The organism is Paenibacillus sp. FSL P4-0338 (assembly GCF_038002365.1).
Lineage (GTDB): Bacteria > Bacillota > Bacilli > Paenibacillales > Paenibacillaceae > Paenibacillus_AQ.
In genome coordinates this window covers 3286481-3635000 of record NZ_JBBOCG010000001.1, presented here as the reverse complement: position 1 = coordinate 3635000, position 348520 = coordinate 3286481, and the positions used below count along the sequence as shown (strand labels likewise).

Genomic DNA, 348520 nt, shown 5'->3' with positions numbered 1-348520 from the left:
ATCGAACTCGGAGATAGCTGGTTCTCCCCGAAATAGCTTTAGGGCTAGCCTCGGTGAATGGAGTGGTGGAGGTAGAGCACTGATTGGGTGCGGGGCCCGCAAGGGTTACCAAGCTCAGTCAAACTCCGAATGCCATTAACTTCTTGCCGGGAGTCAGACAGTGAGTGCTAAGATCCATTGTCAAAAGGGAAACAGCCCAGACCATCAGCTAAGGTCCCCAAGTGTGTGTTAAGTGGGAAAGGATGTGGAGTTGCACAGACAACCAGGATGTTGGCTTAGAAGCAGCCACCATTGAAAGAGTGCGTAATAGCTCACTGGTCGAGTGACTCTGCGCCGAAAATGTAACGGGGCTAAACACACCACCGAAGCTATGGCTAGATGCTTTGCATCTGGGGTAGGGGAGCGTTGTATGTAGGTTGAAGGTGTACCGTAAGGAGCGCTGGACAGCATACAAGTGAGAATGCCGGTATGAGTAACGAAAAGATCAGTGAGAATCTGATCCGCCGAAAGCCCAAGGTTTCCTGAGGAAGGCTCGTCCGCTCAGGGTAAGTCGGGACCTAAGGCGAGGCCGAAAGGCGTAGTCGAAGGACAACAGTTTGAAATTACTGTACCACCGTAATCCGCTATGAGCGATGGGGTGACGCAGGAGGGTAGTGACGCGGACTGATGGATGTCCGTCTAAGCAGTGAGGCTGGTGTGTAGGCAAATCCGCACACTATTAAGGCCAGGCTGTGATGGGGAGCGAAAATTATAGTAGCGAAGGTCATGATCTCACACTGCCAAGAAAAGCCTCTAGTCAGGAGAAGGTGCCCGTACCGCAAACCGACACAGGTAGGCGAGAAGAGAATTCTAAGGCGCGCGGAAGAACTCTCGTTAAGGAACTCGGCAAAATGACCTCGTAACTTCGGGAGAAGAGGTGCCTCGGTAGGGTGAATAGCCCGAGGGGGCCGCAGTGAAAAGGCCCAAGCGACTGTTTAGCAAAAACACAGGTCTGTGCGAAGCCGTAAGGCGAAGTATACGGGCTGACGCCTGCCCGGTGCTGGAAGGTTAAGGGGAGTGGTTAGGGGTTAAACCCGAAGCTGTGAACCGAAGCCCCAGTAAACGGCGGCCGTAACTATAACGGTCCTAAGGTAGCGAAATTCCTTGTCAGGTAAATTCTGACCCGCACGAATGGCGTAACGACTTGGGCGCTGTCTCAACGAGAGATCCGGTGAAATTTTAATACCTGTGAAGATGCAGGTTACCCGCGACAAGACGGAAAGACCCCATGGAGCTTTACTGCAGCTTGATATTGAATTTGGGTACGATCTGTACAGGATAGGTGGGAGCCGTAGAGGCAGGAGCGCAAGCTTCTGCGGAGGCGCCGTTGGGATACCACCCTGATCGTATCTAGGTTCTAACCTAGTACCGTAACCCGGTACGGGGACCGTGTCAGGCGGGCAGTTTGACTGGGGCGGTCGCCTCCTAAAGAGTAACGGAGGCGTTCAAAGGTTCCCTCAGAATGGTTGGAAATCATTCGCAGAGTGCAAAGGCATAAGGGAGCTTGACTGCGAGACCTACAAGTCGAGCAGGGACGAAAGTCGGACTTAGTGATCCGGTGGTACCGCATGGAAGGGCCATCGCTCAACGGATAAAAGCTACCCTGGGGATAACAGGCTTATCTCCCCCAAGAGTCCACATCGACGGGGAGGTTTGGCACCTCGATGTCGGCTCATCGCATCCTGGGGCTGAAGTAGGTCCCAAGGGTTGGGCTGTTCGCCCATTAAAGCGGTACGCGAGCTGGGTTCAGAACGTCGTGAGACAGTTCGGTCCCTATCTGTCGTGGGCGCAGGAAATTTGAGAGGAGCTGTCCTTAGTACGAGAGGACCGGGATGGACGTACCGCTGGTGCATCAGTTGTTCCGCCAGGAGCATGGCTGAGTAGCTACGTACGGACGGGATAAGCGCTGAAAGCATCTAAGCGTGAAGCCCCCCTCAAGATGAGATTTCCCAGTATGTAAGACCCCTTGAAGACGACGAGGTAGATAGGTTGGAGGTGGAAGTGCAGCAATGCATGGAGCTGACCAATACTAATCGGTCGAGGGCTTATCCAAATTTCTAACACGCAGATTTGTTTCGGATTCAGTTTTCAGGAATCAAGTTCCTGAACGCAACGAAATTCATTCACACATTCGTGATGAACCGAATTTCTAGCGGCAGCGTCTGTTTCACAGACGCATGTTTGGTGGCGATAGCGGAGGGGTTCCACACGTACCCATCCCGAACACGACCGTTAAGCCCTCCAGCGCCGATGGTACTTGGACCGAAGGGTCCTGGGAGAGTAGGACGTTGCCAAGCACTCAAGACCACTGTTGATTATCAATGGTGGTTTTTTGTTTGTGTTTGTGTTTACCATTAAAGTCTATGATGGAGGTGCCAGCTTGATTATCTGGCTTAATGGTGCCTTTGGATCAGGGAAAACACATATAGCAAATGAACTCCAACGCAGAATTCCACATTCGTATGTATTTGATCCGGAAAATGCCCGTTTTTATATCAGGGACAATATTCCTGCCGAGATGTCAGAAGCTGATTTTCAGCACCATACGCTCTGGCGTGACTTTACCTGTTCGATGCTGACATACCTGGATTCAGGCTATAGCGGAACCATTATTGTACCTATGACACTAGTGAAAGAAGAGTATTTCATAGAGATTGTGGGCAGGCTGAGAAGTGAGGGACGGGATGTCCGTCATTTTAACTTGACTGCTTCCTCTGAGACCTTACACAGGAGATTGGAGAGCCGTGGTGAAGGGCCAGGACTCCTGGGCCGCTTTACAGATGGAGACATGTCTTAGGGGCTCAAGAGTAAACTCTTCGCATACGACGTAGATACTGAACATAAATCAGTTTCCGAGGTTGCAGAGATTATTATGGCCTTGGTGGAGAATCCAGTAAGTAATGAATAGAGCAATAATATTTCTATTGTATTATACTATTTTATTTGATATAATACTTTTTGTTGTCGAAAGATTGTTTGCTTATCTGGCTCGTTGGTCAAGGGGTTAAGACACCTCCCTTTCACGGAGGTAACATGGGTTCGAATCCCATACGAGTCACCACATTCATCTTTGAAAAATTAATGGTTGTATATCTCATGTAAATGTGTTATGATCATTAAGTTGCTTCTTCGATGGAGGCTTAGCTCAGCTGGGAGAGCATCTGCCTTACAAGCAGAGGGTCGGGGGTTCGAACCCCTCAGCCTCCACCATGCAGAGTTTGTAAGCCAGAAAAGAATATCTATTACTGACGCGGGGTGGAGCAGCCCGGTAGCTCGTCGGGCTCATAACCCGAAGGCCGCAGGTTCAAATCCTGCCCCCGCAATATTTGGAACCGTGGTGTAGTTGGCCTAACATGCCTGCCTGTCACGCAGGAGATCGCGGGTTCGAATCCCGTCGGTTCCGCCATTTTTATGGCGCAAGGGATGAGAAATCCCTGGGTTCGTTGAAGCATAGGCATCGTAAGGAATACTTCGCAATCTCGTAACGGAGTGAAGAGTATCCCGTCGGTTCCGCCATTTTTATTGAAGCAGTTGAATACATACCGTGTGCGGACGTGGCTCAGCGGTAGAGCATCGCCTTGCCAAGGCGAGGGTCGCGGGTTCGATTCCCGTCGTCCGCTCCATATTTTGCGCCCTTAGCTCAGCTGGATAGAGCGTTTGACTACGAATCAAAAGGCCGGGAGTTCGAATCTCTCAGGGCGCGCCATTATTATTTTATTGAATGTCTTCATCTGAAATTTAATTATCCATTGTGGATATATATGATATTAAGCCGGCGTGGCGGAATGGCAGACGCGCTCGACTCAAAATCGAGTGGGAAACCGTGGAGGTTCGAGTCCTCTCGCCGGTATTAAAAAAGGTTTATGACATTGTATTTCGTACAATGTCATAAACCTTTTTTTGTATTTTTATTGCACCGAAACTTATAATAACTGATTGAGCCTGCTTTCAGGCTCTTTCCCGTTTTGCACACGTTTTATATTATCTATAAAGAAATCGTATCTTTTTTTGTGGAATTTCCGGCCGTCAGGCATTCCTGCGGTATGGGGAGTAAGGACCACATTGCCCAGAGTGCGGAGCTCACTATCTAAGGGAAGCGGTTCGGATTCATACACATCCAGGCAGGCGCCGGAAATCCCACCTTTTTTTAATGCGTCAATCAAGTCTGTCTGATTAACAATCCCGCCGCGGGCCGTGTTGATGAACAGAGCGCTACTCTTCATTTTTTGAAATGCCGTCTGGTTGATCAGATGCTTGGTCTGCTCAGTCAAGGGAACATGTACACTTACGATGTCCGATGTGCTTAGAAGAGTATCGAGATCCGTCATTGTCACCGAATCGTCAGCCTGTACTACGGTCTTTCTTGCATAAGCCAGCACCTTCATATCAAAAGCGCTGCAAAACGCAGCGACTTTCTTTCCGATAGCACCCAGACCGATAATCCCAATGGTTTTGCCCTCTAGTTCACTCCCTGTGTACTCCAACTGATGTTCATTCATCCTGTTTTTCATGAAATGATCAAGAAACGGTATGTTTTTATAATAAGCCAGCATTAGTGCCATTACGTGCTCGGCCACGGCCTGTGCATTCACTCCTGCCGCATTAGCCACCCAAATGCCGAGCTCTGTACAGGCAGGGATATCGACATTATCATAGCCTGCACCTGTCTGTACCAATTTTAATTTTTTGGCACTGGCGAGCAGGCTAGGGTCCACTTGGATATGTTCAGGAATGAGGACCTGGCAATCTTCAATATGATGCAGCATATCTTGTCCGGGCGGGACAATGACAACGTTCCAGTCTTGCGGAAAATACCCGGTAATCTTTAATTGTGCAGTTTCGTTAAAATGACCAACGATGAGAATCTTCATGGCTAAACCACCTTTTCATAACGTGGGTTATTTGACCCCTTGTCTGTGTTAATGATAATTTTAGACATAAAGAATAATGTTGTAAAACGCAAATGTTTTGTGAACTATATTAATATTTTCTATATATTGAGGAGGTATTCGATGTATTTTCCTGGGATAGAGGCATTTTTAGCTATCGTAAGGACCGGGAGTATAAGTAAAGCGGCAGACATGCTGCACCTGTCACAAGCAACGGTAAGCTACCGGCTAAAGACTTTAGAGCAGGGGATGGGCGGCCTATTGGTGGAGCGAAGAAAAGGGGCAGCCAAAATCAGCCTGACCCCAAAAGGGGAGAACTTTTTTAGTATTGCGGAAAGATGGGAGGCGCTCTGGAGGGAAACTCAAATTTTAAAGGCGAATGGTTCGCAGTTAAGTCTGGCCATAAGCGCTGCCGAAAGTATAAGCCACTTCGTCTTGCCTCCGGTATATAGAATGCTTAATCAGCACACTCCGTCCATCCGATTGCAAATTCGTACGCAGCATACGCAGGAGGCTTTTGATAGTATTGAGCGGCGTGAGATGGATGTGGCGTTTGTGGTACGGGAAATTGTGTCGCCTAGCGTTACTGTTCAACCGTTTTTCACTGAAGAAATGGTGTTGTTGCGCTTGGCTGTAACAGGGCGGCAGGCTGGAGATACGGTAGAAATGGAAGAATTGGCGGCAGAGCATGAGGTCCTCGTCAATTGGAATCGGGAGTTTCAATTCAGACATGACCAGTGGTGGGACCCGCTGTGTCCGTCCCGTGTACATCTGGACTCAGCGGGACTCATCACTACTTTTTTGACGAATGCCAGACAATGGACGATTGTGCCTGCTTCGATTGGCGTCCATATGATGGGGATGGGAGAATTTGTTCTTCAGAAGCTGGCGCTGTCAGTGCCCCCCAGAGTAGGCTATAAGGTCACTCATAAGTTTCCAAACCAGGCGTTACACGAGCCCCTTCAGATTCTTGATAACTATCTGCGAGATACATTTGGAGTCCAATGACCTGGCCTGCTGTGTTATACAATCCCATTTTGTGATAATCTCTCCAGAAGTTGTCCGTATTCAGAAAAAGAAATACCCGGCCGCCTGCCTGATTGCCGATAAAGGGCTCCTGTTCAGGCTTCGACGCCCGGGCCAGCAGAAGGGTAGCGCCTGCTGATCCGGGAGGGGAGACTACGACCCATCTTTTCTCCTGCTCGGGTGATAGAGATCTTCAACTAATGTGATTTCTAGGCAATGGTACAGCTCTTATTATTTTACTATAAATGGACCTAATCTACACCAGCTCAACCACTACCATCTGGTGATTCTCCAGATAAGGAAGGGTATAGGTAATCTCGCTATCCTGGTTGAACGTGAACGGCAGCTCTGTCATGGCCGGGGCCAGGTAGACCCGGTGGACGGGTCCGGGAGACGGGAGCCGCAGGCTGACTGTAATATCATGGAGCGGTACGAGGTCCTCAATGACTTCAATCCGGCCCTTCAGGGAAGGGGCAGCATAGAGCAGATGATTCACATAACGCTGTTCTGCCTGCTGATACTGCAGGGTCGTTATGCCGCGGGCCGGCAGATTCGTACGCAGTGACGGCTGAGGCAGCAGCCGCGACAGGGCATGCAGCACCAGCTCCTTCAGAATAAGAGAGCCCGCTTCGGCGTACTCGCTGAATACTTTCCAGGCAATATAGATTCCGCCCCTGCTCTGGGCCATTCCCGGACCATTGTTCTCCATGGCGCCAGGTGTGTGCTGGTGGGAACAGAAGGTGAAGACGTCACGGTTAAAATAAGGGTTCTCCAGATGTCCGAGCGCCTCTCCTTGTCCTTCCTGCAATTCGATTAGCTGGCCTTCGCCGTACATGACAAAAGAAGCAGGCAATAGCGCACCTGGAGTGAAATAGGGCTTGAAATACGCGGGCTGGTACGGGTTCTCTCCAAGCCAGGTGATTCCCAGGTCCAGGGCAAATGCATCCCCGGCCAGATTTAATCCCGAGCATCCGGTAACCAGCACCTTGCCGCCGCCAGCTGTGAAGCTCTCTATGGCATCAGCCAGCTCAGGCCATACAGATACCTCATCCGGGAGAATCAGCACCTTGTACGCGCTAAAATCGCTGAATGTATCTACGATATCATACAGGTAATGCCCTTCGGTCAGCATCCGGACCACTCCGGCGTCAGCCAGATTATGCTCCCCTCTGCGTGCTTGCCCGCCGGGACAGGCCTCCCGTGCCGCTTCCAGCGATAAGACGGCAATGTCGGCCACAGCAGTGACCCCGCTGCACCATTCCTCCTTCGCCTCGACCTCGCTGTAGGCAGCGCCGATCAGGGTGTAAGTCGCTTCATCCATCAGGCCGGAGGGATGGAGCTGGTCACCGATGGAGCATCTGGCACCGTGGGCCAGGCTAAGCGCAGTCTCGAACCGCAGCGCGTTCGGATGCTTATAGCCGCCGAACTCCCCCCAGGAGGTATGGAATTTGCCGGTCATGCCGAGGAATTCCATGCCCAGCGTCTGGGCATAGCGTGCGGACAACGGGAAATGATCATAACCCCAGCCTCCGGTGGGCAGGGACTCCAGCTCCAGATGGCTGTTGACCTGCACGAGGTCACGGCGTCCCCGCTGCTGATGGCCGTTGTTATGATAGACAGGAAGGCCGGGCTTCACGGCATCCAGGGTCTCCCGAACACGGCGGGCATAATTCAGATAAGTCTGCTCACCGAGGGCGATGACGGCAGCTTCATCGCGGGGATCCTGGCCCGCAGCCCGCAGAGCGGTGACGCAATATTGGCAGCGGCATTTACGGCAACCAACGATATCCAGGAAGATGCCGTCGGCATCGTAGCGGGAAGCCGCCTCATGAATCTGGGCCAGCAGGATGTCCAGATAAGGCGTGTTCATACAGAATTCGTGGTAACCCGGTGTCATGAAATCCTTCACCCACCGGGTCCGGTCCTCGGCGTCGCGGATTAGCCATTCCGGGTGGCGGCGGGCCAGCTTCTCGTCCAGGCCGGCTGATAAATACACCGGTGTACGGACTCCGATCTCATGGGCAGCCTCAATCATTTCACCCAGCAAGTCGAAGGTGAGCTCGGGGTGCATCTCATTGGCTTCACTAGGATGATAGGCCCAGCCGTGATGGCATTTGGAGAACACGGTGACAGAGTCTACATGACCTGTACGCAGCATGGACTGGAACTGGGCTCTCGAGAAGTCCCGGCCAATGCCGGGAATGGCTTCTGAGGTATGGAAATCAAGATGAACCTGACGAAAACGCATGGATACTCAACCCCTTATGGAATGGAATGAAAAGAAGATTCCCAGTCACTGTACCTCTTTAATGCGGGATCTGCCAGTGTTAATATAGACTTGGAATAGCACAAAACCGACTTTGGAGGGGAGGAGGCATCATGCTATGCCTGGAGTTTCCAATTCCGCCGCTGCCGCAGTTTGTCACGGTGGGGCATGCCGTCTGGTCACCTGGCGACCGGCATTTCGCCCGCACCTTCGGTGTATATGATCTGCTGCTGGTCAAGCAGGGAACACTCTATATGATGGAAGCGGGCAAGGAATATGCGGTAGGGCCGGGGATGGTGCTGCTGCTTGAGGCTGGATTGAATCATGACGGATATCGTGCCTGTGAAGAGGATACGGAGATCTACTGGGTGCATTTCATTCATGCACCTGAACCGGCATATATCCGGCGCGGGGATATCCCTTGGTCTACACTACTGGCAAAGGGAACGGTGGAGGATGAGGAGCCTTCGGTGCAGCAGCGGCTGTATCTGCCGAAGTTCGCAGCCGTTGATCTGGAGGGGCTGGAGCCGATCCTGCAGGAGATGAACGAGCTTCATAACCGGCTTAGTGCAGAGAATGCCATGCGGCTTCATCTGCTGCTGGCCGGGCTGCTGGCGGCGCTTCAGGCGGAATGTGAGCGTACAGCTCAGCCGCCGGAGCCGGCGGTCCGGCTGGCCCGGGCGGCCGCAGCCTATCTGGCGGTGCATTGGCGGGAGCCGTTCCATCTGGCGGGGCTTGCAGAGGAGCTGCATTTCCAGGCTGATTATATTACCAGATGCATGAAGCAGCATATCGGCACCACGCCGCTGCAGTATGTGCTGCACCTGCGTCTGGAAGAAGCGAAGAAGCTGCTGGGCGGTACGGTACTGGGCATCTCGGAAGTTGCTGAACGGGTAGGCATTCAGGACCCCAATTATATGACCCGGCTGTTCAGCTCCAGATTCGGAGTGACCCCCGGAGCCTACCGGCAGCGGCTGCGCCAGCGGGATGAGGCTGCTGCCGTTACCGGTCCGGGGGAGGGCTGAGCACCGCCCGGGCAGCGGTCAGGAGCCCAGCATCCGCCCGCGGTATTGGCTGGGACTACAGTTAAATACCTTGCGGAACTGGCGGGAGTAATAATTCTGGTCATGGAAGCCGCTGTCCAACGCCACCTGCGAGATGCTCAGGCCCGGGCTGCGCAGCAGGGTGCAGGAATAATCCAGCCGCTTACGGATGACATAATCCATAGGAGTGGTCTGGTAGTTACGGGTGAAGACCCGCAGGAACTGGCGGGTGGACATATAGGCGCGGTCCGCCATTGATTGCAGCGTGATTGGCTGCAGGAAGTGTTCTTCGATGTAGGTAACGGTCTCCCCGATCCGCAGCGCCTTGTTATCCTCATGACTGCTGCTGTTCTGGTAATAGCGGGAGAGCATTCCTACCAAGGCTGTGAAGTAGGTACGGATCATCAGCCGGTAGCCCTCGGGCTGCTGGTCATGCTCCTCGAGAATCTCATCCAACAGCCGGGTAGCTTCCCGGAGCTGCCTGGCTTCCAGCGAGAGCATCCCCTTGAAATACATCTCCTTCCGGTAGAACGGCTCAATATAGAATAAGGCCTGGAAGCCGGGCAGGAGCCTCAGCTCGGACTGCTGGAGCAGCTGCTCCGGCTGGAACATTACGTTCACGTATTCAATTCCGTCAACATTCTTGTAGCCATGGGAAACGTTGCTGTGGATTAGAAACACCTGTCCGGCCTTGACCGGCACCTCTCTCCCTTCAATGATGTGTATGGCGTGTCCTGACAGAATAACGACAAGCTCCGAGAAATCATGGCTGTGGACGTAGTAATCATGGGTCAGCGGGCATTTCTGGATTCTGAAGGTAAAACCCGGCTCAAGGCCGATATCCCGCGCTAGGATTTTGGTAGTCATGGCCATATTATGCTAAAGAAGGTCGGGATCGTCAAGGCGCAAAGACGCGGGCGGCGCTACCATTAGGATGGCGGGTGTACCGGCCTGGCTGTGGCCGGGCAGGGAACCCTGGGCCAAGGTCAGGAGGGCAAAAAATGCGAAATATACTTAAGGATAGAATCACACGGAATAACAGAACCCCCCGGATACTGTTCCTCGGGGACAGCATTACAGCTGACGGACAATATATCCGGTTGATCCGGGAATGGCTGAACATGCACCGGCCGGAGTGGACCGCCGAGCTGATTCCATCCGGCGTACCCAGCGAGACGGTCTCGGGTCTGAGCGAGGCGGCGCATCCCTATCCGCGCCCTTGCGTGCATGAGCGGCTGGCCAGAGAGCTGGCGGAGGCTGCTCCTGATATGGTTATAGCCTGCTATGGCATGAATGACGGAATCTATCATCCCTTCTCGGAAGAGCGGTTCGCTGCTTATCAGGCGGGTATGCTGGCACTCAGCACCCGGGTCGGTGAAGCTGGAGCCGGGATCGTACTCATGACACCTCCGCCGTTCGATGCCCTGTCCATGAAGGGGGAGCTACAGCCCGCAGACGCGGCGGACTTCAGTTATCTGGCGCCATACAAGGACTACGATCAGGTGCTGGAGCATTATGCGGATTGGTTGCTATCCGGGGGCTGCCCTGCGGACAAAGTGATTGATCTGCGTACACCGGTGCTGGAGCTGATCCGGCATGAGCGCTCGCAGAACACCGCTTACAGATATGGAGACGGTATCCATCCGGACTCCCCGGGGCACCGGGTGATCGCACGGACGCTGCTCCGGGAATTGTCCGGCGGGGAGCCGGAACTGCAGATTGACAAGTATTTTGGCGCGGGATTATAGTAAGGACACCTTAAGAGCCGGGAGAGGGATCACATGAACGTACTGCAGACGATCCGTTCGCGTAAATACTTGCAGCGGATCCTACTCAGCTTTATGCTTGTTGTTGCCATTCTGGCTGTAGCTTCGCTGCTGATGAACTCGGGTGCCCGCAACAAGGTGCTCAGCCTCCAGAATGAAGCGGACCGCAAGCTGCTGACCCAGATCAATTACAATATCGAGAACATGAACGGGATTGTAAAAGATCTGGCGGTCTCCCTGTACAATGACGAGGAGATGCTGGCGCTGAAGTCCGGCGCTGATTACAGGCAGAGCATCCTCAAGATTGAGCGGCTGAATCATACGGTCGCAGCCTCTCCGTACCTGCATGCGGCCGTCTTTTATAATGGGGCCCAGCACCGGTTCTTCTCGTCGCTGAACCATGAGATTAACAATAGTCTTCTGTACAGCTCCTTGCAGAACTATATGGATTCCCGGGCAGATCTGCCGAAGCTCCAGCTCATTCCGCTCGACCTGGACGGCAAGGGCGGGGGGATTGATGTCTTTGCCTTCTTCCTGTATGACGGGGATACCTTGGGTTCAATCAATGACAATGTGCTGATCCTCACGGTAAAGCCGGGATGGATGCTCGATAATATGAAAGCGCTTAACCAAGTGGCGGAACGGCAGAATGATGTGTTATTCGTGACCGATACCGACGGTGAGGTGCTGATCGCAACCGGCGGGCAGGTTCCTGAAGGGCTTAACCTGAAGGGAGAGCTGCTGCCGCGGATCAGCGCTTCGGGCAGGCCGCTGGATTCCTTCAACTACAGTCATGACGGCAGGAAATATAAAGTGACTTATCTGAGCAAAGCCCTGAACAACTGGCAGATTATCAGCATGCAGGATTACGATGTGGTGCTGGGCAGCGTCCGGCAGATGAAATGGACGGAGATCGCGGTCACGCTGTCCGTCGTTCTGCTGGCCGTGCTGTTATCTGTGTTCTTCGCGGTGCGGCTGTATAAACCGGTAGGCCAGCTGCTGACTCTGGTTCCAGGGGATGTGCGGGCCGCGCCGCAGGCCAAGGATGAGCTGTCGCTCATTGCAGCCAATCTTACGGAGATGATCAGTAAGCTGAAGGGGCTGGAGCTGGAGCGGGCCTCGCAGTCCAATATTGCCAAGCTCTATCAGCTCCGCAGCCTGATCGCTTCAAGCCACAGTCTGGATGAGCAGTCCTTCCTGCAGCTTAGGGAGCAGCACGGCATCGATATTGCCTATCCGTCCCCTCTCCGGCTGGCGCTCGTGCAGATCGACAACCTGCAGGGGCTGGCGGCAGAGCCGGGGCTGCCGATGGAATCGCTGCTGTACTTCGCCATCTCCAACATCGGACAGGAATTATTGCGCCTTCAGGGCTCCTGTGAAGCTGCAGATATGAAGAGCGGGCATCTGGTCTTCATTGCCGGGAGTGCGGACGGGGAGCTGGCGAAGCTCGAGGAACGGTTCAGGGAGCTCCAGCAGACGATCGGCAACTATTATCATATTACTTTTACAGTCACGCTAAGCGAGGTCTTCACGGATTACCGCAGCATCACGGCGCATTATAATCTGGCGCAGCGCCACGCCAATTACCGGATGATCTACGGCAAAGGTGCTGTGCTTGAGCCGGAGATGCTCCGGGCGAATGAAGAGAATGAAGCGCTGCGCATTCCGCAGGAGCTGGAGCGGCAGCTGACGGAGGGACTGAAGGGCGGAGATCTGGCAGAGACCGAGCAGACGATCCGCAAGTGGAGGGCGCTGCTTGGCGGCTTCAGCTACGAGAATATGTATTCAGCGGTGCTTCATCTGGCCGTGACTCTGAGCCAGACGCTTGCCGAGATGAACAGCCGGAGTGTCAATCCGGTCTCGCTTAACCTGCAGGCGATCAACCGCCGGATTCTGGAGAAGGAGACGCTGGATGAGATGGAGACGGTCCTGCTGGAGGTGGTGCGGGAAGTTGCCGAGCAGCGCAGGAGCGGGCGCGAGGACAAGAACCGGCTGCTCGCGGACACGGTAAAGGAGATTATTGACAAGCATTACGCCGATCCTGACCTGAATGTGCAGCGGATTGCCGATATGCTCAAGATGAATCCGGTCTATCTGGGCCAGGTGTTCAAGGCGCAGGAAGGCACGAGCGTGGTGGATCAGATCAACGCCGCCCGGCTGGCCAGTGCCAAGAAGTACCTGGAGCAAGAGGATTTCACCGTAACAGAGATTATGGAGAAGGTCGGGTTCGGGAACGAGAGTTATTTTTACCGCCTGTTCAAGCGCTGCTATGGCACCACGCCGAAGGAGTACCGCCTGAAATCAGCCATTGACCGCAGCAGATGATTCCACTTTCCCAATATGTAAGGCAGGGTCCGCTACATGAGCACTGTTCATTTGGCGGGCTTTTTGCTGTGCCGTGCAGAAGTCTGCCCCCTCTAGACAGGAATCTGGTAACAATACAGCCCGGCTTTACAGCATTCTTGCAATTGTACAGTAACGCAGCGGCCTGATTCTGCGCTATGTTAGTCGTGCAAAGCCTGGGACACAGGCAAACAGCTGCAGCTAAGGAAGGAAAGGAAGGGGCTCAAGGTTATGTTGAATAAGGTTCCGCTGGCGGAACAGCAGGCAAGTTCAGGAGCGCCGCCGGCCACGCGCAGACAATCCTGGCTCCGAAGGGAGCTGGCCCATTTCAAAAGCAACCGGGAGCTGTTCCTGCTCTCGCTGCCGGGACTGCTGTACAAATTGATTTTCGCGTATATTCCGATGATTGGTCTGATTATCGCCTTCAAGAATTACCGGTATGATCTCGGGATCTTCGGCAGTAAATGGGTCGGGCTGGATAACTTCCGTTATTTGTTCACTACGGACACGGCGTGGCGGATTACAAGGAATACGGTCCTGTATAACACCGCTTATATTCTGATAGGCACCTCAGCGGCGCTGCTGCTGGCTATTCTGATGAATGAGATTAAGGCCAAGTGGAGCAAGTTCTATCAGACGGCCTTGTTTCTGCCCCATTTCCTGTCATGGGTGCTTGTGGGTTATGTGGCTTATGCCTTCTTGAACCACTCTGACGGCTTCATCAACCGCACGCTGGAATCCTTCGGGCTAAATCCGGTGAGCTGGTACCAGAATCCCGGACCCTGGCCGGTCATTCTGATTCTGGTTCAATTGTGGAAAGTGGTGGGGTTCAACACGCTGATTTATTTTGCCGGCATTATTGGCATTAACAGTGAATATTACGAGGCGGCGCGGATCGACGGGGCAACCAAGCGGCAAATGGCCTTCAAAATCACGATCCCGCTGATGGCCCCAATCATCATTATTATGCTGATTCTGTCGATCGGCAACATGTTCCGTGGGGATTTCGGCCTGCATTATTTCATCCCGAATAACTCCGGTTTTCTCTATGGCTCTACGGATATCATTGATACTTATGTGTACCGTGCGCTGCGTGAGGTCGGCAATGTGAGTATGTCTGCGGCTACCGGGTTCTATCAGTCGGTTGTCGGTCTGGTGCTGGTGCTGACAGCTAACGGAATTGTGCGCAAGGTCGATCCCGATAATTCCCTGTGGTAAGGAGGTGCCCGAAGCGTGGGCAAAAAATTTGAATTCTCGAAGCTGTTCATTAATCTGCTGTTTATCGTGCTGTCGCTGGTGGTGATTCTGCCATTCCTGCTGGTCATCGTTGTCTCGCTGACGGATGAGAAGTCATTGACCGAGAACGGGTACCAGTTCATTCCTTCATCCTTCAGTCTGGATGCCTACCGCTATCTGCTGGACGCTCCCGATATCCTGCTCCGGGCTTATGGCGTTACGTTCACGGTGACGATCATCGGCGCGCTGGCTGGACTGCTGCTGACCGCGATGACCGCCTACGTGATTTCAAGGCAGGATTACCGGTATAACCGGGCGACGACGTTCTATGTTTTTTTCACTATGCTGTTCAGCGGGGGTCTCGTTCCCTCCTACATTCTCATTACTCAGTACCTGCATCTGAAGGATAGCCTGCTGGCGCTGATTCTGCCGATTCTGCTGTCGCCGTTCAACATTATGGTCATGAAGGGCTTCATGTCCAAGATTCCGCTGGAGATCATTGAATCGGCCAAAATCGACGGGGCGCGGGAGTTCCGCATTTTCTTCCGGATTATTCTGCCGCTCTCGACGCCTGCCCTGGCTACGCTGGGTCTGCTGATATCCTTCACCTACTGGAACGAATGGTTCAACGCGATGCTGTACATTGACGATCCGAACAAGGTACCGCTGCAGCTGCTGCTGGTGCGGACACTCAACAGTATTGAGTTTCTCACGACGAACTCGGAATTTACCGGACAGCTTGGCATTGACCTGAGCAGCTTCCCAAACAGCTCCGCGCGGATGGCTATTGCCGTACTGGCCGGCGGACCGATGCTGGTCATCTTCCCGTTTTTTCAGCGGTTTTTCGTCAAAGGGCTTACGGTTGGCTCCCTAAAGGGTTAACATACAATTACATGTACTAAGTACAGGAGGTCACTCACATGAAAAAAGGGCTGGTTGGCGTATTGGCATCCGTAATGCTGCTTGCATCCGTGCTGTCAGGCTGCGGAGGGAACAATAACGGCGGCAATGGCAATGCTGCTACAGGTACGGAAGGAAGCGGAACGGGGGTTGCGCAGAGCGCGGCACCGGAATCCGGGAAGGACGGCGAGCTGAAGCCGGTCGAACTGACCTGGTATTATCCGCTGTCGCAGCTGCAGGCAGACCAGGATAAGGTGCAGGAGGAAGTGAATAAGATTACGAAGGCGAAGATCAACGCCACCGTGAAGCTGATGCCTGTAGCAATCGGGGACTATGTGCAGAAGATGAACACCGTGCTTGCGGCAGGCGAGAAGTTCGACATTCTCTGGACCGGTTATATGCTGAAGCCGGAGGAGCTGGTGCGCAAGGGAGCGATTCAGCCGATGGATAAGCTGCTTGACGAGTATGCGCCGGAGCTGAAGAAGGATGTGCCGCAGGTGATGTGGGATGGCCTCTCGGTGGACGGGGAGATCTACGGTATTCCGAACCAGCAGATCAACGGCTCCCGGTATGGCTTCATCATCCAGAAGCGCTTCGCTGACAAGTACAAACTTGATACCGCTTCCATCAAAAAAATAGCGGACATCGAGCCATTCCTGGCCCAGATTAAGCAGAACGAGAAGGATATCATTCCGTTTGGCGTATTCGGCACTTCCTTCATCAATCCGCAGTCGCATGATGACAAGTACTGGGTAGTTCCGGGTCTGGATGACCATTTCTATATTAAGACAGATGATCCCTCGTATACGCTCCAGCGGTACCCGGAAGAAGAACTGGACAATTTCCGGCTGGCCAGCAAGTGGTATAAGGATGGCTATATTTACAAGGATGCCGCTACCGAAAAAGCGAATGATTACCTCGCCAAAGGCCAGATTGCCGTCGATTTCAACGTGACGCTGAAGCCGGGCGTCGAGGCTGAGGTGAAGGCCAAAAACGGCGGCAATGACGTCATCACCGTTCCGCTCAGCGACTGGTTCTCCAACGGTTATTCGGCTACAACCAACCAATCGATCAGCCGTACGGCCCCTAATCCGGAGCGCGCGATGATGTTCCTGAATCTGGTGAATACCGACAAGGAGCTGTACAATCTGCTCTGTAACGGGATTGCCGGTGAGCATTATGATAAGGCAGACGGGGAGTACATTAAGGCCAAAGCGGATTCCCGCTACCTGCCGAATATGGACTGGGTGTTTGGCAGCGTATTCAACTCCTACCTGAAGGAAGGACAGCCGGAGAATGTGTGGGAAGAGACCAAGAAGATCAATTCCGGTTCCGAGGTAAATCCGGTCGGTGCCTTCAAGTTCAATTCCGAGCCGGTGAATACCGAAATCGCCAACCTGAATGCGGTGTGGGGGGAATATAAGCGGGGACTGGTGACCGGTACGCTTGATTTTGAAGAAACCTGGCCTGCGCTCTATGGCAAGCTGAAGGAAGCCGGCGAAGAGAAATACGTGGCGGAAGTTACCAAACAATTCGAACAATTCCTTAAGGATAAAGGTCTGAAGAAGTAAGGGTAAGGTGTAAGGACACAGAATAGATCTACACGGCTGAGGAAAACCGGAGAAACCTGCTGCTCATGGGGGGCTTCGCCAAACTGAAGTTGGCGCAAGCCCCTACATCCTACGTTGAAAGGAAGAGGAGCCTTGGTGAAAAAAAGTTTGCTTGCTGCCCTTGCAGCCAGTCTGCTGCTGATGCCGTTTCTGCCGTTTGAAGTCCCTGCCTATGCGGAGGGGGGAACGTCCGGGACGGCTTTTTATGTGGCTACGAATGGAAGCGATTCCAACTCTGGGACGCTGAATGCCCCATTCCAGAGTCTTGAGAAGGCGCGCGATACGATCCGTACGCTGAAGGCGGAGGATGGACTGCCGGACGGCGGAGTCACCGTGTATCTGCGGGAAGGAAGGTATGAGCGGACCTCCAGCTTCGAGCTGCGTGAACAGGACTCCGGCGAAGCTGACAAGCCCGTCACGTATACGGCTTATCCGGGAGAGGAGGTCACGCTGTCCGGCTCCCGCCAACTCGCCAAGTCAGCCTTCGTTCCGGTTACCGACACGGCCATTCTCAGCCGGATCATCAGCCCGGAGGCGCGAACGAAGGTGCTGGCCGCCGATCTGGGAGCGCTCGGCATTACCGATTACGGCGAGCTCAGCCGGCACGGGTATTATCTGGCCAATGATCTGAGCGAGGTGCCGCCGATGGAGCTGTACGTGGCCGGGCAGGGCATGACACTGGCCCGCTGGCCGAATGAAGGCACGGTCCAGATGGATGAGATTCTTGATCCTGGCCCGACCCGGAAGGACCCGAACGGCGAAGTGCATACGCGAGGCGGAACCTTCACCTACACGTATGACCGTCCCCAGTACTGGACGCAGGCTGACGACATCTGGCTGGACGGGATCTTCGGTTATAGCTGGGAATGGTCGTACAACAAGATTGCTTCCATTGATACGGCTGCCAAAAGCATCACTCTCCGCTACGGGGAGATGAGCGGGATCTTCAAAAACTGGTACCCGGATTTCCACTTTGCGCAGAATCTGCTGGAGGAGATCGACATGCCCGGCGAATATTATATTGACCGCCAGGCCGGGAAGCTGTATTTTCTGCCGAACGCGGAATTTACTGCCGGGAATCCGGATATTGAAGTCACGATGCTGAAGAGTCCAATGATCAACGCCTTGAACGCCTCGTACATCGACTTCTCAGAGCTGGTGCTGGAGAACGGCCGCGATTCCGCAGCGGTGTTCATGGGCGGCAAGCAAATGCGTATTCTGAACAGCGAGATCCGCAATTTCACCAACAGCGGGGTGCTGGTCAATACCCAGAGCCGGTTCTATTACAATAACTTCGAAGGGGCACCGGGAACGGATCACGCCGTTGTCAGCACGCATATTCATCATATCGGCGGCACCGCCGTCACGCTGACTGGGGGCAACAAAACGACGCTTGCCCCGGGGAACAACAGGGTGGAGAATTCGCATATTCACGATTTTGCCTACTATCACAAAGCCTATAATCCCGGAGTACTGCTGTCCGGCGTGGGCAACCGCATGTCGCACAATGAGCTGCATGACGCACCGCATCCCGGCGTGCTGATCTTCGGCAATGATCATAACGTGGAATACAACGAGATCTATGATGTATGCACGACCTTCTCGGATCTCGGCGCGATCTATATGAACGCGGGGGAACAGCCCCATGAGCGGGGAACGGTAATCCGCCGTAATTACTTCCATAACATCGGGGAGAGCAAAGCGGGTGTAGAGGGCGTATACCCGGACAATTTCACGATGGGTCTGACTATTGACGAGAATATCTTTTACAAGATGGGTAATTCCGCTATTAAAAATAACGGCGGCGCCCATATCCTGACCCGTAACAATATCTTCATTGACAGCAAAATTCCGTATGACTATGCGGATATGTTCCTGGGCGATGAGCCGGATGATCAGGTTCCGCTGAATTATATGCCGAAGTGGCAGGCCTTGTTCGCGGCGAATAATAATTTCACCGGAACGCCTTATCTGGCCAAATATCCCGAGCTGGCGGATTTCTTCACGGAGAACCGTTATTATCCTGACACCAATACGTTTCAGGGCAATGTTATCTACAACCCGTCGGTTCCGCGCAGTGTAACGACCAATGTGTACGGGGCTTATGACAAGTTCGGCCTGGTCCAGTATGCTAATAACTGGGTTACTGCGGGTGATCCGGGCTTCACCGACCTGGCGGGAGGCGATCTGTCGCTGCGGCCGGATGCGGATGTATATGATGTGATTCCCGGCTTCCCGGACATTCCGTTCGGCGAGATCGGCGTTAACGGTAAGGCAGGTACGACAGCCGGTGCGGACAGCTATCCCGTGCAGGGGGTCAGTGTCTATGACAGTGAAATTACCGTAGACCGCTGGAAAACGGTGAAGCTGCGGACGGCGGTTCTCCCCTGGAATGCGGATAATCCGGCCTTGACCTTCACTTCGGCTGATCCTGCTATCGCGGCAGTGGACGGGGCAGGAACCGTGACCGGCCGGACGGTAGGGACCACAGTAATCACGGTGGCTTCGGCGGAGAATCCGCTGCTGAGTGCGACGGTTACGGTTCATGTGGAGGCCGGCGATGGCGTGATGGACTTCACGGATTTCGAGTCCGGCGCGAACGGCTGGCTGCAGGATGCGAACCGCAGCATTGAGAAGATTGGCACGAACCGCTGGTATAAGATTCTGAACGGAGCCTCCGCCCTTAGCCCCAAATCCTTCTCAGACTATGAGCTGAGTTTCAAGGTGAAGACCCCGGCGGTGATGGGCGATAACGCGACTCTGTATATCTTCGACCGCCAGGCCGGAAGCGGCTCTACCCGGATCGGCTATAAGACCCGCGCGGACGGAAGCTCCGCCTGGCTGCTGTACAATTCTGCCTGGACGGTGCTAAAGGAAGTGAAGCTACCGGGGCATGACCTGCAGCCGGATACGGAATATGCGGTCGGCATGCTGGTGAAGGGCGGCGATATCAGCGTCTATCTGGACGGAGCGTTCCGCCTGAAGGGCAATGACCCGGGGCATAATGCGGAAGGGAAGGTTGGCTTCTATGTCAGCAATGTCAGCCAGATGCACTTCGATGACATTCAGTTCAGGGAGCTGACGACAACGCTGGCCGGGATTATTCCGGCAGAGAATAACGTGCGTCTGGCCGCAGGGGAGCAGCAGCAACTGCAAGTCTCCTTCGATCCTGCGGATACGCCGGATACTGGGGTGACCTGGCAGTCTGCTAACCCGGCTGTAGCAACAGTGAACAGTACGGGCGTTGTGAGCGCCGTATATGAAGGACAGACCGTGATCACGGTGGTCTCAACGGCCAATCCGCTGATTACAGCCGATATTGCCGTAACGGTTTCCAATATCATGCATGAGACAGACTTCGAGAACGGGGGCAACGGCTGGCCGGTGGACCCGAACCGCAGCATTGCCGCTGATTCGGACGGCAACCGCAGATATAAGCTGCTGAACGGTGCCACCGGACTGCTCGACCGCAGCTTCACCGCCTATCAGCTGGAGTTCAAGCTGAAGACGCCCGTCGTGATGCCGGATAACGGCATCCTATACATCTTCGACCGCCAGGACAGCAGTGGCTCTACCCGTATCGGGTACCGGACCCGCGCAGATGGATCTTCGGCCTGGATCTTGTATGACACGGCCTGGCAGAAGCTGACCGAGACTGTGCTGCCTGGACATGACCTGCAGCCGGATACGGAGTATGCGGTGAAGGTAACGGCGAAGGGCGGGGACATCGCCGTATTTGTAGACGGCGCACCAAGGCTCTCCGGCAGCGATCCGGGCCACCGCCCGTCCGGCAAGGTGGGCTTCTACACCACCGGCTTCGCCTATCTGCTGTTCGACGACATCACGTTCTCGGTGATGCCATAAGGGGAATGGGTGCTCTTCTGCGGACCGGTGCGATTAGAGATAAATCATGGATACGGCAAGAAGCCGCTCCCTTACGGGGCGGCTTCTTTGCCTTGCGCGGCCGTCTATCCGGCCAGCGCCGACCGGATCTGCCTCGTGTAGAACAGGCGGACAATGAAGAAGTAGATCACCTGAATGAAGAAGAACAGGCCCAGCACAAGCAGGGACTCCCTGAATATGGAGTATTGGAACATATGTGACAGTGCGGTAAGGGCAACGGCTCCATGCACAAGCGCGACAACGATCGGGGCGAAGAAGAGCAGGCTGATCTGGCGGTTCAATATCCGGCCCAGCTCTTTGTCACTCAGCCCCAGCTTGGAGATGGCCTTGAACTTCTGCTTATCCTCATCCAGATCGCTGTACAGCCGGAAATAGAGAAAGCTGCCGGCAGAGACAAAAAATACGATTCCGACAAAAAAACCGATGAACATCACGGGGCCAAAGCTGTCATTGGTCTTGGAGGTTAAATACTCGAGCGCATAAAAAATATACTGCTCATCATAGGGAAGCTCATTCGTCAGCTTTGCACCTGCCTTCTCTGCTCCCGGCTGTCCAATCGCACCGTGCCATGCATAATAACGGCTCACTTTGAGCGGCTGTCCAAGCTTGCGGGTCCACTCATCGGGGACGACGTAATAACCGCTGACTCCCCGTACGGCCCAAGATACGACAGCCTGATCCGCCTCGATGACGATTCCTGGCTGCAGCTCGACCGGCTGATTGAGCATGTCTTCCCCCTCGCGGGACAGGCCGAAATCTACAACGGCTGCTTTCCCTGCGGTAAGCCGGATGGGATTTAGCCCCAGCAGCCCGGCTACGCTGTTGTATTCGGATTGCTTCACCAGAACCAGTGTCTGGACGCTATCTGCAGCCTTATAATAGTTAAGCTTCAGACTCATTTTTTCGGCAGCAATCCCGGCTTTGCCCAGGCTTTGGTCAATTAGCTGTATATGGGACTGTGCCTTGCTGTCCCCGTCCAGGGACTGATAGGTGAACAGATAAGGGTTCTTCTGCGTAAGCGCTCCGTTTATCATCGACTGGAATCCGTACAGGGCTCCTATCGCGCTGAAGGATACGGTAGAGATGATGGCGACCAGGAAAAAGGAACGTGCGTTGTCCTTCATCCGGTAGGAAAGATCAGAGAGCAGCAGCATATTGGTTCTGCGCCAGAATAGCTGCTCACGCGCCTTCAGCTTACGGATCAGGTACACACTGAGCTGTGTGAATAGCAGATAGGTACCGATCGACACCATAATGACCACCGGCGCGAGCAACAACACCACACTCAGACCACTCGCCCGAAGGGACAGGAAGTAGCTGATTCCCAGCAGCGTTACCACCAGCAAAGACAGCAGAAGCGAGGCCTTCGGCTCCGGCTTGGGCTGACGGTTTGAATGGATGAGCGTGATCAGCTTGCCGCTGCGCAGCACCGTAGAGATGAACAGGGAGATCAGGACGAATAGTAGCAGGAAGGAGATCAGTGTCAGCACCATCGCCTTGAACGGGAAATAGAATTGCAGTGGCTCATTAAGCGCAAGCACATTCTCCCCGGCAAGCAGAATTCCTTTGGCAAAGATAAGGCCTAGTCCAATGCCGCTGACCGTCGCGCCTGACCCGACGATCATATTCTCCAGAAAGATCATCCGCCGCAGCTGCCGGACCGTCATGCCATGCATCATCATCAGCCCGAACTCCCGCTTGCGCGATTGCAGGAAGGCGCTCATGGAGTAGAGCACGAAGAAGAAGGAGAACACATAGATCACCCATTTGGAGACCGAAAGAGCAAGAGCCGCACTGGATTGAATATGTTCCCCGCTCAGTACCGGATGATAGGCGAAGATGGAGAAGGTGAAGAAGACCATTACCGTAAACATACTGCTGAGAAAATAGGCGGTGTACAGGCGTTTGTTCCGGGAGACGTTACGGAATGCGAACTGGCGGAACGTCATGGCTATACCCCCCTAACAGCGAAAGTGTATCAATAATTTTCTGGAAAAAGCTCTGGCGGTTATCCCCCTGGTGGATCTCTGTATAGAGCCTGCCGTCCTTAATGAATACCACGCGGTGACAATAGCTGGCGGCTACAGCGTCATGAGTAACAAGCATCATCGTTGTGGACTGCTGCCGGTTGAGCGTTTCCAGCAGATCCATCACATCTTTGGCTGCCTTGGAATCGAGATTTCCGGTAGGCTCATCGGCCAGCAGCAGCTTCGGAGCATGAATCATGGCTCTGGCGATCGCAGTCCGCTGAGCCTGTCCGCCGGAGATCTCATAGGTGCGTTTATTCATAATGGAGCCAATCCCCAGCTTCTCGGCAATGTCCCGGGCCTTTTGCTTCATTTCACTAACCCGGGTCCCATCCAGGGTCAGCGGCAGCACTATATTCTCTTCGACAGTCAGGGTATTCAGCAGATTGAAATCCTGAAAGACAAAGCCCAGCTCGCGGCGGCGGAAGACTGCCAGCTCATTTTTGTCCAGCTTGCCCGTGTCCTTATGATTGATCCTAATGCTTCCGGTAGTCGGAACGTCCACGGTGGCAATTATATTCAGGAGCGTTGTTTTTCCGCTGCCGGAGGGTCCCATAATCCCCACGAATTCTCCGGCTGCGATGGTTAAGTCAATGTCGGTCAAGGCCCGGTAGGCCACGTTTCCTTCATAGATTTTACTGACCTTTTGAACCTCCAGCATAAGGCTGTACTCCCCCTCACTTGTTCTGTAACCAATATACCGGAGACGGCAGCGTCTCAACTATCGATTTAGATGTCACTTTTATTACACGTCTGTAAGCTAAGTATCCGCCGTCAAAATAATCCGCACCACCGTTCCTTCACCAGCCGCCGATTCCAGCTCAAGCCGGTGCCCGAGACGGTCGGCGGACTCCTTCGTCAGATACAGTCCCATTCCTGTAGACTCCCGCAGCCCGCGCCCGTTGCTGCCGGTGAAGAAGGGGTCGAATACCCGTTTGAGATCAGACGCCTCAATACCAATGCCCCGGTCCTTAACCTCAATAACTGCCTCCGGTCCTCTTATATAGCAGGATATAGTGATTTTCCGGCCGGTCTCCGTATTAGCCGCCGCTGAATATTTGATGGCATTGTTCATAATTTGCGACAGCATGAAGAACAGCCATTTCTCATCGGTCTGGGCGGTAAGGCCGTGAGTTGGGGCTTGGACCTCGGGAAAGATATGGCTGCGGATGAACAGGCGTCTGTGATCATGGACCACCTCGTTCACCAGCTTCGGCAGGACGACAGGCCTGATGTGGAAATCCTTCTCAAAAGCCCGCAGCCTGGCCATATACAGAACGGTATGCAGTCCGCTGCGCATACGCTCCAGCTCCTCGCGGATGCTGGCAAACTCCGGCTCGTCCATATTCTGCACGGTCAGCTCGATGACTGACAAAGGCGTCTTCATCTGATGGACCCATTGGTCGATGAAAGTCAGATGCTGCTCCTGCTGCTGCTTCACCGCCGTCAGCTGCTGCTGATAGTAGCCGTATTGGGCATGCAGCAGCTGCTCCAGCGCTGTGGATACAGGGTGGTTCTCCAGCTTCTGAAAGGATTCGTCCAGCGTCTCCAGAGGTCTGCTGAGGCGAAGATAATAACGGCGCCTGCTGATATATTGGTAGATGAGATAGCAACTGAGGAAGAAGAAGCCAATAAAGACCGCATAGAGCGCGGTCGGCAGATCGCGGTAGCCGTCCAGCCAGTAAATGGACAGCATAGCACCGAATTGCACGATCTGCACAGCCAATAACAACATATGCTCACGGAGAAACAGCTTCATGGCTGGGCCCCTGACCAGCTGTTGTTCAGCCGGTATCCCGAACCCCTGACGGTAAGCACAGCATCCTCCATCCCCAGCTCCTGGAATTTCTTGCGGACCCGTGCGATATTCACGTTCAGCGTGTTCTCATCCACAAAAGCCTGCGGGTCCCATAGCTTCTCCAGCAGCGCTTCCCGGCTGGCAACCCTCGGGTAACGCTCCATCAGACTCTCAATGAGATCCGATTCCTTGCGGGTAAGAGGCACGACCGCCTGCCCGTACTGCAATTCAAGCCTTTCAGGATACAGAATCAGCCCTTCCTTCTCCAGCATCAGCTCCTCGCGCTTAGCCGCATATTCCCCGTAAGCGCGGCGGAGATGGCTGTGGATTTTGGCCAGTACAATCCCTGAGTGAAAGGGCTTCGTAATATAATCATCCCCGCCGTTCTCCAGCGCCATAATCTGGTCCATCTCCCCATCCCGCGCCGAAATGAACAGCACAGGACAAGTAGAGATCTTTCGGATCTGCCGGCACCAGTAATACCCGTCATAGCTGGGCAAATTCACATCCAGCAGCACCAGATCCGGCCTTACCTGTTCAAATTCTTGTAGCACCTGACGAAAGTCTTTGACCCTGCCCCCCTCATAACCATACTTCTCAATCGCTGACAGCAGCAGGTCTGCAATCTTCGGATCATCTTCCACGATCAGAATTTTGGACATCTCTAAGGCTCTCCTTATCTTGTTCAGTTAAGTACATATATAACACGGGTGAGGGAGTAAGGGAAGTTAGCGGGGAGGATGGTTGGAAGTCATAAAGAGTGGAAGTGCTATAACATTAGGCTCACTACCCGCAGCAGCAACTTTTATTTTAACCATTCTGTGCCTGGAGACAGACATAGAGGATCGTATACCATTTAGGTACCGGGAGTTAATGAGAGTATAACGGCCCGAGAGCTTTTTATGAAAGGAAACTATATGCTAAATCACCTGTTTTCACTTGCCAGACAACCTGTGCTCTGGCAACGAAGCGTTGAACCCTTTTGGAATGACGGGTATATCTCGAAGCAAATGCTGGAAGCTCATCTGAATCCGGACTGGGAAGCGGCGAGCCGCAGGCATAGCGATATTGACTGTTCAGTGAAGTGGCTTAGCCGTCTGATCCCGCCGGGAAGCCGTATTCTTGACCTTGGTTGTGGACCGGGGCTCTATACCAAGCGTCTCTTTGAACAGGGGTATAACGTAACGGGACTTGATTTCTCAAGACGTTCAATCGCCTATGTGTTCACGCAGAAGACGAATTGGAGTAAGCAGGCCAGTACCTCGTGGACGGTGCATCCAGACGGAGGTTTTTGGAATGCTGAACCGCATGTATGTCTCGAAGCGTCTTATTTCTTCGAGGGGCATACCGTGGAGGCCCGTCAGACCCTCATACTTGCCGATCATGAGCTGCATCATTATTTGATCTGGAACACGGTGTTTACACAGGAGACTCTTGCGGATGAAGTGTTGCCTTGGGGATTCCAACCGGACAGTGTTTACGATGATAGTTGCGGCAGTCCGTATACGGGGGGAGCAGACACGCTATGTTTTGTACTTAGGAAAGGATAATATGCATAGGAAAAGCAAGAAAAGAAGGGATATGCTCTTCTTTTCTTGCCTCGTCTAGTTACACGATATACGCCGAATGCTCTCTGTTACTCCCCTGATGCAGTAATCAGTTCATAGAGCTTATTCAAATTTGTCCTGAAATAGGTTGTGAAGTACCAAGCCCGGTATTTTTCAGGGATTTCGATCTCTTCAATACTCTGCTGATTCTGAACGGCTTCGGTCACGATGGCGATCATTCTGCTTATGTATCCCTTCACCGCATGAAGCTGTTGCAGGGAGCAGACCTCACCATGCCCTGGTACAATCGTCTCCACGTCCAGCGATTCAACCTGCTCCAGAATATACAGCCATTCCTGAGGATTGGCATTGGCTAGAACAGGGTGGTGGTTCGAGAGTACGAGGTCCCCGATAATGACAATTTTATCTTCCGGTAGGTACACAATAGCATCGCTCTGCGTGTGTCCTCCGCCATATGTAATGAGCTGCGCGCTGCGGTTGCTGCCATGAATGGTCATATGCCGGTCAAAAGTCACGCTCGGTACTGTATGAACCAGCTGCGGCAGCATGTTCACGAACTCACGGTCCGTTGCATTCTCCCAAGCCATTTCTTGCTTCAGCTTGCTATCTGTCTCCTGCTCGCCTTGCAATTCCGCTTCCCGGATCGCCTCTAGCATCTTCTCTCTGTTGTTCTGGTACTTGGCTACCCGGTCTCTGGCGAATGTATTCATCGTCTCACGGGTGCCTGATGTTGCAATCAGCTGAGCGTCAGGCACAAACACCTGATTGCCAGTAGTATGATCGCTGTGCCAGTGTGTGTTGATTACATAGGATACAGGGTTCCCTGTGAGATGCTCAGCAGCAGCCTTCAAATCCTGTGCTGCTTCCAGCGTCGCGAATGTGTCCACCACCAAAGTGAGTCCCCCCAGGTCAATAATGGCCGCGTTTGCGAGTGAGCCTGTGCCTGGAACCGCAACCGCTGCAACGGTGCTGTCTGCAATATATTGCAGCCGGAAATGCCTGGAGCCTTCAAATGATTCAATCCTGTTCAGCATAGTAATCTCTCCCTTCCAACATGGGAATATACTATACGCTACAAGAGTCCGCTAGACAATATTTTTTTCCATAAAGTAGGATGTGTAATGCTCCACCAATCTGGGATCAAAAGGTCAGATCGTTGTATTTTGTGTAGTCTCCCGCTCATACCAATACCCCGGAATTCCCCGCGCAAGACGCAGCAGCGCCTCCAGGAAGAAGTAATCGCCCCAGATCATGAAGTCATCCGGGGAGGCGTTGCCTCTGACCGAATAGGAGCCGTGCCGCAGAAATCCCTCTTCTGACGGGTGGCCTGCGGTGAAGTAGCGATTGATCAGCGAGTCCATGGATTTGTTCACGGCGTCACAGAAATAGTCCCGGTCGGGATCATTCTCCGGCAGATGCTCCAGCAGCTCTAAGAGACCGCATACGGTGATGGCAGAAGCGGAGCTGTCGCGCGGGGTGCCTTCCTGCTGCGGGGCATCGAAATCCCAATAGGCTACATGGTCGGCGGGGAGATGCTCCACGAAGTAGCGGGCCATTCTTTTGGAGGCTTCGAGGTAATGAGGCTCCTGGAAGCTGCGGTAGGCGAGAGCGAAGCCGTAGACACCCCAGGCCTGTCCCCTCGTCCAGGTGGAGCCGTCCTGATACCCTTGTGCCGTACCTCCACGAAGGGCATCCCCCGTCTGCTGGTCGAAATAAAAGGTATGGTAAGAAGAGTCATCGCCCCTCACCAGGAAGCGGCGGCTTGTCTCGGCGTGGATACGGGCAGCCCTGGCATAGACCGGGTCGCCGGTCTGTTCACTGGCCCAGCAGAGGAGCGGCAGATTCATCAGGCAGTCGATGATGATCCGTCCCCCGTTGTCTTTGTCGCCTTCGGGCCCCCAAGCCTGAAAGAGCTGCGGACAAGGACGCCAGCGCTTCATCAGCTGGTCCGCTGCCTGCAGGGCGAGCAGACGCGAGGCTTCATCCTTGTCTGCAATCCAGCGGGCCTTGGCCGAGAGAGAGTACAGGAAGCCGATATCGTGATGATCCAGTGCCTGCCCGTCCAGCATGCGCTGGTGGAAGGAATCGGTCGCCTGGATGGCGGCGGCATGAATCTCCGGGTCCCGGCTGTATTCATAGCTTAGCCATAAAATCCCAGGCCAGAAGCCCTCTGTCCAGTTGGTGTGGCCGGTCAGATGATATTTGCCGTCCCCCATACTTACAATCGGAAATCTCTCCCCAAATCGCTTCACATTAAGCCGCGTAGTCGTAAGTGTCTGCTCAATCGCCTGCTCCCAGTTCATACCCGCCATAACCTCCATAATATCGCTATAGTGTGCTTAACCCTATTATAAGCCGATCAAGCTGTAGGTTTGTTGCGCAAAACTATAGTTATATTGCGGATCTGCTATCAACGGAGCTGCCCGTAGACGCTCCAGCTGTTGACTAAATGACCGGCGGCGAACAGACAGGCCGAAACAATGAACAACCAGGACTGGAGCCAAACGCCAAGCAGCAGGAAATAGAGGGCCGGGAAGACGGCCATAGGAACGGGGATGCCCAGCCAGGGCTTGAACAGCGCCGTAAAAGCTCTCCCGCTCCGGAAATAGCGCACCCAGCCGCCGTAGTAAACCAGCAGGCAGAGTGCCATCAGTACAGCGGATACTCCCAGGGTCTGAGCAGAAATCAATCGGCCGAAAAGAATGGGTAGCATGAAGCAGGTAATCTGCCCTGCCCGCTCCAGGAGCGTGAAGACCAGCGGGGCGGAGTTCAAGGAGTCAGGAACACTCCGGGGCGGGAAGAATAGGAATATAAGATTCGGCAGTAATACGAGTAAAGAGATGATAAAACCCAGAGCATGTAGTCCCATCGCAGAAATCCGCCTTCCTCTGTGCAATGATAGTGGCCATACCTGACAAATACATAGCATATCTCTATAATTGCATTATATATCCTAGAGAGCCTGGAGCGGGAGGAAGACATGCAATTTCAACCTATATATGAAGATGGGGAATTAATAATGCCGAAGCTCGAGCTTGATCTGTCTGCGAACCCTTCGGTTGGTATTATCACAGATTTGAGGCGCAAGCAACTGTTAATGGAGCAATTGTCCCGGGATTCCGGCAATTATTTGTCATGGGCCGGGCAGAACGAATATATGCGGCTCACGGTAGAGGAGCTAATCTCGTTTCTGATCCGGATGTCGGGACGCGGGGAGCGGGCGGCTGTGTTAACTGATTATTTTGCGCTGAAGGAGGAACGTAAGGTCAGATTGATGCAGCTTAGCTCTTCGAAAAGGGTGTATGTGACCCTGCTGCGGGCTTTTTTCGCCCATCAGTCCACGCTCGTATTGGAGGAGCCGTTTTTCTATCTGGAGGAGCAGGACCGCCGCCAGCTGAAGCGGATACTGGATGATCTGTCGCAGCAGAAAAGGATACTCATTCTGACCTCGAATCTGGAGGATGCATTGATCTCCTGTGATGTCATCTACCGGCTGAGCGGGTCCGGGCTTCATCAGCTGGATATCCGCGATTCGGAAGAGGACAGGCAGGAGGCGCAGAAGCAGGATGAGGCCAACATCACCTTACAGAAGGTCTCGACCAAACGGGAGGATAAGGTGATTTTATTTGATCCGCCCGAGATTGATTTTATTGAAAGTGTGGAAGGCTCTATCCTGGTGCATGTCGGCGGTGAGCATTATGACTGTGCCTTGACCTTGACCCAGCTTGAAGCGCGGCTGCTGAACTTCGGCTTCTTCCGGTGCCACCGGTCTTACATCGTCAATTTGCAAAAGGTACGCGAGATCATTACCTGGACGAAGAACAGCTACAGTCTGCGGCTGAACACCGGCAAGGAGGCCGTGGTTCCGTTATCCCGCTCCAAATTGCCGGAACTTAAGGCGCTGCTTAAGCTGTAAAAGGTACCGTTCAGGCCGGAATGGGTACAATTCACCCGGTTTTGGTGGCTGAAAGGCTGGAATCCGGATAACGTTAAGCCATCAACAACTAAAGGATGTGGCGAGATGGCGGTTATTCAGGTAGAGCAGGTCCGCAAGACCTTCGGGGCTAGAGATGCGCTGACAGAGGTGTCCTTCAGTATTCCAAAAGGGGAGATTTTCGGGTTCCTCGGTCCGAGCGGTGCAGGCAAAACCACTTTAATCAAGATTCTGACTGCACAGCTGAAGCCGACTGGCGGAGCGGCCAAAGTATTCGATCAGCCGGCAGAGGCGATGCAGCAGTCGGCCCAGAAGATGCGTTTTGGCATTCTGACCGATAACAGCGGCCTGTACGAGCGGTTGTCCATAGAGGAGAATCTGGAGCTGTACCGGAAGCTGTATGATCTTCCCCGCTCTGCGGTGGATCAGGTGCTGCAGTTCGTTAATTTGAGCAGTGAGCGCAAGAAGAAAACAAACACGCTGTCCAAAGGGATGCGTCAGCGGGTGATGCTGGCCTGCGCCATTATCCATGAGCCGGAGCTGTTGTTCCTGGATGAGCCGACCTCGGCACTGGACCCTGTGAATTCAGCGCATATCTATAAAGGCTTACGTTATCTGAACGAGAAGGGCACGACCATCTTCATCACCACGCATGATATGGCGGAGGCGGAGCTGCTGTGTAACCGTGTGGCGATTCTCTATCAGGGACGTATCCAGACCATCGGCTCTCCACGGGAACTGAAGCGTCAGCACCGCGAGAACGTGATCCGGGTGGAGCTGACCAGCGGAGAGGCTCATGAGCTTCCGGTGGATGGGGACACGGCGGACCGGATCGCGGATTGGATGAAGCGGGGGCTCATTGAGCGGGTAGAGACGAAGGAACCGAGCCTGGGTGATATTTTTATCAAAATGACGGGAAGTGAGCTGCTATGAACATCTCCTATAAGCGGGCCAGCGCGATCTTTGTGAAGGATTACAAGGAATTCTCGCGCAATTATGCGCTGTCCATTATGCTGCTGTTTCCGATTCTGTTTGCGCTGCTGTTCAAAAGCGCAGGTACATCCTTGCCGGGAGCCGCCGGACTTCTGTTCAACAGTTCGTTTGTGCTGCTGACCTGCTTCGCTCAAGCCTGCCTGATTGCGGAAGAGAAGGAGCGTAACACGCTGCGGTCCCTTATGATGACTCCGGCTACTACAATGGATGTGCTCATGGGCAAAAGCAGTCTGGTCTTTGTCATGTCAGCGGTGGTTCTCACCATCTCTGCCTTGTTGTTTGGCTATGAGCCTGCAAATATAGGGGCATTTGTAGCCGCGATTGTTCTTTCCATTGTTCTCTACACGGCAGCCGGGACGATCTGCGGTCTCTATTCCAAAACCTTGCTGGATGCGTCCTTATCGATCATTCCTGTAGCCTTCATTTTCATGGGCGCACCGTCGGTAGCAATATTGGCGAAGGATTATCCAGTATTAGGAGTGCTGGACTACATGCCAAGCAGCCAATTAATACATTTGCTGAACCTGAGCCCTGCCGGTTATTCGGCGGCAGAGGTGTGGCCGCCTCTTCTGATCATTGCGGCGTGGACAGCCGTGCTGACGCTTGTGTCTGTGCTGCTGTACCAGAAGCGGCTCCGGGATGAATAGACTGGCGGTGCTGTGCGGATTGTGGCGCAGGCCGCGCCAAAGGCTGGATAGAACGCAAAGGAAGCCGCTCCGGGGAGGAGCGGCTTCTTGGTGTATAGGAATTGTGCTTGCACGCAGGCGTATGGCCCAAATGTATGCGGAAAACAGCATACATTGTGCTCGGATGCAGGCGCATAGCCCGAATGGTCATTTTATTCAGCTTGCTGTACAGCAAGCATCAGGCTTTTACACCATATTAGGAATCTCTACGGCAGGGTCTGTATCAGCTTCATAGTCTACGCCTTCGGTACGGAAGCCGAACAGATGGAAGAAGTCGTCCTGATAGCCTGCCAGATCCGCCAGCTCAGGCACATTATCGGTCTCCAGCTCATTCCAGCGTCTCATGACCTCGATCTGCACATCTTCGCGCATCTCCCAGTCGTCAATGCGGATCAGGTGGCTGCCGTCCGCAGCGGCTTCGCCGCCGTTATACAGATGGTCTGCGAACAGACGGTACATCTGCTGGATGCAGTTCTCGTGCAGCTCCTTCTCCTTCATGACTCTGTACAGGGCGGAGATATACAGCGGCACTACCGGGATCGCCGAGCTGGATTGGGTCACCAGTGCCTTATTCACAGATACGAAGGCCCGGCCCCCTGTGGCGGAGAGCTGATCGTTCAAGGCAATGGCGGTCTGCTCCAGATGGTTCTTCGCCTGGCCGATAGTTCCGTCCTTGTAGATAGGATGCGTAATCTTGGGTCCGATATAAGAGTACGCTACGGTAGTTGCTCCGTCAGCAAGCACACCGGCCTCCTGCATCTGGCTGATCCACATGCCCCAGTCTTCTCCGCCCATCACGGCTATGGTCTGGCGGACTTCATCCTCTGTAGCCGGTTCAATGGTAACGGTGGAGACTTCTCCGGTGTGGAAGTTCATCGTCTTGTTCGAGTAAGCTTCGCCTACCGGCTTAATAACCGAAGAGAACACCTCTCCGGTTACCGGATGGGTGCGGCGCGGGGAGGCCACGCTGTAGACGACCAGGTCAACGGTGCCGAATTCGGCCTTGATTAGTTCGATCGTTGTGGTCTTGACGGCGTCCGAGAAGGCATCGCCGACGATGCTGAAGGATTTCAGCCCCTGCTTGGCCGCTTCACGTTCAAAGGCAGCAGAATTGTACCAGCCTGCGGAGGCGGTGCGGGTGCCTTCAGCAGCCTTGTCGAAGAAGACGCCGATGGTGTTCGCGCCCGCGCCAAAGGCAGCGGCAATTCGCGAAGCCAGTCCATAACCTGTGGAAGCGCCGATGACCAGCACGTTCACCGGGCCGGTAAGCTTCTTTTGGGACCGTACATAATCGATCTGTTCCTGTATTTGTCCGGCACATCCCTCCGGGTGAGCTGTTGTGCAGATAAAGCCGCGTGTTTTTGGCTGAATAATCATCAAGGATATCCCCTTTGTTTTAGTTTTTAACTTTTTTCGTTAATATAGAGTATAGCAAATGATGGCATAGAAAGATAAGCCTTCAATATAATGAATAGCAATTTTGTAGGCCTGCCGCTAAGAAATTGCAACTTTTCCCAATCTGCAGCGTCAGTGGGTAGAGAGGCTACGGAGAATTTAGGGAGGGTCTGTAATGGGCAAAAGATTATCCGCACTTATACTGGCCGTGCTGCTCTTGGGCGGCTGCAGTGGAGGGGGTTCGGGCATGAATTACGCGGAGAGACAGGCTGCTGCAGCAGGGCTCGATTCGGGTCTGGCTGACAGCAGCAACCGGCTGGGCGTGAAGCTGTTCGGCCAGTTATGGAAGCAGGGGAGCGGGAACCTGACGATATCCCCGTACAGTGTCGCTACCGCTCTGGCCCTGGCTTATAACGGCAGTGCCGGAGAGACGGCAGAGGAACTCGGGAAGCTGCTGGGCTATGCGCCGGACGAACGGCAGAAGCTGAATACTGGCCATCAGTCATTAATGAAGCTCTTGAATCATGTAGGACCGGGCGTGGAGCTGAAGATCGCAAATTCGGTCTGGGGGATGAAGGGCCTGCCGCTGCGCAGGGAATATCTCAAGACCGGTGAGAACTTCTATGATGCGCAGATTAAGACTACGGACCTGGCGGCAGAGGAGTCTGTGAAGGAGATTAACGGTTGGGTAGCAGACCATACGGAGAACAAGATTCAGGAGATGCTCACGGAGCCGCCCGGACCGCTGGCTGTGGCTGTCCTTGTCAATGCGCTGTATTTCAAAGGCAACTGGACAGATGTGTTCGAGGAACAGGCTACGAAGCAGGCCGACTTTTATCCACTGGACGGACCGGCAGCGCAGGTAATGATGATGAAGCGGAGCGGTATGTTCGAGTATGCAGCTCATGAGGATTGGCAGGCGGTGAAGCTTCCCTACGGAGAGGGACAGCTGGAGATGGTAGTGGTCCTTCCGGGTGAGCAATCCTCTCTCTCGGAGCTTGTGGGTCAACTGGAGCAGGGAACTCTGCCGCTCGATGAGGATTTTTCCAGTACCCTGGGGACGCTGCTGCTGCCGAGATTCACGGCCAGCTATGGGACAGAGCTCTCCAAAGTGCTGCAGGCGCTGGGCGTGAAGCTTGCCTTTGATCCGAACCGGGGCGATTTCTCCCTTATGGCGGATCTGGACAGCCCGATTTTTGTGGAACAGGTCATCCACAAAACCTATATCGATGTGAACGAGCGGGGAACGGAGGCAGCGGCTTCCACTGTAATTGGTATGCTTACCGGAGCAGCAGCGCCCCCTGCAGATAAGCCCTTTGAAATGAATGTCAACCGGCCGTTCCTGTTCATGATCCGGGACACGCAGAGCGGAGCTGTGCTGTTCCTTGGGGCGATTGAGAATCCGCAGTGCACGGATTGAATTCAGGCTGGGATGAATTTCAAGCATTTACGCATAAATGATCCCTTCACAGGTCACAATAGGAAAAAACCAGAATGAAGGGATTAACGTGAATGCTTTTCGCCTGAAAAAACAACTGTGGCGGCGGTGGAGACGCTGGAAAAAAGCTCCCTGGGTAGGTGCGGCATGCCTCGTACTGACGTTGCTCGCCTGGCGCGGCATGCAGGTTCCGGAAGAGATCAGCACGCTGCTTAAATCTTCGTCATTCCTGAGCGGCAGCGCAGGGCAGAATCTGGAACCCGGAAGCAGCTTACCGGCTGTAGCCGCCCTATATAACCATACAGATGATGATGCCGAAGAGGATGCCGCCGTGTTGAACAGTCAAGAGCTGCTGAAGGCTGTGGGCAAGGAAGCCATCAGCAGAACAGTGCATCTCAAGACGCTCTATGTAGCCGGTGAAGAGGTACAGACCCTGCCGGGCAAGCAGACCCCGGCCCAGCTTAACGAGCTGATTGTCCGGCATGCGGGCTGGAGCGGCTGGATTAGCCGGGAAGGGGACCTGTGGCTGGAGCAGCGGGTCAATGACCTGTCGCCGCTGACCAAAAAAGAAGCCTACTTCGGGGTGGACGAGCAAGGCAACCTGACCTTGTTCCAAGGACCGCCCGAGGCGGAGCGGGTCATGAAGACCTTTTTCCAAATGGACATGGGCTCGATTAAATCCTCTTTACCCAAGGGGATCTGGGAGCAGCTTCATCAGGGCATCCGGGTGCAGGATCTGGAGGAGTACAACAGCGTACTCTCCACATTCAGCGACTATGCGCGGGATTCCTCTGAACAGGTGATGCATGCGGAGTGAGGGAGACTATGGTATTAGCAGCAGTAGCATGAAGACTCGTGGCGCACAAGTGGCCTGCGGGTCTTTGTTGTGTTTGGCATGGTTCATTTCCCCGGGGACAAAATTTTTGTCTCCCGGGGAATTTTTTTTGCTATAATGGGTGGAAGGAATACATATGTTCGCTTTAGGGCCGGAGGGATGGATGCAGTGGGCCTGCATCCGCAGGGTTATTCTGCCTTGGCGTCTATCCGAAAGTATCCGCCCGGGCATAGAGGAGAGAGAAGGATCTTGCGCATTTTGGGGATTGATCCGGGGCTGGCGATTGTCGGCTTTGGCTTCGTAGATAAGGTTGGCAACAAATTAACACCGGTCCAATACGGCTGTATCCAGACCGAGGCACATACCCCGGAAGAAGAGCGTCTGCTGCATGTCTATGAAGGCATGGTGCAACTGATTGATAAATATAAACCGGATGCGGTAGCGGTAGAGAAGCTGTTCTTCAGCCGCAATGTGACCACGGCCTTACCGGTGGCGCAGGCACGCGGGGTGCTGATTCTGGCAGCCGTACAGCGCGGGCTTCCGGTGGCAGAATACACCCCAATGATGGTGAAGCAGGCTGTAGTCGGTTACGGCAAGGCGGAGAAGAAGCAGGTGCAGGAGATGGTCAAGCTGCTCTTGAAGCTGACGGCTGTACCGAAGCCCGATGATGTGGCGGATGCGCTGGCGGTGGCGGTATGCCATGCCCATTCCGTGAGTCTTAATTCCAAATTAAATGAGGTATTGCGAAAATGATAGATTTTCTTAGAGGGCCGGTTGCGCATCTGGAGCCGGAATATGTTGTGCTGGATGTTCAGGGCGTGGGGTACCGGGTATTCTGCCCGAACCCGTATGCTTTTGCCAAGACTGAGGGTCCGGTGACTGTGTTCATTCATTATCAGACCCGCGAGGATGCTACGCTTCTGTTCGGATTCCCGTCGCGCGAGGAGCAGCGGCTGTTCCGCAAGCTTATTGAGGTATCGGGCATCGGCCCGCGTGTCGCGCTGGGCATTCTGACTGGCGGAACGCCGGATCAACTGATCGCGGCTATCTATCAGGAGAATATCACCTTCCTGACGAAGCTGCCGGGAATCGGCAAGAAGACGGCGCAACGGATGATTCTGGACCTGAAGGACAAGCTGGACGGCTTCGGCGGGGCAGCCTTACAGACGGGATTGTTCGCAGTAGCGGCTGAAGCGCAGAACAAGGCGGAGGCGCTCCCGTGGGAAGAAGCCAGAGATGCCCTGAAGGCGCTTGGTTACACCGATGCCGAGCTGGACCGGGTGCACTTGAAGATGAAGCAGGAAGGCACGGATACCGGACCGGTGGATGTGCTGATGAAGAAGGCGCTGGGGCTGCTGTATATCGCCAAATAGGTCCCAGAAGAACGGAGTGAGAAAGAATGGATGACCGGATTATATCGGCTAATCTGATGATGGACGAGCAGGCGGTGGAATTAAGTCTGCGCCCCCGTTATCTGGGTGAATATATCGGCCAGAACCAGGTGAAAGAGAACCTGAAAATATATATAGAAGCGGCCAAGATGCGCAGTGAAGCGCTGGATCATGTGCTGCTGTACGGGCCTCCGGGTCTCGGCAAAACGACGCTGGCCAATATTATTGCCAACGAACTTGGAGTCAATCTGCGGACCACCTCCGGCCCGGCAATTGAACGGCCCGGCGATCTGGCGGCGCTGCTGACGAACCTTCAGGAAGGCGATGTGCTGTTCATTGACGAGATTCACCGTCTGCACCGGACGGTGGAGGAGGTCATGTATCCGGCGATGGAGGATTTCGCGCTGGATATTATGATTGGCAAGGGGCCGAGCGCACGGTCGGTCCGGCTGGACCTGCCGCCCTTCACGCTAATTGGGGCAACGACACGCGCAGGACTGCTGTCTGCTCCGCTGCGTGACCGCTTCGGAGTGGTCAGCCGGCTAGAGTATTACACCATCGATGAACTGAGCTTCATTGTGGCCCGCAACGCCGAACTGCTGGGCATTGAGATTCTGGGCGATGCAGCGGAAGAGATTGCCCTGCGGGCCCGGGGGACGCCGCGGATTGCCAACCGTCTACTGAAGCGGGTACGCGATTACGCCCAGGTCCGGGGCGACGGAATCATCACCCCGGAGATTGCTGCCGAATCGCTGAAGATGCTCCAGGTGGACCCCCGGGGACTGGACAGTATCGACCATAAGATGCTGCAATCCATGATCAGCTCCTTCCGGGGCGGGCCTGTTGGGCTGGATACCATCGCCGCTACGATAGGCGAAGAGAGCCAGACCATTGAGGATGTATACGAGCCCTATCTGCTGCAGATAGGTTTCTTGCAGCGCACGCCGCGCGGTCGCATTGTTACGCCTGCGGCATATCATCATCTCGGCCTTCCGCTTCCACCGCAGCCTAACTGATTGCTGAGAATCCTGCCTATACCGCAACATCTTGCGTATGATCTAGGTACAAACTAAAGTTGATTATCACTAATACTTTATAGGAGGCCTACAATGAAACTTGCGAAGTGGACAACAACAGGAATCGGGCTGCTGGGCCGGGGGGCAATGGCTGCATTGCTTGCAGCAGGCAGTCTGCTCATTCCGGCAGATCACGCCCGCGCCGATTCCGGCGGGCCCATCCGGGTTGCACTGTATGCCGACATTGGCAGCAAATATAAATCTACCGTACCGCTGGTAACCCTGCAGTCTGAGCTGAGCTTCAGCCTGCTTCCGGCAGCCGGCGGCAGCCCGTTATTGTCGGTTCCGGCCCAGAACAAGGTCCGTGTTAGTCTGGACGGGTTCCGGGTGAAGGTGCTGGAGACGCCAAGCTGGCAGACCGCTGCGGATGCGGCGAAGAAGCTTCAGTCTTCTTCCAATAAGCCGCAGATCTTCATGATTGCGAGAGGCGGCGCCAAGGTATATCAGCTATATACCGGAGGCTATGCCAGTGAGAGTGCAGCCAATAACGGGCTGAACGCCGTCCTCAAAGCCGGTCTGGCGATTCCTGAGGGGCAGACCCCTGCGGTGGCCGGAACCAAGCATCTGACTGCGGGCTCCTACGCTACACTCGAGGAAGCCCAGGCGGTAGTCAGCAGCCTGACCACTGCCGGCTTAGATGCCTGGCCGGTATTCATATCCGGTGATGGCGGCAGTGCGCGTACCGAGGTATGGGCAGGCGAGGCGTCAAGTGACAGCGAGCTTGCGGCGGTCTCTGCTTCGGCAGCTGCGCTGCTTCCTCAGCTTGCTCTGACGCCTGTGGCTCCGGGTGCACCCGGAGTAATGATCCGCATGGACGCAGGGCTCGATTTCAACAGCGAAATCCAGGCCTTTCATTATCTGTTATCCGGAAGTGACACGAAGTTCATCTTGTCCGGCAATGAGAAGGGAATCATGCTTACGGAAAGGTCCAAGCGGATCTACCGCGGCGATATGGAGCTTGGCAATCTGAATGGTTCATTGTCTGTCATTAACGTGGTTCCGCTGGAGCAATATCTGTATGCCGTAGTGGGAGGAGAGGTATCCTCCGGCTGGCCGGAAGAAGCGCTGAAGGCCCAGGCTGTAGCGGCACGCAGTTACGCGCTGTCCCAAGGGAACCGCTTCGATGTTGCCAATGTGGTGGATACAACGCTCAGCCAGGTCTATAACGGAATCGGTGCAGAAGCACCCACAATCATCAAGGCGGTCGATGCAACGGCAGGCGAAGTGCTGCAGAGCGGCGGCAAGGTCGTAGAGGCAGTTTTCTCCTCGAACAGCGGCGGCGTTACGGCTGACCCTTCAGAAGTATGGAACAGTGGCGGCAACTATGCCAGTGTGCCCAGCGCAGAGGATATAGCTGCGGTGGGTTCGGCCAAGAAGTGGTATTATGTACTGCTGGACAGCGGCGTCTCCGGCTATGCCCGGGAAGATAACATCAAATTAACAGGCGATAAGACAGCCGCAGGGCTCCCCATTGCCACAGCCACAACCAAGGATGTGAATATCCGGCCGCTGCCTGTTGTTGACAGCAGTGCTGCTCCAGCAGGCAAGCTGAATCCGGGCCAGAACGCCGTAATGCTTAATCAGGTCTATGAATCCGGCAGCTACAGCTGGATCAAGGGTCCGTATTCTTCAGCTGAGCTGCTGAAGAGCCTGACCGGCAAGACCAGCGGTACTTTGCCCTCTTCCATAACCACTCTGGAGGTTACCCGGCGCGGGCCATCGGGGAGAGCGGTAGAGGTCAAGGCGAACGGCCAGATCCTGCAGGTGAAGTACCCGGATCTGTTCCGTTCCTCCTTCGGCGGATTGCCCAGCACCTTGTTTGATATTGTACCTGCCGGAAGTTATACTGTATTAGGCGCTGACGGCTCTACAGCTGCTATCGGCAGCGCAAGCTCTGCCGGAGTGCTGTCTGCCTCGGGCCAAGTAACGTCCAGCGGCAGCGGAACGGTTGTGATGGGCGCGGATCAGACCTCCAGAGTCGTGACCGGCAGTCCGGGCTTCTATTTCATCGGCTGGGGTTACGGGCACGGACTCGGCATGTCCCAATGGGGCGTGAAGGGAATGGCCGACAAAGGGTATGATTATAAGCAAATATTGCAACACTATTTCAATAACGTTACTATAATTAAGAATTAAGGAATGAAGATCCTATTATGAATGTTGAACTTTATGATTTCAATCTGCCGGAGGAGCTGATTGCCCAGACTCCGCTTGCCGACCGCAGTTCATCCAGACTGCTGCTGGTAGACAAGGAGAACGGCCAACTGGACCACGGTCATTTCACGGATATACTGGGGCAGTTCCGCCCGGGCGATACGCTTGTACTTAATGATACACGGGTTATTCCCGCCAGACTGTTCGGAGTCAAGGAAGATACCGGAGCCAAGGCGGAGGTCCTGCTGCTTAAGAATATGGAAGGGGACCGCTGGGAGGCGCTGGTGAAGCCCGGCAAGAAGCTGAAGACTGGAGCGGTCATCGTCTTCAGCGAAGAGCTTCGTGCCGTGATTGAAGATGAGGCGGATATGGGCGGGCGGACACTCCGCTTCATCTATGAGGGGATTTTTCAGGAGATTCTGGACAGGCTCGGCTCCATGCCGCTCCCTCCTTATATCAAGGAAACCCTGGATGACCGTGAGCGGTATCAGACCGTGTATGCCCGGCATGAAGGATCGGCGGCAGCGCCGACAGCCGGACTGCATTTCACCACAGAGCTGCTGGAGCAGATTGCAGCTATCGGTGTGAATATCGTCTATGTCACACTTCATGTCGGTCTCGGAACCTTCCGTCCGATGTCTGTCGAGACCGTGGAAGAGCATGTCATGCATGCTGAATATTTCGAGCTGTCCCAGGCAGCGGCGGATGCACTCAATGAAGCCAGAGCAAGAGGCGGAAGAATAATAGCTGTAGGCACAACCTCCTGCCGGACTCTGGAGACCGTAGGCAGACAATGCCAGGGCGGGCCGATTGAGGCATGCAGCGGCTGGACGGATATTTTTATCTATCCGGGTTATGAATTCACTGTCGTCAATGCACTGATCACCAATTTCCATCTGCCCAAGTCAACCTTGGTTATGCTGGTAAGCGCTTTGGCTGGACGGGAACTGATTCTCGCTGCGTATGAAGAAGCGATTAAGCAGCAGTACCGGTTCTTTAGCTTTGGCGATGCAATGTTCATTTATTAAGCAAGAGGAAGGGTTAAACCAATGGCAGCAATTACTTACGAACACATTAAGACCTGTAAACAATCCGGGGCACGGCTCGGAAGAGTCCACACCCCGCACGGAATTATTGAGACACCGACCTTCATGCCGGTAGGCACCCAGGCTACTGTCAAGACGATGAGTCCTGAAGAGCTTAAGCAGATGGAAGCACAGATCATTCTGAGCAACACGTACCATCTGTTCCTTCGTCCGGGTCATGAGATTATCGGCGAAGCGGGCGGCCTGCATAAGTTCATGAACTGGGACCGCCCGATCTTGACCGACAGCGGCGGCTTCCAGGTATTCTCCCTGAGCGACATGCGTAAGATCACGGAAGAAGGGGTTCATTTCCGCTCCCATCTGAACGGGGATAAGAAGTTTCTGTCTCCCGAAGTGGCTATGGAGATTCAGAATGCGCTCGGTTCAGATATTATGATGGCCTTCGATGAATGCCCGCCTTACCCGGCAGAATATGAGTATGTGAAAAAATCGCTCGAACGCACCACCCGCTGGGCCGAGCGTTGCCTCAAAAGCCATGCCCGTCCGAATGACCAGGGACTGTTCGCCATCGTACAGGGGGGCATGCATGAGGATCTCCGCCGCCAGAGCGCGGCTGATTTGACTTCCATGGATTTCCCGGGGTATGCTATTGGGGGACTCAGCGTCGGAGAGTCCAAGCAGCTTATGTATGAAGTGCTGGATTACACGGTTCCGCTGCTGCCACAAGGGAAACCACGCTATTTGATGGGCGTAGGTTCACCGGATGCGCTGCTGGAAGGGTCAATCCGCGGAATAGACATGTTCGACTGTGTTCTGCCTACCCGTATTGCCCGTAATGGAACAACGATGACCAGTCAGGGAAGACTCGTCGTGCGCAACGCGCAGTATGCCCGTGATTTTGGGCCGCTTGATCCGGAGTGTACCTGCTACACCTGCCGGAATTATTCCCGCGCTTATCTGCGTCATCTGATTAAGGCCGACGAAACCTTCGGCTTGCGGCTGACAACGTACCATAACTTACACTTCCTGCTGGAATTGATGCGTAAAGTGCGTGAAGCCATCATGGAAGATCGGCTGCTTGATTTTCGCGATGAGTTTTTTGCACAATACGGATTATATGATAATCTAAAAGGCTTCTAGAGAGTACGGAGTGTTCATGTTTATTCTTGAAAGGGGGGAAATGATATGTCACAGTTTTATATGGCAGCAGGTTCAGGCGGCGGAGGCAGTATTCTGGGTCTTGTAGGTCCTTTTGTACTGATGTTTGTCGTGTTCTACTTCCTGCTGATTCGTCCGCAGCAGAAGAAGACCAAGGCACGTAACGGAATGCTCAAATCGCTGAAAAAGGGCGATAAGGTAGTTACCATCGGCGGTCTGCACGGAACGATCATGGAGATTTCGGATGACATCGTTATTCTGCGGGTTAATGATGTGACCCGATTGACGTTTGACCGTGGTTCGATCAGTCACTCGGTTGTGGAAGTAGAAGACAAGATGTAAGGGTCTCTACCAAATTACATAAAAATCGGCGTTTCTCCTAGGAGAAACGCCGATTTTTTTAAAATATAAGTATTTTTATGTTTTACGCTATAAATTATCCTTCTATTTCTCGCTGAAACGGTACCGTCCTTTAAAAGGACGGCAAAGCCGTTTCCACTTGTATGCTCCTCATATGCGGAAATGATTGCACTACCTTGTGTTGGTGACCCGGCCCCGCAATCTCAAACCCTGTTCCCCGCTGCGCAGGGTAAGCTTGGCAAGCGGTACGGCAATAGCCGTGGACAGCACAGCCAGCAAGGTGCCGCCAATCATGTCGGTCAGCCAGTGAATGCCGAGATAGAAGATTCCAAAAACGATAATAACGGCTGAGATTGTACTAATCACCATCCAGCGGCGGTTGCCGGAACGGTAAGCGAGCAGAGCCATGGAAACGGAGATGGCGGTATGCAGGCTCGGGAAGCAGTTATTGAGGCCGGATAGCGGCCGGTATTCCTGTTCAAACTTCGGGAAAACGTCGAGCATGATGAACCGTACCCCGGCAGGCGCATAGGACCATACCTCGTTAACCGGAAAGTACAGATAGAACGGAATAGCGATAGCATAGGTTAAAATAATGGTGTAGCAGGTCGCATAGAGGATCACACGGTTTTTGTCCAGCAGATAGATCCCCAGTGAGGCCGCCAGCACGGCTTGCAGCATGAAGATATAGAAGAAGACAATCACCGGTGTCAGCCAGGGAGCGTAGAACAGCTCTTGAACCATCCTGACGAAATGCCCCTCCAGCCCGAAGATAAAACCTGTGTAATCTGCGGTCAGCCGCATCTTTTCTTCGATCTGCAGCTCATATTTATTCAGGGCAAGAATACTGAACATCCCTATAATAATGAGTGTGAATTTATAGGACCTCAGCAGCTCTCTTCCGATTTCAACTAAGGCCATCAGCGGATTGCGCCGTGCGCCGATCCAGATTAAGATCACAACAATGGCAACGGTATACACAACTACAAGATTCATGGATTGATACAGCAAAGCATTCGAAGCCTCCTTGATAATCGCTCATATGAAGTCAGACATAGGTAGTGTACCATATTTTCAAGGGAAGGTTTCAAATTTCGAAAATTATATTAATTAGGATTTCTGTAAATTAACCCCAAACACTCCTCCGAGTGCGCTAATGCCTGCGGCCGCCAGAACCCACAGGAAGTCCATTCCCCCCGGCGAACTGTCAAGCGCCAGAAATCCGATCAGCAGCACAGCCAGTCCGTATAACATGCCTGTGAGTGCTCCTTGGTACCAGCCTCTGCGGACGGCCCTGCTGCCTGCGGTCAAGCCTCCGAATGCGGCAGCGACGCCGTGCACAATGTAGGTGTACATAGTGAGGTCCTGTTCCTGCAGTCCGCTGCCCCAGAGCAGGAGGGAGAGGATGAACGCACCCAGCATCATCCACAGGAACGAGCGGATTAAACCCGATAATACCGGACTAGATATTTTCCATGAGAATAGACGCCTGATCAGAGACATGGTAAAACCCCCTAAAAGTTTGTTAACCGGATACTAATTATTGTATGGGGAGGCTTGCCCCAATAGTACAAGAATAGGCGGTATGACTTTTACCAGTAATTAAGCAGCAGCTTTCCGAATGTTCCCCTTACGGTCAGGTCAGAATAGGGGTACATTAATCCCCCTATATGGGGGAGTAGCGGAAGGGGAGCGAAGAGAATATGTTCCAGCATATTACGACCCATGTCTTTCTGACCGTGCTGATGTATATCTTCATTTTCCTGAGCATGCGCATCATGGGCAAACGTGAAATCGGCAAGCTGTCTGTATTTGACCTGACCATTTCCATCATGATTGCCGAGATCGGTGTCTTTGTGATTGAGGATATCGAGCGCCCCATCTATGATGGTGTTGTGCCTATGGCCACACTGGTGCTGATTCAGGTTATCGTCGCACAGCTCAGTCTGAAGAGCCGGAAGCTGCGCCTGATGGTGGATGGCAGACCCAGCATCCTGATTTCGGACGGGAAGATTCACCGGGGCGAGATGCGCAGGCAGCGGTATAATATTGATGATCTGCTGGTGCAGCTCCGCGGGCAGAATATTGTCAGTCCGGCAGATGTAGAGTTCGCTATCCTGGAGACAAGCGGGCAGTTAACGGTGATTGAGAAGAATGCCAAAGTCACCTCATCCAATCAGTCGGGCAACAGCAGCTCCGGCGCAGAGCGGAAGGAGAAGAACGGCGGTAGCCAGAAGGACTCCGGCGATGCTGAATCATCCGGCGGTGACTCTGCTTCCGTGAAGCTCCCGAAGCATAAGATCCGTTATGAAGGACTGCCGATTCCGCTGATTATGGACGGTAAGGTGCAGGACAGCAATCTGGAGATGATCGGCAAGAACCGGTTCTGGCTTAGAACCCAGATCCGGCAGAAGGGTGTCGCTGATTTCCGGGATGTGTTCCTGTGCTCCGTGGATCATAAAGGAGAGCTCTACATTGCCCCGATCAGTCCCGATAAGGGGAAGCAGACCTAACTGCGCCAGCGTCTGAAAAAGGGCACCCGTTCCAGGTCACGCCTGGAGATCAGCCCGGATAACAGGCAGATGCTTAGATAGATGGCCATGCCACAAATAGCAGCGGCCAGAAATTGTATCCACTGCGACTGTGAGATTGGAACAGACGTATAGACATACGACATCCCGGCGGCCATGATGACCGTAGCGGCCAGGATTTTCAGCGGGTCCGACCAGCGGAGGGACATTGCGGTCAGCCTGACTACACTGTAGCCGTGCAGAAGCGTGACAAGTAAGCTGTTAACCATAATGGCGATGATGGCGCCCAGAATGCCGTATTCGGGCCGGGAGGCCAGCAGGAGGATCAGCAGGATTTTGACAATAGCTCCTATCAGCGTATTAATCAGCGCCTTGCCCGGACGGTCCATGGCCTGGAGGGCCGCCTGCAGTGGGGCCTGGACATATAGAAACACAGCGAATGGGGCCATCATCCTAAGCATAGGGGCAGTATCCGCGGCATTGCCGTACATTAATGTGCAGAGAGGTACGGCAAGAATATACATAACCGCAGCAAATGGGGCACCGGTCACCATGGCGAGCCGCAGGGCTTGGTGCATTCTTTTATGAATCGTGGGCAGATCGTTGCGGGCGGCCGCCTCGGATAAGGAAGGAACGAGGGATACGGCCAGCGAGGAGCTGAGTACACCCGGCAGCAGCAGCAGCGGAATCACCATTCCCTGCAAGGAACCATATTGTGCGGTTGCGGCCGCAGCCGCGATTCCGGCAAGCGCGAGGCTGCGCACGGTAATGATGGATTCCAGAAGGTAAGAGAATGAGCCGATCAGTCGACCGGCCGTTACCGGTATTGAAATGCCGATTAGACGCTTAAAGACAGGTGTAGTTGTATGATCGGGCTCGTGTCCGGCACTGCCCTGTGTACCTTGATTAGTTACATCCACGGAAGGCGGGGGTTCAGACCTGTCTTTTTTGTCGTTAAAATAATATTGCCCCAGCAGGGCCAGCATTCCGGCGATCTCCCCCACAGTCACGCCAAGCATGGCACCCGCAGCCGCAAAGGCGATGCCCTTCGGCAGCAGCATCCAGGAGAACCACAGCATGAAGAAGATCCGGATGACCGATTCCAGCACGGAGGAGAAGGCCGAGGGAATCATGTTCTGCCTGCCTTGAAAGTATCCCCGGTAGATGGATGAGACGGCGACGATGGCGATCATGGGGGTCATGCTGACGAACGTATAATAGACACGCTGGTCCGTCAGAAGAACGCTGGATACCCAGGAGGCGGTGAACAGGGCGACGAAGGTGAACACAATGCCCAGCGACAGGCTGAGGGCAAGGCCGGTTTGCAGGATTTTGCGCGACTGCTCCGGGCGGTTCTCCCCTTCGGCTTCCGCCACCAGCTTGGCAATGGCCAGCGGGATTCCGCCCGTAATTACCGTAATTAGCACAATGAAAAACGGGTATCCGAGCTGATACAGACCCACCCCCTCAGCACCGATGATCCGGGGCAGGGCAATCCGGGGAATGAAGCCAAGCATCCGGTTAATGATACCGGCGAGCAGCAGGATGATCGTTCCTTGTATAAAGGTCTGTTTCCTCACAGGGCACTCCTTCTTCCTACATATGAGATGAAACTGCAGGTGAATTACCGCCATAATCAAGCCAGGCTTGTATAAGGATATGCCAGTACAGGCCTACTCCATGACAAGCATTCCATAGACAAGTTTTTTGACTGAAAGCAGGAAAGTATGAGCGCAGGGTCGAATACGTAGCACTGAGCATACGTAATTGAGGAATCTTTGGAGGTGCCTGCACGTGGAATCGGAACAATGGAGATATGACGAGCTTAGTGAAGATATCGAAGCCATGTGCATCAGCAAAGCGGAGGAATTCCGGCTCCTCGGCTATGAATATGTGACCGGTAAGGATATTTGGGATTGTATCAGCCGCAATTATGCCAAGGAGGGAAGACCTCCCCTGCACAGGCTGGTCAATGACATCTATTCGCTCAAGTCAGGCAGTTATATGACTTATCTGACCTTGGCGGCCTACCGGGGATTGAATTAACGGGGGGATTTGTCAAAAGGAACGATTTTCTTTTGCAAACGGGTACGCGAAGCAGTAAAGTAAGTACAGAGTGTTCAGACTTGTCCTATCAAACGGAGGTATCCTCGCTGTGCAGCAGAACCTGCCGTTTCTTTGTGTGAATCAAGACACCGTCATTCCTTATGAATTGACGGTCATTTCGCACGTAGCTATAATAGGAATATTGAAGTAATGAAAGGGGAACTAGCTAGAGCATGAAGAGAATGATGAGCTTTATCATTACCGTGGTCGTTCTAACCGGCGTCATGGTATTTACTACTCCCGGGCTGCTGGACAGAGTCCGTCTGGGTCTTGACCTTAAGGGCGGATTCGAAATTCTGTACCACGCCGAGCCAATGGATACGGGAGGAACTCTGACCCGCGCTTCGCTGCAGAAGACTGCAGAGAGCCTGGAGAAGCGGGCGAATGCACTCGGAACCAGCGAGCCTGAGGTGACCACCGAAGGTACAGACCGCATCCGTCTGAAGATCGCAGGTGTTACCGACGAAGCAGAGGTCCGCAAGAAAATGAAAGAACCCGCAGTTCTCACCTTCCGCAGTGCCAAGGAAGGGGATGCTCCCGGAGTATTCAGTAAGATTGAGCTTGTAGGCAGTGACTTCGTGGAAGGTGCGGCAGAGGTTCAACGCGACAGTCTGAACCGTCCCGAAATCAGCATCTCGATCAAAGACAAGAAGAAATTCGCAGAGATTACCGAGCGTCTGCTGGGTAAGGAACTTGCTATCTATCTGGATGAGAACCTGTTATCTGCGCCTCCGACGGTACGAGCTGTGCTGACCGATGGTAAGGCTTCGATCTCCGGGGGATATACACTGGATGAAGCCCGTGAGATTGCCGATACGATCAACCTCGGTGCGTTACCGCTGAAGCTGACAGAGAAATATTCCCAGAGCGTAGGGGCTACACTGGGTAAGCAATCCCTGGATGAGACTGTCAGAGCCGGTATTGTCGGTTCTGTAATTATTTTGATCTTCATGCTGCTTATGTACCGTCTTCCGGGCGTACTGGCCAGCTTCGCGCTGATCCTGCACACCTGGCTGCTGATTCTGGTATTTGTCCTGGCGGACTTTACGCTGACCCTTCCTGGGATCGCCGCGTTCATTCTCGGTATAGGGATGGCCGTCGATGCCAATATCATTACCAATGAACGGATCAGGGAAGAGATGCGCAGCGGGAAGGGCATTATGTCTTCCGTCAAAGCAGGGAACAAGACCTCCTTCCGTACAGTTATGGATGCGAATGTAACCACTATTATCGTAGCGGCTGTCATGTTCGCCTTCGGTACTGGTGCGGTCAAAGGCTTCGCACTGATTCTGATCGTGGAAATTGTACTAAGTATCGTAACAAACCTTTATTTTGCCCACTGGATGCTGACTGTGCTGGTTAAAGCCGGCGCACTCAAGAAGCCGAAGCAATTTGGGGTAAAGGAGAGTGACATCAGTGCGCTTTAAGAAAGAGCTTGACTTCGTACATTTAAGTAAATTTTTCTATATCTTCTCGATCGCCATTACTGTAGCTGGTCTGATCTTTCTGGCGACCTTCGGCCTGAATTACAGCGTTGACTTCAAGGCTGGTTCCAATGTGGACGTGTCGCTCTCGAAGAGTGTCACGCTGGCTGAGCTTCAGCCGGCTCTAAAGGATGCAGGCATTGGGCATGAGCCGACGATTACCATCGGCGACAAGCGGGTCAACATCCGTTATGATCAAGAGCTGAGTGATACACAGAGCGAGACCCTCAAGAAGTCAATCAACAAGATTGATGAGAAGGCGTCTTTTGAGATCAACACCGTAGATACCGAAATGGCCAAGGAGCTGGCCCGGAATGCGATTTATTCTGTGCTGCTTGCCAGTATCGGGATTATCATTTATGTTAGTATCCGGTTTGAATGGCGTTTCGCGTTGGCTTCCATTGTGGCGCTGCTCCATGACGCATTCATGGTAGTGGCGATCTTCTCGATCTTCCGTCTGGAGGTTGACATTACCTTCATTGTCGCGGTGCTGACCATTATCGGTTACTCGATTAACGATACGATCGTTATCTTTGACCGGATACGCGAGAATCTGCGCTTCGGTAAACAGAAGTCGTATGAGGACCTGAAGCACCTGGTTAACAAAAGTGTAATGCAGACACTCATGCGTTCTCTTTATACAGCCTTCACCGTATTTATCGCCGCGTTCTTCCTGCTGATTATGGGCGGCGAGTCGATCCGCATGTTCTCGCTGGCCATGGTTATCGGTCTGCTCTTCGGAGCCTATTCATCGATCTTCATCGCAAGTCCGCTCTGGCTGCTCCTGAAGAAGCGCCAGAAGCCGGCTAAGACCCCGGCCAAAGTCTAACACCCGCTTGTTCTGTAAGCCGCGTCTGTAGCGACGCGGCTTTTCGGAATCTTCGGGTTAGGGCGTCTTGCTTGATTTCATCATCATGAGTTTACCTGCTAGTGGTAAGGAGGGCCTCGTTATGAATGACAAACCATTACCCCGGAAACAAACTGTTGCCTGGACCGGAATCCTTAGTGATGTTCTGCTTGCTGTAGCCAAGGGAAGTATCGGTTATCTGTCAGGCAGCAAAGCATTGTTGGGGGATGCAATTTATTCGGGAGCAGATGCCGCTGCCAGACTGGCGGGGGTGATTCCGTGGAACCTGAAGCAGAGTCACAAGACTGCAGGCGCAGCCGAACGTGGCCGCACTGTACAAGGAAGCAAGGAGCCCATGGCGGCTATTCTTTTCTCTGTGCTGATTATTATGGGCGGGCTGCAGGTTGCTTTCTCGGCTATCCGTGATTTGACAAGGGGACATCTGTCGGCACCGGAGGAGTCAGCGCTTGTTGCTGTCCTGCTGTGCATTGTGTTCAAAGAGGCGGTATTTCAATACCAGTACCGTTATTTCAAAAAAAAGGGTGACGGCAGTCATGCAGCTTATGCCGATAGCCACCGGTTCAGCCTCTATACGTCTATAACTGTATTTATCGGAATTGCCCTGGCCATAACTGGAGGATACTTGAACTGGCATCCTCTGCTCTACATGGACCCCATTGCAGCTCTGCTGACCGGATGTCTGATTCTCCGCAAAGGCTATTCATTAATTGCTTCCTCTGTGTACAGCAAGAAGATTCAGGAGCTTCCTTCCGAGGAAGCAGCCAGCTTCATCGAGACGGTTCAGCGGGTACACGGAGTCATCCGGGTGGAGCAGCTCCGGGCGCTGGAGGAAGGCGACTATGTGAATCTGCATGTAAAGATTAGTGTGAATCCGCGGATCAGCGTGATGGAAGCACAGGATATTTCGGAATGTGCAAGGAAGCTGCTTCAGCACCGGTTCGTTCATGTTGGTGAGGTTCATATGGATGTTGTGCCGTATGATCCGGGTTATCCTTATAAAAGCAATCACGAGCTCGTGGACAACGATATTCCCACGCTGCTTCAGTAGTCTGCAAGGTGAGAGAAAGGTGAGCTGTATTGCTTCATTCAAAAACAAGCTGGCAATCTCCGGCAGCCGATTCCGAGCGTATTCAGGAACTGGCCCGGAGCCTTTCTATTTCTCCGCTCCTTTCTTCACTGCTGGTGCAAAGAGGTATGGATACCGCTGACAAGGCGCGCGTATTCATGGATTCAGGAGCGGAAGATAGACATGATCCATTCCTGCTCAAAGGAATGGCTGAAGCGGTGCCACGGATACAGAAGGCACTGCAGGAGGAAGAGCATATTCTGGTGTACGGTGATTATGACGCAGACGGGGTATCCAGCACAGCGCTGATGATCTACCTGCTGCGTCATCTCGGCGCCTCCTTTGACATTTATATTCCCCATCGGTCCAATGAAGGCTATGGACTGCATAATCATGCGCTGGACTGGGCGGTCCAGCAGGGTGTATCTCTCGTCATTACGGTTGATACTGGTATCAGTGCCTATCATCAGATTGCCTATGCCTCGGAGCTGGGCATTGATGTTATTGTCACGGACCATCATGAGCCGCCGGAGCTGCTGCCGGAGGCGTATGCCCTGATTAACCCGAAGCTGCCGGACTGCCCGTATCCGTTCAAGGGTCTGGCCGGAGTGGGGGTGGCTTACAAACTGGCTGAAGCGCTCCTGGGCAGCGAAGTGCCGGAGGAATGGTGTGAGATTGCCGCCATCGGCACCGTAGCTGACCTGATGCCGCTGCTGGGCGAGAACCGCAGTCTGGTGCGCAGAGGCCTCAGCAGCATGCGGAATTCATCCTTCCCGGGCATCCGAGCGCTGCTCTCGGTGAGCGGTATTGCGATGAACACCGTCAGTGCGGTGAATATCGCCTTCGGGATGGCTCCGCGTATTAATGCCAGCGGAAGACTGGATCATGCTGGCCGGGCGGTTACACTGCTGACCACGGAAGATTCGGCAGAAGCTGAGCAATTTGCCGGTGAGCTGGATCTGCTGAACAAGGAACGCCAGCTGGTTGTGGAGCGAATTGTCACTGAAGCCACCGCCAAGCTGGAGGAGAGAATCAGCCGGAGCGGACTGCCGGATATTATTGTGCTGGCGGACCAGGGCTGGAATGTCGGCGTAGTCGGCATTGTGGCCTCCAAGCTGCTGGAGCGGTATTACCGTCCGGTCATTATTCTGGACATTCATCCGGAGACCGGGATGTGCAAGGGCTCTGCCCGCTCTATTCCGGGCCTGGATATCTATGCAGCCTTATCCTCATGCGCCGGACTGATGGACCACTTCGGAGGACATCCGGCTGCGGCGGGGATGAGTCTGCCGCAGGATAAGCTGGAAGCCTTCGATGCGGCGCTGAACAGCTATGCTGCGTCTATTCTGAAACCGGAGGACTTCGTAGCTGTTACAGCTGCGGACGGCGAGGTCTCCATTGCCGATCTGACCCTCCAGGCTGCGCTGGAGCTGGAGCGGCTTGCCCCGTTTGGCATGGCCAATCCGCTGCCGAGATTCATTCTGCGCGAAGCGGTTGTGAAGGAGACCCGGAAGATGGGCCAGGAGGGCAAGCACCTGAAGCTTGTGCTCCAGCAGGACAAGCTGACGATTGAAGCTGTAGCCTTCGGCAAGGGTCCGCTGGCAGAGCTGCTTCCGGACGGAACAGTCGTGGATGTATTGGCAGAGCTGTCCGTCAATGAATGGAACGGCTCGCGCAAGCCCCAGCTGATGCTGCAGGATCTGGCGGTGCCGAAGGCGCAGCTGTTCGATCTGCGCGGCGCAGCTGATGCTGTCAAGCAGGCAGCGCATATTCAGGAGCTGCTCCGCACCTATAGCGGCAGCAATCCGGGCCGGAGTGCTGCGGTCTTCCAGAACAGCCGGACGACGCCGCTGCGTGATCTTAAGGGCATGTCCCTCTGGGTATACGATGAGTCTGCCGGGATCTCTGCTGTACATGAGCCGGAAGGCGCGCATGATGAAGAGGGACTGTCGCTGCTCTGTGTGCTGGATATGCCCGAGTCCCCGGAACAGCTGGAAGCGCTGTTCACTGCTTTTCCCCGGGCGGAGAACATTGCCCTGCTGCATTCGATCCGTGACGGGCGTGACCGGCTGCAGGTGCCGACCCGTGATCATTTCAAATCGTTATATAAATGGATCGCCGCAATCGCTGCATCTCCAACTCCTGAGCATGAAGTGCTGCTGCGGCTTAGCCGCCAGTCGGCGCTTGGTGTGCGTATGGTGAGCAGAATGCTGGATGTGTTCGATGAGCTTGACTTCATTGAGCGCAGCGGCGGCACAATCACCTTTGTCCCGCAGCCTGCCGCCAAGAGTCTGAGCTCATCAGAGCATTTCGTCAGACTGGGCAAGACGGCGGAGATGGAGCAGTATTTCATGGAAGGCAGCCGCAGTGAATTGCAGGAGTTTATGCTGTCACGGTCATTGGTTCAAGTAACTTCAGCGGGGTGATTCCCGCTTACTTTTAGGAGATGATGATGTTGGATTTCAAAGACAATATTCGCGTAATTCCGGATTTCCCCCAGGCGGGAATCAGCTTCAAAGATATTACTACACTGCTCAAGGACGGCGCTGCGTACCGTGCAGCCATCGATGAGCTTAAGGCTCTGGTGGCCCACCTGGAGATCGACGTCATTGCCGGACCGGAGGCGCGCGGCTTTGTAGTAGGCGCACCACTGGCTTACGCGCTCGGGGTAGGCTTCGTGCCTATCCGCAAAAGCGGCAAGCTCCCTTATGAGACAATCGAAGTAGGCTATGATCTGGAATACGGCAAGGATACCCTCGCTGTGCATACCGATGCGATCAAGCCCGGCCAGAAGGTGCTGATTGCGGATGATCTGCTGGCTACAGGCGGTACAATTGCTACTTCTGTTAACCTGGTAGAGCAGCTTGGCGGCCAGGTGGTCGGCGCTGCATTCCTGATCGAATTGACAGCCCTGTCCGGACGGGACAAGCTGACGGATATTGAAGTTGTTACCTTGTTGACTTACGAGGATTAATCCTTGTACCCGGCAACTTTTCCCGGGAAATATAAAGCGGACTGCTGTCGAATGAAGACAGCAGTCCGCTTTTTTTGAAATATAAGCATTTATATGTTGCACACGATAAATTATCCTTCTATTTCTCGCTGAAACGGTATCGTCCATTAAAAGGACGGCAAGGCCGTTTCCACTTGTTATAGGTTGAATTGGGTGGACAATAACAGTTGAGAGGTACTTAATGTGCCGATTTGTCAGCTTCCTGTTCATTGGACAGGCCCAGTACCTCGATCAGCTTGAAGAGCAGGGCAAGGACCATACCGACGATAGTCGCCAGTGCCATCCCTTTCAGCTCTACACCGCCGAGCTTCAGCGAGATGCCGCTGATGCCGACAACCAGGACGAGCGTAGCAAGAATCATGTTGGTGGCTTTGGAGAAATCGACTTTCTGTTCCACGAAGATACGCAGGCCTGACGCCGCAATAACCCCGAACAGCAGCAGGGATACACCGCCCATGACCGGCAGCGGAATGTTGGCAATAACCGAGGAGAACGTTCCGGAGAACGACAACACAATGGCGATTACAGCAGCTCCCGCGATAACATATACCGAGTACACCTTGGTCAGAGCCATTACGCCGATATTCTCACCATAAGTGGTATTAGGCGTAGATCCCAGGAACCCGGAGAGAACAGTTGATATCCCGTTACCCATCAATGAGCGGTCCAGTCCCGGGTCCTTGGTGAGGTCCTTGCCGACAATATTGCTGGTAACCAGCAAATGGCCGATATGCTCTACAATGACCACAAGTGATACAGGAATAATAGTCAGAATGACCTGCCAATTGAAGGATGGGGTGATGATCGTGGGATGCGAGAGGAAGCTTGCTTGAGAGATGGCACCGGTATTCACCTCACCCAAGATATAAGCGAGTACATAACCGGTAACAATACCGATGAGGATATGAATGATTTTGGGGAAGCCGCGGAACAGCACGGAGCCGAGCACGGTAACACCAAGCGTGACGAGCGACAGGGAAATCGCTTTGCCGTCAGGCGTCCAGTCGGCGGTGGCCACACCATCAGGAGCAATCAGTCCGGCCATCCGTGCGGCTACAGGCACAAGCTCCAGTCCGATCGTGGCAACTATCGCTCCCATGACTGCAGGAGGGAATACAATATCAATCCAGCCGGTACCAGCATAACGTACAATTAAGGCCACAAGAATGAATATAACACCAGTCACGATAAAAGCGCCCAGTGCAAGCGAATATCCGCGCTCATGATCGCCGGCATGCTCTTTCAGCACAAGCAGTACCGGAGAGATGAAGGCAAAGCTTGAACCCAAATAGGCGGGGATTTTGCCGCGGCAGATCAGAATGTATAGCAAGGTGCCGATACCGTTCATCAGCAGGATCATGCCGGGATCTACCCCGAACAGGTTGGGAACAAGCACGGTGCTGCCGAACATGGCGAACAGATGCTGAAGACTCAGGAGGAAGCCCGGGCCCCAAGGGAGTCTTTCGTTAATTTGAATTTCGCGTTGCAATGGAGTTCACTTCTCTTTCTGATCTAATTTGATTTGACAATTCTTATCTTTATAAAAAACCGCCTTTACTAGATTAAATAGAACAGCGGTTTTTTACAACAACATTTTTACCCGTGCCACAAAATTGTCTTTTCTTGACCCTTTCCCTGACAAGAATACCACGCTATGGCAAGTGTTGACGGAATCCCTCGTAAGCGTCATAATTATAGACAACTTTAACCTGAGCGTAATGCAGCCGGGAACGTATGGAACCTGCAAATTCTGCATGCTTGCAGGTTCATTTTATTATAGAAGGGAAACGGATACGACGAGAATGGGCATAGAGCAATTAACCGAAAAGGCTGGCGCCTATATAAAAGAAAAAGATCTTCTCCGCATCCGTGAAGCTTATGAATTCGCTGATCAGGCTCATCACGGGCAGGTCCGGAAGTCGGGGGAGCCATACATTCTGCATCCGCTAGCGGTCGCAGATATTGTCGTAAATATGCAAATGGATGTCATATCCATTATTGCTGCGCTGCTGCATGATGTTGTGGAAGATACGACGGTGTCCCTGGAGCAGATCCGCACGAAATTTGGCGATACCTGCGCAATGCTGGTGGACGGCCTGACCAAGCTGGAACGCATCCGCTTCCGCTCCAAGGAGGAGCAGCAGAACGAGAACTACCGCAAGATGTTCATCGCTATGGCCCAGGATATCCGTGTGATCGTGATTAAGCTGGCGGACCGTCTGCATAATATGCGTACGCTCAAATACCAGTCCGAAGAGAGTCAGCGCCGGATTTCTTATGAGACGCTGGAGATCTTTTGTCCCATTGCGGACCGGCTGGGGATCTCTGCGATCAAGTGGGAGATGGAGGATATTGCGCTCCGTTACCTGAATCCGCAGCAGTATTACCGGATTGCGAATCTTGTACACAAGAAACGGGCAGAACGCGAGCAGTTCATTGACAGTGTCATCGGCCGCATCCGTGCCAAGCTGGATGAAATGGGCATCGAAGGCGATCTCTCGGGACGCCCGAAGCATATCTACAGTGTCTATAACAAGATGAACACGAAGAACAAGCAGTTCAACGAAATCTATGATCTGCTGGCTATCCGCATTATCGTCGACAATATTAAGGATTGTTATGCCACTTTGGGTATTATTCATACGCTTTGGAAGCCGATGCCTGGCCGTTTCAAGGACTATATTGCTATGCCCAAGGCGAACATGTATCAGTCTTTGCATACAACCGTAGTTGGTCCGGGAGGAGAGCCGACGGAGGTCCAGATCCGCACCTGGGAGATGCACCGCACGGCCGAATTCGGGATCGCTGCCCACTGGGCGTATAAGGAAGGCAGCAGCAACAACGTCAATCCGGAGAACCGGATGCCGTTCTTCCGCGAGATTCTGGAGCTGCAGCATGAAGCCAAGGATGCCGAAGAGTTCGTGGAATCGCTCAAAATGGACTTTTTCTCCGATCTGGTCTTCGTATTCACGCCTAAGGGTGAGGTAGTAGAGCTGCCTGCCGGCTCGGTGCCGCTGGATTTCGCGTTCCGCATTCATACCGAGGTGGGGAACCGGACGATCGGCTCCAAGGTGAACGGGCGTATTGTTCCGCTTGACCATAAGCTGAAGACCGGAGATATCGTGGAGATTCTGACCTCGAAGAATTCATACGGTCCGAGCCGCGATTGGCTGAAGATTGCACAGTCCTCGCATGCGCGGAGCAAGATCAAGCAGTGGTTCAAGAAGGAGAAGCGCGAAGAGAACGTGGAGAAGGGCCGGGAGGCCATTGAACGTGAGCTGAAGCGTCTGAACGTGGAGGTCTCTGACTGGCTGACAGAGGACAAATTGTCGGAGGCTGCGAAGAAGTTCGCCTTCAATGATGTGGAGGATATGCTGTCGGCGGTCGGCTTTGGCGGGATTACCGCCGCTCAGATCGCTTCCAAGCTGACCGAGAAGCTGCGTAAGGACCAGGAGGAGGCCGCAGGCCATCTGGAGCTTACCTCCGAGATGAAGGCGATCAAATCCAGCGGAGAGAAGCGCAACCAGCCGACCAACGGGGTACGTGTCAAGGGGATTGATAATCTGCTTGTGCGCTTCGCGCGATGTTGTAATCCTGTGCCGGGCGACGATATTATCGGATACGTGACCCGTGGACGGGGCGTATCGGTACACCGTGAGGATTGTCCGAACATTCCGAACGAGATGGACGGGGAGGAAGCAGCCCGCGTGATCGAAGTAGAGTGGGAAGGCAGTATGGAGGCTAATTACAGCGTTGATATTGAGATTACCGGCCACGACCGCAACGGGCTGCTGAATGAAGTGCTGCAGGCAGTATCGGAGAGCAAAACCAATATTTCAGCGGTCACCGGGCGCTCCGACAAGAACAAAATGGCGATGATCCATATGACGATTCTGATCCGCAATACCGATCACCTGCAGTCTGTGGTCGACAAAGTGAAGCGGGTCAAGGATGTCTATACCGTTAACCGCATTATGCAATAGAGGTAGTAAGGCAAGGAGCTGAAGAATGAGATGAGAGTAGTTGTGCAGCGCTGCAAGAACTCCAGTGTGACGGTGGACGGAGCAGTGACCGGAGCGATTGGAGAGGGCTTGCTGCTGCTGGTCGGCGTAACCCATGAGGATACGGAGAAGGATGCCAAGTATTTGGCGGACAAGGTTGCCGGACTGCGGATTTTTGAGGATGCGGCCGGTAAAATGAACCATAGTGTGACGGAGGCCGGCGGGGCCATTCTGTCCGTCTCCCAGTTCACGCTGTACGGGGACTGCCGCAAGGGCAGACGCCCCAACTTCATGGCGGCAGCGGCTCCGGCTGAGGCAGAGCGCCTCTACGACTACTTCAATCAGGAGCTGCGTGCCGGAGGGCTGCAGGTAGAGACCGGCGTGTTCGGAGCGATGATGGATGTCGCCCTGACCAACTGGGGACCGGTTACGCTGCTGTTGGACAGCAAGGGTTAGGAATGGAGGCGGCAGACGCCGCCTTAACTGTAAATATAAGGCGTGCCCAGAAAGCGCGTATCTTCTAACCGGTGAAAGTCCGGTCACGGGAGGGGCCAAGCCCCCGTGTAGCTAGGATGCCTGCGTACGGCGAAATCCGTGCGTAGAAGCGCATCGACAAAAGTCCGGTCAGAGACAGGGCGAGCAACCCGCCAGGCCGTAACATGAAGTGAATCCTGCCGCGTCGTCATAAAGGCCCCGCAAGGGGGAAGAGAGGAAGTCGAACCTCGCTTATATGGGTGAAGACCATGGAAGCTGCAGAGAACTTGGAACGGCAGTGAAGAATCCTCCGGCGTATGGGGATCGGCATGGAAGGAAAGAAGACATAGTGAACTGGGGAGACCCTCCCCCACACGGGAGGATTTTTTTTTTAGAAACCCGTAAAAAGACGCTCTATAAGTCCAAAAGATGAAATGAACCGTCTGTGGGAAGGGAGTCCGAGGGGCTCATAGTACCGAGGAACCTAAGGACAACATAACCTTAGGGAGAGAAGGAGCCCTGCTTTGTTTATGCTTTTGGAGGAGGTACGAGTGAGTGAATGCCAGTAGGCTAACGACACCTAAGGAAAAAGTTCAAGAACTCCAAGAAAAGCTAGGTCATGCGGCCAAGGAGAACAACAAGCGTAAATTCCATGCACTGTACGACAAAGTCTACCGCTGGGATGTGCTGAGTGAAGCCTGGAAACGGGTGAAAGCGAACAAGGGGGCTGCCGGAGTAGATACGGTGACGCTCGCGGATATTGAGAAACAAGGAGAAGTGCAATTTCTCAAAGACTGCGAGCGAGCATTAAAGGATGGTAACTACCACCCACAGCCCGTACGGCGGCACTATATCCCAAAGAAAGACGGGAAACCAAGACCGCTGGGCATACCCAGCGTGCGCGACCGAGTGGTGCAGATGGCAACCAAACTCGTCATTGAACCGATCTTCGAAGCGGATTTCGAAGAAGTATCCTTCGGATTTCGCCCGAAGCGAAGTGCGAAAGGAGCACTGGATCGAATCCGGAAAGCCTGCAACCGCAAAGGAAATTGGGTAGTCGACGTCGACATCCAAGGTTACTTCGACAATATTAACCAGGAGAAACTGATGAAATTGGTACAAATGCGTATCAATGACAGACGAATCCTGAAGTTAATCCGGAAGTGGCTTCAGGCGGGAGTCATGGAAGAAGGAAACGTAAGACGTTCCGATTTAGGCACACCACAAGGTGGAGTGATCTCACCACTTTTGGCGAACATCTATCTGAACTATTTTGACCGACTGTGGGAAAAACACGGGAAAGGAGTAGGTGAACTCACGAGGTATGCAGACGATCTTGTGGTGGTCTGTAAAACTAAAAAGGACGCCGGACATGCGTATGAACTCATACGCAGAATCATGGAACGTCTGGAGCTGACGCTACACCCAACCAAAACCCGTATTGTCGGCTTATGGACAGGAGACGAAGGATTCGACTTCTTAGGAATGCACCACCGGAAAAAGAAGGCAGAAACATCCCAAGGCAAGGTGTATTACACCACGCAGCAGTGGCTAACGAAGAAGGCGGAGGAACGAATTCGAGGCGTGGTTAAAGAAAGATTAGCACCGCCCAGCATGCGTTCGAAATCGTTTGCGGAACACGTGGAATGGCTCAATCCCAAGATTCAAGGATGGAGAAACTACTATTACACAAAGTACAGCCAAAAGAGGTTAGCAAAACTGGATTGGTATATTCTGCAACGATTTACCCGGTGGTATGCGAAGAAGAGACAACGAGGAAGATGGATGAGATCCCGGTCAGAAGTTAGATATTTGACCATCCAATATGGACTAAAAACGCTATTGTAATCTGCATGCCGATGAATGACAAACATCGGAAAGCCGTATGAGGGAAAACCTCACGTACGGTTTGATGAGGAGGGGCTGGGTTGCACCAGCCCTTTACTCTAGAATTTATAGGTTTCACACGATAATTTATCCTTCTATTTCTCGCCGAAACGGTACCGTCCTTTAAAAGGACGGCAAAGCCGTTTCCACTTGATAAGATATATCACGGGACTCCACATGGTGGGGTCTTTTTGCTTCGAGTTAACCAGGGCCGGATAGCAGCAGCTCTGACTGGATAGACTATGAATGATGCATCATTATTCACAAGTGCGGGGAGCAAGCAGAATGAGACAAGCACCAAAAGCATGGATGTGGAACACGATTCAGGCCCATGTGGCCGGGTCGATGGCCGAAGCTTCAGCGACAGCCAAGGAAGCCGGAGACCCGAAGGAGCCGCAGGGGCTTCAGCGCAGAGGCCGCGGTCTTTTGCCGCGTACCTGACCGCAGAGAAGGCAGGCGCGGAGTGGTATTTTTTGAAAATATAAGAATGTATATGTTTCACGCTATAAATTATCCTTCTTTTTTCTCGCTGAAACGGCACCGTCCTTTTAAAGGACGGCAAAGCCGTTTCCACTTGGCGCGGTGGCAGTAGGTACGGAACAGAATTTACGGGAACTGCTTAGGCTTCGTTATAAAGCGTGGGAATGAGGGTAATAGATTGACGAGACGACAGCAGCTTAGAGAGGAGATATGGATCTCATGAGTAAAGTAGCTTTTCTGCTCGCCAATGACTTTGAAGATTCTGAAATGAAGGTTCCTTACGAAGAAGTTTTACAGGCAGGACATCTGGCAGAAATCATCGGTCTGAAGAAAAATGAGACCCTGCTCGGCAAACAAGGAAGCGCATCCTATGCCTCCGATAAAGCGGTCAGCGAGGTCACAGCCGAAGAGTATGATGCGATAGTCATTCCAGGCGGATCTTCGCCGGAGAATCTTCGTCTTGACCCGGATATTCTGCAATTCGTGAAGGATGCTGACCGTGCAGGCAAGCCGATTGCCGCCATCTGCCACGGCCCGCAGATTCTGATCAGCGCTGAACTGCTGCAAGGCCGCACCCTTACTGCCTACCCGCCGCTGAAGGATGATCTGATCAATGCCGGCGCGGAGTTCAAGGATGAAGAGGTCGTCATAGACGGCAATTACATTACTTCACGCACACCCAAGGATGAGCCCGCTTTTGTGCGTGAGCTGCTTAAGGTGTTGTAATACATGAAATACATGCATAACCCGTTTGGCATAATACAACTTTATGGGAGGGATTTACAATGACTAGAAGAATCCAGGCCTATTTCAGTACAGAAGATGCAGCGGAAGGTGCTAAGACTTCTTTGATTCCTTATGGTGTAGAGGGGATTGAGGTATCGGCTTTAACCGACCCTTTGGATAATGGAGTAAATAACCGGCGTAACATTCTGATCCCGCTGGGGTCTACCAATACTGCTTCAACAGGTGCCGGGGGCGTGTACGCTGCCGGAGGTGCAACGGGTATGGGGTCCGGTGCGGCCATTGTCCCGGCAGTTGTGACCGATGATGATCTGAAACGTACGGATGAAGTTCGCGCTGATGAAGTACGCAGTGAGGGCGAAGTTCACAGAGGCGATGAGCTGACAAGCAGTGACCTGGAGCACCTGCATTATGTCATGGATCTCAAGGTAGCCGAGAATCATTACAATGAGGTTGTAGAGGTTCTGCGCGGCAAGCAGGCCTATGTGGAGATTTTTGATTAAGAAGATTATGTTCAAGTTCAATCTATATCGTTTCTATTTCAGCTCCAGCCCTCCGTTATAGAGAGGCTGGAGCTGTTTTATATGCAGCATAAAAGGGAGGACGGCGGGATAGATGTAGACAGGAGCAGTGGGATGGTGTAACCTATGGATTAGCATGACAGCGGGGATTTAGACGGTTTGGTGAAACGCTTTCTTTTCTGTAATGCAACTGTAACACTACATTCATTATTCCTTAATATAGTGTGTTTATAATAGAAGCATGACCCCCTTTTTTATAATATATGATGATGGACCTGCAGCAATCGGCTGCAGGTCACTTTTTTGTTTTAAGGGTTGGAGCAAGTGTGAGTGCCAGCAGAATGAAGCGGACTGAGAAGCGCCTATTTGTCCAAAAATCGCTAATTTGAGGCAGACGCGGACTGACATTCCGTTATTAAGTTGATTTGAGCAGATAACAAGGCCTATGTAGGCGCATAACGGAATCTGAGTCCGTTTAAGCCGGGAATTATGAGTTTTTGCCCCAATAGCGGAATCTCATTCCACTTAGCGGAAGGAAAGCTGGTGGCAGCTTATTTTATTCAATCCTTGACTTTAGCGCAGTGGTTCAGTAGAATCTAACAGTATAGGTAAGTTTATATTGTTTTGATGACGGGACCAAGTAATCCGTAACCCACAACCCCAGAGAGGAATCCCGCAGATCATGGCTGTCGTCCAGGTAAGGAGGACCGCGCGCTGATCCGCACGGCTGTAAGGATTCTGTTGATGAACGGATGAATGACCTCCCCGAGAACGCACGGCGAACGCAGGCAGCAGGATTGCCTATAGTCAGTAGCCGATTGCGCGTAGGCGGGCGTTAACCGCTTAGAGCGGAGCTTATGCAGAGCAAGTTGCATTGAGCCCGGAATGTGGGTGGTACCACGGGTGAATTATTGGTTATGATAATCCCTCGTCCCTGTTGTAATTGAACAGGGATGAGGGATTTTTTGCTGTTTTTAGGGGTTATTTTCAGGAGGGATAGACTGTGGCTAAAGAAAGATTCGAGAAACCTACAGGTACGCAGGATGTACTTCCGGGTGCAGTAGAGAAATGGCAGGTAGTGGAGGCCAAGGCAAGAGAGCTGTGCCGCCGCTTCAATTACCGGGAGATTCGTACCCCGCTGTTCGAGCACACCGGGCTGTTCGAGCGCGGAGTCGGTGAAACAACGGATATTGTAGAAGGTGAGATGTATACCTTCAAGGACAAGGGCGACCGCGATCTGGCGCTTCGTCCCGAAGGGACAGCAGGCGTGGTACGCGCGTATGTTCAGAACAAGCTATACGGGGAGCCGGATGTCAGCAAGCTGTATTACATCGGACCGATGTTCCGTTATGAACGTCCGCAGGCCGGCAGATACCGCCAGTTCCATCAGTTCGGCATCGAAGCCTTCGGCGCGGTGGACCCGGCGATTGATGCTGAAGTCATCTCGCTCGGGTACCAGTTCTACATTGATCTGGGGCTGAAGGATGTGCGGGTAGAGCTGAATTCGGTCGGCAACGCGCCGAGCCGTGCGGCTTACCGCGAGAAGCTGCTGGATTTCCTGAGACCTATGAGAGAGAGCCTGTGCAGCGACTGCCAGCGCCGGATGGAGCGCAACCCGCTGCGTGTGCTGGACTGCAAGGTCGATCAGGACAAGTTCGGCGGAGCGCCTTCCATTCTGGACAGTCTGGATGAAGAGTGTACAGAGCATTTTGCGAAGGTGAAGGGGCACCTGGATGTGATGGGTGTGGAGTACAGCATCAACCCCCGCCTGGTGCGCGGTCTTGATTATTACACGCATACGGCGTTTGAGTATAAAGCGGCAGGCATTGGCTCCATCGATACGGTGGGCGGCGGCGGCCGGTACAACGGTCTGGTTGAGGAGATCGGCGGACCGGATCAGCCGGGTATCGGGTTCGGTATTGGCCTGGAGCGGATTCTGCTGATCCTGGAGAATCAGGGTGTCGAGCTGGAAGCGGCAAAGCCGCTGGATGTGTACTTCGTTGCACTTGGCGAAGCAGCAGATCTGGAGATCACGAAGCAGTTGTTCCGTCTGCGCAGCCTTGGATTCTCTGCGGAGCGCGATTACCTGGGACGCAAGATGAAGGCGCAGATGAAGTCGGCGGACCGCATGTCGGCCCGGTATACGGCGATTCTCGGTGAGGACGAGCTGAATAGCGGCGTCATCGCACTGAAGTCGATGGAGACCGGCGAGCAACGGACGGTGAAGCTGGACGAGCTGGCAGAGGCGCTGATTCAGAATTAGGCCAAAAGGCAAGCATATGTAATTTTAATCATGAAGGGGTAGGATAAAAGATGACCAGAAGCCATAACTGTGGACAATTAACGACAGCGAGCATCGGTGAGACAGTAACATTGAACGGTTGGGTGCAGACCCGCCGTGACCTTGGAGGCGTGTTGTTCATTGACCTGCGCGACCGCACAGGGATTGTACAGATTGTATTCAACCCTGACTATTCCGGAGAAGCGCTGCAGATTGCCGATAAGGTCCGCAGTGAATACGTGCTGTCCGTGACAGGTACTGTGGTTAAGCGCGATGAGGAGACTATTAACCGCAACTTGCCGACCGGTGAGATTGAAGTGCAGATTACAGACATCGAAGTGTTGAATGCAGCTAAGACACCTCCATTCTTCATCGAAGACGGAGTGGAAGTAGACGAATCCCTGCGTATGAAATACCGTTACCTGGATCTGCGCCGTCCGGAGATGCATAAGACGCTGCTGCTCCGTTCCAAAGCGGCGAAGATCTTCCGCGATTTCCTGGACAGCGAAGGCTTTATCGATGTAGAAACGCCGATCCTGACCAAAAGCTCTCCGGAAGGCGCACGTGACTATCTCGTGCCAAGCCGTGTGCATGAAGGGGAATTCTTCGCGCTTCCGCAGTCGCCGCAGATCTACAAGCAGCTGCTGATGGTAGGTGGCATCGAGCGCTATTACCAGATGGCCCGCTGCTTCCGCGATGAGGACCTGCGCGCTGACCGCCAGCCGGAATTCACGCAGTTCGATATTGAGACCTCATTCATGCCGCAGGATGAGCTGCTATCGATGATGGAGAAGCTCATGCAGCGTCTGCTGAAGGAGACGATCGGGGTTGAGGTATCCGCACCATTCCAGCGGTTGACGTATGCCGAAGCAATTGGCAAATATGGTTCTGACAAGCCGGACCTGCGGTTTGGCCTGGAGCTGGTAGAGATGAACGATATCGTTGCTGAGAGCGGTGTGAAGGTATTCGCTTCCGTGATTGAGAAGGGCGGAGAAGTGAAATGTCTGAACGCCAAGGGCTGCGGCACATGGACCCGCAAGGAGATTGACGATCTTGGACCCTACGCTGCCCGTTACGGCGCCAAGGGTCTGGCCTGGATTCAGGTCAAAGACGGCGAGTTCAAGGGACCGATTGTGAAGTTCTTCTCCGAGGAAGAAATCGCTGCCGTGAAGGAGCGCACAGGTGCCGAGGATGGCGACTTGCTGCTCTTCTCCGCTGATACCAAGAAGGTGGTAGCGGATGTACTTGGCGCCCTGCGTCTGAAGATCGGCCGTCAGCTTGGCCTGATCGATGACAGTGTGTTCAAATTCGCTTGGGTAACAGAATTCCCGCTGCTCGGCTACGATGAGGACCAGAAGCGTTATGTGGCTGAGCATCATCCGTTCACACGCCCGATGGATGAAGACTTGCATCTCTTCGATACCGATCCTGGCGCGATCCGTGCGCAGGCCTATGATATCGTACTTAACGGCTACGAGGTAGGCGGCGGTTCCCAGCGTATCTACAAGCGTGACGTTCAGGAGAAAATGTTCAATGCACTAGGCTTCTCGCAGGAGCTGGCTTATGAGAAATTCGGCTATCTGATGGATGCCTTTGAATACGGCACGCCTCCGCATGGCGGCATCGCGTTTGGCTTCGACCGTCTGATTATGCTGCTGGCAGGCCGCACGAATCTGCGTGAGACCATTGCCTTCCCTAAGACGGCAAGTGCAACGGACCTGCTGATGGATGCCCCATCCCCGGTGGATGCGGGACAACTGGAGCAGCTGCACATCAAGCTGGCACCGAAACCGGAGAAAGAAAAGAAATAAATCAACTATGGACTGACGGGGCGCACCAGGAGAGCAGAGTGACGTCCCGGAAGCCTTGCCCAAGGAGGCTGACATCATGCTGAATCAGTTCTCGCGTACGGAGCTGGCGATCGGGCCGGAGGGCCTGGAGATTATGAAGAACAGCACAGTGGCTGTGCTGGGGATCGGCGGAGTCGGCGCCATGGCGGCGGAAGCGCTGGCCCGGACCGGAATCGGCCGGATTATCCTGATTGATAAGGATTCGGTGGATATTACCAACATCAACCGCCAGCTTCATGCGCTGACCACGACCATCGGCCAGAACAAAACCGATCTGATGGTGGACCGTATCAAGCTGATCAACCCGGAATGCGAAGCAATTGCGCTGAATATGTTCTACACCGAAGAGACGTATGAGGAGCTGTTCAAATACAAGCTGGACTATGTGATTGACGCTTCGGATACGATTATCTATAAGATTCACCTGATCAAGGAATGTCTGGCCCGGAAGATCCCGCTGATCTCCAGCATGGGCGCGGCCAACAAGATGGACCCGACCCGCTTCCAGGTCGCCGACATCTCCAAGACCACCATGGACCCGATTGCCCGGGTAATCCGTACCAGACTGCGCAAGGAAGGCATCAAGAAGGGCGTGAAGGTAGTCTTCTCCACCGAGAAGCCTATGAAGCCACGCGCGGATGTGACGGAGCAGATTGTGCCTGCGAATGCGCCGGACCGGCGCAAGGCGAAGCAGCCTCCGGCCAGTACTTCTTTTGTACCCCCTGTAGTCGGCCTGATTATGGTCAGTGTAACGGTACGGGATTTGCTCGAAACGGGCGGCATTACATTTGAATGAATTCTATCAGTTAAAAGGGTGTGTAGCTGGTTTTCGGCTATATGCCCTTTTATTACGGTATGTATTGGGGCCCCCGCAAAGTACCTGAATAGGCTTCGGAGCTAAAGCCGCACTTTGTGGGGTTATTTTACGGTATGTTTTGTTGGGAGATACTTGACATCCTATGAGATGAACTTAAGTGGAGGTTGTTACATGAAATCGAATATTTGGCGGAATAGCGTGGGAATGGAGCCGGGCGATAACTGGAAGCAGGAATGGGCGGCCGGCATTCTGTCGTATTTCGCTTCGGTATATATTGTGATGGTTAACGCAGCGATCCTGGCAGATGCAGGCATGCCGCTGCGGGCCGGGATGGTCGCCACGCTGCTGACAGCGGTGACAGGCTGCCTGCTGATGGCTTTTGGCGGCAAAACGCCGATTATCGTCGTCCCGGGCATGGGGATCAATGCCTTTTTTACCTATACGCTCGTGCATTCCATGAAGCTGGACTGGCGCGAGGCGCTGGCGGTGGTGGTGGTGACCGGGGTGCTGTTTGCCATTGTGGCCTTCACCTCGCTCTACCGCATTCTCAGCGATGCGATTCCCCATAATCTGCAGCATGCGATCACCGTCGGCATCGGGCTGTTCCTGACCTTCATCGGCCTGCAAAAAAGCGGGATTGTCATTGCCCACGCCACCACCTTCGTCGCCATCGGGCATTTCAGCGATCCTGCGGTCATTACCTCGGTGGTGACGCTGCTGCTGGCGCTGGTGCTGTTCATCCGCGGCACGCGCGGCGGGCTGCTGATCAGTATGCTCGCGGGCACAGGGCTTGCCTATCTGCTGGGAGCCGCCCATGCGCCGAAGAATACCGAGCCGGGACATGTGTTCAGCGGTTACGGCAGCGTGTTCGCCAGTATGGACTGGAGCGGATTCGTCAGCCTTGTCTTCTGGATTGCCGTTTTCCTGCTGCTGCTGATTGTGGTGTTTGAGAATATCGGCCTGATCTCTTCCCAGACGCTGATGGCAGGACGTCCGGAACGCTTCAAAAGCAGTCTGCGGGCGCTCTCGCTCGCCAACATCGCGGCAGGTCTGTTCGGCAGCAGCCCGGTGGTCGCCGCTGCCGAATCCACCGCCGGGATTGCGGCAGGGGGCCGCTCCGGCTTAACTTCACTCGTCACCGGCCTGCTGTTCGGAGCGACCTTCCTGTTCATCCCGCTGCTGGCTTATGTGCCGGACAGCGCGATTGCGCCGATTCTGATCGTAATCGGCGGGCTGATGGTGCAGAGTGTGCGCGAGATGGATCTCGGCGACATGACGGAGCTGTTCCCTGCGTTCCTGGTCATGGTGATGATTCCCTTCACCTACAGCATCGTGGACGGCATGGCGTTCGGCTTCATCACCTATCCGCTGGTGAAGCTGGCTACCGGCAAGGGCAAGGAGGTTCCTCCTGCCTTGTACGGCATTGCCGGACTGTTCATTGCGAACTTCGTGCTGCATGCGCTGATGGGCTAACGGCAAAGGTGGAAGGGGGGGGAGCACTGCTTCCCCATTTCCGCTTATCCGCAGCCCCGGCAGCGGCTAGAAATATATGGCTTTCCCTATCCTGTTGTGATAAGATGGACTGCTCACATCACTTAAGGTGCATGCTTCCGAAGCGAGTTATGCTCGTAGTGATTCAGGAAGTGAATGCCCGCAAAACTTTTAGGAGGTAACTGAAATTGGAAGACAACTTTCAAAGTGCCTATCAAGAGGAAGAAGACAGGCTGAACCACGCGCTGACAGAGATTGACTCTACCCTTGAACGATTGCGCGGAACTCCGGTATACACAGGACACGATTATACGGAGCAAGTGCTGGAGGATTCAAGGGAGCAGAGGCGCAAAGATCTTGCCAAGCTTAGGCAGGAGCCTTATTTCGGACGGCTTGATTTTCAGGGCAATGATGAAGAGGAACGCAAGGCACTCTATATCGGCAAAATCGGCGTAGACCGCGAGCAGGTAAGCGACCGTCCGCTTGTCATTGATTGGCGGGCACCGGTGGCAAGCCTGTTTTATTCTTTTACCGGAGGAACGGAGGCCGCCTCATATGAAGCGCCGGAGGGGCTGATTGAAGGGCTGGTCTATCTCAAGCGCAACGTAGTGATCCGCAAGCAGATCCTGGAGCGGGTGGCGGATACGTATAACCGTGACAGCGACGCGCCGGCGGTATCGGATGAATTCCTGGTCTACCGGCTGGGGGAGAACAAGGATAACCGGCTGCGGGACATCGTCTCCACGATCCAGGAGGAGCAGGACAAGATTATCCGGGCGGCCAAGAACACGGCGCTGATCATCCAGGGGGTCGCGGGAAGCGGCAAGACCACCGTTGCGCTGCACCGGCTGGCGTTCTTATTGTATCAATACAAGGAGCAGGTCTCGGCGGAGAAAATGATTATTTTCGCCCCGAACCGCATGTTCCTGGACTATATTTCAGATGTGCTGCCGGAGCTGGGCGTCGGCAATATTGCCCAGAGCACGTTCCCGGACTGGGCGGCCGAGGTGCTGGGTGTGGACTTGCCGGAGCAGGATGCTTCGGAGGTCATGAGCCGCTGGTTCGAGACGGCGGGAGCAATGCCGGTCATCACGGAGGAGACCCCCGGGCGCTTCAAGGGCTCAACGGTGCTGATGGGCGTCATTGAATCCAGCGTCAAGCTGCTGGAGACCAGCGCTGTGCCGGAGGGGGATTTCAGCCCTTGGGACGGGGCAGTGCTGAGCCGCCAGGTGATTCTGCGCTGGCACAATGAGGAATACGCACCGTATCCTCCGGCGAAGCGCAAGGAGCGGGTGATGGCAAGGCTTCACCGCTGGATTGAGATGGAGCTGAAGAAGAGCCCTTCAGCGGCTGCGCTGAAGGAACGCAAGAAGAAGGGCACGGCACGTGAGAAGGCTTACAGTACCAAATGGCCGAAATACGAGCCGCTCGCCATCTACAAGCAGATCTTCCGGGCGGCGAAAGCACCGGAGGACTGGCCGGCGGGAGCGCCGGAAGAGATTCCGCCTGCCGTGCTGAAGGAGACCGTCAAGGAGCTGAAAAAGGGGATTCTGCGCGAAGAGGATCTTCCTCCGCTGTTGTATATCCATTATCTTCTGAACGGGAACGAGGGTACGGAGCGCTTTGACCATATCGTGATCGATGAAGCGCAGGATTTCTCCCCGTTCCAGATTGCTGTGTTGGATCTGTATGTGAAGGGACATTCCTTCACGATTCTGGGTGACCTGTCGCAGGGCATCCACGCCTACAAGGGAGTGCATGCGTGGAGAGAGATGCAGACGCTGTTCGCTGAACAACACACGGCATACCATGCACTTACCCGAAGCTACCGCTCAACGATGGAAATTATTGAGTTCGCTAACGGCATTCTGTCTGCGGGCGTGGGCAGTGAGCTGCTGGCCGTTCCGGTTTTCCGCAGCGGGAATCCTGTGCGGCTGATCTCCTATGAGGAGGATGTGCTGCCGGGAACGACTGCGGCTGCACCGGCAGACCAGCGGCTCAGCGCGGTCAAGAGCGCCCTGGCGCAGCTCTCCGGGCGTGAATACCGCACGGTGGCGGTATTGACCCGCAGCCTGCGGGAAGCCTCTGAGCTGTACGCTGAGCTCGCTGGTCAATTCGAGGATCTTCATCTGATTGACGGCAGCATCACGGAATACCGGGGCGGCTTGTCGATCCTGCCCGTCTACTTGTCCAAGGGGCTGGAGTTCGATGCCGTCATTCTGGCGGACGCCGACAGTGACCATTATGGAGCGGCGGCCTGGGATGCGAAGCTGATGTATGTGGGCTGTACGCGTGCCCTGCATGAGCTGTGGCTGCTGAGGGGCGGCGAATTACCGCCTTACGTTCAATTGAACGCAGAGGAGACCGTCTCCGGCTGGCCGGCGCTTGATGAGAGTAATTAAGATATTCAGTCTGCAAGAGGGATAATAGCACGGAGAAAAGAGGGGTGTCCCCCAATGCCAGATTAATGGCATTGGGGGACACCCCTTGTTTGTCTGTTATGGATAAGTTAAATGTATGCGAAAAATCGATTACAATCGATGAAAGGGTATTGGCTACTCCTGGTTAACGCTGTCTGTCGAACCGTACAGCTAAGTCTTATTTATGCCTTATTCTTCGCATCGAACTGGAACCGTTCCACCTGTCCCTGCATATCCGCAGCCATACCGGAGAGTGCCGCAGAGGAGGAAGTGATCTCCTCCATCGAAGCAAGCTGCTCCTCGGTAGCTGCGGTTACGCTCTGGAAGGAATCGAGCGCGGCCCGGGCAATTGTGGCCATCTCCTGGACGGAGGCGGCTACTTCGGAGCTGCTGGCCGACATTTGCTCCGTAATAGCCGAGACCTCATGGATCTGCTCGCCGACCTGCCGGGTGGACTGTTCGATCTGCTGGAAGGCCTCGCTCGCTTCCAGGGTAAGCGCCATGCCCTGCTCCACATCCTCTGCCACCTTATGCTTCATCACATCATACGCGCTGGCGATCAGGCTTACCATCTCGGAGATGGTCTCCTGAATCTGTCCGGCGCTGCTATTCGTGGCCTCCGATAGCTTGCGCACTTCACCGGCCACGACGGCGAAGCCCCGCCCGTGTTCTCCGGCCCGGGCCGCCTCGATGCCGGCATTCAGCGACAGGAGATTGGTCTGCTTGGCAATGGCGGAGATCGCCGTGCTGGTCTCAGCGACTCTGGCGCTTAAGCCGTTAAGCTCAGCGATCAGGCTGCCGGACTGCTGCACCGATTCTCGTATAGTTCTCATCTGTTCGCCGACCTGCTGCATTCTGGAGCTGCCGGTAGAGACATCCGTTTCCGTAAGTATAGCGGCACTCACAATTGCCTCTGAAGCGGAAGCGATTTTCTGAATGCCAGTGGACATCTCCTCCATCGTTGTAGCGACTTCGGCGGAAGCATAGGCCTGGGTCTCCACGCCCCGGGTGGATTCCTCCACCAGCTCCGTCACATACTCGACCGCCTTGCTGTTCTCAGCCGTGCTGGCTGTGAGCTGTTCACTGGCAGCGGCGAGCTGGCCGGAGGTCTCGGCAACCTCCTGCACCATGGTGCGCAGTGAAGAGACCATTTCATTATAATTGCCGGCAAGCTGACCGATCTCATCCCTGCGGCTGGTCTGGACGAATTCATCCAGATATCCTTCGCTTACCCGCTTGGCCGAACGGTTCAGGCGTTCTACGGGCCCGGTAATGCGGCGGATAATCAGGAAGGTAATCACTGCAGCAAGCAGCAGCGCAACCACGAGAACGATAGCAGCCTTGTACAGAATCGGGTAGACCGCCTTCGTGTATTCACTCTCTGGAAGCACTCCGGCCAGGGTGAAGCCGGTCAGCTCATTGGTAATGTAGTATCCGTCCATTTGCGTATCGGCTGCAGTATCCTTATAGGAGATTTTGCCCGCCGGACCTTGCTTGGTTCCTGCTGTCATTACGTCTGTGGCTTCCGAAGCAACCTCCATGGCAGGGTGGTAGATCACCTTGTTATTTCCATCCAGGATGAAGACATATCCGCTATCGCCCAGACTGACATTCTTCGCCAGCTCCATAAGCTCCTTCATGCTGATGCTGATTGTAACAGCACCCTTACCGTCCGGAAATGCCTTGGAGATCGGCAGAATATAGCTATTCGTTACTTTGGAGAAAATGGGATTGATCACCGATGTTGTCTCCGGGGTCTTAAGTGCATCTATGTACCAGTCGCGTATCCGGGGATCATAATTGTCCAGCTTGGAATCCGGCGCGAACATGTATTTCCCATCCTCGTTGCCTATCGCCACGATCTCTACCTCAGGATGCTCCAGCTTGAAGTTGTCGATCAGCTTGCGCAGCTGTGGAGAATTGTTCGTCAGCCCGGCGCTGCTCATCTCGTACGCCACCTCATTCACTGCGGCACTCTCCAGCAGGATCAGCTGCGACAGTGTTTTATCCAGGAGGTGGATGCTGGAGCGTGTGGTGTCTTCCATTTTGGAGCGCAGGGCCGATTCTGAGGTTTGTGTGGATATGGCTATCAGAGCCAGTGAGGGCAGCACAATAGCTGTAATGATAAGCAGCATCAGTTCAGTTCTGAGCTTCGTGATACGGAATAGGCGCTTTCGGTTTTTTTTCGGTGTTGGCATGGAAGTTCCTCCTGAATTTCTGAATGGATGGCGGTTAAAATTTATTTCCATATCTCGAAGTAACTAGATATTTTAATATATATTTCGACAGCGATCGACCAAATAATTAGTATTTCGTCAAAAAATTAACTCAAATTCTTCTCAATCTGTTCCTCATTCCAGGTAGTACGCGCGCCAGCTTTTCAGGTGGAGAACGATTATAACTATTCTTGAACTTGTAACCCCGGGCGGCCTGTGGCTTAATAATAAGTGTCCGGCCGGGCAAGATTACTTCTGGAAGGAGGCTGAAGATATGTTTTCAGAATACGAGGTGGTTTCCGTCTAAGACGGAGACCTGTTTAGGGGGAGGCCGCGAGGCCTCCTTATGTATAACGAGCGAACACGAGCAGATATGTAATTCCGGTTCCTACAATATATAGAATGACACTGACCAACCACTGACAGATTGCTGCTGATTCATAATGAATGTAGACGATAACCGTAGGGTTTAATATAATGAATTTAGGTGATTTACCAAATTTGAGGAGAAGAAAGGAGGCAGGTGGAATGATTATTCAGAACAGCACCGTGATCGGACTGAACGGAACACACCTGTTGAAGGAGGAAATTGAACGTGAGTTACGTCAATGGAAAGGATGTGCTCCCCCCGGGGCTGCTCGAAGAGCTGCAGGGTTACATACAGGGTGAGCTGTTATACATCCCGAAGAAAGCGGAAGAACGGGTAAGATGGGGCGAGAACAGCGGCTCCCGGCAAGAGATTGCTGCCCGCAACGAAGAGATCTTCTGTAGTCACAGCAGCGGCTGCTCGGTGAACGAGCTGCAGAAGAGATATCACTTATCCGAAGAAAGCATCCGCAAGATCATTTCAAAAATGCGGCAAACGCGGCTGGCGATGAACCGCTAGTCTGGAACGCATATGAGTTCTAATTATAGAACAAAGAGCATGGCTCGCGCCGGTGGCGGCGGGGTCATGCTCTTTTTAAGTCTATTTCTCGCTGAAACGGTACCGTCCTTGTAACAACGGCAAAGCCGTTTCCACTTGCGTTCGGGACAGGTATGGTATGATAGGAGAAGTGTATGTATTCTATCGAAATCTTAGATGATAGCAAGGAAGTGTAGGGATGGATTTATTCTCGCAGGGTGAAGACAACGGGAGCGGACGGCTGCTTGCAGACCGGATGCGGCCCGGTAATCTGGATGAATATATCGGACAGGAGCATATTGTAGGCAAGGGCAAGCTGCTGCGCAGAGCGATTGAAGCGGACCAGGTCTCTTCTATCCTGCTGTACGGGCCTCCAGGCTGCGGAAAAACCACTCTGGCCCATATCATATCGCATCACACCCAAGGTGAATTCGTGCGGCTGAATGCGGTGGAGGCTTCGGTGAAGGATGTGCGGGAGGTCATTGAACGCGCACAGAGCAATAAGGCGCTGTACGGCTCGAAGACGATTCTGTTCCTGGACGAGGTACACCGCTTCAACAGCTCCCGCCAGGATGCGCTGCTGCCGGCCGTGGAGAAGGGGACGATTACCTTCATTGGTGCGACAACAGAGAATCCGTTCCATTATGTGAACGGGGCCTTGATGAGCCGCTCGACGCTGTTTCAACTGGAGTCCCTGACCAGCGAGCACAGCCTGATCGCGATGAAGCGGGCGCTTGCTGACGATCAGCGGGGGCTCGGCTTCATGGATCTGAAGGCTGACGAAGACGCGCTGCTGCATATCGCCGCCATGGCGAATGGCGATATCCGCCGCGCTTTGAATGCTCTGGAGCTGGCGGCGATGACTACGGCGCCGGAGCGTGACGGCAGCGTGCATATTACGCTTGCAGTGGCGGAGGAGTCGATCCGCCGCCCGATTGTCAAAGCGGACGAATCGACGCAGTACGATGTGCTGTCCGCTTTTCACAAAAGCATCCGCGGCTCCAGTGACGCCGCCCTGTTCTGGTTCCTCTACGCGGTGGAGAAGCTCGGCATGGACCCGATGACCTTCATCCGCCGCCTGATCGCGGCCAGCAGTGAGGATATCGGCCTGGCGAACCCGCAGGCGATGGTGCAGGCGGTTAGTGCGCTGGATGCCTACCGCAATAACGGCTGGCCGGAGGCCAAGCTGAATATCGCGCAGGCGATTCTGTTCGCTGTAGAGAGTCCCAAATCTGACGGGGTAGTGACCGCTATCGCGAACGTCATGAACAGTCTGGAGGATCTGAAATCGGCTGAGGTGCCGCTGCATTTGCGGGATACGCACTATAAAGGCGCGTCCCAGCTGGGCCATGAGGGCTACCAGTACCCGCATAATTTTCCTGGCCACTATGTGAAGCAGGATTATCTGCCGAAGGCAATTTCCAATAAGGTCTTCTATCAGGCCACTGAGCAGGGCAACGAGGCCAAGATCCGCCATAACCAGCAGCTGCGGCGCGGGCAATAGGGCTTCGAGGAAAGCCCGCTCCGTCTGTTCCAGCCAACTGTACATTTTACAAACCGAGAGCAGCCATTCTCCCTAACCGGAGGAGGCTGCTCTTTTGACGTTGTAGGCTCCTTAGTAAATGGCGGGTTCGCTCGTTTGGGCTGCGTTTGCTGAATATTCAGGCTTCGCTGGATGATTTACCTTGCCGAATGTCGGCTGGAAGGTGGAGGTCAAAAATGAAAGGGATAAATCCCTCTGGTCCAGCCGAAGGTGGCTAGCTGAGCAATGAGGAGCACTAGTGCCCCTGAATTCTCCGAACTGGAGCTAAACGAGCGAATGAGGAGCACTAATGCCCCTCACTCCTGGTGGCCCTATATGTAGTCGAATGGAGAATCCGTTAGGCGGCGTCAACCTGTGCATTCTACCACCAATAGCTGACGCTGGAACGGTAAATATGATAGAAATGGAAATTTATTGACAAAAAAACCGGTATACTTAGAAAAATGTAATGTAAATATATAGAATTAATTTACTGTATGTGGTATATGTGTAGGTAGGGGTATTTTACCTTAATTTGTAATATGGAGGTGGTAAATGGAACGTACCTAAATACTATGTCTAATAATGGACACTGGGGAGGTATTTGTGCGTGCCTGAGTCTGGACGGACTGAAAAAGCAAGAAATCGAAGGGAGATGAGTAAGGATGAGTCAAAGTAAACGGAAGACCGGCTGTATCGCTTCACTAAGCCTGATGTTAGCCTGCACCATTGTATCAGGGACGGCTGTTCGCCCGTCTGTCACCGAAGCCGCCACCGCCGGAGTCAATTATGCAGAGGCACTGCAGAAATCGATCTATTTCTACGAGGCCCAGCGCTCAGGTGAGCTGCCGGCGGACAACCGCGTGGAATGGAGAGGCGACTCGGGGCTGCAGGATGGTGCCGATGTCGGCCATGATCTGACGGGAGGCTGGTATGACGCAGGGGATCATGTCAAATTCGGCTTTCCGATGGCGTATACTGCTACCATGCTGGCATGGTCAGTCTATGAATACAAGGATGGTTACGTGCAGTCCGGGCAGCTTGATGAGATTCTGGACAATATCCGCTGGGCCACAGACTATTTTGTGAAAGCGCATACTGCGCCGAATGAGCTGTGGGGACAGGTAGGTAACGGCACGGCGGACCATAACTGGTGGGGACCGGCGGAGGTCATGCCTATGGCGCGCCCGGCCTACAAGATTGATGCTGCACATCCCGGCTCGGATCTGGCTGGTGAGACTGCCGCCGCCCTTGCCTCAGCTTCCATTATTTTCAGGGATTCAGATCCCGCTTATGCGGACAAGCTCCTGCTGCATGCCAAGCAATTATACAATTTTGCCGATACGTACCGGGGGGCTTACTCCGATACCATCACTGACGCCAAGCAGTATTACAATTCGTGGAGCAGCTATGCCGATGAATTAAGCTGGGGCGGTGTCTGGCTATACCTGGCGACAGGTGAGCAGACCTATCTGGACAAGGCGATTGCCGCCAGTGATCTGTGGGGCACCAACCAGGCCGGTGACTGGGGTTACCAATGGACCCAATCCTGGGATGACAAGCATTACGGGGCACAGCTCCTGCTGTCCCGCATCACCGAGGACCCTAAGTTCATTCAGTCCACGGAACGCAATATGCAGTTCTGGACGACCGGGGTGAACGGCACCTCTGACCGGGTAACGTATACTCCAGGCGGGCTGGCCCATTTGGATCAATGGGGGGCGCTGCGGTATGCAGCCAACCATGCTTTCCTTGCTTTTGTCTATGCAGACTGGATTACTGATCCGGTGAAAAAGAATACCGCCCAGGCCTTCGCAGAGCGCCAGATTAACTATATGCTGGGCGACAATCCGCGTAATAGCAGTTATGTCATCGGCTTCGGCGCGAATGCACCTGAGCATCCTCATCACCGCACCTCACACGGCTCCTGGAGCGATAGCCAGACCACTCCGGCGGACCACCGGCATGTGCTCTACGGCGCACTTGTTGGCGGCCCCTCCAAGACCGATGCTTACACCGATGCGATTAGCGATTATGTCTCGAATGAAGTTGCAACCGATTACAATTCGGCCTTTACCGGCTCTCTGGCCCGGATGATGATGCTTCACGGGCAGGGGCAGAGCCCGCTTGCGAACTTCCCGCCGGCCGAAACGCGTGAGGATGAGATGTTCACGGAGGCTTCCGTGAATGCCAGCGGCAGCAATTTTGTGGAGATCCGCGCGGTCCTCAATAACCGTTCCGCATGGCCTGCCCGCTCCAGCAGCCAGCTGTCCTTCAACTACTATCTGGACATCAGCGAGGCTGTTGCTGCGGGATATGGTCCCGGCGATATCACGGTTAAGGCCGGAGGCTATAACCAGGGAGCCACCGTCTCACAGCTGCTGCCTTACGATGAAGCGAACCATATCTACTACACCAAAGTAGATTTCTCCGGCACCCCGATCTATCCGGGAGGACAGTCTGCTTACCGTAAGGAGGTTCAGTTCCGCATTGCCGGACCGCTGAACACCACCTTCTGGGATAACAGCAATGACTTCTCCTTCAAGGGAGTGGCCGCGAATGCTTCAGCGGCAACGAAGAACCCTTATATCCCGGTATACGATGCAGGTGTCAAAGTGTACGGGGAGCTGCCTTCCGGCGGCGGAACGCCAGGTGAACCGCAGGTTCCTGGACGTCCGTCCGGCCTCCAGGCTGAGCCCGGCAATGCCAGCGTAGCCTTGAGCTGGAACGCAGTCAGCGGTGCAACGTCGTATACCGTCAAGCGCTCTTTGGTGAGCGGCGGACCGTACACTACAGTGGGTACAGCTACTTCAGTAGTCTACAGCGACAGCGGACTAACGAACGGAGTGGACTATTATTATGTGGTAACCGCTTCGAACAGCGTAGGGGAGAGTACAGCGTCTGTACAGGTGACCGCCAAGCCGCACGAGATTACAGTGCCTGCCGGCGCTCTGCGTGTGCAGTACCGCACCAATGATACCAGTCCCGGGGATTCACAGATCCGCAGCCAGTTCCGGATTATCAATACAGGAACCGAGGCCATACCGCTCAGCGGTCTGAAGCTGCGTTACTATTACACTGTTGACGGGGACAAGCCGCAGGAATTCCACTGTGACTATGCAGCTGTCGGCAGCGGGAACCTGAACGGAAGCTTCGGGAAGCTTAGTGCACCTGTTACCCTGGCCGACTCTTATCTGGAGATTTCTTTTGCGGCAGGAGCAGGAAGCCTGGCGCCAGGGGCAGACAGCGGGGAGATTCAAGTGCGCTTCAACAAGTCCGATTGGACGGCCTACAATGAGAGCAATGACTATTCCTATGGAGGTACCCAGCAGACCTTCGCAGATTGGAATAAAGTCACCTTGTACCGTGCAGGAACACTTGTCTGGGGCCTCGAACCCTAAACCATACCAGAGAGGAAGTATGCCGAAATGATGAAGATGAAGCTAAGTTCATTCAAGAAACCGGCCTCTATAGTCATGTCTGCCGTTCTGACCCTTTCCCTCACCAGCGGAATCTTAAGCTTCAGTCCGGGAACCGCCAAGGCGGCATCGGTGGAGAAGACCAGATTCCTGCAACTGTATGACCAGCTGAAGGACCCGGCCAGCGGGTATTTCTCGGCTGAAGGCATCCCGTATCATGCGGTAGAGACCCTGCTCAGCGAGGCGCCTAACTATGGGCATATGACTACCTCCGAGGCCTATAGCTACTGGATGTGGCTTGAAGTGCTGTATGGCCATAACACCGGGGACTGGAGCAAGCTCGAATCAGCCTGGGACAATATGGAGAAATATATCATTCCGATTAATGAAGGCGATGGTGTGCAGGAGCAGCCGACCATGAGCAGCTATAACCCGAACAGCCCGGCCACTTACGCCTCGGAGCTTCCTCAGCCGGATCAGTATCCAAGCGCACTGAACGGCAAGTACACTCCGGGTAAGGACCCGCTCGATGCAGAGCTGAAGGCCACCTACGGCAATAACCAGACCTATCTGATGCACTGGCTGGTGGATGTGGACAACTGGTATGGCTTCGGCAACTTGTTGAATCCTAAGCATACCGCCAGCTATGTGAACACCTTCCAACGCGGCGTGCAGGAATCGGTGTGGGAGGCGGTCTCCCATCCTTCACAGGATAACAAGACCTTCGGCAAGCCGAATGAAGGCTTCATGAGCCTGTTCACCAAGGAAAATAGTGCGCCTTCCGCGCAGTGGCGTTACACGAACGCTACGGACGCCGATGCACGCGCTGTGCAGGCCATGTACTGGGCCAAGGATCTTGGCTATACCAATACGGTCTATCTGAACAAAGCCAAGAAAATGGGCGATTTCCTCCGTTACGGCATGTACGATAAGTACTTCCAGAAGGTCGGCAGTGCGGCTAATGGTTCGCCTCAGCCGGGAACCGGCAAGGATTCCAACCAGTACCTGATGGCCTGGTATACCTCCTGGGGCGGCGGTCTGGGCAGCGGCGGAGACTGGGCCTGGAGAATCGGCGCGAGCCATGCGCACCAAGGGTACCAGAATGTGGTTGCAGCCTATGCGCTGTCCACTGCAACCGCAGGGCTGGTTCCGTCCTCTGCCACAGCCGGAACGGATTGGAGCAAATCGCTGACCCGCCAATTGGAATTCTACAACTGGCTGCAATCCTCTGAAGGAGCGATTGCAGGCGGTGCCACTAATAGCTACGGCGGTTCTTACAGCGCTTATCCTGCCGGGGCCAGCACATTCTACGGCATGCTCTACGACGAGGCACCTGTCTATCAGGACCCGCCATCCAACAACTGGTTCGGGATGCAGTCCTGGAGTATGGAGCGCGTAGCAGAGCTGTATTACATCCTGGCTTCCAGCGGGGATACCACCTCGGATAATTTCAAAATGGCCAAACGGGTCATCGAGAACTGGATTGACTGGTCTTCAGATTATGCTTTTGTTGGCAGCCGTCCCGTATCGGATGCCGCCGGCTATTATCTGGATCAGCAGGGCAACCGGATTCTGGGCGGAGCCAACCCGCAGGTGGCTACCGTGTCTGCACCCGGCGAATTCTGGATTCCGGGCAATGTGGAATGGCACGGCCAGCCGGATACCTGGAACGGCTTCAGCTCTTTTAACGGCAACAGCAGCCTGAAGGCAGTGACCAAGGACCCGGGGCAGGATACCGGCGTACTGGGCAGCTATATCAAAGCGCTCACCTTCTTCGCCGCAGGGAACAAAGCAGAGCACGGCAACTACACTGCGCTTGGCGGAACAGCTTCACAGCTGGCTAAGTCCATGCTGGATACCGCCTGGGGCTACAATGACGGCCTTGGAATTACCACTCTGGAGAAGCGAGCCGATTATTTCCGGTTCTTCACCAAAGAGGTCTATTTCCCGGCAGGCTGGAGCGGTACCTTCGGCCAGGGCAATACCATTCCGGGGAACGCGACAGTTCCATCTGACCCGGCTAAGGGCGGCAATGGAGTGTATGCGAGCTACACCGATATTCTCCCGAAAATCAAAAATGATCCCAAGTGGAGTTATCTCGAAGGAAAATACAATACTTCCTACAATAAAACCACTAAGACCTGGGACAATGGCGCACCTGAGTTCACCTATCACCGCTTCTGGTCACAGGTGGATATGGCCACGGCCTATGCCGAGTATGACCGGCTGATTAATAACGGCAGCGGCCCTATGCCGACAGCTACCCCTACAACCACGCCAACGGCTACTCCAACAGCAACACCAACCGCTACACCGACAACAGTGCCAACAGCCACACCGACAGTCGCACCGACGGCTACACCGACAACAGTGCCAACAGCCACACCGACAGTAGCGCCAACGGCTACACCGACAACAGTGCCAACCGCTACACCGACAGTCGCGCCAACCGCTACGCCTGCCGTAGGGAATTTGGTCGTTCAATACCGTACAACGGATACGAACGCCACAGATCCGCAGTTCCGTCCGCAGTTGCGGATTGTCAATAACGGGACCACAGCGGTAGACCTCAGCAAAGTTAAGGTCCGGTATTACTACACGATTGACGGCGAGCGGGCACAGCAGTTCAATGTCGATTATGCGGCCCTCGGCGGAAGCAATGTGCTGGGCAGCTTCGTGAAGCTTGATTCTGCAGTGACAGGCGCAGACCATTATCTGGAAATATCCTTCAGCGCCGGCGCCGGCAGTCTGGCAGCAGGTGCGAATACCGGCGAGATTCAATTGCGCATTAACAAGACCGACTGGAGCAATTACAATGAGGCTGAAGATTACTCCTATGATGCAACCAAAACATCTTTCACCGACTGGAACCGGGTGCCTCTGTATCTGAACGGTGTACTGGTCTGGGGCGCTCAGCCGCAATAAGGCTGAAGCCCTGTGAGTCAGCCCAGGCGTGACTCTATATCCTGACCAATCAATGAAAAAGAACCTTCAACTCCACGATCTGTGGTTTTGAAGGTTCTTTTTTGGATGTACTAAGAAGCATCTATGCGAAAAACCGAATACATTGGATTCAGCACCAGCACTGTTCACCCGTTAGGATGTTGTCTTTAGGGGAGCTCTGGCTGAGAACGCAGTCAGGCCTGTGCCAGCGGCACAACCTTGTCGGCCGTCTCAATCGTTCCGCCGCCAAGGCAGGTCTCGCCCAGATAGAAGACCACGGCTTGTCCGGGCGTAATGGCTTTTTGCTGAACATCAAAGGCCACATGGACGGTTCCATCGGCCTGCTTCGTTAGCGTAACTCCCTGATCCGGCTGGCGGTAGCGGAACTTGGCCGTACATTTCAGCGGCTCATCGCCAAGGGTATCCGGATCGATCCAGTTCACCCCTGAGGCTATAAGACTGGTCGAATACAGGCTGATATGCTTCTCGCCTTGCACCACATACAGGGTGTTGCTTGCCAGATCCTTCTCGGCCACGAACCAGGGCTCGCCTGTCCCCGAGCCGCCGATACCCAGCCCCTGGCGCTGGCCCAGCGTGTAGTACATGAGGCCGTCATGCCGGCCCTTCACTTCGCCCGTAGCGATATCGACCATATTGCCTGACTGTGCAGGCAGGTATTGGCTGAGGAATTCGCGGAAATTGCGTTCGCCGATGAAGCAGACGCCGGTGCTGTCTTTTTTCTTCGCGGTATAGAGTCCGGCTTCCTCGGCAATCCTGCGTACCTCCGGCTTCGGCAGATGTCCGATCGGGAACATGGCCTTCGAGAGCTGGTACTGGTTCAGCGCATTGAGGAAGTACGTCTGGTCCTTGTTGTTGTCCACGCCGCGCAGCAGCTTGAATAGTCCGTCTTCTTCCACGACCCGGGCGTAATGCCCCGTAGCGACATAATCTGCGCCAAGCTGCAGCGCCTTGTTCAGGAATTCGCCGAACTTGATCTCGCGGTTGCACATCACATCCGGATTCGGGGTCCGGCCAGCCTTATATTCTTCAAGGAAATAGGAGAAGACTTTATCAAAGTATTCCTTCTCGAAATTAACGGTATAGTAAGGAATATCGATCTGCTCGCAGACGCGGCGCACATCCTCGGCGTCGGTCTCGGCCGTACATACGCCGAACTCGTCGGTATCATCCCAATTCTTCATGAAGATGCCGATGACGTCATATCCCTGCTGCTTCAGCAGCAGCGCTGTAACAGAGGAATCCACACCGCCTGACATCCCGACGACGACCCGGATATCCTGATTAGCTTTTGTCATCGTGATCACCATTTTCTGTACACAAAATACCGGCGTTCTCACTGAACACCCGGCTCATTGTGTATTATAACATACCTGTCTACCCCAAACGAGGACACATAGGCTATAAAATATAGCGAAAAACCGTCCGGAATTGACAATTTGTCCACCAGTGGCGAACAAAATCGCGAATTATTACCGTTTGCTGTTCCAAATGTGTCTATAGATATGATAACATAAGCTGAGAGCAGACATCGGAATACGTTGATATGACATATCGCATGTCCAGTCACGCTGAATAGCCACCACAGAACCAGTAACTATATGAAAGAGGTGCCCCTTTGAAAATATCAACCAAAGGACGTTACGGATTAACCATTATGATGGAGCTTGCCCTGAAATTCGGCGAAGGGCCTACATCACTTAAGAGCATCGCCGAGAAAAACGGACTGTCTGAGCATTACCTGGAGCAGCTCATCGCCCCGCTGCGCAATGCAGGCCTGGTGAAGAGCATCCGCGGAGCCTACGGCGGTTATATACTGGCCCGCGAGACCAGCACCATTACCGCCGGAGACATCATCCGCGTCCTGGAAGGCCCAATCTCCCCGGTAGACTTCACCGAAGAAGACGACCCGGCCAAGCGCGACCTCTGGCTGCGCATCCGCGACAGCATCGCGGACGTCCTGGACTCCACCACCCTCTCCGACCTGATTAACTTCAAGGAAGAGAGCCAGGCGGATAATTATATGTTTTATATTTGACAGGGGACTGAAACCTGTTGATTTCAAAGGGATTGTTGAAAGTGTTACCCGCAAAGTACCCGCATATAGAGCCCACATATTGGTTGTTAGAATAAACCAGCTCATTTGCATAAAGGCTTCAGCTCGTCCTTCTCAAGAAATTTGGGGAGGACTTTTTTGTTTGGAATTCTGAACAGCCCTGCTGACCATACTAGTCGGCAGGGCTGAATTATTATATATAGTTTACCTAAGCATTATTTAGTCAGGTCATCCACTTCATCAGTAAACGCGCTCAAGTATTGTTTGAAAATTCCTGTATCAAGTTTAGAATTTGTATCGTTTGCTTTCGGTGGGGTATCCTGAATTTGTTTGTACATCCGATCAATTTCCCCTGAGAGTTTTATCCATATTTTCTTTATCGAATCATATTTTGTATCCAGGCCTCTTATGTAGGCATCGTATTCTGCCTTTTTATTCATTGCTTTCCCTAATTGTTCGATTGTAAAATCTATATCCATATTTTCACCTGTACTACTTGTTCCACTACTAATATATGAGCTTATATCAACAAAGCCAACATTCCAAATGTCAGAAACGACAAAGTTTCTGATGTCGGTCAGCATACTTTTAGGAGATTGTTCACCTGTGGCAGAAGAAACATTGCCTGAGTCAGAAGTATCAGGCACGGGCTCTTTGAAGAGCTTTCTGATCTCATTAAATGCTGCTTTTTCCTTGTCGGATGAGGAGTAGCCCCAGCCAATTTTATCATCTTTAATGAGAATGACTAGTTCACTTTTAGGGTTTGATGGTTTCTCACCTTGAATTAAAATAAGCTTATCTTTTCCGCCTGTGGAATCGGTATAATCTTCCGACTCAATGACCGTTGCATTCTTAAGCTTGTTATCTTCTGGGGTTTCAGTTGATTGTGCCATTTGGAAAATCGCTTTAACATCTGGGTGGATTTTATCAGAAACAAATTTCTTTTTCGCTTCAATATCTGATCCATTTAAGAAAGTATTCACATATTCAAGTGCCAGGTTTTCCAAATCAGAAAGCTCTTTTTGCGGCTCGGGTGAGTTGGTTGGTGAAGCGGAAGGGATGGACGATGTTGCGGACTCTGTAGCGGTCGGAGATGCTCCTGTGTCCTCTGAACTATTATTTTTTGAGTTACTGCATCCTGAAAGAATTACTGTCGTTACGATGATGCAAAAAAAAAGTTGCTTTTTCAATTTCTTTCCCCCTAATTCTGATACATATATCAAAATCTACTTTATCAGAATTGGGGAATATTTACTATGGCATTATGTTCTCCCCGCAATGTCTATCAGTAACTGATTGAGCTTGCTTTCAGGGACGCAGGAACTATTTGGCTAGCGGGTCTATTTATTTTATCCCCCGCCCAGCAGCCGGTGAAGCCGTGCTGCCAGCTTTTGGCCGATATTGGCCTCAACGAGCGTAAGGTCCCACAATACCGCATGGGTTCGAGGGTCGGCAGCATCGGTTTTGACTGTAAGGGTCAGCTCCTGTTTGCCTTCAACTGAAACCTGAAAAGACAGCGGCTGATTCTCGCCTGGTGCGATATTCACATCCAGGGAGTAAAGCTCTTCTCCGTCGGCGCTGATCATGACGCTGCTGGTGCCGCTGCCCTTAGCAGGTATAGCATCGTTAGGGACGCCAAAATTCCCGGCTAACTCCTTATACTGTCCATCCAGGCGCAGGGAGAACTCGTGGAGTCCCGGATGATCAGGGCTATAAAGATTAACCGCCGGTTCAATCTGCTCCTGCGCTACAGTGAAGCTGCTAAGCGTTTCTTCCCACCGTATTTCTCCCTGCTCAATAGGGAGCTGGTCCAGCGCTCGGATCTCCCCGCGGCCATGATCCAGATAATAGTTGATACCGCTCACGGCGGAGTAGACGATTAACGTCAAGATAGCGACTGATGACAGGAGCTTGAGCACACCTCTTGGGGTTGTCCGGTCGCGGCGGATCAGCCGCTGGGCACCGTAGCCGACAGTCGCGCCGAGCGTATTAATGACGATATCGTTGATATCGAACGAACCCAAATGCGTTACCATCTGAATCAGCTCAACTCCCGTAATGGCTGCTAAGAAGACTAAGAAGAACGGCAGGAAACGGCAACGGATCAGCAGCGGGATGACGAGGCCGAACGGTACGAAGGCCAGATAGTTACCCAGATCGAAGACCCATAGATTCAAATAACCACCACCTGGAAAATGCAGCGGAATTCCGTCAAAGGTCAGTTGATACCTGAGGCCTGTCTCCGGCAGAGCTGTTGAGCGGTTGAAGCCGGCAAACAAGAAAAATAAAGTAAGGATCGTGTAGAGACCTAAACCGATCCAGATGGCGGTCCTCGTTTTGCCTTGGAACATGATGTTTGACCTCTCTTTATCCTTAGTTTAGTCTCCCTTGCAGGGATAATATAGGAAGTACTTTATACCGGGATAACCAGCCAATTTTTAATGTAGGAGCAAGCGGATTTGCTATACTCGCAATACAGCCGGTTACGATCTCGTATTTGGATTTAAATGTTCCAGGCGGTTATCATGCTTATTCTTTGGGGGCAGCTAATAACAGCACCAATATTCTGCTCAATACTGCCAGCATTACCGGCCCGTGACCTTTTCAGGCGTTTCGACTGGGTAAAAGGGCAAAAAACCTGTCAGCTGCCTTAATTGGCAGGAGGTTTTTTTATACTATATCAATCCATTCATCCTCTGTTCTCCTTGACCAGTGGCCTTTTTTACAGCATTCCATTGTACAAAATGCAGTTACTATCGTTCCAGTGCTTCGTTAAGGTCCGATAATGGTCATATTCACAAGTTAAAATTACTTTAACTAATCGCTTGCTGAGGGTTTGCCGCGCCCCGATTAGGGTGCAAGGGACCGGCTTAATTGTAATCTGTACAACTAAATCGCCGGATGTGCTACCGAATCTCTGTTTAGCTGTATTTCGTGCAATTAAAATGTCTCTATACCTGGATTTTCGCCCATCGTGGCAGATTTAGTTGTACAGAATACAGTTAGAACAGGAAAGTCTTCCGTTTTACTGTTTTTAGTTGTACAGAATACACTTATCTCTGATGGTTCGCTACAATCTGGATGCATTCTTTACTCCATCCAAATATGAGCTCCTCCGTCCGTTACACTGAGTCCTCTAACGATGAATGTCTCTTTCATTCAGCATGACCGCAGGCCCGAATAGAGCAGTTCGGGACCCTTGCTTGTAGGCTTCACTGCTCAATTTTTGATTTTACAATTTTGTTAGCGGTAACTTGTGCCGGAAATGAATCATCACTTGTTTGATAGAACACTTCAATCTCTTCACCTTTTTTATATTTAGAAGGTGAAACTTCATTTACCCAAATGGCTTGAGAGTACATATTAGTTTCTAGAACCTCCTTGTAATTCTTACTCAAATCTTCTTCTTTTAATTGAGCAATGACTAGAATCCTTTTATTGTCTACATCTACTGTGTGTACAGTTCCCTTAAAAACAGTGTCATCCTTACTGCAGGCAGTAACTACTAACAAGAACATAAAAATAAGAGCCCATTTAGAGATAGTTGTTTTTGGTAGCATGGACCCTCTCCTTTGAAGGATTAATCGGTTGATACAGTTGTAATCTCCGCTAGCGTTAATATGAATTTTACCGCCTTATGGGTTTAAGTTCCAGCTAAGAAACATGGTGAATTCCCTGTTTGTTCTAGAAATTCTTGCCCTTTAATTTCTCTTCCCGGTTCTAATTATCCCCTCAGTTGCATATACTGTTTCGAAACAAGAACATCTGTTCTATTTTACCATTGCTTAAAAATCTTAATCCTGGTTATAATACAAACAAATGTTCTTACTTGAGCCCGGAGGCGATTAATCATGAAGATGAGCATCGGCCAAACTATAGAGATGATATATCTGGACCAAGCGGGGAAGATTACGCAGCGGACCATTGAGGTGCGCGGGATTCGGGACGGCCGGATTCGTGCCACCTGTCTGAGCACCGGCCAGCCCCGCGTATTCCTGACCGCGGGCATCCTGTCATGGCATCCGGCACGGGGGCGGAGGTATGCCTAAGGACCGGATCATTCTGCTCTCTGACTGCCAGTCTTTCTATGCCAGCGTGGAGAAGGCCGCCCATCCCGAATATGCGGATCAGCCTGTCGCTGTGGGTGATCCGTCGCGGATGAACGGGATTGTCCTGGCCGCTTGCCCCCTTGCGAAATCCTATGGCGTAACTACCGCATCACGCGTGGGGGAAGCCCTGACGAAATGCCGGGAGCTCGTGGTTATCCGGCCGCGGATGGGGACATATATTCAGGTCTCGCTGCTGATCTCCGAGATCTACCAAGGGTATACCGATCTTGTAGAGGCGTTCAGCATCGATGAGCAGTTCCTGGATGTGACCGGCTCTCTGCGCGTGTTCGGAGGAGATCTTCCGGAGATGATTAACTCGATCCAGCAGCATGTTCTGTTATCTACCGGAGTGTGGACCCGGGTGGGCATCGGCCCGTCCAAAATCCTCGCCAAAATGGCCAATAACCTCGCCAAGAAGAAGGCGGGCGGAACCTTCCGGCTGGATTACGATAATCTGGAGACAGAGCTATGGCCGCGCCCGGTGCATGAAATGTTCATGGTGGCGGGCCGGATGACCAAGAATTTCTACCGTATGGGCATTACGACCATTGGAGATATTGCCCGGATGGAGCTGGGCGAGCTGAAGCGGAGAATGCGCAGCACTCTGGGCAAGCAGAGCGATATTCAAGCGGAATATTATTGGCAGACCGCACGCGGCATCGATCCCAGCCCGGTGGTGACCGGGATACGCCAGGAGATGAAGTCTGTCGGCCACGGAAAAGCGCTGCGCTGGAATCTGTATACCCGGCTGCCGGAGATAGAGGTGGTGCTGCTGGAGCTGGTGATCGAGGTCTGCCGGCGGGCGCGGAAGTACCGGTACATGGGAACGGTGGTGTCCGTTGCGGTAGTAGAGACAGATGGCAACACCTCGAATGCCTACAGCCGGCAGACGACACTGCCGGAGCCTTCGTCGTTAACCCATGAGGTGGCAGCAGCAGCCTACCGTCTGTTCGTGGATCATTGGAGCGGCCTGCCGATAAGCCGGTTGACTATCTCTATATCCCAGCTGACGGATGACAGTGTGATGCAGCTGACCTTGTTCGACGACCGGATGCGGAGCAGTAACAGAGAACGGGCGATCGATCAGATCAAGAACCGGTACGGAAGCGGGGCGCTGATCCGCGCGTCTTCTTTGCTGGAGTCTGGGGTTGCTCTGGAACGGGCGCAGCAGATTGGGGGGCATTATAAATGAGCAAGCTAGACGGAAACGAACGGTGGAAATCCAAAATGTTAATGACAGAGCATGTCCAGCAGTATGAACAGAAGCAGGGGACAGAGGGCAGGAAAATGATTACGGTAGAGGAGCGGACGATGGTGCGTGACCTTATCCTGCTGCCTTACCTGGATACGATGGTCAGTAAAAGCCTGAAGGAGCTTGAGCTGTCGAGCAGCATTCTCAAAAGGGCTTTCATGATCGCCGGCCAGGCGATTCAGCAGCGTATAATGGAGGATACCTACCAGCTGCAGAAAGAGCTGAAGCAGCATAATATCCGGGTGCTGGCAGATGAGCAAGAGGAGTTCCTGGTATACTACAAGATCTTTTGCCGGGGCTATCAGGAACGCTTCGGACTTACGCGGGATGTGATGCGCACCGAGATCAGCCTGCGGCTGACCAGGTACACAGCGGAGCTTGGAGCCGGTCTGAAAAACCAGCATTTGAGCAGTTAGTATCAGCTACAGCGCTTTGGTGAAGAAAATCTCCAGCGGCTCATTGTCCGGCAGCAGGCAGCCTGAGTCCCGGTAGCCCAGTTTCCGGTAGAAATGCTGGGCCTCTTCATTGGCCATCGAGGAGGTCATGACCTGCTTGTGGCCCATGGCCTGCATCGCCTGCTCCCAGTGCAGCACCGCCTGTCTGCCGAAGCCGGCACCCCGGTAAGGCTCATCAATCCACAGCAGATTCATAAAAGGGATCTGATCCCAGAAATAGCCGTAACGCAGCCAGCCAATGTCCAGCCCGCCCTCGCTCAGAATGTAAATCTCCTGCTGGTTTATTTTCGGGAGAAGAAGTGAGTTCAGGACATGATGGTCACGGCTTGCGAGGTAATCATAATCGGCTTCGGTTGCGGTTCTAATGTTCATGCGGCGGCTCTCCTGTCTGTCATTGTATAGGGTGTGAGGAACGTGTGTGAAGAACGATTTACAAAAGTATATCACCTCTGGTAGCCAGGTTCAGTGTAGCAAACGGCTATAAGCAAACAAGCCCCTTCCCGGGGCTTGTCTTTGTCTATCCTATAATAGTTCTCAGGCTTCGCCGCCAGCTTGTCCGCTATACAGAATGCGGTATCCCAGCGGCTCCAGCGTCATGCGGATTTTCTCCCCATCCTGCTCTACAGGCTCGCCGCTCAAGGCATCCTGCCAAGCTCCGCCGCCCAGTGATTGCGTCAGCGTCAGCCGTTCGGCAGAGTTGTTCATCCAGACCGCGAAGCGGGTGTGCTCATTCCAGCGTTCATACACCATACCCGGGCTGCCCGGATCACTCAGCAGGAAGCGGAACTGGCCGGTGCGCAGCACCTCGTGCTTTTTGCGCAGGGCAATGAGGCTCTGATAAAAGCGCAGCAGCTCCCGGTCCTGCCGGTCCTCTTCCCAGATCATGCATTTGCGGCAATCCGGGTCATCCCCGCCTGTAATTCCGATCTCATCTCCATAGAAAATACACGGCGTACCGGTGAACGTGAAGAGGAAGGTGATGGCCAGCTTCAGCCGCTGCTTGTCTCCGCCCAGCCGGGTGAGCACTCTCGGGGTATCATGGCTTGCCAGGAGATTGAACAGCACTTCATTCGCCTGCCGGGGATAGCGCATGAGCAGCCCGTAGATCTGCGCGGCGAAGGTGTCCACATCCATGTCGTTGTCCGCGCCGAAGAACTTCAGCAGCCGGTCAGAGAAGGGATAGTTCATCACCGAATCGAACTGATCGCCCTGCAGCCAGCTGAGGGAGTCGCTCCACACCTCGCCAATGATGAACGCTTCCGGGTTAATCTCTTTGACCGCCTTGCGGAAATCCCGCCAGAACACATGGTCTACCTCATTAGCGACATCCAGCCGCCAGCCGTCGATATGTACCTCCTTGAGCCAGAACTTGGTGATATCGAGCAGATAATCTCTGGCTTCCGGGTTGGCAGTGTTGAGCTTGGGCATTCCGCTGAAGAAGCCGAAGGTATCATAGTTGGCCTTGCCGTCTACCACCTGAACAGGATAATCATGGATATGGAACCAGCCTGCATATTTGGAGTCCGCTCCATGCTCCAGCACATCCTTGAACGGTGCGAACTCGGAGCTTGTATGATTGAAGACGGCATCGAAGACCACCTTAAGCCCTTTGGAATGGGCCAGGTCCACCAGTTGCTTGAGCTTATTGAGATCCCCGAAGTTTGCATCGACCGTTCCATAGTCAACGGTGTCATATTTATGGTTGCTGGGAGCCTGGAAGATCGGGGTCAGATACAGCGCCGTTACGCCAAGCTCCACAATATAATCCAGATGATCAATCATCCCCTGCAAATCACCGCCAAAATAGCTGTCGTAGGTGGGGTGTGCCCCCCATTCGAGCGTCCCTTCGGGGTCATTCGCCGGATCACCGTTAGCGAACCGGTCCGGCATGATCTGATAGAAGACCGCAGATTTCGCCCATTCGGGAACCTGCAGCAGGTCGGCCTCGTGGAGATAAGGCATTTCGTAGTAGCCTCCAGCAGGCGCAGGCAGCCCGTCTGTAAAGAAGCCGGATTCTAGCATCCATACCGTCTCCTGACCGGTTTCCAGCCGGAAGCCGTAGGAGAAACGTTTGAACTCGGGGAAGATCTCTGCTTCCCAGTAATCGAAGAAGCTGTCAGTAGCCACCTTGCGCATGTTCAGTTCCTGATGATGCTGCTCCCAGTCGTATTTGTCGCCAATCAGGGCAAAGACCCGGTCTACGTTGTTTTTTTTGCTGCGGATTCTTAAATGGAAGGTATCCTTGTCATACGCATACGCCCATCGTCCCTGCGTTGAATGATAGAGACATTCCAGCTCGATGGAGGAGGCGGATGAGGGGTGGGACACTGCTTGTCTGCTGAGAGCCATATGAAATTCCTCCTGGGATTTGTATTGTAGATGGATATTATGAGATATGAGCTTTAGTTAATACCCTGGGACCGGAGGTTTCAAACAGCAGATATTCGTCTTGAGAGTGGTTAAAATAGGGTGCCCTGCACCGGCTCCGGCCCAGCTCTGCGGATCAGCTCCGGGTAGTCACTCCGGACATCGCCTACGGCTGCGGAGACGGGATAGGCCAGCATTTGCTCCGCATCGTAAGGCCGCAGCAGCTTCATCAGGGCGGAAATATTCCGGTTGCTGCGCTCCAGCCACTGCGCTTCCCCGTCCGCATCCAGAATGACCGGCATCCGGTCATGGATGTCTTTCATGAGAGTGTTCGGGGCGGTGGTGATGATCGTGCAGGTGGAGATTCTGCCGCCGTCCGGACCGGTCCAGATATCATATAGAGCAGCCATGGAGAACAGCTTCCCGTCCCGCATCGTGATCCGCAGCGGCTGCTTGCCGCCTTCCTGGACCTTCCAGTCATAGAAGCCGTCTGCGGGAATAACACAGCGGCGTGATGCCACCAGCCCTTTGAACGAAGCCTTCTCCAGCAGAGTCTCACTGCGGGCATTGATTAGCTTGGCAGCGTTCTTGTCCTCCTTGGACCAGGAAGGGAGCAGTCCCCAGCGTAGTTCTCCGAGCTTATTCTGTATGCCGTCATGAATAACCGCAGCAATATACTGCATCGGAGCCGCGTTATACCTCGGTGCATATTGGATGAGCGGATGCTCCCGGATGAAGTACTTGGCGATCAGCTCCTCCAGCGTTACCGTGATCGTATATCTTCCGCACATGTTCTCTATGCCTCCCTGGATCGTTAATGGTTTACAGACCGGACAGCTTGTCTTAGCATTATATAAGATGAGACTGAGGATTGCGAAGGGGGACGGCGGGCAATGATTATCGTAAGCTCCTGCCTGGCAGGAATGAAGGTCAGATATAATGGAACGGATTGTCTGGAGCAGGGCATCCGGCAGTTGCTGGACAGCCGGCAGGCGGTTGCTGTATGTCCCGAGCTGCTGGGCGGCCTCTCTACCCCGAGAGAACCGGCAGAGATTATAGGCGGCAGCGGCAGAGATGTGCTGGAGGGGCAGGCCCGGGTGGTTGACAGAACAGGGAATGATGTAACAGCAATGTATGTAGAGGGTGCTTATGCTGCGCTGGAGCAGGTACGGAGCTTAGCTGCCACGCTTGTTGTCCTTAAGGAGAATAGCCCTTCCTGCGGCAGCTCCAGGATCTATAACGGAGAATTTGCCGGCATGAAAATCCCTGGAGAAGGCGTGACCACAGCTCTCCTGCGGCTGCATGGTATTGAAGTGATCTCCGAGGAGCAGCTCGCGGCGCGGTTGCCGGGAATAGAGGGCTGATCCGGGGTACTGGCCATGGACAAATGTTACAATATTGTGTTTATTAACAGGTGGTAAAACAGGCAGTTCAGCAGTATAATCTAGTAGTCCTGTAAGAAAATCCTGAATTTCAAGAAGCGGAGAATTTCGTTATGAAACCCATCTATTTGGACCACGCCGCCTCAACACCGGTTCATCCGGAGGTGGCAGCGGTTATGTATGATATGCTGTTGAACGAATACGGCAATGCGTCCAGTGTGCACCAGTTCGGACGGTCTGCCAAGAGAATTATAAATGGGGCGCGCGACAGAATCGCGGGCTTTTTGGGCTGTTCCCCTGAGGAGTGGGTCTTCACCAGCGGCGGCACGGAGAGCGATAATCTCGCGCTGTTCGGCGCAGCCTATGCTTCTGCTTCCAAGGGTAGACATATCATTACTACAGCGGCCGAGCATCATGCAGTGCTGCATACCTGCGCGGAGCTGGAAGGCCAGGGCTTCGAGGTCACCTATCTTCCTGTGGATTCTACCGGACGTGTCTCTCTGGAGGATGTGGAATCGGCTCTGCGCGAGGATACAGTACTGATTAGCATAATGTATGTGAATAATGAAGTGGGAACTGTACAGCCTATAGAAGAGATTGGCAGATTAGCGGCCGAACGGGGTGTGCTGGTGCATGTAGATGCTGTACAAGCTCTGGGAACATTGCCCCTGGTGCTCCGCGACCTGCCGGTCGACTATATGAGCTTCTCGGCCCACAAGATCGGAGGTCCGCAGGGAATTGGAGGCTTGTACGTCCGGCGGGGGGCGCCGCTTACGCCAATGCAGCATGGCGGACTTCAGGAGCGCGGCCGGCGGGCGGGCACGGAGAGTCTGGCTCATACCGCCGGGTTCGCCAAGGCCGTTGAGCTGGTTGTGCAAGGGCTGCCGGGTCATCATGAGCAGGCTTTGGAGCTCCGCAGCACGCTGCTGGAGGAGCTGGACAAGCAGGTCGGAGCAGAGAGCTATGTCGTCAACGGAAATGAACAACACAGAGTGCCTGGAATCCTGAATATCAGTTTTCCCGGAGCCGGGACAGATGTGCTACTGATGAACCTGGACATGGAACGGATTGCGGCGGCCAGCGGCTCAGCGTGCACCTCGGGTTCTCTGGAAATCTCGCATGTTCTCCGGGCGATGAAGCTTCCGGAAGAACTTTTGAACTCTGCGATTCGCTTTAGTACAGGTTTGGGTAATACTAATGAAGAAATGCAGGTTGTTGCCCAAAAAGTTGGAACCGTTTTGAGCCGGCTGCGTACTAGAGACTAGGCGTCCGTGCATTCTGGCAGCCGTGTAAGAGGTACTCCGGCCCATGGGAACCCGTAAGCAATACTAAGGTGAGGGGACTTGGAATACCATGAAGCTTCAAGATATGATTGGCCTCACTGTGTATGAAGTTGAAGAGGGTACTGAAGTCGGTGAAATAATCGATATCGGACTGGATTCAAACTGGAATATTACGGGTATTGAACTGGAGAGCAAATCTTTTTTCTCTAGTCATGTGAAAGTTGTGGCATGGGATAATATTGCCGCTTATGGCGAAGATGCTGTCATGATCCGCAATAAAGAGTCGATTATTAAGGTCGACGCTGACCATATATCCTACACTTTCCTCTTGGGAAAGAACAAATTGAAGGACAGGCAGGTGCTTACAGCATCGGGAACGGTGCTTGGGCGGATATCGGATGTTTATTTTGACCAAAAGTTGGGAAACACAATAGTAGCGCTGGAAATCAGTGACGGGCTTGTAACTGATTTGATCGAAGGCCGCAAATGGCTGCCTTGTTCTGGAGAGATGACTATCGGAGAGGATTCTGTACTGGTTCCCGCGATGAGTGAAGAACGGCTCCAAAACGCCATTAATATTGTTAACGGATAGGTGGAATGTATTATATGAAGTGTCCAAACTGCAACTCCAAGGATATCGGCAAGATCGGCTCCCACCAGTTCTATTGCTGGGGCTGTTTCATCGAACTAACGGTCAACGGCGAGAAAATGTCGGTGTATCAGGTTGAAGAGGATGGCACGCTCAGCTCGCTTGACGATCTGTTCTCGGGTGAAGAGGTTGCACAGGATTTCCCGCAAATCCACGCCTCCTCTTGAGCATTGCCTGATTCATAACCGGCCAACAGTTACATAGATTCGCCGTGCCCAAATACCGGGCGGCTCTTGAAGCCGCCCGGTATTTGGGCTTTTTTTGAATTGAGGCTTCCCGCTGGTGTGGATAAGGAGGGGAAGTTGAATGTATGTGAAAAAAAGAACATATTGAGTAGGCGAATGGATGTGTGGGCCGGATGTAATCGAAAAACCGATTACATTGGACTCGCGCGAGCGGCGTTTACAGGGAGCTCCGGACAAAGTTGTATCTTTGTTATACGGGCTAAGGAATTGGTATGTTGTCTCCGGGATACGGACCCTATACTGAAATCGACTGGCACGAGTCCAGAATTCAACAAGGTTCTACACGAGGGGGAATGTTCAGATGTACCGCAAAGGAATATCCAAGCTTCTGATTGCCGGATTGCTGCTGTCAGGAATTCAGCTTCCGGGAACTACAGGAATAGCGCAGGCAGATAGCGGGGAGGACGCAGCAGGGCTGTCTGCAAGTACAGGACAGGTAGATGCAGCCCGGGCGGCAGGGTTCACCGATATGAAGCAGCACTGGGCTGCGGCCGCAGTGAACAGGCTGTCAGCCGCAGGAATTCTGCAGGGGGACGAGGCAGGACAATTCAGACCGGGACAAGCGGTCTCACGGGCAGAGATGGCCGCCATGATCAACCGGGTGTTCCGTTACGCGGATTCAGGCAGCACTGTATTCAGTGATGTAAGCGCTTCTTCCTGGTATGGCAAGGATGTAAGCCGGGTGAATGCCGCAGGTGTTATTCAAGGCTACGCGGACGGCCGGTTCCAGCCGGGAGCGGCTGTCACCCGCCAGGAAGCTGTAACCATGCTGAGCCGGGCGTTCATGCTGGAGGCCGGCTCCCCGGGTGCGCTGGCTGCGCAGTCTGATGCGGCAGCGGTCAGCGGCTATGCCCGGGAAGCCGTGAGTGCGATGCTGGACGCCGGTTACCTGCGCGGCGATGCGGGCGGCAAGCTGAATCCGCAGGCACAGATGACCCGGGCCGAGCTGGCCGAGCTGCTGAGCCGGATGGTCGGGTGGATCAGCTCCGGCGAGGGAAGCCAGAAGCTTGGAACGGTGTCCGGCAATGTCATTGTCAACCGGGCGAATGTGCAGCTTGATGGCGGAACCGTCAGCGGCAATCTCTACGTCACAGCCGGGGCAGGAGAAGGGGAAGTTGCCTTCTCAGACATCAAGGTGCAGGGAACGGCACATATCTCAGGAGGAGGCGACCATTCCGTGGTATTCCGCCAATCCATTCTGGGACAGATCAAGCTGAACAAGCTTACCACTCTGGTACGAATGGTACTGGAGGAGGGCAGCACCGCAGCCCGGATCGATTTGCTTAAGCCGGCGAAGGTGGAGATCGGAGCGGGCTCCCGCGCAGAGGCTGTGGTCATCGGCGCAGGCGCTGCCGGATCAGAGATCGTGAGCCGGGGGCAGATCGGCCGGCTTGAGAACCAGGCGGACCGTGTGCTGCTGAACGGTCAGGCACTCAAGACCGGCGAGACGCTTAGGGACTTGTCCGGCACGGGAGCTACAGCGCAGGCAAGTGCTAAGGCTACCTCTGCCCCGGCCCAAGTGGGCGGCGGAAATGCAGGCGGTGACACACCAGCGCCAATCTCAACACCTTCACCTGTGGCGCCGGTGCCGACAGCAACGCCTGCTGCCACACCAATCCCCACGCCGGCCCCGACTCCTCCAACCCAGAACAATCCATGGGAGCTGGTCTGGAATGACGAATTCGACGGCCAGACCATTGATGAGGGCAAATGGAATGTACAGGATACCGGCACGGTGTACAATAACGAGCTGGAATATTACCACCCGGATAATGCTTCGCTGACGACAGAGAGCGGGCAGAGCGTACTGGAGCTGGAGGCCCGGAACCAGGCTTACGGCGGGAAGAATTATACTTCAGCCAAGCTGACCTCCAAGATGAAGGGCGACTGGACCTACGGCAAATTCACCGTGCGGGCCAAGCTGCCGGTTCAGCAGGGCATGTGGCCAGCCATCTGGATGATGCCAACCGATGATGAGACGCAGTATGGACCTTGGCCGGGAAGCGGCGAGATGGACATTATGGAATTGACAGGACCGGTTGCCGGCAAGGCAGAGGCGGATCTCTATCCAAGAACGGTCCATGGCTCGATTCACTACGACATTCCGCATGCGTCCCAGACCAAAACCTATGTACTGCCGGAAGGCCAGACCTTTGCAGATGATTATCACGACTTCACGCTGGAATGGCTTCCGGGCCTGATCCGGTATTATGTGGACGATAAAATGTATTTTGAGACGAGTGACTGGGGAACGATGGCCAAAGGCCAGCCGGATTACTATACGTACCCTGCTCCGTTTGACCGGCCGTTCTATATGATTCTGAATCTGGCTGTGGGCGGCGACTGGCCGGGCAATCCGAAGGCCGACTTCAAGTCGGATAAAATGTATGTAGACTACGTACGGGTCTACAAATACAAGAACCTGGATCAATGGCCGGATGTAACAGGAAAGCGGCCGGTAGATCCAGGACTGTCGACCCCGCAGCGTCCTGCCCTGGCAGACGGGAATCAGATCTACAACGGGGACTTCAAGGGTACTGTAGCAGCCCAGGGTCAGCCGGAATATTGGGAATTGATTGAGAATGAGGGCGGAAGCGGAACCGTCTCCGTCATTGCGGATCAGGATAAGGGCAAGGCGGTGAAGGTTGCTGTCCATGAGGCCGGAACCCAGAACTACTCCATTCAGCTTGCGCAGAAGCCGCTGCTGCTGGAGAGGGGCAAAGCCTACAAGGTAACCTTCGATGCCAAAGCGGACGCAGCCCGGCCGCTGATGAGCAAGCTGACCGAATTCGGCGGCGGATGGACGGCGTATTCCGGGGAGCGCAATTTCCAGCTTACACCGGACTGGCAGCCGTATGAGTACAGCTTTACGATGACGAAGGCTTCAGACAATAATGCCCGCTTTGAGTTCAACCTGGGTCTGAACAACATCTCCGCCTACTTCGCGAATGTAAGAGTGGTAGAGACCGAAGCGCCGCCGGTAGTACGCACTCCGCTTGCTGACGGCAACCTGATCTATAACGGAGGCTTCGATCTGGGAGAAGCACGGCTTGGATATTGGAGCTTTGCCGTTAAGCAGGGCTCGGAGGCAGCGGCGAAGGCCAGTGTAACCAATACACTTGCTCTGCCGATGATGAAGCGGGAGTTCCGGGCGGACGTGCAGAAGGCCGGAGGATCGCCGGAGGATGTGACGCTGACCCAGGCAGGAATTCCAGTGTCCGCAGCAGCCGTCTACCAGCTTGCCTTCGATGCGAGATCGGCCGAGGCGCAGCCGCTTGGCATTAAGCTGGCGGGCAGCGGTGGTCAGACGGTCTATCCTGACGGAACCACCTTCACTCTGACACCGGAGTGGAAGAGCTATACAGCAGAAATTGAGCTGTCCGGCGGGTCCGGCACGGAAGCTGCGTTATCGTTCCTTTTGGGCGCGGCTGCGGGACAGACCGAGATTGACAATGTGCGTCTGGTACGGATGACCGATCCGCCAGTGCTCATGAACTACCTGCATCTGCGGGGGGACCAGTTCTGGAGAGCCTCGGGAACCGGCCTGATTCCAAGCGGTGAAGGCGGCAAGGATATCACGGATATGGATAAGGGCGACTATGTGGAATACAAGGTGGTACTGCCTCAGGCAGGCAGTATTGTTCCGGTTACCCGCGTATCCAGTGTGCTCGCGGATTCCGAGCTTACGCTGTCAGTACTGGATGCCGGCAAGCAGAATGTGGTGACGGAATCTGTCTACAGCGCGGCAGTTGGCGATACCGGAGGCCTTCAGTCTTACCGGGCGATCGTTGGAGCACCGCTAGCACTGCCTGCGGGAAGCTATTACATCCGTCTTGGCGGCAGCGGCTACAATCTGGCCTGGCTGGATCTGTCCCGCGAGCTGGTGGTGAACGGCAGCTTCAAGGACGCTTCCACTGACAACTGGACGCTGTTCAAGAAGGACTGGGAACCGGATGATCCCGGGAAGAGCACTGTAATGAAGGCTGTGTATGGAGAACTGCAGGTTAGCCTCGGTGGAACTGGAACGGAGGCTTGGCATGCACAGGTGAAGCAAGCGGGCATCCCGGTAGAGCAGGGCAAGAAATATCTGCTGCGCTTCGATGCGGATGCTTCGTTGGCCCGGGATATTAAAGCGCTGGTTCAGCGTGACGGGACTGAGGATGGCAACTGGACTCCTTATCTGGAACAGGAGCTTAGACTCAGCCAAGACGGCGGACACTATGAATATCTGTTCACTGCCCCGGCAACCGATCACGCTGCGGTGCTTCAGTTCAGTCTCGGCAAGATCACCGAAGAGCTCGGAGCGCACACGGTCAATCTGAGCAATATCTCCTTGCTTCAGGTAAGCCCGGTGCTGGACGGTGAGGCTTACGGGGAGAATCTGATTCCAAACGGCGATTTCTCAGAGCCGCTTAAGGGCTGGAGTACCTACTCCTCCGACAACGGGGAGTTAGCCATTGACAATGTGGATGGCGCACTGCAGATCAAGGTGGGTTCCACGGGAACGAACACCTGGGACCGGCAGGTCTTTTATGAGGGAGCCGCTTACAACGAAGGCAATCATTACACACTTACCTTCAAGGCCAAGGCATCGGCTGAACGCAAAATGAATATCAGCATCGGCTGGCTGGATGTTGCGGACAATTACAAATGGCACGGATATACGAGCGAAATTGTTGATCTGGGCAGTGAATATCAGGAATATACCGTAGAATTCGATGTTGTCGGAGGCAGCACCTCCATCGGCCGCATTTCTTTCGAGCTGGGGGATATCAAGGATGGCGGCACCGGGCATCTGACGGTGGACGTGGATGATATTGTGCTAACGAATAACGGAACAGCAGCACCTTGAACATGCTTTGGATTTTGTTATTCAGGCTTACGATTTGGTATTTAGACTGGACTCAGACACTTCTATAATTATTACATGGAGGACGGGCAACCGTTCTCCATGCTTGCTTCAGAACTTCCCCCAATTCTTCAGCCCAATGCGTATACATAACAGGGAATGAGTATCGTCCAACAGAAAACAGGAAAAGAGGAGAACCATTCATGATGCTGAAATTCAATACCGCAAGAGCAGCGGCTGCTTCGCCTGAGGATATTCTAAGACAGGCATTCGCAGACCGGATAGACGAGGGCGGCCGGCTAAGCGCCGTCTTCACGGATTCCCAGTGCATCGGGGCTGCTGGCGTAGCGGGCCTTCCGCTCCGGCTGCCTGCCATTCAGGAGCTGCTGAAGCTCCCGGAAGTGGCAGCGCTGCTGCCGAAGGAGGCTGGCACTTCCGCGCTGTTCACCGTGAATGATACAGGTACGGCACTATCCCTGCATATCCGCCATGCGGGAAGACAGGAACAGACAATAGCTATACCGGAGGCGGCTGCAAGCGCGGCGCTGGTGCAGCTTCAGGCTGCGCCGGGCTGGGCGGGTGCCCTTAACGCTGAAGGCGAGCATGTCATTGACCTGCGCTCCCCTGTTCCGGGTCCGCACTTCGCGGTCAATCTGCTGCTGGGCAACCGTCTGGAGTTCCCTCATCCGCTTCAGACTACACCGAAGAGCGTGGTAGACCGTCTTGGCGGCGGCAGCTTCCGTTCCCATGCGGCTACCCAGGTGCTGGCGACCCGCTGGGATATGCGCCAGGAGGAGAATGGCTTCCCGGCCAACCGTCAATTCTATCTGTTCGAGGACGGGAAGCAGATCTTCTATTCCGCTGATCCGGGCGGAGAAGGCATTGAATCGGCGGTCTGCCGCCATTCACAGAATGTAACCATCATCACGTACCGCCTGTCCGGCGGACTTGAGATTACACGTACTATTTTCATTCTGCCGCATGCTGAAGGTCTGCCGCTGGCGACCGAGATGCAGCGGGTTACGATTACGAACCATGGAGAGAGCAGCCGCCAGCTTCGTCTGGTGTACACGGGCATGTTCGGCTCGGCAGCACCGGGCGCTCTGTTCGAGGATGTGCTGTACAGCAATGTTATTATGCAAGGCGGCGTATTGCAGGACGCTGATGGAGCCGTAGCTGCAATCAGCCCTGACTATTACCCGGAAGGCGGGCGCCATGATCTGCGCTTCCACACGATGATTATCCACGGGGAAGACGGACCAGTGCTGCCGCGCGAATATTGCGTCAGCTACAATGAGTTCGTCGGCACCGGCTCGCTCCACCGGCCATCCGGCGCATTGAAGCTGAGCAGCATTCTGCACCGCAAGGGGCCGGGCTTCTTCGCGGTAGCGGGGGAGATTCAGGTTGCTGCCGGAGCCTCGGCAGCAGTTGACCAGCTGACGGGCCTTGTCTCCGACAAGAGCGGTGCTTCCTGGAGCGATACAGTGCTGGAGGAAGAGGTGGGTGCGCTGATCGCCCGCTTCTCAAGCCGCAGCTCGGCCGAAGAAGCCTTGGCACAATCCCTGAAGTTCGTGCGGAATTACTCCAGGTTCCTGCAGGTATCCTCCGGGGACGCGGATTTCGACCAGTTTGTGAACCGTAACCTGCCTTTTCAGGTGCTCTACCAGAGTTTTGTCTCCCGCTCCTTCTGTCAGACCCAGAAAGGCTACCGGGAGATCGGCTTCCGTGAAATTCAGGATATGTATGCCTCGATGTATTATTTCGTCGGGATGGGCCGCAGCGGCCTCGTCAAGAGCCTGCTGAAAGAATGGACCAGCATGGTATTTGAGCTGGGGTATGCGTACCACAATTTCTTCTGGGCCGGCAAAGAGCCGGGCAAATGGTCCGATGATGCGCTATGGCTGATCCAGGCTGTCTACCGTTATGTCATGCTGACCGGGGATGCGGAGTTCCTGGATGAGTCTTGTCCGGTAGCAGGCACGGAGACCGAACGGCCTGTATTCGAGACCCTGAAGGCGATTATTGTCTATTCCGGACAGATCTCGATCGGACGCCACGGCCTGCCGCTGCTCGACTTCGCAGACTGGAACGACTGTCTGAAGCTCGATGACACCTACCTGAACGGCCCGGCCAAGGAAGCACTCTACCGGAAGCAGCTGGAGGCCGGCGGTGTCTTCGGGGATTCGCTGGAGAGTGATTATTCCGAGAGCGTCATGAACGCCTTCCTGCTGAAGGTGGCGGTTGATGAATTGTCCGCCCTGGCCGCCCGCAAAGGCGAGCAGGCGTATGCAGATGAGCTGACCGGCTTCGGAGCCAAGCTGCGCGAACGCATCCAGGAGCATGCCTGGAAGGGAGATTTCTTCGCCCGTGTGCTGTTCAACCGCTATCCTAACGAAGAATATACGTATCTCGGCGCTGCCGGGGACGGGATGTCTTCCGATCCGGCGAAGGACGGCTCGTACTTCCTGAATTCGTTCAGCTGGAGCATTCTGGCGGGTTGTGCGGATGAGGATCAGATTGCAGTGATGCTGGATACCATGAAGGCGCATCTGATGACGCCTTACGGCATGAAGCTGGTCTCGCCGGTAGCGCTGGGCCGGGTATCCACGCACACGGCATCGGATGAATACTTTCCGGGTGACCGCGAGAACGGCGGCGTATTCAAGCATGCCTGCATGATGGCTGCTGCGGCTATGTTCAAGGGGGCCAAGGAAGTATCCAGCCCGGATCTGGCGGCAGAGCTCTGCCGCTTGGGCTACTGGCTGCTGGACCGTATTATGCCGTTCAAGACGATGGCTGATCCGTTTGCCGTCTGCGGGAATCCGCGGTTCTGCACCCAATACAACAACAGCGAGACTGGTGAGAACATCGGTCCGATGCTTAGCGGCACCTCGACCTGGCTCACCCTCTCGCTGATGGAAGCGCTGGGTATTGAATATACGGAGCAGGGCATAGCACTGAGTCCGGTGCTGCGGGAAGAGCAGACGGAGCTTACCTATACCTTGAAGCTGGGCAGTTCCTCCTACAGGATTCAGGTCCGCAAGCCGGAGGGCTTCCACCGCATGCAGGACGGGGCAGCCCGCCTGACGCTGGACGGCCGGGTACTGGAGGACGGATTGGTACCGGCCATAGATGACGGCTTCGCCCATGAGGTAGAGCTTATCTTCGCGTAACTGACGGAATTACAGCGCCCGGTCACGGTATTCATGCGGGGTCATCCCCGCATATTCCTTAAAGAGCTTAATGAAATAATGGGCGTTGGAGTACCCGAGCTCCGAGGAAACTTCATAAATTTTGAGCGGCGTATGGATAAGCAGATACGCCGCTTTTTCCATCTTTACCTGACTGATATAGTCGCTGATCCGCTTGCCGGTCTCCAGCTTGTACATTTTGGAGAGATAGACCGGATGCATCTGGACATGGTCGGCGATGGCCTGTAGGGAGACATAGTGCAGATTACGGTTGATATACTCATGAACCTTGCGGATCAGCACGGTCCGGCTGTTCCGCCGTTCGGAATCCGTATGCTCTCTCAGCAGAAGGATAACCTCCATGGCCCATTCCCGCAGCTTGTCCGGCGTCTGAAAGGGAGCTTGCTCCAGCAGCGGATTGCCGGCAATCTCGCTCAGCAGCTTGTTATTCTTGTGGGCGAAGTAATAGAAGGCCGTCTCCAAGTGCAGACGGGCTTCCTGGATATGCTCCAGTGAACGCTCCGGACTGTGAACCAGCTCCGAGACGATAGCGTTCAGCTTGTCTTCAATGCCCTGCCAGTTGTTCGCTTCGAACATGTGGAACAGCAGCGGGGGCTCATACAGCGGCTGGAGAATCTCCACGGGCTGGGAGCTGCTGTTATCCGTGGTATCGAGATAGATGCCGGTCTCGCTGCCGATATGCTGGCGGATGGCTGAGATGGCGGATTGATAGAGAGTATAGACCTGATCCGGGAAGTCTCCCCAGCCGGTGGTCACCACGGACAGGCCGCCTCCCATCAGGGTACTGACATGATTCTGCAGCTGATAGGCAGCCTGGGCCACCTCATTTCCAGGATTGCCGCCGTGTTCCGAATCCTCCCTGGGCTGCAGCAGGAATACGAGATAATCATGCACATCCTTGCAGGACCAGATTAGAAACCGGTCTTGGAACAGCTCCTGGGCGATATTAATGATCGCATATTCAAACAGCAGCATGCTGTGCATATCCTGGCGCCGGAAGAATTCCTCGGGACGGACCACGGCCAGACAGACCGGCAGACCGGCCCTGAACGGCAGGTCGAACTGGTCCAGCCGCTCCTGGAGCTGCGGCCCGGGCAGCTTCCGTCCCTGCAGCAGCTCCCCGAGCAGGCGATCCCGCAGGATCGGCAGATGCTCGCGGAAGGTCTGCATCGTCCGCTGGTGAGAGGACCAGGCCTCCCAGTCACTGCGCAGCTTCTCCTGCAGCTTACCAATAACCGCGATCAGCTGGTCGTTCGCTATTGGCTTAAGCAGGTAGGCGCTGGCCTGCTCTTCAATAGCCTTGCGGGCATATTCAAACTCCGCATAGCCGGTCAGCATCACCACCCGGATATGCTTCCAGCGCTTACGGATGGCGGCAATCAGCTCGGTGCCGGACAACTCCGGCATATTGATATCTGTGACTACAATATCGATGGGATAACGCTGGAGCAGCTCCAGCGCCTCATACCCGGAATAAGCTTTGTGGACTTGTCCGAAGCCCATCTCCGCCCAGGGAATCGAAATGGACAGATCATCGACCACATAGGGTTCATCGTCAACCAATAGAATTTGGTGCATCAGGTTCCTCTTTCTTCTCCATACGGAGAGTTGTTATTAGACCGCCTTCCGGTGAAGGCGCAATCATCAGGCCGGAAGCCTCGCCGTAATGTAATTTGAGGCGTTGCTGGACATTCCATAGCCCGCAGCCTCCATCCTCACGCGTGGTTTCGTTGATACGTACCTGAAGTGCTGCAATAGCTTCCTCCGTCATACCGGCACCATTGTCCTCTACGGTAATGAGAATGGCTTCCCGGGTATGGCGGCCGGTGATCCGGATGGAGCCTGGGCCGATTTTTCGCTCAATGCCATGAATGATACTATTCTCTACTAGAGGCTGAATCAGCAGCCGCGGAATGTGCAGGTCCAGCAGCTCGCTCTCCATATCCACCTCGTAGCATATACGCTGCTTCCGCAGGTTCTGGATCTTCAGGTAAGTCTCCAGCAGCTTCAGCTCATCCTGAAGGGTGGTGAGGGAATGATCGACTCTGGTAATATAGCGGTAATATTCACCCAGACTGAGTGCCATGGCCTCGACAGACTCTGTATCTCCTATGGCGGCCTTGCTCTTGATGAAGAACAGGCAGTTGTACAGGAAATGCGGATTGATCTGTGATTGAAGCTGCTTCAGGTGGGCATCCTTGGCCCGGAGCTGCTCCAGATAGACCTGCTCGATCAGCGACTGAATCTTCTCGGCCATGTCATTGAATTCCTCATTAAGCAGCGTGAACTCGGGATTGGTCCGGGTATGGATACGGGTAGACCAGCGCCCTTCCTTCATCCGGTTCAGCGAACGCAGCAGCAGGCTCACCGGACGCTGCACTTGGCGGTAGAGCTGCAAGGAGAATAGCAGGCTCATCACCAGCAGGATGGCCGATCCTGTCAGGAAGGAAGAGCGGCTGCTGCGGATCGGCTGAAGAATCTCCTTCAGCGGTGAATAATGCACGACTTGCCAGTCGATGGCCGAGGAGGGCACCGAGCTGACCAGGAAGCTGCCCTGCTTAAGGTCGAAGATGTCGGAGGTACTCTTCCCGGCTGAGATATTCAGTGCCGCGGTGACCTGCTCCGCCATCTGCCGGTCCGAACTCCGCGAGAGGATGAAGCCGAATGACGGATGGTACAAGAAGGTGTCCCCCGTGTTCTGCGACTGGTAGGCATCGAACATCCGTTCAATATTGGAGACCGGCAAATACATGGACATCAGCAGCTGTGCCTCGCGCGGCCGGCTTGTTGCCTGAGCAGGGTCTGACAAGAGCAGCCGGAAGCCTGCCTCCGCGCCGGCCCTGTCCGACGAGATATACTCCCAGCCTGCCGGAAGCGGCTTGTGCAGGACAGAGACATCGAAGGACAGCGAAGAATCCGAGCCCAAGGTCTCCCCGCTGAAGGGCTTATACAAGACAATCCGGTTCTCCCACGTACTGGAGCTGGTCTGGAGGGACAGCTTCTCGAGCACCGTCATAATCGTCTGGGCGGGATCAATAAGATGGCCCAGCTGCGTAATCTGCTCATAATCGCGGATGGTGGGATCTCTCTGCAGGGCATACATGCTGCCCGCCAGCTGGTTGATGTTGTTATCCATCTGCTGGGTCAGGAATTCCAGATGATTGAGGTCGGTGGTTTTGATCTGACTGGTAATGACTCCGACATCCTTACGGTAGGACATTCCGTAGAACAAGAGTGTGGCAGCAATCAGCGAGAGCAGGATTGCCACCATTTTAACGAACAGGTTGGGACGCCATGCCACCATAAAGATCATCCTTTTCAAGACATTTGCTGTAATATGGAGAAGTGTATCATAAGATTATGAACTCTACGAAAAGAAGGTGGTTTCATGAAAGTCCGTTCCCCGCTATTGCTGCTGCTCCTGATCCTGTCAGGCTGCTCCTGGCACAGCACCGAATATAGTCAGCCGCCGGCTTCACCGCAGAGTACAGCCCCTCACTTCGATATTAAGGAAGGCAAATATGATCCTCCGGTAGACCTGTATACGGTCGGTTCCGTGAATCCCAATCTGAATTTCATCAAAGGGGAGAGCCTGGAGCACAACGTACATACGGCCTGGGCAGAGAAGCGGCTTGGCATCCGCATCCGTTATCTCTGGACGATCTCCGGCACCTCAGAGACCTACGCCAACAAGCTGAGGCTGGAGCTGGCCAAAGGCAATATGCCCGACATCGTAACGACCAGAGATGCCGATATTATCCAGGAGCTGATTGATTCAGGGCAATTCATGGAAGTCGGCGACCTGTTCGAGCAGCATGCGTCCGAGGTGTGGAAGAAGGCTGTTGCCGAGGATGCTTCGGCATGGAACCCCTTCGTGCGCGGCGCACACAGGTATGCCATTCCCATTATGGATTATGAATATAACTCCGATCCGCTGCTCTGGATCCGCCAGGATTGGCTGGACAAGCTGCATCTGAAAGTCCCGCAGACCCTGGATGAGCTGGAGCAGGTCATGGATGCCTTCGTCAACCGGGACCCGGACGGCAACGGGATCAAGGATACCTACGGCCTGTCGGCCGGATTCCGCAACGGCCCCAGCACCTGGATGGGAGACAGCAGCTGGGTGTTCGGCGCCTATGGTACGGTTCCTGAGCAGTGGAACCGCCGGAGTGACGGGACCCTGGAATACGGCTCCATCCAGCCCGGGGCAAGGAAGGCTGTCCAGCTCATGAAGCAATGGGTACAGCGCGGTTATCTGAGCGCTGACAGTGCCTGGTTGGATGAAGAGGGCGCGGCGAACCAGTTCATCTCTGGTAAGGCGGGTATCATTGCCGGACCCTATTGGATGCGCGGCTGGCCCCTGTCCTCTTTGACCAAGAGTGACACTCAGGCGCGTGTCCGGGCAATTGCTATCCCTTCGGGGCCGGGCGGCCTCACCATGAGAAGAGGAACCCTGCCTGTCAACGGTGCCATTCTGATCAATAAGAAGATGAAGCACCCTGAAATCTTTTTTACGTATCAGAATTATTTGTTCGATTCATACGCTACCTCGACCGGCGAGTTCGCCCATGGTCTTGCAGAGGGCTATGACTTTACCATGGCGGGCGGCCAGCCGAGCGCCCAATCTTCGGCGCTGCCGCTGGGCGGCATCCGCGTAGCCTCGTACACGCTAACCTTCGACGGGGCCCGGATTCCCTCCGGGGTCATCCGGGAGATCCCGAAGGACATTGCCCCTCTGCTGCTGGGCCAGAAGGAGGCTTCCCGCAAGGAGCAGTTCACGGGTCCTCCGACAGCGACGATGCAGCGCGACGGCGAGCTGCTGAAGAAGCTGGAGCAGAAAAGCTTCATCAAAATCATCTTCGCGGACAGCCCGCTTGAAGAATTCGACGAATTCGTGCACAAGTGGAACACCTACGGCGGACTTACCGAAACCATGGAGGTCAATGCCTGGGACCGCAGCAGCCGCTAGATGCCGCAGGGACAAGAAACCGCCTCTATAATAAGGCGGTTTCTTGTCGTAGATAAGCCTCAAGGCCTCTGCCTGTTTGCCTGGCGGCGGCTCCATCAAATCTGTTCCTCTTGAGCGGTATTCTTTCTATATATCGTACAGAAGGACGGCAGCAGCCGCCATACCAATGTGGCGATTGGAATAACAAATATTGAAGATGAGCCGCCATGATCCGCATAGACAAAAGGACCCCGGCGGATGCCGCTTGCGCATCGCCGGGGTCCATCACCTGCCTGCAAGTTAATTGCTTGTGTATTTCAGCCAATCGTAATAGGCGTATAGCGGGTTCGCTCCGTTATAGGAACCGAGCCAGGAATCCACACCCGTTCCGTTCCAGAGGTTCATCATGATTTTACCGGCCCGGGAGGGGATGTTGCTGGTTGCCGTATGCTTCAAGACCCCGTCTACATACCATTTAATATAACCCGGCTGCCAGTCGAAGGCGTACGTATGATAGCTCTGGGAAGCATCAAAGCCAAGATTGACAATCTGCTCATGACCGCCAACGCCATTGGTGTAATAGTTGAACTGGACCTTGGTGGTATCCTTGCCGAGGAATTCAATATCGATCTCATCCCAAGGCGTCCCGTCTGAAGGCCCGGTGTAGGTGAAGAAGGAGGAGACGATCCCGCTGTTCTTGGCCGGCTTCATACTGACCTCGTATTTGCCGTAGCTGTACTTGTTCACAGAGCGGTACTCCGCGCCGTCAAATTTATTATTGCTGGGACTGGTCAGGGCCAGACGAAGCTGTCCGCCACTGGTGAAAGAGATGTTATTCGCACGCCAGGTACAGTTGAACATGGAGCCATTCGAGTATCCGTCTGCTTTTTGCCAGGTTGCGGGGTTGAAGTAAGTCAGAGGCTCATTAAAGACGGTGGCCGCCGAAACGGACGGAGCTCCTGTCAGCAGACCAGCAAGCAGCAGGGTCATTCCTGCACCGAATAACTTGTGTAGCTTTCTCCTCATATACAATACCCTCCTCAATAATGTAAGCGCTTTACAATATGATTGTAGCGAACCTTGAGCCCGGCCACTATACCAACCTGCGAATTAAAATAACAAAAAACCAATTTTTTGCAGAGCGGAGTATTTCATTCCCCTCCCACACATACTAATAGGGCATGATGGTTAAGGGCTGTACAAGTTCAGGAGGGAGATTATGGAGGAGTGGTTCCGCAGTAAATGGCTCCGCTGGATGATCGGCGTGCTGCTCTCACTGATTATTCTATATTTCGTCTGGCTGCTCCGTCCGATGCTGAATGGGGTATTCCTGTTTCTAAAAGCGATCCTGGCCCCGTTCCTGGCCGCCATGATTATCTCCTATGTGCTGAATCCGGTGGTCACTATGCTCTCCCGGAGAAAAATGCCGCGCAGCGCAGCCGTCCTCCTGATCTATGCGGTGTTCCTGACCTCGCTTGCGGTGATCCTGATTAATCTGATCCCGATGTTCATGGAACAGCTGGAGGAGCTGAACGAGCATCTGCCGGAGATGACGCTGCACGCGCAGGGGCTGATGAAGGGCATGAATTCCAGACTGATTCCGCCCGGGGTGGAGGCGGGAATGAATAACTGGTTCTATCAGCTGGAGAACCGCCTAGCCGAAGGCATCTCCCACTTCCTTAATAATATCGCTTCAACCATTGGCCTGCTGTTCAACGCATTCATTGTGCCTTTTCTCGTGTTCTATATTCTGAAGGACTTCGAGGTGTTCGAACGGATGGTGGTATCCTGTCTGCCACGTTCGCGCCGCAAGTCGATTGTGATGCTGTTAAAAGACATTGATGAAGCGCTCGGCAACTATATCCGCGGGCAGTTTCTCGTCTGTATCATCATCGGCGTGCTCGCTTATATCGGTTACGCGATGATCGGCATGCCTTATGCGCTGCTGTTCGCCTGTGTTGTCGCGGTATTCAACATTATTCCGTATATGGGTCCTTTTCTGGGGGCGGCTCCGGCTATTGTAATGGCTTCGACCTTGTCATGGCGCCTTGTCCTGCTGGTGGCGGTGGTGAATACCTTATGCCAAATGCTGGAAAGTAACGTGATCTCTCCTCAGGTTGTAGGACGGAAGCTGCATCTGCATCCGCTGCTGATCATATTCGCACTGCTGGTCGGCGGAGAGATCGCCGGAATGATCGGATTGATTCTAGCCGTTCCTTTCTTCGCCGCTGCCAAGGTGGTTATTCAGCATATCATTGGCTATTATATCCGCAGAAGACCGGCTTGAGGCCACCGTAATTCACCCCATCACTTGCAGGAATAAGGGGAACTGCGGCTACTTCGGGTGAAAGGATTGACGGTACATGTATCTTTTGGTTATAATGTGGTGAATATTACGATAAGAAGAGTTATCATAGCAGTGCGATGAAGAGGAGTATTAATTCGTGAGACCGTTATTGCAGAGAGCCGGCACCCCAGGTGCGAGCCGGTTAACGGGCCGCAGTGAACTCACCTCCGAGTAATGGCGCGAGCCGCAGGTTCCTTAGGGAGACATGCGAGTGAACCGCCGTCGCCTCACCCCCGATACAGGGTGTCAAAGTGAGTGCCGGACAAAGAATGTCCGCCGCTAACTAGGGTGGTACCACGGGAATTCAAACCTCTCGTCCCTAGCGATTATACGCTAGGGATGGGAGGTTTTTTGCTGTAATAGGAAACTATAGTTTCCTGTTGCTGTGAAAAAGGTGTGTGAATTTGTGAATAAGAGTTCTTGGAAGGTTTCGTAGAATGGCTATTTTGCTGAATGTGACTGAAGTTCTGGTTAAAACCGAATACAATCGGCTGGTATAGCGGCACACGGCCTGAATGTATGTGAAAAACAGCATACATTGTGCTCGAAAGCAGGAACACCGCCTGAATGCATGTGAAAAACAGCATACATTGTCTTCGCACAAAGGTATACTTATTCATCTGTTAGGATGATTTTGTCCCGGTTAGCCCAGCGAATCATGGGCGGCTCTTGAGCTTTGCTGTTCCGCCGGGGGAACAGATGGTGTTTACCTAAGTTACAGAGTAATGGAACGGAAAGAAATTTTGGAGCCGGAGCAACGTTAGTGGCCGCCTTTAGATTCGGATTTCGACCGCGGAGAGCGGCTCTAATCATGAAATCTGAATCTAACAGCGGGTGGAGGCCCAAAACTTTTTTGTAGTGGAGACTAATCTCTTAACTTTTTAAGACAGCAGCAGTACTACCTAATACAGCAACACTCCAAGGAGGAGCACAAGATGAGCGATAATATTGGATACCGCGCCCAGACCATCGAGCCGAAATGGCAGAAATTCTGGGATGAGAACAAGACCTTTAAGACAAGTGAAGAATCTGGCAAGCCGAAGTTCTACGCCCTGGATATGTTCCCGTATCCTTCCGGCGCAGGACTGCACGTAGGCCACCCGGAAGGCTATACCGCCACCGACATCGTGTCCCGCTTCAAACGGATGCGCGGCTACAACGTGCTGCACCCGATGGGCTGGGATGCCTTCGGACTTCCGGCCGAGCAGTATGCAATGGATACCGGCCAGCATCCGCGTGATATCACCTTCAAGAACATTGACAATTTCCGCCGCCAGATCAAGTCGCTGGGCTTCTCCTACGACTGGGACCGCGAGATCAGCACGACAGATCCGGGGTACTACAAGTGGACGCAGTGGATTTTCATCCAGCTGTACAACCGCGGACTGGCTTATGTGGCCGAAGTATCGGTGAACTGGTGCGAGGCGCTGGGAACTGTTCTGGCGAACGAAGAAGTCATCGACGGCAAAAGCGAGCGCGGCGGCCATCCCGTCGTCCGCAGACCGATGCGCCAGTGGATTCTGAAGATTACCGAATACGCCGACCGCCTGCTGGAGGATCTGGAGGAGCTGGACTGGGAAGAGAGCATCAAGGATATGCAGCGCAACTGGATCGGCAAATCGACCGGTGCTGAGGTGACCTTTGCGATTGAGGGGCATGAGGCGGTGCTTGAAGTGTTCACTACCCGTCCCGATACCCTGTTCGGAGCAAGCTATTGCGTACTCGCACCCGAGCATAAGCTGGTGGATGCCATTACCACAGACGAGCAGAAGGCCGCCGTTGCTGAATACCGCGACAAGGCTTCCCGCAAGAGCGATCTGGAACGCACCGATCTGGCTAAGGAGAAAAGTGGTGTGTTCACCGGCGCGTATGCGATTAATCCGGTGAACGGCGCGCAGGTGCCGATCTGGATTGCCGACTACGTGCTGGCCGGCTACGGTACCGGAGCGATTATGGCCGTTCCGGGCCATGACGCCCGCGACTGGGAATTCGCCAAGCAGTTCGGCCTGAACATCATCGAAGTGGTGCAGGGCGGCAATATCGAAGAAGAAGCCTACTCCGGTGACGGTCCGCATGTCAATTCAGGATTCCTCGACGGTCTGTCCAATACTGAAGCGATGGCTCAGATGATCGCCTGGCTGGAAGAGAAGGGCAGCGGCAAGGGCAAAGTGACCTACCGCCTGCGCGACTGGCTGTTCAGCCGCCAGCGTTACTGGGGCGAGCCGATTCCGATTCTACACCTGGAAGACGGCACGATGAAGACTGTGCCTGTGGATCAGCTTCCGCTGCTCCTGCCTGATGTGGATGCTATCAAGCCATCGGGCACCGGTGAGTCCCCGCTGGCGAATGTGACGGAGTGGGTGGAGACGGTTGATCCTGAGACCGGCATGAAGGCCCGCCGCGAGACTAATACTATGCCTCAATGGGCCGGTAGCTGCTGGTACTACTTGCGCTATATCGATCCGCACAATGATCAGGAGCTGTGTTCACCGGAGAAGCAGAAGGAATGGCTGCCGGTTGACCTGTACATCGGCGGAGCCGAGCATGCGGTGCTTCACCTGCTGTATGCCCGCTTCTGGCATAAGGTACTCTATGATATCGGCGTAGTCGATACCAAGGAGCCGTTCCACAAGCTGGTCAATCAGGGAATGATCCTGGGGAACAACAACGAGAAGATGAGTAAATCGCGCGGCAATGTCATTAATCCGGATGAGATCGTTGAAGCCTACGGGGCAGATACCCTGCGCGTCTATGAGATGTTCATGGGGCCGCTGGAGGCCACCAAGCCTTGGAACGAAAAGGGCGTCGAAGGCATTCACCGCTTCCTCTCCCGCGTATGGCGCCTGTTCGTGAATGAAGACGGCAGCCTCAGCGCGAAGATTTCAGAGGGCGGGGGCACAGATGAATTCAAACGCACCTGGCACAAGACGCTGAAGAAGGTCACTGAGGATTTCGAGCTGCTGCGCTTCAATACGGCGATCAGCCAGCTGATGATTTTCATCAATGACGCTTACAAGCAGGAGAGCCTGTCCAAGGAAGCGGCGGAGCAGTTCGTGCAGATGCTGTCCCCGCTGGCACCGCATATTGCCGAAGAGCTGTGGCAGCTGTTGGGTCACGAAGGAAGCATCAGCTATGTTGCCTGGCCGGCCTATGATGAAGCCTTAACCGTAGATGCTGAGGTTGAGATCGTGGTACAGGTGAACGGTAAAATCGTCCAGCGCGCGCTGATTTCGGCGGAGATGGGCCAACAGGAGATGCAGGACCACGCTCTGGCCCTGCCGAATGTGAAGGCAGCCGTCGAAGGCAAAACCGTACGCAAAATCATTGCCGTTCCCGGCAAGCTGGTAAATATCGTAGTGGGTTAAGCGAAGAACGCAATTCTGCCCGCAGCAACGGAGGTATCCGTGCTGCGGGCTTTCTTGGTTTCGGGGCGGCGGACCCGGACGGAGGTGCGGGTACCGCTGGCTGCCGCGCAGGAAGTGGCGAGACAATGAATGGGCATTTCTAGCGGTCGGTGCGGCTCTGTGCAATGCTGCCAAGTCCGAACAGCTCGTCGAGCTTTTCCACATCCTCATCGTACTTGTCATGTGTTGTGGTAATCAGTCGTTCAAATACCCCCTCCAGACTGGTCTGTAAATGATTCAGGGCTTGCGCGGTAATGCCCCCGCGGACGGCAACCCGTTCCTGCAACTCCTGCGGGGTGAACGAGCCTTCGGTCAGCAGCTTACCCGTACCCAGTAGCATCTCACCCGCCAGCCGGGTAACCAGGGCTTCGTCGATGCCGGTTGCTTCTACAGCCGCTTCAATCCACCGCTCCAGGAAATAGCTCAGAAAGGCCGGACCGCAGCTGGAGAAATCCGAGGCGATCCGCGTATGACCCTCCGGAATTTCCTCAGGAACTCCAATGCAGGAGAATAACTGGAGCAGCAGCAGCCTGTCTTTTTTATTTAACCGGCTTCCAAAAATGCACAGCGAACTCCCGCCTCTGACGGAATGGGTGATGCTGGGAATGATTTTGGCGACCTTGGAGGGCAGGACCGATTCCAGATGGTAGAGCTGCACAGGGCTTGTAATAGATACAACAATCTGATCGCTGCGCAGATAAGGGGAGATCTCATCGGTTACCCTCTTGAACTGCAAAGGCTTGACGCACAGGAGCACAAGGTCGCTCTCTGAGGCGGCTTCGATGTTGCCGGAGCATATCGTAATTCCGGGATGAAGCTTCTTCAGCTCCATCAGCCTGCCCGGGCTGCGGTTGCTGGCCATCACATCACATGGATCAAGGGCTCCCGACCGAAGGAAGGTGTCGATCAGCAGACTTCCCATGCTGCCTGTTCCGATAAATCCCACTTTCATCCTGTGGTACCTCCTTTCTTATGCTGCTGGCTTGCTTACAGGAATACTCTTCGTTAAGTGTATGCAGGCCAGACTTGGACCAATGACAGGTTTTAATCGGATTTTTGAATAAAATTCCAGTTTGATGAGGGAGGACAACCTGATGGATAAAAGAATGATCATTTGCGCCATCACCGCTGCGCTGCTGGGCGGCAGTCTGGTGTGGGCCGCAGACCACAGAGCACAGGACGCCGGCATTGCCGGATGGTCAACGCTGAATGCCGGAATGGCGCAGGCGCTGGGAGTGGCGGACGAAGGTGAGGCAGGCAGTGCAGCCGCCGGGGGTGATGGCGGGAGTGTGGTAGCGGGTGGAAGTATGGCAAGTGGAGCGGCAGGCGGTGAGGAAGTTGGTCGCGGTACGGCGGGGAGTGTCGAGGTAACTGGTGGCGGTACGGCGGCGGGGGATGGGGCGGTTGGCGGGAATGTTGCAGGTGAGGCGGGTAGTGGAGTTGTTGGCGGTGTGGCCACCGGTGGTGGAACAGCAGGCGCTGGAGCGGCAAGTGCCGGGATAGCGGGTGCGGCGGACTCAGGAGCGGCGGGAAGCGGCGGTGCAAATGGAACGTCGGCTGCAACAGCTGGAGCCGCTCACATTGCAGCTCCGGCAGCGGCTGACGGCCGGATTAATGTGAACACTGCCGACATCAAGCTCCTCATGGATCTGCCGGGCATCGGAGAGAAGAAGGCGCAGGCGATTGTCGATTATCGCACCAGTAAGGGAGCGTTCCGCAGCGCGAACGAGCTAGGGAAGGTTAAGGGCATCGGCCCCAAGCTGCTGGAGAAGCTGAAACCGCTGGTAGCCTTTTAAGACCGCCGTCCTGATTGTCTACGAACAGCCTGTCTGCCGGGGCATAATAAGTTTCAACTGCACTCTGTACATTAGATTAGCCCTCAATCCGCCTGAAAACTAAATCTGCTGCACTTCGAACATTAGAATTTTGAAAATGTGGGTCTTTGGAGACTAAATGAGAGAATCCATTGTATGAAGTGCAGCAGAACGTTACTTAGGCGCTGAGAATGCATCTTCTACTGTATGAAGTGCAATCACCCCCCGCTCTACGGATGAGCAAATGCAGTGTAGAAGTGGCAGGACGGGAGATCTAAGCGAGAGATAGGCGAAATGTAGGCTGTTGCGGGCTATCAATATCCTAGTGAAAACGCAGCCAGGTATGCTACAATAATGAACAACTATTTAGAGAAAGTGGAGATTGCTGATGACTGTGGCTTACCGCAAGAACTGGGATACATACTTCATGGATATTGCCTGCATGGTCTCCACCCGTTCGCGCTGTCCCCGCCGCCATGTCGGCGCGGTGCTGGTGCAGGGGAAGAAGCTGCTGGGTACGGCCTATAACGGTGCGCCGATGGGGGTGCCGGACTGCTCGGAAGCAGGCTGTATGGTATCTGAGCAATACGAGCGTGAGATGATAGACGGTGTAGAGACAATGGTCAAAAAGCAGCGCTGTATCCGTACAATCCATGCCGAGCAGAATCTGCTGCTGTTCACAGACCGGAGCGACCGGGAAGGCAGTACGGTCTACGTTACGGATGAGCCGTGCTGGACCTGTGCCAATATGCTGGCTAACAGCGGAATCGTGGAGATTGTCTACCTTCGTCCTTACAAGAAAGACATGGAGAAGGTACAGGCGATGCTCACCTCCAAAGGAATCGTGTTCCGTCAATTGGAGAACTACGAGCCGCCTAAGGAAACGATGATTTCGATATCTGAATAACGGCGTACACCGGCGGAATTTCAATTATAGCTCCAGAGGAAGAACCTCTGTACACGCATTCGTATGCGTATGCAGGGGTTCTTTGGCGTCTAGAGCTAATTAGGAAGGAGAGATGATCATGAACAGGAGGCCTCTCTTAAGCTTCACGGTTTGCTGGGTGGCGGGAAGTGCCGCAGGTTGTATGTTCTCTGGCCGCAGTCTGCTATTCTGCCTCGCAGGGCTATTGTTGCTGCCTGTAGTCTGGGCGGTGAGCGGCGGAATACGCTGGAGGAAGGCTGCGGTGTTGGTGACAGCACTGATCCTGGCAGCCCTATACTGGGAATATAGTGAGGTACGCAATGTGAGTCTGCTGCCTGAGGTGCTGGGGCACCCGGTGAGCGAACTGAATGAAGCATATATAACAGCCGCAGGCGTTATCGCTTCTCCGGTGGAGCGGGACGGGGACCGGGTTGATTTTGTCGTGAAGCTGTCCGGGATCAGTCTGCATCAGCAAGGGGAACAGTCTGCCGCAGCGGGAGCAGTGGGGAGTGACCCTGAAGGTGAACGTGTAACTGTACAGATCAAGCTCCAGGAGGAAAGTGAGATAGCAGAGGCAGCCTTGTGGCAGCGGGGAGACCGGGTGGTCATTGAGGGGGAATTGATCCAGCCCCAGATAGCGCGCAACTTCGGCGGATTCGACTACCGTGCCTATCTGCTCACCCAAAAGATACACTGGCTGCTCAAAGGAACAGGTACCGCCAGTGTAAAGGTTAACCCTCAAGTCTCGTGGGAGCCATCCACTATTCTGCGCTGGAATGATAAGGCAAGATCAGTGCTCGGTGCAGAAATGAGCCGCTTATTTCAGGAGCCTCATGCGGGTTATATGAAGGGCCTTGTCATCGGCATCCAAAAGGAACTGGACCCGGAGACCTTCAGACAGTTCTCGCAGCTCGGGCTCACTCACATCCTGGCCATTTCGGGGATGCATGTAGCGGTGTACGTCGGAGTAATCCTGGTTCTGCTGCGCCGCTGCCGCTTAACCAGAGAAACCGCACTGACGGTGACTCTGCTGCTGGTTCCGGTCTATGTGCTGCTGTCCGGGGCCGGGCCGTCCGTGATCCGCGCCGGGATCATGAGCATGATTGCCCTGCTGGCGGCAAGACTGGGCATGCTCAAGGATGGGCTGAATATTCTGGCTGCATCCGCTCTGATGATGCTGGTCTGGAATCCTTATTTGCTGCTTAGTGTCAGCTTTCAGCTGTCTTTTCTGGTGACGGCAGGACTCATGGTGTATACACCGCTCGCTGCGCCCCTATTCAGGCGGTTACCGGGCTGGCTGGGCAGCAGCCTCTCGGTAACGATTATTGCTCAACTGGTCTCGTTTCCACTGACGATTTATTACTTCAACCAATTCTCGCTGTTGTCCGTTGCGGCCAATCTGCTGCTGGTTCCCTTCATCACCTTCTTGGTGCTGCCTTTGGGAACACTGGCGCTGCTCCTTGGGAGGGTTTGGAATGCAGCCGCACTCCTGACCGCGCAGCTTGCGGAGATACTGAATAATATCACTTTTGCGGCAGTGGAGTGGGTGAACGGGTTCACCGCCGGGATACTGATCTGGGCTTCGCCGTCAATCCTGTGGATCTGCCTCTACTACGGTCTGCTATACGGTTTGCTATACGCCTTGAAGCGGCAGACAGAGGCGAAGCTGGTTCCCCAGTTCATGGACGATGAGACCCGTCCGCTGGCGGAGCTGGAGAGGCCGGAACCGCGAGGTAACATCCGTGGCAGAGCTGGCCGCAATAACGTTCTGAATTCGGCAGGGGCTGCAAACAGCGGAAGAGCCGAGCTCACCTTTCAAGCCTATCCTCAATCAGGCCTATCACGCTGGAGCAATTCCGCAGCCATACTGTGCGCTATAGGCCTGAGCATTCTGCTCTACAAAGGCTATAACGCCGAGGTTATAAGCGATGGCTCCGGTTCCATCAGCTACCTGGATATAGGTCAGGGGGACAGCATCCTGATCACCACGCCGGGCGGAGCACATATCCTCGTGGACGGCGGCGGGACCGTGAGCTTCAGCAACCGGGAGGAATGGCGCATCCGCCGCAGCCCGTTCGAGGTTGGGGCGAAGACGCTGCTGCCGCTCCTGAAGCAACGGGGCATCCACCGGCTGGACGCGGTTATTCTGACGCATGGCGATCAGGACCATGCCGGAGGGCTCCAGGCGGTGCTGGAAGGGATGCCGGTATCGGCGCTGCTGTTCAACGGAACATTGGCTGACACGGAGCCGTATACCAAGCTGATGGCGACAGCGCTGGACGCGGGTGTCCGGCTGTATCCGGTGCAGCAGGGCAAGATGCTGGCCCTGGACGAGGCCACGCGGCTGGACTTCCTCTGGCCGGAGCCGCGAGCGGATGGACATACCCTGCCGGAGGAAGTGGAGGACCAGAACCACGAATCGGTGGTATTCCGGCTGGAGATGAACGGGCGGAGCTTTCTTTTCACAGGAGATATGGACCAGGCGGCAGAGGAAACAATCTTACATTCCGCAAATCAATCCGGTATTAAGCAAGGCAGTCTCATCGACGTCCTCAAAGTCTCCCACCACGGCAGCAAAACAGCCACCAGTGCAGACTGGCTGGCCTTCTGGAACCCCACAGCAGCTGTCATCTCAGCCGGTGTGAATAACCTTTACGGACATCCGCATGGGACCGTGCTGGAGCGACTGGCCGATATGGGAACAAGCATCTACCGGACGGATCAGCAGGGGGAGATTCAGCTCAGAGTGGACAAGGAGGGCATCACCATATGCTACAAGCTCACCCCCACCCCCGTCCCGCACTAAGACTCTGTACCTGTAATCGTATATAATAAAATCATATGAGGGGAGTTGATCGTATCCTTATTGTTCTGGCAGGACTCCTGCTGCTGCTGATCGGCCAGACGATCTACCTGCTGAATTACCGGAGACAGGTCAGTCAGATCAGCAGCCAGCTGTCTTTTATCATGGAGCATGAATCCCGTAAGCTGGTAGCTACCCAGTTGAAGCCGAGGGAGATCGGCAGGCTGGTGCGGGAGTGCAATAACCTGTTAAGCCGCCAGCGGGCGATGGGAGAACAGTTCAGCCGCAAGAATCAGGAGATGAATCTGGCGATTACCAGTCTGTCGCATGATATCCGGACGCCGCTTACATCGCTGGATGGTTACCTTCAATTGGCGCTGCGGACAGAGGCGGAGCAGGAGAAGGGGCGGTACGTAGCGCTTGCCCAGTCGAGAATACAGCAGATTATCAAGCTGGTGGATGAGCTGTTCCTTTATACCAAGCTGCAGAATCCCGAATACAGCCTGGAGCTGCAGCCGGTGGACGTTATGGAGGTGCTGAAGCGGAATCTGTTCACGTTCATTGATGATTTCACCCGGTCCGGGAATGAGCCTGAGCTTCAGCTGCCGGAGAATTCTCCCCGGGTGATGGGGGATATCCATGCGCTGGAACGAATCTTTACCAATATCGTCGGCAACTATTTCATCCACGGCAAAGGTCCGTTGACCCTAGAGGTTGAAGACAGGCAAGATATGCTGTGTATGCGCTTCACTAATCATCTTAAGGCAGGTAGAAGAGTGGATACGGAGCAGATATTTACCCGCTTTTACAAAGAAGATCCGGCGCGTACCCGGCATTCCTCAGGTCTTGGACTCTCGATTGTGAAAGCGCTGATGGAGAAAATGAACGGGCATGCAGAGGCCGGGTGTACAGCGGATACCTTCAGTATATTGATCGGATTCTCAAAAAGGGGGGAGGAGCATAGCCGTGAGTACCCATCTCAAGGATAACGGGCACCGCCGGATCATTCTCATCGTTGAGGATGACGAGCATATTAACGCAATTCTGTATGACGGGCTTACCGCCGCAGGGTACCAGTGCACCCAGTCCTATTCAGGCAGTGAAGGGATGCTGAATCTGGCGGAGCAGGAATATCATCTGATTGTCCTGGACCTGATGCTGCCCGGACTGTCCGGCGAGGCGTTCATGCACCGTTTGCGTGAGGAGCTGAAGTGCCGGATTCCGGTAATTGTTCTCTCGGCCAAGGATCAGCTGGATCATAAGCTGGATCTGTTCTCGCTGGGCGCTGATGATTATGTGACCAAGCCTTTTGAGCTGGAGGAGGTGATTGCCCGCATCCATGTCCATATCCAGCGGACGGCTGCCGGTGAGCCGCTGAAGGAGTTCAGGCATAAAAATCTGGTGCTGGACTGCACGGCCTACAGTGTCAGGATTCATGGAACTGAGCTTTCACTGACCCGCCAGGAATTCAGAATTGTCGAGCTGCTGGTCAGGAATCCCTCCCGCGTGTTCACGAAGCAGGATCTCTATGAGCTGGCCTGGGAGGAGATCTATCTGGGCGAGGACAAGACGATAACGGTACATGTCAGCAATATCCGCAATAAAATCAAGGCGCACGACAGCGAAGCCTATATTGATACGGTCTGGGGCATCGGCTTCCGGCTGAGTCCATGATGAACTTTGAACTTTCTTAACCTTTTGTTGGCGAACTATTAGTCTTCATCCTGTTAACTTAGGGTAAGGAGGTGGCAGATATGACAGATTGCATCATTGAACTATGCGGACTGACCAAGATGTACCACTCGAAAGCAGCAGTGCGGAATGCCAATCTCAAAATTTACAGAGGAGAGATTGTCGGCATCATCGGGAAGAACGGTGCGGGCAAATCTACCCTGCTCAAAATGATCAGCGGACAGGTGTATCCAACCTCGGGAGAGCTGCATTTCTTCAACCGTGCGGCGGCGGGGGGCCAGTCTTTTTTTGAGCGGATGGGGGTGCTGATTGAGCAGCCCGGGTTATATCCGAACGTCTCGGCCTATGAGAACCTGAAGCTGCTCGCCATCGCATATGGTCTAAGTGACAGGGATACCACGATAGAGAAATTACTGCGGCTCGTAGGACTGGACCCTAAGAATACCGCCAAAGTTAAAAGCTACTCCATGGGTATGAAGCAGCGGCTGGGAATCGCGGTGGCTCTGCTCGGAAGTCCCGATGTGCTGATTCTGGATGAGCCGATTAACGGGCTTGATCCGCAGGGGATTGTAGAGATTAGGGAGCTCATCCTGGAGCTGAACGCAGCGGGTCTGACGATTCTGATCTCCAGCCATATACTGGAGGAACTCTCCAAAATCGCCACCAAGTATGCCATCATCCATCAGGGAGAATTCGCCGAGGTGATCTCCAAGGAACAATTACAGCAGCGCTGTGAGGAACGGATCGAGATTAGCGTGGAGGAAGCGCGGGAGACTCTCCCGGTGCTGGAACGCGAGCTGAAGATTACACAATATAAAGTGGTGGACAGCCGCACGGTGTATGTATACGACGAGCATATCAGCATCCGGCAGATCGTCCAGGAACTGGCGCAGCATGGGATAATGGTAGATTCCATCTCAAGACATAAGCAGAGCCTGGAGCAATATTTCCTGGAACGCACGGAAAGTGCAGGTGAACGCCATGATTAACCTGTTGCGGATGGACCTGTACCGCTTCACGCGGAACAAGATTATGTACCTGCTGCTGCTCTTGTTCTGTGCCTTTCAGATCTTCGGCATCTATATGATGAAGCAATACGAGCAGCCGGTGGAGGGCCGTCCGATGCTCAGCAGCTTAACGGAGAGCGAATTCATCCAGCACACCATCTCCCAGCCGCCTTCATGGATGCTGATCTATATTGCGGTGTTCACGATCTACTTCTATATGAGCGAATGGAATTCCGGATTCCATAAGAATTATGTTTCCATGCGGCAGGCAAGAATCCACTCTGTCTTCTCCAAAATGGCGATTCTCGCCCTATTCATTACGATACTGTTCCTGACCCTGCTAATTGCAGACGGGATCGGCAGGAGGTTGTTTATGGGTCCGACGGATCTGGGAGAACTGGGCATGCTCATTACTCTGTTGGCCAGCCAATTCCTGCTGCACTGGGCGTTCTCCCTGCTTGTTCTATGCATTGTTATGATGACTAAGAACCTGCTCATCAGCTTGAGCGCCGGCTTCATTCTGGCCCTGAATGTGATCGGGATGGTACTTGGGGCGCTTGAGAATCAGTTCACGGGCACTCATCTGACGCAATATCTGCTGATCAACACGCTCGTACGTGTCAAGGATTTAGGCAGCACGGCTGACCTGATTCACACGTTCGGAGTGGCTATTGCGGCGATTCTATTCCTAAGTTATTTTGCTGTCCGCTACAAAATCAGGGAGGATCTGAACTAGGGAGTGGAGTAATCATCACTCGGCGGCACCTGGATCAAATTTTTCTGCATTCCCCGGGCAGCTCCCCGCCCTGAATCCAGGCCTCGACCAGCTTATTGAACAGCTCAGGCTTAGCCAGAGGGACTCCATGTCCCATCCGGGGAATCACCACGCCCATAGAGCGGGGGTTGGCGGCCACCAGATCCCGGGCGGATTGCTTCATGACAGATTTCTCACGTTCACCTACAGTAACCAGTATCTTGCCTGAGGCCTCGCTGAACCCGGCTGGAATGCGGAACGACATATTCTCTTCCAGCACCCGGATCAGCGTCATTAGCTCCATCTGCCGGCTCTCTTCAACATACCGTTCCAGGTACTCCTCGCCCAGATAGAGCGTCTTAGCCTGCAGCTTCGCGAACCATCTGTACTTAATCAGCGGAAAAGACAGTCTGACCGCCGGCCCGATCAGCCTGCTGGTGGAGGGAATCGGCCGCACTAACGCGCTGTTGATGATGGCATAATCGATCATCTCCGGTCTTATCCCCAGCATCTGAACCAACACCTGTGCACCCAGTGAGAATCCGGTAACAACAATCTTTCGTCCCTTAGCCCGCTCCTCTATGAGTAATACAAGTTCCTCCGCACTGCTGCAGATCGTGAATTCCTTATCCTCCCGGCTGAACCCGTGCCCCGGCAGATCCGGGACCAGACAATGATAACGGTCGAACGCCGCGACCTGCTTCTCCCACATCCAGCCGCTCACGCCGCCGCCATGCAGGAAGACCACCAGATAATCCCCATTCGGGTCTCCGTACTCCTGAATATGTATAGCCACTCCGCACACCTCTTTCCTGTAAAAAGATCATCCCTACTCCTACGTCCTAATACTCATATGGTCTCATAAGTAGAGTCGGTTACACCCTAACCGGGCACGCAACCCTCAGCAAGTGAACCAATTTTAGAGGCTGATATTGCACCCTTTGCCGACTTCTAATCCTACATTCAAGTAAGTAATTGTATTTCCTGCATTAGAAAACGCATAGCTGACCGTAAAAAGCGATTCTATTGTATTTCATACAGTAGAATGTTGTGTTTTGGGTGAAAATTGGCCCTTTTTCAAAATTCAATTGTACCGAATACAATAGATTCTATTTTGAAGGCTTTTTTACAATATTCCATTGTACAAAATGCAACTGCTATCGTTCCAGCGCCTACAGCATCCAATGACTGCTATGAGAATGAGACACTGGTTCGTTAAGAGCCGGTAATGGTCATATTCACAATAATAATTCTGACACTGTACTAGCTTGGATGCATCTAACAGAAAAAGCCCCGGCAGCTTGTCCAAGCTGCCGGGGCTTTACTCTACTATACAACAACCTAACATAAGTTGAATCAAAGAAAATAACGAAAAGCAAAAAGGATCAGAGGGGAATTTTGGAACTGTAAGAGCGGTAGCGTCCGCCTGAAAGCTTTCCGTACGTAGGAAAGCTCGCTATCTACAGCATATGCTAGGTTTGGATTTCTACCGCGAACGGCGGTCTAATCAAGGAAATTTGTATACAACAGCGGCCGGAAGTCCAAATATTCTCCGTAGTGACGACTGAGATGTGAGCCGGATTTTTAAATTCAGCTTATCTTAAAACTGGAAGTCCTCATCCCGCAAAGGCTCCACATTCATAGCCCGCACATAACCGTTCCCCTTCTTCGAGAAGAAGTCATGCTGCTTCGTGTGGGTCATGATCCCGTTCTGCACGATCGGGTTAATCTCTTCCTCATCGAACAGCGGGTCATGGCCAAGGTTCATCATGGCCTTGTTAGCGTTGTAGCGCAGGAAGGTCTTCACTTCCTCTACCAGACCTATCGGCGCGTAGATCTGCTCGGTGTATTGCTCCTCGTTCGCGTGGAGCAGACGCAGCAGGCCGACCAGGGTCTGGTAGACATCGCTCTGGTCTTCTTCGGATAGCTCCTCGAAAATCTCCTGGGCCAGCACGCCGACATAGACGCCGTGGATGCTCTCATCGCGCAGGATCAGGTCGATGATCTCGCCGCTGCTGGTCATTTTGCCCTGTCCGGCCAGATAGAGCGGGTAGAAGAAGCCGCTATAGAACAGGTAGCTCTCCAGTAGGACCGAGGCGGACATCGCCAGATAGAGGTCTTTCTTGGTCTCAATCTTTTGATAATACTCCGAGATCGTCTGGGCCTTGAACTGCAGGAACGTATTGTCCTCCACCCAGCGGAAAATCCCGTCAATCTCCTCAGTCGAAGCCAGTGTGGTGAAAATGCTGCTGTACGACTTCGCATGAATCTGCTCCATCATCCCCATGAAGCCAAGGACCGCCTTGCGCTGCAAGCCGTCCACATGCTCCATAATTTGCGGCATGCCTACGCCGCCCTGAATCGTATCGAGCAGGGTCAATCCGCCCAGCACCTTCATATAAGAGTCCTTCTCGATCTCGCTTAGCGTGAGCCAGGACATTTTGTCATCGGATAGTGGTATTTCATCATCGGTCCAGAACTGCATAATATTCTGGTTCCAGAACATCAGCGAGAAATCGTCGTCGGGACGGTTCCAGTTCACGGCTTGAATTGCGCTCATAATCGTATATTCTCCCTTTCTGTACCTGTGCCCCTCTTAGATGGAGCAGGCCAGGCATTCCTCGACAGACAATTTGTTGGTCCGGGTGTAGTACAGGGATTTCAGCCCTTTGTGCGCCGCATACAGGTAAGAACGGGCCAGCTCACGGGTGGTGACATCACTGTTCACATGCAGGACTGTTGAGATACCCTGGTCGATATGAGGCTGAATCTCCGCAATCAGATCAATCACCTTGAACTGGTCCATCTGGTAGGCGGATTTATAATAGAACACATTGTCCGGACGCAGGTAAGGCATCGGATAGTAGGTAGTCGAGTTGGCATAAGTGCGGGTCTCGATCTGCTCCACGATCGGCATAACGCTGGAGGTAGCATTCTGGATGTACGAGATGCTCGCAGTCGGCGCAATCGCCAGACGGTAGGCATGGTACAGGCCGTGCTTCATCACCTTGTCACGCAGCTCTTTCCAATCCTCTGTAGTAGGAATGGTGATGCCCTCGAACAGCTCCTGCGCTTTTGCCGTAACCGGACGGTAGTCTGTAGTCAGATAACGGTCGAAATACACGCCGCTGGCGTAGTCAGACTGCTCGAAGCCATAGAACGTTTCGCCTGTCTCGGCGGCAATCTCCATACTTTTCTCAATCGAATGATAGTTCATCGTCATGAAGAAGGTGCGTGCGAAATCACGGGCCTGCTCACTCTCATAAGCCACTTTATTCTTGGCAAAATAACCATGCAGGTTCATTACGCCCAGACCCACGGAGTGCATTTCCTTGTTCGCCTTAGCCACGCCTGGAGCATTGGAGACAGTTGTCATATCGCTGACAGCCGTCAGTGCCAGCATGCCCTCATGTACGGATTCACGGATCTTACCGTGCTCCATCACGTTCACGATGTTGAGGGAAGCCAGGTTGCAGCTGATATCGCGGCGGATCTCGTCCTGCTGTCCGTAATCGTTAATCTCTGAAGTCTCCTGCAATTGGAAAATCTCCGTGCACAGGTTAGACATCTTAATCTGACCCACATTCCGCAGGGCGTGAGCAGCGTTGGCATTGCTCTTGTTCATAATATAGGGATAGCCCGATTCAAGCTGGATCATGGCGATCTTGGTCAGCATGTCGCGTGCGCTCATGGCGATTTTTTTCTTCACGCGCGGATCAGCGAGCAGGGTGTCATACATGACGTCCAGATCCATGTCATCCAGGTGCGTACCATACGCCTGATAGACTGTGTAAGGAGCGAACACATGCAGCGGCTGATTATCCTGCGCCAGCTTGTAGAAGCGGTTAGGCACGATCAGGCCAATAGACAACGTCTTCAGGCGTGTCCGTTCGTCGGCGTTAATCTTTTTGCTATCCAGGAACTCCAGTACATCCCAGCCAAAAATATTATAATAAGCCGCACCCGAACCCTTACGCTGGCCCATCTGGTCTGCATAGGAGAAGCCGTCTTCCATGAGCTTCAGGACAGGCATGATGCCTTTGGCCGCATCCTCGACACCCTTAATGGTCTCGCCGCGCGAGCGCAGCTTGGACAGATTGACGGCAACGCCGCCCCCGATTTTTGACAGCTGCATGCAGGTGTTCAGCACATAGTTGATCGAATTGAGTGAGTCATCCATTTCCAGCAGGAAGCAGGAGACCATCTCGCCGCGGCGGCTTTTACCGGCATTGAGGAAGGTTGGTGTCGCCGGCTGCAGGCGCTGTTCCATCATCGAGCGGGCCAGTGTGCGGGCAGTCTCTACGTTGCCCCGTCCCAGATGCAGAGCCACTACGGCTACGCGGTCCGGATAATGCTCCAGGTACTGCTTACGGTCATTGGTTTTGACGGCATAGTCGGTATAGAACTTGGAAGCCGCCATATAAGAAGGGAAGCGGAAATTATATTCATGGGCGATCCGGTAGACATCCTCCATCTCAGCAGCGGAGTAGCGGTCGTACAGGTCCTCGTAGTAGTCATTGGCAATCATATAATCAATCTTGGCCTTGGTATCCGTGAAGGTCAGGCTGCGCCGCTCCACTTCCTGCATGAACTCGGCTACTGCCTCCTGGTCCTTATCCAATTGGAAAAAGCCGCTTTCGTCTCTCTTCATCAACATGTTGTTCAATTCAATATGCCGCAACCCGGTCCACCTCCTGTTTTATGCGCTGTACGTCCCCGAAGGTTCCCGACAATTCAAACTTGCCGACCACCGGTACGTTGTAACGCTGTGCAATCAGATCTGCGCTATGCGCGTATAGCTCACCCCAGTTTTTGTTGCCGCTCGCGGCAATACCCTTGAGTCTGGAATGGTTATGCTCAAGGAACGTAGCCACCTTCGCTGGAATCTGTCCAAATCCGGTGGTGTATGTAACAAGCACATAAGGCTCGTCGATCGTCATATGCTCTTCGATTTGAACCGCCGGAAGCTTCAATTTATTAATGAATCTTCTAACGTTGCCGGTCTTGGAATCGTAAGCAATCAACATGGCTCCTAACCTCCTATAACATGTAGCCCATTTTACTTGACAAATGAACAATAGCGGTTTTACTAGATTTATGGGCTTAGCTCTTATATACACTATATTTAGTAATGCTTAATCATTTTATATACCATATATTGAAAAGTCAAGCGGTGAACAAGCTCTCACAGCCGCCCCAAATGCCTCTCTAAATCGCCAATCCCACGCCCCGCCTGCATTCTATTCTCTTATAATTAATTAGTATTTTTTTTAAGCAATTTGCGGGGCTGGGGAATGGTCCAGATGGGGCATTTGGAGAAGGGGAAGGCTCGGTGAATTTTGGTAGCGTTTTAATTAAAAATATACATAAACAGGGAACCGTTTTTGTCCGCAGGAGTCTTATTAGGGGAGAGGGGAGAGAACATGCAGAGTAAAGAACTAACGTATAGCATGACCTGTGCCTCATCGGTATCGCTGCGCGAGATGATGGAGACTTATGGACCGGATGTATGGAATTATGCTTTTTTCTTAACCCGCAGCCGGGAGCAGGCGAACGATATCAGCCAGGAGGTATTCCTCAAGGCCTACAAGAACATGAGCAAGTACCGGGGACAGTCCACTCTGAAAACCTGGCTGCTCACCATTACCCGCAACACCGCGTTCAGCTTACGGCGCAATAGCTTCTGGCGGAGGTTCACTCCGCTGGGCAACCATCAGGATAAGGGAGGCACTTTGTCCGCAGAGCAAGAGGCTATCGGCAATCAGTACGCGAACCGCATCTGGGAGATCATTATGGAGCTGCCGGACAAATACCGGGAGGTGCTGGTGCTGGACATTCAGCAGGATCTGTCGGTCGCTGAGCTGTCCGCGCTGCTTGGAATTGCGCAGGGGACCGTCAAATCCAGACTCGGACGGGCCAGAATGAAAGTGAGAGCAGCGATGAAGGAGGAAGACCTGTGAAGACAAGACAAGAGCATGAGCAAGTGAAGGTGATGAGCGGGGAGAAGGACTGGTATAAGCAAGCCGGGCGGAACCCGCTTGCAGAACCGGGATTCACGCCACAGCTTATGGCGCAGATTGAAGAGGCTGCCCATGAATCCTCCAATCGTACAAGCCGCCGCCGCTTCAGCCGTATGGCCGCCTTCGGCGGACTGGCGGCCATCCTGCTGCTTGGCGCGCTGGTCTGGCCGTTTAGCCCAGGGGCCGGGCTTGATCCGGCAGGAAGGCTGGCAGCGGTCTTTAAGCCTGGATCGGGAGCGGCTGTGTTTACGCCGTCGGCGTCTCCTTCGACTACGCAGAACGCAGCTTCATCAGCATCGCCGCAAGGACTGGGCCTATACGAGATATCGGCAGAGTTTGAATTAGGCGGTCTTAAGTACTATATGCCTCTTCCACTAGACCGCAATAAGGCTGCTGCGATGGCTGTTGAGACTTCTGCTGGAATTGTCTGGTCGCCTCCGCCGCCGGTGGTTGACTATCTTAAGCCTAAATACACACATAATACAGAGCCGTATACTCTTTATCTGACTCCAAAAGGACATGCAGAGCTATCTAAGGATTCAGCACAGCGGTTGTATGTCTTTCCTTTATACGCTGGAGGCGCACAGTCATATTTGTCACTGGGAGGTTTATTTGGAGCAGGAGATTATCTTTTATTTTCCAGCGGCAGCTTTACTATTGGAGAGAATGCGAAAAGGTCAGGGTCCAAGCTGTATGTGATGGATGTCAGACAGGCAGGAGCGGGTAAGATTCCTGTTCCCCGAGAGCTACTAATCTCAGATGAAGTGTATGAAGTCTATAAATCATTTATGGCTGTTAATCCCGAAAAAGCAGAGTTTTTGGTTGTATATTATACGGATGATGGAAGAGGCGGTTATACACAGCATAATAAGCTGTATGATATTGCAACTGGCAGTGCTCAGGTACTTTCGGCTGAAATCACTACAGAAAATGTAGAGAGACCCTCCAAGCTCCATTATGGAGAGCTTACCCTTGATTCTAAAGATCATGTGACCATTGTCCATTACGAAGTTAACGGAGAGAAGCGGAGTACAGAGGTTGACATGAAGACGGGCGAACAGTGGTTCTACGACTGGTGGTATGAGGAATACGGTGAGAAAATTGATGCCTCCTCAATAGAAAAATGATCATTTGCCTGTTATCTATGTCCCTTGCGGACTGCAAGGCCCTTATTGTAGTGCGAATGCGTCTTAACCGGGTGAGTTATTTCGTATTTTCAATCTAATCATATAGATAATTTACTAAAAAAAAGCTATACTTTTTGATAATCTCTCTAAGTAAACTTGGTTTGTGTTTACTTCTGGAGTTCGATATCGAAGAGTGGAGCGGGATCAATGAAGAAGCTGACTATTGAGGATGTGGCCCAGAAAGCGGGCGTATCGAAAAGCACAGTCTCGCAATTTTTGAATAAACGGTTCAAGTATATGAGTGAGGCGACCAAAAACCGCATTGCCGAGGTCATCGATGAGCTGAACTACCAGCCCAACGGGCTTGCCCGCAGCCTCAAGCAGAACCGCACGCATATGGTTGGTATAATTGTGGCCAATATAGATTATTCGCTGTCCATTCAGTGCATCCGGGCCATTGAGAATGAGCTGCAGCGCCACGGCATCCAGGTGATTATCTGCAACTCTGATGAGAATGCAGACAAGGAGAATACCTATGTGGAGACGCTGGTCGCCCGTCAGGTGGATGGCCTGATTATTTTCCCGGCGGGAGATCAGCCTGCGCCTTACACCCGACTAATTGAAGCGGAATATCCCCTGGTCTTCATGGATCGGCTGGTTGACGGCATTACGACCCAGAGCCTGCTGCTGGATAATGAAATGGCGGTGAAGACCGCCATCCGGGAGCTGACCGGCCACGGCCATGAAGCGATTGCTATCCTATCCCTGCCGCTTGGCGTACATGCGATTACCCCGCGTAAAGAGCGAATGAGCGGTTACAAAAAAGCGATGGAGGAAGCAGGTCTGCCGCTGCAGGGTTCGTATATGCGCAGTGTGTCGCGCGAAGATATCGCTTCCGCACTGGACGAACTGCTGCAGTTGCCCCAGCCGCCGACAGCGCTGCTTGCCGCCAATGATCTGGTGCTGGGCGAGATTCTTAAATATGCGAACCGCAACGCCATCTCCATCCCCGGCCAATTGTCAGTGATCGGCATTGACGATGCGGAATTCGCCCGAATCTATAATCCTGATATTACAACGATCCGCCAGCCCGCCTACGAGATGGGAATGCAGGCAGCGAAGATTATGCTCTCATTGATCAACGATAAGGATAGCGCGATACCTATCACCTACAGATTCCCGCCTTCCTTGCAGCAGGGCGATTCAGTGCAGCCTCCGGCTAAGCTGGAATAGCAACTGCATTTAGTACAATGGAATGCTGTAAAAAAGGCTTCGAAATAGAATCTATTGTATTCGGTACAATTGAATGTTGAACAAAGGCTATTTTTCACCCACAACACAACATTCCACTGTATGAAATACAATCAGCTACTCAAATGTAAGAGCAGAAGTTGGTAACAGGTGCAAGATGGAGGCTTAATTGCAATCCGTACAACTAAATCGCCGCATGTGCCGCCGAATCTCTGTTTAGCTGTATTTCGTGCAATTAAAATGCCTCTGAACCTGGATTTTCGCCCATCCGGGCAAATGTAGTTGTACAGACTACAGTTAAAAGAGAAAAGCCTTCCATTTCCCTGTTTTTAGTTGCACAAACTACACTTATCTCTGATGGTGCGCAAAAAGGTGTCCCAAGCCGACCGGCTTCTGGGACACCTTTTTGCAATTGCAGTTTCTGTTACAGTCATACTCTTACGGGAAGCCTGTTTATTTCTTAACGCCCGTGCTCATGAAGGCTTCCAGCGCGTCGCGGGTCGGCAGTCCGTCCATATCGCCAGGCGACATCACGGCGAGTGCGCCGATCGCATTACCGCGCTTCACGGCTTCTGCTACGCTGAGCTTCTCCAGCATGGCGCTGATCACCCCAACCGCGAAGCCGTCTCCGGCACCGACCGTATCCACAACCTGCTCGACCTTGAAGCCGTCCACATAACCCTCTTCACCAGCGGAGGTCTTGTAGTAAGCGCCCTCAGGACCGAGCTTGATCACTACAAGGGATACGCCGCGCTCCAGATAGTAGCCGGCAATCTCCTCCGGAGTCTCAAGACCGGTGAGGATTTTGCCTTCTCCGTGTCCGGGCAGGAACCAGTCGCAGCGGGTAGCCAGGTCGTTAATAGTATTGACCATAGTTTCAGTGTCCGGCCACAGGGTCGGGCGCAGATTCGGATCGAGCGATACAGTCTTGCCGCGCTGCTTCATGAACTCCATGGCATGCAGCGAGAACTCGTGACACGAAGCCGAGAGTGCGGAAGAGATGCTGGTCACATGCAGATGGCCTGCGGAAGCGAAGTAATCTTCATTAAAGTCGGCGAGGCTCAGCTTGGAGGCGGCGGAATTTTTGCGGAAATATTCCACCTTGGGATCTCCGGTCAGTACCTTGGATTTGATCAGCATACCTGTAGAGAATTCCTTGGTCGTTGTGATGCTCGCGGTATCGATCTTCTCCTTATTCAGCGCCGAGGTGATGAACTGGCCGAAGTTGTCTTCGCCCAGCTTGGTCACATAACCGGTCAGATGCTCCAGGCGTGATAATCCGGTGGCTACATTGCTCTCCGCACCTGCCAGCGCCTTGGAGAAGGAAGTGACCTCATGCAGGGGGCCGGCTTCATTGGCGTAGAACATGGCCATCGGCTCCCCGAAGGTGACTGCATCCAGCTGTTTATTCATGAATAGTTCCTCCTAAAATGAACTCGTTATTATGATTCGGGATAGAATATAAGTTGAAATTATCACATAAAACGGTTTTGTACAATATAGCAATGCTCAATATGCGGTCTTATTTTGTACAGAAAGCAGGCGGGTAGATTCGTTTATCCTTGATACATAAGCGTTTTAGTCGATTTTCGAAGGATTGTTACCGCTTCCTAAATAAATATATATTGACTGTTGGCGGCAATGTTATTACTATTTTCTTAGAAGGATAAAGCCTGATGTTAGTAAAATAGATAAATTAGTTTATCTAAATAAATATTCTTAAGTGGAATATAACCAGAGAGGAAGTAACAACCATGAAGAAAATCAAAGTATTGCAGAATATCACCTCTGTTGGCGTAGTAGCTGTTATCCGTGCGGATAATGCCGATGATGCTTATGCCATGTCGGTGGCTTGTATCGAGGGCGGACTGAATAATATTGAAGTTACCTTCACGACTCCGGGAGCCGAAGTAGCAATCAAGCGCTTGGTGGAAGAATACGGGGGCCGCGCCGTGATTGGTGCCGGTACCGTGCTTGACCCGCTGACGGCAAGAATTGCTATTCTGGCGGGTTCGGAATTTGTGGTCAGTCCTTCTTTTGAAGAGGATACCGCCAAGATGTGTAATCTGTACGGCATTCCTTATATGCCAGGCTGCATGACGCTGAATGAGATGAAGGAGGCCCTGAAGCTGGGCGTGGATGTGCTGAAGCTGTTCCCTGGCAGTGCGTTCGGACCGGACTATGTCAAGGCGGTTAAGGGGCCGATGCCGCATGTGAACATTATGCCTACCGGCGGCGTGGATCTGAACAATATGGAAAAATGGATCAAGAACGGCTGCATCGCTGTCGGCATCGGCGGCAACCTGACCGCACCGGCCAAGGAAGGCCGCTATGACCAGATCACAGAGCTGGCTGCACAGTATGTAGCGAAGTTCAAGGAGATTCAGGGTCAGTAAAATATATGTACACAGGAATGTCTTGCCTCTATGGGGCAGGGCATTTTTTTGTTGACCGTTAGATGAGCCTAAATGATGGAATTGCTGCCGTTCGGGGCAATACTTATAATAGAAGCAGAGTGCCCTAAGCGCCTGCGGATATTGAGAAGTATACCTGAAAGGTGATGCCATGACTGGCGACGATCTTCGCAGCAAGCTGTACCCGACACTGGTAGTGGAAGAAGCCGATTATGTGGAGATTAGGACTGCAGTCCACGGCTGCAGGGTGACAGCGGGAGCTATTTATAAGCTGTATCGTAACTATAATCATCCGCAACTTTTTGAGCAGGGAGAAGTATATGTGCTTGATGATGCTTCCAGGGAGAATTATGCGGTGCTCCTGGTGTGCGCAACTACATTATATACATTAAAAAGAGTATTTGAATGATTGCTGCATCCCTTGTATGCTTAGTAGGGATTGTGGACTATAAAATAATCATTACAGGCTTGCAACAAATTCGCAGTCTTGCGCGTCAGTAAGATTGCATAGAGAGGGGGAACCTTCGTGGTGGAGCAGGGACTCATCAGAGCCGCTCAAGCGGGCGATCGCGACGCTCTAATCACCCTATTGCGAGAAATTGAAGGGCATGTATATAAGACGGCCTTCTACATTCTGCATAATGAACAGGATGCTCTGGATGCCTCCCAGGAAGCGTTGATCCGGGTGTACACCAAGATCGGCTCCTATGAGGAGAAGGCGCAGTTCAAAACATGGGTTCAGCGAATAGTAACCAACATATGTATAGACAAATTCCGGAGAACGAAGCCTACCGTTTCTATCGATGAACACGAAATGGTGTTCCAGGATAAAAAACATAACGTAGAGCGCGAAGTGATGTCGGGTTATCTGGCGGAGGATATCCGTGAGGCCATCGACCAGCTTCCGGAGCATCACCGGACGGTAATCGTGCTCCGCTATTTACAGGATTTTTCTTACAACGAGATTGCAGACTGTCTGGATCTGCCTCTGAACACGGTGAAATCGTACCTGTTCCGGGCGCGGCAGCAGCTGCAGAATAGACTTCAGGAGTATCAGAAAGGTGGTGTGTCAGGATGAAGTGCGCGGAGGTGATGGAATGGATGCACCGCTATTTAGATCATGATCTCAGTCAGGAAGAAATGCTTGAAATGTTCCGTCATATCGACGATTGTCCTTCCTGCGCGGAAGTCTTGGACCGGCTGACGCTGCTCTCCCAGCAGCTGGAGCAGCTTCCCGATGTGAAGCCCCCCTTCAGTCTGGTTGACTCTATCCTGCCTCAGCTTGAACAACTGGACCGTGGTATCACGGAAGAGCCTGCTGTAATGGAGCCGGAAGATCCGAAGGTGATTCCTTTCTCCCGTTCGAATAACCGGGGCAAGAAGTCCAAAGGCCCTTCACTGGCTGCGCGGACAGGCATTGGTGCTGCGGCGGCAGCTGTGATTCTGCTTATCGCCGTATTCAATATGCCGAAGAGCCTGCCAGGTGCAGATATGGATATGTCATCCAAGTTAATGAGCAATGGGGCGGCGAACTCCAGCATGAGTACGGAGAGTAGTGCGGACACGCTGCAAGCGGATGGACAGAATAATAGCGGCGGCAGCAGTGAGCATCGAAAGACGGACCAGAACGCGCCGGGTGAAAATGCGGACGTTAATTTGAAATCTGCACCGCCTGCTTCCAGTGAGGGTGCTGATCAGCCGTCCGCAGCTGGCGGCGGTACGGCTTCAGACAAGGTGCCTGCGGTAAGCGAAGCTCCGCTCAGCAACCGCGTCGCTACTGCACCGCCGGCGGACCGCCCCAAGAGCACCAAGAAAGCGGATAGCCGGTCGGCGGAACCCCAAGGCACGCAGTCGGGTGCGCCAACACAAGAGAATATAGCGGACGATAAAGCGGCTGCGGGGGATGCACGGATAGCGCCTACTCCAGACGCTAACGAGGCAGGAGCCATGACGCTGATGGTTGCAGAGTCCTCGTGGACTTCACCGGACGGGCAGCATACGGCTGAGCTGACAGGCCAAGAGGTTGTGATTTACAGCTCGCCCGCAGAGGGTGCGGGAGAACGGACTGCGTTGACCTCTCTTCCTATAGAAGGTAACTGGGTCTCCGGTGTGTGGTCGGAAGACGGCAGCCAGTTCACCTATGTGCTACAGCTTGAGGACGGTACGCAGACGACGAAGGTATACACGATTCCGGCAGAGGGCGCAACACCTGCTCCATCCGCTTCTCCGGCTCCTGCCAACTCTTCGGCGCCAACCCCTTCTCCTGCGGCTTCTGCTTCAGCAGTCCCCAGCCCGGCTATCACCCCGGACGCGGCAACGTCCGATAAATAACCGGAACCTTCTTCTAGCCTGCGGAATATGCTAAGGCAAGAGGACATGAATTACAGGCTTTGCGAGTATCATCGGTATGACCGGCGGCCGGGAGAGTTTCTAGAACTGCTCCCTCCGTCGTTTATATAGATGCGCCGCTGAAACGGAGTAACTTTGGCCCTGGCTGCCGAGGTTGCTCCGTTTTTGCTTGCGTTCCCGGGGCAGAATACAGTGATAAACATGCCTATGTTTTGAGCCGTTTTTTTGATAAAATGTACGAATGTATCACTCAAGAAAATAAAAAAGGAAGTGGCAGGATGGATGCCAAAACGGCGGCCAAAGACATCAAGCAAGGAAAGGTCTCCCCGCTGTACCTGCTGTACGGCAGTGAGAAGTTCCGGATGAATGAATTCGCGGCCATGCTGGAGGAACACCTGATAGCCAAAGAAGACCGCGATTTCGCGGTGATCCCGTTCGATCTGTCCGAAACTCCGGTTCAGGCGGTCATTGAAGAGGCGGAGACGGTTCCGTTCATGGTAGAACGCAAGCTCCTGCTGGTGCGGGATGCGGCTCTGTTCACGGCAGGCAAGGAGAAGGCGAAGCTGGAACATAACGTGGAGATGCTAAGTGAATATATGCAGCACCCTGCCGAATTCAGCGTGATTGTATTTATGGTGAACGGCGATAAGCTGGATGAACGTAAAAAAATCGTCAAAAGCATCAAAGCCTCCGGCACCGTACTGGCCTTCAATCCCTTGGGTGCGGAGGAGCTGCTGCGCTGGGTGGAGAAGGGCTTCCGCGAACGCGGCTGCTCTCTTGCGCCGGGGACGGCAGAGGCTCTGATTGCAAGCAGCGGAACCGGACTCCAGGGTCTGACGGCGGAGATGGACAAGCTGTGCCTTTTCGCCGGTACAGGCGGGCGGGTGGATGCGGCAGCGGTGGAGAGTCTGGTCCACCGGGGGACCGAGCAGAATATCTTCACGCTGGTGGAGGATATTGCGAATCTGCGCCTGGACAAGGCGCTGAATACGCTCTATGAGCTGCTTAAGCAGCGGGAGGAGCCGATCAAGATCGCTTCGCTGATTGCCCGGCAGTTCAGAATCATCCTGCAGGTCAAGGATTTGTCAGCCCTGAGCTATTCGCAGGGACAGATTGCCTCCCAGCTCGGACTGCATCCGTATGCAGTGAAGCTGGCCGGAGAGCAGGCTCATAAGTTCGGAAGCCAGCGGCTGCGGCAGATCCTGAGTATTCTGGCGGATCTGGACTATCAGATGAAGACGGGAGCTGTCGATAAGGTGCTGGGGCTGGAGATGTTCATGCTGCGCCTCGGAGCCTGAATAGAGCGGCATCTCATGGAACGAATCAAAGAGCCTGTCCATCCGTGTGATACACACGGATGGACAGGCTCTTTGATTGTACAGCGGAATTCAATGAATGAAGCTAACAAGCATAAAAAAACCTAACCGTATGCAGCATAGCGGTCAGGTTCTTCAATGCTCGTTATGATTGTCGCCCTTGGCTTAGGCTTGAGCCTTGAGAGCGTTCAATTTCTTAGCCAAGCGGGATTTTTTGCGGGCAGCCGCATTTTTATGAACCAGGCCTTTAGTTACAGCCTTGTCCAGCTTTTTGGAAGCCGCTTGGAAAGCAGCCTGAGCTACTTCAACTTCCGTACCAGTCACTGCTACATCAGCAGTTTTCACAGCTGTACGAAGCGCGGACTTCTGGGAAGCGTTCAGTGCACGGCGTTTCTCGATCGTCTTGACGCGTTTTACCGCGGATTTGATATTTGGCATTGCATTCACCTCCTGAAAGACATTCGAAATCAACAAATGATTCACAACTTAAAATAGTTTAGCATGAAGGGTGGTAAAAAGCAAGATAAAAAGCTTTAGAATTCCCTTAGTGCGGTTTGTATAAACGGCGGCTTTCTCTCGCACACTATCAGCAATATGCAAAAGGAGGCTGAACTAAGAATGGAACTGGATCTTCAGCTGTATTCGGTACGTACGGACTTGGCGGTGGAAGCGAAGGAAATGGCAGAGCAGCACGCCAATATGCCTATCCCGGGTGTCAATGAGGAAGTAGAAGAAGCGGACGGCATCAAGGTCACGAGACTTGCTGTAGCAGACCTTGCCGGCTCTCAGGCGATTGGACGGGCTATCGGTAATTACGTGACCCTGGAGGTGCCTGGGCTGCGCGGCGGGGACACTGGGCTGCAGCAGAAGGTCTCTACAGTGTTTGCCCGGGAATTCGAGCACTTCCTGGATAAAATCGGCATTGACCGCGATTCCAAGGTCCTTATCGTGGGACTGGGCAACTGGAATGTGACGCCCGACTCGCTCGGCCCGCTAGTCGTTGAGAATGCGCTGATTACCCGCCAGTTCTATGAGCTGGTGCCCGACCAGATCTCGCCCGGTTACCGGAATGTCAGTGCTATTGCTCCCGGAGTGCTCGGCCTGACGGGGATTGAATCCAGCGAAGTTGTGCAGGGGATTGTGGACCGCACCAGCCCGGATGTCATTATAGCTATTGATGCGCTGGCCTCCCGTTCACTGGAGAGAATCAATACCACCATCCAGATTGCTGACATCGGCATTCATCCCGGCTCAGGGATCGGGAACAAACGCAGAGGGCTGACCAAGGAGGTGCTCGGTGTACCTTGCATCGCCATCGGCGTCCCTACAGTCTGCTATGCCTCCACTATCGTCAATAATGTGCTGGAGATGATGCGGACCCATTTCGGGCAAATGGCTGACGGGGGCGCTCATACCAAGGAGATTATGGGTCTCCTTGACGATATCTCTGAGCAGGAGCGTCTAGCCCTGGTGAAGGAAGTGCTTGAGCCGCTGGGCCATGACCTGATTGTGACCCCCAAAGAGATCGATGAATTCATTGAAGAGATCGCGAACATTGTGGCAAGCGGACTGAATGCCGCCCTGCATGAAGCGGTAGATCCGGGCAATGTCGGAGCTTACACTCACTGATCTGTCACTTATCACCTGGCCCGCACCGTCTGCTATAACGCAGAACGGGTTGCGGGCTTTTTGTACATTCCGCCGCTTCACCTCTCTATCTATGCTCCCTGCTATCTCTCATTCTGTGGTTCTAGCATAACCCTTCCGCTCATAGATTTGGAGTATGAGAGATTACAGAGGGCTTAGAGGAGGACATAACAATCATGAACAGAAAATGGTTTCAGCTATGGAATATAGGGCGGCTGCGCGGACGGCTGATGGATATTCTGTCGCTGGGAAGGACGATGCTGCTGCTGGCCGGAGGTTCGCTTGTGTTATTCATGCTGCTTGGAGCCGGCGGATTGGCCGGGCAGAAGCTGAATTCTTCGCCCATTCCTTCTATGAAAGGTCTGGCGGCTTCGCTCTCCAGCGGATTCTTCATGGAGCTGCTGGGCATGGAGGTTCCCCATCTGCCGAAGGGCGAGGAGCCTTCAGCCTTCTCCGGGGACAAGGTGACCTCGTTCGTATTCCGGCTGCTTACCAGTGTTGATCCAGGTGATCCCAAGAGTCTGGTCTCGCGTGAGATGCCAGGACTTGCTGCCGATGATCCCTTCCTGCTGCGGCAAGGCTCAGGAGGAAGTACAGGAGCGCCGGCGGACTATCATCCGGGGGGCGATGAACTGGCCACTGGGGAAAACCCCGATGCAGGGGGCGATCCTGGAGCCCTCCCAGATTCAGGGAACGGTACAGAGACTGGTAATGGCCATGACAATCCGGGGGAAGGCGTGGTACAGCCCGAGGCTTCGCCTATTCCGGACCCGTCCGGTACAGAACCTGACGAGGGTTACTCCGGAAGCGGAGATGCCGAGAACGGCACGGGAGATACTTCGGTCAAGCGTATTCTCGTCTATCATTCCCATCCGCGGGAGGCATATAATCCGCTGATGGGCGCACAGAGCGACAACCCCAGCTCGGCCGTTCCTTCCAAGAATGTCATGCTGGTAGGCTCCTATATTGCCAAGAGACTGGAAGAACGCGGGATCGGAACGGTCCATGCCCAGGAGGACTATGCTACAGAGGTGCCGGGCTACAACTGGAACTTCTCTTATAAATATTCACGTATGACTGTGAAATCGGCCATGGCCTCCAATCAGAAGATGAGTGAGCTGATTGATATCCACCGCGATTCACAGCGGCACGGCAAAACAACGGCTGTGATTAACGGGAAAAATTATGCCCAGGTATATTTTATTTTGGGGCATGCGAATAAAAACTGGAAGCAAAACGAGGCCTTCGCCAATAAAATCCATCAGCTGCTGGAGAAAAATTATCCTGGAATTTCACGCGGGATATGGGGGAAATCGTCCGGAAACGGGAATAATGGGGAATATAACCAGACGTTGTCCCCGAACAGTGTGCTGATTGAGGTAGGCGGAATTGACAATAGCGCCGAGGAGCTGAAGCGGACGGCAGAACTTCTGGCAGATGCGATTGCTGATGTGTATTGGAGCAGCCGGGATGCCGAGAAGGCGGCTGCTCCAGATCAGGGCAGTACGCAGTCTGGAGGTACCGGGGCAGAGACATCAACAGGTTCCTGAACGGATTATAGCTGAAAAGGAGCGGGGATTATGACACGGTTCGGTAAAAAGCTGGTAATGTTCGGAATATGGGCAGGCGTGGGGCTGCTGGTCGGCCTGCAGTTCGGCGGCGGCGGTTCGGGAGTCTCCGGTATACTGCCGGACTGGAGTAAGCCAGCCGGGAGCAGCGCAGCTGGCAGTCAGCTTCCGGCTGGACAGAATGGTAGGGCCGGGACAGCGTACGTTCCGGCTGCCAGTACGGCCCCGGGCGGCCAGGCTTATGTATACGTACCCGTGACTATTGATCCGGTAACGGGCGCTTACACCATGCTGCCCATGCAGCAGCAGGTTGCAGGTACACAGGCGCAGACGTCTGGCGGTACAGGCAGCCTTCCGCAGCAGGAGGTGAAGGACTACTCTGCGCTCAGTCCCGAGCAGATTCTGATCCCGGAGGAGCAGAAGCCCACGGTGGATGTGCTGGCCGATAAGACTGCTGGCCTGCTTCAGCAGGCTTCGCAGAAGGGCATCCGCTGGGTGGTCTCCCTCTTCGACTCCTCGGAGGAGTGAGTAGGAATAGCCCGGAATTTCCCGGGCTGTAATGAGGTTTAAGGCACAAACGGCTGCGGATGATGGAAGTCCGCAGCCGTTTGTGTGTTTTTTTGCAGGATTCCGCCTGCGATTGTAGAGGGTCCAGGCGTTTTCTTTCTTTTCCGGCGGCTGGCGGGATTGATGGGCGAAGCCCGTACTGTTATAATAAGTGGATTAACATTAGGCTGTCTGTGGGGGTAAGGAATGACTGACGTTCAGAAACGACAACAACAAATTCGCAATTTCTCGATTATTGCACATATAGACCATGGCAAATCGACACTGGCTGACCGCATTCTGGAGTATACGGGTGCGCTCACTTCGCGTGAAATGCAGGAGCAGGTTCTGGATCAGATGGATCTGGAGCGCGAGCGCGGCATCACCATCAAGCTGCAGGCCGTACGTCTGACGTACCGTGCCGATGACGGACAGGAGTATTATCTGAATCTGATTGACACACCGGGGCATGTCGATTTCACCTATGAGGTATCCCGCAGTCTGGCGGCCTGCGAAGGCGCACTGCTGGTGGTGGATGCGGCGCAGGGGATCGAGGCCCAGACGCTGGCTAACGTGTATCTGGCGCTTGATAACAATTTGGAGATTCTTCCGGTGCTCAACAAAATCGATCTTCCTAATGCTGACGCTGAACGCGTGAAGCAGGAGATTGAAGATGTCATCGGGCTGGATGCCAGTGAAGCCGTGCTGGCTTCCGCCAAGGCAGGCATCGGCATCAAGGAGATTCTGGAGCAGGTAGTGAAGCAGGTTCCGGCGCCGACAGGCAGCTCGGAAGAACCGCTCAAGGCGCTGATCTTCGACTCCCATTATGACCCGTACAAGGGCGTTATCGTCTATGTCCGTGTAATGGACGGCAGTATCCGTGCCGGTTCCAAGATTAAAATGATGGCCACCGACAAAACCTTTGAGGTTATCGAGGTTGGAGCCTTCATGCCGCGCATGACCATTGTGCCGGAGCTGAACATTGGCGATGTTGGCTTCATTGTGGCCGGGATCAAGCATGTAGGCGACACCCGTGTCGGGGATACGGTGACGGATGCCAAGAATCCGACGCCTGAACCGCTGCCGGGCTACCGCCGGATTAATCCGATGGTCTATTGCGGTCTCTATCCGATTGAGACTTCCGATTATAATGATCTCCGTGAAGCGCTGGAGAAACTGCAGCTGAACGATGCTTCCCTGAGCTTCGAGCCAGAGAGCTCCAGCGCCCTGGGCTTTGGCTTCCGCTGCGGCTTCCTGGGACTGCTGCATATGGAGATTATTCAGGAGCGGATCGAACGCGAGTTCAATCTGCCGCTGATTACTACCGCGCCGAGCGTTATTTACCGTATTAAGCTGACTAACGGGGAGACCATCCAGATCGACAATCCGTCGCACTATCCGGAGATCGGGACGATTGACTTCATCGAAGAGCCGTATGTCAAAGCGGGAATTATTGTGCCTAACGACTTCGTGGGTACCGTGATGGAGCTGTGCCAGAACAAACGCGGTGAATTCGTCAACATGGAGTATCTGGACAGCAACCGTGTAACCATTACGTACGAGATTCCGTTATCCGAGATCGTCTACGACTTCTTCGACCAACTGAAATCCGGCACGAAGGGTTATGCATCCTACGATTACGAGATCTCCGGTTACCGCCAGTCCAATCTCGTGAAGATGGATATCCTGCTGAACAATGAGCAGGTCGATGCACTGTCCTTCATCGTTCACCGCGACCGCGCCTACAACCGCGGCCGGGTCATCTGTGAGAAGCTGCGCGGCATTATCCCGCGCCAGATGTTCGAGGTGCCAATTCAGGCATCCGTCGGCACGAAGGTGGTTGCGCGTGAGACCGTTAAGGCCATGCGTAAGAACGTATTAGCCAAATGCTACGGCGGCGATATCTCGCGTAAGCGGAAGCTGCTGGAGAAGCAGAAGGAAGGCAAGAAGCGCATGAAGCAGGTCGGCAGCGTCGAGGTGCCGCAGGAAGCGTTCATGGCCGTGCTTCAGATTGAGTAGCAGCATATAAGCTCTTCCGGAGCTTTCGGTTTATCGCAGAAACGGGTGCCGTCCTACGCAGGGCGGTGCAGCCGTTTCTTCTTGCTTTTCAGCAGCAGGTGCTGTGGCAGGCCTGTATATTAATAGAACAAAGGAGACAGCTAATGAACACAGCTAAGAACACTGCACACCATGGCCGTCCCCCTGAGGCCGTATATATTCACATCCCGTTCTGCACCAATAAATGCTTCTATTGTGATTTCAATTCTTATGTGCTGAAGGACCAGCCGGTGATGGACTACCTCCATGCGCTTGACCGTGAGATGGAACTGACCGTGCAACACACGCCTCCGGGTGTGATCAAGACGATTTTTGTCGGCGGGGGTACGCCTACTGTACTCAAGCCTGATGAGATGGCTTATTTCCTGGAATCGGTCCGCAGGCATTTCCCGCAGTGGGATGAGCACATTGAATTCTCAATGGAGGCTAACCCCGGCACAACCGATATCGACAAGCTCAGAGTCATGAAGGAAGGCGGCGTCAACCGTGTCAGCTTCGGGGTGCAGGCGTTTCAGAATGAACTGCTGAGCGGAATCGGCCGGATTCATGATGTGAACGACGTATACCGCAGTCTGGAGAATGCCCGTGCGGTCGGGCTGGATAACCTGTCGCTGGATCTGATGTTCGGCCTGCCGAACCAGACGGTGGATATGCTCAGAGAGAGCATTGACAAGGCGCTGGCGCTGGATCTTCCCCATTATTCCATCTACAGCCTGAAGGTGGAGGAGAATACGCTGTTCCACACCCTGTTCAACAAGAACAAGCTTCCGCTGCCGAATGAAGAGGATGAGCTGGCGATGTATTTGCTGCTTATGTCTACTATGGAGGCCGCAGGGTATACGCAGTATGAGATTAGTAATTTTGCCAAGCCGGGGCTGGAGAGCCGCCACAATATCACGTACTGGCGCAACGAGGATTATTACGGACTGGGCGCAGGGGCGCATGGATATGTGGGCCGGCAGCGGCACATGAATATCAAGGGCGTGAACCCGTATAACGAGGCTTCGCGCAGCGGGCTGCCGCGTCTGGACAGCTTTGAGATCTCCGAGCAGGAGGCGATGGAGGATTTCATGATGGTCGGCCTGCGGATGCGCGAAGGAGTATCGGATAAGGCGTTCCGTTCGCAATTCGGAAAGCCGCTGGAGGCTGTTTTTGCAAGGCCGCTGCATAAAATGTTGAAGGCCGGGCTGCTGGAGCAGTCCGGGGACAACTATTGCCTGAGCAAGCAGGGAATCCTGTTTGGCAACGATGTTTTCGGGGAATTTGTCGGTGCTTTGACAGAGGTTTAATTTTGAAATACCCCTTGAATTGTAATTCACTGTGTTGTATATTTATTCATATTAACAACAAGGGGTGAGTCAAGGTGCTTGTCAAAACGGATCATTTCCAAAAGGCTTCTCCAGCGGGAGAGCAGCAAGTGATATGCAGAAATGCTACGGTGGAGGATGTAGAGCCGCTGTATCTGATGATAGAGGAGTATGCCAGGCAGGGGATTATGCTGCCCCGTTCAAGGCAAGCACTGACCCGCCAGATCGACCAGTTCGTAATTGCCGAGATTGGCGGCAAGTTTGTCGGCTGCGGTTCCTTGTTCCGGCTCGGTAGTGACCTTGTTGAGGTACGTTCCATCGGGCTGCGTGATGAAGGCAAGGGCAAGGGCGTGGGCTCGATGATCCTGGAGAAGCTGGTTGAAGAAGCCAGACGCCAGCGAATCCCGAAGATTATGGCGCTGACCTATGCTGTGGACTTCTTCCTCCGTAATGGCTTTGATGTGGTGCAGAAGGAGATTTTCCCCGAGAAGGTCTGGACCGATTGTGTGAACTGCAAGAAGCAGCATGCCTGCGATGAGATCGCCGTGCTGAAGAGACTGGACTAATCCGGCGGGCCATAGCCCCACGGTAAACTATATAATAAGAAACCACTGTTCTCCCGGGAAGCTGATGCTTCAGGGTGACAGTGGTTTTTTAATACAGCTTCCGTATTATTGTGCATAGATAAGCTTGCGCTGCTGCTCTACAAGTTCCGCAAGCTTCGGCGTGGCATACGCAGAAGGGTGAAACGAAGGGAACATCGTATTATAAGTAACTCTAACGCTGGACCCGTCCGTCATCTCAATCTCCATCCAGTATTTGTCCCCCACCCAGCTCTTGGTCTGCTTGGACAGCTCCTCGAACGGGAGGTATGTTAGCTTGGGGAATTCACGGATGAATACGGCGTTGGCCTCCGGGGTGAAGTCCATCAGGTCAGAACCGTCATTGCCGCTCACAAAACGGACAGTTTGTATTTTGCCCTCGATATCCAGCAGATCGTTAAGGGTTCTGGCTGCCGGATTGCTGGACGCCAGATATAGCCGGTCCCCCGCCCAGAGTCGCGCCGATGTCTTATAGCCCTCTACCTCGTAGAGCAGTGTGCCTGTCTTAAGATTTGTCGCATCTCCATCCTGCAGCTCAGCGCGCGGACACTTCTGTTCGGATTTGCTGTAGGTGATTTTGCCGATCTCCTTGCCTTTGTCCAGTGGGGCGGGGTTAGGATTGGTATTATCGTAGTACATGACTCCGTCCCATTGCAGGAGGGATACATAATTCGCATCCACATCGATGCACTCGACCGGTAAGATTTTACCGGTACAGCCCGTAAGTGCCAGTGCAGTTAAGAGGCCTGCGATTATAGCCCATAATGTAGTTTTCTTTAAACGCATTTTTATCACTCCCTGAGTATTGGACGGCATCGTCAGGGAAATGGTTGCGGTGAAATATCCAAAATCTTGCTTTGTCTAAAATAGGCGCAATCAAGTTGCTGAACTCACTTGACAATGCCGAGGTCAGTTTGGTATTTTTGTATTAGTGGTTAGCACTCATCTCACTAGAGTGCTAACGAATCGGAGCCACAGCCGGGTAGGAGGGAATGACATGTTAACTGAACGCCAGAGAATGATACTGAATGCCATTGTCGATGACTATATTTCTTCTGCTGAGCCGGTGGGCTCACGCAGTATCTCGAAACGCGGGGATGTGGGCTACAGTCCAGCCACGATCCGCAACGAAATGGCCGATCTGGAGGATCTGGGTTATCTGGAGCAACCTCATACGTCGGCAGGGAGAATCCCGTCCCATAAGGGCTACCGCTATTATGTGGATCATCTGGTACCGTGGAATTCCGCCGAAACGGCCGAACTGGGCACGATCCGCGCTTTTTTCGCCGAGAAGCTGAATGCTACAGAGCAGGTTATCCAACATGCGGCAATGGTCCTGTCCAATATGACGAATTATACTTCCATCCTGTTGGGACCGGAAGTTTTTCATACTTCATTGCGCCATTTCCAGCTGCTTCCGCTCGATGACAAGACCGCTGTGGCGATTATCGTTACCAGCACAGGGCAGGTAGAGAACCGAACCGTGAGTCTTCCTCCGGAGATATCTGTGTCCGAGATGGAGAAGGTCGTGAATCTGCTGAATAGCAAGCTGGTCAATGTACCGCTCTACAAGCTGAAGAGTCAGCTCTATTCCGAGCTGGGCGAAGAAATGCAGCGCCACATCTCCCATTATGAAGAATTAATGCAGGTGCTGGATAAGGCGCTTGAGAGCGACCAAGATCAGCGGATTTACTTAAGCGGAGCCACGAATATGCTGACCCAGCCGGAGTTCAAGGACGTCGACAAGGTGAAGACGATTCTCGATCTGCTGGAGGAGACGCCCACGCTGCTCAAAATGCTCACCCCGGCCAGCAGCGGAGCAGGAATGCAGGTGCGTATCGGTACAGAGAATAAGCATGAGGCTTTTGCCAACTGCAGTCTGATTACCGCCACCTATTCCCTGGACGGCAAGCCGCTGGGGAGCATCGGTATCCTGGGTCCTACCCGTATGGAGTACGCACGTGTAATGGGTATTCTGGGGATTTTGTCCCGGGATTTGACAGCGATGCTGGCACACTGGTATAAGTGAACAGAGTATACTAGTCCATGTGAATGATATTAAGGAGGTGAAGACAACTTGAAAGAGGAAGAGGTTCAGGAAATGAATGAGAAGAATGATCCCTCGGTGAATGAGAATCACGCGACTGAAGAGGCTGATACCACAGCAGATAGCGGTTCATTCACGGCTGAAGAGGCCGGCGAGGCGGCTTCAGGCAATGAGGAATACAGAAAGCTGCAGGAGCTGGCAGATGAGCATCAGGCGCGCACCTTGCGTGTGCAGGCTGATTTCGATAACTTCCGCCGCCGGACCCAGAAAGAAAAGGAAGAGCTGGCACAGTACGCAACGTCTAAGCTTGTAACCGAACTGCTTCCGGTAATGGATAACTTCGAACGCGCACTGGCGACACCTGCAGCAGGTGCAGACGCTGAAGCGTTCATCAAAGGCGTGAATATGATTTTCCGTCAGCTGGAGGGAGTCCTTAAGTCTGAAGGGCTTACAGCTATGGAAGTGGTAGGACAGCCTTTTAACCCTGAATATCATCAGGCGATCATGCAGGTGGAGAGCGAGGAGCACGAGGAAGGCATCGTGACGGAGGAGGTCCAGAAGGGCTATCTCCTGAAGGATAAGGTTCTTCGTCCGGCCATGGTCAAAGTCAGCATGTAGTTCTGTTCTATATAAGATAAGCGGGTAGAGCTTGTGAAATTAATTTCCACAATAATATAAATGGATGAAGCCCCGGGCTTCACATTATTTCTGAGGAGGCACATTACAGTGAGTAAAGTTATCGGTATTGACTTAGGAACCACGAACTCTTGCGTTGCGGTTATGGAAGGCGGCGAAGCCGTCGTTATCCCGAATCCGGAAGGCGCGCGTACAACCCCATCGGTTGTAGGCTTCAAGAAAGACGGCGAGCGCATCGTCGGTGAAACGGCAAAACGCCAGGCCATTACGAACCCGGACCGTACGATCGCTTCGATCAAACGCCACATGGGTACAGGCCACAAAGAAAGCATTGACGGCAAGGACTATTCTGCACAGGAAATCTCGGCAATGATTCTTCAGAAGCTGAAATCCGATGCTGAAGCTTATCTGGGCCAGACGGTAACCCAAGCGGTTATTACAGTTCCTGCTTATTTCAATGACAGCCAGCGTCAGGCTACCAAGGATGCAGGTAAAATTGCCGGCCTTGAAGTGCTGCGTATCGTCAATGAGCCAACAGCAGCTGCTCTTGCTTACGGTCTGGAGAAATCCGAAGATCACACCATCCTGGTCTATGACCTTGGCGGCGGTACTTTCGACGTATCCATCCTTGAGCTGGGCGACGGCTTCTTTGAAGTAAAGGCCACCAGCGGTGACAACCGTCTGGGCGGAGATGATTTTGACCAACTGGTTATGGATTATCTCGTAGCTGAATTCAAGAAAGAGCAAGGCATTGATCTGAGCAAGGACAAAGCGGCGGTTCAACGTCTGAAAGATGCTGCGGAAAAAGCGAAGAAAGAGCTGTCCGGCGTACTCACAACTACAGTATCGCTTCCGTTCATCACGGTAGTTGACGGAGTGCCTCAGCACTTGGAGATCAACCTGACCCGTGCCAAGTTCGACGAATTGACTGCAAGTCTGGTTGAGCGCACACTGGGACCTACCCGTCAAGCGCTGAAGGATGCTGGTATGACGCCTGCGGACCTGAACAGAATCGTACTGGTCGGCGGATCGACTCGTATTCCTGCCGTACAGGATGCGATTAAGAAGCTTACAGGCAAAGATCCGCACAAAGGTGTTAACCCGGATGAAGTAGTAGCCCTGGGTGCTGCTGTTCAAGCGGGCGTACTGACTGGTGATGTAAAAGACGTAGTCTTGCTCGACGTAACTCCGCTGTCCCTCGGTATTGAAACTGCAGGCGGCGTGTTCACGAAGATGATTGAGCGCAACACTACGATCCCTACAAGCAAATCGCAGGTGTTCTCGACCTTCGCAGACAGCCAGCCTAGCGTGGAAATCCACGTATTGCAGGGTGAACGCGAGATGGCGAACGGCAACAAGACGCTGGGACGCTTCATGCTGAACGAGATTCCACCGGCACCGCGCGGCGTACCGCAGATCGAAGTTACCTTCGACATCGATGCCAACGGTATCGTTAATGTCTCTGCTACAGATAAAGGTACCAACAAGAGCCAGAAGATCACCATTACTTCTTCCAGCGGTCTGAGTGACGCAGAAGTGGAACAGATGATGAAGGATGCTGAGCTGCACGCTGAGGAAGACCGCAAGCGTAAAGAACTGGTTGAAGCCAAGAACGGTGCTGACCAGCTCGTATACTCCACAGATAAAGTAATCAAGGATCTGGGCGACAAGGTCGATGCTTCCGAGATCGACAAAGCCAATGAAGCCAAGGATAAGGTGAAGGCTGCACTTGAAACCGACAACCTGGAAGAAATTACTGCCGCTACAGAGGCGCTGAATGAGATTGTACAGCAGTTGTCCGTGAAGCTGTATGAGCAGGCTGCACAGGAACAGCAGGGTGCTGAAGCGGGTCAGGATGCTTCTGAAGGCAATGCCAAGAAGGATAATGTGGTAGATGCGGATTACGAAGTGGTTGACGATGAGAAGAATCAAGGGTAACCTTAGACGATAAGTTCTAATGTGGTGAGAGGGAAGGTCAAGACCGGGGCATCCCGTGTTTTGGCTTTCCTTTTACCATGTATATAGGGGAAATTAACGATGTACGGAGGTGAAAGCAGTGGCAGATAAACGTGATTATTATGAGGTTCTGGGCCTCGGAAGAGATGCTTCAGAAGACGAAGTGAAGAAGGCTTACCGCAAGCTTGCGCGCCAATACCATCCCGATGTGAATAAGGCCAGTGATGCTGAGGCTAAGTTCAAAGAGGTTAAAGAAGCCTACGATGTCCTGAGTGACGGGCAACAACGGGCGCGGTATGACCAATATGGGCATATTGACCCTAATCAGGGAATGGGCGGCGGCTTTGGCGGCGGTGGCGGAGATTTCGGCGGTCTTGGTGATATCTTCGATATGTTCTTCGGCGGCGGCGGTGGACGGCGTGATCCGAATGCACCACAGCGCGGCGGCGACTTGCAGTATACGATGACCATTGAGTTCAAGGAAGCGGTGTTCGGCAAAGAGACCGATATTACCATTCCGCGCACGGAGACCTGCGATACCTGCTTTGGCTCCGGAGCCAAGCCCGGTACGAAGCCTGAGACCTGTTCCGTCTGCCATGGCAGCGGGCAGCAGGAATTCGTACAGAATACACCGCTTGGACAGATGCGTAACCGCCGTCCCTGCTCCCATTGCAGCGGCACAGGCAAAATCATTAAAGAAAAATGCACCACCTGCGCAGGCCAGGGTAAGGTGAAGAGACAGCGCAAGATCCATGTGCGTATCCCTGCCGGTGTCGATGACGGCGCACAGCTGCGCATGACCGGTGAAGGCGAAGGCGGCACACGCGGCGGCCCGGCCGGAGATCTGTACATTGTAATCCGTGTGAAGAATCATGATTTCTTCGAGCGCGAGAACAACGATATTATGTGCGAGGTTCCCTTGACGTTCGCTCAGGCTGCGCTTGGTGACGAGATTGAGATCCCAACGCTGACCGAGAAGGTGAAGCTCAAGATCCCGGCAGGCACCCAGACCGGCACCTTCTTCCGCCTCAAAGGCAAAGGGGTTCCGCACCTTCGCGGCAACGGCGTCGGTGATCAGCATGTCCGCGTTATCGTCGTTACGCCTAGCAAGCTCAGCGATGAGCAGAAGGACCTGCTCCGCCAGTTCGCCTCCCACAACGGAGAGAACACGCATGAGCAGGAGCAGTCTTTCTTCGACCGCGTGAAGCGGGCGTTCCGGGGAGACTGAACTTTTAGGTAATGTGAAATATGAATGGAAGAGCTTGTAAAATAACGCCCCATCTCCATTAGTTGAACTGTGACCCACAAGAAAGACACTTTGAAAAAAGTGACCATCTTGTGGGTCTTTTGTGTTTTAATCAGAATATTGGAAAAGGAGCGGGATAAGGCTGTGGGAAACTTAAATCGAACCCTATTTACGGAAGATATCATCAGAAGATTAGAGAAGAATCCAAATGTTCAGCGAGTATCCGAGACGAATATTTCGTATACTGCTGAGTTTAAGTTGGCGGCAGTGAAGGCCTACAACGAGGGGACACCCCCGTCAGAAATATTTCTTAGGGCGGGCTTTGACCTGGATCTCATCGGTTCTAAAAAACCAAAGCATAGTTTGAAACGCTGGAGAGATAGCTTTGCTAAATATGGTGAACTGGGACTACTGGAAGAACGGCGTGGCAAAGGCAGCGCTGGGCGAAAGCCTGCAAGTCCCTTGTCTGCTGACGAAGAACTGAAGCGCGCAAAGGCGAAGATCAAATTACTAGAAGCTGAGGTCGACTTTCTAAAAAAGCTCGAAGCGCTCGAACGGAACAAAGGAAGACCTTAACACCTTCGGAGCGCTACGAGATCATTTATTACACCCTGAGAGCCCATGGACTCAGCCGCATGACGCGTTATTTCTGTGAAGTCGCCGCCGTGAGCACCAGTGGCTATTACAGATGGCTGGGCTCCGAGCAAAGACGCCAACTTCGTACAGCCGACGACGAACGTGACCTTGTTCTTATTAAGCAACACTTCGACGCATTACAAGGAAGAGCTGGCGCTTTGGTGATTAAGATGCGTTTGGAGCACCTCAGCGGGGTCACCATGAACCACAAGAAGATTCGCCGATTAATGCGTAAGTTTAACCTTGTCGCGGCCATACGGCAAGCTAACCCGTACCGTAAGATGGCAAAGGCTACGCAGGAGCATCAGACCTGTGCAAACTTACTGAAACGCCAATTTGACCAGAACGAGCCGGAGAAAGTCTTTCTAACCGATATCACGTATCTGCGGTACGGAAACGGACAGTGGGCTTATCTTTCGTGCATAAAAGATGGAGCAACGAGACAAATTCTTGCCGACTGTGTAGCAGGGACACTAGAGTTACCACTCGTTGAAAAGACGATTCGGCGCCTGCTGGAACGGCTGGATGGAAACCTTCATCCAGAAGCCATTTTCCACTCCGATCAGGGCATGCACTACACGCATCCTAAAACTCGTCTTCTCATTGAGCAGGCAGGTTTTCAACAGTCCATGTCCCGTAAAGGGAACTGTTGGGATAATGCATCGATGGAGTCATTCTTTGGGCATATGAAAGATGAAATGAGCGTTCGAGATTGTCAGAATCTTACGGAAGTCAGGGCTCGTGTTTCGGAATATATTGCCTACTATAACTCCGAGCGATACCAATGGACATTAAAAAAGATGACTCCTGACGAATTCAGGAGTCATCTCCTAGCGAGCTAGCTCTAGGGTGTTTCTTTTAAACCGTCCTCAAATCGGGTCACAGTTCAAGTGGAGGCGGGGCGCTGTTTTTTGTTGGTTGTTAATTGTATTAATGATTCTATTGTATTTGCAACAACAGAAAGCTTCTAAAATTCACCAAAAAGAGAATCTGTTGTATATCATACAGTAAAAATTCTCCGAATGTGCATTTTCAAGCGGAAATCAAAGAATCAAATGTATAAAATACAACAGAATATCTATTAGGATGAATTAAAGGGGAATCTAATGTAGTAAATGCAATCAGAGGTAGTGTACGGTTATGTCAGCAGCGTCTGTTCAAGTGCTCAAACGGTTCTTAACCAAACAAATAAAGGCTGTCCCGAGTAGTCAAGTAATGACTACTGGGACAGCCTCTTAAGTTTAGTCTACTACTGAATCAAACCGCTCTTGCTCAGCAATTCATAGAGTGCAGCGGCTGCTGTCTCACGGGTTGCCGGAGCTGTTGGATTGAAGGCAATTCCTGATTCGCTGGCGAAGACGCCGGCTTTGGTCAGGGCTAGCAGACTGTCCTTGGCGTAAGGGGCTACCTTAGCGCTGTCGGAGTAAGTTGTGAACGAAGGATTAGCAACAGCCTTCAGCTCAGTGCCTGTCAGTTTCACTGCTCTGTCCAGAATGACAGCGAGCTCTTGGCGGGTTACTTTTTGCGTAGGTGCAAACTTGCCGCCTCCGATACCCAGAATCAGACCGGCCTTGGAAGCTGCGGCGACATCCTTAGCGTACCAGTCCGTTGATTTCACATCGGAGAAGGTTACGCTGGCATCGGTACGCAGACCCAGTGCACGGGTCAAGAGGGCTGTGAACTCGGCGCGGGTCAGGTTGCTCTGCGGTGCAAAAGTAGTTGCCGAAGTTCCTTGGATAATCAGCTTGTCAGCCAGTGTCTGGATGGCAACAGCTGATTTGGAATTAGCGATGTCTGTGAAGGCTGCTGCCGGTTTGCTGACTGCTGCATACACGGAGAAGCCTGGACGGCTTACGGTCACAAGGGTTGTTCCATCGGCTTGTGGTGTGAAGACCGAAGCAACCGGAGTCACCAATCCGTCTTTTTCAAACAGCACACCAGCAGTCTTCGATTCAATCTTGCCTGGTACAGTGAAGGTGCGCTTGATGAACACGTTGGTTGGAACATTCAAGTAAGTGCTGCCTGTAGCTGTAGTCCATGAAGCTTCATAAGATACCGGGGTTCCAATGATCTTGGCACCCGGAGTACCTGCAATCAGCTTGCCGGCTGCATCCGGCTCTTGCTTGATTACTAGCTTCAAGCTCTGGCCCGCAGGGGAAGCCGCAAGTAAGGATACAGGCAGAGATACAGCAGATCCGGCAATATTTACAATAACGGTGCTGCCTGCTGGCATACCTGCGAGTAATTTCAACTGCTCTGCGGTCAGGCTCAGTTCAGCAGACTTATCAGCGATACTGCTGACGGAGATGACAACGGCTGTCTTGGCAGCAGCTGCTTTGGCCAGAGCGGCCTTCAGATCGCTGTCGCTGACGGTTACTGTCGTTACACCATCCTTCGATGCAGTTAGAGGTGTTACCGTTACCTGTTGAACCCCTTCTTCAACAAGGGACTTCACAGGAGCTGGAACTACTACAGGTGTTGGCGTTACTACTGTGCCGCCACCTCCACCACCGCCGCCACCATTGTTTCCACTGCCAGAGACAGTAATAAAGCGGAATGAGGTGTAGGTGCTGTAGTAAGAATCCTTATTATAATCAATTTTGATCGGAGTCTTGGTGTTATCTTTGGCTTTGATTCCAAGAATCTCAAGCTTGTAGACCCCATCGGTCAGGCTGGCAACTGCCGGGTTGCCGCTAGCATCCAGGATTGGATCACCATTATGGTCATATGGGTGATAGGTGGATGATATCACCGTACTATAGTTGCCAGGCTCGAAGAACTTATCCGGCGCACCGGTCGTGGATACTTGGAAAGAGCCCTTCTTGATATCATCAAGCCCAATCAGATTAACTTCATAGTAGTTAATATCTTCAGCCTTCAATTTGTAGTTCAATACTGCACTTGAATTAGTGTAGACAATCGGTTGGCTCAGTGCAGCTTCCTGAATGCCTGTGCCCCAATCAGGTTGTCCGGTTGTCTTATCTACATTGATTGCAAAAGGCAAGTGAAGTGTTGGCTGCCCGTCTGCTTTCAGTACGATATTACCTTGCAGCATTTGTGGCTCAGTATCAGCAGCAACGGTGACCTTCAGGTTGAACGTGGAGGCACCTTTCGCGGCTGCAGTTACCGATGATTTGTCGAGAGCCGCAGATACCTTAGGATCACCATAGTTCCATTCTACGGAAGCGGAATAGGTGAGCGTGCTATCACTCATATTCTTCAATTGCAGGACTTTCGTAGCTTCAGAACCTGGAAGTAATGTGCCAAAGCTTGTGGATGGATTGTAGTTGATTACGTTCTGAGGCACAAAGTTCTTGTCCAGAATGGAGATAGGTTCAAACGCCTGCAGCAGTGCGGGAGTGTTAATTGCATCTTCTACATTGGCGCGTCCTGGACCTTGACGATAAAGATCTTGTGGTTGGCCGTTAACCTTTAGACCTACTGCGGTATTGGCTAGTGCCGCACGGATATCGAATGGTGTATAGTCCGGATGGGCTTGTTTAATAAGCAAAGACAAACCTGCAACATGAGGTGTAGCCATGCTGGTGCCGCTAATACGGTTGTATGCTTTGGAATAATCTGTTTTCGGATGACCTTTGCCATAAGCTGGCCATGTAGACAAGACTCCGTCACCAGGAGCAACAATGTCCGGCTTGATGCTTAGATTACCATCAAAGTTCGGTCCTAACGATGAGAAATTACTCATTGTATCACCAGTTGTCATTTCATGTTTATATTCTGAACCAAAGGTGAAATATGTTGGATTATCACCATTTGCCAGAATTGCTCTGGCTAACTTGCGTCCCTTGGAGCCTTCGATGTCAAATGTAGGTATACTTTGGTAACTATTACCTAGATTCACGCCAATGAAACCATTACGATCTTTGTAGTCTTCGTCTAGAATAGCTTGAAACTCATCGTCCACTTCCTCGGCATTTCCGTTGAAAATTACGATTGCTCTAGCTTTACGCTCTTTGGCATTCGCAATTTTATCTGCAAAGCCCAGTTCACCACGTGATACCAATACGATGGAACCGCTGATGTCTTCAGCAGGGTAATCTTCTTTCGCTCCAAGATCAGCGTACACAACACGTACTGGTTTAGTACCAATGATAGTGGCAAAATCATCATTTGCCAGCTCATACGCCATCATATGGAATGGAAAGTAGGTATCGTAAGTAACAGAAGTTACTGAGTTTGCAATTTCCGCCTTGAATTCGCCGGAGTAAGCGTCAATAGGGCTGGTCACTGAACCTACTGAAATGGCCAATTGGGAAGCAGCTGGAGAACCCATTGAGAAATATTGGCCATTTTCCCCGTTATTCCCATTTGCAATGACAGCAGTCACTCCAGAGAGAACCGCATTATTAATCGCAATGGAATCCGGAGAGTTGACATCCTTCTCGGAATCGGAGCCGAGCGACAGGTTGATGACATCCATTTTGTCCTTCACCGCACGTTCAATCCCATCAATGACTTGAGCGGAAGATCCGGAGGAGGTGTCCGGTTTATCAATATTGCGCCCCAATACTTTATAGACGTACAGTTTTGCTCCCGGAGCTACGCCCTTTTGAGCAACATCGCCTGTTGCTGCATACTGACCAATGATGGTTCCGGCTACATGCGTACCGTGGTAAGTTCCTGCATACCCTACACCATATTCTTTATCTTCCCCCGGAGTCAGCGGTACTTCTTCATAGGGATCATTGTCCTGATAGAAGGAGTCATATCCGCCCTTATAAGCCGCAGCAATATCCGGATGCGTGTAGTCAACACCGGTGTCGATTACACCGACTTTCAGTCCGGTCCCGTCGAAACCGTGGTCGGCTGCCCAATCGGCATGAATCTGCTTCAGGGGAGCATTGTCGTTTCTGTAAGTCACTTCGGTTACTGTCTGATCAGGGAGAGCATACCAGGTGCTGTTCGGATAAATGGAAGACACGCCGGAGATCTTCGCCAGCTCAGGGATTTTGTTAGCCGGAACGGTGACTTCAAAGCCGTTCAGAATTGTGTCGTACTTGTAATTGACAGTGAGGTCAATCTTCTTGGCTTCAGCCTTATCCAATACTTCTTCCTGCTGTCTATTTACCGCAGCTTCAGTCGCTGTATTGGCGAGCGCTGTAATTCCTTGTCTGGCAGCATATTTGCCGACGGCAGCAGGCTGGCCGCTGAGTTGAACGATAACCCGGACAAGATTTGAGGAGTTGGTGTTAATCTGTGGAGAAATATAAGGCTGATTCGCTGGAATCAAGGCTGGAAGATGATTGCCTGATACGGGGGTCTTCAAGCTGCTGGCGGCGAATGCCGCGCCTGGAATCATACTTGCAGCCACACCCAATGATAAAGTTAGTAATGATAGTTTACGAGGTAATTTTGTCCACTCCAAATGTAATCCCCTCCACAATATGATGTTGGTTCTGGCTTACATCTCTCCTGCTACAGACAGTAGGCGGATTCTCCTTTTCTATTAATCCGGTTTATTTCCGTCAAGATTACTAGGAAAAATATTAAGAAGATTTTACCACTGGTTATTTGTAAAATCCACACAAAATTTATAAGGTTTTGAGAATTATTTCGATTTCAGTGGAAAGTTATATGACATATTTATTATTGTGAATTTAAAAAGAATGAAAAAAGACAAAAAATTACAAAATATCAGATCAATAAACAATTTTCGTCATAAATACTGACATGAAATTAGGTAGTAAGAAGCTCTAAAAAATTAAAGAAAAGCAAAAAGAAACGGAGGGGGAATTTGGAACTGTAGGAGCGATAGCGTCCGCCTTTGTCTGCGGATTTCAACCATCAAAAAATTATAAAATCAAGAAATCTGCAGACAACAGCGGCCGGAGGTCCAAATGTTCACCGCAGCGACGACCAAGCTTCGAGTTCAAATCTTATATAGATGGAAAATGTATAAATTCCTGTCCGGAAATCCAAAATACCCAAGTAAGCTTGAACGCTGAATACCAGGCAGAAAGCAGGGAATTCCGATGTCTGAAAAAAGTATACTGGCCTACTTCAAAACCCCGGAAGAAGCGGAAGGGGTCTCGCGTAAGCTGCAGGCACTGCGCGCAGAGGAGATTTCGATTGACCGGTTCAGCAGGTTTGGGGGGAGCGGGCAGGAGCCGGGAGTGAATCCGGTTACCGGCAATTTGGCAAGCATGGATTCGATGACAGCAGTCAGTGACCATACGGGTATCTTAGCTGCGGCGCATACGAGCGGGAGCGGAATGAGCCACGGCGGGGATGGCGGACCGACAGGCAGAAATATTCTGCTGACGGTTATTGTCGATGCGTCTGTCCATGGTCAGGCGATGTCGCTGATTGAGGAAGCCGGCGGAATGATTTGAAGCTGAAGAATCAGATAATACATTGGAGGCTGATGGCAAGCTATGGACAGAGAGAACTCGAAAATCTTTTCCAAAACCGATAAAATGAAAATGCTCTATGAGGCGAAGGCCGAGGATGTTGAATTCTCAGCGGCTGAAGCAGATCAGGATGATATAGAGGCCATGGACCGTTCCCGGGAGGCGGACAAGCGGCAGCTGGGAGAGATCATGAAGAAGGAATAATTCAGTAAAGTCAAGAAGAGATGAACAGGCGAATTGTTGCTATCGATACCCTGCGTAAGTGGGGTATTTTTGTGTTGTGGCGTGTATAATGGAGTGATATGCGAAGCCGGGAGGATACATAAGTGGATACAGTGATAATGTGGGTGGGGCTGGCGCTGCTGGTGGCACTCTTAACCTTTCTGAACCAGAAACAGGTCTATTCCTCCAAAGTGAAACAAGCTTACCGGGGGTTACGAATGCTCGCTGATAAGGTCCAATCAGAGCAGTCGGAGGCGGCAGATCTTGGACGCTGGGAAGCTTCCATTGCCGAAATGGAAAAGCACCCCAATGAATTCAACAAGCTGGACAAGGAGATCGGCCTGCGCCAGGTCTTCGCCTTGTATCTGGAGCGGCATTATCCGCAGGATACTAGACTTCCAGAGCTGCGAGAAGCGGCTGCATACCGGAAGGACAGCGTATGGGGGATTAAGATAGGAAATTAAAAAAAACATATCATCCAAAAAGCCTGAACAGCCGTTAATAGGAGTATATAGAAATAAGAGAATATCGTCCGCATATCAGTTAAAAATTGAGATGTATAGGGAGCAGTCAACATGGAAAATCTAGCAGACCAGACAGTTACAGACGAACTGGTTGTCAAAGCTTTGGAAAAGAATCTCGCCATGATCCGGTTTGACCTGGACCGTCGTGTCGCCTATGTCAATGAGCTCTTTGCCCAGTCAGTGAAATACAAAACGGAGGATATGTACGGCATGCAGCACAGCCAGCTGTGCTTCCCTTCATTCGTGAACAGTCCGGATTATGAGTTGTTCTGGCAGAATTTAATGGCTGGCCGGAGCTTCCAGGACAAAATTGAACGGATGGACGCAGAGGGAAATTCGGTCTGGCTGGAAGCTACATATATGCCGGTGTTCGATGAGACAGATACCCATGTCATCGGCGTATCCAAGGTGGCCACCAACATTACGGAGAGACAGAATAACATGAGCCATGTCGTGGAGCTGATGCAGGGAATGGCGGATAGCCTTAATCAGCGTGCGGACAAAGGAATTGAGCGGAGTCAGGAGCTGCTGCTGAGTATTGACAGGATTGCCGAGGTGTCGAGCGAGAATACCGAAACCCTGCTAAGTCTGCAAAAGCAGGCGGCTGCGATCCGCGGCGTAGTGCAGACCATCCGTGATATTGCTTCCCAGACCCATCTGCTTGCCCTGAACGCAGCTATTGAGGCTGCACATGCCGGAGAATTCGGCCGGGGATTCGATGTGGTGGCCAAAGAGGTAAGAAAGCTGTCCGCGATGGTGCAGGATCAGATTACCGAAGTCCGGGACAGTGTCCAGGCCATTACAGAAGAGGTCGGGAGAATATCCATTGGACTGAACCAGGTGCAGGATAATGTGCAGCTCAGTCAGCAGCAGATTCAAGTGGCTCTGAATGAGTTCACGCTGATCGCAAGCTCTGCGCAGGAGCTGGACAACCAGGCACGCGAGGTTATGAACATTATCTAAGATGTGCTTACTCTGAAGTTGAGCATTTATTCCGTATAATCTATCGTAAGCAGTATGTAGCCTGTGTACACCAGGTGGACATGCTGCTTTTTTATTACATAGAGCTGGATATGCTGCAGAAATGAACCTTTTACCGCCCGGATTTGTTATAAGAAGCAGAACGAACAAGAAGGGAGGCCATGCTTAAGTGGATAACAAGGAATTATTCCAGACCTACAACAAGGAGGTATACCGCACCTGCTATTATATGGTGCATGATGCTGCCGATGCTGAGGATCTGTGTCAGGAGGTATTCATCACTCTCTTCCGCAGCGAGTGGCAAGGCATTGAATATCTGAAGGCCTGGATTATGAAGATCACCGTCAACACCTGCCTGAATCATCTGAAGCGCAGGAACAGCCTGCAGCAGAAGCTGAAGGCGCATCTCCATATGTTCAGGGAGAATCCGCAGCCGCTGGTAGACAAGCTGGTGGAGCAGAAGGAAACGAAGCTGGAATGGGCGGGATACATGTCCCGGCTCCCGGCGAAGATCAGGGTGGTGCTGACTCTGCGGTATATGCATGATTTCAGTCTGGAGGACATCCGCCGGATGCTGGACATCCCGCTGGGGACCGTGAAGTCCAGACAGCACAAGGGACTGCGTATGATGAAGAGGATTCTCGAAGAAGCGGGCGTTCAGCCCATAGCGAAGGAGGACGAAGAATATGGACAGAACCGAAGCGCAGTTAAAGCGTCGCTTAAATGAGGATCAGGAGCTGAATTACCCTGATTTCGAGCAAATGTGGGGCCGGATGGAGCAGGCCGGATATGCTTCCTCCAAGGGCGGCAGCCGTGCAGGAGCAAATAGCCCGGTCCGCCACCGTAACTGGCGAAAAATCACTGTCGCAGCCTCATTCAGCGTAGTACTGGTGGCTGTTCCTGTGTATGCCGCTGTGCAATATGACTGGGGGAATCTGCTGAACCATAGAAGCGGTGTTCAGGCTGCACTGTCCCAGAACCTGGGCCAGCCGCTGGGCCAGACGGTCACCAAGGATGGAGTAACCCTGACGCTGCATACGGCGCTCACCGATGAGAACCGGACAGTGATTCTGTACAGCCTGGATGTCGGTGGAGATAAGGGCAACGGAACGTGGAATGTGAACGGAATGTCCCTTAAGGATGCCAAAGGAAACGGCAATGACATGGAATCCAACTATCAGCAGTGGGATGAGAAGAACCAGCGGTACAACGGTTATTTCGAGACGGACTGGAGTCCGGACCAGGAGACAGTCAAAGTAAGCCTTAGCGCAAAAGGAATTCAGTCCTACTCCCAGCAGGAGGTGGACCTGAAGCTGGATACGGACTCGCCGGAGCGGCAGAGCTTCCCGGTTAACCGGGATGGACTGGAGTCCTTTGGCGTGCAGCCCTTTAAGGAAGGGAATGAGCGTCTGATGCTGTCCACAGACACTATTTTTTCCGATCCTGAAGCGAGAAGGCTGGCGTCCCCGCAAATTATGGCGTACCGGGATGGGCAGCTTGTTAAGAAATCTCAGGGAAGCGTAATGGGCAAACCGGGAGATAACGGAGAATATACTTCCCTTGAGTACTACAAGCCTGCTGATGTGCCGAAGGATGAAACCACGTATAAACTCAGTTACACCAAGCTTGAACGCAATATTGATGGTCCGTGGACGTTCGATTTCGAGCTGAGCAAGAAGCAAATGGCTGGTGCGACGATGAAGACAGCCCTGAATCTGCCACTGGAGGCCGGAGACTCGTTGAACATGATTGAGCAGATGGTGGTAACACCGACGCAGATCCGAGTGGCTGTGCGGAGTAATACGGAGCCGTTCCCTGATTTGCCGTATGTTAATTATACTCTTGAGGTGAATGGTCAGAAGCTGGATGGCGGATTATGGTATACAGGCTCTGAGGACCGTAAGCTGATGACACTGCGCTTCGAGCGGCCGGCAAATCTTGAGATTACCAAAGACACACCAATGACGCTTGAGGGGAAATATAAAGTTACAGTGCATGAGGATGACAAGGCGCCGCTTGAATTAAAGAACATCTCTGGCGAGAAGCAGACACTAATCCGGCAAACCGGCGGGTATCCGGTGCAGTGGACCTATTATATGCAGGGGGCAGACCTCTATGTGGAGACGAAGAGTGATGATCCGAATTTTGGCGGTGTGAATCAGACCTACATCGGTAAAGGCAAAGACCGGCTCATCAGCAGCATTGTAACCACTAAGTTCAGAGGAGACGGAAATAACCATAGTATTAATAAGTACAAGGATTTCAAGGGAAAAGAAGCTTCAATATATATGTTCTATTACACAACAAATGCACCGGACAAAGAGACACGGGTACAGCTGCAAGGACAATAGCAACATTATTTTACGGGAAGAACCTTGTGTTCTTCTCTTTTTTTCGTATACAGTTAATAGATACGGCTGATGTTTAGCCGAAGGATCATACGGCAGAGGAGAGAGGCACGGTGGATGTAAAGCGCTGCGATTGGGTGAACACGGACCCGGTATACATAGCTTATCATGATGAAGAGTGGGGCAAGCCGCTGGTTGATGGCCTGAAGCTGTTCGAGCTGCTGATGCTGGAGGGGATGCAGGCCGGGCTGAGCTGGTATACGGTTCTGAAGAAGCGGGAGGGCTTCCGCGAGGCTTTTGACGGCTTTGATCCGGAGAAGATCGTGCTGTATGGGGAGGACAAAGTCGAAGAGCTGATGCAAAATGCGGGAATTGTCCGCAACCGTCTGAAGATTAAGGGCGTGATTACCAATGCACAGGTGTATCAGCAGATCTGCCGCGAGGAAGAGGGCGGCTTTGCCGGTTATTTGTGGAGCTTCGTCGGCGGGACGCCGGTGGTGAATCACTGGAAGAACAGAGCCGAGGTTCCCGCGACGACCCCTCAGTCCGATCAGATGAGCAAGGCGCTCAAGCGCAAGGGGATGAAGTTCGTCGGCTCGACGATCTGTTACGCTTTTATGCAGGCGTCCGGGATGGTGGATGACCATGCGCTGGATTGTTTTTGCCGGACTCCCCCTGCTGCTATAGAGAGTTGAACGGCAGTTTGGCGCTGAACGGGTAAGAAATGCTATACTAGCTAAGATACGTTTGGAGGGAGATTATGCTCGCAAAACTTAAGTCTATGCTTCCGAAGTAAGTTTGTTCGAAGCAGAATCGAGAGAAGTAACGCTTACAAACTAAGTGTATGCTTTCGAAGCGAGTTTTGCGCGAAGAAAAGTCGGGTGCAGTAATGCTCGCAAAACTTTTAGGAGGATTCATTACCATGCTATGGCACGAATTGACGGTACATACAACGGAGGAAGCACAGGAGATGATCTCCAATCTGCTGGTTGAGGCCGGAGCGGGCGGAGTCTCTATTGAAGAATCCGGGACGCTGAATAAAACCCGGGATACACGTTACGGTGAATTATACGATGAACCGCTCAATGACATCCCTGAAGGGGAAGCGGTTATTAAAGGATATTATGCGGAATCGGTGGACATGGACGCGGTTGTGGCCGAGGTGGCTCCAAGGGTGGAAGAGCTGAGAGAGTTCGGCATCGACCCCGGGCTGGCACAGATCTCCTGGAAGACAGTGGATGAGGATGATTGGGCTCATGCCTGGAAGCAGTACTTCAAGCCACTGCGCGTCTCCCGGCGGCTGACCATTAAGCCGACATGGGAAGAATATACCCCGGCCTCTGCCGATGAGAAAATCATTGAGATTGACCCCGGTATGGCCTTCGGAACCGGGACGCATCCGACAACGGCGCTGTGCCTTCGCGCCCTTGAGAAGCATATTGTCAGCGGTGACGAGGTCATCGATGTAGGTACGGGCTCCGGCATCCTTTCTGTCGGAGCAATGCTGCTCGGTGCAGCCTCCGTCCTGGCGCTGGATCTGGACCCGGTCGCCGTGGAGAGTGCCCGCGAGAATGTGGCGCTGAACCGGCTGGAGTCAGCGGTCACCGTGAAGGAGAGTGACCTGCTCTCGCTGCTGGGCGGTGAGGGGGCGGCGGATACCGTAGCTGGAGAAATGTGGCCTTCAGCCCGGTCAAGCAATACGGCTAACCAAGAGGCCGTTCCTGTTGGTGCCCCGGCGGCAGACGGGCTGGGAGTGACTCTGCCGGTCCGGGTGGTCGTGGCGAATATTCTGGCCGAGATCATTGTGCTGTTCACGGACGATGTCTACCGTGCGCTTCAGCCGGAGGGGATCTATATTACCTCGGGGATTTATAAGGATAAAGAAGGGCTGGTCGCGGAAGCACTGAAGTCTTCCGGTTTCGAGATTTTAGAAGTAACCCGCGAAGAAGATTGGGTGGCGTTCACAGCCGGAAAGAGGTAGACATGGGTTCCCTGGATCAATTTTTAGTATATCCTTTACAGCAGCTTCCGTTTTTTCTGATTACGATTGTTATTGCGTTTACGGTGCATGAATTCGCCCACGCTTATTTTGCCAATAAATTTGGGGACCCTACAGCGCGCCTGCTGGGCCGTATGACCTTGAATCCGGCGGTGCACTTTGATCTCTTCGGTATCATTCTGCTGCTGATTGCGGGCTTCGGCTGGGCGCGTCCGGTTCCCGTGAACCGGGATAACTTCCGCCGTCCCCGCCTGATGGGTGTCATCGTCTCGGCCGCCGGGCCAGTCAGCAATCTGCTGCTGGGTATTCTGGGTGCGCTGATCTATGCGATTCTGCTGGGAACAGGGACAATGGATTCGATTAAGAACGACCAGGTGCTTCAGGCACTATACTGGTTCTTCGGGATGTTCATCCACTTCAACTTCTTCCTCTTCGTGTTCAACCTGATTCCGCTGCCGCCGCTGGACGGTTACCGGATCGTAGAAGATATCGCACCGCGTCCGATCCGGGGAAGACTTCAGCAGTATGAGCAGTATACGGTTTTCCTTTTTCTGCTGATTATCTTTATTCCGGGTCTGCGCGCCTATACGATAGAACCGCTTAGCTACTGGGCTAGCAGGACCGGCAATGATTTCGTCCGGCTGTTCCTGGGCATGTTCGGGGTCTGAGCAGAGCAGTATGGACAGGGACTGTTCAGTGCATGGCAAACGTTGTAGAATATAATGTGATTATTAAGTAGATGAATGATACGTGTGAAGCGGCGGCCGGGACCTGATTTGACGGGGACTACGCCGCTTTTACGCTGAATAACGGACAGGATGAGGATGAGAGATGCAGCGTTATTTCGTAACTCCGGCACAGTTCGGACAAGACAAGGTTAGCATTGACGGTGAAGACGCCCGCCATATTGCCAAGGTCATGCGCGGCAAGGCCGGGGATAAGCTGATCGTCAGCGACGGCGTGTCCCGTGAAGCACTGGCTGAGATCGCTGAAATTGAGATCGGCCTGGTCACCGTGAGCATACTGGAGCCTCTGGCCATGACTCATGAGCCGCGCATCCAGATTACCGTCGCCCAGAGCCTGCCCAAAGGGGACAAGCTGGAGACAGTCATTCAGAAATGCACGGAGATCGGGGCTGTAGCCTTCATGCCGTTCCTCTCAGAGCGGACCATCGTGCAGTACGATGAGCGCAAGGAGAGTAAGCGGGTAGAGCGCTGGCGCAAAATCTGCAAGGAGGCTGCTGAACAGGCGCACCGGAATATTGTTCCGCAGGTGCATTCACCGCTTAGCTGGAAGCAGCTGCTCCAGAGCTTCAGCGGCTATGATGCCGTCTATTTCTGCTATGAGAAGGAAGAGGGTCTCCAGCTTCGCAGCGCAGCCGCGCCATGGCTGGCATCGCTTCCGCAGGAGGCTGCGGCCAAGGTGCTGATCGTTGTAGGGCCAGAGGGCGGCTTCAGTATGGAGGAATGCCGGCTGGCTGAGGAGGCCGGAGCAGTCTCTGTCGGGCTGGGGCCGCGTATTCTGCGCTGTGAAACCGCAGGTATGGTTGCCGCCGCCTGCATTTTATATGAATCCGGAGAAATGGGAGGAGCTTAAATCATGCCATCTGTAGCTTTTTATACACTGGGCTGCAAAGTCAATTTCTATGATACCGAGGCCATCTGGCAGCTCTTTAAGAATGATGGATACGAGCAGGTAGATTTCGAGGGTTCTGCCGATGTCTATCTGATCAATACCTGTACGGTGACCAATACAGGCGACAAAAAAAGCCGGCAGATGATCCGCCGGGCGGTCCGCCGCAATCCTGACGCTATCGTAGCGGTTACCGGCTGCTACGCGCAGACCTCACCGGGAGAGATTCTCGATATTCCCGGCGTCGATCTGGTGATCGGCAACCAGGACCGGGAGCAGATCATGACGCATGTAAAGAATATTCAGGAGTCGCGCCAGCCGGTCAATGCGGTTCGCAACATTATGAAGACACGCGAGTTCGAGGAGATGGATGTGCCCGGGTTCGCTGACCGGACGCGGGCGTTCATGAAGATTCAGGATGGCTGCAACAACTTCTGCACCTTCTGCATCATTCCATGGTCGCGCGGCCTCTCGCGCAGCCGTGATCCGAAATCAATTGTCGCCCAAGCGCATCAGCTGGTGGAGGCCGGATACAAGGAATTCGTGCTTACCGGCATCCATACCGGCGGGTACGGGGATGATCTGGAGAACTACCGTCTCTCTGACCTGCTCTGGGAGCTGGATAAGGTGGACGGGCTGGAACGTGTCCGCATCAGCTCCATTGAAGCGAGCCAGATTGACGAGAAGCTGCTGGAGGTGCTGAACCGCAGCACCAAGATGTGCCGCCATCTGCATATTCCGCTCCAGGCGGGTCATAACGAGGTGCTGAAGGCGATGCGCCGGAAGTATACCACGGAAGAGTATTTTGCCAAAATGCAGCTGATCCGTCAGGCCATGCCGGATGTGGGGATCACAACCGATGTGATCGTCGGCTTCCCTGGTGAGACGGATGAGATGTTCCGGGTAGGCTATGACTTTATGAAGGCGGTCAACTATTCGGAGATGCATGTCTTCCCGTATTCCAAACGGACCGGAACCCCGGCTGCGCGGATGCTCAATCAGGTGGATGAGGAGATCAAAAATGCACGTGTGCAGGAGTTGATCGATCTCTCCGAAGAGATGCAATTGGCCTATGCCAAGCGCTTCGTGGGCCAGACACTGTCTGTCATTCCGGAGCGGGCCGCGAAAGGCTCGGCTGGACGGAGCGTCCAGCACGGCTTCAGCGACAACTATCTCCAGGTGCTGTTTGGCGGCGACGATTCGCTGCAGGGCGAGCTGTGCCAGGTGAAGGTAACCGAAGCCGGCGTGAATGAATGCCGGGGCGAGCTTGTTAGTGTTAGCCGGGCAGTGGCGACCCCCTGACCGGACAGACTGCTACAGGATGTCTTCTGTGCCTTCGGCGGCAGGAAGACATCCTTTTTTTCGTTATCCCGTGATTAGCTATTTAAATAGGACTTAAAAAAACAGATTGGGAAAAGTGGCGGAGGCATTTTATATAGTTACATAGTCCTGAATTTGCCCGGGATTCGTGAAATACGGAAAATGGGGTAAAGACTTGGGCCGGATTTGTCGATATAGTGGAAGAGAGTGGGAAAAAAGTCCACCGATAATCAGACCGTCTAAGGAGAGAACAGATGACCGTGTACAGGAAAATGACAAAAACGCTCCTCATTATGATATTGCTCGTTGTGGCCGCTTTTCCGGTAAACGTCTTTGCTGCTGCTGGAGACACTATCTCCATTGAATTCGACAGTGCAGCCAAGGTTGAGCTTACCGTGGGCCAGTCACCGAAGCAGCTTAAGGTATATGCCAATGTAGAGGGCTCCGCGTCCAAACGGGATGTAACGGCAGCCGCGACCTGGACCTCCTCTAAGCAGGAAGTGGTCACGGTACTTAACGGCCAGCTTAAACCGGTAAGTGCAGGAACGGCGATGATCACAGCAACCTACAATAATGCGATAGCTTCTGTAGAGGTATCGGTCACCCATTCCTTCAAGGAACTGAAATTGACCCGCAGCACAGAGGGCAGCTATAAATTAGGCGACAAAGAGGAATTGCTGTCTGTTACGGCAACCGCCATCGGCGGAACTTCGGCCACTGCGGAGAAGGATGTCACGAAGGACACGGAATGGAGCAGTTCGAATACGGGTGTGCTGACTATTGCTGCAGGCAAGGTTACACTGGTCGGTGAAGGTAAGGCTACCATTACCGCCAAGTACAAAGGATTAACCGAAACAATCAAAGCGGTAGTAGAGCTTCCTTATGCCGCTATTGTATTGAAAGACAAGAAAGACACCATCGTCAAGGAAATGGAAATGCTGGTCGGAGACAACCCGGTCAAGCTGACCGCCAAGACCAAAGCCACTTCGGCAAGTCAGGAGATCACCTTGGGCAATGAGGTGGAATGGAGCAGCTCCAGCGAGAGCGTAGCTACTGTTAAAGACGGCGAGATTACCATCCTGGGTGTGGGTAAAACGGTCATCACCGCAAGCTATCTGGGTGTCACCCAGTCGGTGGATGTCTATGTGCGTGCGCCATATGAAGCGCTTGTGCTGAAGCCTGCCGGCGACCAGTCGCTTTTCCTGGGGGAGAGTCTGAATGTAACCGCAGAAATGCGTAATGCCATCAATTCAACCTCGAACGAAACAGCGTCCGCAGTCTGGACCTCAGATAACCTGATGAATGCTACGGTAACTGCCAATACGGCAGATGCAGGTAACGCTTATGCCACTGTTACGGGTAAAGCAGTAGGAACCTCAATCATCAAGGCTAACTATCTGGGAATCAGCAAAAGCTTCAAGATCACCGTCTATCCGACCCTGACTGAGCTGGGCTTGGAGAAGACGGAGCAGGAAATATACACGGCGGATGCGGTCAGCCTGCCGAAAGTGAATGGAACCAAGTATGACGGAACCAAGCTCGACATCAGCGATGAGATGGAGTGGACCTCTGCGAATGAAGAGATTGTGTCTATCAAGGACGGAAAGTTTGTCGGCGGCAAGGCAGGCACAGCTATCCTGACCGGTAAGCTCAAAAATGGCGAAGTGACCTCCGCTTCCGCTACAGCCATCCGGTCCAAGACAGTTCAGTTTAACGTAACGGTTCAGAATAAAGTGTTGGTCCTGATCGGGCCTGATGAAGCACTGGGTGTAGTCATTGGTGAAGAGTTGCAGCTGCCTGCTGTCCAGGCTGTACTGGAGAACGGCGACGAGCTGGACGTATCAGGAAGCATTAAGTGGGAGCTGAGCGGCAGCAATGCTGTTCTTAAGCAGACAAGCACTGTGAAGACTATTAAGGGACTGGTCAAAGGTACGGCAACCCTGAAGGGAACCTACTCCAATAAGACAATTAGTTTTCCGGTGACGATTGCACAGAAGGTCGTGAAGCTGGTAGTGGACCCGGCAACGCTGGAAATGAACATCAAGGCCTCCAAGTCCATTAAGGCGACCGGATACTTTTCAAACGGTAAATCTGCCAACTTCTCGAGTGCAATGAACTGGGAATCCTCGAACCCTGCTGTGGCCACCATTAACGGGACTTCGGTCAAAGCACTGGCTGAGGGAACTACAACCCTGACCGGTTCCTACCAAGGCATTCAGGCGACGGTTAAGATTACGGTTGTTCCCAAGCTGATGAAGCTTACGGTCAGTGAGAACCGGCTGAATCTTGCACCGGGAGCAGGCAAAAACGTAGTGGTAACCGCACTGTATGATACCGGACGCACTGCAGTTGTCACAGGAAGCATGGTCTGGACCAGCTCCAAACCTGCTGTCGCCAAGGTGAATGCTGCCGGGCAGATTACAGCAGTGAGCAAAGGTACTGCATCTATTAAAGGAAAACTGGGAACCAAGACAGTCTCCGTATCCGTTAGTGTGAAGTAGTGTAATGCTGCCGGCGGTTTGAGCGGCCGCAATAAGACCTGTACATTCGTCCATGTGGACGGTGTGCAGGTTTTTTGTTTTGGCTGGGAATGTGTAAGATTTAGGATTCGCACGGTAGGGGTATCACATTTGAATACGAATGTATGTTCCTTTTATTATATACAATCCCAAATAAATGGAATACAATCACACTAGAACAAGCTCAAACCTATAACAGGAGGCGAAACATATTTCTATACCGCATGATGAAGCTTTCAAAAAGCTGTTGGAGACGTTTTTTCAGGAATTCATTGAACTATTTTTTCCTGAGCTGGACGCCATGCTCGACTATAGTGAGACCCGGTTTCTGATGCAGGAACTGCTCGTGGATATTGTCGGCGAGGAAGCGAGGGAACTGGATTTGCTGCTTGAGACCCGCTACAAAGGACTGGACGGTTATATCCTAATACACCTGGAACCGCAATCATATAGGGATACCGTATTCCACGAGAGAATGTTTATTTACTTCAGCCGTCTATTCGAGCGCTACCGCAAAGACCATAAGCTGATTATTCCGATTGCGATCTTTACCTCAGATGAGGTCCGGGAAGAGCAGGACACGCTGGAGATGTCTATTCCGGAGCACTCCATTCTGCGCTTCCAGTTCCTTAAGGTGGAGCTGCGTAAGCAGAACTGGCGGCGTTTCATCGACTCAGATAATGCAGTGGCTGCTGCGTTATTAGCGAAGATGGGTTATACTACAAGAGAAGCGAGAGAAGTACGGCGGGAATTCCTGCGAATGTTCATCAAGCTCAGGACACGATTGGATCAGGGACGGCTGGCGCTGATTATGTCAGTGGCGGATTTGTATTTCAAGCCGGACCGGACACAGGATGAGGAGATTCTAAGAGAATTAATCGATCATTACCCGGAGGAGGGAGAAGTCATTATGGAATTGATGCCAGCCTGGAAGCGTTGGGGATATGAAGAGGGCAAAGCCGAAGGTATTGAGGAAGGCAAAGCAGAAGGAAAAGCAGAAGGAAAAGCAGAAGGTCAGGCGGAGCTCATCCGTAAATTGCTGCTCAATGGATTTTCTCCCGAAGCGGTCTCTAAGGCTGTTGAACTGCCGCTGGATAAGATTAAGAAGCTGATGTAAATATAGACCTGGGGTGAAGGTGCCCTAGGTCTTTTTTCTATGGTTTGCGTGAATCTCGCCTTTGTTGATTATACTTCCCTTGCAGATTGGATTAGTACTGTCCGGCGGATTTGAAGTATAATGAGGACTGCGATTACGATTCTTGGAAGACTTAGGACTGCAGCCGCTGCTCCAGCCTGGACCAGACGCGCAGATAGCATAACGGCAGTACACCAAGCGAACAGACGACGTTGAAAATAGTCTGGGCATGGGCAAGCTGGGCGGCAGGTCCGCCGCCGATCCAGGCGGACAGGGATTGCAGCGGCCCTATGAAGGGCAGAAAGAGTAAGGCGCCGCCGACATTCAGTGTCACATGCGACCAGGCGACGAATACGCCGGAAGGCGTACTGCCGATGGCGGCAATGACGGCAGTGACGCAGGTGCCGATATTCGCGCCGAGGACGATGGCGATGCCAAGCGCAGGCGGCATCACGCCGCTGGCAGCGAGGCCCATCGCCATGCCGATAACTGCGGCGCTGCTGTGCACCATCGCCGTCAGCACAGCCCCGGCGGCCAGCCCCCAAAGTGCGCTGGTTGCGGCATGCCCGAGAAACCAGCTGAACAGGGCGCTGCCTTCCAGAGCAGGGCCGATGGACTGCATGACCGCGATGCCCCACAGGACGAGCGCGAAGCCGGTGACCGCGAGGCAGATGAACTGCAGCGGTCCCGAGATCCGGCGGCAGGCCTCAAGCAGCCGCCGGGACTGAGGGGCCAGCTCGCCGGCCATCACGGCGGCGGCCCACAGGCAGAGCGCCGCGATCAGCAGCGGCGCGGCCAGTGTGCTGATCTGCAGGCTGATCAGCTCCGTTGTCAGGCAGGTGCCGATGTTGCTGCCGAGAATAATGCCAAGCGTGCGGGCATAGGTCAGCAGCCCGGCATTGACCATGCCGATGGTCAGCACCGTTACAGCGGTGCTGCTCTGCAGCAGCGCCGACAGCAGGGCACTGACGATCAGGCCTTTGGCCGGTGTGGAGGTAGCCTTGTGCAGGCTGCGCTTCAGCAGCGGACCGGCCAGCTGCGACAGCGAGGCTTCCATCACCTTCATGCCGGCGAGGAATATGACAAGACCGTAGAGGACAGGGAATAACAGTTCACGGATCATAAGGACAAGCTCCTTTTTGAAAAGATAAGAAATTATAGGTTTCAAACGATAACTTATCCTTCTATTTCTCGCTGAACGGTACCGTCCTTGAGAGGATGGCATAGCCGTTTCCACTTAACAGAATTTATATTGTTTCGGGGTCCCCGCAAAGTACCTGAGTCATCACCTACGCTAAAGCCTCACTTTGTGGGGTTATTTTACGGGGGTTGTACCAATATATGAACGCCAGGCATAGGACATGTATATTAATCTGGCAACAAGAATAGGGAGTTGAAGGTATTGGCATCAGTAATTCTGGAACGAAACCGTAAAAAAAGAGTAGAACAGGGCCACCCATGGGTCTTCGCCAGTGAAGTAGCATCTGTAGACGGAGATCCGCAAGCAGGCGGGCTGGTAGATGTTCTGACTCATCAGGGTCGTTATCTGGCTACGGGATATTACAATCCGGCTTCGCAGATCCGGGTGAGAATTCTGTCGCAGCACAAGCTGGCGGCGATGGACACGGCGTTTTTTGCACAGCGGTTCGAGGACTGTCTGCGGCACAGGGAACGCTTCCTGCCGGGGGCGGACGCTTATCGTCTGGTCTATGGGGAAGCGGATTTTCTGCCGGGGCTGATCATTGACCGCTTCGGTGAAGTCCTTGTGGTGCAGCTGCTGACACTGGCTATGGATCAGCACCGCTCCGAGATTGTGGAGGCGTTGGTGCAGGTGATGGCGCCGCGCGGCATCTACGAGCGCAGCGATGTCAGTGTGCGTGAGCTGGAGGGACTGGAACAGACCACGGGTGTGCTCTACGGCGAATGCCCGCGCCACATTACCGTAAGTGAGAACGGGCTGAAGGTGATCGTCGATATTGAAGAGGGGCAGAAGACCGGCTACTTCTTCGATCAGCGGGAGAACAGGGCATCGATTGCTCCGCTGATGAAGGGCTGGGGCGGGCGCAGCGGAATTACACTGCAGAACGTAGCAGCAGAGGAGGGTTCACTCCAGATGCTGCCGGTCAACAAAAGCGGCAAGCCTGTCACTTTCCCATACTGGGATGGTGCAACTGTGCTGGAATGCTTTGCGCATACGGGAAGCTTCACACTGCATGCCTGCAAATACGGCGCTAAGAAGGTAACCTGCCTTGACGTGTCTGCGCATGCCATCGAGAGCGCAAAGGCCAACGTGGAGATCAACGGATTCAGTGACCGGGTGGAATTCGTGGTAGATGATGCATTTGCCTTCCTGCGCAATCAGGTCAAGGGTCAGGAGGAACGCACCGAGCGCGCTACGGGCGGAGCAGCGGCAGAAGGGAAAACCGCAAGCAAACCGGCTGCCAAGGCGGACACCGCGAAGCCGATGACCGCCGGTGGCGGCCGCACATGGGATGTTGTGATTCTGGACCCTCCTGCTTTTGCCAAGACCAAAAGCGCAGTGGCAGGTGCCGTTCGCGGGTACAAGGACATCAATCTGCAGGGCATGAAGCTGGTGAATGACGGCGGATATCTGGTCACGGCCAGCTGTTCGTACCACATGCAGCCGCAGCTGTTCCTCGATACGATCATGGAAGCAGCCAAGGATGCCGGCAAGGTGCTGAGACTGATCGAATGGCGGGCCGCAGGCAAGGATCATCCGCAGATTCTCGGGGTGGACGAGGGGCATTATCTGAAGTTCGCCATCTTTGAGGTACGCAGCAAATAGAAGTGTCTGAACCGGCGGGCCAGCCGGTTATGCGGGAAGAGTCTCTTTTATAGAGGCTCTTTTTTGATGTATTTGGTACAGTTAAAAGACCGCCCAAAACCAGAATAGTTGCGATAGCTGTATTCTGTACAATTAAAAACAGCCCGGAGAGTCTGTGGAGGTGAAAACCGGATTTTTAATTGCAGAGACTACACTTAAACCTGTTAACGCGTCATTTAAGCCGCTTGTAGTTGTACCAAATACACCTAAGTACAAATCAGCCCGAGTCCCGCGCCCGCCCTCGCCACCCGCCCCGGTCCCGCCACCGCCACTCGTCCAGTCCCGCGCCCGCCGTGCCACCCGTGTCACCCTGCCCAGTCTCGCCCCTGCCGTGCCAACCGTGACACCGCCGATTCCCGCCTACGCCGCACCTATCTCTTGCCGCCCATCCCATTGACCATCGCCGCACCATCCGCCCCTGCCCCAGCTCAGTAACATCCTCCCCTTTCAATAGTTGATTTCCCTATCCCGGCAGCTGGGACGTTCCCTCTATAATCAAGGTACAGATTCTAAGGGGGGCCGTTATATGAAACAGAAAAAAATACATGCCTACGTCTTCGTATTTCCCAGCTTGTTCCTGACCCTGGTGTTCGGCATTTATCCTCTGCTATGGGCCTTGCGTTATATGTTCTATGACTATCAAGGGTTTGGGACGCCTGTATTTATCGGCCTCGATAACTTCGGGCGGGTGCTGCGCGACCATCAGTTCTGGTCCTCTGTCGGCAATACCGGGATCTATGCACTCGGTAAGCTCGTGGTGACGATTCCGATGTCGCTGCTGCTGGCGATTATCCTGAACCGCAAAATGAAGGGGCGTTCCTTCCTGCGGGCGATTTATTATCTGCCTACCATCTTCAGCGCCTCGGTTATGGCGATTGTCTTCTTCATCATTTTCAACTCCTATAACGGCATCTTGAATCAGCTGCTAATCCGCTTCCATATCATCAGCGAGCCGATTGGCTGGCTCAGCGCCGACCATGCGATGATGACCACTATCATTATTGCTATCTGGGGTGCGGTTGGTAACTATATGCTGCTGTTCCTCGCAGGACTCCAAGGCATTCCGAATGATCTATATGAAGCGGCCTCGCTGGATGGGGCGAATGAATTCCAGAAGCTGAAGAATGTGACCATCCCGCTGCTGGGACCGGTGATGCAGATGATTATCATGCTGGCGATTACCATCTCGCTGAAGGGCTATGAGAGCATCATGGTGCTTACCGAAGGCGGGCCGTATGGCAAAACAGAAGTCATGTACCTGTACCTGTTCAAGCTCCTATTCCCGGTATCGGCGGAAGCACAGTCCATCCAGCAGCTCGGCTACGGCAGCGCAGTCGGCTTCACCACTGCGGTCATTGTGGGCGGTGTGACGCTGGTCTACTTCCGGATCTCCAAGAAATTAAACGATGTGTACTAGAACCGACAGGAGGAGAGCAGAATGAATAACACTCATACCCGTTCCGACATTTCCCCGCTGCTGACCCGCTCACTCGGCAAGGCTGTGCTCTGGATCTTTCTGATTGCGGCCGCCCTGCTGGCCTTGTTCCCGATCATCATGGTCGTGCTGGGCTCGTTCAAGACGAATCAGGAGCTGACCGGCAGTGCAACCATTTGGCCGTCAAGCTGGCATTTCTCGAACTATCTGGAAGCGTGGAAGAACGCCAACTTCTCCCGCTATACGCTGAACAGTATATTTGTAAGCGTGGTCACCACTGTCGGCACTTTGCTGGTGGCTTCAATGTCCGCCTATGCGGTAAACCGGGTTTCTTTTATCGGCAAAAAAGCGTACTCCCTGCTCATGGCCTCAACGCTGTTCATCTCCATCGGCGCCGTGGTGCTGCGTCCGCAATTTGACCTGATGGTGATGCTCGGCCTGAACAAGACGCTCTGGGGCGTCATTATTATCCTGATCAGCGCCCATGCCACCTGTTATTTCATCTTAATCGGCTTCTTCCAGAGCATTCCGCGCGACCTGGACGAAGCGGCGATGATCGATGGCTGCAACTTCTACTCTGTCTACCTGCGTATCATCCTGCCGATGCTGCGGCCTGCGCTGGCGGTTGCCGGGCTGGGGGCGTTCCAGGGGTCATGGAATGAATATATTCTGCCGCTGGTCTTCACGATGAGCAATCCTAAGCTTCAGACGCTTCCAGTTGGGCTGGCGAATCTGCGCTACGGAATCGGAGCGGCGTCAGAGGTACAGCTGATGATGGCCGGCGCGTGCCTGTCCATTTTGCCGCTGCTGGTGGTCTATGTGTTCGCCAACAAATCCTTCATGCAGGTGACGCTCGGCGCAGTCAAAGGTTAGTCCCGGAAAGAGTAGTGTTCCGCCCGCACTGTTGTTACAATGGGTTGCAAGGAGTGGTTCACGGATGAAACTCGGTTTCTACAAGCAGTCTTTGAAGAAAAGAATTCAGGTGCTGTACATCTTCCTCGCCATTCTCTGCATCAGTGTAACCGGGGTCGGCTCGTATCTCTTTGCGGAGCGCAGCATTCAGGGCAGTGCACTTGAGCTGAAGCAAGGTATTCTGAACAAATCCGTTCAGGTGATGGACGAGCACCTCCGGCATATCGTTGTCTCTTCCTATTCCCTTATGCTGGGTGAGAGCTTCGGCCAGGCGATGAAGGATGTCAGCAACAATAATACCTCTCATTATTATCAGAATCTGTCGCTGCTGCAGACTTCTTTTGACCAGCTTAAGCTGGTGGAGCCGCTGATCGATGCGACCTATCTCAGTACGCCGATTGGCGATTTTTACTCCACTAAGGATTTCCCCGACAGGAAGACCAACTTTATGGAGAAGTATGGCAGCTATCTGGAGCGGCCGGGCTGGAATACCCTGTGGCTGGGGGCCCATCAGAGCGAGCTGTTTCAGTCGAAGGGCCGGGTGCTCTCGCTGCTGCTGAAGCCTACGGTGATTGACAATCATAATTTCCCGAACGTCTATATGGTTGTGAACATGAAGGAGGAGGCGATGAGGTCTATCCTGGAGCAGGATCTGATGAATAATCAGGTTCAGCTCTTTTTGCTGCAAAAAGATGGATCGATGGTCATCCGGCCGGAGACGCAGACCTACGCGTTCAATACGGAGCACAATTTCGTCAGCCGTTTCAACCAAGGGACGGTAGGCGATTTCAACTATATCAATGCCAAAGGCGAGGAGCTGCTCGTCAATTACAGCACGCTGTCGATGAATGAGGACTGGGTCATGGTCAGTATTCAGTCCAAAGCAGACCTGCTGAAACCGCTGAACCAGATCCGTTGGCTGATCTTCTGGATTATGCTGATCTGTACCCTGGTGGCGCTGGCCTTGTCCAACCTGCTCGCCTCTGCACTGCTGAAGCCGCTCAACAAGCTGCAGCGTCTGATGGTGGAGGTGGAATATAACGACCTGGATGTGCGGTTTCAGAGCCGGTATGAGGATGAGGTGAGCGCCGTCGGCCATAAGTTCAACCGGATGCTGGACCAGATTCAGGTTCTGATTCAGGAGGTACGGACCTCGGAGCAGGAGAAGCGCAAGTCGGAGGTCAAGGCGTTACAGGCGCAGGTGGACCCTCATTTCTTATACAATACGCTGAATACGATCTTCTGGAAAAGCGAGAATGGCGAGAAAAGCGATGTCAGCGAGATGATTGTGGCCTTGTCGCTCCTGTTCCGCCTGGGGCTGAACAACGGGAACGATATTACGACCCTCCAGCAGGAGGTCCAGCATGTCCGGCAGTATTTGCAGCTCCAGCAGAAGTGCTATGAGAATCTGTTCACCTATACGATTGAGGTGGAGGATGATGCCTATCTGTCCGTCCGGATGTTGAAGATTCTGCTTCAGCCGCTGGTGGAAAATTCAATCCTGCACGGCTTCCGCGACAAAGCGGAGCTAGGCAGGATTGAGATCCGCATCTACCGCTCTGCCGGATTCCTGATCCTGCGGGTCACGGACAACGGCTGCGGCATGGATGCCGCTGCGCTTGCGAATGCGGTAAATGGCACCGAAGCAGAGCGCAGGGGGTATGCATTGTCCAACCTGCGAAGCAGGCTCAGCCTGCATTACGGTGAATCCGCATCGATTGCCTTCAGCAGCATTCCCGATATTGCTACAACTGTAACCGTCACCATACCGATCCTCTAGGAGGCTGCCATGAACCCATTGACCCTGTGCGTAATGGATGATATTCAGACTGTCGTCAAAGGAATTGCTTCAACGATCCCGTGGGCGGATCATGGAATCGAGGTAGCAGGGACCGCCGGCAACGGCGAGCAGGGCTGGGAGCTGCTGCTGGAGAAGGACCCCGACATCGTTATCAGCGATATCCGTATGCCTAAGCTCAGCGGTCTTGAACTCATGAAACGGGCTGCCGAAGCGAAGCTGCGGGCCAAATTTATATTCATCAGCGGGTATTCGGATTTCAGTTATGCGCAGGAGGCGATTAAGCTGGGTGCCTCCAACTATTTGCTGAAGCCGTTCACCCAGCCGGAGATTGTGGAAGCTGTGCTGAAGGTGAAGCAGACTATTCAAGAAGAGCGGACGAGAGCAGAGCAGATACAGCAAATGGAGCAGAAGATGGTAGCCAGCCATTCGCAGCTGCGCCAGGATTATCTTACCGCTCTGCTGCGCCAGGAGACCCATATCAGCCTGAGTGACAGCCGCTGGCAGGAGCTGGGCATCGACCTGGATGCCGGCAATCTGCTGGTGATGGCTATTGAGCTGGACTGTTATACGGAATACGGGTACACCCTGCATCTGGATGACAGTGAAATCATTCCCTTTGCGATCAAGAACATCCTGGACGAGACGCTGAAAATGCACACGCGCGGCGTTGTACTACGTGAGAGCAGACAGCGGCTGGCCGCGATCTTTAATCCGCCGGACGCCATGGATACGGCAGCGCTGCTGGAGCTGTGCCGTGAGAATGTGGAGAAATACAGCAAGAATACCGTTTCGATCGGCCTTGGCACAGCGGCACGGGGACCGCGTGAGATCAGGGCCTCCTTCGTGCATGCGGCCAAAGCGCTGGCCTACCGCTTTTACAGTGAGGGGAATTGTATCTTCCGCTTCACGGAGCTTGACCCGGAGAACCGCGCAGCCCCGGACTATCCTGAGGAGAAGGTGAAGGAGCTGTTGTACGCGCTCAAATCCGGCAATGAGGAAGGCTGCCATGAGATCATCGGTGATATCTTCCGGCAATGGACCCTCTCCGGCAGATATCCTGACCCGCTGTCGATGGTCCGGCTGTTGTCCGGGCTGACCTTTGCCATGTACCGCGCGTTCTGTGATGAAATCACGGAGGAGGAGCGCATACAGCTGGAGGCTGACCTGACGGCGCTGGAGGAGAACCGTTCTTTAACCTTTGGCGGCTGGAAAAGCTATATCAATCACTTCGCCAGCATGGGCTGTGAATTCGTCGATAGCAAGCAGTTCCGTGATGTAACACAGTCCATTAACCGGGCCAGAGAGTATATCCGGCTGCATCTGGAGGAGAATCTGACCCTGAACAGCTGCGCGCAGGCTGTCCATCTGAGCCCGAGCTATTTCGCAGGCGCCTTCAAGAAGGAGACCGGCATGACGCTGATTCAGTATATTACCAAGCTACGGATGGAGCGGGCGAAGGAGCTGCTGATTGCCGGGGCGCAGGTACAGGAGATTTCCCTGATGCTCGGCTATGAGGACCGCCCTTATTTTAGCGGCCTGTTCAAAAAATACTGCGGACTTACGCCCACAGCGTTCCGGCAGAAATACCTGAAATAAGCAGGAGCTGAAGGAACAGGGACAAGCATTTTTTCCCCCTTACAAAGTTAGAATGTCCCTCACCCCACTGAAAGCGGAACCATTATGATTACGTTAACAGATAGCCGATTACAGGCTGTCAGGACAAGCACAAGGGGGCATAACGATGGATAAAAAATGGGTTGTTGCAACAATGAGTACAGTGCTGGCACTGAGTCTGGCCGGCTGCGCTGCCGACAGCAATAAGGAGCCCGCGGCAAGTAACAGCAAACCGGCGGACACCAAGGGAGACAACGGAGCAGCAAGCGGCGGCAAAACCAAAATTATCTACTGGACACCCGACCGTCACGACGCCGACTTCATGAAATCAAAGGTTGATGAGTTCAACAAGACGAACAAGGATAACATCGAAGTGGAAATGACTGTGATGGGGGATAACTATCCGCAGGCGGTAGATATCGCTTTTGCCAGTAAGCAGGCTCCTGATGTGCTTCAGATCAACGACTTCCAGACCTATTACAAAAAAGGCTACATGGCCCCGATCAATGACTATATGAGCAGCGAGATGAAGGAGACCTTCAAGGACAGCCTGCTGGAGAACAAGAACACCGTTGACGGCAAGACCTATACCCTGCCCAATACCGGACAGATCTGGAGACTGATCTATAATAAAGATATCTTCAAGCAAGCCGGCATTGAGAATCCGCCGAAAACACTGGACGAGATGGTTGCTGCCGCCAAAAAGATTACCGAAACCGGCAAAAAGGACGGCGTATACGGCTTCGCCAGCCCGTTCAAGAGCTCAAGCGGCTTCTGGCGTGCATCCAATACTGTAGCAGGCGCGAGCAACAATACCGGTATTGACGGCTACAATTACAAGACCGGCCAATTCGACTTCAGCATGTACAAGGATATTGCGCTGGCCCTGCGTCAGATGAACGAAGACGGCAGTATGCTGCCGGGCGTAGAGAGCCTGGATATCGATCCGCTGCGTGCGCAGTTCGCCCAAGGCAAAATAGGCATGTACATTAACCACTCCGCAGAGCCCGGCGTCTACAAAGACCAGTTCCCGACCACCGCTAATTGGGCTGCCGTTGCTGTACCGACTACGGACGGAACGATAAAGGGCGCATCGCAGATCATCGGCGGCTCCTACATCGGCATCAGTGCGGACAGCACGCACAAGGAAGCAGCGTGGAAGTTGATGGAGTATGTGTACAGCGACAGCCTGCAGAGCGAATATTATGAAAAAGGCTACGGCATCTCGCTGATCCCTACGGTTATCAGCTCCGGCAAAAAACCAAGCATTCCCGGCATTGAAGGCTTCCTGCCGAAGCGCTATGACGCGATTTACCCGGCGAACCCGCTTACCATTACAGAAGGTTCACTGGAAGGCAGCAAATGGAGCGATGCGTTCTCGGCATTCGTCTTCACCGGCGGCGATGTGGACAGTATTATCAAAGACCTGGATACCCGGTATAATGCTTCATTAGAGAAAGCAAGAGCCTCCGGCGCAACGGATATTGTAGCCGATCCAAGCTTTGACGCATCGAAGCTGCAGGGGAAATTATCCACCGAAGAATAAGAGCTTACAGGTGGCGGCCGATACATGATGGTTCGGCCGCTTTTTTTATCAATAGAGAGGGGCAGATCCGAAATGATTATAGAGAATAGCGAAGCCGCAAAGACGGTTCTGAATGAGAGTTCGTCCCGCACCCTGCTTGCAAAGGGAGGCTCGATGATGATGGTGGAGGTTACCTTCGCTGCAGGCGGCATCGGGGAGGTTCATTCCCATGATGCGCATGAGCAGATCAGCTATATTGTGAAGGGCAGCTTTGAGGTCAAGGTCGGGGAGGAGAAGCGTATTCTGAAGGCGGGCGACAGCTTCTATGCCGGCTATAATGTTCCGCATGGTGTGAAGGCGCTGGAGGATTCCGTGATTCTGGATGTGTTCAATCCGTTCCGTGAGGATTTCTTGGAGAAGCAGGAATGAAGGATTATTATCTGAGTACACCTGAGCTGCGCAGTGCTGCCGCTTATTATGCCCGCCATTTCCCCATCGAGGCGCAGAACTCGGTCCAGATTGCCGAACATGCTGTGGACAATGAATTCATTATTCCTTATACCGGCGATCTGAGCCGCTGGATTCCGCTGGGCAAGCCGGTGGCGGACTGGCTGCATAATCCTACGAACGACCCCGAATTCACCTGGGGCATCAACCGCCACTGGCATATGCTGGATCTGGGCAAGGCCTATCTGATGAATGGCAAGCCGGAATACGTTACGGCCTTTATGCAGCATTTCCGCAGCTGGCGCGGGCAGAACCCGGTTCCTGTGATCCCGTCATATGAGGAGGCGGTATTCTTCCAGAAGCCGGGTCCATGGCGTCTGCTGGAGACCGGCCTGCGCGTGCAGTCCTGGATCTCTGCGTATAAATATATGGAGGACAGCCCGCTGCTGGACGGATGTTTCCGCAGCGAACTGCTGGAGGGGCTTGCGGAACATGCTGAATTCCTGACCCGTTACCTCGGCAGCACGGAGATCAATCATGCGATTATGCATATGCAGGGCCTATACATGATTGCTGTCTTCCATCACGGGCATCCGTGCGCACCGTATTGGCGGCAGCTGGCCGGGGAGCGCCTGGAGCTGTGCCTTTTGCATCAGGTCGGACCGGAAGGGATTCAGATTGAGCTGACCACCCATTATCATGATGCGGCCATCGAGATGTTCGGGACGCCTTATCTGCTGGGCGCTTTGTCCGGCCACCCGTTCTCTGCCTGGTACGGCGGACAGCTCCGCAAGATGGCCGCGTTCACCGAAGCGCTGGTCCGCCCGGATGACCAGTCCACCGGGATCGGCGATTCCGACTGGATCAGCAGCGGCCGGCAGCGGCTGACACTGCTGGGTGCCATTCTGAAGGATGATGCGCTGATTGGACGCGGCACAGGTAATGCAGAATGCCTCTGGCTGCTGGGAGCCGAGGCATATGAGCGGTGTGTGCAGCTTCAGGCGGAGTCTGCGCCTTCGGTGAACAGCGTGGCTTTTGTGCAGACCGGATATTATGTGATGCGGGACCCGCAGCAGTATCTGTTCTTCGATGCCGCAGAGATGGGCGGAGCGCACGGTCATGCGGATGCGCTGAATCTGGAGTGGATGTGGAAAGGGCAATTGCTCTTCACGGATACCGGCCGGTACACCTACGAGGAAGGGGAGTGGCGCCGTTATTTCAAAAGTACCCGCGCGCACAACACCATCACCGTAGGCGGGTTGGATCAGACGCCGTATATCTCCACCCAGCAATGGGGCGAGCCTGTTGCTAAGGCCAGCACCTTCCGCTGGGAGAGCAACAGCCGTTACCATTTCATTGATGCCGCGCATGACGGATACATCCGTCTTCCCGGTCCGGTCATGCACCGGCGCTGGGTGCTGCTGGGCGTGGAGGTGCCGCTGCTGCTGATTGCCGACTGGCTGGAGGCGGATGGCGAACATGAGCTGGAGCAGCGGTTCCATCTGCACCCGGAGGCGGTGCTGGAGCTGTCTTCCGAAGCCGGAGCGGCTGGAGAAGCAATGACCGGAGCCAGAGAACCCGAAGTCGCAGCCGCACAGCCTACAGTAACCGTGGTCTATCCCGGCTCTACAGTGAAGCTGAATATGAGCTGGATGACCAGCGGCCTGATGGATGAACAGTTCACGGTTAGTAAGGAGCAGGGCTGGGTATCGGAGGTCTACGGCTCCAAATCGGAGATTCCGGTAGTAGAGGGCCGGGCGGCCTGGGCCGGCAAGGCTGGAATTCTGACGCTGTGTCTGCCCGAAGATGCGGCGGACGGCAGCGGTCCGCTGCACGTGAGCACCTGCGTGGTGGATGCGGAGCGGCGGCGGGTCGAGCTGTCCTATGTATACGGTGATGCGATCGGCACGATCGTAATCGGTACGGACACCCTGGGCTGGACGGAGCGGAAGGAATAAGGGTCTAGTTGTTAGCCTTGAAACTAATTTACATGAGTTTATGCAGACTTTTCCGTCCGCCGTTTGCGCGGCTCCGGGAGAGTCTTTTATTTTGCAAACAATGGCAAACGTACGTTCTGGAGCGTGTGGTGGAGGTATGCTATACTATTGAGACGAGAAGTTTCATAGATTCTGGTGTCATAGAGTGCCAGGGTTCAACGGAAGGAGTCTGCTGAAATGACGGTTAACTTCATCATCGGCCGCTCGGGCAGCGGCAAGACGACTACAATATGGGAGCGGGTATCCTCCAGGCTGAAGGCAGAGCCGCTGGGAGCCCCGATCATTATACTTGTTCCCGAACAGGGATCGTTCGGAGCGGAACGGGGACTGCTGGCGGCGGGCGGCGTGAAGGGAAGTCTGCGCGCCCAGACGCTCAGCTTCTCGCGGCTTGCCTACCGGGTGAAGCAGGAGACCGGCGGCAGCGCGAGTCTGCCCATCAGTGAAGAAGGCAAGAAGATGCTGATCTACAAGATTATCAGCAAACGCAAGGAGGAGCTGAAGCTGTTCGGCGCTTCCTCGGACCGGCCGGGATTTGTAGAGCGGCTAAGCAGTCTGCACACGGAGCTTAAGCGCTGCTGTCTTGGAGCCGGAGACCTGGAGGAGCAGATCGGCAGAATGCGGGATGCCACGCTGGGCAGCCCTATTCTGGCCGGGAAGCTGGATGATCTGCATCTCGTCTTCAGCGAGCTGGACCAGGAGATGTCACAGCTCTATATAGATGAAGAGGATAGACTGGCCGAACTGGCTGAGCATATTGCGGACTCTGCCTATATCCGCGGCGCCGAGATCTGGGTGGACGGCTTCCACGGCTTCAGCAACCAGGAATTTGTCGTCTTACGTGAGCTGATGCAGTACGCGGACACAATGACTATTGCGCTCACAGTGGACCGGATCTATCCGGCGGGCGTTGCCCCGCATGAGCTGGATCTGTTCCATCCGGCGGTGGTTACTTATATTAAGCTGCGGGGAATAGCGGAGGAGATGGGACTTACCGTATGGGATGAGCTGCTGGCTCCGCCCGTCCTCCCAAGGTTCAAGGACGCTCCCGTACTCGCCCATCTGGAGCGCGGATTACAGCGCCGGCATCCCTGGGCAGGACCGGCTGAACAGGTGAAGGAAGCCATCAGCATCCGGGCTGCGGCTTCAGGCCGCACCGAGGTGGAGGGCGTGCTGCGGGAGATGCAGGCCCTGGCCAGAGAATCGGGAGCCAAATACGGGGAAATGGTAGTATTCATGCGCAATATGGCCGATTATGAGCCGCTGATTGCTCCGTTATTTCAGGACTTCGGCGTTCCGTTCTTCCTGGACCAGAAGCTCAGTGAGCTGCATCATCCGCTGGTGGAATTCATCCGCTCCGCCCTGGATGTCGTCCGCCGCCGCTGGCGTTATGAAGATGTGTTCCGCTGCGTGAAGACAGAGCTGCTGCTGCCGCTGGACGGAAGCATTACCCGCACTCATATGGATGAGCTGGAGAATTACGTGCTGGCCTGCGGCATTCACGGCTACCGCTGGACGGACGGGCGATCCTGGAAGGGGATTCCCCGCCTGTCGCTGGAGGGAAGTGAGGCTGTAGATGAAGCCATGCTATCCAGAATGGAAGCCTGCCGGAGTGCGATTACAGGACCGCTGCAGGCGTTTGAGAAGAGAATCAAAGCCAGCCGCAGCGGCCTGGAGCTATGCCGGGCGGTATATCTGCTGCTGGAGGATACGGAAGCGGCACGCAAGCTTGAAGGGATGGGAGCGGAGTCTCTGAAGCAAGGCCGTCCGGAGGCCGCACGGGAGCATAGCCAGCTCTGGGGCGCTGTTCTGGGTCTGCTGGACCAGATTGCTGAGATGATGGGCAAAGAACGGATAGAATTCAGCCTGTTCGCCGGGGTGCTGGAGACCGGTCTGGCAGAGCTTAAGATGGGGCTCGTGCCGCCCGCACTTGACCAGGTGCTGGTAGGTACGATGGACCGTACCCGGGTGTCGGGGGTGAAGTACGCCTTCCTGCTCGGTTTCAACGAAGGAGTGGTTCCGGCGCAGTTCAAGGAAGACGGAATTCTTTCCGAGGGGGAGCGCCTCCTGCTGGAGAAGTCTGGTATGGAGCTTGCGCCGGGCTCATCCCGGAAGCTGCTGGATGAGCGCTTCCTGATCTACAATGCGCTTACGACGGCCAGCAGGAAGCTGTGGATCAGCTATGCTGTGGCTGACGATGAGGGCAAGGCGCTGCTGCCTTCGGAGGTCATCCGCCAGCTGCAGGGAATGTTCCCGCATATGTTGGATGAACAATTCCTCTCCGGCTTCCCGCAGAGCGGCAATGACGACGACGCTGTCCATATGGACTTCATCGGCCATCCTGAGCAGACGCTCCGCATGCTGCTGCTTCAGCTCCGCCAGTGGCGTCAAGGAGCAGAGATACCCGGCATGTGGTGGGAGGTCTATAACTGGTTTGCAGCGGAGCAGGGCGCAGACAAGCCTGCGGGTGAACAGGCAGCGGAATACCGCCATGCGGATCTGTCCATGAAGCTGAAGCTGGAGCGGTTGCTCAGCTCGCTGTTCTACCGCAATGAAGGCATACGGCTGAAGAAGGAGACAAGCCTGCGCCTGTATGGCGGTTCCACGCTGCGCGGCAGCGTGTCACGGATGGAACGGTTTGTCGCTTGCTCCTTCTCCCATTTCGCCTCCTACGGGCTGAGGCTGAAGGAGCGCCAGCTCTACAAGCTCCAAGCCCCGGATATCGGGCAACTCTTTCATGCGGCCCTCAGTGAGATGGCGAAGCGGCTGCAGGAGCAAGGCCGCAGCTGGGGCAGCATGACTGCGGAGGAATGCCGCACGGAAGCGGGGAAAACCGTAGACAAGCTGTCTCCGCTGTTACAGGGAGAGATTCTGATGAGCAGCAAGCGCTACGGCTATATTTCTCGCAAGCTGAAGAATATTGTCGGCCGCGCTTCGGTCATCCTCGGGGAGCATTCGCGGCGCGGGAGCTTCGAGCCGGTCGGGCTGGAGCTGGATTTCGGCCCGGGACAGGAGCTGCCTCCGCTGAGAATTACACTGCCGAACGGCTGTGTCATGGAGGTGGTCGGGCGGATTGACCGGGTGGATAAGGCTGAAGGGGAGCAGGGGATTCTGCTGCGGGTTATCGACTACAAATCAAGCCAGAAGGACCTCAAGCTGCATGAGGTCTACTATGGATTGTCGCTGCAGATGTTAACGTACCTTGATGTGCTGCTGACTTATTCCGAGCAATGGCTTGGCCAGGAAGCTCTGCCTGCCGGGGCGCTCTATTTCCACGTTCATGATCCGCTCCTGACCTCAGCCAACGGAATGAACCGGGAGCAGGCGGAGCAGGAGCTGATGAAGCGCTTCAAGATGAAGGGCTTGCTGACCGCCGACCGTGAGGTGGTCTCGCTGATGGATACCACACTCGACAAAGGGTATTCCTCTATTGTTCCGGTAGCGCTGAAGAGCGACGGCAGCTTCTACAGCAGCGCATCTGTAGCTACCCCAGAGCAGTGGGGGCAGCTGCGGTCCTCGGTGCGCAGCACGATCTCGGAGATCGGTACCAGCATTACGGAGGGGGATGTGGCAATACAGCCTTACCGCATCCAGCAGGAAACGGCTTGCACCTTCTGCTCCTTCCGTCCCGTCTGCCAGTTCGATGAGACGGTGGAAGGCAATAGCTATAACATTCTAAGTAAGCCGGGCAAAGAAGTGATCTGGGATCTGCTGTCCCGCAAAGGAGGAGAGAAGCTGTGAGCACAAGACCTATACCCGAGACGAAGCCGGAAGGCAGTCTGTGGAGTGACGACCAATGGCGCGCCATTGCCGAGAGCGGCAGCGATATTCTCGTGGCGGCGGCAGCCGGTTCCGGCAAAACTGCGGTTCTCGTCGAGCGGATTATCCGCAAGATCAGCAATGAGGAAGCTGGCTTCAGCGTGGACCGGCTGCTGGTGGCAACCTTCACCAAGGCTGCCGCCTCCGAGATGCGCCAGCGTATCCGGGAAGCGCTGGAGCGTAAGCTTGCGGAGGACAGTGAGGGCGGGAACGAATATCTGCGCCGCCAGCTTGCTCTCCTGGGCAGAGCCTCCATTACCACGCTGCATTCCTTCTGCCTTGAAGTAATCCGCCGGTATTACCAGATGATTCCGATTGATCCCGGCTTCCGTATCCTGAATGAGCATGAGGCGGAGATGATGCGCCAGGAGCTGCTGGAAGAGCTGCTGGAGGAGAAATACGGCGAGGTTGCCGAGGACGGGGAAGATACCCTGTTTGTGCAGCTCGCAGACTGGTTCAGCGGTGAACGAAGCGATGATGCAGTGCATTCGCTGATCCAGCGGCTGCATGATTTTGCGCGCAGCCATCCCTGGCCTGCGCAGTGGCTGCGGGATACCGCAGCAGACTTTGCGCTGCCGGATGCTGAGGCTCTGAGCCATACGCCTTGGGTGCAGAGCATTCTTGCCGAAGCCCGGCTTACGCTGAAGGGCGCGGTCAGCCAGCTGGAGCAGGGGCGTGAGATCGCGCTTCAGCCCGGAGGTCCGGCGCCTTATGCGGAGAATCTTGCTGCCGATCTGGAGATGGCGCAGGGCCTGCTGGACGCGGTGGACTCGCAGCCCTGGGCCGGATTGTATGATATCTTCATGGAGATCTCCTTCGGGAAGCTGAAGCCCTGCAAGAAGGATGCCACTGATCCGCTGCTTCAGGAGAGCGTGAAGGCGATCCGGGATCAGGTGAAGAAGAGCCTGCTCGAGCTGCAAAAATCCCTGTTCGGCCGTCCGGCGGAATCCTTCCTGGGGGAACTTCATACGGCGGCTCCGCTGATGCAGGAGCTGGCGGAGACCGTAATTGCGTTCGGCGAGCGCTACCGGCTGGAGAAGGCAGGCCGGGGGCTGGTGGACTTCAGTGATCTGGAGCATTACTGCCTGCAGATTCTGCGCCATAAGGACTCGCAGCCCGGGCGTTCTCTCCCGTCGGATGCGGCGATGGAGTACCGCAGCCAGTTCGACGAAGTGCTGCTGGATGAATATCAGGACACCAACAGTGTACAGGAGGAGATTGTCCGGCTGATCTCCCGGGAAGCCCCCGGCAACCGCTTCATGGTCGGGGATATGAAGCAGAGTATTTACCGGTTCCGCCTGGCGGAGCCGGGCCTGTTCCTGGACAAATACCGCAGGTTCAGTCATGGGCTGTCTTACGGAGACAGTGCAGGCAACAATCTGCATGACGGTGAGGCAGAGGGCCGGGCGGCTGGGACTGATCCGGGACAGGAGGAACGGGAAGATGGCCTGGTCATCGATCTGGCCCGCAATTTCCGCAGCAGGCTGGAAGTGGTGAATGCGGTGAATATGGTCTTCCGGCAGATCATGGACAGCAATGTCGCGGAGATCAGCTATGATGAGAGGGCAGAGCTGGTGTACGGAGCGAACTTCCCGGGAGCTGCGGAGAAAGGCCCGGATACTTATTTTGCGCCGGAGCTGCTGCTGATTGATAAGGGAGGCTCTGCCCCAGGGCCGGCGGACGAAGCAGCAGAGGGCGATGAGCTGCCCCTTCTGGAGCTGGAGGCTGCTGAGAGTGAGACTGCACAGCTGGAAGCCCGGGCTATTGCCCGGCGTATCTCGCAGATGACGGGAATGACCGGCGGTGAGCCGCTGCTGATCTATGATAAAGCACTGCGGATCATGCGTCCCGTAGTATACGGCGACATTGTCATTCTGCTGCGTTCGGCCCGGGTATGGACGCCGCTGATGATTGAGGAGCTGCGGGCTGAAGGGATTCCGGCGTACGGTGACCAGAACAAGGGGTATTTCCAGGCTACGGAGGTGGAGATTGCCCTCTCCCTGCTGCAGATTGTCGATAATCCCCGTCAGGACATTCCCCTAGCCGGAGTGCTGCGCTCACCGGTGGTGAATCTCCGGGAGGAGGAGCTGGCGAAGGTGCGGCTGTGCAGCAGAGGGACGTTCTACGATGCGCTGGTTGCGGCTTCTGAAGCAGGAGAGGCACTGCGGGACAATCCGCCGGATCTGTTCTGGGATGCCGCGCTGCTTGCGGGGCAGGATGCCGGTACCGGTGACACAGCCGGAGAGACAGCCGCTGCGTCAGAGCTTACGCCATCGTCAGCAAATGAGGGTGTACAGGAAGGTATAACTGACGGAACCGATGCTTCGGCGGCGCTGCGTGATATTCCTATTACGCTGCAGCGTAAGCTTAAGTCCTTCAGGGATAGGCTGGAGAACTGGAGAAATGCTGCCCGGCAAGGAAGCTTAAGCGAGCTGATCTGGAGGATCTACCGTGAGAGCGGGTATCTGGAGTGGGTCGGTGGGCTTCCCGGAGGCTTTCAGCGCCAGAACAATCTGAAGGCGCTGTATGACCGGGCTGTTCAATTCGAGAACGAGACCTCGGCCAGAGGACTGTTCCGCTTCCTGGTGTTCATCTCACGGCTGAGAGAGAACGGCGGCGATCTGGGGGTTGCCGGAGGAAGCAGCGAGGAGGCCGGGGGCGTCAGAATTATGACGATCCACAAGTCTAAGGGTCTGGAGTTCCCTGTTGTTTTCCTGGCAGGCATGGCCAAAATGTTCAACCGTCAGGACCTGCATTCTCCGTTCCTGATGCACAAGGAGCTTGGCTTCGGGCCGCGCTTCGTGGAGCGGGAGACCCGGGTCAGCTACCCGACACTGCCCTATCTGGCGATTAACCGCCGTTCGCGGCTGGAGCTGCTCGCTGAGGAGATGCGCGTGCTCTATGTCGGACTGACCCGTCCGCGTGACAAAATGATTCTGGTCGGCACGGTCAGGGATCTGCCGCGCACGGTTTCGGGCTGGGCAGCGATGCAGGGCCGCGAAGAGCTGCTGTTGGCGGATCACCTGCTGGCCCGGGGCCGCAGTTATCTGGATTGGGTGGGACCGGCGCTGATCCGCCACCCTGCCGCTGCTATTCTGCGCAAGCTGGCAGGCAGCGAGGGGCCAGTATCCACGGTGCTGCATGGCGATGAGTCGAACTGGAGTATTACGGTGACTGGAGCAGCGGAGCTTAGCCCGGGCGCTTTCCTTGCCGGGGACGGCGATCAGGACAAGAACGAACAACGTCGGGTCATTCTGGAGGCGCTCCACAGGGGCAGCGCGGTGTCAACACCTGAGACCCCGGCTACTGCACAGATTGCGGAGAGACTGGGCTGGACTTACCGGTACACGGCAGCCTCAAGCATCCCTGCTAAGACCTCGGTCACCGAGCTCAAGGGATTATTATCGATGCAGGAGCAGCCTTCTTACGACCAACTGGAGGAGCGGAGGCTTCCGGGTGGACCGGACGAACGGAAAGAGCGCGGGTATAGGGACAGCCTGCATCTTCAGCGGCCGAAATTCATGGAGCAGCGGGGACTTACCCCTGCCGAGCGCGGAACGGCTTACCATACGGTGATGCAGCATATTCCCCTGGATGAGCCGTTAGACCGGTCAGTGCTGGAGGCTACGCTTGAGCGTCTTGTAAGGCTTGCTATCCTTAGCAGGGAACAGGCGGATGCGGTGGTGCTGGAGGAAGTTGGGCAGTTCTGCCGGAGTGAGCTGGGCCACAGACTCTTCCACTCTGTATGGAAGACCAGAGAGCAGCCCTTCAGCTACACGATGCCAGCCGGTGAAGCCTACCGGGGGCTTGACTATCTGGATGAAGCGGCTGCCGGACTTGCGGATGAACGCGGCGGCGGTGATTTTGCGGAGACAGTAATGATTCAAGGGGTGATCGACTGCCTGTTCCGGGAAAAGGGACGGCTGATTCTGCTGGATTACAAAACAGATCATATCCCTCCGCACGGGGACGGGCTTGCACAGCTGTCAGACAAATACCGTTTCCAGCTCGAGCTGTACAGCAAGGCGCTGCTGGATATTCTGGGCGAGCCGGTCAGCGAGATATGGCTGTACTTTTTCGAAGGCGGACATGCTGTGAGATTGTGAGCGGTGGAGAAGGGTTGCGGTAACAGCGGCGGATATAGAGTGCTGAACGGTAGCTAAGACAAATTATAGGCTTGCGGTCTGGCGAGCGTTGGCTGAGCGAATGAACTGACTGTTTTTGTCCCTTAGAATGTTGCGGAATGTTGTACTTATTACAGCTTGAGTGTAGACATTGCTGCCGTGTTGGATCGGATTGCTGTATGAAATACAAGAATAGCTCTGTACATCGGCCTGTAGCAGGGGGAAAGTTGTCTTTCTTGCAACAATTCCAGTATAAGAAGGCTTCTTGGCGCAGGAAGGTTGTATTTCGTGCAGGATTAAATGGCCGATGATGAGGTGCAGCCGCTGTCAACCTACTTCAACCTCGAACAGAATGAAAGATCAATGAAATCAGAGGACAACAGCGGACGGAAGTCCAAATGTTCAACTAAGCGACGGCCAAGCTTTGAGTTCAAATCTTAAGTGCTTTTTATATATGATTGCCGCAGACAGGCGGGGAAAAGAGGGCGGAAATGCGCATATTGCATACAGGAGACTGGCATCTGGGGCGGACGCTGGAGGGCCGAAGCCGGCAGAAGGAGCAGGAGCAGTTCGTGGATGAGCTGGTGGAGATTGCCGATTCCTCCGGGACAGATCTGATTCTGATGGCGGGGGATGTCTACGATTCGGTGAATCCTCCGGCTGCAGCGGAGCAGCTGTTCTATGACGCGGCGGCCCGACTGACGGCAGGCGGCCGTCCGCTGGTGGTTATCTCGGGCAATCACGACCAGCCTGAGCGCGTAGCTTCCGTGTCCCCGCTTGTCCGCAGGCAGGGGATTACGCTCGTCGGAATGCCGACTTCGGAACCGGTCACTGTGCATGCGCTCAGAACCGGCGAGATTGCCAAAATCGCTGCACTCCCTTACCCCTCTGAAGCCCGGCTCGGCGAGCTGCTTGCGGGGGATAGCGGAGAGGCTGAGCTGCGGCTGGCTTACAGTGCCCGGGTCGGGCGGCTGATGAATCTGCTTGGGCGCGAGTTCACCCCGCAGACCGTCAATCTGGCGATGAGCCATATCTATGTGCTGGGTGGCGTGGAGAGTGACTCCGAACGGCCGATCCAGGTCGGCGGTGCGTATACCGTTGATCCTTCGGCACTCTCTTGCGGCGCGCAATATACGGCACTTGGGCATCTTCACCGCGCCCAGCGGGTCAAAGGCGACGGGATGATCCGCTACAGCGGCTCCCCGCTGGCTTACAGCTTCTCTGAAGCAGGTCAGGCCAAATCGGTGGCCATGATTGATGTCGCGCCGGGTGGGGAGCCGGTGTTCGAGGAGATCTATCTCCGCTGCGGGCGGCCGCTGGTCAACTGGAAGTCTGCGGGCGGATTGCAGGAGGTCTACGGCTGGCTGGATGAGGGCCGGGACGCCGGGGCGTTCATCGATCTGGAGCTGCGGCTGACCGAGGCCATGTCCATGAACGATATCCAGCGGCTGCGCAAGGCACGGGAGGGCATCGTCCATATTCGCCCGATCTACCCGCAGATGGAGCAGGAGCTGGAAGAAATGTCCCGTTCCCGCATGCCGGTACAGGAGCTGTTCCGCAGGTTCTATCAGCGCCAGACCGGCGGCGCGGAGCCGGATGACAGCCTGATTGCGCTGTTCCTGGAGCTGGCGGAAGAAGAGCGGCACGATGCTGCGGAAGGGGAGGAGAACTGATTTGAAGCCGATATTGTTGAAATTATCCGGGCTGCAGAGTTACCGTGCGCAGCAGGAGATTGATTTTGCCAGCCTGACCGAGACGGGGCTGTTCGGGATCTTTGGTCCGACGGGCAGCGGTAAATCCAGTCTGCTGGACGCCATTACACTGGCGATGTACGGCAAAGTGGAGCGCGCCGTGAACGGAACCCAGGGAATTATGAACCATTCCGAGGACCAGCTCAGTGTGGCCTTCACCTTCGAGCTGAACTCCTCTTCCGGGGCGCGGCGCTACCGTGTGGAACGGAAATTCAAACGCACCGGGGAGCAGTCGGTCAGCAATACAATCAGCCGTTTCATCGAGGTCAAGGCGGACGGCGATCTTGTGATGGCCGACAAGCTGGCCGAGGTTACGCGCTGTGTCGAAGAGCACATCGGGCTGAAGATGGACGATTTCACCCGGGCTGTTGTGCTGCCGCAGGGCAAATTCGCCGAGTTCTTGTCGCTGCGTGGCGTGGACCGCAGGCAGATGCTCCAGCGTCTGTTCCATCTGGAACAGTACGGCGATGGGCTGGCACTGAAGCTGAGCCGCCGCGTCAAGGAGAACGAGGCGGCGCTGCGCGCTCTGGAAGCCGAGCAGCAGGGGCTGGGCAGCGCGGGCAAGGCAGATGTGGAAGCGGCCGCCGTCCGTGTGCAGGAGGCGATCCGTCATGCGGCGGATTGCCGGGGGCGGCTCACGGAGGCTGCGGAGCGCGCCGAGCGCTTCGTCCGCATCCGCGAGCTGCAGGAGGAACGGGCCCGCCGCGAGTCGCAGCGGCAAGGTCTGCTGGCCAAGGAGGAGCAGATCCTCCTCCTGGAGCAGAAGCTCGGCAAGGCGGACGAGGCCGAGCGGAGATTGCCCGCGCTGAAGGCTTGGCGCAGCGCGGAGGAGGCCTGGAAGGCCCGGGTGGCACGCGCCGGGGGCCTTGAGGGCTTGGCCGCCGCCGCCGTGCAGGAGGCGGCGGCCGGGGCAGAAGCGGAAGCAGCGGCCCAGACCGCGCTGTCCGCAGGCGAGCCGGCCCTCCGCGAGGAGGAGGGCCGGTACCGGCGCGCGCTCGAGCTGGAAGCCGAGCTCGGCGCGCTGCACAGCGAGCGGGCGGCGCTGCAGGCGCGCCGCGAGGAAGCCGCCCGGGGCCTGGCTGCCGGGCGGGAGAGCCTGGCCCGGGAGCGTGAGCTTTTGGCCCGCGGCCAAAAGAAACAGCACGAGCTGCAGCAGAGCCTGCAGCCGCTGGCGGTCCGCTCCCAGGAGCGGCAGTCTCTGCAGGAAGCCATGCAGAGACTGCAGGGACTGCGTTCTGCCGAGGCCCAGCGGGAATCGGCAGAACGTGAACGCCAGGGCCGCGCGGCGGTGCTCGCGGCGGCGGAAGCGCGGCTGGCCGCCGCCGGGTCCCGGCGGCAGGCGCTGGATGCCGGGCGCGGGGAACTGCTAGCCGCCGCCGCCCTGGACCAGGAAGAGCTGCGGACGGCCGAAGGGGCAGCGGGAGACGCTGCCGGCCGCCTGGAGGGGCATATCAGCGCGCTGGAGGCTGCGCTGAAGGAGCAGGAGGTTCACCGGCTCTCGCAGGCGCTCGCCGGTGAACTCCAAGAAGGGGTTCCCTGCCCGGTATGCGGCAGTGAGCATCACCCCTCCCCTGCGCTTCAACAGAAGCAGGGAGACCCTGAGGAGCTGGACAATAGGCTCCGCCATGTCCGCGTTCAGGCCCGGCAGGCGCTGGAGGCGCGCCATTTGCTGCGCAGCCTGCTGGAGCAAGATAGCTCGTGGCTCGCTGGGCTAGCGGGAGCCGCGTCCGAAGAGGCGCTGCACCAGTCAGCCGCTGGCGCGGCCGGGGCGGAGCCGGCTTCGGACAAGACGGCAAGCATTACTTCCCACGCCGCACCCGTACCCAAGCTCTCAAGCAGTTCCGGTTCGGATGCAGCATCTAACTCTCTGAACAGTTCTGATTCACACGCCGCACCTGATTCCTTAATTACCCCAGAGTCTCCCGGCTCCCAGACATTCGCGCAGCTTCCGGATGAACAAGCTCTATCCGCGCTGGATAGCTGGTTGTCTGCCTTGAATGAGCAGCTGGCCGCGCTGCGAGGCCGCTCCGCAGAGCTGCGCCGTGCGGCTTCAGACTGGCAGCGTTCCCTGCAGGAGCTGGAACAGGTGTATCACAAGGAGGCGGCAGGTGCCGAAGCAGAGAAGACCTGGCTGCAGGGGCTGTCTGCCAAGGCAGAGGAGCTGGCTGCTTCAGCCGGCAAGCTAAGGGAGGAATGGAGTCGTCTCTTCCCGGAGCTTGCCCCGGAGGAAGCGGAGAGAACGTATCAGGAGATGCTCGGCAAGGATGAACGCGCTGAGGAGATCCGCAGCCGGCTGGAGATCAGCGTCAAGTTCCTGGACGAGAAAAACCTCGCTGTGCAGACGCTGAACGAGCAACTGGCCGGATTGGATAAGGAGCTGGCACAGTGGGATGCGCAGCTTGAAGGCAAGGAGGCACTTGCCCGCGATAAAGAGCAGCGCCTGCGCGAAGGGACCGGCGGCCAGCCTGCCAGGGAGCTGCTGGCCGCCTGTGAACGCAGGCTGCTGGAGCTGCAGACTGCGCTGGAACGCAGCCGGCAGGAACACCGCCGGGCAGCGGATAAGGCGCAGCAGCAGACCCGCGAAGCTGCGGTAGCCCGCCAGGCGGCAGAATCGGCGCAGGAGCATTATACCGCCGCCGCCGCCCAGTGGGAGGAGAGTCTGCAGTCTTCGCCGTTTGCTTCGGCCGCAGAGGTGGAAGCCTCATCGCTGGAGACTGGAGAACGGGCACAGGCCGCTGAACGTGTGAAGTCCTACCGCGAAGAAGAGGCGGAGTGCCTGCTGCAGCTGCGGAGCATTGAGGAGAAGCTGGCTGGAGCTGTGCTCAGCAATGAAGAATGGCAGGAGAGCCAGGACGCGCTGCTAAGGTGCAAAGAGGAGGATGAAGCCTCGCTTCAGGCCCGTGCACGGGCAGAGCGGGATCTGGAGGATCTGCAGCAGCGCCATATCCGCTGGGTAGAGCTGGAGGACAAGCGGGCTGGACATGCGGCGATGCAGGAGCGTCTATCCAAGCTGCAGACCGTGCTGCGCGGCAATGCTTTTGTGGAGTATATTGCTGAAGAACAGCTGATGCAGGTATGCCAGGCTGCGTCACAGCGTCTAAGGTTCCTAAGTAAGCAGCGTTATGCGCTGGAGGTGGATTCAGGCGGCGGCTTCGTCATCCGGGATGACGGGAACGGCGGCGTAAGACGTCCGGTGTCCACGTTATCCGGGGGAGAGACCTTCCTGACCTCCCTGTCGCTGGCGCTTGCCCTGTCAGCCCAGATTCAGCTGCGCGGACAATATCCGCTGCAATTCTTTTTCCTGGATGAGGGCTTTGGCACGCTGGACCCGGATCTGCTCGACACCGTCATCACTTCACTGGAGAGACTGCATAATGACCAGCTGTCCGTCGGTATCATCAGCCATGTTCCCGAGCTTCGGGCCCGCCTGCCGCGCAAGCTGATTGTAGTTCCCGCAGAGCAGGGCGGTGGGGGTTCAACCATTCTTTTGGAAAAAATGTGAAAGACGGGGTTGGTTGTGATGAGAATCACAGATACACCTCCAACCCCCTGTTATAATACAGCTAAGCCGACATTATTTGAAACACCTCGGCGGACGTATGACAGGGAATCTACTCCTTCTCATACGTCCGCCGCCGAAGCAGCTCATATGAGCTGTGAAGGGTGTTTCCTTTTTTTTGTCTTTTTTTGGTGAAACTCAAAAGTAGCAGCGGGATTACCGAATAGAGGGAGCGCCCTCCATTAAGGCAATCGAACAAAATGTATGCGAAAATCCGACTGCATTATGCTACAGCGAGGGTTAGCGAGCCAATTGTGCTGATGAAGTTATGCCCGGAGCAAATGTATTCAAAGAACCGAACACAACGTGCCGCCAGACCTGTTATAATACAGTCTGCCCACCCTATACTCTGTTATCATGATCCTCCACTCCCTGCCCCCTGACCCTCCTCCGCCTGATATCCTGATTCCATCCCCAACACTCTGCTCCCCCACTTTCCCTCACAATCCCAACCTAATCCGCCCCAATCATCTAGTTTTACCAGAATGTAGTCTTCCGTCTTTCGTAATTGCTCAACATCCTGTATGATTAGAGCCATACATTGAAATTTGTCGTGAAGCCAATCAGGCCGGAAGCCCGAAGACATTCAGGCGTGTGCGTCCCGCAGAGCTCAAGCTGAACAGAACGATACTTGATCCTCTTCTGGGTGATCTCCTGGGAGTACCGGGTGGTTATTGCACGGAAGAGAGTTGTGTTCATGTCTGTTATCTCAGCCAGTGCTGCGGATAGTGCCGGATGCAAGCTTCTGCATTACAAATTTTCTGGGAGGAAGCGTGGTATGGAAACTGTATTCAGCAAAATTATCGAAGGTACAATCCCGTCCAAAAAGGTGTTCGAGAATGAGCGGATTCTGGCGTTCCACGATATTGAGCCTGCTGCCCCTGTGCATGTGCTGATTATCCCTAAGAAATACATTGCTTCCATGAACGAGGTTACGCCTGAGGATCTGCCGCTGATCGGCGAGATTCACGCTGTAGCACAGCAGCTCGCAACAGAGCTGGGAATTGCTGATTCCGGCTACCGGCTAATTAACAATTGCGGTCCGGACAGCGGGATGGCAGTGCCGCATCTGCATTATCATCTGCTGGGCGGAGCCAAGCTTGGTGCCTTGACCGGGAACTCCAATTCTCATGCCTAAGTAAGCAATCTAACTATATGCAGCCTGACTGAAAAAAAATAACGCGAAGGTTGACACCTTATTTAGGTTTGACCTATAATGAAAGGTGATGAACCGTGTTGTTATGCTCTTGGACGGTCTGGTCGGAGGGAGGGAAAACTGGTGTCTGAAACGAAAGTTCGCAAAAACGAGACAATTGATGCTGCACTTCGTCGCTTTAAACGTTCCATTGCTAAGGATGGTGTCTTGGCTGAGGTGAAGAAACGCAAGCATTATGAGAAGCCAAGCGTAAAGCGCAAGAAGAAGTCTGAGGCTGCTCGTAAGAGAAAGTTTTAGGAGGATTACCCACGCATGAATCTTAGCGAACGATTGAACGAAGATATGAAGCAAGCGATGAAGAGTAGGGACAAGTTCACACTCTCCACCATTCGAATGGTTCGTTCTACAATAAAGTATCTTGAAATAGATTTGAAGAGAACATTAGACGACAACGAAGTGCTTGATATCCTTAGTCGTGAGATCAAACAGCGCAAAGATGCCCTCCAAGAATTTGAAGCAGCGGGTCGCGATGAGCTTGCCGCGAGTACTAAGGCAGAAATCGAGATTATCATTAAATATCTTCCCGAGCAGCTTACCGAAGAAGAAATTAAAGTAATTGTACAACAGACCATCCAGGAAACCGGTGCTTCTTCGAAAAGTGAAATGGGTAAGGTGATGAGCGCACTGATGCCTAAGGTCAAAGGTCGCGCCGATGGCAAACTCGTGAACCAGGCGGTTCAGCAATTTCTGCAATAATATAACGCTAGCACCCCTTTCATTAGGGGTGTTTTTCATTATGTGGATCTTTTTGGATAGACCTGCGTATATGGAATACTAAGAATTATATGCAGGCGTACATACAATGATAAGTTGAGAATGCAATGGTTCATGTACAAAAGGGGGGCGCAGGCTTGAATAAGTTACGTACCATCATATTCTCCTGTATCGCGGCGCTGATGGTTCTTCTGTTCCTGCCGGTGGCGGGGACGATTCAGGCAGATAATGAAGCGGTCCGTGCACCGGGAGCGGCTTCGGGTACAGTAGTCAGCGGACCTGTGTTCATTATTCCGGTAGACCAGGAGATTGAGCGGGGTCTGCAGAGCTTTCTGGAACGGGGCTTTCAGGAAGCGGCGAATTACGGCGCAGTTCTGATTGTGCTGGAGATCGATACGCCTGGAGGACGGGTGGATTCCGCCGAACGAATCGGCACCCTGGTCAGAGACAGCAAGATCCCGGCAGTGGCCTATATCAAAGGCAACGCCGCATCGGCAGGCAGCTATATCGCGCTGAACGCGGATGCCATTATCATGAAGCCGGGCAGCATGATCGGGTCTGCTTCGCTGGTGGACATGAACGGGAAGAGCGTGGAAGACGCCAAGATGGTATCGTACTGGAAATCCAAAATGATCGGGGCTGCCTCGCTGAATGGGCGTGATCCTGAAGTGGCTGCCGGCATGATGGATGTTCATCTGGTAGTTAACCGCCCGGAACTGGGCGTGAACAAGCAGGCGGGCGAGATTATCGCTCTGAGCAGCAACGAGGCGCTTCAGGCCGGTTACGCCGACCGGATTGCTGGAACGGAGCAGGAGGCGATTACCTGGCTGGGCTACTCGACAGACGACATTTTTCGCATTGAGCATACCGGTGCGGAGAAAATGTCGCAATTTCTGACCCATCCGGTGGTCATGACGATTCTGCTCTTCGTGGGCATCGCCGGTGTGTTCATCGAGCTGCTGGTGCCCGGCTTTGGGGTGCCCGGAGTTGTCGGTACGCTGGCGTTCGCCCTTTACTTCTTCGGCAACTATGTGGCTGGCTTCGCCGGGGCGGAGACGCTGCTGCTGTTCATTCTGGGACTGGTAATGCTGATTCTGGAGCTGTTTGTGCCGAGCTTCGGTATTCTGGGGATACTCGGGTCCATCAGTCTGGTGGCTGGTGTTGTAAGGGCTGCATACAGCTTTACGCATGCGCTGTTCAGCCTTGGCATTGCTTTTTCGGCAGCGGCTGTGGTCATTGTGTTTGTAGCCGTGGTCTTCAAGGAGCGTGGGATCTGGAACCGTTTCATCCTTCAGGATAGCCTTACCAGAGACAAAGGGTTTGTTCCTGTCCCGGAGAAGCTGCGTCTGATCGGAGCCTCCGGCATGAGCGTAACCCCGCTGCGTCCGGCTGGAACCGCCACCTTTGACGGTGAACGGATAGATGTGGTGACAGAAGGCGGGTTCATCGAGGCGCAGACTGCCGTATCCGTGGTGAAGGTTGAGGGCGGCCGCGTGGTCGTGAAGGAAGCTGCGAAATAATTGTTGTCTATCAAGATATAGGAGGTTGATAAGCGTATGTTAGAAGCATCTATGATTACTTTTTTGCTGATCGCGGTAGCCGTGATTATTGTACTAAGCGTCTTCTTCAGCTTCTTCCCGGTAATGCTGTGGGTATCTGCATGGGCCTCCGGGGTCAAAATCAGCATTATCACGCTGGTAGCGATGCGTCTGCGCCGGGTAACACCTAGCCGGATTGTCAATCCGCTGATTAAGGCGACCAAGGCTGGGCTGGGGCTGAATATCAATCAGCTGGAGAGCCATTATCTGGCCGGAGGGAACGTGGACCGGGTAGTGAACGCGCTGATTGCCGCCCAGAGAGCGGATATTCCGCTGGAATTCACACGTGCCGCCGCCATCGATCTGGCCGGACGCGATGTGCTGCTGGCGGTTCAGATGAGCGTTAACCCGCGTGTCATTGAGACGCCGATTGTTGCGGCTGTGGCCAAGAACGGAATTGAAGTCAAGGTCAAAGCACGTGTAACGGTGCGGGCCAATATCGACCGGCTGGTCGGCGGTGCGGGCGAAGAGACGATTATTGCCCGTGTCGGCGAGGGGATTGTAACCACAGTCGGCTCCAGTAATTCGCATAAGGATGTGCTGGAGAATCCGGATTCTATCTCCCGCACTGTTTTATCCAAGGGTCTCGACTCAGGGACGGCCTTTGAAATTCTGTCCATTGATATTGCGGATGTGGATGTAGGCAAGAATATTGGTGCGTACCTGCAGACTGAGCAGGCAGAAGCGGATAAGCGCATCGCCCAGGCGAAGGCTGAAGAACGCCGGGCGATGGCGGTTGCCCATGAGCAGGAGATGAAAGCCCGCGTGGTCGAGATGAAGGCGCTGGTCGTTGAATCCGAATCCCAGGTACCCTTGGCGATGGCCGAAGCCCTGCGCTCCGGTAAGCTTGGTGTGATGGATTATATGAATCTGAAAAATATCGAGGCAGATACGCAGATGCGCGGCTCCCTCGGCAAACTAAACGATGGGGACGACGCCAGCCGTCCGCCCCACAAATAAAGGGATGTGAGCTCCCATGAGCAGCGTGATCTATTTCCTGGTGCTTGCGGCCATAGCGATCATCACCAATCTGAACAAAAAGAAGGGCAAAGACAAACAGGCCCCGCGCGGGGGGATGCCTACCTTTGGCGGCGGCGGAGGGGACATCGGTAATACGCTGCCCCGCCGCCGGAAGGCCGGGCGTGCGGAGCAGCAGGGCAGTGGCTTCCCGGCGCCTGCCGGGACAAGGGCGGACACAGACCTGCCTGCCCCGCAGCCGGATGTACATGAAGCCCCGTCTTCGCCAGCCTGGGCTGAGGCTGAGCAGCCGGTTGCCGGTGATGAGACCGGCGAAGGGGTGTCTCTGGAGCAGGCCGATGACCTGGATAGCTTGGAGGCCCGCACAGCACGCATGCAGCGGGAGCTGGAGGCGCTGCAGGCTGCCTTCGACGGAATGGCGGCTGCCGTCCCGTCTGCGGGCTCTGAAGCAGGCGGAGAGGGCATTGGCGCAGCATCACCGGCATTCGCCAGCCATCCGCTCACGGGCGACCCTGACACGCTGCGCAGCGGCCTGGTGTGGGCGGAGGTGCTGGGTCCGCCCCGTGCCCGCCAGCCGCATTCCACGCGGCGTTAAGACTTTGCCTTCGCCTCCTGATCAAACCTGTAATGCTGCAATAAGCCTGGATCTATTCCTTAGCGGGAAAGGATTCAGGCTTTTTTGCTGTTGTACCAGGAGACTGCATGTGAGTTCTTCTCATAAACGGCCGCCCCGCCGCATAAGGTGTACAGAAGGCAGGAAGGGGGAGCGTCTACTTATGACCCGTATCGGCCGCAGGCTGCGGGGATGGACAAACGGGGTACTGGATCTTCCGCAGGATGTGCTGCAGGAGATGCCCCGGATCACCCTGATCGGCAATAAGGAGCTGTATATTGAGAACCACCGCGGCGTGCTGCATTTCTCTTCGGAGCAGCTCAGGCTGGCATTAACCCAAGGAGTGCTGGAGATTTCCGGCGAAGGACTGGTCATCCGCAATATTCTGGGCCAGGAGCTTGCCGTCATTGGAGTAATCGGTGAAATCAGATATAAGGAAAGTGGGGAGAATCCATGAAAGAACCGCCTCTGGCATCACTGCGGGGGTTCGTTACACTGCATGTGAGCGGACCGCAGGTGGAGAAGTTCATTAATGCTGTAACCGGAGCGGGCATCATCATCTGGGATGTGAGGCCTGCCGGGGACGGCGCTTCTTTGAATCTGCTGCTGGATGACTTTTTCCGGCTCCGCCCGCTCCTCAAAAAGACAGGCTGCCGTATGCATGTTACAGCCAGGCACGGACTTCCGTTTCGCCTCGCGCGCTTGTGGAGACGGAAGTTTTTTGCCGCAGGGATACTGATCTTCGGTGTAGGCCTGCTGCTGCTCTCCTCCATGATCTGGAGCGTCAAGGTGGAAGGGAATACCCGCATTCCTACCGAGGATATTCTGGAAGCGGCACGCAAGGAAGGTGTCTATCCGTTTCAGTGGATTTGGCGCATGCAGGAGTCGGACGAGCTGTCCCGGGAGCTGACCACCCTGGTTCCGGGCTTGACATGGGCCGGGTTCCACCGGACCGGGACGAGCATTACCATCCAGGTCGTCGAAGCCGACCGCCCCGAGAATAAGCCGCTGCTCAGCCAGCGCCATCTCATCAGCCGGACCGATGCGGTGGTGACCGAAATCTATGCGGAGCAGGGCAGACCGGTGGTCAGCCGGAATTCGCGGGTCAAAAAAGGGGACATCCTCATCTCCGGAGCGCTGGGTGACGAGGAGAATACCGAGTTTGTAGTCGCCAAAGGCATGGTTAAAGGCCTTGTATGGCATGAATATAATCTGGAGGTGCCGCTCAAAAGAACGGGCAGTGCGTATACAGGAGAACGCAAGGACCGCACCTATCTCGTTCTCGGCAAGTGGGCGATTCAGCTGTGGGGCTATGGGGACTCCGGGTTTGCTAAGTCCCGTACGCTTTCAGAGCCCGACATGCTGTCGTGGCGCTCGTTTCAGCTGCCGCTGGGCCTGATGACTGAGAAGGAGCTGGAGATCAAAGCTACCGCTGAAGCGCTTACTCCAGAGGCAGCCAGAGCGGAAGGATTGACGCGGGCGAAGAGCGATATTTTCGCGCGATACGGCGCTGATAGCGTCATTAAAAGTCAAAAAATTTTGCATGAGAAGAAAGAGAATGGTAAAGTTTATATGAAAGTGCTGTTTGAGGTGGAAGAGAGAATTGCGGAAGAACTTCCGATAGTAAACAATTGAGGAGAATGAGGCTACTTGTCAGAACAGACTGCAAGCATTCAAATATCTTTGCACAATGCGGGAGAAGCGCAATCCCTGTTCGGCCCGCAGGACGGATTCCTGAAAATCATTGAGAAAGAAATTCCGGCAGTTATTAACTCACGCGAGGCCGAAATTACGATTCGCGGTACGGAGCGGGAAGTGGACATGCTGGGCCAGCTCTTCAACGTGCTGCTGTCACTGGTACGCGGGGGTTATATATTGAGCGAACGCGATGTGCAGTATGCCGTGGAGCTGGCGAAGGATTTCCGTGCCGACCAGCTGCTGGACCTGTTCAAGGGCGAGATTACAACCACATTCCGCGGCAAGCCGATCCGTGTCAAGACGATTGGCCAGAAGCATTATGTGAGCACCATCAAAAAGCGTGATATCGTCTTCGGCATCGGCCCGGCGGGCACAGGCAAGACATATCTGGCTGTGGTCCTCGCGGTGACGGCGCTGAAGGAAGGCTCGGTCAAACGGATCGTGCTTACGCGTCCGGCTGTAGAGGCCGGGGAGAACCTGGGCTTCCTCCCGGGAGATTTGCAAGAGAAGGTAGATCCGTATCTGCGGCCGCTCTACGACGCCTTGTACGACGTTATGGGGCCTGATCAGGTGGCAAAGGCGCTGGAGCGCGGGCTGATCGAGATTGCACCGCTTGCCTATATGCGCGGACGTACGCTGGAGGATGCTTTTATCATCCTTGATGAAGCGCAGAATACCACGCCCGAACAAATGAAAATGTTCCTCACCCGTCTGGGCTTCGGCTCCAAGATGGTCATCACGGGCGATGTGACCCAGATCGATTTGCCGCGCGGCAAGAAGTCAGGGCTGATCGAAGCCAAAACGATTCTTTCCGGTATCGAGGAGCTTGGCTTTGTCTACTTCGCTGAGCAGGACGTTGTCCGTCATTCCCTTGTGCAGAAAATTATCGTTGCCTATGACCGCTCTGCCGAAAACCTCCAATAAAAAAGGGGATTGTCTTCATGGCCTCAAAGCAACCATCGAAATTAAGCGGATTTGTATATAGCAGTAGCGGATGGAAGTATAGCGCGGTGACGCGCTATGCTCTTTTCCTGTTATTGGCCGTTGTCTTCTACCTCAGCCTGTCCTCTGATCTGCTGCCCAAAAGGTATGATATCAAAGAGGGAACCCGCAGTGCCAAGGAGATTACAGCTCCCAAGCAAATCCTGGACAACAACGCCAAGCTCAAGGCCCAGGAGACTGCTGCAGAGAATGTGACCAACCGTTATGCCATTATTCCTATCCGGGCGGAGAATCTAGTAACTCTGCTGCTGGACCGGATCGGCGGGTTGAATCAGGATGATACGATTTCACAGAGTGAGAAGACAGAGATTTACCGGGAAGAGATTCCGCGGCGGGCGAATGATTTTATTCTTAATTTCGTGGCGGCCAGCCAGAAGGCCGGGACTTACTCCGAGCATCTGCTGGATGAAATGCAGTCCGTTATCAAGGATCAGGCCTACGTCATTCCGGAAGAGACCTATATCAAGATCCCGCGCCTGACTCAGCAGGATATCATCGAAATGAAGCCGGTGGCCCGGGATATTGTCACCAAGCTGATGAATGACCAGATTACCGACGCCCAGAGCGCACGCGCCAAGGTGGCCGAGCAGGTCAGCGTCAGTTCGCTGGGACAGCGGACCGCCCGCGAGGTGGTTCAGGAGCTGGTGCGGCTGGTGATTACCGCCAACAAATTCTATGACGAGGATGCGACCAAGGAAGCGAAGGTGCAGGCCCGTCAGAATACGCCGGATGTGTTCATCGAGCAGGGGGATGTGCTAGTCGCCAAGAATCAGGAGATTACCCCTGAGCTGTACAAGCTGCTGGATGAGAACGGTCTGCTCAGTAAAGAGATTAATTACTGGCCGCAACTCGGCCTGCTGCTGCTCTCTGCACTGTTGTCCTTTGGTCTGATGACCTTCATCCGCTACAATGGCGGAGCCTCAGGCTTCAAATACAATAACTCCCAGCTGCTTATGCTGGTACTGGTCTTTATTATTACGATTGTTATGATGAAGCTTACGGCCTTCCTGCAGACCGATGTGCGGACATATATCGGCTATCTGGCACCTGTGGCTCTCGGCGCGATGCTGATTTCCATGCTGCTGGACATGACCTTAGCTTATTTCTGTTCCATTCTGTTCAGCATTCTGGCCAGTATCCTGCTGAATGTTCAGCAGAATACTATCTTTGATTTCACCTTCGGCTTCTTTGCCCTAATCGTGAGTTATGTTGCCATCTTCTCGACGCACCGCGCCGGACAACGTTCAACGCTGCTGAAGGGCGGCATTATGGTGTCCCTGCTCGGTTGCCTGACTGTGGCCATACTGACGATGCTGAGCGGAGGCGTATGGAACGAGACGAATACGTTATATGCTCTGGGCTTCTCCTTTGCCGGGGGGCTGCTTACCGCAGTGCTGGTCATCGGCTTGATGCCGTTCTTCGAGGTAACGTTCGGCATTCTGTCGGCACTGAAGCTCGTAGAACTGTCTAACCCGAACCATCCGCTGCTGCGTAAGCTGCTTACTGAGACGCCGGGCACCTATCACCACAGCGTGATGGTAGGTAATCTGTCCGAGGCTGCGGCCGAAGCGATTGGTGCGGACGGACTTCTGTGCCGGGTAGGCTCGTATTATCATGACATCGGCAAGACGAAGCGCCCGTTCTATTTCATAGAGAACCAGAACAATATGGAGAATCCGCATGACTCGATTGAGCCGAAGCTGAGCAAGTCGATCATTGTGGCCCACGCCCGGGACGGGGTGGAGATGCAGAAGGAATACAAGCTGCCGAAGCCGATCCGCGATATAGCGGAGCAGCATCACGGCACGACGTTCCTGCATTATTTTTATCATAAGGCATTGAAGCTTGCAGAAGATAAGGGGGTAGAGCCGGACTTCACGGAGGAGGATTTCCGTTATCCCGGCCCGAAGGCGCAGTCAAAGGAATCCGCAGTCGTCGGGATCGCCGATAGTGTGGAGGCCGCCGTCCGTTCGCTCCGTAAGCCAACCGTGGTGCAGGTGGAGACTATGATTGAGAAAATTATCAAAAGCCGGCTGGATGACCATCAGTTCGATGAATGCGATCTGACGCTCAAGGAGCTGGATATTATTTCGCGGACACTGAAAGAGACTGTTATGGGTATTTTCCATTCCCGGATTGAATACCCCGAGGATGTGCGTAAGCCCAAAAAAGAGGAAGGGGCCATCAAAAATGAGTCTGAGCGTCGTTTGGAACAATGAACAGGATGAACATGAAATTAACGGCGATCTGATTGCACTGCTGGAGCGGATTCTTCAGGCAGCAGGCATTGCTGAAGGAATTGACACGGGGGAAGTGGATCTGACCTTCGTCAATAACGAACGCATTCACGAGCTGAATCTGGAATACCGCGGTATTGACCGTCCGACAGATGTGCTCTCCTTCGCAATGAACGAGGCCGGAGAAGACGAGCTGGAGATTAAATATGATTTAGCAGATGAAGACGAAGAGCTGGAAGAAGTACCGAATGTGCTTGGGGATATTATCATCTCGGTTACCCGGGCGCAGGAGCAGGCTGAGGAATACGGCCATTCCCTGGAGCGGGAGCTGGGCTTCCTGTTCGTGCACGGGTTCCTGCATTTGCTGGGCTATGATCATCAGGAGCCGGAGGCTGAGGCCGAAATGATGTCTAAGCAGGAGAAGGCTCTGGCTCAGGTCGGGTTGACACGCTAATGGTCAAGAATACGGCGGTGGGCCACAAAAAATTCTGGCATTCCTTTCGCTTTGCAGCGCACGGCATTGCAGCGGCCTTCAAATCGGAGCTGAACATGAAGGTGCACAGCGGCCTTGCTGTTCTGGTAGTGGCTGCCGCCGCTGTGTTCAGACTTCCTCCGTCAAGCTGGATGCTGCTGCTGCTGGCCATTACGCTGGTGCTGACAGCCGAACTGCTGAACACGGCGATTGAAGCGACGATTGATCTGGTGTCGCCTGAGGTTCACCCCTTGGCCAAGAAGGCCAAAGATACCGCCGCAGGCGCCGTGCTGCTTACGGCGGTGTTTGCCGTGATTGCCGGAATCTATGTTTTTTATCATCCCGTGATGGACTGGATCACAGGTCTTATGTCATAATCAGTTTACAACTTCAGCTGGTGTAAGAGGCGGACCCGCTTTGCGCGCTCCGTCATCTTTAATTAGAGTGACATTTTCAGGGCAATGAATGAAGTGGGTGCTCAATAAAACTAGGCTAATGCTTACGAAGTGAGTTTTGTACGAGAACTAATCGAAGAAGCGTAAGCTTACAAAACTTAAGCTGATGCTTACGAAGCGAGTTTTATTTCGATGAAGATTCGATGAAGCGAATGCTCAATAAAACTAAGCGTATGCTTACGAAGCGAGTTTTGTACGAAGATTAATCGAAGAAGATGAAAAACTTTTAGGAGGACAACTATGGATTCTGCGCTACTTCTTCAGGAAGCGATCAAGGCAAGAGCCAATGCATATATACCGTATTCCCACTTCGGGGTGGGGGCAGCGCTGCTGGATCAGGACGGCAAAGTCCACCACGGCTGCAACATCGAGAATGCCGCTTACGGTCCCACCAACTGCGGGGAGCGGACGGCCATGTTCCGCGCCATTGCGGACGGCCATAAGCCCGGTACCTTCAAAGCTATAGCAGTAGTAGCAGATACGGATGGCCCAGTATCACCTTGCGGCGTCTGCCGCCAGGTGATGGTCGAGCTGTGCGGCCCCGATATGCCGGTCATTCTCGGCAACCTGAAGGGCGATATTGTGGAGACTACGGTCCGTGACCTGCTTCCTGGCGCCTTCGGCCCGGCGGATCTGGCGCAGGGGCAGAGTGCGGAGTGATGGCAGGAGCTAGCGTGTGCGTGCGGGAAGCGTGTGGGTCTAAGCATTGCAACTAATCAACTATTCGCGCCGCAGTCAAGCGTGTTCCCGGAGGTAACCAATAGCGCTGGTGCTCCGAAGTTAACTGTATATTCTACAACTAACTCTCCCCTATTCCCGCCAAAAGTTGATTTAAGTGTAAATTGTACAACTAAATTCATCAGATATCGTCGAAAGTGACGTTGATGAGGAAAATAGATGTATGAATTACAACTAAAGTCTATTTACCGCTGATTTGGAGCGGAATAAGTGTACAAAATACAATTAAGACAGTTGTAGGCATGGCAGGTTAGTTATTGTAGGCATGCCGGGCTAGTTATTGCGAGTGGGCATGGGCAGGATTCGGTGTTCAACAAATTAGTCTTTCCCGCTTCGCAGTCAAGCGTGTTCCCGGTGGGAACGGCAAGCGCTCATGCTCCACAGCTCTCTGTCCCGCGCAGCATGCTGGCCACAGCCAATCAAAGGCGCCGCAGTTAAGCGTGTTCCCGCAGGGAACGGCAAGCGCTCATGCTCCACAGCTCCCTGTCCCGCGCAGCATGCTGGCCACCGCCAATCAAATGCGCCGCAGTCAAGCGTGTTCCCGCAGGGAACGAAAAGCGATCCTCCTTCCAAAGTTTCTTGCCGCGCCAAGCGCTGCATCCACGTCAATTCCGGGTGTCCAGAGGGCCGGGGCCCTTGGGGTCCCCCTTGGCGAAGGGGGACTTAGGGGGATCGAAAATCTTTTGAACGCTTTGGAATTAAAGTTTGGACGATTCTAACCACGTAGTAAGGAAGGAAGATCATATGAAATTCAAATCAGGGTTTGTCGCCATTATCGGCAGACCAAACGTAGGCAAATCAACACTCATGAACCAGGTAATCGGCCAGAAGATTGCCATTATGTCGGACAAGCCGCAGACCACACGGAATAAGATTCACGGAGTATACACGGCGAATAACTCACAGATTGTATTCCTGGACACCCCGGGTATCCATAAAAGACAGTCCAAGCTCGGCGATTACATGAATCAGACCGCGATGAGCACGCTGCATGAAGTGGAAGCGGTGTTGTTCCTGGTGGATGCATCTGAGGGAATGGGCGGAGGAGACCGTTTTATCGCGGAACAGCTTGGCAGCATTAAGACTCCGGTCATTCTGGTCATGAACAAGATTGACAAGATTGAGCCGGAAGCGCTGCTGCCGATGATTACGGAGTATAACAAGCTGCATACGTTCGCCGAGATCGTGCCGATCTCAGCCAAGATGGGCAATAATGTCAACACGCTGCTGGAGCAGGTGCAGAAATATCTGCCGGAAGGCCCGCAGTATTATCCGGACGATCAGATTACCGATCACCCCGAGCAGTTCGTCTGCGCGGAGCTGATCCGCGAGAAGATTCTGCATCTGACCCGTGAAGAGGTGCCGCATTCCATCGCAGTGGCGATTGAGGATATGAGCGTGGAACCCAATGGGGTTGTGCATATTTCGGCGGTTATTTTTGTCGAGCGCGATTCCCAGAAGGGAATTATTATCGGTAAGCAGGGAGCGCTGCTGAAGGAAGTCGGACGCCGTGCGCGGACGGATATTGAGAATCTGCTGGGCTCGAAGATTTTCCTGGAATTATGGGTGAAGGTGAAAAAAGACTGGCGTAACCAGGACCGCGTCCTGCGGGATTTGGGCTTCCATAAAGAATGATCACCTCTCAAGCCGCCTCTACTTGGCAGGAATTGCACGGATAGATCCTGGGGCATCGCACATCCTACATCTGAAGAGACATCGTGTTTCCGAAGAAAGGATGAATACGAATGCGGAATTTTTCGTGGAAGTATTTTGCAATGACTGGAGATCTCGATGCGTATTTGCTGTACAGGGAAGCTGGGGATTCGCCCGAGGGCAGCGGAACGCTGCCGGCGGAGGAAGAGATGGCTATCGATGAAGAAGCACAATAAGAACTGGTTGCTTGCCGAGTGGTTGGGGGAAGAGGCATGCTATACAGGGTGGAAGGGATCGTCATCCGCAGCATGGACTACGGTGAAGGGAACGCCATTATTACGCTTTGCACCGAGAACGCCGGTAAAGTAGGGGTTCTGGTGCGGGGCGCCAAGAAGGTCAAAAGCCGTCATGCTGCCCTGATCCAGTTGTTCACAACAGGTGAGTTCGTGTTCTTCCGCAACAACGGTGGACTGGGAACACTCAATGCCGGAGAGATCACGAAGTCCCATCATCCGCTACGTGAGGATCTGGTCAAGGCGGCGTATGCATCGTATGCCTGCGAGCTGCTGGACCGGGTACTGCATGATGAAGAGACTGGCAGCTTCTGGTACCGCCAGCTAACCGCCTGCCTGAATGCACTGGAGGAAGACAAAGAGCCCGGCATTATCAATAATGTATTTGAAATGAAGGTACTGCAGGCTGCGGGTTACGGGCCTCAGCTCGACTCCTGTATCGTCTGCGGCAAAGACAAGCCGGATGAGGAGCTTAGAATGAGTCCCCGTCTGGGGGGAGTTCTCTGCCGCAGCTGCCGGCATAACGATCCGCCGGCCATGGAGATTTCCCCGCGTGCCTTGAAGCTGCTGCGGATCTTCGCGGCGCTGGATCTGACCAGGCTGGGAAATGTTGATGTGAAGCCGGAGACCCGTGCGGAGCTGAAGACCGTCATGCGGGGATTCATGGATATGCAGTTGGGGCTCAGACTGAAGTCCCAGAGCTTCCTGGACCAGCTCGATAAATACAATATTTGACGAATCGCAAATTATCCGTTACTATAAGTTCAGTTTCTTTTATAAGATTGCCGTGTTTGCTCCAGAACTGGAGAGAGTGCGTGGATCGGGAAAGTAGTGGGCGGTATTGTCGCAGCAGCGAGCCGGGGGTAGTGGAAGCCTGGCGGGACGACGTTCATGAACAGGGCACCCGGGAGTACGGAAGCGGCAGCATGAAAAGTGGATTTCGTGATTTTTGCGTAATCAAGTAGGGTGGAACCGCGGGAGAACATATTTGAGCTCTCGTCCCTATGTCTGTTCATCAGGCATGGGGGCGGGAGCTTTTTGGCTTGTGGCTGTGGGGGACATTCTTCTTCCATCATAGACCGCAGGTACATAGAAGCTGGTGCCGCCTCCATCGCGCAGCAGCAAGAGCCAGTCATAAGCAAGAGGCAGTACACACTTGTAAAGCGAAGGAGCCGGTAGTTATGAACTTTCAGCAGATGATTCTGACCCTGCAGCAGTTCTGGGCAGCCCAGAATTGTATTCTCGTCCAGCCGTATGATACGGAAAAAGGGGCGGGCACGATGAACCCTATGACTTTTTTGCGTTCCCTGGGCCCGGAGCCGTGGAAGGTTGCTTATGTGGAGCCTTCACGGCGCCCGTCTGACGGCCGCTACGGGGAGAACCCGAACCGCCTGTATCAGCATCACCAGTTCCAGGTCATCATCAAGCCGTCCCCGGACAATATTCAGGAGCTGTACCTGGACAGCTTGAAGGCACTTGGCGTAGATCCCCTGCTGCATGATGTGCGGTTTGTCGAAGATAACTGGGAGAATCCGTCCCTGGGCTGTGCGGGTCTCGGGTGGGAAGTGTGGCTGGACGGTATGGAAATTACCCAATTCACCTACTTCCAGCAGGTTGGCGGAATTGAAGCAAGTCCGGTAGCGGTGGAGATTACCTACGGGATGGAGCGTCTGGCCTCTTATATTCAGGATAAGGAGAATGTATTTGACCTGGAATGGGTAGACGGCATGACGTACGGAGATGTTTTCCATCAGCCGGAGGTCGAGCATTCCACGTATACCTTTGAAGTCTCGGATGTCAAAATGCTGTTCAGCTTGTTCAACACCTACGAAGAGGAAGCCCGCAGAGCAATGGAGAATCACCTCGTCTTCCCGGCGTATGATTACGTGCTGAAATGCTCGCATACCTTCAACCTGCTGGATGCGCGCGGCGCGATCAGCGTAACGGAACGCACAGGCTTCATTACGAGAGTACGCAACTTGGCCCGCACCGTAGCGGCGACATATCTGGAGGAACGCGAGAAGCTGGGCTTCCCGCTGCTGAAGAAAGAAGGTGCTGACCATGTCTAAGGATATTCTGTTCGAGATCGGTCTGGAGGAAATCCCTGCACGCTTTATCCGGGCGGCGATGGAGCAACTGAAGGACAGAACGGCGAAATGGCTGGAGGCCTCGCGGATCAGTCATCAGGGCGTCAGTGCATATGCAACACCGCGCCGCCTTGCCGTACTGGTGAAGGATGCCGCTGAGCGGCAGGAGGATGTAAGCGAAGAGGTTAAAGGACCGTCACGCAAAATCGCACTGGATGCCAGCGGCGAATGGAGCAAGGCTGCACTGGGCTTTGCCCGCAGTCAAGGAGCCACGCCGGAGCAATTCACGTTCAAGGAACTGGCAGGAGTTGAATACATCTATGTGACCAAGAGCAGCACCGGCATTGAGACAGCCTCACTTCTCTCTGAAGGCTTGGCTGGCATTGTCAGCAGCATGACCTTCCCGAAAAATATGCGTTGGGGCGCTTATGATTTCAAGTTCGTGCGTCCGATCCGCTGGATGGTGGCTCTCTTTGGCCAAGAGATCATTGACCTTTCGATTACCGGAGTCAAGGCTGGCAATGTGAGCCGTGGCCACCGTTTCCTTGGTGAAGAGGCTGTGATTACGGAGCCTGCTGCATACGTTGAAGCCCTGCGCAGCCAGCATGTGCTGGTGGATGTGAAGGAGCGCGAAGAACTGATTCTAAGCGGTATTCATAAGCTTGCGGAAGAGAAGAACTGGAAGATTGCGATCAAGGAGGATCTGCTGGAAGAGGTCCTGTTCCTGGTAGAGACGCCGACTGTGCTGTTCGGTACCTTTGATCCGGCCTTCCTGAATATTCCGCAGGAGGTGCTGATCACCTCGATGCGTGAGCATCAGCGTTACTTCCCGGTGTTTGGTGAAGACGGCAAGCTGTTGCCGTTCTTCGTAACGGTACGTAACGGGAACGCGGTATCGCTGGATGTCATCGCCAAGGGGAACGAGAAGGTGCTGCGCGCCCGCTTGTCGGATGCCAAATTCTTTTATGAAGAAGACCAGAAGCTACAGATTAACGATGCTCTGGCCAAGCTGGAGAATATCGTCTACCATGAAGAGCTGGGCAGTGTAGGGGACAAAGTGTGCCGTATCCGTGCCATCGCTGACCGCTTGGCTGTGAAGCTTGAGCTGTCTTCAGAGGCAGCTGCGGAAGTGAGCCGTACAGCGGATATTTGCAAATTCGATCTGGTGACCCAGATGGTAGGGGAATTCCCTGAACTGCAAGGCACGATGGGTGAGGATTATGCCCGTAAGGCCGGGGAAACAGAGCAGGTGTCCAAAGCGGTCTTCGAGCACTATCAGCCGCGCTTCGCCGGAGATGCCGTTCCTTCTACACAGGCAGGTCTTGTAGTCAGCCTTGCTGATAAAATCGATACGATTGTCGGCTGCTTCTCCATCGGAATTATTCCAACCGGCTCCCAGGACCCGTATGCTCTGCGCCGTCAGGCGGCAGGCATTGTCCAGATCGTGCTGGAGCATCAGCTGAGCCTAAGCCTGAAGGAGATTTTTGCAGCGGCACTGGAAGTACATGGAAGTTCCCGTGCAGAGAAACATTTCACCCCTGAACTGCGTATAACCCTGTATGAGTTCTTCGGTCTGCGTGTCAAACGTCTGTTAGCCGACAACAATGTACGCTATGATGTTGTGGATGCAGCGCTTGCGGCAGGCTTCGATGATATCGTTGATGTAGTAAGCAGAAGTCTGGCTTTGATGAATGCTGTAACCGATCTGGCTGATTTCAAAACCACTGTGGATTCACTGACCCGTGTCAGCAATCTGGCCGCCAAAGCTCCGGAAGGTGTAATTATCGACCCGGCCCTGCTTAAGGAAGAAGCGGAACAGAAGCTGTATGCGACTTGGCAGAGTATTCATGAGCCTTACCGCACTGCCCTTGCTTCCAGACATGCTGCTGAAGCCCTGCAGATTCTGTCGGGACTTGAAGCAGCAGTTACCGGATTCTTCGATTCTGTAATGGTTATGGCCGAAGACGAAGCCGTCCGCTCGACCCGTCTGGCGCTGCTGGCTGGCATTCATACCGACTCCAAGTTGTTTGCTGATTTCGGCAAGCTGGTGTGGTAGTTCAGGCAGCTTTTAAGTAATGTTTGCGATTTTATGGTATAGATCGAGGGTTTAGGGTATAAATATACGGAACGGTGCCAATGCGTAGTTGACATTCGTTCCGTATTTATGCTTTACGAAAGAAGGATTTTTGACCATAGGGAGCGTAATATATATTACACAGGAATTTGGTGAGGCTGAACTTGGGAACTTCCCGGCTAAGGAAGATTGTTGTGGACGGTGATGCTTGTCCGGTTAAGCAGGAGATTATTACCGTGGCGCGCAGGTTCGGGCTTCCGGTGCTGATGGTCTCTTCCTATGATCATGTGCTGCGGGCGGAAGAAGGCGTTACGGTGGTTCAGGTGGACCGCGGGGCAGACAGTGCCGACCTCTATATCGCCAATCATATTTCTGCAGGAGATGTCGTAATTACGCAGGATTATGGACTGGCGGCGCTGGCGCTGGGCAAACGCTGCCTTGCTCTTTCGAACCGGGGCCAGGAATATGAGAATTCTACCATGGATTTTATGCTGGAGAGCAGGCATGCCAAGGCGGTTGAACGCAGGCGCGGGAACTATTCCAAGGGTCCCAAAGCGATTACCGCAGAGGAAAAAAATCTTTTTCAACATAAACTGACAAAACTTTTAACAATTTTGCAGGAGAATGTCCAGCTATAGCGAATTATATTTAACTGTATAAGAGATGAAGGTGGCTAATGTGGCTAGCGGACATGGTCCTATTCCCGAAGAGGTTATCGAGAACGTGCTGGCGCGGCATGATATTGTCGATACAGTCAGCAAGGTTGTCCATTTGTCCAAGCAGGGTAAATATTTATGGGGCCTCTGCCCGTTCCATTCGGAGAAGTCCCCTTCCTTCACTGTAACCCCTGACCGGGGAGTCTTTCATTGTTTTGGCTGCGGTATGGGCGGAAATGCCATCAAATTCAGGATGGAAATCGAAGGATTATCCTTCCCCGAAGCAGTCAGAATCATGGCGGAAGAGAGTGATATCCCTGTTCCTGAGGGGAGAGGCGGGGCGCTGGCTGCCCCCGATCCTGAGCGGGACCGGCTGATTCAGGCGTATGAATTATCGGCGAAGTTTTATCATTTTTTGCTGAAGAACACGGAATACGGCACTGCCGCCATGGATTACTTAAGAACCCGGGGGTTCAGCGACAAAATGATTGACCAGTTCCAGATCGGCTACGCGCCGGACCGCTGGGATACGCTGCTGCAGTTTCTGGAGAAGCGCAGCTTCGATCTCGCCGAGATGGAGAAGGGCGGACTATTGTCTGCCAGAGGGGAAGGCAAAGGATATCTGGACCGCTTCCGCGGCCGGGTTATTTTTCCGATTGCGAACCGCATGGGTAAGACGATCGCCTTCGCCGGACGCATTCTCGGGGAGGGGCAGCCGAAGTATTTGAACTCTCCCGAGAGCCGGTTATTCAACAAAAGCCGTATTCTGTACAATCTGCACCAGTCCAAAGCATCCATCCGCAAAACGCGGCAAATCGTCCTGTTCGAGGGATACGGTGATGTCATTTCGGCGTGGGAGGCAGGTGTACAGAACGGGGTAGCCACGATGGGAACCTCGCTCACTGAGGGTCATGTGGCCCTGATGAAGAGCCTTGGAGATGAGATCGTGCTTGCCTATGATGGAGATAAGGCTGGACAAGCTGCCGCCCTTAAGGCCATTCCTATCCTGGAAGCCAGCGGACTGCGGGTCAAGGTAGCACTGCTTCCAAGCGGCCTCGACCCGGATGAATTCATCTCCCGGCATGGCGGGGACAGATTCAGGGAACAGGTGATTGACTCTGCTGTGTCTTCCATCAAATTTAAGCTTATATATCTGAAAAAAAACCATATACTCCTAGAGGAAGACGGCAAAATTGCCTATGTCAAGGAGGCTCTGGAGATTATCGCCGGGCTCCCTTCTTCAACGGAGCGGGAGGTATACTTGCGGGAAATCGCCTCCGAGCTTGAGCTGTCCTATGACAGTCTGAAGCAGGATTGCAATTTACTTCGTGCCTCCATGCAAAAAAACAACCCCGAAGGGGATAATAACGACAATAGGTGGAATAATGGTAGGCATAAAAAAGGGCAAGTGCAGACACCTACGTTGCTGCCTGCTTACCATGTTGCGGAACGGCGCCTGTTATCCTTAATGATTCAAGACCCGGAAGCAGCAGCCTATGTGGGTGAACGGCTCGGGGAAGAGTTCAATATTGATGATCATGCGGCAATCGCCGCTTATCTATATGCTTATTATGCGCAAGGCAAACCACCCGGCATCAGCCGGTTTCTATCATCGCTTCAGGACGACCGTCTGGAGAAGACCGCAACGGCCATCTCCATGATGGATACCCCTCCGGACTGGAATACGCAGGTTCTGGACGATTGTATTCGTGAAGTGCGGAAGTATCCTCTGCAGCGCAAAATTGAACCCAAGCGTGAAGAGATGATTCAGGCGGAGAAATCCGGTGACTTTTTGCGTGCAGCACAAATAGCAAGTGAAATTTTAGCCCTAGAGAGACAATGAGCTGTTGACAGGATGTACCTAGGGAGGAGGGAGTCGAATTATGGCGAACGATCAGCACACTGAACTGGAAGCGGAATTTACTCTGGATCAGGTTAAGGATCAGCTTATTGATCACGGGAAGAAAAGATCATCACTTAATTACAAAGATATCATGGAGAAATTGTCGCCATTCGATCAGGACCCCGAGCAGATGGAGGAATTCTACGAGCAGCTGAGCGATCTGGGGATCGAGGTTGTCAATGAGAACGATGAAGAGGTGAACAGCCTTCGTCCAAGCGAAGACAATGAGGACAAAGAAGGTGACGACTTCAGCTTTGACGATGATCTGTCGCTGCCTCCGGGTATCAAGATTAACGACCCCGTCCGGATGTACTTGAAGGAAATCGGCCGCGTGCCGCTGTTATCGGCTGACGATGAAGTAGAACTGGCGATGCGAATCAAGAATGGTGATGAGGAAGCGAAGCGGAGACTGGCAGAAGCGAACCTGCGGCTCGTGGTCAGTATCGCCAAGCGTTATGTCGGACGCGGCATGCTGTTCCTGGATCTGATTCAGGAAGGTAACATGGGTCTGATCAAAGCGGTTGAGAAGTTTGACCATAACAAAGGCTTCAAGTTCAGTACCTATGCGACCTGGTGGATTCGTCAGGCGATTACGCGTGCGATTGCCGACCAGGCCCGTACGATCCGTATTCCGGTGCATATGGTCGAAACCATCAACAAGCTGATCCGGGTCTCCCGTCAACTCTTGCAGGAGCTGGGACGCGAGCCATCGCCGGAAGAGATTGCAGCGGAGATGGAGCTTACCGTTGAGAAGGTTAGAGAGATCATGAAGATTGCCCAGGAACCGGTATCGCTGGAAACACCAATCGGTGAGGAAGATGATTCGCATCTGGGAGATTTCATTGAGGACCAGGAGGCGCTGGCGCCTGCCGATGCAGCGGCGTATGAGCTGCTGAAGGAACAGCTGGAGGATGTGCTGGACACGCTGACTGAGCGTGAAGAGAATGTGCTCCGCCTGCGCTTCGGACTGGATGACGGACGGACGAGAACCCTTGAGGAAGTGGGCAAGGTGTTCGGCGTAACCCGCGAGCGGATTCGCCAGATCGAAGCCAAAGCGCTTCGTAAGCTGCGTCACCCTAGCCGCAGTAAGCGGCTGAAGGATTTCCTCGAATAGACCTTACAACCGGGACCTTCTGCTGCACGGTGGCAGGAGGTCCTATTATGTTGTCAAGGGGATTCACCAATGCTGTAGCCCCGACATGTGCGGGAGCTTGTAATGAAGTGAAGGCAAGTTCTGGAAAGAGGGATGCCGGTTGAACCTGGAGAAACGTGATACTATATTAAGAGAAATTCAATATTGGAGAAGAAGCAAGCTTCTGCCGGAGCAATACTGTGACTTCCTGACCAACCTGTATGATGATCAGGCAGAGACGGAGGACAGCAATCCGGTATCGTTACGGAATCTCCAGCAGGGAAGCATCAAAATTTGGCTGTTTGGTTTTGGAATTATTTCCTTGATTTTCTTGATTAGTCTTTATTTTAGCGTTTTTCCCTGGCCTTTGCAACTTGCTACAGCGCTCAGCGTCCTAATTATTTGTTATGGATATTCAGCGATTTACCTGAACCGCAACAAGACAATCAGTCTGATGCTGGCGGGGATCGGCAGCATTTTAACGTTGGGATTCGGATTATGGCTGATTGAGCTGCATAAGCTGAATGCTGATTTTTGGACACCGCTGCTGATTGCGGCCTGCGGGCTGCTGTGGTGTGTGCTTGGTTTTTTTCTGCGTATCGGACTGCTTCATTTCTGCGGATATGCCTTCTGGGCTCTGCTCTATGCAGGCTTCTTCGGACATGTCCGGCCGGACGCCTCTCTGCTGGAGCTGGAGCTGCTCTGGCTTCCGCTGTGTGTGCTTATGATCTGGATGAGCTGGTTGATGTATCACAAGGTTAGCGGGGTCTCAGGGGTGTACCTTGGGGCTGGTGTGGCTCTCTGGCTGATGCCGGAGGTGGACGCGCTATGGCTCAGAGGAGGATTCCCGGAATGGACCTCGCTTATAATAATACTGAAGATTGCAGTGGGCCTTGCGCTGCTGTTCCTCTTCAGAAAAAAATGGATAACGTGGGTGGCCTCATGAACAACGTAAAATTATCAGACCGGCTTCAGCTGCTGCTGGAGCAGGTCCCTGCGGGCAGCAGACTTGCCGATATCGGCTCAGATCATGCTCTGCTGCCAGTTGCCGCTGTGAAGAGCGGCCGTGTGCCTTCGGCTATTGCCGGAGAAGTAAATCCGGGACCCTATGAAGCGGCGCTTCGTGGTGTTGCGGAAGCAGGACTCGGTGCAAAGATCGCGGTACGGCGCGGAGACGGGCTGGAGGTGCTGGAGCCGGGGGAAGCGGACTGTATTACCATTGCCGGAATGGGCGGCTCGCTGATCGCGGCCATTCTGGAACGCGGGCAGAAGGTTGGCAAGCTGGCAGGGGTGAAGACGCTCGCGTTACAGCCCAATGTAGGCGAGGATATTCTGCGCCGCTGGCTGCTGCGGAGCGGCTGGGTGCTGGTCTCGGAGCATATTTTGGAGGAAGACGGCAAAATCTATGAAATCCTGACCGCTGTCCCTGAGGGTGCTGAAGCGGCGGGGACGAATGAAGAGCTGTACAGCGAACGTCTGCTTGCCGGAGGGAAGATGGCTCTTGATCAGGCGCTGCTGCTCGAGATGGGACCGTTGCTGCTGCAAGCGCCAAATGAAGTGTTCGCTGCTAAATGGCAGGGTGAAATCTCCAAGCTGGAGAGCATCCTGGCCTCACTTGCACGTTCGGAGCTGGGGGCGGCTGAGGAGAAGAGCAGCAGAATCAAGCTTCAGATTAAACGGATTGCGGAGGTGCTGGAATGTTTGCCAAAGGACAGACCGTAATTGGATATATGGAGCAGCTTGCCCCAAAGCATCTGGCTGAGGAATGGGATAATGTCGGTCTTCAGGTCGGCAGTCTCCAGAAGGAAATCACCGGGGTGCTGGTGGCACTGGATGTCAATGAGAGCATTGTGGATGAGGCGATTACCAAGGGCTGTAATCTGATTATTGCCCATCATGCGGTGATTTTCCGGCCGATCAAAGGGATCCTGACGGATACCCCGGCAGGCCGCTTATATGAGAAGCTGATCAAAAACGACATTGCCGTGTACATCAGCCATACGAATCTGGATGTGGCCGAAGGTGGAATGAACGACTGGATGGCTGATGCGCTGGGTATTGAGAATGGTGCACCGATCAAGGATATTCATACCGAGCAGCTGTCCAAGCTGGTTGTATTCGTGCCGAAGGATCATCACCAGAAGGTGCTGGATGCCATTCTGAACGCCGGAGCAGGCTGGATCGGCAATTACAGCCATTGCAGCTTCAATATTGAAGGCTATGGCACCTTCATTCCGCAGGAGGGCACGGCCCCGTACATTGGCACGCCAGGCAAGCTGGAGCGGGCTGAAGAAGTCCGCATCGAGACAATTGTGCCCCATACGATCCGTAACAAGGTGGTACAGGCCATGCTGAAGGCTCACCCGTATGAAGAGGTGGCTTATGACCTGTATTCCATGGACCTCAAGGGACGCAGCCTTGGACTTGGAAGAGTGGGGAAGCTGAAGGAGCAGGTGACGCTTGGCGAATTCATCGAGACAGTCAAACGCGGGCTGGATGTGGAGAGCGTGCGGGTGGTTGGAGATCTGGACCGCAAGATCCGCAAGGCGGCAGTCATGGGCGGGTCCGGTGCCAAGTATTACAGCAGCGCTATCTTCAAGGGAGCGGATGTGCTGGTGACCGGCGATATCGATTACCATACGGCACAGGATGCGCACCTCGCAGGAATCGCCTTGATCGATCCGGGCCATAATGCGGAGAAGATCATGAAGGTGAAGGTAGCGGAGTATCTCGCCGGCAAGCTGACGGAGCACAAGTACGGCACGGCAGTGCATGCCTCGCAGCCGGATACCGAGCCTTTTATATTCCTGTAGGCCGTCATTATTTGCACTTGTGCACTAGGCGGCATATCTGTATAATATACAATGTTGTTTCGGAAAGTTTGACAGACAATCGCCGGTATGCGTGAGAGCGCATGCGGGAGGAAAGTCCGGGCTCCACAAGGCAGGGTGCTGGATAACGTCCAGTCGGCGCGAGCTGAAGGATAGTGCCACAGAAATGGACCGCCGATGGCCGCTTTCGGGCGGCACAGGCAAGGATGGAACCGAGGTGTAAGAGACCCCGAGGAACGCTGGTGACTTCGTTCCTGGTAAACCCCATCTGGAGCAAGACCTAATGAGACGCAGCCGCTTCCCTAACCGGAAGCCGCAGCCTTCGCCTGAGGCGTGTCTAGGTTGGTCGCTGGAGCTGTGCAGTAATGTATGGCCTAGATAGATGATTGTCGCTTATGGTGGGAGGGTAGTTCCCGTCTGAACCACAACGAGCACAGAACCCGGCTTACGGCAAACTTTCCTAACTGACAACTTTAATAAGACATTACAGTAATCACAATTTCTGCATAATAAGACGGCGGCCTCCTGAGGGGGGCCGCCTTTTTGTATGAAAACGTAGAGGTGAACTGAATTATAGAGACAACACACGCTCCTCATACCGGGACAGCGCGGTGGTCAAACGCTGCACCGCGAGCGGTAGCAGTTCCGGCCGGGTATGGGTGAAATTCAGGCGCATCGTGTTCTTCATGGGCTGCTCCGAATAGAAAACTTCGCCCGGAACGAAGGCAACCCCTTGCTCCACGGCCAGCGGCAGCAGCTCGGCGGTATGAATCCGGGCCGGCAGGCTGAGCCACAGGAACATGCCGCCGCGCGGCTCCAGGAAGGATGTGTCCTGCCAGCTTTGCGAAGCCAGCTCTGCCGAGAGCAGCTTCATCCGTGACTTGTATTCCCGGGAGACCAGCCGGATATGGGCTTCAAGGTCGAAGGACAGCAGCAGCTCATGCAGGGCGCGCTGATCGATGGTGCTGGAGTGCAAATCGGCGGCTTGCTTGGCTCTGGCGATCATTGTGACCAGCCCGGCGGGGCCAACGATCCAGCCTGTCCGCAGTCCCGGAGCTACGATCTTGGAGAAAGTACCTGTATAGACCACGCAGGTATCCCCGCCCAGATTCCTGTCGATGGCTGCGAGGGCCTTAGGGTAGGCTTCTGGGGATTCATCGAACCTAATCTCTCCGTAAGGATTATCCTCCAGTATCAGCACGCCGTATTTCCGGCATAGCTCCACCACTTGCTCACGGCGTGCCCTGCTCCAGGTTGCGCCTGAAGGATTGTTGAAGGTGGGAACGGCGTATAACAGCTTAGGGCGGTGCACTCGAAGCTGATCTTCGAGATGCTCTGGCAGCAGCCCGTCCTCATCGCTCTTTACAACATGGATGTCTGCACGGTACGAGCCCAGTACCTGCAAGGCGGCCAGATAGGTCGGTGCCTCTACAAGTACGGTGTCTCCCGGATCAAGCAGAATTCTGCATAGCAAATCTATGGCCTGCTGGGAGCCGGTAGTGAGGATCATTTCCTCGGTGGAGACAGGGATGCCCTGTTGCCCCAGTCTGGCGGCAATCTGTTCACGCAGCGGAAGATAGCCTTCTGTCAGTCCATATTGCAGCGCAGAGCTGTCGCCGCTCAGAACGCGGCTGTAAGCCTCCCGGATCGCTTCTGCCGGAAACAGCTCTTCGGCAGGCAGCCCGCCGGCAAGCGAGATGATGTCCTTACCCTGTGTGATCTTAAGGATATCGCGGACTGCGGAGGACCCCAGGTGGTTCGTCATATCCGCATAGTTGATCTTCATATTCATGCTCCCTGCTATTCTGAATTTTGTAGTATCATAACGGTATAGCGGTATAACAGTAAAGCGGTAAATATAACAGTTAGGAGGCGGCAGACCATGCATATTGATTTACTCCGCAGCGGAGACAAATCGCTGCCCCGGCAGATTAGTGAGACGATCGCACAGCGGATCACCTCGGGTCTGCTCCAGCCGGGCACACAGCTGCCGTCCGTTAGAGGTCTGTCTTCCTCCTTGAATGTAAGCCAGGTAACGGTAAGCAAGGCTTATGCTGACCTGGAGCTGCGCGGACATATTCTGTGCAGCCAGGGCAAGGGCTGTTATGTAGCAGAACGGGACCGAAGCAGGCAAGTGGCAGAGGCGGGGTCGGGGTGGCAGGACGGCTATGATGACTATCTGCCAAGGGCCCAGCTATGGCGTAATTTCGATTATTCAGAGGTGGACTATCCCTTTCATCTGGCCTCCATCCACAGCAGTTTGCTCCCACTGGGACCTATTGGCACGACCATGGCAACACTTGTGAAGGAGCAGCCTGAGCTGATGGCCACCTACGGTAATTTTCAAGGAGACCCGGAGCTGCGCGAGGTGATGCGCAGGCACCTGCAGAGCCGGGGAATCCAGCTGGGCGCCAGTGATTTGATGATCACAAGCGGCGCACAGCAGGGGATCGATCTGGTCGCCCGGACCTTTGTCGGTCCGGGGGATACGGTGTATCTGGAGGCACCCAGCTATACTGGGGCGATAGATGTTTTTGCAGGGCGGGGGGCTGAGATGATCTTCGTTCCGATGGACGGGGACGGAATGCGGGTGGACCGGCTTACCGCAATGTGTGACCGGAGGCCGCCTAAGCTCATCTATACCAATCCGACCTTCCAGAATCCGAGCGGGGTCACCATGAGCATGCCAAGAAGACAGCGCCTGCTGGAGCTTGCCCGCAGCTACCGCTGTCTCATTGTGGAGGATGATCCGTTCAGTGACCTGTACTTCCATCAGCCGCCCCCGGCGTCCATTAAATCGCTGGATACCGCCGGACATGTAGTCTACATGAAGAGCTTCAGCAAAGTTCTCGCCCCCGGCTGCCGGATCGCCTGTGTCGCCGCTCAGGGCAATATCCTCTCCCGGCTGATCGCCGCCAAGTCGGCCAGTGATCTGGGCAGTCCGCTGCTGACCCAGCGGGCTGTACTGCCCTTCATCGAGCGCCAGTATGACGAGTACGCAGCGAAGCTGCGGTCAGCGCTGCGTGTCCGCCAGGAGGCGGCAGCGAGGCTGCTGAAGCAGTATGCTCCGGCCGGGGTAACCTGGCAACTGCCGGGGGGAGGGCTGAATCTGTGGCTGCAGCTGCCGGAATCCCCTGCAATTGAGGAGCTCCACACTCTCGCCGAGCAGGAAGGGATCTCCTTCCTGCCGGGCGATGTCTGCTATGCCGGGGATATACCCTCCAGGCATATCCGCTTAAGCTATTCGCAGCTGACGCAGGAGGGGATGGAGCGCGGACTCCGCAAGTTCCTGCTGCTGTTGGAACGGCATCTGCACTCTTAGCAGCTTATTGTATAGAATCCAGCTGTTTGCCGACCTGCTGCGGGAACAGCTGGAGCGGAACCTGGCCTCCTCCTGCGGCCTGCAGGGTACGGTAGATATCCACCTGGCCCCAGCCGTAATACTTATCATGACCAGCGGTGCCCAGATCGATGGCATTAGAGGTCAAGAGCGCGGTCACTTCCTTGTTCGTCAGCGCAGGGTTCAAGGAGCGCACCAGTCCGGCCAGCGCCGCTACATGGGGACTGGCCATCGAGGTGCCGGATAACGCAGCATACTGATTATCGGGATAGGTGCTGGCAATGCTCTCCCCGGGTGCAGCCACATCGATGTAGTCCCCGTAATTGGAGAAGGAAGCACGCTCTCCCGCCGCATTCGTTGCGGCGACTGCAATCACCTCTTCGTAGGCTGCCGGATATCCCGGCCGCTCCGTATTGTCATTGCCGGAAGCGGAGACAATCACCACATCCCGGTCATAGGCATATTTAATTGCATCATGCAGAAACTGCGAGTCGGCATAGTTGCCCAGGCTGAGATTAATCACCTTAGCCCCCTGATCTGCCGCCCAGATAATGCCTTCGGCCACCGAATAGGTGGTGCCTGCCCCGGAATTATCCAGCGCTTTTACCGGAAGGATCTTGTTATACCAGCTGATGCCGGCGACCCCTTCTTCATTATTGGTTAACGCTCCAATTATGCCGGCCACATGGGTGCCATGTCCGACATCGTCGTCCGGCGTGCTGCCGCTCGTAATCGCATTGTAGCCCTTGAGCAGCTGCCCCTTCAGATCCGGGTGGTTCGCTTGAACACCGGTATCCACAACGGCGATTACGATCTCCTTGCTGCCCTTGGACAGATTCCAGCCCTGCGGGGTTTCAATCGCCGGCAGATTCCACTGGTAAGTGGAGAAGAGCAGGTCATTGGGCGTAATTACATTTGCTCCCGGATTTTCGCTGACCGCATCATTGGTTAAGTACATATAGTGAGGCTCTGCGTACAGCGGATGCCACTTATTGGCGAAGTAGGTCTTGAGCTGGGAGTAACTCATCTTGTCCGACCGGAAAATATAAGCATACCCCAGCTTGCGCGGCTCCTTGCAGCGGATATCGGCGGCGATGGTCTGAAGCTGTGCCGCAGTGGGATGTCCGTTCGGGAAGCGGACGACAATCTCATTCTCGTAGTAATGGCTGGCGTTCTCATTGTCATGTCCGGTCTTGACTGTGATGTCCTTCAAGGTATCGGCGTGGACAGATTCTATCCGGTACTTGCCTTCCTTCGGGTACGGAATGAGCCGCAGATTCTTGAGCTGATGCAGTGCAACACGGTCCAGAATCTTCTGGTTAATCAGGGCGATGACAGCCATTTGACCCTCCCGGTTACGCTGGGCTACGAAATAATACTTTTTGTCGCCGATGATGAACGAGGGGGATTCATAGGACTGGTGGCCTTTGATCGCAGATTTGGCGGTGTTCAGATAATGAAGCAGCTGTTTATTCTCCTGATCGGTTCCTTCGGGCAGAGAAGATTTGAAGGTAGTTGTCTTACGGGTGTTGAAATCAACCAGCATCAGCATGGTAATATGCCCGTGCCCCTGTTGAAGGCTCTGCGCATATGCTGAGATAGCTTCAGGCGAAGCGTGATGCATATCGGCCAGCAGGGTGCTCAGATGTCTGTTTACATCGACGCGGTTCAGCTTGTCAGTGGCCGTTACATCCTGCACAAGGGTGGTTTTCTTAATCACTTTTTCCTGAGAGGGATTAGGCACAGATGCTTGCTGAAGGGTACCGCCGCCGCCTTCCGGCCGCAGGGCGAAGGTGAGCAGCAGTACGGTCAGCGCGGCAGTAACTATACCGGCGACGGTTAAATTTTTACGTGACATGATTTCCGCTCCATTCCTCGTGGTTTCATATACCTGTTAGAGTTCGGAGCAGAAGCCGGTTTTATGCATCTTACGAAAAGGCTACCGCCGTCCTTGGTTTTATGTTAATATCAAAAAGAAAGCGCCTTCCGGGGCGTGTACTGCTCTTTCCAGAAGCAGGATTCTTCTCCGCTATCAGTACGGTGGAGGCTTAGGAGATTTTGTGATACTATCAAGAGAGTACAACTGCAATGTCTAAGTGTCATTAACAACTACTAATGCAAGGAACAATAAGGGGGAGCAACCGCCATGTCAGCAGCCAATGTGCAGAAATTGTGTGAATCGACGAGAGAGAAGCTTAAATCCGTTATCGAAAAAATGGAACTGTTCCTGAATGAGCATGCACTGCCGCAGCTTGTTACCGAAGAGGATGAAGAAACGCTGCATTTTTATCGGGGGTTCTTGTCCGATCTCCGCCATCTGCTGGTGTTCTCGGAAATGTCTTATGAGAAGCTTGGGCTTGCACTGCGCCGCGCTACCTTCGATGAACCTTTTGCGCAAAAAGCGCTATATAATGTATATCATCTTGGAGTTAATAACTTCTTCTATCCTAAGAATGAGAGTTATTCGGAGGATGGACGTTACGCCTATACCGGGCAAGATGCGATCCGTTTCCGCAAGAAGCCAGTGCGTCCGGCACGCGATATCATTATGGAGATCACCAAGGTCTATGAGGAACTGCGTGATGATCTGACTTATTATGAGAATGATTATTTGACGGAGAAGCGGATGCAGAATCAGCTGTAATTGATTGTCAGGTCTATAATCTTTTTTCTGTAAAAGGCTGTCCCAACTGCCGACATGGCTGCTTGGGGCGGTCTTTTTGTTATTTCTGGTGAGCAGCCTTCAGCCGCATAGCCAATTTCCCTGGCGGGCATAATACATGGCGAGGTGATCATTATGACAAACGCCAAACCGCTTGTGAAATGTAGTGTGAGCAACTGTCATTTTTGGGGAGAACAGAACCTGTGCCGTGCCGAGGAAATTGTCATTGAGATCGATCAGCATGCAGGCAGCCGTTACATGGAGGAATACGCAGAGGAGATGACGGCGGGTAATCATCATGATCATGCCGGAACCTCGTCCGCAACCTGTTGTCTGACGTTCAAGCCGAACGCCTGAGAAGGAGGCCCTTATGGATAATCCGAATGATGAACCCAAAGTGGACCGTTCCGCCCGCAGAAAGGTAATTTTGCGCCCGCGCAGCAGAGTCGATTACCCCCGCCGGGACAGAAGCCACAATGAGGAGTATGCAGCTGAGCTCAGCCCGCTCCCATCGCAGCTTCAGAGCACGATGGAACGGAGCGGCGAAGCTCAGCGGACGACGGGTGGCGTGAGCGAGGGAGAAGACAAGAGAATCGGCTATATAGGCCTGGGCTTCGGTGTTGTCTCCTTATTCATCTGGTCCATTATATTGGGGCCAATTGCCGCGGTTCTGGGGTATTATGCGTATGCCAGAGGACAAAAATCAGCCGGGGCCTGGTCAATGGGTCTGGGGATTGTATCCACTTTAAGCTATTTTGTCTTAATTCCTTTTGCCCGTTAGAGCCGGCTGAATCCACACATCCGATTTCCAAAACAGGCTATCAGACCTAACTATGCAGGTCTGAGGTCTGTTTTTTCGCTTAGGCATATAGTAATTGCTGATAATAAATAGTAAAGTTCAAATATAAGACTTCGTGTGAAAGAGGGAATGGATGCATGTCAATCAATGCCGCTGGACCAAGCGGTCAGTTGAAATGGGTAGACTTAAGAAGCTCAAGCATGAAGCGTGAGGATACCAAAGCGAACCCCGGAGTGACCGGTTCCTCGGCGGCAGCGTTCACCGCGATGCTTCAGCAGGCGGCGGGGACGTCTCAAACCACTGACAACAGCAATAAAAGCACATACGTTGCTCTTGCAGGTACCTCTTCGATGGATAATCTGCTGTGGCAGCAGCTTGGGGAAGCAGCAGCGTCCAATAGCGGCATTTCCGGGGAAATAACGCAGACCGTGCCGACGGATTATGAACAGCTGATTCAGACTGCCAGCGCGAAATATGGCGTTCCGGTTGATCTGATCAAGGCGGTTATTGATACGGAATCCTCCTTCAATCCGAATGTTGTATCTTCTGCCGGTGCCAAAGGACTGATGCAGTTAATGGACGGAACAGCGAGCGGCCTGGGTGTCTCCGATCCCTTCGATCCTGCCCAGAGCATTGACGGCGGCGTCCGATACCTCTCGTACCAGCTTAAGCGGTATGACGGACAGGAGAAGATGGCGCTGGCCGCCTATAATGCCGGGCCGGGCCGGGTGAACAAGCTTGGAGTCAGCAGCGATGCTGAGCTTATGGCGAACCTCTCTGAGCTTCCGAAGGAGACTCAGGCTTACATTGCCAAAATAGAACGCGCCCGCGCGCAATTCGCGGTATAATATAAGGATCAAACGGAATCTGCACCCTGCTTCTTTTGCGGGTCGGGCCGTTTGATCCTTTTTGCAACATATAAGCAGTTATGAATTCTACTCAACAAAGGAGAAGGCCGATATATGCTGTATTGGGATTACGCCGCTGCTGCCCCTCCCTATGAGGAGGTAGTGCAGACACTGGAGCAGGTGATGAGGAAGCACTTCGCCAACCCCTCTTCCCTGCACCGGGCGGGAGAAGAGGCGGACAAGCTGATTAAGCGGGCGCGCGAGGTGTGTGCAGCTGCGCTTGATGTGCTGCCGCAGGAAATTATATTCACCTCGGGTGCTACCGAGAGCAACAATCTGGCGGTCAAAGGGGCTGCACTGCAGTATCAGAGCAGGGGGCGGCATATTGTGACCACGGAGCTGGAGCATCCTTCCGTCTACGAGAGCTGTCTTCAGCTACAGAAGCTGGGTTGGGAGGTTACCTTCGTAGCTCCTAATCCTCAGGGAGTGGTCGAACCTTCGCGGATTGCCGCTGCGGTCCGGCCGGATACGGTGCTCGTCAGCGTGATGCATGTGAATAATGAGATCGGCACGGTTCAGCCGCTGCGCGAGATCGGACAACAAGTCAAGGCGGTGAACCGCCGGACGTTATTCCATGTTGACGGCGTGCAGGGCTACGGGAAGCTTGAGGTTGAACTTAAGGCCTGGCAGGCAGATATGTACAGCCTGTCTGCACATAAATTACGCGGGCCGCGCGGGACGGGACTTCTCTATGTGAGAGAAGGGGTGACGTTGTTTCCCTTGTTGACTGGCGGTTCCCAGGAACAAGGTAAGCGCGCCGGGACAGAGAATGTGCCGAATATTGTAGCTTCAGCCAAGGCCATGCGGATGAGCGGGGAACAGCGGGAGGCATTCAGCGCCCGGATTCGTCCGCTCAAGGCGCAGCTGGAGAAATATATAGCAGGGATACCGGAGCTTGTACTGAACAGTAGTAGGGACGGGGCGCCGCATATTGTCCACTTCTCTTACCCCGGCATGAAGGGGGAAGTCTTGGCCCGCAGGCTGGAGGAGCTTGGGATGGCGGTCGCCACACGCTCCGCCTGTTCCTCGCGTCTGGCCGAGCCGAGCCGGATTCTGCTGTCGATGGGCAGGGATACCGCTGCTGCGCTTGGCGGCATACGGATCAGCCTGGGGGACAGTCATACGCAGCAGGACGTGAGCCGGCTGGAACAGGCGCTGCTGGCAGCCGTCCAATCCTTGAAGATTGCAGAAGGAGGCATGAAATAACCAATGACAACAAGAGAGACAGGTAGCGGAGCACAGAATGCAGGATACGCAAGCAGCATGGACTATGCCGATATGCTCCTGCTGCGCTTCGGAGAGTTCATCCTGAAAGGAAAGAACCGCAGCCGGTTCGAGAAGACCGTACTGCGGCATGTGAAGGAGATGGTGAAGCCGTATCCGAATGTGAAGCTGACCCGGGAATTCGGGCGGATCTACGTCGAATTGAACGGTGAACCCGCAGGAGAATTAACGGAGGCGCTCGTAAAAGTATTCGGGATCGCCTCGATTAGCCCGGTGAAGGTCTCCCGGCCGGAATTTGAGGATATTCTTGCGGCCAGCCGGACCTTCCTCCACCTTATTGCTCCGGCAGCGGGAACCAGCTTCAAGCTTAGCGCGCGCCGGGTGTGGAAGGGCTTCCCTTACGGCTCTATAGAGATGAATAAGCTTATAGCTACACCGCTGCTGCAGGGCTATCCGGGGCTGCTTGTAGATGTGAAGTCTCCCGATTTGGAGCTGAAGATTGAGATTCGAGAAGGTCATACTCTTATTTTCTGCGAGAATATTGCCGGAGTCGGCGGCTTCCCTCTGGGAACGAACGGCAAAGCTATGCTGCTGCTCTCCGGCGGGATCGACAGTCCGGTGGCTGGCTGGTCATCCATGCGCAGGGGGCTGGAGGTGGAGTGCATCCACTTTTACAGCTATCCTTATACGAGTGAGCTTGCCCGCCAGAAGGTTGTAGATTTGACGCGTATCTTGTCGCGTTATGCCGGTGTAATTAAGCTGCATCTGGTTCCGTTTACGGAGGTGCAGACCTCTTTTACCGGGATCGGGCAGGATAATCTGATTATTACGCTGATGCGCCGGGCTATGCTGCGGATTGCTACCGCCCTTGCGGAGAAGGAGGGGGCGCTTGCGCTGATTACCGGCGACAGTCTGGGCCAGGTGGCCAGCCAGACTCTGCCCAGTATGAATGTGATCGGGCGTGCAACGGCTCTGCCGCTGCTGCGTCCGCTGGTGATGATGGACAAGAGTGAGATCGTGGAGCTCTCGAAGACCATAGGTACGTATGACTTGTCCATTCTGCCATATGAAGATTGCTGTACACTGTTCGTGCCCAAATCGCCGACAACGAATCCGAATATGCGGATTGTAGACAAGATTGAAGCGACGCTGCCAGGCTATCAGGCCTTACTTGATACGGCGGTTGCCGGAACCGAGACCGTACTCATTACACCTTATGGCAACGAGAAGCCGGAGGACTTAGTACCGGCACAGGCAGGCCTTCAGGAAGAGTGGTTCTGAAGAGCGGGGTCCGTCCGGCGGCGCTTCCAGTGTCCCGCAGCCAGGATACCGGCAATTACTGCGGCGATGAACAGAATGTGCAGCAGCGGATGTGCCTTGAAGTAAGGGGCAATAACCTTCTCGCCGGAAATCATAGTGGAGGCTGTGAAGCCGAGTACGCCTGACCCGAGATAGATAATCCATGGATATCTGTTGATTAACCGGATAAACAGGGTACTTCCCCAGACCACAATAGGCACACTGATCAGCAGTCCCAGCACCACTAACGTAATATTATGATTCGCTGCACCGGCAACAGCAATGACGTTGTCCAGTCCCATGGCTGCGTCTGCTATCACAATCGTCCGAACAGCTGCCCACAGAGTTCCGCCGGCCTGAATATCCGTCTCTGCACTGCCGCCGGACAGCAGCTTATAGGCTATAAGGATCAGCAGCAGCCCGCCGATCGCCAGCAGCCATGGAATCTTTAGCAGCCACACCACAAGAATCGTCGCGATGATTCTCAGGATCACTGCACCGCCTGTGCCAAGCAGAATCGCCTGCTTCTGCCGCTTTCCTTGCAGGTTCCGCGCGGCCAGGCCGATGACGATGGCATTGTCGCCCGCCAGAATAAGATCGAGGAACACAATATTTAGCAGAGATAATATGAAATCCGCAGCGGATGTATTCATCCCGGGTCACTCCTATAGGTTTGATAGCTTGCAGTCCTCTTGCAGCCAGTCAGGCCGGAGACTATAGATATACGCTGCAATCAGGCCGTACATGCACAGTTTCTGAAATAGCGGGACAAGAAGCATAGCTTGTCGCCCCCCGGCATACATGTAGATACATGGAGTTCAGGGAGGCTGAGGTGGATGGATTCATTATTGCTGCTTGGTGAAATTCTAATGATTAATCTGGTGCTCAGCGGAGACAACGCCATGGTCATTGCGATGGCCAGCAAAAATCTGCCGGAGAAGCACAGGAAGCTGGCTGTCTGGTGGGGGGCCGCCGGAGCGGTCGCGCTGCGTTGTATCCTGACCTTCGCCGCAGTGCTGCTGCTCAAGATTCCCTATATTGAGGCTGGAGGGGCTATGCTGCTGCTATGGATTTCCTTCAAGCTGCTGCTCGAGGACGAGGAAGAGCTGAGAATTGAGGGAAGCCCCAGCGTCTGGAAGTCGGTACGCACCATCCTGCTGGCGGACTTCATCATGAGTCTGGATAATGTACTGGCGATTGCCGGGCTTGCCAAAGGTGATCTGGCACTCATCGTAATCGGGATTGCGATCAGCATTCCGATTGTCGTCTGGGGGAGCGGCATTATCGTGGGCTGGCTGCACCGCTTCCCGGTGCTGATCTTCATCGGTGCCTATATTCTGGCGTATACCGCCGGGAACATGCTGCTGCAGGATGCCAAATTCGGCCCGGTGATTTCGTTCCTGTTGCCGTCGCTTCATGCTATGCTGCCGATACTGCTGGGCATTATCGTGGTTGTTACGGGCATGCTGAAGCACAGGAAAGTATCCGCAGGCTGATAACCGGTAATAATAAGGCTGTACCAAAAGCTGGAAGGCTTTGGTGCAGCCTTATTTCGTTTTTCTAGAGAATGCTCTGCCGCGATGTGTGAAGAATGATGGTGTTTTATGCGTTTATCAGCTAAAATAAAGGGAAACCTGTCGCCGGATTTGTCTGCTGAAGGGGCAAGGACTGGTGAAAAGACACGAAATTTTGAAGGGATAGGTGAAAGATGTCTTCCAAAAATGACATGAAACTGGGTGTGTTCATCGCCGCCGCCGGCCTCGTGATTCTGCTGGGCAAGCTGGGGGTGTTCGGTTTTCTGGGACGGGCCTTATGGCCGCTCATCATTCTGGTTCCGGGCCTGTTCCTGCATGTGCTCTTTTTCACCCGCCGGGCTTCTGCATCTGTACTCATTCCAGCGGGCATACTATCGGTGTACGGCTTGCTCTTCGGCTTATGCAATACCTGGGGCTGGGACCTCATGAGACACTTATGGCCTGTTCTTCTGCTGGGGATCGCGGTGGGACTGTACGAATATTCGCTGTATGCTTCAGTCAGAACAAGAGGCTTGACCACCGCCGCGGTAATTCTGGGGCTGCTTAGCCTTGTGCTGGTTATCTTCACCCTGCTCGGCACCGGGGCGCTCTATCTGCTCGGTGCTGTGCTGGTAGCTGCGGGACTGTGGCTGATGCTGGGGAGAGGCAGACCGGGAAGCCGCAAGAAGTGGAACGGTGGCTGGTAAACAGACCGGCAACACGCCCTGATAGGTTAATTCAAGACCGCTGAGCCGGACATGAGGCAAAATTAGAAAAATTAAGCGGACTTGGCAACGTTTTTTTCAGAAAAAGACTTGCTTTTCATAGTACTTTCACTATAAAATTAAGGAATGTTGGAGCGTCGGCTTTCTGCCTGGCGCTTCTTTTGTGAGACTGCCGTGACATGCTAAGAATTTAAACAGTTTTAATTTGATAAATGAGAGGATTTGGATACAAATCATGCATTCAAGAAAAGATATCCGTAATATTGCGATCATTGCCCACGTTGACCATGGTAAAACAACACTCGTCGATCAGCTTCTCCAGCAGTCCGGGATTTTCAGCGCGCACGAGCACGTTCAAGAACGCGCCATGGACTCTAACGATATCGAACGGGAACGTGGAATTACAATCCTAGCTAAAAATACAGCAATCACTTATAAAGAGTTCCTGATTAACATCGTAGATACACCTGGACACGCTGACTTCGGCGGCGAAGTAGAACGGATCATGAAGATGGTTGACGGTGTACTGCTCGTTGTTGACGCTTATGAAGGCTGCATGCCGCAGACCAAGTTCGTACTGCGCAAGGCGCTGGAACAGCACCTGACCCCAATTGTAGTCGTGAACAAGATTGACCGTCCGGCTGCGCGTCCGAAGGAAGTTATTGACGAAGTGCTGGACTTGTTCATTGAGCTTGAAGCCAGTGACGACCAGCTTGAATTCCCTGTAGTTTACGCATCTGCGCTTAACGGCACATCGAGCATGGTTCCTGAGAAGCAGGATGAGACAATGCTTTCACTTTATGAAACAATCGTTGAGCATATCCCTGCTCCAACTGAGAAGGTTGAAGAGCCGCTGCAGTTCCTGGTAACTCTGATGGACTACAACGAATACCTGGGCCGTATCGCTATTGGCCGCGTCAACCGCGGTGTAATCAAGCAAGGCCAGTCCGTTACAGTCATCATGCGTGACGGCAAGAGCAAGACTGCCCGTATCGAGAAGCTGTTTGGCTTCCAGGGTCTGAAGCGCGTGGAGACAGAAGAGGCCGGCGCAGGCGACATCGTGGCTATTGCCGGTATCAAGGACATCAACATCGGTGAGACGATTGCTGATTCGCAGCATCCTGAAGCACTGCCTGTTTTGAAGATTGACGAGCCTACCATGCAGATGACGTTCCTCGTGAACAACAGCCCGTTCGCAGGTAAAGAAGGCAAGTGGGTTACTTCCCGTAAGCTTCGTGAGCGTCTGTTCAAAGAACTGGAAACGGATGTGAGCTTGCGTGTAGATGAAACAGACAGTCCTGATGCGTTTATCGTTTCTGGACGCGGTGAGCTTCACCTTGGTATTCTGATCGAGAATATGCGTCGTGAAGGTTATGAAATGCAAGTGTCCAAACCACAAGTAATCATTAAAGACATCGATGGTGTTAGATCTGAGCCGCTTGAGCGCCTCATGATTGACATTCCAGAAGATAGCATGGGTTCCGTTATGGAAAGTCTGGGCAGCCGTAAAGCCGAGATGGTCAACATGATCAACCACGGCACCGGCCAAGTCCGTCTGGAATTCCTGATTCCGGCACGCGGCCTGATCGGCTACAACACACACTTCCTGACGCTGACACGCGGCTACGGTGTAATGAACCATGCCTTCGATAGCTATGCTCCACTGGTTGGCGGCCAAGTTGGCGGACGTCATCAGGGTGTGCTTGTTGCAAGCGAAAGTGGAACAACAACCCAATACGGAATCGTGGGTGTTGAGGATCGTGGTATTCTCTTCCTGGATGCAGGTACAGAAATTTATGAAGGTATGATTGTAGGCGAGCATACACGTGATAACGATATTATCGTTAACATTTGTAAAGAAAAAGCACTTACCAACATGCGTACCTCAGGCAAAGATGATACTGTAAAAATGAAGACACCACGTAGTTTCTCTTTGGAAGGTGCACTTGAATATTTGAATGATGATGAATATTGTGAAATCACTCCTAAATCTGTACGTCTGCGCAAAAAGATCCTGAATAAGGGCGAACGCGAGCGTGTAGAGAAGCAGCGTAAGGCGGCGCAAGCCAGCCAAGCGTAAGCGGATGACAATGAAGCCGCCGGATGAACAATCCGGCGGCTTTTATTATTTTTCCGGTAACGGATCTTTCAAATTGCAGGGATTAATAGCAGTACAAAACGGCGGCGGGTGATATAATGTAAGCGTAACTTATGATCCGGGAGGAGTGACGGGTTATGCAAAGCTGGTTCGCTGAGCACCCAGTTATCGCTTATATTGTCATTTTTATCTTACTGACTTATGTGTACAACCGAGTATTCCGCGTCAATCAGAAGCTGCCGGTCGGCAAAGAGATCGTGCTGTATGTGATGATGGCGGCAGGCTCAGGCATGCTTCTTATCTTCCAGCATGACAAGCTGCCGATCATCCAGTGCCTGCTGGTAGCGGTCGGGCTGATGCTGCTTGTGCGGGTCCGCTACCTGGTGGAGGCCCGGCAGAAGCGGAAGGCTGCAGCGGCTGCAAAACGGCAGTAGGCGCAACTTTTGATGATAGGGTTCGTCTAAGTTATTACGAAGTTATCTACTTCAATTCCAGTTGAATGAAAAGGAACTAAATGGATTATGAATACAAGCAAGGGTAATTTGCCACCCAGAAGGAACGGCCAGCAAGGAAGCGCCAATACTAACAGGCAGCAGCCTAGGTCTGCTGCTTCAACTACAACCGCAAAGAAAAAAGCGCGGAAGCCGAAAAAGCGCGGATTCTTCGCCCGGCTGATGAGAGTGCTGCTCACCATTCTCCTGATTGCTGTTATAGCTGCATTAGGCTACGCAGGGTATTTGTACTGGAAGGTGGATCACGGAGGATTCGGAGTGGACCAGTCGGTTGCCGCAGGGCAATCCGCCTCGGAGAAGCCGCTGACGATGCTGCTGCTCGGTACGGACAACCGTCCGAAGCACCCGTCCAACCTGACGGATGTGATCATGGTCGCGGCCTTGAACCCGGAGACCAAATCGGCTACAGTGGTCTCATTACCCCGCGATACATATGTCGAGCTTGGCGGATACAAGAAGACGAAGATTAATGCCTTTTACTCTCGCTTCAAGAGTAAGGAGAAGACCTCCGGGACTCTGGCTGAGGATGAGATGAAGAAGATGATGGGCAAATATCTGGACATTAAGGTCGATTACGCTACCGTGCTGGATTTCCAGGGCTTCCGGGATATTGTAGATGAGTTCGGCGGCGTGGACGTTAATATCAGCGCCAATATGTGTTACACGGACAGTGTGGACGGCACCAACATTAATCTCAAAAAAGGCGAAGCCAAGCTAAATGGTGATAAAGCGCTGGATTATGTGCGTTACCGCAAGTCCAACTGCAAGCCGGCGACGAAGCCATCGGATGATTTTGAACGCAATAAGCGCCAGAACGAGGTACTGACTTCATTGATCTCTCAGATGCAGTCGCTGGGCGGCGTCCTCAAAATCGGCCGGGTGCTGGATGCGGTGGATAATAATCTGGAGAGCGATATCGAGAATGCGCAGATTAAGAGCCTGATCGCAACGTACTGGGATATACCCAAGGAGAATGTCGAATATGTACCGGTAACCGGAACCTGGCGCAGCCCCTATGTATATATTAACGATAAGGAGCTGGACGCAGCTAAGAAAAGCCTCCAGGACCGGATATCCGGAGTGTCCGCTGCAGTGGTCTCAGGCCAGCCTTGAGCAGCGGGCAGGGTACAATCTGTAAATTGAATGCAAGTTTCGTCCTGTGCTATAATATAATAAATTGAAAGTATTCTTGCCGCATAGGGGGCCTGTAACTATGTCTGAAGCCGTTGCTCAGCTCAATGAAACTCTGCTAGCTATGCTGCAATCGGAGACGTTTGTTCTTCTTAATACTGTGGATGCAGAATCCGGAGGACCTACGTCGACTGCGATCTCCTGGATCTATGCTGTGAGCCCTTCCATTGTCCGGCTGGCTGTGGACCACCGCTCCAGACTGGTGAACAACATGAAGGTTAATCCCAGGGTAACGATTACCGTGTTTGGCGAAGGGACGGTGCATGCCATTAATGGTCATGCTGCGGTTCGGCTGGACCCGTTGCCGGATGTTCCGTTTAAGATGTGCTGTTTTGATATTGAGATTGAAGCGGTCCGCAATGCGCTGTTCTATGGTGCGCACCTGGAATCTGCTCCGAAATATGCGAAGGTATACGATGCACGTGCGGCTGAGAAGCTGGACGGACAAGTGTTTGCCGCCATGCAAAAAGCCTAGTGTGCTATCACTAGGCTTTTTTTGAAATTAGCTCCTATCGGGTATTGCCTTGCGGCTCAATATCCTCCGGCAGCTGCGGAATGATCCGGCCGATAATATCGGCCATCTCGGAGGCGAAGCCCGAGACCGGGTTGCCCTTGGAGATATGCTTGCCCATCTCGGCCAGCCTGCTGCTGAGGTCCATGTCGGCAGTCACCAGGACTCTTACGCCCCTCGGGTCCTTGCGGATCGCTTCAGCTACTGAATATTTCACACTTCCGACCCGCGAACGGGTAAGGGCGCCGTCCACATCAATGCCGACCACGGCAAGGTTGTTCATGACGACACAGTGGACGCCTTCCACACCTGGGACTCTTCGCGCTAATTGTTCAAAATGATCCTTGAGTGCCACATCGCTGTCGTGCTTGCCTTCTGAAGGTTGTTTCGAATCCGGGGTGGCCTCCTGTACGGCTGTACCATCTTCCGACAATGTCCGCACTCCGCGGTTCCCCTGGCTGTGCACCGCTTCAGCCGACTGTTTATCCTGAGGAGAGGGTGATGTCTCTTTATTAGCGATACCGCAGCTTGTCAGCAGCAGCAGTACCAGCAACAGACACATTGATTTTCTCATATGTGAGTACTCCTTTCAGCCTGAGAACTAGTAATTTACCTTATCTTGCCCTTGCTGAAAAGAGTTATGTATGATCAATCAAACCAGGCGCTGTGGAGGGGATAACATGAAAAAGATATTCGTACTGGACACTAACGTGCTGTTGCACGACCCCAATTCGATTTTTGCTTTCAAGGCGAATGAGGTGGTCATTCCTGCTGTAGTCCTGGAAGAAATCGACTCCAAGAAGCGTAATGCCGATGAAATCGGCCGCAACGCCCGCACCGTATCGCGTCTGTTAGACGGGCTCCGGGAGCTGGGCCACCTGCATAGCGGGGTGGTACTGGACCATGGAGGCACGCTGAAGGTGGAGCTTAACCACCGAAGCTTCGTCAAGGTACAGGAGATGTTCGGCGAAATCTCCAATGACAACCGGATATTGGCTGTAGCGCTCAATTATCTCCATGAGGAGAACGAGAAGGCTGACCCGAGTCCTGTGGTACTTGTAAGTAAAGATGTTCTCGTCCGCATCAAAGCGGATGTGCTTGGCATAACTCCGGAGGATTATCTGTCCGACCGCACCGGCGATCTGAATGAGCTCTATTCCGGCTGCCAGTCGCTGATGGCCCATCCTTCACTGATTGATGAATATTACAGTCACCGGTTCCTGTCCACGAAGCAGCTGTCGCTGTCCTATCCGCTGTATCCGCATGAATTCGTAATTCTGAAGGATGAGATCGGCAGCGGCAAATCTGCGCTTCTGAAGGTCAACAGTGATGCCTCCCGTCTGGAGCCGCTCTATCTGGGCAACGATGCGGTATGGGGCATCAGCGCCCGGAATGCACAGCAGCGGATGGCACTTGAGCTTCTGCTGAATGATGATATTCCGCTGGTGACCATCACGGGCAAGGCGGGTACAGGCAAGACGCTGCTGGCGTTAGCCGCCGGGTTGTTCAAGGTAGAGGATGAACACAAATACAAGAAGCTGCTGATTGCCCGCCCGGTGGTACCGATGGGTAAGGATATCGGCTATCTGCCAGGAGAGAAGGATGAGAAGCTCCGTCCATGGATGCAGCCGATTTATGATAACCTCGAATTCCTGTTCGACACCAAGAAGGCAGGGGATATCGATAAAATATTGATGGGGCTGGGAAGTATCCAGGTAGAGGCGCTGACCTATATCCGCGGCCGCTCCATTCCGTCGCAGTTCATTATCATTGATGAGGCGCAGAACCTGTCCCGCCACGAAGTGAAGACGATTGTCTCCCGGGCCGGCGAGGGCAGTAAGGTGATCCTGATGGGGGACCCCGAGCAGATTGACCACCCTTATCTGGATGCTGCGAGCAACGGCCTCAGCTATATCGTTGAGAAGTTTAAGCAGCAGGGCATTAGCGGACATATTACACTGGAAAAGGGCGAGCGTTCGCATCTGGCTCAGCTGGCCGCCGATCTGCTCTAACCTCCAACAACAAACCTTATTCCAGCCGGGAGCTCAAGACTCCCGGCTTTTTGCTGCCCGCCCCCGGAAGCGGCGGGAGAGTTTTTGTGCAGTTAAAAAGTGCGATCAGCGGAGGGAGCGGAATTGTTCTGGAGAAGCGTAGCGTTCGCCTTTAAAGACGGATTTCAACCTCTAATCAGTTATTGAATAAGAAATCGGGCTTTAACAGCGATCGGAAGAATAATCCGCACACGCAGCGTCTTGCGCACCTGGGTTTTAACCTGCACTGAACAATCCCACCGTTTCCTTCTATATAAAGAGAACGGTTTCACAACCCAAGACAAGCGCCAGCATCTCTGCTAAAATGAGGAATAAGAAACGCTGAAGGAGAGAGCGCATGTGCTGAAACGCAAAAATTACTGGCTGCTGTTTGCAGTTCTGCTGCTGGCCCTGACAAGCCTGTCACCCAGCATGGAGCTGAATACGGATCATGGAAGCTATCCGCCCAGACAGCCGCTGGACCAATCAGAGCGTCCTCCTTCAGGGGAAGCAGGGGAAATCGAGAGCCTCCAGATCCGCGTCTCACTCAGTACAGAGGAGTTCAGCGTATTGGAGCAGATTAGCAAAGAGTACACTTTATCCAGCGGAGTCAGCGTGATCCTTAAGAATGTGGAGGCGGAAGACGTGGGAGCACAGGTGCGTGATGAACTAACCATTGGGACAAGCCCGGATATCGTGATGCTGGACGGTCACAGCATTTATGATCTGGCCACCAGGGGCTATTTGCTGCCTGTAGATATCTACCAAAGTGTTCCCGGGAGCACGCCGCTTACGATGCTGATTCCGCAGATGCAGTGGAACGGATATAACTGGGGAGTGCCGCTGGATATCGATCCCTATGTCCTCGTGTATTCGCCGGAGCGGCTCGCCGGAATGGGTCTTGCAGAGGTGCCCGCAAGCCTGGAGCAGTGGAATATGCTGCTAAGCCGGCTGAAGGAGGAACCGGAGAAGAAGCGTTATCTGCTGGCTATGGATACGCGGAATCCTTACGGGTATGCCGCCGTGCTGCATAGCATGGGCAGCAGTCTGCACTCCGCCAGCCTTGAACAGGCTAAGTGGACAGAAGCAGCGCGCAGCTCTTTGTATCTGACCAGCCGGTTCAATAAGGAGATCTGGGGGCTGCTGCAGGATGGGAAGCTTGCGGTGGCGGCTGTGCCGCTCTCGGAGTGGAAGAAGCACGGGAATTCGACGCTGGCGGTGCAGATGCCGAAGAAGCAGGAGGGTATATCAAGCTATGAGGTTATTCACAGCCGCTTTTTTGCCCTTCCGGCACAATCAGGCAGTCCGGAAGCAGCGGTCAAATGGCTCGCCTACGTCACTTCAAGCACGGCCCAGCTGGAATGGCTGGAGAACACGGACCGTCTGCCGGCACTGGATGAGTTGTACCGCTCCGCTCAGCCCAAGATTGGCAAGCTGCCAATGGACGCCGGCTGGTTCCTTGCAGAGGATAATACCCCCGGTCCCGGCTCTGAGGCAGAGTGGAGCCGGAAGGCGGAGGCAGCACTTGATTTGTTAACCGGCAAGCTGAATGCCGCCGCTTATGAAGCGGTAGTAAAGCTTCCTTTAGAATGAGAGGGACAGCTTCACATGCAGAATGCCGTCCGAGCTTGCGACCTCGGTGGCCTGCAGGAAGGAGACGATCTTCGCCGGATAGAAGCCGAGATCGAATTCTTCCTCCAGAGCCTGGCGGGTGGTATCCGGCAGCTCCAGACCATTGAATACCACATGATCAACATGGAACATCAAGCCGTTGACAGGCTCCTGCTGTATGGTATAGCGGCCGGTCAGCGACAGCGACAAGCCCCCGCTTTTACCCGTTGCCGAGACTGAATTATCCTTGAACGCAAACCGGAAATCCTCAAACAGCGGGTTCTGGGTGACCAGGAACTCATTAAGATCCTTTTCGGACAGGGCCAGATTATAGGTCATCCCCTTGCGCACCAGTACGCCATCCCGGCTCTGGACGAACTCCGGCAGCTGCTTCATGGCAGAAGCCAGCGCTTTGAAATACTTCCGCACCTCATGCAGGCCGATATTCTCCCAATATTTACTGAACTCCTCCAGCAGCCGCTCCATACTCTCAGGATCTGTACTGGCCTGAATCCCGCCTGTAATCTCCTTATCTAAGGCAAGCACACGCTTCTGCTGCGCTTCGAGCGCTGTTTTGAGCTCTGCCAGCTCCTGACTGCTGCGCCGGGCGGCCGTGAGTGTGCTTTTTAAATCCTTGTACTGCATCTCATATTCCGTGAGCGTCTTCCGGTCCTGCCCCATAATAATCTCATAATAATCGAATAGAGCGATTAGCCTGCTGATGCTTTTGGCGGAGAGGAATGCGGTAAGAAGTCCATCCCGCTCCCCCATATAATAGGCCCGCACAACAGCGCCCGCCCGTTCCTGCTGATCCGCGATATTACTCTGTTTGGCAGCAGCCTGCTCTTCCAGCGCAGCGGCTTTGTGCTCCAGCGTCTGTTGTTCTGCGGTAATCCGGGCAATCTCACGTTCAATCTCTGCAGAGGACAGCGTCTGCTCCAGCAGCTTGCGGGTCGCTTCATCATCCGGCATAGAGGGCGGCGGAGCGCTGACTCCTGAAGTGAAGCCGGAACCGGCGGACAGATACACCGGAGAAGCCGGCGGCATAGCGATGCAGGTGAGGATCAATATTGCTGCGAATAACCGGCGAACCGTATTACGGGATAACACTTGCACCACCACCTTGAACAGAGTTAGACAGGTATGTACTATTAATATGTTTCAGCCTGCTAAAATATCATACTCTGTTTTGCGTCCCCCCGAACTACAATTTTGCAAACAAAAAGAACGGAAATGCTTCTTGAAGGCAAGAAGCCATATCCGTTCATTTCTATATATGCGTTAGAGCGGCAATTCCATCTCAAATATCGTCCAATAGCTGAAGCCTGTAAACGTCAGGATCATATACCCCCAAAAGAGCAGGATGTAGGTCTTTTCCGTAAATTTCATATAGCCCAGAATGACAAAAAAAGCGGTTTGCAAAAAGAATAGCAGGGCCATTTCCGTCAGATTACCGGCAAAAGCCATAAGTCCGATGGTGAGTGTAAAAAATCCTAAAACGCGAAACATGCGGTCCAAGAGAGGGTCCCCCTTCCAGTATGAATCCGGCTAACAGCTGCTTACCATTTATTATAACGGCTCTCTAAAACACTGTAAACGAATTCATTGAAAAAAATTCAAAATTTCATAAAATATATGATTTTTATTATTGACACAAGCCCTCTGAGCGGAAGAGGAGAATTTATAGCAAAAGTAGTATGAGGTGCAGACAAATTGGCAATACAAATTAGTATCAAATAGATTCTATGAACTCTAATAGAGGCATAGAAATGTAGTAAGCAGCTTTTATCCCTATTCACTACCCGGCGGAGCTGCCGGTTCTGAAGATGGTTATTTCATGATGTTGTTAGGAGGGTTAGGCTTTATGACAGCCGTTAGACAGGATGCTTGGAGTGCAGAAGATGATCTGATATTGGCAGAAATAACGCTGCGTCATATCCGCGAGGGCAGCACACAGCTTGCTGCTTTTGAAGAGGTGGGTGAAAAAATCGGCAGAACTTCGGCGGCCTGCGGTTTCCGCTGGAACAGCTGTGTGCGCAAAAGCTATGAGGATGCCATTGGGATTGCCAAAGGACAGCGCCAGAAACGGAGCTATCTGAAAAAACAGCCTGCCTCGCGCGGGGCACAGGTCGCCGGACTGATTCTCGGTGACATTGAGGAAGACTACAGCCGCAGCGAAGGATTAAGCGAGAACAGCTTGTCTATCGATGCCGTCATCCGCTTTTTGCGGCAATGGAAAGGAACGTTCCAGGAGGCCGGAAGACAGCTTAAGATGCTAGAGCGTGATCTGCGGGAGAAGGAAGAGGAACTTTCAGAACTGAGAGTAGAGAATGAACGTCTATCCAGAGAAGTGAATCTTGCCCAGAGCGATTACCGTGTGGTTAATGATGATTACAAGGCGCTGATCCAGATTATGGACCGTGCCCGCAGGCTGGCTTTTCTTAATGAAGAGGATGAAGAGAAAACCCGCTTCAAAATGGATGCGAACGGAAACCTGGAACGGATTGAATAGAAGATTTAGGCAGCAAGCCCTGCGTCCGCGTGCGTTACAGCAACGGATTAGCAGGGTTTTTGTTTTGCTTTTGCAGAGACAAGAAGGATATAATTAGGAAAATTATTGGAGCAAGGCATAGCAGGGGGCAGGGTTTAGCATGAGAGTAGATGTGATAGGCGCGGGGTCACTGGGCCTGCTGCTTGCAGGACGGCTGATTGCCGGCGGGGCTGAAGTGCGGATATGGTGCAGGGGGAAGGAGCAGAGCAGGGCGCTAACCGCAGAGGGGCTGACTGTCAGCTATGAAGATGGCAGGGAGGCAACACGGCTTCCAGGAGGGAGTTTCTCCGCTGCGCCGGTACAAGAATATACACAGTGTCAGCTGGACAAGCCCGGGGAGGTTACGCTTTTAACGGTTAAGCAGAAGGTGCTTCATGAGTCTTTGCCAGAGATTCTCCGGCCGCTAAGCGCCAGGAAGCTTGTCATCGTAGGATTCCAGAACGGCTGCGGACATCTGGAGCTGCTCAGGGGGCTGTTGCCGGGGTCATCCATCTGGGCGGCTGTAACAACAGAGGCGGCCAAGAGGAAAACATTAACAGAGGTTATTCATGCTGGTAAAGGGGAAATATGTATAGGGAAGAGCAGCTCTACTATTAATATTCATGAAACTGATCTGCAGGCATCTGAGCCTGAGGCTATAATTAGTTTCATAGAAGCTCTTGCCTCAGCAGGATTTCACGCTTCTCTGTCGAAAGAAGTGGATACCATCATTTACCGGAAGCTTCTGATCAATGCTGTCATTAATCCTCTAACCGCCATTTGGCGGGTCCGGAACGGCGAATTACTGGCCTCCACTGCACGTGTACAGCTTATGAAGGAACTGTATACAGAGGCAGCCGGGATATTAGAGGCCTGCGGGATTTCCCTTGAGCATGGTGCCTGGGAGGCCATTCTTGAAGTGTGCCGCGCAACCTCGGGCAATACATCATCGATGCTGGCTGATGTACTTGCTGCAAGGGAGACTGAAATCCGCTGGATTAACGGAAGCATTGTAGATATGGGGCTGCAGCAGGGCGTTCAGGCTCCGCTCCACCGCTGGATATGCGGACTGGTAGAAGGCATGACTGTGAGGGAGGGGTGAAGCTGTTTGGAATTTCTCCGGAATTCGTTCGGCGTGTTAAGCGTTATTCCGATTGTTCCTTTTTTGATTGTGTATTTCGCAGGAATCGGGCTCAGGCATGATAAGAGGAAAACGATGATGCTGGCGATGGATGTAACAACTTTATTTTTATTGCTGTCAGTTTCGGGACTGTTCAATATTATTTTTGACTCAACCTTTGGATTCTTTCTTATACTACTTATTGTATTAATATCCGCCGGACTGATTGGCGGCGCGCAAAACCGCCTCAAAGGAGGGGTGGACGGAAAACGGTTACTTCGTGCTGTATGGCGGCTTTCTTTCTTTTTCCTGGGCGTAGGTTACGTATTATTTATGGTTGTAGGCCTCATTCAATACATATCACAAGCGATGTAACGTTCCACTGCTCCGGTGAAGCGTCAACGTCACAAAATTTTAAAGAATTAAAAAAAAGTCGTTTTCAGAAAATATTGCTCTAGATTTTTTTGACCACTGGTTGTATAATCATAAACCATATACCACATTCTATTTAGGGGGAACTGCTAGATGAAGAAGAGTAAAAGTCTATTGCTCATGATCGCAATAGTTCTGGTGATCGGCACAGTGCTTGCAGGCTGCGGCGGGAACAAGAACAACAGCGGCACCAATGCTGCGGCGACGACTGCACCAGAGGGCAGCACGAACACAGGAACAACAGGTGACGAGAAGCTGGCTGCTGACCAGACACTCAGAATTAACCTGATGTCCGAACCACCTACTTTTAACCCAGCGCAAGCTCAGGACAGCCAAGCCAACACCGTCCTGAAGACAATGTACGAAGGCTTGACCCGCATGAATGATGAAACTGGCCAAGCTGAGCCAGGTATTGCCGAGAAGTGGGATGTTTCCGCTGACGGTCTGGTATATACATTCCACCTGCGTGATGCACAGTGGAGCAACGGTGACCCTGTAGAAGCTGCTGACTTCGTTCGCGCATGGAAGATTGTGCTCGATCCGAATACAGATCCTACAGCACCTTATGCCTATCAGTTGTATTACATTAAGAATGCTGAAGGTTACTACACTAAGAAAATTACAGATTTCAGCCAAGTGGGCGTGAAAGCTGTCGATGCCAAGACTCTTGAAGTTACACTGGCAGCGCCAACTCCTTACTTCCTTGGTCTTCTGTCCTTTTATACTTATTACCCTGTACACAAATCCGTTGAGGGTAATGCAAAATGGGCTACAAACAAAGACACTATGATCACTAATGGTGCGTTCACATTGACTCAGTGGACTACAGGCCAAACTCTACAAGTTAGCAAGAACGATAAGTATTGGGATGCTGCTAACATCAAGCTGTCCAAGATTGACTTCTCCCTGGTGAACAGCGGCGCAACTGAGCTGCTGAGCTACAAGAACGGCGAACTTGACCGCTCTGGTGGACCACACGGTGAAATTCCGCAAGAACAGCTTCCTATTGTTGCAAAAGAGCTTCCTAACGAATTCCAGAGAAAAGGTATTGCTGCAGTATACTATTATGAATTCAACATTACAGAGAAACCATTCAGTAATGTCAAAATCCGTAAAGCATTAGCCATGACAGTTAACCGCCAATCGCTGATCGACAATGTAACACTAGGCGGACAATTGCCTGCATTTGGCTTCGTACCTCCAGGTATCGCCGGTGCTGACGGTGAATTCCGTAATGCAGTTAAGGACGACTACTTCAAGGAAGATACAGAAGAAGCTAAAAAATTGCTGGCTGAAGGTCTGGCTGAAGAAGGCCTGACTACACTTCCACCAGTTGAATTGACTTACAACACCAGTGAAGGCCATAAGAAGGTTGCTCTGGCTGTAGCTGATATGTGGAAACAAGCTCTGGGTATCACTGTTAACACTGTGAATCAGGAATGGGCAGTATTCATCGATAACCGCCAGAATCAGAACTTCCAGGTTGCCCGTGCAGGCTGGACTGCGGATTACAATGATCCGATGACCTTCCTGGACATGTTCGTAACAGGCGGCGGTAACAATGATACAGGTTATGCCAACCCTGAATATGACAAACTGGTTAAAGAAGCAAAAGCAAGCTCCGATCTGGCTAAACGTCAAGAGCTGTTTGCACAAATGGAAAAAATGATCATTCAGGATGATATGATTGTTATTCCATTCTACTACTACACTAACAACTCCCTCACTAAAGAGTATCTGAAGGGTGTAACGCTTGATTATAGTGGTGCTATTGACTTAACTCGTGGATATTTGCTTGAACATTAAATTGTATTACTCTTCAGCTTCGCTTAACTAAATAGTGGTTATCTGGAGGGGAGTTACACTTCGGGATATATATGTGGAATTCCATATATATCCCTTTTTTTTGCATTTCGGGCTTTTTGTTAAAGTTTTCACGAACTTACAAAATAAGAAATTAGACAAATGGCCATTTTTTTCATAAAATCTAATTATGTGTCTCAAAAAAGTTAAAGGAGGTGTTGATGGGGATGGTTCGTTATGTTGCTAATAAGTTTTTCTATATGCTTGTCTCACTATTTGTGCTGATTTCAGCGACCTTTTTTCTGATGAAAGCTATTCCGGGGGACCCATTCACGGCTGAAAAGAAGGTTCCGCCAGAAATTAAAGCGCGTTTATACGAGCAATATGGACTGGACAAGCCGCTCTATCATCAGTATTTCAAGTATTTGGGTGAAATTGCCCAGGGTGATCTGGGTGTATCCATGAAGCGTCTGAATCAGGATGTAACACACTTGATCGGCCAGACGTTCTCGGCGTCTCTGAAGCTGGGGCTTATCGCAATTCTTGTGTCGGTTATTGTCGGAGTTTTCCTCGGCATGATGGCGGCACTCTATCACCGCAAGTTTATTGACAGTGCAGCAATGGTGCTGGCGGTGCTGGGGATTGCGGTTCCGAGCTTTGTAGTCGCCTCGCTGCTGCAATATGTGTTTGCTTACAAGTTCCATATGTTCCCGGTCTCCGGGTTCAAAGGGCCGATGTATTATGTTTTACCTGTAGCTGCGCTATCGGCACAGCCCATAGCCTTCATAGCGAGGCTGACGCGCTCCAGTATGCTGGAGGTCCTGCATGCCGATTATATCAAGACTGCTAAGGCCAAGGGCCTAAGCTGGGCTGCCATCTTGAGCCGGCACGTGTTGCGTAACGGAATTCTGCCGGTGGTAACCTATATGGGACCTATGACAGCTAACATCGTGACCGGTTCTGTCGTTATTGAGCAGATCTTCGGTGTCGGCGGTATCGGCAAGCAATTCGTCGAAGCGATAGGTGTCCGCGATTATACTGTTATTATGGGGATTACGATCTTCTATGGTGTACTGCTTATGGTAGCGCGGTTCATCACTGACATTGCTTATGTGTTTATAGATCCGCGTATAAAACTATCTGGCGGAAAGGAGGGCTAACGAGTGGCTTCTGACAAAAACTTGGTATCGCAGGATGCGAACCTGAAACCGGAAGATTTCCGTAAGATTGGAATTGATGAACGGCAGGCTGAAGTCATTCAGCGCGAAAGTCTGTCCGCTTGGCGGGATTCCTGGGAACGCCTGCGCCAGAACAAAATGGCAATGACGGCTCTAGGGGTTCTTGGCCTGATCGTACTGGCTGCGATTATTGGTCCGTTGTTCTCAAAGTTCAATTACTATTCTAATGATTTGCTCAACACGAATAAGCCCCCGTCATCCGAGCACTGGTTTGGTACAGATGATCTGGGACGCGATATCTTTGTCCGCACCTGGTACGGCGCACGAATCTCACTGATTGTCGGCCTTGCCGCTGCTGCAATTGACCTCTTTATCGGGGTTATCTACGGCGGAATCATGGGTTACTTCGGTGGCCGTGTAGACAATATCATGAATAAGATCTCTGAAATTTTGTACTCCATTCCATACCTGCTGGTAGTTATCCTGCTGCTGGTTGTACTTGAACCAAGCCTTGGTACCATTATCCTAGCGCTGACGATAACGGGCTGGATTACGATGTCCTGGATTGTGCGCGGCGAGATTATGCAGCTTAAGAACCGTGAGTTCGTATTGGCTTCGCGTTCGATGGGTGCAGGGTCCAAGCGGCTGCTGTTCAAGCATCTTTTGCCGAATGCTGTAGGGCCGATTATTGTAACGATTACGCTGTCCGTACCGAATGCCATCTTTGCCGAAGCGTTCCTGAGCTTCCTCGGTCTTGGTGTACAGGCTCCGGTAGCTTCACTCGGTTCGATGATCAATGACTCTCTGACCGGCTGGCTTTATTACCCGTGGCGCTTCCTGTTCCCGGCGATTCTTATCAGTTTAACGATGCTTTCCTTTAATATTTTTGGTGACGGTCTGCGTGATGCGCTTGATCCTAAGCTGAAGAAATAGGAATTAAACAATGATGGAACCCATGCGGCAAAGATATTGGCATGATATTTCAAGACCCGATGACTTCTTTGAACCCAATGATCCAAGTGGGCAAACAGATAACCGAAGTTTTGATTAACATCAGAATATATCAGCGGCCGAAGCGAATAATCAAGCTATTGAAATGCTGAAGCTAGTGGGCATTGTGAATGCGGAGGCTCGCTTTAACCAATATCCCCAAGAAATCTCTGGCGATGTGCTACATTCGCTTGGGACCTCCATCATCCTGACAACACATTCTTGGCGTAATTGCCGTGAGATGTGACCGGGTAATCGTAGTACACCAAGGGTCTTGTGCGGCTGGTGCCGCAGCTTACCCGAAGAAGGGCGAGCCGGTGATACCAATCACTTTAGCTTCCCCGGATCTGATTAAGCCGCCGGTCGGTTGTCCGTTCACAGCGTGCTGCAGCGAAGCAGTGCCCCCTGTGAAGGAATGGATTGATCCCGGCATCACAGAGTTCAGTGATACGCTTATAGCGCACTGCTGGAATCTGCATTCGATGGCCAAGGAGGTGCAGTTCGTTTGAGTAAGAATCTGAGCAAGAATCTGATTGAAGTAGAAGGTCTTAAGAAATATTTCAATGTGGGCAAAGGAAGAGTTCTTAAGGCAGTTGATAATATTAGCTTCTCAATCCGCGAAGGCGAAACCCTGGGAATGGTAGGGGAGTCCGGCTGCGGCAAGACTACTGCAGGCCGTACAGTTCTCCGCTTGTATGAGCCGACTGCAGGCAGCGTGAAATACAATGGTACAGATATTTACAAATTGTCCGGCAGCAAGATGAAGACGATGCGCCGTGATATGCAAATGATCTTCCAGGACCCGTATGCCTCGCTTAACCCGCGGTTCACGGTGTCTGACATTATCGGTGAAGCGCTGGACATTCATGGTCTGGCCGGAAGCCGGCAGGAACGCAAGAAGCGGATTGAAGAGCTGCTGGATATGGTTGGTCTTAACCATGATCACGCCACCCGTTATCCGCATGAGTTCTCCGGCGGACAACGCCAGCGTATCGGGATTGCCCGCTCGCTTGCCGTGAACCCTAAGTTCATCGTCTGTGATGAGCCGATCTCGGCACTCGACGTATCCATCCAGGCACAGGTCGTTAACCTCCTCAAGGAGCTGCAGGACCGTCTTGGACTTACTTATCTCTTCATCGCGCATGACTTGTCCATGGTGAAGCATATCAGTGACCGCGTCGCCGTTATGTACCTGGGCAAAATGGTTGAGCTGGCGGAAAGCGAAGAATTGTACGCTAATCCGCTACATCCTTATACCAAATCCCTGCTCTCTGCGATTCCGGTTCCGGACCCAGAGGTGGAAGCGAACAAAAAACGCATTCATCTGCATGATGAGCTGGGCAGTCCGATTTATGCTGCCGGCGAAAAAACAAATGACAGCGACTTTGAGATGATTGAGGTGTCCAAGGGACATTTCGTTGCCAAACAGTTTGCCTAAACTTAAAATGGCAGGTGGAACGTAGGCGGGAGCATTCAGCTCTCGCCTATTCTTTCAATTTACGGATATCCTTCATAAGGATGCTGTATATTACTTTGACGCCGCCCCTAACTTTGGATACAATCATAAAGGGTTTACCGATTTATGGATTACATATAGCAGCAGGTTATTGCAGAACAAGGAGGCCACTATCCATGAATGTTGTACAGGAACCACTGCCGGGCGGATCAGCGCTCGCCAGTGACTATATACATCAATACGAAGCAGTAGGACATTTGTATAGCGGGGATTTCCGCAGTCAGGAGAGCCGGGCTGAACGTGCAGCATGGCTAGATCGTACAGGAAGCCTGCGGGCAGACCGCGCAGAGGTTGTCTCATACTTGCGCAGCTATAACAAGAAGCACAATACCCATGAGGCAGTTCTACGTTCGCTTGAATTGCTGGAACAGCCAGAGACTCTTGTTGTGACAGGCGGCCAGCAGAGCGGCTTGTTCACAGGCCCTCTATTCGTGGTCTATAAGGCCGTTACTACCATTCAGGCAGCACAGGAGGCAGCGGCCCAGCTTGGGCGGCCGGTCGTTCCGTTGTTCTGGATTGCAGGAGAGGATCATGACTGGGATGAGGTCAATCATACCTATGTGCTTAACCGGACAGGCGAAATTACCCGCATTAAGCTGGATAAAGGCGAAGGACCCCGGTCCTCGGTCAGCGAGATCAAGGTGGATGCCGAGAGCTGGCTTCAGGCGGTTGCGCAGCTGGACGGCTTATTACAGGACAGTGAATTCAAACCGCTGCTGATGGAGCTGGTTACGGCTGCATCTACGGGCGCCGGGAATATGACGGAGGCGTTCGCCAAGCTGATGGGATCTTTGTTCGGTAAGTTCGGGCTGATTCTGCTGGATTCTGCCGATCCTGCCCTGCGTAGGCTGGAAGCGCCCATGTTCGCTTCCATGATTGAGCGGAATGACGAGCTGGAGGCAGCTTATCTTGCCGCAGCTGAACGGATTACGGCCAGCGGATATGAGCTTCAGGCCGATGTGACGCCCGGTAATGCGAATCTTTTCTATATTCATGAGGGTGCACGGCTTCTGCTCCATAAGGTGGAGGGGCGGTTCGCAGACCGGAAAGCTACTGTATCGTTCTCCCGTTCCGAGCTGCTGGAGCTGCTGGAGATCCATCCCGAACGGTTCAGCAACAATGTGCTAACGCGCCCGCTAATGCAGGACTATGTACTTCCTGTACTTGCTACGGTGCTTGGACAAGGGGAAATGGCTTACTGGGCCATTCCGCATCAAGCGTTCAAGATCATGGACGGACAGATGCCGCTGATTATTCCGCGCATGTCTTTTACAGTTATTGAGGGAACGCTTCGCAAGCATATGGATAAATACGGTTTATCCTTCACGGATGTGCAGACGGGTCTGGATGATAAACGCAAGGCTTGGCTGCACGCTCAGGATGAGCTGAAGCTCGAAGACAAATTCGAAGAGATTAAGACGGCATTCTGCGGGATGTATGAGCCGCTGATCGAGCAGCTTGGCAGCATTCAGGCGGGTCTGCTGAAGCTGGGGAGCAATAACAAGGATAAGATTATCGACCAGATCTCCTTCCTGCAGGGCAAAGCTCTGGATGCGATGGAGAAGCAGAATGAGGCTGCACTTCGCCAGTGGGAACGGATCGAGTTGTCGCTTATGCCGCTGGGTAAGCTTCAGGAGCGGGTCTATAATATGATGTATTATCTGAACCGGTACGGGCTGGAATGGCTGGAGGAATTGATGGCTGTGCCTGCTGACTACAGCGGAACACACCGTATTATTTATATGTAAGCAAATTATTCTAGGGGGTCCTACCATGAGTTCATTATCCAAGCAAAACAGTATTGTTGCCGATATGTCGCTTGCACCCGAGGGGCATCTCAAAATCGACTGGGTTCGCCAGCATATGCCGGTACTGAACCGTATCCGTGAGCAGTTCGAAGCCGAGCAGCCGTTCAAGGGGCTCAAGGTATCGATCACCCTTCACCTGGAAGCCAAGACCGCTTATCTGGCCAAGGTAGTACAGGCTGGTGGTGCTGAGGTAACGATTACAGGCTCCAACCCTTTATCTACCCAGGATGATGTGTGTGCTGCACTCGTTGAGGACGGCATTACCGTATTTGCCAAGTACAATCCTTCTCCAGAAGAGTTCAAGGCACTGAACATCCGGGCACTGGAGAGCAAGCCGGATCTCATTATCGATGACGGCGGCGATTTCGCCACACTGCTGCACTCCGAACGCCCCGATCTGATGGAGAATGTCCGCGGGGGAGCGGAGGAGACGACGACAGGCATCATCCGGCTGAAGGCACTGCAGAAGCAGGGCATGCTGAAATTCCCGATGGTGGCGGTAAATGACGCTTATTGCAAATATTTGTTCGATAACCGCTACGGTACAGGACAGTCGGCATGGGACGGCATTGTCCGCACCACCAACCTGATTGTGGCCGGCAAAACGGTGGTTGTGGTCGGCTACGGCTGGTGCGGTAAAGGTGTAGCGATGCGGGCCAAGGGGCTTGGGGCGAACGTGATCGTTACGGAAGTGGATGCGATTAAGGCAGTAGAGGCGCATATGGACGGATTCCATGTCATGCCGATGCTGGAAGCTGCGAAGCAAGGTGATTTCTTCGTTACAGTCACAGGTAACCGCTATGTGATCCGCGGTGAGCACTATGATGTGATGAAGGATGGCGCGATTCTCTGCAATGCCGGACATTTCGATGTGGAGGTCAATAAGCCGGAGCTGGCTGAGCGCTCGGTGTCCCAGCGGACGGTGCGCAAGAACATCGAAGAGTATCAGCTGAAGGACGGACGCAAGCTCTATCTCCTGGCTGAAGGACGTCTGGTGAATCTCGGCGCGGCTGATGGTCATCCGGCAGAGATTATGGATACCACCTTCGCACTCCAGGCCTTGTCCCTTAAATATGTGAATGATAATTATAAGAGTATTGGCGTCAAAGTGGAGAATGTTCCCTATGAGCTGGATGAGCAGGTAGCGCGTTACAAGCTGGAAAGTCTGGGGATATCCATCGACAGCCTGACACAGGCGCAAGTCGAGTATCTGGACAGCTGGAATCTGAACGACTAAGGATATGGATCTGCACGAGCCCGGAGCCAATCACATTGGCCCGGGCTTTTGCGTGTCTGCAGGGGATGCAAGAATAGCCTCTTGACAAATAAGAAAAAATTACCTTGCTCCGGAAAAAGGTTTTTGATTTTTAATGGCGAATCTATTATGCTTAGGTGGTGAAAAGTGGGGCAAAGTGGGGAATCGGGATTCAGGGGTGGGGTACAAGCATGTTTATGGGGGAATACCAGCACAGCATTGACGATAAAGGCCGGATCATTATCCCTGCCAAGTTCCGTGATATGCTCGGAACCTCCTTCGTGGCGACCCGCGGCCTGGACTCATGCCTGTTTGTTTATCCCATGGAAGAATGGGGAATCATGGAGCAAAAGCTTAAAAGCCTTTCACTGATGAAATCGGATGCCCGTGCCTTCAGCCGCTTTTTTTTCTCGGGAGCGACGGAGTGTGTATGGGACAAGCAAGGCAGGGTGAATCTGCCGGGAAATCTGCGGCAATATGCCAAGCTGGACAAGGACTGTGTTATTCTGGGCGTTTCGAACCGGGTGGAGATCTGGAACAAGGAGCTATGGGAGCAGTACTTCGAACAGTCAGAGGAATCGTTCAACGAAATCGCCGAGAAATTGGTGGATTTCAATTTTGATCTATAAAACATAACATTTCGAATTACTGCCTTGGAGGGATGCAGCTTGTTTCACCACATCACGGTACTAAAAGAAGAAGCGACAGAAGGGCTGCACATCAAGAAGGATGGCCTATATGTAGATTGTACGCTCGGGGGAGCCGGGCACAGCGCCCTTATCGCATCCAAGCTGAGCGGCGGGGGACGGCTGATTTGTCTGGATCAGGATGACTGGGCACTGAACAATGCGAAGGAGAGATTGTCCGGATACGGCGACAAGGTGGTGACCGTCAAGACCAACTTCCGCGATCTGGAGCAGGTGCTGAAGGGACTGCCGTTTGTTCCGCAAAAGGACGGAGTTCCCCAAGTAGACGGGATTCTCTTTGATCTGGGGGTATCATCTCCGCAGTTTGATGAAGGGGAACGAGGCTTCAGCTACAACCACGACGCCCCGCTGGATATGCGGATGGACCAGTCGGCACAGCTGAGTGCGGCAGATATTATCAACACCTGGAGTGAGCAGGAGATTGCCAGGGTGCTTTTCCAGTATGGAGAAGAGAAATTCTCACGGCGGATTGCCCGGAAAATTGTAGAGCGCAGGGAAGAACGCCCGGTGGAGACAACCGGAGAACTGGCCGAGCTGATCAAGGAAGGCATTCCTGCGGCTGCAAGAAGGACCGGAGGACATCCGGCCAAACGGAGTTTTCAGGGGCTGCGGATTGCCGTCAATGATGAGCTGGGTGCTTTTGAGGAAGGGCTGCATGCGGCTGTACGCTGTCTGGCGCCTGAGGGAAGGGTATCCGTAATTACCTTTCACTCGCTGGAGGACCGGATCTGCAAGCAGATTTTCAGCAGCTATCTGAGCCGTTGCACTTGTCCGCCTGACCTTCCGTACTGCGTGTGCGGTGCTGAGGGCACCCTGAAGCTGATCAACCGCAAGCCTATTGTGCCGGGGGAAGAAGAGCTGGAGCTTAACTCGCGTGCCCGTTCAGCCAAGCTGCGTATCGCAGAGAAATTGTAGATGACGATAAAGGAGAATCAGAGATGGCTTATACCCGCGGAAATTTAGCAGTTCAACCTAAGAGAAAACAAGAGGCAAACCCGCTGTACCGTGAGAAAACGAAAGTTGTCACCAAGCGCAGAGTGCTGCCGCTGCAGGAGAAGCTTTTGTACATGCTGACACTGGGAGCCTTTATTCTGGTAGCAGCCTCCCTGATCTGGCGTTACGTCCATATTTACGATTTGAATATGCAGGCCCAGCAGCTGGACAGCAAAATCGCGAGCAACAAAAAGCTAATTGCCACGTACAAAATGGAGAAGCAGACGCTGGAGCAGACGATTGTCCCGCGGGCGAAGGAAATGGGCTTTGGGGTCCCTTCTGAGGAATCTACTATCTATGTTCCGCTTAGCAGCCAGGCTACTGACAAAGCCGGTATAAAATAGCGATGTACGGCAATCGCAATAATAGAGGTTGTGAGGTACCTTATGGTTAAGAGAATCAAACTTCGCACGCTGTTTATAGGAGGGTGTATTACCCTCTTTTTTCTTGTTTTAGTTGCCAGAGTATTCTGGATTCAGGTTCTGCAAGGCAAGGAGTGGCAGGAGACTGCCGCTAAGCAGTGGGCCCATACTTCAACCATTAAGGCCGTCCGCGGGGTGATCGAAGACCGTAACGGCAATGTTCTGGCCAGTGATGTGCCTGCCTACACGGTGGTGGTTAACCCTGAGGTCATTGCCGAGAAAAAAATCGGTGAAGAGGTAATTCAGGGTTTGCATGAGCTGCTGAACAAACCGGTGGATGAGCTGAAGAAGCTGGTGGAGGCGAAGGATAAAGACGGGAAATACCTGAAAAACCGCGAGATCCGTAATGAAGGCTGGAAGATTGACCAGGATATGGCCGATAAAGTGACGGCTTTCGTTGAGAAGCTCAAGAAGGAGCATGATACGCTGGAAACCGGTGTCGGGCTCGTCAGAGAGCAGAAGCGCTATTATCCGAAGGGTTCGCTCGCTGCGCATATTCTGGGTTACACCGACAGGGATGGCAAAGCGGCCATGGGACTGGAAAAGTATCTGGACAAACAGCTCTCCGGTACGGACGGCGAGTTGAACTACCAGAGTGACGGCAAGGGCATCAAGCTGCCCGATTCGAAGGATACATTCCAGCCTGTGGTGAATGGAAGCAACTACAAGCTGACGATTGACAGCACGATTCAGTTCTATATTGAAGAGGCTATGAAAAAGGCGTATGCGGAGTATAAGCCGAAGTCGATCAGTGTGATTGCGGCCGACCCGAAGACGATGGAAATTCTGGGTCTGGCGAATATGCCTACTTTTAACCCGAATGAATACTTTGATCTGAATCAGGATGCGGCCGGCTTCTATAATCATGCTATCATGACGAGATTCGAGCCGGGTTCAACGTTCAAGATTGTACCTCTGGCAGGTGCTGTGCAAGAGAAGCTGTTCAATCCGAATGCCACCTTCCAGTCCGGTTCTGTCCGGATTAAGGGATACAGCAAGCCTATCTTTGATATGAACAGAGCCGGTTACGGAACGATCAGCTTCCTGGAAGGGGTTAAGCGGTCGAGTAACGTTGCGTTCGTTAAGCTCGGTTACGAGATGCTGGGCAAGGAGAAGCTGCTGCAGTATATCACGGATTTCGGGTTCACGGAAAAGACAGGCATTGACCTCCCGGGAGAGGTTAAGGGTATTGTCAACCCTGATCCGAACAGGGCGGTAGAGAATGCAACGCTTGCCTATGGACACGGTAAGCTGTTGGTGACCCCGATTCAACAGCTCACAGCCGTCGCTGCGATTGCGAACGGCGGCAAGCTACTGGTACCGCATGTGGTGAAGGAGGTTACCGATCCGAACACCGGCAAGACCACGGTTACTCAGCCTGAGGTTGTACGGCAGGTGCTCTCCGAAGCAAGTGCAAGGGAGACAGGCAGCTATCTGGAGCAGGTAGTGGCAGATCAGCAGCACGGAACCGGCCGGCATGCCTACATTGAGGGTTACCGGGTGGCCGGCAAGACAGGTACGGCGATTAAGCCAGACGGTAAAGGAGGGTATGACCGCGACAAAGTTCGCTCCTCCTTCCTCGGTTATGCACCGGCCAATGACCCCAAGATCGCAGTCTTCGTCATTATTGACGAGCCTGCCGATGCGGCCGGCGGCGGTGCTGCTGCGGGTCCGGTCTTCAAGGATATCGTCTCACAGGCGCTTCCTTATATGGGCGTACCCAAAGCGGGAGATGTCACGGGCCCTGCCGACAAGAAGACGGTGAAGGTCGAGGCCGCCATCCAGCGTAAAGCGCCGGATCTGACCGGCAAGACGGTGAAGGCGGCAAGACAGCAGCTCATTAATCAGGGCTTTGATTTTGAAGCTGTAGGCCAAGGAGCGAATGTAGTCAGCCAGTACCCTGAGAAGGGCACTGCACTGACCGCCGGGCAGCGGATCTATCTGTTAAGCGAGCAGGGAGAGAACCTGACGCTTCCAGATCTGCGCGGGCAGTCTCTGCGCGATGCTCTGGAGATTCTGAACCTGCTGAAGGTGGGGATCTCCGTCAATGGAGAAGGTTATGTCACGGAGCAGACGCAGACCAAGAATAACGGTAAAACCCAGGTTGCGCTGACGCTTAGTCCTCTCAATGAATACGGCGAGAATATCCCTGTTGCCTTAGCCAGTGATGCCGATAAGGAAGAAGCTGCTAAGTAACACCCATATAGGCTTGTTCTAACCTCTGTTTGTCCCGAATAGTCATGAAGATAAGAGATCATGTCTATGAGTGAAAGCGGGGAGAACACTATGAAGGTATCAAAAGTCGTTAGCCGGCGGAGAATGCTGTGGACGCTGCTGGGACTGGCCGTGTTGTTCGGCGCGCTGGCTGTGCGTCTTGCCTATGTACAGTTAACTCAGGGTGAGAAGCTGAGCGAGAAAGCCGAGGATTTATGGCGGCGGAATATCCCCTTCACCGCCAAACGCGGTGAGATATTGGACAGGGAGGGTGTGGCGCTGGCTTATAACATCAGCTCACCGACGATTTATGCCATTCCTGTACAGGTGAAGGAGAAGGAACAGACCGCGAAGCAGCTGGCTCCGCTGCTCGGGATGACCGAGGAGAAGCTGGCCCAGCTGCTGACCCAAAAGAAAGCCTCAGTGAAACTGCAGCCCGGCGGCCGCAAAATTACGATGGAGCTTGCCGCGAGCATCCGTAATTTGCAGCTGCCGGGCATCGTTGTCGCTGAGGATAACAAACGGTATTATCCCTTCGGGGATCTGGCCGCACATATTCTGGGTTTCACTGGTATCGATAATCAGGGGATTACCGGGATAGAGAGCATCTATGATAAGCTGCTTCAGGGGAGCGCGGGCAATATCTCCTATCTCTCCGATGCGGGAGGCCGGCTGATGCCCGGGTCCTCCGAGAAGTACACTGAGCCGCAGGATGGACTAAGCCTGCAGCTGACCATCGACAAGCAGATTCAATCCATTATGGAACGCGAGCTGGACCAGGCCATGGTGAAATATCAGGCGCAGGGGGCCTGGTCTATCGCCATGGACCCCCGTAACGGTGAGATTCTGGCGATGGCGAGCCGGCCGGGGTATGAGCCGGGGGCTTACCAGGAATACGATGCCGAGGTATATAACCGGAATCTTCCGATCTGGATGACGTATGAGCCGGGTTCCACCTTCAAGATCATCACGCTGGCTGCGGCTTTGCAGGAGGGGAAGGTTGATCTCCAGCATGAGCATTTTTTCGATCCGGGCTACATTGAGGTCGGCGGAGCTAAGCTGCGCTGCTGGAAGAAGGGCGGGCATGGAAGTCAGACCTTCCTTGAAGTGGTCGAGAACTCCTGCAACCCGGGATTTGTAGCCTTGGGACAGCGTCTGGGTAAGGATACGCTGTTCAAGTACATCCGGGATTTCGGCTTCGGGAGCAAGACGGGCATCGATCTGAACGGTGAGGCGAACGGAATTCTGTTCAAGCCGGCACAGGTGGGTCCAGTGGAACTGGCGACCACTGCATTCGGCCAGGGGGTATCCGTCACGCCGATCCAGCAGATTGCTGCGGTATCGGCAGCCATCAACGGCGGCAAGCTGTATACTCCGCATGTGGCCAAGGCCTGGATTAACCCGGATACCGGGAACATTGTCTCCGAGACTGAGCCGGAGGAAGTGCGGCAGGTGATCTCGGAGGAGACCTCGAAGAAAGTGCGGGCTGCCCTTGAGAGCGTGGTTGCCAAAGGCACGGGCCGACCGGCATTTATTGACGGCTACCGTGTGGGCGGCAAGACGGGGACAGCTCAGAAAGTAATCAACGGCCGGTATTCTCCTACGGAGCATATTGTTTCCTTTATCGGCTTTGCGCCAGCGGATGATCCGCAGATCGTGGTCTATACGGCGGTCGATAACCCGAAGGGAATTCAGTTCGGGGGTGTAGTAGCCGCTCCAATTGTCCAGAATATTCTTGAGGATTCTCTTCTGTATCTGAAGGTTCCAGAGCGTAAGGATCAGCTGCCGAGAACCTATAAATACGGAGAGACCCCCATAGTGACGGTCCCTGATCTTACGGGGGCAACTGTTCAGGATATCTATGAGGATCTGAATATGAATTTCATGCTGGTCCGTTCCGGCACCGGCAACACCGTGATCAATCAGGCTCCGAAGGCGGGGGCAAGAGTGCAGCAGGGCTCAACCATCCGGATTTACATGGGAACGCCAAGTGAACCGTAAGCTTTGTTATATACTAAAAAACTTACAAGTGCTATTTAATAAAAGTGGATAATATAACCAAAATATAAGGATTTTATGCAGAGTGAGGGATAGGTATGTTAATTAAAGAACTCTCTTCTTGTCTGGCTGCTGCCCGTCTATACGGGGACGGAGACATAGAAATTTCAGATTTGCAGGTCGATTCTCGCAAGGTGGGTCAAGGCGATATGTTCATCTGTCTGCCCGGACATACAGTGGACGGACATGATTACGCACCTCAGGCTGCCGCTAAGGGCGCGGCTGCCCTGGTCTGCGAACGGAAGCTGGACATTGACCTGCCGCAGATCGTGGTGGATGATTGCCGGTATGCCATGTCTGTGCTGTCGAATGCCTTCTTCGGTTCACCGAGCAGCCGGATGAAGCTGATCGGCATTACCGGTACTAACGGCAAGACGACCACCACCTATCTGATTGAACGGATCATGCAGGATCATGGGGTGAAGACCGGCCTGATCGGTACGATCCAGATGCGGTATGACGGTCAGAGCTATCCGATGTCCGGTACGACACAGGAATCGCTGGAGCTTCAGCGCACTCTGAATCATATGGCGCTTAAGGGTGTACAGTGCTGTGTGATGGAAGTATCCTCTCATGCGCTCCAGCAGGGCCGGGTAAAGGGGACAGACTACCGCACCGCGATCTTTACGAATCTGACCCAGGATCACCTGGATTACCACCATACGATGGAGGAGTACCGCGCAGTGAAGGGCTTGTTCTTCTCACGGCTCGGCAACGTGATCTCGCCGTGGAAGGAAGAACGCAAATATGCTGTTCTGAATGCAGACGATGAAGCCAGCGCCTATTTTGCCGCCCAGACCGCAGCCGAGGTCATTACATATGGTATCGACAAGGCTGCCAATGTCCGGGCCTCGCAAATATCGATCACCGCCAAAGGAACTTTTTTCCACGTGGAGACGTTTAAGGGTGAGACGGATATTTCGCTTCGCATGGTCGGCAAGTTCAACGTCTATAATGCGCTTGCGGCCATTACGGCTGCATTGCTGGAGGATGTTCCGCTTGAAGGCATCAAGGCCAGTCTGGAGTCGGTTGCCGGTGTGGACGGCCGTGTCGAATCGGTGGATGCCGGGCAGGATTTCGCAGTAATCGTTGACTATGCGCATACACCGGATGGTCTGGAGAATGTACTGAAGGCGGTATGTGAATTCGCAGCAGGCAAAGTGCTCACTGTCTTCGGCTGCGGCGGGGACCGCGATACGACCAAACGGCCTCTCATGGGCAAAATAGCTGCCAAATACAGCGACCATGTGCTGGTCACCTCCGACAATCCCCGGACGGAGGACCCGCTGCAGATTCTGGCTGATATTGAGGCGGGTCTGCGCGAGGATGGCGTGGAGCGCGAGCGCTACGAGATGATTCCGGACCGACGGGAAGCCATCACAAAAGCTGTTGAAATGGCAAGCCCCGGCGATGTAGTATTGATTGCGGGGAAAGGTCATGAGACCTATCAGCTGATCAAGGGAGTCGTTCATGATTTCGATGACCGCATCGTTGCCAAAGAAGTGATAAGGGGCCGAAGCTATTGATTATTAGAACATTGCATAATGTCGCGGAAATGTGCGGAGGAGAGCTGTCCTCATCCGAAGCTAAGGATATAGAGATTCAGGGAGTTGTAACCGATTCGCGGAAAATATCGCCGGACTGCCTGTTCGTCCCGCTGGTTGGAGAGAACTTCGACGGCCATCACTATGCCGCCACTTCCCTGGCGGCGGGAGCTGCCGCTACCCTCTGGCAGAAGGATAAGGGGCCTGCACCCGCAGGCGGCGCGGTTATTCTGGTAGAGGACACTTTAGCGGCACTGCAGAAGCTGTCCTCCGCCTACTTGGCCGAAGTTGCCCCCCGTGTAGTTGCTGTTACGGGAAGCAACGGCAAGACGACAACCAAGGATATGATTACGGCACTGCTGGAAGTGCAGTACAAGGTGCACAAGACCCAAGGGAACTTCAACAATCATATCGGCCTGCCGCTTACGATTCTCTCTATGGACAGCGATGTTGAGATCGCTGTGCTGGAGATGGGCATGAGCTCAAGGGGAGAGATCGCTCTGCTGTCTCTGCTCGCTTCTCCTGACGTAGCGGTGATTACCAATGTTGGCGAATCCCATCTGCTGCAGCTTGGCTCCCGCAAGGAGATTGCCAGAGCGAAGCTTGAGATTGTGGACGGACTTCAGCCGGGCGGGCTGCTGATCTATAACGGGGATGAGCCGCTGCTTGCCGAGGTTCTGGCAGAGCCAGGGTTCCGCGCGCCTGAAGGGCTGAAGACCTTCCGCTTCGGGCAGTCGGCTGACAATGATGATTATCCGACCGGGCTCATGACACACAGCGGGGGGATGACCTTCACCTCGCTGCAGCATGGGGAGCGTGCCTTCACCCTTCCGCTGCCGGGACAGCATAATGTAATTAATGCGCTCGCTGCGCTTGCAGTGGCACGTCATTATAAGGTGACCGATGAGAATATGGCAGAAGGACTAAGCGGCCTCAAGCTGACTGGGATGCGGATTGAGGTTATTCAGGCGGCCAGCGGGCTGGTTCTGCTGAATGACGCCTACAATGCCAGTCCGACCTCCATGAGGGCGGCGATTGATGTGCTGCAGTCTATGAAATGCAGCGGCCGCAGAATCGCAGTGCTGGGAGACATGCTGGAACTCGGGCCGGAGGAGCTTCAGTTCCACCGGCAGATCGGCAGCTATCTCGACCCGGAGCTGACGGATGACGTATTCACCTTCGGCCCGCTGGCGGTACAGCTGGCGGCGGCGGCCTCGGAGCGGTTCGAGGCCGGGCATATCTATGCTTTTACAGATAAAGAAGACTTGATCAATGCCTTGAATGCGAAGTGCGGCAATAATGATGTTGTGTTGTTCAAAGCATCCAGAGGAATGCGGCTGGAGGAAGTGCTCCACCGCTTGAAAGAACATTCTGAAGCGAATTCTAACTAAAGGAGGGGTGTACCCATGGATTATCAATTGCTTCTGCTGACTATTGCTGTGTCCTTTATCCTTGCGGTCATTGCCGCTCCGCTGATCATACCGCTGCTGCGCCGGCTCAAGCTGGGACAGCAGGTTCGTGACGACGGGCCCCAGACCCATCTGAAAAAGGCGGGAACCCCTACCATGGGCGGCGTAATCATCATGGTCGCGTTCACGCTGTCTTTTCTGAAATTCTCGGTGATTAATTCGGATTTCTATGTACTGCTGGCTGCTACGCTGGGCTATGGACTCATTGGATTCCTGGATGATTATATCAAAATTGTGTTCAAGCGCTCCCTCGGCCTTACGGCGCGCCAGAAGCTGATAGGCCAGCTGCTGGTTGGCGTCGTGCTCAGCGTTCTGCTGATCTCGGCCGGGCATAATACCAATATCAGCGTTCCGGGAACCTCCTTCAGCTTCGACTGGGGCCCCTGGTTCTATTATCCGTTCATTGTGCTGATGATGATGGCAGTCACGAATGCCGTTAACTTCACGGACGGTGTGGATGGTCTGCTGTCAGGCGTAAGTGCGATTGCGCTGGCTGCCTTCGCGGTGGTAGCCATGCAGGCAACCTCGATTGCCGCTGGTGTCTGTGCGGCTGCGATGATTGGCGCAGTGCTTGGGTTTCTCGTATTCAATGCCCATCCTGCCAAGGTGTTCATGGGCGATTTCGGCTCCTTCGGGATTGGCGGGGCGATTGGCGCGATTGCTATTGTCACCAAGACCGAGCTGCTCTTTGTGGTGATCGGCGGAATCTTCGTGGTTGAAATGCTGTCCGTAATTATTCAGGTCGCTTCGTTTAAGACACGCGGCAAACGGGTATTCAGAATGAGCCCGATCCATCATCACTTTGAGCTGGGCGGCTGGTCGGAGTGGCGCGTAGTCGTCTCCTTCTGGGCGGTGGGCCTTGTGCTGGCGGCAGCTGGACTATATCTCATCAAGGGGTTGTAACGAATGAAACATCCGGATCTGTACCGTGGTCAAAAGGTGGTCGTCCTGGGGCTCGCCAAAAGCGGCGTCCAGGTGGCCAAGGTGCTGCATGAACACGGCGCTGTGGTGACGGTCAATGATAAAAAGGAAAGAGATCAGAGTCCCGAAGCTTCCGAACTGGAATCTTTGGGAATTTCTGTTATATGTGGCGGGCATCCGGAGAACTTGATCCACGAGGGTGTGGAGCTGGTTGTGAAGAATCCGGGGATTCCCTATTCGGTCGCTCCCGTACAGCAGGCGCTGGAGCTGGGGATTGAGGTGGTGACCGAGGTAGAGGTAGCTTACCATCTCTGCGCTGCCCCGATGATCGGCATTACCGGTTCCAACGGCAAGACCACTACAACGACCTGGGTAGGCCTTATGCTGGAGGCGGCAGGGATGCGCCCTATTGTGGCCGGGAACATAGGAACGCCGCTCTCTCAGGCCGCACAGGAGGCTGACGCGGACAACTGGATGGTGGTCGAGCTAAGCAGCTTCCAGCTGAAGGGCACGGAAGCGTTCCGGCCCAAGATTGCTGCCTTGCTGAATGTCGCGGAGACCCACCTGGACTACCATGGAGGCATGGAGGACTATGTAGCCTCTAAGTCCAAGCTGTTCGCCAATCAGGGACCGGAGGATACCGCTGTGCTGAACTGGGATGATCCGGTCTGCCGCGAGCTGGTGCCCTATCTGAAGGCGGGAATTCTGCCCTTCTCCATGAATGAGGAGCTGGTGCAGGGCATCTTCGTCCGCCCGTCCTATGTGGCGGATACGGTAGACGAGCTGAAGCGGGTTATTATCTACCGCGATTACACCGAGAGCGAGACCGAAATAGCTGATGTCGATTCTATCGGACTTCCCGGCCGCTTCAATGTGGGGAATGCGCTGGCTGCCTGCGGCATTGCCATTGCCGCAGGGGCGGACCCGGCGGTGCTGGGTCCGGTGCTGGCTTCCTTCCGCGGGGTGGAGCACAGGCTGGAGTATGTAACAGATAACGCAGGTGCGGCCTATTATAACAATTCCAAGGCTACCAATTCCAAAGCTACCTCCATGGCGCTGGCCTCCTTCCTTAAGCCGGTCATTCTTATTGCCGGGGGCCTGGACCGCGGCTCGGATTATATGGAGCTGCTGCCTGTCCTCGGGGAGAATGTCAAAGCCCTGGTGACGCTTGGACAGACCCGGGACAAGCTGGCGGCTGTAGCCCGGCTGGCAGGAGTAAAGACGGTCATCTCCGTCGATAATGGGGAGAGTGCCGCTGCCGTGCTGGAGCAGGCTGTGCGGGAGGCTTCCGCCCTGGCGGAAGCTGGGGATGTAGTTCTCCTGTCCCCTGCCTGTGCCAGCTGGGATATGTTTACCTCCTATGAGGAGCGCGGGCGTATTTTTAAAGAGGCGGTGCATAACCTTTAAGTAGGGGGGTGGATAAGCCCCTACTACGGATGCAAGAGGTGTGCTCCTGATGAACAAATCCCGTCATGCGCCCGATATCTGGCTGCTGCTTCCGATACTGGCCTTACTGGCTATCGGTATGGTAATGGTATACAGTGCCGGGTCCGTTCTGGGCTTCCGCAATTATGGCGATTCGTTTTACTTTGTCAAAAGACAGATGCTGTTCGCAGGCCTGGGCCTCATCGCGATGTTCATTGCGGCGAACACCGATTATCTGGTGCTGAAAAGGTTCGCCCGGCCGCTCCTGATCGTGTGCTTCGCCCTGCTGGTGCTGGTGCTGATACCCGGCATCGGAGTGGTGCGCGGCGGGGCACGCAGCTGGATCGGCATCAGCTCCTTCGGCATTCAGCCCTCGGAATTCATGAAGATGGGGATGATCCTCTTCCTGGCCAAATGGCTCGGAACCGAGGAGTATGACATTTCCAGCTTCATGCGCGGGCTGCTTCCGCCGCTTGCGTTGATCGGCTCCGCGTTCGCGCTGATTATGCTTCAGCCGGATCTCGGCACAGGCACTGTCATGTTCGGCGCGGCCCTGATGATGGTCTTCACAGCGGGGGCGCGGATGAAGCATCTGCTCTCCCTTGGTGCGCTGGGGCTGGCCGGGTTCGCCGGACTCATTGCAGCGGCGCCTTACCGGCTGCAGCGGATCACCGCCTTTCTGGACCCCTGGTCCGATCCGCTGGGCGCCGGTTATCAGATCATCCAGTCACTCTATGCGGTGGGTCCCGGCGGGCTGGGCGGACTGGGCTTCGGGATGAGCCGGCAAAAATACAGCTACGTCCCGGAGCCGCAGACTGATTTTATTTTCTCAATTTTGGCCGAGGAGCTGGGGTTTATCGGGGGGCTGGCCGTACTGCTGCTGTTCCTGCTGCTGATCTGGCGCGGAATGAAGGTCGCTATGAGCCTGCCGGACCGCTTCGGAAGCTATCTTGCTGTAGGCATTGTATGTATGGTAGCGGTTCAGGTTGTCATCAACATCGGTGTGGTGATCGGCCTGATTCCGGTAACCGGCATCACGCTTCCGCTGATCAGCTACGGCGGCTCATCGCTGACCCTGATGCTCACAGCTCTTGGCATTCTGCTTAATTTATCACGTTATGCGAGGTGAAAGACATGCGTATTGTACTTAGCGGCGGCGGCACGGGAGGACATATTTATCCTGCCGTAGCCGTAGCCAGACAACTGGAATCCGAAGATACGGATTCTGTCTTCCTGTATATCGGAGGCAAGCGAGGTCTGGAGAGCAAGCTGGTTCCCCAGGAGAATCTGCCTTTCCAGTCCATTGATATTACAGGCTTCCGCCGCAAGCTGTCGATGGATAATGTGAAGACGGTTATGCGGTTCCTGAAGGGGGTCAAAGCCTCCAAAGCCATGCTGCGCGAGTTCAAGCCTGATGTGGTTGTCGGTACCGGGGGGTATGTCTGCGGGCCTGTAGTGTATGCAGCCTCGCGGCTCGGCATCCCGACCCTGATCCATGAACAGAATGCGATTCCGGGACTGACCAACCGTTTTCTCAGCCGGTATGCCAGCACGGTCGCGGTGAGCTTTGAAGGCACAGAGGCGGCTTTTTCCGGGGCCAAGAATGTAATCTATACGGGCAATCCCCGGGCCACTACGGTCATGACAGCGAACCCGCAGCGCGGCTTTGCTTCACTAGGAGTTCCTGAAGGTAGTACGGTGGTGCTGGTTGTCGGAGGAAGCGGGGGGGCCAAGGCGATTAACCGTGCCATGATTGAAATGGCACCATTTGTGGGTAAGGGGAATGGTGTTCACTATGTGTATGTCACCGGAGAGTCTTACTTCGAGGATACCCGCAAAGCGGTACGCGAGCAGCTCGGCGGTATTCCGAATTGGCTGCATGTCCTCCCTTATGTTCACAATATGCCTGAGGTGCTGGCCTGCACTTCCCTGATCGTGAACCGGGCAGGCGCCTCTTTTCTTGCAGAGATTACCGCGCTTGGCATACCCTCTGTCCTCATTCCGTCTCCTAATGTAACGAACAACCATCAGGAAGCCAACGCCAGAGCGCTGGAAGGTGAAGGTGCGGCAGTGGTGCTTCTGGAGAAGGATCTGAGCGGAGAGGCGCTGTTCACAGCGGTTCAGAAGATCATCGGAGCGGATACGCTGCATCGCAGCATGTCGGAGGCCTCAAGACGCCTCGGCAAAAGAGATTCCGCTTCCCTGGTAGTCAGTGAGCTGCACAGGCTGGCTGCAGGCCGGGGACGCTAGAATCCGGGCTTACATTGTCACACACACGGAGCTCCGAACATAGGATGATCCTATAATCGTGACAATCACCCAGAGCGCTTCTTGATGTCTGAGATTCGGAGACGGAATTCGTTCTGACCCATTTCGCAGGACAGCGGGGCCAGGAAGTGCTTACGGTGGGTGAGCGGTAATCTCGGAGGTGATACATTGGACAAATTGGTGATTGAGGGTGGAACCCCCCTGTCAGGCACCATACGTATCCATGGAGCAAAAAATGCGGCACTGCCGATTCTGGCAGCGAGCCTGCTGGCCGAAGGAGTTCACTCACTGCATAATGTGCCGAAGCTGCTGGACATCGAAACGATGCTGCATATTCTGCAGCGGCTGGGCTGCAGGACAGTGCATGAAGAGGAGACGGTCACCGTCGATACATCCTTTCTCTTGACCTCTCATGTGCCGGAGGACCTGATGCGGCAGATGAGATCCTCCATATTCCTGATGGGGCCTCTTCTGGCCAAGTTCGGGGAAGTGACGATCTATCAGCCGGGAGGCTGTGCGATCGGGGAGCGCAAGATTGATCTCCACCTGCAGAGCCTCAAGCTGCTCGGGGCAGAGATTGAGGAGACGGGCGGCAGGATCTGCTGCCGGGCTGCTAGCTTGAGAGGCTGTGATATCCATCTGGATTATCCCAGCGTGGGCGCCACGGAGAATATCATGATGGCCGCCGCCATGGCCGAGGGCACGACTACCGTCTCCGGGGCAGCGAGAGAACCGGAAATCCAGGACCTACAGAACTTCCTCAATGCGATGGGGGCACAGATTATCGGGGCAGGGACCGATACGATCACCATTCAGGGTGTCCGCAAGCTCCATGCCTGCAGCTATGAGGTGATCCCCGACCGGATTGTTGCCGGAACCGTGATGATTGCCGCCGCCGCCACGCGGGGCAATGTAACGCTGACCCACACCAATGCAGGACATTTGACCTCCCTGATCCACATCCTGAGGCGCGCCGGTGTTCAAATTACAGTGTGCAATGATATAATTAATATCAGCTGTATGGGACGTCCCCGTGCGGTTGAGCGTATTGTTACCTCTCCGTATCCGTCCTTTCCTACGGACCTGCAGTCCCAGGTAATGGTTCTATTGTCCCTGGCGGACGGGTTCAGTGTAATTAAGGAGACGGTCTTTGAAGGGCGCTTCAAGCATGTGGAGGAGATGGCCCGGATGGGAGCGGATATCTCTATTGATCTTAACAGGGCCTTCATACGCGGCGTTCAGCGGTTGTATGGAGCAACGGTTGAGGCCACTGACCTGCGGGCAGGAGCTGCCCTAGTAATCGCCGGACTGGCTGCTCAGGGAACGACTGTTGTAGAGCAGGCTCATCATATAGACCGGGGATATGACGGCATCGAATTACTGTTTCAAAAGCTGGGGGCGCGCATTAGCCGCAAGGTGCCTGTGCCTGACCCGCTGGATTTGGCCAATTAAAGCTCCCTGTCTCCTTCGGCGAAGCCGTGAGGAAGGAGACAGGGCCTTATTACGGAGATATGAGAATGCCAAAAACGCGAATACCTCTTTTGAAAGAGGACAAGCCTAGCAAGAGAAAAAACCGTAAAATTATCATCATCCTGGCACTGCTGTTCACTGCGCTGCTGGCTGTAATCTTCTTCCGTTCGTCGATCAGCAAGATTACAGCCATTGAAATGCAGGGGGATAAATATACGTCCCGTGAGCAGCTGCTGGCAGCAAGCGGCCTGAAGATCGGAGGACAGTTCTTTGCAGTCTCCGGAGATTCCGTGGGGAAGGCGCTGGAGGAGCTGAAAACAGTTCAGGAGGCGCAGGTCAGCAAGAAGTTCCCCGGTGTGGTTACGATCACTGTGAAGGAGTACCCGGCGGTTGCCTATGAACTGGACCAGGCAGGCGTGCTGGAAGCTATTCTGTCGAGCGGGGCCGCCGTCTCTGTGACGGATACCGGAATTGCTGTAGAGAAGCCGATATTGACCAACTGGAAGGCTGACGATCCTTATAAGACCAAGCTGTGCCAGGCGCTGGCCGGAATTCCGAATGAGCTGACCAGTGATATATCGGAGATTGTACCTTCCCCGACGTTGTCTTTTCCGGACCGGATCAAGCTCTACACACGTTCACGCTTTGAGGTCATAACGGCCATTTCGCTGCTCAAGGATAAAGTAGGCTATTTGAATCAGGTGATTCAGACGGAGGAGCCGGGACTTATCAAAATGCTGGAGGCGGATTCCTATGTTCCATTCCATTCTGAAGCCGGGGACAACGGAGAAGACGCAGATGCACAAGAGTAAATAGTCCCTACTAATGAAGCGGAATAAATGCTACAATCTGTTTTACGGGTAATAAGCAATATCCCTCTTTTTTCTGCGGATTTTTTGAGATGCAATTCAGGATATAGCCGCTGTTCTCTTGTTTTTCTTGTTTGAAGGTCAGGTGCTGATCCCGCTTAGCGGAGGGCGCCTGCCGGTACGTGAATACCTTGTCATATTATTCCTCTCAAAAAATTTGTTGAAAAAAGAGGGAAAGGATTAGGGATGTTGAATATGTACAGAGATGTTTCCCGCGACCGGGATCAAAAGCTTGTTTATTATGATTATAACAGGAGGTGCCATAGGGCTTGAGCAACAATGACATCATTGTTAGTTTGGACATCGGTACATCCAAAGTTCGGGCAATAATCGGGGAAGTTACTAGTGGAACCTTCAATATTATTGGCGTTGGATCTGCTGATTCGGAAGGGATACGCAAGGGTGCGATTGTAGACATCGATCAGACTGTGCAATCGATCAGGAGTGCCGTAGAGCATGCGGAGCAAATGGTCGGTATTCAAATATCCGAGGTGTATGTCGGCATATCCGGCAACCATATCGGCCTGCAATCCAGCCACGGCGTAGTTGCCGTTCAGAATGAGGACCGTGAGATCGGCGAAGATGACATCGACCGTGTAATCAAGGCAGCGGAGGTTATTGCACTCCCGCCGGAACGCGAGGTCATTGATGTTGTCGCCAAGCAGTATATCGTCGACGGCCTTGAAGGTATTCAGGACCCGCGCGGAATGATCGGCGTCCGCCTGGAAGTGGAAGCTACGATCATTACCGGTGCCAAGACCCCCATACATAATCTGCTCCGCTGCGTGGAGAAATCAGGTCTGAAGGTTAAAGATCTTGTCCTTATGTCTCTCGGGGCTGGCGGATTAGCGCTCTCCAAAGATGAGAAATCAATGGGGGCTGTACTGGTGGATATCGGTGCCGGACAAGCCACGATAGCCGTATATGAAGAAGGTTCCCTTAGTGCAACCTCCACGATTCCGATCGGAGGAGAATTCATAACCAATGATATTGCGTACGGACTTCGGACACTTACCGACCAGGCCGAGAAGGTCAAGCTGAAATACGGCTGTGCCTGGATCGATGATGCTGCTTCGGAGGTCGTCTTCAAGGTCCTGCGTATCGGCAGCAATGTGGAGAAGGAATTCAACCAGGAGGATTTGGCAGCGATTATCGAGCCAAGAGTCCAGGAAATCTTCCACCTGATCCGTCAGGAAGTGAAGCGGCTTGGTTATACGGAGCTCCCGGGAGGTTATATACTTACGGGTGGCACAGTTTCGATGCCAGGGGTGCTTAAGGTAGCCCAGAACGAGCTCGCAGCCTCCGTACGGATCGCTGTACCGGATTATATCGGAGTGCGTGACCCCGGCTTCACCGGCGGCGTAGGCATCCTTCATAATGTGGTACGCAACTACCGCGGACGGAGCAGCGGCGGAAGTGCCAACAAGAAGACCGTTAACCGCAGCAAGCAGAGCGCAGCGCCGGTTCAGGATTCTTCCAAGAAGCCAGGTCTGGTGGAACGACTAAAGAATATGTTTAGCGAGTTCATATAAGTGTAATCCAGATATACTTGGATTGGCCATCCAAGCACTACTCGAGGGGGAGATGGAAACAATATGTTGGAATTTGATTTTGAAATGGAGAGCTTGGCGCAAATAAAAGTCATCGGCGTCGGCGGTGGCGGAAGCAACGCTGTGAACCGGATGATTGAAAATGGCGTTCAGGGTGTTGAGTTCATCACGGTTAATACAGACGCCCAAGCGCTGCATATGGCCAAATCGGAGCATAAATTACAAATCGGGGATAAATTGACCCGCGGACTTGGCGCAGGAGCGAATCCTGAGGTTGGCAAGAAGGCGGCAGAGGAATCCCGCGATCTGATCTCGAATACGCTGAAGGGCGCGGACATGGTCTTCGTTACCGCAGGTATGGGCGGCGGTACCGGAACAGGCGCAGCGCCTGTCATTGCCGAAATCGCTAGAGAATGCGGAGCATTGACGGTAGGCGTCGTGACCCGCCCGTTCACTTTTGAAGGCAGAAAACGTGCCAACCAGGCAGAGCTTGGAATCGAAGCGCTCAAGGAAAAGGTTGATACGCTGATTGTGATTCCAAATGACCGCCTCCTAGAAATTGTGGATAAGAAAACTCCAATGCTGGAAGCGTTCCGTGAAGCGGACAATGTACTCCGGCAGGCGGTACAAGGCATCTCCGACCTTATTCAGGTTCCCGGACTGATCAACCTTGACTTTGCTGATGTGAAGACGATTATGACGGAGCGCGGTTCAGCGCTTATGGGCATCGGGATTGCCACCGGTGAGAACCGGGCGTCTGAGGCGGCCCGCAAAGCGATTATGAGCCCGCTGCTTGAAACCTCCATCGAAGGTGCACGCGGTGTCATTATGAACATTACAGGCGGCTCTAACCTCTCCCTGTACGAAGTGAATGAAGCTGCAGAGATTGTTACTTCGGCTTCGGACCCTGAAGTGAATATGATCTTCGGTGCCATTATCGAAGAGAGTATGAAGGACGAGATCAAGGTTACTGTTATTGCGACCGGCTTTGAACACAAGCCTTCTCCAATAGCTCCTGTACGCCGTCCCGCGGCAAACAGCGAACCGGCTGCTGATAATAAGAGCAAGAGTGAGAATCTTCGTCCGTTCGGGAATCAGACAAGCTCTGATCAGCTGGATATTCCAACCTTCCTGCGCAACCGGACACGCGGCAATAATGATTAAGATTAAGAGCCATTAATAGCATAGACTGTTACGGAAGCACCGTATCACGCAGCTTTGAACTGCGGGGTATGGTGTTTTTTTGCTTTTCAGGCTGTATAATTACGTTAACGGGAGACGATACCATGGAAATGCTGGACCCCCGGGTGGATTTTGTATTTAAGCGGATTTTTGCAAGCGAGGGCAACAAGGATGTACTGCTCGCTTTTCTGAATCAGATATTCTTGGATGCGGGCGATCTTCCCCTGGAGGAAGTGGTGCTGCTCAATCCTTATACGGATAAGGATGATCCGCTGGATAAGCAGGCGATATTTGATATATGGGCCAAGACGGTGGACGGCAAGCTGATTAACATTGAGATGCAGCTGTTCAACAAATATGATATTGAGAAACGCACGCTGTATTATTGGAGCAAGCGTTATGCCGGGCAGCTTCAAGTCAGCGGGAAATATACCGAGCTTAAGAAATGCGTGACGATTAACATTCTGAATTACAAGGTGCTCCCTAATGAACATACACATAGTGTATTTCATTTGCGGGAGGACAGCAGCGGAGCGCCGCTGACAGATGATATAGAGATTCATTTCCTGGAGCTGCCCAAGCTGAACCAGCCGGTTACGCCCGGCGAGGGCGGCCTTGTGAACTGGCTGTTGTTCCTGAAAGGCATTGACTACTCTGAATGGGAGGTGCTGCAAATGAATGAGCCAGCCTTGAAGAAGGCGATGGAGACGCTGGAATTTCTGAGCCAGGATTCGGAGGCCCGCCGCAAATATGAGGACCGCCAGAAATTTCTGATGGACGAAGCCTCGCAGCGGGATGGTGCGCTTAGAGAAGGCTTCGCTAAGGGAACTGCGGCGGGTGAACTGGAGGCCAAGCGGGTAATAGCAAAGAATCTCCTGTCGATGGGAATGGATCGTGCTTCAGTGCAGAAAGCAACCGGACTCTCCGAAGAAGAGCTGAAATCTATCAATAACTAAATACGTTTCTCATGAAGCCAGCCGCTTAGGGCTGGCTTTTGTGTTGTGCACTGAAGTTCCTCTCAATGCCCATAAGTCGACAAAAAAACTGCAAGAACGCCCCCCATGTTTAGACAGACTTTGGATACAGGAGTTTCTATACTAATCTTATCGTCTAAAAAGAGAGCCTGCACCGAGGCCTCCGGATAGATATCCGCTTGCAGGCAGGTGAGAGCGATGGTTGTCTATATTGACTTGATTTTTGCCGCCAATCTGCTGATCGACGGAGTCCTGCTGTGGCTGACAAGCTGGCTGGTTAAGCACAAGGTATCCTGGTGGCGGCTGACTCTCTCAGCGCTGGCGGGTGCACTCTATGTCGTCATGATGTTCGTACCGGAGCTGTCCTTTCTGTATACCTTTCTCATCAAATTCGGGTTATCGGTTTTGATGATCTGGATAGCCTTTGGATTTAGAAGTCTGCAAAGCTATCTTCGGGCATTTGGGGCGTTTTATATCATTAATTTTGCGGCGGCGGGAGGGATCATAGGCGTTCATTATCTGCTGCAAAGCTCTGGTGACCTCTGGAAGGGCATGATCTTCACCTCATCGGGAGGCCAAGCTTACCGGCTGAAGATCGGGTTCTGGTTCGTGCTTGCCCTGCTTCCGCTGGTGCTGTTGCTCTTCAAGCTGATCCAATCCTCCCGCCGGCACAGAGAACAACTGGATTCCTATATTGGGGAAGTGACGGTGGAGATCGACGGAGTGTCGGTTACCTGCCCCGGACTGCTGGATACCGGGAACCGGCTCAGCGATCCGCTGACGAGGATTCCGGTCATGGTGATGGAAGCCTCGCTGTGGGAGGGCCATTTGCCGGCTTCCTGGAAAGGAAGGCTGACCCAGACGGGTGCAGATACACTTGTACTGGAAACGGACGGGCAGTCGTTCGCCTGGCAGGACAGGATACGGCTGGTGCCGTACAGAGGCGTCAATCGCGGGGCATCCTTCATGCTCGCGCTGAAGCCGGATAAGGTGAGTATAGAACTTGGCGGTGATACCTTTTGCAGCACAAGGGTACTCATCGGGCTGGATGGCGGGACACTGTCGGGAGACGGCGCGTACCGGGCGGTCATACATCCTGACCTGACCCACAAAGAGAGTGCTCCAGAAGCGCCGGCTGACAAGGTGATGGGCTAAGTAACCTATAGGAGGAACAATAATGGTCAAATTCAAGCTTGTGCTGCAACTGCAGTATTACCGCATGCTGTTTCTGCTCGGTCTGAAGAGCCAGGAGATTTATTATATCGGGGGAAGTGAAGCGCTGCCGCCGCCGTTGACACGCGAGGAGGAGGAATTCCTGCTCCAGCGGCTCTCCAGCGGGGATGCAGCAGTCCGGGCTATGCTGATTGAGCGCAACCTGCGGCTGGTGGTCTACATCGCCCGGAAATTCGAGAACACCGGCATTAACATCGAGGATCTGGTATCCATTGGCGCGATCGGACTGATTAAGGCGGTCAACACCTTTGATCCGGAGAAAAAAATCAAACTCGCCACCTACGCCTCACGCTGCATCGAGAATGAAATTCTGATGTATCTGCGGCGTAACAGCAAGACCAGAAGCGAGGTTTCTTTTGATGAACCGCTGAATATTGATTGGGACGGCAACGAGCTGCTGCTCTCGGATGTGCTGGGCACGGAGAACGATACGATCTACCGGAACATTGAGGAGCAGGTCGACCGCAAGCTGCTGCAGAAGGCGCTGGAGAAGCTCAGCGAGCGGGAACGGCTGATTATGGAGCTGCGGTTCGGGCTGCGGGGCGGCGAGGAAAAAACGCAAAAGGATGTAGCTGATCTGCTGGGCATCTCCCAATCTTATATTTCGCGCCTGGAAAAAAGAATTATCAAGCGGCTGCGCAAGGAGTTCAACAAGATGGTGTAAGTGATAAACGCTGAGGAATAAAATGCCGGGCCGGGGAGATAATGTACAGTAATGTTTCTCCTTGGGAGGTTAATCATCATGACCCGAAATAAAGTCGAGATTTGCGGTGTGGACACCGCCAAGCTGCCTGTTCTCACGAACGTGGAAATGCGGGCATTGTTCACTTCGCTGCAGCAGCAGGGCGAGCGATCCGCCAGAGAGAAATTGGTAAATGGCAACCTCAGGCTTGTGCTAAGCGTGATTCAAAGGTTCAATAATCGTGGAGAGTTCGTGGATGATTTGTTTCAGGTAGGCTGCATCGGACTCATGAAAGCCATCGATAATTTCGATTTATCGCAGAATGTCAAGTTCTCCACCTATGCGGTGCCGATGATCATCGGAGAGATCCGCCGCTACTTGCGCGACAACAACCCGATCCGGGTATCCCGCTCCCTGCGCGACATTGCCTATAAGGCGCTGCAGGTGCGTGACAGCCTGACGAACCAGAATTCGCGGGAGCCGACGATCTTCGAAATATCCGAAGCGCTCGGTGTTCCGAAGGAGGATGTTGTCTTCGCCCTTGATGCGATCCAGGACCCGGTCTCTCTGTTCGAGCCGATCTATCATGACGGCGGGGACCCGATCTATGTGATGGATCAGATCAGTGACGACAAGAACAAGGATGTCTCCTGGATTGAGGAGATTGCGCTGCGGGAGGCCATGCAGCGGCTGGGGCAGCGTGAGAAACGCATTTTGTCGATGCGCTTCTTCGAAGGTAAGACCCAGATGGAGGTCGCCGACGAGATTGGCATCTCCCAGGCTCAGGTCTCACGGCTTGAGAAATCAGCAATCCAGCAAATGCAAAAGCATGTAAAGTCCTGACCACAGTCTATAAATGAGCGGAGGATATTCCGGATGGCGGCAACTAGCGGCTAGCCGGGATATCCTTTTATATGTCCGGGGCACAGAGGATCTGGAATCAGTCATGCGGCCAAGCCTTAAGGACATATACTGAGCTATAGGTCTGAATGTACAGGGGTGGCAGGATGATTGAGGAAACGTCAGCTTCGGGTAAAAAGATGAAAATCTCCGATTTTCAAACCAAAGATGTAATCAATATTGTCGACGGTAAACGGCTGGGCCAGATCAGCGATCTGGAGCTGGATTTGCGTAGAGGCGTCATTGACGCTGTGATTGTCCCGGGCTATACCAGATTCATGGGGTTGTTCGGCGGCGGTGCCGATCTGGTGATTCCATGGCGGAATATCGTGAAGATCGGTGCGGATGTCGTGCTCGTGAAGCTGGAGGAGCCCCGCATACCGCAGGGACAGGAAGACCGCGAGATGATGTACCTGGAACGGCCGGACCGCAGTGAACGGCGCACTTATTAATGAGGTGCGTCTTTTTTCTGCGGATATGGGTAAAGTCATAGGAGAATGTTTTCGGGGCTGAGTGTGGTACACTTAAGCGGAGGTGAAGAGATGGAACCGTTTATGCAAAATGGCACAGCGAGCATGCTGCTGCATCTGGAGCCGTGGCGTGAGCCGTATAGGAGCATTACTGCAGGCTTCACCGGCAGAGCAGGCGGCAGCGGCAAAGAACCGTATGACAGCTTCAATTGTGCTTTTCATGTAGGCGATGATCCGGCGGATGTGCTGGCTAACCGCAGCCTGCTGGCTGCGAGTCTGGGCTTCCGGCTTGCCGATTGGACCTGCGGGGAACAGACCCATGGCAAAGAGATCGCTGTCATTACAGAACAGGATCGCGGCCGGGGCAGCCTGGACCGGGCCTCTGCCTTTCAAGCCACTGACGGGCTGCTGACGAATGTGCCCGGGGTGCTGTTGACTTCTTTTTACGCTGATTGTGTGCCGCTGTTCTTCCATGATCCACTGAACCAGGTGGTGGGGCTGGCGCATGCAGGCTGGAAGGGGACCGTGGCGGAAATCGCGGCCGCGATGGTGGAGCGCATGGGACAGACGTACGGGAGCCGTCCTGAGGACATACAGGCTGCTATAGGGCCTTCCATCGGAGACTGCTGCTATGAGGTGGATGATTATGTAATGGACCCTGTCCGGCGCCTGGAGGCCAGGCTGAACCTGCCGGCTGTGGCGGAAGGCGCGCGGGCTGTATATAGACCATCGGAGACAGACAGCAGCAAAATGATGCTGAACTTGAAAGAATTGAATCAACGCATTATGATAAAAGCAGGAATATTGCCGACTCATATCGAATGTACAACTTGGTGTACAAGCTGTAACAGTGATCTGTTCTTTTCGTACCGGAAGGAAAACGGGGTCACTGGGAGAATGACGAGCTGGATCGGAATAAAGGAGAGTTGAAATTTTGGCCTCGCTACAAGAAAGAATAGCCACTACCCGGGAACGTGTCGCACGGGCCTGCGCGGCCAGCGGCCGGGATGCCAGTGAAGTCAAGCTGATTGCGGTAACGAAATACGTATCGCTGAATACGGTTGCCGCTGTGCTGGAGGCAGGTCTTGAGGAGATCGCCGAGAGCCGCTGGCAGGATGCGGAGCCGAAATGGAATGCGCTTGGGCATAAGGGAATATGGCACTTTATCGGGCATCTGCAGACGAATAAGGTGAAGGACGTTATCGGTAAATTTCAATATATTCACTCTCTGGACCGGCTGTCGCTGGCCAGGGAGCTGCATAAGAAGGCGGAAGCTGCGGGACTTGTTGTGAAGGTGTTCCTGCAGGTGAATATTTCAGGCGAGGATACCAAGTTCGGCCTGGCGCCGGAAGCGGTGGAGGACTTCCTGCGGGAGATCGCTCCGCTTGACCGGGTGAAGGTCATCGGCCTGATGACGATGGCCCCTCACGAAGAAGACCCCGAGGCGACCCGGCCGGTATTCCGCGGACTCCGTGAGCTGCGTGACCGCTTGAATCTGTTGGGTTTGACACCTGAGCCAATACAAGAGCTGTCGATGGGCATGTCGAATGACTTTGAAGTGGCGATACAGGAAGGAGCCACCCGGGTACGCCTGGGAACGGTATTAGTAGGTCATGAGGAGGGAGAATGATGGGCGTGATGAACCGATTTATGAGTTTCTTGGGTTTGCAGGAGGAAGAGGAGATTGTGGAACGGGAGCAAATCTCCCGTGATGAGGATGAATACGAACCCGCCCCTGTAGAAACACGCAAGAATCAGAGGGCCAACGTCGTCAGCATTCATTCCCAAAAAAATGTGAAGGTTGTGCTCTACGAGCCGCGCTCGTATGACGAGGCGCAGGAGATTGCCGACCATCTGCGTTCACACCGCACGGTAGTAATTAACCTGCAGCGGGTGCGCAATGACCAGGCGATGCGGATCATCGATTTTCTCAGCGGAACTGTTTATGCTCTGGGTGGAGGAATATCCAAAATTGGGGGCAATATATTTATGTGCACACCGGACACCGTGGAGATTCAAGGCTCCATTACCGAGATCCTGGGTGACGAGCAAGATTACAACAGAATGAGGTGAGCAGGTTTTGAACGAAGTATCTTCAATTATATACATCCTATTCCAGATTTACTATTACATGATTCTCGTATACATTCTAATGTCCTGGCTGCCAAATCTGCGTGAGAACTTTATCGGCGAGCTGCTGGGCAAGCTGGTGGAGCCGTATCTGGCACCGTTCCGGAGGATTATCCCTCCGCTGTTTGGAACGCTGGATATTTCCCCGATTGTCGCGATTATCATGCTGCGTTTTGCCGCAGTCGGGCTTCAGTCTATCGTAACCTCGGTCTTCGGCTGAGTCCCATGAAGAATGAAATCTACGGGCATTTCCACCCGGACGAGCGGCCATTTGTGGACAAGGCCTGGGAGTGGGTCACGAATGCCGGGGAGTATCATGAGACGAAGCTGACCGAATTTCTGGACCCCCGTCAGAGCTATATTCTGCAGAGTCTGGTGAACCGCCACCCTGATGTGATTGTGCGCTGGGAGGGCGGTTCTTCGGATGCCGAGCGGAAGCGCGGGCTGGTGGCTCCGGATTATCGTGACCTCACGGATGAGGATATGGAATTAAGCGTGCTGGCGATCACCTCAGGCGAACAGAAATTTCTCTCGCTGGAGCATGGGGATTATATGGGAGCAATCCTGGGACTTGGCATCAAAAGAGGCAAGATCGGTGATATTCATGTGCTGGAAGACGGCTGTCACGTAGTGGTGGCTGCTGATATCGCAGATTACCTGTCCATTCATTTGACCGGTGTACACCGGATTAACGTCAGTACGGAGATCTTGCCGTTATCCGGGCTGCGCAGCAGTGAGGTCAAGCTGGAGGCGATGGAGTTCACAGTGGCATCCCTCCGGCTTGACGGGATTGCAGCGGATGTGACGCGGCTGAGCCGGAGCAAGATTCTGGCCCCGATCAAGGCCGGGCGCGTCCGCGTGAACTGGAAGGTCGAGGAAGATCCGTCCTGTTCGCTGAAGGACGGGGACATGGTCTCGATCCAGGGCTTCGGACGGTTCAAGGTGCTGGAGATCGGCAGCTTGACGAAGAAGGGCCGTTACCGGATTTTGGTAGGCAAATTTGTCTGAAGTCTTTGCAGGATTACAGCTGTGCTTGTCGAAATTGATAATCTCAGGGAAATATGGACATTTAGCAGGCCGTGCGCCGGTAATTGTCTTTCATCTATAATCTTCACCGAAATTTCTAGGAGGTGCACAGCATGCCATTAACACCGCTCGACATACATAACAAGGAATTCTCCCGGAGAATCCGCGGTTATGACGAAGATGAGGTCAATGAATTTCTGGATCAGGTGATTAAGGATTACGAGAGCGTGATCCGCGAGAATAAGGAACTGCACAACCAGCTGTTAACCCTTCAGGAACGCCTGGATCATTTCGTCAATATTGAAGAGAGTCTGTCCAAGACCATTCTTGTAGCCCAGGAGGCTGCAGATGATGTGAAGAACAACTCCAAGAAGGAATCCCAGCTGATCCTCAAGGAAGCGGAGAAGAATGCGGACCGGATTATCAACGAAGCGTTGTCCAAATCCCGCAAGGTGGCGATCGAGACCGAGGAGCTGCGCAAGCAGGCTTCGATCTATCGTACCCGGTTCCGGACGCTGCTGGAAGCCCAGCTGGAGCTGCTGTCCCAGGATGACTGGAATGCGCTGGAGAGCCGTGAGGTTAGCGAGAACGCGCTCTGAGCCTAAGATGACGGTTAGCTTGTACCCTAATACACAAAAACTCCTTAGCAGTAGGTCAATCAAGACCTCTGCCAAGGAGTTTTTTTGTGCATTTTAAGCGGGAACGATAACTTTGCCTGTAATGTGGATGGGGCCCCTAAGGTTAATTTCGCCTTGAAGATCTTCCACATTGGAGGCAAAGATCTGAAATGCATAATAACCTTCGGGAAAATCGGTAAGGATCGTCTGAAACATGGTTGTCATTCGAATCGGATCTCCATCCGCCGGGATAGCAGCTTGTTCGGCACTGCCTACGAGAATTCCATTCACAAGCAATTCCAGCAGGAGGGTGGGTTGAACGGGCGGTGTGGCAAAGACGTTAACAGCCTCCCAGCCAACAGTTGTAGCAAGCTCAACGAAATTGCTTGGAGCAGGAGGAACAGGCATACCGAATTCCAAGATCAGGTGGGGTGTTCCATCGATTGGAATCGGAGGTCCAAAGGATAGATTGGTGCTGACACTCCGCGCAAATTCTACTAGGGTATGCGACATTTTTTCACCTCCATATTATGGCATAGTTCCATCCTATGTTTTGAGTGAATATTATGTTAGAGACAACATCCTATGGACTTTGAAAAATATCGGTAATTATGGTGGTGATAGCTATGAATATCCTATTGATAACATCAGGCTTCCAGGGCGTCTATTCTTTCTTCGAGCAGCGTATCGCAGAGGCTTTACAGAAAGCGGGGCATCATTGCAAAGCTTTGCAGCCTGGCAGTGTGTTGAATGAAATAAAGCTTAACCAGCATTTTTGGCAGCCGGAGCTGATTCTGCTTATGGCCGGTGTGAAGGTTCCAGAGCCTGTGCTGGAGTACATCAGACAATCCGGGGTGAAGTCGGCGGTGTGGATGACAGAGGACCCCTATTACATGGATTGGACGGCTCCGCTGATTGCTTATTTTGATTATATTTTCACGATTGACCAGGCTGCAATGGAGCATTATCGGGCGCTGGGTCATCCCCGGGTCTATCATCTGCCGCTGGGTACAGACCCTGATCTGTTTCACCCCGCAGCCGTATCCGATGAGTATAGAAGTGATATCTGCTTAGTAGGCGTGCCTTACAGTAACCGGATTGAGCTTATAGAAGCCTTACTTGCAGGCACAGCCTATCGCATCCAGCTGGTGGGGCGGGGGTGGGGCCGGCACTATCATGAATGGAAGCAGGGCGCTAACCGCAATGTGGAGCTGGTGAATGCCTGGGTCCAGCCGGAGACGGCTGCCAAGTTTTACAACGGGGCGAAGATTGTGCTGAATATTCACCGCCCTTCCGCTGAGAAGTACAACCGTAACCGGGCAGGGATTATCGCCACAAGCATCAACAACCGTACCTTTGATGCAGCCAGCTGTGAAGCGTTTCAGCTTACCGATTATAAAAGCGGGCTCCGCCATCAGTTTGACGAGGGCACTCAGGTGGTTTCTTATCAGGATAAGCATGATTTGCTGCAAAAGATCCATTACTACATGGCGCATGACGAGGAGCGCAAGTGGATTGCTGAAGCAGCAAGACAGCAGGTGCTGGCAGCCCATACCTTTGAGCACCGGCTGCATGATTTGTTGATGAACGTGCAAGCTTAATAGACGGATTCACCGGACCTGATAGACGCTCCGCAGTTAATCTGCCGGGCGTTTATTCAGGTTTGCCCATAGACTAAGTCCGCTATTTTGTCCTCCATTTGAAAATTTAGTCTTCTAACCTATAACGTTTCGAAGAAGGATACATATGATAGCAAGTAAACAGCGGGGGAGGTATTCGATTGCCAAAGGTTACGATCATTATGACCAGCTACAATAAGGCCGCATATGTCGCAAAGTCCATTGAATCCATTCTGAATCAGACGCTTACAGACTTTGAATTCTACTTAATGGATGATAACTCGAATGAAGAAACTCTGAAAGTGATTGAGCCCTATCTCAAGGATAAGAGAATCAAATTCTTCAGAAGTGATACGGAAACCCTGGAGCAGAGAGTAGCGAAGGTCAGATATTCCGCGCTGATCAATCAAGCCCTCGCTCAAGCACAGGGGGAGTATATTTCCTATGCTACCGATGATAACCGTTACAGAAATACTAGACTTGAGCAGATGGTGAACTATCTGGAGGAGAATCCCGAAGTCATGATTGCCTACTCTGCGTCGCTGGTCAACTACTTGAACGAACAGGATGAAGTAACCCGCAGCCAGCTAAGACCAGCCAAAAAAGTCGTTTCGGTGGCCCCTTGCGTCATCGATCATTGCTCCATCCTGCACAGAAGCTCCATTCTTCCGGTCATTCATGACAAGTTCGGGTCTTACTGGGATGAGAATCCGGAGTTCTATCGAATAGGTGACGGCCGGTTCTTCTGGCGGCTGAACCAGTTCTGGGACTTCTACCCGGTGGATGAGATTCTGGATGATAACTATATCACCGAGCTGTCCATTCACTATCAATTACAGCATCAGGAGAAGAGCCAGTTCATTCAGATGCTTCCCCCGCAGCGAACCTGCAAGGAGCTGAGAGAAGAACTGAAATGTATCCGGCAGCACAAGAAATAAGGCCTCTGTATAGAAAGGCACCACGAGGAGGGAAAACGGATTGTCCATCTATCTGTCCAATTACTGGTCGCTCTATAGTGAATTTATCCATACTGCGCAGGAGCTGAAGTACAGGAATATCCCTCTGGCCCTGATGACGAACTTCTATCAACAAATCAACGATGAGCTTAGGAGCGAAATGGGGAGCAGCGATTTTAAGCTGAAGCTGGAGCATTCCGGTATTCATGAGCAGCACCAGATTCAGCCTTTCTTTGACAATAGGGTTGCGCCGCTCTATCAGCCTGTGAAGTCCAATCTGAAGGGCAAAATACTGATTAATCTGGACTATATCAGAATGTCGGAGCAAACGATCAGCGAGCATTTCAGCGGAGATTCAGCCATGATTCTGTCCCGCTCCAGAGCCACCGAGCTCTATGGAATCCCGAATGTATACAGCCTGGGCTACAAGCGAGACACCAAGGCAGAGGCAGAAGAGCTGGTCCGGCGCGCTGCTGACCTTTTCGCGAAGGCCGAAGGACATCCTGCGTTCAGCAATGAATTTTTTACCCAGACCTTCCTGAGCCGGATTCCTTCCATTGTAGATACCATTGAAATGGTATTTAATCTCTACAATGACTTGCCGGTAGCCTCTGTAATGGTAGGTACGACAGAAGATGTAGCCAGCCGAGCGCTTGCCGTCGTTGCAGGGATCAAGGGAATTCCCAGTGTATGTCTGCAGCACGGAATTCTGATGGGAGAGGAAGCCTTCATTCCTGTATTCTCCAGCCATATCGCAATCTACGGGCAATATGAACATGATTGGTACGTGCGCAGAGGGCTGGAAGCCGGGCGGATCGTGATTACCGGCCATGCCCGTTACGATGATATCTTTACTTCGAAGATTACGTCTACAGAGTCTTTTAGAGAAACCTACCAGCTTGATCCTCATAAAATCACCTTACTAATCGCTACAGGACCGACGCTGGATGAATCCAAGATCCGCACCCTGCTCACCCAATTGGCCTCACATCCGCAGTTTCAGCTGATCATCAAGCCCCATCCCTGGGAGCTGTCCAAGAAGCTGATTTCGCTGTATACCGGGTACGAAGAAGAATATAGCAATGTTCATGTGGTTACCGACCGCAAGGCAGACACCCGTGAGCTGATTATGAAATCGGACGCTGTGGTCGCCACCCTCTCTACGGTTGCCCTTGAAGGCCTTTTATTCGGCAAGCCTGTATTTGTCTACAAATTCATTCAGGCTAACCGTGAATATGATTACTATGATGCCCTTGACCGCTATATTCAAAAAGAACCCTCTGACTTAACCAGTATCATCGCCCGCTATTATTCCAGCAGCAATATAGAGAAATTAAACTACAAGACTGTAAAAGAGAAATTCTTGCAGCAAGCCTATCAGATTCCTGACTCCGGCAAAGCGCTTGCGGATCTCATGGACCGCCTGATCCATGGAAGCGGGAATCGATGAAGCGGGAGGTGGAGAGCATGTTCTTCCGGAATAAAAGCATTCTGATCATCGGCGGTACCGGCACCATCGGGAAAAGTATTGCGAAGCTCCTTCTGAAGCAGGAGCCAGAGATCATCCGGATTCTCAGCAGAGACGAGTATAAGCAGTTCGAGCTGCAGGATGAGCTACATGGGAACGCAAGAATTAGCTACCTGATCGGCGATGTCCGGGATTATGACCGTGTGCTGGCTGCCATGGAGGGAATAGATTATGTGTTCCATACAGCTGCTATGAAGCATGTATCCTTCTGTGAATATAACCCGTTCGAGGCTGTACTTACGAATATTATCGGCACTTATAACGTGATTCAGGCAGCGAAGCAGCAGAAGGTAGGTAAGGTCGTTTTTACAAGTACAGATAAGGCCATTTCGCCGACCAACAACTACGGGGCCACCAAGCTGTCTGCTGAGAAGCTGATTTCCTCTGCCGTCACCTCGGGCGGATCCGGCCAAACGGTGTTCTGCACCGTACGGTTCGGGAATGTGATGGGCTCCAGAGGGTCTGTCATTCCCTTGTTCGTGAAGCAGGCGAGAGAAGGCAGGGCGATCACCGTAACAGATCTGTCCATGACAAGGTTCATGATGACGCTGGAGCAGGCGACCCGGCTGACCGTTCAGTCCCTGCAGCTGGCGAAGGGTGGTGAGACTTTTATTCTGAAGATGCCGGTGATCAGGCTGAAGGATCTGGCTGAGGTTGTAGCCGAGGAGGTGCCGAAGAAATTCGGGGTGCGCCCGTCAACGGTGAAGATCCTGGAGATCGGCCTGAAGCCAGGCGAGAAGAGATATGAAGAACTGATGACCCACGAGGAATCCTTAAGTGCTTATGAATTAAAGGATGTATATATTGTCCCTTCCCCCTATGCTGCACCGCAGTCCTACCGGGAAGCAAGCAGGCCGAAGCCGGGCACTTACAGCTCCGAAGGAGAGATTCCGCTGACCAAGGAGCAGGTTAAGAAGCTGGCATCGGAACAAAATCTAATCTAGTGGAGGCTACTATGAATATACTCGTAACCGGAGGCGCCGGCTTCATCGGCAGATGGGTGGTCGGACGTTTGTTAAAGGATGGACAAAGGGTATGGGTCATCGATAATCTGGTGAATTCATCGCTGGATAATCTGAAGGAGTATGAAGATCACGAGCATTTGCAGAAGGTACAGGTCATGGACCTCAAGGACAGAGAAGCTCTGAAGGAGCTTTTCCGGGAGAATTCCTTCGACCTGTGCTACCATCTGGCGGCAAGCATTAATGTGCAAGACAGCATTGATGATCCTGAGACCACGTTCAATAATGATACGCTGGCCACCTTCTATCTTCTTGAGGAATGCCGCAAGCAGCAGGTGAAGATGGTCTTCATGAGTACCTGCATGGTCTACGCCCGGGCGGCGGATGAACAGGGAATTGACGAGCAATCCCCTATCAAACCAGCCTCTCCCTATGCAGGGGCCAAGATTGCTGCGGAGAACATGGTGCTATCCTATTTCTATGCCTATGATCTGCCAGTGGTGGTCGTAAGGCCGTTTAACACGTATGGTCCCTATCAGAAAACCGGAGGCGAAGGCGGTGTCGTGGCGATCTTCATTCACAGCAAATTAGAAGGCCAGCCGCTTAATATCTATGGGGACGGCACCCAGTCACGGGATCTATTATATGTCTTGGACTGTGCAGATTTCGTAGTGGAGGCGGGCTACAGCGACAAGCTGCACGGAGAAATTGTCAATGCAGGCACGGGTGAGGATATCACCGTCAATCAATTGGCCGAGCTGATTGCAGACGGGCAGGCACCGGTCCAGCATGTTCCCCATATTCACCCGCAGAGTGAGATCCAGAAGCTGTTATGCAATTACAACAAGGCAGAGAAGCAATTGTCCTGGACACCTAAGGTTACCATCCAAGAGGGCATCCGGCAGACAGAGCAATGGATTCTGGAGACCTTTCACCGAAAGGAGCCGAACCAATCATGAGTAAGAGCAAACTGGCCATTGACGGCGGGAAGCCTGTACGTGCCCACTACTTGCCGTATGGGAGACAGATGATCGATGACGAGGATATTGAGTCCGTGGTCAAGGTGCTGCAAAGTGATTATTTGACCAGCGGCCCGGCCATTGAGCAATTCGAAGCAGAGATCGCAGCGTTTACCGGGGCCCGATATGCGGTGGCCTTCTCCAGCGGAACTGCGGCCCTGCACGGGGCCTGTTATGCCGCCGGGATCGGCGAAGGGGATGAGGTGATTACGACGCCCATGACGTTTGCCGCTACTGCGAACTGTGTGCTGTATCAGGGGGGCGTACCGGTATTTGCCGATATCGATCCGCGGACATATAATCTTGATCCGCAGCGGATTAGGGAGAGAATTACGGCCAGAACAAAAGCCATTATTCCCGTCCACTTCACGGGTCAGCCGGCAGAGCTTGATGAGATCCTGCAGATTGCCAGGGAGCATAATCTGATCGTGATTGAGGATGCCGCCCATGCGCTGGGTGCGAGATATAAGGATAGAAGCATTGGGGCTATCGGGGACATGACTATGTTCAGCTTCCATCCTGTAAAGCATATAACAACGGGAGAAGGCGGAATGATTACGACCAATAACCCGTTATATTATGAGAAGCTGCTGCAGTTCCGCACCCACGGCATCACCAGGGATGAGCGCAAGTTAAGGGAGAACCACGGGCCCTGGTATTATGAGATGCAATTCCTCGGGTACAACTACCGGATCACAGACATACAGACCTCACTCGGCATTTCCCAGCTGCGCAGAATCGGGGGCTTCATCGAGAAGCGCAAACAGCTTGCCGCCTTGTATCTGCAGGAGCTGGGCGCGACCAAGGAGCTTATTCTGCCGCATCAGCTTCCAGAGGCGGAGTCAAGCTGGCATCTGTTCATTGTCAGACTTCAGCTCGCAAGGCTGAAGGCCACCCGCAAGACGGTCTTTCAGGCGCTGCAAAAGGAGAACATCGGCGTAAACGTCCACTACATCCCCGCCTATCTGCATCCGTACTACGAAAGTCTGGGGTTCCGCAAGGGAATCTGTCCGGTCGCTGAAAGCTGCTACGAGGAATTCATTACACTCCCGCTATATGCGGGCATGGAACCTGAAGATGTGCTGGATGTGGTCGCCGCGGTCAAGAAGGTGATCTGCCACTACTCCAAGTAAAAATAGAGAAGGGAGTGATTATTGTGGCCAAAGTGAAGGTGATTGCTGAAATTGCCAATGCCCATTGGGGCGACCCCGGCCGGCTGCGGGAGCTGATCCTTGCAGCCGCACGCAGCGGCGCTGACGGGGTGAAATTTCAATGGTTCCATTACGACAGCCTGGCGGTGCCGGATTTCATCCATTATCAGACGTATATCGATTTGTTCATCGGCAAGCAGCAATGGGCGGAGGCTGTCCAGCTTGCCAAGGCTGAGGGACTGGAGGTCTGGGTAGACCTCTATGATGAATGGGGCGCTCAGCTACTCGCGGAGCTTGAATCGCAGATAGACGGCTTGAAATTACCCACAACCGTACTCCAGTCGATCCCCTTGACTCTAGCCCTGCACAGGTTCAATAAGCCCTTACTCATCGGCGTAAGCGGCTGGCTGGAGGAAGAGATGGATTCCCAATTATCCTACATTCGGAGCCATTTCAAAGGTCCAATCGTGCTGATGCACGGCTTCCAGGGCTATCCGACCCGGACAGAGGATTCTAACCTGAGCCGCATCGCCCATATCAAGCAGACCTATCAGCTGGAGGTGGGCTTCGCGGATCATGAGGATGCTGATCATGAAATGGCGGTCGATCTTCCGGTCTATGCCTATCTGCTGGGGGCTAGTGTCATTGAGAAGCACATTACCCTGAACCGTGCGGAGAAAGGCATTGACTATTATTCCGCGCTTGAGCCGGAGGAATTCGGGCGGATGGTGGAGAAGCTGCGCCGGGCAGAGTGTGTACAGGGCAGTCTCGAAATTAAGGAATCGGAAAGAAGGTATCTGGAGGATTCCTCTCTGAGGATCGTCTCCCGCAGAGAGCTGCGCCCGGGTGAAATGATCACGCCTGAGAACATATGCTATAAACGTTCCTCTATGCCGGATGCCCTCATGGCAAGCAATGCTTCCCTACCATTTCCTATGATTGCCACCTCAGTCATTCCTGCGAACACACCCCTCACGCCCGGGAAGGTAAAAGCACCCAAAATCTGCATTGCTGTCATCTGCAGATTGAAATCCACCCGGCTCCGCCGCAAGGCGCTGCGCGAGATTCACGGTATTGCCGCCATCGAAAGATGCCTGATGAATTGTCTGGCTGTGCCGGGCGGCTATGAGGTAATGCTGGCCACCTCGGATCTGCCGGACGACCAGCTGCTTACGGCGTTCACCCTGAACGGTCTGGTGAAGGTGGTCACCGGCGATCCGGACAATGTGGCTGCAAGAATGCTGAGCGTGGCAGAAGCGGCCCAGGCGGATATCGTAGTCCGGGTGACCGGCGACAATCCGGCGGTCTCCCCGGAGATGCTTAAGCTTCTGATCGACCGGCATCTGGCAAGCGGTGCCGACTTCACCTACGCCAAGGAGTCGACCATAGGGACGGTGGGGGATGTTTTTACCGTTGAAGCGCTGAGCAGGCTGCTGCACTATTCCAATCCGCTTACGCATGCGGAGTATCTGTCCTTTTACTTTTTCAACAATCCGCATCTCTTCAAGATCAATGCTGTGGACCTTCCTGCGGAGTGGGTGCATCCCAAGTGGCGGTTAACCATGGATGAAATTCAGGATCTGGAGCTGTTCGAGTCGGTCTACCAGGCACTGAATGTGGGGGCAAGACCGCTATTCTTCGAGGAATTGAAGGCATTCCTGCAGGAACACCCTGAGGTGGCTGAGCACAACCGGGGTATTCAGGTGAAATGGCGGGATGATACGGAGCTGGTTAAGGAGCTGAATGCAGCAACCACCCTGAACAAGAAATTATAACGTTAGCGAGGCATCGGATGATGATAAATAAAGCGAGCCTTGTGCTGGGGACGGCCCAGCTGGGCGGAAATTACGGGATTGCGAATGCAGCTGCGAACCCCTCTGTTCAACAGAGGAACGAACTGCTCCAATATGCCCTCTCTTCAGGGATCGGTTATTTGGATACCGCGCCGGGATACGGGGACAGCGAGTCTATCATCGGAGATTGCCTGGAGCACACTGAGCCGCAGAGCCGGCCGCAGATTGTGACGAAGCTCCCTTCCGTCCAGCGGTTGCGGCTGCACACGGAGGAAGCGCGGAGAAGGTTCGTCATCTCTTCCGTGCATGCTTCCCTGGACCGGCTGAAGTGTTCTGCGCTGGATATCTGTCTCTTGCATGATCCGCTGGATATGATATACCAGGGCGGCGAAATTCTGCGAGTGCTTCAGGAACTGAAGCGGCAGCACACGATCCGCAGAATCGGCGTATCCGTGTATGATGCGGAGAATATTGCGAACTTTATGCGCGTGGAGGGGCTGGACAGTATTCAAATTCCGCTGAATGTCCTGGACCAGAGATGGCTCGCGAATGGAATGCTGGAGCGGCTCGCCCGGAAGGGAACAGAAATCTTCGTCCGCAGTGTCTATCTGCAGGGCCTGCTGCTGATGGCACCGGAGCAGCTTCCGGCGGGGCTGAAGCAAGCGGAGCAGCCGTTGTTACGATTAATCAGATACAGCAAGGAAACCGGGATACCGGTTAAAGAGCTGTGCTTCCTCTATGTGAGGGATCTTCCGGGGGTAACCGGGCTGGTGATTGGCTGCGAGACGGCGGAGCAGGTGCAGGAGAATCTGCGGATGATGGCATTGCCCCCACTAAGCCCGGCGGTGAGACAGACGCTTGGTGAATCCTTTACGGATATTCCTGTAGAGATCATTGACCCCAGGAGGTGGAAGTAACCGGATGCGTACTCTTCAGGAATTATTTAATCTGCAAGGCAAGGCAGCGGTTGTGACCGGAGGGGCTGGTTATCTGGGCAGAGCCATAGCGGAGGGGCTGGCTGAGGCTGGTGCGGCAGTCTATCTGGTAAGCTCAAGCGGGCAGCGCTGCAAGGAGACCGCTGAAGCAATCGCCCGCACCACTGGAGCAGCCTGCTTCGGCAAGGCTATGGATATCCGGCAGGAAGCCTCTGTCAGACAATGTATTCAGAGCATCGCTGAATCGGCCGGAAGCATTGATATCCTGGTGAATAATGCCGCGTTCAGCTCAGCGGCCAGCTTGGCCGCCATGAGTGAAGAGCAGTGGCTGACAGGGCTGGACGGGACGATCAATGGAACCTTCAGATGTGTCAAGGCCGTCCTTCCCTATATGGTTAAGCAAAAGGGGGGCTCCATCATTAACGTCTCCTCGATGTACGGGCTGGTCTCACCTAACCCGGAGGTCTACGGAGACAGCGGGATGAATAATCCCGCCAATTACGGGGCTGGTAAAGCGGCGATTGGCCAGTTTACCCGCTACATTGCCTGCCACTTCGGGCCACAAGGAATCCGAGCGAATACCGTATCGCCGGGGCCTTTTCCTAATGCAGCGGTTCAAGCTGCCGATCCCCAGTTCATCCGCCAGCTGGAAAGGAAGAATCCGCTGAGCAGAATCGGCACCCCAGAAGATTTGAAGGGAGTGATGGTGTTCCTCGCTTCCGCTGCCTCAAGCTATGTTACAGGTGAGAATATCTCTGTCGACGGAGGCTGGACTGCATGGTAAGCACAGCAGCTAATCCAATGAATATATGGATTCGGGCCGATTCCTCGTATTCTATGGGCACGGGCCATATCATGCGCTGCCTGACACTTGCAGGCGGGCTTGCCGCCAGAGGCGGGCAGATCACGTTCGTTTGCCGCGAGCTGCCGGGGAATCTGGCCGACTATATCAGGGCCCAGGGCTATGCGGTGGAGCAGCTGCCGCCGCCGGATGATCCGTCGTACGCCGCATTCTGGCTTCAGGTGGATTGGCGGACCGATGCCATGGAGACGGTGCAGCGGCTGGAGGGGGCTGCTCTTGCAGATTGCCTCATTATCGACCATTACGGGATTGATAAGCGGTGGGAGATATGGGTACAGGGGAAAGTGAAGAAGATAGTAGCCATCGACGATTTAGCGGACCGCCTGCATCAATGTGATCTGCTGCTGGACTCCAATCCATCCGCTGCCAGGGACCGTTACCAGGGGCTGCTTCCTGCTTACTGCACGAAATTGACAGGCACCTGCTATACGCTGCTGCGGCCGGAATTCCGTGCGGCTAAGCTGGGGCTGGCTGAACGGGACGGAAGCATAAACCGGGTTCTGGTGTTTTTTGGCGGCACCGATCCTACAGGGGAGACTCTCAAAACCTTGCAGGCCCTCCAACATCCCGCCTTCGGTAATCTGCAGCTGGATGTCGTAGTTGGCGGAATGAACCGCCGCAAAGAAGAGATTGCAGCGTTATGTAGCTCGATGCCGCAGGCCAGCTTCCATTGTCAGATCGATTACATGGCTGACTTAATGCAGAAGGCAGACCTCTCCATCGGAGCAGGCGGAAGTACGACCTGGGAGCGTTGTTACCTGGGCCTCCCTTCGCTGTGCATTATTACGGCGGATAATCAGCGGGAGATCACGGCCTTGGTTCATGCGCAGGGGGCTGCATTAAGCCTGGGGAAGAATAATGAGGTGACCGCTCAATCGATTGAGCAGGGGCTTAAGACTATGATGGCTGATCCGGCCAGGGTACAGGCCATGTCTGAGCAGGCGCTCCGCCTGATGGGCGAGGATAAATGGGATGAGGTCATAGACAGGATTATGGGAGGAGACTATGGCAGACCTACGGGACTATAGGCTTGAGAAGCTGAGCCAGGAGCATAGCCGGCTAATATGGGAATGGCGCAATGCCGATCACATCCGGCCCTATATGAATCATGACGGGATCATTCTACTTGAAGAGCATCTTAGCTGGATGCATGCCATAGCGGAGGATGCAAGCCGGGTGGTCCGGATCTGTTGCTATCTGGACACACCGGTGGGCTTCGTGCAGTTCTCGCAGATCGACAGGGTCCACAAGACCTGTGAATGGGGCTTTTATATAGGGGAGAGGAGCTGTCCTCCCGGCTCCGGCACCATGATGGGAATCTTGGCGCTGGAGCATATTTTCCGGGAGGAGCAGTTAAGTAAGGTGTGCGCGCAAATTCTTGATTTCAATCAGAGAAGCTTGTCCTATCACCGCAAACTAGGCTTCGTGGAGGAAGGCAGGCTAGGCAGGCAACGGATCAGAAATCATCAGCCTGTGGATGTGGTCTTGATGGCCCTGTTCCGGGAGCAATGGGAGAGCCGCAGGCTACGGCTGACAGAGGAGGCAACGACAGGCCATGAAGGAAATCAGGATCGGTAACCGTACCATCGGCAGCGGGCATCCGCCTTTTGTCATCGCAGAGATGTCCGGTAATCATAATAAGTCCCTGGACCGTGCGCTCGAAATCGTTAAGGCCGCAGCCCGGGCCGGCGCTCATGCGTTCAAAATCCAGACCTATACGCCGGACACCATGACGCTTAATCTACGAAATAAGGATTTCATGATTGGTGAATCGAATGGACTGTGGAAAGGGAGATCGCTGTATGAGCTGTATGCTGAAGCATATACGCCCTGGGAGTGGCATGAGCCTATCTTTGCTTCGTGCAGGGCGCTCGGGATGATTCCATTTAGCACCCCGTTCGATGAGTCCTCGCTAGAGTTCCTGGAGAGCCTCGGCGTCGACTGCTACAAGATTGCTTCCTTTGAAAATAATGATATTCCCTTATTGCGGAAGGTGGCCTCCAAAGGGAAACCAATGATTATTTCCACCGGGATGGCCTCGCTCGGCGATATTGAACAGGCTATCGGTACCATAACTGCGGCTGGCTGCCGGGAATATATACTGCTCAAATGCACCAGCAGCTACCCGGCTTCACCCGAGCATACCAATCTCAATACCATTCCGTATCTGCGTGACGTCTTCCGTGCTCAGGTCGGCTTGTCCGACCATACTCTGGGCGTAGGGGCAGCAGTAGCAAGCGTAGCTCTGGGCAGTACCGTAATCGAAAAGCATTTCACCCTGAACCGTGCGGAAGGCGGGGTGGATGCTGCCTTCTCTCTGGAGCCGGCAGAGTTTGCTTCCCTGGTCCGGGAGACAGATACGGCCTGGAGAGCACTCGGCGGCGTCTCCATCGGCCCCACCCCCGAAGAAGAGAAATCCCTGCAATTCAGACGGTCTGTCTATACCTCCAAGGACATCAAGGCCGGAGACCTGCTCACTGCGGATAACCTCAAAGTCATCCGTCCCGGCTACGGCCTCGCGCCAAAGTATTATGACTTGCTTCTCGGCAAACGCTTGAGAACCGATCTGCCCGCCGGCACTCCGCTGAGCTGGGACCTGCTGCTGTAATCCGCCTTGACAATTGGGGCGAAAACGTCTATAACTAGAACATATCTGTATCCATTGAATCTAAATTCGATGACGGGACAAGTACGATAAGGTAACGTTCTCCAGAGAGTCGGTGCTTGCTGCGAGCCGATCGTTCACGCCTTACCCGAAGATCCTCCCCTAGAAGCTAAGCTGAAGCGTGTATACGTGTGTAGGCTCCGCCGTCTGCCGGACGTTATCCCGGACCCGCAAGGTTGTCTATTGCCTGCGGACTGAGATTGTACTGAATCCACACCCCTTAGGATGTGCGTGCAGTGCAAATTAGGGTGGTATCGCGAGCGTCGTCTCGCCCCTTTGGGGGCGGGGCGGCGTTTATTTGTGTGGTGGGCATCCCCCTAAATCGGCTTAGATCCCCCTAAATCCCCCTTCCAAGGGGGACCCCAAGGGCTGGCCGCCCTCTGGACACCCGCAGGCAAGTGCATCGAGGTTGGGCGGGCGTCCGCGGAAGGGGAAAAATTTGTTCGGCGTAGGACCGGCCCTTCTTAGGCTGCCCTATCGGGTACGCCTGCGGGGCCTCAACAGCGCTAAAGGCAGGGCGTAACCCGTCCAGTGCTGCCCTCCGGGATCGCGGGCCGGGTGGCCCAAGAGCTAACGGCAAGCCCCCCGTCCAGTGCTGCCCTCCGGGATCGCGGGCCGGGAGGCCAAGAACGAACGGCAAGGACCCCGGGCGGAAGCCCGGTGGTGCACTAGCGCAGTTAAGGCCCCGCAGGCGTACCCGTCAGGGGAGCCTAAGAAGGGCCGAGGACTCCACCGAAGTAATCCTTCCCGTCCACTGACCCTGCTCCTTACGCGATGCACTTATTTCGGGTGTCCAGAGGGCGGCGCCCTTGGGGCCCTCCCTTGGCGAAGGGAGGGTTTGGGAGGGATCGAAAAGCTTTTATAAAAGGTTAAAGGTTTTGAAATATTTTTTTAAACGAAGGGATTGACCATTATGCATAAGGTAGACGTCAAAGAAAAAGCCCGGGCCAGAGATGTCCGGATCTTGAAAAAGTGGAGCGAGGAGGACACGTTCCGCCGATCCATGGAGAACCGTGAGGGACGACCGAACTATGTGTTCTATGAAGGGCCGCCGACGGCGAACGGAGTGCCGCATATCGGGCACGTGCTGGGCCGGGTCATCAAGGATTTTATCGGCCGCTACCAGACCATGAAGGGCTTCCGCGTCATCCGCAAAGCGGGCTGGGATACGCACGGCCTGCCGGTAGAGCTCGGGGTGCAGAAGAAGCTCGGCATCTCCGGCAAGCAGGATATCGAAGAATACGGCGTGGAGAAGTTCATCAAGGAATGTAAGGAAAGTGTCTTCGGCTATGAGAAGCAGTGGCGGGAATTCACAGAAGCGATCGGCTATTGGACGGACCTGGATCATCCGTATGTAACGCTGGACAATACGTATATCGAGAGCGTGTGGAACATCCTGGCTACGGTTCATGAGAAGGGCCTGATGTACCGGGGGCACCGCGTTAGCCCTTACTGCCCGAGCTGCCAGACGACCCTCAGCTCCCATGAAGTTGCCCAGGGGTATAAGACAGTTAAGGATCTGAGTGCTACCGCCAAGTTCAAGCTGGACGGCAGCGGTGACTATGTGCTGGCCTGGACGACTACGCCTTGGACGCTTCCGGCACATATGGCGCTGGCGATGAATCCGGCGATGGAATATGTGCGTGCGCAGCAGGAAGACGGCGTATATGTACTGGCCAAGAATCTGGTGGACGAAGTGCTGAAGGGCGAGTACACCATCCTGTCTACACACACTGGCGCTGACTTTATCGGCCAGAGCTATACACCGCCGTTCGGTTATATCAAGGCGGAGAAGCATAATGTGATCGTCGGAGCCTCTTTTGTAACGGATTCCAGCGGTACCGGGATCGTACATATGGCTCCGGCACACGGGGAAGACGACTATAAAAGCTGCCGCGAGAATGGGATCAGCTTTGTGAATGTAGTAGATACTTCCGGGAAATACACAGATGTAGTGATTGATTTTGCCGGACGGTTCGTGAAGGACTGTGATCTGGATATCGTGAAGGTGCTGTCTGAACGCGGACTGCTCTACCACAAAGAGAAATACGAGCACAGCTATCCGTTCTGCTGGCGCTGCGACACCCCGCTGCTCTATTACGCAACAGACAGCTGGTTCATCCAGACGACAGCGATCAAGGATCAGCTGATTGCCAACAATAACAGTGTAGACTGGTACCCAGACCATGTGCGTGAAGGCCGCTTCGGCAAGTTCCTGGAAGAGCTGGTGGACTGGAATATCAGCCGTAACCGCTACTGGGGTACGCCGCTTAACGTATGGGTATGCCAGGATACAGGCAAGGAATTTGCACCGCACAGCATCGCCGAGCTGAGAGCAATGGCGATCGGAGAGGTCGCTGAGGATATCGAGCTGCATAAGCCGTACGTGGATAATATCCAGCTGCGCAGCCCGTTCAGCGAAGGCGGCATCATGATCCGCACTCCGGAAGTGATCGACGTCTGGTTCGACAGCGGCTCGATGCCATTCGCCCAGAGTCATTATCCGTTTGAGAATCAAGACCGGTTCGAGGACCAGTATCCGGCAGATATGATCTGCGAAGGGATCGACCAGACGCGGGGCTGGTTCTACAGCCTGCTGGCGGTATCAACCCTGTTCACAGGCAAGGCGCCATACAAGGCGGTTATCGCCCACGGCCATATTTTCGATGAGAACGGTCAGAAGATGTCCAAATCCAAAGGCAATGTCATCGACCCTTGGGAAATCATGAACGAATACGGTACGGATGCCTTCCGCTGGGCTATTCTGTCTGACAGTGCGCCGTGGAACAACAAGCGGTTCTCGCGTGGTCTGGTCGGGGAGACGAAGTCTAAGGTAGTGGATACGCTGGTGAACACGCATGCCTTCCTTACGCTGTATGCCGGGATCGACGGCTATGATCCTGCAGATCACCCGTTCAAGTTGTCTGAGCATAAGCTCGACCGCTGGATTCTCTCCCGCCTGAACAGCCTGATCGTGCTGCTCGATAAGGGGCTGGCCGTGAATGATTTCGTGAACACCTCCAAGGCCATTGAGAACTTCGTGGATGAGCTAAGCAACTGGTACATCCGCCGGTCCCGTGACCGTTTCTGGGGCAGCGGGCTGGGTGAAGAGAAGCTGGATGCTTACCGCACCCTTACGCATGTCCTGCTGACCACAGCTAAGCTGATGGCTCCATTCACCCCGATGCTATCCGAGGATATCTTCACCAACCTGGGCGGCGGGGAGAGTGTGCATCTGGCAGACTATCCAGCAGCAGATGAGAACCTGATCGATCTTGCCCTGGAAAAAGATATGGAGTACGCCCGCGGCATCGTCGAACTGGCCCGTAACGTCCGCAACGAGAGCGGCATCAAGACCCGCCAGCCGTTATCCGAGCTGATCGCGTCTACTCCGGACGACTTCAACGTGGCGGATTATGAAGAACTGATCAAAGAAGAGATCAACGTCAAAAATATCGTTATCGAGCACAGCGACAGCGGCTTCGTAGACTTCACCCTGAAGCTGAACCTGAAGGTGGCAGGCAAGAAATATGGCAAGAGCGTCGGCTTCCTGCAAGGCTTCCTCAAAGCAATGGACAGTGACGCTACCCGCAAAGCGGTGCAAGAAGGCGTTATCGCCATTGTGTCACCGGACGGAGAAGAGCTGCAGATTACGTCTGAGGAGCTGCTGGTTGAGAAGCAGGCCAAGCCAGGCTTTGCCTCCGCTTCCGGCTATGGACTGACTGTGGCCTTGAACACAGAAATCACGCCGGAGCTGGTCCAGGAAGGCTGGGTACGCGAAGTTGTACGTGCGGTGCAGGATTACCGCAAACGTCTGGATCTGCCGATCGACAAGCGGATTGCCCTGACCCTGCATGTCGATGATGAGCTGAAGGCGGCGGTGACTGCATTCGAGCATGTGCTGCGTGAGAATGTACTGGTGACTACGGTGGATTTTGACGGAGATTATACCTATGAGACAGTGGATGCCGGCGGCAAGAGCATCGGTATTCATATCGGCGCTTAACTCCGGAGCGGCCGCGCATTTCCTGTATTGCTTGTCCCTATCTGGCATATACTAGCCGCAAAGGAAAAGTTTCCACGGGTTAGAATGCAAATGACGAGCCCTGTGCTTGAAGAGAGAATTCTCTTCGACCGGGCTCGTTTGTTTTGCGGCGTATAGACAACCAGGAGGTGCAGGGGCATGGGGGGATGGAAAGGCGGGAAGAATCCTGCAGAGCAGCCGAAGCAGCCGGAAGAGCCGGAAGAGCCAGGCAGAATTTTGATCAGAACTACGGACAGCGGGAACAACAGGGAGGACGCACCGCATGAGGAGCAGCCCCCGCATTCTGGAGCAGGCTCATCGGGCAAGACAGATCCGGGCACAGAATATCCTGAGAAAAGTCAGCCAGCCGCTTCTTCCCATCCTAAGCCTAAGGTGGCTGTCACAGCAGCCGTTGATCCGGCCGATCTTCCCCCGGAAGAGAAGCTGAATGCCCTGTACCGGATGACCACGAGTCTGGCCCAGCAGATGGAGAAGTCAAGGATCTCGGAATATACCGAGCTGCTGTATTCCCCCTTCCGGCTGATCTGGCTGAACATCCTCTCCGGAGTAGCCAGGGGGCTGGGGATTGCGCTCGGGTTTACTTTTTTTGCGGCGACGATTATTTATGTGCTTCAGGTGCTGGGTGCGCTCAACCTGCCGATTATCGGCGACTATATCGCGGATATTGTGCGGATTGTCCAGCATCAGCTGGAGCTGAAGACGTTCTGAGCGGCGCTGAACCTGAAAGAACCCCACAATGGTGGGGCCTTGCGATTAGTAGGTAGTGGAACAGGGTTCCAAGACAAGCACAGGGACAGATAATTGTAGAATGTACAACTAAATGCAGCAAAATAGCCTGCTTTAAACGGATAACTGCAATCTGTACAACTAAATTCGCCTAAAGAGGCCTCAACTTAGAATTCGAGCCTTTTTAAATGTACGGAATGCAACTAAATAGGATAGAGCGTATGAATCAGATGTTTTAGTTGTACAAAGTGCATTTAAGCCTTTCCAGCTCCCTCATCGGCTGCTGCGCTACTTCCGTTCTTTTCGAGTCGGGTCCAGCAGGTAGTCGCCTTCCTCGTCGTCCATGTAATGGCGGTAGCTGTTGCCTTTGATGATCGTCAGATGGTTGCCGGTGATGTCGGTAGCCACGAAGTTCTCCCAGGGCTCCACGAAGCCCTCGGTTTCGTCCGCTTCGATCTCCATATCATTGTAAGAGCCGATATTGCTGCCTTCAGCCATCGCAGGGGAATCCGAATTGCCCCAGCTCTCCACGATCTGCCAGGCATCCTCACCATCGAAGCCGTTCTGGTCATCCCGCTCATCCAGACTGGTGCGGCCAAACGGCGGAGTCAGCAGCTCCTCCTCGGCCGGACGGGTGAATGGAGCGCTCTGGCGGGGAGCATGCTCTTTCGTGTAGCGGGTGGAGGGAAGGGCGGCCAGGCGTTCATAAGGAATTGGTTCGCCGCTGGCGATGCAGATGCCGTAGGTTCCTTCGTCCATCGCCCGCAGGGCGGATTCAATATCGTCCAGCTCATGCTCATCGCGCTCCAGCAGGGAGATATCCATGGAACGGTTATACAGCTCTGTGGCGGCATCACCGGGATGGTTGTCGATTTCGGACAGCTCTCCAGTGTTGTCCCGCATTGCCTCCTGCAATCCGTATTGTCCGCTGCTCTTCAGCCTGTGCTCAATATCCTCCTGCTGCTGCAGGAGAGCAGTACGCAGCCCGGAGAGCTGCTTTGATGTCAGATGGCTCATTGCTGTGAGCTCCTTTCGGTAGCTAATCGCTGAAATGGGCTTAGCGCCGGCGCCAGGGAGGAAGGATGGAAGAGTACCCCGGCAGGAACCGGCGAAGCCGTTTTGTTCTAAAGATAGCTTGGCCTCCGGGGCCCTTTTTTAGCGCTGGCAAATAGTGCCCTGCCTTAACCGGTTTGCCAGGTCATGCAATAGACGGGTTCTTGAGGCCTGTGCTACAATATACAAGTCTTTATTCAGTATTCGTACCGCGTAGCCGCGGGAAAAATAAGAACGGAGTGACAACTTCTGTGGTGTACTTTCTGATTGCGCTAATTGTATTTCTGATTGACCAGGGTACCAAATATCTGATTGCCACCCGGCTGGAGCTCGCAGAGCAAATTCCGGTAATCAAGGATTTCTTCATTATTACGTCGCACCGCAATCGTGGAGCCGCCTTCGGAATTCTGGAGGGGCAGCAGTGGTTCTTCATTGTGATTACAGTAATCGTTGTATGCGGAATCGTCTGGTACCTGAACAAGGCCCGCAAGACCCGCAAGCTGCTGCCTACCGCGCTGGCGCTTGTCCTTGGCGGAGCAGTCGGCAACTTCCTGGACCGGATTCTTAACGGTGAGGTTGTGGATTTCCTCATGTTCAATTTCGGAAGCTATACGTTCCCGATCTTCAACGTGGCCGATTCCTGTATCGTGGTCGGGGTGGGTCTGATTATTCTGGACACGCTGCTGGAAGTGAAGGGTGAACAGGAAGTCACCGAGGTGAAGGAATCACAGGAAGTCAAAGAAGGGAATGAATGATTTGAACAAAGACGTCAAAGGGCTGGCGGATTCTGGCGCCCTCGAGGAAGAAAGAGACGTCACCGAATGGATCGTTGCCGAGGGCAATGCGCGGGAGCGGATTGATAAATATGTTACAGAGGCCATGGAAGACGAGATCTCGCGCTCCCAGGTTCAGCTATGGATCAGCAGCGGCCATGTAGTGGTCAACGGCTCGCCGGTCAAAGCGAACTACAAGCTGAATGAAGGCGATAAGGTAACTGTTACGGTGCCCGAGCCCGAGGTTACGGACCTGATCGCACAGGATATTCCGCTTGATGTGGCTTATGAGGACAGCGATGTGATTGTAGTGAACAAGGTGCGCGGCATGGTTGTGCATCCGGCAGTGGGACATCCCTCCGGCACCCTGGTCAATGCGCTGATGTATCATTGCAAGGACCTGTCTGGCATTAACGGCGAGATTCGTCCAGGCATTGTCCACCGGATCGACAAGGATACCTCCGGTCTGATTATGGCGGCCAAGAATGACGCCAGTCATGCTTCGCTGTCCGCCCAGCTTAAGGAGCACAGTGTGACCCGCCGCTATATCGCAGTGGTGCACGGCAATCTGTCTCATGACAAGGGAACCGTAGATGCTCCGATCGGCCGTGATCCGCATGACCGCAAGCTGTATACCGTAACCGAGAAGAACAGCAAGCGCTCCGTGACGCATTTTACCGTGCTGGAGCGGTTTGGTGACTGCACACTGCTGGAGCTTCAGCTGGAGACAGGGCGCACGCATCAGATCCGTGTTCACATGAAGTTCATCGGCCATCCGCTGGTGGGGGATCCGATCTACGGGCGCAGCAAGGGAACTACTATGAACGGACAAGCCCTGCATGCAGCGGTACTGGGTTTTGTACATCCTTCTACAGGCGAGTACAAGGAGTTCAGCGCGCCGATTCCGGCGGATATGGAAGAACTTCTATTTACGCTGCGCAGCAGATAAGTACAAATCAATAGATTATAAATCCATGGTACAGCGGCCGGATTTGCGTCATATTTAGAGCATAGATTCACAACATAGGCCCAGGAGATGAGTAGAAGATTATGAGTATTGAACACTATCAGGCTACATTCATTCAGACGAATTTTGCAGACCGCATCGGCGGCGAAGGATACGGCAAGGACACCTCCATCTACAAATTTGAGAAAATCAAACGCGCCAAAGCCTCGGCGAAGCAGGATTTTCCGAACATTGAACTGATCGACATGGGCGTCGGCGAGCCGGACGAAATGGCAGATGAAGGCATTGTGTCCAGACTTGCACTGGAAGCGGCCAAGGAAGAGAACCGCGGCTACTCCGATAACGGTATTCCTGAATTCAAGGACGCTGCGGCCGTGTATCTTAAGGAAGTTTTTCAGGTGGACGGAATTGACCCTGTAACGGAAATCGTGCATTCGATCGGCTCGAAGCCTGCGCTGGCTATGCTGCCATCCGTATTCATTAATCCGGGCGACATCACGATCATGACCATTCCGGGCTATCCGGTGCTGGGTACTCATACCAAGTATCTGGGGGGACAAGTCTACTCCGTGGAGCTTAAGAAGGAGAACAACTTCCTGCCTGACCTGAACTCCATTCCTGAGGATGTAGCCCGCAAGGCGAAGCTGCTCTACCTCAACTATCCGAACAACCCTACCGGTGCAAGTGCCACACCTGAATTCTTCACTGAAGTAGTGGCCTGGGCCAAAAAATATGATGTAGTCGTAATCCATGATGCTCCTTATGCTGCATTGACGTATGACGGCGTGAAGCCGCTGAGCTTCCTGTCCGTGCCTGGTGCCAAGGATGTCGGTGTTGAGCTGCACTCCCTGTCCAAGTCCTATAACATGACCGGCTGGAGAATCGGCTTCGTGGCCGGCAACCCGCTGATCGTGAAGGCGTTCAGTGATGTGAAGGACAACAATGATTCCGGCCAGTTCATCGCGATTCAAAAAGCTGCTGCTTACGGTCTCTCTCATCCCGAGATTACCGAAGCTATTGCCGTCAAGTACTCCCGCCGCCACAACATGCTGGTGGATGCGCTGAACAGCCTGGGCTTCAAGGCCGAGAAGCCGAAGGGCTCCTTCTTCCTCTATGTAGCCGCGCCAAAAGGCGTCAAGGGCGGACGCCGCTTCGAATCCGGCGAGGATTTCTCACAGTTCCTGATCCGCGAGAAGCTCATCTCCACCGTGCCTTGGGATGATGCCGGCGCGTTCGTGCGTTTCTCCGTGACCTTCGTCGCCAAGGGCGAGGAGGAGGAGAAGCGTGTCATCTCCGAAATCCAAAGACGTCTGAGCGATGTTGAATTTGAATTTTAAGTTTGGTTTATATGGGGCCGCTGCGGAGCAATCTGCGGCGGCTTTTTTGTGGTGCGCGTAATGATAGGGAGGGGTGGCCAAATGTAATCGGAAAACCGATCATATTGCGCCGCGAGAGCCTGTCTAACCCTTCCGGTAAGCCACCCGATGGAAAGCATTAATGTACCGAAACAGCGCTTCACCATCATCCGGCACATTCGCCGTTTCACCCAGCGGCAGCATCATGGCCTGATAAGGCTCCGGTACCATTCGATATTGATGCACATAGGAGGTCAGGACGAATCCGTTCCGCTCCCAGAAATGAATACGCTCCTTGTGCGATTCCGTAGCCCCCGATTCCGCTTCGATGATGACTCCCCGGATGCCATGTTCCTGCACCGCCCAAGCTTTGATCTGCTCCAGTATCCAGGTCCCCGTACCCTCCCCGCGCAATAGCTTATCTACTGCCAGGTAATCGATAATCAGGATCTTGTCCGCAGCTTGTCCCACTACACCGGTAACACCCATCGCGACAACCACCCCCTGATGCACCCCCGCATGTAAGTAGCCAACCCCCCGGTTCAGCATACTGCGCAGAATCCCCTTAGTCTTAGCCCCGCTCGGAAAAGCCTCATGGTAGATCCGCTCCATCCGCCCCCACCACGCTTCATCCCACTCTTCTATAGTAATAAACTCCATGTTCATGATTGTATTCGCCTCCAGTTCCATTCCAGTTTTATCATAACAGAGCAGGGGGGTAGAACGAAATCAGGGTAGATCGCTCGTGTAAAAAAATGGTATATTATGAGAGCTAATAATCAGACTCTTGGGCTATTGGATTTCGTACGACATTATATTTCCATTAGGAGAGAGAAGATGAACACAACACCCACACATGCTGAAACCCATAAGAAAGCTGATATTGCTGAAGACAGTGCCGGTTATATTGATGAACAATTGCTGCCTCAGCAGCTGATCGAAGGCGGGGGGCCTTTTCGGCGAGTTGATCTAACCTGCCTTCCCGGACCCGTGAAATATATAGGATACATGATTGTCTACGGTATCCCCATGTTGTTAGTAGGTTTGATTGTGGCGGTTACTTTTTTTAAATGAGCCGGCCTATTGCCGCTGATGCGGTGTCTTGTGCCATTGGTGCAATTTCTGCATTCCGCAGTTGTGTAATTCGCACGATCAGCGCAGCGCCATAGTGCCCCCTCTGCCTGCCCCTCCCCCAAGGGGGGATGGAAAGTCCTTGTCCCTTGCACCGTTTAGGTGGAAGCGGCGGAGGGGATTTTGGAACTGTAGGAGCGATAGCGTTCGCCTTTGTCTCCGGATTTAATCCGCTAAGCGGTTAATTCAAATCAATCTGGAGACAACAGCGACCGAAAGTCCAAAATCACCGCAGCCGCGCCCTCCTCTAAATCGTCCTGTGAAGAAAATTTGACATCCCCCCGTCCATCTGTCATAATTCCCTATAGTTGAATAGCGCCTTTAATTCAGTCCCGTGAGGCTGGCAAGGTAACGTGAATCGAGGTTCGCGTAAGAAAGCAGGAATCCGTAGGAGTACGGAGGGCCTTTTTCTGCGCGCGGACACGCCATCTTTTTGAATCTGCGGATTTCACTCCTTGCCTGTTTTGGGCAAGGAGTTTTTTTGTTTCCGGGGAACTTGAACAGGCGATCAAGCAGGAGGATGGCAAAGAGGATGGTTACTGAAAAAAATGTCATTATGGACGAAACGGCGATTCGCCGGGCACTGTCACGCATTGCACATGAGATTTTGGAGAAAAACAAGGGTATCGAGAATTGCCTGCTGGTCGGCATCCGGACCCGGGGGATCTACCTGGCTCAGCGGATCGCAGAGCGGATTAAGGAAATTGAAGGTGTGGACATCCCTTACGGGGAGCTGGACATTACCCATTACCGTGATGACCGCGAAGGCGGCGGGGACAACCGGGACGCGATGGATAAGACAGTTGTGAACAGCAACCTGATCCTGCCTCCGGGCTCGAGCGGCACCCGGGACAAGAAAGTGATCCTGTTCGACGATGTACTGTACACCGGAAGAACGATCCGCGCGGCAATGGATGCGCTGATGGATTGCGGACGGCCCCGGATGATCCAGCTGGCTGTACTGGCTGACCGCGGCCACCGGGAACTGCCGATCCGCCCCGATTATATCGGCAAGAACGTACCTACCTCCAGGCATGAGCAGATTGAAGTGTCCCTGAGCGAATATGACGGCAAGGACGAAGTGTACATTATTTCAAACCGGGAGGAACGATAACAATGATGACGGCAACCAAAGTGAAGGAACGCAGTCTGCTGGGGATGAAGGAGCTGGCGGGGTCGGAGATTAACCAGCTGTTAGACAGAACAGCCTACTGGGATAATCAGAGCGAGAAGCTCACGCCGGTGTTGAGAGCACATTTTGTTGCCAATATGTTTTTCGAGAATAGTACAAGAACCCGCTTTTCCTTCGAAATGGCCGAGAAACGCCTGGGTGTACAAGTACTTAACTTCACGGCTGCGGCCTCCAGTGTAGAGAAGGGCGAGTCGATCTACGACACAGTGCGCACACTGGAGTCAATGGGCATCGATGCCGGAGTGGTCCGGCTGAAGCCAGCCGGGGTACTGCAGCAGCTAGCCGAGAAGGTAGGCGTTCCGCTGATCAATGCCGGGGACGGCAACAACGAACATCCGACGCAGGCGCTGCTGGACCTGTACACGATGCGCAAGCATTTTGGCGGATTGAAGGGCTTGAAGGTTTCGATTATTGGGGATATTATGCACAGCCGGGTCGCACGGTCCAACCTCTGGGCACTCACCAAATTGGGGGCAAGCGTGCAGTTCTGCGCACCGGTGAATATGCAGGCTCCTGAGCTTGCGGCCTACGCTCCATATGTGTCTATGGAAGAAGCGCTGAAAGCGGATGTGGTCATGATGCTGAGAGTGCAGCTGGAGCGGCATGCCTCAGGTATTATTTTATCGGCTGAGCAGTACCGGGAGCACTTCGGGCTGACCGAGGAACGGGCGTCGAGACTGGACCCGGCAACGATCATCATGCACCCGGCGCCGGTGAACCGCAATGTGGAGATCGACGATGCGGTGGTGGAGAGCAGCCAGTCCCGGATTTTCCCGCAGATGGCGAACGGAGTGCCGGTACGGATGGCTGTTATGGAGCGGGCGCTGCAATAGCGCAGCAGAACTGCAACAGAAAAACCTCACATAAGAGTATTAATAAATATACACAAAGATGAATTTTTATTATATAATAACTACAGAGCTTACGGCTGCGGCCGGAAGGCACAAAGGAGAATCATAACCGTGATCATCAAAAATGCCAGTGTACTGAACGAAGAAGGCGTACTGGAGCGCAAGCATATTGTTGTGCAGGACGGAATTATCTCGAAGATTCAGGATGCCGCGGAAGCGGTAGAGGAAGCCGGAGAGACCGTTGAAGCGGAAGGTAAGCTGCTGATACCGGGACTGATCGATATGCATGTGCACCTGCGTGAGCCGGGCTTCGAGCATAAGGAAACCATTGAGACGGGTGCGCGTTCGGCGGCCAAGGGCGGATTCACGACCATAGCTTGTATGCCGAACACACGCCCGGTAACTGACAGTGCAGAGATCGTACAGCTGGTTAAGGATAAGGCGCGCGAAGCGGGACTTGTGAAGGTTCTGCCTTACGCGGCCATTACCAAGAATGAGCTGGGACGCGAGCTGACGGATTTTGCGGCACTGAAGGAAGCGGGAGCGATCGGCTTCACCGATGACGGCGTAGGCGTGCAGAGTGCGCAGATGATGAAGGATGCAATGAAGCTGGCGAAGGAACTGGATATGCCGGTGATTGCCCACTGTGAGGATAACTCGCTGGTAGAAGGAGCGCCGGTAGCTGAGGGCACTTTTGCCGACAAGCATGGCCTGAAGGGAATTCCGAATGAGTCGGAAGCCATTCATGTAGGCCGTGACATTCTGTTGTCTGAAGCAACGGGTGTTCACTATCATGTGTGCCATGTCAGCACCGAGCAATCGGTCCGGCTGATCCGCCAGGCGAAGCAAATCGGCATTAAGGTGACCGCCGAGGTATGCCCGCATCATCTGCTGCTCTCGGAGGAAGATATTCCGGGCATGGACGCCAATTGGAAAATGAACCCGCCGCTGCGCTCGCGACGCGACGTGGAAGCTTGCATCGAAGGGCTGCTGGACGGCACGCTGGATATCATCGTGACTGACCATGCCCCGCACAGCGAGGAAGAGAAAGCCAAAGGCATGCAGCTTGCACCGTTTGGCATCGTCGGCTTTGAGACGGCCTTCCCGCTGCTGTATACCGCTTTTGTGGCCACAGGCAAATGGGATCTGTCCCTGCTGGTGCAGCGGATGACCGCTGATCCGGCCCGGGTGTTCAGACTGAATACAGGCAGCCTTACAGTAGGGGCTCCTGCCGATCTGACCCTGATTGACTTGAATGAAGAGAAGGCAGTAGATCCTGCAACGTTTGCGAGCAAAGGCCGCAATACACCTTTTACCGGATGGAAGCTTAAGGGCTGGCCGGTGAAGACCTGGGTAGACGGCACAGCCGTATGGAGTGAGGCTTAACAGAAGTAAGCAGTAGCCCATGCAGCCCGGCTGCATGGCTGTGACATAAGAATCAGACTACAGAAACAAGAAGGAGTGGAAGGCATGCAGGCGAGATTGCTGCTTCAGGACGGAACACTGTTTACAGGCACCGCATTTGGCGCGGAAGGCGAGAAGACGGGCGAGGTTGTTTTTAACACAGGAATTACAGGCTATCAGGAGGTACTATCGGACCCTTCGTACTGCGGCCAGATCGTCACCATGACGTATCCGCTGATCGGGAATTACGGCATTACCCGTGATGACTTCGAGTCCGTGCGCCCTTTTGTACACGGCTTTGTTGTGCGGCGTCACGAATCCGTACCCAGCAACTGGCGTGCTGAATACAGTGTAGACGATCTGCTCAAGGAATATGATATTCCCGGCATCAGCGAGATTGATACCCGTATGCTTACCCGCATTATCCGCCACTATGGCACCATGAAGGCGATCCTCACCACTTCTAACAAGCGTGTGGAAGAACTGATGGAGATGATGGGTGATACTACTATTGAGGAGCTGCGCAATCAAGTGGCCCGTACCTCTACGACTAAAAGCTACACTAGCCCGGGCAATAAGGAGCGTATTGTGCTGGTCGATTACGGCGCGAAGACAGGCATCCTGCGCGAGCTGAACAGCCGTGGCTGTGATGTAGTGGTTGTGCCTCATGATGTTACAGCAGACGAGATCCGCCGACTGAACCCGGATGGCATTCAGCTCTCGAACGGCCCTGGGGACCCGAAGGATGTGCCTTATGCGGTACAGACAATCTCCGAGCTGCTCGGCGAATACCCGATCTTCGGCATCTGCCTGGGACACCAGCTGTTCGCACTGGCTTGCGGCGCTGATACAGAGAAGCTTAAGTTCGGCCATCGCGGCGGGAACCATCCGGTGAAGGAGCTGGAGAGCGGACGCTGCTTCATCACCTCCCAGAATCATGGCTACACCGTGAACGAGGAATCGATTGCCAGCACAGACCTGGAAGTTACCCATATCAATAACAATGACAAGACCGTTGAAGGACTGAAGCATACCCGCTACCCCGCTTTTTCGGTGCAGTATCATCCGGAAGCGGCGCCGGGACCGCATGACAGCAGTTATCTGTTCGACCGCTTCCTGCAGCTGATCGCAGATCACAAGGCGCAGCGGCCGGCCGGATCGCGCCAGGCACAGCTTGCGGCCAATGCCAGAATCACGGCACCGAAATCATCCGCACCCCAGCTTGAAGCCGTGAAAGGAGCTCTATAACATGCCTAAGAACAATAAACTCAAAAAAATTCTGGTTATCGGCTCCGGCCCGATCGTTATTGGTCAAGCTGCCGAATTCGACTATGCAGGCACACAGGCCTGTCAAGCCCTTAAAGAAGAGGGCGTCGAGGTCGTGCTGATCAACAGCAACCCGGCGACGATTATGACCGATACCAATATGGCTGACAAAGTATACATCGAGCCGATCACGCTGGAGTTCGTTACCGGCATTATCCGCCAGGAGCGCCCGGACGGGCTGCTGCCGACCCTCGGCGGACAGACCGGCCTGAACATGGCCGTAGAGCTGGCCCGTGCTGGAGTCCTGGAGCAGGAGAATGTGAAGCTGCTGGGGACCCAGCTCGAATCCATTGAGAAAGCAGAAGACCGTGATTTGTTCCGCGACCTGATGCGTGAGCTGGAACAGCCTGTGCCGGAAAGTGCGATCATTACCAGTGTGGAAGAAGCTCTTGGCTTCGCCGCAGGGATCGGCTATCCGCTGATCGTTCGTCCGGCATACACGCTGGGCGGAACCGGCGGCGGGATCTGCGACAACGAAGAAGAGCTGCGCGAGACCGTTAAGGCAGGTATCCGTTACAGCCCGATCGGCCAATGTCTGGTCGAGAAGAGTATCGCCGGCATGAAGGAAGTCGAATATGAGGTTATGCGTGATGCGAATGACAACTGTATTGTAGTCTGCAACATGGAGAACTTTGATCCGGTTGGCGTACATACGGGCGACAGTATCGTTGTGGCGCCTAGCCAGACGCTGTCCGACCGTGAATATCAGATGCTGCGCAGTGCTTCCCTGAAGATTATCCGCGCGCTGAATATTGAAGGCGGCTGTAATGTTCAGTTCGCACTCGACCCGCAGAGCTATCAGTACTACGTCATTGAAGTGAACCCGCGTGTAAGCCGCTCGTCAGCGCTGGCCTCGAAGGCGACCGGTTATCCGATTGCCAAGATGGCGGCCAAGATTGCCCTCGGTTATACGCTGGATGAAATTGTCAACCCGGTAACCGGCCAGACGTATGCTTGCTTCGAGCCTACGCTGGACTATATCGTCAGCAAGATCCCACGCTGGCCATTTGACAAGTTCATCTCGGCGAACCGCAAGCTGGGAACGCAGATGAAGGCGACCGGAGAGGTCATGGCGATTGGCCGGACTTTTGAAGAGTCGATTCACAAGGCGATCCGGTCGCTGGAGATCGGTGTCCACCGTTTCCGTCTGCCGGGAGCGGAGCTGCTTGAAGAGAGTGTGTTGCGCTATAGACTTGCCAAGCCGGATGATGAACGCCTGTTCCTGATCGCGGAAGCCTTCCGCCGCGGCTATGAACTGCAGGAGATTCAGGATATTACGAATGTGGACTGGTGGTTCCTCTCCAAGATCGAGGGGCTCGTGAGCTTCGAGGAGGAGATCCGTGCCGAAGAGACCTTGTCTGCTGAGACGCTGTATCAGGCCAAGCGCAAGGGCTTCACAGACCGGGCGATTGCCGAGATCCGTGCCGAAGGCCGTCCAGGTGGAGCATTCACTAAGGAGTCAGAGGTACGTGTGCTGCGTCTGCAGCAGGGTCTGGTTCCGGTATTCAAAATGGTAGATACCTGCGCCGCTGAATTTGAGGCCACAACACCATATTACTACTCGACCTATGAGACGGAGAATGAGGTCATTCATTCCGACAAGCAGAAGGTTATTGTCCTCGGCTCCGGCCCGATCCGTATCGGCCAGGGGATTGAATTTGACTACTCCACAGTGCATGCGGTGTGGGCGATTCAGAAGGCCGGCTATGAAGCTGTAATTATCAATAATAATCCAGAGACCGTATCGACGGATTTCAATACCTCGGACCGTCTGTACTTTGAGCCGCTGTTCTTCGAGGATGTCATGAACGTGATTGCTCAGGAGAATCCGATCGGAGTCATCGTACAGTTCGGCGGACAGACCGCGATTAACCTGGCTGCACCGCTTGCTGCTGCAGGCGTGAACATTCTGGGGACCAGCCTGGAGAGCATCGATGAAGCCGAGAACCGCAAGAAGTTCGAAGCGCTGCTGGCCCGTCTGGATATCGCACAACCTAAAGGCAAGACCGTAATCAACATCGATGAAGCCGTCGAAACCGCGCAATCCCTCGGTTATCCGGTGCTGGTTCGTCCATCGTATGTCCTGGGCGGACGCGCCATGGAGATTGTCTACAACGACACAGAGCTGCTGAGCTACATGGTTGAAGCGGTAAAAGTGAATCCGGAGCATCCGGTGCTGATCGACCGTTACATGCTGGGCAAGGAAGTGGAAGTGGACGCCATCTGCGACGGAGAGACAGTTGTCATTCCGGGCATCATGGAGCATGTGGAACGCGCAGGGGTTCACTCCGGCGACTCTATCGCTGTCTACCCGCCGCAATATCTGGATGAAGGTCTGAAGCAGAAGATTGCCGAGATTACCATCAAGATTGCCAAGGAGCTCAAGACCATCGGTCTGGTGAACATCCAGTTCGTCATTTATCAGAATGAAGTGTATGTCATTGAGGTCAACCCGCGCTCCTCACGTACGGTTCCGTTCCTGAGTAAGGTAACAGGTATTCCGATGGCGAACCTGGCGACCAAGATCATTCTCGGCGGCAAGCTGAAGGAAGATGGGTATACTGAAGGCTTATGGCCGGAGAGCGATTATGTGTCGGTAAAAGTACCGGTGTTCTCTTTTGCCAAGCTGCGCAGAGTAGAGCCTACGCTCGGACCGGAGATGAAATCTACCGGAGAAGTCATGGGCCGCGACAAACTGTATGCCAAGGCGCTCTACAAAGGCCTGATCGGTGCAGGAATGAAGATTCCCGCCACCGGCGCAATCATCGTAACCGTAGCCGACAAAGACAAGGCTGAAGCAGTTGAACTGATGAAGGGCTTCCATGCCATGGGCTACAAAATTATCGCCACCGGCGGTACAGCAGCGGCGCTGGAGCAGGCCGGGCTGAACGTAATGAATGTTAACAAGCTGGATGAAGGTGAGCCGACTATTCTGGATCTGATCCGCGGCGGTCAAGCGAACTTCGTCTTCAATACACTGACCAAGGGCAAAACGCCTGAGCGTGACGGATTCCGCATCCGCCGTGAAGCGGTAGAGAACGGAGTCGTATGTATGACCTCGCTCGATACGGTAACGGCGCTGCTGAGAATGCTGCAGACGATTAACTTCTCGTCCCAGCCGATGCCTGCTTTTGTTGGACAATAAGATAGAGGGTGAGGCAGCTGTAACAGGCTGCTACAGGAACGGTTTGCGTTAACGCAGACCGTTCCCCTATGCCCGGGACCTTGAAGCCAGAGGCGATGGATACGATAACTAAGAAAGAAGGTTGGCGAATGGAACGGACAGCAGCAGAGCAGCAGCACGGGCACGAGAATGTCGGACAGATTGAGAAGTGGAATGAAATGGCCGGACGGCTGATGGTTGCATTGGATTACCCGAATGCAGATCAGGCGCGGGCGCTGATCGAACAGCTCGAAGGAATCCCCTGTTATATGAAGGTGGGCATGCAGCTGTTCTATGCAGCCGGTCCTGACTTCATCCGGGAGCTGAAGGAGCGCGGATATTCGGTATTCCTAGATGTCAAAATGCATGATATCCCCAACACCGTACGGGGCGGGGCAGAGAGCTTGACCTTGCTCGGCGTGGATATGTTCAACGTACATGCCGCTGGAGGAGCCGCCATGATGGCGGCTGCACTGGAAGGAGCGGCCCAGGCGGTCAGCCTGAAGCCACCCTTGCACATGCCGCTGATCATTGCAGTAACACAGCTTACCAGCACCAGCCAGGAAGTGATGAACCGCGAAATCGGCATAGCCGGAACAGTGACTGATGCAGTGGTGCGTTACGCCAAGCTTGCAGCGGAAGCAGGCTTGCATGGAGTGGTAGCATCCCCGCAGGAATCCGTGGTGATTGCTGAAGCGTGCGGACCCGAGTTCCGTACGGTTACCCCTGGTATCCGGCCCGCCGGGGCGTCCCTGGACGACCAGTCCCGGGTCATGACGCCGAGGCAGGCTATCCGCCAAGGCAGCCACTACCTGGTAGTGGGCCGGCCGATTACAGCAGCGGCAGATCCGCGTGCAGCAGCACTGACTATTATTGAGGAGATGAGCCAAGCATGAGCATATTAGAGAATCGAAGTGAACAGGTCGCAAGTCATCTGCTGGAGATCGGAGCGGTAGCCCTGCGTCCGCAGGAGCCGTTCACCTGGACCTCCGGCATCAAATCGCCGATCTACTGCGACAACCGTCTGACCATGGCCTTCCCGGCCGTCCGCAACTACATTGCCGAGGCCTTCGCAGAGCTGATCAGAACCAGCTACCCGGACGCCGAGGTGATTGCCGGGACAGCAACCGCCGGTATCCCGCATGCGGCCTGGGTGGCCGATAAGCTCGGTCTCCCGATGGCTTACATCCGGGACAAGGCCAAAGGCCATGGCAAGCAGAACCAAATCGAAGGACTGATCACACCCGGCCAGAAGGTCGTCGTGATCGAGGACCTGATCTCCACCGGCGGCAGCTCCATCAAGGCTGCGCAGGCCGTACAAGAAGCAGGCGGCCTCCCGTTGGCCGTACTGGCCATCTTCAGCTACGAGCTGGACCGCGCCGAAGAAGCCTTCGCCGCTGCACAGCTTCCGCTCCAGAGCCTGTCCAATTACAGCACACTGATTAATGTGGCGTTGGCCCATGGCAAGATCGCGGAGAGCGATGTAGCGCTGCTGCAATCCTGGCGCCAGGACCCTGCCGCCTTCGGCGTGTAGAGAAGAGGACGTATAAAAGAAGCTCAGTCCCCTTTGAAGGGGATCGGGCTTCTTTTTGAGTACTTTCACATGATGGAACTCCTTTTTCGGTCGGGCGCCCGTTCACTCTCGAAACACCTTTTTAGGGGATAACTGGAAAAACAGCATTTATTCAATGGCTCAGCACATTTCTGGAGACTTTAGTTGGATAAAATACACTTGTTGAAACCTGAAATGGACAATAACGCAGATACCGCCAGAACTAGATGATCTAAATCCACTTATTTCCTTTTAAGAGGAGATTTCCACCAAATTAAGTGTACAAAATCCAACTGTTTCCCCCCAACTGCTCATTATCTCCACAGCCCCTAATTAGCTGCGCACTCTCTTCCTGTTTTCAACTCATTTTTTATAATCCATCCCCCCAGTAATCTGCTCCAGGCGAGCGTTATCCTTCAACCAGCCACCTAAGCTTTCGGGCAGAAATTGCCATCCGATCCGCTGAGCAATCCTCTAATTTTCTTGCAAAACTGGGCATGATAAATAGCACCGGGACATATATTATTGTGATGAAGGAGAAGAGGGTATCATGAATTGGATCTATTTTGCCAAGTTGTTCAGGACCAGATTTCAAGCGGGCTGCCTTGCCAAAAGACTGGAGCAGGACGGCTGGATCTATGGCTATCATGATCCGAGTTTTGTGGAAATATACCGTTCGCGTAAGGGCCGTTATGGTGTGCGTTTTCTGCCTTAGACAGAAAATCCAAAATCATCCTTGACTTTATCCATGGGTATATTGTATATTATCTATTGTCGCTGTTTAAATAATTATTAACTGACGCGGGGTGGAGCAGCCCGGTAGCTCGTCGGGCTCATAACCCGAAGGCCGCAGGTTCAAATCCTGCCCCCGCAATTACCTTATTACACCGGACAGCACTCGTATAATACGGATATCCTAGTCCGGGCCCTTAGCTCAGTTGGTTAGAGCGGTCGGCTCATAACCGATTGGTCACAGGTTCGAGTCCTGTAGGGCCCACTTCACTTAAACCCTTACCTAGTAAGGGTTTTTTACTATTTACAGGCTCGTAGGAGCGAATATGCTTGAGTGGGGAAAGGCCATATTTTTAAGCTTGCTAACGGATTTGCTAACGGAGACTTTTATTCCACAGGTTCAAGCTGCTTTTCTGCGAATTTATTGAGTTCATTTTCAATTCTGTCAACGGCCTCTTCCTGCATGATCGGCAACAGATGGGAGTACCTCTCATTAAACATCGCTGGAGTCATGCCCAGGCGTTCGGCGGCAACCTTCGGATTTATTCCAATCGCTAACAGGAATGAAGCATGGGTATGACGCTGATCATGGAACCGAATCTTCTTAACCCCGGCTTTGCGAACAAGAACATCCATCCCCTCTGTGATTCGCTTCGGCTTAATATAACCTCCTCCGGGATAACAGCATACCAGGTCATTGTCCTCGTAGGCTTCCCCGTAATCTTTCTTGTAGGCTTCGATTTGTGAATAGCGCTCCTGAAGATCGTCAATAATATTCTGAAAGAGCTTGACCCGCCGGATCGAATCATTTGTCTTGGGCCGCTGGATTACCAAGCCATCCCGTGTCCAATTCGCTGTCTGAATAACCTTCAGCTCTTTCTTCTCAAAGTCGATATCTTTCCACCGCAGCCCCAGAATTTCACCGCGCCGCATTCCAGTATATATGGCTAATGAAAACGCAATGTAATGAACATGATGCTTCGAGGATTGCAGAAATTGAGTGAATTCTTCAATGGTCCAGAACTGCATTTCTTTCTGTTCGTTTGCATTTACCTTACTCCGCATGGACACCTTACTCATGATGTCTTCAGCCAGTAACCCCGATTCCGTATATGCAAGCCTGAGCGCGCGTTTCAGCACTCCGTGAATGTTCTTCACATAATCCTTTGAATACTTCTTCCTGAGTTCAGCATAAAAGCCTTTGATGGCACGCGGGGTAAGTGCCTGCAATTTCACTTTACCGAGTACCGGTATAATTCGGGCTTCGATAATGGTTTTTTCGGTATCGTATGATGTTGGCTTGAAGTTAGGCTTTGCATGAGTCTCCAGATATTCGTAGAGATACTTTTCCAAGGTGATGTTGGTTGTTCTAACATCCAATCCTTTCTCGGCATCTGTCATTGCCTTTCTGCAGGCTGACCAGGCTAAAGCTTCAGTTTTGAATCCTCCCTTTGTTTTTTGGTTCCTTTCACCGGTTAGTGCGTCCGGGGGAAGATCGAAAACATAAGTGTACGTTTTTCCTCTTGGATAAACATGGCCTTTCATAAGCTCCTCCTTAGAAATTTAATCATCAGTAAAACTTTTGTTTGCATCACTCCCTTCAAAATTTCAGAAGTTCAAGGCATCATCAATGGCTTCCATGGATAAATATAGCCTTGTTGACAGTTTACCGTGTCGCCAAGCAACACGCGATAAGTTTATAGTAACGTAGCCTTTATGATCGCTAGGGATAGAGAGATCTCCAGCAAGTAAAGTGGCAGAATCATGGGACATGTACGATGGCATATCGCAGCTCTCATAATTTCCATCAACCTCAATCTCTAACGGCTTGTCCCAATCAAAGCCTTCAGATTGTTCAATGATTAGCGTATGTGGCCGGGAGCAGTCGCCATCCCAATTGTAATAAGCGCGAATATGTAAGTTGACTTGATTCGTTATGTATCCTTCTGAAGAGTCACGAATGATATCACGAGTAGAAGCTGCTGATTCAATGGCAGATAAGAATATACCTTGCCTTACACGATCTTCAATTTCTTCATAGCGTTTCTTTGCAAAATCTAGCGGAACACTGAATTCCCGGGATATGTATCCTATGGCTTCACTTCTCACAGATGACAACCTTAACTTTTCAAGCATAAAGAAGGGGATGGCAGCGTAAAAAACAAAACGGTCTGCCTCACTCTCTTGCGCTTTGGTGAATAGTTCGGGCATAATTGTTTGATTTCCAGCATGTCGGAGCATATGGCATAGTTCATGAAGGAATTCAAGACGCTGTTTGTCTTCAGGAAGACGCTTATCCAGGAAGATAGTATATACGTCTGGAGAAACTTCAATGCCTTTGCTTTTTTTATGATGGTAATGGACCCACACATTGAATTTTGCTGCCAATGATTCGACAGTTAAATGCTCAGGTTTGGTGATCCGATGTACTTTGTACAATTCAATTATCTTTTGTTCGAGTGGGGGAATCTTATAATTCATAATCATGTTGTTCACCTCAATACGGGATCATATGTTCTTATTTTAGTTAAAAAGAAAAGCCATTTCTGGCTATGGTATTTCTATCGGTCTTCACCTTGAATATCTCCAGGCTTCCGGCCTTTCTCTTTCTCCTGCAGTATCTTGAAAATTTCTCGCATTTCTTCACGGCGCTCTTCCGGTGCAGATAGATAATCTCTGAAGAAAATACCGTGCTCTGGATTGTTGATAAACGCTTCAAATTCAGTTTGATTTTTAGAGTTCACAGTCCTGGACTTAGGTATATCTGTTCGGCCAAAGAGATAGTCTGTATCAACATCGAAGCGATCCGCAATGTCATTTGCGAATTTAAAAGGAGGCTCTCTTTCATCCCGCTCATACATACCAATTGCACTCTCACTCAATTTGAATAAGACTCCAAAGTCCTTTTGAGTAAGATTATTATCCGTACGAATTTTACGTAATCTTTGACCGAATGTCGCCATCGTTTCATCACCCGTCTATACAATAACACATAACGTGTTATTTTTTAATAAAGAACACAAAACGTGTTGACAGCACAAAACGTGCGGTGTATATTTATTTCAACAACACGAATCGTGGCTTTTTTAAGAGAGGCGGTGTGTAAAGGAATGAAAGAATTAATTGCAAAGAGATTGATTCGACTCCGTGGTGAAGCATCCAGAGAAGAAACGGCGAATGCAATTGGTATTAGCATAAGCGCACTTCAAATGTATGAGAACGCTCAAAGAGTTCCAAAGGATGAAATTAAAGTAAAGATTGCCGCACACTATAAACAATCGGTACAGACTATTTTTTTTGATCTTGAACCGCACGAAACGTGCTTTTTAAACAAAAACTCTGCTACCCAAGAGGTGATCTAGTCATGGCAAAGACATTAAAAACACCTTCAACATTTGCTGAAGCCCTTCGCTTAGCTGCTGATTTGGCAGAACAGAATGAGAAGCTGGAACGGCAACTCACAGAGCTTCGCCTGAATGGAGAATATCCTGAAGTACTACGGCCCGCTCATATCCAGAAGTTGCTGGGTTTCAGCCCCCCGAAGGTGAATGAGCTGACCAAACATCCGACTTTCCCTCACTTGAACCGCAACCGGCAAAAGGGTGAGGCTGTTACCGTCCTTAAATCAGATCTGTATCAGTGGCTGAAAACTGAAAGGTACTAATATGTAAGCCCGCCGAGTTATACCGACAACAGTGATTGTGGGTTCGGCTATGGGAATTGCTTAAGAACATCATACATCAGGCCTCTGTCCAAGTACAATTTGCTTTAAAAGGGTTGAATAAATAATGGAGGAGCAGTTGCATATGGGTAGCCTTAAGAGTTTGCTCAGTATTCAAGATCGCTTGACGGAGAAGTCAAATGAAATTGAAGCAATTAAAGCGAAACGAGGTGAGTTGTTCATCAATTTCGCTACCAATGAGGACTTAATTATTTCTCTTTATTATGAAATTGAATTTAAAAAGCTTGAACTGCTATATATAAAACGGGAACAGATTACAGAATTAAAGGACTCTACGAAGGTTTACGACATAGAGCTCTACCAGCACCTACTCAAACGTCTGGGAGCCATCACGGACCGGTGTATCTCATCTATCCTCAAACGGCTCTTTGAAGGAGGGTACGGTCAAGAACTAAGAAGGAGAGGGCTTGTTAAGGAATACATAGAAGCAAGCCCACAGCTATCTCCTCAAGGATGTGTGATTAAGGGTGAATTCGTTCACAAAAGTTCCCCAGTATGGAGAATACCAGATGAGTGAGTGGAACAAATTGGAGTTTGCAGAGGCGCTGTCTACTAGATACATGCGACTTATAGTTTTGTCCGATGCCACCAACTCCTTGATTGAAGAAGCAGATCGCCAAAAGGCAGAGGAAGAACTTCACCTTCTACGTACCGTTATTCTGGATCTTCCCAAAGACATTTTGGATTTAGTGAGGCAACGTATCTCCTTATAGCATAGGACAAGCCTTGTATTTATACTGAACGCAATTTTGCGCTCAGTTCGCTGTAATGAAAGAACTTTGGTATTTGTAAATACTCAACGCAAAATTGCGTTAAGCCCAATCATGAGAGCGGGGATGTAGATGTGCAATCCTTAGTAAATGATAACCCGCTAATCAAAAGTATGGTTGGAGAACGGATATGGGCCTTGAAGCCGATTGATACAGAGTTATTTGCACAGGAGCTTGAAGCTTATTTTGCTAGAGGCTATCCAGGGTTCAGAGTGATATCCCATGAATACCCTTATATTTTCTTGAGCGATGAAAGGGTGTCCGACTCAGGGAGATAGATACAGGCCCAGAGGGCCGTTCGGAGTAACTACGATATTCATATGGATCTGTGAGTATCCCACCAATTAAAGGAGGAAGGTCAATGCAACAGTGGAGCAATAATGCATGCCTGGGGTATGTTCGCGCAGCTTTGTTACGCAAAGGCTGGGCTGAGGATCAGATTAGAGAAGTCGTTCGTGCCGTGTATTTTGAATTTGATTTCAAGACCATTGAGGAAGCGGCCAAGTTGTATGAAAGATCATTTGATTAACAGGCATATAAGGAGATGTGGTGAGGGGATCTCTTGTACATGAAATAGGAAAATCAGATAACAACGAAAGGAGTAAACAAAAGTGGGGAATACAAACTTATTGCCGGTGATCACGGGGAGAGCTGCTGCAGAATACCTGCAGGACTGGCTGCACATCTCTGCAATAGTGAAGGTTGTGTCTGACGACCGAAAGCATCTCTATTTCAGAGGTAAGGATCAGATCGGCAGACGGATGGAATATCGCGTGGAGACGGTGGCTGAAGCGGATTATCACAATATTTATGAACGACCATCAAATCCCCAGCAACCGGAAGAATGGGAATGGGCTGATGCGATCTCAGTGAAGAGGCAGGCCTGACGGAGCCGATCCATATTATGGCTGAGACTATAGCTTCCTCAGATGAAACACCGCCTGATGATGGCTGGAGGGATACCAGCCGAAACCTACCGGTCATTGCCGGGAAGGTCGCGGAATCCGCCATAGTGGGAGGACTAATCTATCCCCTATGTACAGTTAGGTGCTTGACGCATTAGAACTACATAACGAAGGGTGGATGTTAATGACAAACGGACTCACGGTTCAATCGTCTGCAACAAACCAGGATGAGAACGGTCATTTTGTGTATGTCGAGAATGGACAAGCCATGACCGATAGCCGGAGCATTGCGGACAAGTTCGGCAAGCGTCATGCGGATATTCTGAGAAGCATTAAGACACTCGAATGCAGTCCCGAATTTACTGAACGCAATTTTGCGCTTAGTGAATATTCGGATAGGTCGGGACGCAAGAATCCGTATTACAAGGTGACCCGGGACGGCTTTGTGTTCCTGATTACGGGCTTTACCGGCCGTGAAGCGGCGACATTCAAGGAAGATTATATTGCAGCCTTCAATCAAATGGAGAACCAGCTACAACAACAAGGTAGGCTTGCTTCCGCATCACCCAATCCGTTGCTCATTAGCGAAGCGGCATTCACTCAAATGAAGGAACGCGTACAGGAAGTAGAGCAGCGGCTGGGCGATGTAGTCAAGGAAGTCACACTCAAGACCGTGGAGCAGAAGAAGCTGCATGGGGCAATAGATCGCAGGGTGAGCTTGCTTACAAATCAGGCAAGCAGGAGGCCGGTATTCTACCGGCAATTGTACCGGGCTATCTATGCCAAATTTCAGGTTACCAGCTACAGAGATATCCGCAAAGAAGACTTGGAGAAGGCACTGCAATATGTGGAAGGCTGGAGACCGATAACTTAACGCGGTTCTGCGCTCAGTTGTTATTCACTCCACCAATGAGCGATTCTCTGCGTCCAGTGGACTGAACGCAGTCTGTCGTTAAGCGAAACGATCCATTATGGGTTAAACGCAGTATTGCGTTCAGTAATTACAGGATAGTGAACGCATTCCTGCGCTGAGCTTGGCAGAGGGGATGAACACAATTTTGCGCTCAGTGCCGGGGCATAAGAGGGAGGTGAGGAATTCATGCAGGAAGAGATGACGTTACCCTTACTCGCAACCATCTGGTTTGAACGGAATCCGCTGCAGCATCATGTGCTAGTCAAGAACATTATGCGGAGTGAACAACAAAAAAGGTACATAAGCACCGCAAATGCTTACGTACCTGGTCCAACACGCGCGGCTATTATCTCATAAAACATTCAGCAATGCAATTTCTTCACTTAGCGCAATTTTGCGTTCAGTAGACCGCAGTGACAAGGGGGGCGTGCGATGAAGCATGTCGAGCAAATGGATCTGTTTGATCTCATCGATGTTCAGATCGAGCAGCCGCCAGAGGTCTTGAATGGAATGTACTATGAGCAGGCAACCGGCCTATTCGTGTCGTTTGTATGCGGACGCAGGCATTATGAGATCCCCGCCAAGGGTTGCGGTCTGAACCGGGAATGGCAGGAGAGAACCAAGCGATTCAGGGCGATCTAGGCCCGACAGAATACAGGAGGCGATGCCGTGGATTCCAGTGTTAATCCTCAGCCAACGGATGGTCACATCAGAATATCGCATGAAATACACCGAGAGCTGATCCGGCGGAAATTTTCTCAGCGCCAGCGTGATGTCATAGATTTTATCCTGACGCTGAGCTGGGGGTGCGGGAAGCCATCGGCGATCATTCCGGAATTGAAGGATTTTGCTGAAACAGGGATAGGTAAAAATCATATCCGTGGTGTTTTAGAAGAGCTTCTTCAAGGGAACGTCATTCTTTGGGACAAAGAGTTGAATACTTTTCAGCTGAATAAGCATTACGATCTCTGGAGCATGGAGTCAGTCGTCAGCGCGAATCCCAACAGGTTCAAGGAGCTGATCAATCTCAATCTGGCGAGGCCATCCCCTAATTTACTGAAGTCTACCGTTCCCGAAAAGGGAACTGAGTTCCCAAAAGAGGAACCGAGTTCCCCAAAAGGGGACCGAGTTCCCAAAAGAGGAACCGAGTTCCCAAAAGAGGAACGGAGTTCCCTAAAAGGGGACCGAGTTCCCGAAAAAGGAACCGAGTTCCTGAAAAGGGAACTAGCCAGTTCCCAAAAGGGGAACCATACAGTTCCCAAAAAGGGAACCGTCACACGCAATTATCCTAGTCGTATCAAGGGTTTCAGCGTTTCTAAAGTTAGTATTAAAGCTATTAAAAGATTTAAAAGAACTACTACTACAACAATAACAACAACTAGAACCATTGCGGACACGTTGAAAGCAGTTCATGAGCCCCATTCATTCCAGAACAACTTGCTGGACTACAAAAATAACTTTGTCGCAGGCGGCAGGCTAACCCCTTTTGACGAAAAAGACCTGCTGTCCTTATACAACACCTACGGAGGAGAGTGGCTGCATACCGCTATGAGAGCGGCCTATCGGCTCGGGGCGGATAAGCGAAACCTAGCTTATGTCCAAGGCATTCTCCGGGGCTATCGTGAGCGGGGGGACATAGATAAACCGGAATCCAGGAAGCCCGTAGAGCCTTCGGCAACGCCGCAGGTTCCAAGGAGCTACGAAGGTTCGCGCAGCCAGGGCGGAAGAAGCAGGAAAACGCAGATACCCATCTTGATCGATGATGGCGGCGGGCCGATACCTAGCCCGGATGAACTGGCTGAGATGATGCGTAAGGCACAAGAGATCAAGGAGGCCAAAGCCTTGGAACGAACCGCAGTACGTCAACGCTAAAAACTCAGATACCAACAACGAATTGAAAGGACGGAATAGATGAGCACTCATGTGAAATTCAAAGAAAAGAAGAAGTGCAGAGCCGTGCGTCCCACACGGGAGCAAAAGGGAGTGATCAGCCTACACCGGTTGGCACCGGAGAATTGGCTGGTATTACATGCAACTCCTGCGCAGATGGAGATTGTTCACAAAAAGAAGGGAACGACACGTTTGTTGAACTGCTAGTAAAGCTATAGACGCAGCGAATGCTGGAAGGGGGTTGGGCTTCCGAGAGGGAGAGTCATGCAATTCAATCAGAACATACGCTCTCTTTTGTGATGGGAAGCACTTCGTTTACAACTACCGAGCAGGCGGGCCAGTTACAACTATTCTGATGTGTGGGAAGGAGGGGCAGGATTATGAGTCAACTCTCCACCAAGCCGATTCATCCTCGTGCCATGGACATGATTAACAGGGCTATTCGGCCCCTGTTATCCCCTGGTAAGGGGTGCAGTATTGACCGACTGAAAATGTGTGTGTGTCCGGAAGCGGATATCGCCAAATATGAATCAGTCGAGACCTCCTTCGGATCACTGCGGATTACTACCAACCCGTATGTCACGAAGGGTGTGGCTTATGTGGTGGAAGATTCGGGACGCGGTGAGATCAGTTTTGCTTGGGTGACTCGCCAAGACTGAAGTAATCGAGAATGAAGGAGGAGCTGCTGCCATGGAAAATGATGAGAGTCTAATCGTCAACATGAACTAAGCAAGCGAAGGGGGGAAGGTGATTGATCTGCCTTCATTGCGGCAATAGGTGCCAGGAAGTAAGAGAGTACGCTTTCCGGTGCATTATCTGTAACAAGGAATTTGAACAAAGCTCTTGGGATTTCGGATTGGAAGAGACAGAGGGCTTACCCAGGGGGGAGTGCGAGGAATTGAAGAACTTTCAGGTCACGGAGCTCAACATCTCATTGGTGCCGGTCGATTGGTTATTTGCAAGGTACCAAAAGTTGAAGAAGTCAGTAAAGATAACAGTTGCCGTAGAGCATGAACTGATGATCATTAAGGGGCATTTGGAGAAAACGGGTAAATCTTCTGCCCGTGCTTGCGCTGAAGAAGTGGAACAAATTGAAATGAATATTCCTGTAGCGATCCGGCAGCAATACGTATCTATCGTAGAGTATCGTTTGAAGCAATATTATCAGGCTAATAAACGGGTTAATTGGTTGAAATCAGAGTTAATGCAGATAAAGCCTAAAGAACCCAAGGTCACGGCGGGGATGGAACTTACCGGCATTAGTGGACGATCTGGAATCCCTCACTCTTCCACGGAGCAAGCGGTCATGAGTATGTACGATAAAGCCGAACGGCTTCAGGATGAAATATGGGAGGTTGAGGATCAGTTATACCCCATGGAAAAAGCTTTGCGTAGCCTTGATCCTGATCAACTTATGCTGGTTGAAGCCAAGTATTTTTGCCGGGTAGAAGAGTTGGACGAGTCCCTCATGAACAAATTTAACTGGTATCGTGCCAAGTATTATCAGGTGAAGAAGACCGCACTTATTTTATTGGCGCAGTCCCTGCGGATCATCTAGAAACCGTTCATAACCTGCATACTTCTCAACTCAAGGTCTGTATGTACAAGCACACATATTCTCAGAGCCATCTTTGTTTGGGATCGCTGAAGGCCGTATCAGTCGGTTGACCGTGTATCCAGATCGACAGAAAGTGGTCGTAAAATCTTTGGTTCATTATGAACGGGGCTGGGCGTATAACCGGCCCCCTGAAGACATCAAAATTCGAGAGATCATTGAAGAAGTGGTTTGGCAATTTGATCATAAAGCAGTGGATTGGCTGAATGAGGCTATGCGTTAGTTTGTAAAAATCAAACGGGTTATGAGGTGACTTATGCAACTGGGTTTATTTGAACAAATGATATTGTGTCGTGTCTTAAGAGAAGCGGGTTATGAAGAAGTTCACTATGCACATTCTAATGATAGATGCCATGTATTTCACACTGATTTGGGATTGGTTCCTGTAGATCGGGAGACAGGAACATTCGAATCCAAAGATTATAGACAGATGTTTCAAAAGTAAATTAGCAAATGGAAATAAGGTAGGTGCAATTTGCGAGGAGGGGAGATTCAAATGAGAACATATGACATCTATTCAAATGGTGTACGTATTGGTGCGGTCATGGCAAAAAATTATAAAGAAGCTGTAAATAACGGATGTAGCAAGTATCAGCTCAAACCAAAGAAAGATAATGTAACTGCAAAGTTACAATAAGCTGCTGGTCGGTTGACGCATTTACGTATAAGAAAGGCAGGGAACCCAATGTATGATAAAGAGAAAATGTTAGAAAAGTTAAAAGGGTTAAAGGCTCTGGCAGAGCGTGGAGTTGCTGGAGAAAAGGAATCCGCGCAGAAGATGCTCGAAAAGCTCATGGAGAAATACGGAATCAATGAAAATGACATTGCTGCCGAAACCGTAGAAATGGCATGGTTCAGGTACCATGACGATTCCGAATTTCGTCTGCTGAATCAAATACTTTACATGGTGTTGGGGGATTGCGATTATTACAACAAGTTAGGGGCTTCAAAGAGGAAGTACAAAGTATTAGGGGCTTATTGTACGGCTGCAGAGCATTTAGAGATAGAACTGAATTTTGAATTCTATAAGAGGGCTATGCAGGAAGAATTAAAGCTATTCTATAGCGCATTCATGAATAAAAACAAGTTATTCCCCTCTGATGAAAAGCCCAAAGCAAAGTCTACTTGTAAGGATTTGTCGCGAGAAGAAGAACTGAGGCTTTCTTTCATGATGGAGGGTATGGAACGACGCACTATGACGAAAATGATTGAGCGTGATTGACGCATACGCAGTGGGGAGGAGTTGATGTTATGGCACTTGATTAATCGGTTTGTGTGATTTGTTTTTGTGATTTGTCGCAGCCTGGTTTATGCCCAAAATGAAAAAAACTGATGAAGACAGGAGGCTACTCATGGAGTGTACGATCTGCCGGACATCTCATCTAGTTGAGCTAAGAACTGTTTATGGTGATAAAGAACCTGTTTGTTTGGCTTGTTGGCTGGAATTTTATGCTTCTGATGATGATAAAGAGTTTCTGCAAGACTTAGAGTAATACGCTGAAAGAGACCATAAACGCTAAACATCCAATAGCCGAAGGGCTTGAACTATGGAGGGGATTAACGATGAAGAGCACATATGCCTGCTCTTTTAAAGGATATGCAATTCACCAAGTTTTACGTGCCAATAATTCAAGGTACTACATCATTATCAGTAAATTATTCAAGGGCAAGGTTTACGCAACTATAACTGACTGTGAGTATGCCATACTGTCCGCCTGACGATGGCTCCAGGGATAGGAGCCGAAACAGTTCCGCAGGGAATGCGTGGCTGTCGCGGAGATCCGCAATACATTGAAGGGGAATTGAAGTATAGGGATAATCAATAATCTGAATGAGGTGGGTTGCACGGAGCGATTTATTCCATCCAAAAATAGGAGGGAGTACTGCTTCCGGTTCCGCAGCGCTGCACACAGTCAAGAGAAAAGCGAAGGAGCGAAAAGTTATGGATGGAATACTTGAAAAATACTGCTGCCGATCATGTGATTTCACATTCCTTGTTGATCAATCGAAAGTTATTTCTAATAACCATCTTTTAGAGTTGAATTGTCCGAGATGTGAGGGGACTGCAGAAAGGATAGCATCGTCAGATCCGGACGGAGATATCGCTGACCAATTAGGCGGATGCCTTTGGCCGAAGTAATTAGTCTGAGTGTATTGGATAACTGACGCATATAGCGAAGGAGTGAAGTGAATCTAAATGAAATTGGAGTACAAGGGTGTTAATGATCGTGGTCGTGCTGAGTGGGTTGATAAGGATTTAACTAGTTCTTGGTTCCCGGAAGGTAAACCTTTAGAAGAATGGCATCTTCTGCAATACAGGCCGTTTGTAGAGGAAATCCAGGCTACTATTGGTCGCGAGTTAACGAAACCTGAACTTGAAACAATTCATTGGCTTTCGGGGTATGAGAAAGACACAATAAGTAACATCATGGGGCTTATTAAAGAAGGGCGAAGCAAGTAAGCTTGCTTCCCGTTCCGAAGATACGTTCCGGTTGACGAGTAATGCATAAAAAAGGAGGATGAGAGATGATCTGCCCTATATGTGATAAAGAAATAATTAATTACAGTAAAATTAACATGGAACATACTCTTACTGAAGAACATGCAATCTGTAAGGATGAACACCATATTTATAGTTATCAGAAGACACCACAAATGTTTGTAGAACAAATTGGTGGAGTTATCTTCCGTAATCATCAAGATGATTCAGAAGAAAATATAAAACAATATAGAATGGTGGTAGAACTGAATAGGCAAGGTTATCAGAAGAGAAAACGCTAAATCAATAAGATTATTAAATTTTACTACACCATAAGATAAATGAAGGAATGATTTAAGTGAAGATAGCTATTTCCACAGGAATTAAAGGAATGGGCATAAGACATCATGGTTATACAACATTTGAAGAAATAGAGAAGCGCGATGACAAAGACAAGGCCAGAATAATTATTTCCAAACTTAAAGAAAATGGGATATGCGTTCTTCCTATTAAGGGGAGTATTGAATTCATATATTATGAAGTTGTTAATGAATCTTAAGTGGCTTAAATATAATATTTTTATGAATAATGAAGATATCAGTGTAATTATAGTTAGTTCCAAAAAGCATACTTTTTGAGACAGCGGAATAACTGGTTATTAGTTCGTTTCAAAAGACCATAAAATCAATTTTGGAACGTCTCAGTGATTCAAGGGATCATTTGAGACGTTTTTTCTATTAGGAGGAGGTTCCATTGAAGATCGCTTACGGAAGAGTTTCAACAAAGGAGCAAAATGTAGAGCGTCAGCTCTTAAAATTCCGGGAATTAGAAATAGAGGAGCGCTTTGTATTTGTTGATAAGCAAAGTGGCAAAGATTTTGATCGTCCACGTTATCAGGCCATGCGGCTTATGCTACGTGAAGGTGATTTGGTTTACCTGGATGCTCTAGATCGGCTAGGCAGGGATTATGACGGTATCATTGCGGAGTGGCGATATATCACACGTGAGATCGGTGCGGATATTGTGTGCCTCGATAATGAAACATTGTTTGATTCCCGTAAGTTTAAAACGATGGGGGATTTCGGAAAGGTTATGGAGGATCAGTTCCTTAGCCTTCTGGCATACGTGGCGGAACAGGAACGGAAGAAGAACCGTTCAAGGCAGGCCGAAGGCATTGAGGTAGCCCGGGCGGAAGGTGTTACTTTTGGCCGACCCAAACATGAGATTGATAATACATTCATTGAAGCATATGAGGCGTGGAAATCCGGCGAGTATACTGCAACGGAAGCGATGAGAAGAATCGGCATGAAGAAGCCTACTTTCTATCGTAGAGTGAGAGAATATGAAAGTAATCTTGAATGAAAAAACGGGAACCTGTGTTCTTGTTTGTCCGTATATAACAATTGGAACTAATACATCAAGGGAGGACTTCAAATGTTATATTTGGATAGCTGTATTGAAGGTGCTCAAAAATTTATTGCTGATGAAACTGTTGATTTAGTAATTGCCGACCCGCCGTATAATTTGAAATTTAAAGGGACAACTCAAACCAAGAATAAGAGACCCCGTTTTCAAATTTTCCCCAATGATAACCTGCCGTTTCCCGACTACCGCCGATTTTGTCTTGCTTGGTTGAAACAAGCCTATCGTATTTTGAAACCAGGTAGCCATGCCTACATTTTTATCGATTGGCGTACATATCCTGATATGGCACGATGGCTTAAGATTACCGGATTTACGATCAAAAACTGTATTGTATGGGATAAGAAGAATATGGGCATGGGATGGCAATACCGGTATCAGCATGAATTTATCATTATGGCAGTGAAAGGTACGAAGAACGTTCGGCGGATACGCACGCGGAATCAAACAGATATCTGGCAGATCCCGCGCATTCCAGGCAATCAAACGATTCATCCTACAGAGAAGCCGATAGATATGATGAAGCGGATCATTGAGAACAGTAGTGAGGAAGGCGAATATGTTGTTGATTTCTTTGCAGGCAGCGGAGTGGTTCCAGAAGCTGCAGCAACTCTGAATCGGCGCTGGGATGCATTTGAAGTGGACCCGGGTTGGTATGTTGTTTCTGCGGAGCGAATGGAGAGGGGACGTACATAATTCATTTTTCTTGCATACTTTTATAAGGCGCAATTCTTTATTCTGTAATAACCTCTTAAGGGTGGAATAAATCGTTAACTGATTGTGCAGCAGCAAGATAGCTTAATAATTTCATGAATACTCATTAATGAGTACATATTATGAATTTACATGTAATTCGTTATTTAGGTGAAGTATCGTTTTAGGATTATCACCAGTTAGTGTGGAATGACGAGTTCAATAGTTATTGAAATAAAAAAAGAAGAGGGTGGGGAAACAGAAGAAAGGACGCTCATATTAAGTGCATTTAAGGCAGCTAGCTTTCTTTTCTCGCTTATTTCTATGTAAAGTAAAATGGATGAATTTTTGGTCAACATAGGGCTACTCCGGGGTCAGGAAAGTTCAAAAAAGGGTCGGAATTGCTGCCCGTCTTGATGTTTCTTTCTTACGTGGAGGATTATCTTAATAGATGAACTATATAGACCTCGTCATCCCTCCGCAGTTTTTGCGGAAGGAACAGTTCAAAAATACTTCGAAATAGTCGGGTCATACGCAAACTCGGTGCCCAGGACTTTGCGCCTGTCTTTCATAAGGATATGCTCCATAAGGATTAAAGAAGCGTCTTCTGTATTTTGGAAGACGCTTCTTTGAGCAACCTGTGAGAAAAGACAGCCCTGGCCTACAATTTCCATTTTTGCTGTATTATCCTCGCACAGTATATTGTATTTGTTAAGTGCTAGCTGTAACTGCGGAGGATCGTAAGCGTCGAATACTTCCCTTCTTAATAAGCTAGGCCTCTATCCAAAGAAAGCTGGCGAAAAGATGGAGGCGAAGAGGATATCACTCCGGGCTTCGATCCCGACCTGTTGTATGATCTGGTCTGAGCTTTGGAATCGTCATGCTAAACCTCAAGTCGCTGTCTTGCGGTAGCAATTTTAGCTTAGCCCGTTCTTCACGGCGCAGTTTGCCTTCTGTAGCCGACAACGCAACAAGCACAAAATACTACAGGAGATCATGCCAGGGGAAGACTTCGTTCTTGTGCGATAACGACTGAATACCCGTCATCTCGTCGCAGGAGTGGACATGAACACCGACTTCAAGTAGGCCTGAAGCCGCTTGATGCGCGTCATGTACCTGGTGAACTTCTTGATGAAATTCCACTTCATCCTTGAACTAGGGAGTCTACATGTAACGGCTTTGTTGAGGCTTCAAATCCCCCTCTTTTACCTGCACACTAGTCACGCGAGGGAAGATGCGTACTTAGCTGAGCACGCCCAAAGCAAAAAAGGACAGTAGAAGGCCATGGCCCTCTCTCGTCCTCGATGTCTAAGAGTTTCATTATCTAGGATAGTTTTACCTGATATATTCACCGCTGCGCCAGATGACAGCACTTGCTCTTTCATTGATTGGCCTGCCCAAGTCCCTCCCACTCGTTACAAACCGCTGTAACATCATTAAATTTATTAGGAATATTAGGTTTGCTGAATTTCGATACATATACAAATTTATGAGTAGAGTAATGTACAACTCAGCATGTATCAACAAAAGCAATGCATAATTATCATAAGTTCGACATCTAGTTTAACTGAAAGCAATAGCATTTATATTTCTTACTTCTGCTGCAGCGCTTGTGACGTTTGTAGCTGTCGTAAATTCTATGCTTACCGTATATGCGTTGGTGGTTGTGGCAGGCGAAGTATCCACGTAAGTGTTGGAAGAAAGAAACCTCAACGTACCGGAACTGTTACCCGTTCTGGAGATCTGCAATTGATTAATCAAGACTCCATTCCTTCTTAGGTTAACGTTATACGCGACGCTCCAGTTAGATCCTACAACCACTGCCATTTGCACACTATTGTCGATTTTCACCCGCTGTCCTGCCACTACAGGTACATTAAGAGTCTGAATCGTTGTTTCACCTGTTAATGGAACAGACAAAGAGGCAGTCTGACTGTCAGCAAACAAGGAAGAATTTGCTGGCGCAGAAGCTCCAGTGGCTCCTGTCGTGCCCGTAGCACCTGTAACTCCGGTCGCACCCGTAACGCCCGTAGCACCTGTAACCCCGGTGGCTCCAGTCGCACCCGTAGCACCTGTAACCCCGGTGGCACCGGTCGCACCCGTAACGCCTGTCGCACCTGTAATCCCGGTGGCACCGGTCGCACCAGTATCCCCGGTGGCTCCAGTCGCACCCGTAACGCCCGTAGCACCAGTATCCCCGGTGGCTCCAGTCGCACCCGTGATGCCCGTTGCACCTGTAATCCCGGTGGCACCGGTCGCACCCGTAACGCCTGTCGCACCAGTATCCCCGGTGGCTCCAGTCGCACCCGTAACGCCTGCTGCACCTGTAATCCCGGTGGCTCCGGTCGTACCTGTAACGCCGGTAGCACCTGTATCCCCAGTGGCACCGGTCGCACCCGTGGCACCGGTCGCACCCGTGGCACCGGTCGCACCCGTGGCACCGGTCGCACCCGTGGCACCGGTCGCACCTGTGGCACCGGTCGCACCCGTAACGCCTGTCGTACCAGTATCCCCCGTGGCTCCAGTCGCACCCGTAACGCCTGTAGCACCTGTAACCCCAATGACTCCGGTCGCACCCGTGACGCCCGTTGCACCTGTAATCCCGGTGGCACCGGTCGCACCAGTATCCCCGGTGGCTCCAGTCGCACCCGTAACGCCTGCTGCACCTGTAATCCCGGTGGCACCGGTCGCACCCGTAACGCCTGTCGCACCAGTATCCCCGGTGGCACCGGTCGCACCCGTGATGCCCGTTGCACCTGTAATCCCGGTGGCTCCGGTCGTACCTGTAACGCCGGTAGCACCTGTATCCCCAGTGGCTCCGGTCGCACCCGTGGCACCGGTCGCACCTGTGGCACCGGTCGCACCCGTGGCACCGGTCGCACCTGTGGCACCGGTCGCACCCGTGGCACCGGTCGCACCCGTAACGCCTGTCGCACCTGTAATCCCGGTGGCACCGGTCGCACCCGTAACGCCTGTTGCACCTGTAATTCCGGTGGCTCCAGTCGCACCCGTAACGCCCGTAGCACCTGTATCCCCGGTGACTCCAGTCGCACCCGTAGCACCTGTAACCCCGGTGGCTCCGGTCGCACCCGTAACGCCTGTCACACCTGTATCCCCGGTGGCTCCAGTCGCACCCGTAACGCCTGTCGCACCTGTATCCCCGGTGGCTCCAGTCGCACCCGTAACGCCAGTAGCACCTGTAACCCCGGTCGCACCCGTAACGCCTGTCGCACCAGTACCCCCGGTGGCTCCAGTCGCACCCGTAACGCCTGTCGCACCTGTAATCCCGGTGGCACCGGTCGCACCCGTAACGCCTGTCGCACCAGTATCCCCGGTGGCACCGGTCGCACCCGTGATGCCCGTTGCACCTGTAATCCCGGTGGCTCCGGTCGTACCTGTAACGCCGGTAGCACCTGTATCCCCAGTGGCACCGGTCGCACCCGTGGCACCGGTCGCACCCGTGGCACCGGTCGCACCCGTAACGCCTGTCGTACCAGTATCCCCCGTGGCTCCGGGTTCACCCGTAACGCCTGTAGCACCTGTAACCCCGGTGGCTCCGGGTTCACCCGTAACGCCTGTAGCACCTGTAACCCCAATGACTCCGGTCGCACCTGTGACGCCCGTTGCACCTGTAATCCCGGTGGCACCGGTCGCACCAGTATCCCCGGTGGCTCCAGTCGCACCCGTAACGCCCGTAGCACCAGTATCCCCGGTGGCTCCAGTCGCACCCGTGATGCCCGTTGCACCTGTAATCCCGGTGGCACCGGTCGCACCCGTAACGCCTGCTGCACCTGTAATCCCGGTGGCTCCGGTCGTACCTGTAACGCCGGTAGCACCTGTATCCCCAGTGGCACCGGTCGCACCCGTGGCACCGGTCGCACCCGTGGCACCGGTCGCACCTGTGGCACCGGTCGCACCCGTAACGCCTGTCGTACCAGTATCCCCCGTGGCTCCAGTCGCACCCGTAACGCCTGTCGCACCAGTATCCCCGGTGGCACCGGTCGCACCCGTGATGCCCGTTGCACCTGTAATCCCGGTGGCTCCGGTCGTACCTGTAACGCCGGTAGCACCTGTATCCCCAGTGGCACCGGTCGCACCCGTGGCACCGGTCGCACCCGTAACGCCTGTCGTACCAGTATCCCCCGTGGCTCCGGGTTCACCCGTAACGCCTGTAGCACCTGTAACCCCGGTGGCTCCGGGTTCACCCGTAACGCCTGTAGCACCTGTAACCCCAATGACTCCGGTCGCACCTGTGACGCCCGTTGCACCTGTAATCCCGGTGGCACCGGTCGCACCAGTATCCCCGGTGGCTCCAGTCGCACCCGTAACGCCCGTAGCACCAGTATCCCCGGTGGCTCCAGTCGCACCCGTGATGCCCGTTGCACCTGTAATCCCGGTGGCACCGGTCGCACCCGTAACGCCTGTCGCACCAGTATCCCCGGTGGCTCCAGTCGCACCTGTAACGCCCGTAGCACCAGTATCCCCGGTGGCTCCAGTCGCACCCGTGATGCCCGTTGCACCTGTAATCCCGGTGGCTCCAGTCGCACCCGTGATGCCCGTTGCACCTGTAATCCCGGTGCCGGTCGCACCCGTAACGCCTGTCGCACCAGTATCCCCGGTGGCTCCAGTCGCACCCGTGATGCCCGTTGCACCTGTAATCCCGGTGGCACCGGTCGCACCCGTAACGCCGGTCGCACCAGTATCCCCGGTGGCTCCAGTCGCACCCGTAACGCCTGCTGCACCTGTAATCCCGGTGGCTCCGGTCGTACCTGTAACGCCGGTAGCACCTGTATCCCCAGTGGCACCGGTCGCACCCGTGGCACCGGTCGCACCCGTGGCACCGGTCGCACCTGTGGCACCGGTCGCACCCGTAACGCCTGTCGTACCAGTATCCCCGGTGGCTCCAGTCGCACCCGTAACGCCTGTAGCACCTGTAACCCCGGTGGCTCCGGGTTCACCCGTAACGCCTGTAGCACCTGTAACCCCAATGACTCCGGTCGCATTGCACCTGTAATCCCGGTGGCACCGGTCGCACCCGTAACGCCTGTCGCACCAGTATCCCCGGTGGCACCGGTCGCACCCGTGATGCCCGTTGCACCTGTAATCCCGGTGGCACCGGTCGTACCTGTAACGCCTGTCGCACCAGTATCCCCAGTGGCACCGGTCGCACCCGTGGCACCGGTCGCACCTGTGGCACCGGTCGCACCCGTAACGCCTGTCGTACCAGTATCCCCCGTGGCTCCAGTCGCACCCGTAACGCCTGTAGCACCTGTAACCCCAATGACTCCGGTCGCACCCGTGACGCCCGTTGCACCTGTAATCCCGGTGGCACCGGTCGCACCCGTAACGCCTGTCGCACCTGTAATCCCGGTGGCTCCAGTCGCACCTGTATCTCCGGTGGCTCCGGTCGCACCCGTAACGCCTGTCGCACCTGTATCCCCAGTGACTCCGGTCGTACCCGTAATGCCTGTGGCACCTGTAACCCCGGTTGCACCCATAACGCCCGTAGCACCTGTAACCCCGGTGGCTCCGGTCGTGCCTTGAGCACCACTTTCTGCTCCTAACAGCTCATTAGATACCAGACGATGGGCAGTCACAAGTTCTCCATTCTGATTTTTTCCCCATACTGAAATTTGTACCTCTCCCACGGCAATATCACCCGTTGTAAACACAAATTCAAATGCATCAAAATTAGTATAACAATCTTTAGTTATCACCTGGTTGGGTAGAACATTGAACAACTCTTGTATATATAATGTACGGACACCAACTAAATAATATCCTTGAACCAGAACAGTGTAGATACTAATGGTATTACGATTATCTAGCCTTAAAGTGATTTTCTGGGTGGGACGCATACTAGTTCCAAAAACGATATTATTTTCAATAGGTCCAGTTGATAAAACTGCCATTCTTATATGCCTCCTTTGCCCGGTTCTGAATTCCCCGGATCGAGATCATAATTATAATTATATTTATATACGTAAATCACTATTTTCGTGCTGCACTAAAAGCCCTTTTATATATTCGAGAATTGTTTGGAAGACTCGCATTTGTCTTGCAATAACCGTTTGGAAGGCAACAAACTTGTAAACTATAAAATGAGAGAGAACAATTTCATAGTTCCAGACACAAACATATACATCGTACAAAGTAACAATCATAATATAAGCAATCGCTGCGAGTTCGGAGGAAAGAAACATGCTAACAGAACATATTCTGGTACACGATGGCCAATTATTTGAACAAATAGTATCGGCGTTGTCACAACAAGCATGAAGTTTGCCGATGCCTTCGGAGAGCTCTTTGACATTCTTTTCATCAAGAAGCTATGAAGAGACTCCATAATCCATACTTTTTCAGAACATTCCTCGCACGTTCAACTTGCCTACCTGAGTTATGATCATACAGTAGACATATTGCTTAGAGGAGGTAGGACATCATTGCATATTGTACTTGTTGGCGTAGAGCCAGAAATCAGTGATCCCCATTTAAAATTTCATGTATGTGGTACGTTTGAGGAAGTTAAGGAAAGCTCTTTGATCCTGCTGCCGGAATACGTCCTGATTCATGAAGAGGAGGCCCGTAGCCTCTTACCGTTAGCGGAGGAGATCCCCGTAAAGTTTGTCGTGATTAGTGAGGCAACCAGCCTATCATCGACAGCAATAAGAAGCTGGACCGCGTTGGGCGCTTCGGACGTATGGCTGAACGGGAGCTGGCAAGAGAAGTTGCTCGAAGCTCATCATCTGGTAGAGGCGGAGCCTCAACAGATCGCATTGCCTGAAATGAACTTCAGTCGAACAGGGGAAAGGATCGTTATCGCTGTAGGCAGTGTGTATGAAGGGGCTGGCAGCACGCATACAGCGCTGCTCATCTCTCACTATTTGGCCCGGTATGCGAAAACCAAAGTGGCGGTGTGGGAAGGCGGGAATCATCCGTGTTTCTCTTTCCTGGAATATATCAAAGAAGGCGATTTCTCGAACCATCCCCGTTATGAATTGAATAATGTGGCTCTCTATAAGGCTGAGGTATCCGAATATTGGATTGGATCGCTGATGAGCGACTATCGCTTTACGGTGCTGGACTTAGGGAGTTTACAGGGCAGCAAGCAGGCTGACCTATTTGTACAAGCTAGCGTACCTGTACTGGTGGGGTCCGGAAGTGAATGGCGTGTGAAGGAGCTGATCTCCTTCTGCAGGGAGCATAGCCGGGTGCCGCAGGAATACTGGCGCATTGCCCTACCACTGGCGAACGAACCGAATCGGGAAATGGTGGCGGGATGCTTAAGCGGCAGGCCCGTATTTGCGGTTCCGAATCATCCAGATCCGTTTCATCCCCAGACGGATACAGATGAATTACTTGAAGGCCTCTTATCTCCGATTTTGCAAAAACAGAAAAAGCGGGGACTTGGCCGTTTTTTCTAACGGAAAGTTCAATTCAATTATTGCAAGACCTGAACTGCTTCAAGCGTTGAAGCGGTATTTTGTGCTGTCCGGAAAGGAGGTGAAATTCAAAATGAATCGACAAGGACATATAGGAATGGCGATTTTGGCAGGTTCGGCAATGCTCTATGTTTCGCCATCTCTGCCCATCGTACCTGCTGCCGTATTGATTGCCGCTGCGGGCATCGGCGGGCTGCTGCCGGATCTGGACCATAAGACCAGTACGGTTAGTAATAAGCTTCAGTTCTCTGCAAGGACGCGAAAGAAACTGAAGGGATTATCCGCTTTATCGCTGGGGATGGGAATATTATGGTTTGTCCTACATCAGCCGATGCCCTGGATATGGGCAGCATCAGGCTTGATTCTCGCCTTAGCCTCTCGGCTACGTGTGCTCCTCCTAAGCGGTCTTGGACTGCTGCTGCTTACCGGATATGAACTTTACAGCCTGCATTGGCTCACGCTGCTTACTGGCGTTGCTTTGCTGGTAATGCCATTTGTTAAGCATCGCGGGATTATTCATAGTCCGGAGTTTGCTGGTGCCTTGAGCCTTGGCGTAGTCTCTTTTACCGCGACACAGCCGGTTCTGTTCCAAGCGCTCGGCTTAGGGTTGCTGGCAGGGTGGTGGTCGCATTTGGCGGGGGATGCAGTGACGGTGGAGGGCATTCGTTCTGCGGTTCTCCCAAGGCTGAAGGTGGCGCTGAATCTGTTGCGAAATGGAGGGGCTGCCGAGCGATGGATCGCAAGAAGCTGCTGGCTCTGCAGTATCGCACTTTGGGTGATCATATTCTATTAAAAATAGAAGGGAAGAATAAAATGAAAATTAGAAAGACAGGGACCCTCATCATGATGGTCCTATTTAGTATGTTTATGTTGCCGATGTTGGCCTATGCCGATGACAATCCAATTACTAAAATCAAAGAAAAAATGAAATTCAACTGGAAAGTACTCGATGGATTGGATTTTGTATTTACGCCGATTGGACTCGTAATCTCCTTACTGACAATAGCCACACTAGTATTTGTTATCGTTAAAGTCATCATCAAACTGGTCAAGATCAGTACCGGTAAAGGGACCATTAAAGATAAGTGGTTTTGGATTGAAGCAGGTCTGCTTGTATTTATTGTATTCCTCTTCATCAGCGGAGCGTTCTTCAGCTTCCTCGAAAATATCTATAACTGGACTTCTAAGCAAGATATCGGAGGCACGACAACAACGTTCATCCAGATGGTGGATCAGTACCGTAACTGGTCCTAGTGGCTAAATGATGAAAGACAATGACTATATCTCAAAAATGAAAAAAATGTACACCGTTGACCCAGATGTGGTAGATGATTTGAACTGGTTTTTGGTTTTGGCAGGAGCTGCTGGGACGATACTCTGTGCATTGGCCTTAGCGTATTGGCTGATCCGATTTTTTGGGTTCCTGTTTTCGGTTAGCCGGGGGGCAAGAAGCTTGAAGGAACCAAAGTTCTGGAAGCGGATGGCGGTAGCGCTCGGGCTGATTCTGTTATTCATGACGGGATCAATCTTTATGCTGCTGTCACAGTTTTACGATTACATGGCGATTTGGGGGTGGGGAGGTTGAGACAACGATTTCGAGTTCTGGCAGTTCTACTGCTACTTTCGCTTGGTTTCACGAGCAATCTGATGACGATAACGGTTCAAGCATCACCAAGCCAAGCCATTGCTATAAAACAGGCGGATGTGCAGATCGCTTCTGCATTACCACAACCCACCTCAGTACCGTCAAGTGCAGAAGTACCTGCGGAGCGTGAAACAAGCTGGTACATTCCCGGCTGGGTCGATGATATGATTCAAAAAGTCGATGAGATGATTCAATCGTTTAAGGATCTCATGTCCGGCAAGCTGATCAAGGATGCGATAGAAGGGCTTGTTGTTCTCCTGGTGGACGAGCTCATGTCCCCTCTCTATGATGCCTTTGCCCAAAGCTACTTGTTTACACCGCAAATTGCGGAAATCGCAATGGTGCAGTCAGGCTGGTCGCTGTTTATGATCATTGGCTTGGTGCTTCTGTTTATCGGTATTTCATGGTTAACCTTTAAAATCATTCAAGGCAAAAAGGACCTGGGCAGTTTGCTCAAGGTCTTTTTAGTTTGTTTTGTTGCTACGTATTTCTCGCTCACCGCGCTGAATATCGCTAATGTCGGCATCAACTGGATCGCCAGCAAAATGTTCGAGGGGATTATCGGCACAAGTGGCATTGCCTACGAAGGCTTAGAGGGACAGCAGATTCTGAAAGCGATGATAGTCGGTGCCAATGGAATTACAGATGCCGCGTATGCCGCCCAGACCCTCGGTGAACTGACCGTATCCACCAGCGGCGGGATTTTTAATCTGCTCAGTTATTTGTTACTGGTCGTATTGCCCCTTTATGTGGTTGCTGTACTCAAGACGCTGGTACTCATCTTTATGGCGATCCTGGTCAATCTGTGGATTACGCAATCGGCCTATACCGGGAAAATGGAGACGCTGCTCGGGTTTACCAATCTCTATCTGCGGACACTACTGGTCGGCCTGATCTGCGGTTTGCATTGGGCGATTTTTGTGAAAATGCAGACGGATTACGGCGAGGGGGAAGGGTTTTGTGCGGCGTTAGGCATACCGCCCATCATCTTTGCGATTCTCAGTGCGCTCGCGTTACTCGTGTTCTTCTTCTTTTTCTGGTTAAAACCGCTGATAAAAGCCGTGCAGCATCCGGTGACACTGAACGGAGCACAGGTTCTCGATTCTGTGGGGAAATGGGGAGAACGGACGTCAACATCTCTGGATTCCATGGGCAAGCGGATGGGCTCGGAAGGCGTACAGAAGAAGGCACTGAGCATGCAGGAAGCCAGTAAGCGGATGCAGCAAGCAGCAGATCGGATGCGTACTCAGCGCAGTGTAGGCAAAGACAAATTGGCTTCCTCACTCAGCGGCGGGTTATCTGAATCAGTGCAGGGTATCGCCTATCTTGAGCCGGAAGAATGGCTTCAAGAGGGCGGTCAGATCCATGTGGATGCTCTGCAAGAACTGGAATTTGGAGAGTCTGAAATCAAATCTTCTGCGCTGAATATCTCAGAGGTGCTGGGAGACGAAGGGTTCCGCAGTGTTTCCTTGTTAAAGGCTCCTGTGGCCCAGCGTAAACTGCTGACAGAGAAACTAAGTACCCTGAAAAAGGAATACCAGGAAGATGTGCAGTGGGATGAGGATACCGGTGAATTGATCCTGGCCGGGCAGACCCTAGATATGCTGCCACAGCTGGTGCGGGAAGGATTCGATGTCTCTGCGGTCCGTGAGGGGATGTATAAGGATGGAGCGTTCGTGGATCTGAATGGTACAGCACAGATATCACTACTCACCGACTCCAAGGAGGCGGAACACGCAGCGGAACAGGTTAAAGACGCCTTACCCCTCTATACACAGGCGAAGCTGCCTCAAGGTAAGGCTGCATCGGCCTACCATACGCTGCAGGAACGTGCCGATGAATATCCATGGGCCAAAGACCTGCTGCTGGAGCAGGATGTGTTATGGTTGCCGGATGATCATCTGGAAGAGGCTACGGAAGTGCTTGAGGGGATGCTGGCCCAGACGACCCGGAAGATCCGGGTGAACTTTCCGCGTCACTCCCGGTTTGCGGCCAGCATGATCGCGGATTGGGAACGTTCCGGTACAGTAGAGGAGCTGGCAGAAGTGCTGCAGCTGGCTAAAGATGAATCCCATGCCTATATACCTGAAGAACATTACAGTGAATTTCAGAAGAAATATGAGAGCTACCGGAAAGGCCGCATACCTTACTGGCGTGCGAAAGATGGTGCAGTCTATGTCATTAAAGACCGTGTGCCGGTTAACTATGGACAACCGCCGCTGGATGGTCTGGATATGGGCAGTTTTGAACAACTGCAGAAAGAAATGCTACATCGTCATGAACGGCAGCGGAGTAAGGAAACACAGCATTCGAGCACGGCGAAAGCCAAAGGGCAGGTGAAATAAATGGATCAGGAACAGCAGGAACGGGAAGAGGAGCTGCTGCGCGCAAGCTTTATGGGCGATATCCGTGAGGATGTAGAGTTTCTAGGATTGTCGCTAAGAGATATTGGCTGGATCGTAGGGACCACGCTCGTGATCGGGGGCTTCCCCTTTTTACTTCCGTTTCCAGTGGTATTCAAAATGACCTGGATCGTAGCCATCTTCATGACTAGCACACTGGGGCAATGGCTCAAGTGGCCGTATCGCCTGAAGCGCTATATGCATGATGCACAGCAAAAGAAGGAAGGAGCCGGGGAAGACCTCGGTTCCTTCCTTGGCGTGGAGGAAGATGGCTGGCTCTACCGCAGCGGGAAAACCTTGCATGTAGTGTCTTCGTTATCGGCATCCCCGTGGAAAACGGCGGTGTATGCAGAGAAACGGACGCGGATCGGCGGCTTTGAACAGTTTCTGCGTGCCATGGTGCAGGAAGGCTTCTCAGCACAAATCTCAGCGGAGCAGATCCCGGATGTTCGCCTAGAGCTGTGGAATCAGAAACGAAACCATCCGGCGAAGAGTCCAGGCATCCAGGCGATGAAGCTGAACCGCATCGAGATGTGGGAGCGGCTGGCCAGAGACGGAAAGGCACTGCGCAGTGAATATACGCTGACCCTCACGACCTCGGAATCGAAAATCAAGATCAGGGAACGGGCAGATGAACCGGCAGAGCTGAATCCGGACGCGCTGAAACGTTTCCGGCTGCTGAGTGAGCTGCAGGAGAAAAAGGATCGTGTGCTCCATACGCTCACTTCGCAGGGTGGGCATAGCACATCGTTATTATCCGGCTTTTCGTTGCCGGAGATTGTGGGGCGCTGGTGGGACCGCACTGCATGGGAGGCTTGGAAGATGAATGGAGATTCATGGGCTGAACCTGGCCCATATGAAGTGTCCGAAGACTCGGACCCCTTAAATGAGCAGGAGTTAGAGCAGGGAGTACTTGAAGCGCAAGGCGAAGCACCAGATGAAAAGCGTTCGTTATTCAGTCCATCGCTAGTCAAGTTCATTCAGGACGATCCACCGGTGGAGGACCACGTGGAGAATGAAGCCATACCAGGTATTCAGGAGGATAAGATTCCCGGACCATTGGTGATCGAGGATGTGGTCCCAGGGTCGTCCTGGCGAAACACGCTACAGCTTGGGAAATGGCCTATAGCCCGATGGCTACAAGGCGGTAAACATGGATTCTCCGTTCTTCGAGCAACCTGGAGTACAAAGCTTTCCCCTTGGCTTGCCAGGTGGATACGGAAATTCCGCGCGGGCCGGATAAAGGTTAGAGCGCGAACGGTTGAACCTCCAGCAGCCGCGAATGAGTACACGCCGGATAAGTTAAGCGAAGAAGGGATTCTGCCACCGAAGCTTCCAGCATCCGGAGTAAGTCAACTTCAAGGGATTATATTGCTGACCTCACCCATACCCAGCGGCAAGTCTTTTCTGGCTGCGAATCTTGGGGTAGCAGTAAGTCTATCCGGTACTGCCGTGAGCATCATGGATCTATCGCCGGATCAGGGAACCCGGACAGTGCTGAATCCGCTGCAGCAACCTTCAGAACTGGACGCCTGGGACAGCTGGTCCGGGAAGGCTGCTGACTGGCTACTGTTTACCCCTACACGTTATCCCACCTTGCAGGAAGTGGAGCAGCTGCTTCAACACCGGGCAGCGGAAGACGAACTGGTCATTGCGGAGGTCCCCTGGAACTACCCAGAACGGGAGGCACTAATGCAGCGGTATCGTACCATTGCAGTGCTCGATTGTGATTACCACCATTGGCTGCGCTTCACTCAAGCAGCCCCGCGCTGGGAAGGGGAATTCTGGCTGAACCAGAGTACCCCGGACATGGTTCCCCGGATGGCCTCTCTGCTTAAGGAGCAGTATCAGCAGACGTATACGGCAGTTTATCCGTACATTCCATCGGCAGCCTACAGCTTGTATCAGGGCCGGCCACTGGCGTTTGATCCGGAGAAGCGTAACTTACTGAACATACACGGAAATAGAGAGGAGACCAATCATGAGCCTGCTCAGACATACGAAGCGGTTAGTTAAACAATGGAAGAAGCAGTCCCGGCAACTGGTGGTGAACATGGTAGACGGCAAGGATGGGAAGACCGGCCATTATGTGCGGGTCCTCATGGTTCAAGAGTATCCGCCAGAGATCATCGCCGGGTATCTGGATCAGCTGGATGGCATCGTTACGCATGCCGGTTCTACCTTACGCAAAACGATCCGGTATGCGCAAAGCGATATCAAATTCAATACTCGGATGAAATACAAGCTGAACCGGTTAACAGCCAGTATTAAGGATCAGAGTGAAACGGACCCGGCACGGAATGCAGAGATTGCCGCGAAGGAGACCATCTTAGCCTTGCGGGATTCCACGCTGTCCAGTGATCACAAGCTGGTCGAAGTGCAGACCTTCTTAACGATATCCGCACCGAAGCAGCACCAGATCGAGGCGGCAGAGGCGGGGCTGAAGCTGTGGTTTGATAACATGTCCGGGAAGCTCAGCGAACTGAAGCGTGAGCAGCAGGAGGCGATGCGTCAAACCGCCCCGGCCTTTGACCCCTACAGTGATCACAGTGAATTTTTCAACAAGACCCATTATGGGCGGGTCACGACTGATTCGGTCGCGGCACGCACCTACCCTATGACCAGAGGCTCGTTCTCGGATAGTGAAGGACTGTATTTTGGTCGCCGGACCGAAGACGGCGGCTTTTGTTTTGTGAATTTATGTGATCCGGATGATCCCCGGGCGCAGAACGTGACCGTGTTCGGCAAGACCGGCGAAGGCAAAAGTTACTTTCTGAAGGCACTGGTGGTCTCGCTGCTGGAAGAAGGCGTGCATGTATTTGTCTTTGACCTGGACGGCGAGTGGCGGGAGCTCTGTGCCTATGTGGGCGGCGTGTATATTGATCACACCACCGAAGAAGGACGTTATTTTGAACCGCTGACGATTATGCCTGCCATCACAGAGATTGATGAGGAATGTGCGCAGTATAATCGCTCCCGGTACAAGATGGCCGAGAAAAGCGGCGTGCGCACCTTCTCGCTGCTTGGGGAGAATCTAACCCGTCCAGAAATCTTTGAAGTAGGCGAAGCCATTCGCAGAGTCTACCGTGCCGCAGGGATTGAGAAGCAGCAGCCGGACACCTGGAATGCACCGACCGGTCCGAAGCCGACTATTCATGCGGTGTTCGCGGAAATTGAAGAGGCGGCTCACAGCAATGCCGATGCCAAAAGCTTGTATGACAAAATCAAAATCTATTTCATCGGAATCTACGATGATATCTTCCAAATCGAAGAGGCCTCCAGCTTTGATCAGAAAGCGCCGCTGGTCGTCTACCGGGTCGGCTCCGGCGAGGAAGACGAGTCCAAGAAGGATGAATCGGCAAAACAAGCACAGATCAAGATGTCGATGGCCTTTGAACAGGTCAATGCGAACATTCATCTGCTCAAAATTGCCGGTGCTCACTTTTCTGCCGTGCTGGTGGACGAAGGGCAGCGACAACTCCAAAATCCGGAGCTGCGAAGTTATGTGTTTAGTTGGTATACCGCGATTCGTAAGCAAAATGGCATGATGATCCTGGCAGGCAACTCCCCGGCCATTATGCTGGATACCGCCAAAGGTGTAGGAATGTGGGAAAACACCAGTGTTCGTGTGTATTTTTACATGGAACAACAGGCAGTGCGATTGCTGTCCTCGCATGCAGATCTGTCACCTGAAATTCAGGAGCTGATTTCACAGAATGAAGGCACGCAGCGCTACATCTTAGAGAACCACAAACGCTACGATGAACTGATCATGCATGTCCCTCCGGAAGAACATGTCCTGTACAAAACACGGGGACTGAAAACCGCAGGGTAGAGGAGGGGGACAGATGGAAGTCAGTAAAAAGGCCAGGGAGATGAAAAAAATCATCGGGCTGCTTTCGGCGCTCAGTTCCCCCGGAATCGGTTTGGTGCTGATATTTCTTGGATTGGCTACACTGGTGGCAATGTTTGTCTTCTTGCCATTCATGATCTTTTCCGATGCCGACAGCTACAAGCCACACTCAGCAGGCCAGTATGCTTCGATGGCCCCTGAGCTAGATGTGGATGGAACAGCATACGTCTGGCCCGCGCCGACCATTGACCGGATCTCTTCAACGTTTGCTTTGCGTGATTTGTTTGGCACCACCCGAATGCACAAAGGGATTGATATTGCCAATGGTGCTGCAAATACGGAGCTACAGCCCATCTATTCCATGGCTGGAGGGACAGTGACACTCGCTGGAGCAGCTAGTGGGTATGGTCAGGCGATTAGGATCGATCACGGCAATGGGCTAGTGACCACCTACGGGCATTTATCTGCTCAGATGAACGTAGCGGTCGGCGATGTGGTGAGCAAAGGGCAGCTGATTGGCAGAATCGGACAAGGGATTGTCGGACGCTCTACCGGCCCCCATTTGCATTTTCAAGTGGAACGCAGCGGGGGGCCGGTTGATCCATTGGAGTATGTCTTTGCTCCAGGTACGGAGCTGCCTACACTGCCGATTGAGCTGGGGTACCGGCCTTTGAACATTCCATATGTGATGCAGTTTTTGGAGAAACGAAAATCAGCATTGGCGGATCATAATCTGCTGCAAATGATTGATATTGCGGGACGCACCAAAAATGTCTCTCCCTATCTGCTGATTGCCATTACCGGCCAAGAGCAGTCTTTTGTTCCGAGGAACAATAACCACGCCTCGGAAATTATCCGCAATCCGTGGAATGTGTTTGGCTGCTGGTGCAAGGGGAAAGGTGCGGGGCTCTCAACCGGTGAGGCTGCGCAGATTGCGGCGAATACGATCATTAAGCTGTCTCAGGATCTTCCGGCCGGAAGAGATCCAATCCAGTGGTTATCGGCCAAAGATAATCCCCGAGGCTACTATGCAGAAGATAACGGATGGTGGATCGGCGTATCCAAGTACTTCAAATTGTTAGTTGCGGGGAGTGGTTGAAATGAATTTAACAGTTGTCATTATCGCAATTCTGCTTTGGGTGTTTTACAAGAAAGGCGGCAATGGCTTACCGACCTGGTTAGTCAAAGCGTTGGGCGTGTTTTTGGTGATCATGCTGCTGCGCAATCTGAATGAAGCCTACCACTTTGTATTTGATGAGTCAGATGCGTGGTGGCCTCTCGTGAAAGAAAATGCGGCGCGGTTGAATCAGCAATTGAGGGACTTATTTCAAACCATGATGAAAGGAAGTTGAGAACACAGTGAGCACTCCAGATCCACCGCCAAAGGAATCCTTTGGACAGTTCGTGAATCGCCTGACGGTCTTGGCTGCGCTGGGAAGTGTAATCGTATTATTTCTGGAGCCATCGCCAGAACTCAGTCACTTGGCACAAACGGTGCTCCGGTATGCAGTCACATTATGGCTAGGTATTGTGGGTGTACCCCATATTGCGCGAGTGGCTTGGAAGCATCGGAAACGCATGGGTCCATGGCTTATCCAGCTGCGGAAAAGGATTCGAAACCGGGAATGGAGATTGGGGGCATCGCCAGCAGATACTTTGCAGAGTAAGCTGCCAAATGCCGGGGGTGTAGAATCGATGCCTTCTGTAACCGAGAGGGGCGAACTCAATCATAGGCCGGTTGTGATTACAAGCGAACAGAGTGTTCAATCGGGACCCTATGCGCTATTCCCGCTGAACCCTCGGCCGCATTCTTCTTCTACATTATCGGCAGAGCAGGCATCGGAGCTCATCTTCAATACGGTCCAGTTGGCAGGACTCAAGATGGAGGAACCGCCAGAAATTCTGTCCATCGATGCGGGGCCAACGCTACAAACCATCTCCTTTCGATTGCCGGCCCGGCTGCAGCTCAGTGATCTGGTTAAGAAAAGAGATGATCTGGCGAACCATATCGGACATGACCGGAGTTTCGCGGTGACCTCATCCCCGTTTTCAAGTGCAGCAGCCTTTATATTGCCCCATACCGAACGGGCATTTGTATATATGAGTGATATGGCAAATGACCTGAAGGTGTTTGCTCAAACGGCTGAACTGCCTATGGTGTTCGGGAAGGATATGTTGGGGAAACCGATCCTGGTGGACTTAGCCAAATTACCGCATTTGCTTGTGGCAGGGGCAACCGGCTCTGGAAAATCTGTTTTTATTAATGGGCTGCTAACCTCATTAGCCTCTACCCGATCACCAGAGCAGGTTCAGTTTCTGCTCATCGATCCGAAGATGGTCGAATTTACGATGTATACCGGCTTGCCGCACCTGATCTCCCCGCCAGTCACTGATCCGACACGGGCGGCATTGACACTCAAGAAGCTAGTGGTGGAGATGGAGAAGCGCTATAAGCGTTTTGCGGAAGCCGGTGTACGAAACTTGCTGCAGTACAACCGGAATCATCCGGGGGATCAGATGCCGTATATCGTGACAGTGATTGATGAATACGCCGACCTGATGGTCATTGCCCGTGCGGATGTGGAAGAAACCGTGCAACGCTTGACCCAAATGGGACGAGCTGCGGGTTTACACCTGATCCTGGGGACTCAGCGTCCCAGTGTGGATGTTGTGACCGGTGTGATTAAATCGAATCTGCCGTCCCGAGTAGCTTTTCATTTGCTGAGTGTCTATGATTTCAAGACCGTCATGGACACAGGAGGGCCACATTTACTCGGTGGCGGGGATGGAATCTGCATGCTGAACGGTGGCGGACAGAAGAGATTCCAGTCGGCAGCAATCAGTGCTGATGATGATGAGACAACCCGGTATATTGAGGAGTTGAAGCGTTATTGGCGGAATGAAATGCGGCTCCGGAAAGTAGATCCAGAAACAGAGGGGAATGAAGATTCTTCTTTGCTTAGAGGAATAGCTGATGAGGAAGTCCATGAGCCAATCGATGGTAAGGATGAACCGGACGGACCGACACCACTAAGCGTGGCTCCATCAGGGGAGTGGGCGGATCTGGTGGAAGAGGAGGTGCAACCAATAAACGAGAGTGTGTACGATCAGGTCATTCGCTTGGCGCGGGAACATAACGGTGTATCCGGAAGGCTGCTGCAGCATGCGCTGAACGTTGATTATGTGACCGCAGCCACCTATGTGGAACAACTAAGTAAAGAAGGAAAAGTCGCACTTGAGTATGATCCGGAAACGGGGTTGAAGCCTTGGCTGGTGGATACTCGGGAGAGTGATGAAGAACTTCTTCTGAGGATGCAACGAATCATTTGCGAGACAGGCTCTGCAAGATCTGCTGAACTGCAGCAAG

General features: G+C 53.3%; 289 protein-coding genes, 9 tRNA genes, 2 rRNA genes, 1 other RNA gene and 2 pseudogenes (2 of these 303 cut by a window edge). 253 read left to right on the top strand and 50 right to left on the bottom strand.

The genetic code is table 11. The features are described 5' to 3' along the window. The 10 genes from MKZ07_RS15980 to MKZ07_RS15935 all read left to right on the top strand — a co-directional run. Window positions 1-2092: ribosomal RNA gene (locus MKZ07_RS15980) — 23S ribosomal RNA — on the top strand; it begins 837 nt to the left of the window's first position. A 127-nt stretch (window positions 2093-2219) separates the two neighbouring features. Continuing rightward, window positions 2220-2336: ribosomal RNA gene (rrf, locus tag MKZ07_RS15975) — 5S ribosomal RNA — on the top strand. Window positions 2337-2419: 83 nt separating this feature from the next. Then, entirely contained in the window at window positions 2420-2836 is a 417-nt protein-coding gene (locus MKZ07_RS15970) for an AAA family ATPase (protein ID WP_341026490.1), read from the top strand. 189 nt (window positions 2837-3025) lie between these two features. Further along, window positions 3026-3100: transfer RNA gene (locus MKZ07_RS15965), tRNA-Glu, on the top strand. A gap of 73 nt (window positions 3101-3173) precedes the next feature. Then, window positions 3174-3249, top strand: a tRNA-Val gene (locus MKZ07_RS15960). A 39-nt stretch (window positions 3250-3288) separates the two neighbouring features. After that, window positions 3289-3362: transfer RNA gene (locus tag MKZ07_RS15955), tRNA-Met, on the top strand. 5 nt (window positions 3363-3367) lie between these two features. Beyond that, window positions 3368-3445: transfer RNA gene (locus MKZ07_RS15950), tRNA-Asp, on the top strand. 142 nt (window positions 3446-3587) lie between these two features. Further along, window positions 3588-3662 (top strand) — tRNA-Gly (locus tag MKZ07_RS15945). A gap of 6 nt (window positions 3663-3668) precedes the next feature. After that, a tRNA-Arg gene (locus MKZ07_RS15940) sits at window positions 3669-3745 on the top strand. Between the two features lie 65 nt (window positions 3746-3810). Further along, window positions 3811-3889 (top strand) — tRNA-Leu (locus tag MKZ07_RS15935). Between the two features lie 73 nt (window positions 3890-3962). Here MKZ07_RS15935 and MKZ07_RS15930 read toward each other — a convergent pair. Further along, window positions 3963-4910 carry an NAD(P)-dependent oxidoreductase gene (locus MKZ07_RS15930; RefSeq protein ID WP_036690593.1) on the bottom strand — a complete coding sequence of 316 codons (948 nt, stop codon included), beginning with the start codon at window positions 4908-4910 and terminating at the stop codon, window positions 3963-3965. A 141-nt stretch (window positions 4911-5051) separates the two neighbouring features. Here MKZ07_RS15930 and MKZ07_RS15925 point away from each other — a divergent pair, with 141 nt between their 5' ends. Further along, a complete protein-coding gene (locus MKZ07_RS15925; RefSeq protein ID WP_036690591.1) occupies window positions 5052-5936 on the top strand; it encodes a LysR family transcriptional regulator in 885 nt (294 codons plus the stop codon). A gap of 25 nt (window positions 5937-5961) precedes the next feature. On the opposite strand, the pseudogene MKZ07_RS15920 reads toward MKZ07_RS15925, so the two are convergent. After that, a pseudogene (locus tag MKZ07_RS15920) lies at window positions 5962-6167 on the bottom strand (VOC family protein); the annotation flags it as partial. Window positions 6168-6210: 43 nt separating this feature from the next. Continuing rightward, window positions 6211-8202, bottom strand: a complete 1992-nt coding sequence (locus tag MKZ07_RS15915) for a beta-galactosidase trimerization domain-containing protein (protein WP_341026486.1) — start codon at window positions 8200-8202, stop codon at window positions 6211-6213. Between the two features lie 131 nt (window positions 8203-8333). On the opposite strand from MKZ07_RS15915, the gene MKZ07_RS15910 reads away from it, so the two are divergent. Next, the gene (locus tag MKZ07_RS15910) at window positions 8334-9245 is read left to right on the top strand and encodes an AraC family transcriptional regulator (RefSeq protein ID WP_036690588.1); all 912 of its coding nucleotides are present in this window, start codon (window positions 8334-8336) and stop codon (window positions 9243-9245) included. An 18-nt stretch (window positions 9246-9263) separates the two neighbouring features. Here the strand turns inward: MKZ07_RS15910 and MKZ07_RS15905 are convergent, their stop codons facing one another. Beyond that, window positions 9264-10130 (bottom strand): helix-turn-helix domain-containing protein, encoded by an 867-nt coding sequence (locus tag MKZ07_RS15905; RefSeq protein WP_051493140.1) that lies wholly within the window; start codon window positions 10128-10130, stop codon window positions 9264-9266. 134 nt (window positions 10131-10264) lie between these two features. On the opposite strand from MKZ07_RS15905, the gene MKZ07_RS15900 reads away from it, so the two are divergent. The 6 genes from MKZ07_RS15900 to MKZ07_RS15875 all read left to right on the top strand — a co-directional run bounded on the left by MKZ07_RS15900 (window position 10265) and on the right by MKZ07_RS15875 (window position 20982). Further along, window positions 10265-11011: an SGNH/GDSL hydrolase family protein gene (locus MKZ07_RS15900; RefSeq protein ID WP_341026485.1), complete on the top strand. Its 747-nt coding sequence runs from the start codon at window positions 10265-10267 to the stop codon at window positions 11009-11011. Window positions 11012-11044: 33 nt separating this feature from the next. Continuing rightward, window positions 11045-13354, top strand: coding sequence for a helix-turn-helix domain-containing protein (locus MKZ07_RS15895; protein WP_341026483.1), 2310 nt, complete (start codon window positions 11045-11047; stop codon window positions 13352-13354). A 249-nt stretch (window positions 13355-13603) separates the two neighbouring features. Continuing rightward, window positions 13604-14590, top strand: coding sequence for an ABC transporter permease (locus tag MKZ07_RS15890; RefSeq protein WP_036690585.1), 987 nt, complete (start codon window positions 13604-13606; stop codon window positions 14588-14590). 15 nt (window positions 14591-14605) lie between these two features. Continuing rightward, window positions 14606-15490 carry a carbohydrate ABC transporter permease gene (locus MKZ07_RS15885; protein WP_036690583.1) on the top strand — a complete coding sequence of 295 codons (885 nt, stop codon included), beginning with the start codon at window positions 14606-14608 and terminating at the stop codon, window positions 15488-15490. Window positions 15491-15528: 38 nt separating this feature from the next. After that, window positions 15529-17079: an ABC transporter substrate-binding protein gene (locus MKZ07_RS15880; RefSeq protein WP_036690581.1), complete on the top strand. Its 1551-nt coding sequence runs from the start codon at window positions 15529-15531 to the stop codon at window positions 17077-17079. A gap of 135 nt (window positions 17080-17214) precedes the next feature. Next, window positions 17215-20982 (top strand): Ig-like domain-containing protein, encoded by a 3768-nt coding sequence (locus MKZ07_RS15875; RefSeq protein ID WP_341026482.1) that lies wholly within the window; start codon window positions 17215-17217, stop codon window positions 20980-20982. Window positions 20983-21086: 104 nt separating this feature from the next. Here the strand turns inward: MKZ07_RS15875 and MKZ07_RS15870 are convergent, their stop codons facing one another. The 4 genes from MKZ07_RS15870 to MKZ07_RS15855 form a co-directional block, all read right to left on the bottom strand. Continuing rightward, window positions 21087-22970 carry an FtsX-like permease family protein gene (locus MKZ07_RS15870; protein ID WP_036690579.1) on the bottom strand — a complete coding sequence of 628 codons (1884 nt, stop codon included), beginning with the start codon at window positions 22968-22970 and terminating at the stop codon, window positions 21087-21089. Continuing rightward, window positions 22942-23709, bottom strand: a complete 768-nt coding sequence (locus tag MKZ07_RS15865; protein WP_036690577.1) for an ABC transporter ATP-binding protein — start codon at window positions 23707-23709, stop codon at window positions 22942-22944. The genes MKZ07_RS15870 and MKZ07_RS15865 overlap by 29 nt, the downstream gene beginning before the upstream one ends. 99 nt (window positions 23710-23808) lie before the next feature. Then, window positions 23809-24807, bottom strand: a complete 999-nt coding sequence (locus tag MKZ07_RS15860; protein ID WP_036690575.1) for a sensor histidine kinase — start codon at window positions 24805-24807, stop codon at window positions 23809-23811. Continuing rightward, window positions 24804-25508, bottom strand: coding sequence for a response regulator transcription factor (locus tag MKZ07_RS15855; protein ID WP_036690574.1), 705 nt, complete (start codon window positions 25506-25508; stop codon window positions 24804-24806). Before MKZ07_RS15855 ends, MKZ07_RS15860 begins: the two co-directional genes overlap by 4 nt. Window positions 25509-25763: 255 nt before the next feature. Between MKZ07_RS15855 and MKZ07_RS15850 the strand changes: the two genes are divergently transcribed. Beyond that, entirely contained in the window at window positions 25764-26396 is a 633-nt protein-coding gene (locus MKZ07_RS15850; protein WP_162174433.1) for a class I SAM-dependent methyltransferase, read from the top strand. An 86-nt stretch (window positions 26397-26482) separates the two neighbouring features. Here the strand turns inward: MKZ07_RS15850 and MKZ07_RS15845 are convergent, their stop codons facing one another. From MKZ07_RS15845 to MKZ07_RS15835, 3 genes are all read right to left on the bottom strand, one after another. Further along, window positions 26483-27448, bottom strand: coding sequence for an MBL fold metallo-hydrolase (locus MKZ07_RS15845; RefSeq protein ID WP_341026481.1), 966 nt, complete (start codon window positions 27446-27448; stop codon window positions 26483-26485). A 114-nt stretch (window positions 27449-27562) separates the two neighbouring features. Then, window positions 27563-28717 (bottom strand): glycoside hydrolase family 88 protein, encoded by a 1155-nt coding sequence (locus MKZ07_RS15840; protein WP_036690569.1) that lies wholly within the window; start codon window positions 28715-28717, stop codon window positions 27563-27565. A 107-nt stretch (window positions 28718-28824) separates the two neighbouring features. Then, window positions 28825-29283 carry a hypothetical protein gene (locus tag MKZ07_RS15835; RefSeq protein WP_036690568.1) on the bottom strand — a complete coding sequence of 153 codons (459 nt, stop codon included), beginning with the start codon at window positions 29281-29283 and terminating at the stop codon, window positions 28825-28827. A 150-nt stretch (window positions 29284-29433) separates the two neighbouring features. Between MKZ07_RS15835 and MKZ07_RS15830 the strand changes: the two genes are divergently transcribed. The 3 genes from MKZ07_RS15830 to MKZ07_RS15820 all read left to right on the top strand — a co-directional run bounded on the left by MKZ07_RS15830 (window position 29434) and on the right by MKZ07_RS15820 (window position 31988). Then, window positions 29434-30330, top strand: coding sequence for a LytTR family transcriptional regulator DNA-binding domain-containing protein (locus tag MKZ07_RS15830; RefSeq protein ID WP_235218328.1), 897 nt, complete (start codon window positions 29434-29436; stop codon window positions 30328-30330). A gap of 105 nt (window positions 30331-30435) precedes the next feature. Beyond that, window positions 30436-31281, top strand: a complete 846-nt coding sequence (locus MKZ07_RS15825) for an ABC transporter ATP-binding protein (RefSeq protein ID WP_036690565.1) — start codon at window positions 30436-30438, stop codon at window positions 31279-31281. After that, complete coding sequence (locus tag MKZ07_RS15820) at window positions 31278-31988, top strand: ABC transporter permease (protein ID WP_036690563.1); 711 nt, start codon at window positions 31278-31280, stop codon at window positions 31986-31988. The genes MKZ07_RS15825 and MKZ07_RS15820 overlap by 4 nt, the downstream gene beginning before the upstream one ends. A gap of 225 nt (window positions 31989-32213) precedes the next feature. On the opposite strand, the gene fabV is transcribed toward MKZ07_RS15820, so the two are convergent. Continuing rightward, entirely contained in the window at window positions 32214-33404 is a 1191-nt protein-coding gene (gene fabV / locus MKZ07_RS15815; RefSeq protein ID WP_036690562.1) for an enoyl-ACP reductase FabV, read from the bottom strand. A gap of 193 nt (window positions 33405-33597) precedes the next feature. Here fabV and MKZ07_RS15810 point away from each other — a divergent pair, with 193 nt between their 5' ends. The 9 genes from MKZ07_RS15810 (at window position 33598) to yajC (ending at window position 42862) form a co-directional block, all read left to right on the top strand. After that, entirely contained in the window at window positions 33598-34842 is a 1245-nt protein-coding gene (locus tag MKZ07_RS15810; RefSeq protein ID WP_341026476.1) for a serpin family protein, read from the top strand. 88 nt (window positions 34843-34930) lie between these two features. Further along, window positions 34931-35677: a BofC C-terminal domain-containing protein gene (locus MKZ07_RS15805; protein ID WP_036690561.1), complete on the top strand. Its 747-nt coding sequence runs from the start codon at window positions 34931-34933 to the stop codon at window positions 35675-35677. Window positions 35678-35944: 267 nt separating this feature from the next. Further along, a complete protein-coding gene (gene ruvC, locus MKZ07_RS15800) occupies window positions 35945-36448 on the top strand; it encodes a crossover junction endodeoxyribonuclease RuvC (protein WP_036690559.1) in 504 nt (167 codons plus the stop codon). Further along, window positions 36445-37068 (top strand): Holliday junction branch migration protein RuvA, encoded by a 624-nt coding sequence (gene ruvA / locus MKZ07_RS15795; protein ID WP_036690557.1) that lies wholly within the window; start codon window positions 36445-36447, stop codon window positions 37066-37068. The genes ruvC and ruvA overlap by 4 nt, the downstream gene beginning before the upstream one ends. A 26-nt stretch (window positions 37069-37094) precedes the next feature. After that, entirely contained in the window at window positions 37095-38102 is a 1008-nt protein-coding gene (gene ruvB / locus MKZ07_RS15790; RefSeq protein ID WP_036690556.1) for a Holliday junction branch migration DNA helicase RuvB, read from the top strand. Between the two features lie 93 nt (window positions 38103-38195). Then, complete coding sequence (locus tag MKZ07_RS15785; RefSeq protein WP_341026474.1) at window positions 38196-40298, top strand: SpoIID/LytB domain-containing protein; 2103 nt, start codon at window positions 38196-38198, stop codon at window positions 40296-40298. Window positions 40299-40315: 17 nt separating this feature from the next. Next, a complete protein-coding gene (gene queA, locus MKZ07_RS15780) occupies window positions 40316-41344 on the top strand; it encodes a tRNA preQ1(34) S-adenosylmethionine ribosyltransferase-isomerase QueA (protein WP_036690554.1) in 1029 nt (342 codons plus the stop codon). A 21-nt stretch (window positions 41345-41365) separates the two neighbouring features. Then, on the top strand, window positions 41366-42502 hold the full coding sequence (tgt, locus tag MKZ07_RS15775; protein WP_036690552.1) for a tRNA guanosine(34) transglycosylase Tgt: 1137 nt from the start codon (window positions 41366-41368) through the stop codon (window positions 42500-42502). Between the two features lie 45 nt (window positions 42503-42547). Next, entirely contained in the window at window positions 42548-42862 is a 315-nt protein-coding gene (gene yajC / locus MKZ07_RS15770) for a preprotein translocase subunit YajC (RefSeq protein WP_036690550.1), read from the top strand. A gap of 189 nt (window positions 42863-43051) precedes the next feature. On the opposite strand, the gene MKZ07_RS15765 is transcribed toward yajC, so the two are convergent. Together MKZ07_RS15765 and MKZ07_RS15760 are read right to left on the bottom strand one after the other, a co-directional pair. Next, complete coding sequence (locus MKZ07_RS15765; protein WP_341026472.1) at window positions 43052-43891, bottom strand: phosphatase PAP2 family protein; 840 nt, start codon at window positions 43889-43891, stop codon at window positions 43052-43054. A gap of 99 nt (window positions 43892-43990) precedes the next feature. Further along, the gene (locus tag MKZ07_RS15760) at window positions 43991-44383 is read right to left on the bottom strand and encodes a TIGR04086 family membrane protein (protein ID WP_036690548.1); all 393 of its coding nucleotides are present in this window, start codon (window positions 44381-44383) and stop codon (window positions 43991-43993) included. Window positions 44384-44583: 200 nt separating this feature from the next. Here MKZ07_RS15760 and MKZ07_RS15755 point away from each other — a divergent pair, with 200 nt between their 5' ends. Next, window positions 44584-45393, top strand: coding sequence for a DUF421 domain-containing protein (locus MKZ07_RS15755; protein ID WP_341026470.1), 810 nt, complete (start codon window positions 44584-44586; stop codon window positions 45391-45393). Here the strand turns inward: MKZ07_RS15755 and spoVB are convergent. After that, the gene (gene spoVB, locus MKZ07_RS15750) at window positions 45390-46991 is read right to left on the bottom strand and encodes a stage V sporulation protein B (RefSeq protein ID WP_341026468.1); all 1602 of its coding nucleotides are present in this window, start codon (window positions 46989-46991) and stop codon (window positions 45390-45392) included. The two genes, MKZ07_RS15755 and spoVB, sit on opposite strands and share 4 nt — an antisense overlap. Before the next feature lie 214 nt (window positions 46992-47205). Here spoVB and MKZ07_RS15745 point away from each other — a divergent pair, with 214 nt between their 5' ends. From MKZ07_RS15745 to MKZ07_RS15720, 6 genes are all read left to right on the top strand, one after another. Further along, entirely contained in the window at window positions 47206-47457 is a 252-nt protein-coding gene (locus MKZ07_RS15745; protein WP_036690543.1) for a post-transcriptional regulator, read from the top strand. Between the two features lie 233 nt (window positions 47458-47690). Next, complete coding sequence (secD, locus tag MKZ07_RS15740; protein WP_036690541.1) at window positions 47691-48944, top strand: protein translocase subunit SecD; 1254 nt, start codon at window positions 47691-47693, stop codon at window positions 48942-48944. After that, window positions 48934-49830: a protein translocase subunit SecF gene (secF, locus tag MKZ07_RS15735; protein WP_036690539.1), complete on the top strand. Its 897-nt coding sequence runs from the start codon at window positions 48934-48936 to the stop codon at window positions 49828-49830. Before secD ends, secF begins: the two co-directional genes overlap by 11 nt. Window positions 49831-49951: 121 nt before the next feature. After that, window positions 49952-50917 (top strand): cation diffusion facilitator family transporter, encoded by a 966-nt coding sequence (locus MKZ07_RS15730; protein WP_036690538.1) that lies wholly within the window; start codon window positions 49952-49954, stop codon window positions 50915-50917. Between the two features lie 29 nt (window positions 50918-50946). Next, window positions 50947-53361, top strand: a complete 2415-nt coding sequence (recJ, locus tag MKZ07_RS15725; protein ID WP_036690537.1) for a single-stranded-DNA-specific exonuclease RecJ — start codon at window positions 50947-50949, stop codon at window positions 53359-53361. Between the two features lie 29 nt (window positions 53362-53390). Further along, entirely contained in the window at window positions 53391-53909 is a 519-nt protein-coding gene (locus tag MKZ07_RS15720; RefSeq protein ID WP_036690610.1) for an adenine phosphoribosyltransferase, read from the top strand. A gap of 217 nt (window positions 53910-54126) precedes the next feature. On the opposite strand, the gene uraA is transcribed toward MKZ07_RS15720, so the two are convergent. Then, entirely contained in the window at window positions 54127-55437 is a 1311-nt protein-coding gene (gene uraA, locus MKZ07_RS15715; RefSeq protein ID WP_036690536.1) for a uracil permease, read from the bottom strand. 313 nt (window positions 55438-55750) lie between these two features. Here uraA and MKZ07_RS15710 point away from each other — a divergent pair, with 313 nt between their 5' ends. The 11 genes from MKZ07_RS15710 (at window position 55751) to MKZ07_RS15660 (ending at window position 70896) form a co-directional block, all read left to right on the top strand. Beyond that, window positions 55751-57931, top strand: a complete 2181-nt coding sequence (locus tag MKZ07_RS15710; protein ID WP_036690535.1) for a RelA/SpoT family protein — start codon at window positions 55751-55753, stop codon at window positions 57929-57931. 30 nt (window positions 57932-57961) lie between these two features. Then, window positions 57962-58405 carry a D-aminoacyl-tRNA deacylase gene (dtd, locus tag MKZ07_RS15705; RefSeq protein ID WP_036690534.1) on the top strand — a complete coding sequence of 148 codons (444 nt, stop codon included), beginning with the start codon at window positions 57962-57964 and terminating at the stop codon, window positions 58403-58405. A 573-nt stretch (window positions 58406-58978) separates the two neighbouring features. Further along, window positions 58979-60271: a group II intron reverse transcriptase/maturase gene (gene ltrA, locus MKZ07_RS15700; RefSeq protein ID WP_036694821.1), complete on the top strand. Its 1293-nt coding sequence runs from the start codon at window positions 58979-58981 to the stop codon at window positions 60269-60271. Window positions 60272-60595: 324 nt separating this feature from the next. Then, entirely contained in the window at window positions 60596-60751 is a 156-nt protein-coding gene (locus tag MKZ07_RS15695) for a hypothetical protein (RefSeq protein WP_156949513.1), read from the top strand. Between the two features lie 258 nt (window positions 60752-61009). After that, entirely contained in the window at window positions 61010-61516 is a 507-nt protein-coding gene (locus MKZ07_RS15690; RefSeq protein ID WP_341026467.1) for a type 1 glutamine amidotransferase domain-containing protein, read from the top strand. A gap of 59 nt (window positions 61517-61575) precedes the next feature. After that, entirely contained in the window at window positions 61576-62037 is a 462-nt protein-coding gene (locus MKZ07_RS15685) for a hypothetical protein (protein ID WP_036690532.1), read from the top strand. Between the two features lie 1021 nt (window positions 62038-63058). Continuing rightward, window positions 63059-64318, top strand: a complete 1260-nt coding sequence (hisS, locus tag MKZ07_RS15680; RefSeq protein ID WP_036690531.1) for a histidine--tRNA ligase — start codon at window positions 63059-63061, stop codon at window positions 64316-64318. A 50-nt stretch (window positions 64319-64368) separates the two neighbouring features. Then, window positions 64369-66147, top strand: a complete 1779-nt coding sequence (gene aspS / locus MKZ07_RS15675; RefSeq protein WP_036690530.1) for an aspartate--tRNA ligase — start codon at window positions 64369-64371, stop codon at window positions 66145-66147. Window positions 66148-66223: 76 nt separating this feature from the next. Then, window positions 66224-66982: a tRNA threonylcarbamoyladenosine dehydratase gene (locus tag MKZ07_RS15670; RefSeq protein ID WP_036690529.1), complete on the top strand. Its 759-nt coding sequence runs from the start codon at window positions 66224-66226 to the stop codon at window positions 66980-66982. 192 nt (window positions 66983-67174) lie between these two features. After that, the gene (locus tag MKZ07_RS15665) at window positions 67175-68476 is read left to right on the top strand and encodes an NCS2 family permease (RefSeq protein WP_036690528.1); all 1302 of its coding nucleotides are present in this window, start codon (window positions 67175-67177) and stop codon (window positions 68474-68476) included. Between the two features lie 206 nt (window positions 68477-68682). Continuing rightward, window positions 68683-70896 (top strand): HelD family protein, encoded by a 2214-nt coding sequence (locus MKZ07_RS15660; protein WP_341026463.1) that lies wholly within the window; start codon window positions 68683-68685, stop codon window positions 70894-70896. A 200-nt stretch (window positions 70897-71096) separates the two neighbouring features. Here the strand turns inward: MKZ07_RS15660 and MKZ07_RS15655 are convergent, their stop codons facing one another. Next, window positions 71097-73112 (bottom strand): methyl-accepting chemotaxis protein, encoded by a 2016-nt coding sequence (locus MKZ07_RS15655; protein ID WP_341026461.1) that lies wholly within the window; start codon window positions 73110-73112, stop codon window positions 71097-71099. 613 nt (window positions 73113-73725) lie between these two features. Here MKZ07_RS15655 and MKZ07_RS15650 point away from each other — a divergent pair. The 4 genes from MKZ07_RS15650 (at window position 73726) to MKZ07_RS15635 (ending at window position 81900) form a co-directional block, all read left to right on the top strand. Beyond that, a complete protein-coding gene (locus MKZ07_RS15650) occupies window positions 73726-74016 on the top strand; it encodes a CD3324 family protein (RefSeq protein ID WP_036690524.1) in 291 nt (96 codons plus the stop codon). Window positions 74017-74233: 217 nt separating this feature from the next. Further along, on the top strand, window positions 74234-75538 hold the full coding sequence (locus MKZ07_RS15645) for a replication-associated recombination protein A (protein WP_036690523.1): 1305 nt from the start codon (window positions 74234-74236) through the stop codon (window positions 75536-75538). A gap of 683 nt (window positions 75539-76221) precedes the next feature. Continuing rightward, window positions 76222-78957: a glycoside hydrolase family 9 protein gene (locus MKZ07_RS15640; protein WP_341026459.1), complete on the top strand. Its 2736-nt coding sequence runs from the start codon at window positions 76222-76224 to the stop codon at window positions 78955-78957. A gap of 36 nt (window positions 78958-78993) precedes the next feature. After that, window positions 78994-81900 carry a glycoside hydrolase family 48 protein gene (locus MKZ07_RS15635; RefSeq protein ID WP_442792417.1) on the top strand — a complete coding sequence of 969 codons (2907 nt, stop codon included), beginning with the start codon at window positions 78994-78996 and terminating at the stop codon, window positions 81898-81900. 212 nt (window positions 81901-82112) lie between these two features. Here the strand turns inward: MKZ07_RS15635 and mnmA are convergent, their stop codons facing one another. Next, complete coding sequence (gene mnmA / locus MKZ07_RS15630) at window positions 82113-83234, bottom strand: tRNA 2-thiouridine(34) synthase MnmA (RefSeq protein ID WP_036690519.1); 1122 nt, start codon at window positions 83232-83234, stop codon at window positions 82113-82115. A gap of 320 nt (window positions 83235-83554) precedes the next feature. On the opposite strand from mnmA, the gene cymR reads away from it, so the two are divergent. After that, window positions 83555-83974, top strand: a complete 420-nt coding sequence (cymR, locus tag MKZ07_RS15625; protein ID WP_036690517.1) for a cysteine metabolism transcriptional regulator CymR — start codon at window positions 83555-83557, stop codon at window positions 83972-83974. Between the two features lie 233 nt (window positions 83975-84207). Here the strand turns inward: cymR and MKZ07_RS15620 are convergent, their stop codons facing one another. The 3 genes from MKZ07_RS15620 to MKZ07_RS15610 all read right to left on the bottom strand — a co-directional run bounded on the left by MKZ07_RS15620 (window position 84208) and on the right by MKZ07_RS15610 (window position 87552). Next, window positions 84208-85182 carry a hypothetical protein gene (locus tag MKZ07_RS15620; RefSeq protein WP_143804191.1) on the bottom strand — a complete coding sequence of 325 codons (975 nt, stop codon included), beginning with the start codon at window positions 85180-85182 and terminating at the stop codon, window positions 84208-84210. Between the two features lie 159 nt (window positions 85183-85341). Further along, entirely contained in the window at window positions 85342-86343 is a 1002-nt protein-coding gene (locus MKZ07_RS15615; RefSeq protein ID WP_051493132.1) for a VanZ family protein, read from the bottom strand. 861 nt (window positions 86344-87204) lie between these two features. Beyond that, window positions 87205-87552, bottom strand: coding sequence for a DUF3221 domain-containing protein (locus tag MKZ07_RS15610; RefSeq protein WP_036690516.1), 348 nt, complete (start codon window positions 87550-87552; stop codon window positions 87205-87207). 291 nt (window positions 87553-87843) lie between these two features. Here MKZ07_RS15610 and MKZ07_RS15605 point away from each other — a divergent pair, with 291 nt between their 5' ends. Genes MKZ07_RS15605 through MKZ07_RS15595 form a run of 3 tightly spaced genes read left to right on the top strand, consistent with a single transcriptional unit; the run spans window position 87844 to window position 89769 of the window. Further along, window positions 87844-88041, top strand: coding sequence for a hypothetical protein (locus tag MKZ07_RS15605; protein ID WP_372238046.1), 198 nt, complete (start codon window positions 87844-87846; stop codon window positions 88039-88041). After that, complete coding sequence (locus tag MKZ07_RS15600) at window positions 88034-89293, top strand: DNA polymerase IV (RefSeq protein WP_036690513.1); 1260 nt, start codon at window positions 88034-88036, stop codon at window positions 89291-89293. Before MKZ07_RS15605 ends, MKZ07_RS15600 begins: the two co-directional genes overlap by 8 nt. After that, window positions 89290-89769 carry a hypothetical protein gene (locus MKZ07_RS15595; protein ID WP_036690511.1) on the top strand — a complete coding sequence of 160 codons (480 nt, stop codon included), beginning with the start codon at window positions 89290-89292 and terminating at the stop codon, window positions 89767-89769. Before MKZ07_RS15600 ends, MKZ07_RS15595 begins: the two co-directional genes overlap by 4 nt. Before the next feature lie 6 nt (window positions 89770-89775). Here MKZ07_RS15595 and MKZ07_RS15590 read toward each other — a convergent pair whose 3' ends face one another. The 3 genes from MKZ07_RS15590 to MKZ07_RS15580 form a co-directional block, all read right to left on the bottom strand. Further along, window positions 89776-90180, bottom strand: coding sequence for a GNAT family N-acetyltransferase (locus MKZ07_RS15590; protein ID WP_341026454.1), 405 nt, complete (start codon window positions 90178-90180; stop codon window positions 89776-89778). A 162-nt stretch (window positions 90181-90342) separates the two neighbouring features. Next, window positions 90343-92157 (bottom strand): alpha-glycosidase, encoded by a 1815-nt coding sequence (locus MKZ07_RS15585; protein ID WP_084648773.1) that lies wholly within the window; start codon window positions 92155-92157, stop codon window positions 90343-90345. A gap of 110 nt (window positions 92158-92267) precedes the next feature. Next, a complete protein-coding gene (locus MKZ07_RS15580) occupies window positions 92268-92966 on the bottom strand; it encodes an SOS response-associated peptidase (RefSeq protein WP_036690508.1) in 699 nt (232 codons plus the stop codon). Between the two features lie 102 nt (window positions 92967-93068). Between MKZ07_RS15580 and MKZ07_RS15575 the strand changes: the two genes are divergently transcribed. From MKZ07_RS15575 to MKZ07_RS15550, 6 genes are all read left to right on the top strand, one after another. Next, window positions 93069-93539 (top strand): DUF523 domain-containing protein, encoded by a 471-nt coding sequence (locus MKZ07_RS15575; RefSeq protein WP_036690506.1) that lies wholly within the window; start codon window positions 93069-93071, stop codon window positions 93537-93539. A gap of 131 nt (window positions 93540-93670) precedes the next feature. Next, complete coding sequence (locus MKZ07_RS15570) at window positions 93671-94822, top strand: cysteine desulfurase family protein (RefSeq protein ID WP_036690505.1); 1152 nt, start codon at window positions 93671-93673, stop codon at window positions 94820-94822. Between the two features lie 88 nt (window positions 94823-94910). Next, window positions 94911-95432, top strand: coding sequence for a PRC-barrel domain-containing protein (locus MKZ07_RS15565; protein WP_341026451.1), 522 nt, complete (start codon window positions 94911-94913; stop codon window positions 95430-95432). Window positions 95433-95446: 14 nt separating this feature from the next. Then, window positions 95447-95656, top strand: coding sequence for a hypothetical protein (locus MKZ07_RS15560; RefSeq protein ID WP_036690502.1), 210 nt, complete (start codon window positions 95447-95449; stop codon window positions 95654-95656). Window positions 95657-96035: 379 nt separating this feature from the next. Beyond that, window positions 96036-100586, top strand: coding sequence for a carbohydrate binding domain-containing protein (locus MKZ07_RS15555; RefSeq protein WP_341026449.1), 4551 nt, complete (start codon window positions 96036-96038; stop codon window positions 100584-100586). A gap of 200 nt (window positions 100587-100786) precedes the next feature. Continuing rightward, window positions 100787-103756 (top strand): GH36-type glycosyl hydrolase domain-containing protein, encoded by a 2970-nt coding sequence (locus MKZ07_RS15550; protein WP_218639636.1) that lies wholly within the window; start codon window positions 100787-100789, stop codon window positions 103754-103756. A gap of 9 nt (window positions 103757-103765) precedes the next feature. On the opposite strand, the gene MKZ07_RS15545 is transcribed toward MKZ07_RS15550, so the two are convergent. Both MKZ07_RS15545 and MKZ07_RS15540 read right to left on the bottom strand, forming a co-directional pair. After that, on the bottom strand, window positions 103766-105373 hold the full coding sequence (locus tag MKZ07_RS15545; protein WP_076154178.1) for a response regulator: 1608 nt from the start codon (window positions 105371-105373) through the stop codon (window positions 103766-103768). After that, entirely contained in the window at window positions 105351-107099 is a 1749-nt protein-coding gene (locus MKZ07_RS15540) for a sensor histidine kinase (RefSeq protein WP_341026445.1), read from the bottom strand. Before MKZ07_RS15540 ends, MKZ07_RS15545 begins: the two co-directional genes overlap by 23 nt. 84 nt (window positions 107100-107183) lie before the next feature. Here MKZ07_RS15540 and MKZ07_RS15535 point away from each other — a divergent pair, with 84 nt between their 5' ends. Further along, window positions 107184-108764: an extracellular solute-binding protein gene (locus MKZ07_RS15535; protein ID WP_341026444.1), complete on the top strand. Its 1581-nt coding sequence runs from the start codon at window positions 107184-107186 to the stop codon at window positions 108762-108764. A gap of 279 nt (window positions 108765-109043) precedes the next feature. Here MKZ07_RS15535 and bglS read toward each other — a convergent pair whose 3' ends face one another. Continuing rightward, window positions 109044-109733 (bottom strand): beta-glucanase, encoded by a 690-nt coding sequence (gene bglS / locus MKZ07_RS15530; RefSeq protein WP_372238049.1) that lies wholly within the window; start codon window positions 109731-109733, stop codon window positions 109044-109046. A gap of 229 nt (window positions 109734-109962) precedes the next feature. On the opposite strand from bglS, the gene MKZ07_RS15525 reads away from it, so the two are divergent. Further along, window positions 109963-111030, top strand: a complete 1068-nt coding sequence (locus MKZ07_RS15525; protein WP_341026442.1) for an AI-2E family transporter — start codon at window positions 109963-109965, stop codon at window positions 111028-111030. Window positions 111031-112025: 995 nt separating this feature from the next. After that, the gene (leuS, locus tag MKZ07_RS15520; protein WP_076154182.1) at window positions 112026-114455 is read left to right on the top strand and encodes a leucine--tRNA ligase; all 2430 of its coding nucleotides are present in this window, start codon (window positions 112026-112028) and stop codon (window positions 114453-114455) included. 139 nt (window positions 114456-114594) lie between these two features. Here the strand turns inward: leuS and comER are convergent, their stop codons facing one another. Further along, window positions 114595-115446 carry a late competence protein ComER gene (comER, locus tag MKZ07_RS15515; RefSeq protein ID WP_036690491.1) on the bottom strand — a complete coding sequence of 284 codons (852 nt, stop codon included), beginning with the start codon at window positions 115444-115446 and terminating at the stop codon, window positions 114595-114597. A gap of 142 nt (window positions 115447-115588) precedes the next feature. Between comER and MKZ07_RS15510 the strand changes: the two genes are divergently transcribed. The 7 genes from MKZ07_RS15510 (at window position 115589) to MKZ07_RS15480 (ending at window position 123471) form a co-directional block, all read left to right on the top strand. Continuing rightward, window positions 115589-116290 carry a ComEA family DNA-binding protein gene (locus MKZ07_RS15510; RefSeq protein ID WP_051493130.1) on the top strand — a complete coding sequence of 234 codons (702 nt, stop codon included), beginning with the start codon at window positions 115589-115591 and terminating at the stop codon, window positions 116288-116290. Between the two features lie 406 nt (window positions 116291-116696). Beyond that, window positions 116697-117215, top strand: coding sequence for a deoxycytidylate deaminase (locus MKZ07_RS15505; protein ID WP_036690490.1), 519 nt, complete (start codon window positions 116697-116699; stop codon window positions 117213-117215). A 118-nt stretch (window positions 117216-117333) separates the two neighbouring features. After that, window positions 117334-120039 (top strand): ComEC/Rec2 family competence protein, encoded by a 2706-nt coding sequence (locus MKZ07_RS15500; protein WP_341026438.1) that lies wholly within the window; start codon window positions 117334-117336, stop codon window positions 120037-120039. 35 nt (window positions 120040-120074) lie between these two features. Beyond that, window positions 120075-121025, top strand: a complete 951-nt coding sequence (locus tag MKZ07_RS15495) for a sensor histidine kinase (RefSeq protein WP_341026437.1) — start codon at window positions 120075-120077, stop codon at window positions 121023-121025. Further along, window positions 121003-121710, top strand: coding sequence for a response regulator transcription factor (locus MKZ07_RS15490; protein ID WP_341026435.1), 708 nt, complete (start codon window positions 121003-121005; stop codon window positions 121708-121710). The genes MKZ07_RS15495 and MKZ07_RS15490 overlap by 23 nt, the downstream gene beginning before the upstream one ends. Before the next feature lie 80 nt (window positions 121711-121790). Further along, window positions 121791-122717 (top strand): ABC transporter ATP-binding protein, encoded by a 927-nt coding sequence (locus tag MKZ07_RS15485; protein WP_036690482.1) that lies wholly within the window; start codon window positions 121791-121793, stop codon window positions 122715-122717. Further along, a complete protein-coding gene (locus MKZ07_RS15480) occupies window positions 122710-123471 on the top strand; it encodes an ABC transporter permease (protein ID WP_036690481.1) in 762 nt (253 codons plus the stop codon). The genes MKZ07_RS15485 and MKZ07_RS15480 overlap by 8 nt, the downstream gene beginning before the upstream one ends. Window positions 123472-123505: 34 nt before the next feature. On the opposite strand, the gene MKZ07_RS15475 is transcribed toward MKZ07_RS15480, so the two are convergent. The 4 genes from MKZ07_RS15475 to nrdI form a co-directional block, all read right to left on the bottom strand. Then, complete coding sequence (locus MKZ07_RS15475) at window positions 123506-124285, bottom strand: alpha/beta fold hydrolase (RefSeq protein ID WP_036690479.1); 780 nt, start codon at window positions 124283-124285, stop codon at window positions 123506-123508. An 804-nt stretch (window positions 124286-125089) separates the two neighbouring features. Next, window positions 125090-126049, bottom strand: coding sequence for a class 1b ribonucleoside-diphosphate reductase subunit beta (gene nrdF, locus MKZ07_RS15470; RefSeq protein WP_341026433.1), 960 nt, complete (start codon window positions 126047-126049; stop codon window positions 125090-125092). Window positions 126050-126085: 36 nt separating this feature from the next. Further along, a complete protein-coding gene (nrdE, locus tag MKZ07_RS15465; RefSeq protein WP_341026431.1) occupies window positions 126086-128170 on the bottom strand; it encodes a class 1b ribonucleoside-diphosphate reductase subunit alpha in 2085 nt (694 codons plus the stop codon). Beyond that, on the bottom strand, window positions 128157-128516 hold the full coding sequence (gene nrdI / locus MKZ07_RS15460; protein WP_341026429.1) for a class Ib ribonucleoside-diphosphate reductase assembly flavoprotein NrdI: 360 nt from the start codon (window positions 128514-128516) through the stop codon (window positions 128157-128159). The genes nrdE and nrdI overlap by 14 nt, the downstream gene beginning before the upstream one ends. Window positions 128517-128912: 396 nt before the next feature. On the opposite strand from nrdI, the gene MKZ07_RS15455 reads away from it, so the two are divergent. From MKZ07_RS15455 to MKZ07_RS15445, 3 genes are all read left to right on the top strand, one after another. After that, the gene (locus MKZ07_RS15455; RefSeq protein ID WP_341026427.1) at window positions 128913-129449 is read left to right on the top strand and encodes an RNA polymerase sigma factor; all 537 of its coding nucleotides are present in this window, start codon (window positions 128913-128915) and stop codon (window positions 129447-129449) included. Then, on the top strand, window positions 129446-130636 hold the full coding sequence (locus tag MKZ07_RS15450; RefSeq protein ID WP_341026426.1) for a hypothetical protein: 1191 nt from the start codon (window positions 129446-129448) through the stop codon (window positions 130634-130636). Before MKZ07_RS15455 ends, MKZ07_RS15450 begins: the two co-directional genes overlap by 4 nt. A 207-nt stretch (window positions 130637-130843) precedes the next feature. Further along, window positions 130844-131869, top strand: a complete 1026-nt coding sequence (locus MKZ07_RS15445) for a LacI family DNA-binding transcriptional regulator (protein WP_341026424.1) — start codon at window positions 130844-130846, stop codon at window positions 131867-131869. 471 nt (window positions 131870-132340) lie between these two features. Here MKZ07_RS15445 and MKZ07_RS15440 read toward each other — a convergent pair whose 3' ends face one another. Next, window positions 132341-133300 carry a sugar kinase gene (locus MKZ07_RS15440; protein WP_341026422.1) on the bottom strand — a complete coding sequence of 320 codons (960 nt, stop codon included), beginning with the start codon at window positions 133298-133300 and terminating at the stop codon, window positions 132341-132343. Window positions 133301-133641: 341 nt separating this feature from the next. Between MKZ07_RS15440 and MKZ07_RS15435 the strand changes: the two genes are divergently transcribed. From MKZ07_RS15435 to holA, 5 genes are all read left to right on the top strand, one after another. Continuing rightward, window positions 133642-134283, top strand: coding sequence for a bifunctional 2-keto-4-hydroxyglutarate aldolase/2-keto-3-deoxy-6-phosphogluconate aldolase (locus tag MKZ07_RS15435; protein WP_036690465.1), 642 nt, complete (start codon window positions 133642-133644; stop codon window positions 134281-134283). A gap of 169 nt (window positions 134284-134452) precedes the next feature. Continuing rightward, complete coding sequence (locus tag MKZ07_RS15430) at window positions 134453-134710, top strand: hypothetical protein (protein ID WP_076154193.1); 258 nt, start codon at window positions 134453-134455, stop codon at window positions 134708-134710. A gap of 117 nt (window positions 134711-134827) precedes the next feature. Further along, window positions 134828-135379 carry an RNA polymerase sigma factor gene (locus MKZ07_RS15425; protein WP_036690462.1) on the top strand — a complete coding sequence of 184 codons (552 nt, stop codon included), beginning with the start codon at window positions 134828-134830 and terminating at the stop codon, window positions 135377-135379. Continuing rightward, window positions 135376-136632 carry an anti-sigma factor family protein gene (locus MKZ07_RS15420; protein WP_341026421.1) on the top strand — a complete coding sequence of 419 codons (1257 nt, stop codon included), beginning with the start codon at window positions 135376-135378 and terminating at the stop codon, window positions 136630-136632. Before MKZ07_RS15425 ends, MKZ07_RS15420 begins: the two co-directional genes overlap by 4 nt. A gap of 296 nt (window positions 136633-136928) precedes the next feature. Beyond that, complete coding sequence (holA, locus tag MKZ07_RS15415) at window positions 136929-137948, top strand: DNA polymerase III subunit delta (protein ID WP_341026419.1); 1020 nt, start codon at window positions 136929-136931, stop codon at window positions 137946-137948. 183 nt (window positions 137949-138131) lie between these two features. Here holA and rpsT read toward each other — a convergent pair whose 3' ends face one another. Beyond that, entirely contained in the window at window positions 138132-138404 is a 273-nt protein-coding gene (rpsT, locus tag MKZ07_RS15410; RefSeq protein ID WP_036690458.1) for a 30S ribosomal protein S20, read from the bottom strand. Between the two features lie 180 nt (window positions 138405-138584). Between rpsT and gpr the strand changes: the two genes are divergently transcribed. The 6 genes from gpr (at window position 138585) to MKZ07_RS15380 (ending at window position 145658) form a co-directional block, all read left to right on the top strand. Then, complete coding sequence (gene gpr, locus MKZ07_RS15405; protein WP_341026418.1) at window positions 138585-139595, top strand: GPR endopeptidase; 1011 nt, start codon at window positions 138585-138587, stop codon at window positions 139593-139595. A 194-nt stretch (window positions 139596-139789) separates the two neighbouring features. Then, window positions 139790-141163 (top strand): stage II sporulation protein P, encoded by a 1374-nt coding sequence (locus tag MKZ07_RS15400; protein WP_341026417.1) that lies wholly within the window; start codon window positions 139790-139792, stop codon window positions 141161-141163. 30 nt (window positions 141164-141193) lie between these two features. Continuing rightward, a complete protein-coding gene (locus MKZ07_RS15395; RefSeq protein WP_341026416.1) occupies window positions 141194-141709 on the top strand; it encodes a hypothetical protein in 516 nt (171 codons plus the stop codon). Window positions 141710-141934: 225 nt separating this feature from the next. After that, window positions 141935-143746, top strand: a complete 1812-nt coding sequence (lepA, locus tag MKZ07_RS15390) for a translation elongation factor 4 (RefSeq protein ID WP_036690450.1) — start codon at window positions 141935-141937, stop codon at window positions 143744-143746. A 143-nt stretch (window positions 143747-143889) separates the two neighbouring features. Then, window positions 143890-145074 (top strand): radical SAM family heme chaperone HemW, encoded by a 1185-nt coding sequence (gene hemW, locus MKZ07_RS15385; RefSeq protein WP_341026414.1) that lies wholly within the window; start codon window positions 143890-143892, stop codon window positions 145072-145074. 74 nt (window positions 145075-145148) lie between these two features. Continuing rightward, a complete protein-coding gene (locus tag MKZ07_RS15380) occupies window positions 145149-145658 on the top strand; it encodes an N-acetyltransferase (RefSeq protein WP_341026413.1) in 510 nt (169 codons plus the stop codon). 105 nt (window positions 145659-145763) lie between these two features. Here the strand turns inward: MKZ07_RS15380 and MKZ07_RS15375 are convergent, their stop codons facing one another. Further along, window positions 145764-146480: a hypothetical protein gene (locus tag MKZ07_RS15375; RefSeq protein ID WP_341026411.1), complete on the bottom strand. Its 717-nt coding sequence runs from the start codon at window positions 146478-146480 to the stop codon at window positions 145764-145766. A gap of 211 nt (window positions 146481-146691) precedes the next feature. On the opposite strand from MKZ07_RS15375, the gene hrcA reads away from it, so the two are divergent. The 5 genes from hrcA to MKZ07_RS15345 all read left to right on the top strand — a co-directional run bounded on the left by hrcA (window position 146692) and on the right by MKZ07_RS15345 (window position 153057). Continuing rightward, on the top strand, window positions 146692-147723 hold the full coding sequence (hrcA, locus tag MKZ07_RS15370; RefSeq protein WP_341026410.1) for a heat-inducible transcriptional repressor HrcA: 1032 nt from the start codon (window positions 146692-146694) through the stop codon (window positions 147721-147723). A gap of 48 nt (window positions 147724-147771) precedes the next feature. Continuing rightward, window positions 147772-148359, top strand: a complete 588-nt coding sequence (gene grpE, locus MKZ07_RS15365; protein ID WP_341026409.1) for a nucleotide exchange factor GrpE — start codon at window positions 147772-147774, stop codon at window positions 148357-148359. Between the two features lie 108 nt (window positions 148360-148467). Next, window positions 148468-150315 carry a molecular chaperone DnaK gene (dnaK, locus tag MKZ07_RS15360; RefSeq protein ID WP_036690442.1) on the top strand — a complete coding sequence of 616 codons (1848 nt, stop codon included), beginning with the start codon at window positions 148468-148470 and terminating at the stop codon, window positions 150313-150315. A 118-nt stretch (window positions 150316-150433) separates the two neighbouring features. Beyond that, window positions 150434-151561 carry a molecular chaperone DnaJ gene (gene dnaJ / locus MKZ07_RS15355; RefSeq protein ID WP_036690440.1) on the top strand — a complete coding sequence of 376 codons (1128 nt, stop codon included), beginning with the start codon at window positions 150434-150436 and terminating at the stop codon, window positions 151559-151561. A gap of 162 nt (window positions 151562-151723) precedes the next feature. Next, a protein-coding gene (locus MKZ07_RS15345; protein ID WP_442792484.1) for an IS3 family transposase occupies window positions 151724-153057 on the top strand; the annotation gives its coding sequence in 2 pieces (ribosomal slippage) (window positions 151724-152105 and window positions 152105-153057; 1335 coding nt in all). Between the two features lie 407 nt (window positions 153058-153464). Here MKZ07_RS15345 and MKZ07_RS15340 read toward each other — a convergent pair. Continuing rightward, window positions 153465-157535 (bottom strand): S8 family serine peptidase, encoded by a 4071-nt coding sequence (locus tag MKZ07_RS15340; protein ID WP_341026407.1) that lies wholly within the window; start codon window positions 157533-157535, stop codon window positions 153465-153467. A 673-nt stretch (window positions 157536-158208) separates the two neighbouring features. Here MKZ07_RS15340 and MKZ07_RS15335 point away from each other — a divergent pair. From MKZ07_RS15335 to MKZ07_RS15275, 13 genes are all read left to right on the top strand, one after another. Then, complete coding sequence (locus MKZ07_RS15335) at window positions 158209-158568, top strand: hypothetical protein (RefSeq protein ID WP_036700522.1); 360 nt, start codon at window positions 158209-158211, stop codon at window positions 158566-158568. A gap of 42 nt (window positions 158569-158610) precedes the next feature. Next, a complete protein-coding gene (locus MKZ07_RS15330; RefSeq protein ID WP_076154204.1) occupies window positions 158611-158790 on the top strand; it encodes a YfhD family protein in 180 nt (59 codons plus the stop codon). Window positions 158791-158912: 122 nt separating this feature from the next. After that, on the top strand, window positions 158913-159272 hold the full coding sequence (locus MKZ07_RS15325) for a hypothetical protein (protein WP_036700525.1): 360 nt from the start codon (window positions 158913-158915) through the stop codon (window positions 159270-159272). A gap of 111 nt (window positions 159273-159383) precedes the next feature. Then, window positions 159384-160295, top strand: a complete 912-nt coding sequence (locus tag MKZ07_RS15320) for a methyl-accepting chemotaxis protein (RefSeq protein ID WP_036700527.1) — start codon at window positions 159384-159386, stop codon at window positions 160293-160295. Between the two features lie 187 nt (window positions 160296-160482). Continuing rightward, on the top strand, window positions 160483-161040 hold the full coding sequence (locus tag MKZ07_RS15315) for an RNA polymerase sigma factor (protein WP_036700529.1): 558 nt from the start codon (window positions 160483-160485) through the stop codon (window positions 161038-161040). After that, window positions 161000-162664, top strand: coding sequence for a DUF4179 domain-containing protein (locus MKZ07_RS15310; protein WP_036700531.1), 1665 nt, complete (start codon window positions 161000-161002; stop codon window positions 162662-162664). The genes MKZ07_RS15315 and MKZ07_RS15310 overlap by 41 nt, the downstream gene beginning before the upstream one ends. A gap of 110 nt (window positions 162665-162774) precedes the next feature. Next, window positions 162775-163356, top strand: a complete 582-nt coding sequence (locus MKZ07_RS15305) for a DNA-3-methyladenine glycosylase I (RefSeq protein WP_036700533.1) — start codon at window positions 162775-162777, stop codon at window positions 163354-163356. 227 nt (window positions 163357-163583) lie between these two features. After that, the gene (gene prmA / locus MKZ07_RS15300) at window positions 163584-164642 is read left to right on the top strand and encodes a 50S ribosomal protein L11 methyltransferase (RefSeq protein ID WP_036700536.1); all 1059 of its coding nucleotides are present in this window, start codon (window positions 163584-163586) and stop codon (window positions 164640-164642) included. Window positions 164643-164644: 2 nt separating this feature from the next. Further along, window positions 164645-165328: a site-2 protease family protein gene (locus tag MKZ07_RS15295; protein WP_036700539.1), complete on the top strand. Its 684-nt coding sequence runs from the start codon at window positions 164645-164647 to the stop codon at window positions 165326-165328. A gap of 163 nt (window positions 165329-165491) precedes the next feature. Continuing rightward, window positions 165492-166256: an RsmE family RNA methyltransferase gene (locus MKZ07_RS15290; RefSeq protein WP_036700541.1), complete on the top strand. Its 765-nt coding sequence runs from the start codon at window positions 165492-165494 to the stop codon at window positions 166254-166256. 3 nt (window positions 166257-166259) lie between these two features. Then, a complete protein-coding gene (gene mtaB / locus MKZ07_RS15285; RefSeq protein WP_036700544.1) occupies window positions 166260-167594 on the top strand; it encodes a tRNA (N(6)-L-threonylcarbamoyladenosine(37)-C(2))-methylthiotransferase MtaB in 1335 nt (444 codons plus the stop codon). Between the two features lie 272 nt (window positions 167595-167866). Beyond that, window positions 167867-170113 carry an Ig-like domain-containing protein gene (locus MKZ07_RS15280; RefSeq protein WP_036700546.1) on the top strand — a complete coding sequence of 749 codons (2247 nt, stop codon included), beginning with the start codon at window positions 167867-167869 and terminating at the stop codon, window positions 170111-170113. A gap of 229 nt (window positions 170114-170342) precedes the next feature. Further along, window positions 170343-171248, top strand: a complete 906-nt coding sequence (locus tag MKZ07_RS15275; protein WP_036700548.1) for an Rpn family recombination-promoting nuclease/putative transposase — start codon at window positions 170343-170345, stop codon at window positions 171246-171248. A gap of 151 nt (window positions 171249-171399) precedes the next feature. Here the strand turns inward: MKZ07_RS15275 and MKZ07_RS15270 are convergent, their stop codons facing one another. Beyond that, window positions 171400-172389 (bottom strand): Na/Pi cotransporter family protein, encoded by a 990-nt coding sequence (locus MKZ07_RS15270; RefSeq protein ID WP_036700551.1) that lies wholly within the window; start codon window positions 172387-172389, stop codon window positions 171400-171402. A gap of 279 nt (window positions 172390-172668) precedes the next feature. Here MKZ07_RS15270 and MKZ07_RS15265 point away from each other — a divergent pair, with 279 nt between their 5' ends. The 37 genes from MKZ07_RS15265 to rnpB all read left to right on the top strand — a co-directional run bounded on the left by MKZ07_RS15265 (window position 172669) and on the right by rnpB (window position 221905). Next, a complete protein-coding gene (locus MKZ07_RS15265) occupies window positions 172669-174072 on the top strand; it encodes a class I SAM-dependent rRNA methyltransferase (RefSeq protein ID WP_036700553.1) in 1404 nt (467 codons plus the stop codon). A 565-nt stretch (window positions 174073-174637) separates the two neighbouring features. Beyond that, window positions 174638-175528 carry a carbohydrate ABC transporter permease gene (locus tag MKZ07_RS15260; RefSeq protein ID WP_076154211.1) on the top strand — a complete coding sequence of 297 codons (891 nt, stop codon included), beginning with the start codon at window positions 174638-174640 and terminating at the stop codon, window positions 175526-175528. Window positions 175529-175549: 21 nt separating this feature from the next. Next, the gene (locus MKZ07_RS15255) at window positions 175550-176419 is read left to right on the top strand and encodes a carbohydrate ABC transporter permease (protein WP_036690325.1); all 870 of its coding nucleotides are present in this window, start codon (window positions 175550-175552) and stop codon (window positions 176417-176419) included. Window positions 176420-176483: 64 nt separating this feature from the next. After that, a complete protein-coding gene (locus MKZ07_RS15250) occupies window positions 176484-178238 on the top strand; it encodes a sensor histidine kinase (RefSeq protein ID WP_341026400.1) in 1755 nt (584 codons plus the stop codon). A gap of 9 nt (window positions 178239-178247) precedes the next feature. Beyond that, window positions 178248-179855 carry a response regulator gene (locus MKZ07_RS15245; protein ID WP_076154213.1) on the top strand — a complete coding sequence of 536 codons (1608 nt, stop codon included), beginning with the start codon at window positions 178248-178250 and terminating at the stop codon, window positions 179853-179855. Between the two features lie 145 nt (window positions 179856-180000). Beyond that, window positions 180001-181419: an ABC transporter substrate-binding protein gene (locus tag MKZ07_RS15240; RefSeq protein WP_341026398.1), complete on the top strand. Its 1419-nt coding sequence runs from the start codon at window positions 180001-180003 to the stop codon at window positions 181417-181419. A gap of 72 nt (window positions 181420-181491) precedes the next feature. Continuing rightward, window positions 181492-181827, top strand: coding sequence for a cupin domain-containing protein (locus MKZ07_RS15235; protein ID WP_036690317.1), 336 nt, complete (start codon window positions 181492-181494; stop codon window positions 181825-181827). Further along, window positions 181824-183803, top strand: coding sequence for an alginate lyase family protein (locus MKZ07_RS15230; RefSeq protein WP_036690315.1), 1980 nt, complete (start codon window positions 181824-181826; stop codon window positions 183801-183803). Before MKZ07_RS15235 ends, MKZ07_RS15230 begins: the two co-directional genes overlap by 4 nt. A 216-nt stretch (window positions 183804-184019) precedes the next feature. After that, a complete protein-coding gene (gene addB, locus MKZ07_RS15225) occupies window positions 184020-187580 on the top strand; it encodes a helicase-exonuclease AddAB subunit AddB (RefSeq protein ID WP_341026395.1) in 3561 nt (1186 codons plus the stop codon). Then, window positions 187577-191764, top strand: coding sequence for a UvrD-helicase domain-containing protein (locus MKZ07_RS15220; RefSeq protein ID WP_341026394.1), 4188 nt, complete (start codon window positions 187577-187579; stop codon window positions 191762-191764). Before addB ends, MKZ07_RS15220 begins: the two co-directional genes overlap by 4 nt. 509 nt (window positions 191765-192273) lie before the next feature. After that, on the top strand, window positions 192274-193455 hold the full coding sequence (locus tag MKZ07_RS15215) for an exonuclease SbcCD subunit D (protein ID WP_036690310.1): 1182 nt from the start codon (window positions 192274-192276) through the stop codon (window positions 193453-193455). Window position 193456: 1 nt separating this feature from the next. Then, entirely contained in the window at window positions 193457-197035 is a 3579-nt protein-coding gene (locus MKZ07_RS15210) for an AAA family ATPase (RefSeq protein WP_341026392.1), read from the top strand. 835 nt (window positions 197036-197870) lie between these two features. After that, complete coding sequence (locus tag MKZ07_RS15205; protein ID WP_036690358.1) at window positions 197871-198230, top strand: histidine triad nucleotide-binding protein; 360 nt, start codon at window positions 197871-197873, stop codon at window positions 198228-198230. A 141-nt stretch (window positions 198231-198371) separates the two neighbouring features. Continuing rightward, window positions 198372-198545: a 30S ribosomal protein S21 gene (gene rpsU / locus MKZ07_RS15200; protein WP_005547957.1), complete on the top strand. Its 174-nt coding sequence runs from the start codon at window positions 198372-198374 to the stop codon at window positions 198543-198545. A gap of 15 nt (window positions 198546-198560) precedes the next feature. Further along, the gene (locus MKZ07_RS15195; RefSeq protein ID WP_036690304.1) at window positions 198561-199004 is read left to right on the top strand and encodes a GatB/YqeY domain-containing protein; all 444 of its coding nucleotides are present in this window, start codon (window positions 198561-198563) and stop codon (window positions 199002-199004) included. 200 nt (window positions 199005-199204) lie between these two features. Further along, window positions 199205-200542 carry an NfeD family protein gene (locus MKZ07_RS15190; RefSeq protein WP_084648768.1) on the top strand — a complete coding sequence of 446 codons (1338 nt, stop codon included), beginning with the start codon at window positions 199205-199207 and terminating at the stop codon, window positions 200540-200542. Between the two features lie 36 nt (window positions 200543-200578). After that, window positions 200579-201580 carry a flotillin-like protein FloA gene (floA, locus tag MKZ07_RS15185; RefSeq protein ID WP_036690301.1) on the top strand — a complete coding sequence of 334 codons (1002 nt, stop codon included), beginning with the start codon at window positions 200579-200581 and terminating at the stop codon, window positions 201578-201580. Between the two features lie 16 nt (window positions 201581-201596). Next, window positions 201597-202193, top strand: coding sequence for a hypothetical protein (locus tag MKZ07_RS15180; protein WP_036690299.1), 597 nt, complete (start codon window positions 201597-201599; stop codon window positions 202191-202193). A 181-nt stretch (window positions 202194-202374) separates the two neighbouring features. After that, entirely contained in the window at window positions 202375-202668 is a 294-nt protein-coding gene (gene yqfC / locus MKZ07_RS15175; RefSeq protein ID WP_036690297.1) for a sporulation protein YqfC, read from the top strand. Beyond that, window positions 202665-203846 (top strand): sporulation protein YqfD, encoded by a 1182-nt coding sequence (gene yqfD / locus MKZ07_RS15170; RefSeq protein ID WP_036690295.1) that lies wholly within the window; start codon window positions 202665-202667, stop codon window positions 203844-203846. Before yqfC ends, yqfD begins: the two co-directional genes overlap by 4 nt. A 15-nt stretch (window positions 203847-203861) precedes the next feature. Further along, entirely contained in the window at window positions 203862-204833 is a 972-nt protein-coding gene (locus MKZ07_RS15165) for a PhoH family protein (protein ID WP_036690294.1), read from the top strand. Between the two features lie 17 nt (window positions 204834-204850). Beyond that, a complete protein-coding gene (locus MKZ07_RS15160) occupies window positions 204851-207130 on the top strand; it encodes an HD family phosphohydrolase (protein ID WP_036690292.1) in 2280 nt (759 codons plus the stop codon). Beyond that, on the top strand, window positions 207102-207602 hold the full coding sequence (gene ybeY, locus MKZ07_RS15155; RefSeq protein WP_036690291.1) for an rRNA maturation RNase YbeY: 501 nt from the start codon (window positions 207102-207104) through the stop codon (window positions 207600-207602). Before MKZ07_RS15160 ends, ybeY begins: the two co-directional genes overlap by 29 nt. Beyond that, entirely contained in the window at window positions 207602-207997 is a 396-nt protein-coding gene (locus MKZ07_RS15150; RefSeq protein WP_036690289.1) for a diacylglycerol kinase family protein, read from the top strand. The genes ybeY and MKZ07_RS15150 overlap by 1 nt, the downstream gene beginning before the upstream one ends. Before the next feature lie 318 nt (window positions 207998-208315). Continuing rightward, complete coding sequence (locus MKZ07_RS15145) at window positions 208316-208735, top strand: cytidine deaminase (RefSeq protein WP_036690287.1); 420 nt, start codon at window positions 208316-208318, stop codon at window positions 208733-208735. 822 nt (window positions 208736-209557) lie between these two features. Further along, window positions 209558-210448 (top strand): GTPase Era, encoded by an 891-nt coding sequence (era, locus tag MKZ07_RS15140; protein WP_036690285.1) that lies wholly within the window; start codon window positions 209558-209560, stop codon window positions 210446-210448. 110 nt (window positions 210449-210558) lie between these two features. Beyond that, window positions 210559-210702: a YqzL family protein gene (locus MKZ07_RS15135; RefSeq protein ID WP_076154224.1), complete on the top strand. Its 144-nt coding sequence runs from the start codon at window positions 210559-210561 to the stop codon at window positions 210700-210702. Window positions 210703-210738: 36 nt separating this feature from the next. After that, complete coding sequence (recO, locus tag MKZ07_RS15130) at window positions 210739-211494, top strand: DNA repair protein RecO (protein WP_341026386.1); 756 nt, start codon at window positions 210739-210741, stop codon at window positions 211492-211494. A 446-nt stretch (window positions 211495-211940) separates the two neighbouring features. Beyond that, window positions 211941-212828 carry a glycine--tRNA ligase subunit alpha gene (gene glyQ, locus MKZ07_RS15125; RefSeq protein WP_036690280.1) on the top strand — a complete coding sequence of 296 codons (888 nt, stop codon included), beginning with the start codon at window positions 211941-211943 and terminating at the stop codon, window positions 212826-212828. Continuing rightward, the gene (glyS, locus tag MKZ07_RS15120) at window positions 212821-214902 is read left to right on the top strand and encodes a glycine--tRNA ligase subunit beta (RefSeq protein ID WP_341026384.1); all 2082 of its coding nucleotides are present in this window, start codon (window positions 212821-212823) and stop codon (window positions 214900-214902) included. The genes glyQ and glyS overlap by 8 nt, the downstream gene beginning before the upstream one ends. Window positions 214903-215108: 206 nt before the next feature. Continuing rightward, window positions 215109-215558 carry a YaiI/YqxD family protein gene (locus MKZ07_RS15115; protein WP_235218323.1) on the top strand — a complete coding sequence of 150 codons (450 nt, stop codon included), beginning with the start codon at window positions 215109-215111 and terminating at the stop codon, window positions 215556-215558. A gap of 25 nt (window positions 215559-215583) precedes the next feature. Further along, on the top strand, window positions 215584-217419 hold the full coding sequence (gene dnaG / locus MKZ07_RS15110; RefSeq protein ID WP_372238047.1) for a DNA primase: 1836 nt from the start codon (window positions 215584-215586) through the stop codon (window positions 217417-217419). 40 nt (window positions 217420-217459) lie between these two features. Continuing rightward, a complete protein-coding gene (rpoD, locus tag MKZ07_RS15105; protein WP_036690273.1) occupies window positions 217460-218593 on the top strand; it encodes an RNA polymerase sigma factor RpoD in 1134 nt (377 codons plus the stop codon). 139 nt (window positions 218594-218732) lie between these two features. Further along, a complete protein-coding gene (locus MKZ07_RS15100; RefSeq protein ID WP_036690271.1) occupies window positions 218733-219557 on the top strand; it encodes a hypothetical protein in 825 nt (274 codons plus the stop codon). Continuing rightward, window positions 219554-220333, top strand: coding sequence for a tRNA (adenine(22)-N(1))-methyltransferase (locus MKZ07_RS15095; protein ID WP_076154228.1), 780 nt, complete (start codon window positions 219554-219556; stop codon window positions 220331-220333). The genes MKZ07_RS15100 and MKZ07_RS15095 overlap by 4 nt, the downstream gene beginning before the upstream one ends. Next, on the top strand, window positions 220309-221424 hold the full coding sequence (locus tag MKZ07_RS15090; protein WP_341026381.1) for a Nif3-like dinuclear metal center hexameric protein: 1116 nt from the start codon (window positions 220309-220311) through the stop codon (window positions 221422-221424). The genes MKZ07_RS15095 and MKZ07_RS15090 overlap by 25 nt, the downstream gene beginning before the upstream one ends. A 63-nt stretch (window positions 221425-221487) precedes the next feature. After that, window positions 221488-221905: RNase P RNA component class A (gene rnpB, locus MKZ07_RS15085), an RNA gene on the top strand. Window positions 221906-222013: 108 nt separating this feature from the next. On the opposite strand, the gene MKZ07_RS15080 is transcribed toward rnpB, so the two are convergent. Next, on the bottom strand, window positions 222014-223228 hold the full coding sequence (locus tag MKZ07_RS15080) for an aminotransferase-like domain-containing protein (RefSeq protein ID WP_341026379.1): 1215 nt from the start codon (window positions 223226-223228) through the stop codon (window positions 222014-222016). Window positions 223229-223324: 96 nt separating this feature from the next. Between MKZ07_RS15080 and pdxR the strand changes: the two genes are divergently transcribed. Next, window positions 223325-224764, top strand: a complete 1440-nt coding sequence (gene pdxR / locus MKZ07_RS15075) for a MocR-like pyridoxine biosynthesis transcription factor PdxR (RefSeq protein ID WP_036690265.1) — start codon at window positions 223325-223327, stop codon at window positions 224762-224764. 4 nt (window positions 224765-224768) lie between these two features. Here pdxR and MKZ07_RS15070 read toward each other — a convergent pair whose 3' ends face one another. Continuing rightward, window positions 224769-226640, bottom strand: a complete 1872-nt coding sequence (locus MKZ07_RS15070; RefSeq protein WP_036690263.1) for a S8 family peptidase — start codon at window positions 226638-226640, stop codon at window positions 224769-224771. 288 nt (window positions 226641-226928) lie between these two features. Between MKZ07_RS15070 and MKZ07_RS15065 the strand changes: the two genes are divergently transcribed. From MKZ07_RS15065 to thiI, 6 genes are all read left to right on the top strand, one after another. Continuing rightward, entirely contained in the window at window positions 226929-227426 is a 498-nt protein-coding gene (locus tag MKZ07_RS15065; protein WP_036690261.1) for a YpuI family protein, read from the top strand. Between the two features lie 153 nt (window positions 227427-227579). Then, window positions 227580-227801, top strand: coding sequence for a DUF1540 domain-containing protein (locus tag MKZ07_RS15060; protein WP_036690260.1), 222 nt, complete (start codon window positions 227580-227582; stop codon window positions 227799-227801). Between the two features lie 13 nt (window positions 227802-227814). Continuing rightward, window positions 227815-228225 carry a hypothetical protein gene (locus MKZ07_RS15055; protein WP_051493115.1) on the top strand — a complete coding sequence of 137 codons (411 nt, stop codon included), beginning with the start codon at window positions 227815-227817 and terminating at the stop codon, window positions 228223-228225. 155 nt (window positions 228226-228380) lie between these two features. Further along, window positions 228381-229091 (top strand): lytic transglycosylase domain-containing protein, encoded by a 711-nt coding sequence (locus tag MKZ07_RS15050; RefSeq protein WP_036690258.1) that lies wholly within the window; start codon window positions 228381-228383, stop codon window positions 229089-229091. A 114-nt stretch (window positions 229092-229205) separates the two neighbouring features. Next, window positions 229206-230357 (top strand): cysteine desulfurase family protein, encoded by a 1152-nt coding sequence (locus MKZ07_RS15045; RefSeq protein ID WP_341026375.1) that lies wholly within the window; start codon window positions 229206-229208, stop codon window positions 230355-230357. 57 nt (window positions 230358-230414) lie between these two features. Further along, window positions 230415-231656 carry a tRNA uracil 4-sulfurtransferase ThiI gene (gene thiI / locus MKZ07_RS15040; protein ID WP_036690349.1) on the top strand — a complete coding sequence of 414 codons (1242 nt, stop codon included), beginning with the start codon at window positions 230415-230417 and terminating at the stop codon, window positions 231654-231656. On the opposite strand, the gene MKZ07_RS15035 is transcribed toward thiI, so the two are convergent. Continuing rightward, complete coding sequence (locus MKZ07_RS15035; protein ID WP_036690254.1) at window positions 231638-232327, bottom strand: TerC family protein; 690 nt, start codon at window positions 232325-232327, stop codon at window positions 231638-231640. The two genes, thiI and MKZ07_RS15035, sit on opposite strands and share 19 nt — an antisense overlap. Before the next feature lie 183 nt (window positions 232328-232510). Between MKZ07_RS15035 and MKZ07_RS15030 the strand changes: the two genes are divergently transcribed. From MKZ07_RS15030 to MKZ07_RS15005, 6 genes are all read left to right on the top strand, one after another. Then, on the top strand, window positions 232511-233170 hold the full coding sequence (locus tag MKZ07_RS15030; protein ID WP_036690252.1) for a TerC family protein: 660 nt from the start codon (window positions 232511-232513) through the stop codon (window positions 233168-233170). A gap of 212 nt (window positions 233171-233382) precedes the next feature. Then, a complete protein-coding gene (locus MKZ07_RS15025; protein WP_036690250.1) occupies window positions 233383-233895 on the top strand; it encodes a hypothetical protein in 513 nt (170 codons plus the stop codon). 253 nt (window positions 233896-234148) lie between these two features. After that, window positions 234149-235993 (top strand): translational GTPase TypA, encoded by a 1845-nt coding sequence (gene typA / locus MKZ07_RS15020; RefSeq protein WP_036690248.1) that lies wholly within the window; start codon window positions 234149-234151, stop codon window positions 235991-235993. A 155-nt stretch (window positions 235994-236148) separates the two neighbouring features. Then, window positions 236149-236445: a YlaH-like family protein gene (locus MKZ07_RS15015; RefSeq protein WP_036690246.1), complete on the top strand. Its 297-nt coding sequence runs from the start codon at window positions 236149-236151 to the stop codon at window positions 236443-236445. A gap of 87 nt (window positions 236446-236532) precedes the next feature. Next, a complete protein-coding gene (locus MKZ07_RS15010) occupies window positions 236533-237636 on the top strand; it encodes an LCP family protein (RefSeq protein ID WP_341026373.1) in 1104 nt (367 codons plus the stop codon). Window positions 237637-237736: 100 nt separating this feature from the next. Beyond that, window positions 237737-238189 (top strand): pyridoxamine 5'-phosphate oxidase family protein, encoded by a 453-nt coding sequence (locus tag MKZ07_RS15005; RefSeq protein WP_036690242.1) that lies wholly within the window; start codon window positions 237737-237739, stop codon window positions 238187-238189. Between the two features lie 34 nt (window positions 238190-238223). Here MKZ07_RS15005 and MKZ07_RS15000 read toward each other — a convergent pair whose 3' ends face one another. Beyond that, on the bottom strand, window positions 238224-238799 hold the full coding sequence (locus MKZ07_RS15000) for a YhcN/YlaJ family sporulation lipoprotein (RefSeq protein ID WP_036690240.1): 576 nt from the start codon (window positions 238797-238799) through the stop codon (window positions 238224-238226). A 106-nt stretch (window positions 238800-238905) separates the two neighbouring features. Here MKZ07_RS15000 and MKZ07_RS14995 point away from each other — a divergent pair, with 106 nt between their 5' ends. Continuing rightward, a complete protein-coding gene (locus MKZ07_RS14995; protein WP_036690238.1) occupies window positions 238906-240237 on the top strand; it encodes a PhoH family protein in 1332 nt (443 codons plus the stop codon). A 378-nt stretch (window positions 240238-240615) separates the two neighbouring features. Next, window positions 240616-241848, top strand: coding sequence for an extracellular solute-binding protein (locus MKZ07_RS14990; protein WP_341026371.1), 1233 nt, complete (start codon window positions 240616-240618; stop codon window positions 241846-241848). Here MKZ07_RS14990 and MKZ07_RS14985 read toward each other — a convergent pair. Next, window positions 241840-242976 carry a hypothetical protein gene (locus MKZ07_RS14985; RefSeq protein ID WP_341026370.1) on the bottom strand — a complete coding sequence of 379 codons (1137 nt, stop codon included), beginning with the start codon at window positions 242974-242976 and terminating at the stop codon, window positions 241840-241842. The two genes, MKZ07_RS14990 and MKZ07_RS14985, sit on opposite strands and share 9 nt — an antisense overlap. A gap of 171 nt (window positions 242977-243147) precedes the next feature. Then, the gene (locus MKZ07_RS14980; RefSeq protein WP_036724295.1) at window positions 243148-243384 is read right to left on the bottom strand and encodes a DUF2626 family protein; all 237 of its coding nucleotides are present in this window, start codon (window positions 243382-243384) and stop codon (window positions 243148-243150) included. A gap of 346 nt (window positions 243385-243730) precedes the next feature. Here MKZ07_RS14980 and MKZ07_RS14975 point away from each other — a divergent pair, with 346 nt between their 5' ends. From MKZ07_RS14975 to MKZ07_RS14800, 36 genes and pseudogenes are all read left to right on the top strand, one after another. Beyond that, window positions 243731-244378 (top strand): RsfA family transcriptional regulator, encoded by a 648-nt coding sequence (locus MKZ07_RS14975; RefSeq protein WP_036690232.1) that lies wholly within the window; start codon window positions 243731-243733, stop codon window positions 244376-244378. Between the two features lie 139 nt (window positions 244379-244517). After that, a complete protein-coding gene (locus MKZ07_RS14970) occupies window positions 244518-245498 on the top strand; it encodes a ketopantoate reductase family protein (RefSeq protein WP_036690230.1) in 981 nt (326 codons plus the stop codon). Window positions 245499-245531: 33 nt separating this feature from the next. Continuing rightward, window positions 245532-245891 carry a DUF3397 domain-containing protein gene (locus MKZ07_RS14965; protein WP_305954367.1) on the top strand — a complete coding sequence of 120 codons (360 nt, stop codon included), beginning with the start codon at window positions 245532-245534 and terminating at the stop codon, window positions 245889-245891. A gap of 150 nt (window positions 245892-246041) precedes the next feature. Continuing rightward, window positions 246042-247754, top strand: coding sequence for a peptide ABC transporter substrate-binding protein (locus tag MKZ07_RS14960; RefSeq protein WP_036690226.1), 1713 nt, complete (start codon window positions 246042-246044; stop codon window positions 247752-247754). Between the two features lie 224 nt (window positions 247755-247978). After that, window positions 247979-248911, top strand: coding sequence for an ABC transporter permease (locus MKZ07_RS14955; protein ID WP_036690348.1), 933 nt, complete (start codon window positions 247979-247981; stop codon window positions 248909-248911). Window positions 248912-248914: 3 nt separating this feature from the next. Further along, window positions 248915-249862, top strand: coding sequence for an ABC transporter permease (locus MKZ07_RS14950; protein WP_036690225.1), 948 nt, complete (start codon window positions 248915-248917; stop codon window positions 249860-249862). Between the two features lie 26 nt (window positions 249863-249888). Continuing rightward, window positions 249889-250428: pseudogene (locus tag MKZ07_RS33615) on the top strand (peptide ABC transporter ATP-binding protein); the annotation flags it as partial. Window positions 250429-250436: 8 nt separating this feature from the next. Next, window positions 250437-251357 (top strand): ABC transporter ATP-binding protein, encoded by a 921-nt coding sequence (locus MKZ07_RS14940; RefSeq protein ID WP_036690346.1) that lies wholly within the window; start codon window positions 250437-250439, stop codon window positions 251355-251357. 194 nt (window positions 251358-251551) lie between these two features. Beyond that, complete coding sequence (gene bshC, locus MKZ07_RS14935) at window positions 251552-253183, top strand: bacillithiol biosynthesis cysteine-adding enzyme BshC (protein ID WP_341026367.1); 1632 nt, start codon at window positions 251552-251554, stop codon at window positions 253181-253183. Window positions 253184-253208: 25 nt separating this feature from the next. Beyond that, entirely contained in the window at window positions 253209-254480 is a 1272-nt protein-coding gene (locus tag MKZ07_RS14930) for an adenosylhomocysteinase (protein WP_036690222.1), read from the top strand. A gap of 209 nt (window positions 254481-254689) precedes the next feature. Next, window positions 254690-255127: a division/cell wall cluster transcriptional repressor MraZ gene (gene mraZ / locus MKZ07_RS14925; RefSeq protein ID WP_036690220.1), complete on the top strand. Its 438-nt coding sequence runs from the start codon at window positions 254690-254692 to the stop codon at window positions 255125-255127. Between the two features lie 39 nt (window positions 255128-255166). After that, on the top strand, window positions 255167-256120 hold the full coding sequence (gene rsmH, locus MKZ07_RS14920) for a 16S rRNA (cytosine(1402)-N(4))-methyltransferase RsmH (protein WP_036690219.1): 954 nt from the start codon (window positions 255167-255169) through the stop codon (window positions 256118-256120). Window positions 256121-256143: 23 nt separating this feature from the next. Further along, window positions 256144-256542 carry a hypothetical protein gene (locus tag MKZ07_RS14915; protein WP_036690217.1) on the top strand — a complete coding sequence of 133 codons (399 nt, stop codon included), beginning with the start codon at window positions 256144-256146 and terminating at the stop codon, window positions 256540-256542. 42 nt (window positions 256543-256584) lie between these two features. Next, entirely contained in the window at window positions 256585-258816 is a 2232-nt protein-coding gene (locus MKZ07_RS14910) for a PASTA domain-containing penicillin-binding protein (RefSeq protein ID WP_036690215.1), read from the top strand. Window positions 258817-258906: 90 nt separating this feature from the next. After that, window positions 258907-260835, top strand: coding sequence for a stage V sporulation protein D (locus MKZ07_RS14905; protein WP_341026364.1), 1929 nt, complete (start codon window positions 258907-258909; stop codon window positions 260833-260835). Between the two features lie 95 nt (window positions 260836-260930). Further along, window positions 260931-262418 carry a UDP-N-acetylmuramoyl-L-alanyl-D-glutamate--2,6-diaminopimelate ligase gene (locus MKZ07_RS14900; RefSeq protein WP_036690213.1) on the top strand — a complete coding sequence of 496 codons (1488 nt, stop codon included), beginning with the start codon at window positions 260931-260933 and terminating at the stop codon, window positions 262416-262418. After that, a complete protein-coding gene (locus MKZ07_RS14895; protein ID WP_305954368.1) occupies window positions 262418-263827 on the top strand; it encodes a UDP-N-acetylmuramoyl-tripeptide--D-alanyl-D-alanine ligase in 1410 nt (469 codons plus the stop codon). Before MKZ07_RS14900 ends, MKZ07_RS14895 begins: the two co-directional genes overlap by 1 nt. 15 nt (window positions 263828-263842) lie before the next feature. Further along, the gene (gene mraY, locus MKZ07_RS14890) at window positions 263843-264808 is read left to right on the top strand and encodes a phospho-N-acetylmuramoyl-pentapeptide-transferase (RefSeq protein WP_036690209.1); all 966 of its coding nucleotides are present in this window, start codon (window positions 263843-263845) and stop codon (window positions 264806-264808) included. A gap of 3 nt (window positions 264809-264811) precedes the next feature. Continuing rightward, window positions 264812-266233: a UDP-N-acetylmuramoyl-L-alanine--D-glutamate ligase gene (gene murD, locus MKZ07_RS14885; protein WP_076154235.1), complete on the top strand. Its 1422-nt coding sequence runs from the start codon at window positions 264812-264814 to the stop codon at window positions 266231-266233. Window positions 266234-266282: 49 nt separating this feature from the next. After that, window positions 266283-267380, top strand: a complete 1098-nt coding sequence (gene spoVE / locus MKZ07_RS14880) for a stage V sporulation protein E (RefSeq protein ID WP_341026363.1) — start codon at window positions 266283-266285, stop codon at window positions 267378-267380. Window positions 267381-267385: 5 nt separating this feature from the next. Continuing rightward, window positions 267386-268501 (top strand): undecaprenyldiphospho-muramoylpentapeptide beta-N-acetylglucosaminyltransferase, encoded by a 1116-nt coding sequence (gene murG, locus MKZ07_RS14875; RefSeq protein WP_036690202.1) that lies wholly within the window; start codon window positions 267386-267388, stop codon window positions 268499-268501. A 186-nt stretch (window positions 268502-268687) separates the two neighbouring features. Beyond that, window positions 268688-269971: a UDP-N-acetylglucosamine 1-carboxyvinyltransferase gene (murA, locus tag MKZ07_RS14870; protein ID WP_036690200.1), complete on the top strand. Its 1284-nt coding sequence runs from the start codon at window positions 268688-268690 to the stop codon at window positions 269969-269971. 65 nt (window positions 269972-270036) lie between these two features. Continuing rightward, entirely contained in the window at window positions 270037-270801 is a 765-nt protein-coding gene (locus MKZ07_RS14865) for a cell division protein FtsQ/DivIB (protein ID WP_036690199.1), read from the top strand. 326 nt (window positions 270802-271127) lie between these two features. Beyond that, window positions 271128-272390 carry a cell division protein FtsA gene (gene ftsA, locus MKZ07_RS14860; protein WP_036690197.1) on the top strand — a complete coding sequence of 421 codons (1263 nt, stop codon included), beginning with the start codon at window positions 271128-271130 and terminating at the stop codon, window positions 272388-272390. A gap of 63 nt (window positions 272391-272453) precedes the next feature. Next, entirely contained in the window at window positions 272454-273572 is a 1119-nt protein-coding gene (gene ftsZ, locus MKZ07_RS14855; RefSeq protein WP_036690196.1) for a cell division protein FtsZ, read from the top strand. A gap of 122 nt (window positions 273573-273694) precedes the next feature. After that, window positions 273695-274546, top strand: a complete 852-nt coding sequence (locus tag MKZ07_RS14850; RefSeq protein WP_036690194.1) for an Rpn family recombination-promoting nuclease/putative transposase — start codon at window positions 273695-273697, stop codon at window positions 274544-274546. A 216-nt stretch (window positions 274547-274762) separates the two neighbouring features. Then, the gene (gene spoIIGA, locus MKZ07_RS14845; protein ID WP_036690192.1) at window positions 274763-275719 is read left to right on the top strand and encodes a sigma-E processing peptidase SpoIIGA; all 957 of its coding nucleotides are present in this window, start codon (window positions 274763-274765) and stop codon (window positions 275717-275719) included. A gap of 19 nt (window positions 275720-275738) precedes the next feature. After that, on the top strand, window positions 275739-276461 hold the full coding sequence (gene sigE, locus MKZ07_RS14840) for an RNA polymerase sporulation sigma factor SigE (RefSeq protein ID WP_036690190.1): 723 nt from the start codon (window positions 275739-275741) through the stop codon (window positions 276459-276461). Window positions 276462-276539: 78 nt separating this feature from the next. Then, the gene (gene sigG / locus MKZ07_RS14835; RefSeq protein ID WP_036690188.1) at window positions 276540-277322 is read left to right on the top strand and encodes an RNA polymerase sporulation sigma factor SigG; all 783 of its coding nucleotides are present in this window, start codon (window positions 276540-276542) and stop codon (window positions 277320-277322) included. A gap of 164 nt (window positions 277323-277486) precedes the next feature. Further along, complete coding sequence (locus tag MKZ07_RS14830; RefSeq protein ID WP_036690185.1) at window positions 277487-277831, top strand: YlmC/YmxH family sporulation protein; 345 nt, start codon at window positions 277487-277489, stop codon at window positions 277829-277831. Between the two features lie 90 nt (window positions 277832-277921). Then, window positions 277922-278779, top strand: a complete 858-nt coding sequence (gene pgeF / locus MKZ07_RS14825) for a peptidoglycan editing factor PgeF (RefSeq protein WP_036690184.1) — start codon at window positions 277922-277924, stop codon at window positions 278777-278779. A 4-nt stretch (window positions 278780-278783) separates the two neighbouring features. Next, complete coding sequence (locus MKZ07_RS14820) at window positions 278784-279479, top strand: YggS family pyridoxal phosphate-dependent enzyme (protein ID WP_036690182.1); 696 nt, start codon at window positions 278784-278786, stop codon at window positions 279477-279479. After that, window positions 279479-279922 carry a cell division protein SepF gene (locus MKZ07_RS14815; RefSeq protein WP_036690181.1) on the top strand — a complete coding sequence of 148 codons (444 nt, stop codon included), beginning with the start codon at window positions 279479-279481 and terminating at the stop codon, window positions 279920-279922. The genes MKZ07_RS14820 and MKZ07_RS14815 overlap by 1 nt, the downstream gene beginning before the upstream one ends. A 7-nt stretch (window positions 279923-279929) precedes the next feature. Next, window positions 279930-280199: a YggT family protein gene (locus MKZ07_RS14810; RefSeq protein ID WP_036690179.1), complete on the top strand. Its 270-nt coding sequence runs from the start codon at window positions 279930-279932 to the stop codon at window positions 280197-280199. A 5-nt stretch (window positions 280200-280204) separates the two neighbouring features. Beyond that, a complete protein-coding gene (locus MKZ07_RS14805) occupies window positions 280205-280987 on the top strand; it encodes a YlmH family RNA-binding protein (RefSeq protein ID WP_036690178.1) in 783 nt (260 codons plus the stop codon). A 131-nt stretch (window positions 280988-281118) separates the two neighbouring features. After that, on the top strand, window positions 281119-281604 hold the full coding sequence (locus MKZ07_RS14800) for a DivIVA domain-containing protein (RefSeq protein WP_036690176.1): 486 nt from the start codon (window positions 281119-281121) through the stop codon (window positions 281602-281604). 93 nt (window positions 281605-281697) lie between these two features. Here the strand turns inward: MKZ07_RS14800 and MKZ07_RS14795 are convergent, their stop codons facing one another. Further along, window positions 281698-282135: a hypothetical protein gene (locus MKZ07_RS14795; RefSeq protein WP_036690174.1), complete on the bottom strand. Its 438-nt coding sequence runs from the start codon at window positions 282133-282135 to the stop codon at window positions 281698-281700. Window positions 282136-282248: 113 nt separating this feature from the next. Here MKZ07_RS14795 and MKZ07_RS14790 point away from each other — a divergent pair, with 113 nt between their 5' ends. The 14 genes from MKZ07_RS14790 (at window position 282249) to MKZ07_RS14725 (ending at window position 299865) form a co-directional block, all read left to right on the top strand. Further along, entirely contained in the window at window positions 282249-283223 is a 975-nt protein-coding gene (locus MKZ07_RS14790; RefSeq protein ID WP_036690172.1) for a CgeB family protein, read from the top strand. Between the two features lie 179 nt (window positions 283224-283402). Next, on the top strand, window positions 283403-284179 hold the full coding sequence (locus MKZ07_RS14785; protein ID WP_036690170.1) for a glycosyltransferase family 2 protein: 777 nt from the start codon (window positions 283403-283405) through the stop codon (window positions 284177-284179). Between the two features lie 40 nt (window positions 284180-284219). After that, window positions 284220-285647: a CDP-glycerol glycerophosphotransferase family protein gene (locus MKZ07_RS14780; RefSeq protein ID WP_051493113.1), complete on the top strand. Its 1428-nt coding sequence runs from the start codon at window positions 284220-284222 to the stop codon at window positions 285645-285647. A 17-nt stretch (window positions 285648-285664) separates the two neighbouring features. Next, window positions 285665-286669, top strand: coding sequence for an SDR family NAD(P)-dependent oxidoreductase (locus MKZ07_RS14775; protein WP_036690342.1), 1005 nt, complete (start codon window positions 285665-285667; stop codon window positions 286667-286669). 11 nt (window positions 286670-286680) lie between these two features. Then, window positions 286681-287646, top strand: coding sequence for a dTDP-glucose 4,6-dehydratase (locus tag MKZ07_RS14770; protein ID WP_036690169.1), 966 nt, complete (start codon window positions 286681-286683; stop codon window positions 287644-287646). Then, window positions 287643-288839 carry a UDP-4-amino-4,6-dideoxy-N-acetyl-beta-L-altrosamine transaminase gene (pseC, locus tag MKZ07_RS14765; protein ID WP_036690168.1) on the top strand — a complete coding sequence of 399 codons (1197 nt, stop codon included), beginning with the start codon at window positions 287643-287645 and terminating at the stop codon, window positions 288837-288839. Before MKZ07_RS14770 ends, pseC begins: the two co-directional genes overlap by 4 nt. 23 nt (window positions 288840-288862) lie before the next feature. Next, complete coding sequence (locus MKZ07_RS14760; protein WP_341026355.1) at window positions 288863-290632, top strand: N-acetylneuraminate synthase family protein; 1770 nt, start codon at window positions 288863-288865, stop codon at window positions 290630-290632. A 17-nt stretch (window positions 290633-290649) separates the two neighbouring features. Then, the gene (locus MKZ07_RS14755) at window positions 290650-291567 is read left to right on the top strand and encodes an aldo/keto reductase (protein WP_036690166.1); all 918 of its coding nucleotides are present in this window, start codon (window positions 290650-290652) and stop codon (window positions 291565-291567) included. Window positions 291568-291571: 4 nt separating this feature from the next. Further along, the gene (locus MKZ07_RS14750) at window positions 291572-292369 is read left to right on the top strand and encodes an SDR family oxidoreductase (RefSeq protein ID WP_036690165.1); all 798 of its coding nucleotides are present in this window, start codon (window positions 291572-291574) and stop codon (window positions 292367-292369) included. A 17-nt stretch (window positions 292370-292386) separates the two neighbouring features. Then, complete coding sequence (gene pseG / locus MKZ07_RS14745) at window positions 292387-293475, top strand: UDP-2,4-diacetamido-2,4,6-trideoxy-beta-L-altropyranose hydrolase (protein ID WP_341026353.1); 1089 nt, start codon at window positions 292387-292389, stop codon at window positions 293473-293475. Next, on the top strand, window positions 293453-294025 hold the full coding sequence (pseH, locus tag MKZ07_RS14740; RefSeq protein ID WP_341026350.1) for a UDP-4-amino-4,6-dideoxy-N-acetyl-beta-L-altrosamine N-acetyltransferase: 573 nt from the start codon (window positions 293453-293455) through the stop codon (window positions 294023-294025). The genes pseG and pseH overlap by 23 nt, the downstream gene beginning before the upstream one ends. Further along, entirely contained in the window at window positions 294003-295055 is a 1053-nt protein-coding gene (pseI, locus tag MKZ07_RS14735; protein WP_341026349.1) for a pseudaminic acid synthase, read from the top strand. The genes pseH and pseI overlap by 23 nt, the downstream gene beginning before the upstream one ends. Before the next feature lie 970 nt (window positions 295056-296025). Continuing rightward, window positions 296026-299118: an isoleucine--tRNA ligase gene (gene ileS, locus MKZ07_RS14730; RefSeq protein ID WP_036690160.1), complete on the top strand. Its 3093-nt coding sequence runs from the start codon at window positions 296026-296028 to the stop codon at window positions 299116-299118. Window positions 299119-299529: 411 nt separating this feature from the next. After that, window positions 299530-299865 (top strand): DUF5665 domain-containing protein, encoded by a 336-nt coding sequence (locus MKZ07_RS14725; RefSeq protein ID WP_036690337.1) that lies wholly within the window; start codon window positions 299530-299532, stop codon window positions 299863-299865. Between the two features lie 306 nt (window positions 299866-300171). On the opposite strand, the gene MKZ07_RS14720 is transcribed toward MKZ07_RS14725, so the two are convergent. Further along, window positions 300172-300900, bottom strand: a complete 729-nt coding sequence (locus MKZ07_RS14720; RefSeq protein ID WP_036690159.1) for a TraR/DksA C4-type zinc finger protein — start codon at window positions 300898-300900, stop codon at window positions 300172-300174. A gap of 287 nt (window positions 300901-301187) precedes the next feature. On the opposite strand from MKZ07_RS14720, the gene lspA reads away from it, so the two are divergent. From lspA to MKZ07_RS14705, 3 genes are all read left to right on the top strand, one after another. Then, window positions 301188-301691, top strand: coding sequence for a signal peptidase II (gene lspA, locus MKZ07_RS14715; RefSeq protein WP_036690157.1), 504 nt, complete (start codon window positions 301188-301190; stop codon window positions 301689-301691). Then, window positions 301684-302658: an RluA family pseudouridine synthase gene (locus MKZ07_RS14710; protein ID WP_036690155.1), complete on the top strand. Its 975-nt coding sequence runs from the start codon at window positions 301684-301686 to the stop codon at window positions 302656-302658. Before lspA ends, MKZ07_RS14710 begins: the two co-directional genes overlap by 8 nt. 101 nt (window positions 302659-302759) lie before the next feature. Continuing rightward, window positions 302760-304013 carry an LL-diaminopimelate aminotransferase gene (locus MKZ07_RS14705; RefSeq protein ID WP_036690154.1) on the top strand — a complete coding sequence of 418 codons (1254 nt, stop codon included), beginning with the start codon at window positions 302760-302762 and terminating at the stop codon, window positions 304011-304013. Between the two features lie 123 nt (window positions 304014-304136). Here the strand turns inward: MKZ07_RS14705 and MKZ07_RS14700 are convergent, their stop codons facing one another. After that, the gene (locus MKZ07_RS14700) at window positions 304137-304697 is read right to left on the bottom strand and encodes a GNAT family N-acetyltransferase (RefSeq protein ID WP_341026346.1); all 561 of its coding nucleotides are present in this window, start codon (window positions 304695-304697) and stop codon (window positions 304137-304139) included. A 171-nt stretch (window positions 304698-304868) separates the two neighbouring features. On the opposite strand from MKZ07_RS14700, the gene MKZ07_RS14695 reads away from it, so the two are divergent. The 11 genes from MKZ07_RS14695 (at window position 304869) to MKZ07_RS14645 (ending at window position 315647) form a co-directional block, all read left to right on the top strand. Then, window positions 304869-305105 (top strand): hypothetical protein, encoded by a 237-nt coding sequence (locus MKZ07_RS14695; RefSeq protein ID WP_036690152.1) that lies wholly within the window; start codon window positions 304869-304871, stop codon window positions 305103-305105. A gap of 589 nt (window positions 305106-305694) precedes the next feature. After that, window positions 305695-306276, top strand: coding sequence for a bifunctional pyr operon transcriptional regulator/uracil phosphoribosyltransferase PyrR (pyrR, locus tag MKZ07_RS14690; protein WP_036690150.1), 582 nt, complete (start codon window positions 305695-305697; stop codon window positions 306274-306276). Window positions 306277-306278: 2 nt separating this feature from the next. Further along, complete coding sequence (locus MKZ07_RS14685; RefSeq protein ID WP_076154249.1) at window positions 306279-307187, top strand: aspartate carbamoyltransferase catalytic subunit; 909 nt, start codon at window positions 306279-306281, stop codon at window positions 307185-307187. A gap of 129 nt (window positions 307188-307316) precedes the next feature. Beyond that, window positions 307317-308591, top strand: a complete 1275-nt coding sequence (locus MKZ07_RS14680; protein WP_442792414.1) for a dihydroorotase — start codon at window positions 307317-307319, stop codon at window positions 308589-308591. Window positions 308592-308675: 84 nt separating this feature from the next. Next, the gene (carA, locus tag MKZ07_RS14675) at window positions 308676-309857 is read left to right on the top strand and encodes a glutamine-hydrolyzing carbamoyl-phosphate synthase small subunit (protein ID WP_051493110.1); all 1182 of its coding nucleotides are present in this window, start codon (window positions 308676-308678) and stop codon (window positions 309855-309857) included. A 1-nt stretch (window position 309858) separates the two neighbouring features. Then, window positions 309859-313080, top strand: a complete 3222-nt coding sequence (carB, locus tag MKZ07_RS14670; protein ID WP_036690146.1) for a carbamoyl-phosphate synthase large subunit — start codon at window positions 309859-309861, stop codon at window positions 313078-313080. Between the two features lie 128 nt (window positions 313081-313208). Further along, window positions 313209-313994: an orotidine-5'-phosphate decarboxylase gene (gene pyrF / locus MKZ07_RS14665; protein ID WP_445670287.1), complete on the top strand. Its 786-nt coding sequence runs from the start codon at window positions 313209-313211 to the stop codon at window positions 313992-313994. Beyond that, on the top strand, window positions 313991-314632 hold the full coding sequence (gene pyrE / locus MKZ07_RS14660) for an orotate phosphoribosyltransferase (RefSeq protein WP_036690144.1): 642 nt from the start codon (window positions 313991-313993) through the stop codon (window positions 314630-314632). Before pyrF ends, pyrE begins: the two co-directional genes overlap by 4 nt. Window positions 314633-315200: 568 nt before the next feature. Beyond that, window positions 315201-315365 carry a hypothetical protein gene (locus MKZ07_RS14655; RefSeq protein ID WP_167347621.1) on the top strand — a complete coding sequence of 55 codons (165 nt, stop codon included), beginning with the start codon at window positions 315201-315203 and terminating at the stop codon, window positions 315363-315365. Between the two features lie 85 nt (window positions 315366-315450). After that, window positions 315451-315524: transfer RNA gene (locus tag MKZ07_RS14650), tRNA-Met, on the top strand. A gap of 49 nt (window positions 315525-315573) precedes the next feature. Next, window positions 315574-315647 (top strand) — tRNA-Ile (locus MKZ07_RS14645). Between the two features lie 122 nt (window positions 315648-315769). Here the strand turns inward: MKZ07_RS14645 and MKZ07_RS14640 are convergent. The 3 genes from MKZ07_RS14640 to MKZ07_RS14630 all read right to left on the bottom strand — a co-directional run bounded on the left by MKZ07_RS14640 (window position 315770) and on the right by MKZ07_RS14630 (window position 318345). Continuing rightward, entirely contained in the window at window positions 315770-316927 is a 1158-nt protein-coding gene (locus MKZ07_RS14640; RefSeq protein ID WP_341026345.1) for a site-specific integrase, read from the bottom strand. Between the two features lie 63 nt (window positions 316928-316990). After that, a complete protein-coding gene (locus tag MKZ07_RS14635; RefSeq protein ID WP_341026344.1) occupies window positions 316991-317863 on the bottom strand; it encodes an ImmA/IrrE family metallo-endopeptidase in 873 nt (290 codons plus the stop codon). Between the two features lie 80 nt (window positions 317864-317943). Next, window positions 317944-318345, bottom strand: coding sequence for a helix-turn-helix domain-containing protein (locus tag MKZ07_RS14630; RefSeq protein WP_341026342.1), 402 nt, complete (start codon window positions 318343-318345; stop codon window positions 317944-317946). A gap of 147 nt (window positions 318346-318492) precedes the next feature. On the opposite strand from MKZ07_RS14630, the gene MKZ07_RS14625 reads away from it, so the two are divergent. From MKZ07_RS14625 to MKZ07_RS14535, 21 genes are all read left to right on the top strand, one after another. Then, on the top strand, window positions 318493-318744 hold the full coding sequence (locus tag MKZ07_RS14625; RefSeq protein WP_341026341.1) for a helix-turn-helix transcriptional regulator: 252 nt from the start codon (window positions 318493-318495) through the stop codon (window positions 318742-318744). Window positions 318745-318746: 2 nt separating this feature from the next. Next, window positions 318747-319046, top strand: a complete 300-nt coding sequence (locus MKZ07_RS14620) for a hypothetical protein (RefSeq protein WP_341026340.1) — start codon at window positions 318747-318749, stop codon at window positions 319044-319046. 142 nt (window positions 319047-319188) lie between these two features. Then, entirely contained in the window at window positions 319189-319641 is a 453-nt protein-coding gene (locus MKZ07_RS14615; RefSeq protein ID WP_341026339.1) for a hypothetical protein, read from the top strand. Then, a complete protein-coding gene (locus MKZ07_RS14610; RefSeq protein WP_341026338.1) occupies window positions 319634-319837 on the top strand; it encodes a hypothetical protein in 204 nt (67 codons plus the stop codon). The genes MKZ07_RS14615 and MKZ07_RS14610 overlap by 8 nt, the downstream gene beginning before the upstream one ends. Before the next feature lie 418 nt (window positions 319838-320255). Continuing rightward, on the top strand, window positions 320256-320423 hold the full coding sequence (locus MKZ07_RS14605; protein ID WP_341026337.1) for a hypothetical protein: 168 nt from the start codon (window positions 320256-320258) through the stop codon (window positions 320421-320423). A gap of 82 nt (window positions 320424-320505) precedes the next feature. Then, on the top strand, window positions 320506-320781 hold the full coding sequence (locus tag MKZ07_RS14600) for a hypothetical protein (RefSeq protein ID WP_341026335.1): 276 nt from the start codon (window positions 320506-320508) through the stop codon (window positions 320779-320781). Between the two features lie 202 nt (window positions 320782-320983). Beyond that, entirely contained in the window at window positions 320984-321673 is a 690-nt protein-coding gene (locus MKZ07_RS14595) for a Rha family transcriptional regulator (RefSeq protein WP_341026333.1), read from the top strand. A 471-nt stretch (window positions 321674-322144) separates the two neighbouring features. Continuing rightward, window positions 322145-322354 carry a hypothetical protein gene (locus MKZ07_RS14590; RefSeq protein ID WP_341026332.1) on the top strand — a complete coding sequence of 70 codons (210 nt, stop codon included), beginning with the start codon at window positions 322145-322147 and terminating at the stop codon, window positions 322352-322354. Window positions 322355-322381: 27 nt separating this feature from the next. Beyond that, on the top strand, window positions 322382-323584 hold the full coding sequence (locus tag MKZ07_RS14585; RefSeq protein WP_341026330.1) for a replication protein: 1203 nt from the start codon (window positions 322382-322384) through the stop codon (window positions 323582-323584). A gap of 39 nt (window positions 323585-323623) precedes the next feature. Beyond that, window positions 323624-323809 carry a DUF6906 family protein gene (locus MKZ07_RS33610; RefSeq protein ID WP_445670286.1) on the top strand — a complete coding sequence of 62 codons (186 nt, stop codon included), beginning with the start codon at window positions 323624-323626 and terminating at the stop codon, window positions 323807-323809. Window positions 323810-323982: 173 nt separating this feature from the next. Beyond that, window positions 323983-324261, top strand: a complete 279-nt coding sequence (locus MKZ07_RS14580; protein WP_341026328.1) for a hypothetical protein — start codon at window positions 323983-323985, stop codon at window positions 324259-324261. Between the two features lie 239 nt (window positions 324262-324500). After that, window positions 324501-325160 carry a hypothetical protein gene (locus MKZ07_RS14575; RefSeq protein WP_341026327.1) on the top strand — a complete coding sequence of 220 codons (660 nt, stop codon included), beginning with the start codon at window positions 324501-324503 and terminating at the stop codon, window positions 325158-325160. Window positions 325161-325197: 37 nt separating this feature from the next. Continuing rightward, on the top strand, window positions 325198-325440 hold the full coding sequence (locus tag MKZ07_RS33605; protein WP_445670306.1) for a DUF7678 domain-containing protein: 243 nt from the start codon (window positions 325198-325200) through the stop codon (window positions 325438-325440). 273 nt (window positions 325441-325713) lie between these two features. Beyond that, a complete protein-coding gene (locus MKZ07_RS14570; protein WP_341026326.1) occupies window positions 325714-325854 on the top strand; it encodes a hypothetical protein in 141 nt (46 codons plus the stop codon). Between the two features lie 48 nt (window positions 325855-325902). Next, window positions 325903-326439: a DUF2786 domain-containing protein gene (locus tag MKZ07_RS14565; RefSeq protein ID WP_341026325.1), complete on the top strand. Its 537-nt coding sequence runs from the start codon at window positions 325903-325905 to the stop codon at window positions 326437-326439. Window positions 326440-326569: 130 nt separating this feature from the next. Further along, window positions 326570-326710 carry a hypothetical protein gene (locus tag MKZ07_RS14560; protein ID WP_341026323.1) on the top strand — a complete coding sequence of 47 codons (141 nt, stop codon included), beginning with the start codon at window positions 326570-326572 and terminating at the stop codon, window positions 326708-326710. 704 nt (window positions 326711-327414) lie between these two features. Further along, window positions 327415-327678: a hypothetical protein gene (locus tag MKZ07_RS14555; RefSeq protein ID WP_341026322.1), complete on the top strand. Its 264-nt coding sequence runs from the start codon at window positions 327415-327417 to the stop codon at window positions 327676-327678. Window positions 327679-327743: 65 nt separating this feature from the next. Next, the gene (locus MKZ07_RS14550) at window positions 327744-327998 is read left to right on the top strand and encodes a hypothetical protein (RefSeq protein WP_341026320.1); all 255 of its coding nucleotides are present in this window, start codon (window positions 327744-327746) and stop codon (window positions 327996-327998) included. A 56-nt stretch (window positions 327999-328054) separates the two neighbouring features. Continuing rightward, complete coding sequence (locus MKZ07_RS14545) at window positions 328055-328255, top strand: hypothetical protein (RefSeq protein ID WP_341026319.1); 201 nt, start codon at window positions 328055-328057, stop codon at window positions 328253-328255. A 194-nt stretch (window positions 328256-328449) separates the two neighbouring features. Further along, on the top strand, window positions 328450-329058 hold the full coding sequence (locus tag MKZ07_RS14540; protein WP_341026317.1) for a recombinase family protein: 609 nt from the start codon (window positions 328450-328452) through the stop codon (window positions 329056-329058). Window positions 329059-329130: 72 nt separating this feature from the next. Next, window positions 329131-329814, top strand: coding sequence for a DNA-methyltransferase (locus MKZ07_RS14535; protein WP_341026315.1), 684 nt, complete (start codon window positions 329131-329133; stop codon window positions 329812-329814). A 1560-nt stretch (window positions 329815-331374) separates the two neighbouring features. On the opposite strand, the gene MKZ07_RS14530 is transcribed toward MKZ07_RS14535, so the two are convergent. Then, the gene (locus tag MKZ07_RS14530; RefSeq protein ID WP_445670305.1) at window positions 331375-334800 is read right to left on the bottom strand and encodes a beta strand repeat-containing protein; all 3426 of its coding nucleotides are present in this window, start codon (window positions 334798-334800) and stop codon (window positions 331375-331377) included. A gap of 30 nt (window positions 334801-334830) precedes the next feature. Between MKZ07_RS14530 and MKZ07_RS14525 the strand changes: the two genes are divergently transcribed. The 11 genes from MKZ07_RS14525 to MKZ07_RS14475 form a co-directional block, all read left to right on the top strand. Further along, a complete protein-coding gene (locus MKZ07_RS14525) occupies window positions 334831-335355 on the top strand; it encodes a hypothetical protein (RefSeq protein WP_341026313.1) in 525 nt (174 codons plus the stop codon). Window positions 335356-336254: 899 nt separating this feature from the next. Further along, window positions 336255-337235 carry a hypothetical protein gene (locus MKZ07_RS14520; protein WP_341026312.1) on the top strand — a complete coding sequence of 327 codons (981 nt, stop codon included), beginning with the start codon at window positions 336255-336257 and terminating at the stop codon, window positions 337233-337235. Between the two features lie 91 nt (window positions 337236-337326). Beyond that, window positions 337327-338046 carry a metal-dependent hydrolase gene (locus MKZ07_RS14515; RefSeq protein ID WP_341026311.1) on the top strand — a complete coding sequence of 240 codons (720 nt, stop codon included), beginning with the start codon at window positions 337327-337329 and terminating at the stop codon, window positions 338044-338046. Next, a complete protein-coding gene (locus MKZ07_RS14510; RefSeq protein ID WP_341026310.1) occupies window positions 337986-338507 on the top strand; it encodes a hypothetical protein in 522 nt (173 codons plus the stop codon). The genes MKZ07_RS14515 and MKZ07_RS14510 overlap by 61 nt, the downstream gene beginning before the upstream one ends. Window positions 338508-338706: 199 nt before the next feature. Beyond that, complete coding sequence (locus tag MKZ07_RS14505; RefSeq protein WP_341026309.1) at window positions 338707-338838, top strand: hypothetical protein; 132 nt, start codon at window positions 338707-338709, stop codon at window positions 338836-338838. After that, on the top strand, window positions 338835-341243 hold the full coding sequence (locus MKZ07_RS14500; protein ID WP_341026308.1) for a hypothetical protein: 2409 nt from the start codon (window positions 338835-338837) through the stop codon (window positions 341241-341243). The genes MKZ07_RS14505 and MKZ07_RS14500 overlap by 4 nt, the downstream gene beginning before the upstream one ends. Continuing rightward, entirely contained in the window at window positions 341244-343316 is a 2073-nt protein-coding gene (locus MKZ07_RS14495) for a hypothetical protein (RefSeq protein WP_341026307.1), read from the top strand. It begins immediately after the preceding gene. Then, window positions 343282-345135 (top strand): VirB4 family type IV secretion system protein, encoded by a 1854-nt coding sequence (locus MKZ07_RS14490; RefSeq protein WP_341026306.1) that lies wholly within the window; start codon window positions 343282-343284, stop codon window positions 345133-345135. The genes MKZ07_RS14495 and MKZ07_RS14490 overlap by 35 nt, the downstream gene beginning before the upstream one ends. A 13-nt stretch (window positions 345136-345148) precedes the next feature. Next, window positions 345149-346252, top strand: coding sequence for a M23 family metallopeptidase (locus MKZ07_RS14485; protein ID WP_341026305.1), 1104 nt, complete (start codon window positions 345149-345151; stop codon window positions 346250-346252). 1 nt (window position 346253) lies between these two features. Next, window positions 346254-346505: a hypothetical protein gene (locus MKZ07_RS14480; protein WP_341026303.1), complete on the top strand. Its 252-nt coding sequence runs from the start codon at window positions 346254-346256 to the stop codon at window positions 346503-346505. Window positions 346506-346848: 343 nt separating this feature from the next. After that, window positions 346849-348520, top strand: partial view of an FtsK/SpoIIIE domain-containing protein gene (locus MKZ07_RS14475; protein ID WP_341026300.1) — the 5' portion only. The gene runs 143 nt beyond the window's last position; the window shows 1672 of its 1815 coding nt (coding positions 1-1672); it begins with the start codon at window positions 346849-346851; its stop codon lies beyond the right edge, outside the window.

What these genes read in the sequence shown, in the direction of transcription:
- carA (WP_051493110.1), top strand. Translation starts at nt 308,676, where the DNA reads ATGCAGGCGAGATTGCTGCTTCAGGACGGAACACTGTTTACAGGCACC.
- MKZ07_RS15310 (WP_036700531.1), top strand. Translation starts at nt 161,000, where the DNA reads ATGGACAGAACCGAAGCGCAGTTAAAGCGTCGCTTAAATGAGGATCAG.
- MKZ07_RS15430 (WP_076154193.1), top strand. Translation starts at nt 134,453, where the DNA reads ATGACTGGCGACGATCTTCGCAGCAAGCTGTACCCGACACTGGTAGTG.
- MKZ07_RS15420 (WP_341026421.1), top strand. Translation starts at nt 135,376, where the DNA reads ATGAAGTGCGCGGAGGTGATGGAATGGATGCACCGCTATTTAGATCAT.
- MKZ07_RS14570 (WP_341026326.1), top strand. Translation starts at nt 325,714, where the DNA reads ATGAGAACATATGACATCTATTCAAATGGTGTACGTATTGGTGCGGTC.
- MKZ07_RS15820 (WP_036690563.1), top strand. Translation starts at nt 31,278, where the DNA reads ATGAACATCTCCTATAAGCGGGCCAGCGCGATCTTTGTGAAGGATTAC.
- pyrF (WP_445670287.1), top strand. Translation starts at nt 313,209, where the DNA reads ATGGAACGGACAGCAGCAGAGCAGCAGCACGGGCACGAGAATGTCGGA.
- MKZ07_RS14865 (WP_036690199.1), top strand. Translation starts at nt 270,037, where the DNA reads ATGCCAAAAACGCGAATACCTCTTTTGAAAGAGGACAAGCCTAGCAAG.
- MKZ07_RS15910 (WP_036690588.1), top strand. Translation starts at nt 8,334, where the DNA reads ATGCTATGCCTGGAGTTTCCAATTCCGCCGCTGCCGCAGTTTGTCACG.
- MKZ07_RS15190 (WP_084648768.1), top strand. Translation starts at nt 199,205, where the DNA reads ATGGTTCTTCTGTTCCTGCCGGTGGCGGGGACGATTCAGGCAGATAAT.
- holA (WP_341026419.1), top strand. Translation starts at nt 136,929, where the DNA reads ATGGATGCCAAAACGGCGGCCAAAGACATCAAGCAAGGAAAGGTCTCC.
- MKZ07_RS14555 (WP_341026322.1), top strand. Translation starts at nt 327,415, where the DNA reads ATGAAATTGGAGTACAAGGGTGTTAATGATCGTGGTCGTGCTGAGTGG.
- MKZ07_RS14590 (WP_341026332.1), top strand. Translation starts at nt 322,145, where the DNA reads ATGAAGCATGTCGAGCAAATGGATCTGTTTGATCTCATCGATGTTCAG.
- yajC (WP_036690550.1), top strand. Translation starts at nt 42,548, where the DNA reads ATGTCACAGTTTTATATGGCAGCAGGTTCAGGCGGCGGAGGCAGTATT.
- murD (WP_076154235.1), top strand. Translation starts at nt 264,812, where the DNA reads ATGAAACATCCGGATCTGTACCGTGGTCAAAAGGTGGTCGTCCTGGGG.
- MKZ07_RS15600 (WP_036690513.1), top strand. Translation starts at nt 88,034, where the DNA reads ATGCCTAAGGACCGGATCATTCTGCTCTCTGACTGCCAGTCTTTCTAT.
- MKZ07_RS15525 (WP_341026442.1), top strand. Translation starts at nt 109,963, where the DNA reads ATGGAGGAGTGGTTCCGCAGTAAATGGCTCCGCTGGATGATCGGCGTG.
- nrdI (WP_341026429.1), bottom strand. Translation starts at nt 128,516, where the DNA reads ATGTTGATTGCTTACGATTCCAAGACCGGCAACGTTAGAAGATTCATT.
- bglS (WP_372238049.1), bottom strand. Translation starts at nt 109,733, where the DNA reads ATGACCCTGCTGCTTGCTGGTCTGCTGACAGGAGCTCCGTCCGTTTCG.
- MKZ07_RS14960 (WP_036690226.1), top strand. Translation starts at nt 246,042, where the DNA reads ATGAAGAAGAGTAAAAGTCTATTGCTCATGATCGCAATAGTTCTGGTG.
- MKZ07_RS15435 (WP_036690465.1), top strand. Translation starts at nt 133,642, where the DNA reads ATGAAGAAAATCAAAGTATTGCAGAATATCACCTCTGTTGGCGTAGTA.
- pseI (WP_341026349.1), top strand. Translation starts at nt 294,003, where the DNA reads ATGAAGGAAATCAGGATCGGTAACCGTACCATCGGCAGCGGGCATCCG.
- pseG (WP_341026353.1), top strand. Translation starts at nt 292,387, where the DNA reads ATGAATATATGGATTCGGGCCGATTCCTCGTATTCTATGGGCACGGGC.
- MKZ07_RS15575 (WP_036690506.1), top strand. Translation starts at nt 93,069, where the DNA reads ATGATTATCGTAAGCTCCTGCCTGGCAGGAATGAAGGTCAGATATAAT.
- MKZ07_RS15455 (WP_341026427.1), top strand. Translation starts at nt 128,913, where the DNA reads ATGCAGAGTAAAGAACTAACGTATAGCATGACCTGTGCCTCATCGGTA.
- MKZ07_RS14970 (WP_036690230.1), top strand. Translation starts at nt 244,518, where the DNA reads ATGAGAGTAGATGTGATAGGCGCGGGGTCACTGGGCCTGCTGCTTGCA.
- pyrE (WP_036690144.1), top strand. Translation starts at nt 313,991, where the DNA reads ATGAGCATATTAGAGAATCGAAGTGAACAGGTCGCAAGTCATCTGCTG.
- mraY (WP_036690209.1), top strand. Translation starts at nt 263,843, where the DNA reads ATGGATTATCAATTGCTTCTGCTGACTATTGCTGTGTCCTTTATCCTT.
- MKZ07_RS14775 (WP_036690342.1), top strand. Translation starts at nt 285,665, where the DNA reads ATGTTCTTCCGGAATAAAAGCATTCTGATCATCGGCGGTACCGGCACC.
- MKZ07_RS14975 (WP_036690232.1), top strand. Translation starts at nt 243,731, where the DNA reads ATGACAGCCGTTAGACAGGATGCTTGGAGTGCAGAAGATGATCTGATA.
- MKZ07_RS15550 (WP_218639636.1), top strand. Translation starts at nt 100,787, where the DNA reads ATGATGCTGAAATTCAATACCGCAAGAGCAGCGGCTGCTTCGCCTGAG.
- MKZ07_RS14700 (WP_341026346.1), bottom strand. Translation starts at nt 304,697, where the DNA reads ATGAACATGGAGTTTATTACTATAGAAGAGTGGGATGAAGCGTGGTGG.
- MKZ07_RS15685 (WP_036690532.1), top strand. Translation starts at nt 61,576, where the DNA reads ATGACTAGAAGAATCCAGGCCTATTTCAGTACAGAAGATGCAGCGGAA.
- mraZ (WP_036690220.1), top strand. Translation starts at nt 254,690, where the DNA reads ATGTTTATGGGGGAATACCAGCACAGCATTGACGATAAAGGCCGGATC.
- MKZ07_RS14495 (WP_341026307.1), top strand. Translation starts at nt 341,244, where the DNA reads ATGGATCAGGAACAGCAGGAACGGGAAGAGGAGCTGCTGCGCGCAAGC.
- MKZ07_RS15330 (WP_076154204.1), top strand. Translation starts at nt 158,611, where the DNA reads ATGGACAGAGAGAACTCGAAAATCTTTTCCAAAACCGATAAAATGAAA.
- MKZ07_RS14630 (WP_341026342.1), bottom strand. Translation starts at nt 318,345, where the DNA reads ATGGCGACATTCGGTCAAAGATTACGTAAAATTCGTACGGATAATAAT.
- MKZ07_RS15695 (WP_156949513.1), top strand. Translation starts at nt 60,596, where the DNA reads ATGAGACAAGCACCAAAAGCATGGATGTGGAACACGATTCAGGCCCAT.
- yqfC (WP_036690297.1), top strand. Translation starts at nt 202,375, where the DNA reads ATGACCCGTATCGGCCGCAGGCTGCGGGGATGGACAAACGGGGTACTG.
- ileS (WP_036690160.1), top strand. Translation starts at nt 296,026, where the DNA reads ATGCATAAGGTAGACGTCAAAGAAAAAGCCCGGGCCAGAGATGTCCGG.
- MKZ07_RS14635 (WP_341026344.1), bottom strand. Translation starts at nt 317,863, where the DNA reads ATGAATTATAAGATTCCCCCACTCGAACAAAAGATAATTGAATTGTAC.
- MKZ07_RS14640 (WP_341026345.1), bottom strand. Translation starts at nt 316,927, where the DNA reads ATGAAAGGCCATGTTTATCCAAGAGGAAAAACGTACACTTATGTTTTC.
- rpoD (WP_036690273.1), top strand. Translation starts at nt 217,460, where the DNA reads ATGGCGAACGATCAGCACACTGAACTGGAAGCGGAATTTACTCTGGAT.
- MKZ07_RS14850 (WP_036690194.1), top strand. Translation starts at nt 273,695, where the DNA reads ATGGAAATGCTGGACCCCCGGGTGGATTTTGTATTTAAGCGGATTTTT.
- MKZ07_RS15245 (WP_076154213.1), top strand. Translation starts at nt 178,248, where the DNA reads ATGAACCCATTGACCCTGTGCGTAATGGATGATATTCAGACTGTCGTC.
- MKZ07_RS15080 (WP_341026379.1), bottom strand. Translation starts at nt 223,228, where the DNA reads ATGAAGATCAACTATGCGGATATGACGAACCACCTGGGGTCCTCCGCA.
- MKZ07_RS14695 (WP_036690152.1), top strand. Translation starts at nt 304,869, where the DNA reads ATGAACACAACACCCACACATGCTGAAACCCATAAGAAAGCTGATATT.
- MKZ07_RS14900 (WP_036690213.1), top strand. Translation starts at nt 260,931, where the DNA reads ATGTTAATTAAAGAACTCTCTTCTTGTCTGGCTGCTGCCCGTCTATAC.
- MKZ07_RS14790 (WP_036690172.1), top strand. Translation starts at nt 282,249, where the DNA reads ATGAATATCCTATTGATAACATCAGGCTTCCAGGGCGTCTATTCTTTC.
- MKZ07_RS15690 (WP_341026467.1), top strand. Translation starts at nt 61,010, where the DNA reads ATGAGTAAAGTAGCTTTTCTGCTCGCCAATGACTTTGAAGATTCTGAA.
- MKZ07_RS15505 (WP_036690490.1), top strand. Translation starts at nt 116,697, where the DNA reads ATGACTGTGGCTTACCGCAAGAACTGGGATACATACTTCATGGATATT.
- MKZ07_RS15545 (WP_076154178.1), bottom strand. Translation starts at nt 105,373, where the DNA reads ATGCACCAAATTCTATTGGTTGACGATGAACCCTATGTGGTCGATGAT.
- MKZ07_RS15565 (WP_341026451.1), top strand. Translation starts at nt 94,911, where the DNA reads ATGAAGCTTCAAGATATGATTGGCCTCACTGTGTATGAAGTTGAAGAG.
- MKZ07_RS15230 (WP_036690315.1), top strand. Translation starts at nt 181,824, where the DNA reads ATGAAGGATTATTATCTGAGTACACCTGAGCTGCGCAGTGCTGCCGCT.
- MKZ07_RS15045 (WP_341026375.1), top strand. Translation starts at nt 229,206, where the DNA reads ATGCTGTATTGGGATTACGCCGCTGCTGCCCCTCCCTATGAGGAGGTA.
- MKZ07_RS14595 (WP_341026333.1), top strand. Translation starts at nt 320,984, where the DNA reads ATGACAAACGGACTCACGGTTCAATCGTCTGCAACAAACCAGGATGAG.
- MKZ07_RS15400 (WP_341026417.1), top strand. Translation starts at nt 139,790, where the DNA reads ATGAACAGAAAATGGTTTCAGCTATGGAATATAGGGCGGCTGCGCGGA.
- MKZ07_RS15830 (WP_235218328.1), top strand. Translation starts at nt 29,434, where the DNA reads ATGCCGAAGCTCGAGCTTGATCTGTCTGCGAACCCTTCGGTTGGTATT.
- MKZ07_RS15055 (WP_051493115.1), top strand. Translation starts at nt 227,815, where the DNA reads ATGGATAATCCGAATGATGAACCCAAAGTGGACCGTTCCGCCCGCAGA.
- MKZ07_RS15840 (WP_036690569.1), bottom strand. Translation starts at nt 28,717, where the DNA reads ATGAACTGGGAGCAGGCGATTGAGCAGACACTTACGACTACGCGGCTT.
- MKZ07_RS14625 (WP_341026341.1), top strand. Translation starts at nt 318,493, where the DNA reads ATGAAAGAATTAATTGCAAAGAGATTGATTCGACTCCGTGGTGAAGCA.
- MKZ07_RS15895 (WP_341026483.1), top strand. Translation starts at nt 11,045, where the DNA reads ATGAACGTACTGCAGACGATCCGTTCGCGTAAATACTTGCAGCGGATC.
- MKZ07_RS15510 (WP_051493130.1), top strand. Translation starts at nt 115,589, where the DNA reads ATGGATAAAAGAATGATCATTTGCGCCATCACCGCTGCGCTGCTGGGC.
- nrdF (WP_341026433.1), bottom strand. Translation starts at nt 126,049, where the DNA reads ATGAGCGCAATTCAAGCCGTGAACTGGAACCGTCCCGACGACGATTTC.
- MKZ07_RS14995 (WP_036690238.1), top strand. Translation starts at nt 238,906, where the DNA reads ATGAAAAAGATATTCGTACTGGACACTAACGTGCTGTTGCACGACCCC.
- MKZ07_RS15090 (WP_341026381.1), top strand. Translation starts at nt 220,309, where the DNA reads ATGTTTGCCAAAGGACAGACCGTAATTGGATATATGGAGCAGCTTGCC.
- MKZ07_RS14510 (WP_341026310.1), top strand. Translation starts at nt 337,986, where the DNA reads ATGGATCGCAAGAAGCTGCTGGCTCTGCAGTATCGCACTTTGGGTGAT.
- MKZ07_RS15835 (WP_036690568.1), bottom strand. Translation starts at nt 29,283, where the DNA reads ATGGGACTACATGCTCTGGGTTTTATCATCTCTTTACTCGTATTACTG.
- MKZ07_RS15535 (WP_341026444.1), top strand. Translation starts at nt 107,184, where the DNA reads ATGAAAGTCCGTTCCCCGCTATTGCTGCTGCTCCTGATCCTGTCAGGC.
- MKZ07_RS14805 (WP_036690178.1), top strand. Translation starts at nt 280,205, where the DNA reads ATGAAGAATGAAATCTACGGGCATTTCCACCCGGACGAGCGGCCATTT.
- MKZ07_RS15395 (WP_341026416.1), top strand. Translation starts at nt 141,194, where the DNA reads ATGACACGGTTCGGTAAAAAGCTGGTAATGTTCGGAATATGGGCAGGC.
- murG (WP_036690202.1), top strand. Translation starts at nt 267,386, where the DNA reads ATGCGTATTGTACTTAGCGGCGGCGGCACGGGAGGACATATTTATCCT.
- MKZ07_RS14800 (WP_036690176.1), top strand. Translation starts at nt 281,119, where the DNA reads ATGCCATTAACACCGCTCGACATACATAACAAGGAATTCTCCCGGAGA.
- MKZ07_RS14480 (WP_341026303.1), top strand. Translation starts at nt 346,254, where the DNA reads ATGAATTTAACAGTTGTCATTATCGCAATTCTGCTTTGGGTGTTTTAC.
- MKZ07_RS15135 (WP_076154224.1), top strand. Translation starts at nt 210,559, where the DNA reads ATGCGGAATTTTTCGTGGAAGTATTTTGCAATGACTGGAGATCTCGAT.
- MKZ07_RS15375 (WP_341026411.1), bottom strand. Translation starts at nt 146,480, where the DNA reads ATGCGTTTAAAGAAAACTACATTATGGGCTATAATCGCAGGCCTCTTA.
- MKZ07_RS14605 (WP_341026337.1), top strand. Translation starts at nt 320,256, where the DNA reads ATGCAACAGTGGAGCAATAATGCATGCCTGGGGTATGTTCGCGCAGCT.
- MKZ07_RS14830 (WP_036690185.1), top strand. Translation starts at nt 277,487, where the DNA reads ATGATTGAGGAAACGTCAGCTTCGGGTAAAAAGATGAAAATCTCCGAT.
- recO (WP_341026386.1), top strand. Translation starts at nt 210,739, where the DNA reads ATGCTATACAGGGTGGAAGGGATCGTCATCCGCAGCATGGACTACGGT.
- ruvA (WP_036690557.1), top strand. Translation starts at nt 36,445, where the DNA reads ATGATAGATTTTCTTAGAGGGCCGGTTGCGCATCTGGAGCCGGAATAT.
- MKZ07_RS15585 (WP_084648773.1), bottom strand. Translation starts at nt 92,157, where the DNA reads ATGGCTCTCAGCAGACAAGCAGTGTCCCACCCCTCATCCGCCTCCTCC.
- MKZ07_RS15065 (WP_036690261.1), top strand. Translation starts at nt 226,929, where the DNA reads ATGTCAGCAGCCAATGTGCAGAAATTGTGTGAATCGACGAGAGAGAAG.
- MKZ07_RS14485 (WP_341026305.1), top strand. Translation starts at nt 345,149, where the DNA reads ATGGAAGTCAGTAAAAAGGCCAGGGAGATGAAAAAAATCATCGGGCTG.
- MKZ07_RS15900 (WP_341026485.1), top strand. Translation starts at nt 10,265, where the DNA reads ATGCGAAATATACTTAAGGATAGAATCACACGGAATAACAGAACCCCC.
- MKZ07_RS15280 (WP_036700546.1), top strand. Translation starts at nt 167,867, where the DNA reads ATGACCGTGTACAGGAAAATGACAAAAACGCTCCTCATTATGATATTG.
- MKZ07_RS15905 (WP_051493140.1), bottom strand. Translation starts at nt 10,130, where the DNA reads ATGACTACCAAAATCCTAGCGCGGGATATCGGCCTTGAGCCGGGTTTT.
- lepA (WP_036690450.1), top strand. Translation starts at nt 141,935, where the DNA reads ATGACTGACGTTCAGAAACGACAACAACAAATTCGCAATTTCTCGATT.
- MKZ07_RS15260 (WP_076154211.1), top strand. Translation starts at nt 174,638, where the DNA reads ATGAAACAGAAAAAAATACATGCCTACGTCTTCGTATTTCCCAGCTTG.
- MKZ07_RS15845 (WP_341026481.1), bottom strand. Translation starts at nt 27,448, where the DNA reads ATGCTGAACAGGATTGAATCATTTGAAGGCTCCAGGCATTTCCGGCTG.
- pseC (WP_036690168.1), top strand. Translation starts at nt 287,643, where the DNA reads ATGAGTAAGAGCAAACTGGCCATTGACGGCGGGAAGCCTGTACGTGCC.
- MKZ07_RS15595 (WP_036690511.1), top strand. Translation starts at nt 89,290, where the DNA reads ATGAGCAAGCTAGACGGAAACGAACGGTGGAAATCCAAAATGTTAATG.
- gpr (WP_341026418.1), top strand. Translation starts at nt 138,585, where the DNA reads ATGGAACTGGATCTTCAGCTGTATTCGGTACGTACGGACTTGGCGGTG.
- MKZ07_RS15320 (WP_036700527.1), top strand. Translation starts at nt 159,384, where the DNA reads ATGGAAAATCTAGCAGACCAGACAGTTACAGACGAACTGGTTGTCAAA.
- MKZ07_RS14905 (WP_341026364.1), top strand. Translation starts at nt 258,907, where the DNA reads ATGAAGGTATCAAAAGTCGTTAGCCGGCGGAGAATGCTGTGGACGCTG.
- MKZ07_RS14610 (WP_341026338.1), top strand. Translation starts at nt 319,634, where the DNA reads ATGAGTGAGTGGAACAAATTGGAGTTTGCAGAGGCGCTGTCTACTAGA.
- MKZ07_RS14930 (WP_036690222.1), top strand. Translation starts at nt 253,209, where the DNA reads ATGAGTTCATTATCCAAGCAAAACAGTATTGTTGCCGATATGTCGCTT.
- spoVE (WP_341026363.1), top strand. Translation starts at nt 266,283, where the DNA reads ATGAACAAATCCCGTCATGCGCCCGATATCTGGCTGCTGCTTCCGATA.
- mnmA (WP_036690519.1), bottom strand. Translation starts at nt 83,234, where the DNA reads ATGACAAAAGCTAATCAGGATATCCGGGTCGTCGTCGGGATGTCAGGC.
- pdxR (WP_036690265.1), top strand. Translation starts at nt 223,325, where the DNA reads ATGCATATTGATTTACTCCGCAGCGGAGACAAATCGCTGCCCCGGCAG.
- MKZ07_RS15270 (WP_036700551.1), bottom strand. Translation starts at nt 172,389, where the DNA reads ATGATCCGTGAACTGTTATTCCCTGTCCTCTACGGTCTTGTCATATTC.
- MKZ07_RS14815 (WP_036690181.1), top strand. Translation starts at nt 279,479, where the DNA reads ATGGGCGTGATGAACCGATTTATGAGTTTCTTGGGTTTGCAGGAGGAA.
- comER (WP_036690491.1), bottom strand. Translation starts at nt 115,446, where the DNA reads ATGAAAGTGGGATTTATCGGAACAGGCAGCATGGGAAGTCTGCTGATC.
- MKZ07_RS15255 (WP_036690325.1), top strand. Translation starts at nt 175,550, where the DNA reads ATGAATAACACTCATACCCGTTCCGACATTTCCCCGCTGCTGACCCGC.
- MKZ07_RS15025 (WP_036690250.1), top strand. Translation starts at nt 233,383, where the DNA reads ATGTCTTCCAAAAATGACATGAAACTGGGTGTGTTCATCGCCGCCGCC.
- leuS (WP_076154182.1), top strand. Translation starts at nt 112,026, where the DNA reads ATGAGCGATAATATTGGATACCGCGCCCAGACCATCGAGCCGAAATGG.
- typA (WP_036690248.1), top strand. Translation starts at nt 234,149, where the DNA reads ATGCATTCAAGAAAAGATATCCGTAATATTGCGATCATTGCCCACGTT.
- rpsT (WP_036690458.1), bottom strand. Translation starts at nt 138,404, where the DNA reads ATGCCAAATATCAAATCCGCGGTAAAACGCGTCAAGACGATCGAGAAA.
- MKZ07_RS15480 (WP_036690481.1), top strand. Translation starts at nt 122,710, where the DNA reads ATGATTAACCTGTTGCGGATGGACCTGTACCGCTTCACGCGGAACAAG.
- ruvB (WP_036690556.1), top strand. Translation starts at nt 37,095, where the DNA reads ATGGATGACCGGATTATATCGGCTAATCTGATGATGGACGAGCAGGCG.
- aspS (WP_036690530.1), top strand. Translation starts at nt 64,369, where the DNA reads ATGACCAGAAGCCATAACTGTGGACAATTAACGACAGCGAGCATCGGT.
- MKZ07_RS14755 (WP_036690166.1), top strand. Translation starts at nt 290,650, where the DNA reads ATGATGATAAATAAAGCGAGCCTTGTGCTGGGGACGGCCCAGCTGGGC.
- MKZ07_RS14685 (WP_076154249.1), top strand. Translation starts at nt 306,279, where the DNA reads ATGATGACGGCAACCAAAGTGAAGGAACGCAGTCTGCTGGGGATGAAG.
- MKZ07_RS15870 (WP_036690579.1), bottom strand. Translation starts at nt 22,970, where the DNA reads ATGACGTTCCGCCAGTTCGCATTCCGTAACGTCTCCCGGAACAAACGC.
- MKZ07_RS15865 (WP_036690577.1), bottom strand. Translation starts at nt 23,709, where the DNA reads ATGCTGGAGGTTCAAAAGGTCAGTAAAATCTATGAAGGAAACGTGGCC.
- MKZ07_RS14750 (WP_036690165.1), top strand. Translation starts at nt 291,572, where the DNA reads ATGCGTACTCTTCAGGAATTATTTAATCTGCAAGGCAAGGCAGCGGTT.
- MKZ07_RS15665 (WP_036690528.1), top strand. Translation starts at nt 67,175, where the DNA reads ATGAAATCGAATATTTGGCGGAATAGCGTGGGAATGGAGCCGGGCGAT.
- MKZ07_RS15825 (WP_036690565.1), top strand. Translation starts at nt 30,436, where the DNA reads ATGGCGGTTATTCAGGTAGAGCAGGTCCGCAAGACCTTCGGGGCTAGA.
- MKZ07_RS14770 (WP_036690169.1), top strand. Translation starts at nt 286,681, where the DNA reads ATGAATATACTCGTAACCGGAGGCGCCGGCTTCATCGGCAGATGGGTG.
- MKZ07_RS15095 (WP_076154228.1), top strand. Translation starts at nt 219,554, where the DNA reads ATGAACAACGTAAAATTATCAGACCGGCTTCAGCTGCTGCTGGAGCAG.
- addB (WP_341026395.1), top strand. Translation starts at nt 184,020, where the DNA reads ATGACGGTTAACTTCATCATCGGCCGCTCGGGCAGCGGCAAGACGACT.
- MKZ07_RS15195 (WP_036690304.1), top strand. Translation starts at nt 198,561, where the DNA reads ATGAATCTTAGCGAACGATTGAACGAAGATATGAAGCAAGCGATGAAG.
- secD (WP_036690541.1), top strand. Translation starts at nt 47,691, where the DNA reads ATGAAGAGAATGATGAGCTTTATCATTACCGTGGTCGTTCTAACCGGC.
- MKZ07_RS15215 (WP_036690310.1), top strand. Translation starts at nt 192,274, where the DNA reads ATGCGCATATTGCATACAGGAGACTGGCATCTGGGGCGGACGCTGGAG.
- MKZ07_RS15060 (WP_036690260.1), top strand. Translation starts at nt 227,580, where the DNA reads ATGACAAACGCCAAACCGCTTGTGAAATGTAGTGTGAGCAACTGTCAT.
- MKZ07_RS15030 (WP_036690252.1), top strand. Translation starts at nt 232,511, where the DNA reads ATGGATTCATTATTGCTGCTTGGTGAAATTCTAATGATTAATCTGGTG.
- MKZ07_RS15295 (WP_036700539.1), top strand. Translation starts at nt 164,645, where the DNA reads ATGGGTTCCCTGGATCAATTTTTAGTATATCCTTTACAGCAGCTTCCG.
- MKZ07_RS14550 (WP_341026320.1), top strand. Translation starts at nt 327,744, where the DNA reads ATGATCTGCCCTATATGTGATAAAGAAATAATTAATTACAGTAAAATT.
- MKZ07_RS15670 (WP_036690529.1), top strand. Translation starts at nt 66,224, where the DNA reads ATGCTGAATCAGTTCTCGCGTACGGAGCTGGCGATCGGGCCGGAGGGC.
- pseH (WP_341026350.1), top strand. Translation starts at nt 293,453, where the DNA reads ATGGCAGACCTACGGGACTATAGGCTTGAGAAGCTGAGCCAGGAGCAT.
- dtd (WP_036690534.1), top strand. Translation starts at nt 57,962, where the DNA reads ATGAGAGTAGTTGTGCAGCGCTGCAAGAACTCCAGTGTGACGGTGGAC.
- MKZ07_RS14620 (WP_341026340.1), top strand. Translation starts at nt 318,747, where the DNA reads ATGGCAAAGACATTAAAAACACCTTCAACATTTGCTGAAGCCCTTCGC.
- MKZ07_RS15240 (WP_341026398.1), top strand. Translation starts at nt 180,001, where the DNA reads ATGGATAAAAAATGGGTTGTTGCAACAATGAGTACAGTGCTGGCACTG.
- fabV (WP_036690562.1), bottom strand. Translation starts at nt 33,404, where the DNA reads ATGATTATTCAGCCAAAAACACGCGGCTTTATCTGCACAACAGCTCAC.
- era (WP_036690285.1), top strand. Translation starts at nt 209,558, where the DNA reads ATGAAATTCAAATCAGGGTTTGTCGCCATTATCGGCAGACCAAACGTA.
- MKZ07_RS15915 (WP_341026486.1), bottom strand. Translation starts at nt 8,202, where the DNA reads ATGCGTTTTCGTCAGGTTCATCTTGATTTCCATACCTCAGAAGCCATT.
- MKZ07_RS14710 (WP_036690155.1), top strand. Translation starts at nt 301,684, where the DNA reads ATGAATGATTTGAACAAAGACGTCAAAGGGCTGGCGGATTCTGGCGCC.
- MKZ07_RS15250 (WP_341026400.1), top strand. Translation starts at nt 176,484, where the DNA reads ATGAAACTCGGTTTCTACAAGCAGTCTTTGAAGAAAAGAATTCAGGTG.
- MKZ07_RS14720 (WP_036690159.1), bottom strand. Translation starts at nt 300,900, where the DNA reads ATGAGCCATCTGACATCAAAGCAGCTCTCCGGGCTGCGTACTGCTCTC.
- MKZ07_RS15440 (WP_341026422.1), bottom strand. Translation starts at nt 133,300, where the DNA reads ATGAATAAACAGCTGGATGCAGTCACCTTCGGGGAGCCGATGGCCATG.
- MKZ07_RS15785 (WP_341026474.1), top strand. Translation starts at nt 38,196, where the DNA reads ATGAAACTTGCGAAGTGGACAACAACAGGAATCGGGCTGCTGGGCCGG.
- MKZ07_RS14515 (WP_341026311.1), top strand. Translation starts at nt 337,327, where the DNA reads ATGAATCGACAAGGACATATAGGAATGGCGATTTTGGCAGGTTCGGCA.
- MKZ07_RS15610 (WP_036690516.1), bottom strand. Translation starts at nt 87,552, where the DNA reads ATGCTACCAAAAACAACTATCTCTAAATGGGCTCTTATTTTTATGTTC.
- MKZ07_RS15160 (WP_036690292.1), top strand. Translation starts at nt 204,851, where the DNA reads ATGGCCTCAAAGCAACCATCGAAATTAAGCGGATTTGTATATAGCAGT.
- ftsZ (WP_036690196.1), top strand. Translation starts at nt 272,454, where the DNA reads ATGTTGGAATTTGATTTTGAAATGGAGAGCTTGGCGCAAATAAAAGTC.
- bshC (WP_341026367.1), top strand. Translation starts at nt 251,552, where the DNA reads ATGAATGTTGTACAGGAACCACTGCCGGGCGGATCAGCGCTCGCCAGT.
- MKZ07_RS15880 (WP_036690581.1), top strand. Translation starts at nt 15,529, where the DNA reads ATGAAAAAAGGGCTGGTTGGCGTATTGGCATCCGTAATGCTGCTTGCA.
- MKZ07_RS15180 (WP_036690299.1), top strand. Translation starts at nt 201,597, where the DNA reads ATGAGCAGCGTGATCTATTTCCTGGTGCTTGCGGCCATAGCGATCATC.
- hrcA (WP_341026410.1), top strand. Translation starts at nt 146,692, where the DNA reads ATGTTAACTGAACGCCAGAGAATGATACTGAATGCCATTGTCGATGAC.
- MKZ07_RS15035 (WP_036690254.1), bottom strand. Translation starts at nt 232,327, where the DNA reads ATGAATACATCCGCTGCGGATTTCATATTATCTCTGCTAAATATTGTG.
- MKZ07_RS14655 (WP_167347621.1), top strand. Translation starts at nt 315,201, where the DNA reads ATGAATTGGATCTATTTTGCCAAGTTGTTCAGGACCAGATTTCAAGCG.
- MKZ07_RS15340 (WP_341026407.1), bottom strand. Translation starts at nt 157,535, where the DNA reads ATGATTCCAGGCGCGGCATTCGCCGCCAGCAGCTTGAAGACCCCCGTA.
- MKZ07_RS15615 (WP_051493132.1), bottom strand. Translation starts at nt 86,343, where the DNA reads ATGTTCCAAGGCAAAACGAGGACCGCCATCTGGATCGGTTTAGGTCTC.
- MKZ07_RS15860 (WP_036690575.1), bottom strand. Translation starts at nt 24,807, where the DNA reads ATGAAGCTGTTTCTCCGTGAGCATATGTTGTTATTGGCTGTGCAGATC.
- MKZ07_RS15730 (WP_036690538.1), top strand. Translation starts at nt 49,952, where the DNA reads ATGAATGACAAACCATTACCCCGGAAACAAACTGTTGCCTGGACCGGA.
- MKZ07_RS14955 (WP_036690348.1), top strand. Translation starts at nt 247,979, where the DNA reads ATGGTTCGTTATGTTGCTAATAAGTTTTTCTATATGCTTGTCTCACTA.
- mtaB (WP_036700544.1), top strand. Translation starts at nt 166,260, where the DNA reads ATGCCATCTGTAGCTTTTTATACACTGGGCTGCAAAGTCAATTTCTAT.
- MKZ07_RS14910 (WP_036690215.1), top strand. Translation starts at nt 256,585, where the DNA reads ATGGTTAAGAGAATCAAACTTCGCACGCTGTTTATAGGAGGGTGTATT.
- MKZ07_RS14705 (WP_036690154.1), top strand. Translation starts at nt 302,760, where the DNA reads ATGAGTATTGAACACTATCAGGCTACATTCATTCAGACGAATTTTGCA.
- dnaG (WP_372238047.1), top strand. Translation starts at nt 215,584, where the DNA reads ATGAAGGTGGCTAATGTGGCTAGCGGACATGGTCCTATTCCCGAAGAG.
- MKZ07_RS15500 (WP_341026438.1), top strand. Translation starts at nt 117,334, where the DNA reads ATGAACAGGAGGCCTCTCTTAAGCTTCACGGTTTGCTGGGTGGCGGGA.
- MKZ07_RS15570 (WP_036690505.1), top strand. Translation starts at nt 93,671, where the DNA reads ATGAAACCCATCTATTTGGACCACGCCGCCTCAACACCGGTTCATCCG.
- MKZ07_RS15010 (WP_341026373.1), top strand. Translation starts at nt 236,533, where the DNA reads ATGAATACAAGCAAGGGTAATTTGCCACCCAGAAGGAACGGCCAGCAA.
- MKZ07_RS15580 (WP_036690508.1), bottom strand. Translation starts at nt 92,966, where the DNA reads ATGTGCGGAAGATATACGATCACGGTAACGCTGGAGGAGCTGATCGCC.
- MKZ07_RS15930 (WP_036690593.1), bottom strand. Translation starts at nt 4,910, where the DNA reads ATGAAGATTCTCATCGTTGGTCATTTTAACGAAACTGCACAATTAAAG.
- MKZ07_RS15005 (WP_036690242.1), top strand. Translation starts at nt 237,737, where the DNA reads ATGTCTGAAGCCGTTGCTCAGCTCAATGAAACTCTGCTAGCTATGCTG.
- MKZ07_RS15755 (WP_341026470.1), top strand. Translation starts at nt 44,584, where the DNA reads ATGTTCCAGCATATTACGACCCATGTCTTTCTGACCGTGCTGATGTAT.
- MKZ07_RS15560 (WP_036690502.1), top strand. Translation starts at nt 95,447, where the DNA reads ATGAAGTGTCCAAACTGCAACTCCAAGGATATCGGCAAGATCGGCTCC.
- MKZ07_RS15495 (WP_341026437.1), top strand. Translation starts at nt 120,075, where the DNA reads ATGAGGGGAGTTGATCGTATCCTTATTGTTCTGGCAGGACTCCTGCTG.
- MKZ07_RS14565 (WP_341026325.1), top strand. Translation starts at nt 325,903, where the DNA reads ATGTATGATAAAGAGAAAATGTTAGAAAAGTTAAAAGGGTTAAAGGCT.
- MKZ07_RS15235 (WP_036690317.1), top strand. Translation starts at nt 181,492, where the DNA reads ATGATTATAGAGAATAGCGAAGCCGCAAAGACGGTTCTGAATGAGAGT.
- pyrR (WP_036690150.1), top strand. Translation starts at nt 305,695, where the DNA reads ATGGTTACTGAAAAAAATGTCATTATGGACGAAACGGCGATTCGCCGG.
- MKZ07_RS14535 (WP_341026315.1), top strand. Translation starts at nt 329,131, where the DNA reads ATGTTATATTTGGATAGCTGTATTGAAGGTGCTCAAAAATTTATTGCT.
- MKZ07_RS33610 (WP_445670286.1), top strand. Translation starts at nt 323,624, where the DNA reads ATGAGCACTCATGTGAAATTCAAAGAAAAGAAGAAGTGCAGAGCCGTG.
- MKZ07_RS14560 (WP_341026323.1), top strand. Translation starts at nt 326,570, where the DNA reads ATGGAGTGTACGATCTGCCGGACATCTCATCTAGTTGAGCTAAGAACT.
- MKZ07_RS14490 (WP_341026306.1), top strand. Translation starts at nt 343,282, where the DNA reads ATGAGCCTGCTCAGACATACGAAGCGGTTAGTTAAACAATGGAAGAAG.
- tgt (WP_036690552.1), top strand. Translation starts at nt 41,366, where the DNA reads ATGGCAGCAATTACTTACGAACACATTAAGACCTGTAAACAATCCGGG.
- floA (WP_036690301.1), top strand. Translation starts at nt 200,579, where the DNA reads ATGTTAGAAGCATCTATGATTACTTTTTTGCTGATCGCGGTAGCCGTG.
- MKZ07_RS15890 (WP_036690585.1), top strand. Translation starts at nt 13,604, where the DNA reads ATGTTGAATAAGGTTCCGCTGGCGGAACAGCAGGCAAGTTCAGGAGCG.
- MKZ07_RS15445 (WP_341026424.1), top strand. Translation starts at nt 130,844, where the DNA reads ATGAAGAAGCTGACTATTGAGGATGTGGCCCAGAAAGCGGGCGTATCG.
- MKZ07_RS15290 (WP_036700541.1), top strand. Translation starts at nt 165,492, where the DNA reads ATGCAGCGTTATTTCGTAACTCCGGCACAGTTCGGACAAGACAAGGTT.
- MKZ07_RS15635 (WP_442792417.1), top strand. Translation starts at nt 78,994, where the DNA reads ATGAAGCTAAGTTCATTCAAGAAACCGGCCTCTATAGTCATGTCTGCC.
- MKZ07_RS15710 (WP_036690535.1), top strand. Translation starts at nt 55,751, where the DNA reads ATGGGCATAGAGCAATTAACCGAAAAGGCTGGCGCCTATATAAAAGAA.
- MKZ07_RS15335 (WP_036700522.1), top strand. Translation starts at nt 158,209, where the DNA reads ATGTCTGAAAAAAGTATACTGGCCTACTTCAAAACCCCGGAAGAAGCG.
- MKZ07_RS15590 (WP_341026454.1), bottom strand. Translation starts at nt 90,180, where the DNA reads ATGAACATTAGAACCGCAACCGAAGCCGATTATGATTACCTCGCAAGC.
- MKZ07_RS15205 (WP_036690358.1), top strand. Translation starts at nt 197,871, where the DNA reads ATGGAAACTGTATTCAGCAAAATTATCGAAGGTACAATCCCGTCCAAA.
- MKZ07_RS15850 (WP_162174433.1), top strand. Translation starts at nt 25,764, where the DNA reads ATGCTAAATCACCTGTTTTCACTTGCCAGACAACCTGTGCTCTGGCAA.
- MKZ07_RS15760 (WP_036690548.1), bottom strand. Translation starts at nt 44,383, where the DNA reads ATGTCTCTGATCAGGCGTCTATTCTCATGGAAAATATCTAGTCCGGTA.
- MKZ07_RS15655 (WP_341026461.1), bottom strand. Translation starts at nt 73,112, where the DNA reads ATGCCAACACCGAAAAAAAACCGAAAGCGCCTATTCCGTATCACGAAG.
- sigG (WP_036690188.1), top strand. Translation starts at nt 276,540, where the DNA reads ATGACCCGAAATAAAGTCGAGATTTGCGGTGTGGACACCGCCAAGCTG.
- carB (WP_036690146.1), top strand. Translation starts at nt 309,859, where the DNA reads ATGCCTAAGAACAATAAACTCAAAAAAATTCTGGTTATCGGCTCCGGC.
- MKZ07_RS15145 (WP_036690287.1), top strand. Translation starts at nt 208,316, where the DNA reads ATGGATTCTGCGCTACTTCTTCAGGAAGCGATCAAGGCAAGAGCCAAT.
- MKZ07_RS15555 (WP_341026449.1), top strand. Translation starts at nt 96,036, where the DNA reads ATGTACCGCAAAGGAATATCCAAGCTTCTGATTGCCGGATTGCTGCTG.
- MKZ07_RS15640 (WP_341026459.1), top strand. Translation starts at nt 76,222, where the DNA reads ATGAGTCAAAGTAAACGGAAGACCGGCTGTATCGCTTCACTAAGCCTG.
- pgeF (WP_036690184.1), top strand. Translation starts at nt 277,922, where the DNA reads ATGGAACCGTTTATGCAAAATGGCACAGCGAGCATGCTGCTGCATCTG.
- MKZ07_RS15810 (WP_341026476.1), top strand. Translation starts at nt 33,598, where the DNA reads ATGGGCAAAAGATTATCCGCACTTATACTGGCCGTGCTGCTCTTGGGC.
- glyQ (WP_036690280.1), top strand. Translation starts at nt 211,941, where the DNA reads ATGAACTTTCAGCAGATGATTCTGACCCTGCAGCAGTTCTGGGCAGCC.
- hemW (WP_341026414.1), top strand. Translation starts at nt 143,890, where the DNA reads ATGAACACAGCTAAGAACACTGCACACCATGGCCGTCCCCCTGAGGCC.
- MKZ07_RS15925 (WP_036690591.1), top strand. Translation starts at nt 5,052, where the DNA reads ATGTATTTTCCTGGGATAGAGGCATTTTTAGCTATCGTAAGGACCGGG.
- MKZ07_RS15645 (WP_036690523.1), top strand. Translation starts at nt 74,234, where the DNA reads ATGGATTTATTCTCGCAGGGTGAAGACAACGGGAGCGGACGGCTGCTT.
- MKZ07_RS15605 (WP_372238046.1), top strand. Translation starts at nt 87,844, where the DNA reads ATGAAGATGAGCATCGGCCAAACTATAGAGATGATATATCTGGACCAA.
- MKZ07_RS15485 (WP_036690482.1), top strand. Translation starts at nt 121,791, where the DNA reads ATGACAGATTGCATCATTGAACTATGCGGACTGACCAAGATGTACCAC.
- MKZ07_RS15855 (WP_036690574.1), bottom strand. Translation starts at nt 25,508, where the DNA reads ATGTCCAAAATTCTGATCGTGGAAGATGATCCGAAGATTGCAGACCTG.
- MKZ07_RS15000 (WP_036690240.1), bottom strand. Translation starts at nt 238,799, where the DNA reads ATGAGAAAATCAATGTGTCTGTTGCTGGTACTGCTGCTGCTGACAAGC.
- MKZ07_RS15015 (WP_036690246.1), top strand. Translation starts at nt 236,149, where the DNA reads ATGCAAAGCTGGTTCGCTGAGCACCCAGTTATCGCTTATATTGTCATT.
- MKZ07_RS15150 (WP_036690289.1), top strand. Translation starts at nt 207,602, where the DNA reads ATGGTCAAGAATACGGCGGTGGGCCACAAAAAATTCTGGCATTCCTTT.
- queA (WP_036690554.1), top strand. Translation starts at nt 40,316, where the DNA reads ATGAATGTTGAACTTTATGATTTCAATCTGCCGGAGGAGCTGATTGCC.
- MKZ07_RS15540 (WP_341026445.1), bottom strand. Translation starts at nt 107,099, where the DNA reads ATGGTGGCATGGCGTCCCAACCTGTTCGTTAAAATGGTGGCAATCCTG.
- MKZ07_RS15050 (WP_036690258.1), top strand. Translation starts at nt 228,381, where the DNA reads ATGTCAATCAATGCCGCTGGACCAAGCGGTCAGTTGAAATGGGTAGAC.
- MKZ07_RS14915 (WP_036690217.1), top strand. Translation starts at nt 256,144, where the DNA reads ATGGCTTATACCCGCGGAAATTTAGCAGTTCAACCTAAGAGAAAACAA.
- MKZ07_RS14580 (WP_341026328.1), top strand. Translation starts at nt 323,983, where the DNA reads ATGAGTCAACTCTCCACCAAGCCGATTCATCCTCGTGCCATGGACATG.
- MKZ07_RS14615 (WP_341026339.1), top strand. Translation starts at nt 319,189, where the DNA reads ATGGGTAGCCTTAAGAGTTTGCTCAGTATTCAAGATCGCTTGACGGAG.
- spoIIGA (WP_036690192.1), top strand. Translation starts at nt 274,763, where the DNA reads ATGGTTGTCTATATTGACTTGATTTTTGCCGCCAATCTGCTGATCGAC.
- MKZ07_RS14795 (WP_036690174.1), bottom strand. Translation starts at nt 282,135, where the DNA reads ATGTCGCATACCCTAGTAGAATTTGCGCGGAGTGTCAGCACCAATCTA.
- prmA (WP_036700536.1), top strand. Translation starts at nt 163,584, where the DNA reads ATGCTATGGCACGAATTGACGGTACATACAACGGAGGAAGCACAGGAG.
- ybeY (WP_036690291.1), top strand. Translation starts at nt 207,102, where the DNA reads ATGAGTCTGAGCGTCGTTTGGAACAATGAACAGGATGAACATGAAATT.
- glyS (WP_341026384.1), top strand. Translation starts at nt 212,821, where the DNA reads ATGTCTAAGGATATTCTGTTCGAGATCGGTCTGGAGGAAATCCCTGCA.
- MKZ07_RS15070 (WP_036690263.1), bottom strand. Translation starts at nt 226,640, where the DNA reads ATGTCACGTAAAAATTTAACCGTCGCCGGTATAGTTACTGCCGCGCTG.
- thiI (WP_036690349.1), top strand. Translation starts at nt 230,415, where the DNA reads ATGGACTATGCCGATATGCTCCTGCTGCGCTTCGGAGAGTTCATCCTG.
- yqfD (WP_036690295.1), top strand. Translation starts at nt 202,665, where the DNA reads ATGAAAGAACCGCCTCTGGCATCACTGCGGGGGTTCGTTACACTGCAT.